The 461,373-nt window shown below is 37.5% G+C and carries 362 protein-coding genes, 2 tRNA genes, 2 pseudogenes and 2 CRISPR repeat arrays (1 of these 368 running past the window's edge); of the genes and pseudogenes, 183 read left to right on the top strand and 183 right to left on the bottom strand.

The features are described 5' to 3' along the window. Both H1R81_RS09345 and H1R81_RS09340 read left to right on the top strand, forming a co-directional pair. On the top strand, positions 1 to 1,121 hold the 3' portion of the coding sequence (locus H1R81_RS09345; RefSeq protein ID WP_181840441.1) for a TonB-dependent receptor domain-containing protein. Its footprint begins 1,456 nt before the window's first position; 1,121 of the gene's 2,577 nt are visible here — the last part of the coding sequence; its start codon lies off the left edge, out of view; its stop codon occupies positions 1,119 to 1,121. Between the two features lie 103 nt (positions 1,122 to 1,224). Then, positions 1,225 to 1,926 (top strand): outer membrane lipoprotein-sorting protein, encoded by a 702-nt coding sequence (locus tag H1R81_RS09340; protein WP_229251088.1) that lies wholly within the window; start codon positions 1,225 to 1,227, stop codon positions 1,924 to 1,926. 86 nt (positions 1,927 to 2,012) lie between these two features. Here H1R81_RS09340 and H1R81_RS09335 read toward each other — a convergent pair whose 3' ends face one another. Then, the gene (locus tag H1R81_RS09335) at positions 2,013 to 4,091 is read right to left on the bottom strand and encodes a GEVED domain-containing protein (RefSeq protein WP_181840439.1); all 2,079 of its coding nucleotides are present in this window, start codon (positions 4,089 to 4,091) and stop codon (positions 2,013 to 2,015) included. A gap of 162 nt (positions 4,092 to 4,253) precedes the next feature. After that, the gene (locus tag H1R81_RS09330) at positions 4,254 to 5,318 is read right to left on the bottom strand and encodes a family 16 glycoside hydrolase (protein WP_181840438.1); all 1,065 of its coding nucleotides are present in this window, start codon (positions 5,316 to 5,318) and stop codon (positions 4,254 to 4,256) included. A gap of 126 nt (positions 5,319 to 5,444) precedes the next feature. Here H1R81_RS09330 and H1R81_RS09325 point away from each other — a divergent pair, with 126 nt between their 5' ends. Beyond that, the gene (locus H1R81_RS09325; RefSeq protein WP_181840437.1) at positions 5,445 to 6,716 is read left to right on the top strand and encodes a hypothetical protein; all 1,272 of its coding nucleotides are present in this window, start codon (positions 5,445 to 5,447) and stop codon (positions 6,714 to 6,716) included. Positions 6,717 to 6,757: 41 nt separating this feature from the next. Here H1R81_RS09325 and H1R81_RS09320 read toward each other — a convergent pair whose 3' ends face one another. Continuing rightward, positions 6,758 to 9,007, bottom strand: a complete 2,250-nt coding sequence (locus H1R81_RS09320; protein ID WP_181840436.1) for a GEVED domain-containing protein — start codon at positions 9,005 to 9,007, stop codon at positions 6,758 to 6,760. A gap of 265 nt (positions 9,008 to 9,272) precedes the next feature. On the opposite strand from H1R81_RS09320, the gene H1R81_RS09315 reads away from it, so the two are divergent. Next, on the top strand, positions 9,273 to 10,151 hold the full coding sequence (locus tag H1R81_RS09315) for a DNA-3-methyladenine glycosylase (RefSeq protein ID WP_181840435.1): 879 nt from the start codon (positions 9,273 to 9,275) through the stop codon (positions 10,149 to 10,151). A 135-nt stretch (positions 10,152 to 10,286) separates the two neighbouring features. Here the strand turns inward: H1R81_RS09315 and lon are convergent, their stop codons facing one another. Next, a complete protein-coding gene (gene lon / locus H1R81_RS09310) occupies positions 10,287 to 12,773 on the bottom strand; it encodes an endopeptidase La (protein ID WP_181840434.1) in 2,487 nt (828 codons plus the stop codon). 343 nt (positions 12,774 to 13,116) lie between these two features. Between lon and H1R81_RS09305 the strand changes: the two genes are divergently transcribed. The 18 genes from H1R81_RS09305 (at position 13,117) to H1R81_RS09220 (ending at position 36,023) form a co-directional block, all read left to right on the top strand. Then, positions 13,117 to 16,320: a glycoside hydrolase family 3 N-terminal domain-containing protein gene (locus tag H1R81_RS09305; RefSeq protein ID WP_181840433.1), complete on the top strand. Its 3,204-nt coding sequence runs from the start codon at positions 13,117 to 13,119 to the stop codon at positions 16,318 to 16,320. A gap of 51 nt (positions 16,321 to 16,371) precedes the next feature. Continuing rightward, a complete protein-coding gene (locus H1R81_RS09300) occupies positions 16,372 to 17,184 on the top strand; it encodes an MBL fold metallo-hydrolase (RefSeq protein ID WP_181840432.1) in 813 nt (270 codons plus the stop codon). A 258-nt stretch (positions 17,185 to 17,442) separates the two neighbouring features. Then, positions 17,443 to 18,342, top strand: coding sequence for an MBL fold metallo-hydrolase (locus H1R81_RS09295; protein WP_181840431.1), 900 nt, complete (start codon positions 17,443 to 17,445; stop codon positions 18,340 to 18,342). Between the two features lie 319 nt (positions 18,343 to 18,661). Continuing rightward, on the top strand, positions 18,662 to 20,341 hold the full coding sequence (ilvD, locus tag H1R81_RS09290; protein ID WP_181840430.1) for a dihydroxy-acid dehydratase: 1,680 nt from the start codon (positions 18,662 to 18,664) through the stop codon (positions 20,339 to 20,341). Between the two features lie 10 nt (positions 20,342 to 20,351). Further along, positions 20,352 to 21,083: an FkbM family methyltransferase gene (locus H1R81_RS09285; RefSeq protein WP_181840429.1), complete on the top strand. Its 732-nt coding sequence runs from the start codon at positions 20,352 to 20,354 to the stop codon at positions 21,081 to 21,083. Positions 21,084 to 21,129: 46 nt separating this feature from the next. Continuing rightward, the gene (ilvB, locus tag H1R81_RS09280) at positions 21,130 to 22,890 is read left to right on the top strand and encodes a biosynthetic-type acetolactate synthase large subunit (protein WP_181840428.1); all 1,761 of its coding nucleotides are present in this window, start codon (positions 21,130 to 21,132) and stop codon (positions 22,888 to 22,890) included. A 218-nt stretch (positions 22,891 to 23,108) separates the two neighbouring features. After that, the gene (ilvN, locus tag H1R81_RS09275; RefSeq protein WP_116985660.1) at positions 23,109 to 23,648 is read left to right on the top strand and encodes an acetolactate synthase small subunit; all 540 of its coding nucleotides are present in this window, start codon (positions 23,109 to 23,111) and stop codon (positions 23,646 to 23,648) included. Between the two features lie 186 nt (positions 23,649 to 23,834). After that, complete coding sequence (locus tag H1R81_RS09270) at positions 23,835 to 24,230, top strand: GxxExxY protein (protein ID WP_181840427.1); 396 nt, start codon at positions 23,835 to 23,837, stop codon at positions 24,228 to 24,230. 109 nt (positions 24,231 to 24,339) lie between these two features. Further along, complete coding sequence (gene ilvC / locus H1R81_RS09265) at positions 24,340 to 25,383, top strand: ketol-acid reductoisomerase (RefSeq protein WP_181840426.1); 1,044 nt, start codon at positions 24,340 to 24,342, stop codon at positions 25,381 to 25,383. 153 nt (positions 25,384 to 25,536) lie between these two features. Next, a complete protein-coding gene (ilvA, locus tag H1R81_RS09260) occupies positions 25,537 to 26,823 on the top strand; it encodes a threonine ammonia-lyase (protein WP_181840425.1) in 1,287 nt (428 codons plus the stop codon). Between the two features lie 82 nt (positions 26,824 to 26,905). Continuing rightward, positions 26,906 to 28,945, top strand: a complete 2,040-nt coding sequence (locus H1R81_RS09255) for a hypothetical protein (protein WP_181840424.1) — start codon at positions 26,906 to 26,908, stop codon at positions 28,943 to 28,945. Between the two features lie 3 nt (positions 28,946 to 28,948). After that, a complete protein-coding gene (locus tag H1R81_RS09250; RefSeq protein WP_181840423.1) occupies positions 28,949 to 29,647 on the top strand; it encodes a WbqC family protein in 699 nt (232 codons plus the stop codon). 12 nt (positions 29,648 to 29,659) lie between these two features. Next, complete coding sequence (locus H1R81_RS09245; RefSeq protein ID WP_181840422.1) at positions 29,660 to 30,325, top strand: acetyltransferase; 666 nt, start codon at positions 29,660 to 29,662, stop codon at positions 30,323 to 30,325. Between the two features lie 154 nt (positions 30,326 to 30,479). Continuing rightward, positions 30,480 to 31,367, top strand: coding sequence for a class I SAM-dependent methyltransferase (locus H1R81_RS09240; protein WP_181840421.1), 888 nt, complete (start codon positions 30,480 to 30,482; stop codon positions 31,365 to 31,367). 24 nt (positions 31,368 to 31,391) lie between these two features. After that, positions 31,392 to 32,369, top strand: coding sequence for a hypothetical protein (locus tag H1R81_RS09235; protein ID WP_181840420.1), 978 nt, complete (start codon positions 31,392 to 31,394; stop codon positions 32,367 to 32,369). A gap of 95 nt (positions 32,370 to 32,464) precedes the next feature. Further along, positions 32,465 to 33,271, top strand: a complete 807-nt coding sequence (locus tag H1R81_RS09230; protein WP_229251087.1) for a phytanoyl-CoA dioxygenase family protein — start codon at positions 32,465 to 32,467, stop codon at positions 33,269 to 33,271. Between the two features lie 244 nt (positions 33,272 to 33,515). Next, entirely contained in the window at positions 33,516 to 33,896 is a 381-nt protein-coding gene (locus H1R81_RS09225; RefSeq protein WP_181840418.1) for an FtsL-like putative cell division protein, read from the top strand. A 30-nt stretch (positions 33,897 to 33,926) separates the two neighbouring features. After that, entirely contained in the window at positions 33,927 to 36,023 is a 2,097-nt protein-coding gene (locus tag H1R81_RS09220) for a penicillin-binding transpeptidase domain-containing protein (RefSeq protein ID WP_181840417.1), read from the top strand. A gap of 15 nt (positions 36,024 to 36,038) precedes the next feature. Here H1R81_RS09220 and H1R81_RS09215 read toward each other — a convergent pair whose 3' ends face one another. Next, positions 36,039 to 37,022, bottom strand: a complete 984-nt coding sequence (locus tag H1R81_RS09215; RefSeq protein WP_181840416.1) for a YpdA family putative bacillithiol disulfide reductase — start codon at positions 37,020 to 37,022, stop codon at positions 36,039 to 36,041. Positions 37,023 to 37,274: 252 nt separating this feature from the next. Here H1R81_RS09215 and rseP point away from each other — a divergent pair, with 252 nt between their 5' ends. Genes rseP through H1R81_RS09195 form a run of 4 tightly spaced genes read left to right on the top strand, consistent with a single transcriptional unit; the run spans position 37,275 to position 40,342 of the window. Next, positions 37,275 to 38,609, top strand: coding sequence for an RIP metalloprotease RseP (rseP, locus tag H1R81_RS09210; RefSeq protein ID WP_181840415.1), 1,335 nt, complete (start codon positions 37,275 to 37,277; stop codon positions 38,607 to 38,609). Positions 38,610 to 38,655: 46 nt separating this feature from the next. Next, entirely contained in the window at positions 38,656 to 39,192 is a 537-nt protein-coding gene (locus H1R81_RS09205) for a DUF6702 family protein (RefSeq protein WP_181840414.1), read from the top strand. Positions 39,193 to 39,248: 56 nt separating this feature from the next. Further along, entirely contained in the window at positions 39,249 to 40,094 is an 846-nt protein-coding gene (locus H1R81_RS09200; RefSeq protein ID WP_181840413.1) for a DUF1080 domain-containing protein, read from the top strand. A gap of 47 nt (positions 40,095 to 40,141) precedes the next feature. Continuing rightward, positions 40,142 to 40,342 (top strand): helix-turn-helix domain-containing protein, encoded by a 201-nt coding sequence (locus H1R81_RS09195; RefSeq protein ID WP_181840412.1) that lies wholly within the window; start codon positions 40,142 to 40,144, stop codon positions 40,340 to 40,342. 44 nt (positions 40,343 to 40,386) lie between these two features. Here H1R81_RS09195 and H1R81_RS09190 read toward each other — a convergent pair whose 3' ends face one another. The 7 genes from H1R81_RS09190 to H1R81_RS09160 all read right to left on the bottom strand — a co-directional run bounded on the left by H1R81_RS09190 (position 40,387) and on the right by H1R81_RS09160 (position 50,408). Next, positions 40,387 to 41,652: an MFS transporter gene (locus H1R81_RS09190; RefSeq protein WP_181840411.1), complete on the bottom strand. Its 1,266-nt coding sequence runs from the start codon at positions 41,650 to 41,652 to the stop codon at positions 40,387 to 40,389. A gap of 18 nt (positions 41,653 to 41,670) precedes the next feature. Then, positions 41,671 to 43,317: a rhodanese homology domain-containing protein gene (locus tag H1R81_RS09185; protein ID WP_181840410.1), complete on the bottom strand. Its 1,647-nt coding sequence runs from the start codon at positions 43,315 to 43,317 to the stop codon at positions 41,671 to 41,673. Between the two features lie 8 nt (positions 43,318 to 43,325). Continuing rightward, positions 43,326 to 43,898, bottom strand: a complete 573-nt coding sequence (locus H1R81_RS09180; RefSeq protein ID WP_181840409.1) for a cysteine dioxygenase — start codon at positions 43,896 to 43,898, stop codon at positions 43,326 to 43,328. 66 nt (positions 43,899 to 43,964) lie between these two features. Then, positions 43,965 to 44,861: a DUF1684 domain-containing protein gene (locus H1R81_RS09175; RefSeq protein ID WP_181840408.1), complete on the bottom strand. Its 897-nt coding sequence runs from the start codon at positions 44,859 to 44,861 to the stop codon at positions 43,965 to 43,967. A 42-nt stretch (positions 44,862 to 44,903) separates the two neighbouring features. Then, on the bottom strand, positions 44,904 to 46,244 hold the full coding sequence (locus tag H1R81_RS09170; RefSeq protein ID WP_181840407.1) for a RagB/SusD family nutrient uptake outer membrane protein: 1,341 nt from the start codon (positions 46,242 to 46,244) through the stop codon (positions 44,904 to 44,906). A gap of 15 nt (positions 46,245 to 46,259) precedes the next feature. Beyond that, positions 46,260 to 49,346: a TonB-dependent receptor gene (locus H1R81_RS09165; protein ID WP_181840406.1), complete on the bottom strand. Its 3,087-nt coding sequence runs from the start codon at positions 49,344 to 49,346 to the stop codon at positions 46,260 to 46,262. Positions 49,347 to 49,496: 150 nt separating this feature from the next. Continuing rightward, complete coding sequence (locus H1R81_RS09160; RefSeq protein WP_181840405.1) at positions 49,497 to 50,408, bottom strand: hypothetical protein; 912 nt, start codon at positions 50,406 to 50,408, stop codon at positions 49,497 to 49,499. Positions 50,409 to 51,043: 635 nt separating this feature from the next. On the opposite strand from H1R81_RS09160, the pseudogene H1R81_RS27780 reads away from it, so the two are divergent. Beyond that, positions 51,044 to 51,187 (top strand): annotated as a pseudogene (locus H1R81_RS27780) (hypothetical protein); the annotation flags it as partial. A gap of 274 nt (positions 51,188 to 51,461) precedes the next feature. On the opposite strand, the gene H1R81_RS09150 reads toward H1R81_RS27780, so the two are convergent. Beyond that, the gene (locus H1R81_RS09150; RefSeq protein WP_181840404.1) at positions 51,462 to 57,242 is read right to left on the bottom strand and encodes a 3-coathanger stack domain-containing protein; all 5,781 of its coding nucleotides are present in this window, start codon (positions 57,240 to 57,242) and stop codon (positions 51,462 to 51,464) included. Between the two features lies 1 nt (position 57,243). Next, entirely contained in the window at positions 57,244 to 57,561 is a 318-nt protein-coding gene (locus H1R81_RS09145) for a LytTR family DNA-binding domain-containing protein (RefSeq protein WP_181840403.1), read from the bottom strand. A gap of 208 nt (positions 57,562 to 57,769) precedes the next feature. On the opposite strand from H1R81_RS09145, the gene H1R81_RS27665 reads away from it, so the two are divergent. Beyond that, positions 57,770 to 58,552, top strand: coding sequence for a LuxR C-terminal-related transcriptional regulator (locus H1R81_RS27665; RefSeq protein WP_305040908.1), 783 nt, complete (start codon positions 57,770 to 57,772; stop codon positions 58,550 to 58,552). A 270-nt stretch (positions 58,553 to 58,822) separates the two neighbouring features. Next, the gene (locus tag H1R81_RS27660; RefSeq protein WP_181840401.1) at positions 58,823 to 59,605 is read left to right on the top strand and encodes a response regulator transcription factor; all 783 of its coding nucleotides are present in this window, start codon (positions 58,823 to 58,825) and stop codon (positions 59,603 to 59,605) included. A gap of 261 nt (positions 59,606 to 59,866) precedes the next feature. On the opposite strand, the pseudogene H1R81_RS27435 reads toward H1R81_RS27660, so the two are convergent. Next, positions 59,867 to 60,139, bottom strand: a pseudogene (locus tag H1R81_RS27435) (IS481 family transposase); the annotation flags it as partial. 143 nt (positions 60,140 to 60,282) lie between these two features. Between H1R81_RS27435 and H1R81_RS09130 the strand changes: the two are divergent. The 4 genes from H1R81_RS09130 to H1R81_RS09115 all read left to right on the top strand — a co-directional run bounded on the left by H1R81_RS09130 (position 60,283) and on the right by H1R81_RS09115 (position 63,091). Further along, positions 60,283 to 60,519: a hypothetical protein gene (locus H1R81_RS09130; RefSeq protein WP_181840400.1), complete on the top strand. Its 237-nt coding sequence runs from the start codon at positions 60,283 to 60,285 to the stop codon at positions 60,517 to 60,519. A 110-nt stretch (positions 60,520 to 60,629) separates the two neighbouring features. Then, complete coding sequence (locus H1R81_RS09125) at positions 60,630 to 60,860, top strand: sigma-70 family RNA polymerase sigma factor (protein ID WP_181840399.1); 231 nt, start codon at positions 60,630 to 60,632, stop codon at positions 60,858 to 60,860. Next, a complete protein-coding gene (locus H1R81_RS09120; protein WP_181840398.1) occupies positions 60,847 to 61,530 on the top strand; it encodes a hypothetical protein in 684 nt (227 codons plus the stop codon). The genes H1R81_RS09125 and H1R81_RS09120 overlap by 14 nt, the downstream gene beginning before the upstream one ends. 814 nt (positions 61,531 to 62,344) lie before the next feature. Next, positions 62,345 to 63,091: a glycosyltransferase family 2 protein gene (locus H1R81_RS09115; RefSeq protein WP_181840397.1), complete on the top strand. Its 747-nt coding sequence runs from the start codon at positions 62,345 to 62,347 to the stop codon at positions 63,089 to 63,091. Between the two features lie 93 nt (positions 63,092 to 63,184). Here the strand turns inward: H1R81_RS09115 and H1R81_RS09110 are convergent, their stop codons facing one another. Continuing rightward, complete coding sequence (locus H1R81_RS09110; protein ID WP_181840396.1) at positions 63,185 to 63,808, bottom strand: response regulator transcription factor; 624 nt, start codon at positions 63,806 to 63,808, stop codon at positions 63,185 to 63,187. Then, positions 63,795 to 65,621, bottom strand: a complete 1,827-nt coding sequence (locus H1R81_RS09105) for a sensor histidine kinase (protein WP_181840395.1) — start codon at positions 65,619 to 65,621, stop codon at positions 63,795 to 63,797. Before H1R81_RS09105 ends, H1R81_RS09110 begins: the two co-directional genes overlap by 14 nt. A gap of 120 nt (positions 65,622 to 65,741) precedes the next feature. Here H1R81_RS09105 and H1R81_RS09100 point away from each other — a divergent pair, with 120 nt between their 5' ends. From H1R81_RS09100 to H1R81_RS09075, 6 genes are all read left to right on the top strand, one after another. Continuing rightward, positions 65,742 to 66,056 (top strand): LytTR family DNA-binding domain-containing protein, encoded by a 315-nt coding sequence (locus H1R81_RS09100; RefSeq protein WP_181840394.1) that lies wholly within the window; start codon positions 65,742 to 65,744, stop codon positions 66,054 to 66,056. 396 nt (positions 66,057 to 66,452) lie between these two features. Next, entirely contained in the window at positions 66,453 to 67,517 is a 1,065-nt protein-coding gene (locus tag H1R81_RS09095; RefSeq protein ID WP_181840393.1) for a hypothetical protein, read from the top strand. Between the two features lie 46 nt (positions 67,518 to 67,563). After that, positions 67,564 to 74,037 (top strand): 3-coathanger stack domain-containing protein, encoded by a 6,474-nt coding sequence (locus H1R81_RS09090; RefSeq protein WP_181840392.1) that lies wholly within the window; start codon positions 67,564 to 67,566, stop codon positions 74,035 to 74,037. Positions 74,038 to 74,286: 249 nt separating this feature from the next. After that, entirely contained in the window at positions 74,287 to 74,925 is a 639-nt protein-coding gene (locus H1R81_RS09085) for a response regulator transcription factor (protein ID WP_181840391.1), read from the top strand. A 180-nt stretch (positions 74,926 to 75,105) separates the two neighbouring features. Further along, positions 75,106 to 75,420 (top strand): LytTR family DNA-binding domain-containing protein, encoded by a 315-nt coding sequence (locus tag H1R81_RS09080; RefSeq protein ID WP_181840390.1) that lies wholly within the window; start codon positions 75,106 to 75,108, stop codon positions 75,418 to 75,420. 52 nt (positions 75,421 to 75,472) lie between these two features. Continuing rightward, positions 75,473 to 77,518 carry a 3-coathanger stack domain-containing protein gene (locus H1R81_RS09075; protein ID WP_181840389.1) on the top strand — a complete coding sequence of 682 codons (2,046 nt, stop codon included), beginning with the start codon at positions 75,473 to 75,475 and terminating at the stop codon, positions 77,516 to 77,518. A gap of 45 nt (positions 77,519 to 77,563) precedes the next feature. Here the strand turns inward: H1R81_RS09075 and H1R81_RS09070 are convergent, their stop codons facing one another. Further along, on the bottom strand, positions 77,564 to 79,708 hold the full coding sequence (locus tag H1R81_RS09070; protein ID WP_181840388.1) for an O-antigen ligase family protein: 2,145 nt from the start codon (positions 79,706 to 79,708) through the stop codon (positions 77,564 to 77,566). Between the two features lie 1,027 nt (positions 79,709 to 80,735). Then, positions 80,736 to 81,212, bottom strand: coding sequence for a hypothetical protein (locus tag H1R81_RS09065; protein ID WP_181840387.1), 477 nt, complete (start codon positions 81,210 to 81,212; stop codon positions 80,736 to 80,738). A 375-nt stretch (positions 81,213 to 81,587) separates the two neighbouring features. On the opposite strand from H1R81_RS09065, the gene H1R81_RS09060 reads away from it, so the two are divergent. Further along, the gene (locus H1R81_RS09060) at positions 81,588 to 82,355 is read left to right on the top strand and encodes a M15 family metallopeptidase (RefSeq protein WP_220275195.1); all 768 of its coding nucleotides are present in this window, start codon (positions 81,588 to 81,590) and stop codon (positions 82,353 to 82,355) included. 709 nt (positions 82,356 to 83,064) lie between these two features. Here H1R81_RS09060 and H1R81_RS09055 read toward each other — a convergent pair. From H1R81_RS09055 to H1R81_RS09035, 5 genes are all read right to left on the bottom strand, one after another. After that, a complete protein-coding gene (locus tag H1R81_RS09055) occupies positions 83,065 to 83,406 on the bottom strand; it encodes a hypothetical protein (RefSeq protein ID WP_181840386.1) in 342 nt (113 codons plus the stop codon). 814 nt (positions 83,407 to 84,220) lie between these two features. After that, positions 84,221 to 85,377: direct repeats of the CRISPR family, unit length 37 nt; unit sequence ATTTCAATCCTTATTTTAGTGGAAGGACCTCTTAATG. A 1,361-nt stretch (positions 85,378 to 86,738) separates the two neighbouring features. After that, positions 86,739 to 87,971: an IS256 family transposase gene (locus H1R81_RS09050; protein ID WP_181840385.1), complete on the bottom strand. Its 1,233-nt coding sequence runs from the start codon at positions 87,969 to 87,971 to the stop codon at positions 86,739 to 86,741. 112 nt (positions 87,972 to 88,083) lie between these two features. Continuing rightward, positions 88,084 to 88,530: a hypothetical protein gene (locus H1R81_RS09045; RefSeq protein ID WP_181840384.1), complete on the bottom strand. Its 447-nt coding sequence runs from the start codon at positions 88,528 to 88,530 to the stop codon at positions 88,084 to 88,086. Positions 88,531 to 89,596: 1,066 nt separating this feature from the next. Beyond that, complete coding sequence (locus H1R81_RS09040) at positions 89,597 to 90,187, bottom strand: hypothetical protein (protein WP_181840383.1); 591 nt, start codon at positions 90,185 to 90,187, stop codon at positions 89,597 to 89,599. Between the two features lie 89 nt (positions 90,188 to 90,276). Beyond that, on the bottom strand, positions 90,277 to 90,876 hold the full coding sequence (locus tag H1R81_RS09035) for a hypothetical protein (RefSeq protein WP_181840382.1): 600 nt from the start codon (positions 90,874 to 90,876) through the stop codon (positions 90,277 to 90,279). A gap of 867 nt (positions 90,877 to 91,743) precedes the next feature. Between H1R81_RS09035 and H1R81_RS09030 the strand changes: the two genes are divergently transcribed. From H1R81_RS09030 to H1R81_RS09020, 3 genes are all read left to right on the top strand, one after another. After that, positions 91,744 to 92,721, top strand: coding sequence for an NAD-dependent epimerase/dehydratase family protein (locus tag H1R81_RS09030; RefSeq protein ID WP_181840381.1), 978 nt, complete (start codon positions 91,744 to 91,746; stop codon positions 92,719 to 92,721). A gap of 956 nt (positions 92,722 to 93,677) precedes the next feature. After that, positions 93,678 to 94,523: a polysaccharide biosynthesis/export family protein gene (locus H1R81_RS09025; RefSeq protein WP_229251086.1), complete on the top strand. Its 846-nt coding sequence runs from the start codon at positions 93,678 to 93,680 to the stop codon at positions 94,521 to 94,523. Positions 94,524 to 94,812: 289 nt separating this feature from the next. Next, complete coding sequence (locus H1R81_RS09020; RefSeq protein WP_181840380.1) at positions 94,813 to 95,550, top strand: tyrosine-protein phosphatase; 738 nt, start codon at positions 94,813 to 94,815, stop codon at positions 95,548 to 95,550. A 5-nt stretch (positions 95,551 to 95,555) separates the two neighbouring features. Here H1R81_RS09020 and H1R81_RS09015 read toward each other — a convergent pair whose 3' ends face one another. From H1R81_RS09015 to H1R81_RS27430, 13 genes are all read right to left on the bottom strand, one after another. Then, complete coding sequence (locus H1R81_RS09015) at positions 95,556 to 96,944, bottom strand: undecaprenyl-phosphate glucose phosphotransferase (RefSeq protein WP_181840379.1); 1,389 nt, start codon at positions 96,942 to 96,944, stop codon at positions 95,556 to 95,558. A 72-nt stretch (positions 96,945 to 97,016) separates the two neighbouring features. After that, positions 97,017 to 98,639: a hypothetical protein gene (locus H1R81_RS09010; RefSeq protein WP_181840378.1), complete on the bottom strand. Its 1,623-nt coding sequence runs from the start codon at positions 98,637 to 98,639 to the stop codon at positions 97,017 to 97,019. A gap of 121 nt (positions 98,640 to 98,760) precedes the next feature. Further along, positions 98,761 to 99,465, bottom strand: coding sequence for a hypothetical protein (locus tag H1R81_RS09005; protein WP_181840377.1), 705 nt, complete (start codon positions 99,463 to 99,465; stop codon positions 98,761 to 98,763). A 238-nt stretch (positions 99,466 to 99,703) separates the two neighbouring features. Then, entirely contained in the window at positions 99,704 to 100,825 is a 1,122-nt protein-coding gene (locus tag H1R81_RS09000; RefSeq protein ID WP_181840376.1) for a YjbH domain-containing protein, read from the bottom strand. Continuing rightward, a complete protein-coding gene (locus tag H1R81_RS08995; protein ID WP_181840375.1) occupies positions 100,809 to 101,708 on the bottom strand; it encodes a YjbH domain-containing protein in 900 nt (299 codons plus the stop codon). Before H1R81_RS08995 ends, H1R81_RS09000 begins: the two co-directional genes overlap by 17 nt. 34 nt (positions 101,709 to 101,742) lie before the next feature. After that, entirely contained in the window at positions 101,743 to 102,744 is a 1,002-nt protein-coding gene (locus H1R81_RS08990) for a hypothetical protein (RefSeq protein ID WP_181840374.1), read from the bottom strand. A 526-nt stretch (positions 102,745 to 103,270) separates the two neighbouring features. After that, on the bottom strand, positions 103,271 to 104,335 hold the full coding sequence (gmd, locus tag H1R81_RS08985) for a GDP-mannose 4,6-dehydratase (RefSeq protein WP_181840373.1): 1,065 nt from the start codon (positions 104,333 to 104,335) through the stop codon (positions 103,271 to 103,273). Between the two features lie 102 nt (positions 104,336 to 104,437). After that, positions 104,438 to 105,382 (bottom strand): GDP-L-fucose synthase, encoded by a 945-nt coding sequence (locus H1R81_RS08980; protein WP_181840372.1) that lies wholly within the window; start codon positions 105,380 to 105,382, stop codon positions 104,438 to 104,440. Next, positions 105,372 to 106,124: a WecB/TagA/CpsF family glycosyltransferase gene (locus tag H1R81_RS08975; RefSeq protein ID WP_181840371.1), complete on the bottom strand. Its 753-nt coding sequence runs from the start codon at positions 106,122 to 106,124 to the stop codon at positions 105,372 to 105,374. Before H1R81_RS08975 ends, H1R81_RS08980 begins: the two co-directional genes overlap by 11 nt. Positions 106,125 to 106,126: 2 nt before the next feature. Then, entirely contained in the window at positions 106,127 to 106,477 is a 351-nt protein-coding gene (locus tag H1R81_RS08970) for a cupin domain-containing protein (RefSeq protein WP_181840370.1), read from the bottom strand. Further along, entirely contained in the window at positions 106,470 to 107,468 is a 999-nt protein-coding gene (locus H1R81_RS08965; protein WP_181840369.1) for an NAD-dependent epimerase/dehydratase family protein, read from the bottom strand. The genes H1R81_RS08970 and H1R81_RS08965 overlap by 8 nt, the downstream gene beginning before the upstream one ends. Continuing rightward, complete coding sequence (locus tag H1R81_RS08960; RefSeq protein WP_181840368.1) at positions 107,461 to 108,528, bottom strand: glycosyltransferase family 4 protein; 1,068 nt, start codon at positions 108,526 to 108,528, stop codon at positions 107,461 to 107,463. Before H1R81_RS08960 ends, H1R81_RS08965 begins: the two co-directional genes overlap by 8 nt. A gap of 9 nt (positions 108,529 to 108,537) precedes the next feature. Next, positions 108,538 to 109,029 (bottom strand): serine O-acetyltransferase, encoded by a 492-nt coding sequence (locus H1R81_RS27430; RefSeq protein ID WP_181840367.1) that lies wholly within the window; start codon positions 109,027 to 109,029, stop codon positions 108,538 to 108,540. Positions 109,030 to 109,317: 288 nt separating this feature from the next. On the opposite strand from H1R81_RS27430, the gene H1R81_RS27775 reads away from it, so the two are divergent. Then, a complete protein-coding gene (locus H1R81_RS27775; protein WP_181840366.1) occupies positions 109,318 to 109,578 on the top strand; it encodes an IS1 family transposase in 261 nt (86 codons plus the stop codon). After that, the gene (locus tag H1R81_RS08945; RefSeq protein WP_181840365.1) at positions 109,530 to 109,964 is read left to right on the top strand and encodes an IS1 family transposase; all 435 of its coding nucleotides are present in this window, start codon (positions 109,530 to 109,532) and stop codon (positions 109,962 to 109,964) included. Before H1R81_RS27775 ends, H1R81_RS08945 begins: the two co-directional genes overlap by 49 nt. 135 nt (positions 109,965 to 110,099) lie before the next feature. Here the strand turns inward: H1R81_RS08945 and H1R81_RS08940 are convergent, their stop codons facing one another. From H1R81_RS08940 to H1R81_RS08890, 11 genes are all read right to left on the bottom strand, one after another. Next, on the bottom strand, positions 110,100 to 111,146 hold the full coding sequence (locus H1R81_RS08940; RefSeq protein WP_181840364.1) for a glycosyltransferase: 1,047 nt from the start codon (positions 111,144 to 111,146) through the stop codon (positions 110,100 to 110,102). A gap of 17 nt (positions 111,147 to 111,163) precedes the next feature. Further along, positions 111,164 to 111,940: a DUF4422 domain-containing protein gene (locus H1R81_RS08935; RefSeq protein WP_181840363.1), complete on the bottom strand. Its 777-nt coding sequence runs from the start codon at positions 111,938 to 111,940 to the stop codon at positions 111,164 to 111,166. Beyond that, positions 111,937 to 113,031 carry a UDP-galactopyranose mutase gene (glf, locus tag H1R81_RS08930; protein WP_181840362.1) on the bottom strand — a complete coding sequence of 365 codons (1,095 nt, stop codon included), beginning with the start codon at positions 113,029 to 113,031 and terminating at the stop codon, positions 111,937 to 111,939. Before glf ends, H1R81_RS08935 begins: the two co-directional genes overlap by 4 nt. 20 nt (positions 113,032 to 113,051) lie before the next feature. Continuing rightward, positions 113,052 to 113,618: a 2,3,4,5-tetrahydropyridine-2,6-carboxylate N-succinyltransferase gene (locus H1R81_RS08925; RefSeq protein ID WP_181840361.1), complete on the bottom strand. Its 567-nt coding sequence runs from the start codon at positions 113,616 to 113,618 to the stop codon at positions 113,052 to 113,054. A 19-nt stretch (positions 113,619 to 113,637) separates the two neighbouring features. Then, entirely contained in the window at positions 113,638 to 114,789 is a 1,152-nt protein-coding gene (locus H1R81_RS08920; protein ID WP_181840360.1) for an EpsG family protein, read from the bottom strand. Then, positions 114,790 to 115,833, bottom strand: a complete 1,044-nt coding sequence (locus H1R81_RS08915; protein ID WP_181840359.1) for a glycosyltransferase — start codon at positions 115,831 to 115,833, stop codon at positions 114,790 to 114,792. Positions 115,834 to 116,088: 255 nt separating this feature from the next. Next, positions 116,089 to 117,159, bottom strand: a complete 1,071-nt coding sequence (locus H1R81_RS08910; protein ID WP_181840358.1) for a polysaccharide pyruvyl transferase family protein — start codon at positions 117,157 to 117,159, stop codon at positions 116,089 to 116,091. Positions 117,160 to 117,262: 103 nt separating this feature from the next. Next, positions 117,263 to 119,002, bottom strand: coding sequence for a thiamine pyrophosphate-binding protein (locus H1R81_RS08905; RefSeq protein WP_181840357.1), 1,740 nt, complete (start codon positions 119,000 to 119,002; stop codon positions 117,263 to 117,265). 876 nt (positions 119,003 to 119,878) lie between these two features. Further along, a complete protein-coding gene (locus tag H1R81_RS08900; protein WP_181840356.1) occupies positions 119,879 to 120,931 on the bottom strand; it encodes an NAD-dependent epimerase/dehydratase family protein in 1,053 nt (350 codons plus the stop codon). Positions 120,932 to 120,933: 2 nt separating this feature from the next. Continuing rightward, positions 120,934 to 122,466, bottom strand: a complete 1,533-nt coding sequence (locus tag H1R81_RS08895) for an oligosaccharide flippase family protein (RefSeq protein WP_310588060.1) — start codon at positions 122,464 to 122,466, stop codon at positions 120,934 to 120,936. 151 nt (positions 122,467 to 122,617) lie between these two features. Further along, entirely contained in the window at positions 122,618 to 124,972 is a 2,355-nt protein-coding gene (locus H1R81_RS08890; RefSeq protein ID WP_181840354.1) for a tyrosine-protein kinase, read from the bottom strand. A 1,134-nt stretch (positions 124,973 to 126,106) separates the two neighbouring features. On the opposite strand from H1R81_RS08890, the gene H1R81_RS08885 reads away from it, so the two are divergent. Then, entirely contained in the window at positions 126,107 to 126,796 is a 690-nt protein-coding gene (locus H1R81_RS08885; protein WP_310588072.1) for an IS5 family transposase, read from the top strand. Between the two features lie 13 nt (positions 126,797 to 126,809). Here H1R81_RS08885 and H1R81_RS08880 read toward each other — a convergent pair whose 3' ends face one another. Together H1R81_RS08880 and H1R81_RS08875 are read right to left on the bottom strand one after the other, a co-directional pair. Beyond that, positions 126,810 to 127,424: a hypothetical protein gene (locus H1R81_RS08880; protein ID WP_181840352.1), complete on the bottom strand. Its 615-nt coding sequence runs from the start codon at positions 127,422 to 127,424 to the stop codon at positions 126,810 to 126,812. Beyond that, positions 127,421 to 129,667 (bottom strand): tail fiber domain-containing protein, encoded by a 2,247-nt coding sequence (locus H1R81_RS08875; RefSeq protein ID WP_181840351.1) that lies wholly within the window; start codon positions 129,665 to 129,667, stop codon positions 127,421 to 127,423. Before H1R81_RS08875 ends, H1R81_RS08880 begins: the two co-directional genes overlap by 4 nt. Before the next feature lie 859 nt (positions 129,668 to 130,526). On the opposite strand from H1R81_RS08875, the gene H1R81_RS08870 reads away from it, so the two are divergent. The 6 genes from H1R81_RS08870 (at position 130,527) to H1R81_RS08845 (ending at position 134,224) form a co-directional block, all read left to right on the top strand. Beyond that, positions 130,527 to 130,880, top strand: a complete 354-nt coding sequence (locus H1R81_RS08870) for a LytTR family DNA-binding domain-containing protein (protein WP_181840350.1) — start codon at positions 130,527 to 130,529, stop codon at positions 130,878 to 130,880. A 123-nt stretch (positions 130,881 to 131,003) separates the two neighbouring features. Continuing rightward, entirely contained in the window at positions 131,004 to 131,501 is a 498-nt protein-coding gene (locus tag H1R81_RS08865; RefSeq protein ID WP_181840349.1) for a hypothetical protein, read from the top strand. Between the two features lie 41 nt (positions 131,502 to 131,542). Next, positions 131,543 to 132,082: a hypothetical protein gene (locus tag H1R81_RS08860; RefSeq protein WP_181840348.1), complete on the top strand. Its 540-nt coding sequence runs from the start codon at positions 131,543 to 131,545 to the stop codon at positions 132,080 to 132,082. Positions 132,083 to 132,184: 102 nt separating this feature from the next. Further along, positions 132,185 to 132,511, top strand: coding sequence for a hypothetical protein (locus H1R81_RS08855; protein ID WP_220275194.1), 327 nt, complete (start codon positions 132,185 to 132,187; stop codon positions 132,509 to 132,511). Further along, positions 132,508 to 133,245: a hypothetical protein gene (locus tag H1R81_RS08850; RefSeq protein ID WP_181840346.1), complete on the top strand. Its 738-nt coding sequence runs from the start codon at positions 132,508 to 132,510 to the stop codon at positions 133,243 to 133,245. Before H1R81_RS08855 ends, H1R81_RS08850 begins: the two co-directional genes overlap by 4 nt. Positions 133,246 to 133,345: 100 nt before the next feature. Further along, positions 133,346 to 134,224 (top strand): ArdC family protein, encoded by an 879-nt coding sequence (locus tag H1R81_RS08845; RefSeq protein WP_181840345.1) that lies wholly within the window; start codon positions 133,346 to 133,348, stop codon positions 134,222 to 134,224. Positions 134,225 to 134,319: 95 nt separating this feature from the next. On the opposite strand, the gene H1R81_RS08840 is transcribed toward H1R81_RS08845, so the two are convergent. Next, entirely contained in the window at positions 134,320 to 135,387 is a 1,068-nt protein-coding gene (locus H1R81_RS08840; RefSeq protein WP_181840344.1) for a mannose-1-phosphate guanylyltransferase, read from the bottom strand. Between the two features lie 456 nt (positions 135,388 to 135,843). Between H1R81_RS08840 and H1R81_RS08835 the strand changes: the two genes are divergently transcribed. Together H1R81_RS08835 and H1R81_RS08830 are read left to right on the top strand one after the other, a co-directional pair. Then, positions 135,844 to 136,491 carry a hypothetical protein gene (locus H1R81_RS08835; RefSeq protein ID WP_181840343.1) on the top strand — a complete coding sequence of 216 codons (648 nt, stop codon included), beginning with the start codon at positions 135,844 to 135,846 and terminating at the stop codon, positions 136,489 to 136,491. 369 nt (positions 136,492 to 136,860) lie between these two features. Further along, positions 136,861 to 137,433, top strand: a complete 573-nt coding sequence (locus tag H1R81_RS08830; RefSeq protein WP_181840342.1) for a PKD domain-containing protein — start codon at positions 136,861 to 136,863, stop codon at positions 137,431 to 137,433. A 990-nt stretch (positions 137,434 to 138,423) separates the two neighbouring features. On the opposite strand, the gene H1R81_RS08825 is transcribed toward H1R81_RS08830, so the two are convergent. From H1R81_RS08825 to H1R81_RS08805, 5 genes are all read right to left on the bottom strand, one after another. Further along, complete coding sequence (locus tag H1R81_RS08825; RefSeq protein WP_181840341.1) at positions 138,424 to 142,809, bottom strand: LamG domain-containing protein; 4,386 nt, start codon at positions 142,807 to 142,809, stop codon at positions 138,424 to 138,426. A gap of 15 nt (positions 142,810 to 142,824) precedes the next feature. After that, positions 142,825 to 145,239, bottom strand: a complete 2,415-nt coding sequence (locus H1R81_RS08820; protein ID WP_181840340.1) for a TonB-dependent receptor domain-containing protein — start codon at positions 145,237 to 145,239, stop codon at positions 142,825 to 142,827. Positions 145,240 to 145,321: 82 nt separating this feature from the next. Continuing rightward, positions 145,322 to 148,666: a 3-coathanger stack domain-containing protein gene (locus H1R81_RS08815; protein WP_181840339.1), complete on the bottom strand. Its 3,345-nt coding sequence runs from the start codon at positions 148,664 to 148,666 to the stop codon at positions 145,322 to 145,324. Between the two features lie 45 nt (positions 148,667 to 148,711). Next, the gene (locus H1R81_RS08810; RefSeq protein WP_181840338.1) at positions 148,712 to 149,035 is read right to left on the bottom strand and encodes a LytTR family DNA-binding domain-containing protein; all 324 of its coding nucleotides are present in this window, start codon (positions 149,033 to 149,035) and stop codon (positions 148,712 to 148,714) included. A 67-nt stretch (positions 149,036 to 149,102) separates the two neighbouring features. Continuing rightward, positions 149,103 to 149,369 (bottom strand): response regulator transcription factor, encoded by a 267-nt coding sequence (locus H1R81_RS08805; protein ID WP_229251084.1) that lies wholly within the window; start codon positions 149,367 to 149,369, stop codon positions 149,103 to 149,105. Positions 149,370 to 149,480: 111 nt separating this feature from the next. On the opposite strand from H1R81_RS08805, the gene H1R81_RS08800 reads away from it, so the two are divergent. The 3 genes from H1R81_RS08800 (at position 149,481) to H1R81_RS08790 (ending at position 155,274) form a co-directional block, all read left to right on the top strand. Next, complete coding sequence (locus H1R81_RS08800; RefSeq protein ID WP_181840337.1) at positions 149,481 to 151,283, top strand: histidine kinase; 1,803 nt, start codon at positions 149,481 to 149,483, stop codon at positions 151,281 to 151,283. A 106-nt stretch (positions 151,284 to 151,389) separates the two neighbouring features. Then, positions 151,390 to 153,264, top strand: a complete 1,875-nt coding sequence (locus H1R81_RS08795) for a sensor histidine kinase (RefSeq protein ID WP_181840336.1) — start codon at positions 151,390 to 151,392, stop codon at positions 153,262 to 153,264. A 9-nt stretch (positions 153,265 to 153,273) separates the two neighbouring features. Continuing rightward, positions 153,274 to 155,274 carry a sensor histidine kinase gene (locus tag H1R81_RS08790; protein ID WP_181840335.1) on the top strand — a complete coding sequence of 667 codons (2,001 nt, stop codon included), beginning with the start codon at positions 153,274 to 153,276 and terminating at the stop codon, positions 155,272 to 155,274. A 20-nt stretch (positions 155,275 to 155,294) separates the two neighbouring features. Here H1R81_RS08790 and H1R81_RS08785 read toward each other — a convergent pair whose 3' ends face one another. Continuing rightward, positions 155,295 to 155,945, bottom strand: a complete 651-nt coding sequence (locus H1R81_RS08785; RefSeq protein WP_181840334.1) for a response regulator transcription factor — start codon at positions 155,943 to 155,945, stop codon at positions 155,295 to 155,297. Between the two features lie 1,123 nt (positions 155,946 to 157,068). Between H1R81_RS08785 and H1R81_RS08780 the strand changes: the two genes are divergently transcribed. From H1R81_RS08780 to H1R81_RS27770, 7 genes are all read left to right on the top strand, one after another. Beyond that, entirely contained in the window at positions 157,069 to 157,332 is a 264-nt protein-coding gene (locus H1R81_RS08780) for a hypothetical protein (protein ID WP_181840333.1), read from the top strand. Positions 157,333 to 157,441: 109 nt separating this feature from the next. After that, positions 157,442 to 157,753, top strand: a complete 312-nt coding sequence (locus H1R81_RS08775; protein ID WP_181840332.1) for a hypothetical protein — start codon at positions 157,442 to 157,444, stop codon at positions 157,751 to 157,753. A gap of 500 nt (positions 157,754 to 158,253) precedes the next feature. Continuing rightward, complete coding sequence (locus H1R81_RS08770; protein WP_181840331.1) at positions 158,254 to 158,544, top strand: hypothetical protein; 291 nt, start codon at positions 158,254 to 158,256, stop codon at positions 158,542 to 158,544. Positions 158,545 to 158,576: 32 nt separating this feature from the next. Beyond that, complete coding sequence (locus H1R81_RS08765; RefSeq protein WP_181840330.1) at positions 158,577 to 158,819, top strand: hypothetical protein; 243 nt, start codon at positions 158,577 to 158,579, stop codon at positions 158,817 to 158,819. Between the two features lie 3 nt (positions 158,820 to 158,822). Beyond that, entirely contained in the window at positions 158,823 to 159,005 is a 183-nt protein-coding gene (locus tag H1R81_RS08760; protein ID WP_181840329.1) for a hypothetical protein, read from the top strand. Positions 159,006 to 159,144: 139 nt separating this feature from the next. Beyond that, a complete protein-coding gene (locus tag H1R81_RS08755) occupies positions 159,145 to 159,516 on the top strand; it encodes a hypothetical protein (protein ID WP_181840328.1) in 372 nt (123 codons plus the stop codon). A gap of 348 nt (positions 159,517 to 159,864) precedes the next feature. After that, on the top strand, positions 159,865 to 159,939 hold the full coding sequence (locus H1R81_RS27770) for a hypothetical protein (RefSeq protein WP_409013551.1): 75 nt from the start codon (positions 159,865 to 159,867) through the stop codon (positions 159,937 to 159,939). 274 nt (positions 159,940 to 160,213) lie between these two features. On the opposite strand, the gene H1R81_RS08745 is transcribed toward H1R81_RS27770, so the two are convergent. Then, positions 160,214 to 160,723 carry a phosphoheptose isomerase gene (locus tag H1R81_RS08745; protein WP_181840326.1) on the bottom strand — a complete coding sequence of 170 codons (510 nt, stop codon included), beginning with the start codon at positions 160,721 to 160,723 and terminating at the stop codon, positions 160,214 to 160,216. A gap of 1,729 nt (positions 160,724 to 162,452) precedes the next feature. Between H1R81_RS08745 and H1R81_RS08740 the strand changes: the two genes are divergently transcribed. Beyond that, on the top strand, positions 162,453 to 162,692 hold the full coding sequence (locus H1R81_RS08740; RefSeq protein ID WP_181840325.1) for a hypothetical protein: 240 nt from the start codon (positions 162,453 to 162,455) through the stop codon (positions 162,690 to 162,692). A 2,031-nt stretch (positions 162,693 to 164,723) separates the two neighbouring features. On the opposite strand, the gene H1R81_RS08735 is transcribed toward H1R81_RS08740, so the two are convergent. From H1R81_RS08735 to H1R81_RS08715, 5 genes are all read right to left on the bottom strand, one after another. Continuing rightward, complete coding sequence (locus H1R81_RS08735; RefSeq protein WP_181840324.1) at positions 164,724 to 165,221, bottom strand: hypothetical protein; 498 nt, start codon at positions 165,219 to 165,221, stop codon at positions 164,724 to 164,726. Further along, positions 165,193 to 165,429, bottom strand: a complete 237-nt coding sequence (locus tag H1R81_RS08730) for a hypothetical protein (protein ID WP_181840323.1) — start codon at positions 165,427 to 165,429, stop codon at positions 165,193 to 165,195. The genes H1R81_RS08735 and H1R81_RS08730 overlap by 29 nt, the downstream gene beginning before the upstream one ends. A gap of 242 nt (positions 165,430 to 165,671) precedes the next feature. Beyond that, complete coding sequence (locus tag H1R81_RS08725; RefSeq protein WP_181840322.1) at positions 165,672 to 165,953, bottom strand: helix-turn-helix transcriptional regulator; 282 nt, start codon at positions 165,951 to 165,953, stop codon at positions 165,672 to 165,674. 137 nt (positions 165,954 to 166,090) lie between these two features. Further along, positions 166,091 to 166,558: a JAB domain-containing protein gene (locus H1R81_RS08720; RefSeq protein WP_181840321.1), complete on the bottom strand. Its 468-nt coding sequence runs from the start codon at positions 166,556 to 166,558 to the stop codon at positions 166,091 to 166,093. 790 nt (positions 166,559 to 167,348) lie between these two features. Beyond that, positions 167,349 to 168,656: a type IV secretory system conjugative DNA transfer family protein gene (locus H1R81_RS08715; RefSeq protein ID WP_181840320.1), complete on the bottom strand. Its 1,308-nt coding sequence runs from the start codon at positions 168,654 to 168,656 to the stop codon at positions 167,349 to 167,351. Between the two features lie 323 nt (positions 168,657 to 168,979). On the opposite strand from H1R81_RS08715, the gene H1R81_RS08710 reads away from it, so the two are divergent. Beyond that, complete coding sequence (locus H1R81_RS08710; RefSeq protein ID WP_181840319.1) at positions 168,980 to 170,770, top strand: recombinase family protein; 1,791 nt, start codon at positions 168,980 to 168,982, stop codon at positions 170,768 to 170,770. A gap of 110 nt (positions 170,771 to 170,880) precedes the next feature. Here H1R81_RS08710 and H1R81_RS08705 read toward each other — a convergent pair whose 3' ends face one another. Continuing rightward, positions 170,881 to 171,375: an NYN domain-containing protein gene (locus tag H1R81_RS08705; protein ID WP_181840318.1), complete on the bottom strand. Its 495-nt coding sequence runs from the start codon at positions 171,373 to 171,375 to the stop codon at positions 170,881 to 170,883. Between the two features lie 379 nt (positions 171,376 to 171,754). Here H1R81_RS08705 and H1R81_RS08700 point away from each other — a divergent pair, with 379 nt between their 5' ends. Further along, positions 171,755 to 171,973 (top strand): helix-turn-helix transcriptional regulator, encoded by a 219-nt coding sequence (locus H1R81_RS08700; RefSeq protein WP_181840317.1) that lies wholly within the window; start codon positions 171,755 to 171,757, stop codon positions 171,971 to 171,973. Between the two features lie 190 nt (positions 171,974 to 172,163). Next, a complete protein-coding gene (locus tag H1R81_RS27765; RefSeq protein ID WP_181840316.1) occupies positions 172,164 to 172,364 on the top strand; it encodes a helix-turn-helix transcriptional regulator in 201 nt (66 codons plus the stop codon). 562 nt (positions 172,365 to 172,926) lie between these two features. Here H1R81_RS27765 and H1R81_RS08685 read toward each other — a convergent pair. After that, on the bottom strand, positions 172,927 to 176,001 hold the full coding sequence (locus H1R81_RS08685; RefSeq protein ID WP_181840314.1) for a 3-coathanger stack domain-containing protein: 3,075 nt from the start codon (positions 175,999 to 176,001) through the stop codon (positions 172,927 to 172,929). 1,554 nt (positions 176,002 to 177,555) lie between these two features. Between H1R81_RS08685 and H1R81_RS08680 the strand changes: the two genes are divergently transcribed. The 4 genes from H1R81_RS08680 to H1R81_RS27410 all read left to right on the top strand — a co-directional run bounded on the left by H1R81_RS08680 (position 177,556) and on the right by H1R81_RS27410 (position 179,145). After that, the gene (locus H1R81_RS08680; protein WP_181840313.1) at positions 177,556 to 177,762 is read left to right on the top strand and encodes a transposase; all 207 of its coding nucleotides are present in this window, start codon (positions 177,556 to 177,558) and stop codon (positions 177,760 to 177,762) included. A 244-nt stretch (positions 177,763 to 178,006) separates the two neighbouring features. Then, on the top strand, positions 178,007 to 178,330 hold the full coding sequence (locus H1R81_RS27420) for a transposase (RefSeq protein ID WP_229251083.1): 324 nt from the start codon (positions 178,007 to 178,009) through the stop codon (positions 178,328 to 178,330). Continuing rightward, entirely contained in the window at positions 178,308 to 178,874 is a 567-nt protein-coding gene (locus H1R81_RS27415; RefSeq protein WP_310588059.1) for a transposase, read from the top strand. The genes H1R81_RS27420 and H1R81_RS27415 overlap by 23 nt, the downstream gene beginning before the upstream one ends. A 19-nt stretch (positions 178,875 to 178,893) precedes the next feature. Continuing rightward, positions 178,894 to 179,145 (top strand): hypothetical protein, encoded by a 252-nt coding sequence (locus H1R81_RS27410; RefSeq protein WP_229251082.1) that lies wholly within the window; start codon positions 178,894 to 178,896, stop codon positions 179,143 to 179,145. 440 nt (positions 179,146 to 179,585) lie between these two features. Here the strand turns inward: H1R81_RS27410 and H1R81_RS08670 are convergent, their stop codons facing one another. Beyond that, complete coding sequence (locus H1R81_RS08670; protein ID WP_181840312.1) at positions 179,586 to 180,053, bottom strand: AraC family transcriptional regulator; 468 nt, start codon at positions 180,051 to 180,053, stop codon at positions 179,586 to 179,588. A gap of 554 nt (positions 180,054 to 180,607) precedes the next feature. On the opposite strand from H1R81_RS08670, the gene H1R81_RS08665 reads away from it, so the two are divergent. The 5 genes from H1R81_RS08665 (at position 180,608) to H1R81_RS08645 (ending at position 188,504) form a co-directional block, all read left to right on the top strand. Beyond that, a complete protein-coding gene (locus H1R81_RS08665) occupies positions 180,608 to 181,081 on the top strand; it encodes a hypothetical protein (RefSeq protein ID WP_181840311.1) in 474 nt (157 codons plus the stop codon). Between the two features lies 1 nt (position 181,082). Further along, entirely contained in the window at positions 181,083 to 184,064 is a 2,982-nt protein-coding gene (locus tag H1R81_RS08660) for a type IV secretory system conjugative DNA transfer family protein (RefSeq protein ID WP_181840310.1), read from the top strand. A 56-nt stretch (positions 184,065 to 184,120) separates the two neighbouring features. Beyond that, positions 184,121 to 185,653 (top strand): recombinase family protein, encoded by a 1,533-nt coding sequence (locus tag H1R81_RS08655; protein WP_181840309.1) that lies wholly within the window; start codon positions 184,121 to 184,123, stop codon positions 185,651 to 185,653. Positions 185,654 to 185,773: 120 nt separating this feature from the next. Then, positions 185,774 to 187,015, top strand: a complete 1,242-nt coding sequence (locus tag H1R81_RS08650) for an outer membrane beta-barrel protein (RefSeq protein WP_181840308.1) — start codon at positions 185,774 to 185,776, stop codon at positions 187,013 to 187,015. A gap of 244 nt (positions 187,016 to 187,259) precedes the next feature. Then, positions 187,260 to 188,504 (top strand): outer membrane beta-barrel protein, encoded by a 1,245-nt coding sequence (locus H1R81_RS08645; RefSeq protein WP_181840307.1) that lies wholly within the window; start codon positions 187,260 to 187,262, stop codon positions 188,502 to 188,504. Between the two features lies 1 nt (position 188,505). On the opposite strand, the gene H1R81_RS08640 is transcribed toward H1R81_RS08645, so the two are convergent. Further along, positions 188,506 to 189,099, bottom strand: coding sequence for a hypothetical protein (locus H1R81_RS08640; RefSeq protein ID WP_181840306.1), 594 nt, complete (start codon positions 189,097 to 189,099; stop codon positions 188,506 to 188,508). Positions 189,100 to 189,775: 676 nt separating this feature from the next. Here H1R81_RS08640 and H1R81_RS08635 point away from each other — a divergent pair. After that, positions 189,776 to 190,435, top strand: a complete 660-nt coding sequence (locus H1R81_RS08635; protein WP_181840305.1) for an ATP-binding cassette domain-containing protein — start codon at positions 189,776 to 189,778, stop codon at positions 190,433 to 190,435. 2 nt (positions 190,436 to 190,437) lie between these two features. On the opposite strand, the gene H1R81_RS08630 is transcribed toward H1R81_RS08635, so the two are convergent. The 3 genes from H1R81_RS08630 to H1R81_RS08620 form a co-directional block, all read right to left on the bottom strand. Continuing rightward, positions 190,438 to 192,162: a CotH kinase family protein gene (locus H1R81_RS08630; protein WP_181840304.1), complete on the bottom strand. Its 1,725-nt coding sequence runs from the start codon at positions 192,160 to 192,162 to the stop codon at positions 190,438 to 190,440. 139 nt (positions 192,163 to 192,301) lie between these two features. Further along, entirely contained in the window at positions 192,302 to 192,991 is a 690-nt protein-coding gene (locus H1R81_RS08625; protein ID WP_181840303.1) for an SAM-dependent methyltransferase, read from the bottom strand. A gap of 73 nt (positions 192,992 to 193,064) precedes the next feature. After that, positions 193,065 to 194,339: a DUF5690 family protein gene (locus tag H1R81_RS08620; protein WP_181840302.1), complete on the bottom strand. Its 1,275-nt coding sequence runs from the start codon at positions 194,337 to 194,339 to the stop codon at positions 193,065 to 193,067. A 444-nt stretch (positions 194,340 to 194,783) separates the two neighbouring features. Here H1R81_RS08620 and cas6 (H1R81_RS08615) point away from each other — a divergent pair, with 444 nt between their 5' ends. Both cas6 (H1R81_RS08615) and H1R81_RS08610 read left to right on the top strand, forming a co-directional pair. Then, positions 194,784 to 195,593 (top strand): CRISPR-associated endoribonuclease Cas6, encoded by an 810-nt coding sequence (gene cas6, locus H1R81_RS08615; RefSeq protein ID WP_181840301.1) that lies wholly within the window; start codon positions 194,784 to 194,786, stop codon positions 195,591 to 195,593. Positions 195,594 to 195,604: 11 nt separating this feature from the next. Continuing rightward, on the top strand, positions 195,605 to 196,528 hold the full coding sequence (locus H1R81_RS08610; protein WP_181840300.1) for a YafY family protein: 924 nt from the start codon (positions 195,605 to 195,607) through the stop codon (positions 196,526 to 196,528). Positions 196,529 to 196,588: 60 nt separating this feature from the next. Here H1R81_RS08610 and H1R81_RS08605 read toward each other — a convergent pair whose 3' ends face one another. Both H1R81_RS08605 and H1R81_RS08600 read right to left on the bottom strand, forming a co-directional pair. Next, the gene (locus H1R81_RS08605) at positions 196,589 to 196,732 is read right to left on the bottom strand and encodes a hypothetical protein (RefSeq protein ID WP_181840299.1); all 144 of its coding nucleotides are present in this window, start codon (positions 196,730 to 196,732) and stop codon (positions 196,589 to 196,591) included. Positions 196,733 to 196,805: 73 nt separating this feature from the next. Further along, the gene (locus H1R81_RS08600; protein ID WP_181840298.1) at positions 196,806 to 197,093 is read right to left on the bottom strand and encodes a hypothetical protein; all 288 of its coding nucleotides are present in this window, start codon (positions 197,091 to 197,093) and stop codon (positions 196,806 to 196,808) included. A 173-nt stretch (positions 197,094 to 197,266) separates the two neighbouring features. Between H1R81_RS08600 and cas6 (H1R81_RS08595) the strand changes: the two genes are divergently transcribed. The 9 genes from cas6 (H1R81_RS08595) to H1R81_RS08555 all read left to right on the top strand — a co-directional run bounded on the left by cas6 (H1R81_RS08595) (position 197,267) and on the right by H1R81_RS08555 (position 212,290). Beyond that, positions 197,267 to 197,923: a CRISPR-associated endoribonuclease Cas6 gene (gene cas6 / locus H1R81_RS08595; protein WP_181840297.1), complete on the top strand. Its 657-nt coding sequence runs from the start codon at positions 197,267 to 197,269 to the stop codon at positions 197,921 to 197,923. A gap of 11 nt (positions 197,924 to 197,934) precedes the next feature. After that, entirely contained in the window at positions 197,935 to 198,522 is a 588-nt protein-coding gene (locus H1R81_RS08590) for a hypothetical protein (protein ID WP_181840296.1), read from the top strand. Continuing rightward, the gene (cas3, locus tag H1R81_RS08585) at positions 198,522 to 200,672 is read left to right on the top strand and encodes a CRISPR-associated helicase Cas3' (RefSeq protein WP_181840295.1); all 2,151 of its coding nucleotides are present in this window, start codon (positions 198,522 to 198,524) and stop codon (positions 200,670 to 200,672) included. Before H1R81_RS08590 ends, cas3 begins: the two co-directional genes overlap by 1 nt. Beyond that, a complete protein-coding gene (locus tag H1R81_RS08580) occupies positions 200,669 to 201,991 on the top strand; it encodes a hypothetical protein (protein ID WP_181840294.1) in 1,323 nt (440 codons plus the stop codon). The genes cas3 and H1R81_RS08580 overlap by 4 nt, the downstream gene beginning before the upstream one ends. Positions 201,992 to 201,999: 8 nt before the next feature. After that, positions 202,000 to 203,076 carry a CRISPR-associated protein Cas7 gene (locus tag H1R81_RS08575; protein WP_181840293.1) on the top strand — a complete coding sequence of 359 codons (1,077 nt, stop codon included), beginning with the start codon at positions 202,000 to 202,002 and terminating at the stop codon, positions 203,074 to 203,076. Positions 203,077 to 203,117: 41 nt separating this feature from the next. Next, positions 203,118 to 203,663, top strand: coding sequence for a CRISPR-associated protein Cas4 (gene cas4 / locus H1R81_RS08570; RefSeq protein WP_181840292.1), 546 nt, complete (start codon positions 203,118 to 203,120; stop codon positions 203,661 to 203,663). A 10-nt stretch (positions 203,664 to 203,673) separates the two neighbouring features. Continuing rightward, the gene (cas1b, locus tag H1R81_RS08565; RefSeq protein ID WP_181840291.1) at positions 203,674 to 204,678 is read left to right on the top strand and encodes a type I-B CRISPR-associated endonuclease Cas1b; all 1,005 of its coding nucleotides are present in this window, start codon (positions 203,674 to 203,676) and stop codon (positions 204,676 to 204,678) included. Positions 204,679 to 204,726: 48 nt separating this feature from the next. Next, a complete protein-coding gene (cas2, locus tag H1R81_RS08560; RefSeq protein WP_181840290.1) occupies positions 204,727 to 204,990 on the top strand; it encodes a CRISPR-associated endonuclease Cas2 in 264 nt (87 codons plus the stop codon). A gap of 202 nt (positions 204,991 to 205,192) precedes the next feature. Further along, positions 205,193 to 210,968: direct repeats of the CRISPR family, unit length 29 nt; unit sequence CCTCTAATCGTACCTTATGGAATTGAAAC. Between the two features lie 338 nt (positions 210,969 to 211,306). After that, positions 211,307 to 212,290 carry a pyruvate dehydrogenase complex E1 component subunit beta gene (locus H1R81_RS08555; RefSeq protein ID WP_181840289.1) on the top strand — a complete coding sequence of 328 codons (984 nt, stop codon included), beginning with the start codon at positions 211,307 to 211,309 and terminating at the stop codon, positions 212,288 to 212,290. Positions 212,291 to 212,346: 56 nt separating this feature from the next. Here H1R81_RS08555 and H1R81_RS08550 read toward each other — a convergent pair whose 3' ends face one another. The 6 genes from H1R81_RS08550 to H1R81_RS08525 all read right to left on the bottom strand — a co-directional run bounded on the left by H1R81_RS08550 (position 212,347) and on the right by H1R81_RS08525 (position 217,905). After that, entirely contained in the window at positions 212,347 to 213,426 is a 1,080-nt protein-coding gene (locus H1R81_RS08550; RefSeq protein ID WP_181840288.1) for a hypothetical protein, read from the bottom strand. 80 nt (positions 213,427 to 213,506) lie between these two features. Continuing rightward, positions 213,507 to 214,295 carry a hypothetical protein gene (locus tag H1R81_RS08545; protein WP_181840287.1) on the bottom strand — a complete coding sequence of 263 codons (789 nt, stop codon included), beginning with the start codon at positions 214,293 to 214,295 and terminating at the stop codon, positions 213,507 to 213,509. After that, the gene (locus H1R81_RS08540) at positions 214,273 to 214,827 is read right to left on the bottom strand and encodes an RNA polymerase sigma factor (protein WP_181840286.1); all 555 of its coding nucleotides are present in this window, start codon (positions 214,825 to 214,827) and stop codon (positions 214,273 to 214,275) included. Before H1R81_RS08540 ends, H1R81_RS08545 begins: the two co-directional genes overlap by 23 nt. Positions 214,828 to 214,950: 123 nt before the next feature. Continuing rightward, positions 214,951 to 216,207, bottom strand: coding sequence for a hypothetical protein (locus H1R81_RS08535; protein WP_181840285.1), 1,257 nt, complete (start codon positions 216,205 to 216,207; stop codon positions 214,951 to 214,953). Then, positions 216,191 to 216,883: a glycosyltransferase family 2 protein gene (locus H1R81_RS08530; RefSeq protein WP_181840284.1), complete on the bottom strand. Its 693-nt coding sequence runs from the start codon at positions 216,881 to 216,883 to the stop codon at positions 216,191 to 216,193. Before H1R81_RS08530 ends, H1R81_RS08535 begins: the two co-directional genes overlap by 17 nt. A gap of 5 nt (positions 216,884 to 216,888) precedes the next feature. Then, positions 216,889 to 217,905 carry a kelch repeat-containing protein gene (locus H1R81_RS08525; RefSeq protein WP_181840283.1) on the bottom strand — a complete coding sequence of 339 codons (1,017 nt, stop codon included), beginning with the start codon at positions 217,903 to 217,905 and terminating at the stop codon, positions 216,889 to 216,891. A gap of 401 nt (positions 217,906 to 218,306) precedes the next feature. On the opposite strand from H1R81_RS08525, the gene H1R81_RS08520 reads away from it, so the two are divergent. Then, a complete protein-coding gene (locus H1R81_RS08520; protein WP_181840282.1) occupies positions 218,307 to 219,422 on the top strand; it encodes a family 20 glycosylhydrolase in 1,116 nt (371 codons plus the stop codon). Between the two features lie 7 nt (positions 219,423 to 219,429). Next, positions 219,430 to 220,608 (top strand): DUF5009 domain-containing protein, encoded by a 1,179-nt coding sequence (locus H1R81_RS08515; RefSeq protein ID WP_181840281.1) that lies wholly within the window; start codon positions 219,430 to 219,432, stop codon positions 220,606 to 220,608. A gap of 54 nt (positions 220,609 to 220,662) precedes the next feature. On the opposite strand, the gene H1R81_RS08510 is transcribed toward H1R81_RS08515, so the two are convergent. The 9 genes from H1R81_RS08510 to H1R81_RS08470 all read right to left on the bottom strand — a co-directional run bounded on the left by H1R81_RS08510 (position 220,663) and on the right by H1R81_RS08470 (position 233,126). After that, positions 220,663 to 221,622, bottom strand: coding sequence for a glycoside hydrolase family 18 protein (locus H1R81_RS08510; RefSeq protein ID WP_181840280.1), 960 nt, complete (start codon positions 221,620 to 221,622; stop codon positions 220,663 to 220,665). 24 nt (positions 221,623 to 221,646) lie between these two features. After that, complete coding sequence (locus tag H1R81_RS08505) at positions 221,647 to 223,806, bottom strand: alpha-galactosidase (protein ID WP_181840279.1); 2,160 nt, start codon at positions 223,804 to 223,806, stop codon at positions 221,647 to 221,649. A 10-nt stretch (positions 223,807 to 223,816) separates the two neighbouring features. After that, entirely contained in the window at positions 223,817 to 225,193 is a 1,377-nt protein-coding gene (locus H1R81_RS08500) for an alpha-L-fucosidase (RefSeq protein WP_181840278.1), read from the bottom strand. Positions 225,194 to 225,303: 110 nt separating this feature from the next. After that, positions 225,304 to 226,347, bottom strand: coding sequence for an isoaspartyl peptidase/L-asparaginase family protein (locus H1R81_RS08495; protein ID WP_181840277.1), 1,044 nt, complete (start codon positions 226,345 to 226,347; stop codon positions 225,304 to 225,306). Between the two features lie 36 nt (positions 226,348 to 226,383). Next, a complete protein-coding gene (locus H1R81_RS08490) occupies positions 226,384 to 227,301 on the bottom strand; it encodes a metallophosphoesterase (RefSeq protein WP_181840276.1) in 918 nt (305 codons plus the stop codon). A 13-nt stretch (positions 227,302 to 227,314) separates the two neighbouring features. Next, the gene (locus H1R81_RS08485) at positions 227,315 to 228,754 is read right to left on the bottom strand and encodes an alpha-L-fucosidase (RefSeq protein ID WP_181840275.1); all 1,440 of its coding nucleotides are present in this window, start codon (positions 228,752 to 228,754) and stop codon (positions 227,315 to 227,317) included. A 141-nt stretch (positions 228,755 to 228,895) separates the two neighbouring features. Continuing rightward, positions 228,896 to 230,317, bottom strand: a complete 1,422-nt coding sequence (locus H1R81_RS08480) for a glycoside hydrolase family 125 protein (protein WP_181840274.1) — start codon at positions 230,315 to 230,317, stop codon at positions 228,896 to 228,898. A 20-nt stretch (positions 230,318 to 230,337) separates the two neighbouring features. Further along, positions 230,338 to 231,879, bottom strand: a complete 1,542-nt coding sequence (locus H1R81_RS08475) for a sulfatase (protein WP_181840273.1) — start codon at positions 231,877 to 231,879, stop codon at positions 230,338 to 230,340. Between the two features lie 11 nt (positions 231,880 to 231,890). Then, the gene (locus H1R81_RS08470; RefSeq protein ID WP_181840272.1) at positions 231,891 to 233,126 is read right to left on the bottom strand and encodes an ROK family protein; all 1,236 of its coding nucleotides are present in this window, start codon (positions 233,124 to 233,126) and stop codon (positions 231,891 to 231,893) included. Between the two features lie 679 nt (positions 233,127 to 233,805). Between H1R81_RS08470 and H1R81_RS08465 the strand changes: the two genes are divergently transcribed. The 3 genes from H1R81_RS08465 (at position 233,806) to H1R81_RS08455 (ending at position 239,365) form a co-directional block, all read left to right on the top strand. Beyond that, positions 233,806 to 237,195 carry a SusC/RagA family TonB-linked outer membrane protein gene (locus H1R81_RS08465; protein ID WP_220275193.1) on the top strand — a complete coding sequence of 1,130 codons (3,390 nt, stop codon included), beginning with the start codon at positions 233,806 to 233,808 and terminating at the stop codon, positions 237,193 to 237,195. An 18-nt stretch (positions 237,196 to 237,213) separates the two neighbouring features. Beyond that, positions 237,214 to 238,809 (top strand): SusD/RagB family nutrient-binding outer membrane lipoprotein, encoded by a 1,596-nt coding sequence (locus H1R81_RS08460; protein WP_181840271.1) that lies wholly within the window; start codon positions 237,214 to 237,216, stop codon positions 238,807 to 238,809. A 280-nt stretch (positions 238,810 to 239,089) separates the two neighbouring features. Then, on the top strand, positions 239,090 to 239,365 hold the full coding sequence (locus H1R81_RS08455) for a hypothetical protein (RefSeq protein ID WP_181840270.1): 276 nt from the start codon (positions 239,090 to 239,092) through the stop codon (positions 239,363 to 239,365). A 218-nt stretch (positions 239,366 to 239,583) separates the two neighbouring features. Here the strand turns inward: H1R81_RS08455 and H1R81_RS08450 are convergent, their stop codons facing one another. The 6 genes from H1R81_RS08450 to H1R81_RS08425 form a co-directional block, all read right to left on the bottom strand. Then, a complete protein-coding gene (locus H1R81_RS08450) occupies positions 239,584 to 240,054 on the bottom strand; it encodes a YbjN domain-containing protein (RefSeq protein ID WP_181840269.1) in 471 nt (156 codons plus the stop codon). Between the two features lie 98 nt (positions 240,055 to 240,152). Then, positions 240,153 to 240,788 (bottom strand): hypothetical protein, encoded by a 636-nt coding sequence (locus tag H1R81_RS08445; RefSeq protein WP_181840268.1) that lies wholly within the window; start codon positions 240,786 to 240,788, stop codon positions 240,153 to 240,155. A 288-nt stretch (positions 240,789 to 241,076) separates the two neighbouring features. Then, positions 241,077 to 241,307 (bottom strand): MscL family protein, encoded by a 231-nt coding sequence (locus H1R81_RS08440; RefSeq protein WP_181840267.1) that lies wholly within the window; start codon positions 241,305 to 241,307, stop codon positions 241,077 to 241,079. A 4-nt stretch (positions 241,308 to 241,311) separates the two neighbouring features. Next, positions 241,312 to 241,839 (bottom strand): CvpA family protein, encoded by a 528-nt coding sequence (locus H1R81_RS08435; protein ID WP_181840266.1) that lies wholly within the window; start codon positions 241,837 to 241,839, stop codon positions 241,312 to 241,314. A 167-nt stretch (positions 241,840 to 242,006) separates the two neighbouring features. Then, positions 242,007 to 242,822: a M48 family metalloprotease gene (locus H1R81_RS08430; RefSeq protein WP_181840265.1), complete on the bottom strand. Its 816-nt coding sequence runs from the start codon at positions 242,820 to 242,822 to the stop codon at positions 242,007 to 242,009. Positions 242,823 to 242,956: 134 nt separating this feature from the next. Next, positions 242,957 to 244,105 carry a serine hydrolase gene (locus H1R81_RS08425; RefSeq protein ID WP_181840264.1) on the bottom strand — a complete coding sequence of 383 codons (1,149 nt, stop codon included), beginning with the start codon at positions 244,103 to 244,105 and terminating at the stop codon, positions 242,957 to 242,959. Between the two features lie 253 nt (positions 244,106 to 244,358). Here H1R81_RS08425 and H1R81_RS08420 point away from each other — a divergent pair, with 253 nt between their 5' ends. Next, complete coding sequence (locus H1R81_RS08420) at positions 244,359 to 245,345, top strand: ribonucleotide-diphosphate reductase subunit beta (protein ID WP_181840263.1); 987 nt, start codon at positions 244,359 to 244,361, stop codon at positions 245,343 to 245,345. Between the two features lie 92 nt (positions 245,346 to 245,437). Further along, on the top strand, positions 245,438 to 246,067 hold the full coding sequence (locus tag H1R81_RS08415; protein ID WP_181840262.1) for a LysE family translocator: 630 nt from the start codon (positions 245,438 to 245,440) through the stop codon (positions 246,065 to 246,067). Position 246,068: 1 nt separating this feature from the next. On the opposite strand, the gene H1R81_RS08410 is transcribed toward H1R81_RS08415, so the two are convergent. After that, a complete protein-coding gene (locus tag H1R81_RS08410; protein WP_181840261.1) occupies positions 246,069 to 247,196 on the bottom strand; it encodes a glycosyltransferase family 1 protein in 1,128 nt (375 codons plus the stop codon). Positions 247,197 to 247,291: 95 nt separating this feature from the next. On the opposite strand from H1R81_RS08410, the gene H1R81_RS08405 reads away from it, so the two are divergent. Beyond that, positions 247,292 to 248,521 carry a pitrilysin family protein gene (locus H1R81_RS08405; RefSeq protein WP_181840260.1) on the top strand — a complete coding sequence of 410 codons (1,230 nt, stop codon included), beginning with the start codon at positions 247,292 to 247,294 and terminating at the stop codon, positions 248,519 to 248,521. 104 nt (positions 248,522 to 248,625) lie between these two features. Further along, a complete protein-coding gene (locus H1R81_RS08400; RefSeq protein WP_181840259.1) occupies positions 248,626 to 249,708 on the top strand; it encodes an aminotransferase class V-fold PLP-dependent enzyme in 1,083 nt (360 codons plus the stop codon). An 80-nt stretch (positions 249,709 to 249,788) separates the two neighbouring features. Here H1R81_RS08400 and H1R81_RS08395 read toward each other — a convergent pair whose 3' ends face one another. Beyond that, entirely contained in the window at positions 249,789 to 250,169 is a 381-nt protein-coding gene (locus H1R81_RS08395; protein ID WP_220275192.1) for a DoxX family protein, read from the bottom strand. A gap of 205 nt (positions 250,170 to 250,374) precedes the next feature. On the opposite strand from H1R81_RS08395, the gene H1R81_RS08390 reads away from it, so the two are divergent. Continuing rightward, entirely contained in the window at positions 250,375 to 250,908 is a 534-nt protein-coding gene (locus H1R81_RS08390; RefSeq protein WP_181840258.1) for a DinB family protein, read from the top strand. Between the two features lie 19 nt (positions 250,909 to 250,927). On the opposite strand, the gene H1R81_RS08385 is transcribed toward H1R81_RS08390, so the two are convergent. The 3 genes from H1R81_RS08385 to H1R81_RS08375 are packed head-to-tail and all read right to left on the bottom strand — an operon-like array spanning position 250,928 to position 253,177. Then, positions 250,928 to 251,452, bottom strand: coding sequence for a hypothetical protein (locus H1R81_RS08385; protein ID WP_181840257.1), 525 nt, complete (start codon positions 251,450 to 251,452; stop codon positions 250,928 to 250,930). A 4-nt stretch (positions 251,453 to 251,456) separates the two neighbouring features. Continuing rightward, complete coding sequence (locus tag H1R81_RS08380) at positions 251,457 to 252,191, bottom strand: LytTR family DNA-binding domain-containing protein (protein WP_220275191.1); 735 nt, start codon at positions 252,189 to 252,191, stop codon at positions 251,457 to 251,459. After that, entirely contained in the window at positions 252,188 to 253,177 is a 990-nt protein-coding gene (locus H1R81_RS08375) for a sensor histidine kinase (RefSeq protein WP_181840256.1), read from the bottom strand. The genes H1R81_RS08380 and H1R81_RS08375 overlap by 4 nt, the downstream gene beginning before the upstream one ends. A gap of 202 nt (positions 253,178 to 253,379) precedes the next feature. On the opposite strand from H1R81_RS08375, the gene H1R81_RS08370 reads away from it, so the two are divergent. Next, complete coding sequence (locus H1R81_RS08370; protein ID WP_181840255.1) at positions 253,380 to 255,809, top strand: outer membrane beta-barrel protein; 2,430 nt, start codon at positions 253,380 to 253,382, stop codon at positions 255,807 to 255,809. Positions 255,810 to 255,920: 111 nt separating this feature from the next. Next, positions 255,921 to 256,313 carry an iron chaperone gene (locus H1R81_RS08365; RefSeq protein ID WP_181840254.1) on the top strand — a complete coding sequence of 131 codons (393 nt, stop codon included), beginning with the start codon at positions 255,921 to 255,923 and terminating at the stop codon, positions 256,311 to 256,313. Between the two features lies 1 nt (position 256,314). Here the strand turns inward: H1R81_RS08365 and H1R81_RS08360 are convergent, their stop codons facing one another. From H1R81_RS08360 to H1R81_RS08335, 6 genes are all read right to left on the bottom strand, one after another. Beyond that, positions 256,315 to 256,956, bottom strand: coding sequence for an MBL fold metallo-hydrolase (locus H1R81_RS08360; RefSeq protein WP_181840253.1), 642 nt, complete (start codon positions 256,954 to 256,956; stop codon positions 256,315 to 256,317). A gap of 152 nt (positions 256,957 to 257,108) precedes the next feature. Continuing rightward, positions 257,109 to 257,537 carry an SRPBCC domain-containing protein gene (locus H1R81_RS08355; RefSeq protein WP_181840252.1) on the bottom strand — a complete coding sequence of 143 codons (429 nt, stop codon included), beginning with the start codon at positions 257,535 to 257,537 and terminating at the stop codon, positions 257,109 to 257,111. A 23-nt stretch (positions 257,538 to 257,560) separates the two neighbouring features. Then, on the bottom strand, positions 257,561 to 257,872 hold the full coding sequence (locus tag H1R81_RS08350; protein ID WP_181840251.1) for a helix-turn-helix transcriptional regulator: 312 nt from the start codon (positions 257,870 to 257,872) through the stop codon (positions 257,561 to 257,563). A 195-nt stretch (positions 257,873 to 258,067) separates the two neighbouring features. Beyond that, a complete protein-coding gene (locus tag H1R81_RS08345; protein WP_181840250.1) occupies positions 258,068 to 258,559 on the bottom strand; it encodes a hypothetical protein in 492 nt (163 codons plus the stop codon). Between the two features lie 32 nt (positions 258,560 to 258,591). Beyond that, positions 258,592 to 259,866: a kynureninase gene (gene kynU / locus H1R81_RS08340; protein WP_181840249.1), complete on the bottom strand. Its 1,275-nt coding sequence runs from the start codon at positions 259,864 to 259,866 to the stop codon at positions 258,592 to 258,594. 63 nt (positions 259,867 to 259,929) lie between these two features. Continuing rightward, complete coding sequence (locus H1R81_RS08335) at positions 259,930 to 261,471, bottom strand: hypothetical protein (protein ID WP_181840248.1); 1,542 nt, start codon at positions 261,469 to 261,471, stop codon at positions 259,930 to 259,932. Positions 261,472 to 261,690: 219 nt separating this feature from the next. Between H1R81_RS08335 and H1R81_RS08330 the strand changes: the two genes are divergently transcribed. The 4 genes from H1R81_RS08330 (at position 261,691) to H1R81_RS08315 (ending at position 264,514) form a co-directional block, all read left to right on the top strand. Further along, positions 261,691 to 262,782, top strand: a complete 1,092-nt coding sequence (locus H1R81_RS08330; RefSeq protein ID WP_181840247.1) for a hypothetical protein — start codon at positions 261,691 to 261,693, stop codon at positions 262,780 to 262,782. Between the two features lie 28 nt (positions 262,783 to 262,810). Continuing rightward, positions 262,811 to 263,419 (top strand): type VI secretion system tube protein Hcp, encoded by a 609-nt coding sequence (locus H1R81_RS08325; RefSeq protein WP_181840246.1) that lies wholly within the window; start codon positions 262,811 to 262,813, stop codon positions 263,417 to 263,419. Between the two features lie 19 nt (positions 263,420 to 263,438). Further along, positions 263,439 to 264,011 carry a type VI secretion system tube protein Hcp gene (locus H1R81_RS08320; protein WP_181840245.1) on the top strand — a complete coding sequence of 191 codons (573 nt, stop codon included), beginning with the start codon at positions 263,439 to 263,441 and terminating at the stop codon, positions 264,009 to 264,011. Positions 264,012 to 264,193: 182 nt separating this feature from the next. After that, complete coding sequence (locus H1R81_RS08315) at positions 264,194 to 264,514, top strand: LytTR family DNA-binding domain-containing protein (protein WP_181840244.1); 321 nt, start codon at positions 264,194 to 264,196, stop codon at positions 264,512 to 264,514. A gap of 2 nt (positions 264,515 to 264,516) precedes the next feature. Here H1R81_RS08315 and H1R81_RS08310 read toward each other — a convergent pair whose 3' ends face one another. Continuing rightward, positions 264,517 to 266,424, bottom strand: coding sequence for a YgiQ family radical SAM protein (locus H1R81_RS08310; RefSeq protein WP_181840243.1), 1,908 nt, complete (start codon positions 266,422 to 266,424; stop codon positions 264,517 to 264,519). 98 nt (positions 266,425 to 266,522) lie between these two features. Beyond that, positions 266,523 to 267,818 carry an APC family permease gene (locus tag H1R81_RS08305; RefSeq protein WP_181840242.1) on the bottom strand — a complete coding sequence of 432 codons (1,296 nt, stop codon included), beginning with the start codon at positions 267,816 to 267,818 and terminating at the stop codon, positions 266,523 to 266,525. Positions 267,819 to 268,494: 676 nt separating this feature from the next. On the opposite strand from H1R81_RS08305, the gene H1R81_RS08300 reads away from it, so the two are divergent. The 7 genes from H1R81_RS08300 to H1R81_RS08270 all read left to right on the top strand — a co-directional run bounded on the left by H1R81_RS08300 (position 268,495) and on the right by H1R81_RS08270 (position 278,145). Continuing rightward, complete coding sequence (locus tag H1R81_RS08300; protein ID WP_181840241.1) at positions 268,495 to 269,904, top strand: Gfo/Idh/MocA family protein; 1,410 nt, start codon at positions 268,495 to 268,497, stop codon at positions 269,902 to 269,904. A gap of 16 nt (positions 269,905 to 269,920) precedes the next feature. Next, on the top strand, positions 269,921 to 271,291 hold the full coding sequence (locus H1R81_RS08295; protein WP_181840240.1) for a putative oxidoreductase C-terminal domain-containing protein: 1,371 nt from the start codon (positions 269,921 to 269,923) through the stop codon (positions 271,289 to 271,291). Between the two features lie 18 nt (positions 271,292 to 271,309). Next, positions 271,310 to 272,470 (top strand): Gfo/Idh/MocA family protein, encoded by a 1,161-nt coding sequence (locus H1R81_RS08290; protein WP_181840239.1) that lies wholly within the window; start codon positions 271,310 to 271,312, stop codon positions 272,468 to 272,470. A gap of 181 nt (positions 272,471 to 272,651) precedes the next feature. Continuing rightward, positions 272,652 to 273,263 (top strand): TetR/AcrR family transcriptional regulator, encoded by a 612-nt coding sequence (locus H1R81_RS08285; protein ID WP_181840238.1) that lies wholly within the window; start codon positions 272,652 to 272,654, stop codon positions 273,261 to 273,263. A gap of 135 nt (positions 273,264 to 273,398) precedes the next feature. Then, positions 273,399 to 275,915, top strand: a complete 2,517-nt coding sequence (locus H1R81_RS08280; protein ID WP_181840237.1) for a tail fiber domain-containing protein — start codon at positions 273,399 to 273,401, stop codon at positions 275,913 to 275,915. Positions 275,916 to 276,119: 204 nt separating this feature from the next. Next, positions 276,120 to 276,362: a hypothetical protein gene (locus H1R81_RS08275; RefSeq protein WP_181840236.1), complete on the top strand. Its 243-nt coding sequence runs from the start codon at positions 276,120 to 276,122 to the stop codon at positions 276,360 to 276,362. A 385-nt stretch (positions 276,363 to 276,747) separates the two neighbouring features. Next, on the top strand, positions 276,748 to 278,145 hold the full coding sequence (locus H1R81_RS08270) for a DUF4832 domain-containing protein (protein WP_181840235.1): 1,398 nt from the start codon (positions 276,748 to 276,750) through the stop codon (positions 278,143 to 278,145). A 116-nt stretch (positions 278,146 to 278,261) separates the two neighbouring features. Here the strand turns inward: H1R81_RS08270 and H1R81_RS08265 are convergent, their stop codons facing one another. Together H1R81_RS08265 and H1R81_RS08260 are read right to left on the bottom strand one after the other, a co-directional pair. Further along, on the bottom strand, positions 278,262 to 279,773 hold the full coding sequence (locus H1R81_RS08265; protein ID WP_181840234.1) for a DUF1593 domain-containing protein: 1,512 nt from the start codon (positions 279,771 to 279,773) through the stop codon (positions 278,262 to 278,264). A 36-nt stretch (positions 279,774 to 279,809) separates the two neighbouring features. Further along, the gene (locus tag H1R81_RS08260; RefSeq protein ID WP_181840233.1) at positions 279,810 to 280,994 is read right to left on the bottom strand and encodes an esterase; all 1,185 of its coding nucleotides are present in this window, start codon (positions 280,992 to 280,994) and stop codon (positions 279,810 to 279,812) included. Between the two features lie 199 nt (positions 280,995 to 281,193). Between H1R81_RS08260 and H1R81_RS08255 the strand changes: the two genes are divergently transcribed. From H1R81_RS08255 to H1R81_RS08200, 12 genes are all read left to right on the top strand, one after another. Beyond that, complete coding sequence (locus tag H1R81_RS08255) at positions 281,194 to 281,961, top strand: DeoR/GlpR family DNA-binding transcription regulator (RefSeq protein ID WP_181840232.1); 768 nt, start codon at positions 281,194 to 281,196, stop codon at positions 281,959 to 281,961. 66 nt (positions 281,962 to 282,027) lie between these two features. After that, on the top strand, positions 282,028 to 283,422 hold the full coding sequence (locus tag H1R81_RS08250) for an L-fucose/L-arabinose isomerase family protein (protein ID WP_181840231.1): 1,395 nt from the start codon (positions 282,028 to 282,030) through the stop codon (positions 283,420 to 283,422). Between the two features lie 187 nt (positions 283,423 to 283,609). Beyond that, a complete protein-coding gene (locus H1R81_RS08245) occupies positions 283,610 to 284,416 on the top strand; it encodes a transketolase (protein WP_181840230.1) in 807 nt (268 codons plus the stop codon). Positions 284,417 to 284,475: 59 nt separating this feature from the next. Beyond that, positions 284,476 to 285,435, top strand: a complete 960-nt coding sequence (locus tag H1R81_RS08240; RefSeq protein WP_181840229.1) for a transketolase family protein — start codon at positions 284,476 to 284,478, stop codon at positions 285,433 to 285,435. A gap of 4 nt (positions 285,436 to 285,439) precedes the next feature. After that, a complete protein-coding gene (locus H1R81_RS08235) occupies positions 285,440 to 287,059 on the top strand; it encodes a DUF5060 domain-containing protein (RefSeq protein WP_181840228.1) in 1,620 nt (539 codons plus the stop codon). A gap of 1 nt (position 287,060) precedes the next feature. Beyond that, on the top strand, positions 287,061 to 288,461 hold the full coding sequence (locus H1R81_RS08230) for a DUF1593 domain-containing protein (RefSeq protein ID WP_181840227.1): 1,401 nt from the start codon (positions 287,061 to 287,063) through the stop codon (positions 288,459 to 288,461). Between the two features lie 5 nt (positions 288,462 to 288,466). Beyond that, positions 288,467 to 289,384 (top strand): D-ribose ABC transporter substrate-binding protein, encoded by a 918-nt coding sequence (locus H1R81_RS08225; protein WP_181840226.1) that lies wholly within the window; start codon positions 288,467 to 288,469, stop codon positions 289,382 to 289,384. A 12-nt stretch (positions 289,385 to 289,396) separates the two neighbouring features. Continuing rightward, a complete protein-coding gene (locus H1R81_RS08220; protein ID WP_181840225.1) occupies positions 289,397 to 290,002 on the top strand; it encodes a DUF2291 family protein in 606 nt (201 codons plus the stop codon). Between the two features lie 9 nt (positions 290,003 to 290,011). After that, a complete protein-coding gene (locus H1R81_RS08215; protein ID WP_181840224.1) occupies positions 290,012 to 291,496 on the top strand; it encodes a sugar ABC transporter ATP-binding protein in 1,485 nt (494 codons plus the stop codon). Positions 291,497 to 291,528: 32 nt separating this feature from the next. Next, a complete protein-coding gene (locus H1R81_RS08210) occupies positions 291,529 to 292,488 on the top strand; it encodes an ABC transporter permease (protein ID WP_181840223.1) in 960 nt (319 codons plus the stop codon). A gap of 41 nt (positions 292,489 to 292,529) precedes the next feature. Beyond that, a complete protein-coding gene (locus H1R81_RS08205) occupies positions 292,530 to 294,023 on the top strand; it encodes a glycerol kinase GlpK (protein ID WP_181840222.1) in 1,494 nt (497 codons plus the stop codon). A 147-nt stretch (positions 294,024 to 294,170) separates the two neighbouring features. Beyond that, positions 294,171 to 297,191 (top strand): ELWxxDGT repeat protein, encoded by a 3,021-nt coding sequence (locus H1R81_RS08200; protein WP_181840221.1) that lies wholly within the window; start codon positions 294,171 to 294,173, stop codon positions 297,189 to 297,191. Between the two features lie 102 nt (positions 297,192 to 297,293). Here H1R81_RS08200 and H1R81_RS08195 read toward each other — a convergent pair whose 3' ends face one another. Together H1R81_RS08195 and H1R81_RS08190 are read right to left on the bottom strand one after the other, a co-directional pair. After that, a complete protein-coding gene (locus tag H1R81_RS08195; protein WP_181840220.1) occupies positions 297,294 to 297,842 on the bottom strand; it encodes a cupin domain-containing protein in 549 nt (182 codons plus the stop codon). A gap of 153 nt (positions 297,843 to 297,995) precedes the next feature. After that, the gene (locus tag H1R81_RS08190; protein WP_181840219.1) at positions 297,996 to 298,550 is read right to left on the bottom strand and encodes a cupin domain-containing protein; all 555 of its coding nucleotides are present in this window, start codon (positions 298,548 to 298,550) and stop codon (positions 297,996 to 297,998) included. A 371-nt stretch (positions 298,551 to 298,921) separates the two neighbouring features. On the opposite strand from H1R81_RS08190, the gene H1R81_RS08185 reads away from it, so the two are divergent. From H1R81_RS08185 to H1R81_RS08165, 5 genes are all read left to right on the top strand, one after another. Beyond that, positions 298,922 to 299,191, top strand: a complete 270-nt coding sequence (locus H1R81_RS08185) for a hypothetical protein (protein ID WP_181840218.1) — start codon at positions 298,922 to 298,924, stop codon at positions 299,189 to 299,191. A gap of 216 nt (positions 299,192 to 299,407) precedes the next feature. Beyond that, a complete protein-coding gene (locus tag H1R81_RS08180; RefSeq protein ID WP_181840217.1) occupies positions 299,408 to 302,419 on the top strand; it encodes a two-component regulator propeller domain-containing protein in 3,012 nt (1,003 codons plus the stop codon). Between the two features lie 74 nt (positions 302,420 to 302,493). Beyond that, a complete protein-coding gene (locus H1R81_RS08175) occupies positions 302,494 to 303,564 on the top strand; it encodes a sensor histidine kinase (RefSeq protein WP_181840216.1) in 1,071 nt (356 codons plus the stop codon). Further along, positions 303,554 to 304,606, top strand: a complete 1,053-nt coding sequence (locus H1R81_RS08170) for a sensor histidine kinase (RefSeq protein WP_181840215.1) — start codon at positions 303,554 to 303,556, stop codon at positions 304,604 to 304,606. Before H1R81_RS08175 ends, H1R81_RS08170 begins: the two co-directional genes overlap by 11 nt. Positions 304,607 to 304,722: 116 nt before the next feature. Next, positions 304,723 to 305,490 (top strand): LytTR family DNA-binding domain-containing protein, encoded by a 768-nt coding sequence (locus tag H1R81_RS08165; RefSeq protein WP_181840214.1) that lies wholly within the window; start codon positions 304,723 to 304,725, stop codon positions 305,488 to 305,490. Between the two features lie 155 nt (positions 305,491 to 305,645). Here H1R81_RS08165 and H1R81_RS08160 read toward each other — a convergent pair whose 3' ends face one another. The 5 genes from H1R81_RS08160 to H1R81_RS27590 all read right to left on the bottom strand — a co-directional run bounded on the left by H1R81_RS08160 (position 305,646) and on the right by H1R81_RS27590 (position 312,577). Beyond that, on the bottom strand, positions 305,646 to 306,575 hold the full coding sequence (locus H1R81_RS08160) for a c-type cytochrome (protein WP_181840213.1): 930 nt from the start codon (positions 306,573 to 306,575) through the stop codon (positions 305,646 to 305,648). Between the two features lie 18 nt (positions 306,576 to 306,593). Continuing rightward, positions 306,594 to 307,136: a hypothetical protein gene (locus H1R81_RS08155; RefSeq protein WP_181840212.1), complete on the bottom strand. Its 543-nt coding sequence runs from the start codon at positions 307,134 to 307,136 to the stop codon at positions 306,594 to 306,596. A gap of 734 nt (positions 307,137 to 307,870) precedes the next feature. Then, the gene (locus H1R81_RS08150; RefSeq protein ID WP_181840211.1) at positions 307,871 to 311,473 is read right to left on the bottom strand and encodes a M1 family aminopeptidase; all 3,603 of its coding nucleotides are present in this window, start codon (positions 311,471 to 311,473) and stop codon (positions 307,871 to 307,873) included. Continuing rightward, a complete protein-coding gene (locus H1R81_RS08145; RefSeq protein ID WP_181840210.1) occupies positions 311,470 to 312,390 on the bottom strand; it encodes an ABC transporter ATP-binding protein in 921 nt (306 codons plus the stop codon). Before H1R81_RS08145 ends, H1R81_RS08150 begins: the two co-directional genes overlap by 4 nt. Before the next feature lie 64 nt (positions 312,391 to 312,454). Continuing rightward, positions 312,455 to 312,577 (bottom strand): hypothetical protein, encoded by a 123-nt coding sequence (locus H1R81_RS27590; RefSeq protein ID WP_255463062.1) that lies wholly within the window; start codon positions 312,575 to 312,577, stop codon positions 312,455 to 312,457. 65 nt (positions 312,578 to 312,642) lie between these two features. Between H1R81_RS27590 and H1R81_RS08140 the strand changes: the two genes are divergently transcribed. Together H1R81_RS08140 and H1R81_RS08135 are read left to right on the top strand one after the other, a co-directional pair. Continuing rightward, entirely contained in the window at positions 312,643 to 313,662 is a 1,020-nt protein-coding gene (locus tag H1R81_RS08140) for a sensor histidine kinase (RefSeq protein ID WP_181840209.1), read from the top strand. Continuing rightward, complete coding sequence (locus tag H1R81_RS08135) at positions 313,652 to 314,380, top strand: LytTR family DNA-binding domain-containing protein (protein ID WP_181840208.1); 729 nt, start codon at positions 313,652 to 313,654, stop codon at positions 314,378 to 314,380. Before H1R81_RS08140 ends, H1R81_RS08135 begins: the two co-directional genes overlap by 11 nt. Positions 314,381 to 314,471: 91 nt before the next feature. Here H1R81_RS08135 and H1R81_RS08130 read toward each other — a convergent pair. Further along, positions 314,472 to 314,547, bottom strand: a tRNA-Phe gene (locus H1R81_RS08130). Between the two features lie 201 nt (positions 314,548 to 314,748). On the opposite strand from H1R81_RS08130, the gene H1R81_RS08125 reads away from it, so the two are divergent. After that, on the top strand, positions 314,749 to 316,077 hold the full coding sequence (locus H1R81_RS08125) for a 4Fe-4S dicluster domain-containing protein (protein ID WP_181840207.1): 1,329 nt from the start codon (positions 314,749 to 314,751) through the stop codon (positions 316,075 to 316,077). A gap of 456 nt (positions 316,078 to 316,533) precedes the next feature. On the opposite strand, the gene trxA is transcribed toward H1R81_RS08125, so the two are convergent. Continuing rightward, on the bottom strand, positions 316,534 to 316,833 hold the full coding sequence (gene trxA, locus H1R81_RS08120; protein ID WP_181840206.1) for a thioredoxin: 300 nt from the start codon (positions 316,831 to 316,833) through the stop codon (positions 316,534 to 316,536). Between the two features lie 282 nt (positions 316,834 to 317,115). Between trxA and H1R81_RS08115 the strand changes: the two genes are divergently transcribed. The 5 genes from H1R81_RS08115 to H1R81_RS08095 all read left to right on the top strand — a co-directional run bounded on the left by H1R81_RS08115 (position 317,116) and on the right by H1R81_RS08095 (position 322,681). Beyond that, positions 317,116 to 318,249 (top strand): glycoside hydrolase family 88 protein, encoded by a 1,134-nt coding sequence (locus tag H1R81_RS08115; RefSeq protein WP_181840205.1) that lies wholly within the window; start codon positions 317,116 to 317,118, stop codon positions 318,247 to 318,249. 115 nt (positions 318,250 to 318,364) lie between these two features. Further along, positions 318,365 to 319,045, top strand: coding sequence for a response regulator transcription factor (locus H1R81_RS08110; RefSeq protein WP_181840204.1), 681 nt, complete (start codon positions 318,365 to 318,367; stop codon positions 319,043 to 319,045). Next, positions 319,045 to 320,415 carry a HAMP domain-containing sensor histidine kinase gene (locus tag H1R81_RS08105; RefSeq protein ID WP_181840203.1) on the top strand — a complete coding sequence of 457 codons (1,371 nt, stop codon included), beginning with the start codon at positions 319,045 to 319,047 and terminating at the stop codon, positions 320,413 to 320,415. The genes H1R81_RS08110 and H1R81_RS08105 overlap by 1 nt, the downstream gene beginning before the upstream one ends. Before the next feature lie 91 nt (positions 320,416 to 320,506). Continuing rightward, on the top strand, positions 320,507 to 321,469 hold the full coding sequence (locus H1R81_RS08100; protein ID WP_181840202.1) for a hypothetical protein: 963 nt from the start codon (positions 320,507 to 320,509) through the stop codon (positions 321,467 to 321,469). Between the two features lie 54 nt (positions 321,470 to 321,523). Beyond that, entirely contained in the window at positions 321,524 to 322,681 is a 1,158-nt protein-coding gene (locus tag H1R81_RS08095; RefSeq protein WP_181840201.1) for an endonuclease/exonuclease/phosphatase family protein, read from the top strand. Here H1R81_RS08095 and H1R81_RS08090 read toward each other — a convergent pair whose 3' ends face one another. The 6 genes from H1R81_RS08090 to H1R81_RS08065 form a co-directional block, all read right to left on the bottom strand. Further along, positions 322,682 to 323,494, bottom strand: coding sequence for an SDR family oxidoreductase (locus H1R81_RS08090; RefSeq protein WP_181840200.1), 813 nt, complete (start codon positions 323,492 to 323,494; stop codon positions 322,682 to 322,684). A gap of 77 nt (positions 323,495 to 323,571) precedes the next feature. Continuing rightward, positions 323,572 to 324,090 carry a cupin domain-containing protein gene (locus H1R81_RS08085; RefSeq protein WP_181840199.1) on the bottom strand — a complete coding sequence of 173 codons (519 nt, stop codon included), beginning with the start codon at positions 324,088 to 324,090 and terminating at the stop codon, positions 323,572 to 323,574. 242 nt (positions 324,091 to 324,332) lie between these two features. Then, a complete protein-coding gene (locus tag H1R81_RS08080) occupies positions 324,333 to 325,418 on the bottom strand; it encodes a DUF4097 family beta strand repeat-containing protein (RefSeq protein WP_181840198.1) in 1,086 nt (361 codons plus the stop codon). After that, complete coding sequence (locus H1R81_RS08075; protein WP_181840197.1) at positions 325,393 to 325,971, bottom strand: hypothetical protein; 579 nt, start codon at positions 325,969 to 325,971, stop codon at positions 325,393 to 325,395. Before H1R81_RS08075 ends, H1R81_RS08080 begins: the two co-directional genes overlap by 26 nt. A gap of 52 nt (positions 325,972 to 326,023) precedes the next feature. Further along, the gene (locus H1R81_RS08070) at positions 326,024 to 326,593 is read right to left on the bottom strand and encodes an RNA polymerase sigma factor (RefSeq protein ID WP_181840852.1); all 570 of its coding nucleotides are present in this window, start codon (positions 326,591 to 326,593) and stop codon (positions 326,024 to 326,026) included. Positions 326,594 to 326,712: 119 nt separating this feature from the next. Next, positions 326,713 to 327,339 (bottom strand): hypothetical protein, encoded by a 627-nt coding sequence (locus H1R81_RS08065; RefSeq protein WP_229251081.1) that lies wholly within the window; start codon positions 327,337 to 327,339, stop codon positions 326,713 to 326,715. A 327-nt stretch (positions 327,340 to 327,666) separates the two neighbouring features. Here H1R81_RS08065 and H1R81_RS08060 point away from each other — a divergent pair, with 327 nt between their 5' ends. From H1R81_RS08060 to glyA, 6 genes are all read left to right on the top strand, one after another. Then, a complete protein-coding gene (locus tag H1R81_RS08060) occupies positions 327,667 to 328,389 on the top strand; it encodes a GNAT family N-acetyltransferase (RefSeq protein WP_181840196.1) in 723 nt (240 codons plus the stop codon). Positions 328,390 to 328,558: 169 nt separating this feature from the next. Then, complete coding sequence (locus H1R81_RS08055; protein ID WP_181840195.1) at positions 328,559 to 329,311, top strand: phosphatidylcholine/phosphatidylserine synthase; 753 nt, start codon at positions 328,559 to 328,561, stop codon at positions 329,309 to 329,311. A gap of 45 nt (positions 329,312 to 329,356) precedes the next feature. Further along, positions 329,357 to 329,608: a phosphoribosylformylglycinamidine synthase subunit PurS gene (gene purS / locus H1R81_RS08050; protein ID WP_181840850.1), complete on the top strand. Its 252-nt coding sequence runs from the start codon at positions 329,357 to 329,359 to the stop codon at positions 329,606 to 329,608. 25 nt (positions 329,609 to 329,633) lie between these two features. Next, positions 329,634 to 330,134, top strand: coding sequence for a hypothetical protein (locus tag H1R81_RS08045; RefSeq protein WP_181840194.1), 501 nt, complete (start codon positions 329,634 to 329,636; stop codon positions 330,132 to 330,134). Between the two features lie 98 nt (positions 330,135 to 330,232). After that, a complete protein-coding gene (locus H1R81_RS08040; protein ID WP_181840193.1) occupies positions 330,233 to 331,462 on the top strand; it encodes a hypothetical protein in 1,230 nt (409 codons plus the stop codon). Positions 331,463 to 331,621: 159 nt separating this feature from the next. Next, positions 331,622 to 332,914, top strand: a complete 1,293-nt coding sequence (glyA, locus tag H1R81_RS08035; protein ID WP_181840192.1) for a serine hydroxymethyltransferase — start codon at positions 331,622 to 331,624, stop codon at positions 332,912 to 332,914. 102 nt (positions 332,915 to 333,016) lie between these two features. On the opposite strand, the gene H1R81_RS08030 is transcribed toward glyA, so the two are convergent. The 9 genes from H1R81_RS08030 to sucD all read right to left on the bottom strand — a co-directional run bounded on the left by H1R81_RS08030 (position 333,017) and on the right by sucD (position 343,153). Beyond that, the gene (locus H1R81_RS08030) at positions 333,017 to 333,370 is read right to left on the bottom strand and encodes a hypothetical protein (protein ID WP_181840191.1); all 354 of its coding nucleotides are present in this window, start codon (positions 333,368 to 333,370) and stop codon (positions 333,017 to 333,019) included. Positions 333,371 to 333,728: 358 nt separating this feature from the next. Beyond that, positions 333,729 to 334,628: a gliding motility protein GldN gene (gldN, locus tag H1R81_RS08025; protein WP_181840190.1), complete on the bottom strand. Its 900-nt coding sequence runs from the start codon at positions 334,626 to 334,628 to the stop codon at positions 333,729 to 333,731. 23 nt (positions 334,629 to 334,651) lie between these two features. Continuing rightward, positions 334,652 to 336,250: a gliding motility protein GldM gene (gldM, locus tag H1R81_RS08020; RefSeq protein WP_181840189.1), complete on the bottom strand. Its 1,599-nt coding sequence runs from the start codon at positions 336,248 to 336,250 to the stop codon at positions 334,652 to 334,654. 101 nt (positions 336,251 to 336,351) lie between these two features. Next, positions 336,352 to 337,161, bottom strand: coding sequence for a gliding motility protein GldL (gene gldL, locus H1R81_RS08015; RefSeq protein ID WP_181840188.1), 810 nt, complete (start codon positions 337,159 to 337,161; stop codon positions 336,352 to 336,354). Positions 337,162 to 337,463: 302 nt separating this feature from the next. Beyond that, positions 337,464 to 338,546: an SUMF1/EgtB/PvdO family nonheme iron enzyme gene (locus H1R81_RS08010; protein ID WP_229251080.1), complete on the bottom strand. Its 1,083-nt coding sequence runs from the start codon at positions 338,544 to 338,546 to the stop codon at positions 337,464 to 337,466. A 550-nt stretch (positions 338,547 to 339,096) separates the two neighbouring features. Next, positions 339,097 to 340,047 carry a type IX secretion system membrane protein PorP/SprF gene (locus tag H1R81_RS08005; RefSeq protein ID WP_181840186.1) on the bottom strand — a complete coding sequence of 317 codons (951 nt, stop codon included), beginning with the start codon at positions 340,045 to 340,047 and terminating at the stop codon, positions 339,097 to 339,099. Between the two features lie 109 nt (positions 340,048 to 340,156). Further along, positions 340,157 to 340,945: a uroporphyrinogen-III synthase gene (locus tag H1R81_RS08000; protein WP_181840185.1), complete on the bottom strand. Its 789-nt coding sequence runs from the start codon at positions 340,943 to 340,945 to the stop codon at positions 340,157 to 340,159. A gap of 90 nt (positions 340,946 to 341,035) precedes the next feature. Then, positions 341,036 to 342,190, bottom strand: a complete 1,155-nt coding sequence (locus tag H1R81_RS07995; RefSeq protein ID WP_181840184.1) for a DUF4271 domain-containing protein — start codon at positions 342,188 to 342,190, stop codon at positions 341,036 to 341,038. 87 nt (positions 342,191 to 342,277) lie between these two features. After that, entirely contained in the window at positions 342,278 to 343,153 is an 876-nt protein-coding gene (sucD, locus tag H1R81_RS07990; protein WP_181840183.1) for a succinate--CoA ligase subunit alpha, read from the bottom strand. 583 nt (positions 343,154 to 343,736) lie between these two features. Between sucD and murB the strand changes: the two genes are divergently transcribed. Together murB and H1R81_RS07980 are read left to right on the top strand one after the other, a co-directional pair. After that, positions 343,737 to 344,753: a UDP-N-acetylmuramate dehydrogenase gene (gene murB, locus H1R81_RS07985; protein WP_181840182.1), complete on the top strand. Its 1,017-nt coding sequence runs from the start codon at positions 343,737 to 343,739 to the stop codon at positions 344,751 to 344,753. Between the two features lie 212 nt (positions 344,754 to 344,965). Further along, positions 344,966 to 345,706, top strand: coding sequence for an outer membrane beta-barrel protein (locus tag H1R81_RS07980; protein WP_181840181.1), 741 nt, complete (start codon positions 344,966 to 344,968; stop codon positions 345,704 to 345,706). A 170-nt stretch (positions 345,707 to 345,876) separates the two neighbouring features. On the opposite strand, the gene H1R81_RS07975 is transcribed toward H1R81_RS07980, so the two are convergent. Next, a complete protein-coding gene (locus tag H1R81_RS07975) occupies positions 345,877 to 346,329 on the bottom strand; it encodes a hypothetical protein (RefSeq protein WP_181840180.1) in 453 nt (150 codons plus the stop codon). Between the two features lie 124 nt (positions 346,330 to 346,453). Between H1R81_RS07975 and H1R81_RS07970 the strand changes: the two genes are divergently transcribed. Next, positions 346,454 to 346,870 carry a DoxX family protein gene (locus tag H1R81_RS07970; protein ID WP_181840179.1) on the top strand — a complete coding sequence of 139 codons (417 nt, stop codon included), beginning with the start codon at positions 346,454 to 346,456 and terminating at the stop codon, positions 346,868 to 346,870. A gap of 34 nt (positions 346,871 to 346,904) precedes the next feature. Here H1R81_RS07970 and H1R81_RS07965 read toward each other — a convergent pair whose 3' ends face one another. The 3 genes from H1R81_RS07965 to hflX all read right to left on the bottom strand — a co-directional run bounded on the left by H1R81_RS07965 (position 346,905) and on the right by hflX (position 352,573). Next, positions 346,905 to 348,695, bottom strand: coding sequence for an acyl-CoA dehydrogenase (locus H1R81_RS07965; protein WP_181840178.1), 1,791 nt, complete (start codon positions 348,693 to 348,695; stop codon positions 346,905 to 346,907). Between the two features lie 180 nt (positions 348,696 to 348,875). Next, positions 348,876 to 351,248: a ribonuclease R gene (gene rnr, locus H1R81_RS07960; RefSeq protein ID WP_181840177.1), complete on the bottom strand. Its 2,373-nt coding sequence runs from the start codon at positions 351,246 to 351,248 to the stop codon at positions 348,876 to 348,878. A gap of 89 nt (positions 351,249 to 351,337) precedes the next feature. Further along, on the bottom strand, positions 351,338 to 352,573 hold the full coding sequence (gene hflX, locus H1R81_RS07955) for a GTPase HflX (RefSeq protein WP_181840176.1): 1,236 nt from the start codon (positions 352,571 to 352,573) through the stop codon (positions 351,338 to 351,340). An 866-nt stretch (positions 352,574 to 353,439) separates the two neighbouring features. On the opposite strand from hflX, the gene smpB reads away from it, so the two are divergent. Both smpB and H1R81_RS07945 read left to right on the top strand, forming a co-directional pair. Further along, positions 353,440 to 353,895, top strand: a complete 456-nt coding sequence (smpB, locus tag H1R81_RS07950) for an SsrA-binding protein SmpB (RefSeq protein ID WP_181840175.1) — start codon at positions 353,440 to 353,442, stop codon at positions 353,893 to 353,895. A gap of 45 nt (positions 353,896 to 353,940) precedes the next feature. Further along, the gene (locus H1R81_RS07945) at positions 353,941 to 354,744 is read left to right on the top strand and encodes an HpcH/HpaI aldolase/citrate lyase family protein (protein WP_181840174.1); all 804 of its coding nucleotides are present in this window, start codon (positions 353,941 to 353,943) and stop codon (positions 354,742 to 354,744) included. Here H1R81_RS07945 and H1R81_RS07940 read toward each other — a convergent pair. From H1R81_RS07940 to H1R81_RS07930, 3 genes are all read right to left on the bottom strand, one after another. Further along, positions 354,741 to 357,089, bottom strand: a complete 2,349-nt coding sequence (locus tag H1R81_RS07940; RefSeq protein ID WP_181840173.1) for a penicillin acylase family protein — start codon at positions 357,087 to 357,089, stop codon at positions 354,741 to 354,743. The genes H1R81_RS07945 and H1R81_RS07940 overlap by 4 nt on opposite strands. A gap of 7 nt (positions 357,090 to 357,096) precedes the next feature. Further along, the gene (locus H1R81_RS07935) at positions 357,097 to 360,123 is read right to left on the bottom strand and encodes a PVC-type heme-binding CxxCH protein (RefSeq protein ID WP_181840172.1); all 3,027 of its coding nucleotides are present in this window, start codon (positions 360,121 to 360,123) and stop codon (positions 357,097 to 357,099) included. A gap of 244 nt (positions 360,124 to 360,367) precedes the next feature. After that, a complete protein-coding gene (locus tag H1R81_RS07930; RefSeq protein WP_181840171.1) occupies positions 360,368 to 360,712 on the bottom strand; it encodes a hypothetical protein in 345 nt (114 codons plus the stop codon). 342 nt (positions 360,713 to 361,054) lie between these two features. On the opposite strand from H1R81_RS07930, the gene H1R81_RS07925 reads away from it, so the two are divergent. Next, positions 361,055 to 362,296 carry a PQQ-dependent sugar dehydrogenase gene (locus H1R81_RS07925; RefSeq protein WP_181840170.1) on the top strand — a complete coding sequence of 414 codons (1,242 nt, stop codon included), beginning with the start codon at positions 361,055 to 361,057 and terminating at the stop codon, positions 362,294 to 362,296. A 19-nt stretch (positions 362,297 to 362,315) separates the two neighbouring features. Continuing rightward, entirely contained in the window at positions 362,316 to 363,044 is a 729-nt protein-coding gene (locus H1R81_RS07920) for a TetR/AcrR family transcriptional regulator (RefSeq protein ID WP_181840169.1), read from the top strand. A gap of 17 nt (positions 363,045 to 363,061) precedes the next feature. Here the strand turns inward: H1R81_RS07920 and H1R81_RS07915 are convergent, their stop codons facing one another. Next, entirely contained in the window at positions 363,062 to 365,923 is a 2,862-nt protein-coding gene (locus H1R81_RS07915) for a pitrilysin family protein (RefSeq protein ID WP_181840168.1), read from the bottom strand. Positions 365,924 to 366,535: 612 nt separating this feature from the next. On the opposite strand from H1R81_RS07915, the gene H1R81_RS07910 reads away from it, so the two are divergent. Beyond that, positions 366,536 to 366,727 carry a hypothetical protein gene (locus H1R81_RS07910; protein ID WP_181840167.1) on the top strand — a complete coding sequence of 64 codons (192 nt, stop codon included), beginning with the start codon at positions 366,536 to 366,538 and terminating at the stop codon, positions 366,725 to 366,727. A gap of 1 nt (position 366,728) precedes the next feature. Continuing rightward, a complete protein-coding gene (locus tag H1R81_RS07905) occupies positions 366,729 to 370,634 on the top strand; it encodes an AAA domain-containing protein (RefSeq protein ID WP_181840166.1) in 3,906 nt (1,301 codons plus the stop codon). Between the two features lie 26 nt (positions 370,635 to 370,660). On the opposite strand, the gene H1R81_RS07900 is transcribed toward H1R81_RS07905, so the two are convergent. Continuing rightward, positions 370,661 to 371,722, bottom strand: coding sequence for a TerC/Alx family metal homeostasis membrane protein (locus H1R81_RS07900; protein WP_181840165.1), 1,062 nt, complete (start codon positions 371,720 to 371,722; stop codon positions 370,661 to 370,663). 201 nt (positions 371,723 to 371,923) lie between these two features. Between H1R81_RS07900 and H1R81_RS07895 the strand changes: the two genes are divergently transcribed. After that, positions 371,924 to 372,664, top strand: a complete 741-nt coding sequence (locus H1R81_RS07895) for a glycosyltransferase family 2 protein (RefSeq protein WP_181840164.1) — start codon at positions 371,924 to 371,926, stop codon at positions 372,662 to 372,664. Positions 372,665 to 372,730: 66 nt separating this feature from the next. On the opposite strand, the gene H1R81_RS07890 is transcribed toward H1R81_RS07895, so the two are convergent. Beyond that, positions 372,731 to 374,011 (bottom strand): metallophosphoesterase, encoded by a 1,281-nt coding sequence (locus H1R81_RS07890; RefSeq protein ID WP_181840163.1) that lies wholly within the window; start codon positions 374,009 to 374,011, stop codon positions 372,731 to 372,733. Between the two features lie 266 nt (positions 374,012 to 374,277). Here H1R81_RS07890 and H1R81_RS07885 point away from each other — a divergent pair, with 266 nt between their 5' ends. The 6 genes from H1R81_RS07885 to purU all read left to right on the top strand — a co-directional run bounded on the left by H1R81_RS07885 (position 374,278) and on the right by purU (position 378,562). Continuing rightward, a complete protein-coding gene (locus tag H1R81_RS07885; RefSeq protein WP_181840162.1) occupies positions 374,278 to 374,835 on the top strand; it encodes a TetR/AcrR family transcriptional regulator in 558 nt (185 codons plus the stop codon). A gap of 155 nt (positions 374,836 to 374,990) precedes the next feature. Beyond that, positions 374,991 to 375,509: a DinB family protein gene (locus tag H1R81_RS07880; protein WP_181840161.1), complete on the top strand. Its 519-nt coding sequence runs from the start codon at positions 374,991 to 374,993 to the stop codon at positions 375,507 to 375,509. Between the two features lie 176 nt (positions 375,510 to 375,685). Continuing rightward, complete coding sequence (locus H1R81_RS07875; protein WP_181840160.1) at positions 375,686 to 376,339, top strand: thioredoxin family protein; 654 nt, start codon at positions 375,686 to 375,688, stop codon at positions 376,337 to 376,339. Positions 376,340 to 376,443: 104 nt separating this feature from the next. Beyond that, a complete protein-coding gene (gene mazG, locus H1R81_RS07870; RefSeq protein WP_181840159.1) occupies positions 376,444 to 377,259 on the top strand; it encodes a nucleoside triphosphate pyrophosphohydrolase in 816 nt (271 codons plus the stop codon). Positions 377,260 to 377,282: 23 nt separating this feature from the next. Next, the gene (gene ruvX / locus H1R81_RS07865; protein WP_181840158.1) at positions 377,283 to 377,690 is read left to right on the top strand and encodes a Holliday junction resolvase RuvX; all 408 of its coding nucleotides are present in this window, start codon (positions 377,283 to 377,285) and stop codon (positions 377,688 to 377,690) included. 32 nt (positions 377,691 to 377,722) lie between these two features. After that, a complete protein-coding gene (gene purU, locus H1R81_RS07860) occupies positions 377,723 to 378,562 on the top strand; it encodes a formyltetrahydrofolate deformylase (protein ID WP_181840157.1) in 840 nt (279 codons plus the stop codon). 53 nt (positions 378,563 to 378,615) lie between these two features. Here the strand turns inward: purU and H1R81_RS07855 are convergent, their stop codons facing one another. Next, positions 378,616 to 380,256: an OmpA family protein gene (locus H1R81_RS07855; RefSeq protein WP_181840156.1), complete on the bottom strand. Its 1,641-nt coding sequence runs from the start codon at positions 380,254 to 380,256 to the stop codon at positions 378,616 to 378,618. Between the two features lie 217 nt (positions 380,257 to 380,473). Between H1R81_RS07855 and H1R81_RS07850 the strand changes: the two genes are divergently transcribed. Together H1R81_RS07850 and rsgA are read left to right on the top strand one after the other, a co-directional pair. Next, a complete protein-coding gene (locus tag H1R81_RS07850; RefSeq protein ID WP_181840155.1) occupies positions 380,474 to 381,454 on the top strand; it encodes a bifunctional heptose 7-phosphate kinase/heptose 1-phosphate adenyltransferase in 981 nt (326 codons plus the stop codon). A gap of 601 nt (positions 381,455 to 382,055) precedes the next feature. Next, the gene (gene rsgA, locus H1R81_RS07845; protein WP_181840849.1) at positions 382,056 to 382,964 is read left to right on the top strand and encodes a ribosome small subunit-dependent GTPase A; all 909 of its coding nucleotides are present in this window, start codon (positions 382,056 to 382,058) and stop codon (positions 382,962 to 382,964) included. Between the two features lie 8 nt (positions 382,965 to 382,972). Here rsgA and H1R81_RS07840 read toward each other — a convergent pair whose 3' ends face one another. Continuing rightward, positions 382,973 to 383,608 carry a phosphatase PAP2 family protein gene (locus H1R81_RS07840; protein WP_181840154.1) on the bottom strand — a complete coding sequence of 212 codons (636 nt, stop codon included), beginning with the start codon at positions 383,606 to 383,608 and terminating at the stop codon, positions 382,973 to 382,975. A 62-nt stretch (positions 383,609 to 383,670) separates the two neighbouring features. Here H1R81_RS07840 and H1R81_RS27405 point away from each other — a divergent pair, with 62 nt between their 5' ends. From H1R81_RS27405 to accC, 8 genes are all read left to right on the top strand, one after another. After that, positions 383,671 to 384,219, top strand: coding sequence for a DUF177 domain-containing protein (locus tag H1R81_RS27405; RefSeq protein ID WP_181840153.1), 549 nt, complete (start codon positions 383,671 to 383,673; stop codon positions 384,217 to 384,219). Between the two features lie 69 nt (positions 384,220 to 384,288). Beyond that, the gene (rpmF, locus tag H1R81_RS07830; protein WP_130021442.1) at positions 384,289 to 384,480 is read left to right on the top strand and encodes a 50S ribosomal protein L32; all 192 of its coding nucleotides are present in this window, start codon (positions 384,289 to 384,291) and stop codon (positions 384,478 to 384,480) included. Between the two features lie 99 nt (positions 384,481 to 384,579). Next, the gene (gene plsX, locus H1R81_RS07825) at positions 384,580 to 385,524 is read left to right on the top strand and encodes a phosphate acyltransferase PlsX (protein ID WP_181840152.1); all 945 of its coding nucleotides are present in this window, start codon (positions 384,580 to 384,582) and stop codon (positions 385,522 to 385,524) included. Positions 385,525 to 385,664: 140 nt separating this feature from the next. Then, positions 385,665 to 386,651, top strand: a complete 987-nt coding sequence (locus tag H1R81_RS07820; RefSeq protein WP_181840151.1) for a beta-ketoacyl-ACP synthase III — start codon at positions 385,665 to 385,667, stop codon at positions 386,649 to 386,651. A gap of 40 nt (positions 386,652 to 386,691) precedes the next feature. Beyond that, positions 386,692 to 387,360: a hypothetical protein gene (locus H1R81_RS07815; RefSeq protein WP_181840150.1), complete on the top strand. Its 669-nt coding sequence runs from the start codon at positions 386,692 to 386,694 to the stop codon at positions 387,358 to 387,360. 26 nt (positions 387,361 to 387,386) lie between these two features. Continuing rightward, on the top strand, positions 387,387 to 387,962 hold the full coding sequence (efp, locus tag H1R81_RS07810; protein ID WP_181840149.1) for an elongation factor P: 576 nt from the start codon (positions 387,387 to 387,389) through the stop codon (positions 387,960 to 387,962). 194 nt (positions 387,963 to 388,156) lie between these two features. Beyond that, entirely contained in the window at positions 388,157 to 388,642 is a 486-nt protein-coding gene (gene accB, locus H1R81_RS07805) for an acetyl-CoA carboxylase biotin carboxyl carrier protein (RefSeq protein ID WP_181840148.1), read from the top strand. A gap of 96 nt (positions 388,643 to 388,738) precedes the next feature. Beyond that, positions 388,739 to 390,082, top strand: a complete 1,344-nt coding sequence (accC, locus tag H1R81_RS07800; protein WP_181840147.1) for an acetyl-CoA carboxylase biotin carboxylase subunit — start codon at positions 388,739 to 388,741, stop codon at positions 390,080 to 390,082. A 58-nt stretch (positions 390,083 to 390,140) separates the two neighbouring features. Here the strand turns inward: accC and H1R81_RS07795 are convergent, their stop codons facing one another. The 8 genes from H1R81_RS07795 to H1R81_RS07760 all read right to left on the bottom strand — a co-directional run bounded on the left by H1R81_RS07795 (position 390,141) and on the right by H1R81_RS07760 (position 401,973). After that, the gene (locus H1R81_RS07795; RefSeq protein ID WP_181840146.1) at positions 390,141 to 391,568 is read right to left on the bottom strand and encodes a TolC family protein; all 1,428 of its coding nucleotides are present in this window, start codon (positions 391,566 to 391,568) and stop codon (positions 390,141 to 390,143) included. Beyond that, a complete protein-coding gene (locus H1R81_RS07790) occupies positions 391,558 to 394,785 on the bottom strand; it encodes an efflux RND transporter permease subunit (protein WP_181840145.1) in 3,228 nt (1,075 codons plus the stop codon). The genes H1R81_RS07795 and H1R81_RS07790 overlap by 11 nt, the downstream gene beginning before the upstream one ends. Positions 394,786 to 394,868: 83 nt before the next feature. Then, positions 394,869 to 395,951, bottom strand: coding sequence for an efflux RND transporter periplasmic adaptor subunit (locus H1R81_RS07785; RefSeq protein WP_181840144.1), 1,083 nt, complete (start codon positions 395,949 to 395,951; stop codon positions 394,869 to 394,871). A 116-nt stretch (positions 395,952 to 396,067) separates the two neighbouring features. After that, positions 396,068 to 396,481, bottom strand: a complete 414-nt coding sequence (locus H1R81_RS07780; RefSeq protein WP_181840143.1) for a hypothetical protein — start codon at positions 396,479 to 396,481, stop codon at positions 396,068 to 396,070. A 738-nt stretch (positions 396,482 to 397,219) separates the two neighbouring features. Then, entirely contained in the window at positions 397,220 to 397,993 is a 774-nt protein-coding gene (locus H1R81_RS07775) for a TSUP family transporter (protein WP_181840142.1), read from the bottom strand. Positions 397,994 to 398,123: 130 nt separating this feature from the next. After that, positions 398,124 to 399,095 (bottom strand): aldo/keto reductase, encoded by a 972-nt coding sequence (locus H1R81_RS07770; protein WP_181840141.1) that lies wholly within the window; start codon positions 399,093 to 399,095, stop codon positions 398,124 to 398,126. A gap of 136 nt (positions 399,096 to 399,231) precedes the next feature. Further along, positions 399,232 to 399,795 carry a hypothetical protein gene (locus tag H1R81_RS07765; protein WP_181840140.1) on the bottom strand — a complete coding sequence of 188 codons (564 nt, stop codon included), beginning with the start codon at positions 399,793 to 399,795 and terminating at the stop codon, positions 399,232 to 399,234. 81 nt (positions 399,796 to 399,876) lie between these two features. Then, positions 399,877 to 401,973, bottom strand: a complete 2,097-nt coding sequence (locus tag H1R81_RS07760) for a molybdopterin oxidoreductase family protein (RefSeq protein WP_181840139.1) — start codon at positions 401,971 to 401,973, stop codon at positions 399,877 to 399,879. A gap of 126 nt (positions 401,974 to 402,099) precedes the next feature. On the opposite strand from H1R81_RS07760, the gene H1R81_RS07755 reads away from it, so the two are divergent. Both H1R81_RS07755 and H1R81_RS07750 read left to right on the top strand, forming a co-directional pair. Beyond that, positions 402,100 to 402,172, top strand: a tRNA-Lys gene (locus H1R81_RS07755). 124 nt (positions 402,173 to 402,296) lie between these two features. Then, a complete protein-coding gene (locus H1R81_RS07750; protein ID WP_181840138.1) occupies positions 402,297 to 402,530 on the top strand; it encodes a hypothetical protein in 234 nt (77 codons plus the stop codon). A gap of 603 nt (positions 402,531 to 403,133) precedes the next feature. Here the strand turns inward: H1R81_RS07750 and H1R81_RS07745 are convergent. The 6 genes from H1R81_RS07745 to H1R81_RS07720 all read right to left on the bottom strand — a co-directional run bounded on the left by H1R81_RS07745 (position 403,134) and on the right by H1R81_RS07720 (position 414,847). Then, positions 403,134 to 404,114, bottom strand: coding sequence for a hypothetical protein (locus tag H1R81_RS07745; protein ID WP_181840137.1), 981 nt, complete (start codon positions 404,112 to 404,114; stop codon positions 403,134 to 403,136). 23 nt (positions 404,115 to 404,137) lie between these two features. Beyond that, positions 404,138 to 406,750: a YCF48-related protein gene (locus H1R81_RS07740; protein ID WP_181840136.1), complete on the bottom strand. Its 2,613-nt coding sequence runs from the start codon at positions 406,748 to 406,750 to the stop codon at positions 404,138 to 404,140. A 25-nt stretch (positions 406,751 to 406,775) separates the two neighbouring features. Next, entirely contained in the window at positions 406,776 to 408,749 is a 1,974-nt protein-coding gene (locus tag H1R81_RS07735; RefSeq protein WP_181840135.1) for a 3-coathanger stack domain-containing protein, read from the bottom strand. Between the two features lie 189 nt (positions 408,750 to 408,938). Next, positions 408,939 to 412,115, bottom strand: coding sequence for a 3-coathanger stack domain-containing protein (locus tag H1R81_RS07730; protein WP_181840134.1), 3,177 nt, complete (start codon positions 412,113 to 412,115; stop codon positions 408,939 to 408,941). Positions 412,116 to 412,128: 13 nt separating this feature from the next. Then, positions 412,129 to 413,205, bottom strand: a complete 1,077-nt coding sequence (locus H1R81_RS07725; protein ID WP_181840133.1) for a hypothetical protein — start codon at positions 413,203 to 413,205, stop codon at positions 412,129 to 412,131. Between the two features lie 148 nt (positions 413,206 to 413,353). Next, entirely contained in the window at positions 413,354 to 414,847 is a 1,494-nt protein-coding gene (locus H1R81_RS07720; RefSeq protein ID WP_181840132.1) for a 3-coathanger stack domain-containing protein, read from the bottom strand. Between the two features lie 266 nt (positions 414,848 to 415,113). Here H1R81_RS07720 and H1R81_RS07715 point away from each other — a divergent pair, with 266 nt between their 5' ends. Continuing rightward, positions 415,114 to 415,893, top strand: coding sequence for a response regulator transcription factor (locus H1R81_RS07715; RefSeq protein WP_181840131.1), 780 nt, complete (start codon positions 415,114 to 415,116; stop codon positions 415,891 to 415,893). A 78-nt stretch (positions 415,894 to 415,971) separates the two neighbouring features. On the opposite strand, the gene H1R81_RS07710 is transcribed toward H1R81_RS07715, so the two are convergent. Then, positions 415,972 to 416,265: a LytTR family DNA-binding domain-containing protein gene (locus H1R81_RS07710; RefSeq protein WP_181840130.1), complete on the bottom strand. Its 294-nt coding sequence runs from the start codon at positions 416,263 to 416,265 to the stop codon at positions 415,972 to 415,974. A gap of 131 nt (positions 416,266 to 416,396) precedes the next feature. Here H1R81_RS07710 and H1R81_RS07705 point away from each other — a divergent pair, with 131 nt between their 5' ends. The 3 genes from H1R81_RS07705 to H1R81_RS07695 all read left to right on the top strand — a co-directional run bounded on the left by H1R81_RS07705 (position 416,397) and on the right by H1R81_RS07695 (position 420,528). Beyond that, a complete protein-coding gene (locus H1R81_RS07705; protein ID WP_181840129.1) occupies positions 416,397 to 418,247 on the top strand; it encodes a 7TM-DISM domain-containing protein in 1,851 nt (616 codons plus the stop codon). Between the two features lie 127 nt (positions 418,248 to 418,374). Next, positions 418,375 to 419,007: a response regulator transcription factor gene (locus tag H1R81_RS07700; RefSeq protein WP_181840128.1), complete on the top strand. Its 633-nt coding sequence runs from the start codon at positions 418,375 to 418,377 to the stop codon at positions 419,005 to 419,007. Between the two features lie 1,026 nt (positions 419,008 to 420,033). Next, positions 420,034 to 420,528 carry a hypothetical protein gene (locus H1R81_RS07695; RefSeq protein WP_181840127.1) on the top strand — a complete coding sequence of 165 codons (495 nt, stop codon included), beginning with the start codon at positions 420,034 to 420,036 and terminating at the stop codon, positions 420,526 to 420,528. 34 nt (positions 420,529 to 420,562) lie between these two features. Here H1R81_RS07695 and H1R81_RS07690 read toward each other — a convergent pair whose 3' ends face one another. Then, entirely contained in the window at positions 420,563 to 421,207 is a 645-nt protein-coding gene (locus H1R81_RS07690) for an ankyrin repeat domain-containing protein (RefSeq protein ID WP_181840126.1), read from the bottom strand. Positions 421,208 to 421,376: 169 nt separating this feature from the next. On the opposite strand from H1R81_RS07690, the gene H1R81_RS07685 reads away from it, so the two are divergent. Next, complete coding sequence (locus tag H1R81_RS07685; RefSeq protein ID WP_181840125.1) at positions 421,377 to 423,230, top strand: T9SS type A sorting domain-containing protein; 1,854 nt, start codon at positions 421,377 to 421,379, stop codon at positions 423,228 to 423,230. 25 nt (positions 423,231 to 423,255) lie between these two features. On the opposite strand, the gene H1R81_RS07680 is transcribed toward H1R81_RS07685, so the two are convergent. From H1R81_RS07680 to pcaH, 9 genes are all read right to left on the bottom strand, one after another. Next, on the bottom strand, positions 423,256 to 424,944 hold the full coding sequence (locus tag H1R81_RS07680; RefSeq protein ID WP_181840124.1) for a GH39 family glycosyl hydrolase: 1,689 nt from the start codon (positions 424,942 to 424,944) through the stop codon (positions 423,256 to 423,258). Positions 424,945 to 425,079: 135 nt separating this feature from the next. Next, positions 425,080 to 425,601: an HD domain-containing protein gene (locus H1R81_RS07675; protein WP_181840123.1), complete on the bottom strand. Its 522-nt coding sequence runs from the start codon at positions 425,599 to 425,601 to the stop codon at positions 425,080 to 425,082. Positions 425,602 to 425,687: 86 nt separating this feature from the next. Further along, positions 425,688 to 426,896 carry a 3-oxoadipyl-CoA thiolase gene (gene pcaF, locus H1R81_RS07670; protein WP_181840122.1) on the bottom strand — a complete coding sequence of 403 codons (1,209 nt, stop codon included), beginning with the start codon at positions 426,894 to 426,896 and terminating at the stop codon, positions 425,688 to 425,690. A 17-nt stretch (positions 426,897 to 426,913) separates the two neighbouring features. Further along, positions 426,914 to 428,260, bottom strand: a complete 1,347-nt coding sequence (locus H1R81_RS07665) for a 3-oxoacid CoA-transferase (protein WP_181840121.1) — start codon at positions 428,258 to 428,260, stop codon at positions 426,914 to 426,916. Positions 428,261 to 428,266: 6 nt separating this feature from the next. Beyond that, complete coding sequence (locus H1R81_RS07660) at positions 428,267 to 429,457, bottom strand: 4-hydroxybenzoate 3-monooxygenase (protein ID WP_181840120.1); 1,191 nt, start codon at positions 429,455 to 429,457, stop codon at positions 428,267 to 428,269. Further along, the gene (gene pcaD, locus H1R81_RS07655; protein ID WP_181840119.1) at positions 429,444 to 430,583 is read right to left on the bottom strand and encodes a 3-oxoadipate enol-lactonase; all 1,140 of its coding nucleotides are present in this window, start codon (positions 430,581 to 430,583) and stop codon (positions 429,444 to 429,446) included. Before pcaD ends, H1R81_RS07660 begins: the two co-directional genes overlap by 14 nt. 8 nt (positions 430,584 to 430,591) lie before the next feature. Continuing rightward, complete coding sequence (gene pcaB / locus H1R81_RS07650; protein ID WP_181840118.1) at positions 430,592 to 431,908, bottom strand: 3-carboxy-cis,cis-muconate cycloisomerase; 1,317 nt, start codon at positions 431,906 to 431,908, stop codon at positions 430,592 to 430,594. 14 nt (positions 431,909 to 431,922) lie between these two features. Then, positions 431,923 to 432,447, bottom strand: a complete 525-nt coding sequence (gene pcaG / locus H1R81_RS07645; RefSeq protein WP_181840117.1) for a protocatechuate 3,4-dioxygenase subunit alpha — start codon at positions 432,445 to 432,447, stop codon at positions 431,923 to 431,925. A 26-nt stretch (positions 432,448 to 432,473) separates the two neighbouring features. Further along, a complete protein-coding gene (pcaH, locus tag H1R81_RS07640) occupies positions 432,474 to 433,181 on the bottom strand; it encodes a protocatechuate 3,4-dioxygenase subunit beta (protein ID WP_181840116.1) in 708 nt (235 codons plus the stop codon). Between the two features lie 206 nt (positions 433,182 to 433,387). Between pcaH and H1R81_RS07635 the strand changes: the two genes are divergently transcribed. Together H1R81_RS07635 and H1R81_RS07630 are read left to right on the top strand one after the other, a co-directional pair. Further along, positions 433,388 to 434,260, top strand: a complete 873-nt coding sequence (locus tag H1R81_RS07635; protein ID WP_181840115.1) for a helix-turn-helix domain-containing protein — start codon at positions 433,388 to 433,390, stop codon at positions 434,258 to 434,260. A gap of 197 nt (positions 434,261 to 434,457) precedes the next feature. Beyond that, positions 434,458 to 435,282, top strand: a complete 825-nt coding sequence (locus tag H1R81_RS07630; protein ID WP_181840114.1) for a hypothetical protein — start codon at positions 434,458 to 434,460, stop codon at positions 435,280 to 435,282. A gap of 15 nt (positions 435,283 to 435,297) precedes the next feature. Here H1R81_RS07630 and H1R81_RS07625 read toward each other — a convergent pair whose 3' ends face one another. The 14 genes from H1R81_RS07625 to H1R81_RS07560 form a co-directional block, all read right to left on the bottom strand. After that, positions 435,298 to 436,596, bottom strand: a complete 1,299-nt coding sequence (locus H1R81_RS07625; protein ID WP_181840113.1) for an MFS transporter — start codon at positions 436,594 to 436,596, stop codon at positions 435,298 to 435,300. 34 nt (positions 436,597 to 436,630) lie between these two features. Next, a complete protein-coding gene (locus H1R81_RS07620; protein ID WP_181840112.1) occupies positions 436,631 to 437,161 on the bottom strand; it encodes a DUF3237 domain-containing protein in 531 nt (176 codons plus the stop codon). A gap of 36 nt (positions 437,162 to 437,197) precedes the next feature. Beyond that, the gene (locus H1R81_RS07615) at positions 437,198 to 438,064 is read right to left on the bottom strand and encodes an amidohydrolase family protein (RefSeq protein ID WP_181840111.1); all 867 of its coding nucleotides are present in this window, start codon (positions 438,062 to 438,064) and stop codon (positions 437,198 to 437,200) included. Between the two features lie 91 nt (positions 438,065 to 438,155). Next, positions 438,156 to 439,271: an alpha/beta hydrolase gene (locus H1R81_RS07610; RefSeq protein WP_181840110.1), complete on the bottom strand. Its 1,116-nt coding sequence runs from the start codon at positions 439,269 to 439,271 to the stop codon at positions 438,156 to 438,158. A gap of 24 nt (positions 439,272 to 439,295) precedes the next feature. After that, positions 439,296 to 440,237, bottom strand: coding sequence for an alpha/beta hydrolase (locus H1R81_RS07605; RefSeq protein ID WP_181840109.1), 942 nt, complete (start codon positions 440,235 to 440,237; stop codon positions 439,296 to 439,298). Positions 440,238 to 440,292: 55 nt separating this feature from the next. Further along, a complete protein-coding gene (locus tag H1R81_RS07600; protein WP_181840108.1) occupies positions 440,293 to 441,399 on the bottom strand; it encodes a 5-methyltetrahydropteroyltriglutamate--homocysteine S-methyltransferase in 1,107 nt (368 codons plus the stop codon). Positions 441,400 to 441,429: 30 nt separating this feature from the next. Further along, complete coding sequence (locus tag H1R81_RS07595; RefSeq protein ID WP_229251079.1) at positions 441,430 to 443,235, bottom strand: feruloyl-CoA synthase; 1,806 nt, start codon at positions 443,233 to 443,235, stop codon at positions 441,430 to 441,432. Continuing rightward, complete coding sequence (locus tag H1R81_RS07590) at positions 443,232 to 444,026, bottom strand: crotonase/enoyl-CoA hydratase family protein (RefSeq protein ID WP_310588058.1); 795 nt, start codon at positions 444,024 to 444,026, stop codon at positions 443,232 to 443,234. The genes H1R81_RS07595 and H1R81_RS07590 overlap by 4 nt, the downstream gene beginning before the upstream one ends. Positions 444,027 to 444,133: 107 nt before the next feature. Continuing rightward, the gene (locus tag H1R81_RS07585) at positions 444,134 to 445,039 is read right to left on the bottom strand and encodes an AraC family transcriptional regulator (RefSeq protein WP_181840107.1); all 906 of its coding nucleotides are present in this window, start codon (positions 445,037 to 445,039) and stop codon (positions 444,134 to 444,136) included. Positions 445,040 to 445,216: 177 nt separating this feature from the next. Next, positions 445,217 to 447,679: a hypothetical protein gene (locus tag H1R81_RS07580; RefSeq protein ID WP_181840106.1), complete on the bottom strand. Its 2,463-nt coding sequence runs from the start codon at positions 447,677 to 447,679 to the stop codon at positions 445,217 to 445,219. Between the two features lie 29 nt (positions 447,680 to 447,708). Then, on the bottom strand, positions 447,709 to 449,421 hold the full coding sequence (locus H1R81_RS07575) for a RagB/SusD family nutrient uptake outer membrane protein (protein WP_181840105.1): 1,713 nt from the start codon (positions 449,419 to 449,421) through the stop codon (positions 447,709 to 447,711). Positions 449,422 to 449,437: 16 nt separating this feature from the next. Then, positions 449,438 to 452,800: a TonB-dependent receptor gene (locus H1R81_RS07570; protein ID WP_229251078.1), complete on the bottom strand. Its 3,363-nt coding sequence runs from the start codon at positions 452,798 to 452,800 to the stop codon at positions 449,438 to 449,440. A gap of 233 nt (positions 452,801 to 453,033) precedes the next feature. Then, positions 453,034 to 454,122: a FecR family protein gene (locus tag H1R81_RS07565; RefSeq protein ID WP_181840103.1), complete on the bottom strand. Its 1,089-nt coding sequence runs from the start codon at positions 454,120 to 454,122 to the stop codon at positions 453,034 to 453,036. 66 nt (positions 454,123 to 454,188) lie between these two features. Beyond that, positions 454,189 to 454,809 (bottom strand): RNA polymerase sigma factor, encoded by a 621-nt coding sequence (locus H1R81_RS07560; protein ID WP_181840102.1) that lies wholly within the window; start codon positions 454,807 to 454,809, stop codon positions 454,189 to 454,191. 588 nt (positions 454,810 to 455,397) lie between these two features. On the opposite strand from H1R81_RS07560, the gene H1R81_RS07555 reads away from it, so the two are divergent. The 5 genes from H1R81_RS07555 to H1R81_RS07535 all read left to right on the top strand — a co-directional run bounded on the left by H1R81_RS07555 (position 455,398) and on the right by H1R81_RS07535 (position 461,354). Further along, positions 455,398 to 456,303: an OmpA family protein gene (locus tag H1R81_RS07555; RefSeq protein ID WP_181840101.1), complete on the top strand. Its 906-nt coding sequence runs from the start codon at positions 455,398 to 455,400 to the stop codon at positions 456,301 to 456,303. Between the two features lie 356 nt (positions 456,304 to 456,659). Next, complete coding sequence (locus H1R81_RS07550; RefSeq protein WP_181840100.1) at positions 456,660 to 458,321, top strand: restriction endonuclease; 1,662 nt, start codon at positions 456,660 to 456,662, stop codon at positions 458,319 to 458,321. Positions 458,322 to 458,405: 84 nt separating this feature from the next. Beyond that, positions 458,406 to 458,957, top strand: a complete 552-nt coding sequence (locus H1R81_RS07545; protein WP_181840099.1) for a GNAT family N-acetyltransferase — start codon at positions 458,406 to 458,408, stop codon at positions 458,955 to 458,957. Between the two features lie 92 nt (positions 458,958 to 459,049). Beyond that, positions 459,050 to 460,489, top strand: coding sequence for a serine hydrolase (locus H1R81_RS07540; RefSeq protein ID WP_181840098.1), 1,440 nt, complete (start codon positions 459,050 to 459,052; stop codon positions 460,487 to 460,489). Positions 460,490 to 460,640: 151 nt separating this feature from the next. Next, positions 460,641 to 461,354: a DUF4386 domain-containing protein gene (locus H1R81_RS07535; protein ID WP_181840097.1), complete on the top strand. Its 714-nt coding sequence runs from the start codon at positions 460,641 to 460,643 to the stop codon at positions 461,352 to 461,354. The last annotated feature ends 19 nt before the right edge of the window (positions 461,355 to 461,373 follow it).

Genomic DNA, 461,373 nt, shown 5'->3' with positions numbered 1-461,373 from the left:
AGTTCTTATTTGCAGGGCCGACGGGTAGTTTCTCGACTGAAATTAATCAGCCTCAGGGTGAATTGACTTATCATCAGAACATTGCTGCCGCTTACAGTTCTTATACTTACACCACCAAAAAACGTTATACAATTAAAGGTGGTTTACGCTATGAGCATACATTTATTAATGCAAGTACAAAGGAAGGTGGCCCTATTGGTGTAGGTGATTACGGTGTATTAGTGCCAAGTATCAATGCTTCAAAAAGTATTAAAGGTACAACAGTTAAACTGGCCTACAACAAACGTATTCAACGTCCGGGCTTGCAACAGTTAAATCCAAACTTTAACTCTGCCAACCCTCAGAATATTACTGTAGGTGACCCAACTCTGAAGCCTGAAATTACTGACAACTTTGAGTTAACATTGAGCAAAAATATCAAAAAGACTTTTATCAATGCTTCATTCTTCGGACGTTTTACTAACAATGCCATTTCTCAGGTTCGGATTCCATCTGATACTTTAGAAGGAGCTATCATTACTACTTACAAAAACATTGGTCGTCAGCATGCTTATGGTACCAATATTTTTGCTAACATTGCAGTAACCTCGAAGATGAATGTGGGTATATTTGCTAACATTATTTACAATACCTTAACCGGACAGGTGTTAGGTCTAAATAATGTAACGCAAAACCTTACCAACTCTGGTTTTAACGTAAGTGGCGGAATATTTTCGCAGGCAACATTCAAAAATGGTTGGGGAGCCCAGGCTTTTGGTTTTATGCAGGGGAATCAGGTACAATTACAAGGTAACCAGGGTGGATTTGCCTTCTATACTGTAGGTGTCAAGAAAGACTTTAAAAACAAAAAGGGTAGTATAGGTCTTGCCGGAGAAAACTTCTTTAACAGCAGATTTAGAATTCATTCAGAATTGAAATCAGCACAGTTTAATCAGGTAAATAATATCTATATGTATAACCGAGGCGTACGTTTAACATTTAGCTATAAAATCGGTAAAATGACTGTTGATGCCCCTAAGAAAAAAGCCCGCTCAGTAAACAATGATGATGTGAAGAGCGATGGTCAGGGTGGCGGACAACAAGGTGGCGGTGGTCAGCAAGGTAGTGGTACACCAAGATAATAGCTGAAAGAATCATCACTATAGTTGAAAAACTTCAGCGATACTGATTTTAAAAGAACCTTAATAAACTTACGAATAAACTTTAATTCAATCTAAAATGAAAATGAACAAACTTTTTGCTACCGCAGTAGCGGCATTTATTTCGGTTAGCGGTTTCGCTCAGACTGTAGATGAAATTGTAGACAAACACATAGCTGCTTTAGGCGGAGCTGATAAACTAAAGTCTGTTAATACTATGGTTGCAGAACGCTCATTATCTGTACAAGGTATGGATATTCCGAATGTAAGCACTTTGATAGTAAACAAGGCCGTACGTTCTGAATCAACCGTAATGGGAAACTCAATGGTACAGGCATTTGATGGTACTTCTGCCTGGATGATTCGCCCAACAATGATGGGTGGTACCGGTGAGCCTGAAGATATGCCTGCTGATCAGTTAAAACAATTAAAAGGGCAACTTGACCCATTTGGTCCGCTTTTCAATTATAAAGAAAAGGGAAATAAGGTAGAACTGGTAGGCACCGAAAAAGTAGATAAGAAAGATAATTATCACTTGAAAGTAACAACTGCCGGTGGCGATGTGTTAGACCAATATATTGATGCTGCTACTTATTTAATAACTAAAACAAAGACGTCAGCCAATGGACAAGATGTAGAAATCAGTTTCTCTGATTATAAAGATGTTGATGGTATTAAAATTGCCTATACTATGGATATTGCCAACCAGATGGGTAATCTGGCATTTATTACCAATAAAATCAAATTCAATAGCTCTGTTGATGAGAAGGTGTTCAAAAAGCCCTGATGATAATTAACAAAATATAAATCAGTTATCTGATTTCTTAAAGGGTGTATCTTATAAGGTACACCCTTTTTCGTATTAATGTATCTCTACGGACATGAAATACTCTGGATAATCGCCATAAATACCTCGTTTGCCCCAGCTTGAAAACCCGGGCTAAGCGTAATTGATTTCCCGGCAAAGTAACTGGTTCCTGTGGCTACATTGGTAGCACTTGTAATGGTTTGTGATGCTTGAAATACGCCAGCAGGTTCTGATGGATTGGCAAAGCTAATATTAGTAAAAACAATGGTTGCCTTAACGGGTATTCGCTCAACCGAACAAGGGTTTTCACAACCAACATAGTAAGTAATACTTGATGAAAGGCTTGGAGTAGTAAAGGTTCCACCTGTTGCAATAGAAGTTCCGCCTGTTGCTGAATTATACCAATTAATTATTCCGCCAAAACAACCTGATGCCATGAGATTAACACTCCCCGTTCCACATCTTTTCGCCTCTGTGATCTCATCAAGTCCACAAAGAATATTTATCCAGTAATCTTCCGTTTCTCCATAGCCTTCTGCCTCCGCCGGGTTTTCACAAGGGTTCGCTGGAATCGAATTATAGGTTAGCTTTACACGCATACGCATTTGTCCTGCTAATGCACTTAAAGGAACAGTAAAAGAACCAGAGGTATCTGTCCATATATTGCTTGTTTTAGTTAATATCTGTTCATTATTTTCAAAAATCCCGTTTTTATTAAAATCAATCCAGGCACTTGCGCCTTCAGCATAAGAACTTACGGTAGACAAAGAGAAAGTATAAGTTACCCCTTTCTCAAGAGTAGGTAAAGCCGTACTATCAACAGAATACCCTCCATTACTACAGGTAGAATTATAGTTCATTATTGTTCCGGCACCCTTCTTGATTGTTAAATTCGTAATGGCATCACCTTCTTCGCAGTATAAAGCTGCGGGAACACAATAGCAATTAATAGAAGAAGTAAAATTTATCTGAGCTATATTACTATAGTCAGCATTAGCGTTAGCCGCTATTACACGATAATAATAAGTAATCCCATTGCTGAGTACACGATTATCTAAAAAAGTGGTACTTCCGGCAGGCAAATTACCTATTGATACAAATGGCCCTGTAACACTTGTTGCCACCTCAACAATATATCCCATTTCATTATCTGCATTATCATTCCAGGAGAGTTGGATACTACACCCCTTTGGTATAAGAGTAACATTAGAGGGTGCAGCAGCAATAGTAGCATTGCAAGCCAGATTATAAGTACTGCTATTCATAAAGCTTGTTCTCAAGGCATATCCTGCATCCATTCGGGTATATTGCCCTGCCGTAAAAATATCGCGGCAAAGCCCGTAATATGACATAAGGTTATTAACCATCGGGTTATAGGTCTGCCCTAAAGAATCTGTTGCAGAGCCTGTATAAGTACAGGTTTCAGGATCATAGAAATAACAACACGGGTCTGCAGGTGTATCACAAACCAAATCACCTTTGGTTGTGCAATTACTACCATCTACCAGCTCTGCTCCCAGATAAGTTTCGTGTGTATGGTAAAGATTCCAGTAATGTCCCATTTCATGCGGCAATGTAATTCTGTTATTAGTAGCATCATTCCACATAATAATACGATTTTCGGCAGGGTTTGCAGAGGGAAAGGCAGAAATACCATTTAATAACGCACCACCTGCTGATAATGTGCCTACAAAATAGATGTTAAGGGCATCGTTTACATTGCTAAGTACCAACTTATTATCTTCAATATCTACATCAAGTGTATAAAGTTCATCACTATCAATATAATGTACACTGCTACATATTGTGAAACTCATGTTGATACTGGCATATTTAGTATTCATAACAGAAATGGCAGAATTGATTGAATCAATTGAAATTCCTCCAGAACCATCACTTTTCCGAACAATATGGGCTTTGATAGGAATCACAACCGGAGAAGCCAGATTAGACCCTCTCTGAATAAATTGCTGCATCAGTTTTTCATTCTGACGGGATATTTTGAGTGGTGGTAAAGGTGTGCCGCATTCTACAAGATTATTCTTATTTAAAACAACAGGAATATTTGGCTGATTTTTTCTCTGAGCAATTGCAGTAAAAGTAGTAAGCAGAACAATAGGTAAAAGTAAACGTATAGTATTCATTAATACAAACTTTAAATTTGGGTTAATCCAGGAAATATCAAAGATAAATAATTATCCGATACTACCTCTTAAAATAACCTTAATACTATTCGTTCTATAAAAAAACCAAGGTTTGAAAACCATCTTCGCTTTTCAAACCCTTTGCCCTCAACAATTATTTACTTATCTTGTTTTCTCAGCCAAAGCTGCAACAAAGCCCCAATTCTGATGTTGTAACCTACCCATTGAGTTAAATCCTTTACCAAATACAAAAGCATCGCCTTCAATAATAAAGGTCAGTTCATTTTCACCTTTTTTCATATCCAGTACAATGCAGTTCTCATAATTATTCAGACGGTCTAATTTGTATTTTGCATAGTTGAACACTTCTTTGCCATTCAGGAAAATCTGGAGTTTACCTGTAAAATCAAAATATAACAATTGTGGTTTATCTGTTTCTGAGGCAATCGTTCTTTTAGCAAAAACGGTTCCATTCGGATACTCAAAATAACGTTTCAGATTTACCATCTCATCATTTTTCTGATCAATTTTTGTCCAGCTCCTGTTTTTTTTCACCTCTGTATAGTCATAAGTTCTATCACGCGGCAATTGTTCTGAGATACTCCAATCAGTTAGAGATTCAGGAATCTCCTGAATACTGACATTGGCAAAATAAGCCTCACCAAACATAGTTCTTAACAAAATGTTACCATTCTGTGTATCAGTGTCCAGGAGGGTAAGTGTCATATCAGCCTCCTTTTTGTTATTCACAAATACCCTCATAATTTTGTTTCTTACTTCAATAGCTGCATGAAACCATTCCATTGCCATAATATCGGTTTTGGCTTCATGAATCGGATAGTGATATAATACCCAGCTTAAGCCTCCGTTATAAATAGGTATATACTGAATAGCCTCCTGAGTACCTCCATAACCAGGTCTGAAATACAGAAACTGATAATTCTGCTCGTTTTTTACGTGAAACCCAACTCCTGCCATTACTTTGGCTGCTATGTCAAATTCGATTCTGAAATCCCGATAATTTTTATTCTTGTTGATAACTATGGTTTCTTTTTTACCATCTAATTTTACACATTTTTTTTCTTTGTATGTTTGTTCTGTTAAAGTAACCGGCTCATTGTTTTCTGAAAAAGCCTGCCAGTCTGTGAGGGTATTCTGAGCGCGTAGGTTAAAAGAGCAAATAAGGAGTGAGCAGATAAAAAATGATTTGTGTCTGAGCATTTTCATAATAAATTGATTAAATTTTGAATGAGATTTTTTACGCTGCAAGATTATGGACTGTCTTAAAAATTATACCTACAATATTGAATTGATTTACAACTGTTTTACGATTGTTTTGATAAAATTCTGATTATGAGCGATATAAACCTGATAGACAAAGAATTACTGGAAATCCTGAAAAAAGAAGTAGCCCAAAAAGCAGGGCTTGGCCAGACTGAAAACTGGACACAGAAGGACTATGAGTTTTTAGTATTTTTTATAGAAGAAAAATCAGGTGTAAAAATCAGTCTTACAACTATTAAGCGTATCTGGCGCAATGAATATAACCGATTGCCACATATTGCTACTTTAGATGCCCTCAGTCAGCTTGTTCATAATAAAGATTGGTTAGTTTTAAAACTGGCCTCAACAAAATTACTTGATAAAACAAGTGAGTTGCCATTAACTGAAAGCATCCTTACTAACTCTAAACTTCAGTTTGAATCCCCGAGACGGAATTTTTCTTTTTTATGGGTAATTGCAGGCCTGTTTTTAATAATATCAGTTACGTTTTTTGCTTTTAAAGACAGGCTTCTGAAAAAGGTCATTAATCCCTCTATTGTTCAGTTCTCAGCTAAAACTTCAGTTGATAATACTGTACCTAACACTGTTGTTTTTACTTATAATATTGATTCGGTTGACGCTAAGAAATTTTATATTCAGCAATCGTGGGATACAAGACGGAGAGTAGAAGTATTTAAAGGGAATCATCAATTGACTGATATTTATTACCTGCCAGGTTATTACCTTGCAAAACTGATAGCAGACGATTCTGTTATCAGGGAAATTCCGGTGCATATCAAAACCACCAATTGGGTAATTGCGGTACATCAGAATAAAACTGAAAATAAAATACTGCGTTCTGCCGACTGGCTTCCTAACGGTATTGTAGGCGTAAGCGAAAAAGTTTTGGTTAATAATAAAATAGATATTACTGAGCCTTTCTTCCTGACTTTCCATGATAGCAGAGATTTTAAAATTGATGGTAACAATTTTGTTTTTTCTTCCGATTTCAAGATAGATTCAACGGGTATAGTCTGCCCTACCACTGCATTATTATTAAAAGGCGAATATGAATATATGTACATTAATATCGGAGCAAAAGGTTGTGAGAGTGATATTAAAATGAGCATAGCCGAAAGGAAATTCGACGGTAAAAATATGGATTTAACAGCCTTTGGCACACATTTCTATACATGGCAGAATATTCACGTAACAAATCAGAATCAAACGATTATTATTAAACTAAACGGCAAAGAAATCTTTAAAACCACCTATACCAGGTCTTTAGGTGAGTTAAAAGAAATAGGCTTTATTTTTAAAGGAAACGGAGCTATTAAACAGACAAAAGTTCTTAAACTTTAATTGTACCTTAACTCAAATAATGCTTCTTAATTATTATTTCTTTAATTGCAACCTCCTGTCTCGGCCTTAAACACCGTCCCTTTTTCAGCCTTAAAACCTGGTAGCAGATTAATGGTAGCAGACTGATAATTTACCGTTGTACCAATACCTTCTATATAATTAGCAGCATTCATGCTACCTCCTATGGCAAATGTCTGTATAGTTTGCCCTCCGGCTACTATATCATTGAACGGATGATTGAGTGTCAGGTTTTGCTGGCAATTTCCTAAAATACTGATTAGATAATCTTCTGACTCACCCACTGTATAAGGTCCGCATGGCAAAGAGGCTTCTTCTTCCATGCTCAGGATTACTCTCATACGGGTATATGTCTGTGTGACAAACGTATCAGGAATTATAAATGAACCAGAGATTTGCCCTCCAGGCACTGAATCCTGTGTCATGAAGACTCTATCTGTTGTTTCGAAAATACCGTTCTTATTAAAATCTATCCAGATAGAGGCGTGAATATAAGGACCTCCTGTATGACCCGGATAAATTGTGAAATTTTGTACCTCGCCCTTATTGAAATTACGAATCGGCTTGAAATAAAGCATTTGTACGTTTGGAGGGGAGCAACCTGAATTCAGTGTAAAAAAAATATTATTAAAATTAACTGCCTGAATCTTTACCTGCCAGCTTTCACACGGATAAGTATAACTCACAGAACAGTATTCAACGGGAGGTTGGTTATTAGTAACAAAAGTAGAAGTAGTAAAAATAGAGCAATCGACCTTTACACGCCAATCATATGTGGTATTTGCCACAAGACCAGTAATAATGAGTCCCTCTTCTTTCGTTATTTTAGTTATCCAGGTACTTGATGAGGTAGGTTTGTATTCGACCACATAATCACCTTTCCCTACCGGATGATCCCATAAAAGATGCGCGCTATTTTTATATATATTAATAACGGAAAGATTAACAGCAGGTTTTTTACTACCCATACAGGCTTGTACTCTTTTTCTTATCAGATTACCGGGCAAAACCCCAAAACCATTAAACAAATTAAAACTATCTCCTCCTATATCATAGTAACTCATGATAGTGCCTCCCAATTCAGGAAATGGGTTCAGATTACAAGCTCCTCCGTTTCCTGGTCCTTGCTCAATTGTCCAGTAATTATCAAGCGCACCACAGGGCCATAAGCAACTATTTGTATGTGGTGATCCTAAATTATGCCCTATCTCATGCGTAATCACCTTGACAGCCCTCGAATAGGTAGGTACTTCTACTACAGTATCACCTATGCCTGTAGCCACAGACCACCCTTTACTACATAATACATCTATTTCGCCCATGCCACCCCCTAAGGGCCGACTTGACAATAGGTGAGCAATATGTCCATTAAAATTCCCACCTATATTTTCAGTTAAATAAGTACCAAAAGCATGATAAAGCTGGTAAAAATTAACTGTATATGGTGTCATAAAAGGCTCATCAGTATCCCAGATTTTAAGTTCCGAAATCTGTACATCTATCAATTCACGGTCATATAAGACTATCACTTGTGTAAATAAATGAGTGACAAAATTAGTGGCCGACACCATATTGGAATCTTGATCTTTATATATCTGGTAGTCGGCTTCTAAATGAATCAATACCGGATTACAGGCCTGGGCACTATCGCGGACGGGAGCAGTACTACAGGAATTAACGTCAGCTACTTGTCTGAGTTTTTCTTCTTTTGCCCCGCACTCAAAAGTATTTTTCTGTAGCAGGTCTTTATCATTATACAATACATAATTTTCCGATTTCCTGATTTTACCTAAAACATAATTGCCGTCTTTATTAGAGATAAAGCCGCTTATTACTCCATCGCTAATGCTTAAAGCTACTAAAGAATTAGGGTCACCTTTAATAATACCCTTATAATGAATAGGTTTAATAAAAGGCACTTCCTGATTGGCAGCATTTAATAATCTGAACTGTGGGCCATATATATTGACGGGAATTAATTCTAACTCAAAAGCATTTCCATCAGAAGAGGGAACAGCCAGATTCAGAAAAGGAGCCTGTTTCTTCGAAAGCTTGACTAATTCAGCTTTATTTATCAAAAACTCTGTGGCTGAAGTATTGGCTACCAGGCTATTTTGATGAAGAGATGGCTTAGGTGAATAAAAAAGTGGGAAAGATTCTAATGAGGTTGATTGTTTTTTTGCCAGATTTACTTCTTTATAAATTTTATGTTGTGCCTGACTACAAAAAACAAAGAATAAAAAGCTTATCAACAAAGACTCCGCTTTTTTCATGACAATAGGTTAGTTGAAATAAATGAATAAAAAACACAATACTTTCATTAGTAAGAACAAACCATATGAACTATACACAAAAGAAATACTGTTGAAAATAATAATAGAAAAATACAGTACTATGAACCCGTTGATTTATTATGGCGTTGTACTTAAACCACTCTGAATCACCAAGTTAAGTCATAAACTTTATTCTTTCAACAATTTATGAAATATTATTTTCAGGTACTTATTGTCTATTGTTTTCTGAAATTTCCAATTGCAAATGATACTTATACCCACCCCTCAGGAGTTTAGTTACAAGGAATTAATAAAGTTCTTATCCCGTAACGAAAAAGAGTGCTTGCATCGCATTAAGGACGATACGATATATAAAGTTTTAGAAATAGAAAACGAATTAGTTTTATTCTCCGTTTCCTTTGATAATGGCCTTGTAGTTAGGATTCATACTGAAAATCAATCACCTTTTGTTAATGATATAATTAAGAATTACATTGAAGATTGGTTTGATTTGACTGCCGACCTGAAGTCTTTTTATGAAATAGCGCGTCAAGATACAATTCTTCACCAGCTCTGCCAGAAATACCACGGGCTTAGAATGGTAGGGATGCCCAATCTGTTTGAGTCATTAATCTGGTCTGTCATCGGACAACAAATTAATCTCAATTTTGCTTATTCTTTAAAACAGCGATTAGTTCAGTCATTCGGTAAAAGTATTACGTTTGAAGGACAAACCTTCTATGCCTTACCAACACCCGAAACATTAGCCTGCCTGCAGATTGAAGATTTTCGACCCTATCAATTCAGCAAAGGTAAGGCACAGTATATCATTAATATATCTAAAGCATTTGCAGAAGGTACAATATCTCAACAAAATTTGTCATTGCTTTCTTATGATGAAATTAAACAGCAATTGACGGCCATAAAAGGGGTGGGAAACTGGACGGCAAATTATTCAATGATGAAGAGCCTGAAGAGCTATGACGCTTTTCCGGTTGAAGATGTGGGTCTGCATAATGCTATAAAAAATCAATATGGTCTGGAGGCTAAACCAACCATTGCAGACTTACACCAGATGTCGACACAGTGGATTGGTTGGCGAGGATATGCTACTTTTTACTTCTGGCATTCGTTACTTGGTTAAAAAAATAGCAGATGCCCAACACATCTGCTATCGCACTATAATTTATATTCAACGGTTTAATTACAACATCGAAATTTCTGTCTATATCTTAACCGCAACTGAGCTTTTTATGAAAGTTACTGATTATTAGTTGTTTTACAACATTTCTACAGGTTGGATTTCTTTCTTTTCTTCTGGTAATATAAAATTCATAGCTTTTTCTACTTTTTCAGGCAATAAAGCTATGTCTAAAACTTCCTGCACATAATCTACATAATGAAAAGTTAATCCTTCAGTATAGCCTGCCCCTACTTCCTCTACATCTTTTCGGTTTTTATAGCACATGACAATTTCCTTTATACCGGCACGTTTAGCCGCCAGAATTTTCTCTTTAATACCTCCAACAGGTAATACCTTTCCTCTCAGCGTTATCTCACCTGTCATAGCTAAATTTTGTTTCAATTTTCTTTGAGTAAAAATAGAAGCCATTGAGGTAACCATAGTAATCCCTGCTGATGGCCCATCTTTTGGTACAGCCCCTTGCGGCACGTGTACGTGCAGGTCGTAGTTCTGGAAAATACGATAATCAATACCAATTTCATCGGCATGTGATTTCAGATAAGACAAGGCTGTTACTGCCGATTCTTTCATTACATCGCCTAATTGCCCCGACAAAGTCAATTGCCCCCTGCCACGGCTCAGGCTTGATTCAATGAACAGAATATCTCCACCAACCGATGTCCAGGCCAGACCTGTTACCACACCTGCTGTTTCATTACCTTCATATAAATCATGGTCAAATACCGGAGCACCTAACATTTTCTCTACATGCTCTGCTTTTACCAGTTTAGGATACTCCTCCTGCATAGCAATTGCTTTAGCTATTTTTCTAACAAGGGTTCCTATCTGTTGCTCCAAACGTCTTACACCTGATTCTCTTGTGTATCCTTCAATTACTTTCTGAATTGCCTTATCATCTATTTTCAAGTCTTTTACTTTAATACCATGTTGCTCGAGTTGCTTAGGTACGAGGTGTTTCTTGGCAATTTCAATTTTTTCTTCTACAGTATAACCCGAAATCTCAATGATTTCCATTCTGTCTCTTAAAGGAGGCTGAATGGTATCTAAAGAGTTGGCAGTAGCGATAAACAATATCTTTGAGAGGTCGTAGTCAACCTCTAAGTAATTATCTTTGAAGGATGAGTTTTGCTCCGGGTCTAATACCTCCAATAAGGCAGAAGACGGGTCACCACGGAAATCGCGGGAAACTTTGTCAATCTCATCCAATACAAATACAGGGTTAGAGGCTTTAGCCTTTTGCAGGTTCTGAATCACCTTACCAGGCATGGCACCGATATAGGTTTTTCTATGTCCACGAATTTCGGCTTCATCATGCAATCCTCCTAAGGCCATTCGTACATAATTACGGCCAAGAGACTTGGCAATTGATTTACCCAAAGAGGTTTTACCGACCCCCGGAGGACCATACAAGCACAAAATCGGTGCTTTCATATCGCTTCGCAATTTCAGCACGGCCAGATATTCAATGATGCGCTCCTTTACTTTATCCAGTCCTGAATGGTCAGCATCTAAAATTTTCTTGGCACGTTTCAGGTCAAAATTATCCTTGGTATATTCACTCCAGGGCAATTCTATCATAGTTTCAGCATAAGTAAGAGATACCCCATACTCAGGTGCCATTGAATTCATACGTAGAATCTTATTCAGTTCTTTATTGAAATGCTCATTTGCTTCTTTGCTCCATTTCTTTTTCGCTCCTTTAGCTCTCAGCTTTTCTACTTCCTGATCAGGGGTTTCCAGACCCAGTTCCTCCTGTAATACCTTTATTTGCTGACGCAGGTAGTATTCCCTTTGTTGCTGGTCTATATCGAGACTGGCTTTACTTTGTATGTCACGCTTGATTTCCAGAACCTGAATTTCCTTCATCATGTGTTCAAGCAGTTTGTGTGCTTGCTCGCTACCATCAAAAGTCTCTAACAATAATTGCTTTTCGCTGATTTCAATATTCAGATTTGATGATAAAAAATGGGTTAAGAAACTCGGACTATCAATATTACTGATAGCCATCTGAGCATCTTTCGGTATTTCAGGATTCAGATTCAGAATTTTATAGGCAGCCTCTTTCAGGCTCTGAATCAGAGCCTTGATTTCCTTTTTACGAACACTTGGGAAATTATCAGGGATATACCTTACCGAAGCAGTTAAATGCGGCTCAGTCTGATTGTATTTTAATATCTCAAAACGACGGCGTCCTTGAATAATAACAGTTACATTACCATCTGGCAACACTATCATCTTTAAGATAGTAGCAATAGTACCTACTTTATATAAATCTTCAGGAGTTGGCTCATTGGGTGTATGGCGTATCTGTGCTACAACACCGATAGTTTTATCAGTACGATAAGCCTTTTTAACCATTTTAATGAATTTTGCACGGGTAACTGTAACAGGGATTACAATACCGGGGAACAAAACAGTATTTCTCAGGGAAAGAAGTGCCAGGTCTGTTGGTAAATTATTTTCATTTTCCATCACTTCATCAGGTGAAGCGATTTCAATCATTTCAACGTTTTCTACGTCTTGGCGTGCCATTACAAGGCTTGAGATTAGTTCACGATTCATGTACCACAAATTTAGATTCGTTATACGATTTCTTTTATACGAAGAAATCATTTCCTATTACAGCAAATATTATTATTAAAAACTACTAATCTCTCTGCATACTTTAAAAATGGCTATAAATGAAATAAATTCATCTGCCAGATTGTCAGAGTGAAAGTACAAAACGTTTTGAATAATAAAAAAATTTATTCGTTTTTTTTATAGCTCAAACCTGATGCCAACCCGGGTAGTATGGCATTGTGGCAGGTAAATTCATTAAATCTTCTTTCGTTTTGAAAACCTTGCAGGATTATTGGCTATTTTTGATTTATTTTGATTTCTATTCTGACAAAAATGTAAACTCATGAAAAAAGTATTGTTGCTCGTTTTTCTACTTATCAACACGTTATCCACATTTGCACAAAAAACACCGGATTTTCTTACTAATTATAACCAACATTGGGTGGATTCTGTTTTCGCTTCGCTTACATTAGAAGAAAAAATTGGACAGCTTTTAATGCCACGGGGTAATACCTCAGGGCAAGGGTATAATTTTGATAAACTCAAAAAATGGGTAAAAGACTATAAATTGGGTGGTCTGGTATTTTTTGCAGGCCAGCCTACAACACAAGCGCGCATTGTAAACGAGTTGCAGGGAATGTCTAAAGTGCCAATGCTTATAGGTATGGATCTGGAGTGGGGTTTAGCGATGCGTCTGGACAGCACCGTCCGTTTCCCTTATCAGATGACTTTAGGGGCTATGCTCGGAAAAGAATCCGAAATCCGGGAAATGGGGATCGAAATTGGTCGTCAATGCCGAAGAATGGGTGTGCATATCAATTATGCCCCTGTTGTTGATGTTAATAATAACCCAAATAACCCGGTTATTAACTTCCGTTCTTTTGGTGAAAATAAATATGATGTAGCAGGCAAAGCCTTAGCTTATATGCAGGGCATGAATAGTGAACGGATTCTTACCTCTGCCAAGCACTTCCCTGGTCATGGTGATACAGGCGTAGACTCACACTACGATTTACCTTTGATTACACATGATAAAAAACGTCTGAATGACATTGAGCTATATCCCTACCGCATTTTAATGAATAGCGGTTTAAGTGGAGTAATGACTGCTCACTTGAGTATTCCAGCATTAGATTCTACAAAAAATTTAGCCTCTACCCTATCGAAAAATATAGTTACAGATTTGCTTCGTAAAGATTTAAATTTCAAAGGTCTTGTATTTACCGATGCTATGGATATGCAGGGAGCAGTGAAATATTTCCCGAACGGACAAGCAAATGTGAAAGCTATTTTATCCGGCAATGATATATTAGAAACTTTTGAAGATGTACCTGCTGCGATAGCCGCTATTAAAACTGCTATTCAAAACAAGGAAATATCAATGGATGAAATTGACTTCAGAGTGAAGAGAATTCTGATGGCGAAATCGTGGGTAGGCCTTGATCATTATAAACCGATTCAGATTGAGAACCTGATTAAAGATTTGAATACGACTAATTCTGATGTATTGAATCGTCAGTTTGCTGAGGCTTCTGTTACTTTAGTGAAAAATGAAGATAATATTTTACCAGTAAAAGATTTGACGAAGAAAATTGCGGTAGTTTCTATAGATGCCAGCCAGATTACAACTTTCCAGAAAATGGCGATGAATTATACTTCGGTTGATAATTTCCTGATACCTGCTAATGCGGCCGATTCTACGATTAACAGAGTAGTAGAGCAAACTAAAAACTATGATTTGATAATAGTCGGTGTACATTTAAACAATATTCGTCCGGCGGCTAAATACGGTGTAACAGATGCCAACAAAAAAGCCGTAAAAGCCTTTACCAATACAGGCAAAGCAGTGGTTACGCTTTTTGGCAACCCTTATGCGCTTGATAAATTTGAAGAATTAGAAAAAGCAAAGGCAATTGTGATGGCTTATCAGCTAACCAATTATATGGAAGACGCTTCGGCGCAAGCTATTTTTGGAGCTATTCCATTTATAGGCAAGTTGCCTGTAACGGTTAATGAAAAGTATCCACTGGAATTAAGTATTCAGACCAAGTCAATAGGTCGCCTGGCTTACGGTGTACCTGAAATGGTTGGTTTGAATAGTGAGGTATTCAATGTTAAAATGGATTCGGTAGTGAATTTAGGTCTGAAAGAAAAAGCCTATCCGGGTGCGGTATTAGAAGTAGCCAAAGAAGGCCGGGTGATTTATCATAAAGCTTTTGGGTATCATACTTATGAAACAGGTAAAGCAAGTGGCGATACCTTTAATGATTTAGTGCTCAGAGCAGACAATAAAAATGATGTAATGGACGAAAAGGTGAAAAATACGAGTTCTAATTTAGTTTTAACTACCCCAGCTAATAAAATATCTAACGGAAAAGTAAAACTAACCGATTTGTATGACCTGGCGTCGGTAACTAAAGTAAGTACTTCATTACTGGCGGTGATGCAATTGATGAGTGCAGGCAAGTTTGATTTGGATAAGACCTTCAAAGATTATTATGCCGAGTTTGATAATTCAAACAAGGCCAATCTAAGATTCAGAGATATGCTTACCCACAAATCCGGGTTAAAGGCCTGGATTCCTTTCTGGATGGATGCCATAGATTCTGTAAAGAGCGTTCGAAATAGCCCGGTATTTAAAGAGAAGTATGCGCAGAAATACAAGAAAAAGTTTTTGATGGGCAGGAAGAAATATAATGCTTTGCTCATGAAAGCAATTAAAGAAGACAAAAATTTATGGAAAGAGACACTCTCGTCTAACACTTTGGTATTGAAGAAGAATACACTTTCTAATAAACCATCTGCTGAATATCCTGTACAAGTAAGCGATAGCTTGTGGCTACATAAAGATTGGAGAGAGAAGATTTTCCAGGCCATTGAAGATTCTCCTGTAAAACCGGAACAAGGTTATGTATATAGTGATTTACATTATTATACTTATCCGACTTTTATGTCGCGCATTACTGGTATGCCTTGGGAAGATTATCTGAAACAAACCTATAAACAATTAGGCGCCAATTCTCTTACTTATAATCCGCTGCGCTTCTATCCAAAATCGCAGATTGTACCAACCGAAAGAGATACCTTATTCAGAAAAACCTTGATTCATGGACGTGTTCATGATGAGGGTGCGGGGATGTTGGATGGTATTTCAGGCCATGCCGGTTTGTTTGGTAATGCCAATGATTTATTAAAACTGATGCAAATGTATCTGCAAAAAGGAAGCTATGGTGGCACCCAGTTCATCAAGCCGGAAGTAGTAGAAGAATGCACCAGATATCAGTTCCCTGAATTGAAAAACCGCAGAGCCATTGCCTTTGATAAAATAGATTTTAATCCGAAAGTGGCTAATGGCCCTACGCTGGCAACTCCTGAAAGCTATGGACACTCAGGCTTTACGGGTACATTTGTATGGGTCGACCCTAAGTATAACTTTGCTTATGTGTTCCTATCGAACCGTGTGTATCCGACCCGTGACAATGTAAAAATCAGTACGCTGAATATCAGAACAGCCATAGGCGACGAGATTTATAAAATAGTAAAATGATGCGGCAGACCTTGCTGTATAGCTATACGTAAGGGTTTATTTCTTAGAAAAATGCAATATCTTACATACAGGAAATTTGCCGATGTTGAGCTATTCCGGTTTGGTTATGCTCCCATCGGCAAGCCTTGGTTTAATGTGTACTGTTTTATTTTAGATAATGTATTAATTGATACCGCACAGGCGCATTGTAAGGAAAAAGTAAGCGTTACTTTTCAGCACAAAAACATTGAAAAGATTTTGCTGACGCATTTTCATGAAGACCATTCGGGCAATGTAACTACGCTGGCGCATGAACATCAGGCTGAGGTTTTCGCTCATCCGCTTACGCAAGAGAAAGTAAAGCAGGGGTTTGATTTATATTTGTATGAGAAGGTATTATTCGGGCAGGTAAAGCCATATACCAAACAAATACACGATTTTCCGGTAATTATTGAGACTCCACACCATAAATTATTGCCCATTTATACACCCGGGCATGCCGACGACCACACCGTTTTTTTAGAACCTGAAAAAGGCTGGCTTTTCTCGGGCGATTTATTTGTAGGCATAAAAATCAGGATATTCAGAAAAGGAGAAAAATTCTGGCAACAGGTAGAATCTTTAAAAAAGGTGCTTCAATATGATTTTGATGTGCTTTTTTGCGGGCATCACCCGAGACTAAAGGAAGGGAAACAGCAATTACAGGCAAAATTGCAGTATTTTGAAGACTTTGGCGGGAATGTCAGAAATATGCATCAGAAGGGGCTTTCGGTAAAGGAAATCATTCAAGCGATGCATTTGCGCGAGAATCATTTGGTGAGAATACTGGTATCTAATGATGTTTCTGTGAGATATATGGTTGAGGCGGCGATAGGCATTGAGTGATTATTTTGTCTTGAACTTTGATTTAGCGGTCCGCCGCCGCGGCTGATTGACCTGATTGCACTGATTTTACTTAAAATTCTGATTTATTTACTGATAAAACCCATATTCATAATAACGATTAATATATTGATTTAATGGCTGAATTTCAGCGAAATCATTTAATCAGCCGCGGCGGCGGACCGCTAAATCAAAGTTCAGACAAAATCATTCAAATCACTAAATAAATATTGCACCCTGTAAACTTAATCTTCAAAAACCATGAATCGTAGAAATTTTGTACACACTACGGGCTTAACTTTAGGTGCCCTCACTTTATCAAACAAAGAATTATTAGCCAATCTATTTGCACAAGACCCTTATAAATTGAAGGATTTGCGCGGTGGCGTTGGTGTTTTTACTGAAAGAGGCGGTACTATTGCCTATTTAATTACTCCTTCGGGCATAGCTGTGGTAGACTCTCAATTTCCTGAGCAATCTACTCACCTGATTGGAGAATTGAAAAAGAAGTCTGATAAACCTATTCAATTATTGATTAACACCCACCATCATGGCGACCATTCGGGTGGTAATATCTCTTTTAAAGGTATTGCTGAACACGTGGTAGCGCATGCAAACTCTCTAAAAAACCAGAAGGCCGTTGCAGAAAAAAACAAGACTGAAGACAAGCAGTTGTACCCTGACATGACATTTACCGATACCTGGAAGCAAAAGGTTGGTAAAGAGACGATTAAAGCACATTATTTCGGTGCAGGCCATACAAACGGCGATAGCTTAATCCATTTTGAAAATGCCAATATAGTGCACATGGGCGATTTGCTTTTCAATCGTCGCTACCCGTTTGTTGATCGTTCGGCAGGTGCTTCTGTTAAAAGCTGGATTACGGTTTTAGATAAAGCATTGAAAACTTTTGATAATCAGACCCTATTTGTATTTGGTCATGCTTTTGACCCTGAGAAAATAACAGGTAATAAAGATGATATAAAAGTGTTTCAGGATTACCTTTCTAAGTTATGGAATTTTGTAGACGGAGAGGTGAAAGCGGGCAAGTCGAAAGAGGAAATTCTAAAGGTGACGGCTATTCCGGGTGTGACAGAAATGCAGGGAGATGGGATTGCCAGAAGTGTACAAGCCACTTACGAAGAGATAACGGGAGCATAAAAAGTCTTAGAATTGCCATAAAGCAACCTTAGAAAAGTACAAAAAAGTATGATTTTCAAAATTTTATTCTAAAATGTTTGGTTTTAAAAAATGGTTTCGCTTACATTTGTACAGAAATGATTCGCATTTAGCGAATATTCGCAAATAGAGAAATTTATTCATGAGCCCAAATAAAGTCATTATCGTGCCAATTATTCTCCTGCTAAATAAGTAGGTGAAGAAGGACGCGCGACCATAGCTTAAGCCTTCTTCACAGAGTGGAGAAGGCTTTTTTATGAACAAACGCATTTATACGACTTAAATACAACACAAAATCACAATGACCGCTCTTAACAAATACAGCCGAACACTTACCCAAGAAGTAACAAATCCTGCTGCCCAAGCCATGCTTTATGCTATTGGTTTGACAGAAGAAGACATGGCTAAACCACAAATTGGTATTGCCAGCACAGGTTATGAAGGAAACCCTTGTAATATCCACCTGAATGGTCTTTCAGTTCATGTAAAAAAAGGTGTTCAGGAAAATGGAATGGTGGGGCTGATTTTTAATACTATCGGGGTATCTGACGGGATGACCAACGGAAACGATGGGATGAGTTATTCGTTGCCAAGCCGTGATATCATTGCAGATTCAATTGAAGATGTGGTTTCGGCACAGTGGTACGACGGTGTGATTACAGTTGTAGGTTGTGATAAAAATATGCCAGGTGCTATGATGGCCATTGCTCGCCTGAACCGCCCTGCGATATTGGTATATGGAGGTACAGTAAAATCAGGACATTATCACGGACAGAAATTGGATATTGTTTCAGCTTTTGAAGCATTGGGTAAAAAGTTTGCCAACAATATTTCTGATGAAGATTATAAAGGAGTCATACAAAACTCAATTCCGGGTCAGGGAGCTTGTGGTGGTATGTACACTGCCAATACCATGGCTTCATCTATTGAAGCGATGGGCATGAGCTTACCCAACAGCTCTTCTTACCCTGCGACACACGAAGGCAAAAAAGCAGAATGCGTGGCTATTGGAGCAGCAATGAAAAATCTGTTAGAAAAACAGATTCTGCCACGCGATATTATGACTCGCAAAGCCTTTGAAAACGCAATGACTGTTGTAATAGCGTTAGGAGGTTCTACCAATGCCGTATTACACTATATCGCAATTGCTTCTTCGGCGGGTATTCAATTTACTTTAGATGATATTCAGGCGATTTCAGACCGTACGCCATTATTAGGTGACCTGAAGCCATCGGGTAAATATTATATGGAAGATATATTGGCAATAGGCGGAGTACCGGCAGTAATGAAATATCTATTGAAAGTTGGCTTGCTTCATGGCGATTGTATGACAATTACGGGTAAAACTGTTGCTGAGAATCTGGAAGAAGTTGTTGATTTGGATTTCAGCACACAAAATATGATTAAACCTATTTCTGATCCGATTAAAGCAACAGGTCACTTACAGATTTTGTATGGTAATCTGGCTGAAAAAGGTGCAGTGGCTAAAATTACCGGAAAAGAAGGTGAAAGATTTGAAGGTATTGCCAAAGTATGTGAGCGTGAAGAAGAGGTGATTGAGTTTTTGAGCAAAGGAGAAATCAAACCGGGTCATGTATTAGTAATCCGTAATGAAGGCCCTAAAGGCGGTCCGGGAATGCCTGAAATGTTGAAACCAACCTCAGCAGTAATGGGTGCAGGTCTGGGTAATTCAGTAGCCATGATTACAGACGGTCGTTTCTCAGGCGGTACACACGGTTTCGTGGTAGGCCACGTAACTCCGGAAGCTTTCGATGGTGGTACAATAGCTCTGGTAAAAGACGGGGATAAAATTACGATTGATGCAGTTGACAATAAACTGATTCTACATATATCAGACGAAGAATTAGCAGAACGCAGAGCAGCATGGCAACCAAAAGAGTCACCATTTACAAGAGGAGTATTAAGAAAATATATCAAGAATGTAAGTTCAGCCAGCGAAGGCTGTGTAACAGACTTATAATCAAGAATCTATGGATGATTTTATAAAGAAATTTGCCCGGAAATATCTGAATATGGAAGTTCGCCGATTTAATGTCATGAACTCTCCTTTTGCCTTAATCAAACATTTACTGGAATCACATAAGGTTGATTTATTGCTTGATGTCGGCGGATTTATCGGGACTTACGGAGAAGAAGCAAGAGAAATGGGTTATAAAGGCAAAATCGTATCGTTCGAACCGATTAAAGCCAGTTTTCAAAAACTCAGAGCTAAAGCAGATAAAGACCCTAACTGGCAATATCATAATATAGGTATCGGCACTGAAAGTGAGGAACTGACCATTAATATTGCCGGAAATTATGCCAGTAGCTCGCTTTTAGGGATGCACAAAAATCAGACAGATTTAGCACCTGTGGCGGCTTATCAGGATACCGAGAAAATTCAGATTAAACGACTGGACGAGGTAATCACACCGGATATAGCCAAAGGATATAAATCTATCTATCTGAAAATTGATGTGCAGGGCTACGAATTGAATGTACTGGAAGGAGCGAAAGCTATATTACCATACATCAACGTGATTCAGGCTGAAATTTCATTTGTGACTTTGTACGAACAAGGTCCATTATACAATGAAGTAATCAGCAAATTGGATGAATTGGGTTTTGAATTATTTACGATTCTGCCCGAACTGAAAGACCCTAAAGACGGGAGACTGATGCAAGGTGAGGGAATCTTTGTAAAAAAGAAAAACCAAAAATAAAGGACTTACAACAAACAATCAATGATACTTTAAAAACCATTCTGACATGGGAAATTTATTAGAAGTAGAAGCCAAACAAGAAACGTTTTCTATCAATCTTGAGCAGCCTCAAAAGAAAGATTTTCTTTCGGGAGCTCAGGCAATGATGGAGTGTTTGTTAGCCGAAGGAGTAGAAACCATTTTTGGTTATCCCGGTGGCGCTATCATGCCAACTTACGATGCCCTCTATGACTATATTGATCGACTGAATCATATTCTGGTTCGTCATGAGCAAGGAGCAGGGCATGCCGCACAAGGCTATTCGCGTGTCAGTGGAAAAACAGGTGTTTGTCTGGTAACTTCCGGTCCTGGTGGTACCAATCTTATTACACCTATTGCCGATGCTATCATTGATTGTACTCCATTGGTTTGTATTGTAGGTCAGGTTAAATCAACATTGCTTGGTACGGATGCTTTTCAGGAAACGGATATGATTGGTGTTACCACGCCAGTTTGTAAATGGAACTATCAGATTACAAGCCCTGATGAAGTACCTGAAATCATGGCAAAGGCCTTTTATATTGCCCAAAGCGGCAAGCCGGGTCCTGTGGTAATAGATTTTACCCGTGATGCACAGGCGGGCAAAATGACCGAAAAATTTGACTATAAGAAGGTCAATAAACTGGTTACTTATCGTCCACGCATTGTTCCTAAACAGGAGCAGATAGAAAAGGCTGCTGAGTTAATCAGTAAAGCTAAACGTCCTTATATTTTGTTCGGACATGGCGTATTGATTGCTGATGCTATGCAGGAATTATTGGAGTTTGTAGAAAAAACAGATATCCCTTGTGCAAGTACATTATTAGGGCTTTCGGCTATGCCTATCGACCACCCAAACTATATGGGTTGGTTGGGTATGCACGGCATGTATGCGCCTAACGTGATGACAGACCAGTGCGACGTATTAATTGCCATTGGTATGCGTTTCGACGACCGTGTGACGGGAGATTCAACCAAATTTGCGAAACAAGCACGTATTGTACATATAGAGATTGACCCTTCAGAAATTGAAAAAATCAAGAAAACCGAAGCCCCAGTAGTGGGCGACGCAAAAGAAGCCTTGAAAATGCTGATGCCTTTGGTAAAGAAAGGAGATTTTACAGGGTGGAAAAATGAGTTCAGGAAACTGGATGCCAGAGAACACCAGAAAGTAACGCTCCGTGATTTAAAAGGTGAAGGCAAGATTAAAATGGCCGAAGTAGTAGCCATGCTTTCGGACAAAACCAACGGTGAAGCCTGTATCGTGGTTGACGTGGGTCAACACCAGATGGTGACTGCTCGTTATTACCAGTTCCGTAAGCCTCACTCTTATATTGCTTCAGGTGGATTAGGCACCATGGGCTTTGCTATTCCGGCTTCATTCGGTGCTAAAATGGGAGCACCAGACCGTGAAGTAGTAGGTATTATTGGTGATGGTTGTTTCCAGATGACGATTCAGGAATTAGGAACCATTGCACAGAGCGGTCTTGCCGTGAAAATGATAATTCTGAATAATAATTATCTGGGTATGGTTCGCCAGTGGCAACAATTATTCTTCGATAACCGCTATTCTTTTGTAGAGCTAAAGAACCCTGATTTCATCACTATCGCTAAAGGCTTTGGTATTGAGGGACATACTTGCGATGAAAGAGAAAACCTGAGCGATTCGTTAGATAAACTTCTCAAATCAGACAAAGCTTATCTTTTAGAAGTATTAGTAGAAAAAGAAGAAAACGTATTCCCGATGGTTCCGGCAGGAACGAGTGTATCGGAGATACGATTGGAATAATTGAGTGATTTAGTGAATGAGTGATTGTCTTGAACTTTGCCGCGACGGCGGACCGTTTTAACTGATTTGTGTGATTAGATTGATTATTATGCTAACTCTAATGAAAGCTACAATTCAGATAAATCATTTCAATCTGTTAAATCATAGTTCAGACAATTTAATCACTCATTCACTAAATCACTCAATAAGTCTCATTCACTCATTCACGATTTTCATTCATGACAACATACACTATTTGCGTATTTACCGAAAATAGCATCGGATTACTCAACAAAATCACAATCATATTTACCAGGCGAAGAATCAACATTGAGTCTTTGACTGTCTCGGAAACTGAAAGGAAAGGCATTTCTCGTTTTACGATTGTGATTAAACACGATAAAAGAGAAGAGGTAGAAAAACTCGTACGCCAGATTCGGAAGGTTGTGGAAGTATTAGCTGTTTTCGGCTATCTCAACGAAGACATCGTTTACAACGAAATTGCTCTCTTCAAAATCTCAACTCCTATTGAAGGCAAGGTAATAGATGTAGAGAACATCAATAAAGTGCATAAAGCATGGGTAGTCTATTGGGGACTCGACTACGTAGTTATTGAAAAAACAGGTACTGAAAGAGAGATTTTCGACTTTTTCAAGTATATCAAGCCCCATGGTATCATTGAGTTCGTACGATCAGGAAGAGTAGCGGTTGGTAAAACGCCACAAGGTTTGATAGAGTACCTTCCTGAAGAAATTGCTGAATGGGAGTATTATTTATGATATTTTGTCTTGAACTTTGATTTAACTGATTAAATGATTTCACTGAAAATAAGATATAGATTAGTTTTTTGATTAAACGATGTGGTTATTATTGCTAATAGTAACGACTGATTTATAAAAGAAATAAAAGTCAGCGAAATCATAAAATCAGTTAAATCAAAATTCAGACAAAACAACCAAGGCAAAATGGTTAATGAGAAATACAAATACTCTGATATTACCTCGAAAATCATTGGTTGTACGATAGACGTTCATAAAATATTAGGAAATGGTTTTCAGGAGGTAATTTACCAAAGGGCTTTAGAAGTAGAATTTTGTCGAAATAAAATTCTTTTCAATAGAGAGTTTGAAATGCCAATATCTTATAAAAATGAAATTATTGGTACAAGAAGAGTAGATTTTTTAGTGGAGGATAAAGTAAGTGTTGAGTTAAAAGCTATTATCAAACTGGAAAATGTACATTATGCTCAAGCTATCAATTATTTAGAAGCTTATAATCTTGAAGTTGGTTTGCTGATAAATTTTGGTAGTGAAAGCTTAGAAATGAAACGATTAATGAATTCAAAGTATAAATCATCTTGAACTGTAATTGACCTGATTAAATGATTTCATAAAAACAATCAGTGTAATCATAAAAATCAGTTAAATCAAAGTTAAGACAAATAGTAATAACACAAAACAAAACAATAAAATGGCAAAGTTAAATTTTGGCGGTGTTGAAGAAGAAGTAGTAACCCGCGAAGAGTACCCTCTCGAAAAAGCAAGAGAGTTTTTGGGAAAACAAACCATCGCTGTGATTGGCTACGGTGTACAAGGTCCAGGTCAGGCAATGAACATGCGTGACAACGGATTCAATGTAATTGTTGGACAACGTCCTGGCAAAACCTATGACAAAGCAGTAGCTGATGGTTGGGTACCGGGCAAAACACTTTTCAACATTGAAGATGCATTAAAAAAAGGTACAGTTATTTGTTTCCTCTTATCTGATGCAGCTCAAATCGCTTTGTGGCCAACCGTAAAAAAATACCTTAAAAAAGGTAAAACTCTATATTTCTCACACGGTTTCGGTATCACTTATAGCAAAAAGACTGGTATCAAACCTCCAAAAACTGTCGATGTAGTATTAGTAGCTCCTAAAGGCTCTGGTACATCTCTTCGTCGCTTGTTTGTAGAAGGCAAAGGTCTGAACTCAAGCTTTGCTGTGTATCAGGATGCTTCAGGCCATGCACGTGAAACAGCAATTGCCATGGGTATTGGTGTAGGCTCTGGGTACTTGTTTGAAACTGATTTCTACCGTGAAGTAACTTCTGACCTTACAGGTGAAAGAGGTACCTTAATGGGTGCTATCCAGGGTATTTTCGCGGCTCAATACGAAGTGCTACGCGAAAACGGTCACTCTCCATCAGAAGCTTTCAATGAAACTGTAGAAGAGTTAACTCAATCGTTGATGCCATTAGTAGCAGAAAACGGTATGGACTGGATGTACGCCAACTGTTCTACTACTGCACAACGTGGCGCATTAGACTGGTGGAAACCTTTCCATGATGCAACTAAACCTGTTTTCAAGAAATTGTATCAAAGCGTAAAATCACAAAAAGAAGCTGCTCAATCTATTTCACGCAACTCTCAACCTGATTACCGTGAGAAATTAGAAGTTGAATTAGCAGAATTACGTGATTCAGAAATGTGGAAAGCAGGTGCAACTGTACGTAGCTTGAGACCGGAAAGAAACTAATTCTTCATTTAATAAGATTACATATGGAATGAGTAGGTAAAAAATACCTACTCATTTTATTTTTTATTACATTTGGCAAAAATTCCAGCACAAAAATGTGTGTTAACTGTTAATTTACTATCAATTAAAATCGGTTAAACCATCATTTAACCAATGACCACCATCAACAAAACCGTGTCAGAAAAAACATTAATCTTTCCAGACATCGACAATATGTATGTCGCAGCCGAAAGGCTTGAAGACGTAGCTACACATACGCCATTAATGCACAATTTGAACCTTTCAGAACGTTATGGGGCTGATATTTATCTCAAACGTGAAGACTTACAGGTGGTGCGTTCTTATAAAATCAGAGGTGCCTACAACAAAATGGCCAGCCTTTCGGAAGAACAGTTAGCCAAAGGAGTAGTTTGTGCCAGTGCTGGAAATCATGCACAGGGTCTTGCTTATGCTTGCAAAAAAATGGGAGTAACCGGTACTATTTTTATGCCTACCACAACCCCGGCTCAGAAAATCAAGCAGGTAGGCATGTTTGGGAAAGAGTTTGTGAAGATTGAACTGGTGGGTGATACTTACGATGATGCCTTTTTTGCTGCCAAAACTTTCTGTGAAGAACAAAATGCTACTTTTATTCACCCGTTTGATGATTTACAGGTAATTGAAGGGCAAGGAACAGTAGGGCTTGAAATCTTTAAAGACTCCAATTTTAAAATAGATTATCTAATTTTTGCCATTGGTGGTGGTGGCCTGGCATCTGGTGTATCTACTGTTTTTAAACAGTTATCACCAAAGACTAAATTAGTGGCAGTTGAGCCATTGGGTTCACCAACTATGAAGAAGGCTTTGGAAACCGGGCATGTTGTAACGCTGGATGAAATCAACAAATTTGTAGATGGAGCGGCTGTGAAACGTGCCGGAGATTTGACTTTTGAAGTCTGCAAACAAAACCTTAATCACGAAATTCTACTGATCCCTGAAGGGAAAGTTTGTTCTACCATTCTTGAATTGTATAATGAAGAAGCCATAGTAGCCGAACCCGCAGGTGCTTTATCAGTTGCTGCTTTAGATTTTCTGAAAGATGAAATCAAAGGCAAAAACGTGGTTTGTATCATTGGTGGAGGGAACAATGATATTACGCGCACAGAAGAAATAAAAGAGCGTTCACTGCTATATGAAGGGCTGAAACATTACTTCATTATCCGTTTCCCTCAACGTGCCGGAGCGTTTAAAGAATTTCTGAATGATGTATTAGGACCTACCGATGATATTGTATTATTTGAATATAACAAAAAGACTTCCCGCGAACGAGGACCCGCCCTGGTTGGAATTGAGCTAAAAAACAAAGCAGACTATCAACCGCTGGTTCAGCGTATGAAAGACCATAATATCCAGTTTGAATACATTAACAAAAAACCCGATTTATTTGAGTTTTTAATTTAGACCCTCTTTAAACAAATTCATAATATAGGACAAGACACTATTCCGTCTTACCTTTGTAATTCAAGAAGACCTTTTTATTTGAATGTATTGGATATTTCTGCTACTTTTTCTATTATTCATCTGGCAAATCCACCGAAATGCGGCCTACATTTCTGAAAATCTGAGCGATTATGGTCTGAAATGGTTTCTTGGTTTGGTTTCCTGTATCATTCCAACGGGTTTTTTATTATCTAAATTCAACCTCATTAACCAGCCAGTCTACTGGGGTGCTTCGGTTAATGTGATAGCGACTTTGTTTCATGTTCTTTTCCGGCAAATTGCCAATAATCACCATTTCCACTTAAAGACGGGATTCCAAGGCTTAAAGAATGAATTTGTAGTTAACTGGAATAACCAATCTGCTCTCAATAAGATTTCCTTAGGGATTCTGTTTATAGCTGTACTTATTACAGCTACCCTAAACCTGATTATTTCATTTGTTACTTTTCCGAATGAATGGGATAGTATGACCGGGCACTTGGTGAAATGCGCATATTATCTGCAAAATGGCAATATGAACCGCCTCCAGGGCACAACCTGGACGATTGATTTTTATCCGAATTCATTGCCTACTTTACAGATATTCTTTTATCATATATTAGGGGAAAAAGGCTTTAAATTCATTCATTATTTATCTTATTGGGCTTTTGCCTTATCAAGCTATGGCATTGCTCATAAAATCTCCAAAAACTTTATTGCTTCGCTTTTTGTAGGGTTGATAACACTTTTGCTACCTACAGCATTGGTACAAGCTACCACTACCGAAACCGATATAGTGCTGAGTGCTTATTTAGGTATTCTGACATATTCTCTGTTTTCATTCAAGCAAAAGCCGACCCCACTTAATATTATCCTGATAGCGTTAATATCGGGTGTCTGGATTGGGCATAAGGTAACCTTTTTATTAATCGCTCCGGCCGCTTTTGTGGTGACAATCTATGCAGTTCTAAGAAAGAAAGAATTTTATAAAAATATTAACCTTTTTGTGAGTAGTTTCATGATTAGCATTGCTATTTATGTATTACCGACGGGTTATATTGGCAATATTCAAGAAGTAGGGAAATTTCGTTTAGGAAGTCTTTCAGCGCCACCAATGGTAATGAAATGGCACGGAGTTGAAGATTTTAGCGGGAAAGATAAAATCAAAAATATTGCACTAAATATTGGCCGTTATTCTTCCGATTTTTTAAATCTTGATGGTCTCAGAAGTACAGAAACAGGTAAGAAAATCAATGATGCCTTCCGCTATATTCCCGATAAGATTTTAGGTAGTTTAAACATGGAAGGAGACAGATTCACGGTAGTATCCTATTTCTCTTTCGATCATCCGATTCGTTTCTATGTTGAAAGACCATATTGGGGTATCATTAGTTTTGGTATGGTGTTACCTGTTACCCTGGTGCTTCTTTATCATTTTGTCAGAAATTATCGGACAATTAATACTACTCAAAAAAGTATGCTCATATTAATATTGGCAGCTATATTACATTTTCTATCATTGAGTTATTCAGCGCCTTACGACCCCATTAAAGCGAGATATTTCCTGAATATGGCTGTCTGGTGTACGCCTTTATTGTTTGCATTTTACCTTTTATCTGAAAAACATAAAATCTGGCAATATTGGCAATTGCTTTGTTGTTTCATAGTGAGTCTTTCGGCGTTTTGTAGTATTTCATTTACACGCGTTCACCCAATATTTGCCCAGAAGAATATATTCAATATGTCTCGCATGGAACAGGTGACATTGGCCCGTCCGGATATTTATGATGCCTACAAGAAATTTGACGAAATGGTGCCTAAAGACGCCATTGTTGCCCTGGGTACACAACAAGAGCATGAAGATTTTGAATATCCGCTTTGGGGGGCAGAATTTAAACGCAAATTGATTCCTATTCACCCATTCCGTAGCAGAGTAAAACCTATTCCGGCCGAAGCTGAATATCTGTTCTATTCTAAAGGCGTCCTCCCCTATCAGGAAGGAGACATTGCCCTCGGATTAGGCGATGCTCATAAAGATACTCCCGTAGAAGAAAGTGCTTTCTTCCTACGTAAATTGAATCTTCAAACTGTAAAAGCCCAATAAATTATGACTATCGGAATCATGCAACCATACATTTTTCCCTACGTTGGTTATTTTCAATTAATCAATGCCGTTGATAAGTTCATAATTTATGATGATGTAACGTATATCAACAAAGGCTGGATTAACCGGAACAACCTCCTGATTAGTGGAAAAGCGTCCATGTTTACACTTCCGCTGATTAGTGCCAGCCAGAACCGGTTAATCAGAGATATTGAAGTAGATAATCTGGCCGCATGGAGTAAGAAGTTTTTTAAAACCATTGAGCAATCTTATAAGAAAGCACCTTTTTATCAGGAGATCTTAGCGATTCTCACACAGGTCTTTCAATCGAATCCTGCTAATATAGGTGAGCTTTGTACCACAAGTCTGAAAGCTACCTGTCAATATTTAGGTATTCATACTGAATTCGTCGATAGCTCGATTATTTATAATAACCAGCATCTGAAAGCACAGGATCGTATTTTAGATATTTGCCTGCAGGAAAAAGCAGACCATTATATTAATCCCATCGGTGGAATGGCGATCTATGATAAACAACTTTTTGCCGATAATAAAATCTTACTTAATTTTATCAAATCGAAACCTGTTCAGTATAAGCAATTTAATAATGAATTTGTACCCTGGCTTTCGATGATTGACTTATTAATGTTTTGCCCCATTGAGGCAATTCATGCGTATTTAAAAGAATTTGAATTGGTTTAAACAAAAATCCCAATGGCAAAAGTAGTAGTTTTCGGTACTGAATTAGTGGCAGAATTAGCCCATTATTACCTCACACATGACTCTGAGCATGAAATTATAGCATTCACTAAAAACAGAGCATATATTAAGGAAGGCGAGACCTCTTTCTGTGGCATCCAGTTAGTTGCTTTTGAAGATGTTCTCGACCTTTTTCCTCCTTCAGAATATAAATTCTTTGCGCCATTAAGCGAGCGCAAAATGAACCAGATACGTGCAAAAGTGTATGGCGAAATTAAAGAAATGGGATATGAATGTATTTCTTACATCAGCTCAAAAGCCACCGTTTTAACCGACCAGATTGGAGAAAACTGTTTCATTTTAGAAGATAATACTATCCAACCCTTTGTAAAAATCGGCAACAACGTAGTATTATGGAGTGGGAATCATATTGGTCACCATGGAGAAATCAAAGACCATGTATATTTTACTTCGCATGTAGTGTTATCAGGTCGTTGTGTAGTAGGTGAATATTCATTCTTTGGTGTAAATGCTACTATCCGTGATGGTTGTACATTAGGCGAAGGCACCCTAATTGCTATGGGAGCCAACCTTACTAAAGCCAAAACCGAGCCATGGAGCATCTGGAAAGGTAATCCGGCTGTGAAATCTGACGTTTCCAGTAAGGATATTAATTTGTAAGCATATTCAGAGAAAGAGAGGGTTTCCTCTCTTTTTTATTAAACATATTGTGATTCCCGTTAGATAAACTAATTCATAGAATCTCTTTTTTTCCTATGGTTTTTCCAGCAAAAATCTTGAACTTTGACGCTTTAACATAGATATAGACCAAATAATGACGCAATTTTTTGACCAAATTATTTGCCCTAAAACCAGAACTAAATTGGTTCTATCGGCCGACGGCAAAACTCTTCATAATACCTCTCAGGAAGAACCCATCTCTTATGATATAAACAACATTGTAGATTTAGTTTATCCAAAAGAATTGTTCGAGCAAGACCGTAAAGAACAGGTAGCCTATAATGATGCGCACTTGCGTTACGACCGTGGTGTATCCTGGGTATTTGAATCTTTGCATGCCAATGAAGCTGCTACACGCAAAACCATGATTGGTATGTTAAAGTTAAAGCCGGGCATGAAGGTATTAGAAGTAGGCGCTGGTACAGGCAAAGACTCAGCTTATATTATTGAGAAAGTTACTCCGGGAGGTCATGCAGTTTTGTCTGACTTATCTCCGGCTATGTTAGGTCATGCGAAAGAAAAATTTGCAGATAAGAAAGACGTACAAATAGATTATTTTATTGGTAATGGTGCATACCTGCCATTTGAAGACAATTATTTTGATGCGGTTTTTCATTTTGGCGGTATCAATACGTTTTCTGAAAGGGCCAAAGCATTTGAAGAATTTAACCGTGTGGTAAAAGTTGGCGGCAGAGTAGTGGTGGGTGACGAAAGTGTAGGTGCCTGGTTAAGAGACCAGAAAACCTATCAGATTCTGATGGATGCCAACCCGATGTTTGCCGACCAGGTACCATTACAAGATTTACCTAAAAATGTAAAAGACGTAAAATTGCAATGGATTTTCGGTAATGGTTATTATGTATTAGAATTTAAGAAAACTAAAAAAGCGCCAACGGTTAACGTTAATCTGCAAATTCCAGGTAAAGATTTTAAGGATAACTGGAGAATACGTGCAGAGAGAAATCGTAAGGGTAAAAAGTAGATTTGGAAATTAAAAATCAGAAGAATGTCATTAAATTCAGAGAATAGCTCCCCTTCAGGGGCGGGGGGGCGTTGGCAAAAGAAAGGAGTAATCTATAAACCAGACGGAACCTTGGCACATAGCCGTTCGCATGCGCAGGTGCCTTATGCTTATAAACATAAAGATTTTTTAAGAGTGTATTTTTCATCAAGAGATGATCAGGGACAATCTCGCCCGACATTTATTGATGTGGATTATGATGACCCGACTAAAATCCTTTATATACACGATACCTTTGTATTAGATTTAGGAGGGCCGGGTGAGTACGATGAAACAGGGGCTATGCCTTCGTGGTTTGTACCACAATCAAACGGAGACATCTGGTTGTATTATACAGGCTGGAATCGTACGCATAACTCTTACCGACTGTCGATGGGATTATCTATCAGTACTGATGGCGGTATTACTTTTAAAAAAATGTTTCGTGGGCCTATTATGGACAGGTCCATCCATAACCCTATCTGGGCAGCACAACCATCGGTGATGTATGTGAATGGTCGCTGGATGATGTGGTATATTTCAGGGCAAAAATGTGAATACATACATGGGTATCCTGAACCTTATTATGATTGCCGCGTAGCGGTATCAGAAGATGGTATCAAGTGGGAGCCAACTGGTGATGTGGCACTGCCATTCGATGATTTCCTGCATGCAGTAGGTCGCCCGAGCGTGCTTTTTGAAGATGGTATTTTCAAGATGTATTACTCGTACCGCCATACAAGAGACTACCGCACCGACCGCAACCAAAGCTATCGTTTAGGCTATGCCGAATCTAAAGATGGTTTCAAATGGGAGCGTAAAGACAATCTGGTAGGTATTCATAAATCAGAAAATCCGAATGATTTCGATTATGAAATGATTGATTATGCCTATTGCTATGAACATAACGACAAAAAATATCTGTTATACAATGGCAATGGGTTTGGTAGAGCGGGCTTTGGCTATGCTATTTTAGAGAAATAAAGACATTCATGAGAAATATCATTTTTATAGCTTATTTACGGCCTTAGCTTTGCCCTATTATTTAATTTTTGAATAGATTACACTTTATGGGAACAATGAAAGAACAATTCAATAAAGACGGCTATATTATTCTGAAAAATTTCTTTAGCAAAGAAGAAATCAACCAGATATATACCGAAGCTCGTAATCTCTTTGCTTTGCAAATTGAACGAGTTTTAGGCAAAAAGGTAAATATTGACAACAAAGATGAATTTGAACAAGCGATGTTTGACTTGTTCGAGGCTGATTTCAATACTTTTGTCAGTACAGGTAAACAGGCACAGCACCTTATTTCACTCCATCGTTTAGGTACCGAACCTAAGCTAATTAACTTATTGAAGTCTTTGGGTTATGATTTCCCTATGATAGGCGTTCGCCCTGCTATGCAGTTCAATAGCCGCTACTTGTCAAAAGGTGGTAGCCACTGGAAATTAGGTGCGCATCAGGACTGGCGAACGGGTCAGGGTTCATTAGACAGTATCGTGATGTGGTTTCCGATGGTAGATTGCGGTGAGGCTCTGGGCTCATTACAGATTTTACCTGCCAGCCATAAAGATGGGTTATTGAAAGCCGATACATCGGGCTATTTAGGAAGTATTCAGGAAGATTTACCGGAAGATGCTTATGTTCAAACTGAATTTGAGGTTGGTGATTTATTAGTTTTTTCAGCCTTTCTGGTACATCGCTCCGGCGACAATGTGACTAAGAATATCCGTTGGTCTGTTCAGCTTCGCTACAATAATATGGCTGAGCCGACTTTCCAGGAAAGAGGCTTCCCGATGCCTTATATCTATAAGCCAGAGGCAGATTTGGTAACACCGGATTTCCCTCAGAAGCAACAATTAGAAGCTATTTTCTCTTAATTCAAGAGTAAATACGAAAACGTCATTGAAACACTTATCAGTGAATCAATTAGAAATTTACAGATATTAAAACAATATACCAAAAAAGTCGTTCCTTTGTCAAGGGCGATTTTTTTGTTGCAGATGGTTGACCAGGTATTAAATTTCACAAAAAAATTGCAGAATTTTTGATGGAATTTGCAGATAATTCATACATTTGCTTTACAATCGTGCTTTAATAATAACTCATAAAACATCTATCGGAATGGCTACAAATACTTTCCGCCACCGTTCTGCACCTGCTGTGCCCAAAGCTCCCAAAAAAGCCGGGCTTTTTGAACGCATCAACACATGGATCTCTAATCGATTTAATTTAGGTGATTCTCTTCCTACCGAAACACTGAAGCGTATTGTCTGGTTAGGTATTCTTTGTATCTTCTATATCTATATGCAGCATAGCTATGAAGCGTTTATTAAAAAAATCGAGAAGTCTCGCAGTGATATGGAAGAAAAGCGTGCCGAATATATTTCGCAGAAATCACGCTATATGTTTGCCAGCAAACAGTCTGAAATTGCTAAAAAACTGACTGACAAAGGGCTTGAAGAAAACATTACGCCCCCTAATAAAATAGTCGTGAAAGAATAAGCTCTTAGAATCCAACAAACTTATACACTTATGTCAGCGAAACCCTCAATCCGTGAAGAAATTCAATGGCGAGCCAAACTTACCTTTGGTTTGGTATTTCTGATAGGCTCTCTTATAGCCGCACAAATATTTGTTGTGCAGGTTTTCCAGAAAAAGAAGTGGATGAATAAAGTTGCGAAAGTACAACGCAAACCTATGCAGATAAAAGCTACCCGAGGTAATATATATGCTGCTGATGGTAGTAGTCTGTTAGCTACTTCTGTTCCTCGTTATCGGGCAGGTTTAGATGTAACCAGAGCCAAAACTAATTATTTTAATAAGAATTTAGATTCATTAACGACGTTATTGGCTGATTTTTTCCAGGACCGCTCAGCAACCCAATATAAAGAAATTATCCTTAATGCCCGAAAAAGCAGAAAAGTGAAGTTTGTAGCTTTTGGCGACCGTCTGGTTGATTTTCAGGAAATGGAAGAAATTAAATCTTTCCCATTTTTTCGTGAAGGGTCAATGAAAGGCGGCGGCAAGTTTGAGCAGTTAAACAGGAGAGTAATGCCTTTTGATGATATGGCATTGCGCTCAATAGGTAAACTTGACCGGGATACACAAACAAAAGGAGATTTTGGTATCGAATTCAGTTTTAATAATTATCTGTCCGGAAAAGATGGTGTAGGACTTTTTCAACGTTTAGCAGGAGGGGTATGGAAGCCTGTAGAAGATACACCTGAGGTTCGTCCGGAAGCCGGAAATGATGTAGTAACTACAATTGACGTGAATTTTCAGGATATTGTTGAAAGTTCGCTCCATAATCAGGTAGTTAGTACCAATGCAAAATATGGCTCGGCCATTGTAATGGAAGTAGCCACAGGACAAATTAAAGCCATTACAAATCTTTCCCGTAGAACAAAGAAAGACCAGACTTACTATACAGAAGATTTCAATTATGCTGTAAAAGGAGGCACCGATCCGGGCTCTACCTTTAAGCTGGCAAGTATGGTAGCTATCTTAGAAAAAAGCAAATTAGGGTTAGATGATTTTGCTGCAACTTGCAACGGCTCAATTATGCATAATAATATAGAAATGAAATGTTCGGAAGAACATGGCAACCAGACGGTCAGACAGGTATTTGAGCATTCGTGCAATGTTGGTATCTATACATTAGTCAAGCAGTATTTTGGATTTTCAAGAGCTGATAATTTTGTCGCTTATCTGAGTAACTTCAGATTAGATAAGCCAGTCGGCTTTCAGCTGAAAGGCGAGACAGACCCCATTATAAAAAATGGTAAAAGTTCTACTTTCAGTTCAACCACTATACCCTGGATGTCAATAGGGTATGAAAGCAGGCTGACACCTCTGCAAATGCTTACTTTTTACAATGCCATTGCCAATAAAGGGCACTGGGTACAGCCTTTTATTGTAAAAGAAATACGTGAAGCCGACAGAGTAGTAGAAAGATTCGAGGGACGCAAAGAAGATGGGCAGATTTGTTCTGACCGCACCATCAAAATGGTGCATGAAATGATGAAAGGAGTAGTTGAAAATGGTACAGCCAGGAACATTAATACAGGTTTCTGCAAGGTAGCCGGAAAAACAGGAACCTCTCAGAAACGAGAAAACGGCTATGTACAAGGGCAATATTATACAGCTTTTATAGGTTTCTTTCCTGCTGATAACCCCAAATACAGTTGTGCCGTAATTATCGATGAGCCACAAGGCACAAACTTATATGCCCGTGATGTGGCGGCTCCGGTATTCCGTACCATTGCTGATAAAATCTTTGCTTATGATGTGGCTATTCATCCACCTAAAAACAAAAACAGCAATGTACAGAAAATCGAAACCCATGAGCAAAGCGGTTATGCCGAAGATTTCAGAACTTTAGGTGAAGCGTTAGGGTTACAAAATGTACCCACTAATGCAGGCTGGGCAAAAGCAGTAAGAAATGGAAGTAGTATAGCCTGGCGCAAAGTAAATGATAATGGTGAGCTACCCAGTGTAGAAGGTATGACACTAAGAGATGCGATATATTTATTAGAGAATAAAGGTTATAAAGTAAAGCATTCAGGTATTGGGAAAGTGGCAGATGTTGCCCTTCAAGACTCCAAGACAGTTTCATTAATACTTCAATAACAAAAAACCCCGCAATCAAGCCATTTGTGGGGTTTTTTGTATCTTCTGTATAATCTTCTCAGCATGTACCCGTGAGTTCTCGATAAACAAACTATGGGTATCCATACCACCACAAATTACCCCTGCCAGATATATATTCTTCATATTGGTTTCCATTGTAGCATCATTGTACTCAGGTTTCATGATTTCATCTGCTGATAATTTAATGCCTACCTTTTTCAGGAAGGGCAAATTAGGCTGATATCCCGTCATCGAGATTACCCAGTCATTTTCAATAGTTACAATACCCTCAGGTGTTTGTATATCCACTTCATCTTCTCGAATCTCTGCAATTTCAGCATTAAAAAATGCCTTTATAGAGCCTTCTTTAATTCTGTTTTCAATATCTGGTTTAGCCCAGTATTTTACCCTCTTGCCAATCTCCCCTTTTCTGATAACCATAGTAACCTCTGCCCCTTTACGCCAGGTTTCCAAAGCGGCATCAACAGCTGAATTATTAGCCCCTATCACTAACACTTTCTGAAAAGCATAAAAATGTGGGTCTTTGTAATAATGTGTTACTTTAGGCAACTCCTCACCCCTGACTCCTAACTTCTGAGGAATGTCATAAAACCCCGAGGCAATAATAATATGAGAAGTTTCATAAGTATTCTTTTTACTGATTACCTCGTATCCTTCGGTGTCTTTTGGCATTACCTGTAAAACCTCTTCAAAAAGCCTGACATTCAGTTGCTTATGTGCAGCCACTCTGCGATAATATTCCAGAGCTTCGCTGCGGGTCGGCTTGGCATTGTTTGATACAAAAGGCACCTCTCCTATTTCCAATCTCTCAGAAGTGCTGAAAAAAGTCATATTAGCAGGGTAATTATATAGAGAATTAACCAGACAGCCCTTTTCTAAAATTACATACTTTAAGCCCACTTTCTGGGCTTCTAAACCACACGCAAGTCCTATGGGACCTCCACCTATAATAATTACATCGTATTTTACCAAATTCATGCAGCAATTCTATTGAGGGTAATAAATATGATAATCTCTTTCTGTTTAACAAAGTTTTAATTAAAAATCGTTCTTTTCATTAATAAGTATGCTAATTTTGAATGTATTTTCGTTAATAGTGGCATGGATTATGCAGACCTGAAAGGGGATTTAGCGGAAATGGAACAAACACCCTGACATTTGCGTTTGCAAAGGAGGATATTTTATGGCTAAATAACCTATACATTATCTTTAAATTTATTCAATTTTCTAATGGCAGTACTAACAATGATCGGGCAACTTTTGCTTGCCTTAACAATTCTGGTCGGGTTACATGAGTTCGGACACTTTATCTTTGCCCGTATCTTTGGCATAAGGGTAAATAAATTTTATATATTCTTCGACTTCCTCTTTCCATTACCTAATGTTTTAAATTTTGCCTTGTGGAAAAAGAAAAAGGGTGATACCGAATACGGCTTGGGCTGGTTTCCATTGGGCGGTTATGTAGATATAGCAGGAATGATTGATGAAACCAAAGACGCTTCTCAGCTTTCTGCGGTACCTGAGCCTTATGAGTTTCGTTCAAAACCGGCATGGCAACGTATGTTTGTGATGTTAGGTGGTATTATTGTCAATATTATTTTAGGTATTCTTATATTCTGGGGTGTAAAATATACCTGGGGAGATGAATATTATTCAAAAGAAACCGTAAATAAATTAGGCATATATGCTTATCCATTAGCCGAAGAAATAGGTCTAAAAACAGGTGACAAAATACTCAAAATCAACAATCATGATTTTGAAGATTTCAGTGAAGTGCGCGCGGCATTAATGGAAGAGAATACCGAATTTTTAGTAGAAAGAAATGGTGCTCAGAAAGTTATCCCTGTACCCAATGACCTAATTGACAAGGTAGCTTCTAAGGTTCCGTTTGTTGAAGAAATCCTCCCTTTTAAAGTAGGTGAAATTGTGAAAGACTCTCCTGCTGATAAGGCTGGTTTGAAGCAAGGGGACAAAATAGTAAAAGTAGACAGTACTTCTATCGGATATTTCCAGCAGTTTCAAGGAGTGTTGAAGAATTCTGCCAATAAAAAAATTGCTCTGACAGTTGACAGAGACGGAAAGCTTTTAACAACAAATCCTACCGTGTCAGCTGATGCAAAGCTTGGATTCAAACCTGATTGGGATTTGGTAAAAAATACACAAACCTATAGTTTAGGCGAAGCCTTTGGCGCAGGTGCTGAACATGCCTTGTCTATTATTCCTAATCAGATTAAAGGATTTAGTCGTATTTTTAAAGGGCATATTTCGGCTGGTAATGCCGTAAGCGGCCCGGTTGGACTGGCGCAATGGTTTGGTAGCTACTGGGACTGGGAAAGATTCTGGAATCTTACAGGCTTGCTTTCAATGGGTCTGGCTTTTATGAATGCCCTTCCGATTCCTGCATTAGATGGTGGACACGTAGTGGTTTTACTATATGAAATGATAACCCGTCGCAAACCATCGGAGAAATTCATGGAACGTACCCAACAGGTTGGTACATTCATTTTATTGACCCTGATGGTATTAGTGCTCTTCAACGATACCTTCAAAGCATTGTTTAAATAATAATTCTATCGGGATAGAATGGATTCCCTTCTATCCCGATTCTTTTATGTTTGTTATTAGCATGCAATTATTACACTTCATTCTTTCGCTTACACTACTTACCTCTCCTTTGCACCCTCATAAAACAGGGGATGTGAAGACATTCCATGCTTTTCATACTTCGCTTACAGAAATACAGTACAACGCCAGAGAGAAATCGCTTGAAATCACAATCCGACTTTTTACTGACGACCTGGAAAATGCTTTGACCAAACTCAACAATGGGCAAAAGATAATGATTGGTGGAAAAAATGATAATAGCGATGCGGTGTTAAATAAATATATTCAACAGCATTTTGCTATTATTACCCCTCAAAAACAGAAAAGACCTATTAATTATTTAGGTAAAGAATTAGAGGGCGATGCCACCTGGGTATATATAGAGATACCCGAAAGTCAGGTTATTAAAGATCATGTGCTGTATAATGATCTGATGCAGGAAATGTTTGACGACCAGACGAATCTGGTTAATTTCTTTTATGCAGGTCAAAAGAAAACCTTTCTTTTCAATTCAAAAATCAAGAGTACACCTATTGAGTTTTGAATTTCCGGTCAGAGTTTAATACCTTTAAGGACTCAACCTTATCTGTACTAATCAAAATGAAGCATCCACTATTGGCTCTTATCTTTATGGTCATTTGTTTTGTGGCACAAGCGCAAAAAAACAACCCAAAAAAAGAAGAATGGCAACAGCTTTTTAATGGCAAAGACCTAAAAAACTGGGATATTAAAATAGCAGGTCAGGAACTAAATGATAACTACAAAAATACTTTCCGTGTCAAAGACGGTATTCTGCAAATAGCCTATGATGAATACGATGAGTTTGACGGAAAATTCGGACATCTTTATTACAATCAACCTTTTTCTTACTATAAGCTTCGGTTTACCTATCGATTTGTAGGCAATCAAACCAAAGGTGGTGCTTCCTGGAATGTCAGAAACAGCGGCGTGATGCTTCATTCGCAATCAGCGGCCAGTCTGTCAAAAGGGCAGGATTTTCCGGTTTCATTAGAGCTCCAGTTATTAGGTGGTTTAGGTAAAGGCGAACGGCACACAGCCAATCTTTGCACACCTGGCACACAGGTTTATATGAACGGAAGACTCAATACCCAACATTGTATTGACTCATGGTCAAAAACCTACGATGGTGATCAATGGGTAACGGTAGAAGCGCTTGTTTTAGGTGATTCAGTCATACAACATTTAATCGATAACCAGGTAGTGTTTGCCTTTGAAAAGCCGCAGATCGGTGGTGGTTTTGTAAGCAAGGATTACGGTTTTAAAGAGGCTCATATAGACGATGAAGCAGCTCAGGAATGGTTAAAAAAAGACAGCACTCCTTTAGGTGAAGGCTATATAGCACTACAAGCCGAGAGCCACCCGATAGAGTTCAGTAAAATAGAATTATTGAATCTTAAAGATTACGTGGACATTTTCCGGATTTAGTCGCAAGGGTGCCTAAACCTATAAACAGAACATATAATCCAAATCCATTGACTTTTGGAGCTAAATTGCGCAATAAGCGATTGGAATTAAATCTTTCTACAAAGGATTTGAGCAAATTAGTAGATGTTTCAGAAACAACTGTATTTCTTTGGGAAAGTAATAAAGTGATGCCAAGGGCAAGTAATTTAACAAAACTAATAGAGTTTGTTGAATGTCTTTTGGTAATTGAAAAAAGAACAGATATTTGAATATATGAGGTCAAAAAGAGTTATCACATTTTTGACCTCATTTCTTATTCATTATAGTCTAGTTCTTTATGGAAAGTTTCTCTTGTATAAAAAGTAGCTCCTAAGGCTATTATAACTGTAATTAAACCTATGATGACGCCACTATTGATTAACCCTAATGGAGGTTTCAGGCTTTCAAAGGCAAAAGCGATAGGTACTAAGGCACCCCGTATAAAATTAGGGACAGTCGTGGTAACGGTTGCCCGATAATTCGTACCAAATTGCTCAGAGGCATTAGTAACCAACATGGCCCAATAACCAATGCCAAACCCTACAAAAGTGTATCTGATATAAAACCCGAAAAGACTATTGGCTGGAGCATAAAAAAAGGTTATAATTGAAATAATGGTAAGCATATTGAATAGATAAAAAACAGCTTTCCGGCTTTTCAGTTTCTGGCTCAATAAGCCACATAATAAATCGGCAACACTAAAACCTGCAAAGCAATACATCATGGCATGCCCTGTATTGATTTTATCTGCAATACCAATTTCCTTAGCAAATTCAGGAGCTATAGTTAGTAAAAGACCTAATACAAAATATGAGGGTAAGCCTACAAGAATAGTTTTAGCATAGCGGCTGAATTTATCCCATGAGGCAAATATTTTCAGAAACTTGCCTTTTTCTATATCCTTATTTTTAATGTTTTTATACATATCCGATTCATGAACACCGATTCTTAACAGCAAAAGGAAAAGCCCCAAAACCCCACCTACAATAAAGGCCACTCTCCAATCAAAATGCTCACCTACATAGCCTGCTACTATAGCCCCAATTAACCCAAAACTTGCCACTAATGTAGCACCGATAGTTCTGGTTTCTTTTTTTAGTGATTCCATTACTATGGTTACACCTGCACCTAATTCGCCGGCTAAACCGAATCCTGCTATCACTCTCAACACCCCATACTGCCACAATTCAGAAACAAATCCATTGAGGATATTGGCCAGAGAATAAATAATGATAGACCCAAAAAGCACATTTAACCGACCTTTTTTATCTCCTAAAATACCCCAGAAAATACCTCCTGCCAATAGACCGATTGTCTGAAAGTTCAACAACCGTAATCCTACACTCAGGGTTTCATTTTCTGCTATGCCTAATTCTAAAAGGCTCTTCTTTCTGACAACCGTAAACAACATCATATCATACACATCAACAAAGTACCCTAAGGCTGAAACAATAATCAGAAGGATGATAATCTTATTAGGTCGCTCTGACTGATTCAGTGTGGCATTCGCTTGATAGGTAAGTGTAGTTTTATCGTTCATGAGTGAGGGAATAAAATCTTAAATAACATAAAAACCATGGGTACCGTCTAGTTCCAGTTGGTCTACAAGACCATATTCCCATTCCAGATAATCCTGCATGGCTTTTACGGGATTATCAGTGCCTTCATAAGGTCTTCTGTAACGGTCAATTAATGGAGAAGCAAAATGATTTTTCTCAGGCGAGTCTCCGGTTTCGAAGAGGTATCCATTCTCTATCCAGCCTTGATTACCACCGCTAAGCACAAAGACATCTTTATCGGTTAATGCTTTAAACCCAGCAAATACATAATTGGCCAAAGTCTGGTCAGTAGAAGTGAGCACATAACGAGTGGCCTCAGGAAATTGTTCAAATGCCTCATTGAGTTGTGAACGCAGGGCATACCATGCCCCCGGAATATGTCCTTTTATGTATTGATTAGCCAATGAAAAATCAATAACTATTGTATTAGTCTGTTTATTCAGCCAATCGACCAAAGTCTCCGGTGTGATAGTAGATGCCTCAATCTCCGGCAGTGAATCCGGTATTGGCAGTTTAACTGGTAGTGTTGTCGTATCTGTCAGAAGTTCATCAGTCAGGTAATCAATTACGTATACCTCCCAACCCATTTGTGCCAGCCAGGAAGCTGTCATATTCGCTCTTACTTCCAAATTATCGGCTAATACAATTCTGGCTCCCCTTACTGGTGCATAATGGTCTGTTTCCTGCACTAACTGTCCGCCGGGAACAAACCAGAAATCAGGCAAATGGCCTGCTTCATACTCTTCATTAGTCCGCACATCAAAGCAATAGCTAGTTCGGTTTCTTTCTTTTAACCACTGTTTGACAGCCAAAAGGTTGGTCCGTTTTACTCCTGCTCTACTGGCTACTTTTCTACTATCTGTAATAGCCTTTTGCTTAATATCAGTACCTACTTCTGTATATTTCCGATTCTGGCCATGCTCTAAAGCCTGTCCATCAAGTGTCCACCCAATGGTACCATTTCTAAGTGCAAAAACCTGATTAGGGATGTTAACATTAATTAATGATTGTGTACCAATGATGCTCCTTGTTCTGCCAGCGCAATTAACAATGATTTTTGTCTCTGGTCTTTGCACCAATTCCCTTACACGCAAGACCAATTCAGCACCGGGAACACTCTGGCTTGTTGGAATATTCATGGTCTGATATTCATCAAATCTGCGTGCATCGACTATAAGAATATCATCCTGATTATCTATCAGAGTCTTTACTTCTTTTGCAGAAAGGGAGGGAGTATGACGTTTTGATTCGACTAATTCGCCAAAAGCTTTACTTGGGCTATTGACATCTCTGAAAATTTCGCCTCCTGCAAGTTCCCAGCCTTTTAAGCCACCCTTTAACAAGTGTACCTCTGAATACCCGATTTTTATAAATATGCTAAGGGCTTTTTCAGCCAGTCCCTCACCATTATCATAAATCACTATGGTAGTGTTCAACCGTGGAATGCGGGAATAGGCTTCTATTTCGATGCGGGAATAAGGCAGATTAGCGGCAAACAAAGGATGCGCTTCTGCAAAAATGGCCTCTTCTCTTACATCCAGTAAGGCAATTTCCTTTTTCTCCAACAATAAAGTTTTTATCTGAGCATAAGAAAAATAGTTGATATTTTTCTTATGCTCAGTACGTTTTTGACTGATTATAAGCATGAAATCTTTTACTTATTTGTAATAGTAGAATATCCCGAAACAAAATCCTTTTTTGTTCCGTCTTCATATAAGACCGAACGGCTCACTTTGCCAATATTTGCCCCATATACATGAATACTGACAGATACTTTATCATCAAAAGCGTTTCTGACCTGATGAATATCGCCGATATAAGGTGAAACTGCCTCCACTTTACCCGGTTCCAGTTTAATTGGTTCTCCATCTGCTTGCAAAGTTCCCTGAGGAGTAAGGGCATAAGATTGAGAATATTCTGCGCCCCGAAGCATACCAATTAGCCCCCACACCGTATGGTTATGTATCGGTGTAATCTGACCCGGTCCCCAGACAAAACTGACTACGGAAAATCGTTCCTGTGGATCCAGATGCAATAAGAACTGCTGGTAATATTGTGGATGGGGTCGGGCATATTCTTCCGGAAGCCAGTCATCAGCAGCCACTAAGTCCTGAAGGATGCCAACACCATTCGTCAGCACATTTACTTCTGACGGATTTGAGTCTATCAATTCAGTAAATGAAGTAATAAAATTTCCCAACTTAGCAGAATTTAGTGTTTGAGACATAGTTTTCTGTGATTAAATTGATTTCTGAATTTAATATAATGCATCGGCATTTTGAGCTTTTAGCCCTTAAATCTCACTTTTATACTTTTTCTCTCCGGCTTCAATCGCTATAGGTAAAACATTCTGTTTCGGCGGTAACGGACAAGGAGCAATCGGAGAAAAAGCACAATTCGGATTAGTAGCTTTATTAAAGTCAAGAGTCACAAATCCGTTTTCGTCTGGTGCATCGGTATTTAAAAATCTGAACCGATAGCTCTCTTTATCACCCGTTTTATCTGAAAATACAATGAATAATTTCTGACCTGCGCCAGTGCCTAATGCTTCGAATTTATATTCTTTTGCATCAATAGTAAATGTAAGCAATCCTGCTGAAGGTCTGTCAGACGTTTTGCCATAAATAGTAGTAATAGCAATAGTGGAGGCTGGAGCATAAGGTTGAAACTTTGCTTTTAAACGCAAGTCCTTATTAACCGGAAACCTATCCACACCTGTAAATGCCAACTGGCTTTTGCTTTTCAAATCTAATAATCTGATGTTTAATTCATTGCTATTTTTATGAACAAACCATTGCAGGCTTCCATATTCTAAAACAGTATAAGCCGAAGAAGTATAAACAACCGAGTTTTCAAATTTCTTGCCTTTTGAAAGAATAGGTACGTCTTTTTCCACTTCTAAAGTAACCACACCATCTTTCAGAAAGAAAGTGCCTGCATACGCAGGAATTTTGCCGTCAGGAAATATGATGTCATTGTTTTTACCGCTTCCGAAAGTATTCGCTCCTTCTTTCAAGCCATAATAGCCGACAAGATTCAGTGGACTTCTGGCCCCTCTCAATTCATTAATTCTATTCTGTTGCCATTCTGTAATTTCCTTGTCGTAATCGTCTACTAATTTAGTAGTAAAACTAAATGAAACAAGGGTTATAAAGGCAAGAGCCAATAATGTTTTTCTGCTATTTTTCATTTGATTAAATAGTTAAAATATGAATTTTAGAAAGTTCTTGATTTAATATCCCGGATTCTGTTCAGTCGCTTTATCGGCATTGATCTGACTTATCGGAATCGGCATTAATAATTTGTTTGGATTGGTAATACTCAAAACTGTGGTGGCACGTCCGGTTCGGATCAAATCAAACCAACGATGTGGTTCATAGGCAAACTCTACTCTTCTTTCATTTTCAATGGCTAAAAGCGTTTCGTCTTTTGATAAGCCTGTTTTATTAGTAAGACCTGCTCTTTTTCTTACTATATTCAAATCGCTTAATGCCTCTTCAATTTTATCTTGCTGTATGCGCGCCTCTGCTCTAATTAAGATAAGTTCGGCTATACGAAGAATAAAGGTGGGGTCGGTAGCGGGGCTGCGATAATACATATTGCCATACCATAACCCTCCTGTCGTTCTGGCTATTAATGTATTCCTGCTTCCTCCAATCGTTGAGTCGCTTACGAGTGTAATAAAAGCATTATTCGGAATCCAGACTCTTGTGCCTCCTTTTTCAGGTGGTTGCCAGCTACCTCTATGAGAATTGGGCGTTGCTGCACTATAAGAAAGTTCGAAGATTGACTCTTGTGTAGCTACCACATTATTTGCCCAGAAAGAATTATAGGGGCTAATGAGTTTATAATTGTTGGTCATATTGATAATTTTATCTGCGTAGCTCTCTGCCTGTGCCCACTCCTTCTGATATAAATGGTATCTTGCCCGTAAGGCCCAGACTGTATTTTTTGTGGCTCTTACCCGGTTAAGTGTTGGGGGCAATAAAGGTTCAGCAGTTTCTAAGTCTTTTAATACCTGTGCATAGGTCTGCGCAAGTGTACTTCTTTTAACCCCTATTTTATCCTGTACACTTTGGGTAGGCTCCAATACAATTTGTACTCCTCCCCATGTTCTTGCCAAATCAAAATAAGCTAAGGCTCTTACAAAATAGGCCTCTCCTAAAAGCTGATTTTTTAATTCCTGAGTCAGTCTTATATCATCAACTGCCGGGACTTTTGCTATGACATGGTTTGCTCTGTTAATGGTATTGTAAATGGCATTCCAGACACTGTTTATCGTCCCATTATCAGCTGTGACATTATGATCAATAAACTGCGACGGGTCGGTACTTGGACCTGTTCTGGCGATATTATCGCCAGATAAATAGCCAATAGACTGAAAAGAAGTGCCATAATAAGAACCACTCGCCAGACTATTGTACATCCCTCTGACAGCTGTTTCTGCCGATGATTTATCCACAATTGTGGTAGCGTCTGAAACCGAATTTTTAGGCGAAACATCAAGGAATTTATTGCATGATGCCAGACCAGTAATCAGCAATAGAGAATATATATATTGATAGAATTTCATGTGTGTCCTGAGAAATTAAAAGGTTAGATTAATACCAAATTGCACACTTTGCGGTTGCGGAGGAATACAGAAGTCTCTTCCTACTGCGTTCTGATTACCCGAAGAAGGTACATATGCCTCCGGGTCCGGTCCGGTATATTTAGTGAGCAACCATAAGTTTGACCCGTTAACAAACAGGCGAGCCTTTGAGATTTTTAGCTTGCTTGTAGTTTGGACAGGTATTGTATAGCCAAGCGACAGGTTTTTCAATCTGATAAAGGAAGCATCTTCCAGATATCGACTATTCGGACTTAAATTATAGTTAGTACCCACAGTAGTAATGCGTGGAATATCGGTAATATCTCCCGGTTTTTGCCATCTGTTAGCCTGAGTAAGGTGATAGGACCTATCTGCTCTGGTACCGCCACTCTCGCCATAATTCCTGTTTTCATTGAATAAATAATTGCCTTGCTGGAAAGTGAATAAGACATTTAAATCAAAGTCTTTGTACGAAAGAGCATTTGTAAGCCCACCAAAGAATTTTGGCGTAAAAGTGCCTAAAATCTGGCGGTCGGCTACTGTTATCTGTCCATCTTTATTTACGTCTTCATATACAGCATTGCCGGTTTGTGCGTCTACATACAATTGTTTATACACCTGAAAAGAGAACATGGGGTAACCTTGTTCCAATGTTATGAATCCGCTATTAATAGGATTTGGAAGTTCTACTATTTTATTGACATTGGTGGCCACATTCAGATTAGTCTGCCACTTGAAGCGGTCTCGCTGAATATTGAAAGTATTGATACTCAATTCAAAACCCTTATTACTGATTTTTCCGACATTGCTGGCATAAGACGTAAATCCACTCGTGCCCGGCAAAGGCAATTGCAATAATACGTCAGTAGTATATTTATCGTAGAAATTTAATTCTACATTGATACGGTTATCCAGAAATCCTGCTTCAAGGCCTATATTAGCCTGTCTGGTTTTTTCCCATACCAAATCAGGATTAGCCAATTGTTGCGGCGAAGTGCCCGGTCTAACCCCGCTGCTTTCATTGTCAGGATACCCGGGTCCACCGTTCCAAAGACCTAAAGAAGCAAAATCACCGATACCACTCTGGTTGCCTGTTACACCCACACTGGCTCTTAGTTTCAGATCGCTGATGAAGCTCACATTTTTCAGGAAGTCTTCTTCTTTTACGCGCCATGCACCCCCTACCGATGGGAAATAGCCCCATTTATTATTTCCGCCAAACCGTGAAGAACCATCAGCCCGGAAAGTAAATTCAAATAAGTATTTGCTGTTATAATTATAATCAACACGTGAAAAGAATGAGGCAAGTGAGCCCTTTGTCCATGACTGTGAGGCGTTGAAAATAGAGGCAGAAGAAATAATCTGGTATGAATTATTCGGAAAATTAGACCCTTCGGCCGCAGTATTTTTCAGAATATTACTTTGCAGGGTATTACCTACGAGGGCAGAGAATGAATGTTTGTCAAATTTCTTCCGGTATGAAAGGGTCTGTTCATTTACCCATGCACTGTTCTGGGTAAGCGAGGAACGTGCCCGGCCATTGGTTGGGGCTGCCCCAACAACGGTTTCATCAGTCCAGTATTCATTTTCATCATAATTGTTATAATCAACACTCCAACTGGTTCTGAATTTCAGGTTAGGTAATAAATCTATGTCAGCATAAAGATTTCCGATATAGCGCAGGCTTACCGTATTAATAAAGTTATTATTTACCAGTACATCTACGTTATCAAATCCTCCCCATAAGGCAGGGGTACCATCATCATTATATTTAGGCAGGTTGGTAGCTGTCAGCAAGGCAGATTGGAAAATCCCTCTTGGGGTGCTTCCACTAATAAGCTGATTCCGGTAAGAACGGGAAATGCTGTTGCTTGTACCAATAGTTATTTGATCATTTACCTGCTGGTCTAAATTCAGCTTAAAACTTGACCGCTCAAAGTATACCGGGCGAACTGTAGCCTCTTGTTTTGTATAATTGCCACCTATATAATACTTAGTAGTTTTTGTACCACCCTGCAAGGAAAGGTCATACTCTTTAAGGGAAGCAACTCTGAATACATCGCTTAGTCTGTCAAAAGTCCCTTGTTCTTCCGGTAACCCCCGGCCTCCCTCTGATTTCGGGCGATAGGGTCTATTGGCGAAAGTCTGTTTCAGAGCAGGGTTATCAATTCCTGCATTAATCCAGGCTTCGTTTACAAATGCAGCTGATTCAGGGCCGGTAACCAATTTCCACAATCTGCTTTTCTGTATTTCACTAAACCCTTGGGTTACATTAAGGTTTATCTTAGCCTTTGTATTATATTCACCTCTTTTGGTTGTAATAATTACTACACCATTGGCCCCTCTCGAACCATAAATGGCTGTTGCATTGGCATCCTTCAAAACTTCAATGCTCTCAATATCTGATGGGTTTATATCCGCTAACGGGCTTGTAGAAGTGCCTCCCATATTAATGGTTTGCAAGCTTGTAGCATTAATAAATACGCCATCTACAATATATAAAGGTGCATTGCTACCATTAATAGAGGTGGTCCCTCTTACTCTTACAGAAATAGCCTCGCCGGGTATCCCTGTATTAGCATTAATCTGCACCCCCGCTGCTTTGCCTTGCAACTGCGCATCTACACTGGCAACCGGGATATTTTTCACATCACCCGGGTCAATTTTTGTAACCGAACCAACAAGATTCTTTCTTTCCTGTGTGCTATAACCAATTACAACGACTTCATCCAGTTTAAGCCCTTTAATTTCTGATAGCGCAAAGGTTAAGGGTTCTATTTCAAAAACCTCAACTTCCTGTCTCCTGTAGCCCAGATAAGAAACTACTACGGTAAAAGGTGGTTTTTGTGAAGTTTTAAAGTCAAAATTACCGTTTACATCTGTCAGAACACCTGTAGTCGTTCCTTTGATGGCTACAGTAGCTCCCACAATTCCTTCTTTACTTTTTGTGTCTGTTACCTTACCTGTAATGGAAACAGGTTGCCGGGAATCGCTATTCTGCGCATGTCCATTCTGAGAATACGCTGAAATGAATACCGCTACTAATAAAAGCAGTTTCGAGTAATGGTAAATTTTTTGTTTCATATATGTTCGTAAGTATCGTTTTCGGTTTTTTGGGAATGCAAAAGATAACCAGGGCTATTCCTAACATAGAGTAGCCTGATAAGGATTGTATGAGCAAAAGGAGATATTACACAGAATTAATAAGCAACTGATCTCACTTAAATCCTGCTTTTACTTGTTAAGATTTGTATTAAAGGCACTTTTGTTATCATTGGTTGTCAATGAAAGAAAACCGTATTCATGAGCAAACGACTGTCCATCGGTCTGAACCCAGCGGATAAATTTATTGAGTTCGTCACTGGCCTGACTTTTATCAATCACGAAGAATATATTCTCGGTCGGCAGGTATTGTTTTTTATTGCCTTTCTCTAAAAAGCTGATGAGTAAATCGAGGTTCTGATAAATTTGCTCTTCTTTTTCGAGCTTACCATTTTTGTTAAAATCTATGGGTAAAACTGCTAATCCCTTTTGTAATGTACGGCTTTCTAAATCATATATATACCCCAGATTATTGTAGGTAATACCTAACGAATCCCGTTTAACGGCTTCAATCAAATGATAGTCGTCGCCGGTGATTCCTTTCCCGAAAATATTCTCAGGCTCATCATTGAAATACCTGGCAAAGGCGATAGAAGAGCATACTCTTGCATTGCGTGTATAGACCTGATATTTGCCATTATTTGTATTTTCTTCCAGCGACTCTTCAGGGTCTTCAAAGAATACTTTTTTTAATTCTTCAGGTTTTAAGCCCTTTTTCAGCGATTTCTGAGCAAGGCTATTTTTTTCATTGCTCACAGGCAAAAGCGCAAAACGACTGACAACTATTACTTCTTCTGATGGCTTTAATTCTGTTTTTTCTAAAACATGACCAACTACTCTTACAGTTAATTTTTCGTTAGGCTGTGCCTTTGGAATCAAATCAGCAGAGAGATTTGAGCCTGATTTGTTATATTCAACAATCCATCTTTCTACCAATGGAAACGTAAAGCGTGTACCGCTTATCCTGATATTCTGTTGCCCGACACTATGCAGACCTGTGAAGCAAAAAAGCGCTACGAATGCGATTTTAATTGAAACTTTCATGATTTTTCTTTGGATTTGGCAAAAGAATCCCTGATACCCCTAAGGACAGCCTAGTAAAACAAACCGAATAGCCAACCACCGACCAAACGGAAGTCGTACCTGGGCTGTCACGAGGGTACCAAGGATAATATAGTATTTTTCAAATGTATTGCGTTGCTAACAACAACTATCGGTGAGGCACATACGTTGTGCATTGGGAAGCATACAAGGCACCACCGAATTCGTCAGAAAGTATTCCGGCGAATCAAACAAACAAATTTCTTTCATCATTTTTGGTGAATAATTTGATTGGGTTCCCTTGTCTTACTGGTGGTTAGCAAGAAGGAAAGAATATATATTTACTTTATTACTCTACTAATTTGATAGACAAAGTAAACTATAATAATTCACTTTTCAAAAGTTTTTTAAAAAAATATTCTTTTTTGTAAAATACTTCATTAACATTGCTAGAGCATCTTATCAAAAAGTCGATTATTTAAGTAATTTGCATTGCCTTAGGCAAAAGATTATGTGGACATTTCCCAGATTTAGCTGCTAGGGTGCCTAAACCTATAAACAGAGCGTATAATCCAAATCCACTGACTTTTGGAGCTAAACTGCGCAATAAGCAATCTTTCTAAAGGGACTTTAGCAAATTATTAGGTGTTTCTGAAACAACTGTATTCCTTTGGGAAAATAAAAAAGTGATGCCAAGTATAAATAATTATTCAAAATTAATTAAGGTTACTGGGTTTCTTCCCGAAGAGAATGATAAAATTACGGTTGGTAGTAAGTTTTAAAAGTACCTCATAATAATTGTGTCAATCAAAAGTAGTTCTGATAAAGAATGATATAGCTTTTTACGAAAGGCATCTGTCCAATGGGCAATTGAGTATTGCCTATTGGATTAATAAAGTATTTTATTTGTAATTATAAACTTGAAAGGAAAGCATTACATTTTTAGGATGATCAATCTTTAATATTTGATTTCCCAAGGGAAGCCTAAGTACTGATTAAATGTAAAGAGTTATGGCAACTCTTTTGCCATAACTCTTTTTTATTCTCTCCGGCATTTCAATTATCACACCCCTTAATCTCAGCCTTAAAAACACTACCAGGCTGAGCCTGAAATACCCCTTGCAGATTGATACTCTTACCTGCCTGATAGGTGACATTTGTTGAGACTGGCACAGTCTGCGTTGAGGTAATGCTATCCAGTGCTTTCTGAACCCCGTTTGTAGCCGTATTAGCAAGACTAAGATTTGCCGGAACATTAGTAATAACGATACTATTACTAAGGCTACTGCCACAATTATTAACAGTACAGGTAGCAGTATAGGTACCCGCCGAATTAATTGTAATAGTACTACCACTCATACCATTTGACCAGTTAACTGTCTCCGTGCAACCACTCGCTGTTAACTTAACATTCTGGCCAGGACAAATTGCAATAGGATTCAGACACTCATTTACTTTTAATACCCAGAAATCTCTCCCTCCTTGAGACGATTGACTTTTATCACCTGAAATACCAGAATCAGATCCTCCCCCTAATAAATATCCTCCGTCTGATATAGGTAATATTGAACCAATACCTTCTAAGTTAGCTCCGCCGTAAGCCTTATCCCATATTTTTGTTCCATTAACATCAATTTTTACAATCCAATAATCAAAATCTCCCTGAGATTTTTCACTTTTCTCTCCCGAAATATCTGAACTAGACCCTCCACCCAATAGGTAACCGCCATCGCTGACAGGAACTATAGTTGGTAGCCAGTCAGTACCATTACCGCCAAAGCGCTTATCCCACATCTTTGTTCCATTAGCATCAATTTTTACTAACCAACAATCTCTGTCTCCAAGTAAGATATGGCTTTTCTCACCTGAAATGCCAGAACCTGATTCTCCTGTAAGTAAATATCCACCATCACTGGTCTGCACTACAGAAGTCAGAAAATCCATATCACTACCTCCAAAAGTTTTATCCCATATTTTTGTACCGTTTGCATCAATTTTAAGTACCCAATAGTCAGCATCGCCTCTTGAAGATTGACTTTTGTCTCCTGAAATATCAGACCATGAAAATCCACCTAATAAGTATCCACCATCACCTGTATTTATCATATTCCATAAAACATCATCATTAATACCTCCAAAACGCTTATCCCATAGTTTGGTCCCATTCGCATCTATTTTTACTATCCAAAAATCTAACCCACCCTGAGAAACCTGACTTTTGTCGCCTGAAAAACCTGAATAGGATTCACCCCCTAATAAATATCCTCCATCATTTGTAGGGAGTATAGAACGTAAAATATCTGCATTACTACCTCCAAAACGCTTATCCCAAATTTTTGTCCCATTCGCATCTGTTTTAACTATCCAATAATCAGAATAACCTTGAGAAGTCTGACTTTTATCACCAGTGTTACCAGACTCCGACCAACCCCCTAATAAATATCCTCCATCATTTGTAGGTAGCATAGAGGTTAAAATATCATTAGTATTGCCTCCGAAACGCTTATCCCATAGTTTTATCCCATCCGCATCTATTTTTACTATCCAATAATCATTACCACCCTGAGAAGCCTGGGTTTTATCACCAGAAATATCAGAGTTTGAATAACCTCCCAATAAATATCCTCTATCATTTGTGGGTAGCATATAACGTAGTTCCTCATAATTACTCCCACCGAAACGCTTATCCCATATTTTTGTAAGAGTGTTTTCACATGAGACCGTAGAAATAACAGGTGCGGATGGTAATGGATTCACAACCAATGTAACCACGGTGCTACTATCACTGGTACAGCTATTTTCATTCGTGCAGGCAGCCCGATAAGTTCGAGAAATGGCAGGGCTTACAGTAATTGTATTACCACTTAGCCCACCCGTCCATGTTACAGAACCTGTACAACCAGCAGCACTTATATTGGCGCTGCCTCCCACACAAATCGGGTTCGGGCTCGCAACAGTTGGTGCATTCGGTTTAGCTTCCACATTTACTGTAACTAATGTCCTGCTGCTTTCGCAATTATTTTCTGTACAGCTTGTATAATATGCAGTTGTGGTGTTAAGCACTGGCGTAGCATAGGCAGCTGTACTAGCCAGAATTGTAGTTCCTGTTTCAGAACTGTACCATTTATATGTACCCGAGCAACCCGTGGCAGTAAGTGTAGTACTGTTTCCTGTGCATATCGTAGTGCCAGTAACTGCAGGTGCATTGGTGCTTGCAAAATTTACAACAAGTGCATTGCTTGCACTGCTCGTGCAATTGGTCACAAATGAAGTACAGGTAGCTGTATAAGTGCCTGCAATATTTACAGATATACTATTACTACTACTGCCGTTCGACCATTGAATGGTACCATTACAGCCACTTGCATACAGATTAACCGTTGAAGCTGTGCACATGGTGGCAGTAGTACCAGCTGTGCATTCTGATATTTTTACAGCATAATAATCCTGAGCAATACCATTGGTATTTGTGGCGCTACTTGCCTGATATCCTCCTACAATTAATTGACCTGTACTCGTAATTATGGCACTTCTCGGGCCGTCCTCATAAGCGCCACCATAGCGCCTGTCCCATCGGGGGGCCAGACTGAAATTATTGTCAATCTCTGCTACCCATATATCTGTCAATCCCAGGGCCGATGCTGTTATATCTCCCGAATTTGTGTTGGTTACACGCATAGACAGCCAATAGCCCGTTCCGTTAGGCATTCTTAATACTTCATAGAAATCATCCTTATTGGCTCCGCCAACAGCTTTTTCAGCCACTTTAGCTCCATCAGATTCATTGATTTCTACAAGCCAGCCGTCATTATCGCCTTTCAAGGCAACGGTTTTATTCCCTGTACTCGCTTGCGACTTACTTGTGCCTCCCAATACATACCTGCCCGTGGTATTACTCTTCGCAATAGAAGTTAAATTATCATCTCCATAGCTTTGTCCCGTAGGGTCTGACGATGCCTTTGCCCCACCATAGCTTTGCTGCCATACAATAGCAGAGGCATTGCTTTTAATTTTCAATACCCAGTAATCTGATTGCCCAGCCCCTCCGTCATGGCTAACAGAGGTTTTATTGCCTGATACAATTGATTTGGAAGAACCCGCAATAAGTAAATCACCTGATGGTGTTTCCATCACTTTCGCAGGTTCATCGAGTGAATTACCTCCATAAGTTGCCTGCCATACTGAAGCCCCTGTTGCACTCGTGGAAGCAGGGTTGAATTTAATAATCCATATATCTCCATTGATAGTATTTGATATAGGACCATTAATAATGCTTTTATTTCCGGTACCATCGGCTGAATACGATACCGCCGCCAGAACATAATTTCCATCGCTTGTTTGAATAATATCTTTAGGATTATCATCCAGTGTCCCGCCAAAAATCCATTGATTTTCAATAACACCGCTACTATTGATTTTTATCACCCATATATCATTACCGCTCGAACCGTATTTATCAATTGTTTTATTACCACTCATACCCGAGTTAGACCCTAGAGCAATAATTGCTCCTCCATCACTTGTGGCTATACTTGCATATGGATAATCCCCACCTGTACCACCATAAACTTTATCCCATATTTTAGTTGTACCTGCAGCATCTGTCTTGATAATCCAGGCATCATCTCCCGCCGAATTACTCACAGTTTTATCACCGCTGATAGCTGAAGAAGACACCCCCACCCAGAGCAAATTACCGTCTGATAATTCAAGCACTTTATAGGGGCTTTCAATGTGCGTGCCACCATATTTTTTCTCCCATACTTTAGTAGGCGTGTTTGTACAATTGAAAATACTTGCCACAGGAGCGGCAGGCAGTGGATTGACCACAATATTGATCGTATTCGTATTGATGCAGGCATTTTCAGTACAGGTAGCAGTATAAGTGGTAGTACTGCCCGGACTCACAGAAATAGCAGAGCCGGAACCAGACGGTAACCATGTGACACTACCTGCGCAATTACTGACTGTTAAAGTGGTACTCTGCCCGGCACAGATACTATTTGAGGCGCTGCTGGTAATAGCAGGCACTGCAGGTATGGGTTTTACTATAATCTCGTTAGAATAGCATTGCGTAGCAATAACAATGGCTCTGTATGTGCCTGCCTGTGTTGGGCTGTAGGTGGCATTTGTAGCACTTGCAATAGTACTTCCATTCCGTTGCCATTGAATGCCTGCCGTTACGCCTGATGCCGTAAGTGTTATACTTTGTCCGGCACATAAATTACCTGTATTGGCCGCAATAACGGGAACCGGATTCACTGTTATGGTCAGCGAGTTAGTAATACTTGTACTGCAAACGCCCTCAGTACAGGTAGCTGAATAAGTAGTACTTGTGCCGGGAGAAACTACGATTGAGCTCGTTGTTGCGCCTGTGTTCCATGTGATGATACCATTACAGCCTGATGCGCTCAACGTGGTATTACTACCAGCACATATAGTGGTATTAGTAGCCGAAAGTACCGGAAAAGGAGAAATGCAGGTTTTATATAAACCATTAATATTATTATAGATACCTGAGAAATAATAACCGTTTCCCATATTAATGCCATACTCATGCCCATTGAAAGGGAAGTTCGTCGGAAACGGTACATTTTGTGCAGAACGGTTTAGCTGTTCTACCAATTGCGTGCCATTTGCAGTACCGTCACTTTTCCATAGTTCCATGCCGTATGTAACAGACTTGGCATAGAAGTAGGTCAAACCGTTGATAGTCCTGAATTCTTTGGGATTTGACGCCTCTGCCCCTATAATGAAATCTTTCAGTAAATAAGTGCCAATTGCTGTTCCATCGCTTCTCCATAGCTCAATACCTTCATTACTTGTTCTGGCTGGAAAGAGAAAGATATTATCAAATCCAAAATCATTTTCCATGCTACCATCCCAGAATGAATTATCGAGCCCTTCATTTAATGAACTTGGAATAAAGTTTGTTAATTTGATAGTACCTGCAACAGTACCATCAGTTCTAAATAGATTAGTACTTCCAAAACCACCCACTATGCTTATTCCACCCTTGAAATACAAGTAATTGCCTGCTTTGAAAAATTTTGAAGTAGATTCGAAATTATTCCACCCGAATGGATTAGAAGGAATACAATTTACTGGTGTTAGCACGGTGACATTCGAACCGTCCATTTGTACTATTACTCTTATAAATCCTGAATCGTTAGTTTCGCAATTTGGATAAGTAATAAATGCCGAATAAATGAGTTTATTATTAATGACATTAAAACCCAAGGGTTTATACCCACCATTGGGAATTTCGGTAGTGCCAGTTGTGGTACCATCTGTACGCCATACCGTAGTGAAGTTACTAATAGCGTTTCCACCCATAAAATATAAGTATCCATTATATACGGCTGTTCGTTCTAAAACATAAGGTACAATATCGTCCTTTATTTTATAAGTCCCCCCAGTAGTACCATCACTTCTCCATAAATCATCTTCCCCGGTAAAAACTAATATACCATTCAGATTTACCAGATTATTACAGCTCGGTAGCCCATCCTTTACTTTCACCGTTCCTGATATAGTGCCATCCGATTTCCATATTTCACCATTTACATACCAGAATATATAATTTCCTACCCGACTCCTGAATGTAGATACTGAAGTAAGAGGCGGAGCAGAAGGTATTATAAAAGTACCACTCTCTGATCCATCACTTACCCATAATTCCGGCTCGCCTCCCTGAGATTCAACATTAAAAAGAATTTTATTACCAAGCGTTTCAAAATTTGCAATCTGCCTGTCAAATTGCTTCACTAATGATATCTGTGCCTTAGTGGATAAACAGATAACCGATAAAATGATAATGCGTAAAGTTTTATTCATCTCAAAATGTGTTTTCTATTGAATATCTCAAATTTTTTACGAGCTCAACTCTCCTTCTTGATACCTCAAGTTCTCTTCCGTCAAGCAGTTGCGCAATGGTTTTAGTCCGCTCTCTTACAATGTTTTTGATAAAATCAGGATTAATGAGATAAGACCTGTGCACTCGTAGAAACCCATCGAGACAGCTGTCTGCCTGATGATATTTGAGCGTAGTAGAAGAAACTATCTTCCGGCCGTTTTTTAAATGCAGAATCGTATAATTAATCTGAGCTTCGAGATACACTATCTCGTCAGTCTGAGGATAAATTTTTCTAGTCATTGACAATTTTCGTTCTTTTGGGTTTGGCAGGATACCACCTTATGCATAAGAAGCGTATAAGGCTATCCGGTATTTTTTAAATACGATTGTGCAGACAATATTTGATTCATCACGTAGTTACTTGCAAATTTCCCGCTATTCAATTAGCTTTACAATACTGAACATTCAGTATTTTAGCGCCAAACCGACACATCCTTTTCACATCTCTATGGGTTTAATAGCTTGTCCCTTCAGTTTTAATGAGTATAAAAGAATATGGAATTCCGGCGGTCTTAACGAAGACCATGAATCCGTTGCCAATCTAATAGGAAACAATCCTTTAATGCATGAGACACTTATTATGCAAGGGCATGCATTAGCAGTAATGGATGTCAAAACAATGCGTTACCCATTAATTCTAGGAGATGTAGAAAAAGTATGTGGCTGGTCTACCGAGTATTTTTATGAAGCGGGTGTTGAAGGTTATATAAGCAAATGTCCTGACCGGGATTTTCTTGGTCTTGAAGAAACATCTAAACTGATTAATTCGTACGTAGCCACCCTGAACAAAAAACAGGTAAAACAATTCAGAGTAATCTACGATTATCAGATGAAAGGTAAAGACGGACGCATAAGAAGAATATGTGAAGAAAGCATAGCTTTGAAAACAAACAATGAAGGGCACATCACTTATTTTATGGCGTATGTATCTGATATCACGCATTTCAAAAGGGCTGGCAAGCAACATATGCACCTGACAGGAGGCAATACCAGCCGTTTTTTTGAAATAAACAATGAGACAAATACAGTCGCAGAATTAACCCTGCTTACTAAAAGAGAGCAGGAAATAGCCAAACTACTGGGCGAGGGATTCAACAGTTACGAGATTGCTGAAAAACTGTTTATCAGTGTAAACACCGTAAATACGCACAGGCAAAATATGCTAAAAAAATTCAACCTCGTAGACGCCACGGAGCTGATGAACCTGTTAAGGATTTATCGTATGATTTGATGGAGAGCTAATAAATATTTGTATCTATGAAACCCGATTATTTTTTTAAGCCTACTTTCGATAATCTCCGGGATAATCATTTAGCCTATCAGGCAATTTATCACGAAAGGTCAGTATCTGTCAAGCTCCTGCAATATTTAAATTGATATCTGTAGACAGGATTAGAATCTTCTGGCAGACTCTTGCAAATCTCTTCTTATTTGATTAGTATTACAATACGGAACATCCAGTATTTCAAATCCAAACCAAAACGTTTTAATTGAAAATTCTATGGGTTTAATCTCCTATCCATTTGATTTTAACGACTTCAAGAGAATCTGGCATTCAGATGGAACAAACGAAGATTTTGATGTAGTAGCCAGCCTTGTGGCAAACAACCCTCTCTTACACGAAACACTCACCATGCAGGGGCATGCGCTGGCTGTACTTGAAATAAAAACAATGATGTATCCATTGATTTTAGGTGCAGTTGAGAAAGTCTGTGGCTGGCCTACAGACTATTTCTATGAAGTTGGGGTAGAAGGCTACGTAAGTAAATATCTGGAAAAAGATTTTCTGGGACTGGGTGAAATATCCAGGCAAATCAGTTCCTATACGGCTACCCTTGACCCAAAACAGATGAAAATGTTCAGGGTAATTTACGATTACCAGATGGCAGGAAAAGACGGACGCATCAGAAGGGTCTGCCAGGAAAGCATTGCATTAAAAACAAACGATGATGGTCACATTACCTATTTTCTGGCCTACATAACAGATATCACTCATTTCAAACGAAATGGCAAACAGCACATTCATTTAACCGGAGGCAAAACCAGTCGTTTTTTTGAAATAAACAATGAGACAAATACAGCCTCAGAATTAACACTCCTCACGAAAAGAGAACAGGAGATAGCTAAACTACTGGGTGAAGGTTTTACAAGTGAGCAAATTGCGGGAAAACTATTCATCAGTGTAAACACAGTAAATACCCATAGGCAAAACATGTTAAAAAAATTAGGTCTGGTTGACGCCACAGAGCTAATTAATCTACTAAGAATTTATCGAATGATATAATTAAGGGATCAAAAGTATTTGTATCAATAGCCTTATTTACTATTCATTCTTAATTTCCATAATTCGCTGGATAATCCGGTACAACTCTATCAAATAATATCTAAGCATTATTAATTGGCATATGCAATTTTTTCAAATAGGTTTTATTTGAATCTTTAGATAGATTCTCGCAAATCACAACGAGTTAATTAGTTTTATAATAAAATTCTCAAAGACTTTCCGAAACGAGAGAAGAGCAAAGAAAATAAGTATTACGCAACTGCAAATACCATTTGTCTGATGACTTTTGGTCTTAGTATGATTAATATCTTCTAAGGCTAAGTACAATTGATATCACTCCGGCGACCCGGTCGCGTTGCTGTCTGTTAAAACCCTTAAAAGACGAATGTCATTTTGCTCATAAAAAGAGATGACTTTATCGTTAAACATATCAGCCGATACCAAAGCTTTTTTAAGATTATATAGTTTGACATAGGGTACCTTAGTATAAATGTCAATAAAAGTTTGTTGATAGATATAACCTACGCCTTTGATATTACGACATACAGTTCCGATGCGGATAGTGTCTCTTTTTTGTTTTTTTATTTTTTTACCCCTACCTATCGCTTTAGTTGGATTAATTTTTTTGTTACCTTTTTTAGTTTGCTGGAATAAATGCTAAAAATGATGCTCCCACTATGACCCTAGAATTTACTGACAAAGAAATTATTGAAGGGCTATTAAGCCGTGACAAGAAAATCTGTAACCGTATAGCTGAACAGTTATATAAGCAGAACCATAAGACCATCACTCATCTTGTATTAAGAAATAGTGGAGTGATTGAAGACGCAGAAGATTTATTTCAGGAAGTATTACTTTCTTTTTTTAATCAGGTCTGGTCTGATAAGTTCACTTACAGGATGATACTAAAATAAGTACTTACTTATATGCGGTCGCGTATAAGCTGTGGCTAAAAAAGTTAGGTAAAGATGGGAAGGGACCTATACATGAGGCAGAATTTGTTTCAAAATTTTCGACCCCTGAAATGACTCCCGTAAACATCTTAATTGAAAAAGAAGAATTTGAGATGGCACAGTCAATTTTCAAAAAATTAGGAACACTTTGTCAGGGAATTTTAAAAGCTTATTATTTAGACCAGAAATCGATGGAAGAAATCGCTGTTCTATTTAACTTGGGCAATGCAAATGCTGCTAAAGTAAGAAAATTTAGATGCATGAAAGAACTAAGTAAACTTATGAGATATGAGACCAACTAATGAACAAGAAGAGTTTGAATGGATTGAAGACTACCTGCTAGGTAAATTAAACCAGAAGGATACTTTATTTTTTGAAGAAGAACTAAAAAAGGATATTGAACTAACTAAAAAAGTGGAAGAAATTCGAAAAACACTCAATCTTTTAAAAGAGTCGGTTATTCAGGAACAAGTCTTAAAAACAATTAAGAATCTACAAAACAGAGAAAGACGGCTACACAAGTTTTCTCCTTTCCGAATAATCAGGTATGCGGCAGGTGCCTCTATGGCTGCCTCAATCATTTTTATGCTGTATATATCATTGGTAAGTGTTCATTTGCCTGATACTGAAAACGATTTTAATGTTACAAGAGGAATAGATAGCACTAAACTCACGCCCGAGCAACGAACCGCATTCAATAGTTTTTTTGATGGGCAAGCCCATTTAGTAGAAGGAAGTTACTTGTTAGCAGTAAAAGACTTTCAGCGATCTCTTCAGGTAAAAAATATCCGGCCTTATTTTAAAGAAGCCGCAGAATGGCACTTAGCGTTGGCTTATATCAAAAGTAACCAACCCTATAAGGCAGAAGAAATCTACAAAAAATTTGAAGACTGTACCGATTGTGAATACCCTATTGATAAACTAAACCGCTGGAAAATCTGGTGGCGAATACTTTGGGCAAAAGTTTTTTAATATAAAAATACTCACAACTGACTGCGAAAGCCAGGTGATATATTAAGAGCATGTTTAAAAATTATTGTTCGGCCTACAAAGACATCTGTGCAGCCTCCGCTTTTCTAGCTATACTTTGTTGCATTTTTTCAATCGAAAGGCGAACCGTGTAGCTGCCACTTTGGCAGTCTGATGGCTACATCCGAAAAATGTGCCACATACGCTTGTCTGACCAAAAATTTGCTCTTTTTGGTCAGAAAGACAATATTTAAATACACTCTAAAATTTAACTATTATTTTATTTTGTTGGACATTAACTATTTACTTTCATGATTTTCCGTAATTAAGATTTTTTTCCGATAAAACCAGTTAATTTTGCTTTACAAAGCAAAACATCGAATTTATATAAGCGGTTTAAAATGTCTAATTAATAGGATATAAAACCCAAATTTAATCAAGTATAATTTGGGCTAAAATCCAATATTTTAACATATCAATTGTTAATTAATGAAAAGATTAAGTTTATTAATCAAAATATATAAAATTACTAAGTCGTGAAACTATATGAGTTTTAATTTGGCATATAACTCTGCCCGTAAAAAAATAGCTATTTCAATATTTCTTAGATACACTCGTTATGCTATAGAGCATTTGCTTAACTATAAAGGGTATCTATGATGTATTTAAAGCTTAATTAATTAGTCATGATGAATCACCATTCAAATTTATTGTTGAATTTGAGAGTTATTGATATGTCTCTTTGTTTATCTAAGTAATCTCCTTAACATAAAATTTCAAAAAACTCGTAAAGCAGATTTTAAAACCCGATTTTACAATGAAAATTTCAATTGTTACTGCCGCTTACAATTCCGCTACAACCATTCGTGATACGATAGAGAGTGTACTTTCACAAGACTATCCCGATATAGAATATATTGTAGTAGACGGAGCTTCTAAAGATGGAACTGTTGAGATTTTGAAATCTTATGGCAATAGAATCAGATGGATCTCAGAAAAGGATGGTGGTATCTTCTATGCAATGAATAAGGGTGTTGAAATGGCTACAGGTGATGCGGTAGGAATCATAGGGTCTGACGATTTTTATCCGAACAATCAGGTTATTTCAAAAGTAGCGAAGGCCTTTCAGGAATCGAATGCCGATTCGGTCTATGGTGATCTGCATTATGTGAATAATAAGGATGTGACGAAAATTGAACGTAACTGGAAATCTGGCTCTTATAAACGGAGTAAATTTCTCAACGGATGGATGCCTCCACATACGGCTTTTTTCCTAAAGAAGAAAATATATGATACGTATGGTTTGTATATTGCTACTATGCCAAATGCCAGTGACTACGAATTAATGTTAAGAATGCTTTATAAACATCATGTTTCCTCATATCATATACCAGAAGTATTGATGAAAATGAGAAACGGAGGGAATAGCAATGACTCTTTAAAAAAGCGGATAACAGCCAATAAGGAAGATCGCAATGCCTGGAAAATTAACGGGTTGTCTCCAAAATGGTATACGCTCTATGCCAAGCCCATCTCAAAGTTACTACAGTGGGTCGTTAAATAATTGATTAGTGAACGATATTAAATTCACTAGACGACTAGTTACACTATCATTAGGCAATTTCTCTATTCGTCGGCTATTTGCTGTAAGAATGTATTAAATATTATTCTCAATAGCAAATTTGATTAACTCGGTTGATTTTGTGATAGAAAGCTTATAATAGATATTTTTTCGATGGGTTTTTACAGTTTCCTGACCCAGGAATAATTTTTCAGCAATTTGACTGGTACTCATGCCATCTTTAATCATTCGGACTATCTCAATTTCTCTGGGAGTGAGCGAATACTGCTTGACAAAAAAATCGTTATGATGAAGACTGATTTTAGTGAATTGCAGTTTAGTGTCGTAATAGGTCTCACCTCTTAATACGCTTTCAATACCTTCGATTAATTCTTCCTTGGTAGAGTTTTTAAGCAGATAACCATTTACTTCCAAGAATTTTGATTGCTCAATGAATCTCGGTTCGGTATACATAGACAAAAAGATAATTTTGACAGTATCAAAAGCTCTTTTTATTTCTTTCGCTAAATCAAAACCATTAATGGATGGTAAATTAATATCTAATAAAATAACATCCGTTTTTTTCAAATGAATGGCTGACAAAACATCTTTTCCATCATATACCTGTCCTACTACTTCATATTTTTCAGATAGCAATTGTCTGACTCCTTCATTAAAAAGTATATGGTCGTCTGCAATAAGTAATTTAGGTGTTAGCATGAGAATCTTTTATAGGTACTTCAATAATCACAGTTGTGCCTTTTGAGCCTGAATCTATGTTCAGTTTTGCTCTTAGAAATTCAACCCTTGAATGTATGTTTTTTAAACCAATTCCCCAATTATTTTGATTTGTTTTTATACCTATGCCATTGTCTTCTACTGAAATACTCAGATATGTCTCATAATAAATCAATTGTATGATAGCCTTTGTGGCCTGTGAATGTTTAAGAACATTATTGACTAATTCCGAAATAACCCGATAAATATTTAGTTCACTATCCTGGTTTAAGCGTTGTTCTTTACCAAAACTAATAAAAGTAAATTCAATGGGGGAAGAACTCTGTATTCTTTCAATGGTATAATAAACCGCATGAACCAAGCCTTCGTTTGCCAGTTCGGGCGGCATCAGGTTTCTTGAAACTGACCTTAGATCTTCAATGGCTTTCTCTATCAGGGTTATTGTTTCAGGCCTGACTTCTTCATTCGCCATTCTTCCTTTTATGGCTGAAAGTGTCCCTCCTAATTCATCGTGCAGGTCTTTTGCCAAACGCTGCCGTTCGGTTTCCTGAGATTCGATGATTTTATGCTGGCTTTGAATCAGCGCAAGTTCAAGTTTCTTTTTTTCTTTCCTGAAAAGCAAATACCTATGTCCCAGGCCTATTGATAGTACAAAGATTTCGAATAAAACAGATAATTTATATAATTTGGCTAACTCCAAAGAGAATGTGGCAAATCCTAAAGATGAAAAAATATAAAGACAGCCAATAGAAAACATAGGCAGGATAGCTATAACATAGTAAAAAGCAGCCATTCTTTTTTGAATCAACCCATAAATAAGATACCCAATCGCAATTAAAACATAGACCAAGGTTGACCATAATCCATACGTCCAATAATTAAGATTATGGTTAAAAATAAGTAAGGATAGAAAAATAAGAATGGAGACTAAATAACAATTAACAAAGTATTGCCAGATTTTAGGACAATATTTATCAGATTCAAGATAGAGTTGCGAAAAAAGAATGGTTGTCCCATAATACAAATGGCTAAATAAAAGAATAGCTGAAGGGCCTTTAATAAGCACTGGTAACCAATCGTAATATAGGTTGAGGATACCATGCTGAGCCATTAGATTTAAGACAGAAAACAGGATGCTCAAACTATAAAAGAGATAGACTCGTTCCCTTAGAAAGGGATAAAAAACAAAAGATAAAATCGAGACAAATGCCATCCAACCAAAATAAAAACCATGAAAAACCTCATCCTCACTATAATGTTTTTCGAATGCTAGTCTTTCATAAAGTACTAATGGAAGGCTAAGTACTACGCCATCTTTTTTCAGGAGTTTTATATAAACTTTTCTTTGTTCTCTTGAATCAAGAGTAAAGCTAAAAACAGAAAATCTAACGCTAGGATAAATTTTTTTAGCATTTGGGATTAACCAACTTTGAGGAGAGTCAATACTCTTGAAGCCTGTTTTTGTTTCCATAAAGACGCTTATACTATCCGCATAATTCTGATAAGCTATCCGCAGGTTTATGGATTTCTCCTGCGTATTTTTCAAAAGAAAAGTAATCCAATGAAAATAATTACCTGTAGGGTAATTCTTATGGTAAGACTGGAAATGACTGCGATACTCTTCCAGATTTTTTTCATTGACAGTATTTGAACTGTCCGTCATAATCTGAATGACCGGGTTTAATTCCTCATATTTAAAGTTCGCACCAATTTCTATGGGTTTTTGTCCCCTACAATCCATTATGATTACCAGTGTAATAAGTAGTATCTGAAAGGTTAAATATGCTTGCTTCATCTGAAATATATTTCTCCAAAACTACTCAAAAAGATAGCATCAAAAAATACCCCTTTTGGGGGATTGTACATCGTCAATCGTCTGTCGACTTTTGTACAGTAAATTTTTTCCGATAGCCTTATGTCCCGATTAATAGTTCCGTCCATTCATGAAATAGTTTTTTTACGTGGTTCCGTAAACTATACTGAATTTCATATGACCAATGGTCGCAAAATAATGAGTAGTTATACACTTGTGTATCATCAAAATCTGATTGAAGGGTTCCTGCGTATCAGCAAATCATATCTGGTCAATCCATATTATATTGAAAAGATTAATGCTAATGGCAGCCAGAGAGAGATTCTACTCAAAAACGGGGAACGCATAAAAGTAAGCCGGAGAAGAAAGAAAGTCCTGGAGGGTTTCCAACCAGAAGGTAAATTCCTGCTCTTTTAGGTACTTTTTATCTCCACTATTAGCTGAGTTTACTTATTACTTAAACCTTTTTTCTAAGGCAAAAACGTGCGAATTTTTTAGAGGAATAGCTGCATCTATTTTATATTCGGATTAATCATTGCCATCAGCAAAAGTTTATCAGAGTACCACAGGAATTTCTCAGTAAATCTAAAATAAAATCGTACTACCTAATAAAATTGTGTAGCATTTATCTATTCAATTTACATAAAAAATTATAAAAAATATCCAAATTATACAATTTAAGGTACCAAATAATAAAATCAGCCTTTATTTCTTGGTGCTGTCCTATCCGCTTGGCTATCTTTGGTTAGGCCAAAGTTGCATTGCAAGCACACTTATAATTATCTAAAAACTCTATTATTAAATATCCAGAAAATGAAAAAAAGATCTCTACTATTCGTATTCTTACTTTGCGCATTCGCCTATACCAGTAACGCTCAAACTGTTCGTCGTGTAAATAAAACTCCGGGTTTAAACGACCCTGCTATTTATACCTCTGTGCAAGCTGCCATCGATGCCTCTGCTCCAAGTGGAGATATTATTTATATTGAACCGACTGATGTTGATGGAGGAAATTATGGAGACGTATCGATTATCAAACAAGTTACCATAATTGGTACAGGTTATGATTTAGCACTTACACCGAACACCTCTTTTGATAAAAGACAAGTCACTTTAATGAATATCAATCTTGACAACGGCAGTGCCGGAACTATCATAATGGGCATGGCAATAAGTAATGTTACTGTTAGAGATATTAATTGTACCATTACAAGATGTGGTGTTAATAGCATCAGTGCAGCGGGATCTTCTATCACTGTGGGTGGTGTGAATACTTACGGGCATAATATAACTGTTACTAATTGTAGAATTGGTTCTCAGTTTTATGGTAATGGTTCTACTAATTGTATTATTTCTAATAATATCTTCTTATATGGCGGGCCAAATACACTTTACAATTTTACGGGTGCTGTAATTAATTACAATACGTTTAAATTTACGAATGCAGGAATGCTGGATGAGATTGACGGAAGTACTATAACCAATAATATTTTTGATGGACGTGGCTTAGCTGCTAACACCTTGATACTTTCTGGTAATTCAAACGGCACAACTGTCTCTAATAACCTTTGTACCGATATAGCAGGTTTGCCGTCAGGGGGAGGTAACGTGAATAGTGCCAATCCCAACTTTATCTTTACTGTGGCGAATCCATGGACTGCTTCGCCTTATAATGATTCAAATCTCCAGTTAGCTGCGAGTTCTCCAGCTAAAACAGTAGGCCCGGGTAGTACGCCCATTGGAGCCTTTGCAGGCAATAATCCATATATACTCTCAGGTGTGCCTAATGTCCCGGTTATTACCTCTTTTTTCAATACAGGTTCGGGCACTACAGCTACCCCGTTGAGTGTAACCATCAGTGTTAGGTCTGCTAATTAATTAGCAAGGTTTACTATCCCTTTTACCTACCTAATTTCTTGTATTAATGAAAAACTTCTCCATCAAATGGGTGAGGATGGTTGTGCTTTGGCTTTTTGCCTGCAGCAACCTCATTGCCCAGAATATAAACAGAGTTGAGTATTTTATCGACAACGACCCCGGCTTAGGCAGTGGTACTGAAGTAGCCATTACACCCGGTGTATCAGTCTTACAAACTTTCTCAGTTCCTCTTTCATCGTTAAGTATTTCAGATGGAATCCATCGTTTAAGTGTAAGGGCCAGAGATGAAAACAACCATTGGTCGTGGACAGCCAATGCTTTGTTTATCAAAGAAAGAATTGTGAATACTGCCCCTTTGGTAAACATTGATAAAATTGAATATTTTTTCAATGGCGACCCTGGCGTAGGTAACGCCACAAACGTTCCGGTTACAGCGGCTACTTCGATTTCAAATTTTAATTTTACCACCCCAATCCCTTCATTACCCATCGGGTTTCATTACCTGAGTGTCCGTGTAAGAGATGCCCGGAATGGCTGGACACGTTGTATCAGCCGACCTTTTATAAAAGAAGAATTACCCTCTAATAATCCGCTCCCGAATATTACCCAAATGGAGTACTTCATCGATGAAGACCCCGGTATAGGCAGTGGCACAGCTTTGACGTTTACACCTGCTACGAGTGTGAGCAATTTGTCTTTTACTATACCGCTACCCAGTGCTGTATTGCCAGGTTTTCATAGTTTTTCTGTAAGGGCAAAGAATGCTAATAATAAATGGAGTATAGTTACTACACGTACATTCTATAAAGAAGAAATACGCTCTTCACTCCCGGTATCGGCTATTGCTCAGGTTGAATATTTTTTTGATAACGATCCTGGCGTTGGGAATGGAACCGCTGTTAATTTTACGGCTGGTACTACGGTAAACGATTTATCATTTAATGTAACATTACCTGGTGCTTTACCTAATGGTGTCCATAAGCTCACTGTACGGGTAAAAGATAACCAAGGAAAATGGAGTACGGCTGTGGTAAGACCTTTCTACAAGGAAAATACTGCGATAGCAAGTTTACCTAATGTCAATAAAGTAGAGTATTTTATTGATACAGACCCTGGGGTTGGTAATGGTACCAATGTAAGTATTACTCCCAATACCACACTCACGAATCTTAATTTTACTGCTGCACTCACAGGCCTTTCCAATGGTAAGCATATACTGGAAGTACGGGCCAGAGATGCCAATAATCAATGGAGCACCGTAGCAATACGGGAATTTGTGGTTTGTAGCAATCCGTCAACGGCCTCTATCTCTCCAGCTGCCGAACAGAATACCTGTGAGGGTACACCAATTGCCCTAAGTGTACCTGAAGGTTATAGCTATCAATGGCGTTTGAATGGAGAAAATATTACAAATGCTAACCTGAAAACATTCTCTGCCACGCAGACGGGTGAATATACTGTTGTGATAGGGCAAAATGGTTGCTTGTTTACCACAAGCCCGGTTCGGGTAAATGTCACTGCTACGCCCGCTCCTCCTACCATCCTCACGCCTAACCAGACCATTTGTAGCGGGCAAAAAATAGCGTTGGAATCAAGTGGTTGTAGCGGAATCGTTACCTGGAGCAATGGTAGTACAGGAGGTGCCATTGAGGTAGCACCCACTACCACCACTACTTATACAGCCACCTGTAGCCTGAATGGTTGTGTCAGTGATATCAGTTCTACTTCTTGCGTAGTTACGGTCAATGCGGCATTAGCTGCGCCCACTGTTACAGGCCCTGGTTCGGCTGTTTGTCCCGGCTCAGCAGTTTCGCTTACAGCGAGTGGTTGTGCAGGAACGGTTACGTGGAGTACAGGTCAGACAGGTAGTGCTTTAGCCTTGAGTACAAAAGTAACAGGGACTTATTCAGCCATCTGTAGCTCAGGTGTTTGTAAGAGTATCTCCAGCAATACTTTCACATTGAATGTGGTTAATTCTTCGGCAAATGTAATGAGTTTAAGTGCTTCCAGCCTGAAAATCTGTGCCGGACAATCATCTGCCCTTATAGCTACCGGTTGCACGGGTACTATCTTATGGAGTACCGGCAGTTCAGGTTCAAGTATTACCGTATCACCAGGCTCTACTGGAACTTATGCCGCTACGTGTACGCAAAATACCTGTACAGCCAATAGTGTCAATACCTTACAAATTCAGGTATCTGCCATTCCGTCTGCCCCTACTATTTACGGACAAAGTGAAACCATCTGTAAAGGTACAAGCAGAACCATGACTGTTTATTTCTGCAAAGGAGGCACAGTGACCTGGAGTAATGGTTTTGTGGGACAAACACAAACGGTTGCCCCTATTACTACTACTACTTATACGGCTACCTGTTCCAAAGACGGATGCCCGAGCCCTAACAGTAATGCCATCACGTTAACCGTTTCAGAGTGCCAGAACCAGGCCGTAAATATTACAAAAATTGAGTATTTCATTGACAATGACCCAGGCTTTGACAATGGTATTAATGTGCCTGTTACCAGTGCTTCTGTCCTGAACAATTTTACTATTTCTATTCCGATTCAGGCATCATTTGTCAATGGCTTGCATTATATTTCCGTAAGAACCAAAGACTCTAATAGCAAATGGTCATGGACAGTGGTAAGACCCTTCTGGAAAGATGCTCTACCGGGCAGTATAGCTTTGCCAAATATAGTAAAACTGGAATACTTTATTGACAATGATCCGGGGACTGATCAGGGAACGGATATTCCGATAACGGCTGGTACTACCATTCCTAATTTAGGAATAACCATCCCTTTAGACAATTCTTTAGTGCAGGGTTTGCACTATCTAACCATCAGAGGTAAAGATGCGAATGGTAAATGGAGTACTGTAGCCTTAAGACAATTTTACAAGGAGGCTCTACCTGCAAGTTTAAATTTAGCCAATATCACTCGCCTGGAATATTTTATTGATACTGACCCCGGTGAAGGCAATGGAACAACTATACCTATTACTGCTAATTCATCTATTAGTAATATTCCATTAGTTGTCAACATGACAGGGCTTTCGCAAGGCCTGCATTTTCTGGAGCTTAGGGCACAAGATGCGAATGGCAAATGGAGTACTGTAGGTATCAGACAATTCAATAATGGCACTAATCGCATAGCTATCGGAACAATAGTAGCTGAGGTATGCGGTCAGAACAACCTGACAATACCTTTTACACTTGAAGGTACTTTTGATAGCGGGAATACCCTAACAGTTCAGTTATTAGATGCCAACAATAATCTTGTTAATGGAAACATGGGATCGGTTGCTGCAACTGCTAATGGCAGTATCAGTATTCAGATGCCTAATGTTAGCGTGAATACTGTTTACAAATTAAAGCTTGTTAGCTCTTCGCCTGAATTGTCAAGCGATCTGGTGTCAATTACAGTGAAACCAAGTTTTACCCCAACCATAATCGCAAGTGGAGATGTCAGTTTTTGTACAGGGCGTAGTGTCCTATTGTCTGTAAGCGGCTGTGGCGGTCATGTTGTGTGGTCGAATGGCATTACCAATCATATGATAAGTGTTACTGCTTCGGGAACATTTACAGCAAGCTGTGATTTAAGTAATGGTTGTAGTTTCCCTGCTACCAACACTATTATTACCACTGTTACGCCTTACCCAACGCCAAACACCTCAGGAAATACTTCTGTTTGCGGGGCAAATGCAACCGCTGCTTTATCGGCCTCAGGTTGTAGTAGTGGAGGCAATATTACCTGGTATACAACAGCCTCAGGAGGCAGCAGTCAGTTTGTCGGAGAATCGTATGTCACTCCTCCGTTACCCACAACTACTACATTTTATGCAGCATGTGTTTCTGCAGATGGCTGTGAAAGTGCTCGGATCCCTCTTACCGTTACAGTTAAACCACTGCCTGCAGTCAACATAACAGGAACCACTAACCTGACCTGTGCCACTACCAGTGTCACCAGAACTGCCAGTGGAGGAGGTACCTACTTATGGTCTAATAGCTTAGGTAGCAATGCCACGGCTACCATGACTGCTGCGGGTACCTATACAGTTACTGTCACAGGAGTTAACGGTTGTACGACTACAGCCACTACTAGTGTCACGGCAAATCTCACGCCTCCTACAGTCAACATAACAGGGACTACGAATCTGACCTGTACCACTACCAGTGTCACCAGAACTGCCAGTGGAGGAGGTACCTATTTATGGTCTAATAGCTTAGGTAGCAATGCTTTAGCTACCATGAGCACCGCAGGTGTTTATACTGTCACCGTTACTAATACTACCAATGGTTGCACAACGACTGCCACTACCAGTGTTACGGCAAATCTCACGCCTCCTACAGTCAACATAACAGGGACTACGAATCTGACCTGTACCACTACCAGTGTCACCAGAACTGCCAGTGGAGGAGGTACCTACTTATGGTCTAATAGCTTAGGCAGCAATGCTTTAGCTACCATGACCACCGCAGGTGTTTATACTGTCACCGTTACTAATACTACCAATGGTTGTACAACGACTGCCACTACTAGTGTAACTAGCAATACAACCCCGCCAACAGTCAGCATAACAGGGACTACGAATCTGACCTGTACCACTACCAGTGTCACCAGAACTGCCAGCGGTGGAGGTACCTATATATGGTCTAACGGATTGGGTACCAATGCCATGGCTACCTTAACTGCGGCAGGTACCTATACCGTTACAGTAACGGGTACGAATGGTTGTACGACTACTGCTACTACCAGTGTAACCAGCAATACAACCCAGCCAACTGTTACAGTAACAGGAACTACGAATCTGACCTGTACCACTACCAGTGTCACCAGAACTGCCAGCGGTGGAGGTACCTATCTATGGTCTAACGGATTAGGTATTAATGCTACGGCTACCATGACCACTGCAGGTATTTATACCGTCACGGTTACTAATACTGCCAATGGGTGTACGACTACAGCCACTACAAGCGTAACCAGTAATACAACCCCGCCAGTAGTAAGCATAACGGGAACCAATAACCTTAACTGTACCACTACCAGTGTCACCAGAACTGCCAGCGGTGGAGATGCTTACCTTTGGTCTAATGGCTTAGGCACCAATGCTACGGCTACCATGACCACCGCAGGTGTTTATACTGTCACCGTTACTAATACTGCCAATGGGTGTACGACTACAGCCACTACAAGCGTAACCAGTAATACAACCCCGCCAGTAGTAAGCATAACGGGAACCAATAATCTTAACTGTATAAATGCCAGTGTTACCAGAACTGCCAGCGGTGGAGGCACCTATCTATGGTCTAACGGATTAGGTACCAATGCCACAGCTACCATGACTACTGCGGGTATCTATACAGTAACCGTTACTAGTACAAATGGTTGTACGACTACTGCGACCACTAATATAACCAGTAGCACCACACCACCGACTGCGACTATTACAGGTACGAATAACCTGACCTGTAGTGCTACCAGTGTCACCAGAACTGCCAGCGGTGGAGGTACCTATCTATGGTCTAACGGATTAGGTACCAATGCCACAGCTACCATGACTGCTGCGGGTACTTATACGGTTACGGTTACAGGTACCAATGGCTGCACAGCTACAGCTACGACCAGTGTCACAAGCAATACAACACCACCTATGGCTAGTATTTCTGGAAGTAGCCATCTGAACTGTGTAACCAATAGCGTTACCCGAACTGCCAGTGGTGGGGGTACTTATGTCTGGTCAAATAGTCTGGGGACTAATGCCGTCGCTACGATGACTGTGGCAGGCACTTATACGGTTACGGTTACAGGTACCAATGGCTGCACAGCTACGGCTACCACAACCGTAACAAGCCAGCCTACCCCACCTACTCCTGTCATAACACCCGCAAATCCACCTTCTATTTGTTCGAGCCAGAGTGTGACGCTTTCAGCTACGGGTTGTACCAGTGGTATTATCACCTGGTCAACCGGAGCAACAGGCACCAGCCTCTCTGTTTCGCCAAGTACTACTACTTCTTATACAGCCAAATGTAAAATAGACCAGTGTTTTGGGAATAACAGCACCGCCGTAACAGTTACTGTAACTCCTAATTGTAATTACCCGATTAGCATACAACCGGCTGAGGCTATTTTCGTTTGTCCGAACACAGCTGTGACACTCACCGCAAGCGGTTGCCCTGGGACTGTCACCTGGACAGGTGGCGCCACAGGAACCAGTGCAACTTTTAATCCAACAGTTACCGGGACCTATACAGCTACCTGTTCAGTAGGTGGAAGCGGAAGCAAAGTAATAAATGTAAGCGCATCAGATGTCACGCTCACTACTGTGGATAATGTCATGACCGGTACTGCTAAGTTTCTGGCAACGCAGAACATTACTTCAACTAGCCGGATTGGACAGGATGCCACTAATCCAAAACCAAATGTATTGTATCAGGCAGGAAAATCTATTCTCTTACAACCTGGCTTTAGTACAGTTTCCGGTAGCATTTTCCTTGCAAAAATAGAAGGTTGTAATTAGTACATAGCTGCCAATTTAAAAATTCAGATAAATAAACCCTTCTATAAAAAGACGCAAAACCAGTAGAAACTGAGTATCAGGATTTACTGGTTTTGTTTGCTACCAATAGACTCCTATGTGCAGATTAAATCGCAGATAATATTAAATGAAGTATTTTTCTTTATGGTATGAAACAATAGTACAGATGCTAACAGCTTAATGACCGGATAATAAAAATATCTTGGTAAGCCTCAAAATTATCTATAACTTTTGAAATACATAGCTGCATTGACAATGAACAAACAGGTGAATATTTTATTAGCTGACGATTATCCCGCCATCATTAATGGTATAACGGTTGAGCTAAAAAACAACCGAGACTTTAAAGTTGTTGCCATCGCTCAAACAATCGATGACATTGAAAAAAAAATAATTCAATGTCCAACCGATGTTCTCATTATCAGCTATTGGTTCAGAGGCGTTAGCTCTCAGAATATTATCAGGAAAGTAAGGTCAAGGTATCCCTCCTTAAAGATTATTATCTATACACAAGAGGAAAAATTGTTTTTAGTGAAAGAAATTTTACCTTATGTGGATGGATATATCCTTAAAACTGAACCTGAAGGCGTATTATCAAAAGCTATTCACCGAACACTTCAGCATAAAAAATCCATTAGTGAGGATGTCAGAGAAAGTTTAGCTATGGATGCCAGCTTCAATAATGCTTTGTCGAAACAAGAGAATAAAATTTTAAGTTACCGGCTTCATGGGGTTTCTACCACACATATCTCAGACCAGATGTCTATCTCTGAAAAAACTGTGAGAAAGCACCTGGATAATGCCAGAAAAAAATTAGGATTTCATAAAACTGAAGATATGATGCGGTGGTTCTGGAAGCAGAGCCAATAATATTTTTTGATTTTCCCAGGTCTTATATACAAGGGTGTATAAGACCTATTTTCGTTTGTCAATTCTGTCTGAATTCACCCAAAACTACGCATTCTGAGTAGTAGAATTACATCAAGTGCTTATTGGGTAAATGCGTATAAAAATAAATTTTTGTAGCATGCAAACCTTATTTTTTATACGATGGAATTCTTATACATTACTAAAAAAGTACAAGTCTTAATTGACAATATCAGATACCTGCAAGCTGATATTAACTATACTACCATTTATACCTGTCAGGAGGAAAGTATCATTTCTACCACTACCATCAAAAGATTAAATGATAAAATAGAGTCGGGTAATTTTATCAGGATCAACCGGAAGATCATTGTCAATAAAGAGTTCATTAAGGCTTATAATTATTGGAGTAATAAAGTCATTCTGGACAACGGTGAAACCTTCATTATATCTCGGCGTAAGAACAGAGCTCTCCGGAATGTATTAGAACTCCAGTAAAACATCGCCTCTTAATTACCCTCTTTTATAAAAATTAATACCCTGATAAAATATGAGAAAAATTATACCTATCACCTTTGTTATCAGTACGCTCTTTGCGCTCAACCAGGGCATTGAATACTGGAAAGAAACTACTCAACCCAACGCTAAAAATTTTGAGCTGGTAATCGCTGCTGAAAAGGCAGCAAAAGAAGAAACCACACTGACAAAGGTAAAAAACCTTTATGAAGGAATAGCTGGTTTCCTTACAGACCAGTTGCTGAATTTTTCAACCGGTTCATCAAACAATGTAAATGTGAATTGCCCTGTCTTGCCTGTACCTACTATTGCCTTTACCGATGCCAACGTTTCTTCAACATTTGCTGGTTGTAGTGGTATTTCTCTAACGGCTACCGGTTGTGGAAGTAATACTACAAGATGGTATCAGAATGGTTTCTTCCAGAGTACAGGCACTACCTTTACTGGTTACCCTAATACTAATTCTAATTATTATGCAGAATGCTGGGATGGGAGCGCTTGTACCAGCACACAAAGTAATCTCCTACAGGTACCTGTCTGGAACCTGAAAGTTACACCAACGACTGTTCCCCCAACTATTTGTAGTGGTCTGACAGTAGAACTTACCGCAGAAATCTCCAATGCCAGTTCTACTTCGTTTCCCTTAGCGCCTTCGTATCAGTGGATGAGAGAAGGTAATAATATTCCATCGGCTATAAATAAAAATTATACTGCCACTAGTTCAGGCTTTTATTCGGTCAAGGTGAATATCCCTGCACCATTTACCAATTCCTGTACTGCCAATGGATATGCACCACAGATAAACTTTCTGCCAACGCCAACCATCTCTCCTACTACGCCAACAGAGGTCTGTCCCGGAAACGCAGTTACCATGGAATGGAATTATGACTATATGTTCTTTCAGGGATCGGGTTCGGTGACTTTTCAATGGAATAAAGGAGGCGTACCTATTAGCGGTGCCACAAGTACTACTTTTATTGCCACGCAAGGTCCAGGTGCGTATACCCTGACTGTCTCTAAAAATGGATGTGCCAATACATCGACGGCCATCAATGTTACCAATTCGGGTACACCTCCTATACAAAAACCGGTCATCAGAGATCAAAACGGTACAGCGGTGGCCAGTACTGTGTATGTTTGTGGAGCAGGGCAGTTATTTGCGAATGGTTGTGCTAATACCCAGACAATTAAGTGGTTCAGACAAGGCTCCGACTATGTGCAAAGCACCGGGTCTTCAGTATTCGCTTCTGGTAGCCCATATGGCTCAAAATATTATGCCCGCTGTTTTGATGGAGAAACCTGCGGAGGTACGGGCAGCGATACAGTTACTGTAAAATCAACAATGGTTCAGATTGTTAAAACAGTAGGCCCTACAGATTGTAATCCGACTCTGTTAACCGCAAGTAGTACTCCCTCTACCCAGGTGACATTCCAATGGATGAAGAATTATACTGATATTAATGGCGCAACTGGCCATCAATATAGTACAAATGAAGCCAGTGAATATTGGGTAAGAGCCTCTTTTACCAACCTGCTTAATAATGGAACCTGTATAAATTATTCAACTTCGACAAGTACCACAAGTACCCAAGCCGTTACAACACCGGTAATTAATGCCTGTGCCGGAGCAAACCCAGGTACCTGTACACCATTGGTTTCTCCCATTACTACCTATTCAGGTTCACCAGTTACTTTGCAGGCAAGTAATTGCAATGCCAACGTGGTCTGGTCAACAGGGGCAACCAGTACGAGCATTGTCGTCTCTGCTACGGGTACTTACACAGCCCTCTGTACCAATACCACCTGTACAAGCCCTAACAGTAATGCTATTCAGGTGATAGTCTCCGCATGTAGTAGTTCCGTCACACTGACGCACCCCACCAATGATATTACTAGTAATCCCAATGCCAATGGCAATTTAAGACAGGCATCGGCCAGTAATGGCTCAATTACTGCCACCAACTGGATAACAGGGAATGGCACTAAGGTAACGTATGAAGCCAAAAGCATTACACTGTCCCCAGGCTTTACAGCGGATACCGGAACCATATTTACAGCCAGTACAGGAGGATGTAATTAGTATACCCTAAAAGGATTTCATAGAAATGCTATGAAATCCTTTTTATTAGGGACATTCCCTAAATAATTCTTCCAGTGTTTGCGCAATAGGATCCCCGTTTCGGGCTTCTTTCGCTATTCTAGCTAAGAGCGGGCTATTGCAGGCAAAATTTTCTCTATAGATAAGCAGTAATCTGTCCACACTGGTTAAATCTTTATTCTGGTAGGCAGCGGTCATCCATTCAAAAATTGATCTTTTAGAGACAAAAATGCCATACAGTCCCCCATCCCACAACCAATCTACAAAAGCCTGAGGGTTTCTTGCGCTGAAGAAAATCTCCCTGACAAACACGATATGAAGGTCTAAGTCTTTTTTAGGTATATCCTTTAGACCCTGTGCTACATTATAATTAGAATTTTTTAAGGCATTGGCATATACCCTGAAAAGTTTGGCCTGCACATTTCCTGAAGCTTTTTCAATTACTTTATCAAAATTCAATAGGGCTTCATCATACCTGTTTTGAGCAAAGGCCGCTTTCCCTTTTTGCATAAAGGCTGTCACATACTCAGGCGATAAGACCAATATTTTATCCAATGTCTGTTCGCCTGCTACAATATTATTCTCCGTAAGCTCAACTGATGCTTGCAGTTCAAGTAACTTTACTGAGGGAGGATGTCTCTGAAGCTCCTTTTCGATCAGTCTTTTGAGATTTACTGTATAGAGTTGCTTTTGCTCAGGTGATAGTCCACTGTTCATCACCGTTTTGTGCATAAAGGTTAATTGCTCTACCATATTAAGGTTTACAGCTGACCGGATGGTATAGGCTTTATCAGATAATGCAATCAGGTTTTCAATGGTGGGTTGGGCTATGGCTCTTGAGAAAACACTGTAAGACCGGATATTGCTATAGGTAAACTGATAGAAAATCGTCACTAAAATACCAATTACCAAAAGCCTGACAACAGAAAAATTCTGAAAAACAATAGGAAGGCTGAGACTTCTGGTGGCACTTTGTCTACTTATATAGCCTAATAAAAACATAGCAAAAATACTATTTACGAGACTATCAGGATTAAAGAATATGAAACTACAGTAAAACACCACCCACCCTGTTAGTACCAGTTTAAGCAAAAATTGCAAACTACTTTTCCAGATACAATACACAGCACTTATCCAGATAAAAATATATGATAAACCTCCTACTATACCACCCGATACAAACCAGTCCAAAAATACATTATGCGACCGGTCGTACCATACTCCATCAGCGGCCAGAGCAGGGTTAAAAAATTTTGCATAGACATAATTAAAGTTTTCTTGTCCCCACCCTAACAACCAATGTTCACCAAATCCTTTAACAGCAATCCCCCATACCAAAAAACGTGCACTTAAAGAACTGGTATCTTTTAAGCGGGTAATCGGATAATGTCTCCTGATCCAAGGTACCAGGCTTATTAGATATAAGATAAGCAAGACCCCCAGAAAAATTAGCAAACCTTGCCATACTACCTTACGCCTTTTTTCTTCTTTCACCTGATTCAGTACATAAATCACCGCCATCACAAAACCAGCCGTCACCAAGGCTATATAGAAGGTTCTGGTTAGCGTCTGAATTATCACCCAAAGCAGAATAAAGCTATTTACCCAAAGAAGCCATTTGTACTTAGGCTGATACTTCAGATAAAACAGCACAATTAAAAAAAGATGGTTGGCCAAATAAAAGCATAAAAAAGCAGGATTGCCTATGGTAGAAATCAGCCTTTCACCTACTTCTTTACCTGAGATCACTCCCACTATGGCTACCAAACTGCTTATTATGAGCATCCATAGAAAAATGTTTTTTTGTTGAGGCTCATCTTTTATCAGCGCTTGTAATAAAAAGAAAAATATGCCCAATACTATCGTATGAATTGCGCCTTCCATGCGCTCAAAGGTAGCTCCTATGCTTAGTAAGCTATCATATGAAAATAAATTGCTCAGGGTACTGATTACTAAAAAAACAGTAATCGCTAGTGAAAGAGCGTTATAATTAATCGTTTTATTCGGTTTAGTAACCACTAAAACAGCTATTCCACCGAAAATTACCGAACACTGAAATAAGAGGGCTTTAGGCACCACATACCCATAAAATCCGTTATTATCATAAATCAGAGGGATGAACAAAATGAGCAATAAAAGAAATGTACAGAGGAGTGTAAGGGGTTTGGTCATTCAATGAAATAGTAAAGATTTATTGAATGTAATTTGTATAATATTGTTGATATTGTTATGACATTTGTTGCTGATTTTATTTTACGGTCATTCACTTAGCAAAGATTAGATGGGCCTTCTGTAAAGCAATAGAAGGAATTCCAAAAACTTTCCATAGATAGAATTACGCTGATTCAGGAACTTTTGGCACTAGCTTACCCAATAGTTAAAATTAATCTTACCTTTTTAATAGTGATTTCAACAACTTCTCTCTAACATTGGAAGCCCAGTATCCATTGAGTAAGTAATATGCCTCTGCCAATAATGAATAATTATTCAAAATGGTAGATTTATCAGATGTTTTTTAAAAGAAGTTAATTGCGTCCTATCATTAGAAAAGTGAGTAAGCTTTTAGAAAGGCGCTGTTTTCATGGCTATAAAGAAAATAAAAACTGAATTTTATAATTTTGTTCTGATTAACTCAGAAAATCCTCTATTCCTATGCAATAACTTTAGGTTAGTAATGACCTGATTAATACTATTTTTAGTATCAATGATCATAACAGCAAAAATGAATGGAGAAATAATAAGAATAGTTAATGCTAGCAGAATATAAAAAATACATCCTACGAGCAACCTAGCAATGCTTTCAGTTTGAATGGAAATGAGATTTAGCATAAAATTAGCGGTTATAGACAGAAATACACTTTATAAATAAAGAATAAACCTATGCTATTGAAGCAAGAAAGCCCGGTTTGTTGGGCTTTCTTGCTTCAATAATCCTAGTCTATAAATATAAACTACAATTACTATGACAAATTCAATGAAATATAATTATAGCTATTATATTTTGTAATATTTACGGAAAGTCAATGAGAAAGGTTGCGTAGATTTTAAAAAAAACTAAAAATCTTTTTAAGCGGTAGCAAATGAATATGTTAACTTAGAAAAATGCCCGATTGAATCGGGCATTTTCTATGGGGTTATCCTATAAATAGTTGGTAAAATAGATGAATCTGAAAGAAAAAACTCAAGAAAGCAATAATTATTAAACCAAAATTTCCTGGTCTAAAACTATATCCTCCTCTAAGAGGTCATTTATAGCTTCCTCTTTTTTAGTAATTTGGCGTTGAGGGACACTTTCAGTATTGAGAAATAGGCTATTCCCAATGAGAAGCATGATATTTCCTGAAATAAGCAAAACTACTGAAGATAGTAGAAAATCTCGTTTTTTATTGCCTAAACCTGCATCCGTCGCTTCTTTATATACGTTTAAAGAATCTCTGTTTTTACTGAATGGAATATCTATATAGAGAAACAAAGTAAATACTACAAATAATCCTCCGATTACCATGAATGCGACTCCATACTCTATCAGTCTTAGTGCAGTTTTTGGCTCCGGTATTTTATTGAAAGTTATTTCATTCTGAAAGTAATTGTTACTTAATTTCTTATTTTTTAATGCAGGGAGCACAATAGCCAGACAAGCTATTAAAACAATCGTCACAACAAATATCACTACCATAGCTTTAATTCTTATAAGGTAAATCTGTTATTTTTTACGGGTGAACAAAAATAGCTTATAATTACAATATTTAATAGTACTTTTTATTTTAAGGTAGGTCTTTCAGTCAAATATTGCAAAATACCTGTTCAAACTTGATTTTATACCAACTAAATCCGGGAAGAAAAATCAGAGTGGTCATGTCGGGTCAGAAAGCCCAAACTGGAGAACTCTATGAAATAATTAGTATTTTGAATTAAGTACCCATGAGAATTGGATGTAATAAATACGTGATTTTAGGTTAAATTTGTTGACAAAATAAAAATAAACATATCTTTATATTTAAATTCTTAAGATTCTCAAAAATCAATCAAATATTTAAAAAAATCTTTTGTTATGACAAAACCTAGCCTTATTTCATTGCTGGCAATGACAGTTTTTCTAATGGCCCGTTGTTCATGTTCCAATAATGACATCACCTTTACCGTGCAGGAAGATTCAGTATATACACCTCAGGATACAGTGGCTAGAGTCGTGAGAACTGATATTGCGGCATTAGAACAACAAATAATCAGTCAGGGGCTAATTGATATTCAATCGCTTGATTCAACTATTATGGTTGAACTTAAATATTCAACGACAGATAACTTTTTACAGACTGACCTGTATGGCGAATTGATACATGGTTATTTACAGCAAAAACCTGCAGAGATGCTTGTTAATGCCAATAAAATTCTTCAGAAAGAGCATCCTGATTTACGCCTTTTGGTGTATGATGCTGCCCGTCCACTCTCAGTACAACAAAAGTTCTGGTCAGCATTGGATACTATTCCACCTGCCAAAAGAGTCAACTTTGTAGATGATCCTGCCGAAGGCTCAAACCACAATTTTGGCTCAGCAGTTGACCTTACCATCTATGATACCTCTGCTAAGAAAATATTAGATATGGGTACTGAATACGAGTATTTCGGAGAACTTGCTTCACCGGTTCTGGAAAATCAGATGCTGGCAAAGGATAAATTAACCAAAGAACAGGTGGATAACCGACTCATTCTGAGAAATGCCATGACGAAAGCGGGATACTTTAAAAGTAACAACAAATGGTGGCATTTTAATGCTTTGGCTAGATCTAAAGCAAAAGAATTGTATAAGATTATCCAATAGCCTGTGCAATATACATTGAAATAAACCTAGTAATGTCTTGTTAAAACAAAACCGCAATTTCTTTGTTTTAATATTATTCTCTATTATTCTTACTATTTATTGTAAAAGGCCTGTCACTTGACAGGCTTTTTTCAGGGTAAATTTACTCAAGTACGAATCCATGGAAAGAAGGGTTTTAAAGTTATCATTCAATAATAGTATAAGAATGCTCCTTTAATAAAAGTCGTATGTAATAAGTGGTCTTTAATGGTTGAATAACATAAACAATTGTTTTAAAGAACACGAACGGCTGAGACTATGCTGCTAAATAGTCAGCTTATCATACTCCCTGATATTCCTTATTTGGGCACCTCTTCAAAGTATTCCATTCTCAGAGACATTCGCATGAAAAGAATTACCACCAAGTGTAAACGATGCACAAGTATAGAAGCAAAAGATATTGAATCACATGCGCCTCCTACAACCCTATCGGTATTCTCTTCTATAGAATTAACTATAAAGAAAATAACATGATTAATCTGCAGGTGAAGTGCATAGTTGAAAAGGAATACAATTTAGTAAAATAATAGGTATTAAATGATAATGTTTTGATGATTGGGAGGGCTGTTTGTGTAAAATGTAATAGAAGAATAATTATTGTCTTAGGGGAATATGACCTTATCAATTGTATAATCCTATATTTCTCTTAAACTCTTTTTACTGATTGAAATTACAATATTCTTGTCTCATTTATAATTTCATACTGTTTATCAACAAAGTGGGGGTAGGATGAGAGCGATTCTTTAGTACAACCAAGAAAAATCCGACCGCCTGCAATAACTTTATATATCTTATCGCTTTTACTCTTTTTAGTACCTTCCTGTCTGTAAGTTCTGACGGTAACTTTAAAGGTCGAATTGATATAGGGATTATTAATAAACATATTTTTACCTAAAAGACATTGCCCATCAGCAATAATGGAACATCTAAATTTAGGAGGTGTATATGCTTGGATGGCCAGTATAAAAAAACTAATTAATAGAGCCAATTTCTTCTTTTTCAGAACTTCCATAATAATTTAAAACTATAAAACACTATTCTAACTACCTACAATCAATTTTAGTATTAAAACTTATTAAAATTATGAAAGTTTTATCAGATGTTCTGACAATTTATCAATGAATTGATTTAAAGTAATTGTAAAATGATTTTCAAAAAGATAACATTTTATAAGAATATGCTAATAAAGGTCAGTTGCAATACTTATGCTATTGGAAGTGTTTCTGAAAAAAATCACAGTTACTCCTACTGAGCAATGATAAGAGAGAAAAGCCACCTAGTAAGTGGCTTTCTACTGTCCATATACCATCAAGTTTTCACTTGATAATGCAAAGAAAGGAAGATTAGGCAAAATTAACAACGCCAGTTTTGAGCCACTCAAGCAACTGCTTCAAAAATGCAAAGAGATTCGGAGAGCATTTTTAAATCAGTGAAGGAATGTGATAGTTTTCACTGTACATACTATTAACTTCGTGAAAAGCGTGACTATCATGCACTCAATACCTAAAATAGCATGTTAAGCTTAATTGAATATCAATATTTATTTTATTCCAAAAATTTCTTAATACGGATTTACTGTTCTCTTCTAGTAACTACTTATTTGTTTCAATCTTTATTTTAGTGGAAGAACCTTCTAATGTTAATAATTGTAGAATAACTGAAACTGGTGAGGAATAGTTTCAATCCTTATTTTAGTGGAAGTACCTCCTCATGTCTGTAGTCACCAAATGGCAGATACTTGAGATAATTGGTGTTTCAATCCTTATTTTAATGGAAGAACTTCCTAATAAAGCTGCACAAGGCTTCTATTTCTATCCGACTACTGGGTTTCAATCCTCATTTTAGTGGAAGAACCTCCTAATGAAAATGAGAGGCTTAAGATACATAATCGAATTGACTGAGTTTCAATCCTTATTTTAGTGGAAGTACTTCCTAATGCTTTATCTCATTCGAATATTCCATTTTAAAAGCGTTATTTCAATCCTTATTTTAATGGAAGGACCTCCTAATGTTTATTGCCTTATTTGATGACAAGCATATAGAAGAATATTTCAATCCTTATTTTAGTGGAAGGACCTCTTAATGACAACCGCCAAAGGTGCTTTGGGGGCAAAATGTTGATGGCAATATTGATTTCAATCCTTATTTTAGTGGGAGGACCTCTTAATGATACGCTGTTTTTGTTGGAAGTATTGCCGCCTATTGCATTTCAATCCTTATTTTAGTGGAAGGACCTCTTAATGATGATGATGTGAATATAACAGCAGCTCTTCAGGTTATATTTCAATCCTTATTTTAGTGGAAGGATCTCTTAATGTCCGATGCCTCAGATGAGTTCAATAAAGTATTTAGCACATTTCAATCCTTATTTTAGTGGAAGGACCTCTTAATGATGCCAAAAAGGGGGATCGGTATTATCAATTAAAAAATTTCAATCCTTATTTTAGTGGAAGGGCCTCTTAATGGCAAACTACCTATTACATCTATTCAATCTCATAATGGATTTCAATCCTTATTTTAGTGGAAGGACCTCTTAATGCCACATCACGCCAAAACAGTATTCCAGGTCGATTATATTTCAATCCTTATTTTAGTGGAAGGACCTCTTAATGGTACTCGAAAACGACGGCAAAACATCAGGTATACAAGATTTCAATCCTTATTTTAGTGGAAGGACCTCTTAATGATGGCTACACGTATGATTTTTAGTTGTTTGTCAGTAGCATTTCAATCCTTATTTTAGTGGAAGGACCTCTTAATGAATAGTATTTTGAACGCCATTCCTTTTAATGACGCTATTTCAATCCTTATTTTAGTGGAAGGACCTCTTAATGAGGAGCTACAACTGGCCCCATGTTTACTGTATAATAAATTTCAATCCTTATTTTAGTGGAAGGACCTCTTAATGCTAACCTTAATGCACTTATTGTTAGAACCATCCACGCCATTTCAATCCTTATTTTAGTGGAAGGACCTCTTAATGTCGTCTATAGATATAATAACTTGATTATCACCAAACTAATCCGGATTTTGCTTTTAATATTCTTTATTTTACCCCGTGCTAAAGAACTGTTATTAAGTATTTTCTGATATTTTTCCGTAAACATAACTATTTAATTATCAGCTATATATATAACCTTATTGCAGAATAAAAAATAAATTAATAGGTGGAATCCTCTACATAAACCATCTATCGCTATAATCTTTATTGGTTCTAATTGCTGGATATGTTTTTTCACTTCTAAATCACCTGATAGTGCTCTACTTGGACAATATAAGTATTTAAGAATAAGTAGGGCTATAAGTTTCATTTTAAAGAAATAGTACTTTTACAATATTTTATCTCATACTTGCTTTGGCACTACTTAGTAGTTATTAATCAATGATGCAAAAACTAAATTTTAAATTAATTGACTATCAATTACAGGAGCCTAATTACAATAGAAAGTCTCAAGACAATGTCTTGAGACTCTATTACTATGTTTAACTACAACGAGCGCTTCACTAACAAGCACTCCGCTCAAAACTAATTAAAACCAATAACTTCTTTAAAGTAAATTTATTTTATGGCATATTTATAAATAAAAGCAGCCTTATATAGCATAAATTGATCTTACTGGAATAAACTTATTGGCTATAAACGACATCATATGGTTTCTTTTATCAATATAGTTCTGCATAACAAATAATTTTTACCTCTTCAAATATTTTGATTATTTATTCTCTACTCCATGCTTTTTATTTCTGGCCTATGAGGAAATCGCAGTTAAATAATCAATATTTTATTCCTATAACATTTTTGAATGGTTAACAACCGTAAAGTAACTCCATATGCATCTGATAAAATATATAAGTCCGTTTCTCTCTTCAGTTAGACCACTTAAAAAGAAACTTTTTCAATAGAAGAACCGCTTGTTTCTATTCTATACTTTTAATTTAAATTAATAAACTCAAGGAGATTGATATCTGAAGAGTTGTGAATTATTTCTTTATGAGTTTCTCTTCTATAAACCATAATAGAAACACCGACTATTATCCCTAAGCCGAAAGATAAAAAACATGCTAAAAAGATTGCTGTCACAGCATTAAAAATAATTAATTATATGAAAAATTCCATCCAATTTAAGGGAATTTTTATACTCATTCAAGTAAAAGCATATAAATATTTATAAACAGAACCAATTTAAGAACATTTATAAAGATTTATAGAAAGAGTTGTATTCTGTAGCCCTATTGCTATCTTTAGAAATAGATAGGATGAAAAATTGTATGCAAGGGAGTATTTTTCAAACTGTGTCAAATTAACTTGAGCGAGTTATAAGTTTTGGTTTTTTCAACCAAAACTTATAACTCGAAATCTTCCTTTCCAATCCTATCAGCGAAAATAATAGTGATTTCTGAGAGAATTTCTTTCCAGGCAAAAACGGTTTTATTCCAAAGTTTGTCCATGTTAATAATGGCTAAATATGCCAATTTCAGTAGGGCATTATCAGACGTAAAAGCTCCCTTAGTTTTTGTTAATTTACGAATTTGACGATGATATGCTTCAATCGTATTAGTGGTATAAATAATTTTTCTAATAGATGGTGAATATTGAAAAAACACTGATAGCTTCTCCCAATTATTAATCCAGCCCTCAACAGCTTTGGGATAAATTTTTCCCCATTTTTCTGATAATACTAATAAGTTTTCTTCGGCTACAACAAGGACAGGGGCTTGATAAACCGCTTTCAAGTCTATAATAAATTCTTTAAGATGTTTCTGCGGGATAAAGCGTAATGAATTTCTGATTTGATGAACGACACAAAGTTGTGTTTGAGTCTTTGGAAAGGTCGCTTCGATAGCTTCTGGAAAACCTTTTAAACCATCTACACAAGCTATGAAAATATCATCTACTCCTCTATTTTTAAAGTCTTGCAAGACACTTAGCCAAAACTTAGCACCTTCACTTTCTGTTAAATAAATACCTAAAACCTCTTTCTTTCCTTGTAAATTAAGCCCAATAACACTATAAAGCACTCGTGTCGTTACTTTTCCATCTACACGAACTTTATAATACATGGCATCTAACCAGGCTACTACATAAACACTAGATAAGGGTCGCTGTTGCCATTCTCGAAGCATTGGTATGACTTTGTCAGTAATGCTCGAAATTTCACTTGGTGATAGGCTATAAGCATAGATTTCCTGTAAATGTTTACCTATTTCCGAATAGCTCATACCTCGGCTATACATCGAAATAATCTGACCCTCTAACTGCTCCGTCAATACAACTTGTCGTTTGGGAACTATACTTGGCTCAAAATTTACCAAACGGTCTCGGGGTGTTTGAAGTTCAAACTCCCCAGCACTACTTTTCACTCTCTTGACTGATACTCCATTACGCCTATTGACAGAGCCATTTGCTCGTTCTGATGACAAATGAGAGTCCATCTCTCCCTGTAAAGATTGTTCTAAAAAATGTTTGAGCATAGGCGCAAAAATCCCATTTTCGCCTGTCAAGGGTTTACCTGAGTAAAGCCCCTTAATAGCTTCAGCTTTGAACTCCTCGAAATTGAAGTCTTGATTCGGTTCCATAAAAAAACTGTGTTTAAGTAAAGTTATAAAATTGCTAAAACTTTTACTTGACACAGTTTAAAAAATAGTCTCGTATGCAAAATTCAAGGGCTACATGGATGATATAAAAACTCTATTTAGGTTCTTTTTTTACTAATTCTTTACCTTCTTTATTGAAATAGTGCAAATTCTTCTTCTTATCAATGATGAAGTATTCACCCAAAAACTCTTCATCTTTTGTTTTATAGGTAAGTTTTATGCCCGTATTTAATGTGTCAGGGATTAATTCTTCATTGAATACTGCTTTGTCAAATAGATTTTCATGTATAAAAATCCTGCCATTTTTTTTGTATATAGTAACATCTATTGCTGTATTATTATATGATTCCCATTTTCCAATAAATGTACTGTCTAATGGAGATTCCGTATTTACCTTTTTGTCTAGGTATGCGTTTACCTTCTTTTTTAGTAATGGCTCCTGATATAACTTATATAGTACCCCAAAGAGGAAGAGCAATAATAGTAAAATGATTAAATATGGAAACCACTTTCGTTTTCTGTTAATTCTGCGTCTTTTCATAGCATGTGTATTTTCACAAAGTAATAGATGATTATAGGTTGAAAACCCAAATTAACACAAAGTTCATCTTATTCGATAACCTCTGATTTATTTTATTTTAGTTCTCTCTTAGTATAAACTGCATTAGCTCTCGAAAGTTCTCTATGAGTTTATTTGTCAAATCTTCTTAAATCTTATTCGATTGACCATGCTATGCTAAGGATTGCTTTAGGAGCAAGATAAATTTATACTACACGCAAAATTCATTTAGCAAAAGCAATAAACCAATCTATTATAAGACCTTATACCAATTGAATTAGGCACTCAGGTATAAAGTTGAGCATCCCTGTATAAATTTTATTCTCAGTAAAACTGCACTATTATTATGCAGATAAAAGAACCCTTTCCACTTTATTAAAGGCAAGAATGAAAAGAATAAATAAGTGGCTATTAATGAGACTCAGTAGGCAACATTAAAGCACTTGAAGAAACAAATGTCCTCAAAATAGCAGATTTGATGAAATTCAGAAAGGTTATATATAGCTGGATAAGTAACGTTCTTTGATTAATAGACTATAAATTCCTGCTTTTTGCGTTTAGCATTTTTATTCATGAATTCCTAGAAATTCATTAGGTACTTGGTAGGGATTTATGAATAATGCAATGCTGGTTTTAAAAAATCGAGTACACAAAGAGAATTGTGCTGATTTAACGCATTATTTCCTTATTAATAGGCAATTATTACTAATAACTCTATAATCAATAGCAAGCCTTCAATAACTTTCCCACTTAGATATAAGGACAAAAGTTAGAATCTTCTTCAAATTCCTGCTCAAAAAACATTGTTCAACTAGCGAAAATATATGCCCATAAAAGAAATACTAACGAAAGTTTTCCTTGCTGCCAATTCTTTTTTTTTCTATAAAGTTAGGAAAAGAAATTCTTTAGATAGATAGGCAGGTAAATTGAGAATAACCTTCGCCTATTTTAGTAGAGTTAACTAATTCATCAAATCTTTCCTAAAAACTTATGATGATAATAGGATTACGCCTACAACAATTATGTATCACAGATTGAATGGATTCTATTAAATAGTTTCCTTCACTAAATGTACTATTTTCTCCAAGGTTTTCTTCGCAGATGAGGCAGCATTTTTAGCATTACCCTCTTTCCCATCCAACTGCTTGACTATTTTTGACACATCCGCTAATAAATCATTTAATCTTTGCTGTTTTTCATCCTCCAAAACTGACTTGCCTGCTTGTAAAAGATTGATACTATCAGTAATCTCTTTCGCATTTCCTAAGAGTCCATCTTTCCCGTCTTCTAATAGATTATTTATACGGTTAGCCCCAAGTAATAATCTGGTGGTATTGACAACGCTACTTAATGCTTCTGTTTTCAATGTGCCTTCTGAGGCCATGGGAATAAAATCTTTTAATATTTTCGCTTGCTTCAATAATTGGGGTTTCATTTCATTTCCTCTCGTATAAGCCTCGTTCTCCAGTGCAAAACTTGCCGATACAAGTGCTTCTTTTAATTCATTGGTTTTAGCATTTTCTGAAAGGACAATAGTCTTTTCTAACAAATCTGCTAACGTTTCTCTTTGTGCAAATACTTTCTGTGTTGATTCAAGCAAAAACAAGGCAATAACGCCTATCAAGACATACTTTTTCATTGGTTACTTTTTTGGTCAATTGTTTTTATTAATTTATTGCTGAATAATCAGTTGCTGTGTTTTTTATTCAATTTATAACGTAAATCATTTTACTTTAACATAAAAATTTTTTCATCCCCTTCATGAATATCAAGTATATAACTATTGTTAATCGCATAGCCCAAAGTAGTGATACAAAATGTCAGGTAATCTAACTCATTTGCTTCCTTAGGATAAATACCATTGGCTTGAAGAATTATAGAATCACCTACAATGATTCCCTCTTCAAATCCAATCAAAATATTCTTTTTGTAGTATCCTACCCCAATATAGGAATCATCGAGGCCTTTCAGGTAGAAGGCATCTTTTTTACTCAAACAGATATAGACACAGCTATAATCATCTTCCATCAAAATACACCCATATCGGGTATGGCTTTTTTTTGAAAACTCCATTAGAGAGGCATGTCTGCACCTTTCCTCATTCAAAAGAAGATTTTGAATTTTTTGGCTTAAAAAATAATTAGCAGGTTGATAATTTTTATGCTTTAAAGTCCCTAGCAAGAAAAAAAAATGAGTATAGCCCTTATGCGAAAGAATCTTTTCGATCATTTTCTTACTCACCGCACCTATTACCAGTTCATCAGGAATATTTTTTTTACTAATTGAGGTATATGCTAATAAAGGATATTGCTTATACGTAATTTCCATATTAATTTACTTTGGTCTTACCTGTCAATCATAGAAACTATCAGCACATAGATAGCTTACAGTTATAAAGTTTCGTTGTATCCAAAGTAGCTAAAAGCTCATAAGCTACTAACTAAATTGGAATAATGCAATAAGAATATGCTACATTATATAATAGATATCAATAAATGCAGGAATAATTATATTCTTATTTAGAAAATAAAGGTTATTGTCTAGCCATAGCCTGTATTGCATCGACTACCAAATGCAATAAATACATTTAAAATAAGTCTCTGACAAGTATAATTGTTAGGCATTAGTATAGAATGGTTTATACCTAAAAAAGATAATAAGTATTTAATCCTATTCTCGATTGAATCATCTATTAAGGGACTTCTCAGGCATGACTTTTCGGTAGTAATAGCACAACATTTTATATGGTTTATCCAACTATTTGAATCTACATAGAAGTCTATTTCGGGCTTCATCCTAGAAGGTTAAAGCTATCTGAGAAACTTCAGTAGTTGATTATTTACTTAAATCATACAATGCCTTTGAATGGCCCACTTCCTGATTTAAATCATCTGTTTAAATTTCTATCTTACATGTTTTTAGCACCCAACAGACCTGACAGGCCTCTATGAAGATTTTAAAGTCCGCAAAACAATTCATCATCAAACCATCTTTAACTTTTTAGTTAGTGTTTAACCAAAATCCTCTCGACAAAATATGGCAAATAAAAGATATCTATTGAAATGGCGCACAAAGATAAATATAGATTCATAGTATAAATCTACCGGACACTATTTTTTTTTATACGGTAGTGTTTATTAAATTTGTGTTTTATTCAGATAATTATTTTATAACTTAATCGCATCAATTATTTCTATGAAAAGAGCATTAGTATGTGGAGCAGGTGGTTTTATCGGAGGCCATTTGGTTAATCGCTTAAAGAGTGAAGGTTATTGGGTAAGAGGAGTAGATTTAAAATATAATGAATACGACAATCGGAATGCGGATGATTTTGTGATAGGTGATTTGACAGATCCGGTAGTTTGTAAAAATGTTTTAGAAGGCGGATTTGATGAAGTATATCAATTAGCGGCTGATATGGGTGGTGCAGGATATATTTTTACAGGTGAAAACGATGCAGCAGTTATGCACAATTCAGCACTCTGTAATCTGCATATGTTACATGCCGCACAACAGGCAGGTGTGAAAAAAATATTCTATTCGTCGTCGGCTTGTATGTATCCTGAATACAATCAGCTTGACCCTGAAAATCCTAAATGTTCAGAAGAATCTGCTTATCCTGCTGCACCGGATAGCGAATATGGTTGGGAGAAACTATTCAGCGAACGTCTTTATCTTACTTACCAACGTAACCTGGGTATCACAGTAAAAGTAGCTCGTTTTCATAATATCTTTGGCCCGCAAGGTACCTGGAAAGGTGGCAAAGAAAAAGCACCTGCTGCTATCTGCCGTAAAGTAATTGAGGCAGAAGATGGCGGTACTATCGAAATCTGGGGAGATGGCAAACAAACCCGGTCATTTTTATATGTGGATGAATGTGTTGAGGGTGTACGCCGTTTGATGGAATCTGATTTCTCTGGCCCGGTGAATATCGGCTCTGAAGAAATGATTTCTATCAACGATTTCGCTAAAATGATTGCTGAGATTTCGGGTAAGAAAATAACCATTAAAAATATTCCCGGTCCACAAGGTGTTCGTGGTCGTAACTCAGACAATGCCTTGATTCAGGAGAAATTAGGTTGGGCACCATCCCAATCATTAAGAGAAGGTATCACCAAAACTTATCAATGGATTGCTGAGCAAGCCAACATAGAGGTAGCAGAACTGGTATAAGGATTGATCATTCAGTGCTTAAAGTTAAAGATGGCTGAATTAACGTTCAGTCATTTCTTTTTATCCTTATCATCTATGTATGGGTTCTTACTTATATTTATATGATTAAAGCTGATCGTCTATTCATAGAGACTTAGACCCCTTTCCTATTCCAACAAAAAAGTCCGATTATGTCGGACTTTTTGCACTTAAAATCATAGTCTAAAAATATAAACTAAAATTATTCTTATAAATTCAATGTAATATTGTTAATGGATTCTTTATTCAATTCGAAATCCACGTTTATCTTTTTTTTAACTAATGGTTTCTGTCTTAAGGCATTAATTATAAGTTTAATAAATTTTACGGCTTCCATGACAATCAGCGGAAAGATAACCGGGGAAATAATGATTAACGTAAGGGCTAATAAAGCATAAAAAATAGATCCTATTATCAAGCGAACTATTCTCTCTATTTTCATAAGTTGTAGTTACGTATAAAATTGTTCATTGAGAAAAAGAGAATGTTTATAGCTATCAGATACTCCGGTTCTGTCTCTCTCTTAAATCATAAGCAAATATGACTAATTTTCTTACCTATTGTATCTTTTTTTTACAATTCTAATTTTTTTTTAATCTTAAACTTACCGAACGGTAGCATTGCCAATTTCTGACTAGATCTACGGATAATATCTATATATCTTTTTTATTATTATTTTTATGTTACAAACTACCTTCTGGAGCGCTAAGAAAGTGGTTAAACTCATTCTTACCATAGACCTTTCCGGTACTTGGAAAATTTAAAAAGCCGAATTGGACCCAAGAAAATACTTCGTTAAATTGTATCCCATACTGTTAAAATTAGGAAACTTTCTTTTAAATTTGTAGGTATCTGCAATGAGCAAAAATTAAAGTCCTTTACCATTAATTATTCATATACTGATACTAACTTTTAACTAATTCTTTATCTCTTATTTTATGTTGTCTAACAGACTATCATCTACCATGCGGGTATTTATTGCGTTACTTTTTTTTAGTGGTGTGCTTTTCTTCGCTTCCTCATGTGTCCGGGTAACGACTAAGGATATAACTTATTTTCAAAGTGACGATTCACTCTCCTACCAAACACTTCCTTCCATTACCCCACAGGTTACGCTCATTCAGCCGGACGACATCTTAGCTGTTACCGTGAGTAGTTTAAGTGAGGAGTCAAATGTCATTTTTAATTTCCCCAATATTAATCCACTCACCACTACCAGTTTTCCTGGGGTTAATAGTGGTGGTGGAATGGGACGTAATCAACCTTTAGGTTATTTAGTCTCTCCTCAGGGAAATATTGATATGCCTTTAGTCGGCTCTATTCAGATAAAAGGGATGACCTTAGAACAATCGGCTGACAGTATCAAAAGCAAACTTTTGAAGTTTTTAAAAGAACCGACGGTTAATGTGCGTTTCTTAAATCATAAATTTACCATTATAGGTGAAGTCAATCGTCCTGCTGTGTTTAATTTACTGGATGATCATACTACTTTGCCAGAAGCGATTGGTATGGCCGGAGATTTAACCATTTATGGTTTACGAAAAAATGTGACGTTGATTCGTACCACAGGAGACAAGCGAGAAGTGGTTAAAATAGACTTAACGAAACGGGATTTTTTTAATTCCCCTTACTATTATATCCGAAACAACGATGTCATTTATATTGATATTAATAAGGGGAAGGTCACTTATACAGACCAAAGGATCCAGAATCTGCAATTAATTCCTATTTATACAGGTATTGTTACAACGGCAGCATTAATCCTTACTTTGATTTTTAAGTAACTATAACCTGAGTTATTCAAAAATAAAATATTAATTTGCTTAACGAGTTACTGGCAGCTGTTTGTAGCTCGTTTTGCTTTATAGGCTTCTGAACAATTCATTTGATAAAGTATTGTGTACCAGTGCATACAAGTTAGGAGGAGGTTCTACTCAAAAAATAAATTAATTCAAGAAAGATTATCGTACATTTGTCTGAAATGAAGAACGATAAATGGCTTAAATTAAAGACAAATTATTTTGCTTGATTGGCCAATTCAATAATCTTATTATCATATAAAATTTAGCTTACATGTTTTCTTTTTTTAGTGGAGGAAAAACACTTACTGATGCCTTTTCATTCTTAAAAACAGATATTCATTCGCATTTAATTCCTGGAATAGATGATGGCTCTCAGGCAATGAAAGATACAATTCAGTATATACAAGAGTTACATAAATTGGGTTATAAAAAATTAATTACCACTCCTCATGTAAAGGCAGGTATTTATCCCAATACTCCTCAAACCATTCATCAGGGTTTAAAAGAAGTTCAGGAAGCGTTACAAGCCCAAAATATCGATATAGTTCTGGAAGCTGCAGCAGAATACTTATTAGACGAAGCCTTTGAAAATATTCTTCAGCAGAAAGAAATTTTATGCTTTGGCGAGAAAAAATATGTGTTAATCGAAATATCCTTTATTGCTCCCCCACCTAATTTAAGCGAAATCATTTTTACACTCAAAACACAGGGATATCGTCCGATTATGGCGCATCCCGAACGATATGGGTATTGGTGGGGCCATCTGAACAAGGTTGCCCACCTAAAAGATACCGGATGTATTTTGCAATTAAATTTATTATCCTTAATTGGTTATTACGGGAAAGAGGTCAAACAAGTGGCTGTTAAATTGCTAGAAGCAGATCTCATAGATTTCGTCGGGACAGACTTGCATCATGAAAGACATCTCCTTGCTCTCCAACAATTAGCAAAGAATTCCAAAATAATGAAATTATTAAAGCAGAAAACGTTTCTTAATGAAACTCTTTAAATGGCCTAATAAGCCATCATTTCTCCTTTAATCATATTATAAACAGTAGCAGTAATAATTTTTATATCAAGCCAGATATCCCAGTGCTCGATATACCAGATATCAAATTCTACTCGTTTTTTCATTAAGACAATATCCTTGGTCTCACCCCGATAGCCGTTTACTTGTGCCCATCCGGTAATGCCGGGCTTTACCCAGTGTCTTAATAAATAATTATCAATCTGTTCTTTACTCTCAATATTATGTTGTACTGCATGGGGCCTTGGACCTACGACAGACATATCCCCCAATAATACATTAAAGAACTGAGGCAATTCATCTAAATTGGTCCTTCGTAAAAACCTACCTATTTTGGTTATTCTGGGATCATCCTTCTCCGTTTGCCAGAACCCCCCATCATGTTTACGGGTGGAGCTATCGCTATACATCGAACGAAACTTAAAACAAACGATTTTCTGATTATTTTTCCCCCACCTCTCCTGTAAATAGAAGACAGGGCCTTTAGAGTCCAATTTGATTAGAATGGCTAAAATAGGTATTAACCAGGAGAAAATAAAGATGATGACGGCCAGACTAAACACGATATCAAATAATCGTTTAATTAACCTGAAATGCCACTCTTCTAAGGGATTTTTCCTGAGTGTAAGAATCGGGTTACCGCCAAATAATTCCAATTTATACTGTTTAAACCCATATTGACTATATTCGGGAATAATCCTTGTCTTTACGCCTTCCTTTTCAGTAATTTGAATAATATTTTCGATATAGGATTTATCAAATGTTGGTAAAGCTACGATGACTTCCTGAATGGATTTCTTTTTAAGAAGGCTTTCAAGGCTGGCTAAATTACCACTATACTTGCCATTGAGAAATTCAGGCTTATGTTCATCAATAAACCCAACTACTTTGTAACCAAATTGAGGAGAATCACTAAAAATTTTATAGAACGATATGGCACTTTCACCTGTTCCTACAATCAGGATATTTTTTATTTTGTATCCTTTTTCATAGATGAATAAACTTATTTTTTTGAACATGTATTTTTGTAAAGTCATTAGCAGCGTAACCAGTAAGATATCCAAAAAAACCAGTTTACGGGCAAAAATACGATCATTGATCAGAAATAAATAGATCATAAGTGTGACGCCTTGCACGATGATATTCGGAACTACTACTAAAAATTCATCAATATACTTGACAGTCCTGAATTCATCATATAATTCCGTATACCGGCTTGAAAAATACCAGCTTACCAATAAAAGAAACAACAGGAAAAAATCTCTGTTACTGAAAGAACGACCACTCAATATTTGTGCCGCTCCAAAACAAAGAATAATACAGATGGAATCTGTTATTAATCTTATATGATATATTTTTTTTACATTTGAAACCATGGTATTTGCAAAGGAAGGTTTCCTTAATAGGTGTACTTACAAAATTTAATTGACTCTCGTCGGATATTTTTATTACTTACAATAGCCCAATTCATCGCCCAGGATTTCAAAAGCCCATTTCTTTTTATCAATCAGATAATTATTTTGTTTATAAGGCCAGTTTACCCCTCCATCCGTACTCGCCCTTAAATCATATTTCTGACCAATTCTTAACAGATAGGTTTTAGCCGTTGTCGCATTTCTGGTAATAGTAGGCATATTAATCCATTGGTTTTTACCAGGCTCACTGAACTGCGTTTTCATTTGAGAAGGGATAGAGGCTTCATCCAGTTTTTTGCCTTTTGGACAAGTAATGTCAAATTCAAGTTCTATCCCTGGAGGCACAAGCAATGAAGTAACATCCAGACTGAAATTCTTGCTTTCACAGATATTAAAATTGACTGATTCATCGATGGACTTAGTCCGGTCCCCACCATAGATATGGTTGTAATTATATAATTTTAGTCTGGTCTCCTCCATTTCCTTAGGTAGATTACCTAGTCTGAAGACCGCATTATTATTGAGATTGATATAATAACTGGCAATCGTATTGCCAGTTTTGGTATTCACCAACACGCAATAATACAATAGATCTACATCTTTAAAATTGCTCTTAATTGTAAATGCAGGGCCTTGTTTACAGAGCCAGCGTGGCCAGCCATTGATCCAGTAAGCAGGATAGGCGATTTGTGCTTGACATTCCAATTTCCCTGTATTGGCATTCTTGATAATCGTAGAACTTCCCTCAATTTTCCAGATCCCAGTATAGGGACTATAACTGATTAAGGGTATGGTATCTCCTGCTTTTATTAAACTTTTTGTCTCAGGGTTCACCGTATTGGGATTCAATTCAAGATTAATAGTCATAGGTTTAGTAAATGCCCTTGCCACTTCCTGTTGTTTAGAACTTATTTCAAGGAAGGCAAAACTTGCGAGGGTAGAAAAATTAAAGGCATCCGGCAGACTGGCATTATTCAGATCGAAAGGGTTTCTGGCCAGGCCGCCTTCAGGCAGGTAAGCACCTCCTGAACGGTTATCAAAATGATGCATCACAAAATCCATTTCACCAGCGATTGGTTGCTTCAGACTATTCAAGAATACGGTTCCTTCTTGGATCATGACCCATGCATTCTCCTGTTTAGACGCAGATTCAGTTTTTAAAGTAGATGGTTTTGTTAGGGATCCTTGTGTAGTAGTCGATAGGGTAAATTGATTAACTGATACCCCGGCCGGTGGAGTATTGATACTAAAAAACCTGGGACTGTAATATTGATTGCCTGTACCGGTAAAAGTAAATTCCTTAATGAGTTTTGTAAACCCCTCGGCTTCCGCTACGACTGTAAAGGTAACAGGTGCCTGAGCCGAAGGTATAATGTCAGGATTCACAGCTAAGAAAATAAGGCCTTCCTTGGTAATTTTAAAATTTCTTGTATTCAGGTTAGTCACTATTTTATCCGCATCCTTACCTGCAATGATTAATCTGACGTTGTCTGGCAATTTACCAGTTGTACTGGAAAACCTAATTTCCAGTTTAGCCTTTTCTATGGGTTCCTTGAATAGCAGTTGAAAACCATCTAAAGGGTTCTTGCAGGTACTCAACACAAATAGGACTAGTATCCCTGCAATGACTAAAGGATATGTTATTTTTAGCCTCATAAAATCGCAAATGGGTCTTTCACTCTCAAAAACTTTCGTTTGCTCACGTATTTAATTATCTCGTACTAATGACGAGTCCAACAAGTGCTCCGTATTTACGGCTAAATATTTTCAGTCCAAACTATTGTATTCTATACCTGAGATTCAGAGATAGTACAGGATAAAAGCTATAATTTCTCATATTAGCCTGTATCAGGGCCACCTGCGTATCTAAGGTAGTAGATTCCAGAAAACCCTCAAATTGGGCTTGTATCTTGGGACTCCCCATATAAAAACAACCCATAGTAAAGCTGACACTTAATTTTTTTTTAGATATGGGTTTCCCGATACCTATTCCTATATAAGGCATAAGCCTACTCCATTGGATGGCCAGATCAACCTGCCCGAAATCTTCTGGGGCTATTTCCACGCCTCCTAAGAGAAGTCCGGTTGGAGAAGTTACCCTGACAAAATACCGTTGCCTGACACTATACCCCACCCCACTTTTCAAATAAAGCCGTTTTTTCTTCAATGGGTACCAGCTGATCATCCCTGTGACAATATTCTGGCGAATATCCGGCTGAAAAAAAATGTCAGATTCTTCCGGTGTTCTATAATTAATTTCTTTGTTAAATTTAAAATAGCTGTATCCCAGCTCTCCTACTAATACTACTTTTGAGGGAATGCGCAGTGAAATATTTCCTCCAATGCCTAAGGTAGATGCATTTAATCCGATTACAGTTTTCTTTATGGTATTAATAAAGGCGGTATCCTTTGGCATACCCAGACTATAGTCAGATAAAAAACATAATACAAGGGTGTATGCATTTATAAGAAAAATCTTCATCACTGTTGGAACAGAACCTTTGATAGTGTAAACTAAAGTATCTCAGGCTATTAAGTGTATTGAAAAGTTATAATAAAAGAAGAATTTATTATTCACTGGTACTACAAAATGAAAAGTCTAAGGAGTAAATATTTAGTTTATTTAGTTGTATAATCAAGTAAAATTCTTGGTGTAACACATATTTTCCTTGAATCATCTTTTAAAAAAGGTTCAGAATAGACCTTTCTCACCAATACAATTAATAGTTGTTACGCAACTGATTTTTCCAATAATTACTATGATACATTCTTAACTTTTCATCTAACTGATACCCGGTTCTATAACGTTCGCCCATATTGTATCCTTTTACATACAGGTATTCCCATCTGAATTCGTCAGCAGTCCTCCAATGAAAATGTTTACTTTTTAATATTGACCCTGGCGGAATCGGGACAGCAAAATTAAATCCTACTGAAGTTCCATTCATTGTTTTCAAAACATAGAATCCAATTTCTACATTGGTAAACTGCCGGATAAAATCGAACCTGATACCTCTATCTTCATATAAATACTGCCCTCCTGAGAGCTTAAGTGTAAGATCATGCTTGTATATCCGATAGCTTATATCGCCCAACAATAATATATGTTCCGGTTTTTGATACTCAAAGTAGTCGCCTGAAATTCTATAGTAACCCGTATAAGAGCCCTCCAATCCAAATGACCAATGCTTGTTTACGTCAAAATACCTGTACTGCATATTGATACCATATTGATCTTTGTAAAACAACCCTGCGGAAAGGCTCATAAAATTTGCCCTTTGAAAAACGAGAAATTTATTCAGAAAAGTGGGGGCCAATCGCAATCGCATAGATTGTTTGTCTAAATCATTGATAAGGGGGAATGCAATTCCGGTAGTCAATGCCAAACCTCTGCCTAAGTATAGCTGCGTATTGAGCAATAAATTGATTTTTGCTTCTACAGGATTATCAAAATTGCCAAATTTAGCGGTGAATTGTGGCAATAGGGAAAAATCGACTTTATACTCTTTGAAAGGAAACCATTGCCTGATACCAAATTTTTTCTGAGACTGTTCTGTCAGTAATTCTCCTACTAGTGTTTTGCTTTTTTTTTGATAAGAAACAAAGGGAACACCCTGAAATAGAGGAATATACTTTTGTTCAGTCGTATCAGATAAAGCATAACGCAATTCTACAAATCCATTATATGGATTTCTATAAACACGTTGCTCATAGCTAACCTTTATACTATCTTTAACTACATATTCATACTTAAGGAAGGCTTGCGCTTTTTTCTCCTTCTGAGCGCAACTAATATCTATTATGATATAAAAACATACAATACAACTAATAAACTTTTTCATCTATTTTGGTAATGCTTTTCTTAGGCTTAAGTAGTTGTATATTAAAAGAAGAGCCGAACATGAACTGATCCCCATTTAATAATCCACCTTGAATAGTCCATTTTTTCCAGAGTGTCGCATACATTCCTACATTTAAATGCTGTGAATCCCATTCAGCCATTAAACCAGCCTTATTTTGAAAACTCAATTTCAAGCCACCAAAAGGGCCAACTAGATAGCCATTATTGAATACGAAATCACTTTTTTTCTGAAATTTTAGATTAGAAAAAATATTTGAGTTAGCTGTATTTAGCTGAAAGTTTCCTTCTCTGGAAACAATATATGGACTACCATAGCCAACTGTTGTTTCTAAATCTAATAAAGAACTTAGCTTAAAATGTTTAGTTGCCACTAAAACATTGGTTAGCATGGCTGTTTCAATCATAAAGGGAGAAGAGATAATAATAGCTAAAGAAGGGAACTTAGGTTTTTCTTTTATTAATAAATAAGAAATATCCACCTGCCTATCTCCCAGCCCTTCTCTTAATTTGCTTTTCTTGGTTTGAACTGGCTGTAATAAACTAAGTGTAAGCGTCAAACGAGGGAGCAAAGTAATGCTTGCAAATATTACCTGTTCCGGATTGGTATTTTTATTTCTTAGAGAATATTTAATAGGATTGTAATTATATCCAAAACTTAAACTCCCATCTCTATATGCAGTAGAATTGGGAATATATAATAAACCGGATTTACCAGATAGGTTCATTTGAGCATTAACAGAACTACATATAAAAATATAAAGAAAGTAATGCTTGAATAATTTTATAAATAGCTCCAAGCTAAAAATCCTATCTTTTGTTCTTTTTGACAAAAGAATAAGAGATAGGATTCCTTTATCTATCATAATTTTAATTTAATAATATTTTAATCAAAGATAATTAACCTTGACCTTGGTCATGACAAGTCTTGATACTATTATTGTAAGTAGTTTGCATGCTAGCCAATGTTGCATCATAGGCTGCCTTAATTTTAGCCAAGTCTGTCGTTTGCGCCGTTTTTGCTGCTGCCATAGCTGCATCTGCTATTACATCACAAGCTTTAACAGTGGCTGAATAAAATCCCGTTGCTGCAACAACAGAGTTATATAAATCGAAATAAACAAAGAAGCTTAAGAGATTGTACATATCCTGCGAAATAGTCTTATTCGTTAACAGGGTATTTAAACCAGCCAGTTGCTGATCGAGTTTTGTTTTAGCTGCAGTTGCCGCTACGGTTAAGGCAGCAGTTGCTGTTGTTTTGCAAGTGGCACTACTAATACCTGCTATTCTGGTTGCATAAGTATCATTTACTATTTTTTCCTGAGCAACTTTATTAGCATCTAATGCTTTTCTAGCTGCATCGTAAGCAACTTGTGCTGCTTCAATACATGGGCTTGCGGTGACATCTGCCACATCAAAATCTGGCAAAGCAATTACCGGGTCATCTATATCCTTTGAAGATGGGGGTATTTCTTTAACAAGACCACTAACAACTATTCCATTTACTGATGGATTAGTAACTTTGGGTAAATAAGAGGCTAAGGCCGGATTAGCAGCTATTGCTTTCATTGAAGCACTTAAATCCGCTGGGATGGCACCACCACTTAACATAGTATTGACAACCGCAGGAGTAAATGCAGTGGCCAACTTACCAGCATCTGTAGGTGTCACTACTTTCTGTACATCTGACGCTGTAGTAGTAACAACTGTTGTAACTTGTGCAGCACTCAAATCTGAAGAAACTGTGGTAGCAGTCGTAGAGGCCGTTATACTTCCAGGGGTAGAAGTAACTGCAACAGGTGTTGTTTGTGTTACATCAGGCAATTTTACATCTTTATATCCTGTTGTAAAATCAGGAATTTCTGGTGGTGTTTCCTTTGGCTTACAGTTATATAAGCTCATTGCTAGAAATAATACTAGACTTAAGCTTGCAAATTTAAGAGGGCTTTTCGCTTTCATATTACATTGAATTTGTAAGAGATAATTGTATTTAAAATTAGTTTTTACTTGTTAAAATTCACTAACTATACCCTATAACGTTTTTATTTTAGCAATTAAAGGCAATCCAACATCAGATTATTAATGTTGTAGTCAAAGAGTATTTATATTGTTTTGTTGTAGTTATTATTATGTAAACAGATATATTAAAAACAAATATTACGCCGAATTTCAAACATTTGAAAAGGTATTTATTAGATTTTAATACAATACAAGGAATGAATTTTCTTTTTTTAACACAGCCTTGCAACGCTTAATTACCTCTAAAATAGGGGGATTCTGTCTTATTGCCAAATAATATTTGATATATTTATTCTTCGGCAGTTAAATATTCAAAAATTCTTTATTAAAGACAAAAAATTGTAAAGTTTATCCTAAAAAATAAATTATTAAATATTTATACAATTTTTCGAATATAATAATTTAAAGCCTATCTACTAAATAGTTTAATATCCGCCTGCATCATATCTTTGACTAAAGAAGGTAAATTATACTTAGGCTGCCAACCTAATTTTGTCTTGGATTTGGTAGGATCTCCAATGAGAAGATCTACTTCTGTAGGTCTAAAATAGCGTGGGTCAACAAAGACTACCTCTTTTCCTATAGGTAATTGATAATTTTGATGACTACATGAGGTAATATATCCAATCTCATTTACTCCTTCTCCTTTAAATGCTATGCCAATGGCAACCTCTGCAAAAGCCATTCTAACAAACTCTCTTACTCTAGTTGTAATTCCAGTAGCAATAACAAAATCTTCAGGTCGTTCTTGTTGCAAAATTAACCACATAGCTTCTACATAGTCCTTTGCATGGCCCCAGTCCCTTTGCGCATCTAGGTTACCTAAGTATAAAGTTTCCTGTTGGCCTAAAGCAATCTGAGCTACTGCTCTGGTAATTTTTCTGGTAACAAAGGTTTCTCCACGTAAAGGGGACTCATGATTAAACAAAATACCATTCACCGCAAACATATTATAAGCCTCTCGATAATTAACTGTAATCCAATATCCATAAAGTTTAGCTACTGCATAAGGTGAACGAGGATAAAACGGAGTGCTCTCAGATTGAGGTACTGCCTGTACTAATCCATACAATTCAGAGGTTGATGCCTGATATATTTTTGTTTTTTCTATTAGTCCTAAGAGTCTAACTGCTTCTAAAACCCGTAAGGTGCCAATTCCATCCACTTGTGCTGTATATTCTGGTTCGTCAAATGAAACTTTTACGTGAGACATAGCGCCTAAATTGTAAATTTCATCCGGCTGAACTTCCTGAATAATACGTATAATATTAGTAGAATCAGATAAATCCCCATAGTGCATAATAAATTTGACCCCTCTCTCATGTAAATCTTCATACAAGTGATCCACTCTCTGGGTATTAATTAAGGAGCTTCTCCGTTTAATCCCATGAACCTCATAGCCTTTCTCTAATAAAAAATCAGCCAGATAGGCACCATCCTGTCCGGTAATACCTGTAATCAATGCTCTTTTCATGAATAATTACTTCGATTTATAATAAATGTTATAATAATCGGTTTATTTAATTAAAAAACTCTATGCAGTCTAATGTTCTCTAAGTATTAAGCGGTTCTTAAATTATCCCATTCTCAGAGAGGTATAATGATCCAAAAAGTCCTGATAGGCCATACCTATTCCCTCTTCGAGTTCAATTGCATGTCTCCATCCATAACTATGCAATTTTGAAACGTCCATTAATTTACGAGGGGTACCATCTGGTTTGCTACTATCCCAGAATAAATCCCCTTTAAAACCCACTATTTTTTTTACAGTTTCAGCTAATTCTTTAATAGTAACGTCCATACCTGTTCCCACATTAACTAATTCTGATTCACTATAATGTTCCATGAGGTAAACACAGGCCGCCGCCATATCATCTGCATGTAGAAATTCTCTCATAGGCAAACCTGTACCCCATAAAGTAACGGAGGATAAATCATTTTTTTTAGCTTCATGAAACTTACGAATCATAGCGGGCAAAACATGTGAATTCTGTAAATCATAATTGTCATTAGGCCCATACAAGTTTGTAGGCATAACGGAAATAAAGTCACAACCATACTGGCTTCTATAAGCTTCACATAATTTTATACCTGCAATCTTGGCGATGGCATAAGACTCATTAGTAGACTCTAGATAACCACTTAGGAGATATTCCTCTTTTAAAGGTTGAGAAGCTAATTTAGGATAGATACAGGATGAGCCCAGGAATAGTAGTTTCTTAACTCCAGTTAGATAAGCATTATGAATTATATTATTTTGTATGGCTAAATTCTCATACAAAAAATCAGCTCTGTATGTATTATTGGCAATGATTCCTCCAACTTTTGCCGCCGCAAGAAATACATATTCAGGCCTTTCTGCTTGAAAAAAAACTTCTACTGCATGTTGGTTCCTTAGATCCAATTCTTTAGATGTTCTAAGTACAAAATTGGTATAGCCATCCTTTTGTAATTTCCTTAGAATTGCGGAGCCAACCATCCCTCGATGACCTGCCACATATATTTTAGCACTATTTTTCATACTGTCGAGATTTAATTTTATATTCCCCAATTATTAGGTAAGGAAGTATTTTGATAAATCCCCAATAACGAGGAACGTTTTTCTTTGGATCCTCAAAGGCTCTGTAAAGCCATTCCATTTTTATACGTCTCATCCATATTGGTGCTCTTTTTACTGACCCTACGCCCGCATTAAAATTAAAAATAGCACCAAAGCCAAACATAACACCCTGATTCAAATAAGGTAATAATCGACTCATAAAATACTCCTGCTTTGGAGCTCCTAAAGAAACCCAAATAATGTCCGGTTTATCTTCGTTTATCATTTTAGCAATACCTGGATAATCAAAATCTTCAACTGCTCTAAAAGGTAGTTCCTCAAATCTCATCTTAGAAATTTCTGGATCAATTTTACTAAGTCTGGATTTCAAACCATTTAATATAGTTCTAGTATTCCCAAGAAAAAACTGCCGATATTTACATTTACGAACATAAATTTCAAATAAATCTGCACCTATATAAGATTTAAATTTCTTATTATGAATAAAGCCCAAAATTTTTGCTAGCATTGAACCATCGCAAATATTAACAAGGGAATTATTGACTACTTTCTTAAACTGCGGAATATTATTTGCTACAGTTAGGTTATTTGCTTCTACTGAACAGACATAGCCTTTATCTTTACTCTTGATAGCAGTCTCAATAATTGAATCGACTTTGTCTTTATTGAATTCTAATTTGATGCCGAAATACATTTTTTCCATAGTTATTTACATTGTGTTGCAACACCCCAGTATAAAAATTTTGTTTCTTGGTTTGCTTTTAGACTGTGAATTGTATTACTTGGCACTTTAATAAATGCACCTGCATTTAAAGTATACACTGTTTTTGCAATTAGGAAATCCACATGCCCGTTAATAAAGTAGAAAAATTCTTCCATTGTCGGATGCATATGTTCCGCTACGAATTCACCTGAAATAAGTGTCCCTATCGCTGCTTGGGTTAAAGGACTTTCACATTGCAAACCTGTGCAGAATATAAACTTTTCCCCAACTCCATGAGTAGTATTTTCAAACTTAGTTTCATCAAAATTAATTTGTATAACTTCTTTATTCATTTGAAATTTGAGATTTAATCCATGCAAATTGCTCTTTTAAACCATCTTGAAGGGAAACCATAGGTTCCCAACCTAATATATCTTTTGCTTTTGTGTAATCAGCACTACGAGCCTTATCTCCTTCAGGTTTAGTTGTATCAAATACTACATCTATTTCTTTCCCAGAAATTTCCACAACTTTATATGCAATTTCTTTAATTGAAGTACAAATTGATGGTCCTAATTGAATTGTTCCTTGACCAAGCCCTCTTTTTAATGATAAAACTATACCATTAACAATATCTTCTACATGAATAAAAGCCCGCCCTTGCTCTCCACTCCCCCAAACTATGAATTTTTCCTCAGGATAATTGATCGCTTTACGGATTAAAGCCGGAATAACTTGACTTCTTTCTCCAAAGTCACAAGGGGAACCATATACGTTATGAAACATTAAGCTGCATGTGGGTATTCCTGTTTCCTTTTCTAAAAGTTCCGTTTCATATTGGCCCATTAGTTTACTCCATCCGTATGCTGATTCAGGGAATGCGGGATAAAGCTCATCTTCCCTTAAAGGAATTACATCTAAAGAATTTTGTCTAGTTAACGGGAAACTACAGGCTGTACCGGCATATAAAAAGCCTTTGAGATTTCCCTTAGCTTTTCTTGCAGACATAATTACATTTGAATTGATTAATATATTCTGACGAAATAAATCACCTTGATTGTTAAAAACATAATTAATTCCTGCAACGATATCTGCTAAGTGAATTATATAATCTACTTTTTCAGCTAAATCATCACAGGTGCTTGGTATTGAAAGGTCAAGGTCATAAAAATCATTTTCCAAATCAATAACATATTGTCCCTCCTCATCTTTTAGATAGTCGAGCTTTCCTCTCCATAAATTATCTATTACTATTACGCCATAACCTTCTTTCAGAAGTCTTTTTACAAGATTTGAGCCTATCATTCCTGCTCCTCCGGTTACTAAAATTCTAGATTTATTCATAAAATTCGTTGAGTTTTTTAATGTAATCTTCTGGATTAAAGTTTTGGAAAATATACTTTTTTGCACTGTTACCGAGCGTTAAAAGCTTATCTCGTTTTTGATTAAGCTCTATTATTTTTCTAACTAACTCATTATAATTTCCTTTTCCAATAATAAATCCATTCATTTCGTTTGCCACAACAAACTTCATCGAACCATCATTTGTTACAATCGGAACTAATCCGAAAGACATAGCTTCTAAAAGCGCCATAGGCAATCCTTCGCCAAACAGCGAAGGAAGAAGAAATATGTCTGTTTCTTTAAAAACATTTACTTTATCTCTCCCTTTTAAGACCCCTCTATATTCAAAGCTACTGCCTAGTATTTTAGACATTTGTTCGATAAAATACACCTCTTCCGGCCCTTTTCCCGCACATATAAATATAATTGGAATTTCTTTTGCCTTAATGATTTTTATTGCTTCAATTATAGTTTCTATACCTTTACTAAGTGTAATTCGCCCCAAAAACAAAATTTTGATTACCTTGGTGTGATTTGTCTGCTTAGTTAATTCTTCCGCTTCTTGCAAATCAACACAATTCGATAGAACCTTTAAATTATTTCCTTTAAACTTATTCTCAATAATTTCTTTTTCTAAATCACTCAATACTATTTTAACTTCATTTCCAGAAAAAATATATTTTAAACAAACATTTATCCATTTAGGAGGTGATTCATGCATCAAAAACTCTCCACCATGGAAATGCATAACCATTTTACATTTAATTAGTCTTGCAAAAAATATAAATGGAGTATCTCTAATAATAGACGGTTTACTTAACGCATAATTAAAATGTATAATATCAATTCTTTTTGTTAGGCTTAAATATGAAAATGACCAAAACGAAGATAATATTCTTATAAACCACTTAATGCTTCTTCTTTCATTATCTCGCTTACCTAACTCAATATGTATATATTTGTTATTCTTATTGTTATCGATAATGAAACTTGTAACAGATGATACTCCACTGACATTAATACTTGGATCTAAACTTGGAGCGGTAATTATAATCTTCATTTATTAAATCTATAATTTTAAATAATCTGCATAACCTTCTTTAAAAGTTTCATTTTTGAAAATATCATAATCTAACTCATTGATATTTCCTATTATTTTAGCAGGATTTCCAGCTACAATTAAGTCCTTAGCTACACTTTTTGTAACAACTGAATTCGGAGCTATAACCACATTATCTTCAATTACTACTGGCCCAACAATTACACTCCCCGGACCAATAAACACTCTATTGCCAATTTTCGGCGCATTTCTATATGGGCTTTTACCCACAATCATTGAATTTACTCCTATACTACAATTTTCTCCAATTTCAGCACTTTCATTTATTAGAACTCCTATGCCTCCATACACAAGGAAGGTTCCTTTACCAATTTTTGTTTTATAAGAAATTTTTGAGCTGTAAACAATAAAAATTATAAGTGTAATTAACTTTGGAATAAAAGGTATCTTTTTAAGATATAAAAACCTGGCAATTTTATAAAGCTTTATAGCATTATACATATGAGTCTTTTATTATGGATAATCTTCTATTTAGATTCTATTAAGAAAATAAAATAAAATGTTTTAAACTGATTTTATATTAATCTCTCTTAACCGCATTTTTTCATCATAATCTTCTAAATTCAGTTTTACAATTCAAAATAAGTGGCTAATTATTTTAAGATATATATCTATTACTATACTAAATATAACAAAGACTCTTAATTTTTATAATAATAATCATTGGGTATTGTACTGAAATGTATGATGATTTTTGAGAAGAGAAGCAATGAGGTGTAACTTTGGTAAATGTGTCTAATAAATATCAAAGTAAACTGCCCTCATTGCCATTCTACAAAAGTCGTCAAAAATGGCATCAAAACCACAGGGCGGCAAAATTTTTTATGCAATACCTGTGGTAAACAATTTCATAGGACCGCCGACGCGGTGGGAATATCTCTATCAAGGAGCAAATCCATTGGTAAAATTTCAAGTAAAAATCGGACCGCCGAAGCGGTTCTTTGCTTCATGGTAGTGGCATTCGAGACTGTTATAAGATATATGGCATAAGCCCTCAAACCACTTTAAATCTTATACTTTCAGAAGGGAAAAAAGTACAGATTTCTCCCCAGCAAAAGTATTATGAGTGTATCGAAATTGATGAAATGTTCTCTTTTGTAAGCAAAAAGCGTAAAAAAGTTTGGATATTCTATGCTTATGCACCCGAAACAAAAGAAATTTTAGCGGTAACAATGGGTAAACGTAATCGAAAGCAATTACAAAGTTTAATGGTACAGATTAAAAACCTTCATATTGAAGTAGGTTTTTATTGTACTGATAAATTTCAAGCATTCAGAGAGGTTTTACCATATTCCAAGCATTTAATTGGTAAAAAGTTTACAAAGAATATTGAATCGGACCGCCGAAGCGGGGGTCAATACTCTTATCCGCTCTAAAATAGCCAGATTTCATCGTCGCACTACCAAGTTTTCAAAGAAGCTAACTATTCAATGGTTTTTAATGAAAATATTCATTTTCTATTTCAACAAAATGCCATCATACATTTAAGAACATAACCAATCATTGAAATGTTACTTCTTTTTTCTGATAAGATTCTCCAATGATATAATTATTAAGATTAAGTTTATCCAATGACGTTTAATGCACTCTAAGATAAAACCATATTTAAATGGTAACTCTTTGTAGGGGTAATATTCAAATAACTCGTTCCAAATATTATCCTTACAAATAGCTTTAATTATCTTTTTTTTCTCTGAGCTAGAAATACTTTGCTGTCCTATAGAAAAAAGAACAAATCTAGTATATCCAATGAATAACCTACCTGCTCTCAATTGGTACTCTTTCTTTTCGCTTATTAAAGACAATTTTCGACAAATTTCTTTGTATAAAACTTTATTTTTGGAGAAGCGATCTGAACGATATGAAGTTGTAAGAGAAGACTCATTTGAACAATAGTAATACAACGATTCTGGAAGAAATGCTATTCTCTTCGCCTTTTGAAGATAGTCCATATGAAAAATAATGTCTTCCGATATAAATTCTCTTTCAGATGGGAATATTACATGGTGCTCCTTAACTATAGATCGGGCATAGATAGCATGCCATACAGACATCTCGTATTTACGGTCTATTGGGCTATTGGGTTCTGTCCCAATCATATCCAATAAAACTTCCTGTATATCATCTTGAGATTCAATAACTTTCAATGCTTGCACATCCTTTATGGGCTGAATTCTCAATTTATTATCGATTCTATTATATCCGCAATAAACAGTATCTAGATTGTATTTTTTCGCAGTATTATACAGTTCCCTAAACATCGAAGTAGCAACATAATCATCAGAATCAACAAAGGCAAGAAATTCACCAGTTGCTATATCAATACCACTATTACGGGCAAAGCCTAAACCTCCATTCTTTTTATGAATTACTTTTACACGATAATCCTTTTCTGTATATTCATCGCATAATTTTGGGCTGTTGTCAGGTGATCCATCATCTACTAATATAATTTCAATTTCTTGGAGAGTTTGACTCATCAATGATTCTATACAACGTGGAAGGTATTTTTCAACGTTGTAAACCGGTACTATTATACTTACTTTAGGAATTGTCATTTAATAATAGATTGATTTTAACTCAAAATCCCTATCCTCTCAAATAATATTTTTAATATATATATTATATTATTTTTCTTTTCAGTAAAAAATATAGGTTTATGTATCAAATTATATTCTTCATGATATTTAAAATAAATATTAAGCATCCATTCTGAAAGATATCCTAATTCTCTCGGCTGCACTATATCATTATTATTCTCAATATCTTTAACTATCTGAGTCTCCAAATTAAATAGCCATTGTGCATATTTATCAAGTATTCCTTTTTTTGTTATGATTATATTTCCAAAAAACATTTTAGGAGAAGTAAATACTGCTTCAAAAGCTGATATATAATTAGGGCAAACCTTTATAATAGCATTTCTTATTAATACATATGAGCGTTGTTCTCGGATTTTGGAATAATCTTCAAAATATCCATTAATGTTGGATCTTCGTACGTAATTTGGTAAAATAGCATCATATTTATTCAATAAGTTTATTATCTGCTTTTCATCTAAGATATTTTTTTTAATATTTAATGCATATCTCCGTCGCCCAAGAAATCTTCTATAATGCACTAAACCAGTATAGTCACATTCTTCTCCATTTTTCCACATCCAATACAGTCCTGTTAACTCACAAAATAGAGGATTCATTGCTGAAATATTGTCTCCTGAATTATCCTTAAATCCTTCATTAATTTTATAGGATGATTTTTCCGCCCCAGAATGTAATAGATGATACCCATTTTCGTACAAATAATTCACACATGGCTTATGTGTAGCTATATAAATCATTACTTTTTTCATTTTTTAAACAGTTTTAATACATTCTCAATTATATGATGCATATCGTAATATTTATATTCTGCTAACCTTCCACCAAATATGTATTTTGACTCTTTCTCGACAAGTTCTTTATATTTATTATATCTTTTATTATTTCTATCATCATTAATCGGATAATAAGGCTCATCACCACGTTGCCATTCTTTGGAATACTCTCGACTAATAAATGTTTTGGGTTGAACACCATATTCAAAATGTTTATGTTCGACAATCCGGGTATATGGTACTTGTGCCTCAGTATAGTTTACGCCGGCATTTCCTTGATAATTATCTATATTTAGCAATTCGTGTTCAAACCACAAGCTCCTGTAGTCCAAAGCACCAAATTGGTAATTATAAAATAAATCAATTGGCCCAGTATAGACAACCTTAGCAGCCAATGCATCTAATTCAGATTGTGAATTAAAATAATTTGTATTCAATCTAACTTCACATCTTTCTAATAATTTATCAAACAGTTTAGTATAACCACCAATAGGTATGCCCTGATATCTATCATTGAAATAATTATTATCAAAGGTGAAGCGAAATGGTAACCTTTTGATGATAAAAGCCGGAATTTCTGCTGCAGGGCGTCCCCATTGCTTTTCTGTATATCCTTTGATTAATTTTTCATAAATATCTCTACCTCCTAATACCAAAGCTTGCTCTTCTAAATTCTTGGGCTCATTGATATAGGAAAATTCCTTTCTCTGTTCATCAATTTTGGCCTTGGCTTCTTCAGGTGTTTTAACACCCCATAGTTGGTAGAAAGTATTCATATTAAAAGGTAAATTAAATAATTTCCCCTTATAATTGGCTACCGGCGAATACGTATAACGATTAAATTCTACTAGAGCATTTACATAATCCCACACTTCTTTATTGTTAGTGTGAAAGATATGTGGTCCGTACTTGTGGACGTTAATACCTTCTATTGTTTCAGTATAACAATTACCCCCAATATGGTCTCTTTTATCAATCACAAGACAAATTTTACCTCTTTTTGTAGCTTCATGTGCGAAGACCGCACCAAATAGGCCTGCTCCAACTATCAAGTAATCATATTCCATCGTTTTATATTTATATTATATCATTTTATTTTTTTTGCTGGAATACCCCCTATCGTAATTCCTTCTTCTTCAAAAGAATGAACAACAATAGCACCTGCAGCAATTATTATGTTATTAGCAATATATATATCTCCTATTACCTTTGCTCCCACTCCTAAAATTACATTATCTCCAATTATGGGACATTTATTGCTTTTGCCATCATTCCCAATACAGTTATTACCATGTAAATGGCAATTTTGACCAATTATACTACCCCCATTTATAACATTATTATAATGATAAATCATTAGTCCTTCTCTAGTATTTATTGTTTCTATTTCAAGCCCTAACTTTTCACCTAAATAATTTTTCTTAGTTATATAATATAGATATAGTGCCTTGTAAAAAGGGTTACCAAATTTTTGTTTTCGCACATTATAGAAATCTGCTTTTCGAGATAATCTTAAAAAGATATGAATCATTCTTATTGGTTCTCTTTTTAACCTCGATAAGAAATATCTTGATTTTGTTTGAAACATATATTTTGAATATAAAATCTTTTCATATTCCAAGCATAATAGCAGTTGTTTCTTATCTTGAATCATAAACAATTTTTATTGAAAATTAATTATTCCAAAAGAATTTAGCCCCAGGATTAAGAAAAATAAATCTCCCCCAGTAAAGAATATGATATATTACTATTAAGAGTAACCCAACCAAATAAACTCTATAATCTATAGACACCTTGCTAATACCATTTTTAATTAAATTATATCTTTTATTTCCTTCATAAACATAAATAATATAGCTTATAGATATAAAATATAACAAAACTAAGGGTTCTGCAAATCGTCTTAATATTTCATACAAAAAAACAGTTCTATACAATAATACTCCAAAGACGACAGTGTTATAAATATAAATTATCTTCTCATTTGGTTTTAATTTTAAAGATCTATATCCTAAATATATGAAGGAGATGTAAAATAATGAGGATGTTATTAAGGCAAATGTACTTTGAGCATATTTGCTTTCTGCACCTTCTACACCAAACCATCGGTCAGCCTCATTAATATAATTTTGAAATTTATTGTCTAATGAAAAATATTTGAAATAACTTGCAATAAATCCTATCGAACTACCGTCAAAGAAAAAAGATAAATAAATATACAATGGGATAGTTATTCTCCAGTCAAACAATTTTTTTCTAAAAAACAAATAAATTATACATATAAAAGCAACAGGTATTAGAGTAGCTGTATGGATTGAGATCCCAATTAAAATCATCAAAAATGTCTGAATCCATTTCTTTTGATGGAAAAAATAAATCGCCAAAAAAAGAAAACTTAATGCAATACCTTGTCTAATAGCTGCGCTAACAAAGAATAAAGTTGCAGGAACAAAAAAGGCGTACATATATCTTGATTGTTTCCCATAACTCCTAATAAGGACAAAAGCACAGATAACGAAAATAAGACTATATACTATATATCCTCCAACATAATTTAATCCTAACACATTTATTAATTGATTCAGCCACCTAAAACCAATTTGTTCATCAGGTTCGCTAAAAGCATGTTCCATTCTATATTTATAAGAAATATAATCAGGACCCCATCCATACCTTGAGCCAACAATAAGAGCATACAATAAAATAGGCCTTACAGCCTGCAACCAAAACTTAACATTATCTTTATTGCTTGAACTATATTTTCCCCATAGAAAATAAAATAAAAAAAGAAGGAAAAATAGCAATATGTGTTCTATTATCGACATTTATATTTCACACAAATTGTTATGTAATTTATGTATACTTAGTTCTTTACTATATACCAATGATTTCTCTTGTAATTCATATAATGACTTTTTGTCTGTGCATAACTTATTTAAAGCTTTAGTAAAAGAGTTCAAGTCATAATTATTGCAATAGAAAGCTCCATCACTTTTACAATAATTCCGTATTGAACCAACATCGCTAACAACCATTGCTAAACCTACAGCCATAGAGGAGGTTATGACATTACTACCAATGGTGTCATCCATTACATTCAGTGAAATATCAGAATTTTGCATAAGTTTTAATAACTCGATTTCTTCTACATATCCAATCAATTCTACATTTAAACATTCTATAAATATAGAAGTTAAATCCATTACCCCTTGACAAATAATAAAAGTTTTGTCTAAATTTGCATCTACTATCTCCTTCAATAACTCAAAATTTCTTTTTTGATTTCCCATAACTATAATCTTTGGAATAGCAAATTTTTCTCTTTTCAAAGGCTTATAATATTCCAAATCCACATAATGGAACAAGGTTCTAATTTTTATAGGAGGAATATTAAGTTTTGTTGAAAAGTAATCAGTTAAAGAAGTACCTAAAGTTAATATCTTACTTAGTGGTTTTATCCATTTTTGCATCTCAGAGTGACTAAAAGAGTCTTCTAATTTTTTAGGCACAAGATGCACTAGTCCAAAAATATTTAGGGTTCTATTCTTCCTTCGTAGATATTGAGCTAGGATTAATTGTGGAAACAATAGTTCAAAATATTCTAATAAATAAATAGTATCACCTATTCCCAATTTGTTATTTAACAATTTACCTATTTTCAAATATTTATAAGGAACAATAACTTCCTTTATTAATATACTCTGAAACTTCCGAATAAAAATATTCTTCTTCAAACTAATATATAAATCTGGAAATACTATTACTTCATATTCTTCTGGGTAATGCAGCTTTAATAAATTGCACATATGTTTAATCCCTGCATGATTATTAGTAGTATTACTAAATTCTTGACAAATCAGATATTTCATATCTATTATTTAAGAATGTTAATGAACTAAAGGCTAAAAGCAACTTATCGGAAAAGTTTCCATTTATTACATTCACCTTCTATTTCAATTCCTTAGTTTTTTTAGAACACACAATAATAATTGTTTACTTAACTATTAAAATTGTGGCCCTACTATTCTCTAAAATAAATATTTCTAAATTTACTTATTGATTATTTACTAAAAAATCTTGAATTGAAATTCAAGCATCATATGCTCTTTTAACATATCTTATATTTATGTCCTTAACCCTTCTTTTAAGAATTCTAATGAATTAGCTTTTAAAAAAGCTAATTTTTCATAAACAACATTGTAATCAATTTCAGGGATTTGATCAATCTTATAGTACTCAGCATCCGTAACGAACAGATGTTTCAAACCTAATAATCCAAGCAGACTTTCTAATCTTGCCATGCCTCTGTTAGGATTAGCTATACAAATGAATGGCTTTTTCAAAATAATACAGAAAGCGACACAATGATAAGAATCGGTAATTATCATCTCACTATTCTTAATGAAATTTAGCCACTGAGGTATTGAGTATAGTTTATTTGTTATTCTATTAACAATAGGATATTTTATACCTTTAAGATCAAAGACTTTCCTATTCATCTTGCTTGCTAAATTATTTATAAAATTGATATTCCCAGAATAATCATCTAAAAGCATATGGGCAATATATCTATCATTGACTCTTGTAAAAATCTCTTCATTTTTAATCAATTTTAAATATTCTTCTTCTTCTAGCAAAAAAACAGGGTCAAGAACTAATTGAGCATAAACACCTAATTCCTCACATATTTTAACTCCTGAAGTCTCACGAACCGAAATAGCATCAAATCTTTTGATTAACTCCTTTACTCTCTCCAAAACTTTTGCAGGAACATTTAGTTTATCAAGTCCAAAACTGGCCGCATAAGATATCTTCTTATGACTATCATCAACAAATGAGAAAAAAAAGTCTTCTAAATTTGGAACATAGGAATATCTCCATACTTGGTCGCTTCCAACTAAAAATAAATCAATGGAAGAGTTTAATTCTTTCGCACAAGAAGATGTAACCTCGTTAGTTTTATTAGGCAAATACTTATTAGAGAATTCTATAAATGGCTGTGTACCTAAATGCGTTAAGATAAAATCTCTAGTTAAAGATTTAATACTTTCTACCTTATCCTCTGTAAACTTATAGTTTATTACCACTGGGGTATGGCCAAGTTTTAATATAGTTGTATAAGTTGCAAAGAGTTGGAGCATTGCTCCATAATTTCTGTTTTCGGGATAATGATGCGTTAAAATTCCTATTTTCATACGTAAATTAATCTTAAAGAAATTATTTGAATATTAGCATAAATAACAGATGCTTATATTATCTGTCATTCGTCTCAAAAATTGCTTAAAAATAATTATTATCTTATTTACCAATCATTCTTTTAATTAGATTGATGCTATTTTCCCCTAAAACCTGCTTGGCAAGTTGCTTTGCTTTCCCTTTTACATTTTCTTGTATATTTAATACTATTTCCAACGCCTCACTTTCATCATTGCTGTCGGTAAACACCTCAAATAATATTGGCTGGTCGGCAACTCCCATTGTTAAAAACCGTTTATAAGCCCCCTCAAATCCTACTTTATCTGATGCACTCATATATTCAAAGCCTAAAGCTTCAGCATAACTTTTAACAAGTATCGGCGATTTATTACCATAATGCCCGCTAGCTGCGATAAATTCATCGGCCTTTTCATGAAACTGAGCACCTGGGTGCATATATTGTCTAAACTCTATACCTCGGCCATTATTAACCAATAGAATACGAATATTCTTCCCAAAATGGCGATTACCCAGTACGTTCATATCATAGAAAAAGGCCAAATCACCTACAATTAGAAAATACAGTTTATTTTTATTGAAAAGAGACGCTCCTAATAAAGTTGATACATTACCATCAATGCCAAACCCACCTACGTTTGATGAAGACATCACTGAAGGAGGTAGTTCAAAAAAATTCCAAGCGCGTAAACTATTTAATATACCAAAATGAATTGTCGAACTATCAGGGATAAGATGAGCCAATTTTGAAGCTATCCATATATTGGAAAATGGTAATTCTGGAAGCTTATCATAATGCTCAGAAAGTTGCTCTTTACAACTCTTTAAATAACTGTCATTGAAAACCTTAGGACTCTTTAAATATTGTTTGAAAAAACTTTTTTCGGGCATTTCAAATATATAACGTAACTTACGAGTTGTATCACGTATCTCACCATCTTCATTTACTCTCCACACTTGTTTCCCTGAAAATCCAAGACTATAATAATCACCAGTTACCTCTCCGATGTGTATAAGTAAATCAGGATAATTTGTAAAGTCTGCCATTTGTTGACCAGCAACGAGTGAGAATAATACTCTATACTTTCCTTTGTAATTACTTGAATGATCACAGAACACTACACCATTATTTGAAGCACAAAAGTTATCTAATAATTCTGTGTTTTCCTTTGTCCAGATTGCATGCGCTCCAATAAATACAGCAACCTTTCCTTGAGGTAATGCTGGAAAATCATCGTTAACAGTCACTCGATTAATTACACGAAACTTTGGTAACTCCTTCGTTGTGTATGTTTTATTATATGTGGTTGGTAAATTAAGGTGAACTGGGCCTCCGCCATGTCTTTTAAGTTCTAGAATAGCTCGGTTAACCTTAACCTCACAATCCCATAAATCTTCATCATCTTTTACAATTGGTAATGTAAGGCTTAATTTTGCAACATCATTTGGTATTGAACTCCGATCTATAATTTGTGCTATATGATGCCCAACACGTGCGATTGCCTGAGTAGATGTAATTGCTAATATAGGAAGTTTACGATAATAAGCTTCTGTAAGCCCAGGAGAATAGTTACGAGATGCGGTTGCCCCTGTACAACTTAATACAACCGGCTCACCAGATTCTCCTGCTAAACCACATGCAATATAGGCGGCAGAACGTTCATCGACAGACGAATATACCTGAAAATATGGATCGTTTTGAACACTTACTACTAATGCCATATTAGTTGTTCCTGGAGAAGCTATTATTTTTCGAATTCCATGTTCTTTCAATAATGAAACCACTACCAATGCATTTTTCTCTTCTGTATAAGATTTTTCCATAAAAAATATTGAAATTATTTCTTTTTGAACTTATCTAAAATTTTAGTTTAGGTCCTACTTTTCGAATTAAACATAAATTATACGTCATAATATTTAAATTAAGTATCCATCTTGAGGTTAATATCTTATCAAAACAGTTGAAAATAGCTATTATAGCTACTATTTCTTGGATTTAAAGCAATATTGGTTTTAATATAATATTTTTGACAAAGTTTTTTACATTCAAAAGAATCAAATCCTGTATATGTATTAAGAAATAATTTCCTTAAATGAAATTTCAGTTTTTCAAATAGGTTGTCAATTACGGAAAAGCTCTCTGAAGTCAACTAAATAATCATATTTACCACGAATTTATATTTAAATAGCTATCAAAATTTCCTACCTATTATACAAATACAGAAAATTATCTAATCTCCAGAGCGATTGTCTAATCTGATTACCTATATTTAAACGTAACTGCTAGCCCTCCTTGATTTTGTCTTGTGTGCCCTTCTAACTAAGCACATAATAAGTATATATATTTCTTATACTCTTTTAATAACCTTTTCTATATTTTCTCTAAGAATCGTCTATATTCCATTTATTTAAATGATGATAAATACTTTTCGGAGTATAATTATCTTTAAAATTACAGTCTGCTCGTTTTTCTATCTAGTTACAATCAGTTTTAATTCTATAAAAATCACTTCTGCAATATTAATTCTTTACTTAAGATAAACTTTTGTCTTTACTTAACTAAAAGCAGGGGAAGTAAGCTCTCGACCTTTTTTTCCCATAGTGTTTTTATTATAAGTTTTCATTTTGATTAGTAAAGCAAAATTTGATCTCTATTTAAGCATCTCTTAATTTATCTAATAATCATAAACAAGTTCTTTGTTAAAAATATCTAATTATTAAATATTTCATTTTTTGTCTAATCCCTTGTATTTCATTTAATGGGGTATGTTCCTTTACATGCTTGTCTTTTAATGCCTCCGATTCCCAATTTATATTTTCGAACTTGGGATCTTTTAAGAACTCAATTAAACAGTTTTTTAATCCTACCTCCACTTTAGCAAAAGTATCATTATTAACAAATTGGTTAATTTTCGAGGTATTAAATACTCTGCTAAAAAATCTATCATATAACACTTGGTATTTTGCTGGTTTCCACTTTAAAAATTTCTTTAAATCCTGCAACACAAACTTAGGTCTATACCCTAAATAAGCCTCTAGTCCATCCAAATAAATGGTCAAAATCTCATCCCATGTATGTGAATCTTTTGCTGTTATATGATATATCTCTCCTAAAGCCTTAGTGTTGTTAATTATTGATAAGATTCCTTGTGATACATCAAAACCATAAGTCACTGTAGTTTTCTTAGTATTAATATCACTCGAAAATACAATTGTTCTGCCCTTTAAAGCCCTATAAAGCCACTCTTCTTTTTCTAAAGCTCCCAGTTGCAATCGGTTTTCACTATATGTTATATAAGGTCTGACAATTGTCCAATTATTATATCCAGAATTTTTCAATATGTCCTCTTGACGTGCCTTTGACAAAGCATATTCATCCGTTGCAAGAAATTCTTTATCTTGAGAAATATCAAGTAACCGAGCTGATGTTTCTACTATTGGCAGATTTGAATCTGCATAAACTCTTGCCGAACTCAAAAAAACGTACTGTGATGAAGCCTCTAAAAATAAATGAACACGCTCTTCAAAACTCGATGTTGTATATACCATAAAGTCAATGATACAATCCCACTTTTCATTTAAAACTGTTTTAATAAAGTCTAAATCATGAGCGTTTCCCTGAATATAGTTTATGTTACTTGTAGAACTACGCTTTGTTCTAGATGTAACAACCGTTTCTACGAAATTCCGTGAAAGGAGTTGAATTAAATGCATTCCCATTGCTCCAGTACCTCCTAAAACCAAGACTTTCATATTTATACTGCCTTAAAACCTTTTGAAACTCGATTCATTAGTAAAATTCTAAATTTTTCTCGTTCCGATTTATTAATACCAATAAAGAACATACTTATACTAGCTAATATTATACTAGCCATCATACTTAAACAAGAGGAAATAAATCCATCTGGTCTAACTGAGTAAATAGCAAAAGAAGGAATAGCCGAAAGTAAAATAACTAGTGAAAGTGGAAAAATTACTCGACTAAAAAATAGGTCGACTGGTAGGCCAACGAGCAGTCTTACAATCATTAAGCGAACTACAAACATGATTAAATTTATTACTATGGCCACTATAAACACAGCATAAGCATTACTTCCCATTACCAATACCAACCATGATATACCAAAAATAGCAATCTGAATACTCCCAAGAATCATTTCATACAATTTCATTTTTCCGGGTGCTCTGGCAGCTGTGCCTATTGGTAAACTCACAGAATTGATTAAAGCTTCAACTAATGCCAAGCGGGTAAATAAAACGGAATATTCAGGCGGATTTTTAAGCCATACTTTCAATACAATATCCATTTCAAGAAATAGTGGTAATGCAAAAACCCATATTAAGAAAAAGGTAATTTTTGACCCATTGAAAATCAAGGAATACATTCCATTCTTATCATTAGCTGCATATGATTTTATTATTGGGGAATAAAGCCCTACATTAAAATTATTGGCGAATTGATTAGTTTGAGCACTAATATTCATTGCTACTGCTCTAGCTGCCACAACTATTGGATTAAACACCTGATTCAAAAGAATTGTAATTGCTTGATTACGAATAACTGTAGTTAACTGTCCAAATAGTGTCCATCCTGTAAATCCAACTATTTCCAACAACAAATTTCTGTTCCAATAAAATTGCTTGAACTGGCATTCTCTATACTTTTGTACACAAATAACGATATAAATAAATGCAGTAATTAACGATGCTACCGAACTTAATAGTCCATATAATGCTAATTTATCTCCTTTCAAATAAATAAGAAAAAAAACTAAAATCAATTTCATAATCGTTTCCGCTACTGACACGTATGCATAAATTTTCATGTCCTCATGCGCAATAATAATTGCCATAAAAGGAGTAGTAAAAACAGTACTAACAAACATTAATACCGAGTAATGAAATACTAAACGTGCCGATTCAAATCTTACAGCTGGTAACTGCAACTTTTCGTTTACAAACCATAATCCAATTGTCTCAAGTAGAATTAGAGAAATAATCGCAATTGAAACATAGATTACCAGATTTACAGTAAACGTAATTTTCAATTTTTCGAAATTACCTTGACCCAATGCAAAAGAAAAAAATCGTTGTGTTGCTGAAGCCATTGTACCCGTGAAAAACGAAAAAAAAGTTACTAATCCTCCAACCACATTATAAATTCCATAATCCTCTACTCCAAGTGCATTTAAAACTAATCTATAAGTATACAAAGTTACTGCCATTGTCAGGAACATTCGTATATATAAAAAAAGAGTATTTTTTATGATGGTTTTAGAACTAGACACTAATAATAAAAAAATTTAGTCTTCTGCTTTTCACATTTATTTCTAAGTGTGCTTAATTATATGTTTAACATTAGCAGATTGAACATAATACTCAAAATTTTACTTTACTTAATATATCATAAGCTGGTCTCCTTTGGTTATTAAAGTGTTTTCAGCTCCAAACCTTCCACCATTCTCTATTTTTTTTCTCTTCTCCGTAGGCGTAGCCATAGCCATAGCCATAGCCATAGCCATAGCCATAGCCACTATTACTGTAATCCACTCCATTAAAGATAATATTAAGAGAATTAAATTTATTTGATTTTTTAAGGTCGACCAATAAATTAAGATAACTTTTAGGCGTATATTCATGCCTTACCAAATAGAAACAAACATCAGCATAAGGACTTAATATTGTGGCATCAGTTACTAATCCAACTGGAGGTGTATCTAGGATAATATAATCAAACGTTTGCCTAAGTACTTCTATTAAAGTTTTGATTCTTCCATTTGAAAGTAATTCTGCTGGATTTGGTGGAGTTGGCCCACAAGGAATAATAAAGAGGTTATTACTTATTTTGGTATGTTTAATAATATCTTCCTCACTTGCTCTATCAATTAAATAATTAGATATTCCTTTGTCCTCTGAAACACCTAGATATTTTGAAATTTTTGGCTTACGTAAGTCTAATTCAATAAGTACAACTTTTTTTTCTAACAAAGCAATACTTGCAGCAAGATTAATACTAACAAAACTTTTACCTTCACCGCTTATTGAGGAGGTTAATAAAATCGATTTACTACCTTCGCTGCTAGTACCTGCATATTGCAGATTTGTACGTAAAATTCTGAATTGTTCAGATATAAAACTTTTACTGGTTAAATCTAAAACATTATCATGTAAATCTTTCGGTTTTTTACTGATTTCCCCAAAAATACTAAAACCGCTAATTGTCTCAATCTCTTTACGAGACTGTATTTTATTATATATCAGTTCTTTACCATTAACTACACTTGCAGGGATTATCAATCCTATTAAGATTGCTAATGCATAAATAATAGTTTTCTTTGGTTTTACTGGAGTAGGAGTACTGTAAGGATCATCTACCACACGACTATCTGTCACTGTTGATGCATAAGAAATAGCCGTTTCTTCACGCTTTTGCAAGAGCAATAAATACAAACTTTCTTTTATCCCTTGCTGACGCTTAATATTAACAAACTCTCTCTCCTTCTTTGGAATAGTTCGAATAGATGATTCAAATTTATTGTTCATATCTTTTAAATTTGAACGTGTAACAAATAAGGTCTTTTTCTGATTAGCAATATTTTCCTTAATCGCACTTTTCACATTGGCAATTTGTGTACTAATAGTTTCTAATAATGGATTACCTACTTGAGTAGTCCTTGCATATTTTTCTTTTTGAATGCTTAATTCATTAAGCTTGTTTAAAAGGTTTATTAAGACTGGATCATTGACCGATGTTGATGGAGCCACGCCCGTCTGACTACTTAGTAAATATGCTTCAACTTCATCTAATACCTTTAACTTAATATCTACTGAATTTAGCTCTGAATCCGTTTCCTTAACTTTTTCCAAAAATAAATTAGCTTCTGCACTTAAATCGGTTATCCCTTGACTGCTCTTATATAATTCAACGTCCCTTTCTACGTCACCCAATTCATTAGTAATTAGCTTCAGCCGCTCATCAATAAATTGTATTGTATTTGACGCTTCCCTATTTTTATCACTTAAAGCCGAAAATGTATAGGCTTCTAATAGCTTTGCTAAAAAAGCCCTTCCTTTAGAAGGTACTGCGTCCTCTACAGAAAGTTTTAAAACAGAGCTTTTTTGGTTTAGTAACTCAACTTGTAGGTTACTTTGATATTGTTGAATTACAGCGTCTTTAGGAGCAAATGTCACTTTAATTAAATCGTTCTCTTTACGATATAAAGAATCATGAAGAAATATACGAAATAAACCAAACTCACTTTTGATATTTTGACTATATGCAAAAATACCTTTGGTCTTCCCATACTCATCCAATAGCTCGTACTTCTGTTTATTTAAAATTTTAATAAAAAGTGGTTCTTCATAAGCAACGCTATTCAAATTTCCATGCTGTACCCAAATTGGTGAAATACCATAAGCCATTTCGTCAAAATCTCTTATGGCACCTTCTTGGAAATAATATACGGTCAAATTCAGTTCATTAACAACTTTCTCTATTAAAGTCCTAGACTTTAATACTTCTACTTCATTCTCCACAATTTTGTTTCCTGAAAAAAGTTCTAAGTCTTTCAAAACATCATTACCAGACATACCTCCTTTTTTCTCGTCTTTAATTAGTAATAAGGAACTTACTTGATATATAGGAGTTGTATAACGTAAGTATAAATATGCTACAATAAATGAAACAGTCAATGAAGTAATAAACCAATACCAATACCGGAAATACTTCAGGAAAAAAACCCTTATATCAAAATCGTCTTGTTTTTCTTCCCAAAAATTTAATTCACTATTCATGAGTACTTATAAGTTTTGTCTTTTTAAAAATTAATCTTGAACAGATTTATTTCGCCGCTCGGCATTAATAAATAAGATTACGATTAGAATAACAATTAATACAATTATATCACTTATCATAGTTTTCTTAATTTAAATAAAAAATTGTTCTACTTCTTCATACTAATTATTATTCCAACACTTTTATTTTAATAAATGTTGAGAAGACATCAGTTGTGATCACCATTAAAATCGAATAATATTAACTATTTTAAGAAAGTATAAGTGGGATTTAATCTACTGAGATAGATTTAAAAATAATTAGATTTATACAAATCATGATAGGATTATTCATTAGCCACATTTATCTATTGTCAAAGATAAACAATTAAAAAACACAAAATCAAAATAAATTTATTATTTGGTCGAATTTCACTGAATAATACAATTATTACTTTATTTGGCAATAAAGTTTCTTTTACTAATATCTACTTTAATATCATTTTTAAACTTTTATTTGTTCAAAATTATTTATAAGAATACTCTTTAAAATTAGTATATTATTTGCCAATTTTTAAATTAATAAAATAATATATACGATTCTCAACAAAAATAAATAATTGTATTTATCATTAGAATTTATATCGAATAACAGTTAATAGACTATAAATTTGAAAAAGAATGCTTTATTCAATCAACTTTTTAGCAAGTTTACTTGGTGGATAAAATACAATTAACTTATAATCAACACCTCCTGAAAATCATCGGGTAGAGTAAATTTGAAATCTAATTACTAAAACCTTATTCGATATAAACTCTATTAATCCAATCTGAAATTTATATTAAAAATTTAATAAAATATTAACAGAAAAAGAGCAAAAAAATAGTTACTTTTCAAGGAATAATCTAATTGAGCTTAGAACAACATGACAAGAAGTTCCAGTATCTTTAATATGTTTTCTTTATTTTGAATATTCTTAGAAACTGTTTGAATTAATTGTATAAAAAAAGGTAGAGCCAAAGAAGTGGAACGCCACCCGGTTGTAAATTTGATTTGTGAAGAAAAAATATACAACAGACCTAAGCTCTACCGAGTGGCAATATATAGCGCAGTATTTACAAAACCAAAAGAAATCTAAGTGAGGACTTCAAAGCATCCTGGAAGGGATACTTTATTTGTGCAAAAATGGTAATAGTTGGCGAGATTTACCAGATTGCTTTCCACCTTGGCAAACAGTCTATTGGTATTTTAGAAAATGGAACAATGAGGGGGTTTATGATTTGATAGTCAATGAATTAAGGGTTTTTCAGAGAGAAAAGGTGGGAAAACATCAAACGCCAAGTGCTGCCATAATAGATTCTCAAAGCGTAAAAAACACATCTTTTTCAACCCAAGAAGTAGGTGTCGATGGAGGTAAGAGAGTGAAAGACCGCAAAAGGCATATAGTAACTGATACTTTGGGAAATCTACTGGCTGTTAAGGTACATGCGGCTAATGTTCATGATAGTAAATCAGCCCAATTAGTTTTAGCTAAAATGGTGGAAAATAGTGCAGATTTTCCTCGTTTAAAAAAGATATTTGCAGATAAAGGCTATAGAGGTAATTTACTACATTGGGTAAAAAAGCACCTTAAATGTGAGTTGGAGATTGTAAAAACTTACTCAAAACTTGCCAATAATGGCAAAATGCTAGTCTCTCCTAAGAGGTGGGTAGTAGAAAGAAGTTTCGCTTGGCTAAATCATTATAGGCGTTTAAGTAAGGATTTTGAAAGATTAACCGACAATAGTGAGTGTTTTATCAAAATAGCTTTCATTAGATTATTTATAAAAAAATTAAAAAATTAACTCAAACAGTTTCTTAATCAAAGAAAATTTTATTTTTAGTAAGTCGTATTTTTTCTTTAAAATATAGTTTTGTTCCCGCTCCTAAAAATATAACGATAGCTGAGATAAGCCAAATAATTCCTTTGTTTCTCTTTCCTTCTTGAATTGATCCAGTAATAATTGAATGTTCTTTTAAAAATTGCTTCCTAGTATTATAACTAGCCTTGGAAGTATTTTGAATGGTTATTGAATTAAGCAATAATTGCGGAGTTATGGTATTAGTAGATGCTGTTTTAGTTTTAGAAGTTGTACTAATAATTGGATTATTGTTGGTTGTTTTCTCTTTTATAATCAAAGAGATTACCCTCTTTTTTTGAGTTTGTTTACCACTTCTAGAGCTAGAGATTTGATTCGATGAGTTTGAAAAATTGTTTGCTGCTAATGCTGTCCCATTAATTATATAGCTTGAACTTTGTATAGCATTTCCGAAGAAGGCACTTGCATTCCCTATATTTGAGTAAGATAAAGCTGATGAAGTTCCTGCTCCTCTCATGGTTCCGTTATTAATTGAATAGTTTTGAGATGAAGCTGCGTAAACATTGGTACTACCAATAAGAGTTAGGAAACTGATTATAATTAGATATTTCATAGCAATTCATTTCCAGAATCTTCTGTTATTGGAGTATATGTTGGCTGACTATTTTCTTTAGGCTGTTCTTCTGATTCTTCATTTTCTTCTTGAGGAGTTGGAGTTTTTTCCTCTACAACTTTCTCTTTTTCCAGAACTAGTGATTCTATAGTCTCTGATTCTTCTTGAGTAGGCTCTGCTTCTGAAGTCATGGGTGTTGGTTCAATAATTTGTTGTCGAACATTATTTAAAAGTGTATCAATCTGAGTTTTAGAGAGACATGTGGCTTCTTGAGCAGTACCAATACATAACTCCTCTATATATGCCTTCTTGGTAATAAACTTTTCAGCAAAGAAGTCAATTTTAGTAATAATCTCTTGCATTGATTTAATGATATATGGTATAAAACCAATATAGTTAAGTGACAAAAGATGCGTGTCCTTTTCTTCAGACACAAGATTTGGAAAAATGCTCTGTACCTGTTGAGCAATGAATCCTGTTTGAGTATTATGATTTTCATCGTCCTTCCATGAATAGGTTACTGGATTTAATTGTTTAATCTTTTCTAATGAACTTTCATTAATTGAAACAATATTCTCTTTCAAAGTTTCATCTGATGAGCATGAGAGTGCGGTTGCAGTTGGGTTGATGTCACAAGTGCCCGTTGAGTTTTGGAAGCGAGCAATTATACCTGATGTTGTCCCATCTCCTACATGTAAAAGATATGATGGAGAAGCATTTTTAATCCCCAAACTCTGAGCACTTATTAATGACGCTGTTATGGAACCGATATTGGAAAAATTAACAACTGCTTCACTGCCGGAAGTGTTTCGACTTGCAAAGTTTAACCAATCTGCACCTGCTTTATTCTTTACCTGCAATGAACCGTTATAGACTAAATTAAAATTATTGAGAAAAACACCTCCTTGAGGAGTCAGTTGCCCTGCAATGTCCAATTTACCATTTAATACGGAATTACCTGTAGCAAACAAAGCAAGATTATTTACACCTGATGGAGCGCCACCAATAATTAACCCTATGTTATTATTTGTCGCACCGCTTGGAACTGCAAAATACGCACCGTATGCATTTTGAATTGTTCCACCACTTATTTGTGAAGAGCTAAATTCAGAAGCAACACCAAAATAGTCTCTGATCGAACCTCCAGTCATTATTGGTGAATTAGCATAAAGGCCATATCCTTGAAGTATATTTCCTCCTGCACCACTCGTATTAATACCTCCATAGGTACCCATGGCTTGAGTAGCTGTACCTCCTCCACGATTATATGCTCTTCCTACTACACCAATAAGATGTGTTGTGGTACCGGCGGTACTGTCATTATAGGTATTTGCATATAAACTTGAAAGAGTACCCATACTATAGGGACCTGTTACTGTTGTGTTAACTTCAAGTGATCGTGTACCTTGTGCTGTAGTATCGTTTGTAATGCCAGATACATTATAATTTAAACGGGCAACTCTAGTAATATCTAAAGCGGGAATTGTATTTGTTTTGCTAATATCAAAAAGATATGCTGGGTTGCTCTTCCCTAATCCAACATTTCCATTAGCTAATATCGTAATCCCAGATTGAGTATCACTGCCATTAGATTGAATACGAGCAACAATACCATTTGTAGAAGTTCCGGAATTGATTACCGATAAAAGCCCCTTAGAAGAATCAAGATTGTTTGAATTTGTTAAGATACTGAGAAGTGTTCCAGTAGTTTGAGTAGAGGATGAGATAGTAAGAGCATCTTCTGTGGTTAACGTATTCCAATTCCAATTTTGAGCAAAATTGAGATTATTAATAGTATTTGTTTGAGCAGCAGCTCTAAGTCCTGATAAAGAAATCTCATCAGCCGTAAAGGCATACGGCAAAGAACCCACTCTCTGCCGAGGGATCATTTCAGAATCGCTGTTTACAGTAATTCCAAGATACATCGTAGGATTTGATGAAAAGAGATTAGACGGAAATGATGACGCCCTTCCAAGTTCTGCAGAGAATACTCCATTTGAAGTAGTTAATGATTGTGTTTCTGTCCATACTGCGCTTCCTCCACTTGATTGTGTATAAAGTTTAAATATAAAGGTGTATGATGTATCGGGAACTGCAGTTTGAGAAGAAGTTTTAAGGATCCCTTGATAATTGATAGTGGATGCTGCCTCTGTCGTAGGAACACCGAAGAAAAATGCTAATCCGACAAATAAGCTAATAAGTAATTTATTGAGGGCTTGGGTAAAGGAAGAATTTCTCATCATATTTATACTTCATTCTAACATGAAATATTAGTATGAGGTTTTCCACATCAAATTGATTAAAAGAAAAACTACTATATAGATAAGCTTAATATCTAGCTTCTTTGGTACTTACTACCTATCAAACCATTTCTTTAATATAGATTGAGCATTTCTTAAGATTAAACCTCCTTTTCACTAATAAATTAGTACTTTGTATAAACTTCTTTTTTATAAAGAAGTAGCCTATAAACTTCCTTATGAAAATGAAACTACGCCCACAGTGGAACCCATTTAGTATTGATAAGGCTTAGAAAAAAACAGACCGTTTCAATCTATAAGTATTATCCAGAAATATTATATCCTATTTCTGAAGAAGAACAATCCAAAATTAACAGCCTTTATACAGTTCGTTTGTGAATGATATCCATTATAAAATAGATTTTATAATGAAAAGTGCGTGACAAAAAAGTACTTGCAAAACTTTATAGTGGAGTTGTCCTAACTATCCTATATTCCAAAACCAAGCCCAAAATAAATATTTGAAAGAAACGAGCTAATAAGCTGCTTCTTTTCTGAAAATTTCACACAAAAAACTACAAAAAATCGATATATTTGCCTTTATCAAATTAAATTTACAAGCATTAAACAATAGACTTTAACATTTAAGAAATAACATATTGAATTGCGTTAACATAACAATCCTGTTCTAGAAATCTGGTAAATTTTAATTGCAACGGGAAAGTTGAAGTTAGCGCCCATGGTTAAGCGTGGGCGTTACTTTTGCTTTTGTTGCAAGGGCTTACCAGAGCCTCTAGGACGAAGCAGGGTAATAGTTCACGCATTTTTATTGGAAGTGGTTTTACCCTTTACTAATACTATCATGGGAACAACTTTAGAAAAGATTGTGTGGATACCCAAAGGCAATGAATATGAACTTATTCATATAGAAAATATCCTCTTCTGCCAGTCTAATAACTACTCTACTTTATTTCATATATATGGAGAGACAAAAAACCTTAAACAAGTATTATCGACAAAGGGCATTGGTGAATGGGAAAAAGAATTAGAGGCATATGGCTTTTATCGAATCCACAGCCAAACACTGGTGAATATCAAACACATCAAGAAATTCATCAATAGAAAAGACGGCGTAGTCGTTCTTACCAATGAAATCCATCTGGCCGTTTCAAAATCCAGGAAACAGCAATTTATGGAGTATACAGGTATTAAATAATAATCTCCGCTCCAGGTGCATTAAAATCAGCTTCAAATTAACCAGATTCAAGTTTGCTATGGATTTTACGAATAAGGGTGATTAGTTTTAAAATATTCAAATATTTTAAACGGCCCACTACTGATGAAGAAAATCTATACCTCTCTTGCTATTGGGATATTTCTCTTTAATTTTTCCTGTGAAAAAGAGGAAATTGACCCTTTCCTCCCTCCTATCATTGAAACTCCGGCAAGCATTGATGCCGAAAGCAGAATCAGTCAACTAATGAATGAGGGTAAGCCTATGGAGTTTCTCATTGATCTCCAGGAGGATGAAATCTGGCGGGCCTGCTATGCTACCAATAATTATGACAATGTCTTTGCCTATGGGATTGTGGCCCGCATCATTGTGGAAAATAAACAAAAGAAAGTCGATAAAAAACTAAGAAATGTCGTAACCGTCTACAGTGGTTATAAGTTCAAGATTTATTGTGAAAGCAATTACATGTCTAACATTTACAATCAATCGACTATCCGTTTTTACAAGGCTACTACCAGTAAATCAGCGTATAGCCCCAATTGTAATACTCTTACCTATTATTTCACCTCTGCGCAAACCTTGGGTGGCACCTTTACCAAATAATAATCCAGAAATATTCATCTTCCTTATTTTTGATACTACTCATGAAAAAGATTGTTCTTTCGCTACTTACCTCGTTCATTCTCAATACCGGATTTTGCCAAAAAGTAATGGACATATCTGCCAGCATCAGTCCGGCATTCCCCATTGGCGCCTTATCCGATTATGTTGGGGGTGGCTTTGGATTACTCGGTGATTTTCAAACAGAATTAAAGAAAAATCTCGCTGTTGGCGGTGAGTTGGCTTTTCATAAATTAAGTGAGGAAGGCTATAGTCAGAATACGTTTTTTACAGTTTCTGCCTACGCCCTTAAATACTTTACCATTAACTATTCTCTAGGAAGAGCACCTTTACGACCCTATATAGGGCTTGGGTTGGGGCTTTATCGGTCTCAGTATTCCGACTACTTTTTTGGAGATGATCCAAGTCAGAGTGGTATAGTTTTTTCTCCTCGTTTTGGCCTTCGGATGGATGTTGACAGGCTATTTTTAACAGGTGAAGGAAGACTGCACCTGAGTACAGGATATGCTGATAGCTATGTACCAATACTGATTACATTCGGGTATAGACTTTACGGAAAATAAATAGTCAAAAAAATGTTTTTACCAGCTAACGCTAATAAATATACGATTCATATAATTATACCATTTTTTCTGGGATCCTTCCTATATATTCTAGCAAGACCATTGTCATTAGCAGTGCCTGACTTTCCATTGTCATTTGACAATCGTTCTATTCTCATGGTCATCCCTGAGTGGATAGCCTACAATGCTCCTGACGGATTATGGTTGTATAGCTTCCTGATGTGGCTCATACTCATCTGGCAGGGTCAGCGAAGTTTGGAAGCATACCTATGGTTTCTTGCCATCATTCTATTAGCCATTGGCTCTGAAATATTACAAAAATTTTCACGCATCGCAGGCACGTTTGATGGCTATGACCTGCTTGCCTATTGTTCAGCAGTAATTCTTTGTACATTCCAGTATTACCAACTTAACACCATACCTCAATGAAACGTACTTTACTTTCCGTCATTATTGTAGTTCTGGCTCTTTTAACCTATCTGGCTTCAACTTCAACGGCTGTACCTGTTGAAACCCGAAAGGTGTTTACCTTTGACTATACTCCTCAGAGTACGGGCAAGGCAGGCTCTGCCAATTTTCTGTTGGCTCTTACTACGCCTAAATTCAAGCATGCAGATAATAATTTTTTAGGGGGATATAATCTCTATACCAAACTCCAGGAGAGTTTTCAGGCAGATATAGAAGAAATGCTCATTGCCAAAGGCTTTAACATCAAAGGCCCTTTTGCTTCTTATGATGAAATGATCTTTACCGACAAACGGGACGTACAACTGCTACTTAACTTTGAAATTGTCCCCAGTATTACTACCTTGAGCGGAGGAGCCATAAAAGGCATCAATGCCAATAAGCAGGAAATCTGGGCCTACAAAGGCATCATTACTCTGTCAGGAAAGATCAATATTTATGGGGTGGAGCCGCTCTCCAATGAGAAAGTCTATGTCAAAAGTGTGGCTATCCCAAAAGTGGAATACATTGAACTGGATAGCAAAGGTTACTACCTGAATTACCTGGACATGGCCAGTACCCTGTATAATCCTATCGGGGAAGCCTACCTGAAAATTTACAGTCATATCATTGAGAAAATTAACACCCAACTGGATACACAGGAAATGTTTACCCTGAAAAAGGAAATCAAGGAACTCAAAGCCAAGAAAGGATACTGACATTTTTGCAGCTAATGCAAATTCCCCTCTCTGTCGAAGCCTGGCAAGTAGTTATAGAATTGTTTAAAAGTATTCTTTAAACAATTTAATAGCTACTTCTATGCAAAAAGTCACCCTCACTTCTCCCAATGATGTGTATACACGTGTAACGGAGAAAATTATTGCCCTTCTGGAAAAAGACGTAGTGCCCTGGCGAAAACCGTGGCAACCTAATGGTATGCCTAAAAACCTCATCTCGAAGCGACCCTATACAGGCATTAATGCTATGCTTCTGAATACCCTGGATTATCCCCAAAACTATTTTTTGACGCATTATCAATTACAACAAATAGGTGGAAGGGTTAGGAAAGGAGAAAAAGGCGCATTTATTATTTATGCAACAAAGTATGAAAAGGAAGTCATAAAGAATGGTGAGATGAGCTTGCAGGAATGGACTATATTGAAAACCTATATTGTATTTAATATAGACCAATGTGTGAACATTCCTGAAAAGTATATCAAATCCAGTCAAGAACCTATCGAGCTCATCACTGTCTCTTGTGAACAAATTCTACAACAAATGCCCTTATGCCCAGTGATTTATTACCGGGGCCACGAAGCCTATTATGACCCTAAATATGATTCGATTACGATGCCGAAACTGGAACAATTTGAATCCATGGCTTCATTTTATGGCGTACTCTTTCATGAATTAGTTCATTCCACCGGGGCGCTTCACAGACTTGCCCGGAAAAGTTTGTATGAAAATACGCATTTTGGCTCCGAGACGTACTCATTTGAGGAATTAATCGCTGAAATCGGCAGTTGTTATTTAACGTCATTGGGAGGAGTAGGTATAAGCCATTTAAACAATAGTGCCGCCTACATCCAGGGCTGGCTAGGTTTGCTGCAAAATGATAAGAAATTTATTGTTCAGGCTGCTTCCAAAGCCCAACAGGCCGTGGAGTATATCCTCAACGTTAATGTTTCTAACGGTTAAATAAAGAGAGACCTAAAAATGAATTGTAGGTCTCTTTTGCTAATTTCCTAGTCGATTTAAAAAGGAAAATACGTAGTCCTCTGCTGAGGTACATCTTAAACAAATTCCTTTCCCTGAGTACCGGCTAACGCCACAAATTCTTTTACCTTCTGCTCATCTTCTTTTTTGCAGATCATCAATACATTCTCGTATTCTGCTACGATATACCCATCCAACCCATTGATGACTACCAATCGCTCCTGTGGTGTTTTGATAATAGAGTTCCGTGTATCATACAAGATGGTCTGACCATCTATGACATTCTGGTCTTTATCTTTCTCCGAAATATCATAGAGTGACTTCCAGGTACCTAAATCAGACCAGCCAATATCGGAAAGTACCACAAAGACATTCTCAGCCTTTTCCATCACTCCATTATCTATGGAGATGTTCTTGCATTGGGGATAAGCTTTTTTCAGGGCTTCAGCCTCCCGGTCTGAATAAAAATCTTCCTTAATACCTTCAAAGGCTTCCGCCATTTCAGGCAAAAACAGTTCAAAAGTTTTTTTGATGGCCTGTACATGCCAGATAAAGATCCCGGCATTCCAGACGAATTCGCCACTTTTCACAAACTTGATGGCCCACTCTAAGTTAGGTTTCTCGGTAAAAGTCCGTACCCGCTTAATATCTCCTTCTGCTTCCATAAATTGAATGTAGCCATAACCGGTATCGGGGCGAGTCGGTTTAATACCCAGGGTAACTAATACTTCATTTTTTTCTGAAAAATGCAGGGCCATGTTGATGCGGGTCCTGAATTCCTCTTCTTTCAGAATAATGTGGTCGGCTGGTGCTACCACAATATTGGCGTCAGGATTCCGGGAAGCAATTTTATAGCAGGCATAACCGATACAAGGGGCAGTATTCCGGCGGCTCGGCTCTAATAGAATCTGGTCGTCTGAGAGATAGGGTAACTGTTGTTTACAAAGCTCATAGTATTCCTCGCTGGTAACGATATAAATATTTTCTTGCGGGCAGACCCCATCAAAACGCTCAACTGTTTGCTGAATCATGGTTTTCCCCAGGCCTAAAACATCATGGAATTGTTTGGGATTGGTACTACGGCTAAAAGGCCAGAATCTTGTTCCGACACCTCCTGCCATGATAATGACATAATTGTTCTTCATAATAATCCTTGGAGTGTTCAAATAATTTTGGGTAGTTTAGCAAAACAAGCAAGCTTACTGATAAAATTTATTGCATAAAATCCCGATAAATATAGAAGCCTTATTTATATTTATAAAACAGAGAGAGGATTTTTTGTTAAATCTCCTCGTATATAGGATAAAATAAACTAAAAAGGCATCGATCACAGGCGTAGGTAAGGCTCAATAAAGAAAAGTTGGTTTGGGGGGCAGTAGATTGAAGGTCAACTAATAGAAATTTGCTCAGGCATAGCAGGATGAGTATATAAAAGATACAACTGTGTAATCTTTTCTAAAAATCCGGCAAATACTATTACTTACTTATGCTTGCATGGCGATAGAAATGCAAATCTACTGGTATGCACCAAAAGAATAACCAGGAATTCTTTAGCTTGATTTGTTCAATTTGAAGCAATTAATAAAAAGTTAGACCCTACTATGGTAAACCCCCAAGAAAGTAAAAATAAAAACTGGTTCATTGATTATGAGACCTATCTCAGGTTGCCCAAACTATTGGCTTTGTCTATTCCCCGAATGACCTTTTTTATGATTATTGAGGAGGATAGTCTGAGTATATCATCTACAAAAAGCGCTAAAAAACTGATTCTTTCAGCCCAGAAGAAAGGTATGATTACGCTCATTGATGAACAGGCCTTGTGGAATAAAGTAGGTCTTTTATTAAATAAAGGCGAAAGAGTATTTTTATCAAAAAAGTACTATAAAAAATTCAACACTACTTTTGAAAGGGTCAAATTAGAAGCCTGGCATACAATAAAAAATTTAGCGCACGAAATGGGATTGAGGCCAGAGCAGGCCTTATACTTTTTAGAAGAATCACTGGTCGAAAAGCAAGTCAACGAAAATGAGCAGGTAATTCTTACCATCAGAAACCTTAAAGAGCAGATACACCTCTTTAAAGAAAGTACAGAAAACCTAAACAGGTTGAACAACAGGCTTATTTCGATAAAAAGCAAAGATATAGATTTTTTAGTAAGCCATTTTAAATGGTCTCTATTGGCGTATCATAGTCTTCCCTCAAAAGTGATTCGTTACCAAATCATGAAAAGATTACCTTTTTTCAAATAATACATATGGATAAACTATTTTTAAGTACCTGAAACTGCCTGAATAAAAAGACCTTATCCTTAACTATAGGCCAATTATCAGTTTTCTGCCTAAATCCTTTTCTGTTTGTAAAGCTTTTGATGGCTCATCTAATAGGATTTCAAATAAAAATGAGATACAAATTAGTAGTTGTATCATAAAAGAGAAATTCTCAGGTATTCCATGAAGCATCAATAGAGAAAACAAGACGATAGTAGATACCTGTCCAACAAAATCGGCTTTTGTTTACTCAGTTGCTGCTTAATAAGCAAAACAAAAATCAGATTCAGACACTTATGCTACATAGTTTTATTGAAAGCATTTATAGTTTTAGCAAACAAAACAGCCCACATGAATAAACTTTTCTTAACAAATTTTCTTGCCGCTTTGATCCTGGTAAATGCTTGTAAAAAAGAAGAAATACCGGTACTAATCGCAGATTTTACGTATAAAGAAACAACCAACGGGCTTGTATATTTTTACAATACTTCTCAGAATGCTAACACTTATGAATGGGATTTTGGTACAGGTAAGCAGTCTACAAAAGTGACGCCCTTTTACCGGTTTACAGAAAACAAGGAATACCTTATTACCCTGACGGCCAAAGGACAAACCGGACAAAACTCTACAGCAAAGACTATTACCATCCATACCATTCCAGCGACTGGTTACCTGCTATTCTGGTCAGATTTTCAGGGCAATCCCATTAAAATTTATGTGAATGAGCATTACATAGGTGTCCTAAATAAATATGTCAATGGGAACCTTGTTCCTGATTGCGATGCGGAAGGTTTTGTAACGGTCAATTTACCCGCAGGCATCTACCCTTTTGCTGCTAAACAGGAAGGAGTATCCGGACTTGCCTGGGGTGGATTTATTTCTATTAAAAATGGGCTATGCCAAAATATGCTATTACGAAAATAATATTCTGAATAAATCACTTGGTAGCCTTTTATAAAGTAATATAAATTTTCAGAAGAAAAGTGGTGAAGAGACAGTCGCAGGGTATAACTTTTATCCATTGATCTAATAAATACCAAGCAGTGCTACCCAACGGTAGGCAATCCTACTATCCATTCTACAAAATCCAATTCCATAGTACAATAGTATTTTCTTAAATGCCCTGAATTGGAAAATAGAATTGATTGAATATTTTCGCAAATTAGCTTTAGAAATGGTTTTTTATGTCAATATTACTTTGTGAGCCACTATTTATAGAGGGGTTAAAGTGGTTAGCATATGACTAGTAAAATAAAGAGGCGCTTTGATGAGTGCTGACTCTTTCTAAAAGAGTTTATAGTTTATCATGGATCGAGACTAGAATAATTATTTCCCAATAGTTATTTTTTATAACCTTTGGATAGGCTCCGCAATTGCTTCCCATTTACCAGAGCTTTTACCATCTATAACAGACGTTTTTCTTATTTTAAACGCAAAGAGATTCCCGCTTTACCGGGATAAGTGCAGTAAATGATTATATCCTGTTCAGCCCCTATAGCCTCGTTGGTGGCAGGAAAAAAACCAACAATACCTGTCCTGATTCTGGAATAATATAGGTTCTTATACAAAATGGCATTCAATCTTTGTATATATCTAAAAACTCAAATCGTGTCCCCTGATGTATGGATATTTGAGAGGTGTAAGCCGGAAAAGATTTAGTAAAATGCCAGGGATTGATGAACCAACGCTCGGTAATCGAGAAAGGAGTAAACATACTCCGCTACTAAAGAGTATGAATGACGTAGAAGTATTATTAGAATCATTCGAAAAAAAAGGAGATGTACTCATTCATAAATCTGGCAATAGTAGTTTAAATTTATTAAAGCTTTTTACATACCTTAAGCTATAGCAAAAACATGAGCCATCCCGAATTTCAGAAGAATGGCTCATGTTTATTGACAACTTTACGAAAGTTTAATAACACCCTTTTATTTGTGCCTTAAATACGGCTCCTGCCTGTGTTTGAAAACCAGGCTGAAGGGTTACCGATTTACCTGCCTGATAATTAACTTTAGCTGTTGTAGCAATTATATTGGCTTGTCCTGATGGAGGTGCTGTCAGTGTTTGATTAGCTATATAAGTTTTTTGATTAAGAATAGTTCCGGCGACAGTTCCGCTATTTCCTACGAGGCTTTCATCAGAAGCACCGATAAAAGCCGGGAAATTTACATTGCTTTCATTGCCTGATGTAATACCATTATAGTTTCCTGAGGTTGCAACTGCATTGTTTAACACAGTGATGTCATTACCTTGCCCTGTATTTGCATTAAAATTATAGAATGCCCGGATACTATTTTCCAACCCTGAAATATAGCGTGATTGATATAAATTACGGACTTCATCAGCCGTTAGCATTTTATCCCAAATGGCGAAGTCGTCCATTTCACCATCAAAGCCTAGTGTACCCGGAGCCCAACCTACAATCAAAGTTCCCATACCAGCAATAAAATGAACACCTGTTACATTAGAATGTACTAATTCTCCGTTTCTATAGATATATAAGTTTTCTCCATTATTACAAATAGCAATAAGTTGCCATTCATTCGAAAAGGTAATATTTGTAGGATAATAGGTAGTCCACCATGAATATTGTCCATTAAATTCTAAATTACCATTATTATCAAAATTCAGCCAAAGGCCTTCTCCACCCCAGGAATTAGAAAAAATGCCACGTTTAGTAGTGCCATCTGAATATGAATCGGGTTTCATCCAAAAAGTAATACTACGCTGCGGAATTGAAGATGCTGCGATAGAACCAAATGACACCAAACTGTTTCCATCAAATTTTACAACATTTTTACGACAATGAGATTGCTCACAATTACCTACTGCAACGGCAAATATTCTTGCAGGAGATACATTACTAGCGGTAACAGCATACACCGTTACGGTACCTGAAGTAGCATTTGCGCCCAATTCAAGTGTTAGTGTATTCCGATTAGGTTTTAGTGTAGCCCCGGTTCCGCTATAAGACCACTGATAATTTAAAAAAGTTGAATCGGGCACATAAAAATAGGCTAACGAATTTTTACAGAAAGTACCTGGGCCAGCTGTAATACTTTGCGGTTGTGCAGGAACTGTACAAATATTCTTAAAGGTAACTGTAGGGCCTTGCGTAGTTCCATTGGCCGAGGCTCCGCTAGTAGCCATATTGGTCACGTTTAATCCCGGCCCTGTACCTGTCCGGTTAAAATTATAATATACTTTCAGGTCTTCTTCATAACCAGCAGTATTCCCATTCATAAAATTACGGATGTCGTCAATTGTCCATGAATAATTAAATATCCTGAACTCGTCAATCATTCCTTTAAAATAAACATCAACGCCATGGTCATTGCCAATAGAGAAATCTGAATTATTAAAATTAAATGTTCCAACTATTACTTCACCCATAAAAACGCCATTTTTATAAACTAAAGCTTTACCAGTGGCAGGTAGGGTAGAAACTGCTATATGTGTCCACTTTTTACTTTCAATCGAAACATTTGGCATGACTGTCCCCTGAATTTGAAGATGACCACCATTAATGCGTAAGCCGAGACTTGCCATTCCAAAAAAAGACGCATAAGTATTATCAAAGGGATAAATCCACATTTCTACTGTTATTTCATTCGAAAGTCCTGATACAGCCCCTGAAACAACTTTATCTCCATTATAGTTATACCCATCCACATTTCTATAAGAGCCATCTGAAGTTAGCAAGGCTTTGTCCAAACATCTGGGTGCTGTTATATACACTTCTCCGGAAAAAAATCCTACCGGACAAGCGGCATCGCTTAATGAATTGATAGTAAACAATGTACTGGCTGTAATGCCTGATTTATTGATTAATAAAGTATTTGATGAAGAGGTATAAGAAGATCCATCAGATAGGGTCATATTCCAGGGAGCTGTTCCGGTAAAGTTTATATTCAATGAGGCTTTCCCATTAGCAATAAAATTAACTTCTGAAGCCGCTGAAAGCGTGGCAGTAGGAGAATTCTGGTTCACATTCAGAAAAATTTTCCGTGCAGGCCCTGCACCGCATTCAGTAAAAGGCACACAATAAAGCGTATCAGAGGTGGCATTGGCCTCAACATTTAAGGTGATAGTATTACCAAAAGTGGCATTTAATGTAATTCCAGTACCACGATAAGACCATTGATAGCTTACACCAGATACATTAGGCACTGTATAAGGCACATTCACCTGCCCTTTGCATATATTACTACTACTTTGAGTAAAATTGCCCGGTTGAGCAGGCTTGCAGGAATTATTCTGAGGAATAAACTTTACAACAGACATCCCATTGAATGGGCCAGATAGCGGAATAGTTAAATCGGGACTTAATTGTGCACTCGCATTCCCGGTGAGCATAATGGAATTTTCGTTGGCTGCCATGACTACCCCCCCTCCATCAGCAAAAATATCATAAATCCACTCACAGGTTTTATCCGGCTTTACTTTCGCAAACCATAGTGCGTATGTCCCTCCGATTTTATCACCCAAAGTATAATAACGAGTATAGCTCGGGAAAAACTGCATACCACTCACTAAATATATATTCATGCCGTCGCTATTAATTGCCTCAAAACCATTTCCACTACCAAAAGAAGGAGCAAATAATCTCATGGCCCATACTTCATTCCCGCTGGCATCATATTTTAAGATAAATCCACTGACATAATTATAGCCCAGATTAAAATTCTCTCCGGCAAACGTAAATGTGGTAGTAGGTGAATTTGAATCAAAAGATTTATTGCAAATGGCATATACGTTGCCACTATTGTCTACTGTTATGCCCAATTGGTCACCACTAAAGACATTCACATCAGGCATCTTGGCCCAGGCCATAGTCGGATTTGCTGTATTAATATTATCTATCCTGCATATAAATACTTTATCGTAATTATCCCCAGCTGCTCCGGTTACTATCATACTATTGCCATTATTAATTAGTTTAATTTGCTTAAACCACTTAAACGCAGGTATATTTCCATGAGTACTAAGCCAACCCCCATCCAGCGTCCATTCTTTTTGAGAATTAAGCATTACATTGCCTGCATCTGCATCAAGTGTTGTAAGCAGGGAAGCAAATAGACGTGGCTGATTAAAGTCCTGAGCGACAGCTATCTGGTGGTCAATCGCAAAAAGGCGCGTTGCGTTAATTTCTACCTCTCCACTTCTTGGGCCTGTGATAAATCCGCTATTATTCTCATTCTGATTTTTTACCCATACCAAAGCACCGGTTGAATTGTTTACTTTAATAAGAGAGCCCCCTCTCCAATGCACATTTGGGTAGGATGTTCCATCATATTTAAAATTACTAGGTATGCCCTCTCCTGGTGCAGGATGAACAGAACTCACATAGACAAATCCATCAGTTGCAACATCCAAATCAATAATCGCATCATAAGAAGTTTGCATACCAAATGATTTTGCCCAAAGAAAGGCTCCTGTCGGGCTCAGTTTCATCACAAAGAGTTCGTTACCCCCATCACCCGGATGTGCCGATACCACAGTTGTCGTAATTCCATTATTCGTATAATCAAAAGAGTTAATCATTGTTCCGGCAATATAGCTATTGCCTGTTGCATCCATTTTGATTATCCTTCCTTCGGTCGCAGTACTTCTTCCCGGTACTTCTCCCGGAGGGTGCATGGTTGAAACTGCCCAATCGGTTTTGCCTGGTACTACATGCACCATTGTTTTTTGTAGAGGGCCAACGCATCCTGAAGTTGAGGTACAATTGGCATAGTAAAAAATGTTTTCATAAAGAATAGGGGTAATAAATGTCGATGTACTGGAAGCAAGCAAATTAGCCGGAGATATACTTTCTGCCTTATACCAGTTCACAGTTCCTGCACAACCGGAAACGGTAAGTGAGGCAAAGTTTCCTGCATTAATCATCGGACTATTCAGGACAGGAAGCCCGGGAATGGGATTCAAATGAATACTTAGCTCTCTGGGTAAGCCTACACCGCTGGCATTTTTGGCTCTTACGGATAGGGTGATGTCTTCAATGTATTCAGGGTTCCCGAAATTGATAGTAACAGTCCGACCACCATCAGGCGAGGTTACATTTACCGGAAAAGTAGCAGATCCATTGATTGTGCCAATATTTTCTCCTCCGGTCAGCGACCATTCATAGGAAGTAGGAGTTGCCCCACTTGCTGGTGGGTTGACCGTAAAACTGATACCTGCAGCCCCTTTACAAACCGAAGTAACAGGATTGACAAATGCACCCGGACGGGCGGGTACCTGAGCATATATGTGGATGCTCGTAAGGATGATTAGAATGGATAAAAATGTCTTTTTCATGAGTAGGTTGTTTAATTAGAGTCTTTGTCTTTCTTCTTCTGAGCCGGTCATACGTTTTTGAGAAGCTTTTACTTTCTGATTACCAAAAGAGCGGCTATAGGTAAGCCTTGTGGTACGGGGCTCTCGCAAAAATGTGCTTCTTACATTAAGATTGATAGCCTCAATCCGGCTACTTGAGCGACCCCGGTTTGTCCAGAAAACATCATTGATATTTAAGCGCAATGTCCCTGCGTTTTTTGACAGAGTCTTCTGCAAACCAAATGAAAGCTCGGCGGTTGCTGCGACTCTGGCAATACCATTCAATGAAGGACTTCTATAAAAGAAGAGCATTTCTCCCATCATTGCATGGGGCAATCTGAACGAATGGGAGGTATTGAACTGCGCATTCCAAATAGTGCGATTAAATGGAGCATTCTGAAAAACAGTTTTTATTTTTTGCCAGTATCCTGTAAAGCTATTTTGTGTCTGCCACCATTTGGTAAAAGTGACAGGTATACTTGTAGTAAAAGTCAGCGTCTGTTGTCTATCAATATTTTCAGGAAAGAAATTGACCCGATTATTGGCTGCATCAATGTGCGGGAGATATGTAGCAATTGCATTTTTATCATAACTGTATCGCAACGAAAAAATGTATTTTTCTTTCAGTACGTAGCTGCTTTGCAGTACTTCTGAAATAGTCGGAAGCAAGTTCTCATTGCCATAAAAGAAAGTGTTAAGATCTGCAAAAATAACCCATGGAGCCAAATCCTTGTACGAAGGTCTGGTAATGCGCCGTCCATAAGAGAAGTTTAAAGTATGGTCTTTACTGATTTTATCTGAGACCGATACATTCGGAAAGAAATTGCCATAATTCCGTTTTACCAATGACTGTCTCGCAAGGGTATTAATATCAGTCTGCGTATGTTCATATCTTGCACCAATCTGAAGTGTAACTTTCTTAAAAAGCTGTGTGGTAAAATTGCTATAAACCGCCCCGATTCGCTCTGTAAGCTTGTATTGCTGACTAAAAGTAGACTCTGTAAGCCATTGATTATCTTCATGGATTTCCATTAAGACTTCATTCATCAAATTTGTTGAGGTCAGCTTTGCTCCGGTTTCCCATTTGTTTTTAAGAAAAGGCCTGGCGAAATCAGTTTTAATGACCCATAACTTTATGGGCGTATCTTTATTAACTCTGAACTCTTGTTGTGCCAGATTATTGCTCCTCAAATCTGTCGATTCCGCCAGATAATACGTTGGATCAACGTTTCTATAATACAACCTGTCGGCATCAATACTCCACTCAAGTTTGTTCCTGAAATTATGCTTCATACTCAAATTCACCATAGCATTCTCCCATACATTAGCTTCGTTAATGCCAACTTTGTTTTCGGTAATCATCTTATTATTCAGATAAACATGGGACACTGATGGGATATGCTGTCTGTTTGTATTATGAAAACCTGAAATCAAACCACTAAATATTGTATTAGGTTTTAGGTTATAATCAAACCCTATTTTAGATGTGTGTACGGGGCTCTTCTGATAACGGTTGGCCACAAGGTTAGTTTCCAACAACCCATCGGGTTGTGTAACAGAACGAAAAGTACTATATTGCACCCAATGACGATTACGTATATACGAATAATCTCCGTATAAATTCAGTTTTTGCCTACGATGATTCAGATTAACACTTCCCGCAGGTCGTTCATACCAACCATACCCCATAGTGGCCGACAATGAAACATTGGTTCCATAGTTGAGATTCTTCCTGGTGATTATATTAATCAAGCCTGCGTCGCCTTCCGCATCATATCTGGCGGGTGGGGTTGTAATGAGTTCAATTTTCTCAATGGTATTGGCAGTCATTCCTTCTAACAGCTGAATGACTGCCTCCATAGGTAAGCGTGTAAGTTTTCCATTAATCAAGACCATCACACCAGACTTACCACTCATAGATAAGACATTGGTCTGGCGATTGACACTCATACCAGGCGAGCGTTCCAGTACTTCTAGCGCAGTTCCCCCTGAAGCCGTAATGCTGCTTTCTACATTTACTACCAGACGGTCAGTCTGTTGTTCATATAAGGGCTTTTTGGCTCTTACAGCCACTTCTTTTAATTGAGCTGTTAATTCTTTGGCTATGAGCAGAGTCATTCTAAGCTCTTTTTCAGAAGCCGCTATCTGAAAATGTGCACTTGAAACTTTTTCATAACCTATCATTGACGCACTTATAAAATAAGTTCCTTCTTTAATGTTTTCAAATTGATAAAATCCATTTTCAGTCGCAATACTTCCTTTTACCAGAGACGAGTCTTTCGTTTTAAGCAATAGTACATTAGCAAAAGACAATGGCTTATCGTCATTACTTCTGATTTCACCCATGATATGGCTTTGGGCCACACTTTCAAAAGTAAAACAGAGCATTAGAATGGTAAAAAACATTTTCATTGATACCGGTATTTAGTGACAAGGACTTATGTGATGGAAGCTGTATAAATTTTATTATCTCTTAAAAAATACGATAAAAGAATTAATTACATCCTGCAATCAGCGCTTTAAAAATAGTCCCGTTATCAGCAGTAAAGCCAGGGTTTAAACTTACTGACTTATTACTCTGATAGGTTACATTGGCAGTTCCGGTAACTTTATTGGCAGCATTAATAGTCTCGTTAGTTTTCTTTAGTTGCGTTCCTGAGTTGTAATCATCAGGTGTACTACTCAAGGTAATAGCAATACTACAGTTATTGATTATCACTATAACAGGCTTTATATCTATACACCCTGAAGAGGTAGTGGCCTTTATATAATAGGTACCTGAAATTGCTATGGCTGAAGGGTTTGACAAAACAGTAGTGCCACTATTGTTGATATAATAACCCAGCGTAGTGCCACCTGGTAGCGTGCTACCAGCTCTGATTGCTGCCAGCGTGATATTGACGGTAGATGGTGGAGCTACCGGCGCAGGATTGTTAATAACTAATACAGGCTTAGGGTTAACTGTAATAGTGAGAATATTAGAGTTTTCGCTTGTGAGCGAATTAATAGTACAAGTAGCCGTGAGTGTGAGCGTATTAGCAGGGTTAATAGTACGGCTACTACCTGTTCCGTTATCACTCCAATTAACGATTCCGCCCGCACAACCTATTGCTGAAAGTAACACTGGACTACTTGCGCAAACAATAGAGGTGTTAGCACTGATTACAGGTGCGTCAGGTGCCTGACATTGCACAGTAACCAATATAGGTGCCCTTACTGACTCACAGTTGCCATTTCCTCTGCAACTCACGTAGTAGATAGTATTGGTAGTCAGATTATCTGTTGTATAGGAAGTACCTGATGAAAGATAAGCAGTTGAAGTAGCACTGGCATACCAGCGATAACTTTCATACTGTGGTGACGACGTATTACAGCCCGAAGCAGTAAGGGTAGCAGTTGCGTTACAGGCAATAGTTATATTATTACCCACTGGTGTACCAGTTGCCGCATAGACATAAATAGTTTTACTGTTTCGGGAAGAAGTATTGTCGCCAATAGTGCAATCGGCATAGTAATAGTAATAATTGTTACTGCCTGAAGTATTATAAGTTAAGATGGGTGTAGTAAAGGCCTGGCCAGTACCTAACAAATTCCCACCCTGATAATTATCATACCATTTAACTGTACCATTGGAACAACCAACAGCAGTTAAAACCACCGCAGCACTACCACAAACATCTCTATTCGATGTGTGTATTACTGGTGCTGCTACAGAATTAATTACATTTACTTCTACCTCATTTCGACTACTGGCACAACCATCTATCGTACAGTCTGGATACAAAGTAAAATCTGTAGTGACATTGTTTTGATTGTACTGACTGCCCGTAAATATCAAACTCCCCCCATCATAGGCATTATACCAATTCACAATACCATTCGGACAAGAAGTGGCATATAAATGGACGCTACTACCTGAATTGATATTTAAATAAGTTGATGGAGAAATATCAGGCTCATCGGGAATAGATTTAACAATAATAGTAATACTCTTGCGGTTGGTAGCTACCCCTCCAACTACACAATCGGCATAGATTGTACGTGTAGAACCATAAGGATTGAAGCTATATTCATAGGGTAATCCTGTATCAGTTTCAATGGAAGTATTACTGCTGCTGGTCTCAAACCACCTTACAATTCCAGTACAATTGCTGGCAGTAATAACCACATTATCGATTGTATAAGCACAAAAATTATTAGCTGATGGTGTTAATACAATTGGAGTAATGGCATTATCTACAGTAACTGTTACAGGTACTCTGCCAGATTCGCAATTAGCGTCTTTGCAAGAAGCATAATAGACAGTAGTGCCCGTAAGTGCAGGAGTAATGTAATAGGTTTTATTAGATAACTCTGGAGTGATTGTTGAGTTAGCAAACCAGTAAATAGTGCCCGAGCATCCAGAAGCTGTAATTACCGCATTTGAACCCGGTGTAACTACCATATCATTGGTAACAGGTGGGGCAGGTATTTCATACACTACAATGTATTGATTGCTCCTGCTGGAAGAAGTAGTATTATTAATGGTACAATCAGCATAGTAGTAATGATAATTACTACCGCTATTACTATAAGTCAGTAAAGGAGTTGTAAAAGTCTGACCCGTACCCAATAAGTTACCGCCATTAGAGGCATCATACCAGTTTACAACTCCATTTGTACAACCCAAGGCTGTGATAGTCCTAGTATCGCTCCTACATATTTTAGTATTAGGTACATATAATGTAGGGGATTGTACACCGTTCGATACAAATACGGTTGTCGTATTTCTGGTACTTTCGCAGTCATTTGCTACACAGGCTACATAAGCACTAAATGTCTCTGTTATATTGGTTTTAGTATAAGTACTCCCATTATGCAATACATTATTAGTAGCATCATACCACTTGGCTGTTCCACTCGCACAACTTGCCTGAATAGAAACATCACTGCCTGTATTAATAGTTAAATAGCTGCCGAGTGAAAAAACAGGAGAAGTAGGAATGGGATTAAGTATAACGGTACAGGAATTACTTGCAGGAGTTATAATACTGCAATACTGGCATTGTACAGAATAGGTTCCACCAGTAACCTGAATACTACTGGTAGTAGCACCATTTGACCATATAGATGAGCCCGCGCCACAACCCGAGCTCAGAACAGCACTGGTACCACAGGCATAAAAAGTAGTAGGCAGTGTTGGAGTGGGGTAATTACCACCTGGTAATGAGGTATGTTCTGGCTCATAAGGCGACGAAAAAGAGATTAATTTAGAAATCCCAAATTGCTCAATCTCAATTCGGTAAGAATAAACATATTCTTTCACATTACAATTTTCGTTAGCAATGCCATGATAGAGTAAAGTCCCTTCTGGAAAACCCGAATAATTAACCTTAAAATAATAAATATCTCCATTTTTGACAACCGTTGCTGTATCTCCTCCATACTCAATATAGTCATCAGGCGTGCCACAATCTCCTCCGGTTCGCCAATGATAAAAATCTCTGAAAACTGTCCTTATTATTCTGACCCTTGTTCCCTCCGGGATATTACAAGTAATAAAATAGTAGTTTTTCCCTGGTCGTAAACGGTCTGGGCCATAAACAGCAGCGCCAGATAAAATATTATTAAACAATGGGGTTCTATGAACAGTAGTTGGATTTATTATACCATAGTCAGGTAAATCAGGCATGATAGGAGTCTTATTGTCTACCGAAAAATCAATAGCTGATATCGGGCTTTTAAACTGTTTATCTGAACTATCTGCTATAATAGCTGTTTGCAAGGCAAGTTCGTTTATCTGGGCGGAAACCGATAAATTCAGAAAATATATAACAAGTAGTAAAAATGTTTTTTTCATAGAGTGAGTTATTCTAAAATTGAAATTTACTATAGCTGATTTTAACTAAAATCTGTTCATAGCCTTTTGCAGGTCTGTTTTCCTACGCCTTGAAACTTCTATTTCCTGCCCGTTACTTAGCAGAACTGAGCTTTGTCGAAGTTTTTCTATATAATTTAGATTGACCACATAAGAGCGGTGAGTTCTGAAAAAATTACAATTATGAAAGCGTTCTTCCAGATATTTAAGAGAAGTAGCCACAATGGTTTTGTGCCCGTCAGAGAAATGGACAATGGTATAGTTAATTTCGGCAATTAATACAATTACTTCTTGAGGACTCACGTGCTGACGCCCTCCGATATGAACAGTAGCATTTTCAATGGTTTTCATGTTGTTTTGGGTTATTTAATTTTAGTGAGCAAAATTGTTATGAATGATATAGTTAAAACTCCTGATTTCAGGTAGACTCAATACTTATCCAGTTTTGCTTGATGGCTTCTTTTATCAAACCAACTACCGATTTTACTCCTGTTTTCCTGAACATATTCCGGCGATGGCTCTCTACGGTTGAAATACTGATTTGCAGTTTTTCTGCGATTTGTTCAATCGTATGCTCATTAGCAATCAGATTCAGAATTTGCATTTCTCTGCTGGTAATCTTATCAGGCATAGGGTGTTTTTTGATGCTACAAAGTTTTAAAAAGCAGAAAGAATAATTTTTCATGGTTTGCCATGAAATCGTATCATGGAAAACCATGATTTTTAAGAATTCAGCTTTGAAATGAGAGGAAAACAGTAGAATTTTAAATGTATTTACATTCGTACACCTTAAATAATGATAAAATACATTTTCTGTTTTTTTTTAGGAATATTGGCTTTCAATCAGAAGACGGTAGGTCAAACGGAAGATAGCCTGGCTACTGTTATTACCCAACTGAAAGGTCAGGTTATCTCTTTTCATCGGGATACGCTCTTAGTGGTAACTTTGAATGAATATGCTAAAAAGAAAATCCCGACAGACGAGCCCTCTGTGGGGCTTCCCTATGCACAAGAAGCAGAAAAAATCGCAGCTAAACTGCATTGGAATAAAGGATTACTAATGTCTTATCAGACTATCGCAAATATTCAGAATGTGGTTAATCGTCATTACGAGGCAATCGAAACAGGTTTACGTGGACTGGCTCTGGCAGAAACTCAAAAAGACAGATATTATGAAATAGTATTTGCCAGATCCCTGGGGAATAACTACGACATGCTTGATAATTATACCGAAGCCCTACCCTATTATGAAGCCTGCTTAAAAAAATCAGAAAACTTTCCGGCGGCCGCCTTTGTGAGAGGAAACTGTTTTGTAGAATATGGAGATGCACATCGCTTTCATTTAAAGCAGCCACTCAAAGCCAAAATGTTAATTGAAGAAGGGATTAAAATCTATCAGGCTGTAGCACCTACTTCTTTAGGATATGCCTATGATTATCTGGGACAGGCGCTCACTGATTTAAAAGAGTATAAAAAAGCGGAAGAGGTATTTAAACTTTCAAGAACCGAACTTGAAAAAGCTAAAAAAATCTACCTTATCCCCGAATTGCTCTTTCATACGGCCCGGCTGTACCTGATTCAACAAAAGTATGGTATAGCCAAATCGGTGGCTCAGGAGGGAATAATTTATAGCCGCAAAATGGGTACTGTTTATGGCGAAAGCGAGGCCGCTAAAATTCTATACCTCGCCCGCAAAGCAACAAATCAACCCAAAGAGGCACTCCTCGCCTATGAAAGATTCACGCTTTTGAGAGATTCACTGACCGAAGTAAATATGAATCGACGCTTTGCGCAGGTACAGGCAGAATACAAAGCTCAGAAACAGAATGCACAAATCAATCAGTTAAAATTAAAGGAAAAGAACCAAGAAATAGCAAAGCAAAAAATGCTTGCCTACTTTCTTCTGGGTTTATTATTGGTGGCTATTGTAGCGGTTCTATGGATTATTAAAACTAATAGACAATTGAGACAAAAAAACCGTGAGATAAGCGAGGCAATGTTGCAGGGGCAAACTATTGAGCGCAAACGGGTAGCTGCCGATTTGCATGATACCTTAGGCAGTACTATGTCATCATTAAAATGGACAATGGAAGCTATTAATACGCAAAATCTATTGCCCGAAGAGCAAAGAGTGTATGCAAATCTGAAAGAAATGTTAGAGGGTGCCTACAATGAAGTACGACTTTTATCACATAATCTATTACCAGAAGAATTTGAAAAGCAAGGATTACAGGAAGCTTTGAAAGGTTTAGTCAGGAAAATAAATAATAATGCGAAAATCAGATTTAGTTTAGATATATATGAGGGTATAGGAAGGTTAGATAAAAAAACAGAGTTTGAACTCTATAGTATTTGCTTAGAGTTAGTCAATAATATTCTAAAACATGCGCAGGCAACAGAGGCTGCCATCATCATCACAAAAAGCCCGCATTTGCTTACACTTCAGATAAACGATAATGGCAAAGTGAAATTTGAGAATACCCATGAAGGGCGGGGTTTAAAAAACGTGCAGACAAGAGTAGACGTTTTGAACGGGAAATGGGAAGTCAAAAATAGTGACGGAGAGGGACTAAGCAATATGATTGTAATACCTCTTTAGTGCTTATTATGAAAACCCATGTCTCACGGAAGATTATTATAGAGTAATTACATATACTTTAGGATTTTGAGTTTAATAATGAATTTTTAACAAAACTACCTTAGTCATGAAGAATATACTCCTTCATTTTTTACTTTGGTTCCAATTACCTTTCGCCTTTGCGCAACCTCAAAAAACAGAATATAGAATTAAGTATAATAATGGCGTTTTATTAGTCAACGGCTGGAAATACCATTCTGGAGACGACCCAAACTGGAGAAAACCTGAATTTAATGATTCGGCATGGAAAAGTATTAATCCCACGCTTTATATAAAAGATATACCTGAAATCAAACCTAATGGTGTTGGCTGGCTTCGGATACGTTTCCGAACAGATAGCTCTCTGCTTAATGAGCCTATGATTCTTCAAATCAGACAATCAGTGGCATCTGAGTTATACCTCAATGGAAAGTTTATACCCCACTATCAGCAAAATAAATCTGACTTCCAGAATACGTCAGGCTATGACCCTATTGGTTATCCTATTTCCATCCATTTTGCTGATACAAAGGAACAGGTTATAGCTATACGATTTCGTGTACCTGCACATATCTCACCATTCAAATACTGGTGGCGTATATATGCCTTGCAATACCTGCAAATCAATCGGGCAAAAGTTGTAGAAGATACAAGAATTTTCAGAGAAATTATCCCTTTCAGAACAGGTATTATGTTTGTTCTATTTTTAGTACATATTGCTTTTTTCTATTTTCAATCTACAAATCGGGCTAATCTGTATTTCAGTTTATATGCTTTTTCAGCTTTTCTGACGAATACTCTTTTCCAATCATTAATGAATTATATTAATAATGTTGAAATGGCCTCCTTTCTTAATCTTCCGGCTATTTTGGCTATACCATTTTCTCACTTGTTTTTAATCTTTGCTTTACATGAGCTATTTCAGGAATCCCGTAAGATCTTATTCTGGGTGGCTATTAGTTTTATTTTATCAGGCTTATTTTCTTACTTTATCAAATATGAATGGAGTCATGACTGGAATATGTTCTGGTCTCCTATAATAGTGGGCATAGCCGCTATCCGTATTACCTGGCAGGCCTTAAAAGAGAAGAAGCGAGGGGCAAAAATTGTATTAACAGGAGCAATCATTTATTTCATAAGTGCCTTTTGTTTATCTCCACCTCTATTCACGAAAACCAGCGGTATATGGTTTCACTTATGGTACACGGCAGAAACACTTAGCCTGCTTATTGCTTTATCGTGTTACTTGGCCTATGATTTCGCATTAACCAACCAGTCATTACGAAAGTCAATATCAGAAATAGAATTACTTTCTGAAGAAAAACAGACCTATTTAATGCAGGAAAACACCAAACTCCAGGCAGCACTTCTACAGGGTCAAACCACCGAACGCAAACGCGTAGCAGCAGACTTGCATGATAATCTGGGCAGCACAATGTCTTCATTAAAATGGGCCATGGAAGCTATCAATATCAAAAACCTTTTGCCCGAAGAACAGAGAGTCTATTCTAATCTGAAAGAAATGCTGGAAAGTGCCTATAATGAAGTGCGACTTCTGTCTCATAATCTCTTACCCGAAGAATTTGAAAAACAGGGATTACAGGAAGCATTAAGGAGTTTTATCAGAAAATTAAATGCCAACACAAAAATCAGCTTCAGTTTAGATATAGCCACGAATGTTGGCAAGTTAGATAAAAAGACAGAGTTTGAGTTATACACTATTTGTCTCGAATTGGTTAATAATATTCTTAAACACTCGCAAGCAACGGAGGCAAAAATAGCTTTAACAAAAGATACGAATCAATTAAGTCTTCAGGTAATAGATAATGGCGTCGGAAAATTTGAAAACAATAGTGAGGGCAAAGGCTTGAAAAACATTGAAGCAAGAATCAAAGGGCTAAGCGGGAGTTGGGAGACAATAAACCATGAGGGTTGGACTCATAGTATAAGGATACCCATTTGAAAATCACTCATGAAAACACTGACTATTATTCTCATATTAGTTACTTCAACAGCATTTGCACAAAAAAATGAAGCAGACAGCTTGAAGAATATTTTATTGCTTTCTGGTAATAATGTTACTAAAATTATTTTGCTCAGCAAATTAGGGTTAGCTTTTGCGCAACAAAAGAAAGCTGATTCTTGTATTTTGTTTGGTATGCAAGGATTGCAATTAGCGAAAGAATTAAAATCAATAAGCGGAGAGGCAGAGGCATTGCATTCCTTAGGACATGGTTATTTTGTGAAAGATGAGATTAAAAAAGCCATTACTTTTTATAGACAGTCGCTCCAACTCTGTGAAAACATTAATTATTATGGCGAAACCCAAAAGGAATCAAACTTACAGATACATCTTTTATCAGATCTGACCAGATGTTATGAGAAAACAAAAACAGATAGTGGCCTTTATTATCGTAAAAGAATAGTACTGCTGGCGCAGAAATTCAAGTTTCTTCAGCTTGAAGCCTCCAGAACGCATGATATCGCCTATAGTTATACGGATGGTGGCGATTTTGCAAAATCTTTTGAATATCATTATAAGGCATTGGAACTTGCCGAAAAACTAAATGATATAATCCTGACTGTGAGTTGTTATCGTTCAATTGGTAACCTATATTGTGTTCTTGAAGATTATCAGAAAGCAAAGTACTATCTTTTTGAAGCCATAAGAATCAATAAAAAAGTCGAAAAATACCCGCCTCGTTTTATTTTCGCACATCTTAGTAATGTTTATGAAGCTACAAATCAATTAGATTCTGCCCTCTATTATGGAAAACTTGCCTATCAGGGAGGCATAGACGGTCCGGAAACTGCCGAATTAGGTTATCTCATTGCAATCTATGCCAAAGCTAACGAGAGGGCAGGTAATTATGCTTATGCCCACCATTTGTATACACAAAGTATAGAAGCATGTATTAAAATGAACAATTCAAAAACCTTGAGCTATGCCTATCTCGAATTGGCTAAGTTGTATTTTAAAGAGAGTAAGATAGATTCCTGTATACTGTTTGCAAAAAAATCATATCTTATTGCCCGGCTTGCCAATGTGCCGAAGGTAGTATTGGATTCGAGTACTTTACTTACAGATGTGTATAAAGCCGGTAATAATCGTGATAGTATTTTAAAGTATCAGGGAATCATGATTAATATTAAAGACAGCGTGTTTAGTAAAAATAGAATACAACGAATGCAACTAATTAATATAGAAGAGCAACAACGTCAGAATGAAATAAAGGCTATTGAAAAACAGTATGCGAACAGGGTAAAATGGATTATTATTTCTATTGCGCTGCTTATCTGCTTAATACTCATGTTCCTGTTTTACAGAAATAAGACCTTACAACGAAAAAACACTGAATTACAGGCAGCTTTACTGGAAGGCCAAACCACCGAACGCAAACGGGTAGCAGCAGATTTGCATGATAATCTGGGTAGTACCATGTCATCATTAAAATGGACCATGGAGGCAATTAATACCAAAAACCTTTTACCTGAAGAACAAAGAGTGTATTTAAATCTGAAAGAAATGTTAGAAAGTGCCTATAATGAAGTACGGCTTTTATCTCATAATCTCTTACCTGAAGAGTTTGAAAAACAGGGTTTAAAAGAAGCCTTAACAGTTTTGGTCAGAAAATTAAATAACAATACAAAAATCAGGTTCAGTTTAGATACAGCAGAGAATGTTGGAAAGTTGGATAAAAAGGTAGAGTTTGAGTTATATAGTATTTGTCTTGAATTAGTCAATAATATTCTGAAACACTCTCAGGCAACAGAGGCAAAAATAGCTTTAACAAAAGATATTAAGCACTTACGTTTATTGGTGGTCGACAATGGAAAAGGCGTTGAGGAAAGAAGCGGAGAGGGAAAAGGCCTGAAAAACATAAGAAAGAGAGCAGAAACATTAAAAGCGCAGTTTTCTGTTAAATCTGAAGAGAATCAAGGCGTAAGCAATGAGATTTTATTGCCTATCTGATTTACTGAAATAGTCACGATTTACTCAGACAGCCCATGCCGCATCGCAAATTTAACCATTCCAATAGCACTTTTCACACCTAATTTTTGCATCAGATTCCGGCGATGTGTTTCTACGGTAGGTACACTGATAAATAGCTTTTCAGCGATTTCATTAGTAGATAATTCTTGCGAAATTAACCTTAGCACCTCAATCTCTCTTCCTGTTAAATGCAAAATAGTCTTAGGGCTATTTTCATTTAAATCTTCTTCCGGTGAGGCTGCTAATTCCAGAATCACATCCTCACTAAAATATTTACGGCCCGACATAATTGCTTTTATCGCTTTTTCTATTTCCTCTTTCCCTGCTTTTTTTAAGACATACCCATTTACACCTACCTTTATGGCTTCTCTGATGGTGGGTGCATCTTCTGCCATGGTCAACAACAAGGTTTTAACGAATGGAAATTGATTTTTTACTTTTAATGCCATATCAATGCCGCTGAACTTAGGCATGTGCAAGTCCATTATAATAATATCAATAGCATTCTCTTCTAAGAACCTTATTACCTGCGTTGAGTCGGCAATCGTACCAGCTACGACTATATTGTCTATCGAAGAAACTAATAAGCGCAGACTATCCAAGACAATCTGGTGGTCATCAACAAGCAGTAATTTAGTTTTTGGGTTCACAGATAGAATAATTAATTATTTCAAATATAGTCACATCAGGCATTCTTTTCAAATAGAATTTATTTTAAGGACAATCCTATATTTTTGGTCAGAAGAAGTTTTGTATGATGGATTAATATACTGCTCTTTTAAAAGAACCCATTAAAAGCATTCCTTATATAAAAAACAAAAAAGGACCTGTGAATAGAACTAGTATAAAGTCTCAGGAGTAGGTTGGATGCTCCTTTCTTTCAACATTAAGTTCATTATTTAAACTGAGTACCTGACCTTAGAAATGTCGGTATTCCATTGTTTGCACTCTATATCCACAGAGTGGCCTTAAGTCTCTATAAGTCATCTGTTTTTAGCTTAATAAATCATGTATTTGGTTGCTATTATGCATACCAAACTTTCCCCGAAATGTTTAAAACTGCGGAAAGCCAATGATTCTAAAGAAAGAAAATAGAGTAGGCTAATCCTTAAATAAAAATATCCGAAAGTTTGATAATCACTAGGGTCATAGAGAAAATCAAGGTAAACCATGAGCAATTATTTTTTTCAGAGACTACTATTTTGTAAAGAAATAACCGGGCTTAATAACCCTTTCATGTCAGGAGATAAAGCATCCAAATTGCTGGTAGTCAAGTCAGAAAGATGGAGAAATACAATTTTTAAGGCATTAAACAATCAATTACAATGAAAAAATATTTTTACTTATGCTTGTTCGGTCTGTCGCTCTCAGGAAAAGTCCTTTCACAAAATACCAATTCTCAGAATTATTTTATTCTCCCACAGGTACCAACGATACCTCCGAGCTGTCTTTCGACTGAAAAGGAAAAATTGTTAATAATACCACTGATAATAAAATCTATTATTGTAATGGAACCAGTTATAGGCAGATTAACGGTATTGCTACCAATCTCTATTCACTCAGCGATTATTCCCTCTCTGCTTATGGAAAAATTAAAGTCTCAGGCCTCAAAAGTGGTTTAAATAAAGTCTTAACAAGCACGGATACCTCTGGACACTGCTGAATGGAAATCGATCGCAGGGGTAGTGCTTCAGGGTTCTCTTATATAGGTATCTCTCCTGCTGCCGCCAATGCTCAGACCATCAGCACTACGCTTTAGTTAAAGTATTCAATGTGCAGGAGTTTGATGACGATAACCTGTTTAAAGTAACGGCTGATAGTTGTCATTTTAAAGCAAAAGAAGCGGAGGTATATCATTTTGACATTAAAATGACTTTAGCTCCGATGGGAACCAATGCAAGTGTGAAAGGGCTGGTATATGTCCAAAGAGTTCGGAATGGTTCGGGGACAAATATCAGGATTTCGAATATTGAGGCATACCGGTATGTAGATTTTAATACTTCCTTAAATATAAAACTACTGGGGGAGACAGAATAGAAATCTGGTTCAGTTCAGCCACCCAGTTTAAGGTATATGCAGGAGCCAATGCCAATTTTAACGGATACAAAGTCTATTAAACTATCGAAAAAACTAAAATTGCTTTACAATGAAAAATCATTTTTTTGCCCTGCTCTTGGCTGTTTTTCTTATAAAGAATATCGTTTATTCACAAGGCATTGCCATTACTTCACCTTTAGTAAAACCAGGTAGTTATAAAAAAATAGTCGTTGATACCTTCGGAATTTTTAATCCTGATAACCGTTTTGTATTAAAAATAAAGAGCATTGTTACCTTTAGTTATGATTCTCTTCCGGGGTCTCCCAGATATACCAATGAATTTGTGAATGATTTTTTTTTGATTGCACCAATAACCTGGCATTTTGTTACCAGGCTCCTTACCCGAAATTATTTCCGATAAAAGAGGGAAAAAGAACTATCTGGAAAGATACTACCAGCTACGAAGTGTATTCCACCTCCCCCTACAGGGCAACCAGTTTACAGCCGATTGTCTCTGTATCGGGAGATAGCCTCTTTTATTGTTATATTCCATTTGGATGCAAAAGAGATACCATAGCTATTGACACACTTTCTGAAAACTTAAATCTGTCCAATTATATAGTCCCCAGAGCGGCCACTATTCATCATTATTTCAAACTTAGAGATATTGAAAATAAACCAGCCAAAGGGTTTGTCATAAAGTATAAAGTCGGAGACTCACTTATCAAAGAATCAAGTCTGAGTGATTCATAGGATTAATTGACCTGGCAATAAAAGTTGGCGGAAACAACGAAACGATTACCTCTGATGATATTATTCCGGGAGGTACTACGCAAATCATTCGTTTTTATAGTGTTGGCGGCGAGGCTGGCAATGCTGGTATGAATACTAATCATTTTAGGCCGTTTACAATACAAGTGCTTGGATAAAGCAGCCCCGCTGGAAAAAGAGTATGGATTGGTATATGGCCCGAAAGTAGGGGTTTCTGCGGCATTAGGTAAATCATTGCGGATAAATAGGGTACTTGTCAGAGCAGGTTTTGCCAGATGCGGAGTAGGTATTTCCTATAGACTAAACATGATTATCAAGCCAGTTATTGGTCAGGAAGCACTATGGGAAACCAGCATTGGCACCGAATATGGCTTAAATGCCAGTGGCAACGTCGGCCCCATGTTCAAAGCAGGTAGAAAGCATCTGATGATTAAGGCGTAGAAGCATCCTTGGGGGTAAAGCTGGAAGGTAAAATGGCTTTTGACGATGTTTATTTTTTAAATGCAGGTAGTTCCAGAGACAGGCGCTATCTGATGTCTGAACTTTTTGAAAAAGCCTCAGGATATTCTCCTCAAGGCTTGCTTCTAAGTAATTTCCTGAAAAGGTTAAGACACTTTTCAGATTTACGTGTAGGCGGGAAAGTTACCTCAAAACTTAACTTTGGCATGAATGCGAATGCACGAGTAAGAATTGATGTCGGAGGTGACTCAGAATAGGATTTGACAGAAGATATAGAGGAAGTAGCTTTAGGATTTGGATATGGCATTGTTAGTGACAGGAATTATAATATTGAATCGGCAACTGAGTATGATTATACAACCGGATTGACAAGTTCAGTTCAGGTTTCTGCCGTAGAGAAATATAATCAGGGATTAAGTATGGGGGTAATTTTACCAACCTAATTAATGATGGTAGTGAATTAGCCTTTGATTTTGTAAATGATGAAAAAACCATTCTGTATTACTAAGTAGAAATTTCTCAAAATCTAATAAACCCCTCCAATATTGTACGGTTGAGTTTGCTACCGACAAAGAAATTGCATTGAATACTAACGAGTATAAACTGACAAAAACTAATAAGTATTATTTTTCAAGAAAAGCACTACAAGCGTTTTCCTATTGGCCACGCAGTTTTATATCTCAATACTTTAGTAAAGGTTCTTTTTCCCCCAATAATATCTCTTTCGCTCACCAATCAGCAGACTCAACCAATGCTTTTCACTCGATTGGAAGGTTGGCAGTCAGACCTGGCAGGTATGTGGGACAAGCCAACCAAACCATCAATATCAATAAACTGAAAGTATTTGCTATAGGGGTAGCATTTCCCACAGATACCATTGTTCCTGCCATTACTGTTACTCCTCCGGCAACTTTTGTAAATGGACAAAAAATTTATTCTTTCTCTGACAGATAATGCCTCTGGCAATGACTGGAGTAAAACTTATTTTATTTGTAATGGCAAAGTTGTTCCCTACCAAAGAATGGGCACTTCTAATTCTTTTGAAATTGTTATAGCTCTTCTGCACGCCACTCCTATACAAAATCCATCGGTTTTTGATAATCAAATTCTCACATCCGATTTGACAGGAAATAAACAATATTTCGCCAAATTTTACCCTTGCAAAAGGGCAATAAAATTTCTTACGAATCTTGAAGGGATTGCTTCAAACCCTGCCATACGACATCAGGCCTTAGTAAATATTGAAGTCAGTGGTTCTGTTGCTGCCAAACCTCGTTTAGAGTTAAAAGCCGGAAAAGTATTATGCTTAACCCAGGCTTTGCTACAAAACCACTTGCAGGAGAATATTTTAAAGCAGAAATTGGCGGCTGTAATTAAAATCAAAAAACTTTTAAAATTCTTATTTTACTCCTATTGCTGGTAAAGAATCCATATTTGATAATCATTCCTAACAGTCTACTCTCAATTAATTTGATTAAAAGTAATCTATTGGGAATAGAAAAGATAGAGCTAAAAGTAAAGAGGGTTATTTAGGAAGACCCCCTCCTTTTCTATTACTCATATCAGCTAAGTCGGAAATAAAAGTTCAAACATTGTAGAAGTGCATGCTTAGGTGCGCGCTTCCACAAGGCCTGAACAAATTTTATTTTAATTACCGACCAAAATCATCTTGCACCCTTACAATATCATCTTCATCTGAAGGATTTCCGGCATCGGTGTGCTGCCAGATTTCGGCAATAATCCCCCACTCATTTACGCCTACTAATCGGTGGCGTTCGCCCTGCTTAAGGCTAGCGGTAGCACCTAAGGGCAGATTTTTCTGAGATGTTTGTGCATCAGTTTCGCTTCTGACAATAGCTGCATTTCCACCAATGACTGTCCAGATTTCAGAACGGCGGAAATGATATTGCCAGGAAAGGCGTGAATTTGGCGCAACTAATAAAACTTTGGGGCTTAACTTCTCAAATCCTGCAAAATCATTCACTGAAAATTGTGGAAAGAAAGTTTCAATGAATTGAGAGGACTGAGATTCATCAATCACTAAAAATCCACCCCATGGACGAGAATCATCGTCATTGGCAATGGTGAAGCCTTTCTCTTGGATAAATATCCTTACCTGACTAAAAACTTCCTTTTTATCGGTACCTTTTAAATTGATCATAGAAGTATGTTTTAGAATAATCCTTATTTTTCTGCATCAAAATGCACTAGTCCCTCAGTGAAACAGATGTTTTGTCAACTGTTAGTATGCCTTAATAATGGTTTCTGTACGCTATTGAAATACGGATAATCGGTATTTTGTCTATTCCCCATTTAAGCTTTATCGGTATAGTTAATACACCTAAAAGCTTTTGAAAGCGTCCTCTTCAAAAACGATTATCTTTGCCAATATCTGCTTTCCGGCCATTCATCACATGATTTAAATTCCGATGCGTTAATCTGTTGTCAGCAGTTAACTTACATAAACTGCTATCATTTGCGTAATTATCGGCCAATCTACTATCCCATTTCAATTGCTGGTAAATGATTCTTCCATAGCATGGATGAACTTAAATAGCCTGTACATTTATTTGCCAAAATATCCCTAGGGGATTTCCTACCTTTATCTTCTTTTTCTATCCCTACTTATTTCTCTCATTTCCTGATTAATTACGTATTCTTTGGCTAACCCAATCTGAAAAACTAAAAAGAACTTAATAATGTATCTCAAAATATGATTGACAGACGCATTAAAAATAATGAGCTATCCAGTGGATAGCTCCTATTTCAAAACAACTTTTGCTTTGTGACTAAAAAAACTTGCTAGTTTTATGACTATAGAGTAATGAACTTATTTATAGGACTTAAAATAAAAAACGCAGGACATGATCCTGCATTTTTATTACCCATTAACTGCGTTAAACTAACCCGGTTTAAGCATGAGAGTAAAATTAAAAAGAATCATTGAGGATTAAAATAAAAAATTATTATTCGGTTCATAAAAATAAACAGGACGATACTTTGTCCTGTTTATCCGGGTCATGAAAGTTTCTAAAACTTTCACATACTAAACAATATGTTACCTTACACCTAAAATAAGAGAATTATTCAATTCCTATGACTAAAAGTATAACAAATCCGTTAAATAAATTAAAGAAATTTATTATACGGTCATATTCCTTAATAATTCTTTAAATAGTTAAGTCATTTCTTTTTATCTTTATAATTGACTCTTTTGTTGCAGTCCACACATAGGAACTTTAAAAAACACAATAGGGAAAGAATTCTGCAATTACGTCTCATATACCCATAAAGCAGACTACTGTGTAATCTCTGGTGGTAAAAAGCAGTTACTTTGACAATTCGATTCAGTATGAATATGTGTATTAGGCCTGCCTAAGAACCTCATGTTAAGTTAAATTGCAGCTAAGCAGGCGATGGGGTTTAGAAACAGCGCTATTGTTATGGTAGAGTTTTTGGACATTTCCAAAGTTTTTTAATCATCATCTCATAAATACAGTAGAATTATAATTAAAAACAAGATCTTGAATAAGGGTATTCAAGTTTTTCAATGAGACAAATATATTTATGTCTTCATTAGAAAAATATCTGCTCATTGCCAAAGACGAATAAGGTTCTGGTATAGTATTTGATTATTGCACACATTAAAATATTAAGTTGCTCAGTAAATACATTTTATAAGAAGTTGCAACAAGAAGGTAAACTATGTATGGGTGTAGATAACTATTTTGAGTATACAACTAAAGCCATACACTTAGCATAATAAACTCCGACAAATATCTTTAGTTCAGAAATTAATTTAAGCATCTGCAGAGAAAATAGCATTATTATTGATGAAATAAGGAATAAAGATTTTATTGAGAAATTAATAGATTGAATCAGGATATCTTATGCCAATCGATTATACACTCGTTCAAACTGTACATTACATTTACCGGAAAACCATTGAAGACATTGAGAATGGTATCCATTTGCAAGAACATCTCCAGGAAATCAACACAGGATTAGAGATGATCCATGCGCAAATTATTTTACACACCCAAGAAGGAAAAGAAGTAAAGGGATATGAAGCCTTAAAGCGTAAATTCTTTTATTTAAAGTGGCGAATATTAACGCAACAACAACTATAGGCATTGGTCTAAAATCTACCAATATACTCTTCTGCTTGCTTATCTTACTGGAGATACTTGTTGTGAGAATTATAAGAAAGGCAGTTCGAATCAAAAGTTTATATAAAAAATAAGCAGCGCAATTTCTGCCCTGCTATTTAACGCTTTATCCCACTAAAGCAATCATATTATGAAGTTTCTCTTCTGATTTATAACTAAAATAAAAAACTGCGACTTTCCAAATGTATTGTGTATTTAAATAACAAAAATAGAATAGAATCGAAGAATTAACAAAAAAATTATTAAACGGACTATTTATTTTTTATTGGAGATAAAAATCGAAGTCTGCACAATTGCCCGGTATACTCATCAACTAACTTAAGTTACAGCGTATAGACTATAAAAAGCATCTGATTAATTTCAAAGCGCAAAAAAACCAAACTGAAATCATGGTGAAAGAGAGGAAATTTGCAAAGATTGGTGGAATAACTCTGCGAATAAGGCCAACATTTAAAGCCTATATTCTAGTGCATCAGATATTTCCAATGCTTACCTAATACCTAATCGTAATCCTTATAACTAATTATGCCTGCAATTCTTCTAAGCAAACAACAACATATATCTTTTAAAATTTATAACGAACGGATAATCAATCCGAAGGCAATATAGGTAAGGATTTTGACAAGTAAACAGTCAATGGTGAACATTTTATTATAATCACATTTCTCAGATTCGCATAGAGGAACTGTACCCTTCATTCAAAAAGTAGCTAAAAGAGCAGTCCTGTCTGATAAAATTTAGGCAGATTGTAATTAGGGTAAGGGTGTTTGGGATTTCGGCCTTATTTTTCTTAATAAAAGAATACAACCTTTGGGAACAATCATTAAGGGTCTTGATTCGGTTTGATGCTAGTTGTACGAAAAGAATTACCCTACCATTTGGAACTTATTTTTTCTACGATTAGAGTTTCATTAGAAATACACCAAATTGCTTGCATTCTTTCTCTAGAAATCTAAAGATTAAATCAGTCAAAAGCCTAGTCATCCCAAAATTCCGGATGGCGCGTATTTTTGTGATAGACGCTATTTTATTAATTCCGATGCAATCACAATTGAATGTAAATGTTACTCAATTATTTAGCTGGGTTACTCCAAACCGAGTTACTTCTAATAAATGACATCTAGAATTTTTCTTTCCCTTTAAGAACTATTGAAAAGAGAATGGGCCAGAAAAGAACCATCCCTACCACTATTAATAAAACGGTTAAGGATACACTTTTCTGAATAGTATAATTCACCCTGTTAGGTGGGACAATTAGATAAATCCCAGTGCAAACAAGAGCGAATAGAAACCCAATGGAGAAGTATATAGTTGCAAAAATTAATTCCATTTCCATATGCATTTAATTAGCTGATCTATGTACGCTACTCTCATGGAAGCGTAGCAAGCATGACTTATAATAAAAGAATAAATAACTATAATTGAATTACAAAAAAATAAACGATTAGGATGAAAAGCAAATTATTTTTAAGAAGTCATCAAACCTATAAGATAAAAGCTACTTTTCACAGTTAACAATAAAAAATTGACTATCATAATCAGCCCCTATATTATAAGTTCTTCTTCTAATTAGGCATTCTTAACCTCTAATTATTTTCTTTTTTAATTTCATTCTCTTTAATTACTATAATCTTATATGTTAAAACTTCTAATAATTAGTATAAAACATTCAAGATTGAAGGCAAAAAGACTATCTGGTGTATATTTTATTAGAAAAGAAAAGTAACGAAGAATAAGTATCTGGCATGATATTTATTTTACGTATATATACTAATTGGTCTTAATAAGATTTGGTAAAACATGACAAAGATACCCCTAAGTTTAGGGGTATCTTTGTTTAAAATGGGTTCACTACTTTATTCGCAATAGGTTATTTTTTGCTTTGAAGTTCTTTGACCAAATCTAGTCTTAGCAAACCGATGGTTGTAAGAACAGCCAAATCCCAAGCCATTGTATTTATCAACAAAGACAGGGATTTCCTCCCTGTCTTTCTCAGTCATCCGCTTTATTTCGGGATTGTGAATGAATATGAGCCAGTCCAATTGCTTCAAAGAGGCGCACATAATATTTGTTCTTATTCTGCATTTCCTTGTGATACAGCCGTTGTAGCTGCGGATAGATTCTGCTTATGGACTCCATTATTGTTTTTTTAGTTTTTGGCTGTCCTTCTTCACAAATAACCTGTAATACTTCCGAATAGTAGGTACAAATCGGGAGGTTGTGTTTTTTAAAGTAGGTCGTAATCGATTCCAAAAGGCTTTTAATGTGGTTGGTAGAATGGTTTTCATAAGGTAATAATAAGGCTACATCAGTAATAGCATAGGTTTTGGTTAATTTTTGAAGACGTTTCAGGATACGGTCGTTCTTTTCAGAATTAAAAACGCCTTTGTGCAATGATATCTGGTAGTGCTCAAGAAATGTTCCTCGTAAGATAGCAAAGGCCACCATGCGAGTATTCATACTAAGACCGATAATTGTCTTTGTCTGCATGCAGGCGTACCAGATAGGTAAACAATGCCCCACGTGTTTTTCTGATTTTGTGCTGTGGAGTTTCTACGACCTTTTTGAGAATATCTTTCAGGAACGATTCTTTGTATTTCTGGCACATCCCGATAAACTGTGCAAGTGATTTTAGGTCATTGAGTTTTTCGGCAATCTCAATAGCCAGGCGAACCTCTTTGGTTTCTATTTTATTCATACATTAAAGAGCTGATATAAAGAGGATTATGTGGATAAACTTGTGGAAAATTTGAGTAACGTTTTATTTTAGAATAAAATAAGCGTAACGTTATATAGGTATTCACCCAGCCTAAAAGGCATCTTCAAAATAGCCAGTTGAAACTCAAATATAGTCCACATAAAAAGAACAGTCATGACCTGTTCTTTTTAGTTGTGATGCCAAAATGGCACTATGAGAGCATGCACATAGATAGTTTTATATTAAATAGTAAATGGCTCATGCTGAGCTAACAGATTGTTCTCTCTTATGAAAAAATCTTTTGAGATATTTTGCCATAAGTCCGTATAAATTGATTGAGGAATGGTTTTGTATAGCAAACACAAGTAAAATAAGTGCTCGATACTTGGATACCCATACCCATGCTCCCATCGGGAGAGTTTGCTGGTATTGGGTAAGCCTAGCACTTTCGCTACTTGTTTCTGTGATAAACAAACACCCATTCTATATACTTTTAATCTGTTTGGAAAACGACTATATTCCATAAAAAGAGTGTAATCAATTCAACTCATAGACATAAGAGAGGGGAATTTGCTATTTGAACAAATTTTGTGGACAAGTATTTTCTAAGGAATAGTAAAGTAATGATAAAACAGATTTTCTACAAGTAAAAACAAAGGAGCTAAAATGCTCCTTGATCTTTTAAGGAAAAATACCCGTCAGCCGTAATAATGAGATGATCTAATAAAATAATACCGAGTAACTGCCCTACCTCATCAATTCGTTTAGTGAGAATTATATCACTTTCACTTGCTTGTAAATTACCTGAGGGATGATTATGGGCAATAATCATCGCACTTGCATTCGATTTAATTGCTGCTGCAAATAATACCTTTATATCAATGACTGTACTATTTGTTCCGCCCGTTGAAAGGGTACAGATACCCAATACTCTATTTGCCCTGGTCAAAAACACGGCTCTGAATTGTTCAATAAATTCAAGCTTGTTCTTATCCCATGTATGAAGAAATAAGGAATAGGCATATTCAGAATCTTGTACCTTCGGCAACTCTGAGGGTTTAAGATGTGGTGTGTAACTGAGTTCAATTTCAGCTACCTTCTTTTGGGAAAATACATTTTCTATTTGCATAGCTTACTGTGATTGAATGAAGGGTGATAAATAACTCCTGACTCTATATTAATTAGTAACATTGTGATGGATAAGAGAGGGTAATTTGCCGATTATCACCACTTCTCAGGCAAAGTAAGTTACTTAGTATCTCACTTGGATACATAGTAAGTAAAATTTACCTGTCAGATTTTCGCATGTTTTAAGTAGATTTTTGCATTGACGTGTAGCATAGATTAGACCCGAAATGAAACGCTGTTGGATTATCCATATTCTGTCATATTCTTATGGCATCCAGACAAAATATCTGGGCATAATCTAAGCGTTTACTAAACGTAGTGGTAGGAATTGCTTTTTTGGTGCCCAAGGCAATTCCCCTATTTCGATTTTTATTATATTTCCATCCACTAACAAATGTATTTAAATACGACTGTTTACTTAAAACAAAAACGGCCCATGCTTTTAGTAAGTCACTGTAATTGTCCGGATGAGGATTGAGATAAATACGGTTTACTTTTTTATATTCCTCTTCTGAATAAAGTGTTACTTCAGGTATCGTCGTAGTTTTTAGGATTGAGCTTAGCAACTTTATAAAAATTGATAAGAAATTGCCTGATATCATTAATCGCTTCAATCCTGGCTAGCTCTTTGGCAAAAAATACGGAATATTACTCAAAAATAATTCCCTATTGATTTTATGGGGGTATGAGGGGAAGGTTCCAGGAGGATATGTTGTTTACCTCCATAATAGTCTATAGAATTTTTAACTTCCCTGAGATATTTGTCATACAGCTATTGTAGAAACCAGCGGTTAAAATGGTAAGAACGGGAGATTTGTAGTTTTAGGTAAGCATGCTTTGGGGCTATTAAAGGGTTTTCTATCCCTTACAAAGTCTTTGCTACCATACTTCTGTCGAGAGCGTTCTATGATCACCTCCCTGAATGACTCTGTGGGTGATTTAAAAGGTATAGTGATCGCACTAAAGGGTGAAGAACTTGTTCCATCAATCATTAACTTTAAATACATACTATGTCCAGGGAGATTAATCAGGTCTTCTTTTAAAAAGACCGGAGAAAATTCTTTTTCGAGATATCCTGCATCAGTTGCCCCTACACGGAATGCCATAAGCGTTCCTACATTACCCAATATTGCTTTAGCTATGTTTTCAGGCAATTGCTCTATGTATTGATGAGTCAAGAATATCCCTAATTTGTATTTACGTGCTTCAGCTAACATATCAAGAAAAGACAAAGAAATAAATGAATGCATTTCATCCACGTATAAATAAAAGGGCGTTCGTTTTTCTGCTGGTTGAGAGGCCCGATGGAGTGTAGCTAATTGAATGGTGGTAATAAACATACAGCCCAATAATGAGGAGATATCTTCTCCTATTACTCCTTTTGATAAGTTAATCAATAAGACTTTATGCGTATCCATGATATGCCCGATGCGAAAACGTTGTTTTTGCTGGCCAAAAATTTTACAAAGAATGGTGCTTGAATGGAAAACACCTACCTTATTCAGGATAGGAGCGATAGCTTCCATCCGATGCGAGGGAGTATAGGTATTGAATTCATTATACCAGAAATTGCGAGTGGCGTGGTTCTTCACAAAGCCTAATACATACGCTCTGAATGCAGGATTTGTTAAAAGTGGTTGAATGTCAAGTAAGGTTGCCTGTGGGTATTCGAGCAAAGTTAAAATGGAGAATCGAAGTATATATTCTAGACGTACGCCCCAAGATTCAGCCCAAATTTTCTTAAAAGTAGTAATCAATCCTGAAGCAACGAGTGTGTGAAGATGTGGTGAGATAGATTTAAGTGGATTAAATCCGATCGGGTGTGCTGTATCAATCGGATTAAAATACATAACCTCTTCCATTCGCTGTTGTGGGATACACGCTAATAGTTTTTCTACCAAATCTCCATGAGGATCAATGACACAAACACCTTTTCCTTGTTCTATATCGGCTTTTGCCATATTTAATAACAAGGTAGATTTTCCTACACCTGTCTTCCCGACTGCATAGATATGGGAAAACCGGTCGTTGTCCTTGATTGAAAATAATTGCTGTGAATCTCGCCAATTCGTTACCCCGATAGGTGTCTGGTCTTGCATGACTTCTATAGTATGGGATTACACCTATTCTTAAAGAGGGAGTAAATTGTAGTGATTGAAAATTTCTCCCTCTTATGCTCTTTCATATAATGCTTTACATTATCTAAAAGTCATTGGCTTTTAGATAATTATGATAAATAAAACACCTTATATTGAACAGCTTAAAAAATTCTATTTTGAAAAATACCGGAAAGTACTTTCTGAAGAGTTAGCACATGAATATTTTGAGCAAATAGTCACCCTTATTGAATGTATCTATCGCCCCATTCCTACAGAGCTTGACAAGGTCGAAAAAGTAATTACATAATGCAATTAATATCACTATGAACGCAGACCTCTTATATTTCATCTATTGTCGCAAAAGTTCTGAAGATTCCAGTCGACAAATAGCTTCTATAAGTGATCAAATTAATGCACTTGAGCATATTATTCAGCGAGAAGCGCTCTCGGTGGTGAAGGTATTTACCGAAGAACGAAGTGCAAAAGACCCCGACCGTCCTGTATTCAATGAGATGCTTGGCAGAATTAATAAGGGTGAAGCGAACGCCATTCTCTGCTGGGATATTGACCGTTTATCAAGAAACCCAATTGATACAGGACAATTACAATGGAAACTCCAAAAAGGTGTAATTAAAGTTATTAAGACTCCAAGCCGAACATTTTACCCCGATGACGCCGGCTTATTATTAAGTATTGAAGGAGGGCGTGCAACTGATTATGTTGTAAAACTCTCTAAAAATGTTAAACGAGGCATGTATGGCCGAGCAACCAAAGGATGGCGACCAATTATTGCACCTATTGGTTATATTAATGCGGGACTTGAAAAGGGTAATAAAACTATTGAACCTGACCCAGAAAGATTTGAAATTATCCGTAAAATGTGGCATTTACTTCTAAGCGGCGGATATACAGTTGCAGAGATTCTTAATATTGCGACTCATGAGTATGGATTACGCAGTCTCAAACGACGAAAAATTGGTGGAACGCCAATTACAAAGGGCTATCTCTATGAAATCTTTAAGCAACCCTTTTATTATGGCTACTTCAATTGGAAAGATGCAGAGACTGGTATGTCTCGCCTCATGAAAGGAAATCATACCCCTATGATTTCAGAATTTGATTATTGGCGTGCGCAGAAGTTACTCGGACGTAGAGGTAAACCACAACCTAAAGTACGGGAATTTGCTTATACTGGGTTATTGAAATGTGGTGAATGTAATTCCGCAATTGTGGGAGAGGATAAATACCAAGTGCGCTGTACAGAATGTAGATTTAAATTTTCATGTCTTAACCAAACTTCCTGCCCCTGTTGCAAAATTGATATTTTAGCGATGAAAGGAGCGAAAATCCGGCATTATGTTTATTACCGTTGCACGAAGAAGAAGAATCCAAGATGTTCTCAAAAGGGTATAAAAGTGGAGGACCTTGAAACACAATTTTTAACTAACTTAGAAGCTATTCATATTGACGAACCTACTTTAAACCTTATTCTTGCGTATATTGAGAAAAAACATTCAAATTCCGCCAATGAACTATTGAGTATCAAAAAGTCTCTTCAGTCAGCTTATGATGATAGTCAGAAACGTTTAGCAAATCTAACAAGAGAATATGTATCTGTACTTAATTCAAATTATGACCTATTTACCGAACATGAATTTCTTGCCCAAAAAAAAGCCATTCGAGCCGAAATAGATACTCTGACAAGGAGACTTGACTCGATTTCAGAAGGACAGGAAGATACTCATAATCAGCTTAAACGGTTCTTTAAGTTCTGTACCCATGCTAAAGAACATTTTATTAAAGGTGATTTGCGAGTGAAACGCATGATGATTAGTTCTTTAGGCTTGAACCAGAGATTAATCAATAAAAAAGTAGATTTTATATGCCATAATCCCTTCTTACAGGTGGAAGAGATGAAAAATCAACAATATACCAAATTAGTATTGGTTGAACCAGAAGATACGCTTATGATAAAAGAGCCAAAGCCTATTTACAGAGTATCCATTCCAGAGTTGTGCTCTACTGTCGACACTGTTAGAACTTTTTTGAGAGAGAATAAAGATATTGAAATTGCTGATTTAGATAGCTTAAGCAAGGAGGGTGATTCTAGCTAATCATAAGCATTTTAGTAAAATTTTCCACATAATGACGTAGTTGCAGATATATGGCAATATGCTATAGTATAAATATCACCAACGGAAAAGATACCTTTTAGGAGAAATACCTACGAGGTCTTTTTTATTTTCAACTCCAAATCATTCATAAATCTAATAAATGGTTTAAAGATCTTAAATTTCAGCAATCCTGAATATTTAGCCTTATTAGGAATGAGAAGACCCGAGAGTTTATTCTGAGAGATTAGATAGTCGACTAAACAATAGAAATCTCCGTCACCTGTAACGATAACTGCTTTATCAAAATTATTAATTTGTATCATAGTCTGAAGCACTAATTCAGCATCACAATTCCCTTTAACCGTTCCATCTTTATACTTAAGCACTGGTTTCCAGATACAGATAAATCCTGCATCCTGAAGCTCTTCGTATAAGCGATTGTTATTCTCAATATACCCAATAAACAGGTAGGCTTTCTCTACATGGTATTTTTGCTTTAAATATACTCTGAATTTACTCCAATCAATGGTCCACCCTAGAGACTTTACTGCCAAATAGAGATTTTGGCTGTCAATGAATGCATAGTTAATGGGTGTTTCCTGCATACAGGCAGTATACCCGACTTTTGCCTAAGATGCGAGACTTATAATTATGTTTTCTCCCTATTCCTATACCTCACTATAGAGCCAGTTATTGTTCTAAAAAACTGTACGATATTGAAGAAGTTTAAGTTGTCAATCGTAACAACCTTACCTCCAGTATCGAAAAGGCTCTTCATAATAAGGGTAAAAAGACAAGAGGGGGGATTTTGCAAAATATGCAAATTGGTGCTCCACTGTCGACACTGTTAGAACTTTTTTGAGAGAACATAAGGACTCATTTACTATACCTGATTTAGATATGGTGAGTAAGGAGGGTGATACTAGCTAAAATAGCAAATTATCCCCTCTTATTAATTCACCAACTAATATTTAAACTGTATTTATGAAATACCCAAATAGATTAAAAGAAATTAGAAATAGCCTCGGGCTTACCCTCCAACAAGTAGCAGATCGTATGGATAAAAAATGTATTGATAGACTCTCAGAATGGGAACGAGGTATCAATATGCCAAGTGTTCTTAATTTGATTACGTTATTGAAGATTTATGAAGTGTCAATAGAGGAAATCTATCCTGAACTCTTAAATATCTCTGTAAATTAAGAGTTTAGAGTGTTTCGTTAGATTTAACAAAAGGTGCTCCACTGTCGACACTGTTAGAACTTTTTTGATTGAACATAAGGACTCATTTAGTATACTTGATTTAGATACGTTGAGTAAGGAGGGTGATTCTAGCTAATTCAGCAAATTTTCCTCCCTTATTAATCTACTAGTTAGTATTTAAACTGTATTTATGAAATACCCAAATAGACTCAAAGAAATTAGAAACAACCTCGGTCTTACCCTTCAGCAAGTAGCAACTCGCATGGATAAGAAATGTATTGATAGACTCTCAGAATGGGAACAAGGAACGAATATACTCAGTGTTCTTAATTTAACTACGTTATTGAAGATATATAAGGTGTCAATAGAGGAAATCTCTCCTGAACTCTGAAATATCTCTTTAAATTAAGAGTTTAGCGAGTTTCGTTTGATTTAACAAAAGGTGCTCCACTCGGGAATCTGTTAGAACTTTTTGATTTAACATCAGTACTCATTTAGTGTACCATTTCGGGTTCTTAAAAACAGAATCCTGGAATGCTATAAAAGATATCTGCAATGAAATAGGGATAACACCCAACCAGGCTTTATACTTCTTGGAAAAATCACCGTCAGAAAAGTCATTAAGTGACGACTTGTCACTTTTAGATAAAATCAAAAATCTGACTAAGCAAATACAGATTTTCAAAGAGAATACCGAAAACATGAATATTTTGCTGAAAAGGCTTATTAAAATAAAAGACCGGGATATTCAATCTCTGATAAGTACCTTTAAATAGTCAATTTTTTAATACACTACACTTCAGTCAAAAGTGATTCGTTACCAGCTTCTAAAAAAGTTACAATTGTTCAATAGTTTTCAAATGATTTTCCTGGGTGTTTAAAGGAATCACCTTTCAACAATTGTCCCTAATAAGACGGTCAGTTTAAATCCTGTTCAAATCCATAAAGAAGATTTAGTTGGTACAATTTTCAATATTGACTTTAAAGACCGCATTATTTTCCGTTCTAAAGCCCGGTAATAAATCTACTGACTTTTCGGCAATCAATGAAACCTCTTGTCCGATAGACACAGCGCCATTGGTCGTAATTGTCTGATAAACCTGATAAAGCGGTTCATCAAGTAAACCACTTAAAGGTCCTAGAGTTGTCTGGCATCGATTTACCTTAAAGGTTTTAATAGCGGTAATCATGCTTCCGTCAGATTTCTTCCCTATTACAAGAATATCATGTTCTCCTGTATCGAAAGTTAAATTAATTATTTCTGTAAAATTCAGGATATTGTTCTGAGTCCTGTAAACAATTGTCTCTATTGTATTATAATCAATAAGAACAAACATTTCTGAAATATTTGAGGATGAAATATTAAAATCAAGTGTTTGATTATCAGTTACGCTCCTGCCATCTATCGGGAGATTTATGGCAACACTTGCCGTAGCTGACGGGTTTATTTCAGAAATACTCGGAGCAGAGACGTTGTAGGTTAGTCTCGGAGGGTTAAATCCACTCGTACAAAAATTACCACCAGAAGGACTTGATATAAGTAATTCCTGTATTCTTTCCATAACATTAATATTGCTTTGTGCTCCCATATGGATCTGATTATCAATAGTTGAAGTACACCCCACTAATCCACCTCTTTGACTACTTTCAGGCACAATTAAGTCATTCTCTTCAAAATTGAAAAGTGTATCAATGCTTGTCTGAATGACAGATTCATAAATGGCCTGAAGTCTTGGCCTTTGGTTTCTGCTATTACTCGGTATGACAATTGGCTGAAATTCCTGAAAAGTTACAATGGCATGTGAAGGTACGATATGATTATTTCTTCCTGAACCATTTAAATCCTGAAGGATAGCAATGCTATTTACTCTTAAATCATTTATTGCTCCGTTGTCACAACTTGCATTTTTATTGCCTGACATATCAAGGTTTGATAATAAACTACAGATTGCATTTCGTCTTTTTTCAAAATTAGGATCAGAAAGCAGATTAGCTACCTGAGAGCCCGCATGTGGTGTATTGATTGTAATGATTCTGTATATATCATTCTCGTAGCGGGCACTTTGCAAGTACAATCTGGAGAGAATTCCTCCCATGCTATGGCCCACTAAATCACACTTACCTACCCCATACCCTTTTTCTCTCAAATTTTTAATTACCTCGTCTATTTTATTGGGAACTACCTGGCTATTGTTAGCAAAAAAAGCGTCATTGGTAGGACTATAATTGGCATTGTGCACCAAATCAGCCGTATAAAGTGCATGATTACTACTGGTTAAATACGTCTGCAAGGCGTTAAAAGAACTACCGACGGACCAAAGTCCATGTACAGTTATTACCGGAGTCCGGTAGACGTCTAAAGAAAAAGTTGCGAGTACAGTTGTGTTCGTTGTATTATACAACTCTATATTGAAAGTAATCCATGCGCCTGCACTGGTAATACTTGTTGGATGTTGGTAAGTAAACTCTACCCCATTCGGAATCGTCTGTTTTGAAAGAAATTTACCGTATCTATTAGCATCAGTTGCATTTGGGTCCTCCATCATTCTTAAGGCAATAGAATTACCTAAACCTGATACTTTAAAAATGGTTACAGATGTACCATCAGCACAAACTTTCAAGCCCTTTTTTGAGTCAGAAATAAGTTGTTTGTTATTAAATTTAGGTTTTGTACTAATTGAGTGATATTGTTCCAGAACTATCTGACAGGACATACAGGAAACAGTTTGGTAATACATGCCTACAAAAGCTATATTATAGCAATCGCGGGTAGCAGATACACTAAAATTATTGGTCTTCTGAGTAGTACTAATTGTTGTGGTTTTTTCTATAAAATTCCAGATATTTGCCGAATGCGATGCAATGGCATTATTTAATTTAATTACAGTAGTGCCGTTATTCTGTAAATCTCCAATACCCATAAAAACCTTTGCATTGCTTGTAACCCCACAGGCCGTCGGAATAGATTGTATGTGTTCTCTATAGCTCCCTATTCCAACCACAGCACCATCATCTATGGTAATTGTTCCCTGATAAGTAGCCGTAGAGTCCGTGTACAAGACAAAAATGGTCGCCCCATCTATATCGTTTTCACTTCCCGTCGATAGCCCGCTCACAAAATAAGTTCCTGTTCCTTTTATATAAGGAGTGATATCCGCACGGTACGTATAAGACCCTGAATAACTCCAGCATTTATCTGCCGCAGAACCAACTAATTTCATCTTTTGAGTGTATAAATACCCATCTGGTGTAGTTAAAGATACTTTTTGAAGAGCGCCATTTCCAGAAGCATCTGCCCAGATAAACACTCTTTCAATTTTAGCAGTTGAAGGAAGAGCAATATCAAAAGCTGTCGGTTGCGTGAAACCATTCAGGTTATACCTCTTTGCTAATTTTTTAGAAATGGTCGTGTAATTAAGTCCACATTTAGTTAGCGAAAATGCCTGACTAAGCGCTTCATTGTTGGCATGAATGTTCTCCTGTTTGGATGACACCCCAAAAGTCGGTGATATATAAACGTTTTTTATAGGCAGAGACATTTCGCAGATGCCTCCAGTACAACCACTAACGTTTGCCACCAAAGCTCCCTCAACTGTAACCCCTTCCAAAAGACTTTCCTGCACTGGAGAAGCAAATGTTACCGTATTCAGTACATTATCTATAGAATCCTGCCTTAACCCTATGTCTCCGCTAAGTATAGTTTTATAAAGTGTCCAGTCTCTACCGATTGCATTTTCAGCGTAGCCCCCCAGAATTTTAACCCCCGGCGGGATTAAAAAAGTAGATTTTTCACTCTTATCAGGGTAAACATAGTAAATCCCGGAAGCAAGGAAGAAAGATGTACCTGTACTGGCCCTTTGTAAAGCTAATTGAAATTCTTCATTACTTAAGGCATTTTCCCAATTCGAGCCATCATGGAAACCGCTTCCTGTAACTTTCACATATTTTACATTTTGTGCGAATAAAGAGAGTGTAGACGCAAATAGAATTAACGTCGTTTTAAAACAAATCGGAATAAAGGTTTTCATATAATTTTCATATTATCTGTTGGAAGTGATAATTGTTTGATAGCCGCTTTACAAATAGATATAGACACCTTAATCAGTTACCAAATGCTACTGATCAGATTTATTCGATTTAAAGCCCAACTATCTTTTTATTTTCTTTGGTCTTTTAATTAATTATACTTTTGTGGTAAGAGTATGTTTAAAATTTGTTTTCCTGACCGAAACGGACAGATTTTTTTGTTAAATAAGGCACATTTTGAAGTTGTAGCCAGTAGCTATATCGAAAAAATGTAACGCAATATAACCCAAAAAATGCCTTTGAATGTCGAATCATAATTTTTAAACATATTTTACAATGCTTTTCAATTCAAAGCTCCCATGCATTGAAATGTTCGGGAGCTTACCAGCAGTTTGTTTAAGTTTTGATTATGACTATTAAAAATAATTCTAATAATTATCTTTGACAAAAAAACTTATTATTCGGTAAGTTAACAAGAGGTTTGTTGATTTGAACGGCGCCAAATCAAGGTGGATACCTATTCTTATATTAATCTTTTATAAAGGAACTGTTTGAGGGAAGTTTTGTACTTAATGGAAATATAATTCTTATTGAAGCGAAGTATACAAGCAAGCCGATAACAAAGGATGAACTAATATTATTTTCTGAAAAGATTAAATCAAAGTCCCATTTTACTAGAGGTTTGTTTATTACCTACTCTATCTTAGATGATAAAGCTATAAGCTACTTTACAGACACAAGTGCAAGATTTGTTGTTTTAACAGTGGAAGAATTGTATCTTATTTGTCAAAATCAAACCTCTTTTGCAAAAGTATTACAAAGTAAATTTAGATTATTAGATGAGAAAGGTTTGATATATAAGCATTTTTTGAATTTGTAGTCTATTAGAATTGCATATTTAGCAAATTCCCCTCCCCCTTGTTGAAAGAAATAGAGGCTATTAGAAACTGGATTACTAACAATCCAGACTTTAATATGCCTGATGTAAGGACAATTGAAAGTACAGTACCTGCTTAGTATAGCGTATTTAGTTACCTAAAAAGGAAGTTAGGATGAAGGATTATTATTAACATTTTCAAATTACCCCATCTTATTCTTTTTTTATTACTTACTATACTTTAACTTATATGAAATACGACAATAGATTACGAGAATTACGATTGAGTAAGGGATTAACTTTATGGCAAGTAGCTAAACTCTTTGATAAGAACTGCGAGGATAGAATCTCCGAGTGGGAGTGAGGGCTGAGAATGCCAAGTGCTATAAATCTCATTATATTATGTGAGATTTATGGAGTACAGATTCAAGAAATATATCCTAGAAAACTCTAAAAGAATACATCAGAAAAGAGATTGATGTTTGGGAGTGTGAACTGAACTGTGTCAAGGATTTTTATTACTCACTTGGGAATAGGCTCAGGTGAGTTTTTTTCAAAATTATGAAATTTCAATCTATCTTCAAAAATGATGTACAACTGAGATTGTCCTGTCCCCGAACAACGTAACCATTTAAAATTGGAGGAAATTTCATAATTTTCACAATTAAATGGTAATCAAATGAAAAAGGGTAAATTTAGTGAAGCTCAAATCGTAAGTATATTGAGCAGCCAAGGCAAGGACAAATCAGTTGAAAATTTATGTCGAGAACATGGTATATCACCAGCAACATTTTATAACTGGAAAAGCAAATATGGTGGTTTGGGTTCTGAAGAGTTGAAACGAATGAAAGAACGGTCCGCCGCACATATCTTTGAAGTTCATTGAAATTATTGGGAAATAGTACAATTTTGGGTTGATGTTTGACAGGGATGAGCAGCAGTCTGAGTTTCGCCGTTAATACGTCTCAAGTAGATGATATTGTATCGCTGGTCTATCTGTTCATCCTGTCTTTCTCTACAACTTCGACAGTACCTAAAGATGTAGCTTTTAGCCACAATCTTGTATGTATGTGCAAAATTCGAGGGAGACCGTCAGATAAAAAAGTTAATAAATTAAAACCCATCTGACAATGAACAAGCAAGCACAAAAAACAGCTACTTTTCTACGCTATTGCGTGGGACTTGACGTAAGTAAAGACACTTTACAGGTATGTCTGTCAGTCATTGATGTAAACGGAAAGGTCACCATCAAAGGCACCACTAAGATTAACAATAAAATCAGTGCTTTTGATGGTTTTTTGACTTGGGTCAACAAACATTGTCAAGTAAAGGAATTACCTATGCGTTATGTAATGGAGTCTACTGGAGTTTATCACGAGCGGTCCGCCGCCGCGGCAGATTGCCTGGTATTTATTCCAGAAAGATTTCGCTGTGAGTGTGATTTTACCCAATAAAGCCAAACATTATCTGAGAAGCATTGGTAATAAATCCAAGAACGACAAGATTGATGCTCGTGGATTGGCTCAAATGGGCTTAGAGCAAAACCTTCAGCTTTGGCAGCCACTCTCAAAAAATATCTATGCCCTGAGAATGCTGACTCGTCAGCACCAACGTTTGCAGGAGTTGAAGAATCAGTCAGAGAACCAAAAGCATTCGCTTTTACACAGCCAGTATACAGATAAGTTTGTGCTCAAACAGCTTGATAAGTTAATCAAAATCTATGAGCAGCAGATACAACAGATAGCTCAGGAAATCAATAAAGTACTCGATGAGGACTTGGTTTTAAAAGCAAAAATAGCGCAATTAACTCAAATTAAGGGCTTAGGATTGCTCTCAGCCTGTACACTTGTGGCTGAAACCAATGGTTTTACAGGTTTTGAAAACATTCGTCAACTGGTCAGTTTTGCAGGCTATGATGTCATTGAAAACCAGTCAGGAAAACGAGTCGGCAAAACCAGAATATCCAAAAAAGGCAATACGGGGCCGCCCGTGCGGTAGAATCCGAAGAATTTTGTTTATGCCCGCTTTTAATGCAGTCAAGTGGGGTGAGCCTGCCTGTAAAGCACTCTATGAGCGGATTATGAGCAAGAATGTCCCTAAAATGAAAGCCTTTGTGGCTGTTCAAAAGAAATTATTAATCCTATGTTTTGCTTTATGGAAAAACAACACAGAATATAACCCGATGTACTATTCCAATAATGTCAAAGAACTCAATGGTAAGGACAAAAAAATAGTCCCTACCAGCGGGACTACACAGGATGTGGCTTAATGAAAAGCGACTCCTTCAAGTCCCAAAGTTATTAAAAAAATTATATATTAAAACTTGTTTTTTAAGACAGTACCAGCGATTACCGTAATGAGTATGACCATTCTTTTTGGTATGTTCGCTATGACAATGAATGCATTGCATGATTATCTCTTTTTTTGACAAAGATAATTATAGCATTACATTTGTAGGACTACCCAAACTTGTATTAAAATCCGTTAAAGCAAGCAAAATAGATGTATAGATTTACTTCGCCTAAACTATGGTGTTTCAATAACCTATCATATTCAAGGCTATTGGTAACAAATTAATAAAATAAACGGTTGAAAACTCTTTCAACGGAATCTTGAGTATTGTATATAGACTTTCCTCAAAACCTTAAGTTTTGCATTAACTTTCAAACTTTCATTTAATTAAGTATGAAAGAACCAAGCTTTTCTGGATTAATCCCTACTTTTCATTAACATTTGGCGGTAGCGTATAGGAGAAATACCATAAAAAGTTGAAAAGGATCGGCTAAAGTAATTGGCATCTGAAAAGCCAACTTTATGGGCAATGGAGGAAATTTTTTGATTTTTTTGCATCAAAAATTCTTTTGCTTTTTCCATTCTTATCTGTAAAATAAATCCAGAGGTCGAAGTATTAAAGGCTTTTTTGATTTTTCGATGGATGTGAGAACGGCTCATGCCTAGTGCTTCGCAAAGTTCCGGACAACCGAAATCTTTGTTATCATAATTCGCTTCTATTATTTCTATAGTCATAGCAATAAATTTTTTATCAGGCAATTTCATTTTTTGGTTATAAGTATTCGTATTATAAATAATGTTTTCAATTATTAAAGTTTTCAAAACAAGCCATATAGTATGGTTTTTATTGGTAAAGGACCTTGTTTTAAAGACCGAGAATGCCATAAAAAAAAGCAATTGAAAGCATTAATCAAAAAATATTTATTATACGGTCAATTCCGGTAATACTATACGAGAAAATTACTTTTTTTTACTTATAGAGATCGAAGGAGACTTGGGTCTGTTCAGTGTCTATTTTACTTTTTTATGTCCATCTGGTTTCCTTTAGAAGCGTATATATTGATTTTTTAATGTTTTCTTTTTTGATTATTTTCTAATGAAACAAGCTACTATTCCAATAACATTTAGATTTAATCAGTTGTTAGTGTAGGTCTCTTATCCAAACAGTAAAGCCTTGAAAGCATCTACTACAAATAATTTAAAGATGATTTTGTCTAATATTCAGGAAATAATGCTGTAGTAGCTAAATATCTCATCGGATAAATGTTACCGTTACTTTAAAAAACAAGCAGGTATTAATACCTGATTTATTCAACTGGGGCCAAAATTGACAGAACTTTCCCTCTAAATAATTGGCTATCAATAATTTATCAATTATCTTCATACATCTTTTGTTGAACCTTCTTCTTCATTCTTAAACAACTACTGCTATGGTTTTCATGACCCAAATTCTATCTCAATGGAATAACTATTTTCCGTTTTCTACCATGTCCTCAAACGAATTTTATTTGCTCGTTGAGGGAATTATTAAAGAACATGATTATCCAAATGTTCAAACTTCTCGGAAGAATCATAAAGAAAAAGGCTTTTTTTCCGCATCACGTGAATATTTAAGGGTACAATATGGAGATTTGATTTTTGATATATGTGCCGCTCCGTTCGGTAAGGATTTCTATGTCTCCTGGTGGCTCTTTGAGACAGAAGATTTCATTCGAAAGTTTATGGGTAATACGATGGTAGCTGACTTTTTGAGGTTAAGAGCATCTAAACGAACATTTTATCAAGCAGATATTGAGGCCATTTTTCGTTCAAGTATCCACGTATGCGTTTTGCAGGCAATAGAGCATATAACTAATACGACTGGTCGTAAACTCTCTGAATTTGAAAAGCAAATTCATGTAGGGGTTATGTAACATGACAGCTTCTGAATATTATACAAATCAGTTTTATACCTGGGAAAAGCGGTGTAAAGGGTGGGGTATTGCAGAAATGCCAATACATTTAGAACCACCCTTTATTCCTTTTTATTTTCATGGGTATCAGCCTGACTATCTTGATGATGGGAAAAGGCATACCCTTATCAGCGGCTTTCTCAATCTTTTTTCCTTTAAGAAACACCCAACGTTTGAGGAAGAGGTACTTGATTATACAACCGTTGACCCATTTCTCTATGAAAAGGAGGAGCATTTGGGAGCTATCCAAATCCATTTTCCGAAAGACCGCAAAGTTAATCCTGAAAGAATGAAAGCGGTACTTATCATGTTACTTCATTCACATGCTAATATTTCATTTGAACTCATTGGTACATCAAGACAAATAATTATTCAACTCGTAGCAGGGTTAAGGGATTTATATACGATTGAAACAATTATTACCTCCTATTTTCCTGAATGTACTATAGTGCATGATGAAACCTATCTCTATACCATTTTTAATAATGATTTATTGATTGCAGCCATTGATTTTGGATTAGCTGAAGAGGTTTACCGACCGATTGAAATGTCTGATTCATTTACAGTTGACCCGTTAACGTCTATTTGTGGAATATTAGACCATCTGAAAGGAGACAATCGGGCAGGTGTACAGATTCTCTTTAAAGGAACGATTAATAACTGGAATAACAGTATCAAGCATTCAGTTATGACAAGTGACGAATCATCTTTTTTTGAAAACGACCCTTATGCTCCAAAACTGGCTGTAGAAAAAACACAAAGTCCATTATTTGCAGTGACTATCCGGGCATTTAGTCAGGCAAATACCAAACAAGAAGCATTGGGAATGTTGCATAACTTAGCAAATGCCATTAAGAGTAGTACGCAAAGCGAGACTAATTATATCGGTAGCCTTATCACTGATTCATATACCTTTGAACAAAGAATTAGTGACATAGCACTACGACAGTCCCACCGTTTAGGGATGTTATTAAATGCAGATGAATTATGTACTCTGGTTCATTTTCCATCAGAATCAGTCCATGCCAAGAAGCTATTTATCTCCACTCGCAAAACGTTTGAAGTTCCGCTTATTGCCATTCATAAGGCATTTGTATTAGGAGAGAATAATCATAATGGAGTAAGGACAAAGGTTAGTCTTAGTCTTGAAGACAGGTTAAAGCATACACATATCATTGGAGCTACTGGTACTGGAAAATCAACCCTTATTGCCAACCTCATTAAACAGGATGTAGAACATAATTACGGAGTAGTACTCTTTGATCCACATGGCGATTTAGTTGATGATGTGATTGCCATCCTACCACCAAAGCGGAGACAGGATATTGTACTTATTGACCCTTCCGATAAAGACTATTCAATTGGTTTAAATATCCTGCAAGCTCATTCAGATATTGAAAAAGAAGTCCTTTCTTCTGATTTGGTAGCTTCATTTAGAAAGCATGCTACCAGTTGGGGAGACCAAATGAACTCAGTGTTAGGCAACGCCATTTTAGCAATTCTCGAACATACACAAGGTGGTTCGTTGCAGGATTTACGAAGATTTTTATTAGAAACTGATTTTCGGAATAACTGGCTAAATGGAGTTGATAATTTCTACATAACTTATTACTGGCAGAAAGAGTATCCACTTCTGAAAACAAGCTCTATAGGCTCAATTTTGACCCGCTTAGACACCTTTCTTCGCTCTAAGAATATTCGGGATATGGTAAGTCAACGGAAAGGACTTGATTTTGAAGAACTCTTTAAAACTAACAAGATAATTCTCCTCAAACTCTCACAGGGGCTTATCGGAAAAGAAAACAGTTATCTATTAGGCTCCCTTTTTCTGTCAAAAATACATCAAGCTATTTTACAGCGTCAACAATCAGTTGTCCGTACTCCAGTATTTCTTTATTTAGATGAATTTCAGAATTTCATCACTCCTTCTATTAAAGAAATGTTAAGTGGTATTAGAAAGTATAAAGTGGGCTTAACTATTTCCCATCAGGACTTGTACCAACTTCAACATGAAGATACAGAATTACTAAATAGTATCTTTGGGAATATTTCTAATAGAGTCGTTTTCCGAGTGGGAGAACCTGATGCAAAACGCTTAGTTGATGGATTTTTTCATTTTACCTTTACCGATTTTCAAAACCTCGGTAAAGGTGAAGCGATTGTACGGTTAGAACAACCGCAATATGACTGTTCACTAGATACTTTCCTTTTGCCACACATTTCAGATGAAGAAAAGTTGGCAGCAATAGAGTATGTGCAAAATCATTCTCGAAATCTTTATGGCACCAAAAGGATTGAGATTGAAAATTTGACTACAATTGAAAAAACGATCATATCTCCTCTCCCCAAAAAACCACAAGAACCTGAAATTCACCTGAAAGAACAGTTTGTTTCGCCACTAAAAATACAAGAATCTCCGCAAAGACAAGAAAACGTATCCAATTCAGTTCACCGCTACCTTCAATCTCTGGTCAAAAAAATGGCAGAACAACGGGGATATATAGCCACTATTGAGGCACAATTGGCTGACGGAAGTGGCCAGATAGATGTGCTACTCACAAAAGACAAGAAAACCATTGCTATTGAAATTTGCAATACTACGAATCCTGAATGGGAAATGCACAATATCTTAAAGTGTATGCAAGCTCAATACGACATGGTAATTTCCCTTTCCGGTGATGCTAAACAATTGGAAAAGATTAAGAAAAAATGCGAATCTGAAGTTCCGGACTTCTCTAAATACAATATTTACTTCTTTACACCAGATGCACTATTTGTATATTTAGATGAATCTGTTGCCGCAACTCACCAGCCACAGGATAACATCATCAAAGGGTATCGGGTAAATGTTTCGTATGGTTCTTCTGAACAAAATGATGTGCAACGAAAAAGAAATTCAGTCGCACAAGTGGTACTCAATTCTATCAAAAAACAGCAAAAATAGCTACAAAATCCCTTGAAAAAGTGCTGAAAATTGTGTATTTTTAAATAAAAAATACAATGGAAACTAAGCAAGTGGGATTGTGGATCAGGGTATCTACAGATATGCAGGTACAGGACGAAAGTCCTGAACATCACGAAAGACGAGCGAGGATGTATGCGGAAGCAAAGGGTTGGAATATTGTCACCATCTATAGGCTTGATGCCATGTCAGGGAAATCAGTGATGGAATATCCTGAAACAAAGCGCATGCTTGCGGATATAAAAAATGGCACTATTTCAGGTATCATCTTTTCAAAGCTGGCTCGACTGGCCAGAAACACCAAAGAACTCCTGGAGATTTCAGATATTTTTCAAAAAGAAAAAGCAGACCTTATTTCTATTGCTGAAAACATTGATACCTCTACCCCAGCAGGCAGATTATTCTTCACGATTATAGCGGCTATTAGCCAATGGGAACGGGAAGAAATTGCTGAGCGAGTAAGGGCCTCTGTCCCTATCAGAGCCTTAATGGGTAAACCTCTTGGTGGTCAAGCAAGTCTAGGCTATAAATGGGTGGCTAAAGAATTGGTCATTGATGAGCAGGAGGCTCCTATCCGAAAGTTAATCTATGAAATCTTTCAACAAACAAGACGTATACAAACGACTGCAAAGGAACTTAATAAACGAGGATTCAGAACCCGGAATGGTGCTCTATTTTCAGACACTACTATTGAAAGACTCATTACAGATACAACAGCGAAAGGTATAAGAATCGCCAATTACTCAAAAAGTCCGGGAGCTGGTAAACCCTGGACTTTAAAACCAAAGGAAGAATGGATTGAAGTAAAATGCCCTCCTATTGTCAGTGAAGATTTGTGGGAAGAATGTAATTATATCCTTACACACCATATTAAACGGGAAAAGAAAGCAGCCCGCCCTCCCATCCATTTTTTAACCGGATATATTTACTGTTCTTGTGGAAAGAAAATGTATATCCTAACTGAGACCCGTAATTACTATAAATGCAAACCATGTAAAAGAAAAATTGCCGTTGAAGACATTGAAGAAATTTATCATCATCAATTGAAGGCTTTTCTATTAACTGATGCAGATGTAACAACTTATAGTCAAAAAACGGCTCAGTTCATTGAAGAAAAGGAAGTACTTTTAAAAACCATTAAAAGTGATTATGAAAAGCTAAAGAAAAAAACGGGAGAAATGTTAGACATGAGATTAAATGGCGAACTTTCCAAAGAAGATTTTTCAAGTTTTTATTTGCCTTCACAAATTCAATTACGACAAATGGAAGAACAACTTCCAGACTTGGAAGCGGAGATTGATTTTCTGAGAATTCAAAGCTTATCTTCGGATGTAATTCTTGGAGAAGCCAAAGACTTATACAACAACTGGAAAATGCTTCCTCATACTGAAAAACGGCAAATAGTTGAGACAATTACCCAGCAGATTGTGATCAATACTGACACGATAGATATCTCCTTGGCCTTCCTCCCCGACCCCTCTTTTCATAAAATACACGAAAATGTCCACGCGTCTAAAAGGTTGTATGGATCCCAATGCACTCAATTTCAAATTATACTACCTGAAAGCTGATAATTCTTTGTGCATGTATAAGAAGTAATCAGATAACCGCTATAAATACTTTTAGCTTGTCTTTATAATCAACAAATAGATTATTTAGTATATTTGAATAAAGACAAGCTAATGAGAAAAATGAAATCTGAACTAAACTTTATCCTTCTACTATTACTTATTGCAAATCCCGGTTTAGCACAAAAAAATTTCACTAAGGGAAAAATTATTACATTTAATAAAGATACTCTTAGCGGATACATTAATTATAAGGAATGGATTAAAAGCCCAAATCAGATTTCTTTCAAAGACGACCCCACCCAATCTGCCCGTAGTTATACTACCTCTCAAATTGCAGGGTTTAGTATTGACTCTAATAAGGAGACTTACCATGCACTAAACTTTGATATTGAAAATCTTCCCCGAAGCAGTAATAAGATCGTCTACTTCAATATGAAAGAATATAGTAATCGTACAAAGAAAATAGAATCCGTAAGTGCTTTTGTAAGAATAGTATCAGATGGGAATGTTACACTTTATCATTATGTAGATAAAGATTCTGAACCTCATTTTCTACTAAAGAAAGCTGATTCACTTATCGTTCTTGTCTATCATATTGTTGAAACCAAACACTACTCGGCGAAATTCAGAGAATACCGCAGCCAGCTATCTAAATTGCTAACGGAGTCATGTAAACCCCTTTCAATACATCATACAGAATATTACGTAAGTAGTATGAGAAAACTGATAGATAATTACAATGAGTGCTTTAACAGTGCCATAAAGTCAATAGCCCCTCAAAAAGATAAAGGCAGATGGGAGTATGGAATTATAGCAGGGGTTGGGTACACCAAAATGACACATGCCATGGCTAATCCTTTCAGATATATAGAAGTAAAAGGCAATGCTAATATTACTCCGGTTGGTGGGTTGTTTCTCAACTATGTTTTTGCCAGAGGCAGAGGCAAATATGCCCTTTTAAATGAATTACATACTTATCAGACGAGAAGCTCAGTTACCTATGATGACGAACATTTTCATTATCAAATGCATTATTTAGGCCTTCAGCATCTGTTCCGTTATACATTTTTTGTAGGCAAACCCTCGGTATATGCACTTATCGGCTTTTCTTATGCTACCATTATCAAACAAAATAGCACAATCACCCGAAGAGACGGTTCTGTCGAAAAACTTGTTTATTTGCCCTGGGCCGTCAGAAATGATGAACAAAGAGCTATTGCAGGTATTGGTCTGAGCCATAAAAGGCTGATGATTGAAACCCGGTACTATAGAGGCAATGGCTTCACTACAGGAGCAAATGCTACTCCTCCGAATAACAGACTTGACTTACTATTGAAATATAATTTCGGGAGAATAAATTAAGAGTAGTTTTTGTTAAGTTGGTCAAGTAAAAATCAGACTTTTTCCCCTTTCTACATTTAACAAAAGCTACCAGATTCATAACAAATCATAAAGTATAGTTATAAATACCTAACTCTATAAGAATCAGGCATTTAGTTGCTAAAATGTAAAATTTTACGTTTATTCGCTACTGAATTATTTTTATTCAGATTTTGAGTAATAAAGGTATTATTTCAATATCTTTGAATAAGGGAATGCTGGATTTATGAAAACTAAACTAACAATCACACTCTTGTTAATTTTTATTGCCAAATTTTGCCTTGCTCAAAGAAATTTTATCAAAGGAAAATTAATAACGGCTAATAAGGATACTCTGAGTGGTTATATTGATTATAAAGAATGGATTAAAAGCCCCCTTGAGATTTTTTTCAAGAGAGAAATAACTCAACCCAGTTTTGTTTATAGCAGCACTGAGTTGAGTGGTTTTGTCATAGATTTTAATCAGGAAACTTATACTTCCCTGAGTTTTGCTATTGAAAAACTTCCCAGAAATGGCAGTAAAATTGCCTTTCCGAGTTTAGGTGCTTACTACAGCCGACCTAAAAAGCTGACACAGAAAAATGCTTTTGTGAGGGTATTATCTGCAGGGAAAGCAACACTTTACCACTTTGTAGATAAAGATTCAGAAGAACACTTTCTGATTAAACAGGGGGCTACTCTCGAACCACTCGTCTACCATATTATAGAAACTGGCAACCAGACAGCCAAAATCAAGCAATATCAGATTCAATTGTCTGAAAAACTTGCTGATGCATGCAAAAAACTATCTATACAGAGTATAGATTATTATGCCAAGGATATGAAAAAGCTCATTGACAGCTATAATGATTGTTTCAAGATCATATTGAAGCCTGAACTTGCCCGGAATAGTCTTGGCCGATGGGAATATGGTGTGATAGCCGGAGCGGGGTACTCCCGTATCAAACATATTATTTCTACCTCTACTCCACCTAATTACGTGTATGTGCAAGGTAATGGTAATATTACACCTGCCGGAGGGGTGTTTATGAATTATGTTTTTGCTCGGGGAAGAGGTAAATTTGCTATCCAGAATGAGGTTCATACTTATGCCCTGAAAAGCACAGCTACCGATATTGAGAGTCGGTTCCGATATGATATCCGTTATTTAGGTATTCAGAATTTATTCAGGTACACTTTCTATATTGGTAAACCATCAATTTATCTTTTAGGAGGCATCTCAAACGCTTTTATTGTCAATGACCGCAGTGTTGTCGAGGATATTGATGGAGGGAAATCTGAACTCGTTTCGGCCTTCGACAGAAAAAGTGAACAAGGGCTCATTGCCGGTCTTGGCGTTAGAGGTAAAAGACTAATGTTAGAAGCCCGGGGTTGTTGGGGTAATGGATTCTCTGCCGACGTTTTAAGTATTGCTCCTACTAATCGGTATGAATTATTAGCTAAATGGAATTTCGGGCCAGTCCAACAATAACTTATGTTAATAATCCCTCTGTAAAACTTTTCCATTGAATTTTACTGGCTCCTAAAATTCCTCCAAAGGCCACAAAAGTATTCCTTATTTTATCTATCAAATCTACATCTTCCAGATTCGGTTTTTCATTTCTACCATGCACTTCTGCACTTATCTTATTACTTTCTCTCTTTACAATAAAAGTACTGGTAGCGGTGTCATCAAAAAAATGTGCCACTTCAGGGCTATGTTTCTCAGGATTAGACGAGGGTCTTACCCGGATAGAAATAAATTCCTCATGTATTTCCTCATCTTCAAAAATATCCTCGATTTTTACCCAGTCAAATCCATTACCTGTATGATTTATTGGCCCGGGAATATCAATCCTGATAAAATCTCCAATAGCAGGCAAGCGTTCTACCTGTTCTCCTCTTCCATCAACTAATTCAAATACAGTTTTTTCATCTGCACTTACTTTATGCCAGTGATTAATAGCTAAAAGCCTATCTCGGACCACATTAAAATGGGCTTTAGCTAATTTTTCTGTGGGGAAAATCTTCTCGGAAATGGTATCGTATGCCGTACCTTCTCGTTGTGCCGGAATTATAGTTTTCATGATTTAATCTTGATTATCTGTTTACAAAATCTTACAGCATTGCTATCTGCTATAAATAGCTATGTTTATCAGGTATATACGCTTATTAATATTTATAAAAAACTTATGCCAGACTTCAATCGACCAGTTTGGTCTTTTCATTCAAGTAGTCAGTCTTCTGATCAGGAGATAGTGGGATGCTTTATTTGAAACCTATAGTAAAATTGTTACGCTCAAGCAATTTTACGCAATTAGTAGGCCAATACTTGTTAAAATATATTAAATCCTCTGTACTAATTTTGATAATCAGCTATTAAAAAAGACTTTTACAATAGGAATATATCAGGATCGCTGACACTCGGAGCGATAAATTATTTTAAAAGGGTAATTCTGAAATATAATAATGAGAATAAAACTACAGGCTCTTTGGGTATATTATAAAAGTATATGTCCATTTACATTATTAGCAAGTTTGGGACTTATATATATATCATCAGTTTCAGGAAGGTAGAGTCCTATTTATATTTTCTAAAACCATTACTTTGTTTCTGACAGCTATTCTTTTGAAATTCTTTTATAGGAAAGATGAATATCTGTTTTATGAAAATCTGGGTATCAAACAGAATCAACTGATTCTCACAGTGCTCGGCTTTGATTTACTACTCTTTGTCATACTTTTAAAATTAATATCCCTACTATGACAAAACACATATTAGAGGCCGATAGTATTTATCTTGAATTTGGTACTCATACCGTTCTTTCAGATATTTACGTAAGAGCAGACACAGGTAAAGTAACCGGATTTTTAGGCAGAAATGGCAGTGGTAAAAGTAGTCTGATGCGCATTATTTTTGGCTCTTTAAAAGGGAACTTCCAATCCGTCAGATTTAATAAAAATTATCAGGAGTGTTTACTAAAAGTGCCTGACACCATCAGATATTTACCTCAGAAAACCTTTATTCCAAAACAATTAAGTATTGCGCAAATATGCAATTTATTTCAGGTTTCATTCAATGATATTGTCAATGAATTTCCAATTTTTGAAAAGTACCAACATCAAAAATTAGGGGCCTTATCGGGCGGAGAAATTCGCTTGTTTGAAACAATAACTATACTAATCTCGAAGGTTAAATTTGTTCTATTAGATGAGCCTTTCTCATATATTATGCCTTTACACATTGACCAGTTGAAAAAAATAATAAACAAAGAAAAACATAACAAGGGAATTATTATAACCGACCACCTTTATAAACATATCATGGAAATAACCGATGAGTTATACTTAATAAGAGATGGAAAATCCTTTACAATAAGTACTAATGATGATTTACTAAAGCATGGATACATTTTAGAATAGAATTACCGGCAACCTTCAATTTTTGCAACAAAGACCTCTTGTGCAGTAGCTTCAAAGCCTGCTGACAATAAAATACTATGACCTGCCGAATATAGTACTCTGCTCTTGAGTGGAAGAGGTATATTTGATGTAAGCGTATATTTACTTTTAAAGTCCTGTAATTGGGGATTAAGTGCCGTAGTTTCTAAAATAAGGAAATCAGGGCAGGTACCGATTAAATTAACCTTAACACTATTCGAATAAACCAGGCAAGAGGTCTGGCATTTGGCATAATAAGTAATAGTTTTAGTAAATAATACGTTTTCAATATTACGTCCTACAAAGCTACCGGTTTCTCCCTCATCAGTATCATAAGTCCAAAAAACAGGATAATCACCCGGGCAAGTTGATACTAATCTTATTTCTTGATTTATATCGGCAATATAGGTAGAGCTGGCAAGTACACTCCCCGGTTCAACAATAGATATGATATTATTATCTATCCAATTTAAACGCTTTGCAACAAAGTTTTTTAGCTTCTGAATTTCATCTGCAAAAGTACCAGGTTCGAATGGATACCATTTAGTTCTATCTCTTTCTATTGCCTCCTGAATCGCCACAGCTACACTATCTATATAATGAATACTTTTCTCATAAGTCAGAAAACCCCGTCTGAACTCCTTATATCGCTCAACTACCCTACTTCTAAAATTACAGTCCTCCATCATACGTTCAAACCAGAAAAACCGCGGATCACAGCTACTGCACGAAAATCTCCATTTATCGGTATAGTTTTCAAAAAGCCCATTGCTTGTATCCCAAAGAGGAGATGCAACCATCTTTTTGCCTCTGTCTTTGAAAAAAAACTGACTTCGGGCAAAAATATCTAAGTGTAACGAATATTCCTGAATAAGAAAATTATCAATAAAACTTTCTTCATCTATATATTTTCTAAATCCGGATTCAGGATTTTTGAAGTCAATACTTTTCAGACTTGCTTCAAAGCTGTTGATATAATCTTTTATATAATCAAGTTGTTGCTTAACAGGTTTCTTCGGATAAATACATTCAAAATTCATGTAAAATGATGACTCAGGAGACGAGCTGTAAGAAGATTGCCATAAATATTCTTTATCTGTAATTTCTGACTCCCGGGACGCCTCTATAATATAACCGCCTGTTATTTTCAAAGTATCAGTCTCTGGCGCTTCAAGTTTTTTTATATTTATACGTTCGGAGTCTCTTTTAATTTTTTCGGTCAATACATATATTCCCATGTACTCATTATCTATTATTACCTCTACATGTTTATTACGAGGTGAATATCGACCTGTTTGAGCCCAAAGATGATAGATATAAGCATTCTTCAAAGAAGTTTTATCATCATAATTTGCTATCAATACCCAATCAGATTCTGAGGGGAGTCCAAGCAAGGGAAACTTGGTCTCCTCTCCTTCAAGATCAGCGAGTTCGATAGAATAAGACTTTTTTGGAAATATCAGCGATGAATGACCTCTTAATTCAATTCCGGCTTTCCCCAGAAAATGAGGATTATCTGATATGAAATTTATACTTCCGTCTGAATGATATAAGACTTTAAAATCAACTATAATCTTGGGCTCATCCGGAATGGTAACTCCATTGGTATTAATTACAACAATGGGTAAATTAGATTGATTAAACTGGGCATGATTCTCTTGAACAAAGCAGAACAACGTAACATTTATACAAAATAGAAATCTTTTCATAAATTCTATACTTTTGAGTTAACGTTTTCCTAAAGTTATTCAGAAGCAAAAGTTTGTAAATATTTCAAACTCTTTTGGAAATTGTTATATCTATACGTATATATTTATTGAACGGTCATTCAAAGCCCAAGAAATTTAATCAGATTAGTAAGAAAATAGCAGGTTTTTTGTGCAAATCAGGCTTTTGTTTTTTCCATTCCCGAACGGGTAATGTCTTTATTAATTCATCTTCGGCTGTAATATTGGCAGCTATGCAAAGCATGGTTTCAGGATGAAGGTTTTGTAGAGTATCTTCTAATAGCTGGTTGTTCCGATAAGGTGTTTCCATAAAAATCTGTGTCTGTTGTTTAGTTTTTGCCGTCTGTTCCAGATTTTTGAGAGCTTTAATTTTTGCGGCTTTGTCAATTGGTAAGTATCCATGAAAAGTAAAACTCTGTCCATTCAAACCAGAACCCATCAAGGCCAGTAAAATAGAACTGGGTCCGACTAATGGTTTGACCTTATAACCTAATTGATGCGCAAACGCAACAGCTACTGCACCCGGGTCAGCAATACCAGGGCAACCAGCTTCACTAATAATTCCTGCATCTGATTTCAGTTTTTTCAATTGTGCTAATGTCTGGTCTTTCGGGGTATCTTTATTCAATTCATAGAAAGTTAGCTCATCAATTACCTTACCAAGTTTCAGGTTACTGATAAACCTTCGGGCGGTACGGAGGTCCTCCACAAAAAAAGTATTCAGGTGAGTTACCACCTCTATTATCTGAGGTGATAGCACATTATCCTGAGTATCAGGAGCTAATACAGTTGGTACTAAAAAAATGGTCATATATCTTTATCACGATTTTTGAACAGTATGAAAGTAAGCGATTTACTATTATCAAAATCTATAATTAATCTCTCTACGCTGTCCTTTGTCGTTTATGATACAATTTCAAATTCCACATAGAAAATAAAATCAAGATTATGTAGACAATTGAAATAATATAAGACAGATAGATAAAGAACTCATGATAATTAATACTTTTCTGGAAGAAATTCTTATAAAAAAGCACTAAAATACTTCCCAGATATGCATAATAATCGGCAAAGGTAATCATAAAACCAACCGTACCCGATTGTTTAAAAGCAGCAATCATCCGTTCAAAATATAAACTATTACACATGGCATAGGCCATATATAAACCTAAACCTAAGAGTGTCAGCCAACTTACCGGAGACAGCACCCCTTGTTGATAAAGCAATGTACTGATACCAATTAATGCCCCACCCACCAGCATCAGCCACTCTATCATCACAAAGGCTTTATAGTTATTTTGCACCCATCGCATGGCCGCCATAATAAGCAGAACCGTAATAGCAATTGGGATTTCGGTCTTTGTAAAAATAGCTGAATTGTTACCATAACCTAAGGTCTTCCATATTTCGGGGGCAAAGTTATCTCTGAATTCCCGGAAAGTTGTCAGCAATATATAGGAAATAACAAAAATGGTAAGGCTGAGTGTAAACTCCTTAATAAATGTGCGTCTGTCTTCTTTTTGCATTGGCTTCCTTTCAGACCGGCTATTCTTATCTGCCACACTCGGAGGAGGTATCTGTGCCATCAGCCAAACACAAAAACTAAACGGGATAAGCATAATAGCACAAGCCACAAAAGGCATCCAGAATTCACTTATCTCTAAAGTAGACATCACCCACTTGCCTATGCTCTTGGCAAAACCTGAACCCATAATAAAAGAGGCTGTAAGCACTGCCACCAATAAATCTGTTACTCTCCTGCCTTCTAAAAATCCAAGCATAATACCATATACCATCCCCAAAGGTAAGCTTGCCAGAAAGATGAAAAAGAGATTATAAGGAGCAGGAACCAAAGCAAAAAACAAATAGCAAAGCCATGACAACAGAATAATGATAATCAGGTTTTTTGCCCTATTGGCGGGGTGCATTTCAGAGACATATTTAATACCTAAGCCTTTGGAAACTGCAAAACCCAGAACCTGCGCCGTGATAATGAGTATTTTATAATTAACTCCAAAATACAAAAGTTCGTCATAAGTAGCCGCTGTGTAGGCCCGCCTGAAAGGATAAAAACACAGATAGGTAAAGAAAGCAGCAAGTGAAGTAAATAGCGTAAATGCCCATGAATGAGTGGCTAAATAGGCCTTTAGTTTTTGCATAGTATATGAAGTGTCGGGTGATTCAAAGCTCTTCTGAGACTAAAACAGAGAAGCTTAATGAAATTTTCATTGATGTATATTCATGCAAATTTGAGAATTCCGATTGAATTACCTAAAAAATCACTTTATATTTTATGTGTTCAATTGTCGCTAAAATTGTCAGAGAAGTATAAACAGGATAAGCTAAAACACGATTTGATCTTTCCAGACATAATGAATCAGATGACTCAAACAACAAATCCTGCCTGAATACTACATCTAACTTTGATTATAGATAAAATACAATATACCCCGTTGATAAAATTGTGACTTTATACTTTATAATGTAACCAGCCATTTTTGATTGATACATAAATCCAATCAGATATTATCAAATTTTCCGCTCAAAACTTGATATTCTGACCAAACACTTTTAATATTGAATATCAAAAACAACCTGCTGCGATGAGATTTAAATTAACCCTGCGCCCTCTTACTGCCTATCAGAAGCTCACACTTAATTATAATTATCCGTTTTCAAGCTGGGTATATGCCCGTATTCACGAATCTGATGCTGATTATGCTGCTTTTCTGCACCACCAAGGCTATCAGTTGGAGAATTCGGAAAAGAAGTTTAAGCACTTCACTTTTTCAAAATTTGACATACCTCACAAAGCCAGGCCAATTGAAAAGGGAGAAGATTTTATTCTGCTTTCAGACCGACCTATATACATTACCGTTTCTTTCTTTATTGATAAAGCCGCTGAGGATTTTATTGTCGGACTTTTCAAGAATCAGCGCATCAGTATTTATAATAAAAAATATCAGGCCGATTTTGTGATAGAGTCTGTTGAGTCGTTGGCGATACCTCTTGGGGATACTATAGCTAAGCGTTACAGAGCTACCTCACCTATGGTGATTGCTGAGAAACGCCCCAACGGCAATGACGACTACCTGCCGCCTACTGACCCCAGATTTGCCCGATATTTCGCCATCAATCTGCTCGATAAATATGAGTCTGTTTATGGAAAAGGGATGCAGATGGATACTGCCAGCCTTGAAAAACTCATCAGCTTTAAACTGGTTGACGCCGATAGAATGCGGTCTAAACTGATTGCTATCAAACAAGACCGCGACGATGAAACCAAAATAAAAGGCTATGAAAACTTTGTTTTTGAGCTGAACGCTCCTGCCAATATCGTAGAAGTAGGTTTTTATGGCGGGTTTGGCAAATTTACCTCATCGGCGGGGATGGGGTTTTGTGAAATACTATAAACAACAGGCTGATGAACGTTTTTCATGAGAATAGTCCCAGAAACAGGCTTTTGAGTGTTCTGAGAAATTTGCTGGAACAACCTTATTACTATAAGATAAAGACGCTGGCTGCCAAATATGGAGTAAGCACTGATTCTATTAAAAATGATTTTGAGGAGTTAAAGAATGCTTATTTTCTGGTTGAGCACGATAAACAAAACAGATATGCCATTGCTCCGGGTCAATCGGCAGAATACCTTGAAGATGTATTATTTTTTACAGAGTCAGAAAAGGATTTTTTGTTAACTGCCCTGATTCAGGCCAATGCAACAGATAAAAGTCTGGAGAAAATAAGAGCCAAACTATCAACCATTTATGATGTATCAAAACTTGGCAGTAGTTTGTTTTCAAAAACGTTTCTTACGAAAGCAAATCTGCTCGAACAGGCTAAAAAGCAAAAACGGGTTGTACAGTTGGTAAACTATCGGTCAACGATGAGTAGTAAAGTAAGTAACCGACTGGTAGAACCTTTTAACATAAGCACTAAAGACGATATTCTTCACGCTTTTGATTTAGATAAAAAGGAAATAAGGCATTTCAGGATTTCGAGAATTGAGAAAGTAAAAGTATTGGATATATCCTGGAAGCATCAAGGCAAGCATTATGTAGCTGCGACGGACCCATTTAGAATAGTAAACGACCAACAGGTATTTGTGCATCTGAAACTAAAGATAGGAGCTTTGAATGAGCTCATTGAGCGCTTCCCCTTAGCTCAGGCCTATATACAGCCCTGCGCCGAGCAAGACGACCTCTATGATTTTGCGTGCAAAGTGAATGATGAGTTTTTGGGGTTGACCAATTTCATTTTAGGCTATTTTGAACATATAGAGTCCATTATTGAGCCGGAATCATTGATTGAGCATGTGAGGAAGAAGAGTGGGGAGATAAGATTTTAGAGTTTTTTTTGAAGTAGGGAGGATATTGCCCTAGGTACAATCTAATATTTGTTAAATAATTTACTTTTTAACTGAAAGAGCTTTTTTTACAAAATCCATTTTATTGGCAGGTTTAGAATTCTGAAGAAGTTCTTTCCAAACAACCTTTTCATCTTTACCTGTTTTAAAAGGATTACGAGCGTCTATTTTTGTTGAATTTTTCATATTTGTTTCAATTCCTTTTTATATGATAATAACGAAAATTGAACAAATATACAATACATTAATTAAATTAATTTTAACCTATGCAATAAAAATTATCTATATCTTCTTCATCTGCAACTTTTGCTCCAATGAAATCAATAGTTGTAGAAATAAAGGTATAGGCAACTAAAAGTATTCTTTTTTTAAAAGTATACTCAATATCTATAAAGACTGAGTTTTCCAAATTAGGACCTCCTTCTTCACGATGGCGTTTTGGGTTTTCAAAAACATAGATAATCTCTTCTTTAGTGATTTTGTCTTCATGAAATAATCGGACTAAATCAAGAGCAGCAAAATTGTATTCAAAATCTAAGTTTTCCATAATGAAATAAACTTTCCAAGTTCAATTAGTAATGTTATCAAATCACTTAATCATTTATAGTTTCAATTCTTTAGAAAGTTTGCAAAGTAATAAAGAAAAAATCAAATAAAATGATATTTTTGTAAAATAATTTTTCTTAAAAGATTCAAATCACTTAATAATTTATATGGCATATGAGAATTCACTTAAAGCTTTCACAAAATAAAGAGATAGTTCCATTTGATCATCTGCCCTATTTGGTGGGAGCATTTCATAAATGGGTTGGTAAAAATACGATTCACAATGATTTGTCTCTTTATTCATTATCCTGGCTGAAAGGCGCAAAAAAGTATGAGCGCGGTTTACAATTCCCCAACGGTGCAACTTGGTTTATTAGTTCATATAGTGATGAACTAATAAAGACTTTGGTAAATGGAATTCGCAATTCTCCGGAAGTTTGTTGCGGCATGATTGTTAAGGAAATAATGATTCAAGAGACACCCCAATTTAAAAGTCAAAATATATTCTATTTAGGAAGTCCTGTTCTTGTAAAATCGAGCGAGTCAGGAAAACAAAAACATTTATCCTATGATACACCTCAATCCGCCGAAATCTTAGCCAACATTTTAAAAAAGAAACTGGAAAAAGCAGAAATAAATAAGGAAGGTATAAAAGTTTACTTTGATACTTCTTCCCCAAATCCTAAAACAAAGTTAGCTACCTATAAGGGAATTGGAAATAAAGTAAATGTATGCCCAGTAATAATTGAAGGTACACCAGAACAGCTTGCTTTTGCCTGGAATGTAGGTGTTGGCAACTCAACAGGCATTGGCTTTGGTTCATTAATCTAAAAATTAAGGCTATGGAAAAATATTATGTAGTAAGATATAGCGGACAATTCGGCTTTATAAAGCCATGGACTGCGGTAAGAGATAGCGAAACTTTCTCTCAGCAATTTTTAACACCGTCTATTGTGGAGGGTATAGAGAAGAAGTTGTTCCCGGAATTGCTTTCAAAAACAGGTATAAATAAAATAAAAGGTCATAGACTTTCTTATACCCAAGTGAGTTCGCAACAAGAAGTAATTCAGACAAGAGGGTGGAATTCAACCAGACAAGGAAAACAGATTCTTTTTGAGAGGCCTAAAGCTATTCTATTAAGGGGAGTATTACTAGAACCCGTGCTACATCTTGCTTTTGCCTCTAAAGAAGACGCAGATATTGCCTTGACACAACATATATGCCTTTGTAGAAATGAAGATATACTGCTTCCTATTAAATTAGAAGAATCTGATAGTGTTGCATTTGATGAAGATACAGAACGCTTTTCTGGCTACGAGTTAATCTTTGAAAAAAATGAAAAGTCTTTTATTGTAGGATATCATCGTTTTACGAATGAGCCAATGCATGGTTGGTTAAAAATAATAGGAACACCCGTAAAACAATTCTAATGGAAAAGCTATATGCTAAATCGGGTCCTGAGTGGACTTCGTTAGAAGACCATCTAAAACATGTTGCACTGGCAGCAAAAGCTTTTGCCAAACACTTAAAGATAAATGAAGATTTGGCTTACAGAGGCGCTATTTTACATGATATAGGTAAAGCTCATCCAGTATTTCAAGAACGATTATTAAGCAAGGGAAAGAAAAGTAAAACATTCAGACATGAAATTAGCTCGTTGTTCTTTTTATCGATATTTCCGGTGGAGGAACATGATGTTTTAATTGAAATGATTGTTGGGCATCATAAATCTGTGAAAAATGATGTAGGTGAAAAAGGTTTACTTGATTTAGAAAAAGGGTATGATTATTTAGACCATCATTTAGGCAAATGGGAAGAATGGAGTCCTAAAGCTATTAAATTATTAAATAGTTTAGAAATCACTGCATCATATATTTCTAAAGAACAAGCGCTTAAAAATATAGAATATGTAATTAGTTATTGTAAGAAAAAGACAAAAGAAAGAGGCTTTTCTGAATGGAGAGGTTTATTAATGGGTGCAGACCATTTCGCTTCAGCTGTTATTCACGATACTGAAAAACACCTCGAAAAAGCATTTAAAGAACCTAACCTTTCTTTTTTTAATAGAACAAGTGTGTTATATCCTTTATCACTACTTAATAATTTTCATTCGGAAAAAAGACACACGATAGTTGTTGCATGCACAGGTGCAGGTAAGACTGATTATCTTTTTAAACGATGTAGAGGAAGAGTATTTTATACTTTACCTTTTCAAGCATCTATCAATGCTATGTTTAAAAGAGTAGCTCATTCACTTCAAGATACCAATCCTGACCTTGATATAAGAGTTTTGCATGCAGCGTCAAGTGTAGTTAAAAGAAAATATGATGAAGAAGAGAGCGTCTTACAATCTTTATTTGGTTCTTCAATTAAAATCCTTACTCCTCATCAATTGGCGTCAATTGCGTTTGGAATGAAAGGATATGAGGCATTACTTCTTGATCTAAGAGGATGTGATATAATTCTTGATGAAATACACACCTATACGGGTATTTCACAAGCGATAGTTTTAAAATTAATTGAAATTTTAAAGGCTATTGATTGCAGAATCCATATTGGTACAGCAACCATGCCTTCAATATTGTATAAAAAAATACTTACATTATTAGGGGGTGATGTGCTCGAAACCAGTCTTTCAAATGAAGAATTAGATAAATTCAACAGGCATAGGGTATTTAAAATTGGTTCTTTTGAAGATGCGAACCCAATTATTTCAAAAGCAGTAGCTAATAATGAGAAAGTGTTGTTAGTATTCAATACCGTTGATAAGGCGCAACAAGTATATGATTTTATTCAAGGTTTCTACCCTACTATTGATAAACTTCTATTGCATAGCAGATTCAGAAGATGCGATAGGAATGAAAAAGAACGCGATTTAATAGGATTAGATAATGAAGGTAATCCTATTGAAATATTTAATACTTCTAATAAAGCCTGTATAGTAGTCTCTACCCAAATAGTTGAGGTCAGCCTTGATATAAGTTTTGATGTAATGATAACCGAGGTGGCTCCTTTAGATGCTCTTGTTCAACATTTTGGGAGAATAAACAGGAAAAGAATTTCAGAAAATAGTGGACCTATTAAAAATGTCTATGTGATTGCCCCACCTGAAACTACAAAGGAAGCTAAACCTTATGATATTGAAATTCTGAAAAGAACTTTCGATGTATTGAATGATGGAGAGATTCTTAAAGAGCGTGAACTTCAAAGCAAAATAGATGCAGTATTTACAGAAATTAACTTTTTGCAGATTGAAGAACATGCGGTGTTTAAATCTGATGGAAAAATTAGTATTGATAAACTCACTCACAGAAGTAAGTCTATTTTGTTTGAGTTACTTGAAATTGATTCGGTGTCGTGTATTAGGGAATCTGACCAGGAAGAATATGAAAATTCTTACTTTGAAAGAAGGCTTGAATTAGAAATACCTGTCAGATATTTTTCTGTGTGCAAAATGAATCAATTAGAATGCGGCAATAAACCATTTCTGATTCCTGATAAGGCTTACGATTTAGAAAAAGGGCTGTTTGTAAAAGAAATAAAAGAAGAAAATTTTAACTCTAAGTTTCAAATTATATGATAACAACAGTTGTTGGAAAAACATTTTTAGAGGCTTATAATATAAAATATCAAGTAAATAAATCTCCAAAGGAGTTTTTTGAGGAAGTTTATTTTGAGCTATTTTATAATCATCCCAAATATATGCAATGGGTAACCAATTCTCCATTTGTTCAGATGAAAACAGGCCAAAAACCTGAACGCCTGACCTATAGTGAAAGAATTGAGAAGCTTGAAAACCTATTTGAAAAGGCTGAGAATTCGGAACCTGACGCGAGTTTTGCACTTGGTTTCCCTGCATCTGAATTAAAAGAATATGCAAGTACCTCCGGCTTAGTAAGTGACTTATTAATACCAGCGACCCCTGATGATATTTATTTATCATGGATTGGCAGTGGCTTAGGGGTGGGTGTTGCCGGTGGTTTTTCTATACTTTTTGATGATGCCGAAATTACCTTACAGACTTTTGAAGGATGGAAGATTTATAGAAAATACCTGGAAGATGATGGATTAGATAAGCTACGGGGAAATCAGATAAATACCTGGAATGGGCAATGGCTGAAATATTCATTGGATACGGATGAGTTCAGAGAAGATTTTGATTTTACCGAATTAACTAACCAAAAAATCTTTGATGTAAGTTCTACAATGGTAGAGGTTAATACCGTAAACTGGTCAGAGCTGTTTTTTAGCCTTTCACAACTATATCCTCAAGGAGAATTAACAGGATATGTTTACGGGTTTGGACAAACCAATAAAACAATTGGCTTTATACCGTTTTATCTAAAATCCGGTACCAGAATAATTGATATCTATCGTCAATTATTTGGCGAATTAAATACAGATAAAGACCGCTTTGAAGCACTTTTTGGAATGCATATAAAGCGTGCTTGCGAGTTAGGAAGTATTGGTTTACAAGCACTCAGACCTGAAGGACTTGTAAAATATATGAAAGAGGATAAGCCTATTTCATTAAAGAAAGAAGAAGATACATTTAATTATTATGCATACAAAACTTGGCTCAAGGCAATGTTATCAAAAAACAAAGAAGAAATTACCGATTATACTCTAGAACTGGCGGAGACCTTTTTAGCGTATAGAAATCAAGGGAGTAAGAACGATAGAAAAACTCTTTTAGAAAAGATGTTCTCTGTGAAAACAAAAAAAGCTTTTTTACCATATCTAGCTGAAATGATAGATGGTTTTGAGAAAGAAGAGGATAGAGTAAAACTCAGAGAATTCAGAAATGAGACACATTTAATGTCAAATGAAGAATTTGAATACTTCCACATATTACTAAAATTTGACTATGCATTCGTTGAAAAAAACAATAAAAATTAAATAAAAATATGAATACAATTTACATCAGAACTTTGAAAAGAGCCGAACATACTGTATTCTGCGTTGCAGACGGCCAAAAATATTATTATGATAACCAATTTAGTAGAAGAATTCCTTTTTCAAGCGGGCAACAAGTAAAACGCTCATTAATTGATTCATTATGTGAAGCTATAAATCAAAAACCATCTCCAACTACATTTATATCCGAAGTTGTTACTGTAAAAGGTAAGAAAGAAATAAATGAAGGAGAAGTTTTTGGCACTTGTGACCCGACTTTTGCCGACCAATTATTTGGAGGATGGATGAAGGCTTCTAAGGCTATTGAAGGAACAAAAAAAGAAAGGACTTTAAAAAGGCGAAGTCCTCTTTCCATATCTGCCATGAGAGCTTTACATCCACTATTAGCAGGTATGCAGAAAGAAGCAGGATCGTTTGATCGAAGTGAAAGGTCGAATAATTTAGTAATTATACGTGATGAAAAGGGAAATCAATTGTCAGATGAAGATATAGTCGACCTATTAGATGGAAAAGATCGAAGTCTAACAAGAAAATGGTTAAATGCTTCTGATAGGGCTACTGGTTTATTTGTGTCTGACATAGCAATTGATTTAAGACGGTTATTTTCGGTTACCATCAATTCATTTGAGCCAGAAATGTCAGAATCGACAATTGAAAAATTAAAATCTGAAGGTTGGATTGAATCAGAGAATGTTTTTGGAAAATGCTTAGTTGCCCCAAAAAACCTTCGAGAAGAATGGATTAAAGGCTTAGCCAAAGCAATTATTGATTGGAAAATAACTTCTAACCAATCAAGAACATTTAGCCTTATGGATACATTGGCAATTTCTGTTAGTGATAATGCGAATCTAATCGCTGGAAGTATAAGAGCTAAACTCTCAGAAGAAGACTCGGAAAAAGCAAATCCGATTATCGATGAATCCTTAAGGGGTGTCAATACGTTTATAACTCTTCAAGCCGGTGGTTATATTCAGACTAAAGGGGAAACATTTGATGCTCTAGAAAAAGCAGAAGAGCATTTAATTAAATTACTTTCTGGCTTTGACTACGAAAATCAAGTTAAATAACTAATTGAAGGTAAGTTCTGAAGGACTTACCTTTTTTCATTATGCCCATCACCGCTACACTCATCAATTACCGGATGCTTTGCCGTCGGAAGGTTTGGCTGCATGCGCATGGCATCAGGATGGAGCATACTTCTGAGGTTGTGGCTGAGGGTCGGCTTATCGGGTTGGAGAGTTATCCGCAACGGGCGGAACGGTGGACAGAAATTGAGGTCTCCGGGATGCTCTCCTACCCTGCTGAAACGCCAATTGAATTGTCGGCCAAGATTGATTTCTTTGATCCTCATCTGGGCATTGTGCATGAGGTGAAGAAGTCGGCGGCCAAAGAGCAGGCGCACATTGCGCAGGTGCAGTTTTATTTATATTTGCTTCGCCTCAATGGAATCAATGCCATGTATGGACTGATAGAGTATCCGAAATTACGTATAACCGAAAGAGTTAGTCTGACGGATGAGGATATACTATCTATGCAAAGCCAGATTCTGAAGGCCCATGAAATTATACAGCAGGAGGCATGCCCTGAGCGGCTACCGATTAGTAAATGTAAATCATGCAGTTTCTTTGAGTTCTGCTGGGTTGGAGAAGAATAAACCTTTTATCATGAAAAAATCTTATTATCTGTTCAATCCGGGCAGGATGTCGCGCAAAGACAATACTTTGAGTTTTACGCCTGTGGACGAAAATAATGTTGAGGGGCAGACCCGTTATATACCAATTGAAACGGTAGATAATATCTATTGTTTCGGGAGTCTGGACGCTAACTCGGCGTTGTATAATTTCTTAGGCAAAAACCATGTATCGGTTCATTTTTTTGATTATTACGAAAATTATACAGGCTCGTTTATGTCGAAAGATTATCTGCTGGCCGGAAAAATGCAGATCGAACAAACGAGATACTATAGCTCGGCTAAAAAGCGGCTGGGTATTGCCCGAAAATTTATAGAAGGGGCTTCATTTAATATGCTGAAGAATCTTACATATTATGCTAATCGAGGGAAAGGCCTCAGCGAAAATATCGACCGCCTGGGTAATTATCAGTCGTTAATCTCCAATGCCTACAAAATAGACGAATTGATGGGTATAGAAGGCAATATCCGACAGACTTATTATGCAGGATTCGACGAGATCATTAATGATTTTGAGATGGGGAGCAGAACAAGGCAGCCTCCTAACAACGAAATAAATGCGTTGATTTCGTTTGGGAATATGTTATGTTATACTGCGTGCCTGAGCCAGATTTATCATACGCAGTTGAACCCTACGATTAGTTTTCTGCACGAGCCGGGTTATAGAAGATACTCTTTGGCACTTGATTTGGCGGAGATTTTCAAACCTATGCTGGTAGACAGGGTGATATTTACGGTATTGAATAAACGTCAGCTAAAAGCAAGCGATTTCAGGAAAGAGATGAATGCTTGTGTCATGAAAGATTCAGCCAGAAAGACGTTTGTGCAGGCTTTTGAAGAAAAACTGAAAGAGACCTTTAAACACCGGAAACTAAGCAGGAATGTGTCTTACAAGCACCTGATAAAATTAGAATGCTACAAGTTGCAGAAGCATCTGCTGGGCATGGAGGAGTACAAGCCTTTCAGGATGTTGTGGTGAGTTAAACCTATTTGTTTTTTTATTGATTGACATAGATTTTTAAAAATAATGTATGTAATTTTAGTTTATGATATGGGTGAAAAGCGCGTTGGTAAGATGCTGAAACATTGCAGAAAGTATCTCAACTGGATACAGAACTCGGTCTTTGAAGGAGAAATTACGGAGGTAAAGTTAAAAGAATTACTGGCCGGAGCCAGAAAAATAATGGATGAGGCGGCCGATAGCATTATTCTCTTTAAAAGCCGTGATGAAAGGTGGTTAGACAAGGAGATTATCGGAATTGAACGGATGACAACCGATAATTTTTTATAGGAGGGTGTCGTCGGTAGTAAAAAAACAATACAAATTCTGCTCTTTGACATCTTGTAATTTAAGATGGGGTAATGTAAATGATTGATAATGAGTGGTCGTCGGACACGGGGTAAAAACATACAACCGAAGTCCGACGACTTTTATGATTGTTTTATGTCAAAAAATCGTTTTATTTGTATCTGAAAGGCCGTTTTTTTGACGGCCTCTAATCGTACCTTATGGAATTGAAACTTAATCTCAATCTCCTGTTGCCTTTCAGGACTTATTCCTCTAATCGTACCTTATGGAATTGAAACTTGAGCCGTAGTAGCCGCCGCCGTGGCAATAGCCTGCCTCTAATCGTACCTTATGGAATTGAAACGGTGTTTGATGTCCTTTGGTTGTGTGGGGTTGGGGGTCCTCTAATCGTACCTTATGGAATTGAAACTAACCCTACATCGGAAAAATTCTCGTATATTCATCACCTCTAATCGTACCTTATGGAATTGAAACAATGGCACTCCTGAGATAAATAATAATATCGTTGACTCCTCTAATCGTACCTTATGGAATTGAAACTTCCAGCCCCCCGGCGCATTGTTCGCATAAAAACTCCTCTAATCGTACCTTATGGAATTGAAACATATTACTATGTGTGTGAAGATTTGTTTTTTGCATGACCTCTAATCGTACCTTATGGAATTGAAACGGTTTCTGGATTATACCGACACTTTGAAAGCCTATTCCTCTAATCGTACCTTATGGAATTGAAACGCTTGTCGGTGGTACCGTCGCAATCCTTTGGCATTTCCCTCTAATCGTACCTTATGGAATTGAAACGTAACTAAAAGTAATTTTGCACAATCATCATCATTTCCTCTAATCGTACCTTATGGAATTGAAACAATTGAAAGTATAATAGGCTTTCAAAGTGTCGGTATCCTCTAATCGTACCTTATGGAATTGAAACCGTTTTCTACTCCCTTTAAAAAGATGATAACAAAGTCCTCTAATCGTACCTTATGGAATTGAAACATTGCGCCACTCGGTAATTTTACTAAATCAGGCTGACCTCTAATCGTACCTTATGGAATTGAAACCTTCCGGCACATAAAAATTATATGACATTCCGCACCTCCTCTAATCGTACCTTATGGAATTGAAACACAGCAAGCCGCCGGAATGTCTACAAAACTGGTTGGTCCTCTAATCGTACCTTATGGAATTGAAACGGAGTAACTGTATTGATGCCTATTCGAGAACCATTGCCTCTAATCGTACCTTATGGAATTGAAACAGAAAAAGGCGAACAACCTTTAGTTATTTCAAAGGAACCTCTAATCGTACCTTATGGAATTGAAACCTACAAGCGTATAAAAAACCTTGATATACATCAAATCCTCTAATCGTACCTTATGGAATTGAAACTAATTGTTTTTTTGTTTCAATAATTGTTGTATATTTCCTCTAATCGTACCTTATGGAATTGAAACTTTCAAGATCTGATTGTCAAGAAATACGGTTTCGACCCTCTAATCGTACCTTATGGAATTGAAACTAATTGATTACTTCTAAGTGATTTATTTCGATAAAAACCTCTAATCGTACCTTATGGAATTGAAACAATTTTTGCAGGGGCTTTTATATCAATCCCTTTAACACCTCTAATCGTACCTTATGGAATTGAAACAAGCTACCTTTAAAAATAGGTATGGACTACAATAGTGGTCCTCTAATCGTACCTTATGGAATTGAAACCAGACTTCTTATCATTTTTTAAACGGTCAATGTCAGCCCTCTAATTGTACCTTATGGAATTGAAACATAATCAATAAAATTATCAGGAAAAATGACGGGCACCTCTAATCGTACCTTATGGAATTGAAACTCCGTCGGGCCACCTGAATCAAACGAAGGTACTTCCGCCTCTAATCGTACCTTATGGAATTGAAACATGTAATTCTGCCTGAGCTTCTGCCGATTTATCTTTCCTCTAATCGTACCTTATGGAATTGAAACATCGCCTTTGCTTTGTAGTACAATCCTCTTAAATCCTCTAATCGTACCTTATGGAATTGAAACGTTGTACTACCGAAAATCATATCGGTATTCAACCCACCTCTAATCGTACCTTATGGAATTGAAACTCGTGCTGAAAGCGGTAAAAACCAGGGCAATGGCAAGCCTCTAATCGTACCTTATGGAATTGAAACGCCTGACAAATCTAAAGGTCTTGGATTTGCTTTAGCTCCTCTAATCGTACCTTATGGAATTGAAACTTTTCTATAAACTAATGGCTGAAAGAACTAAAAATAACCTCTAATCGTACCTTATGGAATTGAAACGTCAAAACGGTATATATGTATGTGCTACAGGTGCATCCTCTAATCGTACCTTATGGAATTGAAACTCCGGTACGAAGAACGGAACAAACCAGACATTCACGCCTCTAATCGTACCTTATGGAATTGAAACACCTATGATTTAGATGTATCGGGTAGTATAGGTTACCTCTAATCGTACCTTATGGAATTGAAACTCGATAAGAACGTGTCTATGTTCGACCTCTAAAGAGGCCTCTAATCGTACCTTATGGAATTGAAACATTTTAGTGCCCTGTGAGAAATTGGTTGAAATATCTCCTCTAATCGTACCTTATGGAATTGAAACTCTATCTTTCTGATAAAAGGGCATTCATCTGCTAAAACCTCTAATCGTACCTTATGGAATTGAAACTTGCCCGTTAGTTTATAGTGTATTGAATAGAGTGTCCTCTAATCGTACCTTATGGAATTGAAACCCCTCTTTAATAAACTTTACCGCGCTATCCCATTGAGCCTCTAATCGTACCTTATGGAATTGAAACATTCCCTGTAAATCAGCATATTTTTCGCCGATTGATCCTCTAATCGTACCTTATGGAATTGAAACGTTTTCGTCCTTTGGCTTTCTTCTGGCTATATGCACCTCTAATCGTACCTTATGGAATTGAAACCAAAAAATTGCTGATGCAGTCAGAGCAAGGCGTGAGGCCTCTAATCGTACCTTATGGAATTGAAACTTCGCTTCGTGTAAGTGTTGCTTTTGCAATAGCCTCACCTCTAATCGTACCTTATGGAATTGAAACATTGATTTGATTTTAGTTTTAGTAACTAATACAAAACCTCTAATCGTACCTTATGGAATTGAAACTAAATTATTTTTTATGACACCCTTGGATGCACTCAACCTCTAATCGTACCTTATGGAATTGAAACGTCTAAAGAGATATTGCAACGTGTGGCCCTATTTGCCTCTAATCGTACCTTATGGAATTGAAACTATGTGGCGTACTGACTGTATTGTTGGGAAACTGCACCTCTAATCGTACCTTATGGAATTGAAACTCTGCTTTACATCAGTTTGAACTTTTAAAAAGTAGGCCTCTAATCGTACCTTATGGAATTGAAACCATAGTCTGATTCATCGCTATATACAACTCGGAATACCTCTAATCGTACCTTATGGAATTGAAACAGTGGATTGTTCATTCATTCCACATTCACACCGTACCTCTAATCGTACCTTATGGAATTGAAACTTTCAAGATCTGATTGTCAAGAAATACGGTTTCGACCTCTAATCGTACCTTATGGAATTGAAACCACAATGACCACACAACACTATGAGAACTTATTTAACCTCTAATCGTACCTTATGGAATTGAAACACTCTGCTGTATGAAACTGTTAACCAGACCTATGGATCCTCTAATCGTACCTTATGGAATTGAAACTTCTCAAGCCTCTCACAAATAGAGTCAAATGTCTTACCTCTAATCGTACCTTATGGAATTGAAACATCCTGAGCAGATTTACAGAAAGGATGAATTTGAGGCCTCTAATCGTACCTTATGGAATTGAAACAATGTAGCGCAGGGGTATTATAAACTTTCTATTAGTACCTCTAATCGTACCTTATGGAATTGAAACACGCCTGACCCCAACGCCGCCACAAAAGCACAGTTTCCTCTAATCGTACCTTATGGAATTGAAACGTAAACATCACTGCCTCGCAAATAGCTTGAACCTCCTCCTCTAATCGTACCTTATGGAATTGAAACGTAAAAAGATATGACAATTGAACAAGCGAATGAACTACCTCTAATCGTACCTTATGGAATTGAAACTCTCTCTCGTCCTGCTCAGAACGAAATCCGTAGTAACCTCTAATCGTACCTTATGGAATTGAAACGCTGTCATTGCGGTTGTTGGAATAATTTCCAATCCGCCCTCTAATCGTACCTTATGGAATTGAAACAATTTACCCGTACTTAAAGTGTGATGATAATGGTTTCCTCTAATCGTACCTTATGGAATTGAAACGCCTATCCAAATCAGGTGATGCCAGCCCGATCAACGACCTCTAATCGTACCTTATGGAATTGAAACGCATTAATCATTGACAATCCTTTGACACGAACATAAACCTCTAATCGTACCTTATGGAATTGAAACCTACAGGTATATATCTGCGTTATGTCAGAGCTGTATCCTCTAATCGTACCTTATGGAATTGAAACTTCTGAATAGCAGCTGTGCCCGACTTAATTATATTATCCTCTAATCGTACCTTATGGAATTGAAACGTTATTTATCCCTATTTGTCCACCGCTGTTCAATAGCCTCTAATCGTACCTTATGGAATTGAAACTTGTCCACTTCCTGCAGCTATATCAGAACGAAAGGCCCTCTAATCGTACCTTATGGAATTGAAACAATTGGGTGAAAAAGAAAATGACTATACAGGGCCTTCCCTCTAATCGTACCTTATGGAATTGAAACATTATCTTGACTTGAAAGTGGCGGCAGAACAAAAGGCCTCTAATCGTACCTTATGGAATTGAAACTACAAGTATAGTCTTGTTATCAAGGATACGCCGCAAACCTCTAATCGTACCTTATGGAATTGAAACTACTTGTCAAAATAGGGATAGAGCTCATCACCTTCCCCTCTAATCGTACCTTATGGAATTGAAACAATCATATTCAGGTTCAAACACAGATTTTATAATAGACCTCTAATCGTACCTTATGGAATTGAAACTTGTCACATCTTCAGGAATGAAAGATGAATTAGTATCCTCTAATCGTACCTTATGGAATTGAAACTGATTTGTGCCTACACCGCTGATATTAATCACTCTCCTCTAATCGTACCTTATGGAATTGAAACAGACTATTCACGTAGATGAACCGCCGAACTGTTTTCCCTCTAATCGTACCTTATGGAATTGAAACTCCGATATGGGTAGAGATGAATGAGAACGATCCGGTCCTCTAATCGTACCTTATGGAATTGAAACATTAGATAGACAGGGCAAATTGAAACGTGAGTAGATGCCTCTAATCGTACCTTATGGAATTGAAACTTCTTTGATCCGGCACTACGGAAGTGGGAGAAAGCTACCTCTAATCGTACCTTATGGAATTGAAACATATCTTCGCTTTTCTTTTCCTCCCAGGCTTTTTTTCCTCTAATCGTACCTTATGGAATTGAAACTTGATTTTCCTGATGCTGACATAGTTGATGATCAGGACCTCTAATCGTACCTTATGGAATTGAAACCTTATGATACAGGCCGAGAGTCTGCATCGTGAAGTGGCCTCTAATCGTACCTTATGGAATTGAAACTTGCCTTACGAACATTATCAGCTTCAATCAATGTACCCTCTAATCGTACCTTATGGAATTGAAACCTACCATTCGGATTGAGAGCAGTTCCGGCATCTATCCTCTAATCGTACCTTATGGAATTGAAACTTTAGTACCGGAAATGCATTAGCCATAGCCAAGCACACCTCTAATCGTACCTTATGGAATTGAAACACGGTTTGCATCATCAGGATGATTGTTGCCGCGACTCCTCTAATCGTACCTTATAGAATTGAAACTTTACGTTGCCTAACCATACGCATGGTGAAGAGCTTGCCTCTAATCGTACCTTATGGAATTGAAACATTATCAGTAGACGCCTCGTTCATTTCTCAAATTTCCCTCTAATCGTACCTATATTATTCTGTTTTTTATACACTTTGTGAGCATTCCATATACATTTTAAAACTTAAAAAATATTTACGTGTATATTTTAAAAAAAGTCTGATTACAGGTAACTTTGCCCTGAAAACAAAATTGTTTGATGCTAAGGAAGTTCAAATTTGTTGTACCGATGTTGTACCGATAATTTTAAAAAACAACAAAGTGCATCAGAAATGACGAATTTTGGTGAAAATTAGAAAAGTGAATTAAATTACCTAATTTTACACCAAAAATTAGCTTTTATTCTAAGTCAAAATACATGAGAGAGATCCAATTTAGAGAAGCCCTGCGTGAAGCCCTTTCAGAAGAGATGAGACGTGATGAAAACGTTTTTCTGATGGGTGAAGAAGTAGCCGAATACAACGGTGCCTATAAAGTAAGCCAAGGAATGCTTGATGAGTTTGGCCCTAAGCGTGTCATCGATACCCCAATCGCAGAGCTTGGCTTTGCGGGTATTGGCGTTGGTGCGGCAGCCAATGGTTTACGCCCCGTAATTGAGTTCATGACTTTTAACTTTTCCCTGGTTGCCATCGACCAGATTATTAACTCGGCAGCAAAAATAATGGCTATGTCAGCCGGTCAATATACTTGTCCGATTGTATTCCGTGGTCCAACCGGGAATGCCGGACAGTTAGGCGCGCAACACTCACAAAACTTTGAAAACTGGTTTGCCAATACCCCAGGCTTGAAAGTAGTAGTACCTCATAACCCTTACGATGCCAAAGGTTTATTGAAATCATCTATCAGAGATAATGACCCGGTTATTTTCATGGAATCTGAAGTAATGTATGGTGATAAGGGTGGGGTACCTGAAGAAGAATACCTGATTCCTTTAGGCCAGGCCAATATTATGAAAGAAGGTTCAGATGTAACTATCGTTTCATTTGGTAAGATGATTCCAAGAGTGGTATTACCTGCCATTACAGAATTAGAGAAAGAAGGTATCAAAGCTGAATTGATTGATTTACGTACAGTAAGACCAATTGATTACGCAACCGTGATTAACTCAGTAAAGAAAACCAACCGTTGTGTGGTTGTAGAAGAAGCCTGGCCATTAGCAGCAATTTCTTCTGAAATCACTTATCACTTACAACGTTATGCTTTTGATTATTTAGATGCTCCGGTGATTCGTGTAAATAATATGGATATACCACTACATTATGCGCCAACATTAATCGAGGCAACTTTACCTAACGTAAAGCGTACAATTGATGCTGTAAAAAGTGTGATGTACAAAAAATAAGATATAATATTCTTTACCCAAGTAAATAATCCCCGAAGAAACTTCGGGGATTATTGTTATCTGCCAATTCTGATACCAAATGTTGTCAGATTCTGCGACCACCTGTCAGATGCCTCATAGGGTAAAAATCCGTTACGGACATCACGACGCTGAAAAAAATTATTAACATCGCCCTCTAAAAACAAACTGAACGCCTTATAACCTATATTCAATAGTAATCCATAGCGATAAGGATTATCGCTGCTTCTGATAGGTATCTTTGCTTCCCTTTGATTTATCGCCTTTATTTCTGAAAGAATCTGGCTTCCCCCTATCAATCGGCCTATATAGGCACCAAAGCCAAAATGAAAAGTTTTCCGATTATCTGCTCCGTAAAAGTTAATCGTAGGATTAATCTTAAAGTTGGCATAAAACAAAGATTGGTTATAAGTACTTTCAGGATTACGCTTGATATTATCTGAACTCAAATAATTTTCAACTGTATAATAATTGCCATTTGGCACTGGTTTATAAATGGCAACTGTATCATAAACACTGGTATTAGTACTATTTACCCGTAGCAGATAAGAAGTATTTTGAGTACTTATACTACTTAAGTAATACCAACTGATATCAAATCCATAACGTAATAAGACTTCTTTACGACCTGTACGAATGAAACTCTCCTGCCTTATGAGCCCTATATTCAAATTAGGAGAAGCTAAAATTTTATACCTGAAAAGCTCATCACTATTTTTAAAAGCAGAGCTCCCTCTTTGCAGATACTTGACAGAAGTAAAACCAAATGAAAAATTAAGATACGTATTGCGTGTCAGTCTCTGCCAGGGAGTCAGACCTTCTAATTCCTGTTGACGAGTCGCTTCTTTTGTATAATTATTCCCTTCATAATCCTGCCTGATACTTCTTCTTACATTAGAAGGCATTTCCTCCAGATCCTGATTCATCTGTCTGACAATCCTGTTCAGATCGTACTTCTCCAGAGCTTTCAGGTCTTCTCTGGTTGCCCCCCACAAAACAATTCTTTTTCTTTTGCCTATATTTACTATGATCGAATCCATTTCGGTTTTATTAATGACCATAAACCCATAAGTATCAATGCTTATGACAAAAAATAATAAAAAAAGAATCTTTTTCATGTGGAAACAGGTCAGCATTCTGAAAAAATACGTTCGTAGGCATCTACATACGAAAAGAATTCCGCAGGTATATTTTAGTATTACTTAATTGTAGAATCGACAGGCATCGCTTCATTTTTGAAACTTTGCTTTACAAATGCCCATATCTTATTAGGCTTGTTAGGGTCTGTAGCCTCAGGTGTTTTCTCTACTTGCTTAGCTAAACGCTCATGGCGTTTTTTCCTCTTCTCTTTCGGAGCTATCACATAATCTTCCTGATCTTCCGGAATCTCTAAAATAGCTACACGCTCACGTTTAAAAGGCGCAGCAGGTTTCTCTGTTACCTTATTAGGCCTGAAAATAATTGGCGCATCAAATATGACAGGTCGCACAAAAGCAGGTTCATTTCTTGATGTCACATTGTTATAACTAAACTCCTGTTCCCCTTCTGCTGTTGTTACCATACTATCAAACTCTTCATTCGGCATCTCATTTTCAGCAATTGGCTCTGGCTTTGCTACATTCACAGGCTGAACAATTCTTTTCTGAATCGGCCGGTTAACCGAAATTACAGTATTACTTTTAGGCATTATCGCCAAAGGTTTGGCAGTAATAGTTTCAGGTAAAATCAGTTGTGTGGGCTTAGTAGCTTCTTGATTTTTCACATTAGGGTTACTGGTAATAGCATTTCTGTTTTCAATTAAGAGATACCCACCAAACAAAATTACCATAGCAATGCTCGCTGCTATAGCTCCCCACCAGAAAGATGTCATTTTCTTTTCATCTTTCTGCTCAATACGTTGCCAAACCTCACTTCTATTCCAATCTGGAGTAAAGTCAGAATTATCGAGATTTTCCCGGATTTTATTATAGAATTCCTCTGCTTGCATGACTTTTATCGGTCATTAATATTTTCTTTTGTAATAATTTTCGGGCATGATTCAACTGCGACTTTGAGGTTCCCTCACTTATATGCAGTTGTTCAGCAATTTCTTTATGCGTGTAGCCCTCAATGGCATAAAGGTTAAATACTGTGCGGTAGCCATCTGGCAACTCGGCTATCAGCCGATAAATCTCTTCGGTCGAAATCTTGTCTAACACATTATCATCAATCGGTATTTCGATTGCTTCACTTTCAGGCATCATATGAAAACTTGCTTGCCGGCGAAGCAACATCAATGCTTCATTAACTACAATTTTTTTCATCCATGCTTCAAAAGACCTGAGATTATCAAACCTGAAATTGATAATCCCTTCAAAAATCTTCAAAAAAGATTCCACCATCAAATCCTCAGCCAACATACGTTCTCTTACGTACCGATAGGCTATACGGTACAAAAAGCTACAATAGTGCTCAAAAATTTCCTTCTGAGCAGCAGCGTCTTTGTGTCGCAGACGTTCGATTGTAGAGGTTAGAACCAAGTTTAAACGGGGCTTTTATACAAAATGCAGAAAAGACACAAAAAGTTGTATGACCGGATAAAAAATTAAGCGAAATGTTTTTTTGAAATCAGAATACAATATAATTTACCTATTATCAATTCATTAAAATTTCTCAATACCTATACTTTTCATAATTAATCGGATTGTCTCTGTAATCGCTTCTGCATGATATAATAATGCTATGGCCATCAGATTAAGAAAATAACCGGTAATTGCCGCGAAAGGAGTAATACTTACCTCCTTTGCCTTAAAAAATACCATCAGAATAAAAGGCATAATTAAAGCCAGATATCTACCGTGAAAGTACGGCACTCTTAAAGCAACTAAAAGGCATAAAATAACAAATATAATCAAAGGTATGTTTTTTCTATCTGATACAATTTCTTTACAACAACTATAAAAAAACACTATTGCTATTAATCCAAACAAAACCATTGCAATACTCCAGAGATATTTTGCTACCATTATCATTGAAGAACCGGAGAATTGGGCTGAATAAGACCTCAGAAATGGAAAAGGTGCAATTACGCCGAGTATCAGATGAGCGATAATAGCTGTAAGTAGTAATATGCTGATATGCTTGACAAAAAAAACCTTCATATAATTACTGAAGAAAATAAACACTAAAACAAATAAAAAAATAAATACATAAATAAAGTCTGTATTTACCATCTTTATATGGTTATAAGACGAGCTTTTTGGCACAAATCCACCCCAAACCCAATAAAAATAAGCAGGTAAGGCACAGGTGCTCACGAGCAATACGAGTTTATTCCAGAAATTTCCCTTATTAGTTATTACAAAATACACCGGGAAAACCAATAAAAAAATAAAGGTTTGTTTACCCGCAATAGCAAGAGAACCGCATATCCCGGTTAGTAGATACCAATACCAACTATAATACCTTTTACCAAGGTTACTCAATAAAATGTAATAGGCAAATCCGAAAAAGAAAGTCGGATAATCTCCCATCACTCTTGCAGTCATCTGAAAAATATAGGGTGCCAGAATGAGCGTATAACCTAAGAATTTAACTGAATCAGGTCTTTCTTCCTTAAGGCTCCTGTTAAATAATAAAGCTGTCAGAAATAGCCAGAAGAGATTGGCAATCCGCATCCTGACGATATCTCCCTTCGTAATATCCATTATCAGCAGATTAAACCAGGTAGTGATAATCCCTGCTGTTCCTTTGTAATCTCTGATAAACTCTATTGAAAATGGCGAAAACTTTGAATGCAGGTTTTCATAATAAATAGATTCAGCATCTATGAGCCTACCTGGAGAAAAAACAATAAGTGCTATAAGAGTAACCCAGGCGATTAGCGTTATATATAAAACCAAACTACTTTTTTGAACCATACCAGAAATACATCATTGATTTTAAAACACTTAGCACACTTTTCCATTTTACTCCATTGGCCACCCCAAACTGCCGTGGATAATGCATAACAGGAATCTCCTTTATTGTATAATGATACTTCATAGATTTAATAATCACTTCAGCATCATAAAACCCATCATTAGACCTTAGCGGCAGAACATTATCAAAAATTTCTCTCCTGTAAATTTTTAGCGCAGAATTTGTATCCTTCAATTTTACATTGAAGAGTAGTTTCAATAGTAAATTATAAACTTTAGAAATAGCCCATCTTCCAATGCCATCTGCTCTTGTTTCTCTGTTGCCAGACACAACCTCAAACTCATCCTTGTTGTTATACAAAATTACTAAATCGTTCAGATTGAATTGTCCATCTCCATCAGTATAGGCAACCGAACGATATTTAGCTAATTTTACACCTTTCTGAAAATTATATCCCACTCCTTTATTAGTTGGATTTCTTTGATAAACTAAATTATTATACTTTCTTTTAAATGACTCCATCATCTCAGCAGTATTATCACTACTGCAATCATCTACCACAATCAATTCAAACTTATCAAAATTTGCCTCCAGTACTGAATAAGCATCAGGCACAAGATTAAGCAATGAATCTGCATCGTTATACGCCAATATAATTAATGAAATATCTCTCATGCCTATTATTTTTTTGGTGTATATACTCGATGAATACTACTGATGGATAATCTTGGATGCCTACCCCCTGACACTAAATGTAACTCATCCCCTATCCAGCCACTAATAATTCCATGGCGCGCTTCAGGAATTGACGCACATTTCTTCCAGATATTCGTGGCAGGATCAAAAACCTCCATCACATCAAAACAAGACCAAACATTTTCACCTCCATAGGTATAAATTTTATCCTTGTACACAGAAGAGCCAAACCCTCCTCTTGGAGTTGGTATATCTGTCATTCTCCTCCATTTTTTCGAGGCAGGATCATACTCCTCAACAAAAGCTAAATTAAATCTCAGGTCATCTTTTCTTCCTGAAATAGCATATATTTTTCCATTTACACTTTCGGCTCTCAGGTGGTCACGAGGGTGCGTCATTGCGGGTGCTTTAAACCATTGATTATGCCTGATTGAATAACCGAATAAAGTATTGGAGACGGCTTTGTTTTGATTGATACCCCCAACATACCAGATTGTATCATTACTTATACATACGCCTCCGGCTCCTCTGGGTTCAGGCATAGGAGCCAGGGGTTCCCAATTATCAGTTTCAGGATTATATCTGTGTAAAGTATTCAGAGGCTCCCAGTTGGCAAACATAAATCCGCGGATTCTCAGAGACAGAGGCTTAAAGCCCCCCACTAAGTACACATATGTACTATCCTGTACTACCCCTGCATGATTAATCGGTTGCGGCGTATCTTTAATTTTCTGCCATTTTTTAGTTTCTGACAAATAGCTGTACGAACTAATCAGCGTCTGCCCGAATTGGTTAATACCCCCAAAAATATAAAAAGAGCCATTATGCGTAATACCCCCGGCTTCTGTTCGTGGCTCCGGCAATTCAGTTTCTAAAGTAAATGTTCCGTTTTCTGAGCTAATTGATGATGGAAGCGTAAAAGGGCTCCATGAAACAAACCACCATTTGGATAAGAAATAGAGAACAAGCAATGTCGATGAAAGAATAATATACTTCTTCATTAAAAGTTAGGGTTAGGTATAGCGCAATAAGGTTTATTGCAGACCTATAATCATATAAATTTCTAATCTTGATAAGGTGCGGTAAAAATGGAGTTAGATTCTAACAGCAGACCCATCACTTAGGTAAGAAAATATAATACACAACAAACATGTAAGAGTCTTATACTTTATTATTACAAATTTATGGTTAGGTAGAATTTTACTTAGGCTTACCAGAAAATCTTAATCAAACAAACCGCAAGTTAAATGTTAAACATTACCGACCAAAATTAAAATTTTCTAAAGTTGTCTGTTAAACATCTTCACTGGTTTCGTTGAATATAAATATCCTTCATTTTGTATTTACCTGAAAGTGTTTCTAACTTGTAGCCTAATTCAACTCTATAAAAACCTGCACCTTTATGAACAGACAAATTTCTTTGTTGTTTACTTTCGTTTGCCTGATTGTTTCAGAATCGCTCCTGGCACAGTCAAAAACAGACAGTCTCCTCCCAGTCCGCGGCTTTTGTATTGCCGCTCCACAGCCTAAGCAAGTAGATACTTTTGTAAAATTTATTAATGAAGAATTAGCGACCAGAAAAGTAAATACACTGATACTACGTGTAGACTGGAACTACCAGTTTCAGACCCACCCCGAATTGCGTGATAGTATTGCGCTATCAAAGCAGGATGTGAAAAAGATGGTAAAAGCCTGTCAGAAAAACAATATCCGAATTATACCGCAAATCAATTTATTAGGGCATCAGTCATGGGCTAAAACTACTCATAATTTGCTTAGAGTCTACCCGCAATTTGATGAGACTCCACATGTAAAAATGCCCGAGAAATATGTATGGCCTAATGCTGACGGATTGTATTGCAAAAGCTATTGCCCGCTACACCCAGAAGTACACAAAATAGTGTTTGAACTGGTAGATGAAATATGCGAGGTGTTTGAAACAGATGCTTTTCACGCAGGAATGGACGAAGTATTTTATATCGGTGACGATAAATGCCCAAGATGTGGCGGAAGAGATAAAGCAGAGTTATTTGCAGGAGAAGTAAATAAAATCAGAAATCATCTGGCACTCAAAAACAGAAAACTCTGGATTTGGGGCGACAGATTGATTGACGGCAAAACCACTGGTATAGGTATGTGGGAAGGTAGCTTTAATAATACTCACAGAGCGATTGACCTGATAGAAAAAGATGTAATGATTTGTGACTGGCACTATGAAAGGCCTGACCAGACAGCTGTGCTCTTTGCTTCAAAAGGGTTAAACGTTATAACCTGCCCTTGGAGAAACCCGAAAAACGCTGTACTACAAACGCAGGATATGGTAAGATTCAGAAAATCGGTTACACCCGTGATGAAAGAACGTTTTCAGGGTATGATGCAAACGGTATGGTCGGGAGCCGGGCAGTTTCTGGATGAATTTTATGGAGTAAAGGTAAATCCTGAAGCCGGAGAAAATACACAATCAGCTTGTTTTAAGGCGATATTTGAGGAGATTAAAAAAATAGAAGAAAGCAAATAAGAAAACTATGGAAATCTCTCTGAAACGTATTGCTTCTATTGATGTATTTCGGGCATTGACCATGCTCCTGATGATTTTTGTGAATGATTTCTGGACGCTGACAGGTATCCCTGACTGGCTGCAACATTCCGAAGCACATGTAGATTTTCTGGGCTTTTCAGATATTATCTTCCCCTGTTTTCTGTTCATTGTAGGTATGTCTATTCCATTTGCTATCAAAGCCAGAATTGCCAAAGGCGAAAACAATTTGCAGATTATTAAACACATTGTTTTCCGTTCTATCGCTTTATTAATCATGGGTTTTTTCACAGTAAATATCCCTGAAATGAATGCAGAGGCGACTGGTATGAGCCAATCGACTTTTCAGGTGAGCCCTGTAATAGGTTTCTTTCTTATATGGAATGTTTATCCGAAAAACCAAGACTCTAAAAAGTATCTTTTCATTGCCTTACAAGTCCTTGGAGTGGCTATTTTAGTCTTCCTGATTTATAAATTCAGAGGTGGTGAAAAAGCAGAAATGATGAAACCGCATTGGTGGGGTATTCTGGGGCTTATCGGCTGGACCTATCTTACCTGCGCTATCTTATATCTTTTCTTCTATAAAAAGACAAACTTATTGATAGCAGTTTGGGTATTTCTCAATCTGATGTCTATTGCAGGGCACGCCGGGTGGTTAAAATCAATATGGCTTAATGGCCCGAATGACTGGATTTTAGGGAATGGCGCTTTTTCGGCTTTTACATTTACGGGTATATTAGCGACAGTATTACTCGAACGTTTTTATACAGCAGATAAGAAAGTAAGACTAACCTTTATCTATCTCGGTATTGGGATAGTGATGTTACTTTTAGGGTTCGTCTTACGGAAGTTCTTTATCATATCGAAGATTTATGCTACACCAACCTGGGTGTTTATTTGTTGTGGAGTTGCTTTTATTACCTATGCCTTTATTTACTGGCTGGTAGATTTGCAACACAAAGCCCATTGGTTCAATATTATTAAACCAGCAGGTACAAGTACACTAACCTGTTATCTGATACCATACATTGTCTATTCTTTCTATGTTGCTTTACCAGTAAGCCTGACTTTCGGTATAGTAGGTTTAATCAAATCGATGCTATTTGCTTTATTGATTATCGGGATTACAGCCTTACTTGGGAAGATTGGTATTAAATTGAAGATATAGAGAACCATTCTCTATATCTTCTAAACTTAAAAGGCTTAATAAAGGGTTTTAAGCTTATTTACTCCTCCGAATAGCTTTCAGCAACGAAGTGTCGTCAGTAGTGTCTAAAGCTATTTCCCATATCATCACCCCACCACAACCACGATTTTTGGCTAATTTTACTTTGTTTTCTATGGTGATAGTTCCATTATAGAAAGCTCCTTTCCAGTAATCGTCATACTGGCTTGCACCATCTTTGATTAAATCGCTGTAGCCCGGACCATAATTACCCATGCCTTTTTTAGAGTAGAATGGTAGGCCTAATAAGGCTTTATGGGCAGGTAAGCCACGCTCTTTTATCCAGTAATCGAGACTTTTTAGAGCTAAAGAATAAGGCGAGTGCGCTATCACGTAACTTGGGCCGTAATCATCATCATAAGCCATCAGATTCAGCCAGTCCATTTTATCGAAAGCTTCCTTTTTAATACCACCACCTTTAACGCCTTTGGAAATGACTGCTGCTGTTAGTTTTTTGCCTTTTTTATGTAATGAGTCTGCTAATTCTGATACTAAACTCACATAATGGTCAGCCGACGGGCTATTTTCATCAGGATATTCCCAATCTAAATCCACACCATCAACCTGATAAGTTTTCACAAATTTCATTACGTTCTTCACAAAAGTATGTCTACCTTCGGCACGTTCAGCCATTTTATGGAAACGGGTATCATCACCGCCACCATCACCAATTCCCCAACCGCCGATAGAGATGAAAACTGACTTTTTATGTTGATGCGCTATCTTAACTAAACTTTTCAAATTGTCAGGTTGGCCAATTGGGAATAAAGTATCCCCTGTCTTAGCAGGAATCGCAAAGGCATAATTAATATGTGTCAGCAAATCGAAAGGCAATTTTTCAGGCGGAATGGATGGGGTATAATACCCTACTACCTTAAAATCTTTAGTTTGAGCTGATGCAGAAAAGGTAACCAGGTAAATAATTAATAAAGGAAGTAACAGATTTTTAATTTTCATTTTTCTTTGGATTTGGTTTGATTTTTACTCAACTACCAGCCATGTATAACCTTCGGCAGGCAATTGAACTGTAATTTCAATGGAATAGTCTCTATTGAGTGGGTAGGAGGCAGGTTTCCCGTTTTCTATTCTTACTTTGGCTTCTTTTGAAAGACCCGTATAGTATAAAGGAAGTCTAATCTTTCGGATAATGGCATCTTTTAATGGATTATACAACATTACCAGACCTTTGGAATTTAAAGCCGGATTAACGTGCATGATCCCGTCCCAATCTCTGCCGTCAGGGCGGCGCAGATGCATAATATCCGAATTCAGAATATCTCTGTATTTTTTATACCAGTCAATAGTTTCAATCACTACTTTTTTGGTAGCATCAGTATCATATAATCTTGGTCCACGATAACAGGCCTGAATTCCTGCCCCATAGTATTGCATCATTAATTGTTTATAATCGTTCAGATGTTCGCTTAGGGGTTCCAACACTGCCTCAGTTCCCCCACCCTGATATTTAGTCAATGGCACAAAACCCCAACCCATTGATGGAATTTTATCCCAGGTGCCATCAAAGATATTTTGTCGGTTCAGTACCTTCTGTTGTTCCCTTGACAGCGAAAAATTCACCTCCCGATAGCCCAGGGCAATTTTATGAGTACCATCTAAAAAGTACCAGTCAGGGGCATTTATATATACCCCACGGGCATTAAGCCATTGGTAAAACTCTTTCTGCATTTGCATCTGTACCCATTGAGAATCGTCTAACCCTTTATGGCCTGGATGAGTGGTAGAAGCACAAACATCACCCGGATATGGACCATCATGTTCGAGCAAATCAAAACCTGTTTCACTAATAAACTTTTTCAAGCTATTGATGTAATTAATACCCCATTTACTTGCCAGACAAGGGGCATTTCCAAAGAAGGCACCTTTGTCTGGCAAGCCGGTTATTGGGTCTATTACATCATTTTCATCATCAATCCTGCGGCTACTGAATAATGAATATCCTCCTAATTTGATCCCCTGGCTATGGGCATAATCTGCCAGTTCTTTAAACTTTTTGATATTTCCCTCAGAAGCATCTTCCATATTCAGACCACTACCAAAACTCAGGATCACCATTTCATAGCCTGTTTCAGCACATTGGTCAATTACAGTTTTTACCTTGGCTGGGTCAGTACTAATCAGGTGCATAAAAATTGGGTTCTGGGTTGTCCAGGGGGCAATGGTACGATACATTTTCCGACGTGCCAATCCGTTTCGCTCTCTATCGTAACTATCTAAAAGCAATTCATACGAACGGATTGACTTATATCGGGCATTTGATGCTAAGTCAATTCCCACACCTAAAGTCGGATAAACCTCTACCACACAAGGTGTTTCATAATTATAATTTACCTGAGAGGTATAAGAGCTATCAATCTTCCAATGTGTTGCCTGATCCGAAAGCTCGTAGCGCATCGCATTATTATAGGCATAGTTGTTTTCGATGTATAGCTTCTGTGGTTTTTTCATCTTTTCGGGCTTGCCTACTACGGCCGATTCTTCTTCTGGCGTAGCCAGTATTTCGTTAACAACCTGTGTCAGTTTACATGCACCTCTCGATTTATTCTCAATACTTACCCATTTACTTAAAAGTGGAATACCGTCAAAAATTTCATAATGAACTGCTACTTCAATACCTTTTAGTGCGGGTAAATCAGATTTAAAAAATAGCACAAGGCTTTTGCCTGTTGGCAGGTTTTTATTGGCTGTCCATGTAGTAGATTTCCAGTCAAAATGAGATTTCACTTCATTAATTTCATAACGCATAAACTGAAAGTCGTCAGAATGACCCGTAAATTTATCAATCCATTCTTCTAATAAATACCCATGTTCTTTTTGCCCGTATAACCCTCCTATATTATAAGATACGCCATTCATCACTACGCGGGCTTCAGGTCTTACCGAACGGACAAACTGCTCATTGGTAGTCAGGTTTTTGAAACTAATTGTAGCCGCATTCGGGCTTACACGTATCTGTCGGCTAATCAACCCATTAGTGATTTCAAGTAATTTTCCATTATGCAAAACCTTCACTTCGCTTTTTTGGGTGAAAGGCTGAACCAACCAATCCTTTAGGGTTGATTGAGCGAATCCTTTATGAACCGTCAATACAGCTATAATTAAAACATAGTATATAGTTTTCATAGTCAGTAAATTATTTCTGCGCGTCCGTTAATTCATAAGTCCATGCATATTGGCAAGGAATTGTATTCGGATTTACCAGTGGGGCAGTAATGGTAAGTACCTTATTTTTATAAGTAAATTTTATATCTCCATCAAAACCCAATAGTTTTACTTTCGTTGGTTTCTCTACATTTTCAACGGTAATAGTTTCCTGCCATTTACTCACAATTGCATAGACATTCTTCCCTTTCTGCGTAAAATGCACTTTTGATTCCTTGCTATAAGCAGGTGCTTTAGCCCATTTGCGTGTACCATAAATAGCCCCACCATTCACGTTCAGCCAATCTCCCATTTCTTTTAATCTCTGTTGCATAATCACAGGAATTCGCCCGTCAGCCGTTGGTCCGATATTGAGCAGAAAATTACCTCCGCGTGCCACAATATCTACCAATTGATGCACTAACTGTTCGCCTGTCTGATACACTTCCAGGTTTTCATTACGATTATATCCGAAAGATTCACCTATTCCTCTACACTCTTCCCAGGGTCTGGCAAAACCGTTGGTGGGCGAATTGTCTGCTCCGCCATGACCATATTCAGAAGTATAAAAACTCCCGTGTTTACTCTTGGTATCATTACCCCAACGGTCGTTTACTACCACACTGTTTTTTACAGGCGAATCATTGTATAACCATGTCAGAAACTCCTCACTTTTCCATGTTTTAGCCGGATGGTCCCACTCGCCATCTGTCCACAAAATATCAGGTTGATACTTGGTTACCAAATCTTTCATTTGCGGAATCATACGCTCATTTACATAAGCATTTACATCAGTTTTATAAACCGGATTAAACCATTCATACAAAGAATAATAATAGCCCATGTGCAGATTTTTTGCTTTTACGGCTTTTGATAAATCTCCAGCTAAATCTCTATGAGGCCCAACATCAACAGCATTCCAGTTCCAGGATTGAGGGCTCGGCCACATAGTGAATCCTTCATGATGCTTAGAAGTCAGTACCACGTATTTGGCTCCGGCTTGTTCGAATATGCTGGCCCAATCCTCCGGCTTAAATAGCTCGGCTTTAAATTGTTGCACAAAGTCCTGATAAGAAGCTTTACCGTAGTTTTTCTCATGAAACGCTACAAATTCTTTATGGATTTTGAGATTAGGTGCAAACAGGCGTTGCCAGTACCATTCGGCATAGCCGCTGCCAAAACCATCGGCATTTGAATTGGTTGCCCATGCAGGCACTGAGTAGATTCCCCAATGGATAAATATCCCAAACTTGGCATCTTCAAACCAGGCAGGAGTCTGACGCTGGTCAAGACTTTGCCAGTTAGGCTGATATTGAGCATTTGTCTGTAAACATAACAGCGTTGTCAGGATTAGAAGGATTTTTTTCATGCGAAATAGGTCGAATAATATTAAATAAAGGCGCAAAGAAAGGCGTGACACAGTTTAAAGACCGTAGCACGCCTAAACACAGGCACTAATTATTATAGGATATAAGTTTGCTATTTAGGGAAATGACTCTTGGCCATAAAGACCTTACCACCATCGTCGGCAAGGGTAACTGAATAGCTAAAACCATGTTGGATTGAATAGGCTCCGTACTCACCTTGCTTATTAATGGCAATAAAACCCACCTGAAAGCCTTTGGCTTTTTCAGGGTTTATTTTTACAATACGTTCTACCGCAATTTTGCAGGCTTCTTCCGGCGTCTTGCCTAAACGCATCATTTCTACAACCAGGTGCGTGCCGGCTACTCTGATTACTTCTTCGCCCTGACCAGATGAGGTGGCTGCCCCGATTTCGTTATCAACAAACAAACCCGCTCCGATAATAGGCGAATCACCAATACGACCATGCAGTTTAAAAGCCATGCCACTGGTAGTACAAGCACCTGACAAATTACCCGAGGCATCAAGCGCAATCGTACCCATTGTATCGTGGTTGGGTGTACCATCATCAAAATAGCTTGGAGCAAAAGGGCCACCATCAGATTTTTTAGCCTTTATCTGTTGCTGTTCAATATTAATAACAGGCTTGTATTCTGATTTCTTCAACCATTCCTTATAGGCTTTCTCAGCGTCGGCTGATAGCTTATCAGGCTCTCTTTTAAAGCCATTAGCCAAAGCAAATTGCAAAGCACCATCACCGGCAAGCATCACATGCGGGGTAGTTTCCATCAACTTGCGAGCTACTGAAATCGGGTGTTTGATATGCTGCAAAAAAGCCACTGAACCACAATTAGCTTTTTCGTCCATAATACAGGCATCTAAGGTTACTTTCCCGTCACGGTCAGGGTTACCTCCCAGGCCAACACAACAATTAATGGTATCTTCAATTGAATTAGCAGCTACTTCTACGGCATCCAGAGCACGCCCGTTTTTCTTCAACACTTTCCATGCCTCGGCATTGACAGCTAAGCCACTATCCCATGTAGAAACAACAATGGGTTTATTAGCAATAGTATTCTTATTCGAAAAACCCTTAGTTGCAGAAATAAAAGGCAGGCTGAGTGCCGACCATTGTATAAACTTTCTTCTCGATTGCATTAGTTTGTTGGTTCGTTAGGTTATGAAAAAAGATTGTTAGTATTTTACAAATGTCCTTTCAAAGGTGCCATCGTCATAAAAATCAAGAATAGCATAGGCTGGCTCAAAATCTCTGAAAGCTCCTTTCCACCAACCACCCGAAACTGCCCCATTATTTAGATAAGTTAAATCCCAATACGTAAGCGATTCCTGCATGTGCAGGTGCCCACTCAGACAAGTTTTGATATTGGGGTAATTTCTGAAAAGTTTTATCATATCAAACACATCCGTATGTATCAGGTTACGAGGCATAACAATATCGCCGTTTTCCTGATTTTTATTCAGGAATAAGCCCGAGGCCGCTGATAAAATCGGAATATGAGAAGCAATACAAATATATTGATTTGGTGGAGTTGCTGCCAATTCGCCTTTAAGCCACTCTAATTGCTCAGGGTCAAAATAAGCAATATATCCGCCTTTAGGATTCAGTTGGGTAGAATCCAGAATAATAAATTTCCAGCCTTTTTTCACAAACGAATAATACCTTTTCGGCATCTGAAATTCGTCTGTTATCCATTGTTTTCCATACAATCGGTCGCCTTTTATATCTTCTGTTTTGCTGAACCAACCCCAGATGTCGTGGTTGCCGATAATATGCTTTACTTCTAATTTATTGTTCTCTTTTAATAGTTTCTGAAAGAGTTTAAACTGGGTCTGTGTTTCGTCTTTTGATTTCTCCAGGCCATCGAAAATAGCATCTCCCCCATTAATGATAAAATCAGGTTTAGGGTTTAGTGCGTTGGCACTATGGTAGGCTTTTGTCATTCCTTCCTCGGCTATCTTGCTTGGGAATACGTGTACATCACTTAGATAGGCTACTCTTAACGATTTCTTGCGTATGGTTGCAGCAGTAGCATCAAAACCTGCTAATGTACCTGCCAGGGCACTATTTCTCAGAAAACGACGACGATTCATAAAATTTGTAAGATTATTGCCTGACTATTTTCAATACCCATGCGTAGTTGCTCCAAGCTGTCTTTCTCACTTTTTCCGGGATTTCAACTATTACTTTCCCGTCTTTCGCTACCCATTTCAGTTTTTCAGTGCTGCCAAGTAGACTCATCAGAGTATTTTTAGATAAAGCCAGATTGTTTATTTCAATACTTGCCGGAATGCTCTCGCCTTCATCTGCTCTATAAATGGCATAAGTAGTATTGGCATTGTGCGTAAACACCAGTTTGTTTTGCTTGCCTATCTCATTATCACCCCTGGTATTATAAATAGCCTCACTATTTACTTTCATCCATTTACCGATTTCTTCCAGACGCTGGTAGGCTTCGGGATGGAAATCTCCTTGTGGGCTTGGTGCTATATTCAATAGCAAGTTACCATTTTTTGATACTACATCTGTCAGAATATGTATTAATTTTCTGGCAGGCTTGAAGTTTTCTTTAGGAATATAACTCCATGAATCGCCCATTGTCATACAGGTTTCCCACGGAATCGGCATATAATGGTCAGGAATCTGTTGCTCTGGTGTTACATAGTTTTCAAATTCACCACTCACCGTTCTATCTACTACTAACAAACCCGGCTGATGTTCTCTTCCCATTTTAGCAATGCGCGCCATATCAATGTCCTGATCGAACGGAATCGTTCTTTGCCATGACACAGAAGAATCAATCGTGCTGAATGGGCGCACCCAACCACCATCTAACCAGAGAATATCCATTTTGCCGTAATCACTCATCAATTCTTCAATCTGGTTATAAGTAAATTGCTTAAAGCTTTTCCATTTGTCAGGATACTTTGCCGGATGATAAGATGGATTACGGTCCTTAGGAGGGAAGTAAGACCACCAGTAATCATTGGTATGCCAGTCAGGTTTAGAGAAATATGCCCCAATCATGAAATCATCTTTTCGGAATGCGCTGAAAATCTCTTTAGCCACATTGCTTCTTGGATTTGACGCAAAAGGTGTATTGGTAATCTTATAATCTGTTTGCTTGGTATCAAACATACAGAAACCATCATGGTGCTTGGTAGTAAAAACCAGGTATTTCATTCCTGCATTCTTAGCAGCAGCCGACCATTTTTCAGGGTTAAACTGCACAGGATTAAAAGTCTTTGGCAGATTTTCGTAAGCCTTTTTGTACTCATACCAATTATCTTTATAAGGCCCTCGACGCTCACACCAGCCCTCGTCTTCAGGGCAAAGGCTCCAGCTTTCTACAATTCCCCATTGGCTATAAGTACCCCAGTGCATCATTAACCCGAATTTCACATTCTGCCACTGGTTCAGTTTTTCTTTTACTTTGGGGTCTTTCGGAACGACGTATTTCTCGTGATTCTGCTCAGAATGTTGTTGGGCAAAAAGGGTTTGCCCTAATAATGCCATAAGAACTGCTGCTACTACTACTTTCTTCATTTGTTCAGGATTTGGAAGAAGTATGAACCCCACTTTGCAACCTCTGTCCTCAACAATGAACAAGGGTTAAGGATAGGGTCTACTCCATTCTCTATATTATTCTACATTAAAAACTTTATTGCTTAATGAAATAAAATTCAGCTAAACATTCTTCAATAAATGTGGTCGCTCACGCTCAATCTTTAGCATCAATTCACCGAAAAGTGTATTTGCCCAGGCAAACCATTTACGGGTGAATTTGCTGGCATCGTCTTTATCGAAAGACTCATGTATAAAGCCTGTCTCTGCGTGTGTATTTTTCAGGAATCTTAATTGCGCCAATATTTCCTGGTCATTGTTTGAAGTCATAGCCCGCATAATGATACTCATCGGCCATATCTGGTTAACAAGCGTATGCGGACTACCAATACCTTCTGCGGCTTTGCCTTTAAAGAAATACGGGTTGCTATCACTTAATACAAATCGACGGGTATTCTGATAGATTGGGTCATTAGCTTTTATAGCTCCCAGATACGGCAGACTTAATAGATTCGGTACATTGGCATCATCCTGCAATAAACGATTGCCGAAGCCATCAACTTCCATTGCATAGATTTGTCCGTAAACCGGATGGCTGATAATGGCAAATTTCTTAATAGCGGCTTCTACCTGATTCGCAAAAGCTGTACATTCTTTGGCAAAGGCCGTATCTTTTATAACTTTCTCCGAAATCTCTGCTAACTGACGAAAAGAAATAACGGCAAACAGATTGGACGGAATCAGGAATGGGTATAACGTAGCATCGTCAGATGGACGGAAGATACTGTGAATCAAGCCATTAGGCTTGGTATTATTTCCATAACCATTGCCTGGTACGGTATCTGTCGACCATGAGGTAGTACGGCCAAAATGATATGGTCCTCTATCTGTCAGGCGTTGTTGTACACGACAGGTAGCAATTATCAATTTGGCAGCTTTTAACCATTTTTCATCAAAAACACTAATATCACCCGATATTTTCCAGTAATGATAGGCCAGACGAACGGTATAACACAATGAATCCAGTTCCCACTTGCGCTCGTGCAATTCAGGCTTCATTTCCGTGTGGTCTGATAACCATTCAGATTTACCCGGTCCATCATTAAAGGCATTGGCATAAGGGTCTATCAGAATACATTCTGTCTGACGGTTAATAACTCCAGCTATTAAGTCCTTCAACTTAGGGTCTTGCCTGATTAAAGGCAGATAAGGCCATACCTGTGCAGAACTGTCACGCAACCACATGGCATGAATATCACCTGTAATTACGAAAGTATCTGGTCTGCCATTTTTGGTTTTAAAAATAACTGTAGTATCTAATGTATTCGGAAAACAATTCTCAAATAACCAACCTAATTCAGCATCTTTAATCGACGATTTCATTCGATGAATCGTGGCCTCAATAACCGGACTACTAAAATTTCTTTTAGCAGGTGCCACACGTACAGTTGGAAAATCAGCCCCAAAAGCAGAATTACCAGCCATCATACCGATTCCGGCAAGAGATGTTGTTTTAATGAAATTTCTTCGATTCAGATCGTACATGTTAAGGTTAGGGTTAACTTTTATGGCTTTGTTTCTTTAGCTAAAATGGCTGCGGCTTCTTTATCATCATATTCCTCTATTAATCGGTTCAATTCCTGTTTTAATGAATTTATCAGAGTTTCAGGAGCAGAAGCATAAATATTCTTCAGTTCTTTCCGGTCATTTTTCAGGTCATACAACTCCCAGAAATCGCCATCTTCATAAAATCTGATAAGTTTATAGCGGTCAGTCCGCACACCGAAATGGGGCATAGTATTATGCTCATCAGGATATTCATAATAATGATAATATAATGATTTACGCCAGGAAGCAGGCTTCTGATTTTTCATAAGCGGCAGCAAAGACCTGCCTTGAATGTCATTCGGAATACCCACTCCTGCTAATTCAAGAAAAGTCGGGGCAAAATCAATATTCTGGGCAAAACCATTAACAACTGTGCCTTTCTTTATCAGTTTCGGATATTTCATTGCCAATGGCATATGGAAAGATTCTTCGTACATAAAGCGTTTATCAAACCAGCCATGCTCACCTAAATAAAAACCCTGGTCTGAGGCATAAACTATGAGTGTATTCTCTGTCAAACCATTTTTATCCAGATAATCTAATACCTTCCCGACATTTCTATCTAATGATTTCACACAGGCCATATAATCATGCATATACCGCTGAAACTTCCATTCGTCTAATGCTTTACCAGTCAGTTTTTGCTTTTTAAACTCCTCGTTTAAAGGCTCGTAATAGGCATTATAGGCTTTTAGTTGTGCCTCGTTCATACGTTTTTTATGAGGCAGATGGTTATCATCTACTTTCAGGTCATAATCCATGCGCAGGTCTTTGGCAATGTGCATTTTTTGTTTCTGCGCAGCTATTCTACCTTCATAGGTATCATAGAAGGTATCGGGCATTTTAAATTTTATACCATCAAAAGCATGGAGGTCTGCTGTGTCGGGTAACCAAGTACGGTGTGGTGCGTTTTGTCCGACAATCAGGCAAAAAGGTTTGGCAGTATCATGCTTGTTCTGTAACCAGTCTATGGCTCTGCCTGCAATCACATCAGAAGCATAGCCCTCTTGCCTACGGGTTTGCCCATCCATTTCAATAAAATCAGGATTATAGTAAGACCCTTGTCCCGGAAGAATCGACCAGTAATTAAAATACTTCGGTAAATTCACTAAGTGCCATTTACCAATCCAGCCTGTTTCGTAGCCAGCCTCCTGTAAATACTTTGTAAAAATATCCTGGTTTGTATCAAACCTCGTTTTATTATTGATATGCCCGTTTTTATGACTGAACTTGCCTGTTAACAAAGTGGCTCTACTCGGGCCACAGATAGAATTAGTACAGAACATATTTCTGAAAATAGCTCCATCTTTGGCAATCCGGTCAATATTGGGGGTTTGAATATGTGGGCTACCATAAGCACTGATTGCCTGTAAGGCGTGGTCGTCAGAGAAAATAACCAGAATATTAGGCCGGGGCGAGGCGGGTGCTTTCTTATTAAATGAAGAAAATGAAAAAGCTATCATGACAAAGGTGATTGCTTTAATAAAATATCTTTTCATTGTAAATAAGATTAAGCTGTTTTCAATAAACTTTCTACGACATAGGTATGAACACCGTAAATTTTTGCGTTTTCACCCAATTGCGAAATCTCGATTCTTAAATCTTCTTTGAAATCTGTCAGACAATATTTGTTAATAGCATGTTCAATCGGATTTACAATAAGCTTTTGCGCTTTTGATAATACACCATCAATAATAATAATCTGCGGGTTAAACAGGTGTACAGCTATTGAAAGCCCTTTACCTAATTCTAAACCTATATTATGAATAATGTCTATGGCAAAAGCATCACCTTGTTGGGCAGCTTCAATTACCATTTCGAGATTAATATCCTCTACACGGTCTTTATATTCACCCAATTTAGATACTTTCCCCTGCCGCAGACCATCTTTAATGTTTTTGAGTAGCGAAGAGGCAGACGTGATGGTATCCAAACAGCCCACCTTTCCACAAGTACAAAGCACCCCGTCAGGATTTACCTGAATATGCCCTAATTCACCTGCAAAACCTGATGCTCCGTCGAAAATCTCTCCATTCACTACTACACCCAAGCCAATACCCCAGTCGACGTTGATAGATAATACATGGTGCTTGCCTTTGGCTAAGCCGAAACGATATTCTCCAAAAGCATTAGCTTTAGAGTCGTTGATAACATAGGCCGGCAATTTGAAATGTTCTTCAATTGACTTGCCTAACGATTTATTCTCACTGTTCAGGCTTTTATACGTGTAGTTAATCCCAGTATTCTTGTTTATCAGACCGGGCATAGATACCCCCAATGCAATCAGTTTTTTACCTTTCGTAATTTTCTGTTCAATTACATTATCAACTATAGTAAATAGTGTCTCCAAAAAAGAAGGGTTGTTTTTCAATTGCAGGTCAAATACTTGTGTAAACACCACCTGATTGCGAAGGTTCAGAATAAACACCTTGGTGTCGTGCGTATTTATGTCCAGTACCAACACAAATTTTTCTTTGGGATTAATACCATAAATTGCAGGGCGACGGCCTTGCTTGGATACCCCGAAACCTGTTTCAACAATCCATTTTTCTTCAACTAATTCTTCAATAAGGGCAGTAATAGAAGGGATACTGATGTGTAATGAATGAGATAGTTCTGCGATGGTGTTCGTTTCATTGAAATACAGCTCAGATACGATTCCTTTTTTTTGCTTGTTCTTTTTGATGTCAATGACCGACTCTTTGCTGACCATTTCAATCTCGTTATCGAGGGTAATTTCTGACATTGTTTTTTATAGTTAAAATAAGGTTAGGCTCATACTATACATGCCCGGGTGAGCAATCTGAATGGCATGCAAGCAGATGTCTGGTTTAGCTTAGGGATCAGAATTTTAATAATCGCTAAGCAATTTATTAAAAAAAAGCCAAGACTCTTCTCCATCAGGCTCTTTTTTCTAAATCGAGCCTAAATATCATATAAAATTTAATAACATATCATATATTTTTAAAAAAATTTAATAATTACTTTTTATTAAATAATTTTTATTTATGTTTGTATCCATATTTAACATTTTTTTAAAAATAACTTAACTTAAACTATAACCTATTTCAGACAGTAGCCTTAACCCGCATTCTTAAATCCACTCAGTACTAATTACCTTTTTGTGCCATTTCAGACTGATATTCTTATCAGAGTTGCAGAAAACATAGTATTTATTAATTAAGAATGTTTAACCCTAAATCGTCAAAGTATCGCTAAAATTCACAAAGAACCTCGCCTCACTATAGAAGCAAAGTATATAGTAGGTAGTACTTATTAGACACTTCTGCATTGCTCCTGTATGACTCCCGTCAGGAAGCCGGTGTTCAATATTTTTCCGTTGGTTTGCCTACTATTAAGTAACAGACACCGGAAAATCAATCAAGAACTTTTAAAGCAATCATTTTTAACCCAAGTCAAATTATATGAGAAATTTTTTACCAAAGCTGGTGCTGATATTATTGATGGGCTTTAGCCTACCGGTATTAGCACAGACTGTTACAGGTAAGGTAACTTCTGGCGGAGAACCCATACCTGGCGTGTCGGTAACCGTAAAAGGTACAAACAACGGAACCATAACTGACCCTGAAGGAAAGTACTCTTTGAGTGTCCCGAATGCAAAAACTACACTCGTTGTTTCGTTCATTGGTTTCGCTACCCAGAATATAGAGGTAAACGGACGCTCAGTCATTGATATTGAATTAGTAGAAGACAGTAAACAATTAAATGAGGTAGTAGTAACTGCCCTCGGTATCAAAAGAGAATCAAAATCAATTGGTTATTCTGCTCAAAAAATTGCTTCTAAAGAGTTAGTACAAGCCGCACCACCTGATATCGCTTCGGGTTTGATGGGTAAATCAGCAGGTTTAAACATCTCTGTGCCTAATGGGGTGCAAGGGGGTTCTCAGAGAATCGTTATAAGAGGCAATAACAGTATCTTAGGCACTAACCAGCCGCTAATCGTAATTGACGGTATTCAAGTACAAAACGACCCTGTAGGTGGTACACAAGGCAAAAGCAGCGATGTAACAAGCCCGAAAGACTGGGGTTCGTTCCTTAATTTTATCAATACAGACGAGGTAGAAGATATTACTGTATTGAAAGGTGCCAACGCAGCTGCTCTTTACGGGGCACGTGGTGCCAATGGTGTAATCATGATTACCAGCAAAAAAGGTGGTAAAAGAGAAGATTTTGGTTTAGACTATAATTTCTCTTCTTTAACGACTACTGCGTATCGTTTCATGGATATGCAAAATGAGTATGGATATGGTGGAGCTTCAGCCCTATGGTCGGCAACTCAACCTTTCCCAACTACTGCTGACGGTCAACTGCGTTATCCTGGTAACTACCCTTGGGATGCTCAGGATGTAAACAACAATTATCGTAGTGGTGGTGCCATTCCGGGTGGTTATTCTTCTTGGGATATTTTCAGTTGGTATGGGCCTGCGTCTTCGTGGGGTCATAAATTAGATGGTACCGAATTAATCTGGTGGGATGGCGTAAAACGTAAATGGGAAGCTCAACCTGATAACAGAAAAGCTTATTTTCAGACTGGTAATACCAACACTCATAACCTCTCTTTCAGTGGTGGTGGTGAGTACGGTACACTACGTGTAGGTTTAACCAGATTAGACAATAAAGCGATTATCCCTAATAGTAACTACGACCAGACTAACGTAAATTTAGGGTCATCTTTAAATATTTCGAAAAAAGTAAAAGCTGAAATTACCGGTAGTTATACAAACTACAATCGTTTGAATACACCTGAATCTGCTAACGATAATGGTTGGGCCAACTTCATGATTCATGGTATGTCGCGCGATTACATTCCATTAGAATTGGATTCGTATAAAAACGCTGACGGAAGCAAAAATATCTTCGATCAGTCTTCTCCATTCAAATATTATCCTTATAACAACAATGCGTTTAAGGATATGTTCTGGAAATTCTACGAAAACAACCAGTACCTCACTCGTAATCAATTATTAGGCTCTATCCGCCTTTCAGCTGATGTGACACCCTGGTTGAACCTGGCAGGACGCGCCTCCATCAACAATGCAACTACTTCAATCGAAAGTAAAAATACCCCAATAGACGTAGCAGGTATTCAAGGACAATATGGCATGGAAAACATCGCTAATCAGGACGTAAACTTTGAGGCTTTCACTACATTACATAAAGATGGTTTGTTTGGCTCTAAATTCAATGGTAGTTTATTAGTTGGTAACTCTGCACTACGCAGCAGAAGCCACGGCGTAAATACCTGGAATGCTGGTAACTTTGACGTACCATTCAAATACTATCTGAATAACAACCTTGATAAAACTAAAATCACTACTGGTGAAACCCGCTATGATTTGAATCTGAACTCATTGTTTGGTATCGCTGATTTATCCTATAATAACTATTTGTTCTTGCAATTGACAGGAAGAAATGACTGGTCTTCTACACTACCAATTGCTACTTCTTCTTATTTCTTCCCATCAGGAAGCTTAAGCTTTGTGTTTACCGAAGCTATTGATGCTTTCAAAAATCAGAACTTCCTGAGCTATGGTAAATTAAAAGTATCATTAGCCGAAAGCGCCAATGGTGCAAGCCCGTATCAGACTCAATACACCTACAATACATCTACCATTACCAATACAATCAATGGTACTGCGGCCACGTCATTCGGTGGTTTGCCTGTGCGTAGCTTACAAACTACTTTACCTCCGGCTGGTTTATTACAACCGCAAAGAAACAAATCATTTGAAATCGGTACCGAGTTAGGCTTCCTTGCTGGTAAATTAAGCATGGAACTGACCTACTACCAGACAAGAGCCACAAGCCAGATTTTAAGTTCTTCTTTAGCAACTTCTTCAGGTGCTACTGCGGTTACTTTCAATACAGGAGAGTTGGCTAACAAAGGCTTTGAGTTTATTGTCAGAGCTACGCCAATCAATACAGGTTCTTTCAGATGGGATTTGGCTTTAAACGGAGCACATAACCAGAATAAGGTTATCTCATTGGCCGAAGGTATAGATCGTTATCCATTGGCTGACCTTTGGGGAACTAACGGGGCATTGATGTACGTAAAAGCTGGTGAAAACTATGGCACCATCTATGGTTATGATTACACTTACCTGAACGGCCAGAAAGTTGTACAGAAAGTAATTGACAAAACCACTGATAAAGTAGTAGGCACACAATATGTAACCACTGCCGATCCTGTAGCTATTGGTAACACAACTCCGAAACTAACAGGTGGTTTGAGCAACACCCTTCGCTACAAAAACTTCAGTTTATATTTATTGACTGATTTCAAATTGGGTGGTGATATTTACTCAGCCGACTACGGTGCTTCTATGGGTCATGGTTTGTCGCCAAGCACTTTGCTTGAAAGAAACGGTGGTGGTTTACCATACACTTATCCTGATGGTAGCACAGCCAACCATGGTGTGATTTTAGAAGGTGTATTTGCCGACGGTACCAAAAATACAGACGTAGTACATTATATGTATAAATATGCAGGTCAGTACATGGGTTGGTCTAACGTGAAAATGCCAAGAAGCAACCTCGTTTTTGAAAACTCGTGGGCTAAATTACGTGAGGTAAATCTTACTTACTCGGTTCCATCGGCTATCGTAAAACGCACCAAAGTACTACAAGGTTTAGACATCTCATTTGTGGGCCGTAACCTGTTCTATTTATTCACAACCTTGCCTGACAGAATGAATCCGGAGGCTGTAAACGGTATTGGCAACGCACAAGGTTTCCAATGGTCACAATATCCGGGTACTCGTGATTTAGGTTTCTCATTAAAAGCAAGGCTATAATCTATTAAACACAGAATCATGAAAAATTTATCAAAAATAGCTATCGTTGCCTTACTTGTTACTTCGGTATCGTGTAAGAAAGATTTTGAAGAAATCAATGCACCCTGGGATAAACCTAATAGTGCTTCTACTCCTGAAATGTTCAATGCAGTAGTGAGTTCACTACCATTAACAGGCGGCGAACAGTCAGTAATGAACGCCTGGATATACCCAATTACCCAGCAGGCGGCTATCACATCGGGTTCTTATCCTTACGATAACGCCAAAGGTGCAGTTTGGGATAACTATTATTATACCCTGGCGAATGTACGTGTTATTGAAGACCGCATTGAAAAAAGCGATAATCCGGCTTCAATGAATAACATCTCTGCAATGCTCAAAACTATCATGGCTTATAAGAGTTTCAAAGCTACCAACTACTTTGGAGCCATGCCTTATAAAGATGCCGGTTATGCTGCATTGGCGGCCGATAAAGGTACAGGTGTGTATAAAGCCAAATACAACACCCAACAGGAAATATATACCGATATTTTAACTAATCTGAAATGGGCCGTTGATAACCTGAAAGCTGATGCCTCACAGGTTTCTTTAGGTAATTATGAAACCCTTTTCAAAGGTGACATTGCAATGTGGACTAAGTTTGCTAACAGTCTTCGTTTGTACATAGCAGCCACTATCTATGACAAAGACAAAACATTAGCAACTACGCATATCACAGAGGCATTGACCAAACCATTATTGACAGATACTGACAATATCGGAATATGGCCTTCAAAACTGAACCTTTCTTTACAATGGCGTGAATGGTCATTCTCAGCTAACTGTTATCTAAGAATGGGTTCTACGATGTGGCATATGATGTCGGCTAATGATAATAAAGACGGCAGTGGTATTTTTGACCCTCGTGCAAAAATCTTCTACGAGCCAAACAATGCCGGAGAATGGGTAGCCTATCCTCAAAACCCGATATCAGGTGTAACCCCAACTGAAGGTGGTTTGCCTTACGACAAAAAACGCTATACAGCCTGGAGTGATAAAGGGGCAAGCAACCTTTACTCACCGGTAAACCTTTATTTCGAGCAGGATTTAACTTCAATCCCTGAGTTAATCCTGACGGCTGCACAGGTACGGTTCATCAAAGCTGAAATCTATAACAGAGGCATGGGTGTAACCGCCAATGCCGCTACTGCTAAAGCTGAATACGAAGCGGGTATCAAAGCATCAGTGGATATGTGGAAAGGTATTGCTGTCAGTTCTTCTGTATGGACAGTAGCGAAACCAACTTCTGCTACAGCAACTGCGGCTGAATTGAATACTTTATTAACCAACCCAATGGTAGCATATTCTGCTGACCCTGCCACTGCATTGAACCAGATCTATGCACAATTGTGGATTGACCAGTTCAGACAACCATTTGATGCCTGGACTTTGAAAAGAAGAACCGGAAACAAAACGCCGATGTCAACTTCAAATACACAGTATTACACGGGCAATTTTGGTAATTACAGCCGTTTCGTATATCCTGATAATGAAATCTCTTATAATGCTGACAACTTTAAATCAGCTTCAGGCGGAACGAATCTGAACTCAACAAAATTGTGGATAGCACAATAATTTCCAGAAAGAAACCATTATATTTGAACATATAATTAAAAATTATTAAGTAGAATTGTTTCATCATAGTTTTTCCGAAAAGGCCCTCTGTTGAGGGCTTTTTTCTTGTTTTCGTCTTTTCCTGAAAAATGTTGATACCCATTGACTTATTATTGCGGTGGTTGTTTTTAATGAGTGCCCTATTGCTTTCTTCAAAAAAAATCCTTAATTTTAATAACCTTAACCCCACATTTAATAGTTATCTGATTAGAAGTAGATTCACCCATACCTCTTTAATAAGATGAAAAAATCGAAAATTGTATTACCATTAATAACCATCTTAGTAATGACCCTATTTTCATCTTGCGCATCAAATGGATATACTGCGCATCAGCATGGGTTCTTTTATGGAGTTATTCATGGACTTGTTTTCCCATTTGCTTTAATAAGTAAATTATTTACCAATGAATACGGTTTGTATGCCGAAAACAACACTGGTTTCTTCTATTGGTTAGGTTTTATCATAGGAATTTTTGGGCTTGGCGGGGGTGGTCGCCGTGCGGCTTCAAGAAGATAATTGATCCCTACTTTCATAGTAAAAGTAATCCTGTACTTTCTGTGCTATTTACTTCAATAGCTCCCTCATACCCTTTGGTAACAATATCATAAGCTAATTCTATCTTAAGCTTGCTCTATTATTTGCGGGTTTAGTATTCACAATCTGACAGTTGGTTTTTCGCAAAAAAAGCCATCAGAAAACTTGATGGCTTTTGGCAATATGTAAATAAACAAGCTTTAATTGAGCACCGGAAATTCTGCTTTTAACTCATCATCTAATTTATCAGCCCAATATTCAAAGTCTGAAATAAAGGTCGACAACTCATTATAATCAATCCCTTTAATATCTCTTTCAAAACTTGCCCAAACTTTAGATGAGTTAGGCGTCAATGCAAATTTAATACCTAACTTAATATCGTTCAGTTCGAGCAAACGACGATAGAAGGCCATCGGATTTGCCAGAGGTATATCCATAATCGGGCAAAAAACGCGTAAAAAATCTCTGCGTGTTCCATTAGCAAAATTTAATTTCTGAATCCACACCTCAATACTGGCAGAGCCGTTTTTCCATTGCCAGTTATTTTTTTCTACATTATACACCTGCTCACGGGTAAGGCCAACCGATTCGGCATAGCAATGAACCATTTCTGTAACACGGTTATAATGTACATCATGAGCATTGGCCGAAATATTCTGAGAGTTATCCATCTCTATAAAAGGTTTTTAGGATTAGTGTTCTGTTTAATAATAGATGATCCGGTAATTTAACGAATTAGTTATTATAAATGTTTAAATTTCTGTGGCAGTTATCTTGTGATATTTTCAGTACCCATTGCTGAGCCTCCGCCCATTGCCCAACGCCCGCGTGCTTTGCCTCCTATTAGGTGGTACTCTACCGTGCCGAAGGCTTGCCCGAAACCATAACCGATAATCAGATAATCGCCTGACATAAAGCCTACCCCATTATACGTTGCCCCTCCCACATTCCATTGTACCTGATACGTATCTCCTGTTTTTTGTAGCATCAATTTACCTTTATATGGTGCACCATTCGGATTTTTACCAACTACATCAAAATTCCCTTCATTGTTTTTAGCAATCACCTCAGTTCCTGTAGAACCGTTCATTTTTCCGGTTGTCCATACACCCTCAAAGGTTTTTCCGGCAGTATTCGCCTTATAAACTACTATTCCATAATCGCCACCGCCAATACCATAGCCAACAAATAGTTTCCCGTCAGCTAAAAGGCCGATACCTCCATAGCTGCCAGCCGAGGTAACCCAGTCTACATCATAAGCTTTGCCTACGGCTTTGATTGTCAGGTTTCCTGTGTAAGATTTACCGTTAGGCAATTTGCCTTCCTCAATTTTCCATGCACCGGTTTGTGCAGCTATTGTTCCTGTCAGCATAAGTATAAATACAATAGAAACTAAAGTTTTCATGGCATTTAATGAGTTTTTGTTTGATATACCTCTCAAAGTTGCAAGGAAAAACTCTGTGCTGAAAGCCGGAATTTGAAGTTGGAGGTTTCAGTTTTGTAAATGGAGGCGATACACCAATAATTGGTATGGTTAAATGCGTACTAAAATGTAGTTTTCATTCTATATTATAATGAATTGATGTAGACATCACATATTTTAATTAATAAATCATCAACCTGTGGTTTGGCTTTGGTACTTTGTCCCAATACTTTCAGGAAAAAATATAGCATTATACCAACTTTCATAAAGTCAAAAGTAGATTGCAAGGCTTCTTCTCGTCCAATCTTTACCAATAATACCATCGGTATCTCTATACTTTAAATCAATCCCACCTATCATTACAGCCATAATAAGCATAAAGACTTTATCTATCAAAGCCAAAATAATTTTCTGAAAGGCAGTACCAATCACTACTCCAGTGGCAAGGTCAAGAATATTGCCCCGCATCAAAAAGGTCTTGATGCGCTTAAAAGTACTCATAAAACTATTTATTCTGTTCTGTTAATTGACGGATAAGATTACCTCCTGCCGGAATCCAGTCTGAAACCTTAGAAATAACTGTAGGAGCTACCTTGGTTACGGCAGGATAAGTAATAGAATCTCTGGTCAGGTTCTTTGGCAATACTATATCAATAGCACTCATCAACCACAGAAACGTACTGATACCAAATACCCATGTAAATACACCAACCATTGCTCCGGCAAAACCATCAATAGTTCCTAAAATCGTAAATCTCAAAGCCCTGCGGAGCATCCACCCCAATTTGTTAATTAAGAAAATAGTAGGAAAAAAGATGATAGAAAAACTCAGATAAGGCAGAAAACGATTCGCCATACTTTCGCCTATCGTAGGTGCCAGTAAGTTCATACCATAGCCTAAAAACTTAAAACCTACTACAATAGCTATAACAAAAGCTACGACGCCGATGATTTCAATAAACAACCCTTTTACATAACCGCGATACGCTCCATATAAAAGAATTATGATAAAAATTAAGTCAAGCACGTTCATGTTTCAAAACAGGATTTTCAGGATTAATACGTAAAACTTCCGGAAATATTTCTTTCCTGATCCTATATTTACTTATATATACTTACAAAGATATATCTTTTATGAGCAATCAGATACAAAAAAGGGTAGTCTTTTCAAAACTACCCCTTCATTAAGCCCCTCGTTCATTACTGATATTTCTCGCCGCCATATTTAGCTATATGTTCTTTTATTTTCGCAATCCGGTTTTCAGGACTTGGATGTGTACTCATAAATTCGTCCTGACGGGCCCCTCCGCTTGCTTCTTCCAGAATCCGCATTACCTCAATCATGGCATTAGGATCATAGCCTGCCTGAATCATATACTTTACTCCAAACTCATCTGATTGTAACTCATCATTACGCCCAAATTTCATTTGCTGGATCTGCGCTACATACTGAGCTATCTGCCCTGCCCCCATACCCGAATAAGGATCGGTAGTGGCAGTGGCTACTGCACCTACCAGGCCTTGATAAAAATCTGATTTTGCCATTTGTTGTGCCGAATGTCTATGCACCACATGCCCTACTTCATGCCCTAATACGCCTGCCAGTTGGGCTTCACTTTTCAGGCGTTTCAACAAACCTACAGTAATAAATATTTGACCTCCTGGTAATGCAAAAGCATTCACGGTTTCATCATCAGCCAACACATGGAAATCAAACTGATAGGGTATCTGTATGCCCTTGGCCTTTGCTTCCTCTTCTAATCGGCTCACTATTTTATACCCAACAGCTTTAGTTTCTTGCTGCACCTCATTGTCCTGATATACTCCGCCGTATTCCTGTGCCATTTGGGGAGCGCTTTGTAAGCCCATTGCTACTTCCTGTTCAGGGGTTAAAGCAATATGCTGGTCTTCTCCGGTAAGCGGATTTACCTGATTTTTGCTATAATAACTTATCGCAGCAATAACTGCCATTATTACTCCGATGATAAGTCTTAGTTTAAAGCCCGATGATCTCATAGATTGAAATATTTATAACGCGTTTCTATGGTGTAAGTACTAAAATTAGAAGCAATTGTTTATTAAAAGTAACAAATTTTCAAAAAAAATACTTAAGCACTCCTTTCAATTGCTGGTATTTAAAAAGATATTTTTTATTCTAATATCGAAAGTGCAGCATCAATATACGTATAATTCTCCGGTTGAAAATGGTGAATAGGTTTTACTACCTTCGTTTCTCCTAAACGAACAATAATGGCATTCTTCTCCTTAATTGCAAATACGTATTGTCCGAATAAGCCATTCATTGATGGAATTGCCATGCCTTTATGATTCACAATCCAGAACTGATAGCCATAATAATCAACCGGTTTACCTCCCTCTGTCGGGTCTTTCAGATAGCTGGCGGGTGTCAAAGCAGCCTTCATGAAAGTTTCCGGCACAATTTGTTCGTTTTTCCATTTGCCATCCGTAAGCATCAACTCACCAAAACGTGCATAATCACGCGCGACCCCATTAAAACAACAAAAGGCCTTCTCATGTTTTTTTTCGCCATCTAATAACCATAAAGCGTCTTTTTCTGCCCCCATCGGTTTCATAAAATACTCTGATGTCAGGGCAGAAATATTTTTGCCGAATGCCTTTTCCAATATCAGGCCTAAAACCTGTGTATCACCACTTCTATACTCCCAGTTAATACCCGGCACTTCCTTTTTCCGCATTAGGTTTACTACATATGCCTCATCATCGGCATAATACATTTTAGCCGAAAGCCCCAGGTAACTCTGATCAGATTCCTTATAGTTACTGCCCGAACTCATGGTCAGCAGATCTTTAATACGAACCTTGCTTAAATCACCTTCTTTGAAATGTGTAACATAGTTGCCTACAGGCTCATCCAGGGATTTTATTTTCCCCTCACCCAGACCAATACCAATCAACATGGAAATAATACTCTTTGCTGCCGAAAAAGACCCACTGATGCTATCTTTGGTGTAGCCATCCCAGTACTGTTCATATAATAATCTACCATTCTGAATTATCAAAAAAGCATGTGTATTATTAGAATCGATCTGTGCCAGGAGCGCATCAGGAATTTGCCGTTTGTTATAGGCAGAATCTATAGGCCAGAATTGCGGCGCATTCCCGTTTTCTACCAAGCGGGTAGGATGTGTTCTGAAATCAAAAATAGAATGCTTCCCCCACGAAAGATAATTACGGATATGCTCGAAAGGTGGCAAAAACAAAAGACCGAACAATAGAAAGGTAATTGCCGTAAGGGCAATAACGAGTTTTTTAAACATCAGGATAATGGTTTGGGTTAAAAAATATTGGTAAAGTTGTGCTGCTATCAGGAGGGAAATTTACACTAAATATTATCAATCAGACAAGGTTTTGATGTGGAAAATTTATTTACCTGTATTTGGGTTGATTATCAGTAATTTAGAAACTATTTAGAAAATTTCTAAAACCAATTATTGCAAACTGGTGTTAAAATAAGTAAGTTTGATTACGTGATCATGAAAACGATTGGCAAAACCTAAAAATATATTAAGTATGACTGACGAGCAATTATTAGCAGAAGAACCTTTACTTATTGAGGATAAAACAAGATTTGTTCTTTTTCCTATCAAGCACAACGACATCTGGCAATTTTATAAAAAACACGAAGCTTCTTTCTGGACTGCAGAAGAAATAGACCTGTCGCCGGATTTGAAAGACTGGGAAGGGCTAAGTGATGGTGAACGCCATTTTATCTCTCATGTATTAGCCTTCTTTGCTGCTTCTGATGGTATCGTTAACGAAAATTTAGCTGTCAATTTTATCTCACGTGTACAATTTGCCGAAGCCAAATGCTTCTATGGTTTCCAGATTATGATGGAAAACATTCACTCAGAAACCTACTCACTTCTGATTGATACCTATATCAAAGACCCTGTTGAGCGTGATAAAATGCTTAATGCGATTGACCATATTCCTTGTGTAAAGAAAAAAGCCGATTGGGCCTTGCGTTGGATTGACAATGGTAATTTCATCGATCGTCTTTTAGCCTTTGCGGTAGTAGAAGGTATCTTTTTCTCGGGTTCATTCTGCTCGATCTTCTGGCTAAAAAAACGTGGTTTGATGCCAGGTCTTACTTTCTCTAACGAATTAATTTCACGCGATGAAGGCCTGCACCGAGATTTTGCCTGTTTACTCTATACGGAATACATCAAGAATAAATACCCGGCAGAAAAAGTATATGATTTGGTAAAAGATGCAGTAGCAATTGAGAAAGAATTCGTAACCGATGCTTTGCCTGTTTCATTAATAGGCATGAACGCCGAATTGATGTGCCAGTATATCGAGTTCGTAGCCGACCACCTGTTAGAATCGTTAGGATTAGAAAAAGTGTATAACGCAACAAATCCTTTCGATTTCATGGATATGATTTCGCTGCAAGGTAAAACCAATTTCTTTGAAAAACGTGTAGGGGAATACCAGAAAGCAGGTGTGATGTCCGGGAAAGAACAAATGTCATTCTCGCTTGACGAAGAGTTTTAAGACAACAATATTTTGTTACAGTAGTTTGGTAAGGATAGGGGCAAAAGATATTTTGTCCCTATTTTGTTTACATAACCTGACCCCATTAACCCATGCCTGACTTACAACACTTTCTTTTATTCGCATTAGCTGCTTTGATGCTTAATCTCACGCCGGGCAACGATATGCTTTTTGTCATTACCCGAAGCCTGAGCTATGGAACTAAAGCAGGAATCTTTGCGGCTTTAGGTATTGGTGTGGGCTGCTTTGTACATATTTTTGCTTCGGTAGTGGGCTTATCGCTCCTTATTCGTCAGTCAGCGTTCCTGTTTAACCTGATTCGCTATGCAGGAGCTGCCTACCTTATTTACATTGGTGTCAAAAGTTTTTTAGAAAAGCCGGCAACCATGCTTATCAATCAGAATCAGGTAAAAAAAATTTCTTCGCTTAAAACGCTTCAGCAAGGATCAATCACTAATGTATTGAATCCAAAGGTTTCACTTTTCTTTTTAGCATTTTTACCGCAGTTTATTGATAACCAGCCTGATAATGTAACTACCCAAATACTGCTTTTGGGGCTTTGGTTCAATATTTCGGGTACGGTAGTGAATGTATTAATTGCACTGCTATTCAGTAAAATAGTTGCCCGCTTAAACAAGTTTCAGCAATTCTGGAAATGGCAGAATAAAATCTCTGGAGGGATATTGGTAGGTTTAGGCTTACACATTGCCTTAAAGAAATAATCTAAAGGTCTGTATAGAGTTTTACTAATTTTTCAGCAATTGGTTTAGCGGCAAATTTCTTCACGTGTTCGGTTCCTTTATTAATTAATCGATTCTGCAAGACTTCGCTGGTAAGCACATGATGCATCTTTTCAGCAATATCATTTACATCCAGGGGGTTCGCATATAATGCCCCTGCTCCCCCGGCTTCTTCAAGGCATGAACCTGTGGCAGCTACTACAGGCACTCCACTATGCAGGGCTTCTATGATGGGAATACCGAAGCCTTCAAATAAAGATGGGTAAACAAATAAAGAACAACCCTGATATAAAGCAGGTAAATCTCCGGCAGGCACACCTGTCACAAAATGTACTCTTTCTTGCATATGTGATTGGTGGACATATTGCTTTAATTTTGACAGATATTCAGACTTCCCCCCTACTAAAACCAAATCATGCTCTTTGGCAGGTAATTGCTGAAACGCTTTGATTAACCTTAACTGGTTTTTTCTTTCAGTAAAAGATGCTACACACAAAATATAAGATTTTTTTAAGCCATATTTTTGCAATACCTGGTTAATGATTGTCTTATCTGCAATTCTCTGGCAAAATGTAGGCTGGCAGCCCTGATAAATAACCTCAATCCTTTCTGATGGTATCTGATAAAAATCTATAATATCCCGCTTTGTCTGTTCACTTACAGCTACAATAGCATCTGCATTTTCACAAGCGTATCTAAACTTACGTTGATATACAAATCTGTCTATGACGGGGTATTGCTCAGGATAACGCAGGAATATCAAATCGTGAATACTTACGACTGATTTTACCCCAGTCTTCTTTAGTCCATAAGGAATCTCATTACTCAATCCATGAAAGATGTGGATTTTATCTTGCTGCAAGTCTTTGGCAATAAACCAGCTTCGCCACAAGGCAGCAGGAAGTTGAGCATAGGCCCTTGGTAATTGCACATGCAACTCACTTGGAAAATCAGCCAGCGAATTATGCCAATTGCCCTTGATTTTGGGGGTGTAGGCAAAGTATTGATGCTCAGGGGAATATTCTAACAGTGCTTCAATGATGAATCTGCTATAATTACCCAAACCCGTATAATTATTAAAAGCCCGCTTTGCATCAAAACCTATTCGCATTGAACTATCTTTTCATTAATTTTGTAAATAATCATTGGGGGTTATCTTTAATATACCCCACATATACACTCAATATTTTTCCCTTCAGGGGCTTTATGGAATATCAAATTTATACATTACCCAATGGTATTCGCATTGCACACCGTCAGGTACCTTATACACAAATAGTGCACTGCGGGCTAATGCTCGACATGGGTAGCCGTGATGAAAAACCCAATCAGGTAGGTTTAGCCCATTTCTGGGAGCACATGGCGTTCAAAGGTACAAAAAAGCGTAAATCTTATCATATAATAAATCGATTAGAATCGGTAGGGGGTGAATTAAATGCCTATACTACGAAAGAAAAAATTTGTTTTTACGCTTCAGTTTTAGATAATCATTTCGAAAAATCAGTAGAATTGCTGGCTGATATTACTTTTCACTCCATTTTTCCTGAAAATCAGATTGAAAAAGAGCGTGGGGTGATTTTAGAAGAAATGTCGATGTATCAGGACTCTCCCGAAGATGCCATACAAGACGATTTCGACGAAATTGTCTTTGCCAATCACCAGTTAGGCGCCAATATCTTAGGAACACAAGATAGCATAAAGTCTTTTACACGTAAGAGCTTACAACATTTTATCAACGAAAATATGGATACCGACAAGATTGTTTTTGCCATTGTCGGAAATATCCCTTTCAAAAAAGCAGTTCATATTGCTGAAAAATACCTGAAAGATGTACCTCAGCGTAAAACTCATCTGAAACGCATACCTCCACAAAGCTATCTTCCACAAAGAGTCAATATCACTAAAAGCATTACTCAGGCACATTGTGCCATTGGTCGCCCGTCTTATGCTTTGACAGACGAACGTCGTTTGCCATTCTTCATGCTGGTAAATCTTTTCGGAGGGCCAGGTATGAACTCTCGTCTGAACATGACCCTGCGTGAAAAATACGGTCTGGTATATAGTATTGATGCCAATTACTCACCATTTATTGATACAGGCTTCATTGGTATTTACTTTGCTACTGACAAGACAAACCTTGACAAAGCCAATGCACTTATCTTAAAAGAAATGCAGTTGCTGAAAGACAAACCATTGGGTAAGCTACAATTGCATACAGCCAAAGAGCAGTTGATGGGGCAACTGGCGATGGCCGAAGAGAGTAACCAAAGCTATATGCTGATGATGGCCAAAAGTATTTTGGATCTCGGACGGGTAGAATCATTAGAAAATATCTTTACAGAAATACGAAAAATTGAAGCTGACGACCTGCAAACCATCACACAGCAAATGTTCGATGAGAATCAGTTAAGCTATCTGACTTTCTTGCCTGAATAAAAACAAATCAAGAAAGAATTATACTTTTTAAAGCATTTACGGCAGGCTGAATCAGCCTTTCACTGACTTTTTTTACATTTGATTTTCTTGAAACTCTTGGCGCAATGAAGAATATCTATTTTACTGCCGGTCCAGCCGAATTATATCCCAAATTTGAGGAATTTCTTAAACAAGCTGTTGATGAGCAAATAGGCTCCATCTCGCACAGAAGCGGCCAATTCAGAAAAATCTATCAGCATTGTGTCGAGAATCTTCGCATTTTGATGCGTATTCCTGAAACATCAGGTATTTTCTTCACAGGTTCAGCCTCGGAGGTATGGGAACGTATTCTGCTAAATATGGTAGAGCACGAGAGTTTCCATTTGGTGAATGGCTCGTTCTCTGAAAAATTCTACAAATATGCCGGAAGCCTCAACAAATTTGCCCATAAACAGGAGAAACCTATCGGCGAGGGTTTTAGCTATGCAGAAATAGAAGTACCCGAATACGCCGAGTTGATTTGTACCACCCAGAACGAAACCAGTACAGGCGTACAAATGCGTGAGGCTGATATTCATAAACTGAAACGCAGCAACCAGAAAAGATTTGTAGCGGTAGATATGGTATCATCTGCCCCAATCCCGGAATTGGATTTAGATCTGATAGATACAGCCTTCTTTTCAGTTCAAAAAGCCTTTGGTTTACCGGCAGGCTTAGGGGTATGGATCGCCAATGAGAAGTGTTTAGATAAAGCTAAAAAATTAGCTAAGCAAGAAGGTATGCATATAGGAGCTCATCATACTTTGCCAACACTCTGGAAAAACTTCGAAACCTTTGAAACCCCTGCTACACCCAATGTTTTAGGCATTTATCTATTAGGCAAAGTAGCTGAAGATATGAATAAGACAGGGATTGATACCATCAGAAAAGAAACTGACGAGAAGGCGAAGAAAATCTACAAATACTTAGAGACCAGCAGTCTTTGCAGTATTGCCGTGGCAAATCCGGAGCACCGTTCAAGAACGGTGATTGTGGCGAATACTACTAAACCATCAAAAGTGATTATTGATGCGCTAAAAGAAAAAAATATGATTCTGGGCAGCGGATATGGCCCAAACAAAGATTCCCAGATCCGTATCTCAAACTTCCCATCAAATACACCGGAGCAAGTAGATAATTTGTTAAAGGAGTTGAAGAAATTGGAGTAAAATTTTGTCTTGAACTATGATTTAGCTGATTGATAGATGTATCAATGCAATCCTTTAATCAGCTAAATCATAGTTCAGATTCATTTCTTCATCCCCTTTGGATACATTATCGTCAGCAATACCACAATCAATAAAAAGTTAAATTCCACTCCATTTCTGCCCCCTCCTACTACAAACCAGCCTTCTTTCATGTGTATCATAATGATGCCTGCGATTAGTATGATGATGGTAACTATGCAGGCCCATTTAACGTATTTCTCAAATATCAGACAGAACGCCGCAGCCACATGAGAAAGTTTAATAGCCCATGCTAATGGTACGCCATAAGGAGCAAAGCCTACTTCATTCAAATAATGTTTCCCAAAATCATTTACGCCATTATTAAACATCCCCGGAATACTATGCATAATTAGAATAATAGTTACTGCGACTCGCAGTAAAAAAGTATTGTTGATTTTCATTTGTAGATGGTTTAGGTCAGGAATACACTTGATTAATCAAATATAAAAAAAAGTGAATAAACTTCGGTACTACCGTAATAATATTAAGTCAGCCAAAGTCTTACGCTAATCCTTATATTCTTCCATTAATCAAATTAGGCTTGCTTAATAGTATCTGTAAAATATATATTTCTTATCTAAACTCTTAAAACCTTAACAAACACTTATGAAAAAAATCATTCTTCTTTCACTTCTTGGAGTATCTCTTGTTTATTCGCCACTCTTTGCACAAAAGGACAGTTTTCTGAAAGATTACTACGAACGTTGGGAACAATCCGGCAAATACATGATTACAGTAGCCGAAGCCATGCCTGAAAGTGAGTACAATTTCAAACCCACACCCGACGAGATGAGCTTTGCTCAGCAACTAATGCACATTGCCGCAGTACTTGACTGGCACGCTTTCGCCAAAGTTGACGGACAGGAAACTCAACTCCGCTATGATGATTACAAAGCAGATGGCCTAAGCAAACAGCAGATTATTGATGTTTTGAAGCGTGAATTTGAACGGAGCAATACCCTGCTTAAAAGCTATAACCCAAACCGTCTGGATGAAACAGCCAAGTATGGAACCATGATGCGAACCAGAAGGCAATTCCTGATGCTGATGTCAGACCATGTAACGCATCATCGGGCACAGATACTGGTTTATCTACGTTTAAAAGGTATCGTTCCGCCTAAGTATTGGGAGTTTCAGTAAATTTTATTTAGTGTACCGCTCACACCCTACCCAAAACCTCCTTCGCCACCCTCTTCAATACCTCCGCCGAGGTTTTAGAAGTGACCTTATTCACCTTTAACCGGATCATTTTATTGCCTTTGCGGGCTATGATTAAATAGAAGTTCCGGCCATCAGAATGATAAAAAGCTTCGTCGCCAAATTGTGTCAGTGGTTCAATACCCTGTGACCTTTTGTTGGATGTCCAGAAACCTTCATAGGTCTTTTTAGCTGCGGTTTCACTTTTATAGTCTTCATAGATATAATATACATTGCCCGTTTTATTGGTAGACACATCTAAAGCATTGGCCAGATAAGTACTTTTATATTCATGCACCCCGGTTTTCAATGAGTCGGAATTTTCTATGATATGCCCGGGTTCACCCAGAATCTGTTGCGCTTCCTGTGCGGTCAGTACATAAGGCTTTGCATCGGTAGAATTATCACCAATAACAATTTCATTTAAAAGTATATCTGTGTTCAAACGACACGATAGAAGCAATAAGAGGCATAAGAGCGTTTTCATAGATTTATTTTTTATTGAGTACCTGATTATTAATTAAGGTGGTAATGCTCCGTTTATAAGCGTCACCAATCGGTAAAGTATATTTCCCGATTTTCAGTTGATTCCCTTCAATGGCATCAATTTTATCGGTATTGACTATATAAGAGTGATGCACTCGCATAAACCGGTTGACAGGCAATTCGTTTCCTAAATCTTTCAGGCTTAGCAAGGTCATTATCTTATCGGTCGGCATCATAAAAATCACATAATTGCCTTTGCTTTCAATGTAGTCAATCTCCTTCAATACTATCTTCACCACCTTGTTCCTGACACCTGTTTTCACAAACAAAGATTCTTTTTCTGTCGGTTGTGTTTGAGGGACTTCTACGGGTACGACTTCATTCTCTGTCTTATTTTTGAGCACTTTCTGTATAGCTTTCAGAAATCTGTCGAATAACACGGGTTTAAGCAGGTAGTCTACCACATCAAACTCATAGCCATCTAAGGCATGTTCCCGATAAGCGGTAGTCAGAATCACTTTTGTACGCCCGTTCAATAGTCTCAGAAACTGCATCCCATTTAATTCCGGCATCTGAATATCCAGAAAAATCAAGTCTATCGTATTCTGTTGCAGGTATTGAAATGCTTCAATGGGGTCGGTAGTAGCCATTTGTATCTCCAATAGCGGTACTTTCGAGATATGCATCTGCAAAACCTCAATGGCGTGTCGCTCGTCGTCAACTATCATACATTGTATCATGCAACTTTCCAGATTTTTAAATGGATTGTATAAGTATATTCACCATCGGCTATGAATAAGGAATGGTTGTTGGGATACAATAATTGTAATCGGCTCTGCACATTTGCCAACCCGATTCCACTCGAAGGGTCTTTCAAACCCGTAGCTTTCAGGTTTTCTACCATGAAATCAATTTCGATTTCTCTCACTTTCAACTGAATTTTAAGTGGATGCGCAGGGTCATTCATTTTACCGTGCTTAAAGGCATTCTCTACAAACGTAATTAATAATAGTGGGGCAATCCGATGGTTTTCGATATTGCCCACTACCTCAAACAGTATGTTTAGTTTATTGTCGAAACGTAATTGGTTAATGTCAACAAAGTTTCTCAGGTGGGCTACCTCTTTTTCAAGGGGCACTACCCCATTCTCCTCGGCCTCTTCCAACGAATAACGCATCATGTCTGATAACTTCCCCACCAATGCTGCCACCTCTGCCGACAAAGGCAAGGTTTTAGCATATAGCAGGCTCAGGGTATTATACAGGAAGTGTGGATTAATCTGATTTTTCAGGATAGTGAGCCGTGCCTCAGATACATCTTTCTCTAATTGCTGCGAATACTTCTCCTGCTGATAGTTTTTCACCGCGAACCAGTATCCAAAAGCAATGCCCACAAATAGAATATTATACCGGAACTGATTCCAGAATGTGATAGAATCATAATACGTCTTCAGACCCAACCACGAACTAATCTCTTCCCTGATTAATACTGTCAGTGTACAAACTATCAATATCCATAAAACCATCGGCAGGTATTTTGCTCTGGCTAAATAGCGTGGAAAAATAAACTCAGTATTGGCATAAAATACGATGATTAGCGGAATAATAGTCGCTATATTCTTATAGACAAAATCTTCATCAATTTCATCGGCACCCAGTCCAATCACCAGAATATAGATTATCCAGCCAATAATATGATATAGGATATTTTTAGTACTATATGCCATGTAACAAATTAACGAAGTAAAGGCAAGCTAATCATATTTTTTATATCAATGACCATCAGGAAAGGATAATCAGTCTTTGAAGATGGGTAAATGGGTTTGTAACGCTATAAAGGGCGTTTACATAACTTTGGCTGGGGGGTATCAAATAAGTTTTTGAAGGAAAAGATATAGAAGAATCTTTAGTAAAACAACCCCGTTAACTATGAAAAAGCTATTTCTCTTTCTCCTTTCCACCTTCTTCCTTTCTGCATTGACAAATGCCCAAACCAAGAGCATTAGCGGTACTATTAAAGATACCCAAAACGAATGGGTAATAGGGGCAACTGTAAAACTGATGCAGGATTCTATCTTGGTACGAGGAGAGATAAGTGACGGCACTGGTAAATTTCAGTTTAATAATCTGACCAACGGCACTTATACCTTATTGATTACAGGTATTTCTTACAAAAACTACAAGAGTACAAACCTGACCCTTGATGAGGCGCATAGCCAACTGGTTCTGCCTGTTATTATTTTATTACCAGCTAAAAATACTGAATTGAAGGAGGTAATAATAAGAGCCAAAAAACCATTAATAGAGCAGGATATTGATAAAACGATTGTGAATGTGGAGTCGATGGTGGGGAGTGCCAATAGTAATACCGTTGAGGTGCTTGAAAAAACACCAGGAATAAGCATTAATGAAAACGGAGATATTAACCTGAATGGCAAAAGCAATGTATTAGTACTGATTGATGGCAGATCTACCTATATGTCGGCTCAGGATTTAATAAATTATCTGAAATCTTTGCCCGGGGCTATGTTGGATAAATTGGAATTGATGGATACCCCCCCTGCCAGATTTGATGCAGCCGGAGGAGCGGTAATTAATATCAAATTGAAGAAAAACAAAACGCTTGGATTAACCGGAACAACCGTATTGGGTGTGAGCAAGGGGGTTACATTCAGAACCAATGAGTTTTTAAGTCTTAATTATAACCGGGGTAAAGTTAATTGGTTTGCCAATGGTGGATATGGCAGGGGAGCAAATTATTATAATCAATACAATGACCGTCGGTATTTTAATGAGGGTGGTGGGTTGATTTCAAATGTATTACTTACCAATAGAAACAAATTTGCCAATAATGCCCGCTATATAAGATTTGGTTTTGATTATACTATCGGTAAAAATACGACCATAGGTATGTTGTTTAATTTCATGCGTATCCCCCGCACAGAGCATAATACTTTTGAAAGCCAGACCTTCAGTCAGATAGCTGTTCTGGATTCTATCAGTAGTGGGTATTCTGATATTGCCTATGATTGGAAGAACAGAAACATTAACCTCAATTTTCTGCATAAATTCAAAAAATCAGAACTCTCGGCTGATGCAAATTATGTCAATTATAAGGGAGTTGGTAGCCAGCATTTTAGCAATTTTATGGCAATATCTCGGGAAGCCCCAACGCCAACCCACCAGTTTATGTATCGATTTCTCTCAGCCGTAAGTATTTATACTTTCAAAGCTGATTATAGCCATCCTCTTAAAAACAAAGCCTTGTTTGAGGCAGGCATAAAAACGAGTTTCGTCAATAACGACAATGATTCCCGCTATTTTAATGATTGGAATGATATGGGTGTGCCTGATTATGGAAAATCCAATCATTTTATTTATAAAGAAAACATCAATGCGGCTTATGTAAATACCAGAAAAAACTGGAAAAGGTTAGGAGCACAATTAGGGTTAAGACTTGAAAATACACAATTGAAGGGGAATTTAGTAAGTAATGAAGTCTTTACAGGGTTTAGATTTACTCAGAATTTTACAGATATCTTCCCAACAGCTTTTATGAATTACAAACTGGATAGTTTGGGAAATAATACTATTGGCATCAGTTATTCCAGAAGAATCAGCCGACCTAATTATAATCAATTTAACCCCTTCCGTACGTTCCTTGATAATTACTCTTTTTCTACAGGGAATCCGGCACTACGTCCCTATTATCAGGATAGAGTAGAAACCTTTTTACAGTACAAACAATTGCTGAATCTACGCGTCGGCTATGGGCAATCAAATGGAATTATTATGACTGTTACCGAGGCCATTGATAATATCATTGTTTCGCGCCCCACCAATATTTCCAGCGAAAAGGCATTTTCAGCAAGTGTCAACCTCACGTTTAATATTAGCAAATGGTGGAGAACCAATTATAATTTCCAATATATGTATCATGTATATGATGGTATTATCAATAATGAAATACTGGCTATCCGTAATCCGAAATTCAGATTTAATCTGGTCAATCAGTTTACCTTAAGTAAAAACTGGAGTGCTGATTTTACTTTTCTTTATTACAGCAGAGAGTTTAGCGAACAGATGTTTGTACAACCACGCTTTATGGCTTTTGGTGGTATTCAGAAGAAAATCCTGCATAACAAAGGCAGTATCAAGCTATCATTTGAAGATATTTTTTATACATGGAAACGGAAAGGCAATACTGTGAATGTATATCAATTCCAGATTTATCGTACCAGCGAATTTGATAGTCGCAGAATAGGTTTGTCTTTCAATTATAATTTTGGTAATGAGAAGTTTTTAAGAAAAAGGAAGAATAATGAAACCGGTGCTGAGCAGGAGAGTGGAAGGATTTAATAAGGAAGTTGTTTAGGATTATTTCTTTCATTTAAAAATGTGTTATTTTGGTTACGCCAAATCAAATAATTTTATATTTTTGAATACAATACAATCTCAACACCCACTTTTATGGTAAATAATGCAGCAAAAAACATTGACGAATATATCGGTAGCTTCCCGGAAGATATTCAGCAAATTTTAGAGAAAGTCAGAGCACTTATTCAAACTTGTGCACCCGAGGCCAAAGAAGATATTAAATATGCGATGCCAACCTTTGTTTTGAATGGTAATCTGGTGCACTTTGCGGCTTTTAAAAACCATATCGGCTTCTATCCTGCCCCAACCGGAACTGAGGCATTTAAAGAAGACCTGGCTCCATATAAAACAGGCAAGGGCTCTATTCAGTTTCAACTGGACGAACCTATTCCTTACGACCTCATAAAAAAGATTACGTTGTTCCGAGCAGAAGAAAATCTCAAAAAAGCCAAATCTAAATCGGCAAAGAAAAAAGCTGAAGCTTAACTTATTGATTGAGATACGGATTCGTGCGGCGTTCCAGCCCAATGGTAGTGGGTTCGTTATGCCCCGGATAGACCTTGTAATCGTCGCTCAAAGTCATGAATTTGGTCTGAATACTATTCATGAGGTCGGTATAGCTGCAAAGTGGGAAATCATAGCGACCAATGCTACCTCTGAAAAGTACATCTCCACCGATAATAAATTTCTGTGCGTGATTGACAAAAGCTATATGTCCGGGTGCATGACCGGGTACAAAAATAATTTCTAATGCAGAATTACCGAATTTAATAACCTCTCCTTCATCAATAAAACCATCAGCTTCTACAGGCTCGTAGCCTTGTATGCCCCATACTCTACAACGGCTTTCTACATCGCTTAGCACAGGCAATTCTTTTTTGTGCATAAGCATTTTTACTCCAAATTTACGTTTCACATAAGCACTACCGAAAACATGGTCGAGGTGGGTATGTGTTTGTAGCAGATGCTTAACCGTCAGTTGGTTATCAGCAATAAAATCAGCTAATTCTTCTTTTTCATATTGCGCCAGGCAACCCGGGTCTATAATTACTGCTTCTTTGGTTTCATCCCATAGCACATAGGTGTTTTCTAAAAAAGGAGAAAATGTAAAATAATAGATATGTATCATTCGGGTATTTATCAGAAATTGTGGGGTAAAGGTAGGAAGATTTTGGGTTGATTGATAGCATTTTTAATTAGGAAAGGATTTCCAAACCTGTTTCGCGGAGATTAAAACTGCTATTCTCCGCATATTTTGCGGAGAATAGCGACTCTACCCACTTACTTTTCAAGATACTCTTTCAATCCGGTATTTACAATATAAGTCCAGCCTTCAACAAAGTTGCTTCTTGCGAAATCCTGGTTTGCTGGGTCAAAGTTTTCAAGTCCTTCGTGTGTCAATACCAGTTTTGTTTTATCTCCTTCGGGGAAAAGCTCGAAGCTTACCAGTGAATCACCCTGATAGCCATCGTATCGCCAGCTATAAACCAGTTTTCTTTCTTCAATTACTTCTGTTATTTTACAGATGTGCAAATATTGTTTCCCGTCATCCGGGCCGCCGTAGAACTTAAATTCAAAGCCTACTTCAGGTTTAAACTCTTCAAAATTAAAATACCATTGTTTCAGTTGTGCGTTTTCGGTGAGGGCTGTCCAGACTTTCTGTACAGGAGCATCAAACACTCTTTCGATTTTAATAGCTTGATTGTTCATTGTTTTGTACTGGTTTTGTGAATTTAACTATGCTGATTTTTTAAAAAATTATCTAAAGCATCTAATTTACTTGTCCAGAATTTACGATACTGGTCTGCCCACGCCGATACCTCATTCAGTTTATCCAGTTTTGCCTCACAATATCGCTCTCTCCCTTCTTGTCTGATAACAATCAGGCCACACTCGGTTAAAATCTTGATATGCTTTGATATTGCCGGGCGACTTATGTCAAATTGTTCGGCAACAGCATTCAGGTTCATAGACTGATTGGCTATTAAGCCAATAATATTTCTTCTGGTAGGGTCGGCTATAGCCTGAAAAACATCTCTTCTCATTATCAAATTCAATTATGTAACCAATCAGTTACAAATATACCCGTAACAATTCGGTTACGCAAATACTTCGCCAGATTTATTTAAACGAAAGATATTGTATGGACAAAACGTTTTGTTAGTAAAAAAACCTCGACTTTCACAAGTCAAGGTTTCACGAGTCAGAAAACAATCTATTTGGGCTAATCTATAAACACCTTATTTTGGATCCTTCAAACTTTTCTCATTAGCAATGATATTTTGCAATTTTGCAATATAATAAACCAGATATATGGCAATCAGGTTAAATTTTACTTTGACGAAATCCTTGCTTGTATTTACATACAGCTCCAATTTAGAGAAGGTAAAATCAAAAGTAAAATTGGCTCCGTCTTCTAAATTAATTCCCGGCAACAATGCTACTCCTGCCACATATTCATAAGCAACGCCACCAAAGGCTACTCCGAATACCTGTAATAACTGGTTAATTTTTGAAAGTTTAAGACCCGATTCAATTCTTTTGTCTATTAACAACCAACCACTCCAGATAGAAGCTCCAAAGAAAACCACCATAAAAAAATATAAAAGAATGTTTGTCCCTGACACCGGAAATGTAGATGCTACCAGCCAGACTAAAAGCAGGATACCAACAGTACCGCCCGCTACCTGATAATATGCCAGTACAGCAATTTTAGATTTCAAGTTGTTCATATTTTTCATAAGCTGTGTGATAATAGCCGACTTTAAGTTACAGTATCTTTACTATTACTATAACCCTTAAACTGTTCTTCTGTTACAATTTTCCATATACGCTCCACAGTATCCACTAACTCAGCAAAGGTATTATACAGAGGTGCAATGCCTAAACGTATATTATCTGGTGGGCGAAAATCAGGGATAATCACTTTAGAATCATCATAGGGCTTAATCATTGCCTGACTAATGCGGTAGCCTTCAGCATGGCGGATAGATATATGTGAGCCTCTTTTATTAACATCAAGTGGAGAAGCAATACTGAAACCTAAAGGCACTAATAATTGCTGAATCAGTTCAATCAGAAACTCGCTTAGCTGCTCGCTCTTGGCTCGTAATCGGTTTATGCCTGCTTCCAGAGTAATATCCAGACCCGATTCAATGGCAGCTAAAGACAAAACAGAGGGTGTACCTACCGCAAAACGCTGAATATTGTCTTTTGGCTGATAATCAAGACTAAAATCGAAAGGTGCCTGATGGCTGAACCACGCCCAGATGGGGCTTTTCAGCTGCTTTTGTAAATCTTTGCGAACATACAGAAAAGCAGGCGCACCCGGCCCGCCGTTAAGATATTTATAAGTACAACCCACTGCCATATCAGCCCCTGAATCATTAAGACTAACAGGCACTGAGCCAACCGAATGGCTTAAATCCCAGATGACTAAGGCGTCTTTCTGATGCGCCAAAGCATTGATTTTTGCCATGTCATACATAAATGCACTTTTAAAAACCACATGGCTCAGTACTATTAAAGCTGTATTAGTATCTATTGCTTCCTCAAATCTATTTTCATTAACCATAATACCATCTTCGCTTTCAATTACACTTAACGAATGGTCTATGAACTGTTGCTCAATCAAACCTTGTAAAATATATACATCAGTCGGGAAGTTGAGGTTATCAGAAATAATTTTCTTCTTTTGCTGATTCATACTTAAAGCCGCAAAAGCTAATTTGTAGAGATTAAGAGAGGTAGAATCTCCTACGAAGATTTCATCAGGTTGTGCGCCAACTATCCGGGCAATTTTGGCCGCCGTTTTTTGGGGTAGGTCTATCCAACGTTCGTTCCAGCTACGTATCAGTCCTTTACCCCATTGAGTAAGAACCAAATCATTAGTCTGGGTAATAGTTTTCTTTGGGAGTCTGCCCAGAGAATTACCATCAAGATATATTATACCGGGTTCACTTACAAATGCCTCTTTGAAATGGGCTAATTCATCTTTCTTATCCAGTTCAAGGGCTTTCTGATATAATTCGTTAATCATTTAATGAAGATACTATTTAGCTATTAGGTGAGATTTTATGAACGTAAGAAATCAGGCAGTCTACTATTTCCGGAGATTCTCATCCTCATCGAAATTAGTCTGATATACGATTTTTCCGGTATAAGAGTTAGAGATTTTAACCCAATCAATAGAGCCAGCCCCATTAAAAATAAACCGGATGTCTACTATTTCTGCGGCCTTTTCTTTTAATACAAATCTATTCTTAAAAACTTGTCTTTTATTAATAAACACCTCTACCAGATTCCCTGAGATTGTTACTTTAAGATTATTCCACTCGTCCTGATTCACTCCAAATTCATGCAAGTCGTAGTTTTTCCCTTGATGAGGTGTTGGTCTTCTGAAAATCGACTCCCCAACTACCATCCTTGCATAGTCTGTACAGCCAATCATGGTAAATCCAGTGCCAAAATGATTAAAATTTTTATCTGCTGCTACCAGTTCCATATTATGGCATCCTTCTCCGCCCTCACTTTCAGGATTCTTCATTCTTGCTTCAAAGGTAAGGCTATCAAAAGTAACCCCAAGGTTTTGTGTGAGTGCATGAATTGCCTGTCTGAAATCTTTATCATTATCCTTAATTTCATTAGGCATGTGTACTGGGTCAAAATGCAGCACACCATTTTTTATATAGTTATTTACACTACTGATACTGGTTATCCAGTTTTTTTCATAAGCTACTCCATGCGCCCATGAGGTCCATTGGTTGGGATATGAATAAACCACATGACTTATTTCCTTAATTACTCTATTATTGACAATCAGTTTTAAATGGTAAATACCCGGATAAAAATAGGTTTGAGAAATAGTATCCCTGAGTTTATTGCTTTGTGTAATGTAGCTGATTATACTGCCAACAGAAACTATCCTACCAACGCCTAATTCTACCTCTACATTTCGTGCCCGCCTTATTTTACCCAGGTCATAAGCTATACGTACCGCTTGTGGGTATTGGCCAACTGTTTTAATAACTTTAAATTGTACATCTTTCAGTTCGTCAACAGAAAACGGACGGTTTATCCACCAGCCAATTAAGAAATAACTACTAATGCTTACAAGAACTAAAGCTATAATACCATATAAAACTCTAAGCAGATTTTTTTTAGATTTGGGTTTTACTTCCTGAAAAACAGTATAAGATTCATTATTTAAAGAGAGCAGATGCGATTTACGAAGGGCAGGCAATAACGATTCGTTAACATTTACATAATTAATATTAACAGTCTGGTTGTCAATATCCTTGTTTTTCTCTAAAAAATCCCGCCAGTTCTCGTAACCTAAATATAATGCAATGCCTGTACGGGAATGTGTCTGAATACGTACTTCTCTACCTCCGTATTCAAAAATGAATCTTCGGAGAAAATCTTTACTAAATAAGTATTTTTTTGACTCACCATTCAAATGCTGATGCAGGTTTTCTTCTATATCAGCCAGAAGCGATTCTAAAAAGGCATTTTTACTTTTGAGCGTATCAAAACTTACAAATTCATCAAAATCGTCCTGCCATTTTACTTCCCATTCATCTACAATTTTCTGTAGAAATTGCTCACGTAATTCGTACAGATATACTCTGTCTTTGAGTAGCATTTTTAATAGACCTTTTCATGGAATAAGTTTTATAAAAATACTCTTTTGCAAAACATTTTGCAAAAAAACTTTTTTAGCAAAACTCACTTTGCAAAGGATTTACCACCACTGAATAACAAATTTGGATCCCAATACCTGCTTTCTCTTACTTTGACTTGCCCCATAATATATACCAGATGCAATATCCGGCTCAATTGATTTAAACCGAATAAAAAACCCATGAAAAAAACACTTTACACTCTCTTATTTGTCGGGCTGACCTATGCTCTTCGTGCTCAGTCAGTTACCTTATTACCTAACAATGGTAATAACGGTAATCTTCTTATTAAATCTTCACAGTATGTTTATGGTCACTTCTCAACAACTGATCCTTCCGGTGCAGACCTTTTCTTTAGGTTGGGAGAGCCTAATAATGGTGATGGATCCGGAGGAGCTATTATCGGGCAGTTAGGAACCTATAGTGACCATTTGCAGATTGGTGTTGCAGGAGGTAAATATCTGAATTTTTACTCGGGCAATAAAGAGAGTATGAGAATTTCGGATAGGGGCAATATAGGAATTGGCACCACAAGCCCTGATACCATTGCTCTGCTTCATGTAAATGGCAGTACTATTCTTTCAGATAACCCAAGTTTTAATTCAGTGCAGATTGGCTCCAATACGGACCCACAGGCTAAACTGACAGTTACAAATGATTCATATCCGAATGGTGTATTGATTGAGGCCATTAATACTCCCGGTGGTGATGCGCTGAGAGTAAATGGTAGTACAAGTATTAATGGAGAAACTAATATTGCCGGAAAACTAACTATAGGGAGCAGTACTTTTTTGAGAAATACCGTGATTAATGGTGATTTAGCAGTGAGCGGTACGGTTTCAAAAGGAGGAGGTTCGTTTAAGATTGACCACCCCATGGACCCAGAAAATAAATACCTCTACCACAGTTTTGTAGAAAGTCCTGATATGATGAATGTATATAATGGTAATATTACGACTGATGCCAAAGGAGTAGCCAGAGTGAAGCTACCGGATTATTTCGAATCACTGAATACAGATTTCCGATACCAACTTACAGTAATAGGTACGTTTGCCCAGGCGATTGTTTCAGAAAAAGTAAAGGGGAATCAGTTTGAAATACGTACTGATAAGCCCAATGTGGAGGTAAGCTGGCAGGTAACCGGGATTAGAAATGATGCCTATGCCCGAAAATTCAGGATACCAAATGAAGTGGAAAAAAAGCCCGAAGAAAAAGGAACCTATCTGTACCCGGAGGCCTATGGATTACCTGCTGATAAAAAAGTTAAATTTTAATCTGACTCTCTATTATACTCATATACACATGAAAAACAAGTTTAAGTCTCTCATACTGGCGTTTTTATGCTTTTTGTGCCGCGTAACATTGTATGCACAAGGCGAGACGGTTGTCTTTTTAGATATAGCCAATCTGGACGGAGAATACACCGTACCTAATACCAGACCTATAGTTACAACACCTGGCCCTAAACAAAAGAATATCCTCATTGATGATTATACAATTTCAAAAACAAATACTTTATATATTGGCAGTTCTTCCAGTGGTGCCGGTGCAGGAAAAGCAACAGGTACTGAAATGGAATTGACTTTTAGAATAGACCAGTCGGTTATAGAATTAAGCAAGCGATTATTTAATCGTACAATTACGCCTTCTATGAATCTTTTTATTGACTCTCCTTCTAATAATGGCGACCCACAAAGAGAACGTATGCGTATAAAATTGACGAACGTAAATATTACCTCTATTGACCAAACTCAGGATGGCGATGGAATTCCAAAATATAAAATGAAAATCAGATTTGAGTCTAATCTTACAGCTTTTATTACTTATAATTTTGATTATTCTACTAATACCGTAGAGAAGTTTTGTTGGGATTATTCCAAAAACATGGCTTGCTCAATCAATAATTTTTAATATTCAATCAGAAAATGTTATGAAAAAAAATATATGCCTGCTTATATCCATGTTACTGCTGTCAACCACGCTTTTTGCTCAAACAATCACAACCCTGATTAAATTAAAAGGAACTGATGGTAATTACCTTCCAAAAGAAACAGAAATTGACCTTGGTAATGATAATCATTACATTGAAATTTATGATCTGTCTTATAATTTTAGTAATGAGCTATTTGTCCAGGTTAATAACCCTAATGTGTTCCCTGTTTCAGGAGTTTTGTCATTTAAAAAGTTGAAAAGTAAATCATCCCCTGTTTTTTATAGATATAATGTTACAGGTAATCATTTTTCTGAGATTGAAATCAGGTTTTTTAAAAGGGGTGGGAATAACGGACAACAATTGCTGAGCTTTATGGTTTACAAATTTAAAATCTGTGCTGTTAAAGCTATTTCTGATGGGAATAGTCTTTTTGAAGAAATAGAAATGGCAGTAGGCGGGGCATGGATCGAATATACACCCAGCTTACCCAATGGCACACTTGGTACTCCTACTTCTTACGGATGGAATTTTATCAAGAAACGGGTTTGGAATGGCACTGACGACTTATAATCCCTTAAAAATACGGTTCAATATCATTTACCGAGTACCGAGCCAATTTTTAAAGTAGTTTAGTCCTATTGAGTTATTCCCACTTCACATAATACTTTCGGTTTAAGCTACTAAACCCTCTTCTATGTGAAGAGGGTTTCTTTAAACTATCAATTAACCTTTGCTTAAAAACTTTTAGAATCATGGAAACTAACTTAATCTCAATCGGTGGCCGTCAAAAAGTAAATTCGGCTGAAGTGCTATTTCTGTTGGCCGATGCTAACTATACACTTATTATGTTTGAAGATGGCAAAAAAGTTTTTGTTGCAACTACTTTAGGTGAATTAGAAAGACGATTCATCGTTACTAATTTCTTCTACCGAACCCACCGTTCTTTTTTAGTTAATCTGCAACATATCGAAACCATAGAAAAAAACAAAGTAGTACTAAAAAACAAAACCTCTGTTTTAGTCTCACGACGTAAAAGAGAGGTTTTACAGGAGAAATTTTTTAGAATAGCCTGAAATTATCTGAATCTCTTCTTCTTATTCTTCGCCGCTCCAGTCGGTTCATTACCTTGTATTTTCTTTTTCGGATTGGATAACAATCGTTCAGCTAAATCAGCGCGATTGAGTTTATGCAAACGGCTGCGAATCCAGCTTTTAAATTCAGGTTTATACCAGAAAAAGAAACGGTTTTGCGCCAGTTTTTCTTCTTTGGTTTTAGCAGTTTTGATTGGCTGTAAAGTATAAGGGTGTACGCCTGAATAATAGATAACTTCGGCAACGGTCATAGGCGTTGGCGTAAAGTCCTGTACCTGCTCTAACTGAAAGCCTAAATCTTTGGTTTCGGCAGCCAGATTAGCCATATCAGCTTCTTCGCAACCCGGGTGAGAGGAGATAAAATAAGGAATCAGTGGTTGCTTTAACTCGTGTTTATCCTGTATTTTATCGTATTTCTGTTTGAATTTCCTGAAATACTTAAACGAAGGTTTACGCATCACACGCAGAGTATCATCTGAGGTATGCTCAGGGGCAACTTTCAGCCGTCCCGATACGTGGCGGGTCACCAACTGCTCCATGTATTCGTCGTGGTTGCCGTCCTGATTGTTTTTATTGAAATCATCCACCAGTAAATCGTAGCGGATACCTGACCCCACGAAAGCCTTTTTCACTTCGGGATGCGCATCTACTTTCTGATAGATTTTGGTCAATGGTTTATGCGAAGTATCGAGATTAGAACAGATAACAGGATGAATGCAACTCGGTGCCTGACAACGGGCACAGATAGACTCATCTTTGCCTTTCATACGGTACATATTGGCAGATGGCCCACCCAAATCAGAGATATACCCTTTAAATTCAGGATGTTGTACAATCTGGTCAACCTCTTTCATGATAGATTCCTCACTTCTGGAAGCAATGAATTTACCCTGATGTGCCGAAATAGTACAGAAACTACAACCCCCAAAACAACCCCGATGCATATTTATCGAGAACTTGATCATTTCATAAGCCGGAATCGGTCCACGTTTTTTGTATTTGGGGTGTGGTAGTCGGGTATAAGGTAAATCAAACGACTGGTCGATTTCCTTCTCGTCCATAATCTTGAAGGGAGGATTAATCACTAATGTCTCATTCCCAACTTTCTGAATAATCCGATTCGCCTGCCACTTGTTCGACTCTACCTCCACTATCTTGAAATTAGAAGCATATTTGATTTTATCTTTCAGACATATTTCGTGGCTTGCCAACTCAACCGTATTCCAACCTCTGTCATCTGGCAAAGCTTCTGAACTATCCTGCAAATAAGCTACCTGATTTACGTTCCTAATGGTATTAAGCGGAACACCTTTTTTTACCAGTTTCAATATCTCACGCAAAGGTTGCTCACCCATGCCGTAGACCAATAAATCTGCGCCTGAGTCGGCCAGAATAGATGGCATTAACTGGTCTTTCCAGTAATCATAATGGGTTACCCGTCTTAAAGAGGCTTCTATACCACCGATTAGAACTGGTACATCAGGATAGAGTTCTTTTAATATTCTGGTATAAACCGTAGTTGCATAGTCAGGGCGGTAGCCAGCCTCTCCACCCGGTGTATAGGAGTCATTCGAACGCAAACGTTTGTTGGCTGTATAATGATTCACCATCGAATCCATACAACCTGCTGTTACCCCAAAGAAATACTTTGGGCGACCATATTTCTTAAAGTCCCGCAAATCATCTCTCCAGTTGGGCTGGGCAATAATGGCGGTTCTGAATCCTTCACTTTCAATAATACGCCCGATAACAGCCGTGCCAAAAGCAGGATGGTCTACATAGGCATCGCCTGAAACGAGTACAATGTCTACTTCGTCCCAGCCCCTTTTCTCCACTTCGTTCAATGTAAGTGGCAGCCAATCTGTTATGGGTCTTTCCGGTCTTATAATCATACTACAAAATTAACTGATTTTTACGAGAAAACCGGTATTATCCGAGTTATCCGCCTGTATGGAACAAAAAAACCGCTGAAAAAGTCCCTTTAGCAGCTTCAATTGCCTCGTCTTAATAGCTTCATTACACCATAGACAGCCGAAAGTATTAGGAGCGCAATACCCATTCCTGCAAATTCTTCACCTTTCAGATTTGATAAAAACCACAGGATAGCAATAACTGCAACAACAGGTATAAATAAACCAAAAGGCAGACGAAAAGTACTTTCAGTAGAGTTTTCAGAAGTAAGTCTGAATTTAATAACGGCCAGAACAACCCCCAGATAAATAGTAAGCAAAGAGGCACTTGCGATGATAGCCAGTTGTTTAAATCCACCAGAAATAGCAAATACAAAATCAAGTATGGCATAAATAATAATAGCCCAATAAGGGGTAGCATATTTAGGATGGATTTTAGAGAGAAAAACCGGAAACCAACCACTTTGTGCCCCTGCAAACAATACACGGGGATAAGACAAAACAGACCCGCTTAACGAACCGAAAATAGAGATAATACCCCCCGCAATAATCAGTGTAGCACCTGAAACTCCGAAGATTTTTTCAGCAACTGCCGCCAGTGGCGCATCTTTATGGTTAACTAAGTCATTTCCTAAAACACCCTGAGAAACAGCCTGGATAATCATATAAAGCAGAATCACGATGCCGATGCCTGAGAGGATTCCCAGAGGAATTACACGTTTGGGGTTCTTAATCTCGCCGCTTACACTCAAAGCGGCTTCCCCGCCCCCAAAAGCAAAAAATAATAATAGTGATGCACCCCCGATATTAATCAGTGAAGGCGTGGATTTCCATTGCAGGTTATCAATGGATACGTAAAAAACACCCACCAAAATCAGCAATAACAAAGGAATCAATTTAATAATAGTATTTACTTTCACCATTGTATTGCCATACTTCACCCCTCTGATATTTACCCAGGCAAAACCCCCAAAAATAAGAATAAAGAATAAAGCTCTGTACTCAATTGATTTCATTGCAGGCAGATATATCGCCAACATATCTGCCATTGCATTGATTACGGCAGCGTTCATCAACACGCCAGTGCCGAACCAGAAAAGGGTATTGGCCAGAAAACCTGCATAATCGCCAAAGGCTTTGTGAATATAGGCATATGCCCCTCCGGTAGTAGTAATGCGGCTACCTATTTCTGCAAAACATAGAACAATAGTAAACATCAGGATACCACAAAAGATATAAGCTAATAGACTGGCTTCGGCCAGATAAGCAGCCACCAGGCCAGGTAGAATAAAAATACCAGCCCCGATAATAAGGTTTACCGTATTGGCCGCTAAGCCCAGGATATCAATTTCTCTCTTGAGTTTGTTATTTTCCATTAGTTTAGGATAGTAAGAATCGTTGTCTCGAACTGTGCCGCGACGAAATACGGTTTTACCTGATTTATTGATTGTAATAATGTTTTATTATGCTCTAATATAACCCTTCATAATTCAATAATTATAATTCTTTATCAACAAAATCCTCAAATCAGTTAAATCTTATTCAGGGTAAAAAACATCTGAATTATACTTTTCCAATGCCTGAGTCTTCTTAATCATATATTAGACTTCTCAATCCCAATTTTGGCTAAGATTAAACAACCAGAAAAATCTATAATTATTACAAGTTTCAGAAAACTATCGGGAACGTTCCCGAAAACGAAACCGATAGAAAGTAGATTAAAAATATAAAAAATAGACATAAAAGTCTTTTTTTAATGCAAAAATAACCGTAATATTCTTTTGGATTTAGCTTTATAGTGATAATTTGAAAGACTTATATAACCTTAGAAATTTATCTGACAATTGTATTTTTCTTAGAATTACCCAACCCTTAAACTATATTTTATATTCAACCTTATCAATGCCACCTATAAACTCCGAATCTACTATCATGAAACAATTCTACTTATAACGGGATAATTTTAATAGTGTGGCTGTATTGCAGCCACACTAATCCCTCATCTTTTCCGATAAAATTTCTATTCAATCAATGTAAATTGTATAACATATTATGACTACTAAAAAAAACACTCATATTTCAAGAAGAAAATTCCTTGACCTGAGTGGTAAAGGGATTATGGCCGGCAGTACACTATTAGCTGGTTTACCAACAATAGTACCTTCGTCTGTTTTTGGTAAAAATGCCCCAAGTAACAGAATTAATGTCGGGGCTATCGGTGTAGGAAGAATTTCTCGTGGGCATGATATGCCGGGGGTATGGAAACACGATTCTGCCCAGATTATGGCCGTATGTGACTTAGATAGCAACCGGGTAGAACTTGCCCAGAAATTAGTTAACGGATATTACACTAAAAAAACGGGCAAAGAGTTTAATGGGGTAACAGGCTATGGCGATTACAGAGAATTATTGCTCAATAAAGACATTGACGCCGTGATTGTGAGCACTCCTGACCATTGGCATGCACCTATTGTAGTACATGCCGTAGAAGCGGGAAAAGATGTATATGTACAAAAACCCGCTTCGTTAACTATCTCAGAAGGCAGAATGATGGCTGATGCCGTGAAGAAATCGGGCAGAATATTGCAGATTGGTAGTCAGCAACGCTCGACTTCGCAATTCAGATATGCGGTAGAGTTGGTAAGAAACGGAAGAATAGGTAAATTGCAAAAAGTATATGTAGGTTTGCCGGGCGACCCATCGGGCAATGAAGAGCCTCAGATGCCAATCCCGAAGAATCTGAACTATGATATGTGGTTGGGTACAACGCCAGAGGTATATTATACCGAAAAACGTGTACACCCCAATGTAGGATTCGACCGCCCGGGTTGGTTGCGTTGCGAGCAGTTCGGTGCCGGAATGATTACCGGCTGGGGCGCACATCATATTGACATTGCGCATTGGGGGATGGATAAGGAATATTCGGGTCCTGTTGAAATATGGGGCAAGGCCGATTTCCCAACCAGTGGTTTATGGAATGTGCATGGTATCTTTACTACTCATGCACTCTATGATAACGGGGTAGAAATGATTATCAGTAACGAGATTCCGAATGGAATTAAATTTGAAGGGACTGAGGGCTGGATTTTTGTTTCTCGTGGTGATGGAGCGGTTACTTCGAGTGACCCGATAGCGAAACAAAACGCAGCCAAGAAACTGGACGCCAGTGACCCTAAAATTATTACCTCTGAAATTGGCCCTAACGAATTGCATTTACCTGTGAGCAACGACCATCATGGCAACTGGCTGGAAAGCGTCGCTTCACGAAAAGAACCAATCGCTCCGGCTGAAATCGGACATCGCTCATGTACTGCTTGCTTATTACACCATGCAGCAATGAAGTTGAAAAGAAGATTATATTGGGATCCGAAAACTGAGCGTTTTAAGAATAATGATACCAAAGCCAACGCACTCTTGTCGAGACCACAAAGAAGCGCGTACGCGATAAAAGTTAGTAAATAACCTTATATTCAACCTGATGAGAAAAAAACTGTTAGCAACAGGGTTTGCTTTAGCACTAAGTATGTTAATCAATGAAGAAACATCTGCCCAGACTTCAAAAGAAATCAGACTGATTACCCTTGACCCCGGTCATTTTCATGCGGCTCTTGTACAGAAAAATATGTATCCCGAAGTAAGCCCGGAAGTAAGGGTATATGCTCCGGTCGGCACAGATCTTGACTTTCACTTACAACGCATCGAAGGCTATAATAAGCGTGCCGATAACCCGACAAAGTGGTTGGAAAAAGTATATACTGGCCCTGATTATTTTGAAAAAATGCTATCTGAAAAAGCAGGAAATGTAGTGGTGATTGCAGGTAATAATCGCATAAAGGCTGATTATATTGACAAATCAGTTAATGCCGGATTGAATGTATTGGCTGATAAGCCTATGATAATTGATGGCAAAGATTTTGATAAACTAAAAAAGACCTTTACTACCGCAGCACAAAAAAAGGTACTGCTCTACGATATCATGACTGAGCGTTATGAAATTAGTACCATGCTGCAGCGAGAGTTTTCGATGTTACCATCTGCTTTCGGAAAACTGGAGAAAGGAACCCCCGAGAATCCTGCCGTAACCAAAGAAAGTGTGCATCATTTTTATAAATATGTGTCAGGCAGTGTACTCACGCGCCCATCATGGTTTATGGATGTTGCACAGCAGGGCGAAGGTATTGTAGACGTAACTACGCACCTCGTAGATCTGATTCAGTGGGAATGTTTTCCTGAACAGGTAATTGATTATCAGAAAGACATCAAACTGACCAGTGCCCGCCACTGGACGACTGACATGACTTTAAATCAATTCAAGACTATTACAAAAACAGATGGTTTTCCTGACTATCTGAAAAAAGATGTAGTAGATAATGTATTAAAAGTATATTCAAACGGCGAAATTAACTATCAGCTAAAAGGGGTGCACGCCAAAGCATCAGTAATATGGGCTTATCAGGCACCTGAGGGCGGTGGAGATACACATTACTCAATTATGCGCGGTACTAAAGCCAATCTCATTATAAGACAAGGCGCAGAACAAAACTATAAGCCAACACTATATATTGAGCCTGTCAGCAATAATAAAGTCTATGAAGCGGGCTTATTGCAAGCATTAGCAGTAATAGAGAAAAAATACCCCGGTGTTGCTCTAAAGAAAAATGCCAAAGGATGGGAAGTGGAAATTCCTGAAAAATACAAAGAAGGACATGAGGCGCATTTTGGAAGAGTAACCGAAAAATACCTTGAGTATCTGAAACAAGGCAAATTGCCTGCTTGGGAAGTACCCAACATGATTGCCAAATATTATACTACTACTCAGGCTTTAAAACTGGCAACCAAAACCCAATAAAACCTACCCTATTAAACTATGGAAAACAATCAGAATAACCGCCGTAAATTCTTAAAGAATACACTGACAAGCACCGCAGGGCTGGTACTTTCGTCGAGCCTTGTGAATGAAATTGCCGCAAAGTCAAACACTATGGAAGCACCTTATATTTACAAAAACGTAGCACCAAGTATCCGTTTTTCGGTGATAGGACTTAATCACGGTCATATTTATGGTATGACAGAGGCTATTATACGTGGTGGCGGAGAGTTAGTAGCAGTCTATGCCAAAGAACCGGATTTACTGGCAGCATATGTAAAAAGATACCCGAATGTGAAACAGGCAACAAGCGAAAAAGAGGTATTGGAGGATAATTCAATTCAACTCATCTTGAGTGCTGCAATTGCCAGTGAACGTGCGCCAATTGGAATCAGAGCAATGAAACATGGAAAAGATTTTATGTCTGATAAGCCCGGTATTACAACTTTAGAGCAATTAGCCGAGGCAAGAAAAGTGCAGAAAGAAACCAAGCGCATCTACTCGATTATGTATAGCGAACGTTTTGAGAACAGAGCTACTGTAAAAGCCGGTGAGTTAATCAAAGAAGGCGTGATAGGTAGAGTAATTCAAACCATTGGCCTTGGGCCACACAGAATGAATACCAAAAGCCGCCCGGAATGGTTTTTCGACCGTAGCAAGTTCGGAGGTATTATTACTGATATTGCTTCGCATCAATTCGACCAGTTTTTGTTTTTCACGGGGTCTACTAAAGGCGAAGTTATCAGCTCTCAGGTTGGTAATGTGAATCACCCCGAATTTCCCCTCTTTGAAGATTTCGGCGATGCAATGGTGAAAGGCAATGGAGGAGCGGGATACATTCGTGTAGACTGGTTTACGCCAGACGGACTAAAAACCTGGGGTGATGGCCGATTGACTATCTTAGGTACAGAAGGCTTTATTGAAATTCGTAAAAATATCGACATTGCCATCAAAGACAGCGGCAATAACCTGTATCTGGTCAATAATAAAGAAACTAAATATATTGATTGTAGTAAAGAACCACTACCATTTGGTGGGCAATTGGTGAGCGATATTGTAAACAGAACAGAAACATCTATGACACAGGACCATTGTTTCTTAGCGACTGAATTATCGTTGAAAGCACAGAAATTTGCCAAAAAACTGGAGCTTAAGGGATAATTATTTATTTTTACAAGCTTTATATAAGCTAATATTCAGCGCCATTGTTACTTGTAGAAAAATATACTACGTAACAATGGCTTTTTATTGATTATTTGTTTTAAAAATATTTTTATCGAGAATCCTAAATAAATTTGTTTCATAAATTTTTTATAAACAATTTTGTTGAACAATATAGTTTATGCCGAAGATAGATCAAGACACCAAGCAAAAGATATTAATAGCTGCTGAGAAAGTTTTCCACCGAAACGGATTTAAAGGTACACGTACTACCCAGATTGCCGAAGAGGCGGGCATTAGCCGTACGATGTTACATTATTATTTCCGAACCAAAGAATCACTTTTTCAGGAGATATTGGAAAGCACCCTTAACACTGTGTTTTTTCACATGAAACGCCTGATTGGTGAACAAGTCGATTTAGATATATTGATAGAGGGCATTATAGAAGTAGTAAGCGATTTGTTTGAAGACAAACCAGGATTGCCAGGCTTTATTGTTAATTTATTTAACGAATCAGAAGAGTTAGCCTACTTTCTCGCTCACTCCCGGGAAGATACAATTCCGTTTCAGTTAAACGAAATACTTAAAAATGAAAAACAACAAGGTACCGTGAGTGAGTATATAACAGGTGAAGATTTAATCATGAATATTTACGGCTTATGTGCTATGCCTTATTTGACAATGGCCTATGTAAAAGCTAAACAAAACCGAGATGAAGAAAGCATGAAAGAATTTATCAGGAAAAGAAGAAGTAAAATTAAGGCATTCGTCCTGAACGGAATCAGGCCTTAATTTTACAAAATGGCTACGGCCATATTTTTTTAGACCTTATTAAACAATTTTGTTGAACAAAATTGTTTCAAAAAAAATCAATACAACCGTTGCAAAAAATTTAGCAGTCAATTATAAATAAAAGCTTATTTACCCATGAACACATCTATAAAACTCAAAAAAACAATATTTTTTACCATTTTTTCTATTGTATCTTTAACTCAGGCTTTCCCGCAAAGTGTAACTTTACTCCCCAAGTCACAGATAAATACGGATACTCTATCAACCAGGTTTCTTCGGATGACCAATGGCGCAGGTATGTATAAAGTAATGGTTTCAGACCCTGTGGGGAATGGCACCTGGATGGACCCAACCATTTTTTCAGACCCTTTCTGGGCAGCAGAGAATGAGTATTTATATCTGATACCCTCGGTTAATTTAGGAATTGGTACAAATACTCCTGCCTATAAGTTAGATGTCAGACACCCGGGGTCTCAGGTAGTTGCCAGCTTTAGAGGAAATTTAACTAATGGTACAGGGATACGACTATCTTCAGGAGTTACAGGTACAGTAGATGAACTACCTGTTTCAACAGAATGGCAGTTATTCCATTCTGGAACAGGAACTACGAGTGAAAATGGCGGATACGGACAATTACACTTCAAAGACCAGAATAGCACCAAAATGATTTTACGTAATAATGGTAGGGTTGGTATCGGAGTGTTGAATCCCTCTGAAATGCTTGAGGTAAACGGAAACGCCCGTATCAATGGTAGAATAGACATTCATAACACCGGATTAGGTGTATTTATTGGAGAAGGAGCAGGGAAAAACGACGATTTAACTCAAAAATATAATACTTTTATTGGTTTCAATGCAGGCGCTGAAACCACTACCGGAAGCAATAATCTGGCTATCGGAGCAGGTGCTTTGGAAACTAATAAAACCGGAGGTTTTAATGTAGCTATTGGGCGCCTTGCACTTGTTGATAATATTTCGGGTGGGTCTAATGTAGCAATAGGTTCTTATGCAGGCCATAATTCAACCGGAAGCTATAATGTATTTATAGGAGATGCGGCTGGTTCTAATGCAATAGGTAATGATAAGTTATATATTCATAATTCAGGCACTGATACTCCTTTAATTTATGGAGATTTTCTCGAGCGTAATATGGGCGTAAATGGTCGATTAATTATTGGTTCTCACACTCCCCTTGAAAATGCCAGCAAACTCGATGTAATTGCTAATGAAAATGCAAGGTTTATTGTACAGGACTCAGAAGATTATAATAATGCCATAGTTGTATCCAGACTATTCTCTCCAACCAACCTGGCACCCCAAATGCGTTTTCAGGGTGTTGGCAATAGTTTTATAGACATTGGTCAGGATAATAATGGGTCTTTCGTAGTTGAAGGAGGAGAAAGTCCACGCATGGTAGTTACAAATGCAGGAAAAGTCGGCGTAGGCACGGATGACCCTGAATCGCAACTGGAAATATTTGGCTCAAATAATGAAATTTTTCGGGCTACAAGTACATCCAACCTTGGTGCCTGGTTTAAATTAGAAAATACTTCATTAGGAGGGAAAAGTTGGAAGCTGATTTCTACAGGAAGTGAGAATAGTGAAGGGACAGGGAATCTGGTATTTAAAGACGAAACTACTTCAAGAATGATTATTAAGAGTAACAATGGCGCAGTAGGCATTGGTACTGAAAACCCTTCTTCTAAATTAGAAATTGTAGCTACAACTAATGAAACCATAAGAGCCACCAGTTCTTCTACTACAGGTACATGGCTTGCTATCAATAATACTTCAACCAACGGTAACAACTGGAAGTTCATATCTACAGGAAGTGGAAATAGCGAAGGGGTCGGACACCTGATTTTAAAAGATAATACAGGTAGTAAAGTAATAGTCAAAAGCAATGGTGCAGTCGGAATCGGCACAGAAACTCCAACCAAAGCAAAGTTGGTCGTAAATGGCAGCCTGACAACTAATTTATCTTATGGGTATTTGAATAACAGTGCTTCAACGGGAACCACAAGCGGAACAAATTACTATTCTATCTATACTTCAGACCGAATTGCCACTTCTGAATTGAATGTATATTCAGACGCTCGCATCAAAAAAATAAAGGGCTTATCTGATAATGCGCAAGACCTTGATATTCTAAAAAATATCAAGGTAACTGATTATCAATTAATCGACTCAATCTCTAAAGGAAATACCAATTATAAGAAAGTAATTGCCCAACAGATAGAAGAAGTTTACCCTTCTGCTGTAACTAAAATGACTGATTTTGTTCCTGATATTTATCAGTTAAGCTTCATCGAAAAAGGATTTATTCCGTTAACCCAAACAACATTAAAAGCAGGTGACAAACTTAAACTCATTAGTGAAGAAAAGCAGGAAACTGTAGAAGTATTAACCGTTTCAGATCAGGGTATTCAGGTTAGTTCAGAAAAAAGCGGAAAAGTATTTGTGTATGGCAAAGAAGTAAATGATTTCCGTACGGTCGATTATGAAGCATTAACAACGCTCAACATTTCTGCTACTCAACAGTTATTAACACGCATTGAGACACTGGAAAAAGAGAATCAACGGATTAACCAATTAGCTCAGGAAGTAGAAAGTCTTAAAAATATACTTCTGACAAGTCAAAAAGGGAAATAATTATTATGACGATCGAATTGAGAAAGACAGTTGCCATTGGTGACTGTCTTTTTGTTGAGTAGTCTTAATACTAACAATGGTTCCTTCATTATTATTTTCTGAGAAAACAAAACCGTTAATAAACCCTATAAAAAATTATGATAATTTAAAAAATCTTCTACTTTTGAAAACTGAAATCAAACTTTTGCAAAATACTTATCCATTATGAAAACAACTGACTATCAAAGGGAATATCAAAAAAAATACAGAGAAAAAAACAGGGAGAAACTGAACAAGACTTCTCGTGAATATGCTGAACAACATCGGGAAGAAATGAAAGAATATTGTCGTGAGTACAGGCGGATAAATAAAGAGCGGGTAAATGCCTACGAAAAAGAGCGGAGGAAAAAGAATAAAGAAAAAAGGCTTTTAGCCAGAGGCGAGACCCCACAAAAGATTGACTCATAAAACAGAATCGTAACAATTAAAAAAAGCTACTTTAAAAAGTAGCTTTTTTTAATTAACAGAATAGGTCATTTTAATCTGTAAATAATGACCCTGTTTAAACTTTTCTTTTTTAAAGAAGCCTAGCCCGAAAATTTACTGTTTGAGCGTCAGCGAGTTTAAATTTTCTTGATTTTTTTGTTACTTTTTGTATCAAGACAAAAAGTAAGGCTAAGAACAAGCATCAATTGTATAGTTTTTATATAAGTTTAAACAGCCTCAATACTTAAAATGTAACTAAATCAGTTTCAATAAAAGTTATTAAATCACAAATCTACTGTAGCTGATAACATTCTCATTTGAATCAAGTTAGAAGTAACAAATGCAGAAAATAAATCATAACAGGATCATGAAAATCAGATTATTATATTTAATCGTCTTGTTTTGCTGTATGGCCTTTGTTGCCAAGCAAAATCAAACTACCTCTTCTATTGTAAATTATAGTGGATTCCGGCCTACCCAAGAAAAGATATTCAATCCGGAAAGAGGGTTTTATCAACACTTTGATACTAACTCAAAGTATTATTCAAGGCTTAAAGAAAATGTACTTGATACTTTAAAACGAGCCAATATCTCATTAATTTACAGAGGTTTTTATCTGGATGAATTTATTAACTCCCCTATCTCACAGGGTTATCTTGATAATGTACAGGCTGATTTTGATATACTCAGGAAAATTGGCTTGAAAGCGGTCATCAGATTTTCATACACAAAAAATTCAAAGGCAAGCGTACGGGATGCTTCAAAAAGGATGATTATCAGTCATATTCAACAACTGAAACCTCTTTTTGAAAAGAATGTGGACGTAATTTATGTAGTTCAGGCCGGATTCATCGGCACTTATGGCGAATGGCATGCCACAACGCAGGAAGAGTTTGGTATTCCAACAAGAATTGATTCTGAACCAAATTATCCGGCAAGAAGAGAAGTCCTTGATGCTTTATTAGAAGCCCTACCTGCTAGCCGAATGGTTCAGATAAGAACCCCAAGATATAAAACAGGTATGTATGGCAATACGATTATTACTACAGCAAAAGCTTTTAATAAGTCAAATGAATCTCGTATAGGGTTTCATAATGATTGCTTTTTAGCAAGCGATACGGATATAGGCACTTATGTGAAGACAAAAATGAGTACTGAATACAGTTTTTTGGAAAATCAAACAAGATATTTACCGATGGGTGGAGAGACCTGTAAAGTTAATTCACCACGTTCCGATTGCCCTAATGCTTTGGTAGAGTTAAGAAAATTTCATTGGTCATTTTTAAATCTGGACTATCCGATGGAATTAATGAACCAGTGGAAAAGAGGAGATAATTGCTATGACGATATTTTTAATAATCTTGGGTATCGGTTACAGTTAAATTTCATAAGCTATCCCAAAAAGGTATCAAAATCTAAGGCTTTTAAAGTAGAATTAGGTATTGAGAACAAAGGTTTTGCGGCCATGTTCAATGAAAGAAAAGCATATCTGGTTTTCGTAAATACCATAACCAGCAAAGAAGTAATAGTAAAATTGAAAACTGACCCCAGAAAATGGCTGGGGAAGTTTGGTAAAATTGTTGAACAAATCAAGTTACCAAAAGGTATAAATTCTGGTAAGTATCATTTATACCTTTATCTACCAGATATATCACCATCCATTAAAGACAGAGTTGACTATGCGGTTAGGTTTGCTAATGAAGGCATCTGGGATTCAAAAAGAGGATACAATGATTTAGAAGTTGAATTAAATGTAATGAACTGATTTCAACGATCCTGCAATATTCATTTCGAGTAGAATATTTAAAACTTAAATAACAAGGGATTCCTCTAATAGCGAGAAACCCCTTTTCAATTAAGCTATATCGAAAAAATTAACACTTACAAAACTGTTATTATCACCCTTTGATAGCGTGTCAATGCAGGAATGCCTTCGTCTTTTCCTTCAACAATGATATGAATTGTATCTCCGCTATTGAGTGTTGCTGGTAATGCTATTTCTGCCGTTTCATTGGTTTTCTTATTAATTTCCACGGCTTCTTTGGCAGTTCCGGCTTCTTTGTATTGCCAGTAATTAAAATTCACCTTGTTTTTATCGGGGTCTTTGGCGTTGGCTATAATCTGTACTTTAGTACCAGCTTTGGCTTTGATAGCATTTCCGGTTTTAACTGAAACCTTTGGCGCATGGTTGGCACTTTTAAAATCTTTTACACACCAGTCCGCTCGGGAAGCAAAATCCAATTGGATAGGTTCTATCCAGCGGGTTTGAGGATAGGTTAAGTCCATTTTTTGGGTAAACGGATTATAATCAGCCACCTCTTTTCCATCCTCCCAGCGGTTCGGATTATCCGCCGATTGCTTTAATCTACCACCCCAACCACCATAAGATGGATTCTGGATATTACCCAACCCTACATCTATCAGATGCAGATAAGACGGCGAATCTCCCTCTGATATAAAATCATACTTACCAAATGCACCCCATTGTCCGGTTTTTACTTTGCTCAAATCGCCATGTATATGCTCATCATCACCTTCCTGTTTTTGTCCGTCGCCATAGCTATAATACATTTTGGTAAGCGGGCCATGATTATTGATGATTTCATCACCCATAAATTTACCCTCTAATAAATAATGTTGCGATTGTGGAACAGCTCTCTTCCAGGGATATGCAAAGCACCAGAACTGGCTGGCATTATAGAATACCTTCAGGTCTTTCCAGTTTGGGGCAACATATTTTTTATAAGTAGCATCCTGGTCTAAAATGGCGTAAATAATGGCTTTATCACAGACTTTTTTATAAATCTGAGGCCATTGAGGTGTATGCTTATATTGTTCTTCTATTGATTTCAAAGCTCTGGCTATAGTGTTTGTTCCACCCCATACCTGCAAATAGATAGGCTCGGTAGTGGCATCCAACAATTTGTTTTTAATATGTTCTGAGCCTTCAGTTATTTTCTCCATCTCTCCCTCAAAATCAATATTGCCTACTTTTATCAGTTTCCGAAGCGAATTGGCTGTCGGGAAAGATTTATCGTGTAAAATAAGGTTTGGATATACTTTTTCATAAGCTCCGATTAAATCCTGCATCCAGGTAACACCAGGCCAGCGGAGGTCAGTTTTTTCCTTATACAGATTTTTAGTCATGGCCATTTCAGAGACAAATTTAGTGCCTTTACCATCACCTTTGTAGTGCCACATCGAGCTACTGTAAACCAATCCCTCTATTCTGAATTCATTCGCATACAACAACATTCTGATAAATGAATCTACATCATCTATCTCTCCATCAGTCGTTACAATGGTTCGGGGTTTTGATTGTCCGATTGTAGTATTCGCAATGAATATTAATCCAAAAAACAAGAGTAGTATTGAATTGAGTTTTCTTTTCATTTTTTAGTATTTTGTTTCATCTTTAGCATCAATACATTATTTAAACGCCAATTGCGCAAACTCGCTTAAATATAATCTCCATGAGTTCCAATCGTGCGTACCCTCATTCTCTCTATAAGTATATTTAAAACCGACTTCATCATAGAGTTCTTTCATTTTTACAACGCTCGAATACAGGAAATCATCTTTGGCTATGCCTATCCAATATACTTTCGGGTTATTTTTTTGCAACTCCTTCAGTTGTTTCACATGCTCTTCCTTTTTATAGTTGCCGTCTTTGATAAATGTTGAGAATAATCCCATACTCATCACGCCAATATACTTAAATTTATCAGGATTAGCATTGGTAATATTCTGGGTCTGATACCCCCCCATCGAAAAACCAGTTAAGGCACGGTGGTTTGCGTCAGCAATTACGCGATAATTACTCTCAATGTATGGAATCACATCTTTTACTAAACTTTCTTCAAATTTCCCGGAAGCCATCGAATTAATACCGGGTGCTACCTTATTCTGCATGGCGGCCAGACGGTCTAAGGGTGCTGCTGTCGTAACCGGATTCCCATTCGTAATCACTACAATCATTGGTTCAGCTTTATCTGTGGCAATCAGATTATCAATAATATAATTGGCTCTTCCTCTGCTCAGCCACACTTCTTCGTCACCCCCACCTCCATGCAATAAATAGAGAACCGGATAACTTTTTTTATTTTTATCATATCCCGGAGGCGTATAAATAAACATTCTGCGCTCTGTACCTAAAGTAGCAGAATTATACCATACAGCCTTTAAATCACCATGCGGAACAGGCTTCACATCATAAATATCCGCCTGTGCACCAGGCACCATCAATCTGTTCTGAATCCACGCTCCATCGCGCGTTACCATACTGCTGTTGGGGTCAAGGGTAGGAATGCCATCTAAAATAAACTCATATTCATACATATCAGAAGGTAAAGGCCCTATTTTTATCTCATATACAGAGTCAACCTTTGTCATAGGAATCATATTCTTAAATGATTTCGGCCATGTACCTGATAATTGCACCGAATTGGCATTCGGGGCTTTTAAACGAAAGATAACTGAATTATCCGGCAGTACTTCCGGTGAAACAATCTTACTCGGGCGACGTTGCGCTTGTATGAGTAATGGTAACAACAAAAGATTTAGCGCATAAAGAATCCCTTTTTTATTTATTAAAAAGAAAATGGCTTTTTTCATTTTTTGATTGTTTTATAATTTTTTAAATAAATGCTTTGACTTATTTTTGATATGCGAAAATAAAAGCAAAAAATCATTTGTCAAATATTTTCGTTTATTTTCTTTTTATTTCTTTTATTTTCTTTTAGTTTTGCTTCAAGAAAATGAATATTAAATAGTAAATTAGCATCTCATTCCATTTAACATTCATTTGTAAACCATGCTACCCAATCAGCGGAGAGATAGAATTTTAGAATTATTGCGTGAAGATGGCTCGGCCAAAGTAGCCGATCTGGCGCGCCTTTTTAAAGTAACAGAAGTAACCATCCGGCAGGATTTAGAAAAATTAGAGGCCGAAGATTTAATAATCAAAGAGCATGGCGGAGCCTACCTGAAAAACGTAGAAGACCAGGTTCGGAGTTTTTCACTGGTACATCAGGATAACCTCGATAAAAAGGAAGTAATTGCGCAGAAATGCTTAGAGTTTATCGAAACGGGTGATACAATTATTCTCGATTCAGGTAGTACCACAACCGAAATTGCCAAAAAGATAAAGACCTCAGGCATTAAAAACCTGACTGTCATCACCAATGCCCTCAACATAGCCCTGATGCTTGGCACAGAACCGAGCATTGAAGTAATTATGACAGGAGGAGAATTTAAACCCCCTACCCTTTCATTAACCGGACAAAAAGCGGCTGATTTCTTTAAAGGCTTAAATGTGCAGAAACTATTTTTAGCCACAGCAGGCATCTCACTGAAATCAGGTTTAACTTATCCGAGTATCAGTGATTTAGTGGTAAAAAAAGCAATGATTGATGCCGCTGAAGTAACCTATCTGGTAGCTGACAGTACAAAAATCGGTAAGAGTGCTTTGGCAAGTCTTGGTGCGTTGGGACTGATAGATTATATAATTACCGATGCCGGTATAGAAGAGAAACACAAGGACGTGTTCAGGGAAAACGAAATTGAAGTAATCATAGCATAAAGCTTACCAACCGCCGCAGATACACTACGACAATGACCTACTTCTGTGCGCTTAAAAATAAGAAAAATGAGTATTGGAATTATTATCGGAAACAGAGATTTTTTTCCGGATAGTTTAGTAGAAAAAGCAAGAACCGAAATCATTGATGTTTTTGCCAAACTGAATCTTAAACCTATCCTGTTAGACAGTAACGACACCAAGCTTGGGGGAGTAGAAACGTTTAAGGAAGCACAGAAATGTGCTGAATTATTCAAAGCTCATCGGGAGGAACTGATGGGAATACTGGTATTGCTACCCAATTTTGGTGACGAAAAAGGTGTAGCTGATACACTCAAATTAGCCGATCTGAATGTACCGGTGCTGATACAGGCATACCCCGATGAACTCAGTAAAATGAATGTAGTGAACCGCCGGGATTCATGGTGTGGCAAGATTTCGGTTTGCAATAATCTGTATCAATATGGTATCAAATATACCTTAACGAGCCAACATGTGAGTTCGCCTGCAAGCGAAAATTTTCAGAGAGATTTGCTGGATTTTACAGCGGTTTGCCGGGTAGTAAAAGGGTTAAAAAATGTGCGAATCGGAGCAATCGGGGCAAGACCTGGAGCATTTAACACGGTTCGGTATTCAGAGAAAATCCTTCAGAGAAACGGCATCTCGGTAACAACTTTTGACCTGTCTGAAATCTTAGGCAGAGCTAATAAATTAGCTACTGACGATACCAAAGTAATACAACATTTAGAATCAATCAATGCTTATGCGCCTAAAGGCCGAACGCCTAACGAAGCCATGTTACAGATTGCACGATTGGATGTGGTTCTGAAAGAAATTATGGAAGAGAATGTCCTCGATGCTACAGCTATTCAATGCTGGACATCGCTGCAACAAAACTATGGCTGTAATGTCTGTACAAGCATGAGTATAATGTCAGAAAATATGCTACCAAGTGCCTGCGAAGTGGATGTGACAGGTACGCTTTCAATGTATGTCATGCAATTGGCATCAGGCTCGCCAAGTGCCTTGGTAGACTGGAATAATAACTATGCCGATGATGAAAACAAATGTGTCTTGTTCCATTGCGGCAACTGGGCGAAGTCGTTCCTGCCGGATATTCAAATCAGTAATGCACCAATTTTAGGTACTACCGTTGGTGTAGAAAATACATACGGGGCATTAGACGGCCGCACCCCTGCCATGCCACTTACTTACGGGCGCATCAGCACAGATGACCCAAAGGGTATCATTAGAGCCTACATAGGTGAAGGCGAGCTGACTAACGACCCGCTCAATACTTTCGGGAATCGTGCAGTAGCACAAATCCCTGATTTACAAGGCCTTATGAAATATGTTTGCAGAAACGGCTTCGAGCACCATGTAGTAATGAATGCCTCAAAAACTGCCAATATTCTGGAAGAGGCATTGGGTAATTATATGGGTTGGGAGATTTATAAGCATTGAAGAAGGAGACATAGTGATTAATTTTCTACCAATAAACGTTCTTTAAATAATGCAGATTTGTTGGTAGAGACAGGGCAATGCCCTGTCTCTACTCAGACATATCTTTAGGTTTATTATACCTAATCAGGTAATTTAAGAACGTTTATTTTTTGAATTTTATAAATGTCTTTCCGAAAACCAAAGAAAAATGGAACTCAAAGCATTACAAGAAAAATCAAAACTATACAGAAGAAACATTCTGAAATATATCTATAATGCCAAAGCAGGGCATACGGGTGGGAGTTTATCGGTCATTGATATTCTTAATGTCTTATATAACAGAATCATGAATGTTTCGCCTGAAAACTTTGATTCCAATCTACGAGACAGATATATCCAGAGCAAAGGACATTGTGTAGAAGCGCTTTATGTAGTGCTGGCAGATAAAGGCTTTTTTGCAGAAGAAGATTTATTAACATTGTGTAAATACCAGTCGCCTTATATTGGCCATCCTACCAAAAAAATCAAAGGGATAGAGCAAAATACAGGAGGTTTAGGGCATGGTTTATCTATCTGCTGTGGCAATGCCTTAGCTGCTAAAAAAGATAAATCCGGTGTAAGAGTTTTTACTGTTTTAGGTGATGGAGAAATGGCTGAAGGATCTAACTGGGAGGCATTTATGTTTGCCGCCCATTATAAATTAGATAATCTTTGCGCCATATTGGATTACAACAAATTACAGATTACCGCCCCCAATGCCGATGTAATGGGTCTTGAGCCTTTGGATAAAAAATTAGAAGCCTTCGGCTGGGTAGTAAAACATGTAGATGGCAATGATGTAGAAGCATTGACACAGACCTTAGAAGGCCTCCCATTTGAACCTGACAAACCATCATTTGTAATTGCACATACAACCAAAGGTAAAGGCATCAGCTATATGGAAAATATATTGAAATGGCATCATGGCGTACCAAGTGCCGAGCAATACGAAGCGGCTTTACTGGAACTAAATTAAGAGACTGAATCAAGAACACAGATTTGAAAAAAGCTACAAATCTGTATTGTATTGAAACGATGAATTTTACAATTAATAAAGCGAATCTTGAGGTTTTCTCAGAAACATTACAGTCTCTGGCTCAACAGGATAAAGATATTTATGTAGTAACGAGCGATTCGCGTGGCTCGGGTAAGTTAGTACCTTACGGACAGTGTTTCCCTGAACAGATTGTAGAGGTAGGGATTGCTGAACAAAATCTGGTTGGTGTCGCCACGGGGCTTGCAAGTATGGGCAAAAAAGCCTTTGCAGTTTCTCCGGCTTGTTTTCTTACGGCAAGGGCATTAGAGCAGATTAAAAACGATGTCTGTTATTCTGATAACGCCGTTAAACTCATTGGTATTTCGGCAGGCGTAAGTTATGGAGCATTGGGCAGTACTCACCATAGCCTGCATGATTATGCAGTGCTTCGCGCCATCAATAATATTACGATTGTTGCACCTGCTGACAATTATGAGACCGAAGAGGCCATCAGGCAAGCCGCTGAAATGACAAGCCCTGTGTATATCCGGTTCGGCAAGAAAAATATGCCTGATTCATTGAGTGGTGTATTAGAAAAAAATAGTGCATTTAAAATTGGTAAAGGTCGCATCATTCAGGAGGGAACAGATTTAACATTTATAGCCACTGGCGAAGCAGTGTTGCCATGTGTACAGGCGGCAGAAGTACTGGCACAAGAACATGGAATTTCGTGTACCGTTGTAAGTATGCACACCGTCAAGCCTTTGGATAGCACTTTGATCATGCATATTGCCGCCAACGGAAAGCCAATTATCACAGTAGAAGAACATTCAGTTTATGGGGGCTTAGGCGAGGCAGTTGGTTCTTTGCTGCTACAAAACGGTTTTCACAATCAATTCAAAATTGTGGGTCTACCTGATGACCATACAGTTTCGGGTTCACAGGTAGAGATTTTTGAGCATTATGGTATATCAAAGAAAGGATTAAGCGATACAGTGTTAACATGGATAAAAAACTAAGTTGATGCGAAGATTAAAAGGTATATTTTTATTAGCTATCTGGCTTTTTTTGAGTAAAGAACCTGCTTTCTCTCAACAAAAAATTGAGCAATGGAATCGGTTTGAATTAAAGTTGCCCAATAGTTCAGATAAAAATAACTTTTCGGATAATCTGCTGTCCGCAACTTTTACCCATAAAGATACTTCCATCATTATCTCTGGCTTTTATGATGGCAATAACCAATACGTTATCCGTTTCATGCCTGAAAAAACGGGTATCTGGAAATACAGCACCAATAGTCCGCTTACTACCTTAAACAATAAAAGAGGTGAATTTGAGTGCATTAAAGCGGTTTCAAATAATCACGGCGTTGTCCGGGTTTCGCAAATTTATCATTTCAAATATGCCGATAGCACAGCTTATTTTCCTTTCGGAACAACTGCCTATGCCTGGACGCACATGGCAGAAGGTGTTCAACAACAAACCTTAAAATCCTTGCAGAATGCAGGGTTTAATAAAATCAGGATGTGTGTGTTCCCTAAAAATTATGAGTTGGTCAAAGAAGAACCGCCAATTTATCCTTATATAATAAAAGAAGTAAAAAAAGATGCGAAAGGGAATGAAGTAAAAGTCTGGGATTTCAATCAATTTAACCCTGTCTTTTTCCAGCACTTAGAAAAACGGATTGATGACTTGCGCACATTAGGCATTGAAGCAGATTTAATTCTTTTTCACCCTTATGATAAAGGAAGATGGGGTTTTGATGAAATACCTATGGCGGCAAATCTGAATTATATTAAATATTTAGTGGCTCGTCTGGCGTCTTTTCGTAATGTCTGGTGGTCATTGGCGAATGAATACGATTATGTAAAAAGTAAGACTGATAAAGACTGGGAAGCCTTAATCAAAGCAGTTGTTAAAGCCGACCCTTATCATCATTTATGTTCTATTCATGGTAGCACAGCCAAATACTTTGATTACCGGATGCCGGAAATCACTCATACTTCCATTCAGGATGAATCGCCTGTTATCAACTGGGGAGGATCAGCCATCGTCCGAAGCATTTATCCAAAGCCCATCATTTTTGATGAGGTAGGTTATGAAGGCAATCTAAAATCCCGATGGGGAAGATACAGCGGTGAGGAAATGAATCATCTGATCTGGATGGGATTGATTGGGGGTACTTACGTTACGCATGGAGAATCTTTTATGTTTAAAGACCACCGGGATACCATCTTCTGGGCAAAAGGCGGAAAATTCGCAGGCAAAAGCTGGAAAAGAGCTGCCTTTGCAAGAAAAATACTAACAGAAACCGGACCATTAGAAATGGCTGATGTCAGTCGGGATTTTAAGACTGCCACCAACGGGAAAGGCACGTATCTTATTTACTTCGGAAAAGAAATGCTTGAATATTGGTCTTTTGATTTACCCCATAAGAACGCCAATTCTGAACGACCGAAATCCGGTACTAAATATAAAGTAGAAATTATTGATACATGGGATATGACCGTAACAAAAGTCAATACAGTTTTTGAAGGAGCAGAAGTGAACGATTACCGGATTGCCGACAAAGAAAACCGGAAAATAAGACTGCCCTTAAAACCCTATATCGCCTTGAGAATTATTGAAACAACCCCTGACTGATATGAAACGCCGAATCATTAGTTTTTTGATACTATCACTGGTCTGCTACGCTTCCTTTGCACAAAAACCAAGAGTATTTGTACTGACAGATATTGAAAATGAGCCAGATGATGCCATGTCTTATGTACGATTCCTGACTTATGCCAACCAGTTTGATATTGAGGGTCTGATAGCTACCACCTCCTGCTGGCAACGCACCAAGACTGCCGAATGGCGTTTGCATGAAATTACAGATGCCTATGGAAAAGTAAGGGATAATCTGGAAATACATGAAAAGGGCTATCCTACTGAAGCCTATATGCACGCTATCATCAAAAAAGGTTTACCTGTTTTTGGTAAAGAGGGCTTAGGCGAAGGCAAAGACTCCGAAGGTTCAGACTGGTTGGTACAAAGTATGCTTAAAAACGATACCCGCCCTTTATACATCCAGGCATGGGGCGGAACAAATGTATTGGCACAGGCACTCTATAAATTACAAAAGACGCAGAAGCCAGCAGATGTTACCCGGATTGTGAAGAAATTGCGTGTCTATACTATTTCTGATCAGGACGATACTGGACCGTGGATTCGTAAGAACTTCCCTGATTTATTTTATATCGTAAGTCCGGGTTATGAAGAAAACGGCGGCGGACAATACCACTATGCTACTTGGTCGGGCATTTCGGGAGATATTTTTCATGGAAGATTCACTGGTGCAGATACTACTATTGTTCGTAATAAATATTTAGACCAGCACGTCCGTCAGAATCACGGAGCGTTAGGTGAAAAATATCCCCAGATTTCTTTTCTGATGGAAGGAGACAGTCCATCATTTATGGGTTTAATCAACAATGGTTTAAATGACCCTGAACATCCTGATTATGGTAGTTGGGGAGGTCGGTACGAATTGTATATCCCGCAGTTCAAAAAGTATATGTATGAACCAGAAACCCGCCCTATCTGGACAGATACACAGGATGAGGTGTATAGCGACATTACCAAAGCCTATCATACCAGCAACCAGGCCACTATCTGGCGATGGAGGAAAGCCTTTCAGAATGATTTCTTCGCCCGTATGGACTGGTGTGTAGCCAAAACCTATAAAGAAGCCAATCACCCTCCGGTAATATCATTAAGTCATGGGAATACCATTACAGTGAAATCAGGAGCAAATGTAGTGTTATCTGGCAAAGCAACTGACCCGGATAATAATGAAGTAAATTATAACTGGTTCTTTTACAAAGAAGTAGGCAGCCTGACTGCCAGCAGATTTGTACTAAAAAACCCTGCCAGTCAGGAAATCAGTTTTACAGCCCCCAAAGTAACCGAACCCAAAACCATGCACTTTATATTAGAAGTTACCGACAACGGCACTCCTAACCTGACACGTTATCAAAGAGTAATTGTCAACGTTATCCCTTGAAACCTATGAAGAAAATCCTTTTTTTATTCTTACTACTCAACTTAATAAGCGTCTCCTGTCACGAAAAACAAGATGACAAACCTAAAATAGCGGTCGTTATTTCCACTCTTAATAATCCCTGGTTTGTGGTTTTAGCCGAATCAGCGGCCGAAAATGCCCGGAAATTAGGCTATGATGCCAAGATTTTCGATTCGCAGAATAACCCGGCTACTGAATCAGACAATTTTGAAAACCTGATTTCATCGGGCTTTGATGCCATTCTCTTTAACCCGACTGATGCCGATGGTTCTATTGTCAATGTACTAAAAGCCAAAGAAGTGGGTATTCCGGTTTTTTGTATGGACAGAGAAATCAATGCTGACAATGCCGCTACGAGCCAGATTCTCTCTGATAATTATTCGGGTTGTGTAGAAATAGGCGTGACGTTTGTAAAAGCCCTGAATGAAAAAGGGAATTACGCTGAAATAATTGGTCTGGTTGGTGATAATAATACTTGGGCGAGGTCAGGTGGATTTCATTCAGTAGTAGATAAATTCCCGAATCTGAAAATGATAGCCCAGCAAAGTGGCGATTTCGACCGCAACAAGGCAATGGAAGTACTGGAAACCATCATGCAGGCACACCCTGATATTGATGCTGTTTTTTGTGGTAACGATGCGATGGCAATGGGAGCTTATCAGGCTTTACAATCGGCAGGCAAAGCAGATAAAGTAAAGGTATTCGGCTTTGATGGGGCATCGGATGTAATTGAAAAAATAAAAGAAAAGAAAATAGTGGCAACAGGTATGCAGTACCCGAAAGTAATGGCAAAAACCGCTGCACAGTATGCCGATGAATATTTTAAGGGCAAGCGGGATTTCCCGCAAAGAGTGCCTGTAGAAGTAGAATTGGTAACCATTGCCAACGCTGGCAGCTATCAATAATAAACGAGCATCATGAAAAAAGGTATATCCATCGTAATCCTGCTTATTCTTGGCTATAACTCCGTCTATTTCAGCAAGCTAAGTGAAGTAAGAAATCAAAAGCAAAGCAGTTTTAATTTCAATGCTTTTGCTGACTCCCTATATTATCAGGGGATTCTCACAAGTGCTCGTTCGGTTGAACTTTCAAAATTACTGGCATTGGTTCAATCGAATCCTGATTCGGCATTTAAGGCTTATGGTAACCGGTTAGGAATTGGAAACTCAGCCTATTTTATGGTAAAAGGCAAGGGGAAAGTGATACAAAAACAGGCAAACGGGTTAAAAGTGGCTACCGAAAATAATAACATACTTACTATAGACACAAAATACATCTTCGGCAATGCCATCAGAGACGCTTCGGGCTTAGTCAAACTAACCGACTTTAAGACCAATGCCGATTTCAACAAACTCTCGGAAGCATTGAATATGATTATCAGAGAAAAGGCAATTCCAGAAGATTTAAAAAATATCAGCGTAGGCGATGAAATAATAGTAAGCGGGGCAACCAAATTAAGCAAAATACCAGAAAAATCGACGATAGTAAGCATTTTGCCAATCAAAATTTCAAAAACAGAATAATATCTTACATTGTTAAAAACTATTAACATATCTAAGTCTTTTCCGGGAGTAAAGGCGTTGAATGAGGTGAATCTGACTTTTTACCCATCAAAAGTCAATGCTATTCTGGGTGAAAACGGAGCAGGTAAGTCTACGCTTCTGAAGATACTTACAGGAGTTTATACTGATTATGAAGGAGAAATTGTATTAAATGAAAAAACTGTCAGATTTAAAAACATCAAAGATGCTCAAAAAGCAGGAATCGCCATCATTCATCAGGAATTAAACCTGATTCCTGCGCTGAACATTGTTGAAAACCTGTTTCTGGGTAAGGAAATCCATAATAGCTGGGGCTTGTTGGATACCTTTAAAATGACACAGATAACCAAAGATCTGCTTCATAAATTAGAACTCAATATCTCTCCTACTACCTTAGTAGAAAACCTGAAAGTAGGCGAGCAACAACTCGTAGAAATTGCCAAAGCCTTATTGGCTGATGCCCAGGTAATTCTGATGGACGAGCCGACATCGGCACTCAGCGATAAAGAAATTGAAAACCTGCACCGCATCATTGCAGACCTCAAAAAAGAGGGTAAAACCATTGTCTACATTTCTCATAAAATGGACGAACTGTTCAGAATTGCAGACACTTATATGGTTATGCGGGATGGTAACAGCATTGATGCAGGTGAAATAAGCCAGACTACCGAACAGGATTTAATCAGGAAAATGGTAGGCCGCGAGGTATTGATTCAGAAAAAACAAGTGAGTAATAATGATAAAAATACAATACTGAGCATTAACAATCTCACCTTATCTCATCACATACTAAAAAACCAGAATTTGCTTGATAATATCTCTTTTGACCTCAAAGAGGGCGAAATCTTGGGTATTTTCGGTTTGATGGGTGCAGGTAGAACCGAATTACTCCAGACCATTTTTGGAGTAAACCCGGCTAAAAGTAAAGGCACTGTTTCTATTAACAACCAGGTAGTAAGCATAAAAGCCCCCAAAGATGCGATCAAACATGGAATGGCATTTGTAACCGAAGACCGGAAAACCGAAGGTCTGGTATTGGGCATGAACGTTGCCTCAAATATCAGCCTGACATCCTTACCGGAAAACAGTCTTTTAAACGAAAAATCTGAACAGAGGCTTGCTAAAGAATATATTTCTGCTTTAGCTATTAAAACGCCTTCTGCGCAACAACTATGCGTGAATCTTAGTGGAGGTAACCAACAAAAGGTGGTCTTGGCTAAATGGCTGGCAACGAGTCCGGGAATTCTTATGTTAGATGAACCTACCAGAGGAATTGACATTAATGCCAAAAACGAAATATACGAAATTATTAAAAAACTGGCAGGAGAAGGCAAAAGTATTATCTTGGTATCGTCAGAAATCCCTGAATTATTAGCTTTAGCCGATAGAATACTGGTTATGGCAGAAGGGAAAATCAAAGCTGAATTTCCGGCAGATGAAGCCAATGAAGATAAACTGTTGAAAGCCGCTATTTAAAGACCTCTCCCTAACCTGTTTACTCAAAATAGATGAATAAAGAATTATTAAAAAAATCACAGTCTTTAATCGCACTTTTTGTGTTGTGTCTGGCAATCAGCCTATTATCAGATAAATTTCTGACTGCCAATAATTTATGGAATGTACTACGGCAAATCTCCGTAAATGTCTGCATTTCAGTGGGAATGACATTGGTAGTACTGACCGCAGGTATTGATTTATCGGTAGGTTCTGTCTTGGCTTTTACTTCTGCCGTTTGCGCCGGATTACTCAAAAACGGTATTGCCCTTGAGTCTTTCGATTTATTCATTGGGTTCACTACCTTAGGGGGTATCCTGGCAGCACTACTTATTGGCTTACTGATTGGTATTTTTAATGGGTGGGTCATTACCCGGTTCTCCCTCCCTCCTTTCGTAGTTACATTGGCCATGCTTACCATTGCTCGTGGAGCCACCATGCTTTTTACTCAAGGCATGCCTATTTCAAATTTAGGAGAAAATTTTGAGTTTATTGGTTCAGGTTGGTTCATTGGTATTCCTGTGCCCGTCTGGATTTCTCTGATTGTGGTTTTAGTGGGTGTGTTTATCAGTAAAAGAACTACTTTCGGAAGATACATCTATGCCATTGGGGGTAACGAGAAAGCAGCCTTTCTTTCTGGCATTAACATTAATTCAATCAAACTGGCAGTCTACGGTATTGCAGGAATTATGGCTGCTATAGGGGGCATTCTGGTCAGTTCTCGCCTTAATTCTGCGCAACCCAATGCTGGTACAAGTTATGAGTTAGACTCAATTGCTGCTGTAGTAATCGGTGGCACTTCTCTTTCAGGTGGTATAGGCTCTATTACAGGTACTGTAATCGGAGCAATTGTTATAGGGGTTTTAAATAACGGTTTAGTCCTTCTTAATGTATCGCCATTCTGGCAACAGGTCGTTAAAGGCTTAGTAATTTTATTAGCAGTTATTATCGACCAGAAGAGCAAAAAGAAATAAATCACTAATTGCATTCATCATTATAAATTTCAACCTTACCAATGTTTGTTCTTGCCATAGACCAGGGTACAAGTAGCACCAAATCTATTGTTTTTGATAACGAGGGCAATCCCATCGCCAAGGGGCATACCGATTTGCATACCGATTACTTCGACAATGGCTTTGTAGAACAAAACCCTGAAGAAATTTATCAGAATGTTTTAGATTCAGTGTATTTATGTCTGTCAGATTTTGTAGCCAAAGGATTCAGCGTTTCTGCTATTGCTTCCTGTGGCATTAGTAACCAGCGAGAAACTTTTATACTATGGGATAAATCAGGCACCGCTCTTACCCCTGCTATAGTATGGGCTTGTAAGCGTTCTATTGATATTTGCCAAAGACTAAAAGGTCAGAATCAGGAGCCTTTCATTAAAGAAAAAACCGGATTAATTATTGACCCATACTTTTCGGGTACTAAATTGCTCTGGCTGATTGAAAATGATAATACTCTGAAAGAAAAATTAGAAAATAGAGAAGTATATTTTGGCACAATTGATTGCTGGCTGCTGTTTAAACTTACCGGAGGAAAATCTTTTAAAACCGATTATACAAATGCCCACCGAACACTCCTGTTTAATATTAATACCCTAAACTGGGACGAGGAAATTCTAAAAAAATGGGGATTAGAAAAATTAAACCTGCCGGAAGTTTGCCCCTCCTCTTATGAGTTTGGTGAGTGGACTCTGGATTTTAAAATAGAGGATTTTCAAAATTCATCATTAAAAATAAATTCACTTATTGGTGATTCTCATGCTGCTACCTTTGGCGAAGGCTGTTTTGAACAAGGCACAGCCAAAGTAACTTTAGGCACAGGTAGTTCAATCATGATGAATATTGGTGATAGACCCGTTATCTCATCAAATGGTATGCTGACCACTATTTGCTGGAGTATAGAAAACCGGGTTGATTATGCGCTTGAGGGGGCCATTATAGCTTGTGGCTCAACGATTGAATGGTTGAAAAACGAACTTAATCTTTTTGAGCATGTATCAGAAACTGAAGCAATGGCTAATGCCGTCCCAGATAACGCAGGTGTATATCTGATACCTGCATTTAGTGGACTGGGCGGCCCACATTGGCAAATGAACCGCAGGGCATCTATTGAAGGCATGACTTTCGGTACAACTAAAAACCATATTGTAAGAGCAGCCTTAGAAAGCATCCCCTACCAGATAAAGGATGTAATTAACTCCATGAGTCAGGATACAGGCGCATCATTACAAGTGATTTCTGTCAATGGTGGTATTGCGCGAAATCAGTTTGTGATTCGCTTCTTGGTTGATTTATTAGGCATTCCACTCAAAAAACAGGCAAATGCTGACATTTCAGCATTAGGTGCTGCTTACCTTGCGGGCTTGAAAAGCGGCGTGTACAAAAACATTGAACAATTAAAAAAACTCAATCAGATAAAGACCGAAACAATAAAACCTGACTTATCAGATACTGCCGTGCGTTCGGCCTATATAGGTTGGCAGAAATGGATAGCCTCTCATTAAAAGAGAATTTACTTCTCAAAAATTACTGTCAATCCTGCCAGAAAATAATTACTCAACTCATAACTAAATATCCTCAACTCATTCGCGAGGATATTTCTCCGGTTTTGAAAGCCGATAATTTTGAACAAAAATCAAAATTATATAGCTATGAGAACACTTTTCGTAATTGTTTTTTCTTTTTTTATATCAAAGGGTTATAGCCAGAATTCTCTTTTAACTCAAATCAAATCATCTACCCAAAGCTCTTACCCACGTTATGGGGTCGATATAAATGGTGCCTATTATTTTGTAGCAAATATGGCTACCTCTAACGATTACGGCTTCTGGAAATCAGACGGCACAAATGGCGGAACTTACAAAATTATTACTGCTACGGGAGTCACTCCTCAACCTGATATCCGGAGTAAGGAATGTATTATACCTTTTGGTAACAAGGCTCTTCTGCTTGCCTCCGATTATCATAATAACTTAAACTTTGAACTATGGGTAACAGACGGAACACCATCAGGCACTTTTTTACTAAAAGATATTAATCCGAATACTAAATCTGATATTAAAAATATTAAAGTGGTCTCTATTGGTGGAGTATTCAAAGCATTTTTTAGTGCAAACAATGGTACACTTGGAGAAGAACTCTGGGTAACTGATGGCACACCTGATGGCACTAAACTGGTTAAGGATATTAATACAAATTCATCGGGTTCAATGCCTGCAAACTTTGAACAATTTCAGGACAAAGTGCTTTTCTCAGCCATAGATGCAACACATGGTCGTGAGCTATGGATAACTGATGGCACCGACGCAGGAACTCAATTAGTAAAAGATATCAATCCAGGTAACAGCAGTTCTTTTATTAGCACCAGTAAAATAGTAGTCAATAATTATGCCGCTTATATGAATCTAAATGATGGTAGTGTAGCGAATAGTACTGTGCTGATACAAACAGGAGGCACTTATAATAGCACTAATTCATTTGGTAATAGTTTTTTAAACCCCAGTAACTTGACCCTCTTTGACGGAAAAGTTTATTTCACAATTAATCCTACTTACAGCGGAAACCTTTTCTATCTCGGAGATAATGTTATGCCTACAGGCGTCAATAATAGTTTTACTTATTATTCCTGGACAGCAGAAAATCTGACCGTTTCAAATAATAAATTATACTTTTTAGTTAATAACACCGGCACCGGACAAACAGATTTGGGAGTGATTGAGTCGCCGGTAGATTCAGAAATTGCACATCTGGTATATGTAACAGGGGCAAGTATTGACCCGTTTCCTGTTAATCCTGAAAAAAGAAAGTTAATACCCATACCTAATGGAAATATTTATTTCTTTACAGGGCAGCAATCTTCAAATATAAGACTCTGGACTTCAAACGGGACACAGCAAGGAACAAAAGCTATAATCAATTTATGGAACGGAGACTATTCCTATATCAGAGCTTTCAATAATAAATTGTTTTTCATAACCGATAGCAATAATGGAGAACATAAGTGTTATATAACAGACAATGGCAGTGATGCGGTTGAGGTAAAAGACCTTACTCCTACGCTGAACATCGACAACGTGTATCCCTTAATGCAATCCGGTGATTGGTTTTACTTCTCTGCTTATAATCCGGCAACCGGATACGAGCTTTATAAATCAAATGGAGAGACCAACACATTTGTAAAAGACATTGATGCTACTTATACCAGTAATACTAACAATTTTTCGAAGACTGTGGCTAATTCAAATGGTTTGTTTTTTACCGCTGATGACGGGAAAAACGGATTAGAACTCTGGAGAACAAATGGTAAACAGGGCGGTACAGGCTTATTTGCCAATCTTGCATCTTATCCAATGCCAGAGACAACCATTGCAGAAGAAGACGCTTTTGAATATTATAATTACTCATCAAAATTCTGGGATTTATATGAGTTTAATGACCAGATTTATATTATGACATTTGAAGGAGTATGGGTAACTGATGGAGTTAATGCACCTGTAGAACTCTACTCCAGCCCAAGGCTTAAGCAATCAGGTTATACTAATAAATTTGAATCATTCAACGGATTGGTTTATTTCAATGTCGTGAATGAATTATGGCAAACCGGAGGAAGTCCTGAAAGCACTGTAAAAGCAGGAGTTGTGGATAATACCAGACCTAATGATTCTTATTTTATCAGAGGGTTAAGCACTGTAAACAACAAGTTGTGTTTTCTCGGGTATTCGACCATGTATGGCGATGAACTATTTCAATATAGCAATGGAAACATTACTTTGGTGAAAGATGTTATACCAGGGCAGAATACCTATATCTATAATTCAGAATCAGAGGTGGTAGGCAATAGTTATTATTATACCAAGTTTAGTTCTGCCGGAGGGTGTAAATTATATGTAACGGATGGCACTGAAGCCAATACAAGGCTCTTACATTCTTTTGGAACAACAGGAGCCTGCCCGAGTTACCTTACAAATTTTAAAGATTCGCTCTTGGTTTTTCAGGCTTACGACCCCCAAAACGGATATGAACTCTGGAAATCAGACGGAACAGAAGCCGGCACTAATCTAATAAAGGATATTTATCCTGGTACGGGCTCAAGTTCGCCTATAAATCATACAAATAAACTTAAATATGCTGTATTTGAAAATAACGTCTATTTCCTTGCTACTACAACAAATAATGTCAGGCAATTATTTAAATCTGATCTGACACCTGAAGGCACCATTCCTATTTCTGACATTAGTAATATATATGCTTATGCTGCCAGAGGAGGTGTATATTTTGCTGATGGTGGTTCAGATGTAGAACCTGCAAAAATCGAGTCTACTCCTACATCTAAGAGACAATTAGCTAACATTGTACCTAATGGGCATTCACTGCCACAATATTTTGTCGGGCACAATGGCCTCATATTTATGCGAATAACACTCCCAAACGGCATACACCAGATTCATGTTTTTAGAGATTGTAAAAATAACGCAGAATTGGCCGGAGACATTCATTATCTATACAATCAAGCCTATGATACCATCAAGAGTAGTAATACAATTATAAGCAATCAGTCTTATACAATGATAGCAGGAAAATCTATTGAACTGACGCCTGGCTTTGTAGCCGATAGTAATTCGGTTTTTGAAGCTAAAATAGAAGCCTGTGTATATGATACAACAGCCAATTAATGCCTGTAAAAGAAGACTACATCTCATAATTAATGCCCTGTGAGTAGTTACCTACAGGGCATTATTGCTTTAAGAATAATAATAAACAAGCTTTATATTACGCTAATTAATTTGCATCATCATTTTAGTACAATATTTTTTCTCTAAGGTTTTTGTATAATTTTTTGAAAAATAAGCAATACATTTCCAGACAGGTTCGAAAAGCGAAAATATTCCTGGTAAACTCATCTCACTGATTGAAAGAATGATTGAGGTATTTCTTATAAAATTCTTCTTGTAGTGGCCATCTGCGGCAAGACCAAATCCAATCATAATCGACTTTTCAAAACCTTCGTGGCCGGGTGTAGTTTCAGACCTGAATTTAATAGCTTTTTCTCCAGGGTTAAAAAAACAGTGGGGTGTTCCGGGAAGTAAACTAAACGATTCTCCGGGTTGCAGTATATGAATCTCCTTCTTTCTGCCAACCATTAAACCTAATTCTCCTTCAATAGCCGTAAATATCTCTGTATATGTTTTGTGGTAGTGAAGTCTGTTACCCCCTCCTGCTTGTAAAACATTCTCAATTATGGTTATTTTTTCTTCAGATTCACAGGCAAATTGTATAAATGTTGCTTCATTATGCATTTCCGGATTAATAAATTTTCTTTTCATCTTGTTTAATTTTTATGTTAAGAATTTATCAGATTTTGGCTTTTTAGACCCCAAAAATCTTTAAAAAAAGACCGTCTCAAAATATATTGAGACGGCTCTGGCTTATGGATCATCTATATTTATTGCTGTGAAGCTAATAAATGCGTTTAATTATTATACTAATTCTTCTACGGTCGTTGCTTCTGCGCAATATTTTTTCACTAAGGCTTTTTCATAATCTTTCGAAAAATAAGCGATACACTTTAGCACAGGCTCAAAAATAGAAAATACTCCAGGAATATTCATATCGCTAATGCAAAGGAGCACTGCCATATTCCTTAGAAAATTCTTTTTTAAAAGTCCATTTTCAATCAGACTATAACCAATCATAATTGCTTTTTCAAAACCCTCGTGTCCTGGAGCAATCTCGACTTTGAATCTGATCTGTTTTTGACCAGGATTAAAAAAGCAATGAAGCATATTGGCTGGTACAGTAAATGACTGGCCGGGTTCTAAAATCAGTATTTCCTTTTTCTTACCAATTTTTACGCCTAATTCTCCTTCGATGGCTGTAAATGTCTCCGAATAAGTCTTATGATAGTGAAGGTCATTCCCTCCCCCCACTTGTAATATAATATCTATTTCAGTTAACTCCCCGCCGGTTTCAAATGCAAATTTTGTAAATGTAGCTTCATCCTGTATTTCAGGATTAATGAATTTTCTTTTCATGGTTTCTTGATTTTGTGTTAATATTTTATTCGAAATTCGGAATTCCCATCATAAGAAAACAGGTCTTTCAGTTCAGCCGGCATAAGACCTGAATGGATTGAGGAAGACTCCGCTGAATTGAATGAACCCGCTAATTATCAGTCAATTAAAAACACATACCGCAATCTTTGTTGATGCCAAAGCGTAGAGAATCAGCATTTACCCCTTTGCAATAATTACATATATTTAACTAAAACGGACACAACCATAAATACTTCAATTGGTACATCGAAAATCTCAATACAGCCGGAACAGATAGCTCAGCCCGGAAAAAAGTTTGAATTTTGAATCATCAAAACAAATAAACCAGTCATTTAAACTGATATACAAAAATGAAAAAGCTATTCATGTCCGTTACCATTGTTGCAACTATGTTTGCATGTAGTAAATCAAAAGAAGACCCTACGCCAGCACCGTTGAGTTGTTATGAAAGAACCACAAAAGATTATCTGACCGCCTACGAAATCTTTGCGCAAGACCCCACTAATCTGAGTAAATGCAGAGACGTAGTAAATGCAGCACGAAAAGTAATCGAATGTCCTGGGATACCTGCCGAAGAACGCAAACAATTTGAAGAAGCTGTTAAAAATGCCTGTCAATAATACAGCCAATGTATGCATAATTTAGAGATTCAGAGAAGCCCCGGACCACAAGTTTGTGTTTCTCTGAATATATTTTTATTCAAAACAATTCATACACGTTTTTCCTCAATTCATACACATTTTTCCTGATACCATCTGAGCTAAGCGTCTGATTTTCAGTGCAATTATTTAATTTTCGGATGAAAAGGAATAATTGTTAATTTTGCTAAAAAGCAATTGAAGAAAACGCTTACATTTCTCGCCTTGGTTCTTCTTTCTTTACAGCCTGTGGCTGTAAAGGGGCAATATACTTTTACACGCTATACTCCGGCCTCCGGCCTTCTTACCTACCAGACCAATACTGTCGTTCAAGACAATGAAGGATTTATATGGATAGGCTCAACTAATGGTCTTCAACGTTTTGATGGAAAAGAGTATAAGTCTTTTCAGATGACTAATAGCCAATTGCCCTCTAATCCGGTCTGGCAATTATTGATAGATAAAAAAAATAACCTGTGGGTACTTTTAGCAAGCGGGAAAGTTGGCATTTTCGACACCAAAAAATTCCTCTTTAATGAAGTAAAAACGCATTTCCATAAAGGTGTTTCTCCCAATACTTATATTAAACGGCTTATAACCGACCAGTCGGGTAATTTGTTTTATCTGATGGGTGGAAGTGAGGTGACAACTTACAATCCTCAAGCCAATGAGTTTTCTTACCTGCACAATTTTATACCCTTTAAGGTTAAATGGGGTATAGTAGATTTTGTTCATCAACCACATACCAGCAAATATTGGGTGAGCCTCAGCAATGGCGGGTTGGCTGTCTATAATCTGCAAACAAAGCGTTGGAATGACCCGGAGCATAATCCTGATCACGAAATTCTAATAGACCAGTTAAATCAGAAAGATATATATGACCGATTGTTTTTTGATAGCAAAAAACGCTTCTGGTACACCCGGCCAGGTATTTCCCCAACAATCGGCTGTTATGATATAGCGCATCAACAACCTATTCTTACACATTATTCGTTCAATAATGTTTTAAAAGGGAATTATGACATTTTTGGTTTTAACGAACAATCTAACGGTACTATCTGGGTAAAAGGGCAACTCGTTTTAGCTGCATTTCAGGAAGATATACATCAATTTCAGTTGATCCCGAATGGGTTCACAAGCGAAAAAAGTATTGCCTACGAGCGGGTACGTACTATTTATGAAGATCGTGAAAATAACCTTTGGGTAACTACTAATAACAATGGCGTTTTCCGCTTTAATCCATCACAGGAATTTTTTACCAATGTGCAGCATTTAAACCCAAAGTCTGGGCTTCGTGGTACAGGTCGCGTACACGCTTTCATACCAACACGTGCACAAACATTGCTCGTAGGCACCTGGGGAGATGGGCTTTTTGAATATGACAAAAATCTGAAACCCCTGCCATTAAGTATAAAGGGATTACCCCGGAATGGTAATTTTAACGCGTGGGCTATGTGTGCCTCAGCTGACAGCAATACAATCTGGATTGGTACAGACGGGGGAATATATGCCTTAAATCAGCAAACAAAATCTTGCAAATGGTTACATTGGAATGAATTGACAAACGAACCGGTAAAGCATATTACTGAAGATCAGAATGGTGAGCTCTGGATAGGCACAGAAACTAAGGGTATTTTCAGAATATCACCACATAACAATTTCAGAATCAGCTCCTTTGATGCCATTCCGCAATTTTCTATTAATAAGCTCCTACCCGACTCTAAAGGAAATATATGGGTAGCAACCCCCGAAAACGGTGCATATGAGTTTAACCCGACCACTGGTAAAATATTACGTCGGCTCACTCTTGAGAATAAACTAATACCAGAAAGAGGAGTTGCAGGTTTCCTGCAATGCAATGATTCATTGATGGTTATTCTTACAGCTACTCGTGTGGTATGCCACAATATGATGCTGAATCGTTCCCGTACTATAGGGCTACCCGGCAGAATTTCAGGCTTTAATGCGAATATAGAGAAAGATGCAAACGGATACCTGTGGATAACAAGCACAAATGGTCTATACAAATTGAATCTGCCTAAAACTATTTTTAGTTCTTTTAATCGTACTGATGGACTCGATAATGAAAACTTTACACAGTCTGCCTCTTACCATTTACCCGACGGAAGGCTTCTTTTTGGCACAGTCAATCAGTTTGTTGCATTTAACCCGACACATATTCATTCTAATACTACACCACCTGAAGTCAAGATTACAGACTTTAAGGTTCTGAATAAATCGTTGCCCGTTGATTCTCTGCTTCAATTAAAAGAAATTGAACTCGAACATAACCAGAACTCTATACTGATTCGCTTTTCAACACTATTATATAACAGTGCCTACATTATTAAATACAAACTTAAAGAAATTGATGAGGATTGGCGGATTGCTGAAAATGAAGCTATTTATAACTATTTGCCACCGGGGCGTTATCATTTTATACTCAAAACTGTAGATGAAGAAGGGAATGAATCTAACCAAACTACCCAATTGACAATTAAGATATACCCGCCATTCTATCAGAGGTGGTGGTTCTATATAACTATGCTGGTTTTAGCCGCCTCCATCATTTTCTGGTTAGATAATGAACGAATGAAACGTAAAGACGCCCTTGTAAAAATGCGAAATACCATTGCTGATAGCCTCTATCAGGATGTCAGTACTGTATTGAATAATATCAATGTATTGAGTGAAATTGCCAGAATAAAAACCGACACAGATTCCTTAAAGTCTAAGGAATTTATTGAGCAGATTCATGACAAAAGTGGTAGTATGATTGAGGCAATGGATGATATGCTATGGAGTATTAACCCGGCTAACGATAGTATGCAAAAAGTAGTAGAGCGTCTGCAAGAGTTTATAGAGGGACTTAATCTGGAAAATGACACAAATATTTCGCTTGAAGTAGAAGAAAAAGTAAAGGTATTACAACCGGATATGAAGGTACGCCATGAATTGCTTATATTATTTAAAGAATGTATCCAGTATCTGGTTTATACCGAGGCGCAAATCCATAAAATCAGATTAAAAGTCATGCTATCTGTTTTAGATTTTTCAATTGATTTTTTTAGCAGCAATTTAAATCGGCAATCTATTAAGTATGTTTTTGAAAGCAAAGAATTCATACAGAAGTTAGATAGCTTAAAAGCCCATCTTGATGTCGGGCATCAGGATAAAAATTCGGTAGTTCATATTAAGATCGCATTGTAACATTTCAATCCTGACTTTTTTCGATTCAGCCGAAGCTTGTAGTTACATAATAAAACTTTTGGGAATTTTGTAAAATGAAAGTCAAACTACCTGCATATAATGGCAAAGATAATCTGGTGATGGCAATAGTTACACCAGTATTTGCATTTACATTCAATTATTACAATTTCCCCCGGCAATACTTTGCCAGTACCTTTAATTTTCTGGTGCTAAGTATCAGCACACTATTCGCGTTCGGAGCCTATTTTATTTTTTGCGGGGCAATAGCAGTGCAAGTCAAAAAACGGTTCCCAAATGAGCGGCAAATTTCTATGCGCCTTTCACTTAGCATTACTTGTTTTTTATTATTGACTTTTCTTTTTCTATATCTGTACTTAAATAAGCTGGAAGATTGGTTCAGTTTTCTCAATTATCATTTTGTTGAAACTGATTTGGCCTGGAACTACGTATCATTGGCACTTCTTAATATTTTTATAACCTTTCTGATGGAAGGTATTGTACAATATAACGAATGGAAAAAGAGCAAAGAAGAAAATGAAAAGCTGAGTATCGCTTATAAAAAAAGCCAGTTAAATGGATTGAAGAGTCAGGTAAACCCACATTTTTTATTCAATAGCCTTAATTCGTTATCCAGTCTGATTCAGGAAGATGAGAACGAGGCTGAGACATTCCTGAACGAAATGACCAAAGTCTATCGCTATATGCTCCGAAATGACGAAGATCCGATGGTTACACTCGAAACAGAACTAAAATTTATCAGATCTTATACGCATATTCTGAAAGCACGTTATGGTGATAGCCTGCAATTAAAAATTGATATAGCAGATCATTCAAAGGCTAACCTGATAGCACCACTTACTCTACAGGTATTGATTGAGAATGCCTTTTCACAAAATATCATGAGCAAAGCCAATCCACTGAAAATAGCTATTCGTTCAGATGATACAGATAATTTACTATTCAGAAACACAGTAAATCCTAAGTCTATTACAGAAGCGATAGATTTTGAGTCAGGCTTAGATCACCTCGTTAAAAAATATCAATTATTAGGAAAGAATGTTTTAGTGAACGAGCAGAATATTACCTGCCGGAGTATCACCATACCATTAATATTGAAAGAGAAGGAGGTGCCAGATGAACTTTAAATCAATACCCAAACTTGAACTTTTCAGTTTTCTGTTTTCAATGCCATTTATTGTGGTTGTGGCTCATTTGTTTATGTTTGAAAACTCTATCTGGTATGACTCTCGCTTATGGCTGTATTCTTTTCCTCTGGTTTTCGTTTTAGGCTTTATTGTCTGGTTGATACGTTTACGTTATAATCAGTATCTCGAAAGAATTTATCCGCAAGTACAACAAAGCTTTGAACGAATTTTAAGAAAATTTATCTCATTGTTAATAATTTGTTTAGTTGCCACTTTTCTCCCAATCACACTTTACGGCTACTTTCATCTTTTTGATTATGATTATGAAATTGCTCATTTCTGGAAATGCTTTGCCTGTGTTTTTTTTATCTATCTTACTTTCGAAACCCTGTTTGAGGCTGATTTTATTCTGTCAAGATTAAAAGAAACCGCTATTGAAAAAGAGACTCTCCGACAACTGGCTATTAATCAGGAGTTTGATACACTCAAAAGCCAGGTGAATCCTCATTTCCTGTTTAATTGCTTCAATACACTTTCATCATTAATTACAGTAGATAAACAGCGAGCCGGCCAGTTTCTTGATGAACTCAGTAAAGTTTACCGATATTTGCTCAGAAACAACGAAGAAGGTATGAGTACTGTCGAAAATGAAGTCAAATTTATTCATTCATACTTCCGTCTATTACAAACCCGACATGGCGAAGCCGTAAAAATGAATCTACAGATAGACAGGCAATACTATAGCTATCTGATACCTTCGCTTACCTTACAGCTTTTAGTCGAGAACGTAGTAAAACATAATTCCCTGTCTAAAAACAAGCCCTTAGTCATTGATATTTTTTCTACAAGAGGTAAGCAACTTGTGGTGAACAATAATATTCAACATCGAACTGTCAAAGTTTCAAGTAATGGCGTAGGACTCGAAAATATCAGAAACAAATACAATCTTTTAAATCAACCTGGATTTCAGATTCTGTCTGATAATAAAAATTTTACAGTAGTGCTACCACTGATATGGAAGTCTCATACAATTCATTCATAAAAATCCTCAATTCATCCATTATTCGGCTAATTGTACTTAAACATGTATGATGTTCAATAGCAGATTTTTAAATTAGTATAAAAATACTCAGTATAACTCTTTCTGTACGTTGGTTTATGAAAATTTTAATTATTGAAGACGAAGATCTGGCAGTAAAAAAACTCCAGAAAACACTTGCAACTGTAGATACTACTGCCAATGTAGTAGGGATTGCTGATAGTATCAAGGGGAGTGTGGAATGGCTTACGGCTAATCCTTCACCAGACTTGATTTTAATGGATATCGAGTTGGCAGACGGACAAAGCTTTGAGATATTTAATCTGATAGACATTAAATGTCCTGTTATCTTTACAACATCTTATGACGAATATGCCCTTAAAGCATTCAAAGTGAATAGTGTTGATTATTTACTGAAACCTATACAGAATGATGAGTTACAGGCAGCTTTAGAAAAATTCAAAAAGTTATCGTCTACATACAAACCGACAGATAATTCGTTAGAAAAAATAGTAAAAGAGTTGCAGCAAAAACTGCAACCTAAGGAGTACCGTAAACGTTTTCTGGTAAAGTACAGTGCTAAACTGGTAAGCATTGAAGTAAAGGATATTTGTTATTTCTATAGCGACGGACGCCTTAACTTCTTTAAAACACCAGATAATAAAAGATACGCTGTAGATTATACGATGGATGAACTGGAAGAAATGCTTGAACCTGAACACTTTTTCCGGATCAGCCGGGCATTTTATGTTTCCGTAGGGTGTATTACTAAAATTGAAGATTACTTTGGCAATCGATTAGTTTTATTGCTTAACCCTACAGTCGATAAAGAAGCTATCGTCAGCCGAGAAAAAGTAACTGATTTTAAAAAGTGGATGGGTAAGTAAACAATACTATAATTTTCAGAAGCTAACATAGCCCAGATTCAGAATGCTAAACTAAATAAGAAAAAAAGGTCGAAACTATCAGTCTCGACCTTTTTGATTTTCACTTTATTTTCTAAATACTCAAACTATATAAAAACAACACTATGCTTCAGTTTTTACCCTTCTTTAGGCATTTTTGCAGGTTTTACAGTCTGCAAATATCTGTAAATAGCTTTTAGCTGATTATCATTCATTCTCTTGAAAGAATTCCATGGCATTTCACTCTGCGGAATAACTTTTCCTCCTTTTAAACGGGCAATAAAAGCTTCTTCACTCCATCCATAAATCCGGCTTGAACTATCGGGCGTAATATTTGGAGTAATAAGCTCTCCCATTTTATTTCCCCCAGCGAACTGTTCTCCAGTGTAGCCACCAGCTAACCCTCTGCGCGTATGGCAACCAACACAGTTAGCTACATTATGCGCCAAATAACGACCGTATTCTGCAGTAGTATCCACTTTTACTGACTTCTGTATTTTTTCACTTGGCCAGACAGGTTCAACCATAAAGGCTTTTATTATTCTTCCCATTGGCTCAATTTCATGCTGTTTTCTTGGCTTATTAACAGGTTTTAGCGAGCGTACATAAGAAACGATAGCTGTTAAATCTTCATCTGATACATTATGGAAAGGCATAAAGTCAAACATTGCCGTTCCATCAGCACGAACACCATATCGTAGTGCCCGTGCAATCTCTCCATCTGTACGCTTTCCAATACCATGAGTCGAATCAGATGTAATATTTGGTGAATAGATTGTAGCCACCGGAGGTATTTTAAATTCAAAACCCCCACTTAGAGGAACTTCCTGACCTAAAGCAATCAACGAATCAGCATTTGCCGTGCTATGGCATGAAGCACAATGAGCTGGTCCTAAAGCCAGATCTTTGCCATGCGCTATAACGGAACTATCTTTACTGGCTTTTATATCGGGATATGGTGCTTCGTAGGTGAGATTCTGGCGCAGCGATACGGTTATTACAAACCCTACAACCAACACCAATAAAGTAATACCTATCCTTTTTAAAGTTTTAAGGAGAATTTTCATAATTGTATAAAGTTGAGATTAAAATTTCTTTTGAAACGGAAGTGTACTATTAGTACCTTCAATAGTAAGATTAATGACTCTTGTGCCATTGGTTTCTGTATCTAAAGTATAATAGTAGATATTATCTTTAGCTATTTCATTTTCGTTCAACTGGCGGTCTTCAACGACTTTCCCGTTAACCGTGCGACGATATTTGGAAGCGTAAGCATGAGTCGTAATAGTTCTGGCAGAAGCATTGACTTCAATGGTTCCTTTGGTAACCGACTGCTGATAGGTCTGGCCTGTGCTGGTGGTGGAGCCTGATGTGAAGTATTGCTCATAGGTGCCATTGTCATTGAACTTAAAAGCAATTGCCAGTTGTAAAGCATTACCAGTATAAGTGGCCGGATCCTGGCTCCAATACTCAGTCATAGAAAATTGCCCGAACATCCAGCTACCCTGAATACCCATAGGTACTTCTGTCTTTGGGCCGTTTCCATATTCGGCCTTAATTTCATTTACCTCACAGCCCATCAGTAATGAAGAGACCAATAAGGTAATTGTTACAAATAACTTTTTCATAAATTCATTTTTTTGTTTCTTGGGCAAAACTATTACGGCAGACAGACACAAGAAATGGCAACTCTGACGAGCTGCAAGAATTTAAGAACGAATTGTGTTTTTTGGAGGAGAAAGTGTTTTCTATGAGATTACAAATAAGCAACCTATAAATAACTTGGTTCAGGAAAGAAATTTGCTTTAGAAATAAGCAAACAGAGTTCAGAAATGATTGTATATTAGGCTTATTTAACAGAAAAGCAGTTATAACTGATGCTATAACTGCTTTTTTTGTTTTTGTGTTAATAGACGGAATCCAACCGCCGACACAAAGATTTTCCATCTTTAAGAAGGTGTACTTATATGGTTAAATATGGTCTCACATGGCTTTTTTACGTTATTTTTTATACATTTAGATATATATTAATACGTATAAAACCACCAAATGTTTTAGTAAAAAAAATACTATTTAGAATAAAAATTGAATTAGAGCATGTTTAAATTTTGTTATTCTGACCGAAAAGTTCATATTTTTCAGATAGACGAGCGGTCCGCCGCTGCGGGCGCATTTTGCAGATGTAGCCGGCAGCTACATCGAAAAAATGCAACGAAGTATTGCTGAAAAAGATGGGCTTTGTAGGTCGAATCATAATTTTTAAACATGCTCTTACATCAAGTTGAGTATGCAATTTCAAAAGAGACATTTAATTCAGTCATCTTTCCATATCTTCTGCATCATCAAAGGTTTTCCTGGCAGGCTAATTACTTAGCTTCACCTCTTTACTATTGTCCTCTATCTCCCATTCTATCAGTAAGTGATTAGGGTCTATACCAACACGGGCAGGTTTTTGCGGTACCGTTACAGTAATGCTCTGCTGGCCGGATTTAATAAGACGCTTTTGTAGATAAAGTTGTTTACCTGTTTCCTTTCCAGCTTCGGCGGGTGCAAACACACCGATTTCTATCCAGTCATTCATAGGTAATTTAGTTTCTGTACCAGCAGTATCTACTGCCCATTTTCGTGCTGCTATGTTGAGTGTCACCTGCCAGAAACCTGCTTTGGTTTTCTTTGCCGTAGCCTCTTTTGTTTCAAGCTGCCAGAAAATATTCTTCTCAAAGAAGTCGTGCAACAGATAATGAAGCGAATCCGGTGTCACTACTTTTAATTCTCGATAAAGTGCCAGCGAAGTTGGCAAAGGCAAACTTCCAGCAGGATGTTTCACCAGTAAGTGACGGAGTGCATTATTAACCCTATTCCTATCAATATACTGGCTTAGCGCATATAATACAAAAGGGCCTTTACGATAGTATTGGTACCAGTCATCAGCTCTAAGCAGTGGTAAGGCAGCACGGGTGCGCGGCGTCTCATTCTCTTCTCTTAAGAAATCTAATAGCCTGTGTAGTTGTTCAAAACCATATTTATCCTCAAAAACCCCCATAGCAGAATACCAGGCCAGGCTCTCTGAAAGCAACCCCGCCCCTTCTACCCGAGCGGGTGTCAACTGACCTCCCCACCACTGATGAGCCACTTCGTGTGCCACTACTGCTGTTACCAGATCAAAACCTCTTGGGTCACCTTTTGGGTTCAGAAGAAAGAAACCCTCCTCGGTTGTTATAGTACCAGGTGTTGAATGATTATTGCTGCCATATCCGGGATAAGAGATAAACTTAATCTGACGATATGGGTAAGGACCGAACTGTTGGGCATAATAAGCCAACGAAGCCTGTACACTCTGCATCATGCGTTCCAGATTTTCTGTTTGGCCTGGATCATAGTAGATTTGTATAGCTATATCTTTCCAATACCTCTCATACACCGCATATCTGGCCGAAAGAATATTATATTCATTCCTGATGGGCGCATCAGTAATATAATGAAAGTATTGGCGTCTACCTTTGGTCCAGGATTGACGCAGTTCCCCAGGTGCTACTGCGGTCTGACCACTATCAGTGCCTATAATAGCTTCAAAATAGATTCGCTCAGTAAAAGGTGCGTTTTTGCGTGCGTTAATATCATAAAGTGAAGGTGTCCCAGGTCGCGCACAGAGTTTGTATTGCTTTCTCTGGCCAATATCATTAATTTCCCGATGAGATTGATACCCAATGGAAGGCAATAAGTCATAATTTTTAAAGTTGGTTCCATTAGCCAATACAGATGCGTCTGCTCCGTTGTTAGTAAAGCCCTGAGTTTTATGATGCACTTCAAAACTGAGTTGCAGTGAATCGCCGGGTTGGAGAGGTTTGGCAAGTATAAAAATGTGGTGACCCAATGTTTCATCTATTAATACCTGCTTTGATGGTCTGTTAATGCTAACATTGGTAGTTTGAACTGCATCAGCAGTAGCTACATGAATAGAGTCAATGGTTATCGTAGTATTATTTAACAAATAGTAAGTACCATGTATTTCTGTTTCCCTACGGTTGGGATAAATCTCAACCTGTAAGCTGGTTTTTATCAAAAGAGGTTGTGGTTGAGTCTTATACTGTCCATAAAGCTGCTCATATAAGGCCCTCTGCTTCATAGTGTCAGAGACAGGTTTGTATTCATTCACCACATTTGTATTGTAGAAGATGAAACCACCCGACAATAGAATGCAGCCAGCAGAAAAGGCAGTAATCAAAACAGTAGATGACCTGAAGCGATGGCGGGCAAGGTGAAGCCGAGCAATTAAGCCTGTTTCACGGCTTCTCACCCAGAGCAACCTCGTAACTATTGCCAATAGTAACGCCCATGCCACCCAATACATTTTAAACCATATCCAGGGCGCAAGAGAATTGCCGAAACCAGCCATAGCTGTATAAGACCATTTGGGACTATTTCCAAAAATGAGGAGTTTGTGCTCAATACCCAGATTAGGCGCATAGACGATAAATCCATAGACAAGAAGTGCTACCAAATGGCCTATAAATTTCTGATTGACCAGCACATGTATAAAGATTACAATTAGTGTAAAAAGTAGGCTGTCTACCAACTGTAGTCCAAAAAGAATCTGCAGGTATAGTCCGATTTCAATACCTGCTCCACCCAAAATCATCTGAACAACTATTCCTGCCAGCATCACAAAGACGAGCCATATTATGGCTAAAAGACTTAATGCCAGAAAACGACTTAAGAAAAGAACCCATTCAGCTATTGGTGTTACATTGACAATTTCGTTCAGTCTGGTTTCCTGCTCCCGCCATAATAGCTCACCGGTATAGTAAATAGTTAGCAGGGCCATGATAATCCAGAAAAACTTCGGTTCATTCAGAGGACCCGTCAGATAATGCAACACCTGGTCGGTTCTGGGAAAGAGAGGTACACCTCTTGCCTTTAGATTCCCGTCTCCCGGGGCAGCCATTCCCATCAATAGGGCAAGAACTGCCAGAAGAGGCAGGCCCGCACCATTTTTTGCCATTTGCAGAAAGGTTTTCCAGGTGAGGATGCGTAACTGATACAAATGCGAAGCAAATCCAAAAGTTCCTCTCACCTTTGGCAATCCTCCTCCCTCTGCCCACTTTAGTTTTTCTTCTATAATCTCTACACCAGGTTTGGGATATTTAACAGATTTCTGCTTTCGGCTTGTTTCCGGTAAAACGAACCGAAACCGGAAATAGGTGAATATCAGCATACCCAATGAAATGCCAAGCCAAAGAAGACGGTTTATAAGAAATGAACCTTCCAGCATAAGCAGGCGTGTATTCTTATCTATTGGACTCCAATCATTCTGGTGATTCATGATAGGAGTAAAACTCATAGGATCTACCAGACTCCCCCATTCTCCTTTATCCTTTAGCATCATCCAGAATAGATAAGCAGCTACGAAGAGAATCAGCCCTCCAAGATAACTCGCAATGGCCCGACGGCTGAGTGCCGCCAGCGAAAACTGAAAAGCCGTTGAGATAAAGACGTTGGGCAATAATATATAGAAAAAAGCAGTGAGATAAGATGCCAAGCGGAACGTTCCAAGAATCTCCCTTTCTATGCCTGAAAAATATATTGCAAACAGGATACCTATCGGTATAGCGAGTAGAATCAAGACATTGAGAATAAAAGCAGCCAGAAATCGCCCACCAAGATATATACCTTTGCTGACAGGAGTGGCATAGGTAAGGAAATGCATGCGTTTCTGTATATCACGGGTTGCTGCATTGCCTGCTACAGATGCCCCTATTAAAAGCCAATGAACGATGCTTAAAACCATGACAGTAGCAATGACAATGGGCGCATTAAGTAAAAAGTAGCCCTCCCGGGCATCATAGCTATAATTTTCAGTCACCACCAGAAAAGCAAAGCTCAGTACCACTGCAAAATAAAGCCAGGTAGTGACACTCCGTAACTGATAAATGAGTTCAAAGCGAAAAATCTTCAAGAATTTCATTTTTTCACCTCCTTCACTTTCAATGCTTTAACATAACTACCCGTGATAGTACTGAAGTACACGTCTTCCAAATTCGGCTCTATCGGCTCAAAACCGTTACCAGGCGTTTCAAGGCTGTAGATGTGAACCAATGTTCGGCCACCTAATAGTTTGGCAGAAATAACCTGATATTCCTGTTCCAATTCAGGCAGCATATTTTTATCTGTCAATTTGCGCCAGATTTTACCATTAAGCATTGCAACAGCTTCCAGAGTCGGGGCTTCCAGCAAAATCTCTCCCTTATTGATAATAGCCATATTCGTGCATAACTCTGATACGTCTTCCACAATGTGGGTAGAGAGAATCACCACACTTTTTTCGCCTAATTCGCTTAAAAGATTGAGAAAGCGTACACGCTCAGCAGGATCAAGTCCGGCAGTTGGCTCGTCTACAATCAATAGTTTAGGATTCCCCAATAAGGCTACAGCCACACCAAAGCGCTGCTTCATGCCACCTGAATATCCACCCAATTGCTGCTTGCGCTTTTCCCAGAGATTAGTTTGTTTAAGCAGGGCCTCAACAGTTTCTCTTCGCACAGCTCGATTGATGATGCCTTTCAGCACCGCAAAATGATCCAGCAATTCTTCTGCACTCACTTTGGGGTAAACACCAAAATCCTGTGGAAGATAGCCTAACGTTTCCCGCAATTCGTCTTTCTGATTTATTACATCAATATCACCTAAAAATATTTGCCCTTCATCCGGCTCTTGCAATGTAGCGAGTGTACGCATAAGAGTCGATTTACCAGCTCCGTTTGGGCCGAGCAACCCAAACATACCGGGTGGAATATCCAGCGATACATTATTCAAAGCCCTTGTGCCATTCCAATAGGTTTTAGAGACATGACGGATAGAAAGGCCAAAAGTATGATTTTCCATTTTATCTGAATTTTACCAGGTTAATCTTTCGAGATGAAGTAACTTTACCAATACTTCCTCATTTCTATTGCAAAGCAATTCTTAACAAAACAGAAAGTAAAAAACGATATGCTAATACTGTGAAGTAATCGACCAGTGGAGGCTTTGCTTCCGCCAAATCGCTGGCAGAACGGATTTGATCTTTCATAGATTAAGGTAAAGATCCTGTCGATAAGGCAACTACAGAATAGCAGGAAAAACTATCTTTGTTTGATGAATAGAGTTAAAAATATATTCTTGGTAGTCCACATTGTTCTCTGGACGTTGTTCAGTCTACTGGTAGCTTTGCAATTAGGAGGTGAAGGAAATCCCAGATGGTTTGCCACATCTATAGGATTCACTCTCACATGTTTATATGTTTTTTACGGCCATTTTTTTCTCCTGACCTACCATTCAGGTAAAATAAAGAAGAGAGATTATTTTTTCATACGGGCAGGAATCATGCTAAGTGGGCCGGTGCCTTTTTTGCTTTTTCGTTACGAAAAGCTCAATGCCTGGAATCTTTTATCTGAGTCCTATTTTATGCTCCTGATCTCTGCTGTCCCGATTTTTATGTTACTTAGCTGGCTGGCAAGGGTCACAGAAAATCTGGTATTGAATACTATAAAGAAAGAGCAATTGGAGAAACAGGCCGTGGAGGCTGAACTATATTACCTCAAATCGCAGATTAACCCACATTTTCTATTCAATACCCTTCATAATATTCATACATTGGTATATAAGCAGGCACCAGCGGCTCCTGAAGCAGTTTTGCACCTGGCTTCTCTTATGCGCTACATGATTTACGAGTCAAATGCCCCTACTGTACCAATCGCAAAAGAAATAGCTTATTTGCAGGATTATATGAATTTGCAACAACTACGTTACAAACAAAGCCCTGTGGTAGATTTAAAGATAGTTGGAGATACATCAGCCTGCCATATTGCTCCATTATTGTTTATTCATCTTCTTGAGAATGCTTATAAGCATAGCCCAGCCCGTCTCAACCCCGGCGATTTAAAAGTCAGCGTGGAAGTACAGAAAAATAACCTTACTTTCAGTGTGCAGAACCCTGTAGATAAGCATCCGGCTCATAACCTTAATGACCCCGGTGGCATAGGCCTGCCGAATGTCAGGAAAAGATTGGCCTTATTGTACTCTGGGCAGCACACGCTAAAGGTGACCAATATGGTGGACACCTTTTCTGTTGTTCTCAATATTCACAGTCTTCAATCAGAAACTCATGAAGGATAAACTCACTTGCTATATCATTGATGACGAACCACTGGCGCAGGAAATACTGGAAGAGTATATTTCTAAAGTTTCTTTTCTGGAGTTGAAAGGCAGCTTTATGAGTCCTCTGGAAGCCGCAGGTTCTCTGGAGAAAGACCAACCTGATATACTATTTCTGGATATAAACATGCCAGACTTGGATGGGCTTAGTTTCATGCAGATGCTGAACCGAAAACCCATGATTATCCTGACCACCGCCTATGACCAATATGCCTTGAAAGCCTTTGAATTGGATGTGAAAGATTACCTGTTAAAACCCTTTTCGTTTGAGCGTTTCTATAAAGGTGTCCTGCGTCTATATCAGGAACAAAACTCCAGACAACAACCTGAAAAGAACGCAACAATACCAGAAGTAAAAACCGAGCAGGAGTACATCTTTCTGAAAGTTGGTCACCGCATCCGTAAAGTGGCGATCCGTGATATTCTTTTCGCAGAGGGAATGAAAGATTATCTGCGGATTCATACCACAGAAGAGAAGATTATGACTCTTTTGAGTTTCGCTAAACTGGAAGAATTACTACCATCAACCGATTTTGCCCGTGTACATCGTTCTTTTCTGATTGCAATTGATAAAATAGATCACATCGAAAAAAACAGAATCTGGTTAGGAGATCAAATTATACCCATTAGTGATACTTATTCCGAATCTTTCTTTAAAATGCTGAGAGGTATTCAATAGAGTATATTTATGATTACTTTAAAAAACGATACCTATTTTGTACCTAAGAAAAAAGGCAGTTAAAACCTAAGTTCTAACTGCCTGATTATCTTGGTGGTAATGGACGGAATCGAACCGCCGACACAAGGATTTTCAGTCCTTTGCTCTACCAACTGAGCTACATTACCCTATTACCACCATTCCCCGTGATTTGGGACTGCAAAAGTAGACAAAAAAAAATCAACTACAAACTTCTGACTAAAAAAATCTTAAAAATTTTCTTTAAACTTGTATTATCAAAAATTTAACTATATTTGTAATGGTATGCAAGCATACTAATATGGCGATATTTAAAGAGTTCCTATCAGTATTTAACAAAACTGACTCGTATGCAAATCCTATCACAAATACTATTCATCGTAGCTTTAGCCTTAGCTGCCTACTTCATTACCCGTAGAGTTATACTTATCAAAAAAACAATTCAGTTAGGCCATTCCGAAGACCGTACGGACAGGCCTGCCGAGCGACTCAAAACCATGCTCCTGATTGCCTTCGGACAAAAAAAGATGTTTAACAGGCCATTAGTAGGCCTGATGCATTTCATAATCTATGCTGGGTTTCTGATTATTAATATTGAAGTATTAGAAATTATATTAGATGGTGTCTTTGCCACGCACCGCCTATTCCTCCCTTTTTTGGGTGGTTTTTATAACTTTCTCATTAATTTTTTTGAAGTTTTAGCAATTGGAGTGCTAACTGTTTGTGTGGTATTTCTGCTTAGACGTAACATTCTGAAAATACAACGTTTTCAGGAAAGCCGTCATCGGGAAATGAAAGCATGGCCCCGGAATGACGCTAATATTATCCTGACTATTGAAATATTATTAATGTGGGCATTTTTAAGTATGAATGCCACTGATACACTATTGCAGGCAAGAGGAGTAGAACACTATACTGAAGCCTTCACTGGAAACTTTATTATAAGCCAATGGTTACAACCCGTTTTCAGTAACTGGAGCAACACCACATTGGTCATTTATGAGCGTTTCACTTGGTGGTTTCACATTTTAGGTATCATGAGCTTTGCTTTGTATGTTACTTATTCTAAACACTTGCATATCTTTTTGGCTTTCCCGAATACGTATTTCTCCAATCTTGAGCCTAAAGGACAAATGGCTAATATGCCTGCTGTGACCAAAGAAGTAAAAATTATGCTCGGTGTTGAGCAACCTGAGGCTACTCCTGCTGAAGTAGGGCGTTTTGGTGCTAAAGATGTGAAAGATTTAAGTTGGAAAAACCTGATGGATGCCTACAGTTGTACTGAATGTGGCCGTTGCACAACTGCTTGCCCTGCCAATATTACAGGTAAGAAACTCTCGCCCCGCAAAATCATGATGGATACACGTGACAGACTCGAAGATATACAAAAAGGCTGGCTGAAAAACGGGCAGACCTATGATGATGGTAAAACACTTTTAGGAGATTATATTTCAGAAGAGGAAATTCTGGCCTGTACTACTTGCAATGCTTGCGTGCAGGAATGTCCGGTTAATATCTCTCCTCTCGACATCATTCTCGAACTCCGCCGTTATAAGGTTATGGAAGAGTCGTCGGCTCCTGCATCATGGAATGCAATGTTTTCTAATTCAGAAAATAATATGGCTCCCTGGAAGTTTTCTCCGAGTGACAGGTTCAACTGGGTAGATAATTTAAAATAATTAGCCGTTAAATAAATAAATTGCTATTTTATTTGGGGAAAAATAGTTTTTTTTTATTATTGAATTATTTTAATGCCTAAACATTTTGCACTTAGTAAATATTTTTTTTAACTTTACATAGGCTTTACAAAAATATGTTGGCATATTATTTGAAATAAGCTGATATGTGTTGTAAAATTTTATTTTTAGCCTAATGTGCATTTTTGCCTCTAACCTCCATGAGAAAATTTAATTCATCCATGTTTTTACAATGGATAGTTTTTATGCCGTTGTTATTACCATTGGCCATTGTTAGCGGGGCATTTGATGGTATTAAGCGTGTTTTTGAGCAAGCTACTTCTGATATTATCGAAAAAGAAATAATATCCTGATTAGCTTAAAGCTTTCCAAATCCGATAAAAAGCGTCTGGCCCAAAGAATTTATCTTTAGGACTCCACTTTTTTATTGCAATACATTCAGGCAAACTTCTGAACAATACTTTTTAATTGAGGTAGTGACAGAACTCCCGATTGTCGCCATTTTAATTCGCTCTTCTTAAATAACATGAGTGTTGGCACCCCGGAAACTTTGTACTTTGAGGCTAATTTCGGATTTTTATCTACATCAATCTTTACAATTTTCAGGTTCTCACCTTCTTCCTGTGCTAATTGTTGCAGCGTAGGGGATAATACTTTGCATGGTCCGCACCATTCAGCAAAGAAGTCAATCAATATTGGTTTTTCTGAGGCAATCAGTTCTTCAAATGTTCCCGTCATTGTTGTATGTTTTTATATGTTCTTTCTATTAACAAATAATAAGTGTTGGAGGTTTCAGAATTGCTGTCTGAACTTTGATTTACCTGATTTGATGATATTTGAATAATTAAGAACAGAGTTTAAATTATTACTTTGAAATAGCTCCAATTTTTCGAAACTCTATCAGGCAAATCAAAATTAAGACAGCCCCCCACTAAATTTTATCTTTGCACCCATAGGCAGCCATTCTTATGTCGCTAACGTCTATATTTGCGTGATTACCCAACGATTAGTACAGTACTTATGAAAAAAAACACCTTTATTCTACTTTCAATCATCTTATTAGGCATTATTCCGGCTTTTGCACAAAGTCTCCCTAAAAATCAGGATATTATGAAAGCCATGACACTCGCCAATGAATACTTTATGTTAAAATGGGAAGATGTAGGCAAACCCATTGTAAGACCCGACCGTACCCGACCAAGTAATATCTGGACAAGAGGGGTGTATTATGAAGGGCTAATGGCTCTCTATAAAATTGACCAGCAAAAGCGCTACTACGAATATGCCGTTAACTGGGGAGAAGCCCATAAATGGGGTTTACGAAATGGCATTAATACCCGAAATGCCGATGACCAATGTTGCGGGCAGACTTATATAGATTTATATCTCCTTGACCCTAAACCAGAGCGTATCCATGACATCAAGGCTTCTATTGACAGCCTGATTAATAACCCAAAAAAAGATGACTGGTCGTGGGTTGATGCTTTACAAATGGCAATGCCGGTGTTTGCCCAATTGGGGGTTATTTATGAAGACAATCGATACTTTGAGAAAATGTACGAAATGTATATGCATACCAAAACCATGCACGGCGACAAAGGCCTATACAATCCTGTTGATGGATTATGGTGGAGAGATAAAGATTTTGACCCTCCCTACGTTACCCCATCAGGCAAAAGTTGTTATTGGTCTCGTGGTAATGGTTGGGTAATAGCGGCTTTGGTAAGAGTACTGGATATTTTACCGAAAGATGCCCCGCATCGTGAAGAATATGAAAAAACTTATCTTGAAATGATGAATGCCCTTGTACCATTACAAAGAAGTGATGGGTTCTGGAATGTGAGCCTTACTGACGCAACCGATTTTGGTGGTAAAGAACTCACCGGGACTTCACTCTTTGTATATGGTATGGCATGGGGTATCAATAAGGGAATATTAGATAAGAAAAAATTCTATCCGCCTATGGCAAAGGCAGTATATGCCATAATGAATAATTGTATTCACCCAAACGGTTTTTTAGGCTATGTACAAGGCACAGGCAAAGAGCCAAAAGACGGCCAACCTGTTACTTATGATAAAATGCCTGATTTCGAAGACTTTGGCTTAGGTTGTTTCCTTTTAGCTATGACTGAAGTTTACAAAATAAAACGTTGATACTAATTTTCCTGCTTTTATTAGCATAATTCTGATAAAACGCAGCTATGTAATTGAACTTAGCTGCGTTTTCCATTTAATTTCCTAATTTTGATAAAATCCAAGCTACCTAATCATGAAAATCTTAGTGATTGAAGACGAAGTCAGAACTATTCAACTAATCAGGCAAGGGCTCGAAGAGCAACAATGGGAAGTTGACATAGCCTATGACGGGGCAATGGGTTTTCAATTGGCGACCCGTCAGGTATATGCACTGATTATTTCTGACATCATCTTACCCGGCATGAACGGTTTAGAACTCTGTCGGAAACTCCGTGAGGTAGGAGTCTCCTCTCCTATTTTACTCCTAACAGCTTTAGGCACAACCGACGATAAAATTGAGGGCTTGGATGCTGGTGCAGACGATTATCTGGCAAAACCATTTGAATTTAAAGAACTAATGGCAAGGGTAAGAGCCTTGACCCGCAGAAATATCGGCATTATCCATACAGCTAACACCCTGAAAGTAGCCGATTTAGAAATGGATTTAGATACAAAAACAGTAACCCGTGCAGGTCAGGAGCTTTCGCTCACAGCCAAAGAATTCGGACTGTTAGAGTACTTTATCCGAAACCAGGGAAGGGTTATTTCAAAAGCAGAATTAGCAGAAAAAATATGGGATGTAACTTTTGATACAGGAACAAATGTAATAGAAGTGTACGTCAATTTTTTACGAAAAAAAATAGATAAAGATTTTGAGCCTAAACTGCTTCATACACAGATAGGTATGGGGTATGTTCTCAAAGTAATTTCCTGATGACAAATATTCGCTCAAGGCTAACCTATCAATTTGTAGTGTTAGTAAGCGCCATTCTTTTGTTTTTTTCGTTTGGGGTCTACTTTTTTAGTAAATTATACCTCGAAAAGCGTTTTTATAAACGCCTGCAAGACCGTGCCATTACTACTACTACCCTACTTTTTGATATTCAGGCGGCCGATACTACCGTACTAAAATTAGTCAACGTATCAGACAGAGAACTACTGACCAACGAAAGTATTTCGGTATTTAATGAATCCTTAGAGCAATTTATCTTTTTCACACACCCTTCAGACACAAGCTTCCATCAACAATTATTACCTCTTGTAGTCAGCAAAAATCTTACTACCTACACAAAATTCAAGGGCTATCAGGTTTTAGGTATTCACTTAACTAATAAGGGAAAGGGTAATTGGGTGATCGTGAGCGCCATCGACCAGAATGGCAAAGTTGCTTTACAGGATTTACAGAAAATTCTGATTGTGATGGTAGGTGCAGGTATTTTATTATTAGGCATTTCTGGCTGGCTATTTGCCAATAGAGCTCTCGCACCAGTCTCGGGCATTATCAGACAGGTTAATCAGATTTTCCCACGCAATGTAAAAAAAAGGGTTGAATATCCTAACCCTGACGATGAAATAGGAACATTGGTAGCCACATTTAATCAATTACTTGACCGTATTGAGGAGGCACTTATTACTCAGAAAATGTTTATAGCTAATGTATCTCACGAGTTAAAAAACCCCTTAACTAAAATTTATTCGCAGATAGAAGTGACATTGCTACAGAAACGTTCGCCGGAAGTTTACGAAAAAAGTCTGAAATCATTACAGGAAGATACCCGAACACTTACTCAACTTTCTAATACTCTGCTGAATTTAGCAACGGTAGTTGCTAAAGCTGAAAATGTAAAATATACGCCAATCCGCTTAGACGAACTCCTCTGGGAAGCCAAAAGTCAACTACAGAAATGGCATGAAGATTATCATGTTCAGATAAATTTCACCGATTTCCCAGATGATGAATCGGCCCTGATTATTCAAGGCAATGAAGCTTCCATGAAAGTGGTTTTTATGAATCTGATGGATAATGCCTGCAAGTTTTCTGATGATAATACGGCCATTGTAAACTTTACCTCTTCTAATAAGGATATTGTTATTTCTTTCTTTAATAAAGGCCCTGTTATTCCTAAAAGGGACATCCCTTATATTTTCCAGCCTTTTTATCGCAGCAATGCTTCTGCACAAGCTGTTGAGGGGCATGGCGTAGGTTTAGCCATTGTAGCTCAAATTACACGCTTGCATAAAGGAGAGATAACAGTAAAATCCACCGCCGATGGCACTATTTTTACACTTATTTTTACCCATTGACTCCCCTTTAACTATTGTCATAATCCAATTTTAAGGCAAATTTAAAGTCAATTTAACGCCTGCTTAAGTTGAGGTTCGTTAATTTGCCATTATGGAAATAACTGAAGAAAAAATGGCATCTAATAGTAATCAAGGTATATTCAAGGTCTCCTTTGGTGTTTTGATAGGAATCTTAGCCTTGCTTGGGTATTTATTTATGGGTGCACGAAATGACACTTTTGAACTTCAAAAATCATTGACGGAAAAAGTTGAGCAACTGTCTTCTACACAAATAAAATTAGATTCAATTTCAAAGGTTTTAGACGAAAAAATTGCAAAAATCAATAGATTAGGAGGCAACATTGTCGAATTGAAGCGCATTAAAGCGCAATTAGAAAACGACAAGAAATTATTGAAATCAGATCTGAATTTTTCATTACAAAAGTACAATACCAAAATAAGAGATTACGAGAATTTTTTAACAGTAAAAGACAAAGAATTTAATCTTCTGAAAGAAGAAAACACTGAACTAAAAGCTCGCACTGAACTTTTAGAGCAAGAAAAACAAGAAGTATTGAACGAAAATACTTCCCTTAAAACAGATAAAGAAACCTTATCGCAGACAGTGGCAGAATATTCGGCCGAAAATTACAACCTGCAACGTCAGGTAACAATGGCTTCTTCAATGAAGGCCATTAATGTACAGGTAGCTGCTTTGTCGGCTAATGGCAAGGCACGGGAAGGTAATACTTTTAAAGCATCACGTATTAATCGCCTGAAAATCTCATTTATTATGCCCTCAAATCCGATTGCGGTTAAGAACAAAAAAGACATTTATCTAAGGATTCTTGACGCCAATGGTGGTATAATAACTGATAATGTAAATAGTGGTGTGTTAGAATATGAAGGTAACGAAATAGGTTTCAGTACCCGACAAGGTGTTTTATTTGAAAACAATGACCAGAAAGTAGACATTATTTATGTACAGGATGCGCCCTATACCCCTGGAAAATATGAAATTGAAATTTACTGTGAAGGATTTAAAATTGGTAAAGGTAGATTTGAAGTAAAGTAAGCAGACAACCTTACCATCTCACAAACTATTGTCGACCCATAATTATCTCAATATATGGTTTTATTAAATGGCTTTAAAATATTCGTATTAGCTATTATTCAGATTTTCGGAGAAATAGCAATGGAAGGGATGAGAATGGCCATCAGAGCTTTTAAAAAATTTCCTCGCTCTTATATAGCAGTGTGCTATATGTTTATTACAATGGCTTTCTGTTACTATCCTATTTTTGACCACTGGTTGACCGGATTTATTATGATGAGCCTACCCTTGGCCATCTTGGCTGGTCTAACAGCCAGTTGTTATTTACTCTATAAAAAACAAAAATTAGTCGCTTCAGCAGGTTTTATCTGGTTCTTAATGACATTCCCGATCATAAAAAGGTTTGTAGGGGTAGGCAAGAGCAAACCTGAAATCAGTCAGGCACAATCGCTCAAAGTACTAAGTTATAATAGCGAAAGCTTTGGAGAACACAATGGTAAAGGCGTTAATTGGTCTTCGCTTAAATCAGATATAGCCTGCTTTCAGGAATATTCTTATAATGAAAACATTGAATCTCAATATAGCAACAAGTTAGTTAAACTGACTCCCTTTGATAAAGGCAGGCATATCGGTTTAGCTTTGTTTTCTCAATACCCTGTGGTAAAAGAATACAGCAAAATCTGGGACAGGAAGGGTCAGCCAAATATTAATGGTTTCATTTGTGCCGATATTGCCTATCAGCAAGATACCGTACGGGTAGTAAATGTCCATTTGTGGTCGATGGGTGTACGTATCAATCAGGCTACCGATGCACTTAAAAGAGGGAATGTTAAAGAATTTGCTTTTGAAATTTTCGACACTTTCCGCCGATTGAAACAGGGCTTTGAGGCACGGGATGAACAGATTAAAGAAGTCGAATCATATGTGTCCGGCAGTAAATATCCTGTCATTATTTGTGGAGATTTCAACGAAATTCCCTTTGGATATGTTTACGGAAAATTAAGTTTAAGCTTTAATAATGCCTTTGAAGAGGCTGGTCAGGGTTTAGGCTTTACATTAAACCGCCGCCCTTACTGGGTTCGGATTGATCAACAGTTTTTTAGCTCAGACTGGAAAGTGCAATCGTGCCAGACCATAAAAGGCATCACAGTTTCAGACCACTTTCCGGTCGTAGCCCAATATGTACTCAAAAAATCGCTGGATAAACCAACTAATCTGGTGGCAAATCGTTAATCACAATTTAAGCATCTTTGCCAGAACCTTGTGGTAGGTGTTCGGAAAAACCCGGGCAATCAAATCCATGGTTCTGGCATCATTTCCTACAAGGATTCGTGGTTTATCTTTCTCAATGCCTGCCAGGATAATAGCCGCCGCTTTTTCAGAAGATGTTTTTAAGGCAACTCTCTCAAACTTTGATATAGCCTTTTTCCCTTCTTCATTATTTTTGGTTTGTCCCACACGGGAATTTCGGGCAATATTGGTTTTAATACCGCCTGGGTGCACTGTTGATATTTTTACATTTGTACGCAACAATTCAAATTTCAACACATCAGAAAAGCCCTTTACAGCAAATTTAGCCGTAGAATACGCCGAATTTTCGGGCATACCCGTAATCCCGAAAATACTTGATACATTTACAATATGCCCTTGGTTCTGCTTCACAAAATGCCTTAAAAAAGCCTTTGTCATTCGCACAACTCCCCATAGATTGATATTCAACAGCCATTCAAAATCTGCCAGCGAGGTTTCTAAAAAACCTCCTGAAAACAAGGCTACGCCCGCATTATTCACCAATATAAAACGTTCATGAAAATGCTTTTTAATGGTTTCAGTAGCAAAGGTTTTAATTTGTTCAGCATCAGAAACATCTAAAATATAGCCTTCAATAATCCCTGTGGCAAGATTAATAGTCTCGTTTAATCCGGCCTCGTTTATGTCAGTAGCAATTACCCTTGCTCCGGCATCGGCTGCCTGCATAGCCAGTGCCCTGCCAATACCCGAGGCCGCGCCTGTTACAATAAAAACACTGTCTTTTATCTGGCTCATATCCTGTCGTGGTTTATACAAAAATAAAAAAACAGGATAACATTCTATCCTGTTTTCTTATAGTTTTATTATTCGTATTATAATTCACCATACTTCTCCACCAGTTCATTCTGGATATACATCACCTGTTTACCCTCTTCACTTAGCAGAAAGGTTTCAAGTGTGGCACCTGCCTCACCCATAAAGTTAGCATCTGTAAGCCTTGAAATAATCGCCATATAAACCATAGTGTTGTTTTCAATCGTATTCAATTCTCCATCTTCTCCATCTTTATGAATACCCTGCATCACTTTTATCGCATTTTCAAAACAAAGACTGCCCGGTACTAAGGTTGTCTTTAATACCGCTTTTGAGTTACCAATCTCATAGTTATGCACAATGTCTTTCTTTACCGTAGCCGACTCTCCTGCTTTCAGCACAAGCTCTTGGCTTCCATTCCATAACCTGATTTCTCCCTCCAATACTTCAAAGGTCTTATCAAATTTCCGGTGATAATGTGGCGGAATACTTGCGCCCGGAGCAAATTCTGACTCTATTACAGTACGTTTACCTTTATTGGTCTTTACAGACTCTCTGATTGATGCTACTTTTTCCATTGTAGTAATTGTTGTACAGTATTTACAGATTCTTCTGAATCTGTAATTCTTAGATATTAATGGGTAGCTATTATCTTAGGCAAGTATATAACATTAAAGCTATCCTAAATGTTAGCAGGGCTTATCAGAATTTTCCGGCAACATTATTTTACCCGATTGTCAGCCTGCGGCAGTTAAATCGCTCTAACAAAAAACAGGATAAGCCCTGAGAGCCTATCCTGTCTGCATTCAAAACACTTAATTTATTTCAATTTAACACTACTAAAATTACCGTTTACTGTAATTCTGCAAGTAGGTGAACCTTTGCCGACCTTACCTTCGTAATATTTGGTCGGATTAAAGCCATAGCTTTCTTTCTTTTCGGTTTCGGTATTTCTCGTAAATGAGATACCTTTATCTTTTGGATAATCAAAGTCGCCGTAGTGCGCTTTTATATCAAAATCATACGTCACATTATCATCCAATGTCAATGACACAGGTGAATAACTGGCTCTGATATCCAGATCTTTTACATTTCTACCAACACTTCCTAATTTAAAATCACCAGAGAACTCCAGTTTCCAATTGCTCGACTCTTTCAATAGTCCGATTGAACCACTGGAATAACTGATTTTCGCATCAATTTTTCCTACCTCTTTAATGTCAATATCACCAAAGCTATTATTGAAATCAAAATTATCTGCCCTTTCCATCTTAATTCCTGAATAAGACGCCTTTAAAGTACCTCCATTCATGGATTTAATATAAGAGTTCTGACAAAACGCTATCTTAATATCAGATTCAGGATTCAGAATATCCTCAGCAACTAATTTTCCGTAGCTTTGGTCAACTTTTAAAGGGGTATTAAAACTTGGTAGATAGGTATTACCGAACGAGTTTTTTACCTGAAGCGGGTTTGATTTAGGCATATATACCATGTAATCAATCTTCAATGAGTGCTTCTCGCCTTTATTACTCCAGTTTCTGTTATCTGAGCGTTCGATATGCGTTTTAATACTTACCTGTCCGTCTTCTTTTTTGCCTGTTACATCAACCGAATTGATAAAATCTGCTGCTCTGTCATCAGAAGAGGCATTTGCTACAATAAGTACCTCTACTTTTACCTCTTTTTTATCCCAGAAATTGACTTTAATATCCCCAAACTGATTATGTAAAGATACTTTATCTGACGATGAAACCGGATAAGACAAGTTTACGGTTTTCTTTTTCTCAATCCATTCTTTATCATCGTGGTTGGCAAAAGTTTGTACAGCAGTCAAAAGGAATAATGCCCAGAATACCCCTCTTTTTTTGGTGGAAAGGCTACACCATCGTTTTAATTTTTCCATTTTTAACTTCTTTAATTTTTTGAATTATTTGTAACTGTTGGTTTAACAGATCGATCTGCATAGTTAAGTTTTGAACCATAGCCTTGAGCAAATCTTCCGGATTCGGATTTTGCGGTAAATCATTTTTAAGGCTCTGATAGTTCTTTTCTAATGCCTGTATTTCGGCATCAAACTGGTGGTAGAGTTGAGGGTCAGCACTTTCCAATGCCTTTAACTCCTCTCTTTTTTGCTCTACCAAAGAAGTAAACTGTACTAATTCTTTGCCATAAGTTTTTTCATAAGCACGTGGCAAATTCAAACTGGCAAAATCATCAGGAATTTGTGAATACATCACAATTCCATACCCTACTGTCAACAATATACCAATACTGGCAGCAATAGCTATCCCCCATCTCATACCTCCAAATCTTACTGTCTTTCCGTTCAGGCGTTTGCCTGCAGGTTGTTGTTTAGCAACCTCCACCTCAATTTTCTTCCACAAGGCTTTTGATGGCTCAAAGCTATCAAAGTCTTCACGGTTATCTCTCACGAATCTTTCTAAACGGTCTTTCATATCACTCACCCTTTGCAGGGATTTTTTTAATTAAGTTGAATTTTTAGTTTAGTCAAAACATTTGCCTGTTTACAATTTCCAATAGCCTTTTTTTGGCCCGCATATATTGTGTCCGGGAGGTTGTCTCGCTTATACCCAATATATTCCCAATCTCTTCGTGGTCATATCCTTCAAACAAATACAAGGAAAGCACCACCCTGAAACCTTCTGGCAATTGTTCCATTGCTCTACGTAAACGCTCTACTTCCAGTTTTGTATTCTCTTCGCTATAAGAATCCTCTGCATAGTCAGCAATATCGTATTCTTCTCCGCCAAAGCTATCAATATTGACTAATTCTACTTTTCTTGACCTCAGATGGTTGATGGCTTTATTGACCACAATCTGCTTGAGCCAAACACCAAAAGTAGCTTGCTGACGAAAATCTCCGATTTTTGCAAAAGCATCAATAAACGAATCCTGCAAAACATCTTCAGCTTCTCCTACATGATTAAGTATCCGCATACAGACGTTGAACATAGCCTTTGAGTAATGCTTGTACAACTCGTACTGCGCTTTACTTTCGCCACGTTTACATTGCTCGACCAGGTCAGCGTGCTTGTTAATGAATACTGTATTTGTCAGAGGGTTATGCTGTTTTATGGTTTCAAACAAAAGATGCTTAAAAAAACAGAACGTTGCATGATTGCAGCAAGATTTTTAAAAATTCAGCTTAAACCACTGATAATGAGAAGAATAAAATGTCAAAAAAAATAAGAGACCGACATCAAACTTAAAATAATACCTAAAGAAAGACCCGCCCAAACCTGCCGGGGTGTATGAGCATTGAGTTGTAAACGAGCCCCGATTAAGTATCCGGCTATAATCATAGAACATAAAAGCGGTATAAAAAGGCTTCCTTCACCAAACTTCACCAAAATACCAGCCAAGGCCCCTACTACCCCCCCGATACCCGCGGCGTGGGCACTAATCTGCCACCAGAAACTAATAATAGCTACGCAAAGAATAACAAGCGTGATACTCCAGAGTATATAAGCGCAAGCAAAAAGGCTCGAGTTTTTGGTATATAAAAAATACCCTAAAATACCATAAATGACAGCAGTCATCAGGTAAGGAATCCTACGCTCTTGTAAGCTCTCCATTTTAAGGCTGCTGATAACACCCCAGCGTTTGAGCAGATATACCAGATAAGCAGGTATGGCAAAAGTATAGATAAATACAAATCCTATTACTATCCATTTGAAAGTCATATCCAGCCCCTCAACTCCTAAAGAAACCGGAGCCAGGAAAAACAGAATCAGAAACAAAAGGGTTGGCATTAATAGTGGGTGTAATGTACCCGACAAAAAGGTGGCTAATCGCGTATTCAAAGCTTATTCATTTTTTTTTCAAAGTTATCAGATTTTTTTCAATGCACGAACTAAAACCTGAAGTGTATCGTTATTGATTGGCAAGTAAAAATATTAGGCTTATATCTTGGATATAAATTTTAAACCTAACATCTTTGCAGTTGTCTAAGAACACATGAATATTCGTCTTCCCATAACGCCCGTTCGATATGTCAGGTCCGAAAGGACTCGACTGTAACCGTTTTGCCTGCGTGGTAAAACACCCTCTCATTCAATTTTCTCTTTATTTCATTTTTTAACAATTTTAGGATACAGCGTCTCCGTTTGTGGAAAGCCCAATAAATGACGATGAATAACACAGAAATAATTTCCGACGACCAATATATTGTAGAAATAGCTAACGAAAAGCACTTTGCCTTAGCCGAAACGATTTGTGATGAAATGGCCGAGAGTGCTAAAGCCCGTGGTACAGGGATTGCCAAACGTTCTCCTGATTATCTACGTGAGAAGATGCGTGAAGGTAAGGCTATCATTGCCCTGACAAAAACAGGGAAGTGGGTTGGATTTTGCTATATTGAAACCTGGGAACATGGTAAATTTGTAGCAAACTCAGGTCTGATTGTAAGTCCAGACTTCCGTAAAAGCGGGATTGCCACCCGTATCAAGCAAAAAGCCTTTGAGCTTTCGCGTAAAAAATATCCCGATGCCAAAATCATTGGTTTGACCACAAGTCTGGCAGTTATGAAAATCAACTCTGATTTAGGTTATGAACCAACTACTTTTAGTGAGTTACCTGCCGATGATTCATTCTGGAAAGGCTGTTCGAGTTGTGTAAACTACGATATCCTGACCCGTACTAACCGCAAGCATTGCTTGTGTACAGGTATGCTTTTTGATCCGGTAGAAGCAAAGAAGAAAGAGGAAGCTGGCAAGGAAGATGATAACTGGGATTTTCTGAAAGAAGTACCTCTCTATGAACGTTGGATGAGATTTAAACAAAGAATCCTGTTACGACGTGAAGAACGTAGAAAAAAAAAACAGGCAGCCACAAAGGAATTAGTGGAATTATAGATACGATTAATGGTATTATTGAATAAACCGGAGCCTCGTTTTGTATGAACGAGGTTTTTTGTTACCATAGTTTGTGCTACTCTTTCAGATTAATTACAAAATATAAGGAATAAAGAAGCGAATATCGTAATTTTCAGCGCTTTAATCTTAACTACCCAAACACCAACATATGAAATTGTTTACTGTTCCTAACCTCATGACCCTCGGCAATCTGTTGTGCGGATGTTTCGGAATTGTCTTTGTTTTTCAGGGCGAGCTTACCTATGCCGCCTATCTCATTTTCATTGCTGGTATCCTTGATTTTCTGGATGGTTTTGTGGCCCGCCTGCTCAAACAACATTCTGCTATTGGTAAAGAGCTGGATTCATTGGCCGATATGGTTACTTTTGGCGCACTGCCTGCCTTTATTGTTGCCCGGCTCATCAGCGATACTATGCACAAAGACTCTATTCTTTCAGAATTAGTGTCCTCATCTATTGTCTCTCAGATTTCGTTTCACTCGCTATCCTACATAGCTTTCGTTCTGGCGCTTTTCTCGGCTTTGCGTTTAGCCAAGTTTAATGTCGATACCCGCCAGTCAGATTCGTTTATCGGAGTACCAACCCCTGCTAATGCCTTTGTAATAGCCTCTTTTCCTTTGATATTGGAATTTAATTCTGATTATGAGTTTATCATTCACAATAATATCTTTCTGATAGGTTATACTTTAGTAATGAGCTACCTTTTGGTATCCGAAATCCCGCTGTTTGCCCTGAAGTTTAAAAATTTTTCGTGGGTTGATAACAAAATCAAGTATATATTTCTAATTCTTTCTGTAATTTTGCTGGTGGTTTTGCAATTCCTGGCCATTCCACTGGTTATATTTTTATATATAGCCTTATCTCTTATTAATAAATCTGCCCCTGTTCCCAAAGGGGAGTAAATGCTTAAACAAAATCCCCCGTATCGGGAATGGGGGTTGATACTTATGAAATTCCTCGCTTCGATTGACGTAATGCCTATCAAGGAAATCCTTGACCCTCAGGGAAAAGCCGTATTATTAGGGTTAAAAAACCTTGATATTCAAGGTTTCAGCGATTGCCGTATCGGCAAACATATAAATATGGAAATTGAGGCTGCCGATAAAGCTACTGCAGAAGCTATTGTAGAAGATGCCTGCAAAAAGCTATTGGCCAACCTGATTATGGAAGAATATAGTTTTGAGCTGACAGCTATTTAATCAAACTATTATCAATAACCCATCTATGCAGAATCCATTTGAAGAAAATATCGGGCCAGTACGGCCCACATTCCTGACTATCCTTTGCGTACTTACTTTTTTATGGAATGCCTATAAGTTTTATGGAGCTATCCCGAGTGTGTTTACACCCGAGAAAGTAGCCGCAAGTAAAGAACAGGCCAATGAAATGATGATGGATATGATGTCGAAGTATTTATCAGATAAAGACCTTGAAGAAGTAGAAAAAAGTCAGGAGGAAACCAATAAGCTTTTTACTGAAAAGAATCTGGTAACTACCGGAATCATCAGCATTATTTCGAGTGTTCTGCTGATTTTAGGCGGTATCTGGATGTGGGGTTTGCGCAAAAAAGGATTTTATGTGTATATTGCCGGCAACGCTCTTGGGATTTTAGCACCTGTTTTTATCATGGGAGGCATGATCGGCTGGTCGATAGGTATAGCATCATTCATTAATGCAGCACTCTTTACTGGCTTATATGCACTGCATTTAAAATATTTTTCTTAAATGTTAAGCATTTGTTAATGCTTTCTGAAACCAACTCGAATTTGAGTTGGTTTTTTAATTTTATAAGCAATTAGCCATTTTTGCCCGGCAACCTTCCTATGAAAAAACTAATATTGCTACTTTTTTTTAAAACCTCTATTAGCTATGCACAAACAGATTTTACCCGAATCTACCACCCCATCATCAATGAGGCCGAATTGGCTATTGTAGACACTAATTATCATGAAGCTCTATCTTTCTACAACGAAGCCTTCACCAATGTAGAAAAACCCTTCGCCAAGGATTATTACAATGCCGCTATCTGTGCCATACTGGCAGGCAAAATACCTGTGATGTTTGATCTCTTAGAGAAAATAGTGGCTAAAGGTTATCAGGTAGAAAATTTCAGAAAAGACTTCTTCTTTAAAAATGTAGCCGATACCTGCAAGCAATGGACAAACTTTGAGAAACAGGCCAGACTTATAAAGCCACAGATAAATACCGAATTGCGAGATTCATTACAGAAGCTGTATCGGTTAATGACAACCCCTCAGCGTACACCTCTTACTGCTGCGCTCCGAAACTACATTAAAGAAAATACCAAAGACGAAAAATTCACCTCTAACGACAGTCTTAGCATACCCTTTACTTTTCGAAAAAAAATACCCGATCATCTAAGACACCAAATTGATAGCCTTCAGAATCTTAACGCCATGAAAGGGGCTGATGTTATCCGGGATAAGTTTTTAACCGTACTGAAGATAGTAGAAATACATGGATTTCCTGATGAGAACCTAATAGGCCTTAACCAGTTTTTTCCGGCCAGTTCTCAAAGCCCGCCCTTCCGTAATAATTATGGTTCCTCTTACCTCTATGAAAATACATTAGTCGGTGATATACTCATGTTCAGTTCTTTTCAGCAGCAGATAGAAAAAACTGATACTTCGCCTCTAATTAAACAAGCCATCAGAGATGGGAAAGCCCATCCGGCCATTATCAGATCATTAGCAAAGTATTCTACTGACGAACCTTGCACAATGGGGCGTGTATTGGTTATACAGTTCCGCCTGGAAGACAACGTGAACTGCCCTAATAATGATTGGGGCTCAAAGAAAGAAAAGCACTATTGGAAAAAAGAAAGATCAACCACCTTGAGTGAAATAGAAATAAATGAACGGAGACAAAATTTAGGCTTAGAAAAGCTCGAAGATGCTTATCGAAAAGCCTTTTTTAAATCTCGTCCGACCCCATTCCTTATTTACGGAGGCAGCTTTCAGGCAGAGTTAGCGTATATACCCAACTGCGAATTGATCGATAAAATGATTAAAGGAACGGTAGTAGTAAAATAAAGGTATTAAACAAAATAGCATTTTTTCAAGAAAATATCCGTTTATTAGAATTTTGTCAAAAGATTATTTGGTTCAAAATTCCTGTTCTTCCAACATTCCATTAAATTTGTACTTATTCTTATCATTTGTACTTCTTAAATCGTACATCAAATAATCAATATGTCTGTCCAAACATCGCTCTATCGTGATACCGAAATCTTCGACTTAATCACGAAAGAAAACAATCGCCAGTTACATGGTATTGAACTGATCGCGTCCGAAAACTTCGTTTCATCACAAGTAATGGAAGCTGCCGGTAGTGTACTTACCAATAAATATGCCGAGGGGCTTCCGGGCAAGCGTTATTACGGTGGCTGTGAGGTAGTTGACCAGGTAGAACAAATTGCTATCAACCGCCTGAAGGCTTTATTTAACCTTACATGGGCCAACGTACAGCCACATTCAGGAGCACAGGCAAATATGGCAGTTTTTTTGGCGTGTTTACAACCGGGCGATAAAATTTTAGGATTTAATCTTTCGCATGGTGGCCACCTTTCGCATGGCTCGCCTGTAAATATTTCAGGTAAATACTTTCAACCATTTTTTTATGGTGTTGAGCAGGAAACAGGATTGATTGACTGGAACAAAGTAGAAGAAACAGCCCACAGAGAAAAACCAAAACTAATCATCTGTGGTGCTTCGGCTTACTCTCGTGACTGGGATTACGTTCGCCTTCGCCAGATCGCCGACTCCATCGGTGCTATTCTCTTAGCCGATATTTCTCACCCTGCCGGATTAATCGCCAAAGGCCTGTTAAATGATCCGTTCGATCATTGTCATATTGTTACTACCACTACGCACAAAACGCTCCGTGGTACACGTGGCGGTGTAATTATGATGCGTCATGACTTCCCGAATCCATTTGGTATCACAACGCCGAAAGGTGAAGTAAGAATGATGTCTTCTTTATTAGATTCAGGCGTATTCCCCGGTACTCAAGGCGGACCGTTAGAGCACATCATTGCAGCTAAAGCTATCGCCTTTGGTGAGGCTTTAACAGAAAATTTCTATAATTATGCTGTACAGGTTCAGAAAAATGCAAGAGTAATGGCAGCAGAGTTTGTAAATCGTGGTTATAAAGTTATTTCAGATGGCACGGATAATCATTTGATGCTGATTGACTTACGTCCAAAAGGCTTAACAGGTAAAATCGCTGAAAACGCTTTAATTCAGGCAGATATAACTGTGAACAAGAACATGGTACCATTTGATGATAAAACTGCCATGACTACCTCTGGAATGCGTGTCGGAACGGCTGCCATGACTACTCGTGGATTGGTTGAAAAAGACATGGTAAAAATAGTAAATTTGATTGATGAGGTGTTGATGAACCATGACAAAGCGGCAACTATTGCAGCCGTTAAACAAGAAATCAATAACTGGATGCAGGATTATGCCTTATTTCAGTTTTAAGAGTAGATTCTCATACGAATAAAATAAGAAAAGCGTGGTTCAAAGAACCGCGCTTTTTGTCTAAACCTTAACTAAACCGTATGAAAATAAGAATCTTTATTATTAGCCAATTACCTGGCAATCAAAATCTTGTTTAATGGCAAAGTATTCAAACTTCCCTTTTTCAAATCTCTCAAATGCAATACTTTTATTCTGAAACAATTTCTCAGTAAACAAACTGATAATGTAGTTAGCAAACATTTCTACAAACGATTGCTCATTAGTACTCTCCTCACACATTGTTTCAGATGTTTCTCTAAATGATACTTTTAATGCTTTTGCCTCTGCTGCGGCTAACGATTTATTAGAAGTCTGACTCAATACACGCTTCTGTCCATAACTATTTTGAGGAAAACTCAAAGCCATCGAATTGAGACTGATTAATATTGTAGCAAATAGTAATAATAGCTTTTTCATAATTTTATTCTTTTTGGAGAGCATTCATCTTTCTTAATTGACAATACAAAGATATATGTTTTGTTTGGTATTATGCAATACATAGTACTATTATTTTTCTTCGTTTTGGATGAATGGTCATATTTTAGGATAAACGGCTATTTTCATTAACTATGTATCAGCCGTTTTTGTATTTATGCTTATTAGATGCAAAACCCTTATGCAAAGTTGCACCTTAAAAAATATATTTTAGGCTAAAAAACGTTAAAGAGTGTTAAAACAACCGTGAAATGCCGTTTTTTTGGTGTGAACTGTTTTCGGGCAATAAAAAAGGGGAGAAGCATCTAAGCTCCTCCCCTTCTGGCTGATTAAAATTATCTTAATACTCCCATAAATTATGTTCAAACTCCATCAGCTTGTTCTCCAGTTGCTCTGACTGGAGCATACCTTCACGTGCTGATTTGTAGATATCGTCCAGATCTCTATCGGCAGCATTTGATACTTTAGTAATTCTGCCATGAAACAACCGTAATTCAAAGGCATCAGCTAAATTTTTGTGCTGAGCTATATTAGCAGCATTATACCAGATACATTTCGGGTTTGAGCGGAAATAACGCTCTAAATCCTTATATTTAAAATACGCTACCGGCCGGTCGAAACCTAAAGTAGTTTGTGCCGCCGGAATCACGATTCCAATTGATTGAATATCGAAGTACTGACGAGAACGTTGTTTATCAAAAACCCAATCCTCTTTCAGCTCAAGAGTAGTTAACTGGCTTGGGAAATACTCTGTTGCACTGCTGGCAATAGCAGTTGGTGTAGAAAAGCTTGCACCCGTAGTATCAGTAGCAGCATTAGTAGTACCACCGCCGCCACCCCAGCCGTCGTCACCACCGCCGGTTGCAGGGGTATCAGCAAAACCTGCATCTTTTTCTTCCTGTGATAACCCACCGCCTTCTTCTTTGATTTGTAAACGCTCACTGAATTGCTCTAAAGTCAATTTAGTTGTCAAAGAATCATTGGTGAAAGCATCAAGCAAACCTGCTTTTACAGCATCCATCAAATGCTTGGTAATCTCGCTACCTTTGGCAAAAAGTGGTTGATTCTGTTTTTCTCTCAAATCAATTTTTCTCCAAAGCGTTGTTTTGTACATCACATTTGAATCATTAATCGGACGCACCGAAAGCGGATTCAAATGGTTATTTGTTTTTTCCTGAGCTACTGCTAACTGGCTGGTTATTAGTGCAACACCCAAAGCCATGCCTTGTAATTTTCTCATTAGCTGAAATTTATAAATTATTTTTAATTCAAGGGTACTGTAACAATGACACTTCCTACGTCAACTGATTCAATCTCACCTTTGAAGTTTCTGCGTTCCACTCTTTTTACTTCGATTACATAACGGTCTCCAGCCTGGGCTTGTTGTGCAAGTGTAGAAATATTTGCGGCACCAGTACCTGATACACCATTTACTTTTTTGCTACCACGGGCAAGATTTACCTCAAACTCTGCTACACGATAATTTGCATCCTTAGGATTAGTCGTTTTGAAGTTATCATCAGCAGCTGCAACAGCAACTATACCACGTAAACCCGCAGCAGACTCACCTCTTTTCTCATCCAGTCTTTTACCACCCTGCGTTGTGAAATACACGGTTGGTTTAGGCACACGACGAACTTTGAAAGGGAAATCTTTCAGTTTAAAGCCATTATTAGTCACACTTAACGTTACCTGCGCCGAGTTAGGCACAACGGTTACTTTTCCGCCACCGCCCGGAATAAATTCAGCACCTGACCCTCCGAAAGTAGGAGAATACAAAGCACCTAAACCCGGAGACGAAGTTTGTAGTTCGTTAGCGCATTTAAAATATAGTGGCGGCAGAGAAGCAGACTCTAACTGCACTGATGGTTGCAATACGGTATAAGTTTCTTCCTTGTTAACAGTTTTCATACTTCCATCGGGTGCAGGATATGACACCGTTGCATTATATGAACGTTTCAATTGTCCGTTTCTGTCAAATTCTCCGCCCTGTGCAGTAATCTCATACACACCTTTACCATCTTTAACAGGTAAAGAAGTACCATTAATACTAATGCGTGGAGTAATAGATTTTGAATACGCTCCGATAGCCACCTCCGCATGGTATTTCTGCCCTGCCACTACCGCACGTGCATCTGGAATAACCACTGCAAAGATTTCGTCAAACTTAATTTCTTTAATACCTACCTGACTCGCCAGATAATCTAATACCTGACTTTCCAGACGACGAACTTCTGATTGTTTCTGACTCAGTACAGCCAATGCTGCCGGAACAGGCGTTTGTGCAAAATATAATTCAGAGAAATCTTTATTTCTTGTCAAAGCATCCGTTTTTGCTAAAGCCGGGTCTTGAGAAGCATCAATTGCTAATTCATGGAATTGAGTATTAGGAGCAGCGAATTTCTGAAGAGCTACACTAAAATCATTTAATCTTTTCTTCAATTCATATCCTTTTCCATTTTTATTAGCACCAACCATCAGGATAGCTACCTTCTCTTCTTCTGAAGGGTTTTTTACACCTCCGGTTACCGGATCAATGCCGCCCCCTGCATTCGTTACTTCTTGTTTTAAACCAGCAATATAACTGTCCATTTCAGCAGTCATCTTTCTTACATCATTTGCCTGACGCAATACATCAGCATATTTTGCAGCAGTAGCGTCCTTCTCAATTTTATCTTTAATTGCCTGTACTGCTTTACTGTTTGTTTCGTTTGCTGCCGAGTTTGATCTTTCTATGCTATTATTTAATAGCTGAAATTTCTGTAAAATAGCATTACTTATCTGGAGTGCCAACATTGCCGTCAGAACCAGATACATCATGTTGATCATCTTCTGACGTGGTGACTCTTTTCCGCCTGCCATATATATAGTAGTATTATACGGTTAGTAAAAATTTAATTTAGGTTGTTTTATATCTCTCAATAATAGTTCCAAAACTTCATGAGGATAAAACGGATAACTAATTAGTTACCTTTCATAGCTGATAACATACTGCCGTAAACGTTATTCAACGAGCTAAGGTTATTAGTCAATTTAGACATCTCTGACTTAAATTGTTGTGTTTCCTTAGAAGCTTCAGCCATATCCTGCATAGCAGTAGTCAGATTGCTATAAAAAGCATTCATTGCTTTCAGATGCTTGTTAGTATCTTGCAATTCTAACTCATATACGGCGTTAAGAGCACCCATGTTTTGCGTTATTTTACCAAACTGGGCTCTGTATTCCTGCGCATCTTTAGTAGCGTCTGCCATGCTGTTCATCGCTGTTACGGCTGTGCCATAAGCACTATTCATAGCAGTTACCTGGTTTGATGCAGTCTTTACATTTTTAGCATATTCGCTGGTAGCAACAGTAGCATCGCTTAAATCTGTCATTTTAGCTACCTGGCCAGTTAAACCCTGAATACCTGATTTAAGATTATCGAAAATATCAGGAGTAATTCTTGCATTGGCCAGCATATCATCCATTTTGGCTGTTAAACCAGCTCCTTGTGTAGGAGTAGCTCTTTTTACAGGCTCACCTGCATAATCATCAGCTAATTCAGGGTAAGCTCTTTCCCATTGATAATCTACCGGCGGGAAAAGGAATGATTGGATTGCATATAGAATAAAAATTACTGCTTCAGTTGCTAATCCAATGGGAAGCATAAAGGCAAGAGCCTCATAGTGCATGATTTTACCCATTGCCCCCAAGATTACAACCGCTGCACCTAATGCGTAAATTGTAGGTATAAATCTATCCCAAAAGAAGTTTGTACTTTTCTTTGCTGCCATTTGTTTAAATAAATTAAGAGTTTTATTATAATATCAAGTAAAAAAGGTTATCAGGACACGAAATAAATAATTTGTTGTCCTAATAAAAATTAAAGCAACAAATTTATTTTATGGATTATAACGGTGGAAGCCGTCAGAAATTTTATTCGCCAATAAATTTAAATGATTCTGACCTCGGAGTGAGTCTTTCTGCTTGGTAAAAAATCAATCAACAGGTTCTTTTTTAAAAGAATTGCGAAATACGAAGATAGTATTCTCTTACGAACACTTATTCTCCATACTTCGCAATGCATAAATTCATATTATTCTCTTCCAGGAACACTTCCCAAACGGTCCATTACACAACGGAAACCGATATAAGAACGACGTTCAGTACGATATTCATAAGTATTAGTACCTGTTTCCAGGAAATAAGCCACGTCCTTCCACGAACCACCTTTGATTACTTTTCTTGGTTCGTTTTCATCATTATATACAGGGTTTAAGTCCCACGTTACAGGCATATAAGATTCTGCATAAGCATCTTCACACCATTCTGCCACATTTCCTGCCATGTTGTATAAACCGTAATCATTCGGATTAAACGCATTTGAAGGAGCCGTATAAGGATACCCATCAGCACGGTAATTTCCACGATAAGGTTTGAAGTTGGCAAGGAAACAACCTTTACCATTCGCTACGTACGGGTTACCCCAAGGGTATTTAGCACCTTCTTTTCCACCACGGGCAGCCCATTCCCATTCAGCTTCTGAAGGCAAACGGAAGCGTGGAGAGCGGAAAGACTTGTGTTCTGTTAAGTAAGTATTATATAATTGTGAACGCCATTTACAAAAATATTTGGCGGCATCCCAGCTTACTCCTACTACAGGGTACATATCGAAAGCAGGAGACGAGTAATAGTACTCTGTCATCTGATCGCCGTTATGATAAGTAAAATCTTTTGTCCAGACCGATGTGTCAGGATATAACTGAGACATAATAAATTCTTCGCCAAGTACTGAAACCGAATCTTCAACCATACGATTCATAAACTGACGATACTCATGGTTAGTAATCTCTGTGTCGTCCATGTAGAAAGGCACAATCGTTACTCTTTTGTTCATCGAAACACGCGCCGACATTACATCTTCATCTGCTTGTCCCATCATCAAAGACCCCGAGGGAATCAAAACCATGCCATCCGGAGAGACCTGTTTATAACCTTTACGAGCAAAAGCATTGATTTGCCCATTACGGATACCGTCCATTCCAGCTTCTTTACTACTACCATCTTTTCCTTTCTTTCCACCAAATAAGCCACTGATCGGGTTCTTTCCAGATCCACAACCTTGCATTATAATAATTGGGGCAACGATTAACAGACTTTTAAATAAGGTCTTAAGCATTTGCTTGTTCATAGCGTAAAACAAGTTAATAATCTATATTTTGGGGTACTTACTCTATTTGTTGTAAAAACGAGGCTTATGAAAACATTATTGTATTAACATACAAAGTTATAAAAAAAACTGGATTTTTCCGGTAACACTCCACTTGTATAGCAATTATTAAGCCAAAAAACACCAAATCAATGTAATATTGAACCGGTTCAGATAATTTTATGCACCTGTATTGAAATTTTATTAATCATTCAAGAAAAGAAGAGGTAAGTCTCATTTTATTATTAAACGGCATAAATTGTGCCAAAATAACAATCTGAAAGTGTTAGAATAAGAAGATAAAGCAACTCTTATTCATCAATAGCGTTTTTTTCCTGATTAAACTCTAAAATTTTTCCTGCCAGAAATTTTGACTGTTTTTCTTAATTATGCACCTAAGTTACAATTATTTACCCGAAAAACCTTTAAAAATTATCATTAAAAATTAATAAAAATCTTTTGTGTCCAGGAAACTCAATGTTGCTTACTGCGTCAGTAACATAGGTATCAGTACCCTCTATCAGTATCTGTATCTTGGCGTACGGATAATTGATTTTTTACCGGCACGTGGAGGCGACAACGCATAACTAAGCATTACTTCGTGCGTAGTAGCACTTTTTGCCTGCACTCCTCCCACTATCACATCTATAGCATAACCTATTCTTAAGTTACCATTGAGAATATTAGCTCCTAAAAGAGCAGTCACTGCATCGCCCACACGATAGCTCGCTCCTAAATAATAAGTATTATCATAAGTAGCAATAGCTCCTGCCGAAAAGGTAGAGATACTCATATTACTCAGGTTCGCATTCAATAAAAACATCGGGCTTACATCAATCATATAAGATACACCGAACAACATACTGCCCGACAGATAGGCACTGCGTTGCAAAACATTGGTAGCACCATTGGAAGAAAGTCCGAATTTAGGTTCATTGAGGTGATTGACCGAAAGACCAATTGAGTAAGTAGGATTAAAAAAATAGGCCCCAGCCCCTAAATCAAGCGACGACTGCGATACTACCCCCGTCCCTAACAGCGGGTCATTATCATCTCTTGGGCGTAAGCGTCCATAATCTATCCCCCTGGTAAAAAGCCCGCCATTTACACCCAAAGCTAACTGACTACCACCTACCGGAATCTGATAAGCATAGGACAATTTTAAATCTCTCTGGATACTCGCGCCTATTTTGTCATTCACAAAGGTTAAACCAACCCCACTTCTTATCATTTTCAGTGGCATATTGGCAGATATTATCTGTGATACCGGAGCTCCACCATCGTCGAATGTACTTTGATACCCTGCATATTGAGTTCGGTAGATAGCCTGAAAACGCGTAACATTCTCTGAGCCCGCAGTCGCGGGATTAATAAATAGTTGATTGAAGTAATAATGACTGAATTGCGTATCTTGTTGAGCAGTAGCTGTAAAAAGTGTCAGAGACAATATTACAATGTAAATTTTTTTCATAGTAGGCCAGGGTCTTCTGTTTTTTCCTTGAGCAATATAAGCAAAAATACTATTTGTAATATTATAACGTAAAAAATTAGGCTAAACTTGTGGTTTAGCCTAATAAATTCTATGAAAGATGATTTGCTTTTTTGATGTAAAGTTCCAGAGCTCCTGTCATGGACGGAGCATTCGGAAGTGGGGCTTCTATATCAAGGATATAGCCTGCGTCCCTGATGGCTTTGGCAGTTGTTGGGCCAAAAGCTGCCAGCCGGGTATTGTTCTGTTGCCAGTTCGGAAAATTGGAATCTAACGAGGTAATTCCTGAAGGGCTATAGAAACAAATAATATCGTAGAAAACTTCTGTCAAATCAGATAAATCGGCAGGTACAGTTTCATACATAATGGCTTCTGTCAGGTGAAGGTCATTGCGATTCATCAGGTTAGGAATCTCGTTACTTCTGATGTTTGAACAGGGAAACAGGAATTTCTCGGTTTTATGTTTCAGAATCAGCGATTCCAGGTCAGCCGCTGTTTTTTGACCTACAAAAATTTTACGTTTTCTGATAACTATATATTTCTGTAAATAATTAGCCGTTTGTTCCGAAATACAGAAATACTTCATATCAATAGGTATTTCGATACGTAGTTCTTTGGCTATTCTGAAAAAATTATCCACTGCATTTCTACTCGTCAGAATGATAGCCGTATGGGCTAAAATATCCACTTTCTGACGACGGAAATCACGGTGGTCCAGGCCTTTGACTTCAATAAACGGGCGAAAATCTACTTTGAGATCGTATTTTTTTGCTAATTCAAAGTAGGGAGACTTTTCGTCAGTCGGTCTTGCCTGGGTTACTAAAATGCTCTCAACTTTACGGAGGCGTTCTTGAAGAAGGTTATCTGTCATTTCACTCATCCAAATTGCGGGGTTTCAAGTACAGAGTTTATTTCTGATATTAATTTTCAACAATAAAGTCAGCTTTAATAGCCATTTCGTTCCTGACAATTAAATTGCGAACCTGATTCCAAGTATAATGGGCAACAGTTCTACAATGCAAAGGTACGAAATTAAATAGAGACTTTGTATAGGTACGCTTCTATTTATCGTAAAATACAGGATAAGAAACCTGATAATATAGAATAAAATGATAGGTGTGTAAAGATAAGCTGTCCAGTTAAAGTCTATCGGAAAGTACTCCAAAAAGAGAACTAATAATATCATAACCAGAAAAGTATAAAAAATAATAGACGACTGAATAATTTTGAAATAATGCAAATCGACTACCTTTTCGAGGTTGAATAGCTGCCCGATAAGACTGATAAAAAAGTATTTGAAAATAAGTGCTATAAATACTGCCAGGCATATCCGGAAGTAGTTTGACGCCAATACACCAAGGGTTTCGCCTTCCTGTAAAAAGGTTCTTGCACCAAACACATAAATACCTTTGCTTTGCAATAACATACAGAAAAAGCTGATAATCATAGCCAGCATCACTATAAACGTGATGTTCATCCGGCTTAATGGCTTATTGATTAAGAAAGATTGATCCCGCACCAGCGTATTGAACAAATCCCGGAGGTTATAGTATCGTTCAAAAGCCCTTACATAAGAGTTTGATAAATAAGTAAATATGATAAGGATAAAAACAGACCCCAATACAAAGTAGTTTTTATATGGGGTTGGAGTACGTGGCTGAGCCTTAATGGTTGACTCAGCTAAAACAATCGGCTTTTGGTTTAATTGGCGTTTATACCCTAAATACAATTTCTTATCTTCAATATTAGGTGAGCCATACAAGGTGATATATATCTGTGGTTGCTCGTACACCTTATAGAGGCTATCGACATTCAGGATAATCCACTGATTAGCAGGAATTTTCTGACGCAAAGACCCATTGATAAATAAAAAATTATCTTCTTTTTGCGCATGAACCAGTAAATTATAACCCCGGTTACTTTCAACATCACAGAAAACAGTATGAGAAGGGTAGTTGACGTGCTGTTCGGCAATATATGGTACATAAGCTTTCATGCGGTCATTATACACCTGCCAGTCGTCATGATAATCATGTACGAGGTAGTACCCTCCGTTTGGCCCAACAGTTCCAGCAAACGAATGAAAGGAAATCAACAGGAAAAGTATATAAAGGCCCTTTTTCAATCTATTAAGCAGAATTTTTGCGCAAAATTAACAAAAAAAGGTCAGATTTTTACACCTGACCTTTATCATCTATACAAAATTTTTAAATTATGCTCTACCAAGGGCTTTTAGCATGGTAGCACCAATATCAGCCGGAGAAGCTACTACATGGATACCACACTCAGCCATGATTTTCATTTTTGCCGCAGCCGTATCATCAGCACCACCGATAATGGCTCCTGCATGACCCATACGACGACCTTTAGGGGCTGTCTGGCCTGCAATGAAACCTACAACCGGTTTAGTACCATGTTCTTTAATCCAATGCGCGGCTTCTGCCTCCATACCTCCACCAATTTCACCAATCATCACGATACCTTCAGTTTCAGGGTCATTCATCAATAATTCTACGGCTTCTTTAGTAGTTGTACCAATAATTGGGTCACCACCAATACCAATAGCTGTTGTTTGTCCTAAACCTGCTTTAGTCAACTGGTCAACGGCTTCATAAGTAAGAGTACCAGATTTTGATACCACCCCTATAGTTCCTTTTTTGAAGATAAAGCCAGGCATGATACCTACTTTACATTCTTCGGCAGTAATAATACCCGGACAGTTCGGACCAATCAAACGAACGTTCTTGCCTTGAATATAAGACTTTGCCACAACCATATCTTTTGTTGGGATACCTTCAGTAATACAAACAATTACTTTGATACCGCCATCAGCCGCTTCCATAATAGCATCTGCTGCAAAGGCAGGTGGTACAAAAATAATCGAAACATCTGCTCCTGTTGCTAATACGGCCTGCTCAACGGTGTTGAATACGGGTCTGTCTAAATGTTGTTGACCGCCTTTTCCGGGAGTAACACCACCTACCACATTAGAACCATATTCAATCATTTGTCCGGCATGGAAAGTTCCTTCAGAGCCTGTGAAACCTTGTACAATTATTTTTGAATTTTTATTGACTAAAACGCTCATTATATCATTGATTAGATGATTAGTAGAATTTTTATATACTTAAAATGAGAGTTGGGCATGGTACAAACTTGTACTTTTCTCATTTTTACGTAAAAGTAGCTTGAAATGAGAAAAGTGCAAAAGTTTTTTTAGAGCAAAAACTCTTATACATTAACCATAAAACATAAGTGTCTTATAATCAATTAATTGCACAATAAAAATAATCTATTAAAATTCAAATAACCTTTGATTCTTTACAATCAGATATAATAGGTGGCAGAAGAAAGACAAAAGTTTATAGATAGGGTCAAATGATGGTTTGTAAAAACAAACACATGAGAGTAAGCTTGAATAGATGTTGCAAATATAGCATATTTCTCATAAAAAATATAAACTATGAAAGGTATTTTGCAAAATTATTCTATATATGTCATTAACTTTCTAACCATCAATCTTTTACAATCTTTAGAAATATACTTTTGAACTAATAAATTCTGCTTGGGCAATCATATTAAAAGATTATTTTGATTTAACGATAGTCTTACTTGATTCAAAAAACACTAAATTTGTACCATCTTAATTAAAAATCTTTCCTTTGTCTTCAATGACCATTCAGACCAACGTATCGCTTAAGCCTTATAATACTTTCGGAATAGATGCCATTGCTAAATATTTTGTAGAGGCGTCAAGCATTGAGCAATTGCAAGAAATTCTGCAAAATCCGGAATATCAGGGTATCGAGCGTTTGATTTTAGGAGGTGGAAGTAACTTGTTATTGACCAAAGACTTTGACGGCATTGTGATAAAAATTGCCATTAAAGGCATAGAGAAATTTGAAGAAGATGAGCAGAATATATGGCTGAAAGTAGGTGCAGGTGAAGTATGGCATGATTTGGTAATGTATTGTGTCAATCATAATTATGCAGGGGTTGAAAACTTATCATTGATACCAGGCACAGTAGGCGCTGCTCCCATGCAGAATATCGGTGCCTATGGGGTAGAAATTAAAGAAGTATTTGAAAGCCTTGAAGCCATTGAAATAAAGACCGGGAAAAGCAGAATCTTTACGAAAGATGAATGTCAGTTCGGCTACCGTGAAAGTATTTTCAAGCATACAGTAAAAGGCGAATATATAATTGTAAACGTCAATTTCAAATTAGGCAAAACACCTGTTTATCATGTAGAATATGGGGCTATTAAAGATACCCTGGCTGAAAAGGGCATAGATCAATTAAGTATCAAAGCCATTAGCGATGCGGTTATCAGTATCCGCCAGAGTAAACTGCCTAATCCTGCTGAAATCGGTAACGCAGGTAGTTTCTTCAAAAACCCTGAGATACCCAAAGCACAATTTGATTTATTAAAAGAACAATTTCCTGCTATCCCCTCCTACCCTGTCAATGAGCAAACGGTAAAAGTACCTGCTGGCTGGTTAATTGAACAAGCAGGCTGGAAAGGTCAACGCTTTGGCAATATTGGTGTGCATGCCAAACAGGCCCTTGTATTAGTTAATTTCGGGGGTGGTAAGGGTAATGAGATAAAAGAACTCTCCCAGAAAATTCAGGATTCTATCAGAGAAAAATTCGGTATTCAACTACATGCTGAAGTGAACTTCGTTTAAACGCTATCTTATACATTCTGCTACCTGTTTTCAAGGCCGCTAATCTGTTGATTTTAGCCATTCGTCATTCCCACAGATTTTTTTTTATTTCTACGCAACCCTCTTTATCATTTTCTGCATCTTGTTTACGAAAAGCAAAAAAAATCTTTTTAAAAACTCCGCGGCAGTTTTTCTAAATATATCCAGAATAGAACATTTTAACGATTACAATTATGAAAACGCTTGTAAAAACACTCGCCGCATTAGCTGTTGCTATGACCATAAATTTCGGAGCATCAGCACAAGATGAAGAAGACCACTTCGGAACTTCAAAAAATAAAGACTACAGTCACGATTATGACCAGCACCACTACGAGAAAAAAGAAAGAAGATCTTACAATATGTTTTCTCGCAGAGACTTCGGATTATACCTCGGATTGAATACTTATGAAACCAAGGATATGCCGGAATTAGATAACTGGAACTCTCGTTATATAGGATTAAGCTGGAAGAAAAACCATCGTTTGATTACAGGCAAACAAGTAGATGTAGCTTTAGGAACAGGCTTTGAATTTGCCTGGAACAACTATATGCTGAAAAACAACATCACTTTAGCTAACCAGGCAGTTGGTGCTGATTTTATAGAAGTAAAAGACGATTTAGAGAAGTCTAAGTTGGTAGTTACCAATTTCAATATTCCGGTAATGCTACAATTTGGTTTTAAACAAAGTAAATGGATATTAGGCTTGGGAGCCTATGGTGGTGCAAGAATTGACAGCTATACCAAAACTAAGGGCGAAAATGGCACAAAACGTGACCACGGTGCTTATAATATGAACAAGTTTCACTACGGTTTAGCTGCAGAACTCGGGCACAAAAGCTTCACTATATTTGCCCGTTATCAAATGACTCCTATGTTTAAAGATAATAATCCTGTGAATGGTAATAGTATTATGTTTGGGATTCGCTTGTAAGCTATTACTACCAAAGCGTGCCACCCCTATAATCGTCTGAGTTTGGGGGTGGCACGCTTACTTCTACACCTTCAACTATTATTAAATTTTTTCAAAATCCTATAATCAGGTTTGTCATTGAGCCTAACTGTGATACAGTCATATTCGGACTGGTAGATCCGTGCCACGGTTTATATCATCTCAAAATCTAAAGGCTGAATATCAGGCTCTACAACACCCAACCGGGCTTCTTTTGTAAAGAGAAGGTCTTTTGTATAGAAAATAAAAGCATTGCCTCTATCAGCATACTTACTTTGCAGAAACTTATTACATACGCGCTCAAATGATTGTCCCTTAACTTCATTTCTATTCCAGAACTCATTCAGTAGCCATATCCAGAAAAACGTAATAGTATCATGGTAGCCACTCGAATCAGTGTTCATCCCTCCTACTGATTCATTATACACAGGGATATTCAGTCGCATTTCGGCTAATGCATTTTCATACCCTAATTCTGCTACATGCCATAGGCCTGTTATCAGATGTGCTTCGTGTGTCCATTCCTTAGAAGGAAGAGCCTTCGTACGAAAGCCATTGACAATATGCTCAAACTCTTTTCGGGTAGATGGGATATGATAATCCATTTTAGCAAATTTTATTTTGATATTTTCGCAAAAATCTGCTTAATAATACCTATTTCAAAATATTATTCTGCAATATTTTTCAATTTTATATTTTTTCTATATTTGTCAAAAAACTACTGATACTATGAGCCCGATTTTCGACCATACCCTGCTTAAATTGATACAAGTAGCCACTTCACTTTTTGCAGGTGTCCTTTTTCTTCAATCCGGTTTTGATAAAGTGATTGATTTCAGCGGCAATAAATCTTATATACAAAGTGTATTTGCCAAAACTTTTCTGAGCAGTGTCTCTACGGTTCTATTTATTGTCATTACTATTTTAGAAGTATCGGCAGGCATTACAAGTTTCTTAGGCGGAATTTACTATTTCGTAGAAGGACAAGCAGATTTTGCCATTTTAGGTTTAGAATTAGCCGCATTAGCCATTCTGAGCCTTTTTACAGGTCAACGGATTGCAAAGGACTATGCAGGAGCCGCTTCTTTAGTAGGCTATTTCTTATTAATGATTTTTGGACTTTATTTGTACTCTTTGCAGGGCTAAAAACCATCTGAACACTTTGAAAGGCATTCAGGTATCAAAACCATTCGCTTTGCATATCAATAGTAACCTGGTCGGCGCTTAATAAACGCTTAATAAGTGGGTCTGCTTTTACCAGTTCATATTCATAAAAATAACGGGCAGTCATGAGTTTCCCCTGATAAAAATCCCGGTCTGAATCGTGTGCTTTTGGTAGATTTTTCTGCGCAATAATGCCTTGTTTTAGCCATTGCCAGGCAATCGTAATAAGGCCGAATAGTTCTAAATATAAAGTAGCATCAGATAGGTATTTTTCTACTTCACCTTTTTGAGCTAAGCCCAATAAATGCCCTGTAACCTGTTGCGCTTTACCTAACGTCTTTTGTAATTGCTCAGCTAAAGGTTTTAGTTCATTAACAATGTTAGCCTCACCCAATGTTTTAGAAACTTCTTCAAAGAAAATCTGTGAGGCTTTGCCTTGTTGCATCGTAATTTTCCTGCCCAGAAGGTCAAGCCCATGAATGCCCGTTGTACCCTCATGTATCGGGTGAATGCGTGCTTCACGATAGTATTGCTCTACCGGGAAATCAGTAGTATAACCTGCTCCACCTAAAATCTGAACGGCAGCACTCGTAGAAAGACAACACATTTCAGATGGGTAAGATTTGGCAATTGGGGTCAGTAAATCTAATAATAGCTGTGCTTTCTCTTTAGTTTCACCTTCTGATACATGAGCAATATCAGCTAATTGGCTGCAATACATTAATAGTGCAAATGCCCCTTCCGTAACTGCTTTCTGAAACAACAACATGCGCTTCACATCTGCATGATTAATGATAGGCGTTTGTGGCTTTGAAAGGTCTTTTTCTGAAATCCTTCTGCCTTGTGGGCGTTCTTTTGCATAAGTTAAAGAAGTATGATAAGCAGCTATACCGATAGAAACTGCATTCAAGCCAACACCTATACGTGCCTCATTCATCATCTGAAACATATAGTTCAAGCCTTTATGCGGGTCACCTACCAGATAGCCTTCACAATCATCGTTTGAGCCCATCATCAGATGCGCAATAGGTGCTCCTTTGTAGCCCATTTTATGATACACCCCGGCAGTAATCACATCATTAGGAGTGAGTTTATCATTGCTATCAGGTCTTTGCTGAGGTACTACAAACAAAGAAATACCCTTTGCTCCCAATGGCCCGCCTTTAATTTTGGCCAGCATCAGATGCACTACATTATCGCAGGCATCATGGTCGCCGCAGGAAATGAATATTTTTTGTCCTTTGATTTTATAAACACCTTCTTGGTCTGTAGGCTCTCCCGAAGTCGTAATATCAGATAATGAGCTTCCGGCATTGGGTTCGGTCAATGCCATAGTACCTTGCCACTCGCCAGAATACATTTTGGGTGTGAAAGTATCTATCAAAGCCTTTGAGCCAAAGCTACGAATCAGGTTAGCCGCTCCGGTAGTCAGAAAAGGAAAAACACTTGCCGAATAGTTGGCAGTTTGAAAGATAAAGCCTGCGGCATTCAAGATAGTAGCAGGCAGTTGTTGCCCTCCTTCATCATAAGAAAAACCAGCGTTTATCCAGCCATCCTGCCCGAATTGCTTCACAATCGGCTTCATTCCAGCGTGTACCCTTATCTTACCTTCTACCAACTGCGGCTCTTTTCTATCCATTTCAGTTAGTAAGGGATATAGCATTTTTTCTGCTATCTGCTGGGCAGCATCAAGAACCATATCGAATGATTCACGAGTATGATCCTGAAAATAAGGATAGTTACTAAGTGCTTCACTATCAAGTACTTCATATAGGTTAAACTGAATATCCCGTTTTGAAAAAAACATAGAGCAGGTTTAATTATTATTTTTCTGACCGAAAAGCAAAGATTTTTGGGTCAGACAAGCGGTCCGCCGCTGCGGGCGTATTTTGCAGACATAGCCTGTAGCTACGTCGAAAAAACACAACGCAGTATGGCGCAAAAAGATAGCCTTGCAGGTCGAACTATAATATTTAAACATGCTCTCCTACCTTCTTCTACGTTTGCCTTTATCTTTATTAGAACTGTTTCTATCTGAACTGGAGCTTCTTTTTGAACCACCTCTACCCGAATCGCCTTTTCTGGAACCACCTCTTGATGAACCACCTCTACCATCACGTCCTCTGCTCTTATTAGACATTCCTGAAGATGATTTATAGGCTTTTCCGCCAACACTTACCAATTCCAGATCCATGCTTCTACGCTCCAGGTCTGTAGCTTTTACACGTACTTTTACAGCCTCTCCAAAGGTAATGATTCGTCCGGTACGTTTACCTACTATACGGAAATTCTCTTTATCCAATTCGTAGAAATCATCATTTAAATCAGCAAGCCGCACCATACCTTCGCAATTAGTGGAAGTTATCTCCACAAAAATCCCAAAGTCTGTTACACCCGTTACTACTCCATCAAAAATTGAATTATGGTCTTGCATACTCATAAACTCGACCTGCTTATATTTGATAGAAGCACGTTCGGCTTCGGCAGCTAACTTCTCACGATCTGAGGAATGCTTCGATTTTTTCTCGTACTCTTCCAGACTTGGCGCTTTTTTCTTATCCAGATAATTCTGTAGCAAGCGATGCGCCATCATATCAGGATAACGACGGATGGGTGAAGTAAAATGGCTGTAATGCTCAAATGCCAGACCAAAATGTCCTAAAGGCTCAGTAGTATAGCGAGCCTTAGACATAGTTCTTACTGCCAGTTGCTCTAATACATTCTGCACGGGTGTGCCTTCTACCTCCTCCATCATTTTATTCATGGTATTCGATAACCCCTTCTCTGAGTCCGTTCTGATTGTAAAGCCCAAGCGACCTGCAAAATTGGCAAAGTTCAGTAGTTTCTCAGGATTCGGTGGTTCATGGGTGCGATACACCATTGTATTACCGCTTTCTGGTTCTTCTCCATCTTTACTTTTCTTTTTCCTGCCCAGATTAAAGACAAATTCAGCCACTTTTTTATTAGCCAGTAGCATAAACTCCTCTATTAATTTATGCGAGTCTTTTCTTATCTTCAGTACAACTCCCAATGGTTTCCCCTGAGCATCAAGTCTGAATTTTACTTCATTGGTTTCAAAATTGATAGCTCCTTTCTGGAATCGTTCCTTTTTCAGAATTTTTGCCAGGTGGTTGAGGATATGTAGCGGTTTCATATATTTGAGTGCTACCTCATCTACCACTATCTGCCCTTCTTCTATTTCTAAAATCTCCTGGGCTTCTTCGTAGGTAAATCTTTTATCTGAATGAATAACCGTCCGACCAAACCATTCGCCTACTACCCGACCATCATGACTCATTTCAAAAACAGCAGAGAAAGTCAGTTTATCTTCATTCGGGCGAAGAGAACATAAATTATTTGATAGCTTCTCCGGTAACATCGGGATAGTTCTGTCTACAAGATATACTGATGTGGCCCGGCTTAATGCCTCTTCCTCTAACCTTGTACCCGGTTTTACATAATGCGTTACATCTGCAATATGCACCCCTATTTCATAATTGCCATTATCTAACTCGCGGAAACTCAGGGCATCGTCAAAGTCTTTGGCATCATGCGGGTCAATCGTGAAGGTTTGAATATGTCTGAAATCTCTTCTTTTCTTAATCTCATTCTCTTCAATCTTTTCAGAAATTGCCTCTGCTTCTTCTTCAATTTCTTTCGGGAATCTGATAGGCAAACCAAACTCTGCTAAAATGGCATGCATTTCAGCGTTATTCTCACCTGCTTTTCCTAAAATCTCGATTACCTCACCAACAGCTTGTTGAGTGCCAGTAGGATACGTATGGATTTTTACGATAACAAGGTCATTTTTAGTCGCTCCATTGATTTTATCTTTAGGAATAAAAATATCTTCATGGAGGCTTTTGTGGTCGGGTTTCACCAAAGCATAATTGCCAAAAGTCTGTATTTTCCCTACTACTTCACTTCTACCCCTTTCCAAAATTTCTATCACTCTTCCTTCAGGATTATCGCCCTTTCGGTAGAACTCTCCGAATGTCGCCACTTTTACCAGGTCGCCGTCAATTGCTCCGTTCAGATCATCTGCGCTTACCCAGATGTCCGGCTTGTTTTCGTCGTGTCTGATAAATCCAAAACGCGGATTCACATGGTCGAGACGGCCAATCACTGCATTGGCTTCGGCATCGACTGTATATTTACCTTTCTCTACCTGATATATCTTCCCTTCCTGCAACAGGTCTTCTATCACCATACCAAAAAGCATTTTTTCCTGCTTGTTATGTACATCATAATGTTGATAAAGGTCTTGCAGCGTATAGGGTTGTGTGGTATTGACCGACAAAAAAGCTAAAATCTCGGCTTTTTGCTGGTCATAATATGATTGATGTTTATTTTTTGCCATTTTACTGTTTGGCGAACCAGTGGCTCGCCTAATTATATTTATTATTTAGTTTGGTTGAATAGTGTTACTAACTTGTATTGATTTTTAAATTACTGCCACTCATACAAAGGATTCAGGGTTGGGTCCCAATTCGGATAAATCTTGAAATGCTTATCCTGAACTTTATCCAATAATATATCCCGTAGCTCTGCAATATTTTCTTTGTGTTCGGCAGAAATAAAAACTACATTTTCTGTGTTTTTGGTAAGGTAGCTCCTTTTTAGTTTTTCCAGATTACGTTTCAAATCTTCCTCAGTTACCGTTTCCAGATGTTCATCAAGATTCTCTTCTGTTTCTGGTTTAAAGAGGTCTAATTTGTTAAACACCAAAACAGTAGGTTTTTCGGCAGCACCGATTTCAGCCAGGGTAGAGTTGACTACCTCAATCTGCTCTTCAAAAGCCGGGTGAGAAATATCAACTACATGAATCAATACATCTGCCTCACGAATCTCATCTAAGGTCGATTTAAAAGATTCAATCAAGGTAGTAGGCAATTTTCTGATAAACCCAACAGTATCAGTTAATAAGAAGGGAATATTTCCTAATACTACTTTTCTTACCGTTGAATCAATAGTGGCAAACAGCTTGTTTTCAGCAAATACTTCAGCTTTTGCCAGGCGACGCATCAAAGTAGATTTTCCTACGTTTGTATATCCTACCAGGGCCACACGCACCAACCGGCTTCGCTCTTTTCGGCGGGTAACACTCTGTTTATCTATCTTGTCTAATTTGTCTTTCAAAAAAGCGATTCTGTCCTGCACAATCCGTTTGTCGGTTTCCAACTCTTTTTCCCCAGGGCCACGCATACCAATACCCCCCTTCTGGCGGCTCAGGTGAGTCCACATACGGGTTAGTCGGGGTAATAAATACTGGTATTGTGCTAACTCTACTTGCCGCTTGGCCTGGTCGGTTCTGGCACGTTGCGAGAAAATATTTAAAATCAACAGACTTCTATCCAAAATCTTTATATCCTTAAATGCAGCTTCGAGGTTACGTACCTGAGCAGGCGTCAGGTCATCATCGAAAATAATAGTATCAACCGGATTATCAATAATCCATGTTTCTATTTCTTCTAATTTACCTTTGCCGACAAACGTTTTCTGGTCGGCTCTATCCAATCTCTGTACAAATGTCTTTTTTGTAATAACTCCGGCTGTAGTAGCCAGAAAATCTAATTCGTTGAGGTAATCATAGGTACGCTCAGCGTTTTGTTTCTGCGTAATCAGACCAACCAGTACAGCCGTTTCCTGATGCTTCGCAGTAGAAAAAATGGGTGAATTAAGCAATTTTTAAAATTTTTGTTCCAAATAAAATAACTACTAAAATATATGAAAAGTTTCTGAACTCAATTACACGTTCTGAACAGATTATATTCATAATATACTGCATATACTACCAATAAGTAGTTTAGAAATGCGAAGTACGGAGAAGAGAAAAAGCGGTTTCTTTTTCTATATACTTTGTATCACTACATGAAAAGCTTCGGGCTTTCGTTGGTAAGCATATAAATATAACAAAAAAAAATAAAAAAATTACACTTTTTTTTGAATAAATTTACGGCCGGTTAAAAAATGCCAGTTAAAAAGGGGTACAATATTTAATTACTTCATTATCAGCACATTATAAAAATACGTACCCTTTTAATAAATTAATCCGGGAACTTGGCACAGTTTTAGATTGTTAATTTCAGCAATATTAAAACATGAAAAAACAGGTAAAATCACTTGTTCTTGTAAGAAAAATCTCATTTTAATTGCGTTTTCATGTTTTATACTATAAATTGCGCTACTTAACAGTAACACTCGCAAAGTTTAAATATAGATACATATATTGAGGAGCTAAGTACGGAAAATGAGGGTTAGTTTTATGTATCTCAAAATTATTTAAATTTGCTCCGGGATGCTTCATCAGGTATGAAACGTCTCACTTGGAATCGAATCCAGATAGAGCTTATACATGGATTATTAGGAAAGCACGTAAGTCGGAATCCCTGTCACTATTTTTGAGGCAGGGATTTTTTTTATTTATACATTTGTATAAAGAGTAGCTTTAAAAACTTTAACTAACAAACCGATCAGCTTTAGCGTGTTTGTTATCACAAAGTTTATCCATAAAAGTATAGCCTTTATAAACTATACAAGAGTATATAACTATGAAAGAGAAAATTGCAAAAAAGATTGATGTTTTTAATAAAAAGGCAGGGTTTGAGTATTTCTTTTTAGAGAAATACGATGCAGGAATGGTACTGACCGGTACAGAGATTAAGTCGATACGAATGAATAAATTCAATATGACAGATGCCTATTGTTTCTTTGTTGAGGGCGAGCTTTTTGTTAAAAACCTGAATATATCAAAGTATGACCAGGGTACACATTATAACCATGAGCCTCTGCGGGATAGAAAACTTTTATTGAAAAGAAAAGAATTAAAACGCCTTGACAATAAATTAACCGACAAAGGCCTGACAATTATACCAACACGGTTGTTTATCAATGATGGTGGCTTGGCTAAATTAGAAATAGCATTAGCCAAAGGTAAAAAACTCTATGATAAGCGTGAGACCATAAAAGAAAGAGATGTATCCCGCGAACGTATGAGAGACGAATAATAGGCTAATCAAACACTATTATTAACCGCAAAACTTTTTAAACATATGCGCCCTAACCGATTAAAACAACTCTGGAAAGAAGATAAAACAGTAGTAAATGCCTGGGTGACAATTCCATCTTCATGGACAGCCGAAGTAGTAGCTCATTCGGGCTTTGACGCTATGACGATTGACGCCCAGCACGGCCTGGCAAGCGACCACATGACGATTCTGACCATGTTACAGGCAATATCTACTACCGATACTGTTCCGTTAGTAAGGGTTCAATGGAATGAACCGGCTACACACATGAAGATGCTGGATATGGGTGCATATGGTATTATCTGCCCGATGATAAATACCCGCGAAGAATCAGAAAGTTTTGTAGGAGCTTGTCGCTATATACCCGATGGATACAGAAGTTTTGGGCCTGTACGGGCAAGTGTATATGGGGGTGATGGCTACTTTGAGAAATCGACAGAAGAGATTGTAACGATGTCGATGATTGAAACCGCAGAAGGCTTAAAAAACGTAGAAGACATTGCTAAAACGTCTACTATGACGGGCTTATATGTAGGACCCTGGGATTTAAGCATCTCTATGCGACGCCCACGACAAGGCGATTTTGATGATACTGAATTGCTAAAAGCTTTTGATAAAGTTCTGAATGCCTGTGCCAGAAATAACCTGATTGCCGGAATCCAATGCCCATCTCCTGAAATTGCTATCAGAATGTCAGAAATGGGTTTCAGATTTGTAACGGCGGCTAATGACACAACACTTCTTAAACAGGGGGCAGTTGATACAATTAAGAGATTTTACCATAAATCAACCGGTGAAACCAGAAATGTAAGCAATCCTTATGCTTAAGGTTTAAGAATCAACGTTTGCTCTGCTACATCTTTGATTTTCTTTTTAGAAAAATAAACAGGAAAATATTGCCCTTTGGCCCACAAATCAATTAAATCTTTATAATGTGGGCTATCAGGGTTACCTGATTGTCCTGGCGAGTTATTGCCAAGCGTATTATCCCAGTCTTTGGTATCTACAATAATTCTGAAAGAAGCACCATGCGATTGATTCAGATTATCGCCTGTACTATTGACAGTCTCCCCATTCCCTCCTCTGATAAACGGTCCTACATTGATTTTGTCTTTCATATCAGCGTTAACCAATGTGCTCATCGGATGAGTAATAGAAATATGCTTGTTCTTTAATTGCCCGTATTGCCAGTCGTTTATATCGTTTCCAAGCCTTTTCTTAATGTTCTCTACCGCTTTGTCCAGACAATTAATCATAAACTCATCACGCCCCACAACAGGATTCTTCCCAAACTCTTTTCTACCCGAAATCAACCAGTCTACCATCTTAGTAGTAGATAAGTATTTAATATAAGTGCGTGCGTTTTCAGGCACTATTAATTTTATCAGTCCCTGTTCCATCAGTTCACTCCATTCCAGATAAATAGTTGCCGGAATAGATTCAGGTTTCATGTTAAAGTCCCAGTCTAACAATAACTTTCTGGCCTTTTCTGTATCCTTGTCTTTTGATGTAATACCTATCAGAAGCGGCACAAAGTTTCTGGCGGCCAAAGACATATAATCATTCTGCAATTGCATGAAATCAGTCATGGTTTGTCTTTTACCACTACCTAAAACTTCCTCAATCCTATGTGCCCGATAGGGGCTTGCCCACTCCCACCCTATGGCATTGCGGTATGGGAAATTTTCTGGTGTGAGGTTATTGTTTGCCGTAATAATATAATTACCAGCAGGATTTGATTGGTTAGGTAGCTGCTTGATATTGAGATAACCAGCCCATTCATAACGCCCGTCTCCTGTCACTGGTACTAAGCCAGTCCAGTTAGGTCTGACAGGCGATATACCCACAGCTTGCCAGCCAATAGTACCTTTTCTGTCAGCCCAAATCATGTTTTCACCGGGAATACGGCTAAAGCTACATGCCTCTCTGAACTCTTCCCAGGATTTTGCCTGATTCATACGTAAACTCGCCAGATAAGGTGAGCACCCTGCTTCTAACCACCCGGCTCTTACACCAAATAACTTATGGTTTTTATCATCTTCAAACACTACTGGTCCATGTCTCGTATATTTTAGCTGCACAACAACCGGTTCAGCATTAAGTACTTTAATGGTATCAGTAATAATTTTTAAATTTTCCCAAATACCTTTGTAGCGGTATTGATTCGGGTTCTTTGGGTTTGCATCATAAATATATAAATCCTCATTATCGGTCTGAAAAATAGTTAATCCCCAGGCTCCATAATCATTATGGCCTATTGAAATACCCGGTATAGTCGGTTCTCCACCCCCTACAACATTCCAGCCCGGTGCATTCAGATGGCACCAATAACGCAACGCAGGTGTATTTTGTGCTCTGTGTGGGTCATTTGCCAACATCGGGAAGCCACTTTGTGAGATTTTGCCACCAATCACCCAGTTATTTGAGCCCGTAAATCTTGAATCGTCTATGGTATTTTCAAGAAAACTGGTTTTTACCTCTTCTTTGGTAAAGTTTAATGGCTTACGAAAAGCATCGTATAATTCGAGAATATTCTGAAATAACAGCTCTCCGTTAATATTTTTATCTAAGCTAATATTAGGATCGCCCGGATGAAAATTCAGTATATCTTTTACCTTTTCGGCACCTAATAGATGTACTAATCTGCCATAATTGAGCTCTGACTGAACATTGCTTAACAACCCTTGATGACGACTGATTACCACATCGGGGGTCCAGGGCTTGGGTTTAATATCCAATACACTAAATTCAAAAGGGAGTTTTTCAGGGGTTTTCAGTATTTCGTCAATATAGGCATTAATACCCCTGACAAATGATTTTACAATGATAGCCCCACGTGGGTGGTAGTGATTCAGTTCCTGCTCAATATCGCCTCTGAATTTGAAAAGCCTCGTGCCAATATCGCGCTTTATATCTTTTGCTCCTAATACCTCCGCTACGGTTCCGGTCGCTTGTCTTCGCCACATTTCAAACTGAAAAAGTCTGTCAGAGGCAGCAGAATACCCTTGTGCAAAAAACAGGTCTTCTTCGTTCTGGGCATAAATATGTGCAATACCCCATTGGTCTTTAATTATTTCGACAGGCTTTTTAAGCCCTTTGAGTCTTAAAGTGTCTTGCGCCAACAAGTTCAAACTGACTAAAGCAAGACAAACCAATAAGGCGATTTTTCTCATATCACATTTATTTTTTTTGAATAAAAGCTATCAAATCGGCCATCTCTTTTACGCTAATAGCATTTTCCAGGCCATTTGGCATAATAGATGTTTCAGATTTTACCAGTTTGGCAATATCCTTTTTCTGAATTACACTCTCTTTACCCCCTACTTCTCTAAGCGTAAGCACATTGGCGTTTTCCTGCAATATCAATCCTCCCATGGCCGTTCCGTTTTTAAAAGTCAAAGTCCAGAAATCATATTTATCAGCAATCGAATTATTCGGATTAATAATCTCAGTCAGAATTGAATTGGCATTCCTGCTTCTAAGTGTTGACAGGTTTGGGCCAAAGTTTACGCCATTCACTCCATCAATCTGGTGGCAAGTCGCACAGTTTTGCTCAAATACCTGTTTGCCGTTTACTTGTTCGCCTTTCATATCCAGAGCCTTCAAATAATTCTGCAAAACGGCTTTGCGGTCTTCGTTCACAGCCAAAACCTTGCGGGCAAAAGCTCTGATATTAGTCTCTTCATAATTCATCAGATCAACCATCTGTCGCCAGCCTATCGCCGACTTATCAATTCTCTTTTCTTCCAGAGCAGTCAATAATAACGGAATCCGTTCAGGTTTTGCCATTAATAACTCTACTACTCTCTGCTGAATCGGCGCAGAGAATCCCTTAAATTCTTTTAACAAAAAAGCAAAAGTCGATTTATCACCGATTTTGCTCAGTGTTTTCAGAACACTTGCCTGAACTATCTCTGGTTCTTTTGCCGTCAGTACCTGCAAAAAGTCTTTCTTATACGCATTAGCATTAGCGATGGAAAGCAGCTTTACGGCATCAGCACGTAGTTTTTCGTCCTCACCTCTATCAGCTAATATATCTTTCGCTTCTTTAATTTTTACTATTTCACTACCCCCTTTTGGTAAGCCAGTTACTTCCAATAAATCCAGGCAGGCTTTTCTGAATTCAGGTGAGCTATTAGCTGAAAAAGCCAATAGCAAACGGTCTTTATCAGTATTAGTTAACGGAACAGTAATTCCTTTATAATGCCAGAGCTTAGAAATTCCACTTAAAGTGGCGGCCTTCCACCAATCATCGTTGGCATTCTCTCCTGTATTACTTATATAAGAAAAAATAGCCGCAAATACTTCTTTATTACCACTATTGGCAATAGTAGCTCCTATATTTGAGAAAAATTCTGCGGTTTCATCTGATTTTTCTTTTGCCAGCTCTTTTACAGCAAAATTAAATACCTGATTTTCTTTCCCTGCAAATGAGGCAATGCATGCCAATCCTATCCATTTATCATGAAAATCTCTTTGCAATACTTCCAAACGAGCTTGCTCCGATTCCGGGGTTTTGATAAATCCTAAAGTATTTAATAATTGAAATCTTACCTTTCCATTACCATCATGATGCAGGCTTATCAATTCTTTTTTCAGCTTTTCTACATCAGGTTTAGTAGGATACTGATTAATATAATTTTCAGCTACTCTGATACCATTTTCTCTTACACCTGCTTCATTATCTCCAAAAGCCTGAATAATATCCTGACTTTCGATACTTTTCAGCCCTTCTAATAACCACAAAGCATGGACTTTTGCTTCAGGCAATGTGCTTTTGCTTATAATCTCTCTCAAAGTATTACTTATGCCTTTGGCTTGCCTTTGAAGTAATAATCTTTGAGCAGTACGGCGATACCAGATATTGTCGTTTTCCAGAAGTTTTACCAATTCAGCATCCGGTTGTTTCGATAGATTCAATTTGCCAAGCCAGTCCATTGGCAAGCCCTTTTCAGGAACAATCCTGTAAATCCGGCCTTTATCTGTACCATTATACAGAGCTCCTGATTTATTTATTTCATCAGACATCCACTCAGGATGTTCAATAATCTGGCGGTAATAGTCAATAACATATAATGCACCATCAGGCCCGATATAGAAATTCACAGGTCGGAACCAATCATCTTTTGAAGCTAAAAACTCAGATTTCTCATTCAGGCGACTGGCTGTAAAACTGGCTCCTGTATGCTTTATTACATCCGCATGAACAAGGTTATGCACAGGTTCACCTACAAATGTTACCTCTCTGAATTTATCTCCGAATGCTCCACCTGAATACCAGGTTACCCCACAAGAAGAGGTAATCACACCAACATCCGTCAATAACTGGTGATTAGGATTTTCGGTAATCGGATAAATCTCGGCTGCATTGCCGTGGTCTGAAATATCCTGACTGGCATTTGAAACCAGTAAATCAGGGTTATTCTTCAGATACTGACTGGCTAATACCTCATGAAACAGGTGATCAGCATTACTTGTATAAAGATGGTGCCCCCAGGCATCCATCGTATGTCCAAACTGTGTTTCTCCTGACACTTCTTCTACCTCGTATGTATCAGGCTTGAATCTTACAGCACGACCATTGGCATTCTTACCTAAGGTCTGCCTGTCAGGTTTATCCGGGAAGTAGATATTCTGTCCTTCATCGCCAAACTCTTTTTTATACACAAAAGGCGTAACAACGGCTTCGTGTCCTAAATAAATCCAGTTATCTAATTCAAAACGAGGGGTATTAAGGTTATGTTGAGGGTTCGAAAGAGCAAAACCAGTCAGCATCACTTTTCTTATATCAGCCTTACCATCATTATCGGTATCTTCTAAATAAATAACATCAGGCGTATCGGTAATGAGAATACCGTTTTTCCAACGCATGATACCTGTAGGTAACCTCAGGCTATCGGCAAATACTGTGCTTGTGTCAGGATATCCATCATTATTGGTATCTTTTAATAGCTTTACTTTTCCGGTTCTGGTCAAATCCAAAGGATATCCGTGCATTTCTACTACATACATATTACCGTCCTCGTCAACCTCCATTGCTACTGGGTCTGCTATCAATGGTTCTGAGGCTATCATTTCTACCTTAAACCCATCCATAACAGTCAATGATGCCAAAGCCTTCTGGTGTTCCGCTGAAAGTGGGGGTTGTTGCGTTTTTTGTTGACAAGAAAAAAGCAGAGATAGTGAAATCAGGAAAAAGTAACGCATAGAAGGAATATTCAGAGTGTTAGAGTCTGTTGGTAAATTAATAAAAAATAAGCGTTTATGCTTGTCAATAAGGAATTAAAATTCTGGGTTACGATAATTTCTGGCCTATTAAACTTTTAAAAGTCTGCGAATGCTGTCGTATTACTACTTTTACTCCCACATTATTTTTTTATATACTATCAGACACAAAAAAAGGGCTATTCACAGCCCTATAACCTTTCTAAATTTAATAAGAAAGTTGTTCTTACTTCTTCTGGTATAACCTTCTTAATGCCCCTGCTACAAAACTAAAAACCAGAGACTGACCCACCGCTACATGCGAAGTAAACATAGCAAGGTCTTCGTCGACAGGCTTTATAGGCTTAATATAATAAAAACTTATGGCAATAGCTGCCTGCGTCAGCGCAAGAATCCACCCCCTCCGGGGCTCTAAAAACCCTATCAGAAAACTTGAAAGTGCGATTATAGTCATGGCAAGGTACCCATTTTTTACATGAAAATTTGTATAGGCAATCAAAGAACCGGTGCCTATCGAAATCAGGATATTTCTTACCAGAAGCAAATATGAATTGTTGATTTTGGCTGTCATTGGATTAAAATTAAAATTTAGAACAAATGTACTAAAAATATCATTTATTAGAACAAATGTTCTAATAATAATTTATATAAAGCTACAAAAAAGCATTTCGAAATAGTCTTTTGATACTACAAAATAATATTTTGGTGTTCCTGTATTTACAAATCCTCTGCAAAAGTATGTACACACAATCCTAAATATATTATCCGGTATAAGGAGTTTTAAAAAAAAATTCTTTTCCATTTCAGCTATTCCTCTTTCAATTTAGTTATAAGTACTGAGTCTTCAAATACAATTATTCTTTACTGGCATTAAATTTTAGGGTTATTATTATTACACAAACAAAGCACAACAATGAAAAAAGAAACGCTGACAATCCTTGCGGCTATACTGCTTGGCCTCTCCTCTTGCAAAAACAACAGCAACAAAGCTCCTGAAACTACTGCTGACGGGGATAGTATCTCAACAGCAGCTTCGGTAGAAACTGAAAAACCTAATACCGATTATAAGCCAGCTTTTGACGGACAAACACGTATAGCAGCTGTAAAAACACAAACAGCATTTGAGGGCACAATAGTAACAAATGACCTGAAAAAGCCCTGGGGCATTGCAAGCCTGCCTGATGGGAGATTGCTGATTACAGAAAAAGAAGGAACAATGAGAATTGCCGCAACAACCGGAACATTAAGTGAGCCTATCACAGGTATTCCAAAGGTAAATCCTGATGGGCAGGGAGGGCTGTTAGGGCTAACTATAGACCCTGATTTTGCCACAAATCGCATGATTTACTGGGTTTTCTCTGATAAAAGGCCTGATGGAAATCTAACTGCTGTAGCCAAAGGAAAATTATCAGCTGATGAAAAGAAAATTGAAGGAACTACGGTTATCTATCGGGCTACCCCTGCCTATGATGGTGATAAACATTATGGCGGAAGAATTTTAGTTGATAAAAGTGGGAATTTGTTTGTTAGTACCGGAGAAAGGTCCGATTTAGAAACAAGACCTCAGGCACAGCAGTTGAATTCGGCATTAGGTAAAGTATTAAGAATAACCAAAGATGGTAAACCTGCCGATGGTAACCCGTTTGCAGGGAAATCTGATAACAGACCTGAAATATACTCGTATGGTCATCGGAATGTGCAAGGGCTGGCCTTTCACCCGGTTACAGGCGATTTATGGGAAAATGAATTCGGGCCAAGAGGCGGGGATGAGGTAAATATCATACAAGCCGGAAAAAACTATGGCTGGCCAATCATTACCTATGGTATTGAATATAAGGGGCCAAAAGTTGGCGCCGGTATTCAACAACAGCAAGGATTAGAGCAGCCTGTTTATTATTGGGACCCCGTAGTATCTGCCAGTGGTATGACTTTCTACAGCAATGGTACCATACCTGAGTGGGAAAACAACCTCTTTCTGGCTTGTTTAAGTGCCAAGCATATTGATCGGTTAGTAATCGAAAATAATAAAGTGGTAGGCGAAGAAAGACTATTAGCCTCAGAAAACCAACGATTCCGTGATATTACTCAAGGCAAAGACGGAGCACTATATGCCATAACTGATGAAGGTCGGTTGTATAGAATATTTAAAAAATAAATTTTGATAAAACCCATCCATGAAAACCTGCATTAGAACAAACGTTCTAATGCAGGTTTTTTCGTATCTTGGCAGAAAATTCCCGGACGCTTACATGACTACCAAACAAAGGATTCTCCAGACATCACTACAATTATTTAATCAATATGGCCTTGATAGTATTACCGTCAGGCATATTGCCAAAGAGTTAGCTATAAGTCATGGTAATTTGTGCTATCATTTCCCAAATACCGACGCCATTGCCGAAACACTTTATGAGCAATTGATAGAAGAGTTGAATAGTGTGCTTCATGAGCCTGCTATATTTAGTAGCATTAATTTGCAGGCATTTTATAATCTATGTGCCTTTGTCTTTGAGAAACTCTATAAGTATAAGTTTCTGATACAGGATTTTATCAGCCTTACCCGAAGGAATCCGGGTCTTAAACAGAAACATCGTGATTTGGTAAATAGCCGGAGAATATTTTTCCGGATGAGTATAGAGGCCGGAATCCAAGCCGGATTGATGAAACCTGATATTATTAAGGGACAATATGAAAACTTTTTCAATCAGCTCTTCATCATCGGCGATTTCTGGTTAGCCAGTGCCGAGATTTTGTTTGAGGGAAAAGAAGAAGATAAATTACCCACTTACCTGAATATTGCTTTCACGCTCATAGTTCCTTATCTGACAGAAAAGGGTTTGAGTGAGTACAAAACCCTATTAAAACAAACAGAGTCGGCTGATCAGCCGGCTCTGTCCATATGAATAAGAATAAATTCCTATTAGTTCTTGCTACTTCCCTGCACGCCAGATGTTGTACCTGTTGTACCCGTTGCCGGTTTTTTATCGAAATCTCCCGCTTTTACGATAGAAATTTTCTTAGGGTCAACGTGTTTTTTCATCGCAGCATTTACCTGTTCTGCTGTCAAAGCTTCTACTTTTTTCTCAAAGTCAGCATCAAATGCTAAGGTTCTATCATAATATAGGTAGCTATTTAAACGACTTGACAACTCATTGTCTTGCGAGCGGGATACACTACGGCTCTGTAACCAGCCTGATTTAGCTGCTTTCAGTTCGTCTTCTGTAAAACCCTCTGTTACTACCTTGTTCATTTCTTCATAAAAGGCTTTTTCCAGTTTCTCAGCGTTTTCAGGGGCATAAATTGCGTAAGTCATAAAACTACCTGATTTATCGAATGGTGCACCTGATAATTGGGAACCTACTCCATAGCTGATTCCCTCTTTCTGACGGATTCTGACTGCCAGACGAGAGCTTAAGAAGCCCCCGCCTAACATATAGTTTCCTAAGATAAGTGCGGGGTAATCAACGTCTGTATCCTGCAAAGGCAAGTTTAAGCCTGCCAGAAACAACGCATTGGCTTTGTCAGGTGTTTTAATAGCATTGGCCGTTGGCGCAATATTCTGATAAACCGCCTGAATACGTTTGAACGGAATCGGGTTTTTCCAGTTGCCTAAATCAGAACTGATAATATTTTTAACGGTTGGTTCATCAAAATCACCTACTACTGAAACCGTAGCTGCCGAAGCACCATAGAAATCAGCATAGAATTTTTTTACATCTTCCAGTTTCACATTTTTCACGTTTTCCAATTGTTCGTCTAAGGTCCCCACATAACGCACATCGCTCTTTGGATAGGGGTTCATTGTACGTTGGAATGCTGTAAGAGCCAGCCCTTGCGGGTCACTTTTTTGCGCTTCTATCTGGGCAATGTTTTCTTGTCTGAGTTTCTCAAACTCGTTGGCATCAAATTCCGGATTTTTCAGAATGTCAGTAACAATCGCTAAAGCTTTGGGTAAGTTATCTTTACTCGATTCGATATTGACAACAATATTATTACCCCCGCCACCTACAAATACCTGCGATTTGATTTTATCCAGACTATCCTTGATTTGCTGGCGATTCAGGCTTTTAGTACCTTTATTCAACATAGAAGCGGTAAACGACGCAATGGTTTGTTTATTTTGTAAACTTTGCTCATCACCGATTCTTAAAGTGATATTGGCTCTTACTGTATTCCCACGTGTTGATTTTTGTAACAAAGCATATTCCAGACCATTAGGCTCTTGTCCACGCTTGGTGCGGCTCTCAATATTAGCCGGAGATGGGTCAAATGCCTCTCCCTGCGCTACTACAGCACGGCCTTTGTAGTTTTTTACTAAATCATCAACATTCGGTGCTTCAGGTACTTTAACCCGGTCAGGGGTTTCTTCAGGTACAAACAAACCAATAGTACGGTTCGATGGTTTGAAGTAGAATTTCGCTACACGTGCTACATCGGCAGGAGTTATTTTTTCAATAGCGTCCCGGTAGATATATACCAGACGCCAGTCGCCCGCACCAATGTATTCACTCAATTGCAGACCCGTTCTTTCCGTATTACGTAAAGTCAGTTCAAGGGTTTTCAGAATTTCATTCTTGGCACGGTCAACATCTTCTTTGGTAATTTCCATTGTGGGCACCGCATCTAAAGTAGCCAGCATCGTCTTTTTGGCATCCTCCATATCTTTATCTTTCAATACGGCCGCACCGAAGTATAAAAATGTCGGGTCTTTATTCGTAAATGAGTAAGCATATTGGTTTGATGCTTTTTTAGTTTCAACCAATGCCTTGTAAATTTTACCTGCTGGTTCGCTGGTCAGGATACCTTGTAAAATATCTAAAGCCGGATAATCAGGGTGAGAATTACCACAGATATGATACGCCACTCCTATCGCTTGTACATCACCCACACGGCGCAAGGTTACCGAACGTTCGCCATCCTGCACAGGTTCAACAGTATAAGTAGGTTGTAAAACGCGTGTCGGGCGTGGGATATAGCCAAAGTATTCGTTCACCATTTTAATGGTTTTGGCTTCATCAATTTTTCCGGCTACCAACAATACAGCGTTATCTGGTTGATAATATTTTTTGTAAAATGCTTGTAGATTATCAATAGGCACGCGCTCAATATCTTCGCGTGACCCGATGGTTGAGTTACCATAGTTGTGCCATAAATAAGCGGTTGCAATCACTCTCTCGCTCAATACACTTTCCGGGTCATTTTCACCCATTTCAAATTCATTTCTTACTACCGAAAACTCTTTTTCCAGATCTTCTTTCTTAATAAATGAATTTACCATACGGTCTGATTCGAGATCTAATGCCCATTTCAGGTTTTCTTCAGTAGCCGAGAAAGTCTCGAAATAATTCGTACGGTCAAGCCAGGTTGTACCATTCGGGCGGGCACCATGATCGGTCAGTTCCTGCGGAATATTGGTGTGTTTGGTCGACCCTTTAAATACCATATGCTCCAATAAGTGAGCCATCCCCGTTTCGCCATAACCTTCGTGGCGGGACCCTACCAGATAGGTAATGTTTACAGTAACAGTTTGTTTAGATGGGTCCGGGAACATCAATACTCTCAGTCCATTGCCTAATACATACTCTGTAATTCCTTCAACCGAAGTAACTTTTACCGGATCCGGAATCACCGGTTTTTCAGCCATAGCCGTAACGTCGCCTTTTTTCTTTCTTTTTTTCTTGTTTTTTTTCTGGGCAAAAGCATCGCCGCCAAACAAGAAAAGTCCTACAAGCAAAGTAATAGCAATCTGCCTGATTGGAAATTGTCGGTAGGTTTTTAACATAATTTTGAGGTGTAATAAGGAATAATATACATACAAAGAAACGCCAAAATAAGCATAAGTTTTGTAGCCTATACCTACTCTGTCGTTTTTAATTTTCTTATAACGAATTAACCGAAATAAATAATTTAATCCAAACAGAAAATGTTAAGGTGTGTTAAACATTGATAAATGGTTTTATATCTGTTAGGTTTAGAATGAATTTTGTATTGACCTTATTCAAAGAAACTTAAAAGAGACTCATGAAATATAGATTCTTGTAAACTCTTACCCTTTACGAAATGACAGTATTCAGCTTTATTTCTTTTCTTCAAAAATGTGTTGATTTAGCTCACTCAGAACAAATATTATATCATTATAAGACAACAAAATACACAGTATTCCACCAAGAGTTCAATTTCAACAAAAAACTCCACAAACACTTTGAAAACAGAATCTTAAACCGGAAATTTAAAGGCGCCCGGTCTTGGGTAACAATTCACAAATAAATGTCCACATAACAACACATAAGCGTGGAAGAAGAAAAAGAGCCCCCAGCCAAAGGAAGCAATGCAGGTAATTTCAGCTTGTGTCAAATTATCAGCCGTTAAAACGGAACCAAAAAACGTTACCTATATGGTGGGAACCTTTTTGAATGAGAATGGAGATAAATTGCTGAAAATCAGCGCATTAACAATTCAATTGAAACCTGAAAAGGTTACCAATACGGTGGGAACCTTTTTGAACAAGGATACTATAAACGCCATAAAACTCGTTTCAGAAAAGACAAAAAAAATTATAGAAGAAATACCCGGTATTAATAAATAAATTGCAAAAACTACTAAAAACATACCTTCGTCGGCTGACTAACCTTACTTCACGTAACAGGTCGCTTTTGCTATTAAATTTACCTCAGGAACAATTTCTTGATTTACATGGTCTGAATTTTTTAGACAATAAACCTTCATTTGACTATATCCATCAGTTAATCAGTCAGAAAAACCAGATTCTGCTGTGCGATGTACAGGATAGCCGCTACGATAAAGTAAACGAAGTAAGCCAACGCCTACGTAAACTGGCAAGAACTGAGAGTTTTATTGAAGAAGAACGTGGAGCGAAAGATTTATATGTGGCTTATCCGTTTGTAAAAGGTAAATTATCTGATGGTACTACCGTGCGCTGTCCGCTACTATTTTTTCCGGTTACACTAAAAACCAATGGTAAAAAATGGATTTTAGAGCAACGGGACGAGCCGGAGAGCTTGAACAGAAGCTTTTTATTAGCGTATTCCTATTTCAACCAGATAAAACTACCTGACGAATGGTTGGAGAAATCGTTCGAGGATTTTGACAAAGATAGCCTGGCTTTCCGTACGCAATTATATGAATTACTGAAGGATAGTCCAGTTGAGATTAACTTTAATCAGGACCTTTTCCAGAACCAACTGATTGATTTTGAAAAATTATCAAAGGCCGAACTTGATAGCAGTGAGCGCAATGGAGAGTTAAAATTGTATCCTCAGGCGGTATTGGGTATTTTCCCGCAGGCGGGCTCCTATCTTGTACCTGATTATGAAGAACTCATCAAAAATGCCGAAGAGGGACATTTTGAATTAGATACCTTTGAAGAACTTTTTCAGCACTCCTCTCCACCCAATCCCCGACCAGTTTTTAAAGAAGAAACAGCTTTTTTACCTTTTGCCATTGACGCCTCTCAGGAAGATGCTATCAAACAGGTAAAAGAAGGCTATTCAATTGTAGTACAGGGGCCTCCTGGCACAGGTAAATCACAAATGATTGCCAATCTGATTGCCGATTTCACGGCACGCGGGAAAAGAGTATTAGTGGTTTGTCAGAAGCGGGTAGCCTTAGATACAGTTTATCAACGCCTGCAAAAAGTAGCTATGACCGATTTTGTGGCCTTGATTCATGATTTCAAGAATGACAGAAAAGCACTTTTCGAAAAAATTGCCGGACAGATCGAACGAATTGAAGATTTCCAGAAGAAAAACAAAGGGCTTGATGCCATTTTTCTGGAGCGGAATTTCACACAAATCAGTCGTAGAATTGATAAGATTTCCGAAGAATTGCAAAGCCTGAAAGATGCCCTTTTTAACGAATCCATTTGCGGCACTTCTGTAAAGGAGCTATATCTGAGCAGTAGTCTGAATAAACCACAAATCGAATTACAAGACCTATATCGCGCTTTCCCTTTTCATGAATTAGCCGATTTTGAAGGAAAGCTGAGCCGATACCTGCAATATGAAAATAAATTGCGAAGCAAAGCCGGTTATGACTTCTGGCAATTACGCAACTCATTCAGCCAAAAGACATTTACAGACCTCGTAAAAATCATAGACACGATTGAGGCCGTCATCGCATTCCAGCAAAAGAATGGTCAGTTATTTTCTATTATCGAGCTGAATCAGTTTGATGAAAATACGGTTCAGGATTTCATTAAATATTTTGAAAATGCGCAGGTTGTTGAGATTTTTACGGCAATTGTTCAGGAAAAGAAATTCATCAGCAACCGTCAGTTAGATTTAGAAAAAATTTATGCTGAATTAGAACAACTGTTTACGCAAGACGGTATTGAACAAAGCATTGCAGCAAGAGACTTACTATTCAGAAAAGCAAAGGTTGAGAAAGCACATTCAGCCAGTCAATCCGGTCTTAACTCGCTTGTCTGGAAATTCTTTTCAAAAGACAAAAGAGAGATTGAAATCTTGTTAGCCCAGAACAGGCTTCCGCTAAGTGAGTCGGGATTATATATATTAAATAAGAGAATCCAGCAGCGAATTGTCTTTGAAGACCTTAAGGAAAAATTAGCCAGAAAAGAGATTGTAATTGATGAACAGGAAAATTGGGAGACGATTAAAACCCAGTTGCAAAATTATATGCTGGCTAACAAAGCCTACGGAATTTATCAGCAGGAGGAATTTATTCGCCGCCAGACTGCTGATACATTCACTCGTTCAAATATATTCTCTATCAATTCATTTACGATTTTAGCCCAACTGATAGTTGATACCAAGCTTGAATTTGTGCAATGGCAACTCTATCTGTCATACCCACAAATTGAAAAACTGATTAATAAACCAGAAGATAAACAAGAGTTCATTGTTTATCTAAAACAGAATTTTGATTTATTGGTAGAGGCTGATGAACTGAAAGAATCTTTTAACCGGAATGAAGTAGAAGTGATACAACGCTTGTTGAACTATAAAAATTCTGAAGTAAGTATTTCTGATTTAACCGGGGTTTTTCTGAACTCTCTTCGCATCGCCTGGACTCAGCATATTGAAACCCTACACCCTATTTTACGAGGGGTCAGTTCTTTAAAAGTAGATCAGTTAGAAACCGAATTGCAGGAGTGTGTACTTAAAAAACAGGAATTAAGTCAGGAAATATTGTTGCTGAAATTGCGTGAACAAACCTATCAGGATTTGGTGATTAATCGCCTGCAAAATGTAGTTACTTATCGGGAATTACAGCATCAGACCACCAAAAAACGTAAACTCTGGTCGGTTCGGAAATTGCTGGAAAATCATTCGGAGGAAATCTTTAAACTGATTCCATGCTGGATGGCTTCTCCTGAATCTGTTTCTGCTATTTTTCCTCTCTCAAGTCAGAATCCGACTGATTCACTTTTCGATTTAGTAATTTTTGATGAAGCCTCTCAATGTTTTGCCGAAAATGGCATTCCGGCTATTTATCGGGGTAAACAGGTAGTGATTGCCGGAGATTCTAAACAGCTACAACCAACAGATCTGTACCAGATTCGGTACGATGAAGAGGCAGAAGATGAACATCTCCTGGAAATAGACTCTCTGCTCGACTTAGCCGCGCAATACCTGCCACAAGCATGGTTAAGAGGTCATTACCGTAGCCATTCGTTAGACCTTATTGATTTTTCTAATCAACATTTTTATAAAAACTCTTTACAGTTGCTCCCCCATTTTACAGAAATCAGCAAGAATAAACCTGCAATCAGTTATATTAAACTGGATGGTTTCTGGGAAAACAATACGAATCCGACTGAGGCACAAAAGGTATTAGAAATTGTAGAAGATTTGAAACGCAGAGCTCCATCAAAAACAATCGGGGTAGTTACATTCAATTTCAAACAGGCTGATCTGATTTATCAGACCATTTCGCCCGTTTTGGGCGAAGGTTGGGGTATTATTAAGAATATAGAAAATATCCAGGGAGATGAATACGACATTGTGATTTTCTCAGTAGGCTATGCACCTAACCTGAAAGGTAAATTGCTAATGAATTTTGGTAGCCTGAATCAGCAGGGAGGTGAAAACCGATTGAATGTGGCAATTACCCGTGCAAGAGAATTCATTTATATTGTGAGTAGTATTCTCCCTCATCAGTTACAGGTCGACCAGTCTCAGAACTTAGGGCCGAAATTATTGAAAAAATATCTGGAATATGCACTCGAAGTATCACAAGGCGATTACAGGCCTGAACCCTATACAACCGAAAAATTCAATACACGATGGCTTCTGAAAAATCAGTTAGTCCAGCAAAACCAGGGTTTTTATCTGGAGCTACCTTTTGCAGATATTACAGTAAAAGAAGCCGACACCTACGAATCACTGATTTTGACAGATGATGATTTATATTATGAGAGCATTACACCTAAAGATGCGCATGCTTATCTGCCGATAAGTCTGCGGGCAAAGGGTTGGAAATTTGAAAGGCTTTGGAGCCGTAACACGGAATGACACTATCATTCCGTGTTACTCAACTATTATTCGGTTTGTTTTTTCTCAGGAAATACCACACTTGCCCCAATACTTATCACAAGAATCCCTATAATAACCAATAACGAATGAACATTCGTAAATCCTACTGCTGTCAGTTGGTGATGTAAAAGCATTTTGACACCGATAAAGCTCAATAAGACGCCTAAACCATATTTCAGGAATCGGAACAGACCCATAATACTTGCTAAAAAGAAAAACATAGAGCGAAGCCCCATAATAGCAAAGACATTCGAAAAGAAAACAATGTAAGGGTCTTTGGTTATAGAGAAGATAGCCGGAATGGAGTCAACTGCAAAAACAACATCAGTACCGGCAATCACTAACATTACCAAAAATAATGGGGTTATATACCATTTTTTATAACGCTTGTTATAGACCAGAAAATGGTCAATAACATTGCGTTTATAAACATTTAAGTACTTGGAAGCAAACTTTACAATCGGGTGGTGTGCCGGATCCATAACCTCCTCTTCCTCGTTATTCCGCAAGATGTTAACCCCGGTATAAATCAGAAAAGCACCAAAGAGATACAAAATCCATTCAAACTCCTGAATCAGAGCCGCTCCAACAAAAATAAAAATAAAGCGTAAGATAATAGAGCCTAAAATACCCCATACCAATACTTTTTTATAAAATCTCTTATGAACGCCAAAAGAATTGAAGATCAGAATAAATACAAAAATATTATCCACAGATAATGAGTATTCTGTCAGATAACCAGTCAGATAGTCAATCGCCATACTATTCTGAAAAGCCCGTAGTGCCGCATCAAAATTAGGTGGGAGTTTTAATGTCTCATAATATTTTTCTTTTATATCATGCAAATGAGACACGTCACTAATATCATGAATCAGATAACCATACTGGCGGAGAAAAAAGAAAAAAGCAACGGCTAAAGTTACCCAGACAGCACTCCAGATACCTGCTTCTTTAAAACTCACCACATGGCTTTTGGACTTACTGAATGCACCTAAGTCAAGAGCCATCACAAACGCTACAAAAATCGAAAATCCTATAAAAAATATAGTCTCACTTGATAATGTCATAGTAAAAAATTGCTGTTACGAAATTTGAATCCGTGTGTTAATTGTTAGTATTTGGCATTTTGTTTGCCTGTTCATAGTGAACTGCAAAATAATTTATTCTTGGAAATAAAAAGAAACATAACCTATTTTGCAACCCAATTCTAAAAGGGTGATATTTCACCACAAATCGGCCGCAAATTAGCACCGAAAACTCAATAATTTATGTATAATAATAAAAAAGTAGTAATTGTGATGCCCGCTTATCGGGCTTCTCAAACACTTGAACGAACTTATAGAGAAATTCCCTTTGATATTGTTGATGAAGTAATTTTAGTAGACGACTACAGCCCGGACGATACTGCTGAAGTAGCCAAACGATTAAACATCCATTATGTCATCCGACACGATGTAAATAAAGGCTATGGAGGAAACCAGAAAACCTGCTACACCAAAGCCCTTGAAATAGGCGCCGACATCGTAGTAATGGTTCACCCTGATTACCAATATACTCCCAAATTAATAAGAGCTATGGTAAGTATTATTGGCGAAAACCTTTATCCTGTTGTTTTTGGCTCGAGAATCCTCGGCAAAGGAGCACTTAAAGGAGGTATGCCCATGTATAAATATATTGCCAACCGCTTCCTGACTTTCACTCAGAACTTACTGATGGGTCAGAAACTATCAGAGTATCATACAGGCTACCGGGCATTTTCAAGACAGGTTCTGGAAACAGTTCCCTTTAAGAAATGTGATGATGATTTTATTTTCGACAATGAAATGATTGCACAGATATTCTACAAAGGCTACGAAATAGCAGAAGTTACCTGCCCGACTAAATATTTTGAAGAAGCCTCATCTATAAACTTTGTCAGAAGCTCTAAATATGGACTTGGCGTATTAAGGGTGTCTGTTTTGTATTTACTCACTAAAACGGGCGTATTTAAATGGGATTTGCTTAAATAAATTCTATTTGTATAAAATACTAAAATCACAGGGTGAATATCTTGTTACATATTCACCCTGTGATTTTCATACCGCTTTCAACATGAAAATTGTAATCTCAGGATAAATACCTAAACGCCCCGGGTAACCGATGTAACCAAATCCGCGGTTCACATAGAGTTTCTGATCTCCTTCTTCATATAAACCTGCCCACTCTTTATAGCGCAACTGCACCGGCGACCATTTAAAATTACCCAGTTCAACCCCATATTGCATACCATGTGTATGGCCCGCAAAGGCTACATCAATATCTTTGTATTTAGGCAATACCTGGGCTCTCCAATGACTTGGATCATGCGAAAGCAAAAGTTTAACCGGATATTCTTGAGTATTAGCTACTGCCTTCTCCATATCTCCATGCTTCGAGAAACCGCCGGCTCCCCAGTTCTGAATACCCAGAATTCCTATTTTTTCTCCATCTACTTTCAATTCCCGGTGTTCGTCCATTAGCAAATCCCAACCCATGGTTTTATGTGCACCCATCAAGTCTGCTAAATTCTGACGTTTTTTCTCTGCCGACGCCCATTCTGTATAATCACCGTAATCATGATTACCCAAAGTTGAGAATGTACCCAGGGGTGCTTTAATCTTCGAGAAAATCTCTATATAGTCTTTTACTTCAGGAGCGATATTATTCACTAAGTCGCCTGTAAAGAAAAATACATCCGGTTTCTCTTTCATCAACATCTCTATCCCACCTTTTACAGCTGTTTTATTGAAAAAACTTCCTGAGTGAATATCTGATAGCTGAGCAATGGTCATTCCATCAAATTGCTTCGGTAAATTCTTCAGATTAAGCGTTACTCTTCTCAGGTGGTAATCATGCGCACCTGATAATATACCATAAGCCATAGCACCCACATGCAAACCACCTAAACCTAAGGCTGTTTTAGCCAGAAATTCTGAACGGCTAATGCCCGTGGAGACAGGTTGGAGATTATCAGTAACAGGAGTTTGAGTTGGTGCAGGAGTACTTTGGAAAAACGAAGCAATCCATCTAAAAAATCGTATAATATCATCAATAAATAATATCAACACCGAGAATATTTTTGATATATAGATAATCAAAACACCGGCCATTAAAAAAGTCCGAAAACTTGCCTTAACAGGAGGCGCAGCAGGCATATAGGTAAAGACCCCTAAAAATGCTATGATTGAAACAATAGTTAAACCCCAGTATCCATATCCAACTACCCGTTGTGTAAGCACACTTGAGGAACGTATCAGCAATTTAACTGCCTGCCAGACGTACAAGTCTATCAGAAAAAATACGACTGCCGCTATGGCGAGTCCAAAAATTCTATTCATATCGGTATGATAGTGTTTGTAAAAAACCAATGAAAACAAAACGGTTTTCCTAAAGGGATGGTTTCATCAGTCAAATTTTTAATCCTCATATATGATGAAAGGCGCATTTTCAGGTAAAATTGGCTTGAATTACCCATAAAAGGGAATCTTATAATAATTCTATTCCAGACAGGTTCGTAAATTTCCCTACCAACCGTTTGGTAAAACAAAAACTCTTTGTACATTTGTCAGGCTACTTCGTCAATTGTTTTATTTACTTGATATAAATGCCGATTCAGAAAGTCACAAAAGAGGAAATCTTGTTAAAATCATCGGATATTTTCCGAACCAAGGGATATCATAATACCTCTATGCAAGACCTCGCCCAGAACTGTGGATTATTAAAAGGAAGTCTTTACCATTATTTTCCGAGTAAAGAAATGTTGATGAAAGACCTTTTGTTCTGGATTCACAACTATCTGAAAGAAAGAGTTTTCCCGATTGCTCAAGACACAACCCTTACCCCGGAAGAGCGAATGGGCAAACTCCTGAAAAAAATGGGTAGGTTACTTTTAGAAAAAGAAGGTGGTTGTCTGGTAGGAAATACAACCCTCGAAACCGTAGGCGTTATACCTGAATTCCATGAGGTATTAAAAAACATCATGAATGATTGGACAATGGCCCTCAAAGAAATTTTTATGAGCCAAAAAGACGAGGCGAATGCATTCAAATTAGCACAGTTAACCATTATGGAGTTCGAGGGAGCTGTCATGTTTTCAAAACTCTATGGTGATCGACAGTATCTTTATGATGCTTTTAATCGTGCCACGCTAAAATTGCAATAGGGAGAAAGGAGGAATATTGGTTATCTATTTTTAAGTCAGAAACGAACGTTTGGTATAAAATATAGAAATTTTAATAGTGCGTTAACAGGTAATAGGTCAGGGAACGTACCCTGTACGTTCCCATGATTTTCAATTCATCATTAAATCTCAAAATCATGACAAAACCAGAACTAAAAGAAGCATTAAAAGAGTGTTTCAACAGTCTTGCTAAAGTAACTGAAAACGTAGAAGAAGCACAATTCTTCGCTCCCATTGGTGAGAAATGGTCAATTGCCGAAAATATTCTTCATCTCACGCAATCTGCCAAAGGTCTCAATCAAGGGTTATCTATTCCAAAAGAAGTACTGGTTCGCCAATTTGGTAAGATTGACCGCCCTGTTTATGATTATGAAGGAGTAGTAAACGCATACCTGACTATTTTAGGTTCAGGCATTAAAGCAAGTGGGGCGTTTGTACCTACTTTGCCTGAAAACCCATCAAAGGCTATTCTGGTTAGCAGTTTTATTAAACACCATGAAACGTTAACTAACTATTTAGACGAATGGTCAGAAGCAGAATTAGATGAAATTGCTATTAAACATCCTGTCTTAAAACTCATGACCATCAGAGAAATATATTATTTTATGCATTATCATATCGGACATCATCAGAAAGCTATTCAGAAAGGGATATAATTAAACATTAGCTAAGCTCAAAACACTACCTCTCAAACACTATCCAACAAATTCAGTACTTATCTCCCAAAAGATATTTATATTTGTCTGCTGATTAAATTTAAACTATCGGTGATAAAATAAATCTAATATACGTGCGTTTGTTTAAGCAGATTTTTTGATAAAAATCACATAACATGAAAAAGAAAATGAGGTTTGTTCTGAGTTTGTTGGTAGGATTGAGTTTCTCCTCTCTCCTATCGTTTGCTATGATTAATGAGCAACCCGAATCATCTCTGAAAAGATTAGCAGGCTATGGTATTGGTGATGCCGTGACTGATTTCAAATTGAAGAATGTAGATGGAAAAACGGTCTCTTTAAATGACTTCGCCTCCGCCAAAGGTTTTATTGTAGTTTTTATTTCTAATCATTGTCCGTTTTCAAAATCCTATGAAGACCGCGTGATTGATATTGATAAAAAATATGCGTCACAGGGCTATCCGGTTATAGCTATTAATCCGAATGACCCCGAAGCCTATGAAGAAGATTCTTTTGTAAATATGCAGGCAAGAGCTAAAGAGAAAGGCTATACTTATCCTTACCTGACAGATAATACACAGGCCGTTACAAAGGCATTTGGGGCAATGCGTACCCCGCATGCCTTTGTATTAAATAAAGAAAACGGAAAAATAATTGTGCATTATATTGGAGCTATTGACGATAATCCACAAGACCCCGCCAACGTAACCAAGCACTATGTAACCGATGCAATAAACAGTTTGCTGTTAGGCAAACCTGTAGTAACTACTATTACCAAAGCCATTGGTTGTGCCATTAAATGGAAAACATAATATTCATTTTTGATAATTAATATTTTGCCATCTGCTCTTTTCAGATGGCTTTTTTATTTTTTATTCCGAACTTTACGAAAACTATCAGATAGAGAAACAGTTTTATGAGCAACAAACTCCCTTTAGTATTTCCTCCTGAACGCATGGAGAAACTCATGGCTTTCGACCGATTGCTTACCATTATGGATGAGTTAAGAGAGCAATGCCCGTGGGATAAAAAACAAACGATGGATACGTTGCGTCATCTGACTATTGAAGAAACATACGAATTATCGGATGCAATTTTAGAGAAAGACCTGCCTGAAATAAAAAAAGAATTAGGAGATATGATGCTTCATCTGGTTTTTTATTCAAGAATTGCCTCTGAAACCGGAGATTTTGATGTAGCCGATGTATTAAATAGTATCTGCGATAAACTCATAGCCCGCCACCCTCATATATATGGTGATGTAAAAGTAGAAAACGAAGAACAGGTAAAACAAAACTGGGAACAACTAAAGCTAAAAGAGGGAAATAAATCGGTATTGGGTGGTGTGCCACAATCGTTACCGGCTTTGGTAAAAGCGATGAGGATACAGGAGAAAGCCCGGGGAGTAGGTTTTGATTGGGAAGAAAAAAGTCAGGTATGGGGCAAGGTAGAAGAAGAAATGAAGGAGTTTAAAGAATTGTTTAATGCTGAAAAAGAAGAGGTGATAGATGCCGAGAAAGCCGAAGCTGAATTTGGTGATTTGCTTTTCTCTCTTGTGAATTATGCCCGATTCATTAACCTGAATCCTGAAACAGCATTAGAGCGTACCAATAAAAAGTTTATCAAGCGTTTTCAGTACCTTGAACAAAAAGCCAGAGAAGCTAATAAAAATCTGAAAGATATGACATTGGCCGAAATGGACATATTCTGGGAAGAAGCCAAACGTATTTAGTTCATCTTAAACTGCATAATCAATTGCCCAGAATACTTGCCATCGATTACGGAGCCAAACGTACAGGTCTGGCAGTAAGCGACCCGCTCAAAATCATTGCCTCGGCCTTAGAGACAGTACCCAGCGAAACCCTGATTGCCTACCTGAAAAAATATATCCAATCAGAAGAAGTTGAGGCATTTGTAGTAGGTATGCCCAAAAATCTTGATGGCTCCGATACACATGGCACAAGCTATGTGAACCAATTGATTGAAGAATTAAAAATAAATTTCCCTGCTACCCCTGTTCATTTGGTTGATGAACGATTTACTTCAAAAATGGCTGTTCAAACCATGATTACCGGAGGAATGAAGAAAAAAGACAGACAGGTAAAAGGCAATATTGATAAAATAAGTGCCGTGATTATATTGCAGAGTTTTATGGGTGTATAACCTTTAGTTTGAAGATTTCAGAAGATATAAATATGATTAAGCATATTCTTTTAATGGATGGACCCGATGCCAAGGGTCTCATTTTTCTGGTAACAAGTGTATTGTATAAAAACGAATGCAATATTCTCTCACAAGACGAATACGTGAGCCCTGACGGGCAGTTTTTTATGAGGACAGAATTTGTAGCGTCCGCCGAATTAGACCCTGAGAAAGTATTAAAAGACCTGAGAGAGAATATTCTTTCTACTGCTATTAATCTTAGGATAAATCCTAAAAAGAAGAAGGATATTGTAGTGCTATGCACCAAAGAACATCATTGCTTATCTGATTTGTTGATTCGTTACAATTTCGATGAATTAGATGCCAACATTCTCGCAGTCGTAAGTAATTATAATATTCTGCAACCTTTGGTAAGCAAATTTGGTATCCCTTTTCATTATGTAAGCCACGAGCATAAAACCCGTGAGCAACATGAAGAAGCTATCTTGCGTACCTTAGAGATTTATCAGCCAGAATATGTGGTATTGGCTAAATATATGCGCATCCTATCACCTGAATTTGTGGCGCATTATGCCAATAAAATAGTCAATATTCACCACTCTTTCTTACCTGCTTTTATTGGCGCTAACCCGTATCGGCAAGCCTACGAAAGAGGGGTAAAAATTATAGGGGCAACTGCTCACTTTGTGAATAATAATTTAGATGAAGGGCCAATCATTGCTCAGAATATCAAAGAAGTTGATCATAAATACACTTACCTTGATATGGCACGTGATGGAAAAGAGGTAGAAAAATCGGTACTCACCCAAGCCTTAAAATTAGTTTTTAATGATAGGGTGTTTATCTATGGCAACAGGACTGTGATACTGTGATGTGCTCCAGTGTTAAACTGTGATTAACCTTAATCACAGTTCTTTACAAAATCCTACTTCCTCACAATCGCCAACTGCACACGGCGGTTTTGTGCTTTACCTTCTTCCGTATCATTAGTAGCAATTGGTTTTGTTTCTCCATATCCTACACTGGTTACACGTGCCGCCTGGATTTTTTTGGAAAGCAGATATTTACGTACTGCCTCTGCTCTATCCTGCGATAATTTCATATTACTTTCGTTAGACCCTACATTATCGGTATGCCCCTGAATCTCTATAACAAGATTAGGGTTTTCTTTCATAGTGTCTACAATCCTGTCTAATTCAGGATATGAATCAGGGCGCAAAGTAGCTTTTGCATATTCAAAGAAGATATTGTTCAATGGCAACTCTACTCCCACCTCTATTGGTGCCACTATTACCATATCATTTTTTATCTCCTTATGCTCTTTTACCTGGGTTAGGTCTATAAATTTCTCAATACCAATAAATTCTTTGGCCTCCGCTCTATAACTATATTTAGCCCCATAAGGCAATACAATCGTCCATATTCCCGTAGCCGGATTAGTATAAGCTTCTCCTTCTTCTCCATCAGGAAGTACCCTATAGATAATCTTAGCATCCTGAACCGGTTTTCCTGTTTTGCTATCCATTACCCGCCCACTTACAATTACTACAGGCGTTGGCGCCAGACTATTCGGGTCAATGGGTGTGCCTCCATTGTCTAAATTCTTTTGTTCTTCTGATTTTTCAGAAGTTTGCAGACCTGCTACCACGGGTTCTTCCTTTTTCTCTTCACGCAATTTAAAGCGAACAATGTCATTTTTCCCTACTGAGTTTTTCTTGGTACTCATGTAGGCATATTCTCCAGATGCAGCTACAGTAAATGAATACTCATTGGCATCAGTGTTTACCTTATCACCCATATTTACTGGTTTCGACCATTTCGTCCAGCTTCTGTCCTTACGTTTGGATACCCATATGTCCGTTCCACCCAACCCATCTTTTCTATCAGAAGCAAAATATAATGTATAATTATCAGAAGCTAAAAAGGGTGTTGTTTCTGTACTTCCGGTATTAATATCTGGACCTAAGCTTTCTGGTTTCGACCACTTCCCATCTCTTCCCAAAAAGCATACAAATAGGTTATCTTCTTTTGAGTTTTTCTTTTCACTAAAAGCTAATATCAGAGTTTTACCATCATTCGATAAACAAGCTGTCAGGTATTGGCCTTTGCAGATTTCCTCAAACTTCGGTATCACTATCTGTTCCGGTTCCGACCAACCGGTTTTTGTTCTTTTGCACATTGAGATACCCACAGTATTATCTCTACGGCCATTATGATATACCCCCGAAATAAGAATTTTAGTACCATCAGGGGTAATACTGAACAAATCATTGAATTGATCCTTATTAATAGTGTTAGGCATTCTGCGGGCAATTGTCCAGTTGCCATCATCCCGTTTTTCCGAATACCAGACATCATGACTACCGGGCGCATCAGGGCTGCCTTTTGTGCCAAAACTGTTAGATGGGTGGCTCACGCGCACAAAATAGAGTGTTTTATCATCAGGAGAAATAATAGGATTCAGTTCACTGTACTCCGTATTAATGGCAGAGCCTAATTGCTCCAGCTTTTGAGCTTTAGCTAAAAAGGAAGTAATTACAGCTAATAAAAGGATACTATAACGCATAGTTTTGTTGGTAGTCGGTATGGCAAATGTACTATTTATCTGTCATACTATCGTGTTTCTTCAATGGTCTGTACTATTTATACTAAAAATAACTGCTTACAAATAACGCAATCTCTCTGCCAAAATGTATGATTTTTTAAAAAAATCGTTTAAAATCCTTAGTTTTGCATCTCCAAAAAATAAGTAAACCATTCGATAATACGAAATCCATTTTTGAATGACAGTCAATCAAATTTTTGATTCTTTTGATAATCTGCGAGTCTTAATTATAGGTGATGTAATGATAGACTCTTATATATTCGGAAAAGTAGAAAGAATTTCACCCGAAGCTCCTATTCCGGTAGTAAATGTAAAACGCAAAGAGATACGCCTGGGAGGAGCCGGAAATGTAGCCATGAATATAAAATCGCTGGGTGCTACGCCGGTCTTATGTTCAGTAATAGGGGCTGACCCGGAAGCAAAAGATTTAATCGAATTATTAAATAGTAGTTCTTTGCCTGTTGAAGGCATAATACAAAGCCCTAATCGGGTAACGACCGTGAAGCAACGGATTATGGCAGGCTCCCAACACGTGGTCAGGATAGATTCGGAAATGGATACAGTTATTAATGCAGAAGAAAGAAGCCAACTGATAGAAAAAGCTAAATCGCTGATTCCATCGTGTGATGTATTGATATTTGAAGACTATGATAAAGGCGTTTTAGACCAACAAAGTATTCAGGAAATTGTAACTTTTGCCAAACATCACAAGATACCCACCATTGTTGACCCTAAAAAGCGTAATTTTACCCATTATCAGGGAACAGATTTATTTAAGCCAAATCTTAAGGAATTGAAAGAAGGCTTGAAAATAGATTTTAATGCCGATAAATTAGACGAAATTAAGACTATTGTAGCAGAAGCAAAAAAAACATTAGGTGTAAATGGTATTTTCCTGACTTTATCTGAAAGAGGCGTTTTTATTGATTTTCAGAACGAGGTGCACCATATCACGGCACATCTGAGAAGTATTACTGATGTATCAGGGGCTGGAGATACTGTGGTAAGTATTGCCGCTATTTGTTTAGGACTAAAATTATCACCAAAGACTATTGCAGAATTATCAAATTTGGGTGGGGGTCTGGTTTGCGAATCTGTTGGAGTAGTACCAATTGAAAAAGCAAAACTAAGGGCAGAATACCAGAAAAATAATCAATAAGAAGAACCAAGGGCGTATGCCTACGCCCTTAATATATTGGCAAAAGATTCCCTGTACTTGCTTTAATCAAAAGCAGGCCAGATAGAGAATCTGATATTTGAGTAAAATGCTTTTGGCTACAATTCATGTGGCTAAATTATCTTACATAAGGTCTGTAATAAGGTAATGTTGGTCTGGTTTTCTTGGTTAAAGAAAAAACGACAACTCCCACAGCTACAGCAGCGATTCCGAATAAAACTCCCTTTTTCATGGTTGTATTAGATTTATTTAAATAATAGATGATACTGATAACTAATAAACGTAAGAATTGACTAAAACGTTGTGGCAAACTCTTAAAAAATTCTTAAAAATTTATTTAACGGCGAATTTCCTTTTTTTATTTGATATACTTAGCCGATAAAAGTGAAATTAATGCGAAAATCTAAGCAACAATTATCATTTATCTTCTGTTACTCTATTCTTTGAGTTGTTGTGAATGCCACAAAACAGAAAATAATTTTTATCTGATTTTTAAGAAAAATTTAAGTTTTGACTATTAACTTTAACGAATTATTTCATAATTAAAATTCAGCAAGTTTTGAGCCAAAAAATAGGTTTAGTGATGCGTTCTACAGGTTCCTGGTATGAAGTTCGTACTGAGGAGGGGGATATTTTGCAGTGTCGGCTGAAAGGGAAGTTTAAAATCAAAGATTTAAAGGTAACAAACCCGATTGCGGTAGGAGATAAAGTAGCCTATGAGATTGAAAATGAAACCGAAAATACAGGCATTATTTACGAAATTCTCCCACGAGAAAACTATATCATTCGCCAATCGGTACACAAAGCAGCACATGGACATTTATTAGCAACCAATCTCGACCAGGCCGTATTGATTGCCACCCTTACTTTCCCAAGAACTTCTTTAGGGTTTATTGACCGCTTTTTAGTAACAGCTGAAGCATTCCGCATTCCTACGGTTCTGGTATTTAATAAATTAGATATTTTAGACAATGAAATGATAGCTTATCAGGAAGAACTTGCCGACCTATACGAAAGTCTGGGTTATCAGTGTTTGTTTACTTCGGCTGTTAATAATATTGGGGTTGATGCGTTCCATGAATTACTCAAAGGGAAGGTATCCTTATTATCAGGTCATTCGGGTGTCGGTAAATCTACTTTGGTTAATGCCATTGCGCCTGATTTAGATTTACGTACTTCTGAAATCTCGACCTTTGCCAATAAAGGCGTACATACCACCACTTTTGCTGAAATGTTTGAAATTGGTTCCGATACTTTTATCATCGATTCTCCGGGCATTAAAGAATTAGGGCTGGCAGATATGGAAAAAGAAGAAATCAGCCATTACTTTCCTGAAATGCGAGAACTCTTAGGCGAATGCCGTTTCCATAATTGCCTGCACATCGATGAGCCTAAATGCGCCGTAAAAGATGGGGTTGTAGAAGGTATTATCGCAGAAAGCCGATATAGTAGCTATCTGAGCATGATGTTAGGAGAAGATAACAGGAAGTAACAATTGTTTCATGTGGTGTGAACGTCCCGTTCGCGCCACATGAAAACAACCCCCAACACCACAGCCACGCCCAAAATACTCCCTGCAAAAACATCTCTCGGAAAATGTTGAAATAAATATACTCTTGAATACCCTATCAACATCCCTAAAAACAGCCATAAAAAGCCAAGCGCATTATTTCTGGCTACTAATAGGTAAAAACAGGCAAACGCAAAGCCTGTGAATGTATGCCCTGATGGGAAACTCTGCCAATGATGTATTTCCAGACCTTGAACGAGATGAATGGCTCGTCCACTATGCCCATATACCTCCATAGGTCTGGGCAGGTTGAAAAGATTTTTCAGACCTATGCTTACAATTCCTTTGGTAATCCAAATAATTATAAGCATTATTGCTTTGTTTTTTATGTCTTTTTTTTCTTTGAAATATTGGTACAGAAACACTACCAGTGGTATTAACCAGAGCCCATCTTCACCTAAAAGTGTAATCAACTGAAAGAAAGTATCGAGAAAAGGATTGTTGTGTTGATTTACCCAAAATATCATTTCAGTAGGTGAAAAAGCTATCAGTAAACAGGCCAGAATAATCAGCCACAAAAAAAACAGGATAAAAAACAAACGGTGATTTCTAAGAATTTTAAGCATTTTCTCTAAAAACTTTCTTAATTCCAAAATTAGCAGTAAATTTGCAACCTTTCTGTAAAAAAGTGAGCAAGGTAACATCAAAATATGACATCCACATTCAGGGCCTCGAAAATAAGCGATATACTTATGAATTTGAAGGAGGCAATGAATTTTTTGAGTTTTTTGAGCAGGATATTATTACAAGCGGCCATTTTAAAGCCAATGTAGTAATTGACAAGAACTCGGCACTATTGCAGTTGTTTTTTGATATAGAAGGAATAATAGAAATGACATGCGACCGATGTCTCGAACCTTTTGAAGAACCTGTACATTTAAAAGAAAAGTATATCTATAAGTTTGGTGATAGACACGAAGAGATCACCGACGAAATAGAAATGATTCCACAAAACACCGCAACTATTAATATCGCTCAACACATCTATGACTTTATCGGGGTTTCGCTTCCTATGAAGAAATTACACCCCAGATTCAGAAATGAAGAAGAGGATGAAGATGATAAATTTATATATTCGACAGAAGAAGGAGACCTGGAAGAAGAAAAAGAAGAGACTATAGACCCCCGTTGGGCAGCTCTCCTGTCACTGAAGAACCCGAAAGACGGACAAAATTAAGATAAATATAAGTACAAAAATATTAATGCTGGCTTGGGAAAGACGGTATTAGTTAAATTCAATCGAACAATGGCACATCCAAAACGAAGACATTCGACAACAAGAAGAGATAAACGTAGAACACACGATGCTTTATCAACAAAAGCATTGGCAGTAGATGCAACTACAGGTGAGATTCACCTTCGCCACCGTGCACACGTATTTGAAGGAAATTTGTATTACAAAGGGAAATTAGTGGTTGAAAGCTACGAAAAAGCATAAGATTTTTCGTAAATGCCTGATTCTGATATTTTTTAAATATCTTGAAGCTTTAAAACTTTCAGAAACAGGTTTATCATTATTCACTAAAGCCATTCCTTTATGAAAATTGCCGTTGATGCAATGGGAGGTGATTATGCTCCCAAAGCCATTGTCGAAGGTGCCGTAATAGCTGCGAATCATTTACCCGAAGGTACAAAAATTGTATTGGTAGGCAAACAAGGAGTCATGTTAGATATTTTAAGAACCTTGAAATATCCTGCTAACTCTATTGAAATGGTTAATGCCGATGACATTATCGAGATGAGTGAGCATCCTACAAGAGCATTTTCTCAAAAACCCAATTCCAGCATTGGAGTTGGGTTTAAACTTTTAAAAGAGAAACAAGTGGATGCCTTTTGTAGCGCAGGAAATACAGGTGCTATGATGGTGGGGTCACTGTTTACATTAAAAACAGTAGGCAATATCCAACGCCCTCCTATTGCCGGCTTTTTCCCGCTGAAAAATGGTGGCTATAGCCTTATGCTTGACATAGGTGCTAATGCCGACTGCAAGCCGGAAGTATTAGCTGAGTTCGCAGAATTAGGTTCACTCTATGCCCGATTCTCATTTGGAATAGAACGCCCCAAAGTAGCTTTGCTGAATATCGGCGAAGAAGAGCAAAAAGGCTCAACCGTTGTTCAGGCAGCATATCAGTTATTAAAAATCAACAAAAAGATAAACTTTATTGGTAACGTCGAAGGCCGTGATTTATTTGACGGAAAGGCAGACGTAATTGTTACTGAAGGTTTTACCGGAAATGTGATTTTTAAAATGGGTGAGTCTTTATACGATTATGCAGCAGAGCAAGGCATTAAAGACCCTCTGATTGATCGTATGAATTATGAAGTTGGCGGTGGCAGCCCGATTATCGGTATTAAGGGTAATGTAATTGTAGCGCACGGTATTTCAAGCCCTGAAGCTATCAAGAATATGATTTTGCTGGCCAAGCGTCAGGTAGACTCAAAGGTAACCGAGCAAATTGTGGAAGCATACGAAGATAGATAAGCCTGTAATGTTTAGCCTTTTATAACTTTACAGGCTTATTTTTGTTAATAAATAATACTTTTCCTACTGATAAACTAACCCCAGTAACGGAAAGAGGCCTAAATATCACCTTCTGTCAAGGGGTTGGACAAAATTGTACAATGAAACTTAGAGCAGCTATCACAGGTGTTCATGGCTACGTGCCAGAAGATATTTTAACTAACGAAGACTTATCTAAGATTGTAGAAACCAGTGATGAGTGGATAACCACCCGAACAGGTATCAAACAACGCCATATTCAACGTGGAGAAGGTTTAGCTACTTCTCACATGGCCTCTGAAGCCGTAAAAGGCCTCCTCAAAAAAACAAACACTCAACCCGAAGAAATAGATTTAGTGATTTGTGCAACGGTAACACCTGACTACATGTTTCCGTCAACAGCCAATCTGGTTTGCACACAATGTGGTATTCCTACTATTGGGAGTTTCGATGTTCTGGCTGCCTGTTCAGGCTTTTTATATGCCTTATCTATTGGTTCACAGTTTATTGAATCAGGCCGATATAAAAAAGTGATTATAATAGGGGCAGATAAAATGTCTGCTATTGTTGACTACACCGACCGCACCACTTGTGTTTTATTTGGTGATGGTGCTGGTGCTGTAATGCTTGAACCTACAACTGAAGAGAACGGGCTAATGGATTTCCTGCTCCGCTCTGACGGGTCTGGTGAAAATCATCTAATCATGAAAGGTGGAGGAAGCCGCTTCCCGGCTTCTCATGAAACCGTTGATCAACGCTTACACTATATTCATCAGGAAGGACCCTCTGTATTCAAATTTGCCGTTACAAATATGGCTGATATTTCGGCTGAGATTATGGAACGCAACAATCTGACCGGAGACGATGTTGCCTGGTTGGTACCACATCAAGCCAATAAGCGTATTATTGATGCTACCGCACGCCGTATGGGAATTGGTGACGAAAAAGTAATGCTTAATATCCAGAAATACGGAAATACAACTGCCGGCACTATACCCCTTTGCCTCTTTGATTATGAAAACCAATTAAAAAAAGGTGATAATCTAATTCTGGCAGCTTTCGGGGGCGGTTTCACGTGGGGGTCTGCCTATATTAAATGGGCGTACTAAAAAAGTAAAAAGATAAAACTATCTAACACAACACAGTAAAATGAAAAAATTACTGCTATTAATGCTAACCCTTTTAGGGTTAAATACTTCGTTTGCACAGCAAATGAGAGTGGTTGAACACTATTCGTTAGGCTATGGTTTTGACAAAAAGACTTCAGTTCCGACGTTTATGTATAGCCAGACCTTAATAATGGGTAAAAACAATAATTTTGCGATTGGTACAGGTTTCAGGATAACCTCTTTTTTTGCTAAAGGGAAAACCTATGCAGGTATTGAATCTAAAAACGAAAAAGTAAGTTTTGTTCCTTATCCACGAGCGAATGTAACAACAATTAATGTTCCGCTTGTTCTGGAGTTTCAGGCAAAAAAACTCTTAATAGGTGCAAATATTGATTTAATCGGATTTGCTTTTGGTAAAACAAGAGATTCGCTTAATGTAAAAAATAATAGTGCACAACGTTTAGATTCACTAAGTGCCAATCCACCAGGTCTGAATTTAGCATTGGGTGGTAGAGGGACAACCAATAATCAGATATATATTGGTTTCAGACCACAGGAAGAATTAACCATTAAAGTAGGAGTAAGTTTCCTGTTCAATCAGTATAATGCACGTTATCGCAGAAATGGTAAAGATGTTGATTTCGGGCGTTTTAAATATGATGTTCCGGCAATGCCTTTTGTAAGTATAGTTTTTAATTTTGAACGATAAATATATTTAGTTAATACTAATCAGTAATGGCAACAACAGCAGATTTTAGAAATGGACTTTGTCTTGATTGGAACAATGACCTTTATACAATTGTAGAATTTCAACACGTAAAACCTGGTAAAGGCCCGGCTTTTGTGAGAACGAAACTAAGAAACCTCCGCACCGGAAGAGTAATTGATAATACTTTTAACTCTGGTGTAACGGTTACTACAGCCCGTATAGAAAAAAGACAATACCAATTTCTATACAAAGACGAAACAGGTTTCAATTTTATGGAAACCGAAACATTCGAACAAGTAAATATAGAAGATAAACTGGTTCCGCAGGCTGACCTGTTGAAAGAAGGACAGCAAGTAGATATATTAGTGCATGCTGAAACTGAAACTATTCTGAGTGTAGAGTTACCTGCTTATGTAGAACTAAGAGTAACTTATACTGAACCTGGTGTGAAAGGTGATACTGCCAACAGCCCATCAAAACCGGCAACTGTTGAAACCGGAGCCACAATTAAAGTACCTCTTTTTATCGAAAACGATGAGTTGATTCGTGTAAATACAACTTCTTACGAATACGATTCGAGAGTAAAAGAGTCAAAAAATTAATAAAAGACGACATCGCATTTGTGTAGAAACAGGAAGTGAATAAAATTGATTTTAAGGATTTTTTAATTCTGAAATCAAACCTGAGCGTTCCTGATTTCTTTGTGGGTGTCGTCTTTATGTTTACTTTTGTAGGAACATACTCCTGAAACCAGATAAACTATAACTCAATTACAAACGACAAATCTTTACCCTTCATGGAAACAAAAGACATTCAGAAACTGATAGACTTTATTGCTCAATCAGGATTAGATGAAGTAAATATCGAAACATCGGAGTTAAAACTGGCTATTAAGCGCTATTCAAATGTAGCACCTGTAGCAGTTCAGGCAGCAACTGCTCCTGCTATTCAGGCTCCTGTTTCTGCACCAACCCCTGCTGCGGTTGTTCCTGTAAGTCAGCCTGCTGCACCTGTTGCTCAACCTGCTGCTGCAGACACAAGCAAACTGATTACTATCAAATCACCAATGATTGGTACATTCTATCGTTCTGCGGGCCCTGACAAGCCGTTCTTTGTAGAAGTAGGCGACGAAATCTCATCGGGTAAAGTTGTTTGTATCATTGAAGCAATGAAGCTGTTCAACGAAATTGAATCTGAAGTATCAGGAAAAATCGTGAAAATATTGGTTGATAATGCCTCACCTGTTGAGTTCGACCAACCACTATTCCTGGTAGAACCTTGATAGGTTTAATTGCAGAATAGGTTTCATAACATTTTTCTATCAAATTTGTTAATTGATTCAATAGCCGAAACGCTTACAATTCCTAATTGAAACGATATGTTCAAGAAAATACTTATAGCCAACCGTGGTGAAATTGCCCTGCGTATCATCAGAACCTGTAAAGAGATGGGCATAAAAACGGTGGCTGTTTATTCAACTGCCGACCGCGACAGTTTACATGTACGTTTTGCTGATGAAGCCGTTTGCATCGGCCCTGCTATCAGCAAACAATCTTATCTGAATATCCCGAATATTATTTCTGCTGCCGAAATCACTAATGCCGATGCTATCCATCCGGGTTATGGTTTCTTATCAGAAAACGCCGAGTTTTCAAGAATATGTGCCGAATACGGTATCAAATTTATCGGAGCTACTGCTGAGCAAATCAACTATATGGGCGATAAAGCCACAGCAAAAGCAACCATGAAAGATTCTGGTGTACCTGTTATTCCTGGTTCGGAAGGCTTATTGGAATCGGTTGAAGAAGGCAAGAAAATAGCCAAAGAAATCGGGTATCCGGTTATCGTGAAGGCAACTGCCGGTGGTGGTGGACGTGGTATGCGTATCATCAAAGAAGAAAGTGAGTTTGAAAAAGCTTGGGACGATGCCAAAATGGAATCAGGAGCCGCTTTCGGAAATGATGGCCTATATCTGGAGAAATTCGTAGAAGAGCCTCGCCACATCGAAATTCAGGTAGTAGGTGACCAATATGGCAAAGTATGCCACTTATCAGAGCGTGACTGTTCTATCCAGCGCCGTCACCAGAAATTAGTGGAAGAAACTCCTTCGCCGATTGTTTCGCAGGAACTGCGTGAGAGAATGGGTGAAGCAGCCATTAAAGGTGCCGCAGCCATCGGTTACGAAGGTGCAGGTACTATAGAGTTTCTGGTTGATAAATACGGTGAGTTCTATTTCATGGAAATGAACACCCGTATTCAGGTTGAGCACCCGATTACTGAAGAAGTAACTGATTTTGACTTAATCAAAGAGCAGATAAAAGTTGCGGCAGGCGTACCGATTTCAGGCAAAAACTATTTCCCGAAATTGTATGCGATGGAGTGTCGTATCAATGCCGAAGACCCAGGCAATAATTTCCGTCCATCACCGGGTAAAATCACTAATCTGCATTTACCAGGTGGGCATGGCGTGAGAGTTGACAGCCACGTGTATGCAGGCTATACCATTCCGCCAAACTACGATTCTATGATTGCAAAGTTAATTGTAACAGGCCAATCAAGAGAAGAAGTGATAACCCGCATGAAACGCGCCTTACAGGAGTTTGTAATTGAAGGGGTTAAAACCACGATTCCTTTCCACATTAAACTTATGGAAGACGAACAATTCAAGTCTGGTCATTTCACTACCAAATTCTTAGAAGGTTTTGATTTTAGCGATTTATAAATAAAATGCCCTCATTCACATGAGGGCATTTTTTATGTGGTTTTGTTCTACCAATCAACTACTTCCAACCACCACCTAATGCCTTATAAATATTTACTTCGGCGTTCAGTTGTTTTTTCTTAATCTCCATCAATTCCATTTTTGCTTCGAGTGCTTCTCTCTGCGTTAGCAAAACCTCGGTATAATCTGCTCTCGCTGATTTGAAGAGGCTATTAGAGATTTCGATTGAACTACTCAGAATATCTACCTGATTAGCTTTTGTTAGATAGCTATCAGAATAGTTTTTATTCCCTGCCAATTGATTAATTACTTCTAAATGCGCATTCAAGACTGTTTGCTCATATTTATATACAGCCTGAATCTGCCTTTCGTTGGCATTATAATAATTGGCCTTAATCGCATTTTTATTGATTAAAGGAGCAATCAAATCGCCCAGAACATTAACGGCGATTGACTTAGGATTAATCAGATAAATAGGATTAAATGCCTGCAAACCAATACCTGCACGAAGCGTAATATTCGGATAAAAAGCGGCTCTTGCTACGGCAATATCCAGTTTTGTAGCCTCTAATTCCTGCTCCGCCTGACGGATATCAGGACGATTGCTCAGTAATTGCGATGGGATTCCCGCTGAAATCTTCAAAAACTGAATATTATTAAGATTAGCAGAATTACGCTTCACAGGCTGAGGGTTTCTTGCCAGCAAGAAATTGATCCGGTTTTCGGTTTCTACAATTTGCTGTTGAATCTCATATTTAAGGTTTTCAGTATTCAATACCTGCGCCATAAAACGATTTACCGCCAACTGATTCACACGTGCAGCATCTTTTTGCACCTTTACCATTTCAAGTGCATCTTTCTGAAGAGTAATATTTTGCTGTACAATTTCCAATTGATTATCCAATATTACCAATTCGTAATAAGAGTTAGCTATCTCGCCAATAAGGTTTGTGACTACAAAATTTCTACCTTCTATACCAGACAAATAACGTTTTACGGCAGCATCTTTGGCATTGTGGAGTTTCTTCCAAACGTCAATTTCCCACGAAAACGTACCCATAAGCGTTTGCTCGCCAATATACCTCGGCAACTTCTCTGATCTTGTTTTTGCGTCTTCTTCCGAAACCCCATCCCATGTATAACGACTCGATTTATCAGCACCCAAACCTGCCGTTAAAAAACCAAATGGCTGGTACTCCCCTTTTCTTGCCATGATTTCGTTGCGGCTGATTTCGATTTCATGAAGCATCATATTCAGCTCCTGATTGTTTTTAAGAGCTTCGTCAATCAAATCGGTCAGGTTATTATCACTGAAATAGTTTCTCCAGAGAATATTTTCAGCTTTGGTTGTATCTCCATTGAGGGCATATTTATCCGGCAATGAGTTGGTAACTGTTTTGGTCGGTAAATTCTCTACCTTACAACTGCCTAAACCCATAATCAGGATCAAAAAGAGACCATATATTTTTATTCTCTTATTCTTCATTTTGTTTCAAGATTTTTGCAATTAACTTTCTAAGTCTACTTTGTTCGCCAAGTTCGGTTTGATTTTCTACCAAATCCTCACTCAGCGTCATTACGGCTTCATCATTGATCAGTTTTCTTCCATCAATCATTTTACCAAAAATGTAATATAGCCCCGGTACAATTAAGACCCCGAAGATTGTTCCGAACAACATCCCGCCCAAAGCAGACGAGCCAATAGTTTTATTACCCACTGCACCTGCACCATGAGCCCTCACCAATGGAATCATACCTGCAATAAAGGCAAAGGACGTCATAAGGATAGGTCTGAAACGTTCTTTTGCACCTTCAATAGCAGCTTCAAGCACCGACACCCCTTCGTTACGTTTTTGTATGGCAAACTCCACAATCAATACAGCATTTTTACCCAGAAGACCCGTAAGCATAATCAAACCAATCTGTGCAAATACGTCATTACTCAACCCCATTCCTTTTAATAACAGGAAAGAACCGAATATACCCGGAGGTAAGGATAGGATAACGGCCAGAGGCATGATAAAGCTTTCGTATTGTGCGGCTAACACCAGATAAACGAAAAACACAACCACAAGGAAAATAATGATTGCTTCGTTTCCACGCCGGGCCTCATCATACGATAGTCCTTCCCAGGCTATATCGTAGCCCTTAGGTAAAGCCGTTTCAGCTACTTCACGAATCGCCTTAATGGCATCACCAGAAGTATAGCCCGGAGCTGGTACACCATTGATAAGTGCCGATGTATATAAATTATATCTGGCAATTTCGTTAGGCCCCTGTGTTTTTTTGATAGTCATAAAAGCTGAATAGGGTACCATTTCGCCTTCATCATTTTTAATAAACATATTCAGAATATCGTTAGGATCCTTTCTGAACGCCGGGTCAGCCTGTGTATAAACCTTATAGTATTTATTAAATCGTATAAAGCCTTGCTCATAGGTACTACCAATCATGATGTTGAGATTTTCCATGGCTTTACCCACTGAAACCCCTTTTTGCATCGCCAACACATTATTTACCTGTATTTCGTATTGCGGATAATTGGCAGAATAAAAAGTAAATAATCCTGAAAGCTCTTTTCGCTTTCTCAAGGCTGCAACAAAATCTTTATTTACCTGATCAAACTTCTGGTAATCTACATCGCTACCCTTATCTAACAATCGAACCGCAAAACCAGAGGAAGCACCATAACCCGGCACAGCTGGTGGTTCAAAATATTCGATTACAGCTCCGATATTTTTCGTTTTTTCTTCTAAATCTTCTATAACCTCCTTCACAGATTCCTTTCTCTCCGACCAGTCTTTGAGGTTAATTAAACAAGTACCGGCATTTGAGCCCCGCCCTTCTGTAAGAATCTCATAACCTGCCATAGCCGTTACTGATTGTACACCTTCAGTTTCCTTGGCAATTTTCTGTAATTCCATCGAAATAGCATTGGTTCTTTCGAGTGTAGTACCAGGAGGTGTCTGAATAATCGCATAAATCTGCCCTTGATCTTCCCCGGGTATGAAACCGGCCGGTAGAATAGTGTTAATACCCATAATACCCAATGCAAAAGCTATCAATACACCGAAGGTAACCACTCTACGGTTGACAATAATTGTCAGAAATTTAGTGTATTTACCCAATAGCCATTCAAACCTTCTATTGAACCAATCAATAAACTTGTCTATAGGTGATTTTTTCTTTGCCTGTCCATGTGTATTTTTCAAAATCATAGCACATAATACAGGTGTAAGTGTAAGAGCCACCACACCAGAAAGCACGATCGACGAAGCCATCGTAATAGCAAACTGTCTGTAGAGCACCCCAACCGGACCAGTCATAAATGCCACCGGCACAAATACGGCCGTCATAATCAGGGTAATGGCAATAATAGCACCACTAATTTCGCTCAATACTTTCTGTACTGCCTTAAACGGAGTTAAATGTTCTTCCGCCATCTTTACATGGACGGCCTCTACTACCACAATGGCATCATCAACAACCACCCCAATAGCCAATACCAATGCAAAGAGTGTAATGAGGTTGATACCAATCCCAAAGAACTGCATGAAAACGAATGCACCAATCAACGAAACAGGTACAGCCAAAGTTGGTATCAAGGTAGAACGGAAATCTCCAAGGAAAAGGAATACCACCAATGATACCAGAATAAATGCTTCTAAAAGTGTATGTAATACCTGGTCAATGGAAGCATTTACGAAGCTTGAAACGTCATAGTTGATTTCGTAATCAACTCCCGGAGGGAAGTTTTTCTTCAACTCTTCCAGTTTCGCTTTCACATCTCCAATAATTTTATTGGAGTTACTACCAGGGTTTTGTTTCAAGATTAATGAAGCCGATGGATAGCCGTCTTTATTGGTATAAATATCCACAAACTCACTTCCCACTTCTACGTTGGCTACATCTTTCAATTTTAGAATTTCTCCTTCCGAATTTGCCCTGATAATAATGTCTTTATACTGCTCTGGCTTATTGTACCAGCCTTGGTAAGTAAAGACGTATTCGAGTGATTGCGCTACCTTACCAGAACTTAAACCGACACGTCCCGGGCGACCCAGCACACTTTGTTCGTCAATGGCACTCAAAACTTCATCAGCAGAAATATTGTAAGCTCTCATTCTGTCAGGATTCAACCATACCCTAATAGAGAATGCCCTGCTACCAACAATCTCAGAACGGCCCACCCCGCTTATACGTTGTAATTCAGGAACAACCAGGTTGTCAGCATAATTGAACAAAAACTTTTGGTCATACTCTTTATCAGTACTAAAAAAGTTGACATACATGAGCATACTTGGTTGTACTGGAGTAATAATAACCCCTTCGCGCTGAACCAAAAGTGGTAAGTTTGCCCAAACCTGATCCACGCGGGTTTTTACACGGGCAGCAGCAATGGTAGGGTCAATACCCGGCTCAAAAACAATCTGTACCGTTGCTTCACTGGCACTCGTTGCATCCGACATCATGTACTGCATTCCCGGCACACCATTAATGGCGCGTTCCATGATAGTCAGAGTAGACTTTACTAATACATCAGCGTTTGAGCCTGGGAACTCAATGAAAATATTTACCCGTGGAGGGGCTATTTCAGGAAATTGCGATATGGGGCGGGTGAAAATCGACAACACCCCCAAAAAGACGATTGCCAGAGACATGGCAATAGCCAGGACTGGTCTATGTATGAATTTGCTAAACATTTTTTCTGAGTTTTGTCAATACCTTAAAGGTTACGAATCATCACGGAATCTAAAACCAATAAGGCTTTCGATAAAATTAAAAATTACTCTGCATGAAGATTTTTCAACTCTTCCACAACCTCTCTGTAAGGTTTAAATTTAGTTTTGACGTGGTCTCCGTTCTTAACTTTACGTAAACCCTCAACTATAATTTTATCGTTTGGAGACAAACCACTTGTAACAGTATAAATGTGAGGCATTTCTACACCAGTTGTTATTTGTCTGGTTTGAACAATACCTTTTGCATCTACTACAAATACAAATTTCTTGTCCAGAATATCAAAAGTTGCTTCTTGTGGAATCAAAAGAGCACCTTTAATGTGTGAAGGCATCAGAATTGTTCCTGTTTCTCCATGACGCAGAATACCTTCCGGATTTGGGAATGTAGCACGAAAAGCGATATTTCCGGTCTCATTATTAAAATCTGCCTCAATTGTTTCAAAAAGACCGTCGTGATTGAAAATCTCATTGTTGGCCATCAAGAGTTTTACCTTTTGAGGCCCCTCTTTTTTGATGCGTGATACATAATCAAGATATTCAGCTTCCGGAACATTAAAATAAACCCATAGCTTACTGTTATCAGATAACGTGGTGAGCAATTCTCCCTCATCTACCAGGCTCCCTAATCGCATATGGAATTTATCCATTATACCACTAAAAGGGGCATTAACACTTGTTAGTCCAAGGTGCGTACTTGACAATTTCAAGTCAGCTTTTTCACGGTCAAGTTTTGCTTTGGCCAAGGCCAGTTCCTGTGGTGAAACAACGTTTTTATCTGCAAGAATTTTGGTATTCTGATACTCAATTTCAGCGTATTCTACATCGGCTTTCGACTTCTCCATTTCAGCTTCATATACCAGAGGCATAATCTGAAACATGGGCTGGCCTTGTCTGACATGCTGACCTTCATCAACAAATATTTTTTGTAAATACCCTCTTTCCAGAGAGCGTAATTCGATATGATTGCTGGCCCTGATTTGGCAGACATATTCCTTATTAATAGAAGTGTCAACCTTAATAGGACTACTTACTATAAACTCAGACACCTCTTCTTTTGTATGCTCAGCGTGGTTACAACCTGCTATATAAAATGTAGCGATTGCTAAAAAAATGATTGAATATTTCATGAATATTTTTAAAAAAATTAGAATATACGCATATAGATTGAAAGAAATTTTCAAACTGATTATGTCTTAAAACCTATGAAAAAATAGATTTTTATTGAAGAGCATTAATAAATAAACTAAGCAAATGGAATCTTCCAGGAATGATGCAGCAAGAAAAAAGGAATAGTGATTCGTTTTTGAAGAGACAGATTAAAGTTTATAAACGAACTCTCTATGAAATCATAATAAAACCGCGATATAAGTAAAGGAAAACCGCTTTCAGAAGTTTTTTCTTCAGTAGTTTCATCAGTTGGATCTACTTCTTCACCCGAACTTAGAATAGATAAAAAATCGTAAGGAATGGTTGACTCCCAATCCTGAAAAATTATATTGTTCGTGGTCTGTTGATTCGCCTTGAGAAAAAAACTATTGCGCTTCTCATTCTCAGCATTAGAGGTACTGCCTTTGACAAAAATAGAAGTAATTAAGAATAACCCACAAAATATCCCGAACATTTTGTAAGGTTGCCCCATTCCAATATTTCTATTCATAATTTTCATATCTCTTACAAATCTACTAAACCATTTGTAAATATCGATATAGCTAACCTGATACAACCCTTTAGTTTCTGATAAATACAATATATTGTTTTATTATAATTTATTGATTATCAATAAATTACATTCATAAAAACAAAATAAATCTTGAAATAATTAAAATTTAATGACCAAATTTTAATGACATTTTAACAGCGTTTTAAGTAGTAGTTAACTGATAATAAGCATCCAAAGGGTATTTGAAGTAGAGAGTGGTTTGGGTGGAGCTAAATAAGGCCTTTTAAGTTTTGGCTGGATAAGGTAATTTAATAATTCTTATATTTCTTCTCGTAATACTTGCTACTCTTATCAAGGTAAAGTTCTTTCTTTTGTACCTATCAGGTTGTTTACTTTTTATATAATTATACCGTCATCATAAGATTCTTTGAAGTCCTCATCAAAAACGAAATCGGTTAATGACCATTTATAGTATTCTGATTGTCGTGTTGTATCTATATATATAGCATGATAGTAGCGATCGGTTTCTTTTCTATAGATAAAAATTGTATCAGAATTATTATGCTTAGACTTTATCTTATCATCATATAGACATTCGATGCCTCTTTTGATTTATATAACAAATTATTATTTTTTTGCGCTTTTGCAAAAGAGGGAATAAGTAATACCACGATAAATAGTTTCCACATCATTTTAGTCAAGCAATTATTAGTTTATCAAATTATGCTCTTAAAATTAATAATAAAGCCCCAACACATCATACCCAAACCTCAAAATCAACCCAAAAACCACAATCAAAAATATCACACGCACAAAGGCATTGCCACGCAGAATAGCTATTTTACTGCCAACATAAGAGCCTGCCATATTACAAATCATCATCGGGAAAGCAATCTTAAACATCACAAACCCTTTGCTCACAAAGAAAATCAGAGAAGCTACATCTGCGATAATATTTACTACTTTTGAAATAGCTGATGCCGATAAAAAACTATAGCCGATTATACTTACAAAACCGAACACTAATAAACTACCCGTACCTGGCCCTACAAAACCATTATAAAAGCCAGTTGCCATGCCTATCAACAATCCGCAAAAAGGAATGATTTGCACGCTGAAACGGAGTTTTTCCTCCTGCCCCAAATCTTTTTTGCGATAGGTATAGATGGCTATTATGCTCATTAAAATCAGGATAGTTGGTTTCAGGATACGGGCACTCATCAGGCTTGATAGCAATGCGCCAGAATAAGACATTACCGCCGCACCAATGCCTGCATAGATTACGGTCTTCCAGGGTATCTTCACCTTTTTAGAATACTGATACCCCGCCACTGCCGTTCCCATAAACGAAGAAAAACGATTGGTGCCAATAATCTGTGGTACTGAATAAGAAGGAAATAAAATAAACAAGGCAGGTACTTGCACCAGACCCCCGCCTCCTACAATAGAATCAATAAAGCCTGCAAAGAATGCTGCTATGCAGGCAATGGCTGTTGTTGTTTCGAGCATATTGTTTTGAAGAAGGGAGAATGAAGAAAGGAAAAAAAGAGAACGGAAAAGGGAAATTCCTTTTTCGGTTTTAAATTTTTCTGTTAAAAACGTAGAACTTTTCCCTTTCTTCATCCTCCTTTCTCCAATTCTATTGAGACCATTCTGTCGGAGTTCTGTCCCAACGATGAGTTTTGAGTTTTAAGCGAAGATTTTCGTCTAATTTCTTACCATCGCTTGTGCCTGTATTAGCTTCTACGTGGCGTATTTTTCTCATACCCGGTATAATGGTATGCACATCGTCATTACATAAAATAAAGCGTAAAGCCATTTCGGGCATAGTCATACCTTCTGGCACTAATGGTTTCAAGGCATCGGCGTGTTCCACACTTGGAATCAGGTTTTCAGGCACGAAATAGGTTGAACGCCAGTCATCGGCAGGGAATGTAGTTTCTTTAGTTAATAAACCTGTCAATGTGCCTTCGTCGAATGGTACACGGGCAATTACCCCAATATCCATTTTTTTACATAACGGAAACAGTTCATCCTCAGGATTCTGGTCGAAGATATTATAGATTACCTGTACGGTATCAATCAAACCTGTTTTCAGCGTTTCTAATACATTGTTTGGCTCCCAACGGTTTACACTGATACCGAAGTTTTTTACTTTACCCGCTTGCTTTAATTTCGTAACAGCTTCTTTCCAATCATCATTATTTGCCCAGCTATCTTCCCATACATGGAATTGTTGCAGGTCAATGCAATCAACTGCCAGATTCTTTAAGCTCTTTTCAGTATATTCAATAATATGGCTTGCCGGGAAACAATCTTCTAATAAAAAGTTTGATTTTGATGGCCAGGTAAAATTCTTTGGTGGAATCTTGGTTGCAAAATACAAGCGTTTACTGGCATATTTTTTCAGCACATTTCCTAAAATCTCTTCGCTTTTTCCGGCACCATAGCCCCAGGCAGTATCAAAAAAATTACAACCTAATTCAACAGAACGATCAAGCGATTGGCCTACTTCGTCTTGGTCAGAACCTGTCCAACCTGCTAACCCCCACATACCATATCCAATTTCGCTGACGTTCCAGTCTGTACGTCCAAATCTTCTATACTCCATGTTTTTTATAATTTGTAGTTTTAAAATGCAAAGGTTGGGAAAAAGGGGAAAGCAACAAGGAGAATGGAAAAAGTATTGTAAATTTAATATTCATACTTTTACTTTTTCCTTGTTCCATTTTCCTTTCTCCATTCTATTAAGCAAAATTCTTTTTCTTTACCACCGCAATAATCCAGGCAACAATGCCTATCAGAAACAAGGCAATACTGATACCAAAGGCTACCCATTTAAACATTCCGGCATTTGAAGCAAAACTGGCAGCACTATCTGCTCTTTCAGGAAAAGCACTGAGTAAGGTAATAATACCCCCGTTTTCTGCAAAGTCACCGATAGTGGTTAAAATAGGAAAAATATTTAATTGTTGTATAAAGCTATTTGCTGCAAAACCTCTTTTAAACACATAGCTTAATAGCAGAACATTGGTGATTGTATAAATAATCGGATAAATAATGTCGATAACTGCTTCAACAAAGAAATAGTATTTTCTTCCTTCTTCTCCGTAAGCCGACAACATATTATAGGCTTCGTCAGGTGTAAACCCAAACTTCAGGTCTAATACTCCCAATATATTTGCAGAGTCAAATTTACCTTGCATATAAGGCAGAACAACGGCTGATATAATCATCTGTAGAACAAAGAAAATCAGCACATTCCGCCCCGACGCATAACGCCGAGCGAGGTTTGAAAGGGAAGTGAGCATTGCTAAGGTAGATTAGATAAGTGAAAAGATTATTACAAATATAGAGAAACAAGTGTATAGTTAACCAATACATTACTATTTTCAACCAACTTTTTCCACTTTTACGGCCACATTATTGAAAGCGGCATTGCCTGTCAGTTCATCCAATATATATTCATCTGTTAAATCATTGATACTTACACCTGCATATTTAGCGGCTACATCTAATTGCACCCCCTTACGGGCATGTCCGTACCCATGAGGCATACTTACTACACCTTTCATCATGTGGTCGGTAATTTCAACTGGCAATTCAATACACCCCACTCTCGAACTCACCCTAACTATTGATTGCGTACCAAGATTAAGTTTTTGCGCATCTTCTGAATTAATCATTAAAGTACATCTATTTCTGCCTTTTACTAACCGTTCAGAATTATGCATCCAGGAATTATTATCTCTAAGATGTCTTCTGCCAATCAGAAGGTAATCAAATCCATTCTGTGTATCAGTGTTTTTTAAAGATTCGTGCAATCTCTCTATATCCTTAACCAAAATTCCGGGAGCAATATTAATGCGTTTTTCCGGCGTTAATAGTCGTTGTGGCAGACGAGGCTTTAAAGTTCCTAAATCAATCCCATGAGGGTTATCTTTTAATTGTTGTAAAGAGAGTTGATAAGGACCAAAATGCAGGCCCATGTTTAATTTTACTTCGGGAGGTTCAGGATTAAAAGGCTTATCAGATTGATTGTTTAATCGATGTGCCAATTCCTGATAAATCTCCCAGTCATATTTAGCTCCTTCCGCTTTCGGAAACAAAGCTTCTGAATACTTAGCTGTATTTCTGACAGCCAATACATGAAAAGTAATGTCATAATGTGAAACCTCTAATCCGGTAGCGGGTGGTAAGATAATATGTGCGTGGCGGGTGGTTTCATTAATATAAATATCAATAGCCGCCATAAATTCCAATTGCTCAAAAGCCCTATCTAACTGACTGCCATTTGGCGTAGAAAGCACCGGATTACCACAACTGACTACCATTGCTTTAATTTGAGACTCCCCATCTGTCAGAATCTCCTCTGCCAAAGTGGCTACAGGTAATTCACCTAAAAATTCAGGCAACTTTCTGACTCTGCTTTGCCAACGATTAAACTTATTTTCTGATCTGGCTCTTGCTAAAAAATCTACAGCAGGGGTAGTAAACATGGCACCTCCTACCCTGTCCAGATTACCGGTCAATACATTGATAGCATTAATCAACCACTGAGCAATACTTCCAAAAGTCTGTACAGATACCCCTACCCTTCCATAACATACTGCCGCTTTTGCCTGCGTAAAATCATGCACTATCTGGCGGATACGTATGGCTGATATACCTGTTTGCTTTTCTACGCTTTCCGGGGTAAATGGCGCAGCAATTTCTCTCAGGGTTTCAATCCCATCAGTAAATTCAGTCAATTTACCCAAATCCATAAGTTTTTCTGCAAAAATGGTCTGAATCATGGCAAATAACAAAAAAGCATCTGTCCCCGGACGTACAAAATAATGCTCATCAGCTTTAGCCGCTGTCTCTGTAAAACGAGGGTCAATCACTACTACTTTACCCCCTCTTTTCTGAATAGCTTTCAAACGATTAGCCACGTCAGGTACCGACATAATACTCCCATTGGAGGCAATCGGATTACCTCCGATAATGAGCATATAATCAGTGTTATCAATGTCGGGTACAGGCATCAGCATTGGATGCCCGAACATCTGCCATGCGGCAAAATGGTGAGGCAGCTGGTCAGCAGAGGTAGCAGAGAACAAGTTTCTGGTATGCAGAGACTTCGCAAAAGCCGGGGAATTCATGGAAGTACCTAAATTATGTATTGACGGATTTCCCTGATACATACCTACTGCATTGTTACCATACTTTGTCTGTATATTTTTTATCTGATTCGTAACTTCTTCAAAAGCCTCTTCCCATGAAATTTGCTGCCAACCCTCTGCTGTACGTTTAACCGGGAATTTTAGCCGATTAGGGTCTTCGTAAATATCCTTTAATGCAACCGCTTTGGGGCATATATGTCCACGACTAAAGGGGTCATTTTTATCACCTTCAATTTTAGTTATACTCCCTTTTTCTACTCTTATTTCAAGCCCACACATGGCTTCACAGAGATTGCAGGTTCGGTAATGTGTCAATGATTGCATAGGCTATAAAGCTGTCAGTACTATTAGCAAGTTACATAGTTTTTTTTGAGACTATTCTGTAATAGAAAATAATTTTAGCCAAATGGGCAGCAATAACTTAAAAAAAATTAAATTTGCAAACCACAAGACTCCGTAGCTCAGTTGGTAGAGCAATTGACTCTTAATCAATGGGTCGAGAGTTCGAGCCTCTCCGGGGTCACCTGATAATCAAGCACTTATGAGATAATTCTTGTGAGTGCTTTTTTATTTGCACAAGATTATGAAAATTAAGGCTAAAGTTGACTAATTACTTAGAAAATTAGCAATTATAAACCCGATGTAGCATGACTGCAAAAGCTCATTCTGATATTTGCAGGAAACTAAAAGTTTTGACCTACACAAAAGAAATTAATAATATCACTAAAGTTTGTAGATATTTTGGTGCTTCAATAGAGCCTTTTAATCAATGGAAACGCTCTTATAAAGTTCATAAAAAATGGTTTAATCATAACAAAACTTGCCCTTTGCACTTAAAAATCCGTACAATCAACCATATTGAAGGAAAACAATTCATTTAAGAACTACCGCTGGTTCTTTGAAGTCTGGGAGTGCGGCAATACATCTTAACCCCGGAAGCCCGTATTTAAACGGGAAAGTATAACAACTGATGCTCAGGAATTTTATCAATTTATTGGCAATACCGATGACATTGATACTCAAAAGAAGCTTTAAACTGCAGGACAGTAAGTTTTATAATCGGCAGGTGTACCTTTATTGTAGACTCAATTCATCATTAAATGGTAGAACTCCTTATGAAATATCTAAAGAACGGTTAATTATTTATGCACAATAATTTTCTTTTTCGAAACCCTCCTTTGTCAGCCCATCATTTGTTTGACACAGGTGTTTTTTTATAGACCCACCTGCTGTATATATGTGATGAGTTGATTCTGAATAATTTTACGATTATCTCCACTCAGACATACCTGAGGCTCCCGTTGTAATCTTTGTAGTAGCGCTACATTCAAAGCAGAAGGACGAAAAATATTTCATTATGATATTTTCGAGTTAAATTATCCCACAATAAAACAGAAGTATAAGTCCTATAAAGCGATCATGGTTGCTCTACTGTAAGCAGTTGAGAACTTAATATCTACCAAATTTCAGCACTGTATAAGCTATTATTTAGTAGTATTGAAAGAGGTGGCCTGAGAAACAGAAAATTTACTGATTATTGTTTTCAGCTCTTCAATTTCATTTTTCTGCTGGATAGTATAAAGGGTGAGCTCTTCTATCTTTCTGAGCATTTTTGCAATAATTGTGTTAATTTCAATACCGTTTTGAACAACCTCCAGCGCAGACGGTATTTCTGGCAAGTGTTTATTTTGTCTTATATACTCAGATACAGCTGCCAAAGACATCAGTCGGGTTTCAGGCTCAAATACTGAATCAGTCCATTCATCAGTACTCTCAAAGGTAAGGTTAAAATTTGATAGGCTAAACCCGCCATTTTTATCCAGTTTCAAGAAATCCCTGTCATTGATTTTAAGAGCTGGATTATGAAAAGCTACCCGCATATTAATTATTCCATTTATATCAAGCGGAAACTTCGGATTCGTTAAACCAATGCCAATTTTTACATTATTCATGGTATCACCCAACACAATGGCATTATTAACTGATACTTTAGCATTTGAGCCAATAGCGGTTGCATTAAATAGTTGATACCCCAAGCCCCCACTTGCGCCAGCGTTAACTCCTAAATAAGTATTATTAAAACCCGACAGATTACCTGCATTCGGAGAATTATTAAAGTTATTGCCTGTGCCGGACCCCACAAAAGTATTGCCCGTGCCGATGGTATTCCCAAATCCTGCAGCATATCCTAAAAATACATTGAACCCGCCCTGAGTATTTACATTACCGGCGGCAGATCCTGCAAAAAGGTTGTACTGGCCAATGGTATTGCTAGCCCCGACAAAACTACCAACAAATGTATTGCCAGTACCTGTTGTATTGGCACCTCCGGTACTATAGCCCACAAATGTATTGTTTGTAGACGGCACATTCTGATTCCCTCCATAAATGGCATTAGTATTCTGGGCTAATGCCAACAGAGTATTGGCACAAACTATAAATAAAAGCAGAAGATGTTTTTTCATGATATGTTAGTTAATGATAAGTATTAATTACATCCGCCAGTTTCTGCCTTAAACACCGTTCCGGGGTCGGCTCTGAAATTCGGGTTGAGTTCAATAGATTTAGCCTGATAGATTACATTGGCGGTACCAGTGATATGATTGGATGCATGAATTATTCCGTTTATTGCAGATGCTTGTGTAGTTCGGCTTCCAGCCATCACATTATCGGTCGGATTAGTCAACACAACTAAAGATGAGCAACAATCATTTCCTATTAAGACAGGGGCTGACTCACATAAAAAGGCAGATTTATTTAGTTGATAAACTTGCCCACTTACTTTATCAATCACAAAACTCGTTGTATCGTTTGTAAGTAATTTTAATAGAGACACCCCATCAGATAATGAAAAAGGTGCTTCTTTTATCCAATTCTGACCTCCATCGACTGTTTTAAAAATACCATCTTTACCCAAAGAAACACCATTTTGAGTATCTTTAAAATATATAGGTCCAGCTACTTCTTCGTTGTATTGAATAGGTAATTGACTCCAGCTTATCCCACCGTTAGTAGTCTTAAAGCGATATAACTTCGTATTAAACCACCCGATCTGGTCATTCAAAAAGAATAAATTCTGATAACCGTCGGTATGCCTCAATTGTTCAGTCCAGGTAACACCCCCATCGGTGGTTTTTAGAAGAGAACTTGATCCCAAACCATATACTCCTACGACCCAACCCGTAAGTTCATTTACGAAATAAACATCGCTCAATTCAATATTTAAATGTTGCGAACGCTGTGGCGTCCAGGATTCTCCACCATCGACGGTTCTTAAAACATAGGCTTCATTGATTTGCCCAGGATACCCACATCCCTGATAGCAATTATATCCAATGGCCCATCCTTTAAGATTATCAAGAAAGTAAACTTTTCGGAGAGTGGCATTTATAGCTGTTTTCTTTTTTATCCATGTATTCCCGCCATCAGTTGTTTTTGCAATAAAATTACCAACATTTTGGTCATACCCTGCGAGCCATCCGGTTGTAGTATTTTGAAAATAAACTACGTTTAAAAAAGTATAGCTGATACTGCTATTTACATTCAATTGGTTAAAAGACATACCTCCGTCAATTGTTTTGAAAAGAGGAATATTTCCAGCAGGACCACCCTTGAGTACCCAACCACTATTGCTATTAACGAATGATAAATCTTCAGCTCTGAAACTATCCGTAGGAAAGGTTGATTGTTGCTGAAAAAACTTATTTTCAGTTATCGTCTGAACTTTATAATTACCCGTTTGAAGAGGATTATAGGCAAGTCCGTTTGCTCCGGCAATAAGCTGATTATTTCTTAACCATTGGGTTGAAATCTGATTCGGTGAAGGGTTTATAGTCAGCTGAACTGTTTGGTTAGGACAAATATTTGTCGAATTAGCTGTAATTATTGGCTTTGTTGAAATAATAATACTATTGGTTCGTCTTGGTAGTTTTTTGATATACTTGAATAACTCCACATCATAAGAAGTCAGATAATCGTCTGATGAGAAGAAATGAAATGAAGTCGCATTTGCCCAAATCCGCCCATCAGAAGTTCTCATTGCCACCCATGTAGAGCCCCCGTCTGTGGTCTTATAAAGTTCACCCGAAATTGTAGCAAACCCATTCAGCGCATCGGGAAAACGAATTTTATTGACAATCCCATAGCCATTTAAGCCACTGCCGTTTCTCTGTTTTGTCCACGTAGCTCCACCATCAGAGGTTCTACTGATTAGCCCATCTTCACCGATAAACCACCCATTTAAGCTATCTATAAAAAATATGTCTGTAACCCAGGTATTAGAACCCGAGCTACTACTCGAACCAAGAACCAATGAAGTCCAGTTTACTCCGCCGTTAGTTGTTTTGCGAATTATGCCATAGTCACCTGCTATCCATCCTTCATTTTGATTCAGAAAAAAAACTGTACGGAAACCCGAAGAATTGAAAGTACCCGTAAAAACATCCGTCCAGGTATCGCCACCATTGGTTGTCTTAAAAACCTTTGTATTACGGTCTCCTACTGCCCAGGCCGTTGTACTATTTATTCCGAATACGTCAGTCAGTGGGGGTGTAAACGGCGAAACGCCTGTTATATTTTTATTGACCCAATTATTTCCTCCATCTGTCGTTTTTATTACTTGACCATTAAAACCAACAACCCAACCATTTGAGGCATCTGAGAAATGAACAGCAGTATGGTTAAAAGTTTGAGTTGGGGTTGTTGCCAAATTCCACGTTTGCCCTTTATCTTCTGTTTTCAAGACTATTTTATTGCCTATGGCTATACCATTCTGTAAGTCTAAAAAGGTCATGTCTTGAAAGGTAAAAGATGGGTAATACCCCCAATAAAGCTGTCTGAAATCTTCTTTTTCATCGTAAACAAACTCATACTCTCCTGCTTCAGAGGTTGTATAGGATAATTGTCCGTCGTTTGTATGGGCAACTTCTATACCGTTTTTTAATAATTTCCCGTTTGGATAAGCCACCGGGTAAGGATTATTTAACAGAATTTCAATTGAGTTTCCACTACATGAATTTGTTTGACTGGCTGTCAAAAATACCTGTGCATTTGTCTCATAAAAGCACAGAAACAAAAGACAATTCCATATATATATTTTCATGTTGCAATCAGGTTTTTAATTATTATCAATTACACCCCCCAATCTCAGCCTTAAATACAGTCCCGGCATCAGCTTTGAAATTCGGACTAAGAAGTATTGATTTCGCTTGATAAGTTACATTGGCTGTACCAGTAATCTGATTAGATGCCTGAATTTTCCCGTTTGTTGCAGAGGCTTTTTTTTCAATCACACCACTATTGATGTTGTCAGTTGGAGAAACAAGCGTCTGTAAAACTAAACAAGGTGGCGGACAACCAAAGTTGCTGGTTGATTCATAAACGCCAATATCCACCGTACAATAAGATACCCGATTTGCACCTTCAAGGTCTTTTATTACTGCTGATAAATCAGGCGTTTGTCCAGCATCAAATACAGTTTTATTACCCGCATTTAACGCAGGACTATTGAGCGAAATATGATAATCCCCCCCGGCAAAAGGAGCTGTTTCAAAAGTTGGCGCATTACTAAAAAGTGGATTGCTATCAATAATAGAGGTTCCGGCTGCATATCCACCCCGTATCAGGCTATAACTAACAGTTGTATTCACGTTAGCGTAACCATATAAGTTAGAAATCTCACTGCTATTCCCATAGCTGATGCAATTCCTTATATTAGCAGATGAATTAATAGCATTACCTACCGCTCCTCCGGCTCCTCCGAGTTCGGCAATATACCAGATTTCATCATCTGTAGCATTATTTCCCGAAAAGGTACAGTTGGTAATAAAGGTTTGACCAGCAAAATAATTAAAAATTCCAGCCCCACTTTTGGCTTTATTGCCAGAAAAAATACAATCAGTAATAATTGCATCTGATTGGCTGGAAAGCCCCCCACCAAATCCAGGAGATTTATTGCCAGAAATAATACAATCTGTAATCCGGCATTTTATGGGCAAATCCAGCGTAGAGATTAATAAAATTCCTCCTCCTCCCCAGCCATAGGCCGCATACCCTTCAATAGCTGTATTATTTGATTTAATTGTACATTTCGACATCAGAACAAGACTTTGGCTGTAGGCAGCTCCGCCACCATCAAGTGCAGTATTTTCTTCAAACAAGCAATTTGTGACAGATAAATCAGGAGAAAGTCTGTCGTAAAGCCCTCCTCCAAAGCCATGATTTACTGAGGTTCCACTTCCTCCTCTATAATTACTCGTCTTATTTCTACTAAAGTTGCAATTCTCAATATTGCTTGAAGTAGAATAATTATAAATTCCCCCTCCTGATCCTCCATAGTTTTCTAAAAACTCACAATTATTAACTACAATCGAATTTGATGAATAGTTGCAAATCCCACCACCGAAATTAATACATACATTCTTTGAGAAATGAGTATTGTAGATAGAGGCCGATGAATTTGTAGTATAAATCCCCGCCCCAAAATCAAGTGACTTGTTTCCGATAAACTGGCAATTATGTAATTGTGGAGAAGCTGAATCTATATACAACCCACCCCCGTTTCTTGTTTTTATACTAAACCCATTCACCAAAAACTCTTCATCAAGCCCTCCGATAAAATCAGCTTCACCACCGGTTATCGTAAAACCATCAATTTTCAGAGAACCTACTTCTCCCACAGCTATAACAACATGCCTGCTATTAGTACCATAAATAAAGGTACTGATACCATTAGTTAAAAAATCATTTTTATCAACATCTCCGCTTAAAATGCTGGGATTGTCAGGATTCAATATCCGTTGATTCAAACTGGTTTCAAACCCGCCGAATCCCCCATAAATTTTTATATTGGCTTTCAGCAGGAAAGAATAATACGGTAATCCTGGATTACTACTATTGGCTGAAACTGTTGGATAGTAAGTTCCGGATGCCACAAAAATTATATCATTTGCATTGCTGATATTAATCATTTGTTGCAGATTTCCTGAAGCATCTATCCAGGATGTTCCAGCACCTCCACCTCCTACTTTAACATAACGGATGGTCTGCCCCAGAATAGATGTTGTAGAAAGCAGAAAAAAAAATAAAAAATGTGTTTTCATAAAATAAAATTGATTCACAGGCCTCGCGATTTCTATGTAAAAACTCTTACATTCTGGCTATCTCCCGTCACCTCTTAATCACCAGCATACACTTGCCACTTTTGAGTTGTACTCCTTTTAGGTAATAGCCAATACAAATGCAGACTATGTTAAAACGGAGCAACCGATTTTACCGATTGCTCCCTTACATCAATTACACCCCCCAACTTCTGCTTTAAATACTGTGCCTGCATCAGCCCTGAAACCAGTCGTTAAAAGGATAGATTTGGCCTGATAAGTAACATTGGCATTATTACTTACTTTATTGCTGGCCGATATGCTTCCACTAACTGCATTGGCACTTTTGATGACAGATAAACTCGAATAATCATCCGCAGGCGAGGCTAAACTTAAAATACCTGCACAAGGCAACGGACAAATAGAAGTAACCGAAAACGTTTTCGACGGATTAGTAGTAATTACCGGATTTGAAGAAATTATTCTAATCTGATAGCCTGTGCCGTATGGCGTACCATAAGGTACTTTGGCCGTAATAGTACCCGCAGCAGTGCTTGTGAGCGTTCCTAAATTAATAGGATTACTGAAATCGCCGAATTTATCAGACAATTGAGCAGTAAATACATTGCCTGCATTATAAGTGCCCGATATAGTAAACGGAATACTAAACTGACTAATCGTACAAGATGAGGTTGGCGCCGCTGCTCCTACAAAAGCAATATTGGTTTGCTTGTAGAAGTTGGCTACACCAACAGTACCCCATTTGTTATTGGTGTCTTTGGCACGCACAAACAACCGGTGCTCTCCGTTGCTGACATTTGTCAGGTTAATAGCACTATTGATAGTTCCCGAAGTTGCTCCGGCTGTAATAGCGGCCTCACGACCATTGCTATTTGTAAAGCTAGAACCCGATATAGGCAGGTTTGTACCATTGCCAAAACCGGGGTCGGTATCAATAAAGTACTCGGCATTATTAAGCGTTCCGGCTATCTCAACGGCTTCTTTTACAAATGGCCTTACCACAACAGTCGTCCATTTATTATCAACGTCTTTTACTCTTACGCTTAGCCAGTGTTGCCCTTCGCTTAAGGTGTTGATAGGCATACTAATCACCAGATTATTCAATTGCTGTCCGGCCGTAATAGGATAATTAGTCGCGTTTCCAAATCCAGGGTCATTATCGAAGAAATACTCTACTTTTACAATATCAGATGGTGTAGCCGGTGCCGTTGCTATCTTTAAAAAGGGTCTTATGGAAATAGACCCCCATTTATCATTACCGTCTTTTGCCCGAACAGTCAACCAGTGAAATCCTTCAGATAAATTACCGACATGAATACTTACATTCAGATTATTGATAGCAGGATTTGCAGAAAACCCACCGATGGCGGTTCCATTGCCAAAGCCAGGGTCGTTATCGAAGAAATATTCTATGTATGTAACATTGGTATTCGGATCAGGACAATCAGAAACAGTTATAGTGGTTATATTACTATTAACGCTTGAACAATTATTAAGCTGGCAGGTGGCCGAATAATCTGTAGTTACCTGTGGCATTACTTCAATTGAATTTCCTTTTTCACCAGTACTCCAGATGGTTGTACCATAGCAGTAAACAGCAGTGAGTTTTACCTTTGTTCCTTTGCAGATTGTCTGGCTTGGTGTGGTAATAATGGGCGTATTGGTTATACCACGTACAAATACCTGAACAGCATTCACGCTTGGTGCTGTACATGAACCTATCTGACAAGTAGCTGTATAAGTTGTGGTTACGCCGGGGTTTACAGAAACCGAACTACCGCTTGCACCACTGCTCCACACGATGGCTCCACCTGTACAATTCGAGGCCGTGAGTGTAACAGACTCTCCGGCACAGATATTTTTATTGGCAGTATTGATAACCAGTGAAGCTGGCGAAGGTGAAACGACTGTTATTGTTTTATTAATTGTTGCAGTGCAGGTATTAAGCGTACAGGTGGCTGTATAAATGGTGGTTTGCAGCGTGCTGACTGTAACACTACTGGTGGTAGCACCGTTACTCCATAAAATACCACCTGTGCAGCCGGTAAGTGTTAAGGTAGAACTGGTATTTGGGCAGACAGCCGAACCTGGTGCGCCATTAATTACCAAGGCGGCTGGGGAATCAACCACAGTTATTTGTACAGGTTCACTGGTAGGACTTATAGTACAACCTATCGGACGGCACGTGGCAGTATAACTGGTGGTAGAACCCGGACTAATAATCAATGGGTTTGCCGTACTACCTGTATTCCAGGTCACAGTGCCATTACAATTACTTACCTGCAACACTGCTGCTGACCCTTTACAAATGGTGGGTGTAGAGGTAGCGACTGTTGGGGCAGATGTATTGTTATTGACGGTAATTTTTACAGGCGTAGCCGTTGAAATACAGCCATTATTAGTAATTTTTACTGAATATTCACCTGTTTGGTTTACTGCATACGTATTACTATTAGCACCCGAAATGTCTGAACCATTGAAAGTCCATTGATAAGTATAACCTGATGCCACACTTAAACTGACGTTTTGCCCTTGGCAGACCTCTGCATTGCCTGTTACGGTAATAGTGGCATTTACGGGAGTATTACAGATTGTAAATTCTCTCATGCCTACTGTACCCCATATTCCAAGAGCATTTTTGGCCCTTACAAATAATTTGTGAGTACCAACAGGGATACCCGTCAGGTTTGCCATAATGTTCAGATTATTAATCTGGCTGCCCGGTTGAAAACTCACAGCAGCAGCGTTGCCAAAACCCGGGTCGAAATCAATGAAGTACTCTACTTGTACCATATTACTCAAAGACCCCGCCGTTGGAATAGTGGCTTTTATAAATGGCCGTACAACCACAGTGCTCCATTGGCCGTCATTATCTCTTGCTCTTACCGAGATTCTGTGCATGCCCTCGCTTACAGCAGAAAGCGGAACAGTAAAGACTATATCATTAGAAGTGTTGGCTGTAAAAGGTACAGCTGTACCATTGCCAGAACCAGGATCTGTATCGATAAAATATTCAAGCCTGTCAACAAAGCCAACAGGAATAGACGAGATAAGAATATGTTCTTTTAAAAACGGACGTATAACCGTAGTGCTCCAGGTATTCTGGCTGTCTTTAGCCCGTACACCCAGGAAATGAAATCCATTCTGAATGTTACTGACTGGTAGATCTACATTATTGACCGTAAGAGCGGTATCTGGTGTAAAACTGATAGCCATACCATTGCCATGACCGGGGTCAAAATCGAAATAATATTCGATTCGGGTAATAGTATTCTGAGCAAAAACTGAGACTGACCACAGAAAGCTAAATCCTATCAGAATTACCGAACGTAAAACGGGGTATTTCATAAGCAGGATTTTTTCAGTTGTTTGACCTTACACTGATAGTAATACTTAACGGAGTTGTATTGCTACCTGAGCCAGTATTGGTAAATGAAGTGATAATTGGTGATTTTGGCAGACCTGAGAGCCTGTAAGCATTAGCTCCATTACCAAAAGCTCCTGCTTCCCCACCGCCAGCGGCGGCGGTTTTAGCAGGAGAGTTAGGGGCAAGCTGGAAATCATTATCTACCGCATACATGGTGCCACCATTATAATCATAACCCCATGGATTTCCACCATTCAGAAATATAGTACTGGGGTTAACTCCGTTGATATTTCCACTACCAGAAGGTAAACCATTAATATTTGTACACAAATTATTGGAAATACTTGAACCCAGACAATTATTACATATTGTGGCTCCGCTCAAAAGGGCACGAGCATCAAAAATATTATTAGTTATGGTAGAATTAGTTGCTTGATAAATAAAATTTTCGGCTCCAAAAGTATTATAGGATATAATACTATTACTAACATTTTCGATTAACCAAAGCCCTCTGAAGCCAACTATAATATTGTTGGTAATAGTCATATTACTACTCCCTCCACCTGACCCGAAAATATAACGGAATATATTGTTTTTTATAATACTGCCGTTACCAGTGGAAGTAGAACCCGAAACAATCCTACCGCTTACACCAGTGTTAACTGAGTGAAAAAGACACCGTTCGACCTTAATATTTTCTGCGTTTATAGAAACACCGCCGAAAGCTACACTTGTAATTGAACTATTCTGACTACCATTCTCAAATGTTATACCGCCAACTGATGGCACTCTTTTATCAAAAAAAGTATTTGGGTTTTTATCTAAATAGTAACCAGGTCCTACAATATGTACCGTTTTAATAATAGTCCCTTCACCATAATTTGGATTTACAGATGGTTCAAGCGAAATAATATCACCTGGGTCAGCAGCATCATGTGCAGCCTGCAAGGTAGTATATACATTAGGGTCATTTAAACCAGGAGTATTATTTACACGACGGATGGTCTGAGCATTGAGTTGTAGCAAGAAGCCATATACAAATGTTACAATAAGGATAGAGGTTTTTTTCATTTTCTGAGTTTTTATATAAACTATGTTCGACTTATTATTTTTGATACTTTTTAGAGCTATACAGTCAAAATTTTGCTGTAGGATTCGGGGCAAATGAAATTTTATAATTTCGTTAATAACTGGTATTTTTCATGATTCTTGAACAGTATCACTGGCAAGTCTTTATTTCGGCATTAAATACTGCTCCGTTTAATACAGTAAATGTCGGATTGAGCGTAATACTTTTACCGGCATAATAACCCGTCTGGATATTAGCGGGAATACTCTGTGTTGAGGTAATAGTTTGTGTGGCCTGACGATCACCAGATGAGGCTGTCCCGCTTAAGGTCAGGTCTGCTCCTACTGATGTAATATTGATAACACTACTTTGAGGACTTGTACAACCGTGCAAATTAGTTGAACAAACGAGTGAGTAAGAACCTGGTGCATTTACATTTATACTATAGTTGGTTGTAGCACCATTACTCCATAAATAGTTCCCCATTGTACAGCCATTTCCTGTTAAAGTAATCGAAGTGTTGGGGCATAACACCGTTGCACTTGCTGTTATTGTAGGAGCAACAGGCGCAGGCACCGTAACATTTATTGTAATACCGCCGTTACAAACCTGTGTATCGCTACAGGTGGCTGTATAGGTCATGGTATAAGGAGGTACAACAACAACCGACGCTCCGGTTCCGGCATCATTATCCCAGATAATTGTACCTGTACATCCACTTGCTGTTAATGTTGTAGAAGTCCCTTTACAAAAGTTATTATTACTGGCCTCTACAATTATTTTATTTTTCAGGGTCAGATTTACTGTATTACCAACCAAACTGGTACACCCATCTATTGTTTGGGTAGCAAAATAACTACTTGAAACATCTGGGGTAAAAGCAGCAGATAAATTACTGGAAGAGGTGGTTCCGTTCGACCAATTCATTATTCTTGGGATAATACTGCAACCACCACAATAAAGTTGAATGGATGTTCCGCTACAAGCAGTGTAATTATTATCTCCTTCATTGGTAACCCCTGTACCTAAAATACTGATCTGTGGCGTTGGTGGAGCAGTAACATTCACCGTTACACTACCAATACAATAATCAGGAGCACTACATGTAACACTATAGGTCGTGGAACTTGTTGGTGAAACCGTTATACTTGTTCCTATGCCACCCCCGTTATTCCAGAATACTGTCCCTGTGCACCCGCTTGCAGTAAGTGTAGCAGAGGTTCCGATGCAAATCGTTCCTCCGCCACCTAAGGTCATAAAATTAGAACAGGCTTCTGTGCAGTCACCACTGATAGTGCCCCCAAAACCATAGCCACAAGGGGGTGTCGGGAAATTACCTGCAAGAGTTGTAAGTGTTGTATATTGAAACTCTGACGGACTTACCTGTTCTTTACTAACCAATTCCCATGCTGTGGTATTCCATCTCATAATAAAACTGCACCCCACCCCATACTGACCTGAAAAACCAAACTCATATTGATTTCTTCCGTTATGAGGCGTATTTCTTAAATTATAGGTTTTGTTGGCATCAGTTGCAGAACAATAACCAGTACCGTAGTAAGTAGAACCTGCTAAAGTAATAGTTTGGGAAAAACCAGTTAATGAACTCATCAAGACAATCATTGAAAGTAAGATTTTTTTCATTTTTTATTGGGTTTGACAGAATTAATTAATCTTTACATTTCAGGAAATTTCTTTTTGGTTTTTCGAAACCGCTTACTCCAGGTGGCAATAGTTACACCCTATCTGATAATGTTATCTGTTTGAGATGATTTACCCGATAATTTTTCAATCCACTAAAGCTTGCTTATATGTGCAAAATTGTATATTTGAAGAGTGATGCACAATACCCCTTTTTAGGTATTTTTCAGACTTTTATTAGAATTTCGCTTAATAACAATGCATGAAATATGAAAAAGAAAACCGCTATAACTTTTCTTGAATATTTAGATAAGATTGAGAATCCCGATTTAGAAAAGTATAATTATTCCGAAGAAATCAGAGAGGTTGTTTCAGCCGAAAAGTTTTTAAAAAACTTTTCGATAGCTGTTTTTGTAGCAGATTTCCAGACGGGTACTTATCCTTTTATCGGTGAAGGTGTTGAAGAAGTTATGGGGCACCCATTAGGAGCCTTTCTGGAAGGGGGGCTTAAGTTTACTGACTACATACTGGAAGTACCAGCAGAAATTGATAATAAATGCCTGAACCAGCAAATCATTTTATTTGATAGCCTGAAAGGTAAAAAAATGCCTGACATACGATTTAAAATGACTATTCCGATAACTGATAAAAAAAAGAAAAAGAGATTTTATTGTCAGCAATACAAAATCATTCGACGTGAATCTGATTATTTCCCACTGGGTTTTTATGGCTTTGTTACTAAAGTTCCAGATACCGGAGAAGAAAAAGTAACACAACAAATAGAACTATTAAATAGTGAAAAAAACCAATGGGAGGTCTCCAGTAATTTAGAGTTTTATCTCAATGTGGATGAAAACAAATTGCTTAGTAAAAGGGAAATTGAAATATTGAAGTGGATTTCGGAAGGATTAAACAGTGAACAGATAGCTACTAAACTTTATATAAGTGTTCACACAGTTAAGACTCATAGAAAAAATATGCTTAGACGAACAAACTCTTCAAACAGTGCAGATTTAATTCGTTATGGAATTGAACATAAATTACTTTGAGTGGTAAATCCATTCAACCCGACTATATAAAACCATAGCTTTTAATGTTTCAGAACATATTTTATTAATTTCCATATTTCATAAATCAGCAATCAGGCCACGCTTACGCCTCGAAACTTTTATTTCTTTGCCATTGGCCATTTTAATAAATGAGTTATGCCCTCTTTTATAAATGCTGATGATATAGTGTGGATTAAGCAGATAAGAGCGATGAATTCTTAAAAAATGGTTGGTTTCTTCTTTATTCTCATAATATTTAAGTGTAAAAGATGAAATCCTTTTTTTCCCATTCTCAAAATGAAAAATGCTGTAGTTTACATCAGCCTCTAAATAAATAATATTATCGGGCGAAATTGTCTTAGATAAGCTCATGATAAAAGCAAGTTTATTTTATGTTTCAAAATTAGTCTCGATGTGCAGATAGTTACAATACCCCAAAAGAGGTATTTTAGATGAAAGTTAAATACGATAGTTTTGCTATTCAGTGCCGACTAAATTATCTAATGAAAAAACTACTCTCTGTTATTTGCTTTTTTGTCTTAGTAAATATTAAATCTAATGCACAAAATATCTTTGAGATAAACGAAGATTTTGTAAGTTCTCCTTTAGTTGGTTATTTATATGTCTTTACAGACACTTCCAATAAAATAAGTAATTCACAACTGGATTTTAGTAGGTTTAAATTATACCAGCAGGAAAGCCTGAATTTTGGCACCAATGGACAGAGAAACTGGATTATGCTCAACTGCCGCAATAACTCCAACGTGGCAAAAGATATAGTTGTTGATATGGATATTGTGTACCTTGATTCGTTTGATTATTATATTTATGCAGGCGATTCTTTAATCAGAAAAAGAGAAGGAATTAACTGGCAAACCTCCTTAAGTGAAAGAGACATTGACTCCAGATATTTTGCTTTTCCAATAACGCTTAGTCCCCATACGCAGTACAAGATTCTCATAAGCGTCAGAGAAACCAATGGATATTTGTACTGCCCCCTCACGCTATTCACCCAAAGAGAATTTCAACGTCAGTATATTGAGTTCGATACGATATTTTTTTCAGCTGTTTCTGTGCTGGCTGTAATTGCCCTCATTAGTCTTTTCTTTCTCATGGCTTATCCCCAATGGATAATTCTTTATTATTTTATTTATATACTCGGCAATATCGGGTATGCACTCAATATAGAAGGTTATATGGCGCACTACGCACCCAACTTTCTCAGCACATCAAGATGGTATGCTATATCAAGTCTTCTCATCCGTATCATGAGTATATTCTTTGCTTTACACTTTATTCTGCCAGAGCATCGATCAAAACTCAGAGGACTGACTATATTATACAGGGCTTATCTTGGGGTTCTTTTTTTGTTCCTGTTTTATATTTCGTTTTTCCCTTTCAATCACACAATTGCTGAAACCAACGCTTATGCAAGTTCATGGGTTCAACTGGTTTTGCTTATGATTGTAATAGAAGGAATAATCATGAAAAGGCGGAATTCTTTCATTTATTTGTTTTCTATCTTACCTGTGCAGGCAACCAATATCCTGCTTTTTCTTAGAATTACAGGAATTGCCGATATACCCGAAGAAACGCTTGATAACTCCTCTTTTTATCTTTTTCTTTATATAGCACCCGTTTTTGAATTTATTGTATTAGGTATTGCTATTCTGAATGATATTATTCAGGAAAGAAAAACGCTGACTGAAGAATTAAATATGACTCAACAGAAACTACTGAATGTACAGGAAATTGAGCGGGAAAGAATTGCGCAGGATTTACACGATGATTTAGGAGGCACTCTGGCAACTATTAATACTCAGATTAACCTAATTCATAAAGATAAAACTGATAATAGTACTTATAGTAAAATAGATACCCTGAAAAGCATGGTTGCAAAGGCTTCTAATGATATTCGCCGGATTGCACACAATCTTATGCCCCCCGGGTTTGAGAAAATTGGGCTTAAAAACTCTCTTGAATATCTGGTAAACAATGCCTCCGGCAAAAATCTGAAATTTGAGTTTATAAGTTTTGGGATTGAAAGAAGGCTCCCTGATGAAGTTGAGATTAACCTTTACCGGATTACCTCTGAATTGATAAGCAATATTCATAAACATGCTATGGCAAGCAGGGCATCAGTACAATTACTTTACTTTCAAACACATTTAAGTATTCTGGTTGAAGACAATGGCATTGGATTTAAAGACCGGATCGAAAAAAACGAAGGGATTGGACTTAAAAATGTCAGCCTTAGAGCAAAGTATATCGGAGCTACTCTTACTATTGACACAGGTCAAAATGGTAGCACCTATATTTTAGAAATTAAAATAGGTGCCGAAGAAAAAAAATAATATTAATGCAATCGAGAGAAGTGTAAAAAATATTACCTTAAGGTCTCGATATATTATGAATTACTTAATTATAAATCAGGAAACAGTAAATAGGTTAATAACCTGAGTTTCCTAACATACACAACCAATGCCAAACCCTATAAAAGTTTTAATTATTGACGACCACCATCTCTTCGTTGAAGGTGTAAAAACTATACTTTATGAATTACCTGATTTTGAGGTATGCGGACAGGTTTTTATGGCTAAAAATATTGATAATGCTATTCAGACACTAACGCCTGATCTTATTCTGCTTGACATTAATCTTCATGGTGAAAATGGTATTGAAATTGGTGCACGGATATTGAAACAATGGCCTGTAAAAATTATTATCCTTACGATGTATAATCAACCCAAAATAATGGAGGAAGTTCAGAAATTTGGTTTTCATGGTTATTTGTTAAAAGACTCAACGAAAGAAGAAATAATTGAAGGAATACGGGAGGTTTCAAATGGTAGAAATTTCTTTGACAATAAAGTTAGTGACAGGTCATCAAATAGCTTACCTTACAACGATGATTTTGCAAGAAAACTGAACCTGACATTTCGGGAAGTTGAACTAATACGCTTACTAAAACAAGGTTTGCGAAATGAAGAAATTGCCCGTAGACTCAATTTAAGCGTTTTTACTATTAAAACACATCGCAAAAATATTCATTACAAACTCGGAATTAATAGTGTTGCTGAACTTATATATTTTGCTAATCAAAATGGTATTTAATCTGGTTCTTTTAAGGCTCTTTATACCCTGTTAATATTAATAACAAAAGCTCTTTGTTAATATTAGTATGAATTAATCAATCTGTTATTGTAGAGAACCTTGCTATAAAATACTACTAATACAAGCAATCATATCTGTGGTTCTGTAGCTACGGCTTTATACTTTTATCTACTCTAAACTCATTATTCACATTTATTCCTATATTAACTTTAGACAACTTCTGATAATAAAACATTGTCAGCCAACTGATCTTACATTGCCTGACCAAATCTCTCATAGGTAATTCTCTCCATTTACATCCGACCGCCAATGCGGCCTGTCTTTAAACGTTTGAAAATTACTCACACAATTCACCATAGACTTACTTTATATTTAGACCCTCGCTATCCTGAACTTGGATCAGAAATCAGTTCTTAGTTAATCATTTTTTCCGTTATTCTGAATAGGGCTGATCGGTGTTTTGATTATGTTCTACTCTGATTACAAACTTAACACTTGCCAACCTTATTTATTTACCTGTTTTTCTATCCCAATCCTTTTCTCTAACACTAATTCCAGGAAGAACAGATGTACTTTTTTTATTATGACCTATACCTATTATTACAAGATAACTTCCTTTTTTTCCTGCGCGTATCCAATGAAATTATTATATTTGTATGTCTGTATAGACTGATATTCGTCTATAAGATATAAAAAAAAGCGGAATATACCATCCGGGCCGCTCCTGAGTTCCTGAATTAAATAGCTCTCAAATTGTTGCTTTCCATTTTTAACATTTTACTATCGGTTTTCATGCCAGACTCTTCAAATCAGGTAGTAAATCATAAATTGTAGTTTATTTACAATACTAAATAAAGTATTATGCGTGGTTCATGCCATACTATCAGCAAATATGTATTGTAATTTGCAAGAAAGCCTTGAATGTTTCTCAATTTTAAGAGTTAGTATAACTTCCTAAAATCACGATGTTAAAAACTTAATAGTCCCAATATTTAATATTACTAAGTTAATATGACCAATATTTTTATGTTTAGAACTCCCGACAGCAAAATCATTCAATTAACAAAACTAACCTTTCAGGAAAAAAATACTTTAATATCAAATGACCTCAACAGCCGCAGTATCCGAATATTGGATAGCATGCATAATCTTGCCTATGCTTTATCAGACGGAAAAGTTTTACATGAGGCAACACCTCATAAGTATGCACATCTTTTTGATAATGTTGAAGATTATAAAAGTTTTATCAAAGGAGAAAATTTTTATGATTCCGTAGTATTGTATAACAGCAATCAGGCATACGCTTCTTTCGGCATAAGACCATCAAAACTCAATAAGATTCTAAAAAACAAATACCATATTGATACTAACTACTCAGACAAGGAAGGGTACAGAACTTACCTTTTTGAAAACGGAAGTGTCTGTTTTATAAACTTAGTTACTAAAAATCAACGGGCGTTCTGGTTCGAAAATAAAACCACTTTCGATTATTATTTTTATAATGTGTTTGGGAATCTATAATCCAATTAAACTTGCTATTAAATGATCAGACAACTCAAGCTAATAGTATTTTTAACTCCGGATTCCGGCTTCCTATCAAATCAAATACCGTGTTTCCATCGGCATTCGGGATACTTTTATCACTACCTGCTGCAACCAAAATTCTTACACATTCGAGATACCCGCTTAAATCCTTGCTATCAGTTGATTTTAAACCATGTACAGCCCAGAACAGTGGTGTTGATTTAAAATCAATACATAGTTTATTAATATCCAGTTGTTCCTCTAAAAGCCTTTTCACAACCTTAGGTCTGCCACACCAGGCTGCCCAATGCAAAGCTGTACCCCCATGGCATCCCGGATGATGAATATCTGCACCTTGATCAATATAAAAAATTGCCAGCTGGTCGGCATGAAGACTTGCGGCGGCAACCAACGGAGAATCTTTTTTCACTACCATCTCACCACCATTAATATTTGCCCCATATTCAAGAAATATTTTTGCCATTTCAACCCCGTCAGCATCACTGTACTTTCCACTAAATACACCATCACAAATCCGGTGAAGTGGGTGTGCTTTGGCTGTATTTGATGCATCGTAGGGTAACCCTTCATTGGCAAGTGCCGGGTTTTGAGACAAGATATTTCTAAGGCCTTGTAGGTCCTTTTTATTAATGAGTTCTCTTATTTGCCATTCCATTGGTTTCTTCTGTATTAATAACAAATGTTATGCAATTTTTCGGAATATCCATATGGATATTCATTAAAAAAAGAAGAACGACAAGACATCTTTTAAGTTTGGCATAAATCATTGTTTTATGAATAATTATTGGTTACTTTTCGAAATAATTTTAATGCTACATAAACTCATGACTAAGAAAGGATTCTCCATTGTTCTGTTGTTATTATCCTGCTATTTTTCATACGCGCAAGAACAAGCACCAGCCATAGAATGGGTAGAGCCCTATAATGGTGGCAATAGAGGTGGAAGTATTACTGCTTTTCCGGGGCCTAATGCTTTATTTGCACTAATAAAAGCACAGAACTCAATTAGTGGTTCAGCAAGTATCAGTAAATTTTATGCTGATGGGCTTGTAAAAAATCAATTCATATTTGCGGAAGGTGGGTCAAGCAATGCCCCTACTATGTCACAATATGCTTCACAAGATGGTGGTGTACTTGTCTATCTTTTTTTAAGTAGAACTCTCAGAAAATATGATGCCGGGTTGAATTTGAGTTGGCAAAAAACTTTTGATTATACTATACTAAGTGCAAGTGCAACGCTTGATAATGGTTTTTATATGTTAACTTCGGGTCTTAACCCACTCTTCCAGATTTCAAGAGTAAAAAATGATGGTAGTATTGAGTGGTCTGTTGACATTACAGCTTTTATAAATAATATTGGAGATATACAAACAAGTAGCGATGGTGGGGTAATTATTACTACAGGTAATGGCGTAAGAAAATACTCAGCAACCGGACAACTGATGTGGGCAAATACTGATATTAGTGGGGGGTATCAACTTATAACGGGTGGCGCTTCAATTATTTATCTACTCTCTACCAACAGTCTGTTAAATATCCGTAATATTATTCAATTAAATACCTCAACAGGAAACATTAACTGGACAAGACCGTTGGCAGGAGAATATATAGTAGATTTTGAAAGGACTTCTGATAATGGCTGTGTATTTAGTACAGATACAGGTGTGTATAAATACAATGTGGCAGGAGATTTACAATGGAAGAATACGAATTATGGTTCTGCTAAAATTGCAACCACAGGCGACAGCAAAATATTTGTAATAAAAAATAACACCATTATAAAGCTGACATTTGCCAATGAACAAGTCTGGGCTAAAAGTTTTAACAGCGATAATTACATTATTCAGGATATACATGGTGCTTCTGATTTTGGTTTATACGCAACAGCAGTCAAGAATGGCATAAGTTTTACTACTGCCCCCGATTACATTCTTTTTAAACTTGCCCCTCCCGTTACTCCTTGTAAATCAACCATTCACATTACCGGTGACACAACTGTCACGTGTAATATTGGTACCAGAGTGATTTCGTCTACCATTGGCAACGCCTCACTGGAATATACGAATCTATTGACAGACATTGGTTTCCAATGGAAAAGAAACGATATAGCTATACCCTCTGCAACTACCTATTCATACACCGCCTCGCAAGCCGGAAGGTATAGTTTAAGTATTACTCAGAAGCAATGTGAAGCCACTTCATCTGCTATAACTTTATCCCAGATTATCATTCCACAACCAGAAATTAAACAGTCTAATGACAGTTTAATTTCAAGTGCCTTGGTAGGCAACAAGTGGTACCTGAATGGCACCGAACTACCCTTCACATCACAGAAAATAAAGTTTACAGAAGTAGGTAACTATCAGGTAAAAGTATTTGAAAAAAATTGTGAAAGTGTCATTTCAGCTAATTTTATACCTATAATTTTAGCAAATGAGGAAGCTTCTGCACATATACAAATATACCCTAACCCGGCTTCTGATAAAGCATTTATAAAATCGACCAAAGCTTTTAGTTATCAATTAATTGATGTAACAGGTCGATTATTAAATCAATCTGTCACCAAAAGTTTTAGCCATACCATTGATCTCAATCGTTTCTCGTCTGGCAATTACTTTGTGATTCTACAGGAAGAGAATGGCAATAGTTTTGTCCGGAAATTGTCTATTAATCGTTAGTAATTGCTAAATTAATATAGGTTTATTACCAGTCAAATTTCAATAAAGAAACCCCTTGCCTTGGTAGTTTAAGATTTACTTTTAAACTACCATTGTTTGTTTTTACATAACTTGGTGAACTTAATAATGTCAATTGTCCTGCTTTTTCTAAGATAGCTATTTGTTCTTTGGTCGGGTTTTCAGGTGAACCCATTTTCTTCCAGACTTCGTAGGCATTGCTGTTCTCATCATCTATCCGATAATGATAAAACTGGATTTTTCCGGCAGGTAATCCTTTCAAATCTATTTCAATCAAGGCATCTTCTGCGGTTACATCATCGTCATGGTAATGCCAGAGCATCATAGCAGCAGTATTTATATCTTTACTGGCGAGGGCATTGATATCTGCATTTTTCCCTCTCACACTTGAATCTCTCACCATCTTGAAATCATATTTCATATTGCCCTTTACCTCTACTCGTTTGCCCGACATCTGCCCAAACATTCTGAATACATTGAGTACAGGTTTATCTATACCATTAGTAGCTAAATCTCTGAATCCATAAAAGTAAGGTTGATTTTCGAACTCAAACGACCAGCTTACTGCTGCTTTCAGATTAACGCCATAATGGTCTGCCAAAGCATATTTACGAGCAAAAGAAGCAGCCGTATAGCTCGAATACATCGTACCATTACGATAAGCATTCTGTGGATTTGTTTTCATACCACAGGCCGCACAACCTTCAGGGTCTGACTCTCCGATAATGATAGGTAAGTGTTTAAGGGTAGGAAACGAGGCTACAATTCTAAATCCTTCTGAAATGTCTCTTAGCTGTGTACCCATATTCATCTGCACATGTCCATCCACAATTTTAGGTGCGCCTTTGGCATGAAATGAAATGAAATCAAGTGGAGAGCCTACTTTTCCGGTTACATAATTTTTACCAGAAATACAGTGTTTCAGAAAGGTTTGCAGGAAATCTGCTGCTTTATTCCAGCTTGGGCCTGTGGTTTCCGGACCACCCATTTTAATGGTAGGCAAAGCTCTTTTGGCGGCATCAGCTGTATAATCGTATAGCTTGCAATATTCATCTACTGTGCCTTTCCAATAACCAATATTTGGCTCATTCCATAACTCCCAATACCAGCTTTCAACTTCTTTTTTTCCGTATCTCCCTACTGAGTGTTTTACCCATTGATAGACTAACTCTGCCCATTTTTTATAGTCTTTTGGCGGGTAGGCCCAGCCTGTATAAATATCATTATAAGGCATGCCGGGTTTCCAGTAATGCTCATACGGCATCGGTTTAGGAGAAAGTGCCTGAGGCATGAAACTGAATTGCGCCAATGGCTTGATGCCTCTTTCCAGATACGTATCAAATATTTTATCAACAATAGTCCAATCATAGATTGGATTTCCGTTGGCATCTTCGGTATATACATTGGTTGAACCCCATTTAAGTGTTAGGGTATCATGCCCTGATGTCAGTAAATTATGCGCTCTAAAATAGACTGGCACCGGGCTCATCGCCGATAATTCTGACAGTAATTTTTTACCATCTCGCATATAGGCATAATTAGGTTCATCAGCCCCGAACCATGCCCACATGGTGGTCATATCTCCTATTTTCTTATTAAAATCAACCTGAATTGAAGTTTTTTCGGAAGAAGTACTCTGAGAAAACCCTATAAAACTAATAAGCACAAAGAAGCCTGAAAGAATGATTTTTTTCATGGAAAGGTGGTTTGAATAGAATGATACAAATGTAGCCAATTCTTACAGCTTCATGCAAACTATCACTAAATTTAGAAATATTCAATGCTCTCCCTTTTTACATCTTCCTTGTTCCTTTCTCGATTTTTCTTTCTCCTACTTCCTAAACATCGGTAAAGGATTAGCAGGGTGCTTTAAGAAGTTTTTAGTAGTGGCTTTTATCAGGAAACGATGAAAGCCTGAAGTTGAAAATTGCTGCTTATTCAATTGAATAGCTTGTTTATCTGCTCCAAATGTCAGTATTCCAAAACTCACATCTATCCAGTCGGCTTGCCGGAAAGTCTCTACAGTTCTGGGGTATTTGTGTTTATATGAACTGAGTTTATGATGATTGTCAATCATCAGTTTTATTTCCTCAAACGACTCCTGTTTATTGGTTTCGATAAGATATATTTTAGCTTGTTCGATGGAAGGGGCTAAATAATCGAAAGTATGGTTAGTCCAGATGCCAATGTCGTGGAAGACGGCTGCGATGGCATATTTGTCTTCATTGTTTTTATTAGTATCCAGCAAAAGACAATTCAGGAAAACTCGATATACATGATTGCGATATTTATCGTAATCAGCACCGATGGCTGATTGAAATTCTTGTAATAAATCTTCAATGAGGGGGTTCATATACGAAATATTTTTTACCACGGAGTTCACAAAGTGATTGCACGGAGGGGCACGGAGTTTTTAATCACCGCACGGCCGCTCATTCACTAAATCTTCTCAATCACCACCGCATAACCCATCCCCACACCCACGCACATAGATATTAAAGCGTATCTCTGCTGGGTTCTTACCAATTGATTGACGGCGGCTTGAATAATCCGTGTGCCAGACATTCCCAGAGGATGCCCCAAAGCAATAGCGCCACCGTTTGGGTTGATTCGCTCATCATTATCTGCCAAGCCTAATTGGCGGCTAACCGCCAGACATTGCGCTGCAAAGGCTTCGTTAAACTCAATCACAGCCATATCATCAAGCGACAAACCTGCTTTTTGCAAAGCCTTTTGTGAAGCGCTCACAGGCCCAATACCCATAATACGTGGCTCTACTCCTACAACCGCCGACGAAACAATGCGGGCTTTTGGTGTGAGATTATACGTTTTTATGGCTTCTTCTGAAGTTATCAGCATGGCTATTGAACCATCATTGAGCCCGGCAGAATTGCCTGCGGTTACTGTACCGTTTTCTTTTTTAAAGGCGGGTTTGAGTTTAGCTAAAACCTCCAACGTGGTATTGCCTTTAATAAATTCGTCTTTATCAAACAGACTGATATTCCCTTTTTTATCGGCTATTTCAACACCCATAATTTCTTCTGCCAGAATCCCTTTCTGTTGTGCAGCAAAAGCTTTTTGTTGCGAGTTATAGGCAAATAAATCCTGGTCTTCCCGACTTATATGATAGAGCTCCACCAGATTTTCAGCCGTTACTCCCATTGCATCTGTACCATACATTTGCTGCATTTTAGGATTAATAAATCGCCAGCCAAAACTTGAATCAAACATTTGGGCATCGTTACCGAAAGGTTTCGATGTTTTCGAGATTACCCAGGGTCCCCGTGTCATGTGTTCCATCCCTCCGGCAATCATTACTTCTCCATCGCCTGCTTTAATGGCTCTGTTGGCATGTATCACAGCCGACATACCCGATGAACACAAGCGATTGACAGTTTCACCCGGAACTGTGTAAGGTAGACCAGCTAATAATAAAGCCATTCGAGCCACATTGCGGTTATCTTCCCCTGCCTGATTATGGCAACCTAAAATCACATCATCGATTACCCCGGCAGGAATGGCTGGGTTTCTTTTCAGCAATTCCTTAATAGGGATTGCAGCTAAATCATCAGCCCTTACGGTTGATAAACCACCACCAAAACTACCAATTGGTGTACGAATAGCATCTATGATATATGCTTCTTTCATAAATCAGCTCCTAAGTTTTAACTCAATTTCTCAACAAAACTGGCACTTGTTTTAGCTCTTACTTCCTCCAAAGTAGCATTTGGCATCAATTCTATCAATGTTAATTGATCGGCTGAATAGTCAAAAACTGCCAGTTCAGTTACAATCATACTTACTACTCCCGAAGCTGTTAATGGCAGCGTACAAACAGGTACAATCTTAGATGAACCATCAGGATTGGTATGGGTCATGGTGATAATCAATCGCTTGGCACCTTTGGCTAAATCCATTGCACCACCTACGCCCAATAATGGTTTTCCGGGTACTGCCCAGTTAGCCAGATTAGCGGCTTCATCTACCTCTAAACCGCCCATAATCGCTACATCTATATGTCCGCCCCTGATCATGGCAAATGAATCGGCACTATCAAAATAACTACTGCCTTTCAAAGCCGTCACTGGAATTTTGCCGGCATTTACCGGGTAATCCATCGCTCCACCACCATCGGCTGGTACCGGGCCAACACCTAACATCCCGTTTTCGGTGTGCAGAATAACCCCATGTTCTTCTGTTATCAGGTCAGCCACTAAAGTCGGAATCCCTATGCCTAAATTTACTACATCTCCTTTCTTTAATTCTGCCAAAGCACGTCTGGCCATATTCATGCGCGACTCATCTATTTTTTTGGAAGAGGAAACCGAAGCAGACATGCCCAAATCTTCTAATGTCAAAGTGGCCTGCACCAGATAATCTACATAGCAACCGGGCGTATGAATATGCTCTGGTTGAATCTCTCCAACTGCTACAATTTCTTCTACTTCGGCAATGACTAAATCGGCGGCAGTTGCCATGGCCTTATTAAAATTCTGTTCAGTCATACGGTATTGGAGATTCCCTGCGGTATCTGCCCGCCATGCACGAATAAAGGCCACATTCCCTCTTAAACCTTTGATAAATACCTGCTCTACGCCGTCTATCACTTTGGTCTCGCGGTTTGCGGCTATTAGTGTACCTGCTGAGGCCGGGGTATAAAAACCACCGATGCCTGCGCCTCCTGCTCTGAGCGCTTCGGCCAGAGTACCCTGCGGCAACAATTCATAGTCTATCAAGCCCGCCTGAACCGCCTTTACGGCATCAGGATTAGAGGTAAAAAACGAGCCAATAAGTTTTTTCAACTGACCATTTTTTAATAATCTTCCTCCACCTAAGCCTACTTCTCCGGCATTATTACCTATAAAAGTCAGATTTTTTGTACCTGATTCCGCCAAGGCATGCATCAGATGTACGGGGTTGCCTGTCATGCCAAAGCCGCCTTGCAAAAGTGTGTCGCCCTCTTTTACCATTCGGGCGGCTGTATGTGTATCAATAATCGGAACCTGTTTCATATTTTCTTATTCAAACACTTCAAATGGCAAGCCTACATAGTTTTCGGCTATGGTAGTTGCGTAGGCTTCTGACACTTTTATATAATCGAATTTTGCTTTTTGTAATTGATAGGTAAACGACCCGTGTTCATCCTGTTTATGGAAGAGGGTAGTCATGAAATTAGAGAAATCCTGTGCCCGCCAGATGCGTTTCAGGGCTATAGTTGAGTAATTATCTAATGCTTTGATGGAATTTTTCTGATAGTATTCGGCTAAACCATCTGCCAGATGTTTCACATCTGCTACCGCCAAGTTCAACCCTTTGCCTCCGGTTGGTGGCACAATATGAGCGGCATCGCCCGCTAAAAACAATCTGCCAGACTGCATATTATCAGTAAAAAAACTACGCATAGGTGTAATACTTTTCTCAAAAATCGGCCCTGTTTTTAAACTCCACCCCTCTGTGCCTAAACGAATGGCTAATTCTTCCCAGATTCGCTCATCAGACCAGTTATCAATCAAATCATCATTATCTACCTGAATATATAATCGGCTGATTTTATCTGAGCGTAAACTATGCAGAGCAAAGCCTCTTTCATGGTAAGCATAAATCAATTCATCGGTTGAGGGAGCAACATGGGCTAAAATTCCTAACCAGCTAAAAGGATATGTTACCGTGAATTCTTTATAAGTATCAGGCGGCAAAGTTCTGCGGCCTATGCCATGAAAGCCATCACAGGCAGCTACAAAATCACAATTCAGAATACCTGCTTCCCCTTCGTATTCAAAATGAATTTTCGGACTGTCAGTCTCAAAATCTTCGATTTTTGAGGCAGGGGTTTCAAAATAAATCTGTCCTCCTCCAGCTATCCATTCATCGGTCAGGTCTTTTACTACTTCCTGCTGCCCGTAAATCGTGATGTTTCTTCCACCTGTTAATTCTCCAAATGGTACTCTGATGCGTTGCCCGTCAAAACTCAGATATACCCCACGATGTTCTTGCCCCTCTCTTAAAAGGCGATCCGCCACACCTAAACTTTTATAAATATCAACTGTATTCTGTTCTAATAAACCTGCCCTTACACGTGCCTGCACATACTCACGGCTTCTATTTTCAAGAATGATGGCTTCTATACCCTGTCTGCGCAACAATAATGCTAATGTCAATCCAGCAGGGCCTGCCCCAATAATACCTACCTGTGTTTTAAGTATTTTCATACACAATTCCTATTTCTTTAAACAGTTCCTGCGCCGCAGCAAAAGCCTCGTTGGCGGCAGGAACTCCACAATATACTGCCGATTGTAACAGGATTTCTTTAATTTCAGTAACCGTGACACCATTATTTATAGCCGCTCTCAAATGTAGTTTAAATTCCGGTTTTCTGTTCATGGCAATCAGCATTGCCAGTGTAACCATGCTTCGGCTATGTTTCGATAGTTGAGGGCGTGTCCAGACTTCGCCCCAGGCATAATTGGTGATAAACGACTGGAAATCTGTATTGAAAGAATTGATTTTCTCGTTGGCTTTATCAACATAAGCATTGCCTAATACAGTTCGTCTGACATGCATCCCCTTGGCATAATTAGTATCACCTACCAGAAAATCCAATAATACCTGTGCATATTCCTTAGGAATTTCTGTGCTTGCCAGATGCCGGGCTTGTAGAACTTTCAGATGAGCAAATGGAATCTTATTGGCCAAATATTCTGCCTGTTCTACATTGGTTACAGGGTCTTCATCACCTGTAATAACCAACGTTTCTACCGGAATATTCTGTACTTTTGCTCTGAAATCAGCATCTCTTACAGCCATGCAACCATTGGTATAACCCATAAGATTGTTACGAAGAAACATAGCCTTAATTTCTCCTGTACGTGTAGGATTTTGCCTTTTGAAATCTTCCGTAAACCAGCGTTCCATTGTTTCAGTCGCAATGGCTTGTATCCCATTTTTTGTAACATTCTCAATACGTGTATTCCAACGCTCATCATCTCCTATTTTTGCAGCTGTATTGCTCAGCACCAATTTTTCAAATCTTTCAGAGTGATTCAGCCCCAACCATTGCCCGATTAAACCTCCTATGGATAAACCACAGAAATAAGCCGTTTCAATTTTCAAATCGTCCATCAGGTCTATTACATCTTCGCCCAGTTGCTCAATCGTGTATTTCCCGGCCGTTACCTCACTACCTCCGTGCCCTCGCATATCATATTGTAAAACTCTGAAGTAAGGAAGCAGATAAGGAACGAGTTCGTCCCACATCATCATTTCAGAACCTAAGGAATTTGAAAATATCAACACCGGACTATTGGGTGTTCCCTGGAGCTTATAATTTGTTTTCATACTGAGTGTCAGTGATTTGAAAGATTGTCTAAAATTTCATCAATGATGTCTAAACTATTACCTATTGCGTGTTCAGGCATAAATAGTTTATCCAAGTTAGGTAAATCTACAAACATTTCAGCTAAAATTTCTTTCAAATGCCTTTGTTGGGCTATTGCCTGCTTACTGGCTTTCTCTATCAGTTCATGCGCTTGTGTTTTACCCATTTTAGAGGCTAATGCCAAAGATACATTTTCAGTATAAATCAGTCCCCTGGTTAATTCTAAGTTGATTGACATCTGCCTCTCATTAACTTCCAGACCTTCCAGCAACTCAATAGTTCTTTCTACAGTACCTCCGGTCAGCATCATGATTTCGCTTACCACCTCCCACTCCGAATGCCATAACCCGGCAGAACGTTCATGCTCTTGTGGCATAGAAGATAAAATGGTAGCTACCAGATGTGGTAACCGATTGGTATTTGCCAGTATAGCTGCGCATATTGCAGGGTTTCTCTTATGTGGCATTGTACTTGAGCCTCCTTTACCCTCACCTGCCCCCTCCAGAAGTTCCGCTATTTCGGTTTGCATCAGTAAAGAAATATCTTTGGCTATCTTGCCTATACTCCCTACTAAAATTCCTAAAACACATGCCCATTCTGCCATATTATCTCTTGCCGATTGCCACGAAAAAGCAAAGTTCAGCTCTAATATCTCAGCCACCAACTGTTGTACTTCTTTTGGTAGAAAGGCATTGCCACTACCCACCGCACCACTCAATTGTACTACTAAAATTCTATCTTCTACGCTTTTAATACGGGCTTTTGTTCGCTCAATACTCTGCAACCACAAAGCTGTTTTCAAACCAAAAGTAATCGGGCGGGCCTGTTGTAAAAGTGTGCGCCCTACCATTATTGTTTGCCTGTGCTTTTTAGTTAAATTGATTAATAATTGCGAAAGAATATCCAATCTTTCATCGAGCCAGATCATAAACTCCTGAATCTGTAACACAGTAGCAGTATCTACAATGTCCTGGCTTGTAGCTCCCAGATGTACGTATTTTGAGGCTTCCACATCGTTGTTCTTAACAATGCGTGTCAACTGTTTTACCAGAGGAATAGCGGCATTTCCACCAGCTATCAGGTCTGTTTTTAGTTTTTCTATATCAATAAAATCAGTTCTACAACAACTGACAATCGTTTCAGCTAAATCAGTCGGAATAATCCCCTGCTCTGCTTGTGCGATCGCCAATACCCCCTCCACGCGAAGCATCTCCGCTATGGTTTGGGTATCAGACAAAAGTTCGTTGACTTCATCTGAATAGAAATATTGAGAATATAAGCTCATCGTATCATAAGCATTTATATATCAAAAAAAACAGTTTCGTTTTCACCCTGCATGTAGATATTAAACTCATAGATATTTCCCTTATTCTTTGCTATCAGAGTATCTCTTCTATCCTCAGGTACTAAACTCAACACTGCATCTTTAGTATTCAGGTCTGTTTCATCTGAAAAATAAATGCGTGTATAGGAATGAATCTGTTGCCCTCGCATAAAAATAATTACAGATAAATAAGGAGCTTGTCCGTTAACAGAAGCTGGTTTGATGGTATGAAAAATAAAACGGCTTTCTGCATCTGTCCCGGTGCCGAAACGCCCGAAAAGTTGATTCTGACCATCATTCTGCCAGATTTCAATCATGGCATCGGATATCACAACTCCCTGGCCATCAAATACTTTACCGACAATAGTAATAGCCCTGTCATGGTCAAGAGGGCTAACCATCTCATTGCCAACAAGGCTTTTAAAATCATATAAATATTGCTCAGGAGTGAGCCCATAAGCAAAATAAGGGCCAACGGTCTGAGAAGGGGTTTGTCGCATAGCTTAAGCAATTTACAAATGAGCAATCACAAAGTTTCAAAAGGTGTTTGTTTATAACCTCTCAGCACAAAATCGAAACGATAACCCAAAGCAAAGCTGGGCTCGGTTGCACCTAAGTCAAATTTACAAATGAGTAATTCTCTGCCTTTAGGCGGTACACTCAGAAAAACAGGGTCATAATCTAAAAGAGGATCACCCGGAAAATACATCTGTGTTACCAATCGGTTGGTGATATTAGCCCCGAATAAAGAAAAATGAATATGATTAGGCCGCCAGGCATTGTAATGATTACCCCACGGATACGCTCCCGGCTTGATAGTATAAAATTTATAGTTGCCGTCAGAGTCAGTCATACAACGGCCTGCGCCTAAGAAATTAGGGTCAAGAGGTGCTTCATGCTGGTCAACTTTATGGACATAACGCCCGGCTGAATTGGCCTGCCAGATTTCAATAAGAGTGTTGGGGACAGGATACCCGTTTTCGTTCATTACTTTCCCATGTACGATAATTCTTTCACCAATGGGCTCACCATTCTTAACTGTATTTTTTGTAAGGTCATGGTCGAGCGGCCCTACATTAAAATCTCCAAAAACCGGGCCTGTGAGTTCAGATAATGATTGTTTGAGAAGCACTAATGGTTTTTGCGGTGCCCGATATATAGTTGATTTGTATTCGGGAGTCAAATAGGCTGGATGAACCTCCCTGTCAAAAGAGTTATAGATAATCTGGCTCATGGTTGAATATTTTTAACAAAGATATTTTCAGAATACAAAATGCTCTTGGATTAATAAAAATATTACTTGTACAAAACAAACATTCCTGATACCTTTATTAAGATTCCTTAAAGAGATTTAATAAAGTATATCCAATATCTCTATAATAAAACTATTAATCATAAAGGTACTCCTATAATTAGCAATTTGTATTTTTAAAACATACCATGATTAAAACCATTGTAAATTTTAAAGGTCTTTATGGAGATAAACAAGCCATTTATCTACCCGACTTTATTCATCACGAACCGCTCGAAACCCGTAGCAAAATGTATGACTGGGAGATTAAAGAACATTTGCATACAGAGCTTTTTCAGGTGTTTATTATTACAAAAGGCGAAGGAATGATTATTTCTGAAAATAAAGAATTGAAAATTATCGGGCCCTGTATCATTACTATTCCCACTAATGCACTTCATGGTTTTATTTTTCAGCCTGATATTACAGGAGAAGTTATTACTTTTTCAGAATCTTTTCTGGAAAATATCTTTAAGCCGACACCTAAAATATTACACGGCATCAATCGATTTAACCTCTTACTATTTCAGAAGAATACGGGAGTTTTTCATCAGATTGGACAATATATCAACGAAATTGTTAGAGAATTATACGACGATAATCTTGAAAAACAGACTGTCATTCAATCACTTTTTCAATTGTTTTTCATTGGAATCTATCGATATAGTATTTTACAAAGACAGACAATTGCCCAATCAGATAATAGAACATTACAGTATTTTCAGGCTTTTCAAAAAAGCATTAAACAAAGTTTGCATGAAACCAAATCTATAAGCCAGTATTCTCAGGAATTACACATTACAAGCGTACATCTGAACAGAATATGTAAGTCCGTAGTACAAAAATCAGCTTTAGAAATTGTACATGAGTACCTGATTAATGAGGCAAAAAAATATCTGCTCAACACCAATTATTCAGTATCAGAAATATCTTATTTCCTCAGTTTCAAAGACCCGGCATACTTTACGCGTTTATTTAAAAAACAAACAGGAGTAACACCTACTGATTTCAGGAAGAATTAAACCTCTTTTTTGATAGCCTCCTGTAATAAATTTTGAAAGTCTGGTTTTCTCCTAGTATTTTTGCACTCGCTGTGAATTGCTGTTGATATTTTCTCACCTCAGTATTCTGGTTTTAATTATAGATTTTACGTAAATAATTTTTCCAAAAGGCAATACGATTTGTCTTTTAATGCCTATTGCTTAACCATTACACATATATGAAATTTTTAAACCTTACGCTTGTTATCATTTTTTTCATCTGTACTGCAGAAAGTTGTTCTAATAAAAATAAAGTAGAACCTCAAAATCCAGTTGCAAATAAGTTAAGCAATGCAAGCAGAAAGGATGATTACAATATTGATATAAATTATGATGCTAATGGTAATCCTATATTAATAAAAGAGACATCAGATTACTGGAATCATATATATAAAATTGCCTATGAAGGAGAAAAGATTAAAAGTGTAATTTTAGAAAATCTGAATCCTAATAGTTCTACAAAAGTTCTCAATTATGAGATAAAATATATTAGCGAAAACGAGATTTATATTCCTTCACCTCCAGAAGGTGATAGAGAGTTTAAATTGACGTTTAATGAAAACGGCTTACTTAAAAAAAGTATAGAAAATGTTACTAATTATTTTGGCAAATACCAATATATCTATGATTATACCTATAACTCTGACAATAATTTGATTCTTGAAGAAACTACTTATTCAGATGGGATAAAGGCTAAGTCTAGAAGTTACGATGATTATGATCAAATGAATAACCCTTTCTTTGCAAAATCAAAAATCTGGTCAATTATTAATTCAATTAATCTTGTACATCTCAGAACATATATGCCATTCCCGATTTCCAGAAATAATCCAAAAATTTTAACACTAAGAGATTATGATGCCGGAAATAAGCTTGTGTACAAGTATGATAAAAATAATTTCCCGATAGAAATACAGGAATACGTTTACAAAAAAGGTACACCCGATCCTCCAAAAGATAGTGATTATTATCTACAAGAAGAAAACATCAAACTTTCTTATTAAGTAAAATACTAATGTTTAACTCACTTCTTTAGAAGAAATAAACAAGGTCATTACACCTGCCAAAACAGTCGGAACGGCATAAATCAAAAAGTTAGCACTTAATGATAAGCCCATTCCGATTAAAACACCCCCAACAGCGGGGCCAAAGATGCCTCCCGTTCGACCAATCCCGATAGCCCAGCCTACACCAGTTGTTCTGAATTCAGTAGGATACATTCGCGCAGATACAGCATACAATCCCACAAAGCCGCCTTGAATACCAAAGCCTAACAAACCAAATACATAGAGAATAGCATCAGAACCAATAAATATTTTGAAGATTGCCATTAGCACGCCCGTTAGAATCAGAATAATACCTATTGTTTTTTTAAGACCATACCGGCTTGAAAAATAGCCTTGAGTCATGATACCAAACCACGCCCCTACATTAAACACTGTACCTGTATAAATGGCCAATTGCATAGATAAGCCTGCATTGGTAGCTAATTTGGGTATCCAGCTTGTAAGAAAATACAAGGTAGCAAAAGCAAAAAACAAAGCTATCCATAATTGAAAAGTCGGTGTCCGGAATTCATTCCCTAACAGCGATTGTACAGACGTTTTATGTTGTTCTGATGCTTTAGGCGGCACTACTCCAATAGTCTCAAAACCCATTTCTGCCAGTATAAGATTTATTTTTTCTAATGCTCTCTTAGGCTGTTTTTTGATATAGAAATCTAAGGATTCTGTTAAAAAGAAATAAATAATAGGCAATGAAACAATAGTAATAGCTCCTGCCACCTGAAACATCGTTTGCCACCCTTCCTCTACAATAATTTTACCTGATGTCAAGCCTGATAAAACAGCGCCTACCGGATAGCCTGAAATAACAAAACTCACCCAGAAATCCTTGGTTTTGTGAGGCGTATATTCGGCTGCTAAAGCCGCAGTACTTGCCAGCATACTACCAATTCCCAACCCACTGATAAACCTTAATACAACCAACCAGTAAATGGAAGTAGCAAATGAGGTGATATAAACAGTGGTTCCCATCAACGCTGCACTTAACAAAATCATATTTTTACGACCAATCCGGTCGGCAATTGGTGCCAGAAACAAGGCACCGAATGTCATTCCGAATAACCCTGAACCAAATACAACACCTAATGCTTGCGGACTTATCCCCCAGGCTTCGGATATAGCAGGTGCGGCATAGGAAATAACCAGTACATCCATGCCATCAAGCATATTCATAAAAAAACAGACCATAAGCGTAGCATACTGTAGTCGGGATAGCGGCGAATTATCAATCAGGTCTTTTGTATTAAATGTCATGATTATATGGGTTGAATATACTGATGATGAACACTTACTTCACTTTCCAGACCTGAATAGCTACATTATCCGGATTTTTAAGGGCTTTACAAATAAAAATAGCATTATTCAGCCACTCGTACTTACTACCTTTAGGCGCTTCGAATTTCGGTACAGCTCTGAAATAATATTCTGATGGATTCACCTGCTCCCCCTTACCAATGCGTGCGGCAACCTCAGGCGATGCTGCTCTTATTCCTGTATTTTTGATATAGATAATTACCCCATCATCGGTTTTCATCTGATAATGTGCTTCCAGTTCTGCTACGCCATCACTTCTGACAATCTGCCAGTCGGCACCTCCATTCAATATTTCTGCTTTGATATTTGGTCCTTCAACCGTACCGCCAATAATAGGAATAATGCGGCGCACGCCATGCGGAGTATCACCTACCACCATAGCCGGATTGAGTTTTACTTTTAATTCGCACACAAATTCTAACTGAGGAGCTTCAGGAGTAGATTGAGCATTGCTATTTAATAAGCATACAAATAGCAGTATTAGGCCAAGGCAAACTTTTTTCATAGTGTAAACGATAATTAGGTGATATGGGATGGTAAACTAATGCAATCCTAAAAGTCGAATGGCATTTTCCTTTAAAATTAAGGGTTTTACCTCCGGTTTGAAACCCGCTTCATCAAAATCTTTTATCCATCGTTCAGGTGTAATCAATGGAAAGTCTGTTCCAAAGAGCATACGGTCTTTTAATAAGGTATTGGCATACTGTACCAGTTGTTTCGGAAAGTATTTGGGAGACCAACCGCTTAAATCAATATAAACATTAGGTTTGTGCATGGCTACCGAAAGGGCTTCATCCTGCCAGGGCCAGCTTGGATGTGCAATGATAATCGGGCAGTCCGGAAAATCAATTGCTACATCATCCAGATGCATAGGGTTTGAGTACTCCAAACGCAGGCCACCACCACCACGAACCCCACTGCCAAAACCCGAATGCCCCGAATGAAAAAGCATTGGCAATTTATACTCGGCAATAACCTCGTATAAATGATACGCCATTTTATCCTGCGGATAAAACCCTTGTACGGTAGGATGAAACTTGAAACCTTTTACACCATAATTTTCAATCAGGTCACGGGCTTCTCTGGCACCCATTCGTCCTTTATGTGGGTCAATACTGGCAAAAGCTATCATTACGTCAGCATTTTTCAATGCACCTTCAGCTACTTCCTTATTAGGTATTCTACGTTTACCTACATTAAACTCCGAATCGACCGTAAACATCACAAAAGCCATGTTCAGCTCCCGATAATAATCGGCTGTTTCCTGAATCGTCGGGCGTTTGTCAGATTTAAAGTATTTAGCAAAAGCCACATCAAACTCAGACCGATAATCGTCATGCGGCTGCTGACAGGACACTTCTGCATGCGTATGCACATCTATGGCAACTATTTTATTAATGTCAATCATTGTCTACAAAAATCTTGAATTCGATGTTCTTCAAAAAACTCCGTGTTCCTCCGTGCTGTACTTCGTGGAACTCCGTGGTAAAATATATATATTACTCCATAAACCCAGCCTTAGCCTTAACTCCGGTTTTTGTCCAGGTTCTTAATTCATCAAAGGCTAATGCTGTCTGCTGTGGTGAAAACGCACAATGTCCTTGTCCCTTGGTATATTTTACAGTAAAATACTCGTCTTTACCTTTCTGATGTACCATATTCTCAAAATTCACTACCCCATAAGTCGGCGGTATCAACTGGTCGTAAATTGTATGTAACAATAAAGTGGGCTTATTGATATTACCCGAACGGTCGTACTTACTAAAAACCACATCAGGGTTTACCGTTGCCACCATTCGCTCTGCCTTCTGGTTTACTAATAAATTATCCGGGAAGCCTGAGTAAACCGTATTCGTATTATCAAATGGATTACCGCCAGCTTTCTGCGCAATATCTCGCAGAACATTTTCATTGAAAAACAAAGAGAATGGTAAATCGTCAAATTTCAAATCAAAGCGTTTCGCAAAGGCCACTGCCAGTACAGAATCTTTAGCAATAATGGCTTTTTTGATTTCCATAGCTTTGGCCATCATCTTCCTTGAATCCTGTGCCTGATAAGGGTTCTTTAAATCAAAGATAGTACTTAAAGATGTAGCAACACCAGGGAACAAACCATTAAAGGTAGCATACATATCAAATTCCTTACGGCATTGCAGATAGATTCTGCTCGAAAGCGGACAAAGTGGTAATGCTCCCTGATAATTAGCATCAAAGTTTTCCATAATAGCTAATGTAACCCCACCACCCATCGAATGCCCTACCATAAAGGTAGAATCAGGTTTACCGTATTTCTCAAAGAAATATTTACGAAGTGCTTCGGTATCGTCTACGCCTTGTGCCAGAGCCAGTCCCTGAAATTGATAATCGGAGGCAGCTACGGCAAAGCCCCTATCTAAGAAAGGGCTCATTGCTTTGAGAAACTGTGGATTCTTGCTTTGCAAAGGGCTACCATTAAATTCATAGCCATGCGCATACATCACTAATTTCCAACGCCAGTTAGGTGGAAAAAGGATTCTGTAACGAGCACCATTGATATTACCCGAATCAATACTGGCAATATTCTGCCCCAAAGCGGCCATGCTTGAGAAAAGCATCAGAAAAATGAGAGTTTTCATATTCAAGGGTTTACGAACGTTCGATTATTTTCTGGTTTTCTTCATTTCCTTGTCAAAAAAAGCAATCATCTGATTATAGTATTTATCTATCATCACACCCGGCCCATGCCCACCTCCTGCCACAATTACCAACTCACTTGGCACACCCTCTTTTTGAAGTTTTTCATAGAGTTTTTTGCTCTGGCAGTCAGGCACTAAAGGGTCTTTATCGCCATGAAAAATGAGAAAAGGAGGATTGTTTTTACTGACATAGCTAATAGGGTTAGCTAAGGCTACCTTTGCTGAATTTTCCTGAATAGCTCCTCCTATTAAAGAAGATTCAGGAGATTTGGCGTCATTGTGTGAAAATGAGCTACCACATTGGTCCATAATTAAAAAATCAGTCGGCCCAAACCAGTCTACAATGGCATTTACCGAGCTACTCTGGTGGGTATATTTACCTGAGCGCCCCTCAATGTCTACATCAAGACCACCAATTTTCACCGTTTTTATAGTGTTGGTCGTGCCTGTTAAAGCAGTCAGATGCCCGCCAGACGACCAGCCAGTTACGCCGATAAAAGAATTATCTAAAGAGAATTTCTGACTATTGGCTTTTACGAACCGAATAGCTGCTTTTATGTCCTGAATCTGGGCAGGGAATTTAGCGTCAGCGCTTGAACGATGGTTTACATTTACCACCGCAAAGCCACTCTCTAACAACTTCTGTCCTAATCCCTCACTAAAAACCGCCTCTTTCGATGAATTTGAAAACCAGGCACTTCCATAAATAGCAATAATGATTGGATAGGGTGCTTTACCGTTTTTAGGTAAATGAATGTCGAGCTTATGCCCTATCGCATTATCACCCACATAATCAATATCCAACCAGTACTTCAATGAAGAAATGGCTGTTTTTTCTACATCCATCTCTTTCGATTGCGCCCATCCAAGCACAGGAATGAGCATCAGAAGAATGATTTTTTTCATATCAGAATAGTGTTAAATTATCTTACCCTATGCCCTCTGTTCTATGCCTCTATGCTCAAGACTCTCCCCAAACCTTGATAGCCGTATTTACCACTAATTCTATTTTGCGCCATTGGTCATCATGGGTCATATCGTTGCCATGATGGGTAGATGAAAAACCACATTGCGGACTCACACACATATTCTCTAAAGGCATATATTGAGCAGCTTCATCAATGCGTTTACATAAATCATCTATACTCTCTAATTCTTTATGTTTTGATGAAACAATACCTAAAACTACGTTTTTATTCTTAGGCACAAAACGCAAAGGAGCAAAATCACCACTGCGCTCGTCATCATATTCCAGAAAATAGGCATCTACATTGATTTCATTGAACAGGATTTCGGCTACAGGCTCATATCCACCTTCGGCAAACCAGGTGCTACGATAATTGCCACGACAAAGATGAATAGCCAAGATTAAATCTTCCGGACGACCGTCAATTACTGAATTGATTAATGCCGCATAAGTTCTTGGTAAAGCATTGGGGTCTTCTCCTCTTTCGGCAGCGGCGGCACGCATTTTTGGGTCGCATAAATAAGCAAGATTCGTATCATCTAATTGCAGATAGCGTAGGCCTGCCTTATATAAATGGTCTATTTCTTCACGATAGGCTGCGGCCAGGTCGTGAAAGAACTCGTCCATGTCGGGGTATGAATTAATATCTATTGATTTCCTGCCCCCTCTGAAATGAATCATAGTTGGCGATGGAATTGTTACTTTTGGGGTTTGGGTAACTATCGATTGCAGGTATTTAAAATCATCTACCTGAATATCTTTCACATGCTTCAACTTACCCGTTACACTTAATACCGGAGGTTTGAATCCATCTTCTGCTACTTTTGCGTTGGGATTTGCTTCTATGCCGCCTGTTACCGAAACACCTGCCAGTTCTTTCAGGAAGTCAAGGTGGAAATAATCACGACGGAACTCACCATCAGTAATAGATTTCATACCCGTTGATTCCAGTTTCTTCACTGTTTCTAAAATAGCTGTATCTTCAATGGCACGTAGTTCTTCAGCAGAAATCTCACCTTTTTTCCATTTTAAACGATTCTCTTTAACGGCGGGAGTACGCAACAAGCTACCCACATGGTCGGCTCTGAAAGGAGGGTTCATGAGTATTATATTTTATTTAGTGTTCAATATTTACTGATATAATTGCTCTACCAGGTGCGCCCGGTGTTTCAGCACAATCCGTTGGTTTAATGAGCCTTTGTCGGTTATTTCTCCCAAATCGATAGAAGGAGGGTCTAAAGCTACTATGAATTTCTCTACCCGATTGGCACTACCTGTGGCAGATTGGTTAAATCTTTTCAGAAAATCATACAGATATTCTGAGATAATTTCATGCTGAAAAACTTCTTGAATCTGAATTTCGGCAGATAAACCAGCCAATTTCCTACAAGCTTCGGCATTCAGAAATAAGATGGCACCCACATATTCTTTATCCAAACCAGCCAGTACCACATCCTGCACAACTGGTGACCCCGCCGAAATCAGTTTAGCTTTCAGCACGCCCACATTTACCCAGGTTCCTGTAGATAGCTTGAAGTCTTCCGCAATACGCCCATCAAATACCAAACCCTTGTCAGGGTGGTTTTCATCTAAAAACTTTACAGCATCTCCGGTTTTATAATAACCTTCTTCATCAAATGCTTTCAGTGTAGCTTCTTCATTCCGCCAGTATCCTCTCATTACATTAGGGGCTTTGTAACGGACTTCAAGTTTATCACCATCAGGTACAATCTTCACATCCATTCCGGCCACCGGAACCCCTAAAAGCCCGGAAAAAGCCCCGCCCCAATTAGCAAACATAGCTGATGGACCTGACTCTGTACAACCCAGACCTGTAATAATGGGTATCCGCTCACCGATGGTTTCTACTGCTAATTCTTCCAGCCGATTCCACACGGGTTGCGCCAGACTTGCGCCAGCATAAAAAAGCATATTCAGATTTTTAAAGAAATTTAACCTTAAATCTGTTTCCTTTTCCAGATAAGGAACCAGCATTTCAAAGCCTTTCGGTACGTTAAAATAAGCCGTCGGTGATATTTCTCTCAGGTTCTGAATCGTTGTTTCAATGCCTTGGGGGGTCGGCTTACCATCATCAATATAGAGTGTACCGCCATTGTAGAGGGCTAAACCAAAATTATGATTGCCACCAAATGTATGATTCCACGGTAACCAGTCAATAAATACGGGTGGATTTTCTGACATAAACGGAAAAACCTGCGTTATTTGTTGCAGATTGGTACACCACATTTGCTGGGTATTGATTACTCCTTTGGGTAAGCCTGTTGAGCCCGAAGTAAACAACACCTTCGCTATGGTATCGCCACTCACTCTGGCAAAAGCAGATTCTACCTCTGCTGTTGGTTCTGTTTGTAATAAATGGGCAAAATCAATTCCATTACCCTCTTCGGCAGTAATAATTTCAGCACTCGGAAATAAGTTTTTTGCTAATTCAAGTGCCTTTTGATATTGCGAGCCGTTCTGTGCAAAAATAACTTTGGGTGTCATTAATTCCAGACAATGCTTCAGCTTCCCAAAATCTTGTGAAATTAAAGAATAAGGCGGAGATACAGGCGAATAAGGAATACCGATATGCAAAGCCGCTAAGGCCAATAAAGCGTTTTCAAGGCTATTTTCTGAGAGAATAACAATGCTTTCTTCATTTGTTAAATTCAGATTCAACAGATATTGAGCAATAGATTGTACCGTACTTAGAGTTTCTGAATAGGATAATTTCTTCCATTCACCTGTTTTGCCTCTGCGAGCCAGAAATGTTTTATCAGGTGTTTTCTCTGCCCACTCTATCAGTTTCTGAGTCAGTTTTTCGGGAATAGCCTCTAAGTTTTGTTGCAAACGAAAATGAATAATCCCGTCTTGCCGTACTATCTTGTGTGTACGGGTTGGGCCAAACGAAATATTTTTATAACCTGCCTGCATCATTCACCTACTTTTTTGGCTCTACCTTCCAGAAAATCGTTCAAACGTTGCTTGGCTTCTGGAGAGCTTTGTGAAATAGCGGCCATCAGGCTCTCTAAAAGTAACCCTTCCGTCTGTGACGAATCTACTATTCTTGGCAATACGTGCATCAGGGCATAATTCGTCATTTCAGCATTTTTGGCTATTTTTTGCGCTAATTCTTTACCTTTTGTTAATCCTTCGCCTACTGCCACAAGATATTGTGCCAGACCAATCCGTTCGCCCTCTTCAGCTTTATAAACCCTGCCTGTCAGCATCATATCAGTCATGCGCGCAATGCCTATCAGCTTGGGTAATCTGACAGAGGCACCACCACCTACAAAAATCCCTCGTTGTCCTTCAGGCAAAGCATAAAAAGTATTAGGCTCTGATATACGGATATGACAAGCCGCCGCTAATTCCAACCCACCTCCTACTACTGCCCCATGCAAAACAGCAATGACAGGGGCAGTTCCAAACTGCACTTTATCTAAAGCCCTATGCCACATCCGTGAATGATGAATACCCTGAACTGCATTTCGCTCTTTTAATTCTGATAAATCAAGTCCTGCTGAAAAGTGGTCACCAATGCCATAAATAATGACGCACCGAATAGATGATGGCAGATTTTCAAATATTTTTTCAATGCCCAGAATCAGTTCATCATTAAAGGCATTCCGTTTTTCTGGTCTATTTAGACCAATCATCAGGATTTCATCTTGAATCTCGACCTGTAATGTTTGGGGCAGAAAAGAATGAAAGAGTTCTTTGTACACAATATCTCCTATTTATACAATTTTATATCGGAATTTTACCATACAAATTTGAACAAATAAGATTAATGAATTATAGGCAAGAAATAGCTTATACTATGCTAAATCAATCAATTTTCAAATTGTCGATACTGTCGTGGAGTAAGATTTGTTTTAGATTTGAAAAAACGGCTGAAATCACTTGGGTCAAATCGCCCTAATTTAAAAGCAATTTCGCCAATGCTTATAGTAGTTTGCTTCAATAATACTTTGGCTTCCAGAATACGCATATCTTCCAATAGTTCATGCGCCGATTTACCGATAGTAGCTTTTACACATTTATGCAAATGATTGGGCGAAACAGAAAGATACTCCGAAAACTCCTGCACAGATTTCTTCTCATAAATAAATTCAGACAGGGCATTTTTGTATCGCTGGGTAATAAATGCAGCCGCATTTTTGGTGTTTTGTTGAGTAGGTTGAGATAGATGCTTTAACTCCGAAAATAACGTCATTAAATACATCGGAATTAAATCGAAGCGTTCATCATCATTGTTTTGGTATTCCTTCTCTAATATTTCCAATAATCTTACAATGCGTTCCGGCTCTTTTACCTTCACCAGAGGTTCACCTGTAAACTGGAAAAAAGGAAAATCTTTAGCCATATCGGTTTTAATAAAGGGTTGGTTGAAGATTTCTGGCAGAAAATGACAGTAGAAACCTTCTGTATCTTCATCAACGCTCTCTAAAGAGGTAATTTCATTGGCAGGTAAACAGAAGAAATGATTGGATTGTACCTCATAAAAATTAAGTCCTTTGCTACGAACCGCCACCCCTTTGGTAATAAAAATAAAGAAATAGACCGAACGGCGGTGAGGTTGCAACGGAATACGTAAATGGTTTTTGTAGCTTTCTACTCTTGCAATATGAAACTTATCATAAAAACCCGATACAGAGGGCTTCCAGTCCGCAAAGATATAATCATCGAACTCGGAAGGGTTAAGCAAGGGAATATGAGAGGCATTTCTTTTTTCCATAACATAACAAAATTATACGGAATTTACGTAGGAACAAATTGTAGTGCGAGCTCCCAACTCGCGCTACAAGAAAAAATCCCCGAAAAAGTCTTCGGGGATTTAAAACAAAACTATTTATTAAACAACAATTCTGCATGCTTTGATAAGGGAGTAATTAATAATCACTCATTCACTAAATCACTTATATGTCAACCAGGTAGTAGCCTGGCAATCTTTATCGGTTGCAAAGCGAATCCAGCGAGCCTGGAATGAATCAGAAAACGTATGTTCAAATGTTTCGTTAGGCTTTATGGTTACTTCTTTATACAACATCCAGGGACCATGACCAATAGGCTCTACTTCAATTCTGAAAGTGACCGGCTGATTGGATTTATGAGAAATTTTCAGACTCTTTTTATCATAAAATCCAATCAGATAAGGGTCTGAGGCTGTATTGGCAGTTACCTGCGTATTCTTCCAGGGGCCGCCTTGCCCAACTGGTTTACCTAATTTCCAGAGATCGTCAATGGTTCCCGCCCAAATTTTAGCTTTACCATCTGTAGAAGTGATAATATGCTCGCTGGCAGCGGTTTGGTTATTCAGGCCCGTCATGATTAATAAGCCACGATAGGAAGCATAATCATGAATTGCCAGCGAATGAGAAGCAACCGGTCTGATTTTCGCATAACCATCGGCGTTTTCAGCAGGTAATTCATAGAATGTGCCATGCGCATTCATTAAATCGCGTTCGGTAGCTACTTCTCTGCAAATTCTAAGTGAGGCACTATTGGTTTTAGCCGTTAAAGCATCATTACCTTTTGGCAGTCTCCATCTTCTTCCGGCATCGTCTGTTATTAGTACAGAAGCCTCATCAATTGTCAGGATATTACTGGGTACAGCAAATTTTTCACGGATGAATTGTGCAGTTTGCGCATCGTCTTTCTTTACTAAATTCAAGGCACTGTCTAATTCATAATAGCCTGTCTCTGAAAATTTTCCATTAGAAAAATCTTCTGCTAATACCCCTAATTTATGTCGGTTATTGCCTAAGCCATACAAAAGTCCGCCCTTATAGTTAGTACTGTTGGCTGGCGTTAGTCCGGTAAATATTTTATCCATTGCAGCTACATAGCGGCTATCATCAGTATAATTGAAGTTAATGGTAGCGGTAGTAGCCTTATTGCTCTTCACTCGAACCCACTCTCCTGTTTCTGTAGCTGTAAAAGTAATGGAGGCAGATTCTCCTGCTTTTACTGATACCGAGCGAAGCGGTTTCCAGTTATTCATACCGTTGGCATCTACCTCAAAGCTAAAGGTTACATCTTCGCTTCCGGCATTGTTAATCCATGCCATACGTTTTTTCCAACCAGCAAAAAGGAAAGGTTCAGACACAGTATTGGCAGCAATTTTCTCATTCAACCATACTGCGCCTTGCGCAGTGCTTGGCCCTAATAAATCAGGCGTATTAATAGATGTAAACCACAGGTTAGAATTCGATTGCCCCGGCCCTTCTATATTTCCTTTGGCTCTGCGTTTATTTAAAAACTCTTTCTGTGCCGAATCATCACAACCCAATACTAACATATTCTGCCAACGGCTGTAATCTCCAATCACTTTCAGATAAGCCGAACGAGGGCGGATACCTGCTGTATTTTTTGAAGTAAAAGTTTTAGGAAAACGCCAGAACATACCATGCATGGTCATCAGGTAATCAGGTTTTTCGAGCGTACCAATGTCTCTGATACGTGGCCATTCCGTATTGAATCCATGCGCTCCATCATAGCTGTGGCTGGCTTTAGGCAGGCGAAAAAATGTCCATTTGCCACCATCACGCACACTTACCAGAATAGATTTATGGTCCCAACCTGTTGACCAGATAGGGTCAGTTTCAGGATTTGCATTGCCGTAAATACCCCCCGGCCCTGTAACTTCTACAAACTGATTGCGGCGTACATTTTCCCAGTCTTTGCCATCCCATTCGGCCAATAGACCTGATTCAATATCAAACTGTTTCATAGCCAGTTGGCTGGCTTCTCCATTGTTTGAATAAACCATCACTCCCTGACCAGAATAGACGCCTTTCCCATGCGCCCCAACTAATAGGTGCGCTTCCTGTCCCATTTCGCCTTTTTTTCGGTCTACATTACCATCTTTATAGAGCATTTTTGGTTCAAGGGTGTGCACATCTACTTCATAAAAGCCCTCCTCCATGGTAGCATAATAAATCTTGTTGGCAGGGTCAAACAAATGACGGGCATTACCAGTATGGCGGCCGGGCATTTTTGTATAAGGAATAGTTCGTACATTACCAGTATTCGAAATCGCATAAGGCCCGATAAACAACTGATTAGATTCTTTATGAATCATACGGTTTTCGGGTGTACCACCGATACTCTCAGGACGAATCACACGATCAAGATTCGGACTGATTTCATAAAGTTTATCCGACGAGCCAAACGGAAAGTGCTGTCCATAAGAAATCACCCAGAGTTTACCTGCCCAGGGCACTACAGCTCCCGTACCACATTCTCCTTCATTATTATAGTTGGCCAGGTGTGGATATATCCCACTGATCTGTCGGTAAGATGTTTTAATCTGTGCCTTTAAGGTTTGGCAAACCAATAGCAGAGCAACTGCTACAATTGCTTTAGAATACTTCATTTTAATAAAATTTTGATAATTAAGAGGGCTTAGTACCCGTCATTCTGTTTCATATTCGGATTAATCTGAATTTCAGCAGTCGGAACAGGCCATAAATACTGGCGGTCTGTCCAGGCAGTAGGTACCAGGTTCTTGATAAGTCCGGTTGCAGCCATTGCACTGAAATCAGGAGTACCATCTTCATCTATGATAGGCGTTCCGGCAAAGAACCACAAGCCTTTGTCTACTACTTTAGCTTTCAGGTCAACAGGGTCAAGCATACCATAAATCGGGCGGTTCAGAACTTTACCTGCAATTCTCCAACGCACAATATCCATGTATCTTAATCCTTCATTGGCAAATTCCATTCTTCTTTCAATGCGTAATAATTTACGCAATTCCGTTTGATTACGCTCTGTAATAGCAGGGTACAAAGTAGTTGCACTTGTGGCAACTTTATAGGCTCTCGCCCTTACTGCATTCATAGCCTCCAATACCGAATCATCAATCTGATTCTGTTCAATTTTGGCCTCTGCGTATATCAATAAAATATCGGCATAGCGGATAATAATCTGTTCCGGTTCAATCAAACGACCATTTGCCAGCCATGAATCATCAATGCCTTTTTTCCAAACCAGACCGTTAAATGAAGCAAACTGGGCATTTACACGGTTATCGTTATTGGTAACCAGTGAATTACTACTCAATCTTAATACCTGAACTGCATAAGGATTAGGATCATAGATAAACCCCAGGTGCGCCTGTCCGAACTCTACAATAGAGGCAGTACAACGTGGGTCACGGTTTTTGAAAGGATTACGCGGATCATACAAAGGTGATTTATCAATAGTTTTGCCATCTGTACAGAGGTAGGAACAGAATAAATCCCAGGTTGGATTAGTAGCCGCAAAGCCTCCTGAATTTCTTGAGATTTTATCTGAAGTAGGTCCAAGTGTGATTTTTTGCTCTAATGAACGAGGAATCGAAAAAATAACTTCTTTCGAGTTTTTTGTACTTTGCAGAAACAAATTGCCATAATCGGGGTGCAGGCTATACTGGTTTAAATCCATACAGGCTTTTGCGGCTGTTGAGGCTGTGTTGTAGTCTTTCTCATACAAAGCAAAACGAGCTTTTAAGGCCAAAGCTACTCCTTTGGTAACCCGCTTTACAGCTGATACCGCATAAGAGGCAGGCAGATTTGCAATAGCAAAGTCAAAATCTTCGTTGATTTTTGTAATGACCGTTTTCTTATCCGTTCTTCCAACCTTATAGGCCTCATCAATACTTACCACAGCATCAGTATAAACCACATCACCAAATTTGCCCACCAATTTGGCATATTGTGCAGCACGATGAAACCGAGCCTCTGCCAGATATACATCTAATTTTGCCTGGCTCACTTTGGCTTTGGTTTCGGCACTATTTAATGCTACAATAGCACGGTTGGCACGGGCAATAGCTTTATATCCATTGCGCCAGAAAGTGGTTGAGAAATCCCATTGGCTGGTTACTGTTCCGGCCTTAATCGGAGTCAATGCCTGACGGTAAAAACCATCATCTGACAGATAATTGACACTCGTATTGTCTTCATCCCACTGCCACCAGTCCAGCCGATAAAGATCGTTTAAAGCTAACTGGATTTCGGTTTCGTTTGAATACCATTTTTCGGCCGATGGCTGCGCCAACGGGTATAAATCGAGGGAGTTCTGGCAGGAAGCCAATAACAGTAAGCTTAGCACTGCGCTATATATTTTTATTCTCATTTTGTTATCGTTTGTTTTAGAAACCAATACTAAATCCGCCTATATATGTCGATACAATACCTATACCTTCGGGGTCCCAGCCTTTGGGATATTTGTTGATAGAGAAGATATCGCTGCCGGTTACATAAAAACGGATACTGTTGGCCATAATTCTTTTCGTAATACTCTGAGGAATTGTATAACCTAACGTTACGTTTTTCAAACGGAAGTATCCGCCATTAAACAACCAGAAATCTGATAAACTACGGTTCAATGCCCTGTTGGTTTCTGTGAATCTCGGATATTTGGCAGCTAAATTCTGTTCTGCTGTATTATTCATACTCCAGGTAGCCCCATCAAGATAGACAGGAAATGCGCCGAAGTTTTCAGCATTGTAGTCTGTATAAGGAAGTAATGAACTGCGTTGGTAACCAATCCCCTGAATGGTAACGCCTAAATCAATTCCTCTGTAATCTAACCTGAAATTACCTCCATACATCCACTGTGGTTGAGAGTTACCCAAAAGCACGCGGTCATATTCTGGCGATATTTTACCATCCGGAACACCATTAGGCCCACTGATATCGGCATATTTCAGATCGCCTACTTTTACATTGGTACTTAACTTCGGAGAGTTATTGACATCTTCCTGATTCTGATAGATTCCCTGAGAAATATAACCATACCACTCATCAAACTGGCTTCCTTTCTTTTTAATTTTATCACCGATAAACTCTGTTCCACCCAGATCGCCCATGGTTGATTTAAACTGCGACAGATTGAACGATGCTGAATACCTGAGTTTACCAATGGTACTCGTCCAACCCAAATCAAGGTCAATGCCTTTGGTCGTCATAATCCCGGTATTTTGGTTTGGATTCTCAAAGCCTACAAATATGGGTATCTGTAAGGCCAGCAACATATCTTTAGTTTCCTTACGATAAACATCAGCAGTAAAACGAAGCTTGTTTTTCAGGAAATAGGCATCCATACCTAAATCAACAGAGGAGGTTTTTTCCCAGGAAATATCTTTGATTGCATACTGTACCTGTGCCGCCGTCTGTTGTGAAACCACTACATTATTCTGATAAAACAGGGCATTATTGAAACTCATAATACCAACTGACGGATAATTACCGATACGCTCATTGCCCAAAGTACCCCATGAAGCACGTAGCTTTAAGAATGATACAAGATTCTGATTTTTTAAAAATTCTTCTTCACTCACTACCCAACCTGCCGAAATAGAGGGGAATGTCCCCCAACGATAATCTTTATTAAAACGTGAAGAACCATCGCGGCGGATATTTCCCTGAATAAGGTATTTATCCTGAAAGCTATAAGTTAAACGCCCGAAATACGAACGATACGCCGTTTCAAAAGCAGTACCGAAATTATCCCGGTAAGCCGTCGGTCCCTGGTCAAGATAAGGATAGGTATCAAATAAATACTGGTCACGAGAAGCTCCGATTGACTCGCTTTTGTAGTAGTAATTTTCATAGCCTAATAAAGCGGTGAAATCGTGTTTACCTATGGTTTTGGCATAATTAGCCAGAAACTGGGTTGTCAGACTATAATTACTGGCACGGTTTTCATCCAGACGGGTAGTAAGACCGCCCCCAATCAGCGAAGCGACAAACTGGTTAGGGTCGTCGGCCGCATATACATCTACTTTCTTGTTGAATCGTTTCTGGTCTATGAAATCAAAAATCGGGGCAAGAATACCCGAAATCTTTAGTCCTTCAATTGGTTTCAGGTCTAAAGCAATACGCCCTCCTACCTGATTATAAGTATAGCGATCCGTGCCACCGTATTTTACTTTGGCATATACGTTTTCTCCTGCTTTTCCGTCAGCAATTCTGCCATCAGCCCAAAGAGCCGGATAAATCGGAGCGGCTATCCGGGTACGATACAGTGGGTCATTGGCTGTCGGATCAACCGTATTAGTTCTTTTAAAGTTAAAATCAACAGTTCCACCTACGATTTTGTTAATAGTAAAGTCGTTGTTAGAGCGCACAAAAACCCGGTTATAGCTTTTATTATCGTAAAAGCCACCAATTTTTTCATAACGAACCGAGGCATTAGACTTCACAAACTTTGACCCGCCTACAACACTGACACTATGTGCTTCACGTTGTGCTATATTTTTCAATGTCATTCCCATCCAGTCAGTATCAGGATACTTATCAGGATTGGTCTTGTGCTTCTGCGCATAATCTGTCAACAGATCCTGGCTGAATGCCGGAAACTTATTTGCACCATTCCCTGCATCATTCCATCGTAATTCGTTTTGCAATTCCATATAGCGCACCGCACCCATATAATCAGGCAGCTGGGTTGGTGTATCAAAGCCTCTTTCATAACTATAATTGAAAGAGGCCTGGTCAGTCTTGGCTCGTTTGGTAGTTATCAGAATTACCCCTGCTGCCGCCCGCGAGCCATAAATAGATGCAGAAGCGGCATCTTTCAGCACCGATAAATTGTCTATATCATTAGGGTTTACCTGATTCACATCACTTACTGGCACGCCGTCAACAATTACCAAAGGGTTTGAATTACCAATAGTGGTTATACCTCTTATTGTGATATTCGCACTTCCCATCGAACCGTTAGCCCCGCTACGGCTTACCATAACACCAGACATAGCCCCTTGCAAAGCCTGAGAAACCTGAGTCTCTTTGCGCTCCTTAAAAACATCGGAGTTGATAGAAGATACCGCTCCGGTTAAATCTTTCTTTTTCTGAATACCATAACCAACAACTACTACTTCTTCCAAAGCTTTTGTATCGGTTTTTAATGTTATATTTAAAGTAGTCTGATTTTCTATTACCACCTCTTGCGCCTCATAACCCACAAAGCTGAACACAAGAATTGCTTTTGAGTCAGGTACAGAAATGCTATATTCTCCGTTTACACCCGTTACCGTTCCACGCGTAGTTCCTTTTATTGTTATACTTACGCCGGGCAATCCCTCTCCCTTTTCATCACTCACAACTCCTTTCAAACCAATATCGGCCATATCTATCTCATTTGGCGTATAAACTGTAGTGCCTGGTAATGTCTCTGGCAAGGCTAAGGTTATAAGCCTAGACAAAATAATCTGGTTATTTACCACTTTATATCTGATTTTCAGAGGAGTCAACAATTTATCCAATACCTGCGAAAGCGACTGATTTACGATACTTAACGAAACTTTTTGCGGTATTGCCAATAGCTTGGGGCGATAGGTGAATTTTACATCAGCCTGTTTTTCTATAATTGAGATAGCGTCTTCAAAGTTGCGATTCTCAATCTGAACACTCACCTTACGGTTGAGCAATTCCTGCGCTTCAGCATCTTTTGCCAACGAGATACCCGTAAAAATCATCGCAATGCAACAATGTAGGAGCGATAGTTTCATAAGGTACAGTAGTTTTTTTTTGATTTGTTGTCGTTTTTTCATTTAATTTACTAAGTTTTTGTTAGATATAGGCAAAAACAATCCCTCCCACCCAGTATCTGGGCGCAGTTCTTCGAAACTATGAAGGGGGAAACAGAGCCGATAACGCCGGAATCGTTATCGGTTTTTCTTATTTAAAGGAGTCAGCTATTTTTTTTATCCATAAATAAAAAGTGTATAGGTTTGGGTTGAATTTAATTACATCCATTACTCGTAATAACTATTTGTGCATCTATCAGCTTATAAGTAGCATCTAAGGCCGCACAGATAATATCAAGTTTTTCAAATAATGTTTCATTGGTAAGCGAGGTAGTCAAACGACAGGTGGCCATTACCTCTTTATCATAAATAATCTCTACCCCATACGCTTTTTCAAGCGCAGAAAAAATCTCTTCTATAGGAGCATTCTTGAACCAAAAACCCTGCAATTCCTGACTATTCAGTAATAATGTTGGCTTTGCTATTAATGTACGCGTCAATTGCTCGTTTTCTTTGCTGTAAATTACCTGCTGGTTAGGTGTTAGTACTATCCCTTTCGTTTCAGGGTCCGAATTCTGGTTAGATTTCTGCGCAAAAACTGATACCTTTCCACTTTTTACATTAACCGACACCTGCTTATCCTGTTCAAAAGCTTTTATCGAAAAGCTTGTACCTAATACCTTCGTAACCAATCCATTAGCATAGACCACAAACGGAATCTTCGCATTTTTCTTTACATCAAAAAAAGCTTCCCCTGATAGATAAACCTCTCTTAAATCTCCCTCAAAAGATTCATTATAACTTAGTCGGCTATCAGGCCAGAGTGTCACTTCACTTCCATCGGGTAAGGTCACAGCCGTGGCACTTGAAGAAGTATTCACTACTTCTCTAATCGGCTTTGCACTGCTTTTTGTCAATTGTGTGTAAATACTTGTAGGTTTAATCCATGCGTTTCTATTTAGCCAGAAACCTAAACTCACTACCAACACAATAGATGCAGCTGCCACCCAATATTTCCAGGATATCTGAAGGCCCGCACGAGATGCCTGAGTTCCTATCAGATTCCCTTCTATATCTGTCCAGATAACTGGTATTTCATCGGCTGGAGCCTCTTGCTTACTGGCAACGGCCAATTGTTGTATAGCAACCCGAGCTGTGTGGATTAATTGAGCTTGGGAAGGCGTATTTTTAATAAGTGTCTGAAAAAAACTTTCTGATTCTTCCGTAGGGTATTTTACCCAACAAATGAAATCTTCGTCTGTGATGAATTCTTCGAGCGTGTATTTTTCGTAATTTTTAGTCATGGTTTTTCTTTTCTATACCCTAAATCAGGTATAGTGAATTTTGTACTCACTAAAATTGAATTATTTTTAATTTTTTTTGAAACTTATCAAGAAACTTGCTAAGAAAAGCAAAAATGGGGTAAAATGCTGGCGTAGTTCGGTGATAGCCCTGTGCAGGAGATTTCTGACAGACTGGTTATTAATCTGCATCATATCAGCAATTTCTTCAAAACTGAAATCATGATAATAGCGGAGTTGAATAATTTCCTGCTGGCGTTTGGGCAATTGCTGTATGGCTCTTTTAAGCTGAATAATCTGCTCGCTATATTGTTCGTTTGTAATCAGCTCATCTTCAACCGATAAAACACCGATGATATTCTCAAATAAATCCTGTGTATCAATAGATGTATGGTTGTGCTTTTCAATGTTACGCAGAATCCGGTTTCTTAGAGAGACATAAAGATAGAATCGGATAGAATCAGTATCTGTCAGGTTCTCTCTGCTGTGCCATAAATGCAGAAATAAGTCCTGAATACTATCCCGGATTAACTGCCTGTCGTTGGTCACCCGATACCCATAGCTTAGCAGGTCTTCAATAAAAAGATTGTAGATTTTAGCAAAGGCATCTCTGTCTCCACCCTTAAACGCCTGCCATAACGCTATGTCTTTGCTATCTCTACCCAATTGCTTAATCTGGTTTTGTAGCAAAATTATAACTAATTATTAAAAGAAAATATTATCTCAGAAAAATACCATTTCCAATATATAATAAGGATTTTGATAAGATAACAAAATAGTATTTACCAAAACCACCACCTGTAATATTGCCCTTTACTTATAATTGGGGAATATTTTCTACTAAAGTTTCTACATTATATTTTCGCCAAATTTAACTAAGCAATTCGGTCTTTAATAGATAATGAAGGGGTAATAAACAACCTTTTTGTAGAGACATATTGCAAAACGTCTCTGAGGGTTTATCTCTAAAAATGAATTAAAAGTAAGAGATGTTCTATTACCAAAAGACGTGTTTTCCCCGTTTATTGACCTTTAATACATAAAGCATTCCGTCTCTACCAAAACAACAACAAGTTATGTGCAAGAACTCTTATTTGAGGAGACCTGATAATATATAGTTTCGAAACGGAACTGATTTTTAATACTATCAGACTTGAATTACTTGCTTTATGGCATACTTTTTTTGTCTTGTAACACATAAATAAACTGGCATTGAGAAAAACAAACGCAAATTTTCCGGCCACAACTTATGTCATACTAAATAAAACACACAATCTCATGAAAGTTTTTGTTAAACCTCTAATTATCTTTTTTGCAGTTACTTCATTGGCTTCCTGTGTCGCAAAAAAGAAGTATGTAGCACTTCAGACTGAACACGAACGTGTACAGGCAAACTTAGTAAAGTGCGGCGATGAAGTACAAGATTACAAAGACCGTCTGGCCAATTTGCAAAGATCATCAGATGCACAGATCTCAACAGCACAAACTACTATTCAGCAACGTGACCAGCAGTTGAGTGATCTGAGAGACCAGTTAGGTGATTTGAAAAAAGTACGTGACCGTCAGTTAGAACAAGTAGGAGACCTGACAGTATTATCTAAAGCTGCCAACGACAATATTGATAATACATTGTCGCAATTGGCACAAAAAGACCAGTATATCAACCGTTTACATGCCGCAAGAACCAAAGCCGACTCTATTAATTTAGCTTTGGCCGTTAATCTTACACGTGTATTGAAAGACGGTATCGACGACAAAGACATTGAAGTAAAAGTCGATAAAACTGTGGTAATGATTAATATATCCGACAAAATGTTATTCAGCAGTGGTAGCTTCAGAATTTCTCCAAGAGCCAACGAGGTTTTAGGTAAAATTGCACAGATTATCCAGTCGAGACCAGAGCTTGAAGTAATGGTTGAAGGTTATACCGATAACGTGTCTATCAAAAACGAATGTATTTCAGATAACTGGGATTTAAGTGTGAAACGTGCCACTTCGGTAGTTCGTGCATTACAAGGCCAGTTTAAGGTAGACCCTAACAAATTGATTGCTGCCGGTCGTGGAGAATATAATATTCTAACAAGCAATGATACAGCCGAAGGGCGTTCCGCCAATCGTCGTACACGTATCATCTTAATGCCAAAACTGAATCAATTCTATGATTTATTAAGTGCTAATAAGTAATCAGAAATGATTTAATGAACGAAACAGAGCTATTTAAGTAGCTCTGTTTTTTTTGTTCTATGTTTCTTGTTTTAGTTATAGAACACATTGCTTTTATGGCTTATTTCGTTATTTACACTTTGTTTTTTCATTTTTATTTTTTAGCATTGCTATTATAATTCGTGATTTATTCCATAAGTCGAACTGCCTTTAAATCCCTGTGACTATTTCTTTCGATTAGTATTCTTAAAAGCAGATTCAACTCCCGTATTTCTAATCCATATATCTACGCACTTATTAAGTTTTAATAAGATAATTATGTATGATATTTATCTACTATCAATAACTCTAGACATTAACTTAAAACAACTTATATTATGGCTAAAAGTTTCAGTAGTTTAGTAATGGCAGCAGCTCGAGCAGGTGCTAGAGCATCAAGACAAGCAGCAGCAGAGAGAAAAAGACAAATTAGAGCAAATGAAAGATATCAAAAACAACAACTGAGAGAATCAATAAGATACGAAAAAGAAAATTTAAAATATGAAAAACAACTTGAAAAACAGAGAAGAGAACAGTATATCAAAGACATGGTGGATGAAGCAGAAGAGGCGACCGAAAAATCTAACAATTTATTTAACTATTTAACAAGTGGAATTATTAAAGAAACTCTTGAAATTGATGATACAGTTGTTTTTGATAATTTAAAACCTAAATATAAACCACCAAGATTCAAGTCGAAATTATCTGATAATCTTATTCCTTTAGCAACAGAAATGCCTGTTGAAAATACGTATATTGAAAAAGCTGGAAAAATGCCTTTCTTGGGAAGGTATATTGGTTTCATTAAGAAAAAATGGGAAGTTAAAATAGAAAAAGCAAAGGAAAAATATACAGAAGATTATAGCAATTGGAACTTAAGTGTAACTCAAATTGAAGACTTAAAAAGACAATTAACAATAGATATAGCTATTGAAAAAGAAGAATTTAATTCAACGGTAGAGCAATATAAAAAGGATTATCACGAAAAGTGTGAAGAAATAAATGATTTCCAGAAATTATATTTTGAAGGAGATGAGGATGCTGTGATTTCTTACGCAAGTATTGTACTAGAAAATTCAAATTATTTGGAAGATTGGGAAAGAGAAATCAAAATAGGCTATTCAAAAGATTCTAAAGAAATACTGGTAGAATTCAAACTTCCTACATTAACAATCATTCCAGAAGAATTAGATTTTAAATACTCGAAAACAAAGGATGACTTAATAATTAAGAAAAGAAAACCTTCTGAAATTAGTCAAGCCTACTCTATGCTAATAGCAAGTTTAGCATTAAGGACAATTCATGAGATTGCAGAATCAGATCAGGCAAATAAAATTTTGATAATAAGTTTTAATGGTTTTGTAGAACACCTTAATCCAAGTAACGGAAAAACTGAATTTCCTACCATTTTAAGTCTTACTACTTCTAAAGAAAAATTTTTAGAAATAAAATTAGATAAAATAGACCCTATTAAGTGTATAAAAGGCTTATCTGCAAATGTCTCATCTTCTCCATCTGAGTTTGTACCTGTAAAGCCAATTCGAGAGTTTTCAATGATTGATAAAAGATTTGTTGAAGAAGAAAATGCTATTTCTCTTTTAGATACTCGCCCAAATTTGATGGATTTAAATCCTTTTGAATTTGAAAATCTAGTAAGTAATTTATTTGGAAAGATGGGGCTTGAAACAAAACAAACAAGAACTACAAAAGACGGAGGTGTAGATGCTATTGCATTTGATACTAGACCCGTTTTAGGTGGTAAATTGGTTATACAAGCTAAAAGATACAAAAATACCGTCGGAGTTTCAGCTGTAAGAGATTTATATGGGACTATGATAAATGAGGGTGCAAGTAAGGGAATATTGGTGTCTACAAGTTCATATGGAACTGACGCCTTTGAATTTTCAAAAGATAAACCTATTGAATTAATTGATGGAAGAGGGCTTTTGTATTTACTCGATGAAGTGGGAGTAAAAGCTAAAATAATTATGCCTTCCTAAGTTAAGTATAAGTGAGTCCATATTTTATTTTAAATATAGACTCACTAGTTAAATCATTAAGTTTGGTTGAATTTATAATGAAAAATGAATGAATCATATCTGAAAGGAAAACTAATCACCCTCCGACCAGCAACTATGCAAGACCGCCGACAGGTTTTTGAATGGCTGGCACATTCTGATTTGACTTCGTCTATGCTTGGTCCACCTCATTTTCCTGAAAACCCGGTGCCAACCTGGGAAGAGTTTATTGATGATTATTACGAATATTTTTTTGATGGCTCTCAACCCGAATCAGGTCGTTGTTTTATTATTCAACTAAACGCTACACCAATCGGGCAGATAAATTATAACAAAATTTATGCAGAAGAACGACTCCGATTTACAGAATTAGATATATGGCTGGCTGATAGTCGATATACTAATAAAGGATATGGTACTGATGCCTTAAAAACATTATGCCATTATCTTCACAACGAATTAGCCTGCAAAAAATTCATCATTGCTCCTGCCCGACAAAATATCGGTGCAGTAAAAGCCTATCAGAAAGCTGGTTTTGCAGAGACCTCTATTCTTCTGCCACATTTTATAGCTGATTATGCAGATACAGTTATAATGATTAAAGAGATAAGAGATTAATAGCTTCCTTGTTATTCATCTGCCATTAATTTTATAAATTTGTAATAGTCTGCTGTTACTATCTTACTTTTCTTCGCTAAAACCAAAACTGTATGAACAGACGTTTGTTTCTGACAATATTGCTTGCATCTACTATTGCTTCTACTATAGCGCAGAGCAAAGTCGAAAAACTTGAAGAGGTCATGAAGAAGTATCATCAGTTTAATATGTTTGATGGTAGTGTATTGGTAGCCGAAAACGGAAAGGTAATTTATAAAGATGCTTTCGGTATGGCTAATCGTGAATGGGACATTCCGAATACTACTGATACAAAATTTATGATTGGCTCAGTATCCAAACCTTTAACAGCTATGTTAATGCTGATACAGGTACAAAAAGGCTTGATTAGCCTTGACAAAACTATCTCAGATTACCTGCCGGAATATTCAAAGAAAAACGGTAGCCGGATTACTATCCGCCAATTGTTGAGCCATTCTTCAGGCATACCTAACTACGATATTATCAAAGATTTCTTCCCGAGAATCAGCCGGCAATATTATACCAGAGAAGACTATATCAAATTATACATGGACTCTACGCTTGTTTTTGAGCCGGGTAAGAGTTATTACTACAGTAGTTGGGGGTATTATACTTTAGGCTATATTATGGAAAAGGTTACAGGTAAAAGCTATGCCCGGTTGATGAAAGAAGATATTTTTGATAAACTTCAAATGAATAGTTCTGGTTCATATTACCATACTCAGATTGTACCCAAACGAGCCACAGGATACGATTATATTATCGGCGGCTATACAAGCAACGATTTCAGAGACCAGTCAAATACGATGGGAACAGGTGATATTTACTCAACCGTCGAAGACCTCTTCAAATTTCATACAGCCATCAGTAACAATACCCTGATTAACCAGCAACTCACAAACGAGATGTTTACACCGGGTTTACGCCCCTGGCAATACGGTTTCGGGTGGTTTAATCAGCAATTCAGATATACTCCCAAAGACAGTGTATTTGCCAATTATCATTTGGGTATGACCGAAGGTTTTCTCTCATTCCTTATTCGGATACCTTCTACCAATAGTCTGGTTGTATTTTTATGCAATAGTTCTCCAACCCATTTTTTTGGTATCGCTCAAAGCCTGTTGCGGGTGTTGCACAATAAATCTGTTCAACTGAAACAACCTGCCCATAAAGCCATGGAGACTGATATTGCTACCAAAGGAACCGCAAAGGCAGTAGAAGCCTACCAGGTATATAAGAAAGATACCACTAATTATTATATAGACTGGTTGGCGATGGATCAATTAGGCAATCAGCTATTTGCTTCTCAAAGGTATAATGACGCCCTTCTGATTTTTGAGAATAATGCAAAAGAATTTCCGCAACGCGATTTAGTACTGATCAGCCTTGCTAAAACCTACGAAATATTGAAGCGTAAAGAGGAAGCGATTGAATACTATAAAAAAGCAGTAATTGCCAATCCAAATAATGAAGAGCCTAAAAACAGGTTGAAGGAGTTGGAACAAAGACATTGACTTCGCATTAAAATATTTGTGGCGTGAACTCCCGTCCGCGCCATAAATATTTCACCCCTATCTCCGATTTAGACATTTGTCCGGTATTCTCCTTTTGCATTCTGCCAATTTTGCATCATCAAAATGATTCAGAATAAAAAACACAGGCATCATGGAAAATTTCAATACTACAAAAATCATTGGCCGACTACTCATTGCAGGAGGTATCTTATTATTTATTCCTTATACCATCTTAGGCATCATATTCGATTACCCTGCTATTCTCCGTCAGGATATGGGTATCGTACTTATAAAGTTTTATGAGGGAGGCTCAACACTTATCTGGGTATGGTTCACTTTCGCTATCATCGGTCTACCTTTTTTACCTGCTTACGTCATGCTTGGGCAAAAGCTTGAAAAACAATTTTCTTTTGTTCGCTGGGCTACTACTATTGGCGTTGTTGGTCTGATAGTACAAATGATTGGATTACTACGCTGGACATTCGTTGTACCAGTCTTAGCCAATAATTATGTACATGGCAATAAGGCCGTAAAAGAAACAAGCAAAATTGTTTTTCAGGTAATTCACCAATATGGAGGTGTTATTTTAGGCGAGCATTTAGGACAATTATTTACAATCATCTGGACGATCATGATGACGGCAGCCTTTGCCAGACTAAAACTATTCCCTCGATGGATTATCTGGTTAGGTTATATCTCATCAGGTATCTACCTGACGGCACAGGCAGAATTATTTGCTACTGTCATGCCTGATTTTCCGGTATGGGATTTAGCAGGTTTCATTGGTAGCACCTTATGGTTAATCTGGCTTGTTGTTATCGGTTTTCTTATGCAGAAAAAGCAACTCAATGCCATAAACAAATGAAGTGGTTCAGGATCATTCT

The sequence above is a fragment of the Emticicia sp. BO119 genome (assembly GCF_013912375.1).
Lineage (GTDB): Bacteria > Bacteroidota > Bacteroidia > Cytophagales > Spirosomataceae > Emticicia.
This window is presented reverse-complemented; position numbering and strand designations above follow the sequence as displayed.

Bases quoted from the DNA above. Each gene is read 5' to 3' on its own strand.
- H1R81_RS09340 (WP_229251088.1), top strand. From the start codon at position 1,225: ATGAACAAACTTTTTGCTACCGCAGTAGCGGCATTTATTTCGGTTAGC.
- H1R81_RS09335 (WP_181840439.1), bottom strand. From the start codon at position 4,091: ATGAATACTATACGTTTACTTTTACCTATTGTTCTGCTTACTACTTTT.
- H1R81_RS09330 (WP_181840438.1), bottom strand. From the start codon at position 5,318: ATGAAAATGCTCAGACACAAATCATTTTTTATCTGCTCACTCCTTATT.
- H1R81_RS09325 (WP_181840437.1), top strand. From the start codon at position 5,445: ATGAGCGATATAAACCTGATAGACAAAGAATTACTGGAAATCCTGAAA.
- H1R81_RS09320 (WP_181840436.1), bottom strand. From the start codon at position 9,007: ATGAAAAAAGCGGAGTCTTTGTTGATAAGCTTTTTATTCTTTGTTTTT.
- H1R81_RS09315 (WP_181840435.1), top strand. From the start codon at position 9,273: ATGATACTTATACCCACCCCTCAGGAGTTTAGTTACAAGGAATTAATA.
- lon (WP_181840434.1), bottom strand. From the start codon at position 12,773: ATGAATCGTGAACTAATCTCAAGCCTTGTAATGGCACGCCAAGACGTA.
- H1R81_RS09305 (WP_181840433.1), top strand. From the start codon at position 13,117: ATGAAAAAAGTATTGTTGCTCGTTTTTCTACTTATCAACACGTTATCC.
- H1R81_RS09300 (WP_181840432.1), top strand. From the start codon at position 16,372: ATGCAATATCTTACATACAGGAAATTTGCCGATGTTGAGCTATTCCGG.
- H1R81_RS09295 (WP_181840431.1), top strand. From the start codon at position 17,443: ATGAATCGTAGAAATTTTGTACACACTACGGGCTTAACTTTAGGTGCC.
- ilvD (WP_181840430.1), top strand. From the start codon at position 18,662: ATGACCGCTCTTAACAAATACAGCCGAACACTTACCCAAGAAGTAACA.
- H1R81_RS09285 (WP_181840429.1), top strand. From the start codon at position 20,352: ATGGATGATTTTATAAAGAAATTTGCCCGGAAATATCTGAATATGGAA.
- ilvB (WP_181840428.1), top strand. From the start codon at position 21,130: ATGGGAAATTTATTAGAAGTAGAAGCCAAACAAGAAACGTTTTCTATC.
- ilvN (WP_116985660.1), top strand. From the start codon at position 23,109: ATGACAACATACACTATTTGCGTATTTACCGAAAATAGCATCGGATTA.
- H1R81_RS09270 (WP_181840427.1), top strand. From the start codon at position 23,835: ATGGTTAATGAGAAATACAAATACTCTGATATTACCTCGAAAATCATT.
- ilvC (WP_181840426.1), top strand. From the start codon at position 24,340: ATGGCAAAGTTAAATTTTGGCGGTGTTGAAGAAGAAGTAGTAACCCGC.
- ilvA (WP_181840425.1), top strand. From the start codon at position 25,537: ATGACCACCATCAACAAAACCGTGTCAGAAAAAACATTAATCTTTCCA.
- H1R81_RS09255 (WP_181840424.1), top strand. From the start codon at position 26,906: ATGTATTGGATATTTCTGCTACTTTTTCTATTATTCATCTGGCAAATC.
- H1R81_RS09250 (WP_181840423.1), top strand. From the start codon at position 28,949: ATGACTATCGGAATCATGCAACCATACATTTTTCCCTACGTTGGTTAT.
- H1R81_RS09245 (WP_181840422.1), top strand. From the start codon at position 29,660: ATGGCAAAAGTAGTAGTTTTCGGTACTGAATTAGTGGCAGAATTAGCC.
- H1R81_RS09240 (WP_181840421.1), top strand. From the start codon at position 30,480: ATGACGCAATTTTTTGACCAAATTATTTGCCCTAAAACCAGAACTAAA.
- H1R81_RS09235 (WP_181840420.1), top strand. From the start codon at position 31,392: ATGTCATTAAATTCAGAGAATAGCTCCCCTTCAGGGGCGGGGGGGCGT.
- H1R81_RS09230 (WP_229251087.1), top strand. From the start codon at position 32,465: ATGAAAGAACAATTCAATAAAGACGGCTATATTATTCTGAAAAATTTC.
- H1R81_RS09225 (WP_181840418.1), top strand. From the start codon at position 33,516: ATGGCTACAAATACTTTCCGCCACCGTTCTGCACCTGCTGTGCCCAAA.
- H1R81_RS09220 (WP_181840417.1), top strand. From the start codon at position 33,927: ATGTCAGCGAAACCCTCAATCCGTGAAGAAATTCAATGGCGAGCCAAA.
- H1R81_RS09215 (WP_181840416.1), bottom strand. From the start codon at position 37,022: ATGAATTTGGTAAAATACGATGTAATTATTATAGGTGGAGGTCCCATA.
- rseP (WP_181840415.1), top strand. From the start codon at position 37,275: ATGGCAGTACTAACAATGATCGGGCAACTTTTGCTTGCCTTAACAATT.
- H1R81_RS09205 (WP_181840414.1), top strand. From the start codon at position 38,656: ATGTTTGTTATTAGCATGCAATTATTACACTTCATTCTTTCGCTTACA.
- H1R81_RS09200 (WP_181840413.1), top strand. From the start codon at position 39,249: ATGAAGCATCCACTATTGGCTCTTATCTTTATGGTCATTTGTTTTGTG.
- H1R81_RS09190 (WP_181840411.1), bottom strand. From the start codon at position 41,652: ATGAACGATAAAACTACACTTACCTATCAAGCGAATGCCACACTGAAT.
- H1R81_RS09185 (WP_181840410.1), bottom strand. From the start codon at position 43,317: ATGCTTATAATCAGTCAAAAACGTACTGAGCATAAGAAAAATATCAAC.
- H1R81_RS09180 (WP_181840409.1), bottom strand. From the start codon at position 43,898: ATGTCTCAAACACTAAATTCTGCTAAGTTGGGAAATTTTATTACTTCA.
- H1R81_RS09175 (WP_181840408.1), bottom strand. From the start codon at position 44,861: ATGAAAAATAGCAGAAAAACATTATTGGCTCTTGCCTTTATAACCCTT.
- H1R81_RS09170 (WP_181840407.1), bottom strand. From the start codon at position 46,244: ATGAAATTCTATCAATATATATATTCTCTATTGCTGATTACTGGTCTG.
- H1R81_RS09165 (WP_181840406.1), bottom strand. From the start codon at position 49,346: ATGAAACAAAAAATTTACCATTACTCGAAACTGCTTTTATTAGTAGCG.
- H1R81_RS09160 (WP_181840405.1), bottom strand. From the start codon at position 50,408: ATGAAAGTTTCAATTAAAATCGCATTCGTAGCGCTTTTTTGCTTCACA.
- H1R81_RS09150 (WP_181840404.1), bottom strand. From the start codon at position 57,242: ATGAATAAAACTTTACGCATTATCATTTTATCGGTTATCTGTTTATCC.
- H1R81_RS09145 (WP_181840403.1), bottom strand. From the start codon at position 57,561: ATGACTAGAAAAATTTATCCTCAGACTGACGAGATAGTGTATCTCGAA.
- H1R81_RS27665 (WP_305040908.1), top strand. From the start codon at position 57,770: ATGGGTTTAATAGCTTGTCCCTTCAGTTTTAATGAGTATAAAAGAATA.
- H1R81_RS27660 (WP_181840401.1), top strand. From the start codon at position 58,823: ATGGGTTTAATCTCCTATCCATTTGATTTTAACGACTTCAAGAGAATC.
- H1R81_RS09130 (WP_181840400.1), top strand. From the start codon at position 60,283: ATGACCCTAGAATTTACTGACAAAGAAATTATTGAAGGGCTATTAAGC.
- H1R81_RS09125 (WP_181840399.1), top strand. From the start codon at position 60,630: ATGACTCCCGTAAACATCTTAATTGAAAAAGAAGAATTTGAGATGGCA.
- H1R81_RS09120 (WP_181840398.1), top strand. From the start codon at position 60,847: ATGAGACCAACTAATGAACAAGAAGAGTTTGAATGGATTGAAGACTAC.
- H1R81_RS09115 (WP_181840397.1), top strand. From the start codon at position 62,345: ATGAAAATTTCAATTGTTACTGCCGCTTACAATTCCGCTACAACCATT.
- H1R81_RS09110 (WP_181840396.1), bottom strand. From the start codon at position 63,808: ATGCTAACACCTAAATTACTTATTGCAGACGACCATATACTTTTTAAT.
- H1R81_RS09105 (WP_181840395.1), bottom strand. From the start codon at position 65,621: ATGAAGCAAGCATATTTAACCTTTCAGATACTACTTATTACACTGGTA.
- H1R81_RS09100 (WP_181840394.1), top strand. From the start codon at position 65,742: ATGTCCCGATTAATAGTTCCGTCCATTCATGAAATAGTTTTTTTACGT.
- H1R81_RS09095 (WP_181840393.1), top strand. From the start codon at position 66,453: ATGAAAAAAAGATCTCTACTATTCGTATTCTTACTTTGCGCATTCGCC.
- H1R81_RS09090 (WP_181840392.1), top strand. From the start codon at position 67,564: ATGAAAAACTTCTCCATCAAATGGGTGAGGATGGTTGTGCTTTGGCTT.
- H1R81_RS09080 (WP_181840390.1), top strand. From the start codon at position 75,106: ATGGAATTCTTATACATTACTAAAAAAGTACAAGTCTTAATTGACAAT.
- H1R81_RS09075 (WP_181840389.1), top strand. From the start codon at position 75,473: ATGAGAAAAATTATACCTATCACCTTTGTTATCAGTACGCTCTTTGCG.
- H1R81_RS09070 (WP_181840388.1), bottom strand. From the start codon at position 79,708: ATGACCAAACCCCTTACACTCCTCTGTACATTTCTTTTATTGCTCATT.
- H1R81_RS09065 (WP_181840387.1), bottom strand. From the start codon at position 81,212: ATGGTAGTGATATTTGTTGTGACGATTGTTTTAATAGCTTGTCTGGCT.
- H1R81_RS09060 (WP_220275195.1), top strand. From the start codon at position 81,588: ATGACAAAACCTAGCCTTATTTCATTGCTGGCAATGACAGTTTTTCTA.
- H1R81_RS09055 (WP_181840386.1), bottom strand. From the start codon at position 83,406: ATGGAAGTTCTGAAAAAGAAGAAATTGGCTCTATTAATTAGTTTTTTT.
- H1R81_RS09050 (WP_181840385.1), bottom strand. From the start codon at position 87,971: ATGGAACCGAATCAAGACTTCAATTTCGAGGAGTTCAAAGCTGAAGCT.
- H1R81_RS09045 (WP_181840384.1), bottom strand. From the start codon at position 88,530: ATGAAAAGACGCAGAATTAACAGAAAACGAAAGTGGTTTCCATATTTA.
- H1R81_RS09040 (WP_181840383.1), bottom strand. From the start codon at position 90,187: ATGAAAAAGTATGTCTTGATAGGCGTTATTGCCTTGTTTTTGCTTGAA.
- H1R81_RS09035 (WP_181840382.1), bottom strand. From the start codon at position 90,876: ATGGAAATTACGTATAAGCAATATCCTTTATTAGCATATACCTCAATT.
- H1R81_RS09030 (WP_181840381.1), top strand. From the start codon at position 91,744: ATGAAAAGAGCATTAGTATGTGGAGCAGGTGGTTTTATCGGAGGCCAT.
- H1R81_RS09025 (WP_229251086.1), top strand. From the start codon at position 93,678: ATGTTGTCTAACAGACTATCATCTACCATGCGGGTATTTATTGCGTTA.
- H1R81_RS09020 (WP_181840380.1), top strand. From the start codon at position 94,813: ATGTTTTCTTTTTTTAGTGGAGGAAAAACACTTACTGATGCCTTTTCA.
- H1R81_RS09015 (WP_181840379.1), bottom strand. From the start codon at position 96,944: ATGGTTTCAAATGTAAAAAAAATATATCATATAAGATTAATAACAGAT.
- H1R81_RS09010 (WP_181840378.1), bottom strand. From the start codon at position 98,639: ATGAGGCTAAAAATAACATATCCTTTAGTCATTGCAGGGATACTAGTC.
- H1R81_RS09005 (WP_181840377.1), bottom strand. From the start codon at position 99,465: ATGAAGATTTTTCTTATAAATGCATACACCCTTGTATTATGTTTTTTA.
- H1R81_RS09000 (WP_181840376.1), bottom strand. From the start codon at position 100,825: ATGAAAAAGTTTATTAGTTGTATTGTATGTTTTTATATCATAATAGAT.
- H1R81_RS08995 (WP_181840375.1), bottom strand. From the start codon at position 101,708: ATGATAGATAAAGGAATCCTATCTCTTATTCTTTTGTCAAAAAGAACA.
- H1R81_RS08990 (WP_181840374.1), bottom strand. From the start codon at position 102,744: ATGAGCTTATATAACTGTAAGCCAAAGGAAACACCACCAGAAATTCCT.
- gmd (WP_181840373.1), bottom strand. From the start codon at position 104,335: ATGAAAAGAGCATTGATTACAGGTATTACCGGACAGGATGGTGCCTAT.
- H1R81_RS08980 (WP_181840372.1), bottom strand. From the start codon at position 105,382: ATGAAAAATAGTGCTAAAATATATGTGGCAGGTCATCGAGGGATGGTT.
- H1R81_RS08975 (WP_181840371.1), bottom strand. From the start codon at position 106,124: ATGGAAAAAATGTATTTCGGCATCAAATTAGAATTCAATAAAGACAAA.
- H1R81_RS08970 (WP_181840370.1), bottom strand. From the start codon at position 106,477: ATGAATAAAGAAGTTATACAAATTAATTTTGATGAAACTAAGTTTGAA.
- H1R81_RS08965 (WP_181840369.1), bottom strand. From the start codon at position 107,468: ATGAATAAATCTAGAATTTTAGTAACCGGAGGAGCAGGAATGATAGGC.
- H1R81_RS08960 (WP_181840368.1), bottom strand. From the start codon at position 108,528: ATGAAGATTATAATTACCGCTCCAAGTTTAGATCCAAGTATTAATGTC.
- H1R81_RS27430 (WP_181840367.1), bottom strand. From the start codon at position 109,029: ATGTATAATGCTATAAAGCTTTATAAAATTGCCAGGTTTTTATATCTT.
- H1R81_RS27775 (WP_181840366.1), top strand. From the start codon at position 109,318: ATGTGTCTAATAAATATCAAAGTAAACTGCCCTCATTGCCATTCTACA.
- H1R81_RS08940 (WP_181840364.1), bottom strand. From the start codon at position 111,146: ATGACAATTCCTAAAGTAAGTATAATAGTACCGGTTTACAACGTTGAA.
- H1R81_RS08935 (WP_181840363.1), bottom strand. From the start codon at position 111,940: ATGAAAAAAGTAATGATTTATATAGCTACACATAAGCCATGTGTGAAT.
- glf (WP_181840362.1), bottom strand. From the start codon at position 113,031: ATGGAATATGATTACTTGATAGTTGGAGCAGGCCTATTTGGTGCGGTC.
- H1R81_RS08925 (WP_181840361.1), bottom strand. From the start codon at position 113,618: ATGATTCAAGATAAGAAACAACTGCTATTATGCTTGGAATATGAAAAG.
- H1R81_RS08920 (WP_181840360.1), bottom strand. From the start codon at position 114,789: ATGTCGATAATAGAACACATATTGCTATTTTTCCTTCTTTTTTTATTT.
- H1R81_RS08915 (WP_181840359.1), bottom strand. From the start codon at position 115,833: ATGAAATATCTGATTTGTCAAGAATTTAGTAATACTACTAATAATCAT.
- H1R81_RS08910 (WP_181840358.1), bottom strand. From the start codon at position 117,159: ATGAAAATAGGAATTTTAACGCATCATTATCCCGAAAACAGAAATTAT.
- H1R81_RS08905 (WP_181840357.1), bottom strand. From the start codon at position 119,002: ATGGAAAAATCTTATACAGAAGAGAAAAATGCATTGGTAGTGGTTTCA.
- H1R81_RS08900 (WP_181840356.1), bottom strand. From the start codon at position 120,931: ATGAAAGTCTTGGTTTTAGGAGGTACTGGAGCAATGGGAATGCATTTA.
- H1R81_RS08890 (WP_181840354.1), bottom strand. From the start codon at position 124,972: ATGAATAGTGAATTAAATTTTTGGGAAGAAAAACAAGACGATTTTGAT.
- H1R81_RS08880 (WP_181840352.1), bottom strand. From the start codon at position 127,424: ATGAAATATCTAATTATAATCAGTTTCCTAACTCTTATTGGTAGTACC.
- H1R81_RS08875 (WP_181840351.1), bottom strand. From the start codon at position 129,667: ATGATGAGAAATTCTTCCTTTACCCAAGCCCTCAATAAATTACTTATT.
- H1R81_RS08870 (WP_181840350.1), top strand. From the start codon at position 130,527: ATGGGAACAACTTTAGAAAAGATTGTGTGGATACCCAAAGGCAATGAA.
- H1R81_RS08865 (WP_181840349.1), top strand. From the start codon at position 131,004: ATGAAGAAAATCTATACCTCTCTTGCTATTGGGATATTTCTCTTTAAT.
- H1R81_RS08860 (WP_181840348.1), top strand. From the start codon at position 131,543: ATGAAAAAGATTGTTCTTTCGCTACTTACCTCGTTCATTCTCAATACC.
- H1R81_RS08850 (WP_181840346.1), top strand. From the start codon at position 132,508: ATGAAACGTACTTTACTTTCCGTCATTATTGTAGTTCTGGCTCTTTTA.
- H1R81_RS08845 (WP_181840345.1), top strand. From the start codon at position 133,346: ATGCAAAAAGTCACCCTCACTTCTCCCAATGATGTGTATACACGTGTA.
- H1R81_RS08840 (WP_181840344.1), bottom strand. From the start codon at position 135,387: ATGAAGAACAATTATGTCATTATCATGGCAGGAGGTGTCGGAACAAGA.
- H1R81_RS08835 (WP_181840343.1), top strand. From the start codon at position 135,844: ATGGTAAACCCCCAAGAAAGTAAAAATAAAAACTGGTTCATTGATTAT.
- H1R81_RS08830 (WP_181840342.1), top strand. From the start codon at position 136,861: ATGAATAAACTTTTCTTAACAAATTTTCTTGCCGCTTTGATCCTGGTA.
- H1R81_RS08825 (WP_181840341.1), bottom strand. From the start codon at position 142,809: ATGAAAAAGACATTTTTATCCATTCTAATCATCCTTACGAGCATCCAC.
- H1R81_RS08820 (WP_181840340.1), bottom strand. From the start codon at position 145,239: ATGAAAATGTTTTTTACCATTCTAATGCTCTGTTTTACTTTTGAAAGT.
- H1R81_RS08815 (WP_181840339.1), bottom strand. From the start codon at position 148,666: ATGAAAAAAACATTTTTACTACTTGTTATATATTTTCTGAATTTATCG.
- H1R81_RS08810 (WP_181840338.1), bottom strand. From the start codon at position 149,035: ATGAAAACCATTGAAAATGCTACTGTTCATATCGGAGGGCGTCAGCAC.
- H1R81_RS08805 (WP_229251084.1), bottom strand. From the start codon at position 149,369: ATGAAAAATTATTCTTTCTGCTTTTTAAAACTTTGTAGCATCAAAAAA.
- H1R81_RS08800 (WP_181840337.1), top strand. From the start codon at position 149,481: ATGATAAAATACATTTTCTGTTTTTTTTTAGGAATATTGGCTTTCAAT.
- H1R81_RS08795 (WP_181840336.1), top strand. From the start codon at position 151,390: ATGAAGAATATACTCCTTCATTTTTTACTTTGGTTCCAATTACCTTTC.
- H1R81_RS08790 (WP_181840335.1), top strand. From the start codon at position 153,274: ATGAAAACACTGACTATTATTCTCATATTAGTTACTTCAACAGCATTT.
- H1R81_RS08775 (WP_181840332.1), top strand. From the start codon at position 157,442: ATGAAAAATCATTTTTTTGCCCTGCTCTTGGCTGTTTTTCTTATAAAG.
- H1R81_RS08765 (WP_181840330.1), top strand. From the start codon at position 158,577: ATGGCTTTTGACGATGTTTATTTTTTAAATGCAGGTAGTTCCAGAGAC.
- H1R81_RS08745 (WP_181840326.1), bottom strand. From the start codon at position 160,723: ATGATCAATTTAAAAGGTACCGATAAAAAGGAAGTTTTTAGTCAGGTA.
- H1R81_RS08740 (WP_181840325.1), top strand. From the start codon at position 162,453: ATGCCAATCGATTATACACTCGTTCAAACTGTACATTACATTTACCGG.
- H1R81_RS08735 (WP_181840324.1), bottom strand. From the start codon at position 165,221: ATGCAGACAAAGACAATTATCGGTCTTAGTATGAATACTCGCATGGTG.
- H1R81_RS08730 (WP_181840323.1), bottom strand. From the start codon at position 165,429: ATGAATAAAATAGAAACCAAAGAGGTTCGCCTGGCTATTGAGATTGCC.
- H1R81_RS08725 (WP_181840322.1), bottom strand. From the start codon at position 165,953: ATGGAATATAGTCGTTTTCCAAACAGATTAAAAGTATATAGAATGGGT.
- H1R81_RS08720 (WP_181840321.1), bottom strand. From the start codon at position 166,558: ATGCAAATAGAAAATGTATTTTCCCAAAAGAAGGTAGCTGAAATTGAA.
- H1R81_RS08715 (WP_181840320.1), bottom strand. From the start codon at position 168,656: ATGCAAGACCAGACACCTATCGGGGTAACGAATTGGCGAGATTCACAG.
- H1R81_RS08710 (WP_181840319.1), top strand. From the start codon at position 168,980: ATGAACGCAGACCTCTTATATTTCATCTATTGTCGCAAAAGTTCTGAA.
- H1R81_RS08705 (WP_181840318.1), bottom strand. From the start codon at position 171,375: ATGCAGGAAACACCCATTAACTATGCATTCATTGACAGCCAAAATCTC.
- H1R81_RS08700 (WP_181840317.1), top strand. From the start codon at position 171,755: ATGAAATACCCAAATAGATTAAAAGAAATTAGAAATAGCCTCGGGCTT.
- H1R81_RS27765 (WP_181840316.1), top strand. From the start codon at position 172,164: ATGAAATACCCAAATAGACTCAAAGAAATTAGAAACAACCTCGGTCTT.
- H1R81_RS08685 (WP_181840314.1), bottom strand. From the start codon at position 176,001: ATGAAAACCTTTATTCCGATTTGTTTTAAAACGACGTTAATTCTATTT.
- H1R81_RS08680 (WP_181840313.1), top strand. From the start codon at position 177,556: ATGAAAAAGGGTAAATTTAGTGAAGCTCAAATCGTAAGTATATTGAGC.
- H1R81_RS27420 (WP_229251083.1), top strand. From the start codon at position 178,007: ATGAACAAGCAAGCACAAAAAACAGCTACTTTTCTACGCTATTGCGTG.
- H1R81_RS27410 (WP_229251082.1), top strand. From the start codon at position 178,894: ATGCCCGCTTTTAATGCAGTCAAGTGGGGTGAGCCTGCCTGTAAAGCA.
- H1R81_RS08670 (WP_181840312.1), bottom strand. From the start codon at position 180,053: ATGGCATTCTCGGTCTTTAAAACAAGGTCCTTTACCAATAAAAACCAT.
- H1R81_RS08665 (WP_181840311.1), top strand. From the start codon at position 180,608: ATGACCCAAATTCTATCTCAATGGAATAACTATTTTCCGTTTTCTACC.
- H1R81_RS08660 (WP_181840310.1), top strand. From the start codon at position 181,083: ATGACAGCTTCTGAATATTATACAAATCAGTTTTATACCTGGGAAAAG.
- H1R81_RS08655 (WP_181840309.1), top strand. From the start codon at position 184,121: ATGGAAACTAAGCAAGTGGGATTGTGGATCAGGGTATCTACAGATATG.
- H1R81_RS08650 (WP_181840308.1), top strand. From the start codon at position 185,774: ATGAAATCTGAACTAAACTTTATCCTTCTACTATTACTTATTGCAAAT.
- H1R81_RS08645 (WP_181840307.1), top strand. From the start codon at position 187,260: ATGAAAACTAAACTAACAATCACACTCTTGTTAATTTTTATTGCCAAA.
- H1R81_RS08640 (WP_181840306.1), bottom strand. From the start codon at position 189,099: ATGAAAACTATAATTCCGGCACAACGAGAAGGTACGGCATACGATACC.
- H1R81_RS08635 (WP_181840305.1), top strand. From the start codon at position 189,776: ATGACAAAACACATATTAGAGGCCGATAGTATTTATCTTGAATTTGGT.
- H1R81_RS08630 (WP_181840304.1), bottom strand. From the start codon at position 192,162: ATGAAAAGATTTCTATTTTGTATAAATGTTACGTTGTTCTGCTTTGTT.
- H1R81_RS08625 (WP_181840303.1), bottom strand. From the start codon at position 192,991: ATGACCATTTTTTTAGTACCAACTGTATTAGCTCCTGATACTCAGGAT.
- H1R81_RS08620 (WP_181840302.1), bottom strand. From the start codon at position 194,339: ATGCAAAAACTAAAGGCCTATTTAGCCACTCATTCATGGGCATTTACG.
- cas6 (WP_181840301.1), top strand. From the start codon at position 194,784: ATGAGATTTAAATTAACCCTGCGCCCTCTTACTGCCTATCAGAAGCTC.
- H1R81_RS08610 (WP_181840300.1), top strand. From the start codon at position 195,605: ATGAACGTTTTTCATGAGAATAGTCCCAGAAACAGGCTTTTGAGTGTT.
- H1R81_RS08605 (WP_181840299.1), bottom strand. From the start codon at position 196,732: ATGAAAAATTCAACAAAAATAGACGCTCGTAATCCTTTTAAAACAGGT.
- H1R81_RS08600 (WP_181840298.1), bottom strand. From the start codon at position 197,093: ATGGAAAACTTAGATTTTGAATACAATTTTGCTGCTCTTGATTTAGTC.
- cas6 (WP_181840297.1), top strand. From the start codon at position 197,267: ATGAGAATTCACTTAAAGCTTTCACAAAATAAAGAGATAGTTCCATTT.
- H1R81_RS08590 (WP_181840296.1), top strand. From the start codon at position 197,935: ATGGAAAAATATTATGTAGTAAGATATAGCGGACAATTCGGCTTTATA.
- cas3 (WP_181840295.1), top strand. From the start codon at position 198,522: ATGGAAAAGCTATATGCTAAATCGGGTCCTGAGTGGACTTCGTTAGAA.
- H1R81_RS08580 (WP_181840294.1), top strand. From the start codon at position 200,669: ATGATAACAACAGTTGTTGGAAAAACATTTTTAGAGGCTTATAATATA.
- H1R81_RS08575 (WP_181840293.1), top strand. From the start codon at position 202,000: ATGAATACAATTTACATCAGAACTTTGAAAAGAGCCGAACATACTGTA.
- cas4 (WP_181840292.1), top strand. From the start codon at position 203,118: ATGCCCATCACCGCTACACTCATCAATTACCGGATGCTTTGCCGTCGG.
- cas1b (WP_181840291.1), top strand. From the start codon at position 203,674: ATGAAAAAATCTTATTATCTGTTCAATCCGGGCAGGATGTCGCGCAAA.
- cas2 (WP_181840290.1), top strand. From the start codon at position 204,727: ATGTATGTAATTTTAGTTTATGATATGGGTGAAAAGCGCGTTGGTAAG.
- H1R81_RS08555 (WP_181840289.1), top strand. From the start codon at position 211,307: ATGAGAGAGATCCAATTTAGAGAAGCCCTGCGTGAAGCCCTTTCAGAA.
- H1R81_RS08550 (WP_181840288.1), bottom strand. From the start codon at position 213,426: ATGAAAAAGATTCTTTTTTTATTATTTTTTGTCATAAGCATTGATACT.
- H1R81_RS08545 (WP_181840287.1), bottom strand. From the start codon at position 214,295: ATGCAAGCAGAGGAATTCTATAATAAAATCCGGGAAAATCTCGATAAT.
- H1R81_RS08535 (WP_181840285.1), bottom strand. From the start codon at position 216,207: ATGGTTCAAAAAAGTAGTTTGGTTTTATATATAACGCTAATCGCCTGG.
- H1R81_RS08530 (WP_181840284.1), bottom strand. From the start codon at position 216,883: ATGAGAGATATTTCATTAATTATATTGGCGTATAACGATGCAGATTCA.
- H1R81_RS08525 (WP_181840283.1), bottom strand. From the start codon at position 217,905: ATGAAGAAGTATATTATTCTTTCATCGACATTGCTTGTTCTCTATTTC.
- H1R81_RS08520 (WP_181840282.1), top strand. From the start codon at position 218,307: ATGAACAGACAAATTTCTTTGTTGTTTACTTTCGTTTGCCTGATTGTT.
- H1R81_RS08515 (WP_181840281.1), top strand. From the start codon at position 219,430: ATGGAAATCTCTCTGAAACGTATTGCTTCTATTGATGTATTTCGGGCA.
- H1R81_RS08510 (WP_181840280.1), bottom strand. From the start codon at position 221,622: ATGAAAATTAAAAATCTGTTACTTCCTTTATTAATTATTTACCTGGTT.
- H1R81_RS08505 (WP_181840279.1), bottom strand. From the start codon at position 223,806: ATGAAAACTATATACTATGTTTTAATTATAGCTGTATTGACGGTTCAT.
- H1R81_RS08500 (WP_181840278.1), bottom strand. From the start codon at position 225,193: ATGAAAAAAATCCTTCTAATCCTGACAACGCTGTTATGTTTACAGACA.
- H1R81_RS08495 (WP_181840277.1), bottom strand. From the start codon at position 226,347: ATGCAATCGAGAAGAAAGTTTATACAATGGTCGGCACTCAGCCTGCCT.
- H1R81_RS08490 (WP_181840276.1), bottom strand. From the start codon at position 227,301: ATGAATCGTCGTCGTTTTCTGAGAAATAGTGCCCTGGCAGGTACATTA.
- H1R81_RS08485 (WP_181840275.1), bottom strand. From the start codon at position 228,754: ATGAAGAAAGTAGTAGTAGCAGCAGTTCTTATGGCATTATTAGGGCAA.
- H1R81_RS08480 (WP_181840274.1), bottom strand. From the start codon at position 230,317: ATGTACGATCTGAATCGAAGAAATTTCATTAAAACAACATCTCTTGCC.
- H1R81_RS08475 (WP_181840273.1), bottom strand. From the start codon at position 231,879: ATGAAAAGATATTTTATTAAAGCAATCACCTTTGTCATGATAGCTTTT.
- H1R81_RS08470 (WP_181840272.1), bottom strand. From the start codon at position 233,126: ATGTCAGAAATTACCCTCGATAACGAGATTGAAATGGTCAGCAAAGAG.
- H1R81_RS08465 (WP_220275193.1), top strand. From the start codon at position 233,806: ATGAGAAATTTTTTACCAAAGCTGGTGCTGATATTATTGATGGGCTTT.
- H1R81_RS08460 (WP_181840271.1), top strand. From the start codon at position 237,214: ATGAAAAATTTATCAAAAATAGCTATCGTTGCCTTACTTGTTACTTCG.
- H1R81_RS08455 (WP_181840270.1), top strand. From the start codon at position 239,090: ATGAAAAAATCGAAAATTGTATTACCATTAATAACCATCTTAGTAATG.
- H1R81_RS08450 (WP_181840269.1), bottom strand. From the start codon at position 240,054: ATGGATAACTCTCAGAATATTTCGGCCAATGCTCATGATGTACATTAT.
- H1R81_RS08445 (WP_181840268.1), bottom strand. From the start codon at position 240,788: ATGAAAACTTTAGTTTCTATTGTATTTATACTTATGCTGACAGGAACA.
- H1R81_RS08440 (WP_181840267.1), bottom strand. From the start codon at position 241,307: ATGAGTACTTTTAAGCGCATCAAGACCTTTTTGATGCGGGGCAATATT.
- H1R81_RS08435 (WP_181840266.1), bottom strand. From the start codon at position 241,839: ATGAACGTGCTTGACTTAATTTTTATCATAATTCTTTTATATGGAGCG.
- H1R81_RS08430 (WP_181840265.1), bottom strand. From the start codon at position 242,822: ATGAGATCATCGGGCTTTAAACTAAGACTTATCATCGGAGTAATAATG.
- H1R81_RS08425 (WP_181840264.1), bottom strand. From the start codon at position 244,105: ATGTTTAAAAAACTCGTTATTGCCCTTACGGCAATTACCTTTCTATTG.
- H1R81_RS08420 (WP_181840263.1), top strand. From the start codon at position 244,359: ATGACTGACGAGCAATTATTAGCAGAAGAACCTTTACTTATTGAGGAT.
- H1R81_RS08415 (WP_181840262.1), top strand. From the start codon at position 245,438: ATGCCTGACTTACAACACTTTCTTTTATTCGCATTAGCTGCTTTGATG.
- H1R81_RS08410 (WP_181840261.1), bottom strand. From the start codon at position 247,196: ATGCGAATAGGTTTTGATGCAAAGCGGGCTTTTAATAATTATACGGGT.
- H1R81_RS08405 (WP_181840260.1), top strand. From the start codon at position 247,292: ATGGAATATCAAATTTATACATTACCCAATGGTATTCGCATTGCACAC.
- H1R81_RS08400 (WP_181840259.1), top strand. From the start codon at position 248,626: ATGAAGAATATCTATTTTACTGCCGGTCCAGCCGAATTATATCCCAAA.
- H1R81_RS08395 (WP_220275192.1), bottom strand. From the start codon at position 250,169: ATGAAAATCAACAATACTTTTTTACTGCGAGTCGCAGTAACTATTATT.
- H1R81_RS08390 (WP_181840258.1), top strand. From the start codon at position 250,375: ATGAAAAAAATCATTCTTCTTTCACTTCTTGGAGTATCTCTTGTTTAT.
- H1R81_RS08385 (WP_181840257.1), bottom strand. From the start codon at position 251,452: ATGAAAACGCTCTTATGCCTCTTATTGCTTCTATCGTGTCGTTTGAAC.
- H1R81_RS08380 (WP_220275191.1), bottom strand. From the start codon at position 252,191: ATGATACAATGTATGATAGTTGACGACGAGCGACACGCCATTGAGGTT.
- H1R81_RS08375 (WP_181840256.1), bottom strand. From the start codon at position 253,177: ATGGCATATAGTACTAAAAATATCCTATATCATATTATTGGCTGGATA.
- H1R81_RS08370 (WP_181840255.1), top strand. From the start codon at position 253,380: ATGAAAAAGCTATTTCTCTTTCTCCTTTCCACCTTCTTCCTTTCTGCA.
- H1R81_RS08365 (WP_181840254.1), top strand. From the start codon at position 255,921: ATGGTAAATAATGCAGCAAAAAACATTGACGAATATATCGGTAGCTTC.
- H1R81_RS08360 (WP_181840253.1), bottom strand. From the start codon at position 256,956: ATGATACATATCTATTATTTTACATTTTCTCCTTTTTTAGAAAACACC.
- H1R81_RS08355 (WP_181840252.1), bottom strand. From the start codon at position 257,537: ATGAACAATCAAGCTATTAAAATCGAAAGAGTGTTTGATGCTCCTGTA.
- H1R81_RS08350 (WP_181840251.1), bottom strand. From the start codon at position 257,872: ATGAGAAGAGATGTTTTTCAGGCTATAGCCGACCCTACCAGAAGAAAT.
- H1R81_RS08345 (WP_181840250.1), bottom strand. From the start codon at position 258,559: ATGAACAACTTGAAATCTAAAATTGCTGTACTGGCATATTATCAGGTA.
- kynU (WP_181840249.1), bottom strand. From the start codon at position 259,866: ATGATTAACGAATTATATCAGAAAGCCCTTGAACTGGATAAGAAAGAT.
- H1R81_RS08335 (WP_181840248.1), bottom strand. From the start codon at position 261,471: ATGCTACTCAAAGACAGAGTATATCTGTACGAATTACGTGAGCAATTT.
- H1R81_RS08330 (WP_181840247.1), top strand. From the start codon at position 261,691: ATGAAAAAAACACTTTACACTCTCTTATTTGTCGGGCTGACCTATGCT.
- H1R81_RS08325 (WP_181840246.1), top strand. From the start codon at position 262,811: ATGAAAAACAAGTTTAAGTCTCTCATACTGGCGTTTTTATGCTTTTTG.
- H1R81_RS08320 (WP_181840245.1), top strand. From the start codon at position 263,439: ATGAAAAAAAATATATGCCTGCTTATATCCATGTTACTGCTGTCAACC.
- H1R81_RS08315 (WP_181840244.1), top strand. From the start codon at position 264,194: ATGGAAACTAACTTAATCTCAATCGGTGGCCGTCAAAAAGTAAATTCG.
- H1R81_RS08310 (WP_181840243.1), bottom strand. From the start codon at position 266,424: ATGATTATAAGACCGGAAAGACCCATAACAGATTGGCTGCCACTTACA.
- H1R81_RS08305 (WP_181840242.1), bottom strand. From the start codon at position 267,818: ATGGAAAATAACAAACTCAAGAGAGAAATTGATATCCTGGGCTTAGCG.
- H1R81_RS08300 (WP_181840241.1), top strand. From the start codon at position 268,495: ATGACTACTAAAAAAAACACTCATATTTCAAGAAGAAAATTCCTTGAC.
- H1R81_RS08295 (WP_181840240.1), top strand. From the start codon at position 269,921: ATGAGAAAAAAACTGTTAGCAACAGGGTTTGCTTTAGCACTAAGTATG.
- H1R81_RS08290 (WP_181840239.1), top strand. From the start codon at position 271,310: ATGGAAAACAATCAGAATAACCGCCGTAAATTCTTAAAGAATACACTG.
- H1R81_RS08285 (WP_181840238.1), top strand. From the start codon at position 272,652: ATGCCGAAGATAGATCAAGACACCAAGCAAAAGATATTAATAGCTGCT.
- H1R81_RS08280 (WP_181840237.1), top strand. From the start codon at position 273,399: ATGAACACATCTATAAAACTCAAAAAAACAATATTTTTTACCATTTTT.
- H1R81_RS08275 (WP_181840236.1), top strand. From the start codon at position 276,120: ATGAAAACAACTGACTATCAAAGGGAATATCAAAAAAAATACAGAGAA.
- H1R81_RS08270 (WP_181840235.1), top strand. From the start codon at position 276,748: ATGAAAATCAGATTATTATATTTAATCGTCTTGTTTTGCTGTATGGCC.
- H1R81_RS08265 (WP_181840234.1), bottom strand. From the start codon at position 279,773: ATGAAAAGAAAACTCAATTCAATACTACTCTTGTTTTTTGGATTAATA.
- H1R81_RS08260 (WP_181840233.1), bottom strand. From the start codon at position 280,994: ATGAAAAAAGCCATTTTCTTTTTAATAAATAAAAAAGGGATTCTTTAT.
- H1R81_RS08255 (WP_181840232.1), top strand. From the start codon at position 281,194: ATGCTACCCAATCAGCGGAGAGATAGAATTTTAGAATTATTGCGTGAA.
- H1R81_RS08250 (WP_181840231.1), top strand. From the start codon at position 282,028: ATGAGTATTGGAATTATTATCGGAAACAGAGATTTTTTTCCGGATAGT.
- H1R81_RS08245 (WP_181840230.1), top strand. From the start codon at position 283,610: ATGGAACTCAAAGCATTACAAGAAAAATCAAAACTATACAGAAGAAAC.
- H1R81_RS08240 (WP_181840229.1), top strand. From the start codon at position 284,476: ATGAATTTTACAATTAATAAAGCGAATCTTGAGGTTTTCTCAGAAACA.
- H1R81_RS08235 (WP_181840228.1), top strand. From the start codon at position 285,440: ATGCGAAGATTAAAAGGTATATTTTTATTAGCTATCTGGCTTTTTTTG.
- H1R81_RS08230 (WP_181840227.1), top strand. From the start codon at position 287,061: ATGAAACGCCGAATCATTAGTTTTTTGATACTATCACTGGTCTGCTAC.
- H1R81_RS08225 (WP_181840226.1), top strand. From the start codon at position 288,467: ATGAAGAAAATCCTTTTTTTATTCTTACTACTCAACTTAATAAGCGTC.
- H1R81_RS08220 (WP_181840225.1), top strand. From the start codon at position 289,397: ATGAAAAAAGGTATATCCATCGTAATCCTGCTTATTCTTGGCTATAAC.
- H1R81_RS08210 (WP_181840223.1), top strand. From the start codon at position 291,529: ATGAATAAAGAATTATTAAAAAAATCACAGTCTTTAATCGCACTTTTT.
- H1R81_RS08205 (WP_181840222.1), top strand. From the start codon at position 292,530: ATGTTTGTTCTTGCCATAGACCAGGGTACAAGTAGCACCAAATCTATT.
- H1R81_RS08200 (WP_181840221.1), top strand. From the start codon at position 294,171: ATGAGAACACTTTTCGTAATTGTTTTTTCTTTTTTTATATCAAAGGGT.
- H1R81_RS08195 (WP_181840220.1), bottom strand. From the start codon at position 297,842: ATGAAAAGAAAATTTATTAATCCGGAAATGCATAATGAAGCAACATTT.
- H1R81_RS08190 (WP_181840219.1), bottom strand. From the start codon at position 298,550: ATGAAAAGAAAATTCATTAATCCTGAAATACAGGATGAAGCTACATTT.
- H1R81_RS08185 (WP_181840218.1), top strand. From the start codon at position 298,922: ATGAAAAAGCTATTCATGTCCGTTACCATTGTTGCAACTATGTTTGCA.
- H1R81_RS08175 (WP_181840216.1), top strand. From the start codon at position 302,494: ATGAAAGTCAAACTACCTGCATATAATGGCAAAGATAATCTGGTGATG.
- H1R81_RS08170 (WP_181840215.1), top strand. From the start codon at position 303,554: ATGAACTTTAAATCAATACCCAAACTTGAACTTTTCAGTTTTCTGTTT.
- H1R81_RS08165 (WP_181840214.1), top strand. From the start codon at position 304,723: ATGAAAATTTTAATTATTGAAGACGAAGATCTGGCAGTAAAAAAACTC.
- H1R81_RS08160 (WP_181840213.1), bottom strand. From the start codon at position 306,575: ATGAAAATTCTCCTTAAAACTTTAAAAAGGATAGGTATTACTTTATTG.
- H1R81_RS08155 (WP_181840212.1), bottom strand. From the start codon at position 307,136: ATGAAAAAGTTATTTGTAACAATTACCTTATTGGTCTCTTCATTACTG.
- H1R81_RS08150 (WP_181840211.1), bottom strand. From the start codon at position 311,473: ATGAAATTCTTGAAGATTTTTCGCTTTGAACTCATTTATCAGTTACGG.
- H1R81_RS08145 (WP_181840210.1), bottom strand. From the start codon at position 312,390: ATGGAAAATCATACTTTTGGCCTTTCTATCCGTCATGTCTCTAAAACC.
- H1R81_RS27590 (WP_255463062.1), bottom strand. From the start codon at position 312,577: ATGAAAGATCAAATCCGTTCTGCCAGCGATTTGGCGGAAGCAAAGCCT.
- H1R81_RS08140 (WP_181840209.1), top strand. From the start codon at position 312,643: ATGAATAGAGTTAAAAATATATTCTTGGTAGTCCACATTGTTCTCTGG.
- H1R81_RS08135 (WP_181840208.1), top strand. From the start codon at position 313,652: ATGAAGGATAAACTCACTTGCTATATCATTGATGACGAACCACTGGCG.
- H1R81_RS08125 (WP_181840207.1), top strand. From the start codon at position 314,749: ATGCAAATCCTATCACAAATACTATTCATCGTAGCTTTAGCCTTAGCT.
- trxA (WP_181840206.1), bottom strand. From the start codon at position 316,833: ATGACGGGAACATTTGAAGAACTGATTGCCTCAGAAAAACCAATATTG.
- H1R81_RS08115 (WP_181840205.1), top strand. From the start codon at position 317,116: ATGAAAAAAAACACCTTTATTCTACTTTCAATCATCTTATTAGGCATT.
- H1R81_RS08110 (WP_181840204.1), top strand. From the start codon at position 318,365: ATGAAAATCTTAGTGATTGAAGACGAAGTCAGAACTATTCAACTAATC.
- H1R81_RS08105 (WP_181840203.1), top strand. From the start codon at position 319,045: ATGACAAATATTCGCTCAAGGCTAACCTATCAATTTGTAGTGTTAGTA.
- H1R81_RS08100 (WP_181840202.1), top strand. From the start codon at position 320,507: ATGGAAATAACTGAAGAAAAAATGGCATCTAATAGTAATCAAGGTATA.
- H1R81_RS08095 (WP_181840201.1), top strand. From the start codon at position 321,524: ATGGTTTTATTAAATGGCTTTAAAATATTCGTATTAGCTATTATTCAG.
- H1R81_RS08090 (WP_181840200.1), bottom strand. From the start codon at position 323,494: ATGAGCCAGATAAAAGACAGTGTTTTTATTGTAACAGGCGCGGCCTCG.
- H1R81_RS08085 (WP_181840199.1), bottom strand. From the start codon at position 324,090: ATGGAAAAAGTAGCATCAATCAGAGAGTCTGTAAAGACCAATAAAGGT.
- H1R81_RS08080 (WP_181840198.1), bottom strand. From the start codon at position 325,418: ATGGAAAAATTAAAACGATGGTGTAGCCTTTCCACCAAAAAAAGAGGG.
- H1R81_RS08075 (WP_181840197.1), bottom strand. From the start codon at position 325,971: ATGAAAGACCGTTTAGAAAGATTCGTGAGAGATAACCGTGAAGACTTT.
- H1R81_RS08060 (WP_181840196.1), top strand. From the start codon at position 327,667: ATGAATAACACAGAAATAATTTCCGACGACCAATATATTGTAGAAATA.
- H1R81_RS08055 (WP_181840195.1), top strand. From the start codon at position 328,559: ATGAAATTGTTTACTGTTCCTAACCTCATGACCCTCGGCAATCTGTTG.
- purS (WP_181840850.1), top strand. From the start codon at position 329,357: ATGAAATTCCTCGCTTCGATTGACGTAATGCCTATCAAGGAAATCCTT.
- H1R81_RS08045 (WP_181840194.1), top strand. From the start codon at position 329,634: ATGCAGAATCCATTTGAAGAAAATATCGGGCCAGTACGGCCCACATTC.
- H1R81_RS08040 (WP_181840193.1), top strand. From the start codon at position 330,233: ATGAAAAAACTAATATTGCTACTTTTTTTTAAAACCTCTATTAGCTAT.
- glyA (WP_181840192.1), top strand. From the start codon at position 331,622: ATGTCTGTCCAAACATCGCTCTATCGTGATACCGAAATCTTCGACTTA.
- H1R81_RS08030 (WP_181840191.1), bottom strand. From the start codon at position 333,370: ATGAAAAAGCTATTATTACTATTTGCTACAATATTAATCAGTCTCAAT.
- gldN (WP_181840190.1), bottom strand. From the start codon at position 334,628: ATGAGAAAATTACAAGGCATGGCTTTGGGTGTTGCACTAATAACCAGC.
- gldM (WP_181840189.1), bottom strand. From the start codon at position 336,250: ATGGCAGGCGGAAAAGAGTCACCACGTCAGAAGATGATCAACATGATG.
- gldL (WP_181840188.1), bottom strand. From the start codon at position 337,161: ATGGCAGCAAAGAAAAGTACAAACTTCTTTTGGGATAGATTTATACCT.
- H1R81_RS08010 (WP_229251080.1), bottom strand. From the start codon at position 338,546: ATGCTTAAGACCTTATTTAAAAGTCTGTTAATCGTTGCCCCAATTATT.
- H1R81_RS08005 (WP_181840186.1), bottom strand. From the start codon at position 340,047: ATGAAAAAAATTTACATTGTAATATTGTCTCTGACACTTTTTACAGCT.
- H1R81_RS08000 (WP_181840185.1), bottom strand. From the start codon at position 340,945: ATGAGTGAAATGACAGATAACCTTCTTCAAGAACGCCTCCGTAAAGTT.
- sucD (WP_181840183.1), bottom strand. From the start codon at position 343,153: ATGAGCGTTTTAGTCAATAAAAATTCAAAAATAATTGTACAAGGTTTC.
- murB (WP_181840182.1), top strand. From the start codon at position 343,737: ATGACCATTCAGACCAACGTATCGCTTAAGCCTTATAATACTTTCGGA.
- H1R81_RS07980 (WP_181840181.1), top strand. From the start codon at position 344,966: ATGAAAACGCTTGTAAAAACACTCGCCGCATTAGCTGTTGCTATGACC.
- H1R81_RS07975 (WP_181840180.1), bottom strand. From the start codon at position 346,329: ATGGATTATCATATCCCATCTACCCGAAAAGAGTTTGAGCATATTGTC.
- H1R81_RS07970 (WP_181840179.1), top strand. From the start codon at position 346,454: ATGAGCCCGATTTTCGACCATACCCTGCTTAAATTGATACAAGTAGCC.
- H1R81_RS07965 (WP_181840178.1), bottom strand. From the start codon at position 348,695: ATGTTTTTTTCAAAACGGGATATTCAGTTTAACCTATATGAAGTACTT.
- rnr (WP_181840177.1), bottom strand. From the start codon at position 351,248: ATGGCAAAAAATAAACATCAATCATATTATGACCAGCAAAAAGCCGAG.
- smpB (WP_181840175.1), top strand. From the start codon at position 353,440: ATGAAAGAGAAAATTGCAAAAAAGATTGATGTTTTTAATAAAAAGGCA.
- H1R81_RS07945 (WP_181840174.1), top strand. From the start codon at position 353,941: ATGCGCCCTAACCGATTAAAACAACTCTGGAAAGAAGATAAAACAGTA.
- H1R81_RS07940 (WP_181840173.1), bottom strand. From the start codon at position 357,089: ATGAGAAAAATCGCCTTATTGGTTTGTCTTGCTTTAGTCAGTTTGAAC.
- H1R81_RS07935 (WP_181840172.1), bottom strand. From the start codon at position 360,123: ATGCGTTACTTTTTCCTGATTTCACTATCTCTGCTTTTTTCTTGTCAA.
- H1R81_RS07930 (WP_181840171.1), bottom strand. From the start codon at position 360,712: ATGACAGCCAAAATCAACAATTCATATTTGCTTCTGGTAAGAAATATC.
- H1R81_RS07925 (WP_181840170.1), top strand. From the start codon at position 361,055: ATGAAAAAAGAAACGCTGACAATCCTTGCGGCTATACTGCTTGGCCTC.
- H1R81_RS07920 (WP_181840169.1), top strand. From the start codon at position 362,316: ATGAAAACCTGCATTAGAACAAACGTTCTAATGCAGGTTTTTTCGTAT.
- H1R81_RS07915 (WP_181840168.1), bottom strand. From the start codon at position 365,923: ATGTTAAAAACCTACCGACAATTTCCAATCAGGCAGATTGCTATTACT.
- H1R81_RS07910 (WP_181840167.1), top strand. From the start codon at position 366,536: ATGGTGGGAACCTTTTTGAATGAGAATGGAGATAAATTGCTGAAAATC.
- H1R81_RS07900 (WP_181840165.1), bottom strand. From the start codon at position 371,722: ATGACATTATCAAGTGAGACTATATTTTTTATAGGATTTTCGATTTTT.
- H1R81_RS07895 (WP_181840164.1), top strand. From the start codon at position 371,924: ATGTATAATAATAAAAAAGTAGTAATTGTGATGCCCGCTTATCGGGCT.
- H1R81_RS07890 (WP_181840163.1), bottom strand. From the start codon at position 374,011: ATGAATAGAATTTTTGGACTCGCCATAGCGGCAGTCGTATTTTTTCTG.
- H1R81_RS07885 (WP_181840162.1), top strand. From the start codon at position 374,278: ATGCCGATTCAGAAAGTCACAAAAGAGGAAATCTTGTTAAAATCATCG.
- H1R81_RS07880 (WP_181840161.1), top strand. From the start codon at position 374,991: ATGACAAAACCAGAACTAAAAGAAGCATTAAAAGAGTGTTTCAACAGT.
- H1R81_RS07875 (WP_181840160.1), top strand. From the start codon at position 375,686: ATGAAAAAGAAAATGAGGTTTGTTCTGAGTTTGTTGGTAGGATTGAGT.
- mazG (WP_181840159.1), top strand. From the start codon at position 376,444: ATGAGCAACAAACTCCCTTTAGTATTTCCTCCTGAACGCATGGAGAAA.
- purU (WP_181840157.1), top strand. From the start codon at position 377,723: ATGATTAAGCATATTCTTTTAATGGATGGACCCGATGCCAAGGGTCTC.
- H1R81_RS07855 (WP_181840156.1), bottom strand. From the start codon at position 380,256: ATGCGTTATAGTATCCTTTTATTAGCTGTAATTACTTCCTTTTTAGCT.
- H1R81_RS07850 (WP_181840155.1), top strand. From the start codon at position 380,474: ATGACAGTCAATCAAATTTTTGATTCTTTTGATAATCTGCGAGTCTTA.
- rsgA (WP_181840849.1), top strand. From the start codon at position 382,056: ATGCGTTCTACAGGTTCCTGGTATGAAGTTCGTACTGAGGAGGGGGAT.
- H1R81_RS07840 (WP_181840154.1), bottom strand. From the start codon at position 383,608: ATGCTTAAAATTCTTAGAAATCACCGTTTGTTTTTTATCCTGTTTTTT.
- rpmF (WP_130021442.1), top strand. From the start codon at position 384,289: ATGGCACATCCAAAACGAAGACATTCGACAACAAGAAGAGATAAACGT.
- plsX (WP_181840152.1), top strand. From the start codon at position 384,580: ATGAAAATTGCCGTTGATGCAATGGGAGGTGATTATGCTCCCAAAGCC.
- H1R81_RS07820 (WP_181840151.1), top strand. From the start codon at position 385,665: ATGAAACTTAGAGCAGCTATCACAGGTGTTCATGGCTACGTGCCAGAA.
- H1R81_RS07815 (WP_181840150.1), top strand. From the start codon at position 386,692: ATGAAAAAATTACTGCTATTAATGCTAACCCTTTTAGGGTTAAATACT.
- efp (WP_181840149.1), top strand. From the start codon at position 387,387: ATGGCAACAACAGCAGATTTTAGAAATGGACTTTGTCTTGATTGGAAC.
- accB (WP_181840148.1), top strand. From the start codon at position 388,157: ATGGAAACAAAAGACATTCAGAAACTGATAGACTTTATTGCTCAATCA.
- accC (WP_181840147.1), top strand. From the start codon at position 388,739: ATGTTCAAGAAAATACTTATAGCCAACCGTGGTGAAATTGCCCTGCGT.
- H1R81_RS07795 (WP_181840146.1), bottom strand. From the start codon at position 391,568: ATGAAGAATAAGAGAATAAAAATATATGGTCTCTTTTTGATCCTGATT.
- H1R81_RS07790 (WP_181840145.1), bottom strand. From the start codon at position 394,785: ATGTTTAGCAAATTCATACATAGACCAGTCCTGGCTATTGCCATGTCT.
- H1R81_RS07785 (WP_181840144.1), bottom strand. From the start codon at position 395,951: ATGAAATATTCAATCATTTTTTTAGCAATCGCTACATTTTATATAGCA.
- H1R81_RS07780 (WP_181840143.1), bottom strand. From the start codon at position 396,481: ATGAATAGAAATATTGGAATGGGGCAACCTTACAAAATGTTCGGGATA.
- H1R81_RS07775 (WP_181840142.1), bottom strand. From the start codon at position 397,993: ATGCTCGAAACAACAACAGCCATTGCCTGCATAGCAGCATTCTTTGCA.
- H1R81_RS07770 (WP_181840141.1), bottom strand. From the start codon at position 399,095: ATGGAGTATAGAAGATTTGGACGTACAGACTGGAACGTCAGCGAAATT.
- H1R81_RS07765 (WP_181840140.1), bottom strand. From the start codon at position 399,795: ATGCTCACTTCCCTTTCAAACCTCGCTCGGCGTTATGCGTCGGGGCGG.
- H1R81_RS07760 (WP_181840139.1), bottom strand. From the start codon at position 401,973: ATGCAATCATTGACACATTACCGAACCTGCAATCTCTGTGAAGCCATG.
- H1R81_RS07750 (WP_181840138.1), top strand. From the start codon at position 402,297: ATGACTGCAAAAGCTCATTCTGATATTTGCAGGAAACTAAAAGTTTTG.
- H1R81_RS07745 (WP_181840137.1), bottom strand. From the start codon at position 404,114: ATGAAAAAACATCTTCTGCTTTTATTTATAGTTTGTGCCAATACTCTG.
- H1R81_RS07740 (WP_181840136.1), bottom strand. From the start codon at position 406,750: ATGAAAATATATATATGGAATTGTCTTTTGTTTCTGTGCTTTTATGAG.
- H1R81_RS07735 (WP_181840135.1), bottom strand. From the start codon at position 408,749: ATGAAAACACATTTTTTATTTTTTTTTCTGCTTTCTACAACATCTATT.
- H1R81_RS07730 (WP_181840134.1), bottom strand. From the start codon at position 412,115: ATGAAATACCCCGTTTTACGTTCGGTAATTCTGATAGGATTTAGCTTT.
- H1R81_RS07725 (WP_181840133.1), bottom strand. From the start codon at position 413,205: ATGAAAAAAACCTCTATCCTTATTGTAACATTTGTATATGGCTTCTTG.
- H1R81_RS07720 (WP_181840132.1), bottom strand. From the start codon at position 414,847: ATGAAAAAAATCTTACTTTCAATGATTGTCTTGATGAGTTCATTAACT.
- H1R81_RS07715 (WP_181840131.1), top strand. From the start codon at position 415,114: ATGAAAAAGAAAACCGCTATAACTTTTCTTGAATATTTAGATAAGATT.
- H1R81_RS07710 (WP_181840130.1), bottom strand. From the start codon at position 416,265: ATGAGCTTATCTAAGACAATTTCGCCCGATAATATTATTTATTTAGAG.
- H1R81_RS07705 (WP_181840129.1), top strand. From the start codon at position 416,397: ATGAAAAAACTACTCTCTGTTATTTGCTTTTTTGTCTTAGTAAATATT.
- H1R81_RS07700 (WP_181840128.1), top strand. From the start codon at position 418,375: ATGCCAAACCCTATAAAAGTTTTAATTATTGACGACCACCATCTCTTC.
- H1R81_RS07695 (WP_181840127.1), top strand. From the start codon at position 420,034: ATGTTTAGAACTCCCGACAGCAAAATCATTCAATTAACAAAACTAACC.
- H1R81_RS07690 (WP_181840126.1), bottom strand. From the start codon at position 421,207: ATGGAATGGCAAATAAGAGAACTCATTAATAAAAAGGACCTACAAGGC.
- H1R81_RS07685 (WP_181840125.1), top strand. From the start codon at position 421,377: ATGACTAAGAAAGGATTCTCCATTGTTCTGTTGTTATTATCCTGCTAT.
- H1R81_RS07680 (WP_181840124.1), bottom strand. From the start codon at position 424,944: ATGAAAAAAATCATTCTTTCAGGCTTCTTTGTGCTTATTAGTTTTATA.
- H1R81_RS07675 (WP_181840123.1), bottom strand. From the start codon at position 425,601: ATGAACCCCCTCATTGAAGATTTATTACAAGAATTTCAATCAGCCATC.
- pcaF (WP_181840122.1), bottom strand. From the start codon at position 426,896: ATGAAAGAAGCATATATCATAGATGCTATTCGTACACCAATTGGTAGT.
- H1R81_RS07665 (WP_181840121.1), bottom strand. From the start codon at position 428,260: ATGAAACAGGTTCCGATTATTGATACACATACAGCCGCCCGAATGGTA.
- H1R81_RS07660 (WP_181840120.1), bottom strand. From the start codon at position 429,457: ATGAAAATACTTAAAACACAGGTAGGTATTATTGGGGCAGGCCCTGCT.
- pcaD (WP_181840119.1), bottom strand. From the start codon at position 430,583: ATGAAAACAAATTATAAGCTCCAGGGAACACCCAATAGTCCGGTGTTG.
- pcaB (WP_181840118.1), bottom strand. From the start codon at position 431,908: ATGAGCTTATATTCTCAATATTTCTATTCAGATGAAGTCAACGAACTT.
- pcaG (WP_181840117.1), bottom strand. From the start codon at position 432,447: ATGCGACAAACCCCTTCTCAGACCGTTGGCCCTTATTTTGCTTATGGG.
- pcaH (WP_181840116.1), bottom strand. From the start codon at position 433,181: ATGAGCCAGATTATCTATAACTCTTTTGACAGGGAGGTTCATCCAGCC.
- H1R81_RS07635 (WP_181840115.1), top strand. From the start codon at position 433,388: ATGATTAAAACCATTGTAAATTTTAAAGGTCTTTATGGAGATAAACAA.
- H1R81_RS07630 (WP_181840114.1), top strand. From the start codon at position 434,458: ATGAAATTTTTAAACCTTACGCTTGTTATCATTTTTTTCATCTGTACT.
- H1R81_RS07625 (WP_181840113.1), bottom strand. From the start codon at position 436,596: ATGACATTTAATACAAAAGACCTGATTGATAATTCGCCGCTATCCCGA.
- H1R81_RS07620 (WP_181840112.1), bottom strand. From the start codon at position 437,161: ATGAAAAAAGTTTGCCTTGGCCTAATACTGCTATTTGTATGCTTATTA.
- H1R81_RS07615 (WP_181840111.1), bottom strand. From the start codon at position 438,064: ATGATTGACATTAATAAAATAGTTGCCATAGATGTGCATACGCATGCA.
- H1R81_RS07610 (WP_181840110.1), bottom strand. From the start codon at position 439,271: ATGAAAACTCTCATTTTTCTGATGCTTTTCTCAAGCATGGCCGCTTTG.
- H1R81_RS07605 (WP_181840109.1), bottom strand. From the start codon at position 440,237: ATGAAAAAAATCATTCTTCTGATGCTCATTCCTGTGCTTGGATGGGCG.
- H1R81_RS07600 (WP_181840108.1), bottom strand. From the start codon at position 441,399: ATGAACCCTCCTTTCAGAGCCGACCATGTGGGTAGCTTGTTGCGTACT.
- H1R81_RS07595 (WP_229251079.1), bottom strand. From the start codon at position 443,235: ATGATGCAGGCAGGTTATAAAAATATTTCGTTTGGCCCAACCCGTACA.
- H1R81_RS07585 (WP_181840107.1), bottom strand. From the start codon at position 445,039: ATGGAAAAAAGAAATGCCTCTCATATTCCCTTGCTTAACCCTTCCGAG.
- H1R81_RS07580 (WP_181840106.1), bottom strand. From the start codon at position 447,679: ATGAAGTATTCTAAAGCAATTGTAGCAGTTGCTCTGCTATTGGTTTGC.
- H1R81_RS07575 (WP_181840105.1), bottom strand. From the start codon at position 449,421: ATGAGAATAAAAATATATAGCGCAGTGCTAAGCTTACTGTTATTGGCT.
- H1R81_RS07570 (WP_229251078.1), bottom strand. From the start codon at position 452,800: ATGAAACTATCGCTCCTACATTGTTGCATTGCGATGATTTTTACGGGT.
- H1R81_RS07565 (WP_181840103.1), bottom strand. From the start codon at position 454,122: ATGACTAAAAATTACGAAAAATACACGCTCGAAGAATTCATCACAGAC.
- H1R81_RS07555 (WP_181840101.1), top strand. From the start codon at position 455,398: ATGAAAGTTTTTGTTAAACCTCTAATTATCTTTTTTGCAGTTACTTCA.
- H1R81_RS07550 (WP_181840100.1), top strand. From the start codon at position 456,660: ATGGCTAAAAGTTTCAGTAGTTTAGTAATGGCAGCAGCTCGAGCAGGT.
- H1R81_RS07545 (WP_181840099.1), top strand. From the start codon at position 458,406: ATGAATGAATCATATCTGAAAGGAAAACTAATCACCCTCCGACCAGCA.
- H1R81_RS07540 (WP_181840098.1), top strand. From the start codon at position 459,050: ATGAACAGACGTTTGTTTCTGACAATATTGCTTGCATCTACTATTGCT.
- H1R81_RS07535 (WP_181840097.1), top strand. From the start codon at position 460,641: ATGGAAAATTTCAATACTACAAAAATCATTGGCCGACTACTCATTGCA.